Source organism: Pedobacter sp. Leaf41 (assembly GCF_001422545.1).
Taxonomy (GTDB): Bacteria; Bacteroidota; Bacteroidia; order Sphingobacteriales; family Sphingobacteriaceae; genus Pedobacter.
Genome location: NZ_LMLE01000011.1, coordinates 1 through 439,379 on the forward strand (window position 1 = coordinate 1; position 439,379 = coordinate 439,379).

General features: G+C 37.7%; 370 protein-coding genes, 4 tRNA genes and 3 pseudogenes. 180 read left to right on the forward strand and 197 right to left on the reverse strand.

Annotated features, from left to right (window positions below):
- The first annotated feature begins 539 nt into the window (after nt 1-539).
- Nucleotides 540-2,309 (forward strand): S8 family peptidase, encoded by a 1,770-nt coding sequence (locus tag ASE92_RS17680; protein ID WP_056851459.1) that lies wholly within the window; start codon nt 540-542, stop codon nt 2,307-2,309.
- 37 nt (nt 2,310-2,346) lie between these two features.
- Here ASE92_RS17680 and ASE92_RS17685 read toward each other — a convergent pair whose 3' ends face one another.
- The 4 genes from ASE92_RS17685 to ASE92_RS17700 all read right to left on the reverse strand — a co-directional run bounded on the left by ASE92_RS17685 (nt 2,347) and on the right by ASE92_RS17700 (nt 5,365).
- A complete protein-coding gene (locus tag ASE92_RS17685; RefSeq protein WP_056851460.1) occupies nt 2,347-3,126 on the reverse strand; it encodes a polysaccharide deacetylase family protein in 780 nt (259 codons plus the stop codon).
- Nucleotides 3,126-4,058, reverse strand: coding sequence for a glycosyltransferase family 2 protein (locus ASE92_RS17690; protein WP_056851461.1), 933 nt, complete (start codon nt 4,056-4,058; stop codon nt 3,126-3,128). Before ASE92_RS17690 ends, ASE92_RS17685 begins: the two co-directional genes overlap by 1 nt.
- Entirely contained in the window at nt 4,055-4,480 is a 426-nt protein-coding gene (locus ASE92_RS20985; RefSeq protein ID WP_200926453.1) for a hypothetical protein, read from the reverse strand. The genes ASE92_RS17690 and ASE92_RS20985 overlap by 4 nt, the downstream gene beginning before the upstream one ends.
- A gap of 72 nt (nt 4,481-4,552) precedes the next feature.
- Nucleotides 4,553-5,365 carry an MOSC domain-containing protein gene (locus ASE92_RS17700; RefSeq protein WP_056851463.1) on the reverse strand — a complete coding sequence of 271 codons (813 nt, stop codon included), beginning with the start codon at nt 5,363-5,365 and terminating at the stop codon, nt 4,553-4,555.
- Between the two features lie 186 nt (nt 5,366-5,551).
- Here ASE92_RS17700 and ASE92_RS17705 point away from each other — a divergent pair, with 186 nt between their 5' ends.
- Together ASE92_RS17705 and ASE92_RS17710 are read left to right on the forward strand one after the other, a co-directional pair.
- A complete protein-coding gene (locus ASE92_RS17705) occupies nt 5,552-6,937 on the forward strand; it encodes a DASH family cryptochrome (RefSeq protein WP_056851464.1) in 1,386 nt (461 codons plus the stop codon).
- A 76-nt stretch (nt 6,938-7,013) separates the two neighbouring features.
- Nucleotides 7,014-7,769: a GDSL-type esterase/lipase family protein gene (locus ASE92_RS17710; protein WP_056851465.1), complete on the forward strand. Its 756-nt coding sequence runs from the start codon at nt 7,014-7,016 to the stop codon at nt 7,767-7,769.
- Between the two features lie 77 nt (nt 7,770-7,846).
- On the opposite strand, the gene ASE92_RS17715 is transcribed toward ASE92_RS17710, so the two are convergent.
- Entirely contained in the window at nt 7,847-8,674 is an 828-nt protein-coding gene (locus ASE92_RS17715) for a helix-turn-helix domain-containing protein (RefSeq protein WP_056851466.1), read from the reverse strand.
- A 102-nt stretch (nt 8,675-8,776) separates the two neighbouring features.
- On the opposite strand from ASE92_RS17715, the gene ASE92_RS17720 reads away from it, so the two are divergent.
- The 4 genes from ASE92_RS17720 (at nt 8,777) to ASE92_RS17735 (ending at nt 12,195) form a co-directional block, all read left to right on the forward strand.
- The gene (locus ASE92_RS17720; RefSeq protein WP_056851467.1) at nt 8,777-9,394 is read left to right on the forward strand and encodes a DapH/DapD/GlmU-related protein; all 618 of its coding nucleotides are present in this window, start codon (nt 8,777-8,779) and stop codon (nt 9,392-9,394) included.
- Between the two features lie 49 nt (nt 9,395-9,443).
- Nucleotides 9,444-9,872 (forward strand): cupin domain-containing protein, encoded by a 429-nt coding sequence (locus ASE92_RS17725; protein ID WP_200926455.1) that lies wholly within the window; start codon nt 9,444-9,446, stop codon nt 9,870-9,872.
- The gene (locus ASE92_RS17730) at nt 9,872-10,921 is read left to right on the forward strand and encodes a carboxymuconolactone decarboxylase family protein (protein ID WP_056851468.1); all 1,050 of its coding nucleotides are present in this window, start codon (nt 9,872-9,874) and stop codon (nt 10,919-10,921) included. Before ASE92_RS17725 ends, ASE92_RS17730 begins: the two co-directional genes overlap by 1 nt.
- Nucleotides 10,922-11,751: 830 nt before the next feature.
- Nucleotides 11,752-12,195, forward strand: a complete 444-nt coding sequence (locus ASE92_RS17735; protein WP_157255780.1) for a hypothetical protein — start codon at nt 11,752-11,754, stop codon at nt 12,193-12,195.
- A gap of 494 nt (nt 12,196-12,689) precedes the next feature.
- On the opposite strand, the gene ASE92_RS17740 is transcribed toward ASE92_RS17735, so the two are convergent.
- The 3 genes from ASE92_RS17740 to ASE92_RS17750 are packed head-to-tail and all read right to left on the reverse strand — an operon-like array spanning nt 12,690 to nt 14,756.
- Complete coding sequence (locus ASE92_RS17740) at nt 12,690-13,130, reverse strand: hypothetical protein (RefSeq protein WP_157255781.1); 441 nt, start codon at nt 13,128-13,130, stop codon at nt 12,690-12,692.
- A complete protein-coding gene (locus ASE92_RS17745) occupies nt 13,078-14,493 on the reverse strand; it encodes a hypothetical protein (RefSeq protein ID WP_056851471.1) in 1,416 nt (471 codons plus the stop codon). The genes ASE92_RS17740 and ASE92_RS17745 overlap by 53 nt, the downstream gene beginning before the upstream one ends.
- Nucleotides 14,490-14,756 (reverse strand): hypothetical protein, encoded by a 267-nt coding sequence (locus ASE92_RS17750; RefSeq protein ID WP_157255782.1) that lies wholly within the window; start codon nt 14,754-14,756, stop codon nt 14,490-14,492. The genes ASE92_RS17745 and ASE92_RS17750 overlap by 4 nt, the downstream gene beginning before the upstream one ends.
- Nucleotides 14,757-15,532: 776 nt before the next feature.
- Here ASE92_RS17750 and ASE92_RS17755 point away from each other — a divergent pair.
- Complete coding sequence (locus tag ASE92_RS17755) at nt 15,533-17,905, forward strand: TonB-dependent receptor (RefSeq protein ID WP_082455117.1); 2,373 nt, start codon at nt 15,533-15,535, stop codon at nt 17,903-17,905.
- A 55-nt stretch (nt 17,906-17,960) separates the two neighbouring features.
- Nucleotides 17,961-19,199, forward strand: a complete 1,239-nt coding sequence (locus ASE92_RS17760) for a PepSY domain-containing protein (RefSeq protein ID WP_056851474.1) — start codon at nt 17,961-17,963, stop codon at nt 19,197-19,199.
- Nucleotides 19,200-19,561: 362 nt separating this feature from the next.
- Here the strand turns inward: ASE92_RS17760 and ASE92_RS17765 are convergent, their stop codons facing one another.
- On the reverse strand, nt 19,562-20,938 hold the full coding sequence (locus tag ASE92_RS17765) for an aspartate kinase (protein ID WP_056851475.1): 1,377 nt from the start codon (nt 20,936-20,938) through the stop codon (nt 19,562-19,564).
- Nucleotides 20,939-21,284: 346 nt separating this feature from the next.
- On the opposite strand from ASE92_RS17765, the gene ASE92_RS17770 reads away from it, so the two are divergent.
- The 12 genes from ASE92_RS17770 to ASE92_RS17825 all read left to right on the forward strand — a co-directional run bounded on the left by ASE92_RS17770 (nt 21,285) and on the right by ASE92_RS17825 (nt 36,502).
- Nucleotides 21,285-21,890: an N-acetyltransferase gene (locus tag ASE92_RS17770; protein ID WP_056851476.1), complete on the forward strand. Its 606-nt coding sequence runs from the start codon at nt 21,285-21,287 to the stop codon at nt 21,888-21,890.
- 14 nt (nt 21,891-21,904) lie between these two features.
- Nucleotides 21,905-23,059, forward strand: coding sequence for a M20/M25/M40 family metallo-hydrolase (locus ASE92_RS17775; RefSeq protein WP_056851477.1), 1,155 nt, complete (start codon nt 21,905-21,907; stop codon nt 23,057-23,059).
- A 53-nt stretch (nt 23,060-23,112) separates the two neighbouring features.
- Nucleotides 23,113-24,444 carry a sigma-54 dependent transcriptional regulator gene (locus ASE92_RS17780; RefSeq protein WP_056851478.1) on the forward strand — a complete coding sequence of 444 codons (1,332 nt, stop codon included), beginning with the start codon at nt 23,113-23,115 and terminating at the stop codon, nt 24,442-24,444.
- A 252-nt stretch (nt 24,445-24,696) separates the two neighbouring features.
- Entirely contained in the window at nt 24,697-24,774 is a 78-nt protein-coding gene (locus ASE92_RS20990) for a potassium-transporting ATPase subunit F (protein WP_082035969.1), read from the forward strand.
- A 37-nt stretch (nt 24,775-24,811) separates the two neighbouring features.
- Nucleotides 24,812-26,530 carry a potassium-transporting ATPase subunit KdpA gene (gene kdpA / locus ASE92_RS17785; RefSeq protein WP_056851479.1) on the forward strand — a complete coding sequence of 573 codons (1,719 nt, stop codon included), beginning with the start codon at nt 24,812-24,814 and terminating at the stop codon, nt 26,528-26,530.
- An 8-nt stretch (nt 26,531-26,538) separates the two neighbouring features.
- On the forward strand, nt 26,539-28,566 hold the full coding sequence (kdpB, locus tag ASE92_RS17790; RefSeq protein WP_056851480.1) for a potassium-transporting ATPase subunit KdpB: 2,028 nt from the start codon (nt 26,539-26,541) through the stop codon (nt 28,564-28,566).
- An 18-nt stretch (nt 28,567-28,584) separates the two neighbouring features.
- The gene (locus tag ASE92_RS17795; protein WP_056851481.1) at nt 28,585-29,145 is read left to right on the forward strand and encodes a K(+)-transporting ATPase subunit C; all 561 of its coding nucleotides are present in this window, start codon (nt 28,585-28,587) and stop codon (nt 29,143-29,145) included.
- A 256-nt stretch (nt 29,146-29,401) separates the two neighbouring features.
- Complete coding sequence (locus ASE92_RS17800) at nt 29,402-30,472, forward strand: porin (RefSeq protein WP_056851803.1); 1,071 nt, start codon at nt 29,402-29,404, stop codon at nt 30,470-30,472.
- A gap of 315 nt (nt 30,473-30,787) precedes the next feature.
- The gene (locus tag ASE92_RS17805) at nt 30,788-31,918 is read left to right on the forward strand and encodes a histidine kinase (protein ID WP_056851482.1); all 1,131 of its coding nucleotides are present in this window, start codon (nt 30,788-30,790) and stop codon (nt 31,916-31,918) included.
- Between the two features lie 31 nt (nt 31,919-31,949).
- Nucleotides 31,950-33,698: an ATP-binding protein gene (locus ASE92_RS17810; protein ID WP_056851483.1), complete on the forward strand. Its 1,749-nt coding sequence runs from the start codon at nt 31,950-31,952 to the stop codon at nt 33,696-33,698.
- A gap of 495 nt (nt 33,699-34,193) precedes the next feature.
- The gene (locus tag ASE92_RS17820) at nt 34,194-35,366 is read left to right on the forward strand and encodes a M20/M25/M40 family metallo-hydrolase (RefSeq protein WP_235527391.1); all 1,173 of its coding nucleotides are present in this window, start codon (nt 34,194-34,196) and stop codon (nt 35,364-35,366) included.
- 461 nt (nt 35,367-35,827) lie between these two features.
- Complete coding sequence (locus tag ASE92_RS17825; protein WP_235527392.1) at nt 35,828-36,502, forward strand: prohibitin family protein; 675 nt, start codon at nt 35,828-35,830, stop codon at nt 36,500-36,502.
- 40 nt (nt 36,503-36,542) lie between these two features.
- Here ASE92_RS17825 and ASE92_RS17830 read toward each other — a convergent pair whose 3' ends face one another.
- Nucleotides 36,543-36,941 carry a hypothetical protein gene (locus ASE92_RS17830; RefSeq protein ID WP_056851485.1) on the reverse strand — a complete coding sequence of 133 codons (399 nt, stop codon included), beginning with the start codon at nt 36,939-36,941 and terminating at the stop codon, nt 36,543-36,545.
- Between the two features lie 1,261 nt (nt 36,942-38,202).
- Here ASE92_RS17830 and ASE92_RS20995 point away from each other — a divergent pair.
- Nucleotides 38,203-38,820, forward strand: coding sequence for a LytTR family DNA-binding domain-containing protein (locus tag ASE92_RS20995; RefSeq protein ID WP_082455118.1), 618 nt, complete (start codon nt 38,203-38,205; stop codon nt 38,818-38,820).
- Nucleotides 38,821-40,017: 1,197 nt separating this feature from the next.
- On the opposite strand, the gene ASE92_RS17855 is transcribed toward ASE92_RS20995, so the two are convergent.
- Nucleotides 40,018-40,674 (reverse strand): hypothetical protein, encoded by a 657-nt coding sequence (locus ASE92_RS17855; protein WP_162237772.1) that lies wholly within the window; start codon nt 40,672-40,674, stop codon nt 40,018-40,020.
- 517 nt (nt 40,675-41,191) lie between these two features.
- On the opposite strand from ASE92_RS17855, the gene ASE92_RS17860 reads away from it, so the two are divergent.
- Together ASE92_RS17860 and ASE92_RS17865 are read left to right on the forward strand one after the other, a co-directional pair.
- Complete coding sequence (locus ASE92_RS17860; RefSeq protein ID WP_056851490.1) at nt 41,192-41,857, forward strand: hypothetical protein; 666 nt, start codon at nt 41,192-41,194, stop codon at nt 41,855-41,857.
- A gap of 347 nt (nt 41,858-42,204) precedes the next feature.
- Complete coding sequence (locus ASE92_RS17865; protein WP_157255783.1) at nt 42,205-43,479, forward strand: erythromycin esterase family protein; 1,275 nt, start codon at nt 42,205-42,207, stop codon at nt 43,477-43,479.
- A 268-nt stretch (nt 43,480-43,747) separates the two neighbouring features.
- Here the strand turns inward: ASE92_RS17865 and ASE92_RS17870 are convergent, their stop codons facing one another.
- Nucleotides 43,748-44,707 carry a hypothetical protein gene (locus ASE92_RS17870; RefSeq protein ID WP_056851492.1) on the reverse strand — a complete coding sequence of 320 codons (960 nt, stop codon included), beginning with the start codon at nt 44,705-44,707 and terminating at the stop codon, nt 43,748-43,750.
- A gap of 281 nt (nt 44,708-44,988) precedes the next feature.
- On the opposite strand from ASE92_RS17870, the gene ASE92_RS17875 reads away from it, so the two are divergent.
- From ASE92_RS17875 to porV, 5 genes are read left to right on the forward strand one after another with little or no spacing between them, the layout of a single operon-like run.
- Nucleotides 44,989-45,486 carry a hypothetical protein gene (locus ASE92_RS17875; protein WP_056851493.1) on the forward strand — a complete coding sequence of 166 codons (498 nt, stop codon included), beginning with the start codon at nt 44,989-44,991 and terminating at the stop codon, nt 45,484-45,486.
- Nucleotides 45,487-45,540: 54 nt separating this feature from the next.
- Nucleotides 45,541-45,858: a hypothetical protein gene (locus ASE92_RS17880; protein ID WP_056851494.1), complete on the forward strand. Its 318-nt coding sequence runs from the start codon at nt 45,541-45,543 to the stop codon at nt 45,856-45,858.
- Nucleotides 45,859-45,876: 18 nt separating this feature from the next.
- Entirely contained in the window at nt 45,877-48,231 is a 2,355-nt protein-coding gene (locus ASE92_RS17885) for a triacylglycerol lipase (protein WP_056851495.1), read from the forward strand.
- 15 nt (nt 48,232-48,246) lie between these two features.
- On the forward strand, nt 48,247-48,546 hold the full coding sequence (locus tag ASE92_RS17890) for a T9SS type A sorting domain-containing protein (protein WP_056851496.1): 300 nt from the start codon (nt 48,247-48,249) through the stop codon (nt 48,544-48,546).
- 57 nt (nt 48,547-48,603) lie between these two features.
- On the forward strand, nt 48,604-49,713 hold the full coding sequence (gene porV / locus ASE92_RS17895) for a type IX secretion system outer membrane channel protein PorV (RefSeq protein WP_056851497.1): 1,110 nt from the start codon (nt 48,604-48,606) through the stop codon (nt 49,711-49,713).
- A gap of 288 nt (nt 49,714-50,001) precedes the next feature.
- Here the strand turns inward: porV and ASE92_RS17900 are convergent, their stop codons facing one another.
- A complete protein-coding gene (locus ASE92_RS17900; protein ID WP_056851498.1) occupies nt 50,002-50,184 on the reverse strand; it encodes a hypothetical protein in 183 nt (60 codons plus the stop codon).
- 406 nt (nt 50,185-50,590) lie between these two features.
- Here ASE92_RS17900 and ASE92_RS17905 point away from each other — a divergent pair, with 406 nt between their 5' ends.
- Entirely contained in the window at nt 50,591-51,295 is a 705-nt protein-coding gene (locus tag ASE92_RS17905) for a hypothetical protein (RefSeq protein WP_056851499.1), read from the forward strand.
- Nucleotides 51,296-51,480: 185 nt separating this feature from the next.
- On the opposite strand, the gene ASE92_RS21295 is transcribed toward ASE92_RS17905, so the two are convergent.
- From ASE92_RS21295 to ASE92_RS17935, 7 genes are all read right to left on the reverse strand, one after another.
- Complete coding sequence (locus ASE92_RS21295; protein ID WP_162237773.1) at nt 51,481-51,672, reverse strand: hypothetical protein; 192 nt, start codon at nt 51,670-51,672, stop codon at nt 51,481-51,483.
- A gap of 306 nt (nt 51,673-51,978) precedes the next feature.
- Nucleotides 51,979-52,389: a hypothetical protein gene (locus ASE92_RS17910; RefSeq protein WP_056851500.1), complete on the reverse strand. Its 411-nt coding sequence runs from the start codon at nt 52,387-52,389 to the stop codon at nt 51,979-51,981.
- 12 nt (nt 52,390-52,401) lie between these two features.
- Complete coding sequence (locus ASE92_RS17915) at nt 52,402-53,076, reverse strand: hypothetical protein (RefSeq protein WP_056851501.1); 675 nt, start codon at nt 53,074-53,076, stop codon at nt 52,402-52,404.
- A 3-nt stretch (nt 53,077-53,079) separates the two neighbouring features.
- Nucleotides 53,080-53,553: a hypothetical protein gene (locus ASE92_RS17920; protein WP_056851502.1), complete on the reverse strand. Its 474-nt coding sequence runs from the start codon at nt 53,551-53,553 to the stop codon at nt 53,080-53,082.
- 24 nt (nt 53,554-53,577) lie between these two features.
- The gene (locus ASE92_RS17925) at nt 53,578-53,811 is read right to left on the reverse strand and encodes a hypothetical protein (protein WP_056851503.1); all 234 of its coding nucleotides are present in this window, start codon (nt 53,809-53,811) and stop codon (nt 53,578-53,580) included.
- Between the two features lie 52 nt (nt 53,812-53,863).
- Entirely contained in the window at nt 53,864-54,226 is a 363-nt protein-coding gene (locus tag ASE92_RS17930; RefSeq protein WP_056851504.1) for a hypothetical protein, read from the reverse strand.
- A gap of 65 nt (nt 54,227-54,291) precedes the next feature.
- A complete protein-coding gene (locus ASE92_RS17935) occupies nt 54,292-54,894 on the reverse strand; it encodes a recombinase family protein (protein WP_056851505.1) in 603 nt (200 codons plus the stop codon).
- Nucleotides 54,895-55,833: 939 nt separating this feature from the next.
- Here ASE92_RS17935 and ASE92_RS21000 point away from each other — a divergent pair.
- Nucleotides 55,834-57,387: a recombinase family protein gene (locus ASE92_RS21000; RefSeq protein ID WP_082455131.1), complete on the forward strand. Its 1,554-nt coding sequence runs from the start codon at nt 55,834-55,836 to the stop codon at nt 57,385-57,387.
- Here ASE92_RS21000 and ASE92_RS17940 read toward each other — a convergent pair.
- The 4 genes from ASE92_RS17940 to ASE92_RS17945 all read right to left on the reverse strand — a co-directional run bounded on the left by ASE92_RS17940 (nt 57,344) and on the right by ASE92_RS17945 (nt 58,828).
- A tRNA-Met gene (locus ASE92_RS17940) sits at nt 57,344-57,420 on the reverse strand. The genes ASE92_RS21000 and ASE92_RS17940 overlap by 44 nt on opposite strands.
- Nucleotides 57,421-57,853: 433 nt before the next feature.
- Complete coding sequence (locus ASE92_RS21770; RefSeq protein WP_369817439.1) at nt 57,854-57,994, reverse strand: DUF6804 family protein; 141 nt, start codon at nt 57,992-57,994, stop codon at nt 57,854-57,856.
- Between the two features lie 3 nt (nt 57,995-57,997).
- Nucleotides 57,998-58,315 carry a hypothetical protein gene (locus ASE92_RS21230; protein ID WP_157255784.1) on the reverse strand — a complete coding sequence of 106 codons (318 nt, stop codon included), beginning with the start codon at nt 58,313-58,315 and terminating at the stop codon, nt 57,998-58,000.
- A gap of 162 nt (nt 58,316-58,477) precedes the next feature.
- Nucleotides 58,478-58,828, reverse strand: a complete 351-nt coding sequence (locus ASE92_RS17945) for a hypothetical protein (protein ID WP_056851506.1) — start codon at nt 58,826-58,828, stop codon at nt 58,478-58,480.
- A gap of 77 nt (nt 58,829-58,905) precedes the next feature.
- Between ASE92_RS17945 and ASE92_RS17950 the strand changes: the two genes are divergently transcribed.
- Nucleotides 58,906-59,130, forward strand: a complete 225-nt coding sequence (locus ASE92_RS17950; protein WP_056851507.1) for a helix-turn-helix domain-containing protein — start codon at nt 58,906-58,908, stop codon at nt 59,128-59,130.
- An 18-nt stretch (nt 59,131-59,148) separates the two neighbouring features.
- Here the strand turns inward: ASE92_RS17950 and ASE92_RS17955 are convergent, their stop codons facing one another.
- From ASE92_RS17955 to ASE92_RS17995, 9 genes are all read right to left on the reverse strand, one after another.
- A complete protein-coding gene (locus tag ASE92_RS17955) occupies nt 59,149-60,819 on the reverse strand; it encodes an ATP-dependent endonuclease (protein WP_056851508.1) in 1,671 nt (556 codons plus the stop codon).
- Nucleotides 60,820-60,855: 36 nt separating this feature from the next.
- Complete coding sequence (locus tag ASE92_RS17960; protein WP_157255786.1) at nt 60,856-61,077, reverse strand: hypothetical protein; 222 nt, start codon at nt 61,075-61,077, stop codon at nt 60,856-60,858.
- A gap of 47 nt (nt 61,078-61,124) precedes the next feature.
- On the reverse strand, nt 61,125-62,105 hold the full coding sequence (locus tag ASE92_RS17965) for a DUF3871 family protein (RefSeq protein ID WP_056851510.1): 981 nt from the start codon (nt 62,103-62,105) through the stop codon (nt 61,125-61,127).
- Nucleotides 62,080-62,949 (reverse strand): AAA family ATPase, encoded by an 870-nt coding sequence (locus tag ASE92_RS17970; protein ID WP_056851511.1) that lies wholly within the window; start codon nt 62,947-62,949, stop codon nt 62,080-62,082. Before ASE92_RS17970 ends, ASE92_RS17965 begins: the two co-directional genes overlap by 26 nt.
- 89 nt (nt 62,950-63,038) lie before the next feature.
- Complete coding sequence (locus ASE92_RS17975) at nt 63,039-63,365, reverse strand: hypothetical protein (RefSeq protein ID WP_056851512.1); 327 nt, start codon at nt 63,363-63,365, stop codon at nt 63,039-63,041.
- Nucleotides 63,366-63,609: 244 nt separating this feature from the next.
- The gene (locus ASE92_RS17980) at nt 63,610-64,746 is read right to left on the reverse strand and encodes an AAA family ATPase (protein ID WP_056851513.1); all 1,137 of its coding nucleotides are present in this window, start codon (nt 64,744-64,746) and stop codon (nt 63,610-63,612) included.
- Nucleotides 64,747-65,219: 473 nt separating this feature from the next.
- The gene (locus ASE92_RS17985; RefSeq protein WP_056851514.1) at nt 65,220-65,633 is read right to left on the reverse strand and encodes a hypothetical protein; all 414 of its coding nucleotides are present in this window, start codon (nt 65,631-65,633) and stop codon (nt 65,220-65,222) included.
- Nucleotides 65,634-65,690: 57 nt separating this feature from the next.
- The gene (locus ASE92_RS17990) at nt 65,691-66,581 is read right to left on the reverse strand and encodes a putative phage abortive infection protein (RefSeq protein ID WP_056851515.1); all 891 of its coding nucleotides are present in this window, start codon (nt 66,579-66,581) and stop codon (nt 65,691-65,693) included.
- Nucleotides 66,578-67,540, reverse strand: coding sequence for a hypothetical protein (locus ASE92_RS17995; protein ID WP_056851516.1), 963 nt, complete (start codon nt 67,538-67,540; stop codon nt 66,578-66,580). Before ASE92_RS17995 ends, ASE92_RS17990 begins: the two co-directional genes overlap by 4 nt.
- A gap of 121 nt (nt 67,541-67,661) precedes the next feature.
- On the opposite strand from ASE92_RS17995, the gene ASE92_RS18000 reads away from it, so the two are divergent.
- Both ASE92_RS18000 and ASE92_RS18005 read left to right on the forward strand, forming a co-directional pair.
- On the forward strand, nt 67,662-69,041 hold the full coding sequence (locus tag ASE92_RS18000) for an AAA family ATPase (RefSeq protein ID WP_056851517.1): 1,380 nt from the start codon (nt 67,662-67,664) through the stop codon (nt 69,039-69,041).
- A 6-nt stretch (nt 69,042-69,047) separates the two neighbouring features.
- The gene (locus ASE92_RS18005; protein ID WP_056851518.1) at nt 69,048-69,887 is read left to right on the forward strand and encodes a DUF4435 domain-containing protein; all 840 of its coding nucleotides are present in this window, start codon (nt 69,048-69,050) and stop codon (nt 69,885-69,887) included.
- A 5-nt stretch (nt 69,888-69,892) separates the two neighbouring features.
- Here ASE92_RS18005 and ASE92_RS18010 read toward each other — a convergent pair whose 3' ends face one another.
- Nucleotides 69,893-71,020 carry a site-specific integrase gene (locus ASE92_RS18010; RefSeq protein WP_056851519.1) on the reverse strand — a complete coding sequence of 376 codons (1,128 nt, stop codon included), beginning with the start codon at nt 71,018-71,020 and terminating at the stop codon, nt 69,893-69,895.
- Between the two features lie 292 nt (nt 71,021-71,312).
- Here ASE92_RS18010 and ASE92_RS18015 point away from each other — a divergent pair, with 292 nt between their 5' ends.
- The 3 genes from ASE92_RS18015 (at nt 71,313) to ASE92_RS18025 (ending at nt 74,495) form a co-directional block, all read left to right on the forward strand.
- The gene (locus ASE92_RS18015; protein WP_056851520.1) at nt 71,313-71,690 is read left to right on the forward strand and encodes an START-like domain-containing protein; all 378 of its coding nucleotides are present in this window, start codon (nt 71,313-71,315) and stop codon (nt 71,688-71,690) included.
- Nucleotides 71,691-71,719: 29 nt separating this feature from the next.
- On the forward strand, nt 71,720-73,144 hold the full coding sequence (locus ASE92_RS18020) for an LptF/LptG family permease (protein ID WP_056851521.1): 1,425 nt from the start codon (nt 71,720-71,722) through the stop codon (nt 73,142-73,144).
- A 139-nt stretch (nt 73,145-73,283) separates the two neighbouring features.
- Entirely contained in the window at nt 73,284-74,495 is a 1,212-nt protein-coding gene (locus ASE92_RS18025) for a bifunctional 3,4-dihydroxy-2-butanone-4-phosphate synthase/GTP cyclohydrolase II (protein WP_056851522.1), read from the forward strand.
- Between the two features lie 97 nt (nt 74,496-74,592).
- On the opposite strand, the gene ASE92_RS18030 is transcribed toward ASE92_RS18025, so the two are convergent.
- Nucleotides 74,593-78,960, reverse strand: a complete 4,368-nt coding sequence (locus tag ASE92_RS18030; protein WP_235527395.1) for a translocation/assembly module TamB domain-containing protein — start codon at nt 78,958-78,960, stop codon at nt 74,593-74,595.
- Nucleotides 78,961-79,112: 152 nt separating this feature from the next.
- Between ASE92_RS18030 and tsaD the strand changes: the two genes are divergently transcribed.
- The gene (tsaD, locus tag ASE92_RS18035) at nt 79,113-80,114 is read left to right on the forward strand and encodes a tRNA (adenosine(37)-N6)-threonylcarbamoyltransferase complex transferase subunit TsaD (RefSeq protein WP_056851524.1); all 1,002 of its coding nucleotides are present in this window, start codon (nt 79,113-79,115) and stop codon (nt 80,112-80,114) included.
- Nucleotides 80,115-80,259: 145 nt separating this feature from the next.
- Nucleotides 80,260-80,457, forward strand: coding sequence for a hypothetical protein (locus ASE92_RS18040; protein WP_056851525.1), 198 nt, complete (start codon nt 80,260-80,262; stop codon nt 80,455-80,457).
- An 81-nt stretch (nt 80,458-80,538) separates the two neighbouring features.
- Here the strand turns inward: ASE92_RS18040 and recA are convergent, their stop codons facing one another.
- From recA to ASE92_RS18065, 5 genes are all read right to left on the reverse strand, one after another.
- Nucleotides 80,539-81,552 (reverse strand): recombinase RecA, encoded by a 1,014-nt coding sequence (gene recA / locus ASE92_RS18045; RefSeq protein WP_056094982.1) that lies wholly within the window; start codon nt 81,550-81,552, stop codon nt 80,539-80,541.
- A gap of 133 nt (nt 81,553-81,685) precedes the next feature.
- On the reverse strand, nt 81,686-82,351 hold the full coding sequence (gene nth / locus ASE92_RS18050; protein ID WP_056851526.1) for an endonuclease III: 666 nt from the start codon (nt 82,349-82,351) through the stop codon (nt 81,686-81,688).
- Nucleotides 82,352-82,394: 43 nt separating this feature from the next.
- Nucleotides 82,395-83,582, reverse strand: a complete 1,188-nt coding sequence (locus ASE92_RS18055; protein WP_056851527.1) for an MFS transporter — start codon at nt 83,580-83,582, stop codon at nt 82,395-82,397.
- A 262-nt stretch (nt 83,583-83,844) separates the two neighbouring features.
- Nucleotides 83,845-84,039, reverse strand: a complete 195-nt coding sequence (locus ASE92_RS18060) for a hypothetical protein (protein ID WP_056851528.1) — start codon at nt 84,037-84,039, stop codon at nt 83,845-83,847.
- An 87-nt stretch (nt 84,040-84,126) separates the two neighbouring features.
- Entirely contained in the window at nt 84,127-84,711 is a 585-nt protein-coding gene (locus tag ASE92_RS18065; protein WP_056851529.1) for an RNA polymerase sigma factor, read from the reverse strand.
- Nucleotides 84,712-84,969: 258 nt separating this feature from the next.
- On the opposite strand from ASE92_RS18065, the gene uvrA reads away from it, so the two are divergent.
- Both uvrA and ASE92_RS18075 read left to right on the forward strand, forming a co-directional pair.
- Nucleotides 84,970-87,783, forward strand: a complete 2,814-nt coding sequence (gene uvrA / locus ASE92_RS18070) for an excinuclease ABC subunit UvrA (protein WP_056851530.1) — start codon at nt 84,970-84,972, stop codon at nt 87,781-87,783.
- 50 nt (nt 87,784-87,833) lie between these two features.
- Nucleotides 87,834-88,445 (forward strand): LysE family transporter, encoded by a 612-nt coding sequence (locus ASE92_RS18075; RefSeq protein ID WP_235527396.1) that lies wholly within the window; start codon nt 87,834-87,836, stop codon nt 88,443-88,445.
- Nucleotides 88,446-88,855: 410 nt separating this feature from the next.
- Here ASE92_RS18075 and ASE92_RS18080 read toward each other — a convergent pair whose 3' ends face one another.
- The 10 genes from ASE92_RS18080 to ASE92_RS18130 all read right to left on the reverse strand — a co-directional run bounded on the left by ASE92_RS18080 (nt 88,856) and on the right by ASE92_RS18130 (nt 98,013).
- Nucleotides 88,856-89,890 (reverse strand): hypothetical protein, encoded by a 1,035-nt coding sequence (locus ASE92_RS18080; protein ID WP_056851532.1) that lies wholly within the window; start codon nt 89,888-89,890, stop codon nt 88,856-88,858.
- Nucleotides 89,891-90,011: 121 nt separating this feature from the next.
- A complete protein-coding gene (locus tag ASE92_RS18085; protein ID WP_056851533.1) occupies nt 90,012-92,225 on the reverse strand; it encodes a cation:proton antiporter in 2,214 nt (737 codons plus the stop codon).
- Between the two features lie 456 nt (nt 92,226-92,681).
- Nucleotides 92,682-93,692: a bifunctional riboflavin kinase/FAD synthetase gene (locus ASE92_RS18095; RefSeq protein WP_056851535.1), complete on the reverse strand. Its 1,011-nt coding sequence runs from the start codon at nt 93,690-93,692 to the stop codon at nt 92,682-92,684.
- Between the two features lie 164 nt (nt 93,693-93,856).
- Entirely contained in the window at nt 93,857-94,717 is an 861-nt protein-coding gene (locus ASE92_RS18100) for a YitT family protein (RefSeq protein WP_056851536.1), read from the reverse strand.
- On the reverse strand, nt 94,714-95,445 hold the full coding sequence (gene truB / locus ASE92_RS18105) for a tRNA pseudouridine(55) synthase TruB (RefSeq protein ID WP_056851537.1): 732 nt from the start codon (nt 95,443-95,445) through the stop codon (nt 94,714-94,716). Before truB ends, ASE92_RS18100 begins: the two co-directional genes overlap by 4 nt.
- 26 nt (nt 95,446-95,471) lie before the next feature.
- Nucleotides 95,472-96,266, reverse strand: coding sequence for an undecaprenyl-diphosphate phosphatase (locus tag ASE92_RS18110; protein WP_056851538.1), 795 nt, complete (start codon nt 96,264-96,266; stop codon nt 95,472-95,474).
- Between the two features lie 26 nt (nt 96,267-96,292).
- Nucleotides 96,293-96,664 carry a type II toxin-antitoxin system VapC family toxin gene (locus ASE92_RS18115; protein WP_056851539.1) on the reverse strand — a complete coding sequence of 124 codons (372 nt, stop codon included), beginning with the start codon at nt 96,662-96,664 and terminating at the stop codon, nt 96,293-96,295.
- Entirely contained in the window at nt 96,665-96,868 is a 204-nt protein-coding gene (locus ASE92_RS18120) for a DUF2281 domain-containing protein (protein ID WP_056851540.1), read from the reverse strand. It abuts the gene before it with no gap.
- 36 nt (nt 96,869-96,904) lie between these two features.
- Nucleotides 96,905-97,135: a DUF3098 domain-containing protein gene (locus tag ASE92_RS18125; protein WP_056851541.1), complete on the reverse strand. Its 231-nt coding sequence runs from the start codon at nt 97,133-97,135 to the stop codon at nt 96,905-96,907.
- Nucleotides 97,135-98,013, reverse strand: a complete 879-nt coding sequence (locus ASE92_RS18130) for an ABC transporter permease (RefSeq protein ID WP_056851542.1) — start codon at nt 98,011-98,013, stop codon at nt 97,135-97,137. The genes ASE92_RS18125 and ASE92_RS18130 overlap by 1 nt, the downstream gene beginning before the upstream one ends.
- A 180-nt stretch (nt 98,014-98,193) precedes the next feature.
- Between ASE92_RS18130 and ASE92_RS18135 the strand changes: the two genes are divergently transcribed.
- Both ASE92_RS18135 and ASE92_RS18140 read left to right on the forward strand, forming a co-directional pair.
- Nucleotides 98,194-98,616 carry a lipocalin family protein gene (locus ASE92_RS18135; protein WP_157255787.1) on the forward strand — a complete coding sequence of 141 codons (423 nt, stop codon included), beginning with the start codon at nt 98,194-98,196 and terminating at the stop codon, nt 98,614-98,616.
- A 270-nt stretch (nt 98,617-98,886) separates the two neighbouring features.
- Nucleotides 98,887-101,793, forward strand: coding sequence for a leucine--tRNA ligase (locus tag ASE92_RS18140; RefSeq protein ID WP_056851544.1), 2,907 nt, complete (start codon nt 98,887-98,889; stop codon nt 101,791-101,793).
- Between the two features lie 709 nt (nt 101,794-102,502).
- On the opposite strand, the gene ASE92_RS18150 is transcribed toward ASE92_RS18140, so the two are convergent.
- The 3 genes from ASE92_RS18150 to ASE92_RS18160 form a co-directional block, all read right to left on the reverse strand.
- Nucleotides 102,503-103,807 (reverse strand): DEAD/DEAH box helicase, encoded by a 1,305-nt coding sequence (locus tag ASE92_RS18150; protein ID WP_056851546.1) that lies wholly within the window; start codon nt 103,805-103,807, stop codon nt 102,503-102,505.
- Between the two features lie 274 nt (nt 103,808-104,081).
- The gene (locus ASE92_RS18155; protein ID WP_056851547.1) at nt 104,082-105,416 is read right to left on the reverse strand and encodes an MFS transporter; all 1,335 of its coding nucleotides are present in this window, start codon (nt 105,414-105,416) and stop codon (nt 104,082-104,084) included.
- Between the two features lie 1,340 nt (nt 105,417-106,756).
- Entirely contained in the window at nt 106,757-108,094 is a 1,338-nt protein-coding gene (locus tag ASE92_RS18160; protein WP_056851548.1) for an APC family permease, read from the reverse strand.
- Nucleotides 108,095-108,457: 363 nt separating this feature from the next.
- Here ASE92_RS18160 and ASE92_RS18165 point away from each other — a divergent pair, with 363 nt between their 5' ends.
- Both ASE92_RS18165 and ASE92_RS18170 read left to right on the forward strand, forming a co-directional pair.
- A complete protein-coding gene (locus ASE92_RS18165; RefSeq protein WP_056851549.1) occupies nt 108,458-110,326 on the forward strand; it encodes a DNA topoisomerase IV subunit B in 1,869 nt (622 codons plus the stop codon).
- Nucleotides 110,327-110,368: 42 nt separating this feature from the next.
- Nucleotides 110,369-112,513, forward strand: a complete 2,145-nt coding sequence (locus ASE92_RS18170; RefSeq protein WP_157255788.1) for an ATP-binding protein — start codon at nt 110,369-110,371, stop codon at nt 112,511-112,513.
- Between the two features lie 85 nt (nt 112,514-112,598).
- On the opposite strand, the gene ASE92_RS18175 is transcribed toward ASE92_RS18170, so the two are convergent.
- Genes ASE92_RS18175 through ASE92_RS18185 form a run of 3 tightly spaced genes read right to left on the reverse strand, consistent with a single transcriptional unit; the run spans nt 112,599 to nt 120,914 of the window.
- Nucleotides 112,599-113,630: a YihY/virulence factor BrkB family protein gene (locus ASE92_RS18175; protein WP_056851551.1), complete on the reverse strand. Its 1,032-nt coding sequence runs from the start codon at nt 113,628-113,630 to the stop codon at nt 112,599-112,601.
- 8 nt (nt 113,631-113,638) lie between these two features.
- A complete protein-coding gene (locus ASE92_RS18180) occupies nt 113,639-115,939 on the reverse strand; it encodes a BamA/TamA family outer membrane protein (RefSeq protein WP_056851804.1) in 2,301 nt (766 codons plus the stop codon).
- The gene (locus ASE92_RS18185; protein ID WP_056851552.1) at nt 115,923-120,914 is read right to left on the reverse strand and encodes a translocation/assembly module TamB; all 4,992 of its coding nucleotides are present in this window, start codon (nt 120,912-120,914) and stop codon (nt 115,923-115,925) included. The genes ASE92_RS18180 and ASE92_RS18185 overlap by 17 nt, the downstream gene beginning before the upstream one ends.
- 147 nt (nt 120,915-121,061) lie before the next feature.
- Here ASE92_RS18185 and ASE92_RS18190 point away from each other — a divergent pair, with 147 nt between their 5' ends.
- The 8 genes from ASE92_RS18190 to ASE92_RS18225 all read left to right on the forward strand — a co-directional run bounded on the left by ASE92_RS18190 (nt 121,062) and on the right by ASE92_RS18225 (nt 129,436).
- Nucleotides 121,062-121,556 (forward strand): cytidine deaminase, encoded by a 495-nt coding sequence (locus tag ASE92_RS18190; protein ID WP_056851553.1) that lies wholly within the window; start codon nt 121,062-121,064, stop codon nt 121,554-121,556.
- Between the two features lie 235 nt (nt 121,557-121,791).
- The gene (locus tag ASE92_RS18195; protein WP_056851554.1) at nt 121,792-122,418 is read left to right on the forward strand and encodes a cupin domain-containing protein; all 627 of its coding nucleotides are present in this window, start codon (nt 121,792-121,794) and stop codon (nt 122,416-122,418) included.
- A 333-nt stretch (nt 122,419-122,751) separates the two neighbouring features.
- Nucleotides 122,752-123,180: an EamA family transporter gene (locus ASE92_RS18200; protein WP_056851555.1), complete on the forward strand. Its 429-nt coding sequence runs from the start codon at nt 122,752-122,754 to the stop codon at nt 123,178-123,180.
- Between the two features lie 53 nt (nt 123,181-123,233).
- The gene (locus ASE92_RS18205; protein WP_157255789.1) at nt 123,234-123,797 is read left to right on the forward strand and encodes a hypothetical protein; all 564 of its coding nucleotides are present in this window, start codon (nt 123,234-123,236) and stop codon (nt 123,795-123,797) included.
- Between the two features lie 270 nt (nt 123,798-124,067).
- Nucleotides 124,068-126,983 (forward strand): DNA gyrase/topoisomerase IV subunit A, encoded by a 2,916-nt coding sequence (locus tag ASE92_RS18210; RefSeq protein WP_056851557.1) that lies wholly within the window; start codon nt 124,068-124,070, stop codon nt 126,981-126,983.
- A 14-nt stretch (nt 126,984-126,997) separates the two neighbouring features.
- Nucleotides 126,998-127,399, forward strand: a complete 402-nt coding sequence (locus tag ASE92_RS18215; RefSeq protein ID WP_056851558.1) for a hypothetical protein — start codon at nt 126,998-127,000, stop codon at nt 127,397-127,399.
- 297 nt (nt 127,400-127,696) lie between these two features.
- On the forward strand, nt 127,697-128,317 hold the full coding sequence (pnuC, locus tag ASE92_RS18220; protein WP_056851559.1) for a nicotinamide riboside transporter PnuC: 621 nt from the start codon (nt 127,697-127,699) through the stop codon (nt 128,315-128,317).
- Nucleotides 128,318-128,347: 30 nt separating this feature from the next.
- Nucleotides 128,348-129,436 (forward strand): acyl-CoA dehydrogenase family protein, encoded by a 1,089-nt coding sequence (locus tag ASE92_RS18225; RefSeq protein WP_056851560.1) that lies wholly within the window; start codon nt 128,348-128,350, stop codon nt 129,434-129,436.
- Nucleotides 129,437-129,443: 7 nt separating this feature from the next.
- On the opposite strand, the gene ASE92_RS18230 is transcribed toward ASE92_RS18225, so the two are convergent.
- From ASE92_RS18230 to ASE92_RS18260, 7 genes are all read right to left on the reverse strand, one after another.
- Complete coding sequence (locus ASE92_RS18230) at nt 129,444-130,850, reverse strand: hypothetical protein (protein WP_056851561.1); 1,407 nt, start codon at nt 130,848-130,850, stop codon at nt 129,444-129,446.
- Between the two features lie 63 nt (nt 130,851-130,913).
- On the reverse strand, nt 130,914-131,957 hold the full coding sequence (locus ASE92_RS18235; RefSeq protein ID WP_056851562.1) for a hypothetical protein: 1,044 nt from the start codon (nt 131,955-131,957) through the stop codon (nt 130,914-130,916).
- A 99-nt stretch (nt 131,958-132,056) separates the two neighbouring features.
- Nucleotides 132,057-132,938, reverse strand: a complete 882-nt coding sequence (locus ASE92_RS18240) for a class I SAM-dependent methyltransferase (protein ID WP_056851563.1) — start codon at nt 132,936-132,938, stop codon at nt 132,057-132,059.
- A gap of 3 nt (nt 132,939-132,941) precedes the next feature.
- A complete protein-coding gene (locus ASE92_RS18245) occupies nt 132,942-133,325 on the reverse strand; it encodes a type II toxin-antitoxin system VapC family toxin (protein ID WP_056851564.1) in 384 nt (127 codons plus the stop codon).
- Entirely contained in the window at nt 133,325-133,570 is a 246-nt protein-coding gene (locus ASE92_RS18250; RefSeq protein WP_056851565.1) for a DUF2281 domain-containing protein, read from the reverse strand. The genes ASE92_RS18245 and ASE92_RS18250 overlap by 1 nt, the downstream gene beginning before the upstream one ends.
- A 20-nt stretch (nt 133,571-133,590) precedes the next feature.
- Entirely contained in the window at nt 133,591-134,343 is a 753-nt protein-coding gene (locus ASE92_RS18255) for an ABC transporter ATP-binding protein (RefSeq protein WP_056851566.1), read from the reverse strand.
- Nucleotides 134,343-135,077 (reverse strand): ABC transporter permease, encoded by a 735-nt coding sequence (locus ASE92_RS18260; protein WP_056851567.1) that lies wholly within the window; start codon nt 135,075-135,077, stop codon nt 134,343-134,345. The genes ASE92_RS18255 and ASE92_RS18260 overlap by 1 nt, the downstream gene beginning before the upstream one ends.
- 145 nt (nt 135,078-135,222) lie before the next feature.
- Between ASE92_RS18260 and ASE92_RS18265 the strand changes: the two genes are divergently transcribed.
- The 6 genes from ASE92_RS18265 to ASE92_RS18290 all read left to right on the forward strand — a co-directional run bounded on the left by ASE92_RS18265 (nt 135,223) and on the right by ASE92_RS18290 (nt 141,785).
- Nucleotides 135,223-135,912 carry an SDR family oxidoreductase gene (locus ASE92_RS18265; protein WP_056851568.1) on the forward strand — a complete coding sequence of 230 codons (690 nt, stop codon included), beginning with the start codon at nt 135,223-135,225 and terminating at the stop codon, nt 135,910-135,912.
- Nucleotides 135,913-135,935: 23 nt separating this feature from the next.
- Entirely contained in the window at nt 135,936-136,628 is a 693-nt protein-coding gene (locus ASE92_RS18270) for a PspC domain-containing protein (protein ID WP_162237774.1), read from the forward strand.
- Between the two features lie 5 nt (nt 136,629-136,633).
- Nucleotides 136,634-137,617 carry a LiaI-LiaF-like domain-containing protein gene (locus ASE92_RS18275; RefSeq protein ID WP_056851570.1) on the forward strand — a complete coding sequence of 328 codons (984 nt, stop codon included), beginning with the start codon at nt 136,634-136,636 and terminating at the stop codon, nt 137,615-137,617.
- Between the two features lie 96 nt (nt 137,618-137,713).
- Nucleotides 137,714-138,316 carry an RDD family protein gene (locus ASE92_RS18280; protein WP_056851571.1) on the forward strand — a complete coding sequence of 201 codons (603 nt, stop codon included), beginning with the start codon at nt 137,714-137,716 and terminating at the stop codon, nt 138,314-138,316.
- A gap of 65 nt (nt 138,317-138,381) precedes the next feature.
- Complete coding sequence (ispG, locus tag ASE92_RS18285) at nt 138,382-140,364, forward strand: (E)-4-hydroxy-3-methylbut-2-enyl-diphosphate synthase (protein ID WP_056851572.1); 1,983 nt, start codon at nt 138,382-138,384, stop codon at nt 140,362-140,364.
- A 146-nt stretch (nt 140,365-140,510) separates the two neighbouring features.
- Complete coding sequence (locus ASE92_RS18290) at nt 140,511-141,785, forward strand: mechanosensitive ion channel family protein (RefSeq protein ID WP_056851573.1); 1,275 nt, start codon at nt 140,511-140,513, stop codon at nt 141,783-141,785.
- 486 nt (nt 141,786-142,271) lie between these two features.
- Here ASE92_RS18290 and ASE92_RS18295 read toward each other — a convergent pair whose 3' ends face one another.
- Nucleotides 142,272-143,096, reverse strand: a complete 825-nt coding sequence (locus ASE92_RS18295) for a S9 family peptidase (RefSeq protein ID WP_056851574.1) — start codon at nt 143,094-143,096, stop codon at nt 142,272-142,274.
- A 387-nt stretch (nt 143,097-143,483) separates the two neighbouring features.
- Here ASE92_RS18295 and hemA point away from each other — a divergent pair, with 387 nt between their 5' ends.
- Nucleotides 143,484-144,710, forward strand: coding sequence for a glutamyl-tRNA reductase (hemA, locus tag ASE92_RS18300; RefSeq protein ID WP_056851575.1), 1,227 nt, complete (start codon nt 143,484-143,486; stop codon nt 144,708-144,710).
- 44 nt (nt 144,711-144,754) lie between these two features.
- Here the strand turns inward: hemA and ilvA are convergent, their stop codons facing one another.
- From ilvA to ASE92_RS18395, 19 genes are all read right to left on the reverse strand, one after another.
- The gene (gene ilvA / locus ASE92_RS18305; protein WP_056851805.1) at nt 144,755-146,005 is read right to left on the reverse strand and encodes a threonine ammonia-lyase IlvA; all 1,251 of its coding nucleotides are present in this window, start codon (nt 146,003-146,005) and stop codon (nt 144,755-144,757) included.
- Nucleotides 146,006-146,375: 370 nt separating this feature from the next.
- Nucleotides 146,376-147,881, reverse strand: coding sequence for a 2-isopropylmalate synthase (locus ASE92_RS18310; RefSeq protein WP_056851576.1), 1,506 nt, complete (start codon nt 147,879-147,881; stop codon nt 146,376-146,378).
- Nucleotides 147,881-148,981 (reverse strand): 3-isopropylmalate dehydrogenase, encoded by a 1,101-nt coding sequence (gene leuB, locus ASE92_RS18315; RefSeq protein ID WP_056851577.1) that lies wholly within the window; start codon nt 148,979-148,981, stop codon nt 147,881-147,883. Before leuB ends, ASE92_RS18310 begins: the two co-directional genes overlap by 1 nt.
- Before the next feature lie 44 nt (nt 148,982-149,025).
- Nucleotides 149,026-150,531, reverse strand: a complete 1,506-nt coding sequence (locus ASE92_RS18320) for an ATP-binding cassette domain-containing protein (protein ID WP_056851578.1) — start codon at nt 150,529-150,531, stop codon at nt 149,026-149,028.
- 167 nt (nt 150,532-150,698) lie between these two features.
- Nucleotides 150,699-151,304, reverse strand: a complete 606-nt coding sequence (leuD, locus tag ASE92_RS18325; RefSeq protein WP_056851579.1) for a 3-isopropylmalate dehydratase small subunit — start codon at nt 151,302-151,304, stop codon at nt 150,699-150,701.
- Between the two features lie 57 nt (nt 151,305-151,361).
- Complete coding sequence (locus tag ASE92_RS18330; RefSeq protein ID WP_082455133.1) at nt 151,362-152,123, reverse strand: trans-aconitate 2-methyltransferase; 762 nt, start codon at nt 152,121-152,123, stop codon at nt 151,362-151,364.
- A gap of 99 nt (nt 152,124-152,222) precedes the next feature.
- Complete coding sequence (locus ASE92_RS18335) at nt 152,223-152,558, reverse strand: antibiotic biosynthesis monooxygenase (protein ID WP_056851581.1); 336 nt, start codon at nt 152,556-152,558, stop codon at nt 152,223-152,225.
- A gap of 47 nt (nt 152,559-152,605) precedes the next feature.
- The gene (gene leuC / locus ASE92_RS18340) at nt 152,606-154,009 is read right to left on the reverse strand and encodes a 3-isopropylmalate dehydratase large subunit (RefSeq protein WP_056851582.1); all 1,404 of its coding nucleotides are present in this window, start codon (nt 154,007-154,009) and stop codon (nt 152,606-152,608) included.
- A gap of 56 nt (nt 154,010-154,065) precedes the next feature.
- Entirely contained in the window at nt 154,066-155,547 is a 1,482-nt protein-coding gene (ilvC, locus tag ASE92_RS18345) for a ketol-acid reductoisomerase (protein ID WP_056851583.1), read from the reverse strand.
- Between the two features lie 323 nt (nt 155,548-155,870).
- A complete protein-coding gene (locus tag ASE92_RS18350) occupies nt 155,871-156,341 on the reverse strand; it encodes a DinB family protein (protein ID WP_056851584.1) in 471 nt (156 codons plus the stop codon).
- A gap of 79 nt (nt 156,342-156,420) precedes the next feature.
- Nucleotides 156,421-157,059, reverse strand: coding sequence for an acetolactate synthase small subunit (gene ilvN, locus ASE92_RS18355; protein ID WP_056851585.1), 639 nt, complete (start codon nt 157,057-157,059; stop codon nt 156,421-156,423).
- Between the two features lie 93 nt (nt 157,060-157,152).
- A complete protein-coding gene (gene ilvB / locus ASE92_RS18360) occupies nt 157,153-158,904 on the reverse strand; it encodes a biosynthetic-type acetolactate synthase large subunit (protein ID WP_056851586.1) in 1,752 nt (583 codons plus the stop codon).
- 123 nt (nt 158,905-159,027) lie between these two features.
- On the reverse strand, nt 159,028-159,411 hold the full coding sequence (locus ASE92_RS18365; RefSeq protein ID WP_200926457.1) for an ORF6N domain-containing protein: 384 nt from the start codon (nt 159,409-159,411) through the stop codon (nt 159,028-159,030).
- Between the two features lie 165 nt (nt 159,412-159,576).
- On the reverse strand, nt 159,577-161,259 hold the full coding sequence (ilvD, locus tag ASE92_RS18370; protein ID WP_056851587.1) for a dihydroxy-acid dehydratase: 1,683 nt from the start codon (nt 161,257-161,259) through the stop codon (nt 159,577-159,579).
- A 73-nt stretch (nt 161,260-161,332) separates the two neighbouring features.
- Nucleotides 161,333-162,223, reverse strand: a complete 891-nt coding sequence (locus ASE92_RS18375) for an aminotransferase class IV (protein WP_056851588.1) — start codon at nt 162,221-162,223, stop codon at nt 161,333-161,335.
- A 565-nt stretch (nt 162,224-162,788) separates the two neighbouring features.
- Entirely contained in the window at nt 162,789-163,034 is a 246-nt protein-coding gene (atpC, locus tag ASE92_RS18380) for an ATP synthase F1 subunit epsilon (protein ID WP_056851589.1), read from the reverse strand.
- Nucleotides 163,035-163,114: 80 nt separating this feature from the next.
- Nucleotides 163,115-164,617 (reverse strand): F0F1 ATP synthase subunit beta, encoded by a 1,503-nt coding sequence (atpD, locus tag ASE92_RS18385; RefSeq protein ID WP_056851590.1) that lies wholly within the window; start codon nt 164,615-164,617, stop codon nt 163,115-163,117.
- A gap of 203 nt (nt 164,618-164,820) precedes the next feature.
- Entirely contained in the window at nt 164,821-165,363 is a 543-nt protein-coding gene (locus ASE92_RS18390) for a hypothetical protein (protein ID WP_157255790.1), read from the reverse strand.
- A gap of 1 nt (nt 165,364) precedes the next feature.
- The gene (locus ASE92_RS18395) at nt 165,365-166,852 is read right to left on the reverse strand and encodes a hypothetical protein (RefSeq protein WP_056851592.1); all 1,488 of its coding nucleotides are present in this window, start codon (nt 166,850-166,852) and stop codon (nt 165,365-165,367) included.
- A 72-nt stretch (nt 166,853-166,924) separates the two neighbouring features.
- Between ASE92_RS18395 and ASE92_RS18400 the strand changes: the two genes are divergently transcribed.
- The 5 genes from ASE92_RS18400 to obgE all read left to right on the forward strand — a co-directional run bounded on the left by ASE92_RS18400 (nt 166,925) and on the right by obgE (nt 170,668).
- Nucleotides 166,925-167,833 carry an SDR family oxidoreductase gene (locus tag ASE92_RS18400; protein WP_056851593.1) on the forward strand — a complete coding sequence of 303 codons (909 nt, stop codon included), beginning with the start codon at nt 166,925-166,927 and terminating at the stop codon, nt 167,831-167,833.
- A 147-nt stretch (nt 167,834-167,980) separates the two neighbouring features.
- Entirely contained in the window at nt 167,981-168,445 is a 465-nt protein-coding gene (locus ASE92_RS18405) for a redoxin domain-containing protein (protein WP_056851594.1), read from the forward strand.
- A 99-nt stretch (nt 168,446-168,544) separates the two neighbouring features.
- A tRNA-Arg gene (locus ASE92_RS18410) sits at nt 168,545-168,618 on the forward strand.
- 315 nt (nt 168,619-168,933) lie between these two features.
- The gene (locus tag ASE92_RS18415) at nt 168,934-169,503 is read left to right on the forward strand and encodes an adenylate kinase (RefSeq protein ID WP_056851595.1); all 570 of its coding nucleotides are present in this window, start codon (nt 168,934-168,936) and stop codon (nt 169,501-169,503) included.
- Nucleotides 169,504-169,672: 169 nt separating this feature from the next.
- Nucleotides 169,673-170,668: a GTPase ObgE gene (obgE, locus tag ASE92_RS18420; protein ID WP_056851596.1), complete on the forward strand. Its 996-nt coding sequence runs from the start codon at nt 169,673-169,675 to the stop codon at nt 170,666-170,668.
- Nucleotides 170,669-170,839: 171 nt separating this feature from the next.
- Here the strand turns inward: obgE and ASE92_RS18425 are convergent, their stop codons facing one another.
- Both ASE92_RS18425 and ASE92_RS18430 read right to left on the reverse strand, forming a co-directional pair.
- Nucleotides 170,840-171,583 carry a YdcF family protein gene (locus ASE92_RS18425; RefSeq protein WP_056851597.1) on the reverse strand — a complete coding sequence of 248 codons (744 nt, stop codon included), beginning with the start codon at nt 171,581-171,583 and terminating at the stop codon, nt 170,840-170,842.
- 47 nt (nt 171,584-171,630) lie between these two features.
- Nucleotides 171,631-171,996 (reverse strand): YtxH domain-containing protein, encoded by a 366-nt coding sequence (locus ASE92_RS18430; protein WP_056851598.1) that lies wholly within the window; start codon nt 171,994-171,996, stop codon nt 171,631-171,633.
- Nucleotides 171,997-172,433: 437 nt separating this feature from the next.
- Here ASE92_RS18430 and ASE92_RS18435 point away from each other — a divergent pair, with 437 nt between their 5' ends.
- From ASE92_RS18435 to ASE92_RS18450, 4 genes are all read left to right on the forward strand, one after another.
- Complete coding sequence (locus ASE92_RS18435) at nt 172,434-172,814, forward strand: OsmC family protein (RefSeq protein WP_056851599.1); 381 nt, start codon at nt 172,434-172,436, stop codon at nt 172,812-172,814.
- Between the two features lie 91 nt (nt 172,815-172,905).
- The gene (locus ASE92_RS18440) at nt 172,906-174,156 is read left to right on the forward strand and encodes a DUF2130 domain-containing protein (RefSeq protein WP_056851600.1); all 1,251 of its coding nucleotides are present in this window, start codon (nt 172,906-172,908) and stop codon (nt 174,154-174,156) included.
- Between the two features lie 329 nt (nt 174,157-174,485).
- Nucleotides 174,486-176,621: a glycoside hydrolase family 97 protein gene (locus ASE92_RS18445; protein ID WP_056851806.1), complete on the forward strand. Its 2,136-nt coding sequence runs from the start codon at nt 174,486-174,488 to the stop codon at nt 176,619-176,621.
- A 416-nt stretch (nt 176,622-177,037) separates the two neighbouring features.
- Nucleotides 177,038-177,514: an acyl-CoA thioesterase gene (locus tag ASE92_RS18450; RefSeq protein WP_056851601.1), complete on the forward strand. Its 477-nt coding sequence runs from the start codon at nt 177,038-177,040 to the stop codon at nt 177,512-177,514.
- Nucleotides 177,515-177,589: 75 nt separating this feature from the next.
- Here the strand turns inward: ASE92_RS18450 and ASE92_RS18455 are convergent, their stop codons facing one another.
- From ASE92_RS18455 to ASE92_RS18485, 8 genes and pseudogenes are all read right to left on the reverse strand, one after another.
- On the reverse strand, nt 177,590-179,347 hold the full coding sequence (locus tag ASE92_RS18455; RefSeq protein ID WP_056851807.1) for an ATP-binding protein: 1,758 nt from the start codon (nt 179,345-179,347) through the stop codon (nt 177,590-177,592).
- Nucleotides 179,348-179,463: 116 nt separating this feature from the next.
- Nucleotides 179,464-180,588, reverse strand: coding sequence for a sensor protein KdpD (locus ASE92_RS18460; protein ID WP_056851602.1), 1,125 nt, complete (start codon nt 180,586-180,588; stop codon nt 179,464-179,466).
- A gap of 194 nt (nt 180,589-180,782) precedes the next feature.
- Nucleotides 180,783-181,853 (reverse strand): annotated as a pseudogene (locus ASE92_RS18465) (porin).
- Between the two features lie 232 nt (nt 181,854-182,085).
- Entirely contained in the window at nt 182,086-182,646 is a 561-nt protein-coding gene (locus ASE92_RS18470; RefSeq protein ID WP_056851808.1) for a K(+)-transporting ATPase subunit C, read from the reverse strand.
- 120 nt (nt 182,647-182,766) lie between these two features.
- Nucleotides 182,767-184,794, reverse strand: a complete 2,028-nt coding sequence (gene kdpB, locus ASE92_RS18475) for a potassium-transporting ATPase subunit KdpB (protein ID WP_056851603.1) — start codon at nt 184,792-184,794, stop codon at nt 182,767-182,769.
- A gap of 124 nt (nt 184,795-184,918) precedes the next feature.
- Complete coding sequence (gene kdpA / locus ASE92_RS18480) at nt 184,919-186,637, reverse strand: potassium-transporting ATPase subunit KdpA (protein WP_056851604.1); 1,719 nt, start codon at nt 186,635-186,637, stop codon at nt 184,919-184,921.
- Between the two features lie 145 nt (nt 186,638-186,782).
- Entirely contained in the window at nt 186,783-186,860 is a 78-nt protein-coding gene (locus tag ASE92_RS21775) for a potassium-transporting ATPase subunit F (protein ID WP_157255797.1), read from the reverse strand.
- A 333-nt stretch (nt 186,861-187,193) separates the two neighbouring features.
- Nucleotides 187,194-188,531 carry a sigma-54 dependent transcriptional regulator gene (locus ASE92_RS18485; protein ID WP_056851605.1) on the reverse strand — a complete coding sequence of 446 codons (1,338 nt, stop codon included), beginning with the start codon at nt 188,529-188,531 and terminating at the stop codon, nt 187,194-187,196.
- Nucleotides 188,532-188,645: 114 nt separating this feature from the next.
- Between ASE92_RS18485 and ASE92_RS18490 the strand changes: the two genes are divergently transcribed.
- The 7 genes from ASE92_RS18490 to ASE92_RS18520 all read left to right on the forward strand — a co-directional run bounded on the left by ASE92_RS18490 (nt 188,646) and on the right by ASE92_RS18520 (nt 196,575).
- Nucleotides 188,646-188,876, forward strand: coding sequence for a hypothetical protein (locus ASE92_RS18490; RefSeq protein WP_056851606.1), 231 nt, complete (start codon nt 188,646-188,648; stop codon nt 188,874-188,876).
- Between the two features lie 3 nt (nt 188,877-188,879).
- Complete coding sequence (locus ASE92_RS18495; protein WP_056851607.1) at nt 188,880-189,170, forward strand: type II toxin-antitoxin system RelE/ParE family toxin; 291 nt, start codon at nt 188,880-188,882, stop codon at nt 189,168-189,170.
- A gap of 84 nt (nt 189,171-189,254) precedes the next feature.
- Complete coding sequence (locus ASE92_RS18500; protein WP_056851608.1) at nt 189,255-191,723, forward strand: PIG-L family deacetylase; 2,469 nt, start codon at nt 189,255-189,257, stop codon at nt 191,721-191,723.
- Between the two features lie 102 nt (nt 191,724-191,825).
- Nucleotides 191,826-193,517 (forward strand): sodium:solute symporter, encoded by a 1,692-nt coding sequence (locus tag ASE92_RS18505; RefSeq protein ID WP_056851609.1) that lies wholly within the window; start codon nt 191,826-191,828, stop codon nt 193,515-193,517.
- A gap of 35 nt (nt 193,518-193,552) precedes the next feature.
- Nucleotides 193,553-194,074 (forward strand): DUF2911 domain-containing protein, encoded by a 522-nt coding sequence (locus ASE92_RS18510; RefSeq protein ID WP_056851610.1) that lies wholly within the window; start codon nt 193,553-193,555, stop codon nt 194,072-194,074.
- Between the two features lie 144 nt (nt 194,075-194,218).
- A complete protein-coding gene (locus ASE92_RS18515) occupies nt 194,219-196,300 on the forward strand; it encodes a glycoside hydrolase domain-containing protein (protein ID WP_056851611.1) in 2,082 nt (693 codons plus the stop codon).
- Between the two features lie 83 nt (nt 196,301-196,383).
- Nucleotides 196,384-196,575 carry a hypothetical protein gene (locus ASE92_RS18520; RefSeq protein ID WP_056851612.1) on the forward strand — a complete coding sequence of 64 codons (192 nt, stop codon included), beginning with the start codon at nt 196,384-196,386 and terminating at the stop codon, nt 196,573-196,575.
- A gap of 209 nt (nt 196,576-196,784) precedes the next feature.
- Here the strand turns inward: ASE92_RS18520 and ASE92_RS18525 are convergent, their stop codons facing one another.
- Entirely contained in the window at nt 196,785-199,913 is a 3,129-nt protein-coding gene (locus ASE92_RS18525) for a PAS domain-containing protein (protein ID WP_056851613.1), read from the reverse strand.
- 444 nt (nt 199,914-200,357) lie between these two features.
- Between ASE92_RS18525 and ASE92_RS18530 the strand changes: the two genes are divergently transcribed.
- A complete protein-coding gene (locus ASE92_RS18530; protein ID WP_056851614.1) occupies nt 200,358-202,199 on the forward strand; it encodes a HAMP domain-containing sensor histidine kinase in 1,842 nt (613 codons plus the stop codon).
- 534 nt (nt 202,200-202,733) lie between these two features.
- The gene (locus tag ASE92_RS18535) at nt 202,734-204,707 is read left to right on the forward strand and encodes an ATP-binding protein (protein WP_056851615.1); all 1,974 of its coding nucleotides are present in this window, start codon (nt 202,734-202,736) and stop codon (nt 204,705-204,707) included.
- Between the two features lie 31 nt (nt 204,708-204,738).
- Here ASE92_RS18535 and ASE92_RS18540 read toward each other — a convergent pair whose 3' ends face one another.
- Both ASE92_RS18540 and ASE92_RS18545 read right to left on the reverse strand, forming a co-directional pair.
- The gene (locus tag ASE92_RS18540; protein WP_056851616.1) at nt 204,739-205,104 is read right to left on the reverse strand and encodes a PleD family two-component system response regulator; all 366 of its coding nucleotides are present in this window, start codon (nt 205,102-205,104) and stop codon (nt 204,739-204,741) included.
- 226 nt (nt 205,105-205,330) lie between these two features.
- On the reverse strand, nt 205,331-205,519 hold the full coding sequence (locus ASE92_RS18545; protein ID WP_157255791.1) for a hypothetical protein: 189 nt from the start codon (nt 205,517-205,519) through the stop codon (nt 205,331-205,333).
- Nucleotides 205,520-205,698: 179 nt separating this feature from the next.
- On the opposite strand from ASE92_RS18545, the pseudogene ASE92_RS18550 reads away from it, so the two are divergent.
- The 5 genes and pseudogenes from ASE92_RS18550 (at nt 205,699) to ASE92_RS18570 (ending at nt 209,329) form a co-directional block, all read left to right on the forward strand.
- Nucleotides 205,699-206,027 (forward strand): annotated as a pseudogene (locus tag ASE92_RS18550) (ArsR/SmtB family transcription factor).
- Between the two features lie 54 nt (nt 206,028-206,081).
- Nucleotides 206,082-206,549, forward strand: coding sequence for a DUF6428 family protein (locus tag ASE92_RS18555; RefSeq protein WP_056851618.1), 468 nt, complete (start codon nt 206,082-206,084; stop codon nt 206,547-206,549).
- A 24-nt stretch (nt 206,550-206,573) separates the two neighbouring features.
- Nucleotides 206,574-207,194 (forward strand): low molecular weight phosphatase family protein, encoded by a 621-nt coding sequence (locus ASE92_RS18560; protein WP_056851619.1) that lies wholly within the window; start codon nt 206,574-206,576, stop codon nt 207,192-207,194.
- Between the two features lie 2 nt (nt 207,195-207,196).
- Entirely contained in the window at nt 207,197-208,261 is a 1,065-nt protein-coding gene (gene arsB / locus ASE92_RS18565) for an ACR3 family arsenite efflux transporter (RefSeq protein WP_056851620.1), read from the forward strand.
- Nucleotides 208,262-208,942: 681 nt separating this feature from the next.
- The gene (locus ASE92_RS18570; RefSeq protein WP_056851621.1) at nt 208,943-209,329 is read left to right on the forward strand and encodes a GreA/GreB family elongation factor; all 387 of its coding nucleotides are present in this window, start codon (nt 208,943-208,945) and stop codon (nt 209,327-209,329) included.
- A 486-nt stretch (nt 209,330-209,815) separates the two neighbouring features.
- Here the strand turns inward: ASE92_RS18570 and ASE92_RS18575 are convergent, their stop codons facing one another.
- Nucleotides 209,816-210,448: a hypothetical protein gene (locus tag ASE92_RS18575; RefSeq protein ID WP_056851622.1), complete on the reverse strand. Its 633-nt coding sequence runs from the start codon at nt 210,446-210,448 to the stop codon at nt 209,816-209,818.
- 387 nt (nt 210,449-210,835) lie between these two features.
- Here ASE92_RS18575 and ASE92_RS18580 point away from each other — a divergent pair, with 387 nt between their 5' ends.
- From ASE92_RS18580 to ASE92_RS18605, 6 genes are all read left to right on the forward strand, one after another.
- On the forward strand, nt 210,836-214,993 hold the full coding sequence (locus ASE92_RS18580) for a hypothetical protein (protein ID WP_056851623.1): 4,158 nt from the start codon (nt 210,836-210,838) through the stop codon (nt 214,991-214,993).
- 46 nt (nt 214,994-215,039) lie between these two features.
- Nucleotides 215,040-215,315, forward strand: a complete 276-nt coding sequence (locus ASE92_RS18585; RefSeq protein WP_056851624.1) for a hypothetical protein — start codon at nt 215,040-215,042, stop codon at nt 215,313-215,315.
- Nucleotides 215,316-215,654: 339 nt separating this feature from the next.
- A complete protein-coding gene (locus tag ASE92_RS18590; RefSeq protein WP_082455122.1) occupies nt 215,655-216,950 on the forward strand; it encodes a gliding motility-associated C-terminal domain-containing protein in 1,296 nt (431 codons plus the stop codon).
- A 69-nt stretch (nt 216,951-217,019) separates the two neighbouring features.
- Nucleotides 217,020-217,988, forward strand: a complete 969-nt coding sequence (locus ASE92_RS18595; RefSeq protein ID WP_056851626.1) for a type IX secretion system membrane protein PorP/SprF — start codon at nt 217,020-217,022, stop codon at nt 217,986-217,988.
- Between the two features lie 47 nt (nt 217,989-218,035).
- Complete coding sequence (locus ASE92_RS18600) at nt 218,036-219,994, forward strand: OmpA family protein (protein WP_056851627.1); 1,959 nt, start codon at nt 218,036-218,038, stop codon at nt 219,992-219,994.
- Between the two features lie 267 nt (nt 219,995-220,261).
- Nucleotides 220,262-220,723: an NUDIX domain-containing protein gene (locus ASE92_RS18605; RefSeq protein ID WP_056851628.1), complete on the forward strand. Its 462-nt coding sequence runs from the start codon at nt 220,262-220,264 to the stop codon at nt 220,721-220,723.
- Here the strand turns inward: ASE92_RS18605 and ASE92_RS18610 are convergent.
- Complete coding sequence (locus tag ASE92_RS18610; RefSeq protein WP_056851629.1) at nt 220,715-221,812, reverse strand: DNA alkylation repair protein; 1,098 nt, start codon at nt 221,810-221,812, stop codon at nt 220,715-220,717. The two genes, ASE92_RS18605 and ASE92_RS18610, sit on opposite strands and share 9 nt — an antisense overlap.
- Nucleotides 221,813-221,972: 160 nt before the next feature.
- On the opposite strand from ASE92_RS18610, the gene ASE92_RS18615 reads away from it, so the two are divergent.
- From ASE92_RS18615 to ASE92_RS18635, 4 genes are all read left to right on the forward strand, one after another.
- Nucleotides 221,973-222,815 (forward strand): NAD(P)-dependent oxidoreductase, encoded by an 843-nt coding sequence (locus ASE92_RS18615; protein ID WP_056851630.1) that lies wholly within the window; start codon nt 221,973-221,975, stop codon nt 222,813-222,815.
- A gap of 447 nt (nt 222,816-223,262) precedes the next feature.
- Nucleotides 223,263-223,652 carry a BlaI/MecI/CopY family transcriptional regulator gene (locus tag ASE92_RS18625; RefSeq protein WP_056851632.1) on the forward strand — a complete coding sequence of 130 codons (390 nt, stop codon included), beginning with the start codon at nt 223,263-223,265 and terminating at the stop codon, nt 223,650-223,652.
- A 28-nt stretch (nt 223,653-223,680) separates the two neighbouring features.
- A complete protein-coding gene (locus ASE92_RS18630) occupies nt 223,681-225,561 on the forward strand; it encodes a M56 family metallopeptidase (protein ID WP_056851633.1) in 1,881 nt (626 codons plus the stop codon).
- Nucleotides 225,562-225,643: 82 nt separating this feature from the next.
- Nucleotides 225,644-226,486 (forward strand): alpha/beta hydrolase family protein, encoded by an 843-nt coding sequence (locus ASE92_RS18635; protein WP_056851809.1) that lies wholly within the window; start codon nt 225,644-225,646, stop codon nt 226,484-226,486.
- Here ASE92_RS18635 and ASE92_RS18640 read toward each other — a convergent pair.
- From ASE92_RS18640 to ASE92_RS18650, 3 genes are read right to left on the reverse strand one after another with little or no spacing between them, the layout of a single operon-like run.
- On the reverse strand, nt 226,483-227,772 hold the full coding sequence (locus ASE92_RS18640) for a gluconate:H+ symporter (RefSeq protein WP_056851634.1): 1,290 nt from the start codon (nt 227,770-227,772) through the stop codon (nt 226,483-226,485). The two genes, ASE92_RS18635 and ASE92_RS18640, sit on opposite strands and share 4 nt — an antisense overlap.
- A gap of 31 nt (nt 227,773-227,803) precedes the next feature.
- Nucleotides 227,804-227,986, reverse strand: coding sequence for a hypothetical protein (locus ASE92_RS18645; RefSeq protein ID WP_056851635.1), 183 nt, complete (start codon nt 227,984-227,986; stop codon nt 227,804-227,806).
- A gap of 42 nt (nt 227,987-228,028) precedes the next feature.
- Complete coding sequence (locus ASE92_RS18650; RefSeq protein WP_056851636.1) at nt 228,029-228,949, reverse strand: diacylglycerol kinase family protein; 921 nt, start codon at nt 228,947-228,949, stop codon at nt 228,029-228,031.
- A gap of 67 nt (nt 228,950-229,016) precedes the next feature.
- On the opposite strand from ASE92_RS18650, the gene surE reads away from it, so the two are divergent.
- Complete coding sequence (surE, locus tag ASE92_RS18655; protein WP_056851637.1) at nt 229,017-229,757, forward strand: 5'/3'-nucleotidase SurE; 741 nt, start codon at nt 229,017-229,019, stop codon at nt 229,755-229,757.
- 24 nt (nt 229,758-229,781) lie between these two features.
- On the opposite strand, the gene ASE92_RS18660 is transcribed toward surE, so the two are convergent.
- Both ASE92_RS18660 and ASE92_RS18665 read right to left on the reverse strand, forming a co-directional pair.
- The gene (locus tag ASE92_RS18660) at nt 229,782-230,324 is read right to left on the reverse strand and encodes a lipocalin family protein (RefSeq protein ID WP_056851638.1); all 543 of its coding nucleotides are present in this window, start codon (nt 230,322-230,324) and stop codon (nt 229,782-229,784) included.
- A gap of 89 nt (nt 230,325-230,413) precedes the next feature.
- Nucleotides 230,414-231,277 (reverse strand): AraC family transcriptional regulator, encoded by an 864-nt coding sequence (locus ASE92_RS18665; protein ID WP_056851639.1) that lies wholly within the window; start codon nt 231,275-231,277, stop codon nt 230,414-230,416.
- A gap of 203 nt (nt 231,278-231,480) precedes the next feature.
- Here ASE92_RS18665 and hxlB point away from each other — a divergent pair, with 203 nt between their 5' ends.
- Both hxlB and hxlA read left to right on the forward strand, forming a co-directional pair.
- Complete coding sequence (gene hxlB / locus ASE92_RS18670) at nt 231,481-232,113, forward strand: 6-phospho-3-hexuloisomerase (RefSeq protein ID WP_200926459.1); 633 nt, start codon at nt 231,481-231,483, stop codon at nt 232,111-232,113.
- 29 nt (nt 232,114-232,142) lie between these two features.
- Nucleotides 232,143-232,775: a 3-hexulose-6-phosphate synthase gene (gene hxlA, locus ASE92_RS18675; RefSeq protein ID WP_056851640.1), complete on the forward strand. Its 633-nt coding sequence runs from the start codon at nt 232,143-232,145 to the stop codon at nt 232,773-232,775.
- A 262-nt stretch (nt 232,776-233,037) separates the two neighbouring features.
- Here the strand turns inward: hxlA and ASE92_RS18680 are convergent, their stop codons facing one another.
- Together ASE92_RS18680 and ASE92_RS18685 are read right to left on the reverse strand one after the other, a co-directional pair.
- Nucleotides 233,038-235,587, reverse strand: a complete 2,550-nt coding sequence (locus ASE92_RS18680) for an ABC transporter permease (protein WP_235527397.1) — start codon at nt 235,585-235,587, stop codon at nt 233,038-233,040.
- Nucleotides 235,565-236,254 carry an ABC transporter ATP-binding protein gene (locus ASE92_RS18685; RefSeq protein WP_056851641.1) on the reverse strand — a complete coding sequence of 230 codons (690 nt, stop codon included), beginning with the start codon at nt 236,252-236,254 and terminating at the stop codon, nt 235,565-235,567. The genes ASE92_RS18680 and ASE92_RS18685 overlap by 23 nt, the downstream gene beginning before the upstream one ends.
- Before the next feature lie 95 nt (nt 236,255-236,349).
- Here ASE92_RS18685 and ASE92_RS18690 point away from each other — a divergent pair, with 95 nt between their 5' ends.
- Nucleotides 236,350-237,036: an arylesterase gene (locus ASE92_RS18690; RefSeq protein ID WP_235527398.1), complete on the forward strand. Its 687-nt coding sequence runs from the start codon at nt 236,350-236,352 to the stop codon at nt 237,034-237,036.
- 23 nt (nt 237,037-237,059) lie between these two features.
- On the opposite strand, the gene ASE92_RS18695 is transcribed toward ASE92_RS18690, so the two are convergent.
- On the reverse strand, nt 237,060-237,653 hold the full coding sequence (locus ASE92_RS18695; RefSeq protein WP_056851812.1) for a dihydrofolate reductase family protein: 594 nt from the start codon (nt 237,651-237,653) through the stop codon (nt 237,060-237,062).
- A gap of 236 nt (nt 237,654-237,889) precedes the next feature.
- Here ASE92_RS18695 and ASE92_RS18700 point away from each other — a divergent pair, with 236 nt between their 5' ends.
- Genes ASE92_RS18700 through ASE92_RS18710 form a run of 3 tightly spaced genes read left to right on the forward strand, consistent with a single transcriptional unit; the run spans nt 237,890 to nt 242,053 of the window.
- Nucleotides 237,890-239,362, forward strand: coding sequence for an ankyrin repeat domain-containing protein (locus ASE92_RS18700; protein WP_056851643.1), 1,473 nt, complete (start codon nt 237,890-237,892; stop codon nt 239,360-239,362).
- 4 nt (nt 239,363-239,366) lie between these two features.
- Nucleotides 239,367-239,852: a DUF2271 domain-containing protein gene (locus tag ASE92_RS18705; RefSeq protein WP_056851644.1), complete on the forward strand. Its 486-nt coding sequence runs from the start codon at nt 239,367-239,369 to the stop codon at nt 239,850-239,852.
- Nucleotides 239,853-239,863: 11 nt separating this feature from the next.
- Nucleotides 239,864-242,053 carry a PepSY domain-containing protein gene (locus ASE92_RS18710; protein WP_056851645.1) on the forward strand — a complete coding sequence of 730 codons (2,190 nt, stop codon included), beginning with the start codon at nt 239,864-239,866 and terminating at the stop codon, nt 242,051-242,053.
- A gap of 1,060 nt (nt 242,054-243,113) precedes the next feature.
- Here the strand turns inward: ASE92_RS18710 and ASE92_RS18720 are convergent.
- The 6 genes from ASE92_RS18720 to ASE92_RS18745 all read right to left on the reverse strand — a co-directional run bounded on the left by ASE92_RS18720 (nt 243,114) and on the right by ASE92_RS18745 (nt 249,081).
- Nucleotides 243,114-244,115, reverse strand: coding sequence for an FAD:protein FMN transferase (locus ASE92_RS18720; RefSeq protein ID WP_235527399.1), 1,002 nt, complete (start codon nt 244,113-244,115; stop codon nt 243,114-243,116).
- Nucleotides 244,116-244,181: 66 nt separating this feature from the next.
- Nucleotides 244,182-245,306: an alpha/beta hydrolase-fold protein gene (locus tag ASE92_RS18725; RefSeq protein ID WP_056851648.1), complete on the reverse strand. Its 1,125-nt coding sequence runs from the start codon at nt 245,304-245,306 to the stop codon at nt 244,182-244,184.
- A gap of 37 nt (nt 245,307-245,343) precedes the next feature.
- A complete protein-coding gene (locus ASE92_RS18730) occupies nt 245,344-245,703 on the reverse strand; it encodes a hypothetical protein (RefSeq protein ID WP_056851649.1) in 360 nt (119 codons plus the stop codon).
- Between the two features lie 2 nt (nt 245,704-245,705).
- A complete protein-coding gene (gene dacB / locus ASE92_RS18735) occupies nt 245,706-247,115 on the reverse strand; it encodes a D-alanyl-D-alanine carboxypeptidase/D-alanyl-D-alanine-endopeptidase (RefSeq protein WP_056851650.1) in 1,410 nt (469 codons plus the stop codon).
- Nucleotides 247,116-247,434: 319 nt separating this feature from the next.
- Nucleotides 247,435-248,052, reverse strand: coding sequence for a CDP-alcohol phosphatidyltransferase family protein (locus tag ASE92_RS18740; RefSeq protein WP_056851651.1), 618 nt, complete (start codon nt 248,050-248,052; stop codon nt 247,435-247,437).
- Nucleotides 248,053-248,091: 39 nt separating this feature from the next.
- Nucleotides 248,092-249,081 carry an aspartate-semialdehyde dehydrogenase gene (locus ASE92_RS18745; RefSeq protein WP_056851652.1) on the reverse strand — a complete coding sequence of 330 codons (990 nt, stop codon included), beginning with the start codon at nt 249,079-249,081 and terminating at the stop codon, nt 248,092-248,094.
- A 49-nt stretch (nt 249,082-249,130) separates the two neighbouring features.
- Between ASE92_RS18745 and ASE92_RS18750 the strand changes: the two genes are divergently transcribed.
- Nucleotides 249,131-250,138: a lamin tail domain-containing protein gene (locus tag ASE92_RS18750; protein ID WP_056851653.1), complete on the forward strand. Its 1,008-nt coding sequence runs from the start codon at nt 249,131-249,133 to the stop codon at nt 250,136-250,138.
- A gap of 91 nt (nt 250,139-250,229) precedes the next feature.
- On the opposite strand, the gene ASE92_RS18755 is transcribed toward ASE92_RS18750, so the two are convergent.
- The 15 genes from ASE92_RS18755 to ASE92_RS18825 all read right to left on the reverse strand — a co-directional run bounded on the left by ASE92_RS18755 (nt 250,230) and on the right by ASE92_RS18825 (nt 267,462).
- Complete coding sequence (locus ASE92_RS18755) at nt 250,230-251,099, reverse strand: sugar phosphate isomerase/epimerase (RefSeq protein ID WP_056851654.1); 870 nt, start codon at nt 251,097-251,099, stop codon at nt 250,230-250,232.
- Between the two features lie 11 nt (nt 251,100-251,110).
- A complete protein-coding gene (locus ASE92_RS18760) occupies nt 251,111-251,983 on the reverse strand; it encodes a sugar phosphate isomerase/epimerase (protein WP_056851655.1) in 873 nt (290 codons plus the stop codon).
- A gap of 9 nt (nt 251,984-251,992) precedes the next feature.
- A complete protein-coding gene (locus ASE92_RS18765) occupies nt 251,993-252,784 on the reverse strand; it encodes a hydroxypyruvate isomerase family protein (protein ID WP_056851656.1) in 792 nt (263 codons plus the stop codon).
- Between the two features lie 66 nt (nt 252,785-252,850).
- On the reverse strand, nt 252,851-254,089 hold the full coding sequence (locus ASE92_RS18770) for a nucleoside permease (RefSeq protein ID WP_056851657.1): 1,239 nt from the start codon (nt 254,087-254,089) through the stop codon (nt 252,851-252,853).
- Nucleotides 254,090-254,213: 124 nt separating this feature from the next.
- Nucleotides 254,214-254,894 carry a DUF1080 domain-containing protein gene (locus tag ASE92_RS18775; protein ID WP_056851658.1) on the reverse strand — a complete coding sequence of 227 codons (681 nt, stop codon included), beginning with the start codon at nt 254,892-254,894 and terminating at the stop codon, nt 254,214-254,216.
- Nucleotides 254,895-254,951: 57 nt separating this feature from the next.
- Nucleotides 254,952-256,409, reverse strand: a complete 1,458-nt coding sequence (locus ASE92_RS18780; protein WP_056851659.1) for a Gfo/Idh/MocA family protein — start codon at nt 256,407-256,409, stop codon at nt 254,952-254,954.
- Nucleotides 256,410-256,440: 31 nt separating this feature from the next.
- On the reverse strand, nt 256,441-256,824 hold the full coding sequence (locus ASE92_RS18785) for a c-type cytochrome (RefSeq protein ID WP_056851660.1): 384 nt from the start codon (nt 256,822-256,824) through the stop codon (nt 256,441-256,443).
- A gap of 13 nt (nt 256,825-256,837) precedes the next feature.
- Nucleotides 256,838-257,896, reverse strand: coding sequence for a sugar phosphate isomerase/epimerase (locus tag ASE92_RS18790; protein WP_056851661.1), 1,059 nt, complete (start codon nt 257,894-257,896; stop codon nt 256,838-256,840).
- Between the two features lie 8 nt (nt 257,897-257,904).
- On the reverse strand, nt 257,905-259,062 hold the full coding sequence (locus ASE92_RS18795) for a Gfo/Idh/MocA family protein (protein ID WP_082455135.1): 1,158 nt from the start codon (nt 259,060-259,062) through the stop codon (nt 257,905-257,907).
- Between the two features lie 69 nt (nt 259,063-259,131).
- Nucleotides 259,132-260,832 (reverse strand): GMC oxidoreductase, encoded by a 1,701-nt coding sequence (locus ASE92_RS18800; RefSeq protein WP_200926461.1) that lies wholly within the window; start codon nt 260,830-260,832, stop codon nt 259,132-259,134.
- A 27-nt stretch (nt 260,833-260,859) separates the two neighbouring features.
- Entirely contained in the window at nt 260,860-261,444 is a 585-nt protein-coding gene (locus tag ASE92_RS18805) for a gluconate 2-dehydrogenase subunit 3 family protein (RefSeq protein ID WP_056851664.1), read from the reverse strand.
- Nucleotides 261,445-261,699: 255 nt separating this feature from the next.
- The gene (locus ASE92_RS18810) at nt 261,700-262,605 is read right to left on the reverse strand and encodes a TIM barrel protein (RefSeq protein WP_056851665.1); all 906 of its coding nucleotides are present in this window, start codon (nt 262,603-262,605) and stop codon (nt 261,700-261,702) included.
- A gap of 46 nt (nt 262,606-262,651) precedes the next feature.
- Nucleotides 262,652-265,582, reverse strand: a complete 2,931-nt coding sequence (locus ASE92_RS18815; protein WP_056851666.1) for a TonB-dependent receptor — start codon at nt 265,580-265,582, stop codon at nt 262,652-262,654.
- A gap of 191 nt (nt 265,583-265,773) precedes the next feature.
- Nucleotides 265,774-266,796, reverse strand: a complete 1,023-nt coding sequence (locus ASE92_RS18820) for a FecR family protein (RefSeq protein WP_056851667.1) — start codon at nt 266,794-266,796, stop codon at nt 265,774-265,776.
- Between the two features lie 105 nt (nt 266,797-266,901).
- Nucleotides 266,902-267,462: a sigma-70 family RNA polymerase sigma factor gene (locus tag ASE92_RS18825; RefSeq protein ID WP_056851668.1), complete on the reverse strand. Its 561-nt coding sequence runs from the start codon at nt 267,460-267,462 to the stop codon at nt 266,902-266,904.
- A gap of 191 nt (nt 267,463-267,653) precedes the next feature.
- Here ASE92_RS18825 and ASE92_RS18830 point away from each other — a divergent pair, with 191 nt between their 5' ends.
- Entirely contained in the window at nt 267,654-268,601 is a 948-nt protein-coding gene (locus ASE92_RS18830) for an NAD-dependent epimerase/dehydratase family protein (RefSeq protein WP_056851669.1), read from the forward strand.
- Between the two features lie 79 nt (nt 268,602-268,680).
- The gene (locus ASE92_RS18835) at nt 268,681-269,409 is read left to right on the forward strand and encodes a YebC/PmpR family DNA-binding transcriptional regulator (protein WP_056851670.1); all 729 of its coding nucleotides are present in this window, start codon (nt 268,681-268,683) and stop codon (nt 269,407-269,409) included.
- Nucleotides 269,410-269,594: 185 nt separating this feature from the next.
- Here the strand turns inward: ASE92_RS18835 and ASE92_RS18840 are convergent, their stop codons facing one another.
- The 8 genes from ASE92_RS18840 to ASE92_RS18875 form a co-directional block, all read right to left on the reverse strand.
- On the reverse strand, nt 269,595-270,377 hold the full coding sequence (locus ASE92_RS18840) for a dienelactone hydrolase family protein (RefSeq protein ID WP_056851671.1): 783 nt from the start codon (nt 270,375-270,377) through the stop codon (nt 269,595-269,597).
- Nucleotides 270,378-270,444: 67 nt separating this feature from the next.
- Nucleotides 270,445-272,742 (reverse strand): beta-glucosidase BglX, encoded by a 2,298-nt coding sequence (bglX, locus tag ASE92_RS18845; protein WP_056851672.1) that lies wholly within the window; start codon nt 272,740-272,742, stop codon nt 270,445-270,447.
- A gap of 113 nt (nt 272,743-272,855) precedes the next feature.
- Entirely contained in the window at nt 272,856-274,601 is a 1,746-nt protein-coding gene (locus ASE92_RS18850; protein ID WP_056851673.1) for a discoidin domain-containing protein, read from the reverse strand.
- 89 nt (nt 274,602-274,690) lie between these two features.
- Nucleotides 274,691-276,076 (reverse strand): glucoamylase family protein, encoded by a 1,386-nt coding sequence (locus ASE92_RS18855; RefSeq protein WP_056851813.1) that lies wholly within the window; start codon nt 276,074-276,076, stop codon nt 274,691-274,693.
- 58 nt (nt 276,077-276,134) lie between these two features.
- Nucleotides 276,135-277,607 (reverse strand): RagB/SusD family nutrient uptake outer membrane protein, encoded by a 1,473-nt coding sequence (locus ASE92_RS18860; protein WP_056851674.1) that lies wholly within the window; start codon nt 277,605-277,607, stop codon nt 276,135-276,137.
- A gap of 10 nt (nt 277,608-277,617) precedes the next feature.
- On the reverse strand, nt 277,618-280,623 hold the full coding sequence (locus ASE92_RS18865) for a TonB-dependent receptor (protein WP_056851675.1): 3,006 nt from the start codon (nt 280,621-280,623) through the stop codon (nt 277,618-277,620).
- Between the two features lie 344 nt (nt 280,624-280,967).
- Nucleotides 280,968-283,847, reverse strand: coding sequence for a triple tyrosine motif-containing protein (locus ASE92_RS18870; RefSeq protein ID WP_056851676.1), 2,880 nt, complete (start codon nt 283,845-283,847; stop codon nt 280,968-280,970).
- 197 nt (nt 283,848-284,044) lie between these two features.
- On the reverse strand, nt 284,045-284,878 hold the full coding sequence (locus ASE92_RS18875; protein ID WP_056851677.1) for a polysaccharide biosynthesis/export family protein: 834 nt from the start codon (nt 284,876-284,878) through the stop codon (nt 284,045-284,047).
- A gap of 1,979 nt (nt 284,879-286,857) precedes the next feature.
- On the opposite strand from ASE92_RS18875, the gene ASE92_RS18885 reads away from it, so the two are divergent.
- From ASE92_RS18885 to ASE92_RS18895, 3 genes are all read left to right on the forward strand, one after another.
- Entirely contained in the window at nt 286,858-287,403 is a 546-nt protein-coding gene (locus ASE92_RS18885; protein WP_056851679.1) for a hypothetical protein, read from the forward strand.
- A 658-nt stretch (nt 287,404-288,061) separates the two neighbouring features.
- On the forward strand, nt 288,062-288,700 hold the full coding sequence (locus ASE92_RS18890; protein WP_056851680.1) for a DUF6266 family protein: 639 nt from the start codon (nt 288,062-288,064) through the stop codon (nt 288,698-288,700).
- Nucleotides 288,701-289,172: 472 nt separating this feature from the next.
- Nucleotides 289,173-289,613: a hypothetical protein gene (locus tag ASE92_RS18895; RefSeq protein ID WP_056851681.1), complete on the forward strand. Its 441-nt coding sequence runs from the start codon at nt 289,173-289,175 to the stop codon at nt 289,611-289,613.
- A gap of 168 nt (nt 289,614-289,781) precedes the next feature.
- Here ASE92_RS18895 and ASE92_RS18900 read toward each other — a convergent pair whose 3' ends face one another.
- Nucleotides 289,782-290,516: a HEPN domain-containing protein gene (locus ASE92_RS18900; protein WP_162237775.1), complete on the reverse strand. Its 735-nt coding sequence runs from the start codon at nt 290,514-290,516 to the stop codon at nt 289,782-289,784.
- 76 nt (nt 290,517-290,592) lie between these two features.
- The gene (locus ASE92_RS18905; RefSeq protein ID WP_056851683.1) at nt 290,593-291,783 is read right to left on the reverse strand and encodes a hypothetical protein; all 1,191 of its coding nucleotides are present in this window, start codon (nt 291,781-291,783) and stop codon (nt 290,593-290,595) included.
- Nucleotides 291,784-291,895: 112 nt separating this feature from the next.
- Between ASE92_RS18905 and ASE92_RS18910 the strand changes: the two genes are divergently transcribed.
- The 29 genes and pseudogenes from ASE92_RS18910 to ASE92_RS19045 all read left to right on the forward strand — a co-directional run bounded on the left by ASE92_RS18910 (nt 291,896) and on the right by ASE92_RS19045 (nt 325,331).
- Nucleotides 291,896-292,543: an XRE family transcriptional regulator gene (locus ASE92_RS18910; RefSeq protein ID WP_056851684.1), complete on the forward strand. Its 648-nt coding sequence runs from the start codon at nt 291,896-291,898 to the stop codon at nt 292,541-292,543.
- A gap of 99 nt (nt 292,544-292,642) precedes the next feature.
- Nucleotides 292,643-293,092, forward strand: a complete 450-nt coding sequence (locus tag ASE92_RS18915) for a hypothetical protein (RefSeq protein ID WP_157255792.1) — start codon at nt 292,643-292,645, stop codon at nt 293,090-293,092.
- Nucleotides 293,061-293,801, forward strand: coding sequence for a glycosyltransferase family 2 protein (locus ASE92_RS18920; RefSeq protein ID WP_056851686.1), 741 nt, complete (start codon nt 293,061-293,063; stop codon nt 293,799-293,801). Before ASE92_RS18915 ends, ASE92_RS18920 begins: the two co-directional genes overlap by 32 nt.
- Before the next feature lie 205 nt (nt 293,802-294,006).
- Nucleotides 294,007-295,146: an MraY family glycosyltransferase gene (locus ASE92_RS18925; RefSeq protein WP_056851687.1), complete on the forward strand. Its 1,140-nt coding sequence runs from the start codon at nt 294,007-294,009 to the stop codon at nt 295,144-295,146.
- Between the two features lie 74 nt (nt 295,147-295,220).
- On the forward strand, nt 295,221-296,219 hold the full coding sequence (gap, locus tag ASE92_RS18930) for a type I glyceraldehyde-3-phosphate dehydrogenase (protein ID WP_056851688.1): 999 nt from the start codon (nt 295,221-295,223) through the stop codon (nt 296,217-296,219).
- A 268-nt stretch (nt 296,220-296,487) separates the two neighbouring features.
- Nucleotides 296,488-297,363 (forward strand): AraC family transcriptional regulator, encoded by an 876-nt coding sequence (locus ASE92_RS18935; protein WP_056851689.1) that lies wholly within the window; start codon nt 296,488-296,490, stop codon nt 297,361-297,363.
- A gap of 412 nt (nt 297,364-297,775) precedes the next feature.
- Nucleotides 297,776-298,312: a hypothetical protein gene (locus ASE92_RS18940; RefSeq protein ID WP_056851690.1), complete on the forward strand. Its 537-nt coding sequence runs from the start codon at nt 297,776-297,778 to the stop codon at nt 298,310-298,312.
- An 81-nt stretch (nt 298,313-298,393) separates the two neighbouring features.
- Nucleotides 298,394-299,188 carry a hypothetical protein gene (locus tag ASE92_RS18945; RefSeq protein ID WP_056851691.1) on the forward strand — a complete coding sequence of 265 codons (795 nt, stop codon included), beginning with the start codon at nt 298,394-298,396 and terminating at the stop codon, nt 299,186-299,188.
- Nucleotides 299,181-300,200 (forward strand): hypothetical protein, encoded by a 1,020-nt coding sequence (locus tag ASE92_RS18950; protein WP_157255793.1) that lies wholly within the window; start codon nt 299,181-299,183, stop codon nt 300,198-300,200. Before ASE92_RS18945 ends, ASE92_RS18950 begins: the two co-directional genes overlap by 8 nt.
- Nucleotides 300,201-300,207: 7 nt before the next feature.
- The gene (locus tag ASE92_RS18955; protein WP_157255794.1) at nt 300,208-302,988 is read left to right on the forward strand and encodes a hypothetical protein; all 2,781 of its coding nucleotides are present in this window, start codon (nt 300,208-300,210) and stop codon (nt 302,986-302,988) included.
- A gap of 444 nt (nt 302,989-303,432) precedes the next feature.
- Complete coding sequence (locus tag ASE92_RS18960) at nt 303,433-303,864, forward strand: GNAT family N-acetyltransferase (RefSeq protein ID WP_056851694.1); 432 nt, start codon at nt 303,433-303,435, stop codon at nt 303,862-303,864.
- A gap of 9 nt (nt 303,865-303,873) precedes the next feature.
- Complete coding sequence (gene pgk, locus ASE92_RS18965) at nt 303,874-305,067, forward strand: phosphoglycerate kinase (RefSeq protein WP_056851695.1); 1,194 nt, start codon at nt 303,874-303,876, stop codon at nt 305,065-305,067.
- A 201-nt stretch (nt 305,068-305,268) separates the two neighbouring features.
- Nucleotides 305,269-306,186, forward strand: coding sequence for a hypothetical protein (locus tag ASE92_RS18970; protein ID WP_056851696.1), 918 nt, complete (start codon nt 305,269-305,271; stop codon nt 306,184-306,186).
- A 442-nt stretch (nt 306,187-306,628) separates the two neighbouring features.
- Nucleotides 306,629-307,096 (forward strand): division/cell wall cluster transcriptional repressor MraZ, encoded by a 468-nt coding sequence (gene mraZ / locus ASE92_RS18975; protein ID WP_056851697.1) that lies wholly within the window; start codon nt 306,629-306,631, stop codon nt 307,094-307,096.
- Nucleotides 307,086-307,991: a 16S rRNA (cytosine(1402)-N(4))-methyltransferase RsmH gene (rsmH, locus tag ASE92_RS18980; protein ID WP_056851698.1), complete on the forward strand. Its 906-nt coding sequence runs from the start codon at nt 307,086-307,088 to the stop codon at nt 307,989-307,991. The genes mraZ and rsmH overlap by 11 nt, the downstream gene beginning before the upstream one ends.
- Nucleotides 307,988-308,410 carry an FtsL-like putative cell division protein gene (locus ASE92_RS18985; protein ID WP_056851699.1) on the forward strand — a complete coding sequence of 141 codons (423 nt, stop codon included), beginning with the start codon at nt 307,988-307,990 and terminating at the stop codon, nt 308,408-308,410. Before rsmH ends, ASE92_RS18985 begins: the two co-directional genes overlap by 4 nt.
- A complete protein-coding gene (locus ASE92_RS18990; RefSeq protein ID WP_056851700.1) occupies nt 308,400-310,496 on the forward strand; it encodes a penicillin-binding protein in 2,097 nt (698 codons plus the stop codon). Before ASE92_RS18985 ends, ASE92_RS18990 begins: the two co-directional genes overlap by 11 nt.
- 182 nt (nt 310,497-310,678) lie before the next feature.
- The gene (locus ASE92_RS18995; RefSeq protein WP_056851701.1) at nt 310,679-312,136 is read left to right on the forward strand and encodes a UDP-N-acetylmuramoyl-L-alanyl-D-glutamate--2,6-diaminopimelate ligase; all 1,458 of its coding nucleotides are present in this window, start codon (nt 310,679-310,681) and stop codon (nt 312,134-312,136) included.
- Nucleotides 312,136-313,383: a phospho-N-acetylmuramoyl-pentapeptide-transferase gene (gene mraY / locus ASE92_RS19000; protein WP_056851702.1), complete on the forward strand. Its 1,248-nt coding sequence runs from the start codon at nt 312,136-312,138 to the stop codon at nt 313,381-313,383. The genes ASE92_RS18995 and mraY overlap by 1 nt, the downstream gene beginning before the upstream one ends.
- Nucleotides 313,384-313,512: 129 nt before the next feature.
- Entirely contained in the window at nt 313,513-314,904 is a 1,392-nt protein-coding gene (murD, locus tag ASE92_RS19005; RefSeq protein ID WP_082455124.1) for a UDP-N-acetylmuramoyl-L-alanine--D-glutamate ligase, read from the forward strand.
- Between the two features lie 16 nt (nt 314,905-314,920).
- On the forward strand, nt 314,921-316,114 hold the full coding sequence (locus ASE92_RS19010; RefSeq protein ID WP_056851703.1) for an FtsW/RodA/SpoVE family cell cycle protein: 1,194 nt from the start codon (nt 314,921-314,923) through the stop codon (nt 316,112-316,114).
- A gap of 193 nt (nt 316,115-316,307) precedes the next feature.
- A pseudogene (locus ASE92_RS21780) lies at nt 316,308-316,577 on the forward strand (four helix bundle protein); the annotation flags it as partial.
- 95 nt (nt 316,578-316,672) lie between these two features.
- Nucleotides 316,673-317,776, forward strand: a complete 1,104-nt coding sequence (gene murG / locus ASE92_RS19015) for an undecaprenyldiphospho-muramoylpentapeptide beta-N-acetylglucosaminyltransferase (RefSeq protein WP_056851815.1) — start codon at nt 316,673-316,675, stop codon at nt 317,774-317,776.
- A 79-nt stretch (nt 317,777-317,855) separates the two neighbouring features.
- The gene (murC, locus tag ASE92_RS19020) at nt 317,856-319,211 is read left to right on the forward strand and encodes a UDP-N-acetylmuramate--L-alanine ligase (RefSeq protein ID WP_056851704.1); all 1,356 of its coding nucleotides are present in this window, start codon (nt 317,856-317,858) and stop codon (nt 319,209-319,211) included.
- Nucleotides 319,204-320,370, forward strand: coding sequence for a cell division protein FtsQ/DivIB (locus ASE92_RS19025; protein ID WP_056851705.1), 1,167 nt, complete (start codon nt 319,204-319,206; stop codon nt 320,368-320,370). Before murC ends, ASE92_RS19025 begins: the two co-directional genes overlap by 8 nt.
- Before the next feature lie 5 nt (nt 320,371-320,375).
- Nucleotides 320,376-321,734 carry a cell division protein FtsA gene (gene ftsA / locus ASE92_RS19030; protein ID WP_056851706.1) on the forward strand — a complete coding sequence of 453 codons (1,359 nt, stop codon included), beginning with the start codon at nt 320,376-320,378 and terminating at the stop codon, nt 321,732-321,734.
- Between the two features lie 130 nt (nt 321,735-321,864).
- Complete coding sequence (gene ftsZ, locus ASE92_RS19035; protein WP_056851816.1) at nt 321,865-323,484, forward strand: cell division protein FtsZ; 1,620 nt, start codon at nt 321,865-321,867, stop codon at nt 323,482-323,484.
- A 169-nt stretch (nt 323,485-323,653) separates the two neighbouring features.
- Nucleotides 323,654-324,895, forward strand: coding sequence for an aminotransferase class I/II-fold pyridoxal phosphate-dependent enzyme (locus tag ASE92_RS19040; protein ID WP_056851707.1), 1,242 nt, complete (start codon nt 323,654-323,656; stop codon nt 324,893-324,895).
- Between the two features lie 259 nt (nt 324,896-325,154).
- Entirely contained in the window at nt 325,155-325,331 is a 177-nt protein-coding gene (locus ASE92_RS19045; RefSeq protein ID WP_010602932.1) for a hypothetical protein, read from the forward strand.
- A gap of 54 nt (nt 325,332-325,385) precedes the next feature.
- Here the strand turns inward: ASE92_RS19045 and dapA are convergent, their stop codons facing one another.
- The 3 genes from dapA to ASE92_RS19060 form a co-directional block, all read right to left on the reverse strand.
- On the reverse strand, nt 325,386-326,273 hold the full coding sequence (gene dapA, locus ASE92_RS19050; protein ID WP_056851708.1) for a 4-hydroxy-tetrahydrodipicolinate synthase: 888 nt from the start codon (nt 326,271-326,273) through the stop codon (nt 325,386-325,388).
- A gap of 84 nt (nt 326,274-326,357) precedes the next feature.
- Complete coding sequence (gene ligA, locus ASE92_RS19055; RefSeq protein ID WP_056851709.1) at nt 326,358-328,370, reverse strand: NAD-dependent DNA ligase LigA; 2,013 nt, start codon at nt 328,368-328,370, stop codon at nt 326,358-326,360.
- A 54-nt stretch (nt 328,371-328,424) separates the two neighbouring features.
- The gene (locus tag ASE92_RS19060; protein ID WP_056851710.1) at nt 328,425-329,105 is read right to left on the reverse strand and encodes a hypothetical protein; all 681 of its coding nucleotides are present in this window, start codon (nt 329,103-329,105) and stop codon (nt 328,425-328,427) included.
- Between the two features lie 119 nt (nt 329,106-329,224).
- Between ASE92_RS19060 and ASE92_RS19065 the strand changes: the two genes are divergently transcribed.
- The 4 genes from ASE92_RS19065 to ASE92_RS19080 all read left to right on the forward strand — a co-directional run bounded on the left by ASE92_RS19065 (nt 329,225) and on the right by ASE92_RS19080 (nt 332,910).
- The gene (locus tag ASE92_RS19065; RefSeq protein ID WP_056851711.1) at nt 329,225-330,517 is read left to right on the forward strand and encodes a patatin-like phospholipase family protein; all 1,293 of its coding nucleotides are present in this window, start codon (nt 329,225-329,227) and stop codon (nt 330,515-330,517) included.
- Between the two features lie 61 nt (nt 330,518-330,578).
- The gene (gene tyrS / locus ASE92_RS19070; RefSeq protein ID WP_056851712.1) at nt 330,579-331,865 is read left to right on the forward strand and encodes a tyrosine--tRNA ligase; all 1,287 of its coding nucleotides are present in this window, start codon (nt 330,579-330,581) and stop codon (nt 331,863-331,865) included.
- A 110-nt stretch (nt 331,866-331,975) separates the two neighbouring features.
- Nucleotides 331,976-332,455 carry an antitoxin Xre/MbcA/ParS toxin-binding domain-containing protein gene (locus ASE92_RS19075; protein WP_056851713.1) on the forward strand — a complete coding sequence of 160 codons (480 nt, stop codon included), beginning with the start codon at nt 331,976-331,978 and terminating at the stop codon, nt 332,453-332,455.
- Complete coding sequence (locus ASE92_RS19080) at nt 332,455-332,910, forward strand: RES family NAD+ phosphorylase (protein WP_056851714.1); 456 nt, start codon at nt 332,455-332,457, stop codon at nt 332,908-332,910. Before ASE92_RS19075 ends, ASE92_RS19080 begins: the two co-directional genes overlap by 1 nt.
- On the opposite strand, the gene ASE92_RS19085 is transcribed toward ASE92_RS19080, so the two are convergent.
- Genes ASE92_RS19085 through ASE92_RS19095 form a run of 3 tightly spaced genes read right to left on the reverse strand, consistent with a single transcriptional unit; the run spans nt 332,911 to nt 336,709 of the window.
- Entirely contained in the window at nt 332,911-333,891 is a 981-nt protein-coding gene (locus tag ASE92_RS19085; RefSeq protein WP_056851715.1) for an acyltransferase, read from the reverse strand.
- Nucleotides 333,892-333,913: 22 nt separating this feature from the next.
- Nucleotides 333,914-334,273: a hypothetical protein gene (locus ASE92_RS19090; RefSeq protein WP_056851716.1), complete on the reverse strand. Its 360-nt coding sequence runs from the start codon at nt 334,271-334,273 to the stop codon at nt 333,914-333,916.
- Nucleotides 334,274-334,279: 6 nt separating this feature from the next.
- Nucleotides 334,280-336,709, reverse strand: coding sequence for a penicillin acylase family protein (locus ASE92_RS19095; RefSeq protein ID WP_056851717.1), 2,430 nt, complete (start codon nt 336,707-336,709; stop codon nt 334,280-334,282).
- A gap of 202 nt (nt 336,710-336,911) precedes the next feature.
- Here ASE92_RS19095 and ASE92_RS19100 point away from each other — a divergent pair, with 202 nt between their 5' ends.
- The 3 genes from ASE92_RS19100 (at nt 336,912) to glgB (ending at nt 344,518) form a co-directional block, all read left to right on the forward strand.
- Entirely contained in the window at nt 336,912-339,830 is a 2,919-nt protein-coding gene (locus ASE92_RS19100; protein WP_056851718.1) for a TonB-dependent receptor, read from the forward strand.
- Between the two features lie 162 nt (nt 339,831-339,992).
- Nucleotides 339,993-342,455, forward strand: coding sequence for a glycoside hydrolase family 31 protein (locus ASE92_RS19105; protein ID WP_056851719.1), 2,463 nt, complete (start codon nt 339,993-339,995; stop codon nt 342,453-342,455).
- A gap of 98 nt (nt 342,456-342,553) precedes the next feature.
- Nucleotides 342,554-344,518 (forward strand): 1,4-alpha-glucan branching protein GlgB, encoded by a 1,965-nt coding sequence (gene glgB / locus ASE92_RS19110; RefSeq protein ID WP_056851720.1) that lies wholly within the window; start codon nt 342,554-342,556, stop codon nt 344,516-344,518.
- A 154-nt stretch (nt 344,519-344,672) separates the two neighbouring features.
- On the opposite strand, the gene ASE92_RS19115 is transcribed toward glgB, so the two are convergent.
- Nucleotides 344,673-346,859: a TonB-dependent receptor domain-containing protein gene (locus tag ASE92_RS19115; RefSeq protein ID WP_056851721.1), complete on the reverse strand. Its 2,187-nt coding sequence runs from the start codon at nt 346,857-346,859 to the stop codon at nt 344,673-344,675.
- 49 nt (nt 346,860-346,908) lie between these two features.
- Complete coding sequence (locus tag ASE92_RS21785) at nt 346,909-347,241, reverse strand: DUF6660 family protein (RefSeq protein ID WP_369817436.1); 333 nt, start codon at nt 347,239-347,241, stop codon at nt 346,909-346,911.
- 192 nt (nt 347,242-347,433) lie between these two features.
- Between ASE92_RS21785 and ASE92_RS19120 the strand changes: the two genes are divergently transcribed.
- Nucleotides 347,434-347,760 carry a hypothetical protein gene (locus tag ASE92_RS19120; RefSeq protein WP_056851722.1) on the forward strand — a complete coding sequence of 109 codons (327 nt, stop codon included), beginning with the start codon at nt 347,434-347,436 and terminating at the stop codon, nt 347,758-347,760.
- 671 nt (nt 347,761-348,431) lie between these two features.
- Here ASE92_RS19120 and gap (ASE92_RS19125) read toward each other — a convergent pair.
- The 3 genes from gap (ASE92_RS19125) to pfkA are packed head-to-tail and all read right to left on the reverse strand — an operon-like array spanning nt 348,432 to nt 351,272.
- On the reverse strand, nt 348,432-349,433 hold the full coding sequence (gap, locus tag ASE92_RS19125) for a type I glyceraldehyde-3-phosphate dehydrogenase (RefSeq protein ID WP_056851723.1): 1,002 nt from the start codon (nt 349,431-349,433) through the stop codon (nt 348,432-348,434).
- A 7-nt stretch (nt 349,434-349,440) separates the two neighbouring features.
- Nucleotides 349,441-350,283 carry a hypothetical protein gene (locus ASE92_RS19130; RefSeq protein ID WP_056851724.1) on the reverse strand — a complete coding sequence of 281 codons (843 nt, stop codon included), beginning with the start codon at nt 350,281-350,283 and terminating at the stop codon, nt 349,441-349,443.
- 2 nt (nt 350,284-350,285) lie between these two features.
- The gene (gene pfkA / locus ASE92_RS19135; RefSeq protein ID WP_056851725.1) at nt 350,286-351,272 is read right to left on the reverse strand and encodes a 6-phosphofructokinase; all 987 of its coding nucleotides are present in this window, start codon (nt 351,270-351,272) and stop codon (nt 350,286-350,288) included.
- 109 nt (nt 351,273-351,381) lie between these two features.
- Between pfkA and ASE92_RS19140 the strand changes: the two genes are divergently transcribed.
- Entirely contained in the window at nt 351,382-352,071 is a 690-nt protein-coding gene (locus ASE92_RS19140; RefSeq protein ID WP_056851726.1) for an NUDIX domain-containing protein, read from the forward strand.
- 124 nt (nt 352,072-352,195) lie between these two features.
- Here ASE92_RS19140 and ASE92_RS19145 read toward each other — a convergent pair whose 3' ends face one another.
- Nucleotides 352,196-353,056 (reverse strand): hypothetical protein, encoded by an 861-nt coding sequence (locus ASE92_RS19145; RefSeq protein WP_056851727.1) that lies wholly within the window; start codon nt 353,054-353,056, stop codon nt 352,196-352,198.
- 220 nt (nt 353,057-353,276) lie between these two features.
- On the opposite strand from ASE92_RS19145, the gene ASE92_RS19150 reads away from it, so the two are divergent.
- The 5 genes from ASE92_RS19150 (at nt 353,277) to ASE92_RS19170 (ending at nt 359,797) form a co-directional block, all read left to right on the forward strand.
- On the forward strand, nt 353,277-354,299 hold the full coding sequence (locus tag ASE92_RS19150; RefSeq protein ID WP_056851728.1) for a low specificity L-threonine aldolase: 1,023 nt from the start codon (nt 353,277-353,279) through the stop codon (nt 354,297-354,299).
- A 57-nt stretch (nt 354,300-354,356) separates the two neighbouring features.
- Complete coding sequence (gene accC, locus ASE92_RS19155; RefSeq protein WP_056851729.1) at nt 354,357-355,871, forward strand: acetyl-CoA carboxylase biotin carboxylase subunit; 1,515 nt, start codon at nt 354,357-354,359, stop codon at nt 355,869-355,871.
- Between the two features lie 3 nt (nt 355,872-355,874).
- Nucleotides 355,875-356,462, forward strand: coding sequence for a riboflavin synthase (locus ASE92_RS19160; RefSeq protein WP_056851730.1), 588 nt, complete (start codon nt 355,875-355,877; stop codon nt 356,460-356,462).
- Between the two features lie 153 nt (nt 356,463-356,615).
- Nucleotides 356,616-359,267 carry a glycoside hydrolase family 78 protein gene (locus ASE92_RS19165; RefSeq protein ID WP_056851731.1) on the forward strand — a complete coding sequence of 884 codons (2,652 nt, stop codon included), beginning with the start codon at nt 356,616-356,618 and terminating at the stop codon, nt 359,265-359,267.
- A 68-nt stretch (nt 359,268-359,335) separates the two neighbouring features.
- The gene (locus ASE92_RS19170; protein ID WP_056851732.1) at nt 359,336-359,797 is read left to right on the forward strand and encodes a DUF4268 domain-containing protein; all 462 of its coding nucleotides are present in this window, start codon (nt 359,336-359,338) and stop codon (nt 359,795-359,797) included.
- On the opposite strand, the gene ASE92_RS19175 is transcribed toward ASE92_RS19170, so the two are convergent.
- Nucleotides 359,790-360,938 carry a hypothetical protein gene (locus ASE92_RS19175; RefSeq protein ID WP_056851733.1) on the reverse strand — a complete coding sequence of 383 codons (1,149 nt, stop codon included), beginning with the start codon at nt 360,936-360,938 and terminating at the stop codon, nt 359,790-359,792. The two genes, ASE92_RS19170 and ASE92_RS19175, sit on opposite strands and share 8 nt — an antisense overlap.
- Before the next feature lie 114 nt (nt 360,939-361,052).
- Between ASE92_RS19175 and ASE92_RS19180 the strand changes: the two genes are divergently transcribed.
- A complete protein-coding gene (locus ASE92_RS19180; RefSeq protein WP_056851817.1) occupies nt 361,053-361,349 on the forward strand; it encodes a hypothetical protein in 297 nt (98 codons plus the stop codon).
- A 21-nt stretch (nt 361,350-361,370) separates the two neighbouring features.
- Nucleotides 361,371-361,961, forward strand: coding sequence for a porin family protein (locus tag ASE92_RS19185; RefSeq protein ID WP_056851734.1), 591 nt, complete (start codon nt 361,371-361,373; stop codon nt 361,959-361,961).
- Between the two features lie 48 nt (nt 361,962-362,009).
- On the opposite strand, the gene ASE92_RS19190 is transcribed toward ASE92_RS19185, so the two are convergent.
- Both ASE92_RS19190 and ASE92_RS19195 read right to left on the reverse strand, forming a co-directional pair.
- Complete coding sequence (locus ASE92_RS19190) at nt 362,010-362,936, reverse strand: YihY/virulence factor BrkB family protein (RefSeq protein ID WP_056851735.1); 927 nt, start codon at nt 362,934-362,936, stop codon at nt 362,010-362,012.
- 76 nt (nt 362,937-363,012) lie between these two features.
- Nucleotides 363,013-363,411 carry an META domain-containing protein gene (locus ASE92_RS19195; protein WP_082455125.1) on the reverse strand — a complete coding sequence of 133 codons (399 nt, stop codon included), beginning with the start codon at nt 363,409-363,411 and terminating at the stop codon, nt 363,013-363,015.
- Between the two features lie 357 nt (nt 363,412-363,768).
- Here ASE92_RS19195 and ASE92_RS19200 point away from each other — a divergent pair, with 357 nt between their 5' ends.
- Entirely contained in the window at nt 363,769-364,308 is a 540-nt protein-coding gene (locus ASE92_RS19200) for a hypothetical protein (RefSeq protein ID WP_056851737.1), read from the forward strand.
- A gap of 325 nt (nt 364,309-364,633) precedes the next feature.
- On the opposite strand, the gene ASE92_RS19205 is transcribed toward ASE92_RS19200, so the two are convergent.
- Nucleotides 364,634-365,155, reverse strand: a complete 522-nt coding sequence (locus ASE92_RS19205) for a GNAT family N-acetyltransferase (RefSeq protein ID WP_056851738.1) — start codon at nt 365,153-365,155, stop codon at nt 364,634-364,636.
- 137 nt (nt 365,156-365,292) lie between these two features.
- Here ASE92_RS19205 and ASE92_RS19210 point away from each other — a divergent pair, with 137 nt between their 5' ends.
- Nucleotides 365,293-366,084 (forward strand): hypothetical protein, encoded by a 792-nt coding sequence (locus tag ASE92_RS19210; RefSeq protein ID WP_157255795.1) that lies wholly within the window; start codon nt 365,293-365,295, stop codon nt 366,082-366,084.
- Between the two features lie 59 nt (nt 366,085-366,143).
- On the opposite strand, the gene ASE92_RS21615 is transcribed toward ASE92_RS19210, so the two are convergent.
- From ASE92_RS21615 to ASE92_RS19260, 11 genes are all read right to left on the reverse strand, one after another.
- Nucleotides 366,144-366,410, reverse strand: a complete 267-nt coding sequence (locus tag ASE92_RS21615) for an alpha-ketoglutarate-dependent dioxygenase AlkB (RefSeq protein WP_369817437.1) — start codon at nt 366,408-366,410, stop codon at nt 366,144-366,146.
- Nucleotides 366,304-366,753 carry an alpha-ketoglutarate-dependent dioxygenase AlkB gene (locus ASE92_RS21620; protein WP_255352359.1) on the reverse strand — a complete coding sequence of 150 codons (450 nt, stop codon included), beginning with the start codon at nt 366,751-366,753 and terminating at the stop codon, nt 366,304-366,306. Before ASE92_RS21620 ends, ASE92_RS21615 begins: the two co-directional genes overlap by 107 nt.
- 15 nt (nt 366,754-366,768) lie before the next feature.
- On the reverse strand, nt 366,769-367,143 hold the full coding sequence (locus ASE92_RS19220) for an iron chaperone (protein ID WP_056851740.1): 375 nt from the start codon (nt 367,141-367,143) through the stop codon (nt 366,769-366,771).
- A 101-nt stretch (nt 367,144-367,244) separates the two neighbouring features.
- On the reverse strand, nt 367,245-367,811 hold the full coding sequence (locus ASE92_RS19225) for a DUF4256 domain-containing protein (RefSeq protein WP_056851741.1): 567 nt from the start codon (nt 367,809-367,811) through the stop codon (nt 367,245-367,247).
- A 165-nt stretch (nt 367,812-367,976) separates the two neighbouring features.
- Nucleotides 367,977-368,714: an SDR family oxidoreductase gene (locus ASE92_RS19230; RefSeq protein ID WP_056851742.1), complete on the reverse strand. Its 738-nt coding sequence runs from the start codon at nt 368,712-368,714 to the stop codon at nt 367,977-367,979.
- A gap of 72 nt (nt 368,715-368,786) precedes the next feature.
- Complete coding sequence (locus tag ASE92_RS19235) at nt 368,787-369,356, reverse strand: Crp/Fnr family transcriptional regulator (protein WP_056851743.1); 570 nt, start codon at nt 369,354-369,356, stop codon at nt 368,787-368,789.
- Nucleotides 369,357-369,508: 152 nt separating this feature from the next.
- Nucleotides 369,509-369,727: a hypothetical protein gene (locus tag ASE92_RS19240; protein ID WP_056851744.1), complete on the reverse strand. Its 219-nt coding sequence runs from the start codon at nt 369,725-369,727 to the stop codon at nt 369,509-369,511.
- 500 nt (nt 369,728-370,227) lie between these two features.
- Nucleotides 370,228-370,794 carry a hypothetical protein gene (locus ASE92_RS19245; protein ID WP_157255796.1) on the reverse strand — a complete coding sequence of 189 codons (567 nt, stop codon included), beginning with the start codon at nt 370,792-370,794 and terminating at the stop codon, nt 370,228-370,230.
- 184 nt (nt 370,795-370,978) lie between these two features.
- Nucleotides 370,979-371,551, reverse strand: a complete 573-nt coding sequence (locus ASE92_RS21405) for a CPCC family cysteine-rich protein (protein WP_056851746.1) — start codon at nt 371,549-371,551, stop codon at nt 370,979-370,981.
- Nucleotides 371,552-371,672: 121 nt separating this feature from the next.
- Nucleotides 371,673-372,065 (reverse strand): VOC family protein, encoded by a 393-nt coding sequence (locus ASE92_RS19255; RefSeq protein ID WP_369817438.1) that lies wholly within the window; start codon nt 372,063-372,065, stop codon nt 371,673-371,675.
- A gap of 31 nt (nt 372,066-372,096) precedes the next feature.
- Nucleotides 372,097-372,462, reverse strand: a complete 366-nt coding sequence (locus ASE92_RS19260; protein WP_056851747.1) for a hypothetical protein — start codon at nt 372,460-372,462, stop codon at nt 372,097-372,099.
- A gap of 236 nt (nt 372,463-372,698) precedes the next feature.
- Here ASE92_RS19260 and ASE92_RS19265 point away from each other — a divergent pair, with 236 nt between their 5' ends.
- Entirely contained in the window at nt 372,699-373,043 is a 345-nt protein-coding gene (locus ASE92_RS19265; protein WP_056851748.1) for a single-stranded DNA-binding protein, read from the forward strand.
- Nucleotides 373,044-373,101: 58 nt separating this feature from the next.
- Here the strand turns inward: ASE92_RS19265 and ASE92_RS19270 are convergent, their stop codons facing one another.
- The 5 genes from ASE92_RS19270 to ASE92_RS19290 all read right to left on the reverse strand — a co-directional run bounded on the left by ASE92_RS19270 (nt 373,102) and on the right by ASE92_RS19290 (nt 380,490).
- Nucleotides 373,102-375,150: a TonB-dependent receptor gene (locus ASE92_RS19270; protein WP_056851749.1), complete on the reverse strand. Its 2,049-nt coding sequence runs from the start codon at nt 375,148-375,150 to the stop codon at nt 373,102-373,104.
- A gap of 85 nt (nt 375,151-375,235) precedes the next feature.
- Nucleotides 375,236-376,555 (reverse strand): sorbosone dehydrogenase family protein, encoded by a 1,320-nt coding sequence (locus tag ASE92_RS19275; RefSeq protein ID WP_056851750.1) that lies wholly within the window; start codon nt 376,553-376,555, stop codon nt 375,236-375,238.
- Between the two features lie 178 nt (nt 376,556-376,733).
- Nucleotides 376,734-378,074: an ankyrin repeat domain-containing protein gene (locus ASE92_RS19280; protein ID WP_235527400.1), complete on the reverse strand. Its 1,341-nt coding sequence runs from the start codon at nt 378,072-378,074 to the stop codon at nt 376,734-376,736.
- Between the two features lie 17 nt (nt 378,075-378,091).
- Nucleotides 378,092-379,285 (reverse strand): ankyrin repeat domain-containing protein, encoded by a 1,194-nt coding sequence (locus ASE92_RS19285; RefSeq protein WP_056851752.1) that lies wholly within the window; start codon nt 379,283-379,285, stop codon nt 378,092-378,094.
- Nucleotides 379,285-380,490 carry an ankyrin repeat domain-containing protein gene (locus ASE92_RS19290; RefSeq protein WP_056851753.1) on the reverse strand — a complete coding sequence of 402 codons (1,206 nt, stop codon included), beginning with the start codon at nt 380,488-380,490 and terminating at the stop codon, nt 379,285-379,287. Before ASE92_RS19290 ends, ASE92_RS19285 begins: the two co-directional genes overlap by 1 nt.
- A 930-nt stretch (nt 380,491-381,420) precedes the next feature.
- Between ASE92_RS19290 and ASE92_RS19295 the strand changes: the two genes are divergently transcribed.
- Complete coding sequence (locus tag ASE92_RS19295; protein WP_056851754.1) at nt 381,421-383,640, forward strand: NADP-dependent isocitrate dehydrogenase; 2,220 nt, start codon at nt 381,421-381,423, stop codon at nt 383,638-383,640.
- 56 nt (nt 383,641-383,696) lie between these two features.
- Here ASE92_RS19295 and ASE92_RS19300 read toward each other — a convergent pair whose 3' ends face one another.
- From ASE92_RS19300 to ASE92_RS19310, 3 genes are all read right to left on the reverse strand, one after another.
- Nucleotides 383,697-384,293: a transposase gene (locus ASE92_RS19300; RefSeq protein ID WP_056851755.1), complete on the reverse strand. Its 597-nt coding sequence runs from the start codon at nt 384,291-384,293 to the stop codon at nt 383,697-383,699.
- Between the two features lie 122 nt (nt 384,294-384,415).
- Nucleotides 384,416-385,831 carry a hypothetical protein gene (locus ASE92_RS19305; RefSeq protein ID WP_056851756.1) on the reverse strand — a complete coding sequence of 472 codons (1,416 nt, stop codon included), beginning with the start codon at nt 385,829-385,831 and terminating at the stop codon, nt 384,416-384,418.
- A 7-nt stretch (nt 385,832-385,838) separates the two neighbouring features.
- Complete coding sequence (locus tag ASE92_RS19310; protein ID WP_056851757.1) at nt 385,839-388,283, reverse strand: TonB-dependent receptor; 2,445 nt, start codon at nt 388,281-388,283, stop codon at nt 385,839-385,841.
- Nucleotides 388,284-388,361: 78 nt separating this feature from the next.
- Between ASE92_RS19310 and ASE92_RS19315 the strand changes: the two genes are divergently transcribed.
- Both ASE92_RS19315 and ASE92_RS19320 read left to right on the forward strand, forming a co-directional pair.
- Entirely contained in the window at nt 388,362-389,354 is a 993-nt protein-coding gene (locus tag ASE92_RS19315) for an AraC family transcriptional regulator (protein WP_056851758.1), read from the forward strand.
- Between the two features lie 83 nt (nt 389,355-389,437).
- The gene (locus ASE92_RS19320) at nt 389,438-389,845 is read left to right on the forward strand and encodes a hypothetical protein (RefSeq protein WP_056851759.1); all 408 of its coding nucleotides are present in this window, start codon (nt 389,438-389,440) and stop codon (nt 389,843-389,845) included.
- A gap of 77 nt (nt 389,846-389,922) precedes the next feature.
- Here ASE92_RS19320 and ASE92_RS19325 read toward each other — a convergent pair whose 3' ends face one another.
- The 4 genes from ASE92_RS19325 to ASE92_RS19340 all read right to left on the reverse strand — a co-directional run bounded on the left by ASE92_RS19325 (nt 389,923) and on the right by ASE92_RS19340 (nt 394,159).
- Nucleotides 389,923-390,447, reverse strand: a complete 525-nt coding sequence (locus ASE92_RS19325) for a hypothetical protein (protein ID WP_056851760.1) — start codon at nt 390,445-390,447, stop codon at nt 389,923-389,925.
- A 1-nt stretch (nt 390,448) separates the two neighbouring features.
- Nucleotides 390,449-392,275: a DNA polymerase III subunit gamma/tau gene (locus ASE92_RS19330; protein WP_056851761.1), complete on the reverse strand. Its 1,827-nt coding sequence runs from the start codon at nt 392,273-392,275 to the stop codon at nt 390,449-390,451.
- Nucleotides 392,276-392,339: 64 nt separating this feature from the next.
- Nucleotides 392,340-393,233: a hypothetical protein gene (locus tag ASE92_RS19335; protein WP_056851762.1), complete on the reverse strand. Its 894-nt coding sequence runs from the start codon at nt 393,231-393,233 to the stop codon at nt 392,340-392,342.
- Nucleotides 393,234-393,286: 53 nt separating this feature from the next.
- Nucleotides 393,287-394,159, reverse strand: a complete 873-nt coding sequence (locus ASE92_RS19340) for an AraC family transcriptional regulator (protein WP_056851763.1) — start codon at nt 394,157-394,159, stop codon at nt 393,287-393,289.
- Between the two features lie 177 nt (nt 394,160-394,336).
- On the opposite strand from ASE92_RS19340, the gene ASE92_RS19345 reads away from it, so the two are divergent.
- The 5 genes from ASE92_RS19345 to rplI all read left to right on the forward strand — a co-directional run bounded on the left by ASE92_RS19345 (nt 394,337) and on the right by rplI (nt 397,042).
- Nucleotides 394,337-394,930, forward strand: coding sequence for a hypothetical protein (locus tag ASE92_RS19345; RefSeq protein ID WP_056851764.1), 594 nt, complete (start codon nt 394,337-394,339; stop codon nt 394,928-394,930).
- 134 nt (nt 394,931-395,064) lie between these two features.
- A complete protein-coding gene (locus ASE92_RS19350; protein WP_056851765.1) occupies nt 395,065-395,763 on the forward strand; it encodes a hypothetical protein in 699 nt (232 codons plus the stop codon).
- Between the two features lie 202 nt (nt 395,764-395,965).
- Nucleotides 395,966-396,322 (forward strand): 30S ribosomal protein S6, encoded by a 357-nt coding sequence (gene rpsF / locus ASE92_RS19355; RefSeq protein ID WP_010599581.1) that lies wholly within the window; start codon nt 395,966-395,968, stop codon nt 396,320-396,322.
- Nucleotides 396,322-396,585, forward strand: a complete 264-nt coding sequence (gene rpsR, locus ASE92_RS19360) for a 30S ribosomal protein S18 (RefSeq protein WP_010599582.1) — start codon at nt 396,322-396,324, stop codon at nt 396,583-396,585. Before rpsF ends, rpsR begins: the two co-directional genes overlap by 1 nt.
- 13 nt (nt 396,586-396,598) lie before the next feature.
- Entirely contained in the window at nt 396,599-397,042 is a 444-nt protein-coding gene (gene rplI / locus ASE92_RS19365) for a 50S ribosomal protein L9 (RefSeq protein WP_056851766.1), read from the forward strand.
- Nucleotides 397,043-397,212: 170 nt separating this feature from the next.
- Here rplI and ASE92_RS19370 read toward each other — a convergent pair whose 3' ends face one another.
- Together ASE92_RS19370 and ASE92_RS19375 are read right to left on the reverse strand one after the other, a co-directional pair.
- The gene (locus ASE92_RS19370; protein WP_056851767.1) at nt 397,213-397,911 is read right to left on the reverse strand and encodes an SDR family oxidoreductase; all 699 of its coding nucleotides are present in this window, start codon (nt 397,909-397,911) and stop codon (nt 397,213-397,215) included.
- A 30-nt stretch (nt 397,912-397,941) separates the two neighbouring features.
- A complete protein-coding gene (locus ASE92_RS19375; RefSeq protein WP_056851768.1) occupies nt 397,942-398,751 on the reverse strand; it encodes a DUF1080 domain-containing protein in 810 nt (269 codons plus the stop codon).
- A 142-nt stretch (nt 398,752-398,893) separates the two neighbouring features.
- Here ASE92_RS19375 and mtgA point away from each other — a divergent pair, with 142 nt between their 5' ends.
- Nucleotides 398,894-399,616, forward strand: coding sequence for a monofunctional biosynthetic peptidoglycan transglycosylase (gene mtgA, locus ASE92_RS19380; protein ID WP_056851769.1), 723 nt, complete (start codon nt 398,894-398,896; stop codon nt 399,614-399,616).
- Between the two features lie 63 nt (nt 399,617-399,679).
- On the opposite strand, the gene ASE92_RS19385 is transcribed toward mtgA, so the two are convergent.
- Both ASE92_RS19385 and ASE92_RS19390 read right to left on the reverse strand, forming a co-directional pair.
- Nucleotides 399,680-402,091 carry an AsmA family protein gene (locus ASE92_RS19385; protein ID WP_056851770.1) on the reverse strand — a complete coding sequence of 804 codons (2,412 nt, stop codon included), beginning with the start codon at nt 402,089-402,091 and terminating at the stop codon, nt 399,680-399,682.
- Nucleotides 402,092-402,217: 126 nt separating this feature from the next.
- The gene (locus tag ASE92_RS19390; RefSeq protein WP_056851771.1) at nt 402,218-402,697 is read right to left on the reverse strand and encodes a hypothetical protein; all 480 of its coding nucleotides are present in this window, start codon (nt 402,695-402,697) and stop codon (nt 402,218-402,220) included.
- Between the two features lie 50 nt (nt 402,698-402,747).
- Between ASE92_RS19390 and ASE92_RS19395 the strand changes: the two genes are divergently transcribed.
- The gene (locus tag ASE92_RS19395; protein ID WP_056851772.1) at nt 402,748-403,218 is read left to right on the forward strand and encodes a hypothetical protein; all 471 of its coding nucleotides are present in this window, start codon (nt 402,748-402,750) and stop codon (nt 403,216-403,218) included.
- 108 nt (nt 403,219-403,326) lie between these two features.
- On the opposite strand, the gene ASE92_RS19400 is transcribed toward ASE92_RS19395, so the two are convergent.
- Both ASE92_RS19400 and ASE92_RS19405 read right to left on the reverse strand, forming a co-directional pair.
- Entirely contained in the window at nt 403,327-404,115 is a 789-nt protein-coding gene (locus ASE92_RS19400) for a (Fe-S)-binding protein (protein WP_056851773.1), read from the reverse strand.
- A 101-nt stretch (nt 404,116-404,216) separates the two neighbouring features.
- Nucleotides 404,217-405,512: a (Fe-S)-binding protein gene (locus ASE92_RS19405; protein ID WP_056851774.1), complete on the reverse strand. Its 1,296-nt coding sequence runs from the start codon at nt 405,510-405,512 to the stop codon at nt 404,217-404,219.
- Nucleotides 405,513-405,771: 259 nt separating this feature from the next.
- On the opposite strand from ASE92_RS19405, the gene ASE92_RS19410 reads away from it, so the two are divergent.
- Together ASE92_RS19410 and ASE92_RS19415 are read left to right on the forward strand one after the other, a co-directional pair.
- Nucleotides 405,772-405,844 (forward strand) — tRNA-Phe (locus ASE92_RS19410).
- A gap of 125 nt (nt 405,845-405,969) precedes the next feature.
- Nucleotides 405,970-406,042 (forward strand) — tRNA-Phe (locus ASE92_RS19415).
- A gap of 43 nt (nt 406,043-406,085) precedes the next feature.
- Here the strand turns inward: ASE92_RS19415 and ASE92_RS19420 are convergent.
- From ASE92_RS19420 to ASE92_RS19435, 4 genes are all read right to left on the reverse strand, one after another.
- Nucleotides 406,086-406,532, reverse strand: coding sequence for an SRPBCC domain-containing protein (locus ASE92_RS19420; protein ID WP_056851775.1), 447 nt, complete (start codon nt 406,530-406,532; stop codon nt 406,086-406,088).
- Between the two features lie 16 nt (nt 406,533-406,548).
- On the reverse strand, nt 406,549-406,908 hold the full coding sequence (locus tag ASE92_RS19425) for a DUF1801 domain-containing protein (protein WP_162237777.1): 360 nt from the start codon (nt 406,906-406,908) through the stop codon (nt 406,549-406,551).
- A 181-nt stretch (nt 406,909-407,089) separates the two neighbouring features.
- On the reverse strand, nt 407,090-407,692 hold the full coding sequence (locus ASE92_RS19430; RefSeq protein WP_056851777.1) for a hypothetical protein: 603 nt from the start codon (nt 407,690-407,692) through the stop codon (nt 407,090-407,092).
- A gap of 65 nt (nt 407,693-407,757) precedes the next feature.
- A complete protein-coding gene (locus ASE92_RS19435; RefSeq protein ID WP_056851778.1) occupies nt 407,758-408,174 on the reverse strand; it encodes a hypothetical protein in 417 nt (138 codons plus the stop codon).
- Nucleotides 408,175-408,271: 97 nt separating this feature from the next.
- Here ASE92_RS19435 and ASE92_RS19440 point away from each other — a divergent pair, with 97 nt between their 5' ends.
- The 5 genes from ASE92_RS19440 (at nt 408,272) to ASE92_RS19460 (ending at nt 412,127) form a co-directional block, all read left to right on the forward strand.
- Entirely contained in the window at nt 408,272-408,754 is a 483-nt protein-coding gene (locus tag ASE92_RS19440) for a GNAT family N-acetyltransferase (protein WP_056851779.1), read from the forward strand.
- Nucleotides 408,755-408,847: 93 nt separating this feature from the next.
- Nucleotides 408,848-409,855, forward strand: coding sequence for a sensor histidine kinase (locus tag ASE92_RS19445; RefSeq protein ID WP_056851780.1), 1,008 nt, complete (start codon nt 408,848-408,850; stop codon nt 409,853-409,855).
- A gap of 50 nt (nt 409,856-409,905) precedes the next feature.
- Entirely contained in the window at nt 409,906-410,625 is a 720-nt protein-coding gene (locus ASE92_RS19450; protein WP_056851781.1) for a LytTR family DNA-binding domain-containing protein, read from the forward strand.
- 160 nt (nt 410,626-410,785) lie between these two features.
- Nucleotides 410,786-411,253: a nucleoside triphosphate pyrophosphohydrolase family protein gene (locus tag ASE92_RS19455; RefSeq protein WP_056851782.1), complete on the forward strand. Its 468-nt coding sequence runs from the start codon at nt 410,786-410,788 to the stop codon at nt 411,251-411,253.
- Between the two features lie 115 nt (nt 411,254-411,368).
- Nucleotides 411,369-412,127: an alpha/beta fold hydrolase gene (locus ASE92_RS19460; protein ID WP_235527401.1), complete on the forward strand. Its 759-nt coding sequence runs from the start codon at nt 411,369-411,371 to the stop codon at nt 412,125-412,127.
- Here the strand turns inward: ASE92_RS19460 and ASE92_RS19465 are convergent.
- Entirely contained in the window at nt 412,124-412,843 is a 720-nt protein-coding gene (locus tag ASE92_RS19465; RefSeq protein WP_056851784.1) for an SDR family NAD(P)-dependent oxidoreductase, read from the reverse strand. The genes ASE92_RS19460 and ASE92_RS19465 overlap by 4 nt on opposite strands.
- A 379-nt stretch (nt 412,844-413,222) precedes the next feature.
- On the opposite strand from ASE92_RS19465, the gene rhaT reads away from it, so the two are divergent.
- The 7 genes from rhaT to ASE92_RS19500 all read left to right on the forward strand — a co-directional run bounded on the left by rhaT (nt 413,223) and on the right by ASE92_RS19500 (nt 422,230).
- Nucleotides 413,223-414,317, forward strand: coding sequence for an L-rhamnose/proton symporter RhaT (rhaT, locus tag ASE92_RS19470; RefSeq protein ID WP_056851785.1), 1,095 nt, complete (start codon nt 413,223-413,225; stop codon nt 414,315-414,317).
- 25 nt (nt 414,318-414,342) lie between these two features.
- Nucleotides 414,343-416,463: a bifunctional rhamnulose-1-phosphate aldolase/short-chain dehydrogenase gene (locus ASE92_RS19475; protein WP_056851786.1), complete on the forward strand. Its 2,121-nt coding sequence runs from the start codon at nt 414,343-414,345 to the stop codon at nt 416,461-416,463.
- A 292-nt stretch (nt 416,464-416,755) separates the two neighbouring features.
- Complete coding sequence (locus ASE92_RS19480; RefSeq protein ID WP_056851787.1) at nt 416,756-418,036, forward strand: TIM barrel protein; 1,281 nt, start codon at nt 416,756-416,758, stop codon at nt 418,034-418,036.
- Nucleotides 418,037-418,053: 17 nt separating this feature from the next.
- Nucleotides 418,054-419,433 (forward strand): FGGY-family carbohydrate kinase, encoded by a 1,380-nt coding sequence (locus ASE92_RS19485; protein WP_056851788.1) that lies wholly within the window; start codon nt 418,054-418,056, stop codon nt 419,431-419,433.
- 179 nt (nt 419,434-419,612) lie between these two features.
- Nucleotides 419,613-420,644, forward strand: a complete 1,032-nt coding sequence (locus tag ASE92_RS19490; protein WP_056851789.1) for a winged helix-turn-helix domain-containing protein — start codon at nt 419,613-419,615, stop codon at nt 420,642-420,644.
- A 38-nt stretch (nt 420,645-420,682) separates the two neighbouring features.
- Nucleotides 420,683-421,282 carry a histidine phosphatase family protein gene (locus tag ASE92_RS19495; RefSeq protein WP_056851790.1) on the forward strand — a complete coding sequence of 200 codons (600 nt, stop codon included), beginning with the start codon at nt 420,683-420,685 and terminating at the stop codon, nt 421,280-421,282.
- A 6-nt stretch (nt 421,283-421,288) separates the two neighbouring features.
- Entirely contained in the window at nt 421,289-422,230 is a 942-nt protein-coding gene (locus ASE92_RS19500; RefSeq protein WP_056851791.1) for a glycerophosphodiester phosphodiesterase family protein, read from the forward strand.
- 61 nt (nt 422,231-422,291) lie between these two features.
- On the opposite strand, the gene ASE92_RS19505 is transcribed toward ASE92_RS19500, so the two are convergent.
- On the reverse strand, nt 422,292-423,059 hold the full coding sequence (locus ASE92_RS19505) for a DeoR/GlpR family DNA-binding transcription regulator (protein WP_056851792.1): 768 nt from the start codon (nt 423,057-423,059) through the stop codon (nt 422,292-422,294).
- Nucleotides 423,060-423,264: 205 nt separating this feature from the next.
- On the opposite strand from ASE92_RS19505, the gene ASE92_RS19510 reads away from it, so the two are divergent.
- A complete protein-coding gene (locus ASE92_RS19510) occupies nt 423,265-426,642 on the forward strand; it encodes a DEAD/DEAH box helicase (RefSeq protein ID WP_200926463.1) in 3,378 nt (1,125 codons plus the stop codon).
- A gap of 709 nt (nt 426,643-427,351) precedes the next feature.
- Here the strand turns inward: ASE92_RS19510 and ASE92_RS19515 are convergent.
- Together ASE92_RS19515 and ASE92_RS19520 are read right to left on the reverse strand one after the other, a co-directional pair.
- Entirely contained in the window at nt 427,352-428,140 is a 789-nt protein-coding gene (locus tag ASE92_RS19515; protein WP_235527402.1) for an SDR family oxidoreductase, read from the reverse strand.
- Between the two features lie 59 nt (nt 428,141-428,199).
- Nucleotides 428,200-428,781 carry a thymidine kinase gene (locus tag ASE92_RS19520; RefSeq protein ID WP_056851794.1) on the reverse strand — a complete coding sequence of 194 codons (582 nt, stop codon included), beginning with the start codon at nt 428,779-428,781 and terminating at the stop codon, nt 428,200-428,202.
- Nucleotides 428,782-428,903: 122 nt separating this feature from the next.
- Between ASE92_RS19520 and ASE92_RS19525 the strand changes: the two genes are divergently transcribed.
- Nucleotides 428,904-430,073: a hypothetical protein gene (locus ASE92_RS19525; protein ID WP_056851795.1), complete on the forward strand. Its 1,170-nt coding sequence runs from the start codon at nt 428,904-428,906 to the stop codon at nt 430,071-430,073.
- Nucleotides 430,074-430,428: 355 nt separating this feature from the next.
- Here the strand turns inward: ASE92_RS19525 and rodA are convergent, their stop codons facing one another.
- The 7 genes from rodA to purH form a co-directional block, all read right to left on the reverse strand.
- Nucleotides 430,429-431,691 carry a rod shape-determining protein RodA gene (gene rodA, locus ASE92_RS19530; RefSeq protein ID WP_056851796.1) on the reverse strand — a complete coding sequence of 421 codons (1,263 nt, stop codon included), beginning with the start codon at nt 431,689-431,691 and terminating at the stop codon, nt 430,429-430,431.
- 1 nt (nt 431,692) lies between these two features.
- Complete coding sequence (gene mrdA / locus ASE92_RS19535) at nt 431,693-433,699, reverse strand: penicillin-binding protein 2 (protein ID WP_056851797.1); 2,007 nt, start codon at nt 433,697-433,699, stop codon at nt 431,693-431,695.
- The gene (locus tag ASE92_RS19540; RefSeq protein WP_056851798.1) at nt 433,699-434,214 is read right to left on the reverse strand and encodes a hypothetical protein; all 516 of its coding nucleotides are present in this window, start codon (nt 434,212-434,214) and stop codon (nt 433,699-433,701) included. The genes mrdA and ASE92_RS19540 overlap by 1 nt, the downstream gene beginning before the upstream one ends.
- Nucleotides 434,207-435,046: a rod shape-determining protein MreC gene (mreC, locus tag ASE92_RS19545; RefSeq protein ID WP_056851799.1), complete on the reverse strand. Its 840-nt coding sequence runs from the start codon at nt 435,044-435,046 to the stop codon at nt 434,207-434,209. Before mreC ends, ASE92_RS19540 begins: the two co-directional genes overlap by 8 nt.
- Nucleotides 435,039-435,476, reverse strand: a complete 438-nt coding sequence (locus ASE92_RS19550; RefSeq protein ID WP_082455129.1) for a four helix bundle protein — start codon at nt 435,474-435,476, stop codon at nt 435,039-435,041. The genes mreC and ASE92_RS19550 overlap by 8 nt, the downstream gene beginning before the upstream one ends.
- Nucleotides 435,477-435,512: 36 nt before the next feature.
- A complete protein-coding gene (locus ASE92_RS19555; protein ID WP_010601761.1) occupies nt 435,513-436,535 on the reverse strand; it encodes a rod shape-determining protein in 1,023 nt (340 codons plus the stop codon).
- Between the two features lie 317 nt (nt 436,536-436,852).
- Complete coding sequence (gene purH, locus ASE92_RS19560) at nt 436,853-438,379, reverse strand: bifunctional phosphoribosylaminoimidazolecarboxamide formyltransferase/IMP cyclohydrolase (protein WP_056851800.1); 1,527 nt, start codon at nt 438,377-438,379, stop codon at nt 436,853-436,855.
- Between the last annotated feature and the right edge of the window lie 1,000 nt (nt 438,380-439,379).

The window sequence follows — 439,379 nt, forward strand, 5'->3', positions numbered from 1 at the left end:
GTGGGAGAGTAGGTCGGTGCCAAATCTTAAAGCCCAAACAGGGCATTAGCGAGAACCCCTTCAGCAACAGCTGATGGGGTTTCTTCGTTTAAAACGGTTTCTGTTATTCAAGGGGAGAGAACAATAAAGAGCAGGGAACGGAGAGCAACTGTCTTTAAAGAGATGCTACTATTGCTAATTGGGTTTCATGGCTACATCAATCCCAGATCTTTCTGGATCTTATTGAACCATATAGGAATATAGGTCATATAGCTGGGTGAACCTGGTTTTGTATACCTGCGGGAACGCAGTCCCGGCCTATGAACCACCTTCCCTGGGTTTGATAAACCCGATGGTAGAAAATCCTTTTTGTACCGCTGCCGCTCAAAACCGATAGACCCCAAAACAAAAAGATTGAAGAGACAGCGGGGCTGAAGGAGAAATGAAATGCTAACAATCATTTTCAAATACTATATTGAAATCTGTTAAAAAATGTAAAATGTATAGCCCACAAGGCAATAAAAACGTATTATTGTAGTATTACGTACACTCTATTTATCATGAATAATATATCCAATAAATTAGTTTTATTCATTTTTTTCTACGTGTTGACTGCAAGTGTTTTTGGTCAATCTAAGAACGTACAACTTCCTGCTAATTGGTACAATTTGGATTTAGCTGAAAGTGGCTATTTTGGTATTAGTGCTGAAAAAGCATACAAGGAGTTATTGAAAGATAAAAAAGCTGAGCAAAATGTCATCGTTGCGGTTATTGACGGTGGGGTTGATACGAGCCATCCGGATTTAAAAAGTGTTTTGTGGACGAATAAAAAAGAGATTCCCAATAATGGTATTGATGATGACGGAAATGGATATGTTGATGATATTCATGGATGGAATTTTATAGGATCTAAAAAAGGTAATCTGGAATTTGATAATTTGGAACTTGTAAGACTCCTAAAAATTTATGCTCCAAAATACCAATCTACCACTAATCTTACTCCTTTAGATAGCGCACAAAAAGAAGAATATAAGCTGTATAAAAAAATGGTTGGCGATTTCGGAAAAAAATATGAAGATGCCAGCAAAACGTTTTCCGTTTTAATTGCCATTAATAAGGTTTTGGATTCGGTATCAATGGTAAGTAAGAAGAAAATTCCATCCTACGAGGACATCGAGAAATATAAAGCTGATGATGAAACGGAGGAACAAGTCAAAACCATTATCAGAAAAGGCTCAAAAGAAGACGGGAGTTTTGAGAAATTTTATAAAAGTATTAAAGATGGGTATAAGCAATATGACGCGATGCTCAAATATAATCTTAATCCTAAATACGATGTTAGAGCTGAATTGGTAGGAGATGACTATACTAATTCTCATCAAAGAAACTATGGTAATAGCGATGTAAAGGGGCCAGATGCCTTTCATGGTACACATGTATCTGGAATTATTGGTTCCGATCGTTCAAATTCTTTGGGCATTATGGGGGTGGCAAATAGTGTAAGTATTATGGCAATTAGAGTAGTGCCTACTGGCGATGAGCGTGATAAGGATGTGGCTAATGGAATCAGATATGCGGTAGATAATGGTGCCAGAGTAATTAACATGAGCTTCGGAAAAGCCTACAAATGGGATAAAAAGATTGTAGATGAAGCAGTGAAATATGCCGAAACCAAAGGGGTTTTGTTGGTACACGCCGCTGGGAATGATAACCAAAACAATGATATCGAAGAAAATTTTCCAAATAAATATTTTGAGAGCAAGGAAGCTGAAGCCTATAAAGAAGCCCATAAAAAACCTGCCAAGCCAGATTTTGTACCACTTTCAAGAACTAATCAAAGTAGCGGAATTGGGGGAATGGCACCTTCGATAGGGAGAATGCCTGAAGGCAAAGCAATTCCCTTAGATACCGCAAAGTTTGCTCTCCCGCATTCCAATAATTGGATTGAAGTAGGTGCAAGTTCCTACAAAGATGATGAAAACTTGAAAGCAAGTTTTTCAAATTATGGAAGACATACTGTAGACGTTTTTGCTCCTGGATTTTTAATCAATTCTACTATTCCTGAAGGGAAATATGAAGAGGCTGATGGAACAAGTATGGCTGCCCCGGTGGTGTCAGGTCTTGCGGCACTAATTATAAGTTATTATCCGCATTTAACTCCTGCACAGGTACGAGAAATCATTATGAAATCGGTTTCGCCAGTGGTGCACAAAGTGAAATATAAAGATATTAAGGGTGACAATGTTCGTGCTATGTTTAGCGAAATTTGCGTAAGTGGTGGAATAGTTAATGCTTACAATGCGTTGAAATTAGCAGAGACCTATAAATAGTTTTAATCTGCTCCTTGCAGTTTTATTTATCTATCAATTACTTTTTGATGTTTCTGAGAAACTGCTGAAAAGTACCGAACGGATAGTCTTTTGATTTTAGCCACTTGATAAACTCGTCCATTCTACTCATCATTTTATCACCAGTGTTTTTACGAACATAAGCTGGAAAGCCAAATCTTTCAAAATCGTCAAGATCTGTAAATTCCCATGGGTGGAAGTAAATATTAAGGTATTTATCTTTTTTATAAGTCCAGCTGGCCAATTTCTTATAAAGGCTTAAAGGTAAATTATGAAAGGAAAGCCAAAAGAGTGGAAACCTTACAATTGGACTTACTGAAGCCGGAATTTGTAAAACATTCTCTTCGGTATAAAATGTTCTGGAGATATGGAAATTGTTGTACCGCCCAGGAAGGTAAGTAGGATTAATGGAAGTATTATATTGATATCCTGCTTTTCCGATCTCCTTTTCATCCACAGGCATCATTCGAGCCATGCGATAGCCGGTGATTTCTGCACCCGATAATTCTTCCAATTTCAATTTTGATTGAAGCAAATGTTCCGGTTTGAAATCGGAATGGTAGTAACCATGAGAAGCCAATTCGTGGCCAGTTTCAACAATTCGTTTGATAAGATCTGGAATATTTTCTGCAAATGTTACGGTGCAAAAAAAAGTAGCTTTAATTTGATGTTTATCTAATAAATCCAGAATAGCAATTGTACCCTTTCTGGAAATGGCGATTTGATCGGCAAAAGATATATCTTTTCCGTATTCAAAGGGCATATCAAATTCTTCAATATCGAAACTTAAAAGCACCATTATTTATTGGGAAGATTTGTTGAACGGATAATGTAATTTGGGCGGTTTTTAGTTTGCATAAACATTTTACCCACGTAGATGCCGATAATACCTAAAATGATCAGTTGCAAACCACCAAAAAATACGATAGTCATGATCATTGACGCCCAGCCGGAAACTTCTACATTGTTTACAAATGCATAAATAACGTAAGGAATATAGAGTACCGAAGCCAGTGATAAGATGAAGCCTAAATAGACGGCAGAATAGAGTGGTTTAATACTAAATGAGGTAACACCATGAAGTGCGAGGCGAAACATCTTTTTTATGGTGTATTTACTTTTTCCAGAAAAGCGTGCAGCCGGATTATATTTTATGGCGTACTGTTTAAATCCCAACCATTTTACCAATCCACGCAGAAACGGTTCGTTCTCCTGGAAATTTCTAAACACATTCACTACTTTTTGATCGAGCAGGCGAAAATCTGCTGCTCCGGGTTCTAAATCGATATCTGATAGCCAGTTTAATGTTTTATAAAATAAACTCGACGAACTGCGTTTTCCTTTTGAAAGCGTCTTATCCTCCTCACGAATGGTATAGACAACTTCGAAACCCTCTTGCCATTTTTGTAGCATTTCTGGAATCAGTTCTGGCGGATGTTGCATATCACAATCCATAGAAATTACACAATCACCGAAAGCATGGTCCATCCCTGCTTTTACTGCGAGTTGATGGCCAAAATTTCTGGAGAATTCAAGGAAAAAAACATTATCGGAAGTTGATGCATAAGCTTTGATCTTTTCGAGCGTATGATCGGCACTTCCATCATCCACCAATATGATTTCATAATGATAATCTATTGAAGAGAAAACCTTTTTAATACTTTCTGCAATAACAAAGATATTATCAGCTTCGTTGTAAGCCGGTATCACTATGGAAACTAATTTTCTCATTTATCGGTAGTCAAATAAGATTCAAAATTTTCTTTCAGTATCTGGAAAATAATGGTTAGCCAGATGATTATACAAGGTAGAGCTTTGAACGAATATAGACGAATAAATTCTTTTATCGCTCTTGGAAAAATGTCAGTAGGCAATAAACCATCTGGCAATGATGCAAAAGGTGCTATAAACAATGAAAATATAGGGCCATAATGGTTACTATTGCCATACTCAGGATAATTATTATAAAGGTTCTGTAAGTCTATCGTGTGGTAATAGACATATTTAAAAATGAGATAGTTGTTATAAGAATGATGTTGGTATTGCTTGAAGCCAGCAATAATGGCCAGGAGAACATAGACGGCAATGATACATTCTTTTTTTAGTAGAAAGCTAAAGATTTTACGTGATTTTGGGTTATTTGAATCCGCCATGGTAATTAACAGCCGAAGATAAGCATTTTTGGTAAGTGCATTATTTTCTTGAAACAGCAAATAAGAAGTAAATTATTTCCAATTGCTAACCATCATTTGGTCTCCCAGGTTGATTTTACCTTCTCCTTTGTGGATAAGATTTTGACCGAACATAATCTTATTACCTTCTTTACGGTAGCTAGCTAAAGTCTTTAAGGGCTCGCCGCTTTTCATTCCTGTTTCTTGATCAACGGTAATTAAAATACATCTGGCACAAGGTTTAACGCATTGGAATTCAATTCCATTTAATGCGAATGTTTTTATACGGTCTTCCATATGTGCCTCACCACCGGTAAAAACAAAGTTAGGGCGAAATCGATTCATGTTGATGGGATCTTCAAGCTTTTGATTAAGATTATCCAGTGATGATTGCCCGATAAGCAGGCATGGATAACCATCTGCAAAACTCACGATTTCACCCTGAGCAGCATAATTTGGATCGACTTTTCTTTTTGCTGTTAAAGGCATTTTTACAAGTCTGACTTCCATTTTCATAAAGTCAGAGAACCATTCGCTCACATTTTTACTCACTTCTACGCCGATAGAAAAATCATCCCAAATGCTAACCACAATTTCTGTAGCACTAACTTCGGATATGAGAAACGAAATTTTTATGCCCGGATCGTTTTTGTGAGAAACAATAATGGTTTCATTTTGAATTTCTACTTTAAGTAAGGCTAATTGATGGTGCTTCCGTTGTGTAATAAAAGTTCCTTCATCATCAACAAGCATCCACCTTCTATCGTATTTTAAGCCACGATCTTCCATAATAGCCTCCTTTAAACTAACGCCACCAAGTGACTTGATTGGATAGATATATATGCCAGAAATGTATAAGTCATTCATCCCATAAAGATAGAAAACAAAAAACCTTTTGCAGAGTAGGATAGATAATAAGCCCTGCCAATTGGTTTTTAATAATAAGTTCAGTTTAATAAATATCAAGCCGCTTGAAGATTATGAAGCAAAATTGCTGTCTAAAACTTTAGCTAAGCTGTACTGTTGTTATAGCTTCATCTTGATATATTCTTAATGGCAAAACGCGGCTTGGTTTGGTTTAAAAATGATTTACGATTGCATGATAATGAAGCCTTAACAAAGGCAGCAGAAGAATGCGATGAATTAATGTTTTGCTATTGTTTTGAAAAGTGCGATTTTGAAAAGTTGGAGCTTGGATTTCGAAGAATAGATATAGTGAGATTCAGATTTTTGGAACAATCTATTTTGGATTTAGAAAAAAAACTTGAATCGAAAGGTGGTAAATTGGTCATCGGATCCATTTCTGCGCTAGAAACTTTACCCATACTGGTAAAAGAGTATGGCATAACAGCTATTTATTCGGAAAAAGAATATGCTGATTATGAACTGAACCTGGTTAATCGCCTCACTGAAGCTTTATCAGAGGTAAAATTTCATTTTTACTGGGGCAAAACGCTTTATCATATAGATGATATTCCCTTTACGATAGCCAGGATTCCACTCACCAGTAAAGCTTACCGAATTCCCGCGGGGAAAGAAGCTGATCCACGGGCAACCCTCGGCACACCTGATAAACTAAAATCAATCACAACGATTGTAAATCACAAATTACCTTCCTATAAAACTTTCGGATTCACTAAAAAGGAATATGACGGTGCAAAGCCTTTTGTTGAGGGTGGTGAAACGGCAGCTTTAAAAAGGTTGGAATATTATACCTTCGAATCCGAACTTTTAACTGGTTACCGCTGGAGTAGAAATAAATCGGACGGGCTAGATTACAGTTCGAAGTTTTCTCCTTATTTGGCATTAGGCTGTATTTCCGCCCGAAAAATTTATGGAAAGGTTAAAGATTACGAATCGAAGATCAAAAAAAATCAAAGTACCTGGTGGTTGGTCTTTGAGCTGGTATGGAGAGATTATTTTACTTTCAAAGCTATGCGCTTCGGTAGCAAAATTTTCAAAACCGAAGGTTATAAAAAGAAAGAATTAGAGTGGGAAAACGACCCATTGAAGTTTAAGAAATGGTGCGATGGTGAAACGGGAATTCCCTTTATTGATGCGCACATGCGGCAATTAAACGAAACCGGATATATGAGTAATCGTGGGCGGGTAAATTGTGCCAGTTATTTTGTGCACGATTTAAAAATCGATTGGACTTGGGGTGCTGCTTATTTCGAATCGAAATTAATCGATTATGATGTAAGCTCCAATTGGATGAACTGGCATATGCAGGCATTCGAAATCTGGTATACGAACCCGGTGCACCAATCAAACAAATACAAGGCACAGGATTTTATACGCAAATGGATTCCCGAACTTTCGGACAAAAACGATATTGAAGTTTTAATCCCCTGGCAATTTGAAATTCCAGAATATGTAAAGCCAATTGAGGTTTACAAAAAGTGGGGCAGGGCAATTGGCTTGATAGAAAAACTGTAAGTTTGAGGAAAGGATAATTTAGTAAGCAACCAGAAGGTGAAAACAGGTATATCTTTTAATCAAAGTTAATACGTAAATGAACAAAATTTTATTGGCCCTACTGTTAGGTATCATTAGTTTTAAAAGTTTCGGCCAGCCATCAAATCTATCGCCAGAGAAACTTAAGAAACTATATCCCGAGCAAACTAACGTATCCCCTTATCACAACTCCTGGACGCAAAAGCATTTTCCAAAACGGATTAAAGAGTTTATGGAGCAGCCGCTTGAATTTGGAGAAATTGTTTTCATTGGCAATAGCATTACAGAAGCTGGTGGTGATTGGAGCAGTAAGTTTGGTATCAATCATATTCGTAATCGGGGTATTGCAGGCGATCTATCAGATGGTGCGTTGCGACGTTTGGATGAGATTACGTATTTCAGACCTAAAGCTGTTTTTATCCTTATCGGGATTAACGATTTGTTTAATATCCACCAGTTGGAAGATAATCCTGCTTTAAAATATACCAACACCGTTCCTTCTCCGGCTTTTGTAGCCAAAAACATATTGAAAATTACAAAGCAGATTCACCGCAAATCGCCCCTTACCAAAATCTTTGTTCGAACGCTACTCCCAACCAGAAGAGCCTTTCTTAAGCAGGACATTCTTATTTTAAACGGTCATATTAAGCAAAATGCAACCAAGGGTTTTTATCAGCTTCTTGATCTCTATTCTGTATTTTTAGATAGCAACGGCGAGTTAGACAAAGAGTTTACAAAAGATGGTGTGCATTTAAATGATAAGGGATATCAGAAATGGGTCGCCTTTGAAAAACCACTGCTAGAACAGCTATAGCAATTCAATATTATTCGTTTCATGCACAGCCACAATGTAGGCAGTTGAGTTAAAGGCAACGAAAGATTTTTTCTAAATCAGGCTAATCTTTTCCTAAAGTCAGTAGGTGTTTGTCCTAATAATTTTTTAACGTACCGTGTAAAAAAAGACGTGCTGCTGAAACGCATCTCCTCCGCAATCTCCGATATATTTAAGTGTCTATTTTGCAAGAGCAAAATGATTCTTTCTCTGGCATGGCTTCTTATCCAATCGGAGGCGGTGCGATCTGAATGGATTTTGCAAAGGTAGTTTAAGTATTTTGGTGTAATGTTTAATTCATTGGCATAAAGTTGTACCTCTCTTTGGGTGAGGCAATGCTGTTGCAGTAACTGGACAAACTGTTCGTAGAGCGTTCCCGTTTGCAAACTATGCCGCCGCCGCTCATATTCGTTTGCAAAGCTATGCCACATCTCTAAAATAAACAGACGCATTTGTAATTTGAGTGCTTCTTCGTAAAAGCGGTGATCGGTTTCCTGGAAACGCAGCAGGAGCCAGGTAAAGTTGTTTAATATTTTATTCTTCTCGGCTTTAGTGTTAATATCTTTAACAGGGTGTACTCTGGAATGGAGCTGTGCATTGATGCTCCATCCCTGATCGGGAACGTTATCGATCAGGAACTCTTTCTCCACGAGTAAAACCGTTGCCTTAAAACCTTTTGATACTTGAGCTATTTTCCATCTGGATTCTGCAAACCAAAAGAGAAACTGGCCAGCTGCACAGCTCATTTGCTGATCGTTGAAAATAAAATGTAGTTTCCCACTATGGCAATACAAGTGTACATGATACTTTTTTAAAAGTTTTTGAGTCGCATCATCCATGTGCCGAAGTGATAAGGATAGAACTCTTGGAGCAGGCGTTTGTGTCATTTTTATTATTTGTATTCTAAATTAAGTAATATTTGACATTTACGGCGCCATTAGTGGCATAAATCAGAACTAAACTGGTCGGAAATTTGATGATAACAAAAGATGAAAAAGAAAGATCACTCGGTATTTGATGATTTAAGAAATGGCGAAACAATCACATCATCCCATCCCGGTCGCGACGAACTTAGAAAATCATCCTACGCAACTATTGGCTTATTACAGCAAATGAATAGCAGCGCCGATCCGCTTTTAATCAATGATTTTTTGGCTAAAATTACCGGTAAAAAGATAGATGAAACGGTAGCTGTGTTTCCGCCATTGTACATCAACAACGGAGCAAATTTAAGTATTGGAAAAAATGTTTTCATCAACTTCGACTGCACTTTCCTGACTTTAGGGGGAATCACCATTGAAGATCATGTACTTATAGGCCCCAAAGTAAGTTTGCTTTCTGAAGGACATCCCCTGGCTGCTGCAGAAAGGGATGCATTGTTGCCAGGCAAAATCCACATTAAAAGAAATGCCTGGATAGGTGCTAATGCCATTATTTTGCCAGGCGTAACGGTTGGCGAAAATGCTGTGGTTGCTGCTGGTGCAGTAGTATCAAAAAACGTTGATGACAATACCGTTGTTGGCGGAGTACCGGCAAAGTTTATTAAACAGATTAATGTAGTAGATAATGAAAAAGTTGATCATCCTAAGTTTGATAGCATGCTTTAGTACGCTCCAGCTGCAGGCACAAGTAAAACCTGAAAAAACAGAAAACAACATGAAAAGAGATATTCCAAAAATCAGCGATTTTCCAACGGGAGAAGAAAATACAGGCTTTGCCCAATATTTCACGGGTAAATCTTACCTCGCTCCATTAACCAGCAATAAAGGCCTTAACGTTCCATTGGCAAATGTAACTTTCGAACCTGGATGTAGAAATAACTGGCACAGCCATACCGGCGGGCAGTTGCTCATCGTAATTGGCGGCGAAGGCTTATATCAGGAGCGGGGCAAACCGGCGAGGCATTTAAAGGCGGGTGATATCGTTGAAATCGGGCCAAATGTTGAACATTGGCATGGCGCCACAGCCAACAGTTGGTTTTCTCACCTTGCCACCAATGGTAGCCCGGCTTCCAACGAAAATAAATGGCTGGAGGCTGTTAGTGATGAGGATTATCAGGTTGCTAACAATCAAATTTTGAAATAATGAAAGTCATCAGCTGGAAAGTTGGATTGCTCCTATTGCTCTCCAATATCATGATCCTCAAAACGAAAGCACAAAAAATGGCAACATTAACTAAACAGGAAAAAAGCCTCGCTGGTATTTCTGCTACAACGGCAACAGGTAAGCTAGACTTGCTTAAAGTTCAACTCGTTGAGGGTTTGAAGAATGGACTGACGGTCAATGAAATCAAAGAAACCCTGACGCAATTATACGCTTACTGTGGTTTCCCACGAAGTTTAAATGCTATCAATACGTTTTCTGCCGTATTAACCGATCGCAAAGCGAACAACATTAAAGATGTTGAAGGAGAAAAAATTATCCAGAATACGGTAAAGGATAAGTATGAACAGGGCAGAATGGTTTTAGAACAATTAACTCAAACACCGCAAGCAAAGCCGGCACCTGGTTTTGGAGAATTTGCGCCTCGTATCGACGCTTTTTTGAAAGAGCATTTGTTTGCCGATATTTTTGCCAGTAAGGTGTTGGATTTTCGCCAGCGGGAAATGGTTACCATTAGCGCACTCGCTTCTATGGAGGGCGTAGAAAGCCAACTACAATCTCATATCAAAATGGGCAGAAACTCAGGAATTACAGTTGCCGAGCTGGAAGCACTGAGTGCTGTGGTTCGGCAGCTGGTAAGTACTACGCAGGCGAACACTTTGCTTAAAAATATAGATCGACCGACACTTGCAGTGATCAAGCCCGATATGATGGTTCGTATTTCCGAAATCGAAATATTTCCGGAACATCTGGAGACCTATAAAGCGATCTTAGAGGAAGAAGCGGCGGCATCATTAGCGAAAGAACCGGGTGTGATCGCCATTTTCCCAATGTTGCAAAAGGAGCAGCCCACACAAGTGAGGATTATAGAAATTTATGCCGACAAAGCTGCCTACGAACAACATTTGCTTACCCCTCATTTTAAAGAATATAAAACTTCTACTTTAAAAATGGTGAAAGCATTAAAATTGATCGATATGGAAAGCCTGGATCAGGAAACCATGAAGGCAATATTTAAAAAGTTAGAATAAACCTGCACTATTTTCTGAGATGCTCATAATAAGACGAACCAAACCCTAGTGCTTTTACTACTCTTTTAAATAAATAGGCTACGGACCGTGGTATTCCTTAAATCTGTTCCAAAACAGATTTCGTTGATCTTAGGTGAATATAGGACCTCTTTAATAGAGGATTCTAAAGCAATTATTTTTACTTTTGGTACTAACCCGAATTCTAGTTAGCTTACGTTTAATAGAAGATAAACCGCTGTTAAGAAGCGTAATAGTTAGGAAACCAATTAGGATGACTTGCTTAGAATGTCTTTCTGTTTAATGAATCAATTTTTATTGGATGCCTTAACATTCCTTTATCATGCCTTCATCCTGCCTTAGGGATGCAATAGGGGTGCAGTAGGTCATCATCATGGCATTGGATAGAATCCTGTTACATTAAAAAACCATCGTCTCTAATATGCAAAACTGGACTCAAAACCGCAAAATATACCTAATGAAGTAATGAAAAGGATTTTACAGATTTCTATACTGTCAATGGTAACATTATTTTCATTTAGTAATGATAAAAATGAAAAATTAATAATAACAGCCTAAAAAGGAGAAAACATTAATTACGAAATGTGATTTCATGTATGCAATAAATTTCATTTCGCTAAGTTTATTTGGCCTACTTCAATGGCAAAGGAATCCCTCACAAGATTTTATCACAATTAAAACAACGTGCTGTTGGGTATGAACCAGATACCCTTGGAGAATATTACACATTTTACAAGGGGACTAGGTTTATTCCCTTAAGAAGTTATGTTGAATAGGCCAAGGCAAGAAAATCAAGCCTTCTTGGGAGTTTGGTGTCTGTAGAGGAGGCAGTAGAGAATGGTCAGATCGATAAAGATAAATTCTATCAAGTTGATCACTATTACCTTTTGTTAAGTAGTAGTGAAACTTTTCCAAAAGATTGGCTTATTTCTCCAAATTATTCGTTTTCTATCGAGCTTATCGATACTGTTTTTAAGGGGCAGCATGAACTATTATATAATCAGCATCTTTATGATAATGATCCAAAAAGCCAGTATCATTTGCCAATTTTAGAGAAACTTGATCTAGGCGATGAAACCGTAATAAGCCCTCATTTTATTGATAAAAAGCATGCTGAAGTGCTCATTCATATTTTAGATCAGCACAAAGTCGATCACAATGATTCTCTCGAAAAGGAGATCAAGTTGTTCAAACATTTACTGCATAAGGTGGTTTTATGCGATATTATATCGGTACTAAACAATCATAGCCAATAATGTATTTTTGAAGCAGATAATCAGGATTATAGATGATCTGATAATAAGGAACTTAGCAAAACTGTTCTCATGAAGACGATTTAAGTGCTTAATTTGTTTTACTGTCTCATTTGTGTCTCAACTTTCCAAAAAAGGTATATCTTCATTTCAGAAAACAAAAAAGCCTCAAGAAATTAATCTCAAGGCTGTTTTTTAATCTGTAGCCGTTACTGGACGGATTTCGAATTTTTTCTTATCTGATTTGCAGGAATTAGTGAAAGTTGCTAATTATCTTAAACATTAAAATAAGGTTCGTTTTGCGAGACAAAAACTACAGCTAATAAGTTGTGGCCTATCATACCGTCTGTTTAGTATTAATTTCTTGAGTTTTAAGTAAAAATCTGCTTACATGAGAGTTGCTTCACTTTTATTTTCTGTAGAGTTTAAAGTAATGTTTACAAAAAAAGCAGAAAAAGCTAAATTCCCTGCTTCAAAAACCTATTCCTTATTCAATACTATGGACAATTAACTGCCCGGCTATAATCAGCCTCAGTAAAAGTGTAGGTAAATTTATAAGTTACATCATTTACACGCTCAGCTTTATAGTTTTTAATATTTCTTACGCTATTAAGATCTTCTTCCTTTATATCTATTAAGCACTTAACTTTATTAAAGCTAATTTTTATATTATTGAAATTAGCAAGAGGCGTATTATAATTATTCTCCTGTGATTTTTTTTTACTTATTCTCGCTTGATTTTTAAAAATTGTGGTAGAATTTGGCGCTACATTAAATTCCTCCAAACCTTTTTGGTAAGTAATGCTATAGTTTGTTGTATTCACAAAATGGAATTCCCCCACCATTGTAAAATCTTTTACGCAACCTCCTAAAATAGAGGTAATGCTAATAATTAAGCCAATAATTAAATAGCGTTTCAACATGCTGTTCTGTTCCATTGCTGTGATTGTTTATAATGTTATCTTTCCACTCTCCCCAGGTAGTGGGGCTATTTATGCAGGAGTTTTGAATATCTACAATATTATATCCTTCAACTTCATCTTTAGGAGCACTAAAACCGTAATTGAAACTCCCAGGTGAGTCAATCAGATCCATAACTACATTCCTATAATTATCATTAACAGGAACGTTAAACCCCTTGTAATCTGGATATTCCATTTTAGTAAGATACCATTCCACACCAGTAGCCCAGGACTCTCTAACAGTTGAAGAGCTTAACACAAATGATAAATTTGAATTATCCCAATGGGCAGCGTGAGTCAATTCATGTATGGTTGTAGAATAGCTATCATCTATAGAAGCTAACATGCCGTAAATCTTGATGCTCTCACCTAAATGCCAACTGATTGGAAACATTATACCGCTGGTAGAAGCTGAGTGATCATTAAGCGGTAAAATATGAACCTTAGCTGCCCAAAAACTATTCATAGGCGGCCGGTGTAACCCATCTATATTTTTGTGATAATAGTGATAAGCTGCTCTAAATACTGTTGAGCAAAATTTATCATAACCCGTAAATTCGACATCCCAAGCAGCTTCGATTTTAGGACCACTAATTTCCCTATTCCCATTCATAGGATTTTCACCGTCCATAATTTCATAATCATACCTCTCGAAGTTGAGCCAATAATTTGCCGGTCGGGTAAACCATCCATCAACAGCATAATAGCCATTCGCATCGGTGAAGCCATCGTATGTGGTAAACCAACGGCGGGCCCTAACACGTATGCCTTCTACACCAATAATGCCCTTGATGTCGTCATGTACAGTAACGCGGCCATGAGGTCGCCAATTTTCACCATTGCGATATGGATCGTTTGGTGGATATGGGCCTCCGCCACCTCCGCAGTCATCATATTCTTCAAGCACCTCCTCGTCAATTGGTTCTCCTTCTCCTCCACCTCCGACTTCGCCACCTCCGCACTCAGCAAAATTAGCCAATTCCTGCCCATCCACGCTATACGATGAATTTCCAGGGGCTTTAAGCATTATTGTATTACCATGTTGGTTTTCATTTGGTATATAAAGGTCTTCAAGTTTTTGGTAAGGTACATCTGGCAACCTGTATGCTATAGGTACTGCGGCATATTGGTAAGTAGGTACATCTGGGAGTACTGATGGGTCATGGTAACTTCCCTTGTACTGGGTCTGTTCATTATCAAGTGGAAAAGGATAAATGGTTAAATTGCTATCGACTTTCAATTTATCCATATCGGCTTGGTTCCGAGGAATAAATTTAATATAGTAATGGGTTGCTGTAATGCCTTGCTCGGCAATTTTTAAGCTTTCATTAAGTGTCATTTGCTTATTAATGCCAACGCCTCTTTTGTGCTTAGAATCATTTTCCCTTTTACATACCCTAATTTGTTGTTGCGGCTAAGCTGAGCATCGCCTGCAAGCATACCTGCCAAAGCCTTCCGCATATTGCTAACTGAGTAAGGGTTATAATTTTTATTGGTTGTGGTTAGGGATGGAGGAGCACCGCTAATTGTTTCATTTTTTTTACAGCCTACCATTGCTGCAAAGCATAAAATGCTTAAGAGAGACATTAATTTAATTTTCATGAATTTTTTGTTTTTGTTTAATACTAATAGGAGTAAACATAAATAATTTAATGTGAAAACAAAAGTTGATTTATATTTGATCATATGTCCACAATCGAATATGTAATTAAATACAAAAGTCGTCCAAAAATTATTTTTTATTACTTTTTTTCAAGTTTCCTTATTTCCTAGTTTTTTGGGGCAGGTCGCTGTTTGTCGGTGGCAATCTTAGTACTCCTCACGTAAAACAAAGTACAATAGGTCAAATATCTTGTTAGTATGGAGCAGCAAAATATTCATTTTGTGATACAATTTTTCTTTTTGCCGTCATTGGTGCAATAGAACTTACAGATGAAAAAAAGATATACAATAGGGGATGAATACTTTCGTTTTGTGAGACAACTATTTAGTTTTTCCCATGGTGTTTTATTTATAAAATAACCTACAATCTCATGGTTGCTTTGGTTGCAAAATTTAGGTAATGAGCTTTAATTGGAGATTTCGCTAGGAGTGATCAACTCATTTCGGAATTTAAGGTCAGTTTGTTTCGGTCTAGACTGACCACTCCAATAAACTAATATTTAATATGCTAAAGATGAGTTATGTGTTTTCTTGGACTGGTCAGTCCGCTACGGAATTACACGGTCAATGAAGCCGAAATCTCCACCTGAAGGTATTGTCTGCATCAATTTACTGCTATCTAATGGCAACAGCTTGAATAAAACTGCCGCAATTTTTATTTAGTTTTATTCTAAATAATAGTTATGTTTGCGAAAATTTAATCCAAACTCTTCGTTATGAATCTTTTTACCTTGCCGGACAAAACAGTCCAAACATCCATATTCAAATACTTCAGCGTCATTGTTTTTCTTCTGGTTTCTGCTTCCATGAGCGCTCATGCGCAATTATCTGCTCTTGTTGGAACGGTAAAGACTTCCGATGGAAGAGCAGCGGTTGCCGTAACGATCGCCATTTCACCTTTGAATCGATCTACTCAAACCAATGAAAAAGGGGAATTCAGATTCAACAGGCTTCCTGCAGGAAATTATACGGTCACTGCAAAATCTGTTGGTTTACAGGTCCAGGTTAAGGAAACAACTGTAATATCTGGTCAGAATACTACACTAATCTTTACGCTGACTGAAACTTCGGGACAACTTGAATCCGTAAATATAATGTCTTTTAAAACCAATAAGTTCGCCAATAAAAAATCAGACTATGTTGCCAGAATGCCTTTGGATAACCTGGAGAATCCTCAGGTTTACACATCGGTAGGTAAAGAACTGATTGCTGAACAGGTTATTGTAGATTTCAAGGAATCATTGAGAAATGTACCTGGTATTGCACCTAATAATAATCCCGCAGGAGGAACAGGTGCTACTATCCGCGGCTTCAATGCGACTACAACGGTTAGAAATGGTTTAGCAGTACAGTCTTACCAAACTGATCCCATCAATCTCGAAAGGGTTGAAGTAATCAAGGGTCCATCGGCAACCTTGTTTGGTTCAAGTATCGTTAGTTTTGGTGGACTAATCAACCAGGTAACCAAAAAACCTTTTGATAGTCTGGCGGGTGAAGTAGGAGTGACGCTTGGTAGTTATGAACTGAGCAGGCTAACTGCTGATATTAATACCCCATTAAATAAAGATAAAACAGCGCTCTTGCGGATAAATGCAGCAGCACATCGTGAAAATTCATTTCAAAATTTCGGGTATAAGCGCATGTATACCTTTGCACCAAGTTTTGCCTATAAGGTGAGTGATCGCTTATCTTTCCTTTTTGAAGGAGAATTCAATCAGACCAACCGTTCAACGGTGGCATACTACCAGAATCTGGGCAAAACGAGTTACAAAAACTTCAGGGACATTCCAATAGGTTTTGAGACCTCTCTTGGCGGAGCAGACATTAATGCTTCTTTAAAATCAACAAATATATTCGCCGAAGGGAAATATAAGATTTCAGAGGAATGGACTTCAACTACCAGTATCGCCTATGGAGAAAACCAGATAGATCACAGTAGCCAGATATATCCGCAGTGGGTTTCAGATAATATATTTGACCGTTCAATATTTAATTATGGTCCCCGGATTTTTACTTCATTAAATGGTCAGCAAAACTTCAATGGTGATTTTAAGCTTGCAGGAATGAGAAACCGCTTATTGGCGGGGGTGAATTTCTATACATTCAGAAGTTCCTTAAGATTCACCAACCTTGGTGTATATGATAGAATCAACCTGAACACTTCTCAAGTGATTCCGGGACTAAATTCTGAAAAACTAAGTGCTTTAATAGCCACTTCAACCAGTCAGACCAACACCACGAACAAACAGGGCTCGTACAGCGCCTATGCATCTGATGTGTTGAGCATTACAGACCGGTTAAATGCCATGTTGAGCCTTCGTGTGGACCGTTTTGAAAACGCAGCACCAATCTCCAACGGGATAAAGGCAACCACAGGGTCCTTTAACCAGACAGCTTTCTCTCCAAAACTTGGCTTGAGTTATCAGCTTGTGAAAGATCAATTGTCATTATTTGGAAACTATATGAACGGTTTCCAGAACAACGGTCCGGTAACGCAGCCAACTGGAACGATAGATATCCTGAAACCTCGCCAGGCTAACCAGTGGGAAGGCGGCGTGAAATTAGAAGCCTTCGGTAAAAAACTGAATGCAACATTAAGTTATTACGACATCAAAATCTCTAACGATACCCGCTTGGTCAACGGCATCACTATTCAGGATGCAACTTCAAAAAGTAAGGGATTTGAGGCTGAAGTAATTGCTAACCCGGTTTCAGGATTAAATATCGTCGCAGGTTATGCCAAAAACAGTTACCGCATCATCAATGCAGGTGCGAACGTAGGCAACTACCAGGCGCAAACACCGACAGATTATGCCAACCTCTGGGTGAGCTATAAATTCACCGGACAAACCCTCAAAAACATCGGACTTGGATTTGGTGGCAATTATGTGTCTGAGAACTTTTTTGATGCAGAAAACACCATTGTTATTCCACAATATACGGTAATCAATGCGTCTGTATTTTATGATCAGCCCAAATGGAGATTAAGCATTAAGGCCAACAACATCTCTAATGAAAAATATTGGACCAATTACGGCATCCCGGAAACCTTGAGGCAGTATTTGGCGAACATCAGTTTTAAGTTTTAATTTATGCTGCATTCAGCGCAGCCGCTTAACCGTTGGCTGCGCTAATTTATTTCCCATGCTTACAACCAAACAAAATATAACCAAAAAATCAAAAAAGTCAACCTTCAGAAAAATTTCTGAATGGCTACACCTCTGGCTTGGACTAACTTCGGGAGTTATCGTCTTTATTGTCTGCCTGACTGGAGGCATCTGGACCTGGAGGTATGAAACCTGGTATTTTACAGAACCCTATCAGCGGGTTACTGCCCTTGACAAGCCTTATTTGATTCCTTCAGAAATAGAAAAAAAGGTTCAGGACTATTTCGATAAAAAAGGGTTGAAAGATGCTGAAATCACAGGTATTAATTATGGAAAACCTGGAAAATCGGCGCTGATTTTTTATCATCCGGATTCATTAAAGTTTGCCCAGTTATATGTTAATCCATATACCGCAGAGATTTTACAGGATAAATCCGAAGCGGCTACGGCGGAAAAGTTTTTCATCTTCATCCGGGCTGGCCACCGCTTCCTTTGGCTTCCGCAAAAAATTGGCAGCCCGATAGTGGGTGCTGCCTGTATCATATTCGTGATAACTATGATTACCGGGCTCATCTGGTGGTTTCCGCTCAAATGGACAAAGAAAACAAGGGAGAAAAGTTTCAAGGTAAAATGGTCTGCCAGCTGGAAGCGCTTAAATATCGATTTACATAATGTTTTCGGCTTTTATTCATTGCTTTTCGTTATGCTGCTGACCATAACGGGGATTATGTTCACTTTTCGATGGTTTGAACATGGTGTCTTCCGCACTCTTACCTGGAAGGCACCGGCAGAAAAATCATATGATCCACCAACATCGGACACCATCACTACTGTAGATACTCATTCGGTAAATATTGAAGATAAAATATGGGAGAGGATGCATCAGAAATACGGAGACCGCTATGGTAAAATTTCTATCGATTTTCCCGAAAAATCAAATGATTCCTATCAGGTGATGGCCCAGTTCGGGGACGGAACGCTTATTTACAATAATGCTGTACATTATTTTGACAAAATCTCAGGCAAGGAATTATTGAGTAAAGGTGAACGAGCCAGGCCTTATAGTAGCTTGTCCTTAGGCGAAAAGATCTACCGGATGGACTTCGATATTCATACCGGACAAATCCTCGGTTTGCCAACTAAAATAATTGCGTTCATAGCCTGTATTATTGGGGCAAGTCTTCCAATAACTGGTTTTATTATCTGGTATAACAGGAAATGGGGTAAGAGAAACAAGAAAGTATATAGAAAGAGTCAAGTTGATGGGGCCGAATAAATTGAATTTGTTCTTACCAGAATTATTTGTTCATTTTTTAAAGATTTTTTCTTTGCCGTATTTGGTGCAGGTAACCTTACAGCTGAAAGAACAATATAGTAGGAGGAATACCTTAGTATTGTAAGAGTCCACTATTTAATCTTTGATGTAATAAGCTATTAGATATTAAATATGAATGACTTATTTTAACTGGGGTGGATTCCTTCGTTTTTTGAGACTATTATGGAGTTCTATGTTCTGCGTGATCTGTCGGTTCTGTGTTATTGTTTGAGAAAAGATTTATAGCTTGATAGTATCTCAAAATATAAACTTAGTGAAAACCGTATTTACAATCAAGTAGCCAACCTTGTAAAGTTTTACTTTTATTGCATTGCTTTGTTAAGTGCTATTATTGCTGGACGGTAGTCTTCACGGTCCAATATAAACTGTATGTTTACCTTACGTAGTGCAAATCCCGCGCTTTTGATATTAATCCCATTTTCAGTCAAGGCAGAAGCACTTTTTGCAAGCAGGCCAGGTTGGTCTATATTGGAGCCAAGTAAACAGACAATCGCAACCTTTTCATATATGACTTTTTCAAACTCACGTTGGAGATCTGTGATCAGGTTTTTTCGGAAATCTTTTTCCCATATCAAAACTGAAATACTATTTGCACTGGTCGTCTTAAAAGTATATGAAATATTATGGGCGGCGAAAATATGCATCGCCTTTAAATCGCTGCCTACGCTTCCAACCATTAAAGCATCATATATGTCAATAAGCAGAAGTTTCTCTGCTCCGGTAATCATTTCTATGCGCTTTTTCTCACAAAGGTAAGACTTGGTTATAAGCGTTCCTTCATGGGCTGGATCAAATGTGTTTTTAATTCGAAGTGAAATCCCTTTCATTTCGAGTGGCTTGGAAGCAGAAGGATGGATTGCCTCCATGCCTACATCAGCCAGTTGATCGGCAATGTCGTAATTGGTAAAGCCAACCGGGCTACAGTTTTCTTTGCCAACGATAGCAGGATCGGCAGTTGACAGATGATATTCCTTATGGATGATGGCTTCATCGGGGCGCAGGATTTCTGCGATTTTGCTAAAGGTTACTTCAGAATATCCCCGGTCAAACTCCCTCATAATCCCTTCTGTTCCTTTAGTATAACCGGTAACAATGCAGATGGTCCGTGCTAGTGGTACCTCTTTAAATGCTTTTTTGATTCGCTGATCAATGGTGATTGAAGCATGGTCATCAAAACCTCCAAGATCCATCCGGTGAACACTAAGCCCGCGGTTTGCCAAGATATTGCTCAAAACGAAAGCAGAATGACTCTCACCAACGGAGGCAAGTATTTCCCTGGCTGCCAGCAAAATCCCGCTTTTGCTTACATACCCAGAGGAGAGGATGTTGACAAGATTATCCAGGTATTCAGCTGCTTTTTTGACATGGTTTTCAATAAAAAAATCTGCTGCCTGCAGATCCAATCCAATCTGGACATAACGAAGATTAATTGATTTGAGCTTGGATACCAAAGACTGCATCGGTCCGGCAAAATCCTGGTGTTTAGTTATCTTGTGATATATCCCAGGTGCTCCTGTTTTTTTGTTTTCCAAAAGCAAATCGGTAACACCTGAAAAAGCAGAAACGACAAATACCCGATTATAAAGTTCATCACCGCTCTTTCCATAAAACATGATATTTTCAATTACCTCATATAGTGCGGACATCGAGGTTCCGCCGATTTTTTCTACGCTTAACATTAGATTGCTTTTTCATCACCTATACCATTGTCATGCCAATACAAACCAAATTACAGTTGTTCCAAAGGCATAACAGCTAAAAATAGCCTTGATTTGGTATGCAACGGAGAAATAGTTTACTAAAACCCACGTGTTTTTTTTCTGCCGTTGCCACTGATCTTTTATGCACTATTGTTTACACAGCCAAAATGAAATTGACCCTTTCATTTTGAAAGGGTTTGGCATTAAGGGTTTCCAGTCACAGAAAATAAAAGTATCCGCTCATTTGCGCTAAAACCCTTTTTCAAGTCGGGCACTGATTTAAGGCACCACCTTTGTAATTGGCCTGTAATGAAATTTTAAGATAATGGATAACCAAATTATTTTTATACGAATCGCAGATGAGCGAGATACCAAATTTATACCCGAAATCATCGCCGAAACTGAGCGGTCTGCTATAGCGAGGGGTTCGGGAATTGCTAAAAGAACACCTTCTTCTGTAGAAGAGAAAATTCTTGCGGGAAAGTCAGTCATAGCGGTAACCAGTAGCGATCAGTGGGTTGGCTTTTCTTATTTAGAGACTTGGGAACAAGGCAGGTTTGTTTCGAATTCCGGCCTGATTGTCGCGCCTAAATTCAGGAATTCAGGAGTAGCAAAATCCATAAAGAACCGGATATTCAAACTCTCCAGGAGGCTATACCCGGAAGCGAAAATTTTTAGTATCACTTCAGGGCCTGCTATTATGCGCATGAATGCCAAGCTAGGCTTTCTGCCTGTAAGTTTCGCTGAGATTACCCATGATGAGCATTTCTGGGAAGGCTGTAAGAGCTGCGTTAATTACGATATTTTAAAAAGGAAGGAAAAATGCAACTGCCTTTGTACCGCAATGCTCTTTGATCCGGAATACCTCATTGACGCACAGCCGTTAATTTACCTTAACACAGAAATCTATCAGGAAGTTTCTTATTCTTAAAAACCAATTAATCCATGTACAACATCATCAGAAAAACAACTGCCGGAGCACCGGACCTGAACCAAATTTATCAGCATTCGCTTCAACTGCTTTCAACCCTTATCTCAACGCCTTCTTTCAGCAGCGATGAAATGCTGACTGCCGATGCTATTGAGTCCTTTTTAAACCTAAGTGGTGTCAATACCTTTAGAAAATATAACAATGTCTGGTGCTACAACAAGCATATGGATGCCGAAAAGCCTACCATTTTGCTAAACTCACACCATGATACAGTGCAGCCCAATGGTCAATACACTAGAGATCCATTTAATCCAGCCATAGAAGATGAGAAGATTTTTGGCCTTGGCAGTAACGATGCAGGTGGCTCTCTGGTTTCATTGATAGCTGCTTTTTTATATTTCTTTGAGCGCGATGACTTACCTTTTAATCTATGTCTGGCAGCGACTGCTGAAGAGGAGACCTCGGGGGAATTGGGTATCCGTTCGATACTTGGTGATCTGAAAGATATTTCGTTCGCAATAGTAGGTGAACCAACAGGGATGCAGATGGCCATTGCCGAAAAAGGGTCAATGGTCTTAGACTGCGTAGCCAAAGGCCGCTGTGGGCATGCAGCCAGGGAAGAGGGTGACAATGCCATTTATCATGCACTGAAAGACATAGAATGGTTCCGGACTTTCCAGTTCCCGATTATGGATGGTCAGCCACAACCCGTAAAAATGAGCGTAACTGAAATTAGGGCTGGTATTCAGCATAATATCATCCCAGCCGAGTGTCATTTCACGGTAGACATCCGTTATGATCATAATTACAACGAAAGGGAATTGATCAATATGATAATAAACCATACATCTAGTTATTTCAAGATTCGCCCCAATGTGTTGAAACCATCATTCATTGATTTGACCCATCCGATAGTAGTATCCGGATGCTCTCTGGGAAGAGCGACTTATCTTTCCCCGACAAGCTCAGACCAGGGCTGGCTGGATGTGCCCTCAATAAAGATGGGTCCGGGAAACTCTGCGCGCTCTCATACAGCTGATGAGTACATTGGTATTGATGAAATTGAAGAGGGTATCAATATTTACATTGCCATTCTTGAATCGCTGGATTTAACTCATCATAAAAACGTTCTCAGATTCGAGAAAGTGACGGATATCAATCCTGGATAAAGGAAGATTTTCCATTCCATCTTCATATCGAAAACGAACATTATATTTACCACATGGAAAAAACTGTCCTCATCATAGATGATGAGCCAAAAATACTTGGTCTGTTGTCCAGGATAATAGAACTTGAAGGCTTTAAAGTTCTTCAGGCTGATACTGGGAAAACAGGATTGAAAATCGTGAAATCCAGAGAGGTACATGTCGTCATAAGTGATGTTAAGTTGCCTGACATTAACGGTGTAGAACTGGTTTTAGCAATCAAAAAGCTAAAGCCTTTTATCGAGGTGATCAATCTCACGGCTTTTGGTACGATTTCCGACGGTGTTCAGGCCATGCGAAACGGCGCTTTTGATTATATTGTAAAAGGGGATGACAATGATAAAATCATTCCCCTACTGCATAAGGCTATTGACAAGGTGAAGCTCCAGATCCGTGTTTACGAACTGGAAAGGCAAGTTGGAAAAAAACATAGTTTTGATGAAATTATCGGTAGTTCCCCGTCAATAACTAATGCTATTGATATGGCAAAAAAAGTAGCCAATTCCGATGCTACTGTGCTCCTTCTTGGAGAAACAGGTACGGGAAAGGAGGTTTTTGCGCAGGCGATCCATCATGAAAGTCCCAGGAAGCTAAAGCCTTTTGTCGCACTGAACTGTAGCGGATTTAATCCTGAACTTCTTGAGAGTGAACTATTTGGATACAAGGAGGGTGCGTTTACCGGAGCTGCACGTGACAAAAAAGGGCTATTGGAAGAAGCTAACGAGGGAACACTATTTTTGGATGAAATAGGTGAGATGAACATAGATCTTCAGGCCAAACTTTTACGGGTACTGGAAAACCAGAGTTTCATCAAGATAGGAGATACCAAAACCAGCAAAGTTGATGTAAGAATCATTGCAGCGACCAATCGAGGTTTAAAGGAGGAGGCTGAAAAAGGTACTTTCCGGTCAGATCTTTATTACCGTCTGTCGGTGTTCTCACTAGAACTTCCCTCACTTGGTCAAAGGAGGGCAGATATTGTGCCTATTGCAAAACATTTTCTTAATTTATTTGCAGCTAAGGTAAACCGGGCAGAGATGGTAATGGATAAAGAGTTTATAACCCTACTTACCAATCATGCCTGGAAGGGAAACATCAGAGAACTTAAGAACATCATTGAGCGGGTAGTCATTCTTGCCGACGGCAATTTGATTACCGCCGATCTTTTGCCCTTTGAGTTCCATGATCTTGATGGTGCAAACGGGGGGCTGAGCATGGCGGCAGTAGAGCGTCAGCATATCAAAAAAATCTTGATGCACACTGGCGGAAACAAGACCGAGGCGTCCAGGGTTCTGGGAATTGGGCTTACGACCCTTTATCGTAAGCTCGAGGAATACGGATTAAACTAATTTTTCCATAATGAAAATGACCCTTCCATTTTGGAAGGGTTTTTTTTTGAGAAAATATTTCAAAAGTAATTTACTTTCGTTTAATTATTTGACTTTCAGCGTTTTATGCGTTTATTAATTATTTGTGGTACGGGAGTTGAATAAGGGCTTATCAAAAGCAACATATTATGACTATACTATTTATCATCATCCTTCTTTTGCTCTGCTGGGCAGCTTACAAATCAATCGACTGGTTCGAAAAAATCTAAAACTATGATAGCACTATTTATTATCGCAATTGCCGTATTCATCTACATGATTTACGTGCTGATTAAACCCGAAAAATTTTAATCCTGTCTCCCGCTTGGGACCATTAACAAATTAAGAAATGAACACTGAATTAACCGGCATTATTGCCACATTCCTGCTCACCCTGGTTATCGCCATTCCTTTAGGGATGTACCTGGCCAAGGTTTTTGCAGGGGAAAAAGTCTGGACAGATTTTTTAAAACCTCTTGAATCCGGGATCTATAAGTTATCTGGAATAAACATCAAAGAGCAAATGAACTGGAAACAACAGATGAAAGCATTGATGACTATCAATTTATTATGGTTAGTCTATGGTTTCTTTGTGCTTATCTTCCAGGACAAGCTCCCCTTTAACCCAGATGGAAATCCTGGAATGACTCCTGATCTTGCTTTCAATACCATTATCAGCTTTGTTGCTAACTGTAACCTGCAACATTATTCAGGCGAAAGTGGCGTAAGTTACCTTAGCCAGCAATATGTGTTGATGTTTTTGCAATTTGTGAGTGCAGCAACAGGTATAGCAGCAGCAATTGTGTTATTTAAAGCATTCAGGGATAAAACAACTACAGAACTTGGAAATTTTTGGGAATTTTTTGTAAAAGCAATTACTCGCTTGCTTTTGCCCTTATCTATTGTAGTTGCATTGATCCTAACATTTAACGGTACACCATCAAGTTATGAAGGTAAAGACCAGTTTATATCCATGCAGGGAGATACAGTAAATGTTTCCCGTGGACCTGCTGCACAGATGATTGCCATAAAACACTTGGGTACAAATGGTGGAGGCTACTTTGGTGTGAATTCGGCCCATCCTTTTGAAAATCCAAGCTACTTTACCAATATGGTAGAGTTGATTGCGCAGGTCATCATTCCAATTGCCATGGTCATTGCCTTTGGCTTTTTCATAAGAAGGAAAAAACTTGGCTGGACTATTTTTGGGGTAATGACCATTGGCCTTTTCATGTTGCTTATTCCAATGCTCAGCTCAGAGCTTGGCGGAAGTCCGGCATTAGCTAAAATGGGTATTTCCCAAACAACAGGGGCTATGGAAGGGAAGGAAGTACGTTTCGGGCCAGCTGCATCTGCATACTGGGCTACTGTAACGACCATTATTTCTACAGGTTCGGTGAACAGCATGCATGATAGTACCATGCCAATGTCCGGTACATGGCAGCTATTGGGCATGATGATTAATTCCTTTTACGGGGGATGTGGAGTTGGTCTGCTGAATTACTTTATTTACTTAATTGTAGCGGTTTTTATTTCAGGACTAATGGTTGGTAGAACACCAGAGTTTTTAGGGCATAAGGTAGAAGCCAGGGAAATTAAGATAGCTGCTATTATTACTTTACTGAGTCCATTTTTAATTTTGGCCGGAACAGCCATTGCAAGCTATGTTTTTACGAATTATGGAGATGCGGGCTGGGCAGTTCAGCCTAAAAACTGGCTAAATAATCCAGGTTTTCATGGATTTTCAGAGATGCTTTATGAGGTAACCTCATCGAATGCGAATAACGGATCTGGTTTTGAAGGACTTGGAGATAACAACATTTTCTGGAACCTGTTAACAGGTGTTATTATTTTCCTTGGTCGTTTTCTTCCCATTATTGGTCCTATAGCTATCGCCGGATTGCTTGGCGCTAAAAAATTCATCCCTGAATCAGCCGGTACACTTAGAACAGATACGAAGACCTTTGCACTGATGACCTTTGCTGTTATTATCGTGCTGAATGCACTTTCTTATTTTCCTGCATTGGCCCTGGGCCCAATAGCGGAATATTTTACCATGCTTAAATAGATATATAAATGAAACCCAATAATAAACTGTTCGAACCTGCCTTGGTGCAGACCGCACTAAAACAATCCTTCATTAAGCTAGATCCCAGGGTAATGGTCCGTAATCCGGTGATGTTTACCGTAGAGATCGGAACCCTAGTAATGGCTTATGTTACCATATATTCTTTCAGCCATAGCGGACAGGGATCTCCCTTATACAATTTCTTTATCTTTTTAGTTTTATTGCTGACCGTACTGTTCGCGAACTTTGCTGAAGCCATTGCAGAGGCAAGAGGTAAGGCACAGGCTGACAGTCTGCGCAAGACCAGGGAAGAAACACCTGCAAAAGTGCTTCTGGCAAACGGAAGCATTGAGATCCGTTCATCTAATATGCTTAAGAAAGGTGATGTGTTTGTCTGTGAAACAGGAGATACCATCCCAACTGACGGAGAAATTATCGAAGGTATTGCAACCATTGATGAATCGGCCATTACAGGGGAATCTGCTCCGGTAATCCGCGAATCGGGTGGTGATAAATCATCCGTTACCGGTGGTACAAAAGTCTTATCAGATGAGATAAAAGTGCAGGTAAGTACTGCACCTGGCGAAAGCTTTTTAGATAAAATGATTGCTTTGGTAGAAGGTGCATCACGTCAAAAAACTCCTAATGAGATTGCTTTGACAATTCTACTAGCAAGCTTTACTCTAGTATTTATCATTGTATGCGTAACCTTAAAACCTTTCGCAGATTATGCAAATACTCCAATTACCATTGCAGCTTTAATTTCGCTTTTCGTTTGTTTAATTCCTACAACAATAGGTGGTTTGTTATCTGCTATTGGCATAGCCGGTATGGATAGGGCTTTAAGAGCAAACGTAATTACCAAATCGGGTAAAGCAGTTGAAACTGCAGGTGATATCGATGTACTGCTATTGGACAAAACCGGAACGATTACTATTGGTAACCGTAAGGCTACCAATTTTTACCCAACAGAGGGAGTAGATGAAAAAACATTTACTGATGCCTGTGTCTTGAGTTCACTGGCCGATGAAACCCCTGAGGGAAAATCGATCATCGAACTTGCAGGTGAGAAGGGTTTCAGAACAAGCGGAACCCCTGAAGGTTCAACTTTTATCAAGTTTACGGCTGAAACCCGTTCTAGCGGACTGGATACAGCTGATGGTAGAAGAATCAGAAAAGGTGCTTTCGATTCAATCAGGAACATAGTTGAGAAAGCGGGTAACATTTTTCCTTCTGATATAGAAAACCATGTGAAAACTATTGCAACAAATGGTGGAACACCGTTAGTTGTTTCTGAAAATGAAAAAGCGCTTGGTGTAATCGAACTTCAGGATATTATTAAACCAGGTATCAGCGAACGCTTTGAACGGCTTAGAAAAATGGGTGTTAAAACGGTAATGGTAACTGGTGATAACCCTTTGACGGCTAAGTATATTGCTGAAAAGGCGGGTGTTGATGATTTTATCGCCGAGGCAAAGCCTGAGGATAAGATGAACTACATCAAGGATGAGCAAGCCCTTGGTAAGCTGGTTGCGATGATGGGTGACGGTACAAACGATGCGCCGGCTTTAGCTCAGGCAGATGTTGGTGTAGCCATGAATAGTGGAACACAAGCGGCAAAGGAGGCAGGAAACATGGTCGATTTAGATAACGACCCAACCAAATTAATTGAGATTGTAGAAATCGGGAAACAGCTGTTAATCACCCGTGGAACGCTGACTACCTTTTCGATTGCCAATGACGTTGCGAAGTATTTTGCTATAGTTCCTGCCTTATTTATCGCTTCAATCCCTGCGTTGCAGAGCTTAAATATTATGGGACTGCATTCTCCGGAATCGGCGATCATGTCGGCGGTCATCTTCAATGCGATTATTATCCCGATCCTGATTCCGTTAGCACTTAAAGGTGTTGCCTATAAGCCAATCGGTGCGACCGCACTCTTGCGCAGGAATCTGTTCATATATGGTATAGGTGGGGTGGTTGCTCCATTTATAGGCATCAAAATTATTGATTTATTAGTAGGCTTATTCGTATAGGCCTTAAATTAAAATAAAATGAAAAAGTATATTATTCAATCCATCCGCTTAACAGTTGTCTTAATTGTATTGTTATGCGTTGTTTATCCCATTAGTGTTGCCTTTATGGGTAAAATGTCCAAAGGAAACGGCGGGGGTGAGAAAATCATCAAAAACGGCAAAACAGTGGGATACGCATTACTTGGCCAGTCTTTTACCAAACCGGAATATTTCTGGGGAAGGCCATCTGCAGCTGGCTATAATGCGGCCGGTTCAGCGGGTTCAAATAAAGGACCTTCTAATCCGGATTATTTAAAGGATGTACAGTCTCGTATCGATACCTTATTGAAATACAACCCTGGGATTAAAAAATCCGATATCCCCGCCGATATGGTTACTGCATCAGGAAGCGGGCTTGACCCGAATATTTCTGAAGCCGGCGCCGCCATCCAGGTGGCAAGGGTGGCCAAAGCCAGGAAAATAGACGAGCAAAAAGTGAAAGAACTGGTTGCCATGAATACCCTTAAGCCCTTTATGGGACTTTTCGGACCATCATCGGTAAATGTACTGAAACTCAACCTGGCCCTTGATGAACTATAAAAAACTGACCATCCTGCTGCCTGCTTTTAAAGCGTTTGCCAAAACAGTCAAGTAGGCAGCATCACCGGTCAATCTGATAACACCCTAAAATTAACAACAACAAAGTTTTTGGGGCCCGTAAAAAAAGAGCACGGGGCTCAAGGGCTTTGCCCTAAAAAGCACATTTTCAATTTTTATGAAACCGTCATAATTTTTCATACCGCGTTGTGGGATGAACAAATTCGATGGCTTCATTACCGTTAAATTATTCAAAAAGATGAAAAAATTATTATTACTAGCCGCTGCAGTTTCAACAGTATTCTTAGCCAAAGCGCAGGAAGAACCAAAGATCAAGGTAACCGGATACCTGGAAGCCTATTATGGATATGACTTTAACAAACCGGCAGATCATAACCGCCCTGGCTTTATCTATTCACATAACCGCGCAAACGAAGTGAACTTAAATCTTGGTTTTATCAAAGCGGCTTACGATAGCGGTAATATCCGTGCAAACCTGGCTGTGATGGCAGGGACATACGCAAACGCCAACCTTACGGCCGAACCAGGAGTGTTGAAAAACGTCTTCGAAGCCAATGCGGGTGTAAAGCTTTCTAAATCTGAAAATCTTTGGATTGATGCGGGTATCTTTTCATCACATATAGGCTTCGAGAGCGCCATATCTAAGGACTGCTGGGTACTTACCAGAAACATTTCTTCCGAGAATACGCCTTACTATGAGTCTGGTGCAAAAATTACATATGGTACAAAGGATGGTAAATTTACAGCAGTCGCACTATATCTGAATGGATGGCAGCGAATTACACGCCAGAATGGCAATGATAAACCTGCAGGAGGCTTGCAGCTGACTTGGAAGCCTACGGATAAAATTACGGTAAATTACAGTAATTTCCTTGGAAGCGAAGGCGCTGACACGGTTAGGGTAAACCGCTTCTATCATAACGTTTATGGTATCTTTCAGCTTACCGATAAGTTCGGCGTAACACTAGGTTTCGATTACGGAACCCAGCAAAAAATAAAAGGAAGTAATGACAAAAATGAAGTGATCTCACCAGTAGCTATCCTGCAATATAAGTTTGCGCCAAAATGGGCTGTTGCGGGTAGGTTCGAATATTATGAAGATAAAAATGGCGTATTTATAGCAACAGGAACTCCAAATGGATTTAAAACAAAGGGTTATTCTTTAAACCTTGATTATTCTCCAATTCCAAACGCTGTTGTTCGTTTAGAAGGAAAAGCATATGACAGCAAAGATAAAATATTTGTCAGAGATGCCGGTGCGGTTAATGCCAATGCAGCATTAACTGCCAGCATAGCCGTTTCATTTTAATAAAGCTCATTTATCCACCCGGAAACATTTTTCGGGTGGTCAATTTAAAAGATTATGCATCCTTACATAGAAATCATATACTGCTTAATTTTGATCACCCTAGGTGTGATTTTAATTAAAAGGCTTAGGGTAGTTAAGAACAGGAAAAATATAAACTTTTACAGGACATTTGCCGCTAGGAAATATTGCGAGCTCATGTCCAGAAAATTAACCATCCGGTTAATTATTACGGTATTTGTACTAAGCCTGGTCGTAACCAGTTTTATACTAATCGAAAAGGGTATCATGAGTGTGGTTTGGAATTATTAGACGATAATGGAAGAGCAACAAAAGGAAGAATCGGTAAAACATTTTCTCGATCTAGTTAAAAAGTCGAGGCGTGGAAAGCTGAAAGTGTATATTGGCATGAGTGCCGGTGTTGGCAAAACGTACAGGATGCTCCAGGAAGCACACGCTTTGCTTCGTAATGGTATCGATATCTGCATTGGATATGTAGAGACCCATAACCGGGCGGAGACCCATGCTCTTGTTGGCGGTCTTCCTGAAGTCAAGAGGCGAAAGATATTTTATCGTGGTAAGGAACTCGAAGAAATGGACCTTCAGGGTATCATCAATCGTCATCCTGAGATTGTCATTGTTGATGAACTTGCCCATACGAATGCGGAAGGTAGTAAAAACAGCAAACGCTGGCAGGACGTTTTTGATTTGCTGGAAGCCGGGATCAGTGTTATCTCCGCCGTCAATATTCAACATTTGGAGAGTATTAATGAGGAGATAGAACAGATTACGGGTATAGCGGTGACCGAGCGCATACCGGATAAGATTTTGGAGCTCGCCGATGAAATCGTAAATATTGACCTTACAGCTGATGAGCTGGTAACCAGGCTGAAAGAGGGAAAGATCTATGATAAGAGTAAGATCGAACGAGCACTTGGAAATTTTTTCCAGTCCGATAAAATCCTTCAGTTGCGCGAACTGGCCCTCAAAGAGGTCGTACACCAGGTAGAACGGAAAATCCAGACCGAAATCCCCAAATCCATTAAACTTAGACCTGAACGCTTTCTGGCCTGTATATCTTCCAATGCTGAAACAGCAGGTGTGGTAATCAGGAAAACAGCCCGCCTGGCATCCTATTACCGTTCTCCTTGGATTGTGCTGTATGTACAGAGTGATAGTGAAAGCTTAGAACGCATAAAACTAGACAAGCAAAGGCACCTGATCAATAATTTCAAGCTTGCTACTGAACTCGGGGCGGAAGTTATTAAAATCAAAAGTAATCAGGTTACACGTGCCATCATTGATCTGGCTACCGAAAAGGAGGTTACAACCATCTGTATCGGGAAGCCTCACCTGAATATCTTTCAAGTCATTCTTCGAACGGCAGTCTTCAACGGACTGTTGAAAAATCTTGCTATGAAGGATATCGATCTGGTCATTCTATCTTAATTCTTATCATATATACAAACAAATAGTCATCATGAAAGTAAAGACTAAACTCCGCCTTGGCTTCGGCTTCCTTTTTATATTAGTGCTCTCTTTTGGACTAATTGCCATTTTTTTTCTCAATGAGCTCTCTGATAAATCCAAGGTAATTCTCAAGGATAATTATAAAACCTTAAAATATATCGCCGCAATGCGTGGTGTGTTGGACAACAACAGCCTCCCATTGCAAAATGCTGAAAAAGCAGTTTTCGCTAAGAACCTGAAAATGGAACAGGAAAATATTACAGAACCCGGGGAGCGGGATGCTGTAGAACGTCTTCATCTGGGTTTTGATAAGATTTCAAATGCAAGATCCGCAGAGGGACAGGAAAGTTTTCTAAGGGAAACGAGAACAGCTCTGCAGCAAATAGAAGATCTGAATATGAAAGCCATATATGAAAAGAACGGTTTGGCTACAGCAGCTTCCGAGCGAGCGAACATCTATATCGGCATAGCTGCAACAGTTTGTTTTATGATTCTATTTACTTTTATTGTAAATTTTCCTGGCTTTGTTGCCAATCCGCTTGCCGAATTCAGCAAGGCCATCCGGGAAATCAGCAGAGGAAATTATAAGCAGCGCCTGCATTTTAATAATAACGATGAATTCAGTGAACTTGCTTCCTCGTTCAACAGCATGGCAAAAAAGCTTAACGAATGGGAGAATAGCAATCTCTCGAAACTCAAATCGGAAAAGCTGCGCATTGAGGCCATTATTGCCCAGATGCAGGATGCTATTATTGGTCTTAATGAAAAAGGCGAGGTTCTCTTTCTAAATACTCTAGCTTCAAAACTGATTAATCTGGATGCCGAAAAGACCGTTGGTCAAAACGTGTCACAGCTTATCGAAAAAAATCAGCTGCTTAAACGTATCTTGAGTCCTCAGACAGATACCAAGCCATTAAAGATATTCGCCGATGATAAGGAAAGTTATTTTCAGCTCGAAAACAGAGAAATTGTTATACCCAATTTCGAGGTACAAGCAGGTGATACGCTCGTTGAATCCTCTAAATCAGCGGGTAGCGTTTACGTTTTGAAAAACATTACCCAATTTAAAGAACTTGACGAGGCTAAGACCAACTTTATTGCTACTGTCTCCCATGAACTAAAAACTCCGCTATCATCGATAAAGATGAGCCTGAAGCTTTTAAAGGATGAAAGAGTCGGAGGAATGAACGACGAACAAAAAGAATTACTCGAACATATTCGGGAAGATTCCGATAGATTACTTAAGATAACCAGTGAGCTATTGGACCTCTCCCAGGCCGAAACTGGCAATCTCAAGCTTAGCTTTGCGATCACCAAACCACTTGAAATCGTAAATTATGCGATTGATGCGGTAAGTTTTCAGGCGGAACAGAAGCATATTAGGCTCGAGGTGAACTGTGATGAAAACCTTTCAAAAGTGAATGCCGACATCCAGAAAACCGCCTGGGTGCTGGTAAACTTTCTTTCCAATGCGCTGCGATATAGCTCGGAAAAATCAAGGGTTATTCTTGATGTCGTTCAGCTGTCCGGTCAGGTCCGGTTTTCTGTACGGGATTTTGGAAAGGGCATTGACGAAAAGTACCAAAAAAGGCTTTTCGACAGGTACTTTCAGGTGCCTACGGACGGGCAAAACAAGTCGGGATCAGGCTTAGGCCTCGCCATTTCCAAGGATTTTATCGAAGCGGAAAAGGGCAGGATCTGGGTCGAAAGCGCAATCGGAGAAGGGAGCAGCTTCTTTTTTACGCTACCCAATGCATAGGAAAAAGAGCTAATACATTCTCCTTTTAAAAATTTCTAAAGAGATGTGCCTTTTTACATGGTCATCTCTTTTTCTCTTTTCAATATTTTTCCAAAACGGTAATAATCCTTCTATTTTGAAAGGGATAAGTATTGATAAACTTTATTCCTGAATGAATAAATCTCGCTTTATGGTCTATAATGGCCCTTTTTTTTATGTAGAAGATACTCTGGGCATCCACTTTGATAATAATGGATCAAGTAAGCAATGAAAATTAAGAGTATGGCAAACAACGAAAATCATGAAAAAATAATCGTAAAAAGAAACAGCGCCGGCAGTTTTCGACACCTGTATGAATGGGTAAGGGTTTATCTTTCTCCTTTTAAAACAGTCAAAAAACCTGTTAGCAATAAAATTCATGGAAAGCTTGCACATAAGGAAAACCTTGTCGAAGACCGGAAGGGCAGGCCCACTTTTTATATTTCCTATACAGGATTATAACTAAAACTAAAAAATATGGAAACCTATATGATTATAAATCCCGCTCCCATCAAAACTCCTGAAGAACTGGGACATCAGGCTATCGAACTCTTAAAAACACTGATCGCTACGCCATCGCCCAGTGGGGAAGAAAAACATGCTTCAGACTTTATTGAAAATTTTCTCAGTGAATACTATGCCATCAGGACGATCAGAAAATTCAACAACATCTGGTGTTACAATAAGTGCTTTGATCTTAAAAGGCCAACGGTCCTGCTGACCTCGCACATTGATACCATATACCCACATGATAACTGGACCAGGGACCCGTTTATAGCATCAATATATGAGGGAAAAATTTACGGACTCGGAAGCAATGATTCCGGAGCTTCGCTGGTCGCTCTTTTGTCGGCATTTTTATATTTTTATGACTGGAAGGGCCTGCCGTTCAATCTTTGTCTAGCGGTAACCGCAGAGGAGCAGAATTCTGGAAAAAACGGTCTGCGATCCATTCTTTCTGATCTGATGCCAATATCCTTTGCCATATTGGGGGAGCCTACAGATATGGATATGGCCATCGAGGAAATGGGCGCTATAGTGTTAGACTGTACATCCGGCGGAATATCCGCACACGCGATCTCAAGTGACGCAGATAATCCCATTTACCGGGCAATGAAGGATATTGCATGGTTTTCGAGCTTTCAATTCCCAGTCCATGGTTCTGACCATCAAGCAGTGAAGATGACCGTGACAGAAATAAGTGGCGGAGTAAGGCACAACATTGTGCCAGGTGAATGCTCCTTTACCGTGGATATTCGTTTTGATCACCACTACAGTGAAAAAGAAATTATGAACATTATCCGCAACCACACTTTCTGCGAGACATCGATTCGGACAAATCTGGTTACTCCCTCAGCCATTGACCTAAACCATCCATTGGTCATTTCGGGAAAACAGATTGGCAGAAATACCTTTTTTTCACCAACCAGCTCGGAGCGGAGCCTATTGCATATGCCCTCTTTAAAAATGGGTCCGGGTTCTGCTTCCAGATCGTTAATGAATGATGAATATGTCTATTTATCAGAGGTTACCGAAGGAACCGCTCTGTACATAAAGCTGCTGGAATCCCTGAGCGCGATTTTTAATCATCACCCAGAAAATCGTAATACTGGCTATGAAGGAAAAACTGAGCCGGAACTAAGTACGTAGAAATCATGAAGAGCAAAAATAATGTTGTTTTCAGATATTCCTCATTCATATCGCAGTATCTCATCAATTACCAAAATGAAAAATACCACCCCATTTTGATATGGATTGCTAGGTTATTGTTTTTTGCGCATGAGAAAGAAAATGTCTTTTAAAGAGGCACCGATGCCTTTATCTGACCTTTGAAATTTTGGGGCATTTCCTTTGCTGAAGGTATCTATAAATTAAAACCAATATTATGTTTCTCATTATCCTAGGATTCCTTATTGTTGTAACAAGTATTATTTCCGCAAAAGGTGATACGCCTCTCACCCGCTACAGAAGGCTCATCAGAATAACAGGTGTTGTCGTTATCCTGCTGGGGGCGTCGCTTTCCATGTTTAAGGTTATTCCCGCGGGTCAGGTCGGGGTAAAAACACTTTACGAAGGTTGACAACGATGTGCTCTTCAGCGGGCTTAATATAGTGAATCGCCTGGTTGAGGTCACTACCTTTGATGTCAAGACCCAGAACTATACCATGTCGGCGGTGCATGATGAAGGTAATAAAGCGGGGGATGATGCCATCCGTATACTGACCTCGGACGGTCTCGAAGTTACAATCGACCTTTCTGTTCTCTTCAGTGTGACACCCAAAGACGCACCAAGAATCTTAAAAGAAATCGGAGATGATTACCTTGACAAAATTGTCCGCCCCATTGCCCGTACTGCTATCCGGGACAATGCCGTTTCTTATGAAGCTGTGGCCCTGTATTCTACCAAAAGACAGGAATTCCAGAGCAAAATCTTTTCTGCAATTGATCAGAGTTTTGCCAAGCGAGGGCTAAAGCTTGAGCAGCTTTTGGTCAGAAACGTTACGCTTCCCGAATCTGTCCGCAAAGCAATCGAATCTAAAATCAATGCTGAACAGGATGCCCAGAAGATGCAATTTGTACTGCAAAAGGAAAAACAGTTGGCTGAGCGTAAGCGTATCGAAGCGCAGGGTATAGCTGATTATCAGCGAATCCTTTCTACAGGCCTCAGCGACAAACAGCTCCAGTATGAATCCATTCTCGCCCAGAAAGAAATCGCACTATCAACAAATGCCAAAATAATTATCATGGGTAACGCAAAAAACCCTATAATTCTGGGAGGAAATTAGAAAATAGATATCCTCCTTCTATGGGAGGAGGATATTGGATTCATGCTGTTGAACTTCCAAGTTTTTCGCGAATGATTTTCTCCAGTCTGGCCAACTGATTTGCAATTTTTAAATAGCTATCAGTATTAAGTTTTTGGGCATGCCTGCGAGCTATTAATCCATCGAGGTAATTTATGTCTCTAGTGATCTCGAGATGCGATTTTACCAGATTTTTATCCAGTATCACATCTGCCCACATCTCTGCATATTCCTGAATAATCCTGCTAAGAATTTTTTGCTCATTCCGTTGATCCGCATTTCCCATATTGAATTTAATGTGTGAGGCCTGCTCTCGGCTATTGACATTCAGTACCCATTCCGAGTTTAAAGCACTTAGCGTTATGGCCACAACATCCTTTTTATAGCAGCTTTTTTTTAAGTTATCGAAGATAAACTTCATCTACAATTCAATCATGCTGTGACCGGGGCAGTTTTCTTATGCCTGCAAAAAAGGCACAGCCGATAATGACCACAATTAGGGATATTGTTGAATAAATCACTGTCAGCGCATCAATTTTTAACATGCGGATAGGGACGCCTACAAGGATGACTGTTGCATAAAAAATTACTAAGTAATGAAAAGGTTTGACCTTACCGAGCCTGATCAGCAAACTTCTTTTTTCGATAATATTATAAGATCGTTTCATGTTCTCTATTTGCGATCATTTTACCAAAATCATTCCGATAACTTTATCTTCCTGCAAGCCGCTTATAATCAGGCGTTTATTTTTTATTCTAAATTTATATGCTGTGTGAATCCATTCATAATGGGGTGGTAATTTTCAAGTTGGGTGTGTCAGATTGGATAAACCAACCTAAATTGACTCCTCATCGCCGAAACAACTCTATTATGAAGTGCTAATTATCAATGCATTATTAAGTGATCAAAAGTTGGAGTAAGGGGCCAAGTATTTTGATTTTTTCCAATGCTCATATTTAGTAAAAATTAAATATAAGAGGGATGGTTTTTTGACACATATTTCTCTATGGTATAATTGATGCACATAGTTACTGCTGAAAGAAAGATACATAGTAGGAGGAGATGGATACGTTCGTTTTTTGAGATAAAATATTTGAAGAAGTTTCTAAGGCATAATAAAATACTAATCGAATCTCAATACTTCGCTATCATCAAAATTGCTTAAGAAGCATTTAACGCAAGAGATATCGATAGATTCTTTAAACTCATGCTTACCTTAATGCCCATACGAATACAACAAATTCATTTGATAAATCACAAGCTTTTAAAAGGGACTAACAGAATATGATTGAAATTTGTTAATAAATAATGATAGTATAGCTTCAGTCTTCAACCCGAATAAAGAAGTTTTGAAACTTCTTTGAAGAACTATAATCGCTTCAATACTAAACTGCATCCACTCAATTCTCATTAAAAGACGTTAGATTCTCAGTGTCAATTGTCAAAGTCATAATGCTAAGCTACTTTCGCTAAACACTTAAATTTTATTATATGAAACACATATTATTAACTTCAGTTTTTGCATTCTTTTTTGGTTCACAGATGGCCAGAGCAAATATTTTTAATTTAGGAACAGGCGAATTATTAATCTTAATTGTTATCTGTATTTTTGTTTTTTTAATCTTAGTAGGCTTTATTTTTTTATGTTTATATCTAATTAAACGCACCAAATCTATAAAACATGAACAATAAGGTGATCTTCGGCTTAGTTTTTATCTTTAATTACGGAATCCAGGTTTGTTGTGCAGGTTTCTTAAATATGGGGTCTTCAGAATTAATTGCTCTTTTAATTGTTGGAATATTATTTTTCGCGTTTTTTTTTGGGATTTTCTTCTTAATCTACTTTTTGATTAAGAAAAGTAGAGATCACCAATCAGCCATAATTGCCAGTTCCGTAGCCATTAATTTCTCCCAGCCTGATCATTATCAAACGAAATGTGTGGAAGAAAATGAAGAAAAAACAATAATTAAAGCAACTGCTAATATTGCGTTACCCCAACATAATGAAACCCGATATGTTGATCCACAAGACGTCGTGAGGTGCGAAGCTGATAACAATTATACAAATTTTATTTTAATAGGTGACGAAAAATTACTCATTTCAAAATCATTAAAGGAATACACAGATTTGTTAAAACCTTTCGGGTTTGTTCGGTCTCATCAAAGCCATTTGGTAAATCCAAAATTTGTTAAAAGCTGGTTAAAAGAAGATGGAGGGACACTGTTGATGAAAAACGGAGATAAAATTCCGGTTTCAAAACCTAATAGAGATGCAGTCAAGATTATCTTAGGAAAATAGCTTTACTCACTCTGTATAATATCAACCGAAGTGATAAGCTAGTGACATGCACAATGGTAAATTTAAACAATTTCTCTGCTGCGCTTTGTTGCAGTCGAAATAATAACTGGTAATATCCGGCAAGAAATATTAATGGACAATATAACCTCAGAGATTCAAAAATTTAGTTAAACAAAAATTCACACACCAGGTTTAGAAATTTTTCAATTTTAACGGTGAAGCACAGGGTTGATACAAGTTGATTCTATAAATCTAGATAGCAGAAAATATTTAAAAGATGCAAAAAATCATTCGTTTTGTGAGACAAGTCTCCCCTGTTAACGTTCAAAGACGCTAACATTGACCTAAATTATTGTAAATTTCCGGTTAGTGTATTTACTACAATTTCTTACACTGAAACATATTTTATGTTAAAATCATCTGATAACTCTTGTAATATACTTTCAAATCCTGCTGTTAATTTGTGATCAGGGTCTAATCCTATATTAAGTCTGATCTGCCTATTGTCAGCTAGATTCAAATAAAATGTTTTTTTAGGCCAGTTACGTGCAAAAATGAAGTCGGACTTCAAAATACTACAACTTCTCATCAAAGTATCGGTTGAAATTTTGACTTCCGATAAAATACCAATCTTCCTGATAGTTCTTTCGCTTTTGCTTACAATAATTTTGTAAAGACTTTTCAGGAACATCATGACAGATATTACAATGAATATTACCGAAAAAACTATTATCGGAAAGTTAAAAATGAAGTCGTTTAAATAGAAGAATATGCCTGAGAAAACTAAACAATTAAAAAATAATAATAAAGAAATTAACCTTAATTGAATGTTCGGATTGAAAACATATGTCACCTCGTTTCCCACCAATCTAATACTTGAATAAGTGCCAAAATTGCTTATAACTCTTCTTTGTGATATTTGACCTTCAGTTTGCAATCTTAATTTAAAATGTTTTTGATTTGTAAAGATCCTATTTTCTTACTTTAGATTTATTTATTTAAACAATTTTTCTTCTCCCAAAATCGTTATACGGACATTCATGTTCCAAGTCTGGATATCGGCAAATCTGGTTACCGCAAAAGCTTTTCTTCCTCAAGGTTTAGGAAAGGCCCGTTTTTCGTAGTCATTCCTTTTTAATTGAGAAAGAAAATACTTTCTTTACTAACTGGCTTGTTAATCCGAAGACAAATGGGTTGCTAGATTTTTCCACCCTTTTTGAGGCCGGCTATAATTATACTGGAATAGTTAGTGTCTCCTGCAATTGGCAGATCTATGGTACAGGTAGTCATATCCTTGCTCCATTTGACTACAGGTTGCCCGGTTTTGTTTAGCGTATTAATAGTGATGGCAATTTTATTGGCAGTTGGTCTCCATCCCAATGCTACCCCAACGCCTCTTTCAGGATTCAGGAACTCTCCTATGGTAGTCAAGGTTGTCATACCAAGTTCGTAGCTGTTATCTGTTAATTTAACACCATTTGCGTTTAAAGTGATATGCAATTTGCCAGAAATTTTTGCAATTTCTTTAGCACATGCCGCTTTTTGCTCAGCTGTTGTATTCACTGCTGTTTTTTCTGCTGTATTTAATATATCGGTACCATAAACTTTATCAAAATACTTTCCTAAATATGAACTTAAATAGGAAAAGGTTGAAATGTCATAAGAGCGCTTATCAGACATAATCCGGGTAAACATTTCCGATGGACCATTGATTGTGACACTCTCCTGGATCACCTTGGCCCTCGCCCAATTGTATTTTTGTTCCAGTGTTTCGACGATATCAGAAGTTTTCTGTGCCATTGTATAAAAAGGAGTGGCTAAGCAAAAGATAGCGCAAAATAAAAATAGTCTCATTCTTTAATTTTTTTAGATGATGATTTAATATATAGTATGGAACCTGAAAAAAAATCACGTAGACCTATATTCTTTGTGAGTTTCAATTTGGGTCGCCATTGATAACAGCTTATTTAACTAATCGTTTGCTGATATTTAACTTCTTTTGATTTTATTTTCTGGTCTACGGTAGTTATATGGTTTGTTTAATAAGGATGCTGTTAACTTCCGCTACAAAGCTGTCCACTTTTTTTGTGCCAAAGAAACTTGATAAAACTAATACATCTTCTTTCTGCTTGTCTGGTCTTAAAAAATATACCTGTACATCGGTTCCCGAATAAATCATATAGTTCGTTTTTTGAGACATAATACCTAAAACAACAATCCGTGATTACCGAATCAGCTGCCCACACTTCACTTCTTAATTCAATAATCTGTTTTTAACTTCCAGGCATCTTAATGATGGTCTACAGGAGTCAAGATCTTGGAATAGATTTCGGCATAATGATTTATCCAAGATTAATCATTATTTTTCAATATGAAAATATTATATGTCATTATTCTGCTATCACTCAATGGTGTTAAATTTGGTTTTGGACAAACCAAAATGATTGTGGAAGATGAAGTGTGGGAAGCTTTTACTTTGCAAGAATTTTCAAGTAAAATATCAAAAGTTGATGATTTGCCGAAAGATATTCAACGACGTATGAAGGCGATAATAGCTGAAGTATTTTGGGACCTAAAGGATTCAATCCGGTTCTTCGGGGCACAGGTCATTGACGTTAAATCTGCAGTAAAGCATGTCAATCGGCCTAGTATATTAATGAGTGAGCGAAAACCGCTTATTCCAAAATATGAACTTTCCTTCTCCTTACAAGACACAACGATTGGGATTATTCGATATTATGTTTTGATCCATTTAGATGATTATGGACAAATCCTCGATCTAAACTGGCCAATCGGATATGGTGGAAGCAAACGAAATCTTTTAGATAGAAGATTAATTTATGAATTTGCCTCAAGGGAGGTAACAAAACGTGGATTTTCTTACGATAACTATTCGGTAATATTTAAATACAATGAGGAATATGCTCAATTATTTTGGACATTTAATTTCTTTAAAAATAATAATGAAGAAGGTGGCTACACTGTAACGATTCCTTGGAGTGAATTGAAAATAATTGAATCCTCAAGTGAACAATAAGACAGATAATTGCTTTCTATAACAACTCCGATAAATTGCTGGGCAAAGTATAATTTTCAGAAGTCGATGATGCAAGACCCATTGAGATATAATAGTTCATCATCGCTATTCTGATTTTAGATGGTTTTTCAACTTATCGTAAGTAGCATCTAGTAAAGACAACTTAAATAAAATTATAACAGTGAATTATATCTTCCTTTTGTGAAACGGAATTTGTAGTATTGGTTTTTTTAAGCATAATAGAATGAAAATTATTTGTAAGTTTAAGATAATGACATCAGGGGAATTTGGTAATTGCAAAGACAATATCAATTCCGCTTAACTTAGAATCTCTTACTAATGCTTTCATGGTAAATAAATTAAACGCGAAGATTTGGATTGTGTTTCTCTTTTGTGTTAGGGTTTGTTACGCCCAGAATGGGCTTTCTGATTCAGTTAACAAATTAATCATTCCGATTGACTCAAATCAATCCGGGGGGTACACATATCCAACCGATTTCCTTTTTAAAACACTCGATGGAAATAAGGTCTACGCCATTGGTGAGGCGACCCACGGTACACGAAATTTTATCGATTTTCGATTTTCGCTGATCAAGACCTTAGTCTTGGAACACAACTACAAAGTAATAGTTACCGAAACAGATTTCTCCAGTACCTTAATGTTAAATGATTATATCGTTAATGGGAACGGTTCGCCAAAGGATGCATTAAAGCTGATAGGGTATTGGATGTACAACAATTCGGATTTTTTGAATGTAGTCGAATGGCTTAAGACGTATAACGACTCCAAGGGGCCTGGTGATAAAGTTCATTTTTATGGCTGCGATATGACTGCCCCGGCAATAATCGGATCGGTAATCCGTGGGGAATATAGGTTTAAGAATGCTGCGTTGAATGATGAAATGCTAGGTGCACTTAAGCAATTGAGAGTCCCGACTTCAAAGTCATTCACGAAAGATGAAGGAGACCTTTTTAATGGTATAGGTGTTAAAATCGACCAAGAGATTGCTTCACAACCCACCAATAGTGTCTCTAGGATTTCCTTAAATTCCATTTTGCAACTAATTAAATATCGCGCACTCGGTCCAGGAAAACTAAGGGCTGAATTAAGAGACAAAATGATGTACGAAAACATTAACAGCATCATGGCCCTTCAGCCTAATGCGAAGGTGATATTCTTGGCACATAACATGCACATCTCGAAAAAATTAATGCTTGCAGGTCAGCAACCGGTAGGGCAATTGTTATCCAAGTCACTAGGCAAAAAATATTACGCCCTAGGCCTTCTGTTTTATGAAGGAGAGTTCCTTGCTAACGACAGAATTAATTCGGGCTTCAAGGTTTTCAATGTCAAACAGGACGATCCAGTTTTTTTTGAACAGAGAATTATCTCTTCCAAAAATGATGCTTATTTAGACTTTAATACCCTTCCCTACGATAGAGCGATTATAAATTTTCTTTCAAAAAAAGTCAAGACAAGACAGGTGGGTGCTACATTTAGCAATTCAAAGGCCGACCTAGAAAATACCTCAATCGAAACCCGCCCCAGCGAATCATTCGACGGAGTAGTAATATTCAAAAAAACCTACCCAATCAAACAGCCCTTCAAATGGAACGATTAAACGAAGTAAATGTAAGCCTTGACTTAAGGACAAAGGTTGAACAATCGATAGTTAATTATTTCTTCTGAAGTGTTTTTGCGTGAACATGCAGGGCAAAGAAATAGCCCAATTAAGTATTTTCTAGAAAATGTTTATTTTTATTCCTTTACCCCGTCCTAAGTTTATAATTCACCACTTTTCATCAATGCTTCTGATATCCTGCTGAACCGGTGCAGTTTGTGTCGAAATGAAAAAAACTGTTTTCAGTGAGGTGCAACTTATTACTACACTAACCATTGTTTATTTCATTCAATAGGTTTTGTATATCCAAATTAGCGTTATTTAAATATCGGTTTCGTTGCTTTTCTCCATTACCACTAAATGAAACTGATTTTTTGATCAGTATATCCATCCAGGAATTTATACTGCTGCAAAAATCATTGTTTTGGGTTTTAAGATAATTGAATGTATTGAAACGGTTAAAGCTTATCAGACTTCCATCACCTTCTACAAGATAGCAAATGCTACCTAAAACATCATTGGCATACCAGCGGAATTTATGATCAGGATTTGGTGTTTTTCTTGAATTTAAAGAATAGGATTTTATATCTTCCAAACAAGATCTTAGTTGTTCTAAGATTGTTTCAGCAAAACAGGCTTTTAGATGACCAGCCTCATATGCATAGCGGATTTGCTCAATAGTACCATGAATAGTATCTTTCGACCATATTTCTGTACTCGGAATTTCTAAATATAATTTATTCAATTTCTGGGTTATATCCCTAATTTCTTCGCTCAGCTCAAAATTATGCAAATCTTCTTTTGGGATATCCATGCTGTCGGCCCAAAAAAACAGTTTAAATGCTGTTAATTCATCGTATTTAAAAAAATAAAACAGGGGAATGTCGTCAGTAGTAACCTTAATTTGCTTTTGTTTTAAACGATGTATTGCCACCAAATCCTCATATAAACTATGTAAGTAAGCATACATTGGGTTTTTTTGTGAATCTATTTGTGGTGAAAGAAATGTAATAAATTCAGTATCATTCGATTGATAATGATAGTTAAACTTCAACTCATCGCACAAAAGCGTTAACTGCTGTAAACTAAGTGAGCTCGTACCCTTGATTTTTTTATAGGACTCATTTAAACTTATATTTAATACTTGCGCTACGATTTGTGGAAAATTAAAGTGTGTAGGTAAAGTAGATTTTAAACTTTTAAAAAAAGACTCTTGTGAGTTGTACATACATGAATTGATGAAACGCTAAAATTATATGAAGTATGCTGCTAAAAATTGGGTTAAATATTATCCTTTGATGTGATTATTCCAATTTTGTTTAATCTAAAATAATTGTATTCATTACATTTTATCCTCGCAAATTAAACTAATCCAATTTAATTATTTTTTTAAACTTTTAGATTAAAAAATTGATAATCAATACTTAATAGGGATGCTTCTCGATTTTTTTTATTTTTTACATTGCAACGTGCTTTGTTAAATTAAATACATATTAACCATAACTACCCATGAAAACCCAAATATTGTACCTATTGCTAATTGTAGCAATGGCAATAAGCTCCTGTAAAAAAGATAAAGATGATGGATTAACTCCTGAAACGCAAACCGGTGCAAATACTTTTTCCTGTAAAATTAATGGAGGAATATTCATTCCTGTAAAAGAACTATTTGGACCAACACCTCTGTATTCTCAAATTGATGTTTATAACGGAATAAAGACACTTGGAATAAGTGCAAGTAATCCGAATACATACATAAAAAACATGCATTTTAATATTTACGATTTCAAAGGAGAAGGAGAGTATCGCGTTGATATAACTAAAGATACATATATAGATTGCTATATAAATGTACCATCTCCAAATCTAGAAAAATCAGAAAGCGGTATTATTCGAATCACAAAGTATCAAGGAAAAATTGTATCAGGAACATTTGAGTTTAATGTTAAGCATGAAGGGGCAAATATTGCAGTTAGCTCTGGCCGCTTTGATATTACATTACGCTAAATCTCAAAATTTGTAAACATCATTCATAAGCTTTCATTTAAAAAAACAACTATTATGAAAAAAACATCTTTATTAATTCTCTCTTTTATTTTTTGTTTATTTAAAGCGAATGCTCAAGTTGATGAATTTAAGCATACTGCTGATAGTCTTTTCCAGCATTTAGACAAGACAGGAATAAGTACCGGTGTACTTTATGACAGGGTATTTCCTTATGCAGCGCTTAATAATTTCAATCTAATTACCCCTGATACGAGCTCTATGTGGCATTTCAAACAGGCATATAGCGAGTATTATCGATCTGCTTACAATCCATCGCCTTCCTGGTTGACTGTGAATCAATTAAAGGAAAAGGCTATAATGGCACAACTTTAGCAAAAAGTACCAATAGCTTTGGGCGACTTTCAGTTTAATGTAATTGATACTAATTCAATAGAAATCGGCTTAATTAGCTTAAATCCCACCGACAGTTTATATTATGATGTTAACGGACGCTCTAGACATCCATTTAATATTACAAACACTTTTGTAGGGGCTGCCTTGGTTGATAGTGTACTGATGGGATCAGTAGATTACAAATTTTCCCCAGAATTTATTTTTAATTACAGCAACAGAACCTTGACCAATTTATCTGTAGATTTTGGCGATGGAAATGGTTTACAGAGTGTTAGCTTAAATAGTGATAAGTCGATTTATTATAGTACTACTGGCTATGTTCACTTAAAGTTTATCGCAACATTTTCTGATAATACAACAATAACGACATTTTCTTCTCTAAAAATTTTTGGAGAACAATCAAATCAAAACCAAATGCGAAACTTGAATAGTTGTAATACCCCGACTACATTTGATATTTGGAGTAAACTTAGTTTTCAGGGTTATGATGAAAGTAATGCGACAAAAGGTAAGGGAGATGTTACCATTTATCATTCTAAAATAAATAATTGCGATGGGATTATTAGAAAGCCCATTATTATAATTGATGGTTTTGATCCAGGAGATGGGCAAAAAGGTTATCAATTATATGATACTTATCTAAACAATCCTAATAAAGGATTACTAGGAGATAGTTTACGCAATCGAGGTTATGATTTATTTATTTTAAATTTTCCTACTTATCAAATCAATGGACACAGCAGAGACGGCGGTGCAGATTACATTGAAAGGAATGCCCGAGTTTTAATGGCTTTGATAGATTCGGTAAATCTTATGAAACAAGGCAATGAGAAAATGGTAATCATCGGTCCAAGTATGGGTGGCTTAATTAGCCGCTATGCTTTAACTTATATGGAACAAAACAATATGTTACATAATACAAGGTTGTGGATCTCATTTGATTCGCCGCACCTTGGTGCTAATATACCAATAGGTGACCAATATTGGCTTGATTTTTACGGCGAAGCTACCCAGAATGAAAATATTCTTGTGAACAGAGATAAAAAAATCGGCTCAACTGCTGCGAAGCAAATGCTTGTTTCACATTATTTGAATAATGGTAATCCTCATAGCTTCCGAAATACATTTATGAATACCTTAAATGCGCTAGGATTTCCCAATGGCGATGCCAACCAACCATTTCGTAAAATATCGCTAATCGATGGAAGTTTAGGTGGAACTGAAATAAATATTGCAGGGGATAAGGCCTTTACTTTTGATGTTCACAGATGGCATGATATAGATTTGTGGCTTTTTAAAGTGCGTTATAAAACTTATACCGTAGCTTCGTCGAGAGTGTATTTTACAGGGAGTTATGGTACTAGTAATGTCGTTTTTGATGGTTGGTACAAATTCAAAAGTAGAATTAATTATTCAAATACTGCTATTTATACTTCGGGGTTTGACGTAGCACCCGGGGGAATTTTTGATACCCAACAACAAATAGCAGAGAATGGAGATGGACAATTAATACATGCCTTGGGCAAACAGCCACATGGAGGCATTAGATTTAAAACTAGCTTTTATTCTGTGATACCAAACCATAGCTTCATCAACACTAAAAGTGCTTTAGCTTATAATGGCTCAAACCAAAACTTATCAGAAAACATTAGTGAACGGAGCTTGGTTTGTACTGGTGAAACACCATTTGATAGCTACTTTGGTGATTTTAATTCAAATAGAGAACATGTAGAACTTTGGTCTCCTGCTGTCGATTATATTTTAAAAGAGATAGACGCAATCCCACAGCTACCATTAATAAAATCGAATTTATCAATTAGTGGGCAAACATCTTTTTGTACAAGTGCATCTTATACAATACCAAACTTGCCATCAGGTACAATGGTAACTTGGACCGCTAATAATCCCAGTTACGTAATTTTATCAACTTCAGGAAGCCAAAATGAAACTGTACAAGTCACAAATGCAGTATTTAGCGCAGCGGTAATTTTAACTGCTGAAATCAAAACAAATTGTAGCAGAGTTGTTTTAACTAAACAAATAATTTTCGGTCCTCCGGTCGGAGGCTATATTACATTTTCTAATGCTGGCGCCCCAGCGGGCAATCCTGTAAGTTTACAGCCATGTGAGCGCAGTAATTCAGGAACATTTTATTTTACAGATAACTATGGTAATACTTTCAATTCATATGATAATCCTGGTTATGAATTTGAGATTATATCTACTGTAAATTGTGATTTTTATCCTGATAGATATTTTGACTTTGCCTTTGATATTGCCCCATCATTTTCAGGTGGCACAGCTACCGTTGTAGTCAAAGTTAAGAATAATTGCGGGTGGAGCGATCCGTAAACTGTTGATTTGATCGTGCCAACATGTTACGGTGGTAATAGGTTTGCTGTTTATCCTAATCCAGCAAATACAGAAGTAAAAATTTCGTTCGACCAAGATCTGAACTCAAAGTCAGCAAATAAATCTATTGCCAGTACAAATTATTTTAGTGTAAAACTTTTCGATGATAAAGGTAAATTGATAAAAGGTGGGCAAAAGGGGGTAGATAGTAGCTCAGTTGTATTAGGGACATCCGATCTTCCAAATGGCACATACTTTCTTCATATTTTAAAAGATAAGGCAGTTATCAAAAAGCAGATTATTGTACAACATTAATAAATTACGCCTCATGGAGATGGCAACTTTGCTATCTCCATTTAACTCAACTGCTTTATGAACACATTTCAAAGTTACGTCTTAACGGTATTTTGCGGCTTTATTATTTCAACCGCAGATGCACAATTAATAGAACAACCAAATGTACCAACATCTAAGCTAGCTGTACCATTTTTATTGCTTTCTACAGATGCCATATCATCAGGTATGGGCGAGTCTGGCTCTGCCTTGCTCTCGAGCAGCACTACGGCTGAACTCAATACAGCAAAGGCAAACTTTTTGGTCGAAAAATTTGGAATGAACCTGACATATACGCCTTGGTTGAGGAAATTAGTAAGTGATAGAAAACTCATGTTTGTTGGCGGCTTTTATAAGGTTGCACCAGAATTTACATTAACAGCATCTCTAAATTACCTTTCTTACGGACAAACTGATTTAATAGATATTAATCAAATTAGTTTGGGTACCATACAGCCAGTAGAATATGTGGGTACTTTAGGTATTTCAAAAAGTTTCGGATCAAAATTCTCTTTGGGAATGAAATTGAAGATTATACGTTCTAATCTTTACACCGGATCTGATTCTTTTGTTTTCATACAATCTGGTACTGCTTATGGCGTCGATCTATCATCTTATCACATTTTTCCCATCAATTCATTTTCGGGCAATTCAACGATTGCCTTTGCTATAAACGTTGAAAATATTGGTCCCAAAATCTCATACTTTAACCAGTTTGACCAAAAATCATATTTACCAACTAATCTAAAAATTGGCACAGCTTTTAAAACGATAACCTCTTCTGAAAGCGAAATTGGTATTGCTTTAGATTTTAATAAATTATTGGTGCCACAATATCAGTTAAAATCTGATGAGAGTGTGTTTGAAAGTATTGTTTCATCATTTGATGGCAAAAGTGGCTCTAGCATTAGCGATGTAAGTGTCTCTATGGGTGCTGAATATATTTATAATAAAGCTGTTTCTTTTAGATTAGGTTATAATCTGCAAGGCGATAAACGATTATTGGGTAGCTTTTTTTCGGCTGGTGTGGGTGCAACACTAAAAAAAGTTAGTTTAAACATGGCTTATATAACTGGCAATCCACAACGGTCATTTTTGAGCAATACGTTGAGATTCACTTTGGGTTATTCTTTCCCAAGCGCTCTGTAACGCGAGGTAATCATCCGTTACGACATCAACAAAAGAAATTATTTATTAGGAAGTTATTCTCATGCGGCATAATTCTGATCTCGGAAACGCTTCGTTTTTTGAGACAAGAATCAACAGAAAAATTCTCTTTGAACAATTTACCTTTGACGTCACCTCGCTGCGCTCGGTCCAGAATTCTACTTTGAAATGGTCTGAATTTTGGGAAGTGCACAAATCTGCGAGTTAATAACACACCTACATGAAGACTTCATGGACACCTTGTAAGTTATACAGGACTTAATTTATATCCTATTCTGATCGTTCGATATAAGGATGATCACCTTCCGCAGGAATATCATTCTGCTGTTCATGTAAGGATGTATTCAAAGAACTAATAATTTGATCCTTAAATCCTTCTAATTCGGCGTTTGATGATAAGAAATTGGCCAATTTTTGCAAAGCTTCTCTGCTTCCAGCGATTTGTATGTTCATAAATTTAAAGTGACAAATTTTACGCCAAACTAGGCGTATAATCCTAAATCTGTCATACATTATCTGATAATTAGTATCCTATAATCGATTTAGCTCATTGTATTTATTCTAATTAATATAAGATTGAAATTTACAACAGTTATTATTTTGGATCAATAAATAAGATCTACGATTTGCTTATGGGAAAAATATTCATTTTTTTAGACGAAAAATATAATTACAAACCCCTCAACCTATCAAAAATCGACCGTTATTTGGTAATTTCAGTTTTATGAAAGCCATCATAGTTATTAATGGTTCTTTTATTATTTATTCTATAATTTAGGTAATATAAATTTTTGGTGGGTTAGGCATATATCAAGTACCTTTATATTTCTGAAGTTAACTTACTAATGTTACAAAAAATATGACCCAGAATAGGAATATTTCATTTGATAAACTTTTCTATAAAGTTGCGACAAATCAATTTTCCCTCGAATATTTAGAAGAAGTACAATCTTTTTATCCTGAATATTTAGAAGATGATTCTGATGAGATTAAATTTAAGTGTGAAGATTTAATTAGTGCCATATATTTTATGAACGGCATGTCTGACAAATCGCTTGAGATAGACTTAGAACTGCTTAAAAGGTATCGGATTGAAAGGTGTGATACGTTACTTCTGAGGACAGCAAAGACAAGTGCAGAATTGAAACGGACAGATGATGTTTTCACTTATATAGTTCGTTTCTTAAAAGACACACACAAAGATGACGATTGGTCAAGGAAACTTCCATTGCTAGCATGGTACGTTGAATTCTATTCAAAGGGAGAAGATGGCACATTTAATAATTTTGAACAAACGTTAACGTCTATAACAAACAACTTAGGCATCAAAGCTATCGCAGCGATTTCCTTTTCGGATCGTGTTAGATTTATATGGGAAGATTTTTTACGAGCTCAAAAAGAGTTACGCGCATTCCATTTGGCTTACTGGAAAGCTAAGAAAGAACAAAAAGATAAGCTGTTAGAAGAATACTTACGGACTGAAACAATCGCTTATTTTAAAACTGAAATCATAAATACCATTAAGATAAGCGAATCAATAAAAGCTAATAACGAGAGAACCTGATCATAAAACCCTGATTATTTAATAAGTTTCATGAGTTAGGACTTAAGAATATTATAGTTAGCAGAGTTGCCTACGATTATCCTGCTGTATTCCGCTTTTTTCCTATATTATCATAAACTCATTTCATTAATCAAACTCAATTATTAGTTTTAGATAATGAGTAAATGATAAAATATAATAGCAAATTAAATGTTAGTAAATGCACTTGCCCACCATTCTCTTTTTTCATCCTGTTGAACGGTATAGGTTTTGGGAAGAGTTTTAATGAAATTTTGTGATATTAAGTCACCTAAATCCAATAGAACAGCTAATAGAAACAAACAAATAACTACACAAACGAAGTATAGTAATTTCTGTTTTGGGGTTGGATTTGACATATTATGTTCTTAGAGTTTATTACTACTATAATTTTGACCATAACCAGCGGCTACCACATTGTTCGCATTTTGCGTATAGATTTTTGACAAAGAAAAAACGGTACCCATAATAAAGGCCGATTACAGCCACAGCGCTACCGGAAATTAATAATAAAAGGTCCAATTTTTTAGTTAATGTCCAAGCACAAAAGAGCACCCATAGAGTAGCTAAAATGAATTTTGTTAGCCAACTCTTGCGAGAATCTACCTTTAGTGGAAATCCACTGCATTTGGGACAACGTTTATACACTTCCATCGTTAAATGTTTTATAGGCAACAATTTTGATTTAGCTTATCCCAATTTCCAAGAAATTCATCATTATCTATGCTTGAAAGATCGACTATGCCTCTCGTTAAATATTGCTTGCATTTATTATATGTTTCTTCACCGGTAGCAATATAAAAGTCGGGAGCAGTCATGAGGTCTCCATTTAGATTCACAAATATATAGTAGTGGTTAATGTTAATTCTGTCTTTCATTAATGGCCATCCTGTATTCTTTTTTTTATAAATGGCTTTAACTTGAATGATAAATTGCTTGTCATTCTTTTCTGCAAGAATATCAATTGATTTAGCGTTACCCATAGTAATGCCAACGCTAAATCCTCTTCTGAGAAGCTCTGCTGCAACAAAATATTCACCTGAAAGTCCTGTACTGTTTCTTTCTATTTCAGCCACGCTTTTTTTATTTTATTGAGACATTGAATCTAATCTCTCATCTAGTTTTACTAAAACCTCAAACACGGTGCGGAAGTAATCCAAGGCTAGATCTTTTGAGAAACTTTCTTGATATAGTTGTGAAAACGTTGGGGAAAGTGTTGTGATTTCTGTTTTTGTTCCGCCAGTAATCGCCTTCCCTTGCATTAATTGCTCTTTAATATCATTTATATTAAACATGAATCCTACAAACTTGGCAGGAGCATCGGCAATTATTTTTTTGGTTCCCGCATGAGAATATGGATTTCTAACCTTATCTCGAAGATTATTAAGTGTCTGAGATTCCTCGTCTGTAATCAGCTTTTCTTTTTTTGCAAACAACAACGTATTAAATAGGATTTCTCCATCATATTTTTTGATTGCTTCTTCAGTCTTTTGGTTGTATAGATCTGGTTGTGAATAATTAATACCTAGAGTATGCTTTTTTATTAATACCAATTTAACTAGGCGCTCTAACAGATGGTTCGTAGAAAATATACTAGCCTGGTTAAGTTCTAAAATTAAGCATTTCAATATTTCATTTATCAACGATGTTAGTTCAATGAAGTGCGAGTGTTTAGTTTCAAAATATACGCTAATGGAGTTATAGTTTTTATCAATGGAATTTAAAAATTCCACTTTAAGTTTTTCGTTTAGAGAGACGCTCATGTACTATTTTAAATTTAAATCCTTGTATAGCAATTCAATTAATTTTTCTGTTTCATGACCTAATTTTTGATATACTTCAGAGTAATCTGCACTATCGTTTTTATCCGCTGCCAATCTTAACTCTAAATTACACGCCATACCCATTTGGCTTAAGAGTTGTTCAATTTTATTTCTATTGCTTTTAGAAAGGAATATGATATTGGCATCAACTACCTCAACAATTTCCCTAAGGTGCGCTAAAGTACTTCCGGAATATGCATAAGGAGAGAAATCCATCCCCCTGTATTCAGCAACCTTTCCAAAACATGATGATTTAAACTTGGTTAACTTACTAGATATTTCGGTAAAAGCCGGAATTTTACTTGCATATAATAGATCAAATTTTTTGCTTTTAATTGCAAAGAAATATGTTAATAATCCAACAGTACTAGCCGCTGCTATAGGTATAAGGAGAGTTGTAATTTGTAGTAAAGTCATATTAAATTTTCAGAGTGATGAAATTTAGATTTGTGGACTAAAAGAATCCCTCTTGCAAGCTTTTATAAAGTTCCAACCGAAATCAGTTAAAAAGAAATCTTCTGAAGCAACTTGTTCTATTGACCATTGTGGGTTAGTAACGTGTGGATCATTGCTAGGGTATTGAGAGTAGGCCGCTATTTCTCCAATGATGCCCAATCTTATTAAATTTGACATATCTTCTCCTAGTAAATCCGTTGGATATGTTTCGCCACTCATTCTCATCTCAACACTACCACCTCGTTCTTCAAATGTATTTAATATCTTTATCTCATCTGAAGATAATTGCGAAAGAATGTTGGGATAAACAGTAGTTGTTAGGGTTACATTTACATAAATAATTAGTAAATAGATTTGCCCACATATTTTGTAACGATTCATCTTCTTCTAAGGAAACATTTTCCAAATACGGAAATAGCACTTTTAAATTCACATTTCTTAATTTAAGCCCTTCATCTTGTACAATTTGTTGCACCTTTTTTAGATTCCTTATTTGGTTTTTAAGACGTCTAGGCTTCAAATTATCTGAAATAATACCTCCCCACTCCTCAGCTGCAGGTCCAATTAACTTTGTTAAAATTCCGTTAGCGGTTTTGGCGGTTTCCACTAAACTCTCTGATTCAATTGGCGTCATATTATAATTTTAAATAAGAATTAAGTGTTAATCTATGATAGATACTCAAAATAATGGATAGTTTATTATTTCTTCTGAAGTTTTTTTATTTCCTCGTTCGTGTGGGTATCTAGAATTTTAGCATAGCGATAAAACGTTGCTCTTGTTAATTGAAGCCCTTTATAAATTTGCTCCGGTGTTTTGTCCATGTCCTTATAAACCGAACGCATAACCAATAATTTAGAAATAGTATCTTTGGTAAGTCCTTTTGGCCTTCCTCCGGTACGACCTCTTGCACGAGCAGATTGTAAACCAGCGTTAGTTCTTTCTCTGATTAATTCCCTTTCATATTCAGCTAATGAAGCCATTATATTTAAAAATAGCCTGCCATTAATCGTTGCTGTATCAACCCCATCGGTTAACCCTTTGATTATTATACCTTGATCGCTTAGATTCAAGACTAAATCAATAATATGTTTCAAACTTCTTCCTATTCGGTCCAATTTCCAAACAACTAATTCATCACCTTTTCGGAACTGTGCAATCATCTTATCGAGTTCCGGGCGAACCTTTGTTGCTCCAGAAATTGTTTCTTTGAAAATGATCTCACATCCCGCCTTTTCAAGCGCTTCGATTTGCAAATTTAAATTTTGTTCTTTCGTAGAAACCCTGGCATATCCGATCTTCATTATTGTATCATTAAAACGTTATTAAGTAAATTTAATAAACTTTGTTTTGTGATACAAGTTTTTGGGAAACTAGTCTTGATAGAATCGATTAGTTATATACATTTCTTTAGAATCTCATAATACCACCGTTTTTAATGCTATAAACCACATTTGAAACAAACTTAATCAGTATTATTACTGACCACATGTCACTTAAAGAAATCCTTTAACCACTCTGGTGTTTTGCAAGATGTATTTTTGTATACACAAAAAATCTTGCGCCCTTGAGGTCGGGTATTTCCTCGGAAATACTTAAAACACTAATAGATCATCCAAAAATTCTGCAATATCTAATTGGTAATGTATTCTAAAAAACAATAATCTAGGGTATACTAAATGGAAGACGTTTTTGTACACAACGAATATGCGAGATTTATATCGATAAGTAAGATATCCCTAATGCAGAGCAAAGAAAGCTAAAAATAAAAATGCTTTTTTTACCCTATAACTATAAGGGTAGTAGTAAAAACCTTTTCAAAGTCGGAACTTATCTAAGTTTCGAGCAAAATTAGAATGGCCAGCGCTCATCTGTGGATTGTGGACCCCACCATAGCGTAATGCTAATTTGCTTCTACCGATTAATTTTGATTTCAAAAAAATATCCGAATCACTATTGTGAAAGAAAAGGTATAAATCCAAATTGCATTATTCCAAAGCAGTAAATATGGCAAAAAAAAACACGTGATCCCGAACGTAATATACAAATGTTCATTTGACGTGTAATTAATTTTAGGTTTATCCACAGCTTATGAGACATCTTCCGATAGACCGAATGACCCCTGAGAAATTAATGGAAATGTTAAAGAAAAAAGGAGTAAAAATGTCTATAAATCAAGCGAAGGAAATCTTGGATTTGCTATATATTTTAGCTATTTTGGAAGTAGAGCAAGTTTTAAAAAGATGATTACAGCAGATTTATATATAAGAGTAAGTACTGATGAACAGGCTGATAAGGGATATTCCCAGCGCAACCAAGAAGAGGTTTTACAGAAATATTGTTTCGCCAGAGATATCAAAGTGAGGAAAGTTGTTTTTGAGGATCATTCCGCCAAAAGCTTTATACGCCCTGCCTGGCAAAAATTATTGGCTGATCTAAAAAAGAAAAGAGGACAAACGGATTTGGTACTTTTCACCAAGTGGGACAGATTCAGTAGAAATGCGGGGGATGCCTATCAGATGATAAAAATATTGGGTGATCTCGGTATAGAGCCGCAGGCCATTGAGCAGCCTCTTGATATCTCCATCCCTGAAAACAAAATGATGTTGGCTTTCTATCTCGCAGCTCCCGAAGTTGAGAATGATAGAAGAGCGCTCAATACTTTTCACGGAATGAGAAGAGCAAGGAAAGAAGGGCGATGGATGGGGCCGGCGCCCATAGGCTATACTAACAAGGTAACCGAAGACGGGCGAAAGTATATTTGTCCTGTAGAGCCACAAGCGTCAATAATGAAGTGGGTATATGACGAATTATCTACGGGTAAGTGGTTCATTGATCAGATCTGGAAGGCAGCATCGGATAAAGGGCTGAAGACAGGTAGAAAAAATTTTTGGCAGATAATTAGAAATCCTATTTACTGCGGTAGGATACCCATTGCGAAATATAAGGACGAGGAAGCCCATACAGTTATAGGGCAACATAAAGCGATAGTTTCGGAAAGCATCTTTTATAAAGCTATGGATGTTTTGAACGGCAGAAACAAACCAAAAAAGACTACTATATCTTCTCCTGATGCGCTTCCCTTGCGTGGCTTTCTGATATGTCCAAAGTGCGGCTACATGCTCTCAGGTAGTGCTTCAAAAGGTTACAGCAAGCACTATCACTATTACCATTGCTTTTCTAAATGTGGGGTGAGATATAATGCGGACAAAGTCAATAAGCTTTTCGTGGAGGAGTTAAAAAAATACACTATAGATCCACTGTTGCATGAGGCCTATGTTATGATTTTGAAGCAGGTTTATCAAGCTTTTGCAAGTGAAGATAATAATGAATTATCAAATGTAAAAAAACAGTTAGAGGAGTTTAATAATAGAATTTCGAAGGCTAGGGACAAGATGCTCAACGATGTAATTCTTGATTTTGAGTACAGGAAAATAAAATCAGACTGTGAAAGAAATATCCTTGTTCTTGAAAATAGACTCATCGATTTATCCAGGGGAAAAGAGAATATTGGTGAACTAATCGGAAAAGCGACTGGGTTGCTCAAAAACCTACATGAAACATATATAGAGGCAGATTCTGAAGGAAAAAGGCGATTAATTAGTTCGATCTATCCCCAAAAACTCACTTTTGACGGAACACAACATCGAACTGTTCGAATGAATGAGGCTGTCCGCGTTCTAGGCACTTTAAAGGCCGTTTTTGAGGGCAAAAAAAAGGGGCAAACCAAACAAAAATTTGATTTGCCCACTATGGTAGCGGGGAGCAGGATCGAACTGCCGACCTCAGGGTTATGAATCCTGCGCTCTAACCATCTGAGCTACCCCGCCGGATAAAAATATTTGCTTATATTGTCAAATATTTAGGTGGTTATTTTTTGGAGTTGCAAATATAGAATAAATTACCTTTCTTTAGAAAAATAAAATAAAAAAAATACGTCCGGATATATTCTGCAACCGCTGTTATTTACTGATTAAATTATTTAATTAATTGTTTTTATTACTGGGTTAACTGTATTTCATATTGATAGTTTATATGAGCTAAATCATATCATATATGCTTGTTTTTGGCATTTACTGTCTCATCTGTGTCTCATGCAGAATTAATCTTTTTAAGCTTACGCATCATATATAACAGATATAGAATCACAATCATATCAATGATGATCCAAATACTTCTAACAAAAAGGGATTTTCCAAATTAGCTGAAATTTTAGTGCTGCTCCAAGATATAAGAGTGTAAAATTTGAGTTTCGACAATATATTAAAGTTGCCTGTAAGCTAATACAACAAAGCCTACAGTAACTAATGTCATGTTTAATATATAAACTCCATAGGGAAGCTTAAATACGCAGAGTATTAGGATTAGAATCAAAAGGAATTTAAGAACCTTATCTGTTTGGATATCCTAATCTATCAAAACAATTGGTATAGCTTCAAGGGATTTAAAATCACATTTAGGGCATGGAATCTTACTATCTTTACTAATCATGGATGAATTTAAAATTTTAAATCCAGTTTTTCTAGAAAACCATCTTCCTGTTTCACCCTTTTTATTACACATTGGACAAGTCTTATTTGTAGTTACAGTTAATATTTTACGGTTTTTGCAGCTAGCTAATTCATTATTAGGCTGTTTGCTGTAAAATGCCATCTTAGATAATCCAACGGTTAGTTGTATTTTATAGTTACAGTGAGAACAAGAGAAGTTATACTTAGTTGCCATCTGTAGGCTTTCTTATTTTTAGCCACTCTATTAGCTCATTTTTGCGCTTGAAACTTATAATATCAAGTACTAAACAAAGTGATATAGTATGACTATTAGTGATAAAATATACCCTACAAATTCAAATCCTAACTTAATGAGACTCATGATTTTAGTTTCAGGTTAAAGGCTAGAAAAAAAATAGTATACAGGAAGTGCTAAAATTGCGATAACGAATAAGGGAGCATATTCATCATTTATCCATCTTTTAGTTTTTAAAAACTTGTCGCTGTAATAAATTATGATCCATCCAATTAACGTCAATGATGCCCAAATTGCTAACGATTTCCAAGCTTGGTTTAAATAGCTACTTGCTGTCGTACCATATTGAGTTAGTATAGTTTGGTCAGGATTTGCCTTCTGAAGGGAGGAATATTTTAAAACTAACTTCAGTTCATTAAAGGTTAAGAATATGCCAAATGCAATTATAATTAAACCTAATAGCGTTAAAAAATAGGATAATGTTTTTTTCATTTTTGATTAATTTAGATTTATAAAAATATGTGATTTGTCACATAGATACAAAAGTATAAGAAAACCACCTTTGATTGGTGGCAAAAATTAGAGATCAGGAATACATTAAATCATTTGGGGCTAATCTGAGAAAGATTAGAAAATCCAAAGATATGTCCATGACTGAACTTGCTAATATTTGTGGTATAGAATACCGTCAAGTGGCAGATATTGAATTGGGCAAAATAAATACCACTATATCAACAGTTAAAGCTCTTGCTCTTGCCTTAAATTTAAAGCCAAGAGATCTTTTTGAATTTTAATTTCTGGGAGAGAAAAGATTATATATTAAGAATGTATGTCTTTACAAAGCACCTTATTTCTTCCAAATCTGGGCTTAAAATAAGATCTTTTTCAAGAACACTATTGACCCATTTTGGCCCATGATTACCTACGCTTTTGTCAAAAGACTCAATTTCTCCAATTTGAATTATTATTATTCCGACTTTTTCAAGGTGAAGATTAAGTTTTTTAAAAGCAACAGTAGCATCACCGGCTGTCAAGATTGCCTTACCTGCGCTCTTTGCTTTTGTCCATGCTGAAGATTTTTTAAGAATTTGTTGTAATTCCTTTATTTGCTTATCAGATAAGTTAGGTTCTGAGGCTTCATCAAAAACATTTTCTAATGCTTTTTTAGCATCGACTGTATTTAATTCTGGTCTTTGGTTATCAATGTCTTGTTTAACAATTTTGAATTCTTTTTGGATGTCAGCCCAATTGCCTCCCATAATTTCATACATCTCTTTTAATGGCTGCTCATTGTTATAAAGATCAAAGTCAGCTATTATTGTCAATGGTACGTCAATTTGCTTTAAAGCATTCATAACGGTGGGAAATCTAGCTTTTCCACCTGCTTGAATATAATGTATATCTGGAGATGGCATAACTTCATGTTCAACGATTGCGGTTGCAAGAGCTGATAAAAGACGGCAATCAGAATCACTTTCACACAGAACGACTTTAGAATGAAACAAACCATCAAGTACATTAGAGTGCCGCAGTATTGAATCTTTCCAAATGATTTTTAAGTCATTGTTGTTAAGAGTCGAATATTCAACAACATTATTCTCTCGTTTTAATCTAATGATAGTTAATCTGTCTCCTGCATAATCTAAAATCCCCTTAAGAAAATGCTCGCTATGTGTTGCTATTAATATTTGCTTGTTCTCGTGTACATTTTTGGAAATCATCTGACCTAATAACTTGGCTTGAGGTGGATGCAAAAATGCCTCTGGCTCATCTATTAAATTGATACCATAGTTTTCTGCAATTAAAGAAAGAAAGACCCCTGCAAAGCTTTTCATTCCATCTCCTTGTACTTGTAATTGTGGAAGTTCCTTTAAATTTTTTAAATAACTTGAAGACACTCTATCATCTCCCTCTTTTATAATTGGCTTTTTACCTACATGCATTGGCACATTCCCACCTGCACCAAAATTCAAAGTTATGTCGATATCAAAGGCGGTTTTGAAATATCTTGTGAAGTCCGCAAGAAGATCACCATTCATCTGTAACGTATGAAAGGGATGAACTGGCGGCTGAGACAAAAGATCAATGCTACTTGGTGGAGAAACAAGATTTAATCTATCGCTAGTGTGCAAAATATTCACATTAAATTGGCTAAGAATACCAGAATCATTATTATCCCATGCTCTTTTAAGTCCATCATCTTGGAATGGACTCTGAGCTTTACTGAAGTACGACCCGTTTATTAAACGGTGTTCAATATTTTCTTTGAAGTCTTCCACGGATCCAGAAGTTTTCGTTGCAATTGAGGCTATTGCTACATTTTTTAATGTATTATTCTTCAAAAGTGCTGTATATAGCTCTTTTAAGGTTACACTTTTGCCAGAGTTGTTAGCTCCAACAAAGAGAACTATTGAGTTTTCTTCTAAAATAAGTTTATAACCATTTTTGAATGTTATTTCTTTCAGAGAGATTGATCCTATCATATGAGAGTGTTTTTTCAAATATATAAAAGTTAAGTCTTATTTTCCCAAAATCACAAAAGAGCTATATTCATAGTATGTTCCATTAATCTTGTAATAGATTTTTTCATCATTTCCTGAGGCAATTGCAGTGACTGCTGAAATTTTCCTCATACCATCAGATACTGGAAAGGGACAATAGAGCCTTTTAATTTTTCCGTTTTTATTTACAACCAATAGGTTTTTTTCATTTTCATATCTATAAAAATTTAAATTATCCATAAAATAATATGTTATAAATAGCCCATCATAAGCTGACAGGCTACCCATTAATTAATAAACCAGTTATTTTGTTGTTTAGATAAAGAATTAGCAATACCATTAGTAAAAGAAAAAGCATTTAAGCCTCTATCTAAAAATGTATCTATGTAGCTTGCTTTATTTGCTCCTGTAAAAAGGTTATACAATTTCCACATGTTGATGCTACCATCATCTTCCCTGCAAAAGGATTCATCTTGGTAATAATCTTTTACTACTATGCTTATCTGAGTATCTCCAAAACTTAATTCCTGTAGATGCTTTTTATACTTTGGTGGCAAATGCTGATACATTTTAGCTTTACCAATTAACTGTGCAAATTGATGTTCTGTTAAAGATTGCTTTGTCAAAGATTTTAATTGATCCAAGTGCTGCTTTGCATTGTAGTTCTCAATCAAGTTATAAATGCCATCAGTAAGCTCGTTTAAGCTCCTAACTTTTAAATCTGCAATCAAACCATCAGTAGAAATACACATGTTGGTACAAACCTTATTTTGGAAGCCTATAAAGATTTTAAACCGTTCATCTGACCCTTTCTTACTATACAAGTTGTCAAGATTGTAGGCTTTAATTCCACCGATTGTTAAGTTTAACCTGTTCCCATTTATATTATCAGAAATTGATGGTATCTCCAGAGCAAAAGCCATTCTTTCATAGTAAATGGTTTTTTCTTCCTCTAATAATAAATGAGCAGGTTTTTCTTTAGCGTCGGGTATTCTGCCTTTAATTGGGTAGCTTACACGTACACTTGGTTCTAAAATAACCTCTCTCTGAAAAATATGTTTAGCTATATCTCCAGTTAAATTGATAAAATCTGCTTGACTGATTACTGGTTGATTATCTTTTACAAAAACTGGTATTAGGTGTTGATCCTTTATTTCTTTAGCCGTACTACTTATGGTATTAGCTACTATAAAAGGAATTGGACTAGAATCAGAAAGCTCAACAAAAGGCGATTCTATGTAATTATCTACTAATTTTAATACTTCCATCTTGGTTAAATTTTGTTATGGTGAATGATTGGTTAATTTTTTGTAGTTCTTCTTTTTTAGCGGTGAATTCATTCGCTAAATTTTGCTGATGAAATGGGTAATTTGTGTAGATAACTAAAAGTTCGTCTACAGAATTAGCAGAATCAATAAAAGATTTAATTTCCTGTAGTTCATTCTTGCCGTCATTACACCACTCTAAAATTTCCTGCCCCGTAGTTTGTGTCACTTGAAATTCTGGTTTACCAACAAATAAATTGGTTCTATCTTTTGATGCTGTCGCATGGTGTTTAGCATCAATATCTAATACTAGAGTAAATTCATAATCAACTCCATCCCTTTGAACTGCTTTAAGGCCTACTTTTTCAGGTACGTATTTTCCATCTTTTTGATTGAGTACATAATCCTGTTTAACCCTCATAGTAGAAATAATGTGGCAGTCAGCTTGAAGAATAGCATTTATGAATGCATTTTGCCTTGGGGTTATTTTACTCCAATTGGTAAAACTGTTACCACTCATGTTAGCATGGAGATCAATCAGATAATCCCAACAATGACTTGTGCTATCTATAATTATAACCTCAATTAGAGCTTTTAAGCACATTTGAATAGCTTCTATATATTTTTCTGGGGTATAAGGTGCTTGGATATTTAATACATTGTAATCGCCTAAATTGCTATATAAGTCAGCGCTGTTATTTTCAGTATCAATGATTACAATCTTATTCCAATCACCACATAAACCATAAGCAATTAATAAGGCTGAATATGTTTTTCCTGCCCCACTAGAGCCTTGTATAGCCATTTTTATTTTGGCCTTTTTGCGTTCAGCTTTTCTGATTTCCATTTGTTTAAAATTTAGTCCATAAAAAAAGGACTACAGTTGTGTACCATAGTCCTTTTTGATTTGAATGTTTCTAATGTGTTTTTCAGTAGTTAACCGAACACTGCTTGTTCTTCCGTTTGTTGATCATTAACTGAATACACATACCTATAATTAAGCATTTTCACTTCTCCTGTCGCCTGTACAGTATATTCATATTCATCTGTTTCAACTTTAAGGATTTCCCCTTTAAGCTCTTTACCTACCAATGCTTTGCATGTATTTTCATCGAAGGTTGAAGACATTAATGTTTTCCTCATTGTGGCATAAGGTAAGCCTGTTGCTTCAGAAATAACGATTTCTACGTCTCCTTGTAATTCTAATAGGAAGAACTCGTTTCCATCTTTCTCTTTTGTTTGGTAACCAGTAATTAAAACCATGATAAATTTTCTTTAGGTGAATAAATAATTTGAATTAGGAAGATGCAAGGGGGGACAAGCACTCTCTAAATTATGTGGGGGGAGTGTTCCGAGCCAGGCCATGAAATATCTGCTCAGAAAAAAAAACAAAAATTTTAAAAAAAATAGGATGCCGTTTCTGACATCCTATTAGTAGCTTAAGTATATTAAGTAGCTTAAGTAATTAATTTAACTTAAACTACTTAACCCACTTAAGGTATTTAAGCTAGTTGATTACTGCAAGCCCATATTTGCCCTTTTCAGGATTAATAATTCTTCCTAATGCCGTTCCTTTTTTCAAGTTGGCATAAAGAGTTGGCTCAGAAATCATTTTGTTAATTACTAAGCTCTCAGTTAGTAATTTTGCATCAATCAGTTCGTTTTCTCCGTTTAACTCTTTCAATTTGTCCAAAATCAAACCTAGACTATGATCTGATCTTCTCTTATCAAAAGTTGGATTAAGAATTTGATGTTCTTCGGCATTGCCATTAACATTCACCCATAGATTTTCATCCAGTTCAAATTTCTCCACAGTTGAATTATTATCATTTGCATATCTAGCTGCAACAAGTTTGCTATACCTCACATTGGATGAAGTCTTATTAATGCCAATTATAAAATCAGCTTCTTGAGAGATAACCCTACTGCCAGCTACGTTTTGCAATGTCATAGGCTGATCCTCATTCATTTTAGTACTGTGATGAATCATTATTAGGGTGATCTTTAGCTTATCTGCTAATTCTCTTATTTTCAACATAGTGAATCTAGCTATATCAGCGTTTTCAATTTGTCCATCAACCATTCTTGTGAGTGAATCCATAAATACAATTTTAGCCTCATTTTCCACTATTGCATTTTCAACAATATTCCAATCTTCATTTGAAGTAATTATTTTTGGAACATTTTCATTTGCAACAATATAGTTGGCTAAAACGCTTTCTTTTTCCTCATCATTGAAACTCTCAAACTGTTTCATGTTTCTTTCAGTCCTGCCCTGATATGCCTCTTCCATGGAAATAAAGAGAACTTTTTTGCTTGAGGAATTTATTTCTTTACCAAGAAATTCTTTTCTTCCTGCTGCAATACTCATCCCAAGATTTTCACAAAATATAGTTTTACCAGTTTTAGCCACACCGTAAATTAGTCCAACAGATCCCTCTTTGATGGCGGGATATAGCATTGGGATTTTAGGCTCGTTTTTTACTCGGTTAAACATCTCTGCTAATGAGCAAGTGACATTTAATTTTTCTTTCTTTTTCTTATACTCCGTTTCAAAAATTGCTTTCTCACATTCAGGTTCAATACCTAAGCTTACATTATTATAAGCAACCTCATCACTTTTTTTTACAGAATTTTCTGTCATATAATTAATTTATAAATGCCTACATTGACATTTACCCACAGTGATCAAAAACATGTCCAATCAGTCTCTTTTGGAGTCCAATACTGGTCTAATTTGGACCAATATGTCCATTAGGCTATCAAGATAGGTTGTATTTATAGTGGAAATTTAGCTATCTGATAGGTTGTCAGGTAAAATAAACCTGTCTTTAGATTTTTTAGTGTCAGATTTATTGGGGTCTAATATTCTGTACACAGTTTCCTCATTAAACTGTTGCCCATCTGAGTCTATGAAATTCTCAAAGATGAATTGTTTTAATTCTTGTCTGTTATTCTCAATAAAAACACGTTTTAGATTATTTGTGCCTTGTGAGAGATCATGAAATAAGGTTGCTAATTCATTTACTTTACCAAGCCATCTAATTTTTAATTGAGTGCTATTGGTATTTTCTAATGGGAAGATTGTGGATTTGGAATAAGACGCTAAAAAATCGTTTAAGATTTTAACGACTTGATTGTTTGTGTCTTTGCTATGATATTCTTTTTTTCTGCACGAATAATTAATTGAAGTATTTCCTTTTGCAAAAGTTTAGTGTAATCCGCGACCTCTTTCTCTGATTTATCTAGGACAAAGCTCCGTACTTCGTTTATAAAGGTTTTATTCCACTCATTTAAAAAATCTTGTAAATGATGATCAAAAGTATAAACTCTTATTAGCTTTTCTCCATTTCTAAGTTCATAATTACCCCCATTTTTCACCATACTCGCATTATTAAATATAGTTGGATCAAATGAAGAGTAAAATGTGTCAAAATCATGGAATTCGCTATAAATTACACTTATATAATTTTCTTCAATAAGTGTAAAATATGATTCTAATGGGTGTTTGGTATCGGGGTGGTTCTGCATTGTTCTAAAAATATTGATTTAAGATATTGTTATGAATTGACAATATCGACCAACTACTTAAGTATGATGAACTCTCATTTCATCGATATTTAGAAACTTAAATTTTGTTGAAGGATAAAGAACATGGTGAGATCGTTTTATCAGGGAATTTTGATCAATATTTTCAAAAAAATTATATTCGTCTAGTATATTGAAAAAATTATACTCTTTATTCCTGTTTAATCCTTTGTCACTTAATACATTATAATATAACAATGCTAGTTCATTATTTGAAAGCTGTGCCTGAATTAGATTGATGTATTCGACGTGATCATTTTGTGGTTTTCTGTTTTTCAAAGTGAACTGTAGGAGGTTATATAAATACCTGAAATAATGTCCTAATTCAGCGTGGAAATTTTTGTAAAAAATTAAATATGAATTGTTAATATCATCTCTGATTACTTCTCTTTCAAGGGATTCTATTTTTTTATTTTGCTGTATTTTTTCAAAAATTATTGCTAATTGCGATTGAGGGTTTATAGCGCCATATACACTATTGTACTCTTTACTTAATTCCTCTATTGCATAATCTATAAAATTCTGACCCTCCGGATGTTCCTCTATAAAATTGATTATGACTTTCTTTTTCATTGAAAGCTTAATATTATGAAGTACATTCAACATATTAAAAAACGTAGTTTCAAATTGTTGTTTCTCAATAAATCTTTGGTTATCGGTAAATTGATCTTTTTGAATATTTAGAGTTAGAACAATTAATAGAACCCCAATTATTGACCAGGTTATTGAAAGGATTTGTGCAGATTCCCCTAAAATTTTAGTGTAAGCTAAGTCTAAATTTCCTAATGGAGAAATCTTACCGTCTTGCCAAACTTTCAAAATAAAAGCAATTAGCAATAGCAAGCCAATAAAACCAAAAATATAGGTAACATATCTAATTATAGCTTTCATTTTTTATCTTTCTGTTCAGCTTTAATGTCGGCAAGCAGTTTCATGGATGCTTTCTTAACATCCAATATTTCAGGAAATCCTTTACTATTTATATTGACAAAATGTGAAATGTCAATATCTGGGCTGAAATTATCCATCATTGAAGTATCTAATGTGTATGGGCGGCCATTTGCTTTGAAATATATTTTCAATGGTACATTTTCAAGTCCCGACACCTGAAAGTAAGTATCTACTTTCGCACTATCGTTAAGGATTATATTTCTTACAGAATTCATCAAATTGATTTTCTTATTTCTCTTAGCCACAAGATTAACTTCCAAAAACACATCAGCAGGATTAAAATTGTCGTTGCTGTTTCTTGGCCTGAATACATTCAAGAATTGTCTGGAATCCCTTGATTGAAAACTTACTTTTTTTATCTCTGCTTCATCTAATATTCTATTAAACTCTCTAAAAGATGTGATTGGGTCAAAAGAGATGGTATAATCTGGGTGACTTTTGGTGAACTCTCCTCTGAGTGCCTTAACAAACATTGTGAAAACACCAAACTGCCTGAATCTCTGTAATAGTATATATCCCTTTGTTTCATTCTTAGGTATATCACAAAGAAAGTAGAAAGGCATTAAAGGAGAATCATCTTTTCCAATGGTACCTTTATTATTTCCTTTTCCATCTATAAAAGTTGATTCTACACCATAATCTCCTGTTTCAAGTTCTCCATCAATACATCTACCAAATGGCTTAAACTCTTGTGTGTTTATTCTTAGCCGTTTTTGATTTGCTTTATCTTCAAATATTGAAAACGTGTTAGATCCATCATTTAGTAAGGCTGGCAATTTTTGAATTAATGTAATAAGATCTGATCCAAAATCAAAATCACTCAAGACCTCTAAATCTTTTATACTCTGATTTCTTTTATGAATTGTAATTGTATATACTGCAACTGTGGTTAAACTCATGAGTTGAAAGGGTTAATTTAATGTAAATATAATTAATGTTTAAACTACAATTTTAAAAGTTTTAACATTGCATAGAATATTATACTTTTGCTCAAATATTAAATTTTATTCTGCGCTCTCTATGAAACTTAAAAGATTTATTGCGACAAATGCTCATGGTTACCTTAATTTTGATATTGATTTCTTTGAAGAGACTACATTTTTAATAGGAATTAATGGCTCAGGCAAAACCTCGGCTCTTAAGCTAATTTTGGGATTGATCAGTCCGTCATGGATAAATTTAAATCAAATATATTTTGAAACTGCCATTTTAGTTTGTGAGACATCATCAGGAGAAGAAATTACTATACAAGCAGTAAACCTTGATCAAAACAGTATAGAAATATCAATCTCTCCATTTGATATAAAACCCCATAAATTTTCTAGAATGGATATTTCGAAGGTTGATTTTACCGCCTCAAGACTAGAAAATAGATCAATTTTGTCATATATTTTGCGTCAGGAACAACGATTCCATCAAAATGCAGTGGTTAAAAAAATTGAAGAATTTACTACTCCGATATTCCTCGGCTTAGATAGGAGAATTTATGAAGGTAGAGAAATAGATTTATTAAATCTAGATAATTTGACTCGTCAAAAACAACCCACTGAGCCTTTGAAAGGTAATCTGTTTGAGAGTTTAAAAGACATAGAAAAGTTGGTTTTTGATAATTATTTTCTCTATACTCAAGAGCAATCAGCTATAAATGAAACGCTTAAGAATCAAATTATTCAAAGTTCCTTTGAAGTTTTGAATGAAAATCAGTTAGAAATTAAAATTGATACTAATCCTGATGGATGGAAAGAAAGAAGATATCAAGTTTTAAAAGCGGCTAAGAAGATTAATGTTCCAGGTATAATTGAGCAACTTAATGAATTCTTTTCTACACTTGAGGGGCTACAGGCAATTCTTGAGAGAAAAAACAAATCAAATAAAAAATCACATTCGTTTGATAGACAAGAGGTTAGTGCTTTTCAGAAATGGTATATTAATATGCCTCAACTCCAAAGAATTGATAAGATTATAAGCTTGTATGATGAATCTGAAGAAAAAATACAAACAGAATTTACGCCTTTTAAAAATTTTGAAAATCTAACAAATACTTTTTTAAAAGAAAGTAACAAAAGATTGCAAATCGGAAACAACGGTGAACTAATCATTCATCTACCACAAAATCCTGAACCTACAAATATATTTAAATTATCTTCTGGTGAGCAGCAGATTTTGGTAATGCTTGCCCAACTGATCTTTAGTGAAAACAAAAAAACAGAAGGAAGTATTTTTATTATTGATGAACCTGAACTTTCCTTGCACCTAGAATGGCAGGAGATTTTTGTTAAGTCAATAAAAGAAGCAAGTCCAAATACTCAATTTATTTTGGCAACCCATTCACCAACGATAATTGGTGCTTTAGAAAATCAAGATTTTTGTCAAGATCTGTCGCAATTTAATATTTTCTAATAGGCTATGCTAAAATTTAAAGATTACATAATGCCCAATATTGGGTTGTTTTTTAGGCATAAAAATTCAATAGATATCTTTATAGAAGATAATTACGATGAAGAATTTTATAAAGCATTACTTTCAAGAGTTTTCCAAGGATCTAGCTACCAAATAAATAAGCTTATCGCACTAGGCTGTAAAGAAAATGTGAAAAATGCCTGCAAAGCTGACCAGACAGCTAGAAGGCAAAAACGTATTTACTTAGTGGATGGCGACTTGGAACTAATTACTGATAGTAACGAAAAAGGGCTAAAGCATTATTATGTTCAGGAAAAATATTGTGTAGAAAACAATCTATTGCATAAATCTTCAATAATTGAAATTCTACATGACCACATGTCTGTTGATAAAGTTAAAATAGAAAAGCAATTAGGATTTGAGAATTGGCTTAAAGGTTTATCTAGGCCACTAATAGAACTTTTTTTAAACTATGCAATTTGCAAAAAAATTAAACCAACTGTTCAAACTGTTGCTTTTGGTGTAGGCAAACTCTGTACTGAGGTTAAAAAGGTTGCTATTCTAGATGAGAATAAAGTTAATGCCAGAATTGACACAATTAAAACTGAGATCTTAACGGAAATTTCTGAGGAAGAATACAATGAGTTGATTTATGATTTGCGGTGCAAATGGCCTGTTTCAATCGAAACTCTTATAACAATTGTATCAGCTAAGGACTACTTACTCCCTTTACTTGAATTTAGATTTCATAAGCTAAAATCGGTTAAGATGAAAAGAGAAACCCTGAGACTAAGGCTGGCAAAACTATGTAATGTTGAAGAATTGATGGAATTGATGATTGCATAAAATATTCATCTTATTTCTGGCATTACATCTCTTAATTCATCATTATTAGCCTCTCCAAGCCCTCTCAAATACTTAAGAGTCACAATCATGTTAGAGTGACCTAAAAGCTGCTGTAGGATATTTAAATCCTTTGTTTTTCTGTAAACTTGAACTGCTGCTGTGTGTCTAAATGAGTATAATGTTTGATGTTTTTGAATAAGACCTGTTTTGAGCATTTGGGTTTTAGCTCTTGACCATTGTGTTTTAAAATAATCATCATTAAATGGTTCTGATGTTAATGTGAAGATATTTGTATCAGCTTCAGTATATGAGGTTACTCTTTTGCCTAATTCTTGTTTTAAATAGTCTGGAATGAAAACGGTTCTTACTCGACCTCCTTTGTTTTCTGATCCCGATAACTGGATTTGTGTCAAGTCTGTAGACAAATGTTTACGCTTTAAAAATCTCACTTCTTGATGTGGCCTCAATAAACACCCATATGTTATTAGTGCGCATAAATAAAGGTTGTAATAATTTAACCTCAAAAAATCTAGTACGTTTTTCAGTTGATCATCTTGGTATATTTCATGTAGTTTAGCTTTAACCTTTTGTTTTGCTGTTTTTCCTACTGGGTTTTTGGTGATTAAATCTTTCCTGACAAACTCTGAAAAGAAAATTGATAGTGAGCATCTTTTGTTCATGTAACTACGGCCAGAGCTTTTGAATTGATTTAAAAATTCATCAATTATAGATAATGGTATTTCCTTTATATCTTTTTCTAATAATGTATTAGGTATATATTCCAGGAATTGCTCACATATTTTTTTTAAATCTCTTTTGTAAAATTTGCTGTAGGGAGAATCAAGTTTCTCAGTAAGAACATCATTGAATGCTTTTTTTATAGATATATCATCTGGTACTACTTCTTCTAATACTAATGGATTCCAGTTATTGTGAAGAGCTTTAGTATAGGCAGATTGTAGGTTGTTCAATAACTTATTCCTCTCTCTAATACTTTTGGCATGATTGGGGAAAATTTGTAGATTAAGTTTTTTGCCGTTGTAAAATTTATAACGGACATTGTTAAAGTAGAAGTAAATAAATGAACGTGACTTTAAATCATCGTTGGTTGAAATTTGAGGTGCTGTAAACATAGATCTGAAGATTATGTAAATAACAGCAACTGCTATTTAAGGCCTATCAATTGCAGTAGTAGAATTCAGATTTTAAATCAAAGTCTCATCTGTGTATCAAAACAGAATTTTTGGCTTAAATGTGTTGTTTCTGATGCTTAAATTGATATCTAGAAAGGGTTATGAATCCTGCGCTCTAACCATCTGAGCTACCCCGCCGGATAAAAATATTTGCTTATATTATCAAATATTTAGGTGGTTATTTTTTGGAGTTGCAAATATAGAATAAATTACCTTTCTTTAGAAAAATAAAATAAAAAAAATACGTCCGGATATATTCTACGAGGTTAAATCGTCACCACGAATTTTGTATAGCTTTATAAGTGAGCCAAATGGCTTATCGCAATGGTTTGCCGATGATGTAAATTTCCGTGATCAGGTTTATACCTTCACTTGGGACGACGAACAGCTTAAAGCGAAGCTTGTTTCTATCAAAGAGAATAAATTAGTGAAGTTTAAATGGCTTGATGATGAGCCGCAGTGCTATTTCGAAATGGAAATTGTGCAGGATGAACTTACTAATGATGTTGCTCTTGCCATAACCGATTTTACCACCGATGATTTATTGGCAGAGAAAAAATTGATTTGGGATAACCAAATTGACTATTTGATTAGCGTTTTAGGTGCATAGTTTAACGCTGCATTGCTTACCTTTGTAGGGTGAAAAAAATACATCTTCTTCTTATTAAAGCATTCATTAGGCCTTTCCTTGCCACATTTTTCGTGGTAATGTTTATTCTTTTGATGTTTTTTCTATTTAAGTGGATTGATGATCTGATTGGTAAAGGCTTCGAATGGTACACCATTTTGGAACTGATGTGTTATGCTTCGGCAGCCAATGTAGCCATGGCGTTGCCGCTCTCTGTACTGCTTTCTTCTATCATGACATTCGGAACGCTAGGTGAGAATTACGAACTTGTCGCCATAAAATCTGCAGGAATTTCGCTTCAAAAGGCCATGAGGCCACTCTTTGTGGTGATTATTATGCTCACCATCGGCTCTTTTCTGTTTTCGAATTATATGCTTCCAAAAGCCAATTTGAAATTTAGCTCGTTATTGTACGATGTTCGAAATAAAAAGTTGGCCTTCTTGATCAAGCCCGGAGTCTTCAATAATAGCATTCCTAATTATTCCATTCGTGTTGATGCTAAAGATGAGGATGGAACGCTACATGGCATCATGATTTATGATCATAAAGGTACTAACGGCATTCCAAAAGTAATCATGGCCAAAGAAGGGCAAATGAATAAAACTACTGACGGTAAATTTTTGGTCTTAGAGCTTAAGGATGGCGTTCAGTACGAAGAGCAATCTAACACGAGCGGAGCTTATAATCCCCGGCAAGTTTTATATCGGAGCAGATTTAAAGAAACTGCGCCTAAGTTTGATCTCTCCTCTTTTGAAATGAACAGGACTGATCCGAATGCTTTCGGAAACAGCACCCCAATGCTAAATCTCAAAGGCATTGCTAAAAAAAGAGATTCATTAACGAAGCAACTCGATACACTTAACAGGCAATCAAGCCGTGTGGCAAGCAATACCTTCAAACAATTTAACACCACCAAAGGATATACTAAAGTTAAAATTGCTCCTATTGTTATTGGCGAGGTTACTTTAAAATCTATTCCTAACGGAAGTAGAAAAACAGCAGTTGATAATGCATCGAACATCGTTTCCGGGATGGTGCAAAATCTTTCGAACACGGTGCCCAGATATGATGATTTGATGGGTGAAATTATCTTTACCCGGATAGAATACCAACGTAAATTTACGCTTGCCGCCTCTTGTATCCTGCTGTTCTTTATTGGTGCTCCTCTGGGTGCTATTATCAGAAAGGGCGGAATGGGATTACCTGTGGTTATTGCTATTTCCTTCTTTTTGGTCTATCATATCATCACTACCGTGGCCGAGAAATCTGCTAGGGAAGGTAACTTGAACCCCATATTTGCCATGTGGATTGCCGTTATTGTGCTATCGCCATTGGCTGCATTTTTAACTTATAAAGCCACTGTTGATTCTGCACTGTTTGACGTAAACTATTATAAACAGTTTTTTAAAAAACTCCTTCGAATCACACAGAAATAAGCCCAAATATCATTTACTTCCAGATGATATTTATTTCACCAAATTGCTCATTTAGATTGTACCTTTGTACCTGTAAAACATTAGTGAAATAACCTGTTTCGGGCGAAGCTAATTGTATTACCTATATGCTTTTATACAAATGCAAACAAAATTAAACACCATAGAAGAGGCGATAGCCGACATCAAAGCTGGTAAAGTGATCATCGTTGTAGATGATGAAAATAGAGAAAACGAAGGTGACTTTTTAACTGCAGCAGAGAATGCCACGCCAGAAGTGATCAACTTCATGGCAACCTATGGGCGAGGTTTAATTTGCGCTCCGCTCACTGAAGAGCGTTGTAAAGAATTAAAACTTGATTTAATGGTGGGTAAAAATACCGCCGCTTACGAAACTAATTTTACAGTATCAGTGGATTTAGTTGGTCATGGTTGTACCACTGGAATTTCTGCCAGCGACAGATCGAAGACAATGTTGGCACTCGTTAACCCTAAAACCGATCCGGAAGAATTGGGTAGACCAGGACATATCTTTCCTTTGATAGCTAAAGATGGTGGGGTAATTCGCCGTGCCGGTCATACAGAAGCCGCAGTAGATTTAGCCCGCCTTGCCGGGATGAAGCCTGCGGGTTTATTGGTAGAGATTTTGAAAGAAGATGGCGAAATGGCCAGACTCCCGGATTTAATGAAGATTGCCGAGCAGCATCAGTTAAAAATTATTTCGATTGAAGATTTAATCGCTTATCGTTTGAATATTGATAGTTTAATTAAGAAAGAAGTTACTATTGATTTACCTACGGCGTGGGGCGATTTTAAAATGAGCGCTTATACTCAATTGGACAATGGTGCTACCCATTTGGCTATATCAAAAGGCGAATGGGGACCTGATGAACCAATTTTGGCTCGTGTGCATAGTTCATGTGTAACTGGTGATATCTTTGGTTCTTGTAGATGCGACTGCGGACCTCAATTGCACAAAGCTTTGGAAATGATTCAAAAGGAAGGCAAAGGAATCGTTGTTTACATGAATCAAGAGGGCAGAGGTATTGGACTCATAAACAAACTTCGCTCTTACAATCTACAGGATGCAGGTTTTGATACGGTTGAAGCCAATATTAAACTGGGTTTCAAAGGTGATGAACGCGATTATGGCGTTGGGGCTCAAATTTTAAGATCGGAGGGCGTAACTAAAATGCGCTTAATGACTAACAACCCTACAAAAAGAGCCGGGCTAATTGGCTATGGTCTCGAAGCGGTAGAAAACATTCCAATCGAAATTGAAAGTAACGTTCACAATGAGCGCTATTTGAAAACAAAAAGAGATAAAATGGGTCATTCTATCATGAAAGGATAGGTTGATTTTTGGTTGGCAATTTTCAGTTAATAAAATTGCCAACTAACATTTAAATTTTGTAGTTATTAGCTGCTTACTTAAAAATTCTATCGAAAACCTACCTCCGCTGATTACCCTTACTTTGATTAATAATCGCTTCTTTATTAATTGATTTATTCGTTTTAACAGGCGATTCACTTTGCTTTCTTCTCAAGTTTCTGCGGTAAGCTCCGGTAATCTTTTGAATAAATTCTTTAAACGTATCAAACTGCTGGGTGTAAACTAAACCAAATGAAGTTACGTTCCTGTTTTGATCAATACCAGGGTTGGCAAAGATACTCTGGATCGTTGGTGGTTTATTGGCCACTTTACCCAACAAGCTACCATCTTTTCTGATTAAAAATAAACCTTCAACCTCGCCGCCAACATTGCTTCTGTTAAAATCGATAATGGTAAAATCATTTAAGCTATTTCGATCTACAATACCAGCATTGATAATTAAACGATCATTAAAAAGTTTAACAGATGCACTGGCTTCACTTAATGAACGTACGTTAAGATCGACAAAGTTTAAGTTTAATGAAGAAAGCACATTGTTAAATTGATTAAAAACCAACTCGGTAGCTGTACTGGTGGCGGTTGAGCTTAATTGGTTTCCAATAGATTCTCCGCCATTTCCTGGAGCAAAACTTCTTCTAATAATTAAACTGAAAGCTTGTAAGTTTAAATTATTTTGATCGCTAAAATAAGTTTGAAGTTCTTCTTTAATTGCGGGTTGGGCAGGAAAAAAGATATCCAGTTTAATATCTGGCTGTAGCAGCAATCCTGTTAAACCCATTTCTACTTCGGTGTTTACACGCTGGTTAGCATTACTGCTGGCATCTCTGTTCGCAGCTTTAAACAATTCGTTCAAGTTCGCCCGTAACGCGTAAACGGCCTTTAAATTGATTTGTGCTGCGGTCGGGTTACCCGTCCATCGTATCGTACCTCCCTGCCTGATCTCAAATTTTTTGTTAATCACTTCTTGAGCCGTGAAGTCAAAACTACCCGTTTCAATGATATAATCACCAGACATTTCAAAATCACCTAAGCTATTGATGTTTAGGTTTAACTCGGCATTACCTTTGCCACTCAAATTGCCAAGTGTTGTATAAATATTTGCTGTTGTATTCGGGTCGATGGTAAGCTTAAATGTTAACGTTAAGCCATCGAAATTAGTGGTTTTCTTTACCACCTTACTCGAATCTCTACTGATGAAATTTATAAAATCCTTATCCGAAACCGTTTCCGAACTATTTAGTGGAAGATTGAAAACTGTGCCCTTTTCAGTTTTGGCTTTTATATCAATCTTCATTTTACTCGTAGGGCCAGTAAACTTAAACACCCCTGTACCGTAAGCTTTTCCAAAATAAACTGAATTGTCTTTTGAGGTCGTATTTAAAGCCATCAAACTGTTTGCGTTCACCGTTACATTCAAAGTAGGATCATCGAGATTATTCAGGTCTACTGTTCCTCTCGCAGTAGCTTCATGGCCCTCCAGATCGGCCAAGACAAAACCATCTGATGATTCGCCATCTAATAACACCACACTGTTTTCTATTTTTACCTCATCAGTAATTACATAAGTAGTTTTGAGATAATTCACCATCAATTGTCCCTTATCAAAAGCAACACTGCCATTAATTTCAGGTTTATCTAATTTTCCCTTAACGGTTAAGTCGGCAGAAATATCACCTTTAAGATTAGAAACAAGTTGTTTTACAAATGGCTCCAGAATCGTTAATTTGCTGTCGTTCATTCTAACATTCAGGTCGATCAGCTTCTCTTTTAAATCTAGATTTCCGGTGAGTTTAAAAGTTTCTGAATCCTCGGCCATGATTCGTGTGAAGACGTTTACTCTGTTGCTCTGATTATCGAAAGATGATGTATCGGTAAGGGTTCCAATATAAATATTATTGAAGGTAAGCGAATCGATTTTGAGGTCGTCGTTTACTTTTGGAGCTTTCAGAATGCCGTACAGATTAGTTGTTCCATTCACATTTCCGCTTAATTTCACGCCGAAACCCTTGGTAAAAGGATTAAGCGTTTTCAAATTAAAATCTTTAAAACCAACAGCGAGCAGATCTTTTTGATCTTCGGAAATTAAACCATCAATGGTTAATTGTTGAACTCCGTTCGTCAGATCGAAGTTACTGATCAAAGTTTTGCCATTATTTAAAGCAATGCGTACTTTCTCCTGAATGCGCCATTCTTCACTATTTATTTTTAAAATAGATGGCAAAATGCTTAGGCGTGCAACAGTATCCTGATTTTTAGTAAACTCTACCAAGCCATTCAGATCGAGCTGGTTAGCTTCATCAGAATTGGACATTTTTACGTTGAACGAAAGACTGTCATTCCGAAGAATATTTGAAATATTTACATCTTTGATGAATAAGCTATCATTCAGCTGAACACGGTCTGAAGTAACGATCAGCTGCAACTGTTCTTTCGTCGTATTTTCATCCAGAATGATATTATTTACCACTACGCCATTGTATTTCAATTTCCTTACGAAACCGTTTAAGGTAGCGGTATTATTTCGTGAATCGAAGTCCCCAATAAGCGTGGCACCTTCCTCCATTTCCAAACCAGGCGAAATAAACTGCGCTAATGGCTCAAATTTCTTCACCTGCAGATTAAACTTGAATATTTGATTTTTGAATTTAAAAATGTCAGCCCTAAGCGAGGGAACATACGTTTTGGCGATGGCTTTGTAGTAGGAAACGATGGAGTTTAAATCGTATTCACCACGAATACTTGCATCTAAAATATCTGATCGGATATCCAATGTCCGATCTACTCCTGTACCCTTCGCTATCAATTGAAGTGAATCGACATGATAAATGCCCTTCGGATTTTGCAACCTAATCTCTTGGATAAGTAAGCTGCCTTCAATATTGTTTAGGTTTGTTCCTGAAAAATTTGTGCTAAACTTTGCATCAACCAACAACGAATCTCTTAAAAGTTTCAATGCTTTTAACCTAGCCCTGGTGATGGTGGCGTTAAAGGCAAATACAGGAAGTTTCGGATTTAAGTTTACACCTCCATCAAAGAGAAGTTTTACATTTTTATCGTTGATACTTAATTTTCCATCGAAATTTTTCTTTTCAAAAGTTCCATCAATTTTAACGTTTCTATATCGATAATTGTTGAAGTCAATATATTCAACATCTCCGCTAAGTTTTTCGGTTAGTTCCTTTAATTCAGTACCTCTTCCTTTTACATACAATGATGAACTAATTCGGCCCAAACTCTTCTCATCTAACAAATTGCCGATATTAAAATCAAACGTTTTAACGTTACCTGTATAAGAGGGGACATCATTTTTGTCGATTTTCATATTCACATCAGAAACAATTCGGCCTAACTTCGTCTTAAATTCCCCGTAAGCAATAAAGTCGTTCTGAAAACCAGTAAAATTTCCATTAAAATTGATATTGCCGAATTTGCTTACGATAATTGGAATCATCGGTTTTTTGTTTCCTGTAATTCCAGCTAGTACTTCATCTAAATCTTTTTTATTTGTACCAGCCATTTCAATCTTTAAATCCATAAAGGTTTCTTTCCATTTCGGAAGACCTCTGAGGATAAAATCGCCTTTGATGTGCGTAGCTTTTCCTGATCTAATGGAAAGTTTTTTGGCTCTCAGGTTATTTACTAATCCAGTAATCTGGCCATCTATATCAAGTTCAATTTTCATTGAATTTAATTCAGGAGCAAAAAAAGCAACATCTTTGGAGGAAAGATGGCTTTCTTTGAAAATGGCTTTCATCCGTACGCTATCTACATAGTGGTTAAAGTCCCGATAGCTTTTAAACTTCATTTGATAGTAATCGGTTAAGCGGCTATTTTCCGTTACCAATAATAGTTTCTTTAGTTCTATCGCGTTACTATCGATAGTTGTTTCAGCAGTTAAATTTTTTAGATAGAAGCCACTTCTCTCGCGAAGGGTTAAATTTTTGATGTTGGTTTTGACCAGATGGTTCTTGGTGTCTAATCCTTCAAATATTCCGCTTAATTCCTTAACATCAACATTATCGAAATTTACATTTTTGCCTTGAACAGTATCTTTCGCGGCAAAATTCTTATATCTAAAAGCGAATTTATTTAAAATCACCCGACCTATATTGATATCATAAGGTTTACTTTTCGGTTTCTTTACAGTAGGTTTACCAGAATCGAAATAGTTAATAATGAAATCGAGATTAGAAGACTTATCTTTGAAATCCTTTAGGAAAAATTGGCCATTATTGACTTGAATGGTATTGATATCAATAATCTTTTTGTCGATTGAAAATTGATTAATATCAACCATGAACTCTGGAGTGCTCAACAAGGTGTCTTTTTGAAGATCGAGAACAAGCAAATCTTCCAATACAATAGATTTGAAAGGTTTGATGTAAAGGCTTTTAATTGATACCTTAGTATTGAGCTCTTTTGACAAATATGCCGCTGCTTTTTGGGCAATATAAGTTTGGACAGGCTTAAACTGTAGTGAAAAAATAATAAGCGCCAGCAGCAAAATTATTGATGCAATTACCCAAAGGAGTATTTTAAATAGTTTTTTAATAATTTTGCAGCTTAAAAATAAATAATTTGTCTGTTATACTTGCTATCGAATCTTCTTGCGATGACACTTCAGTCGCTATATGTAACAACGGCAAAATTACGGCCAATGTTATTGCAAACCAAACAATTCATGAAAATTATGGTGGTGTAATCCCTGAATTAGCATCTAGGGTACATCAACAAAATATTGTGCCTACCATTGAACAAGCATTAAAAAATGCACAGGTTACAAAACAGGACATTAGTGCTGTTGCGTTTACACAGGGTCCGGGCCTGTTGGGCTCACTTTTGGTAGGTGTTTCCTTTGCAAAATCATTCGCATTGGGCTTAAATATACCCTTAATTTCTGTCAATCACATGCATGCGCACATATTGGCGCATTTTATTGATGAGCCAAAACCCAATTTCCCTTTCTTGTGTCTTACCGTTTCTGGTGGGCATACACAAATTGTATTGGTGAAGGATTATTTCGATATGGAAATTGTGGGCGAAACGTTGGATGATGCAGCTGGGGAGGCCTTCGATAAAACGGCCAAGATTTTACAGCTGCCTTATCCTGGAGGTCCTTTAATTGATAAACATGCTAAAAATGGAAATCCGAAAGCATATAAATTTGCCGAGCCCCAGATAGCTGATCTAAATTTTAGCTTTAGTGGTTTCAAAACCTCCGTTCTTTATTTTATCAGAAAGCAGGAGATAGAGAATCCAAATTTTATCACCGAAAATTTGGATGATATTTGTGCATCTGTTCAGCACAGCATTGTTCAGATATTGTTGAACAAGCTTAAAAAAGCTGCAAAGCAATTTAATATTAATGAGATTGCAATAGCTGGTGGTGTTTCTGCAAACTCTGGATTAAGAGATGGTTTGCAGCAAACAGCTGATGAACTGGGATGGAAGGTTTATATTCCTGCATTTCAATATTGTACTGATAATGCAGGAATGATTGCCATTGCCGGATACCAAAAGTTTTTGGTTAACGACTTCGTGGGCCAAGAGGTATCGCCGAAAGCGAGAATGGAATTTTAAGGCGATGATTACACAGATTATTTGATTACACGAATGTAATTTTGAATAAATAGTTTAAGATTGAAATTTTATTTTGCCTTATTCTTAAATCGTGCAAATCCTAATCTAACTATTTGACTTTATACTTTTAACTTTATACTTTTTTATGACTGGAGCATCATTAATATTTTGGATTGTTTGTGCAGTACCGCTTATTGGACTGTTATATTATTTGATTAGAAAAGATAAGAATAAATTAAGCGGAAGTTGGGGAGTAATTATTTTAGGTGCTTTGGTAATTGCTGCCTTGTTGGTAATTGTTTACGTAACAAAAGATTTTAACGCAGTTTTTAGCCAGGGTTAAAACTATTGACATAATATCATAAAAAAGCGCTTTGTTAGATTTTGTCTAACAAAGCGCTTTTTATGCTTTTGAGTATCGAAATTATTTTTCTTCCAATTTATCGCCGGTTACTTCGGCTTTAATTTTAATTTCCAATTCTTCTGCTAATTCTGGGTTATCACTTAAAAGTTGCTTAACCGCATCTCTACCTTGACCCAATTTAGTATCTCCGTACGAGTACCAAGACCCTGCTTTCTTGATAATGCCAAAATCAACACCTAAATCTACAATTTCGCCATTTTTCGAAATACCTTCGCCAAACATTACGTCAAACTCTGCAATACGGAAAGGCGGAGCCACCTTATTTTTAACAATCTTAACTTTAACACGGTTACCAGAAACTTCATCAGAATCTTTAATTTGAGAAATACGGCGAATATCTAAACGTACTGAAGCATAAAATTTTAACGCGTTACCACCTGTAGTTGTCTCTGGGTTACCGAACATCACACCGATTTTATCACGTAATTGGTTGATGAAAATACAGCAGCAGCCAGTTTTTGAAATGGTACCAGTTAACTTACGTAATGCCTGGCTCATCAAACGGGCATGTAAGCCCATTTTACTGTCGCCCATTTCGCCTTCAATTTCACTTTTCGGAACCAACGCAGCAACGGAGTCAATCACGATTACATCAATTGCGCCGGAGCGAATCAGGTTATCAGCAATTTCTAATGCCTGTTCGCCATTGTCTGGTTGAGAAATTAATAAGTTATCAGTATCCACACCGAGTTTTTTAGCATAGAACTGATCGAATGCATGTTCCGCATCAATAAAAGCAGCTATACCACCTTTTTTCTGCGCTTCTGCAATAATATGGGTAGCTAATGTCGTTTTACCGGATGATTCCGGCCCATAAATTTCGATTACTCTTCCCTTGGGAATACCACCAATGCCTAAAGCAATGTCTAAACTGATTGATCCTGTAGAAATAAAATCTATCGGTTCAATAGCCGTATCGCCAAGTTTCATTATGGTACCTTTACCATACGATTTTTCTAATTTATCTAAAGTAAGCTGTAAAGCTTTTAATTTGTCGGGGTTTGCGCTTGCCATTTTCTTGTAATTTGATTTCGTAAATATAATTGAATTATGAGCTAATATGCGTAGAATGTTTATAACTATTTACTAAAATATTTAGCTAAGGTAATTGTTTTTTAGCTAATGTCAATAGTAATTTAAAAATAATTTAAGCTTCGTGCTTTTCACGCTCATTTTTCGCCGTCATGCGTTCAAAATACCTGCACATGTAGGTAATTTCACAAATATCACATTTCGGGCTTCGGGCCACGCAAACATAACGCCCGTGAAGAATTAGCCAGTGATGCGCAATGTGTATATCATGTTGAGGAAGATGTTTAACCAAATCTTTTTCTACTGCCAAGGGTGTTTTTCCATTAGTTAATCCCAACCTGTTGGCTACACGAAAAACATGAGTATCCACTGCCATTGCCGGGGCATTATAAATTACAGATGCAATTACATTGGCAGTTTTACGTCCAACTCCCGGCATTTTTTGTAAATCATCTATTCCCGAAGGAACAACATCATTAAATTCATTTACCAGAATATTGGCCATTCCTACAAGATGTTTGGCTTTGTTATTTGGATAGCTGATACTTCTGATGTAATCAAATACCATATCTGGAGTGGCTTCAGATAGTGTTTTGGCATTCGGAAATCGTTGAAAAAGGGCCGGAGTAACCATATTTACCCGCTTATCAGTACATTGAGCCGAAAGAATTACGGCAACCAGAAGCTGATAGGGATTATTATAATGTAGTTCGGTTTCTGCATCGGGCTGCTTTGCTGAGAAGTGCTCTACAAAAAGTTTATAACGTTCTTTCTTTAACATGAGCAAATATAGAAATTGATCCTTTTACTCGTGAGTCAAAAGATTAATGCATCATCGCGTATTTTTCTTTCGATGCAGCAACACCTTTTGTAGCTTTGCTTTTGATTAGCCAAATGGCGAAAAATGCACCAACCAAAGCCATTGCTGCACCAACATAGGCCGGCGAGGTATAGTCAAACCCGTAAACCAAAGGTAAACCGCCAAAGAAAGCACCCAATGCATTCCCGATGTTAAAACTGGCTTGACTCGCCGATGCGGCCAGCATTTCAGAGCCCTTGGCCGATTGTATCATCAACATCTGGATTGGCGCAGCAAGAGCAAACGCAACGGCCCCTGTAATAAAAGTCATTATTAAAGCCAGGGGTTGACTGAATGAGATATAATGTACAATAGTTAAAGTTACAGCCATAGCCAGAAGTAACGCAGCCGAAGCTTTAGCAGGAGAAAACTTATCGGCTAATATTCCGCCAATATAATTTCCAACCAGCATCCCTACGCCAGCGAGCATTAATATATATGTTACGGCATCTGCAGAAAAACCTGCAACATCTGTCATTAAAGGGGCAATGTAACTGTACCAGGTAAATAAGCCACCTGTACCAATTGAGATCATCATGATTATAATCCATGCTTCCCTCTTCTTGAAAAAACTTAATTCAGCTTTTAGATCCCTGTTCTTTGCAGCTTCTAATGCCGGCAGCCAAAGTTTTAAGCTTAATAAGGTAACCAGACCCACCAGCACTACAACGGCAAATGAAATTCGCCAGGAAAAGTTATGGCCTATAAAAGTACCCAGCGGAACACCTAAGATATTTGCAATGGTTAAACCCATAAACATTAACGAAACCGCCTGAGCCGCCTTACCTTTTTCCGCAATTCTACTTGCAACTACCGATCCTACACCAAAAAATGCCCCATGTGGTAATCCTGAGAGCAATCTGGCAATAAACAAAGTGTCGAAAGTTGGTGCAAAAGCCGAGAATGCATTAAATGCAGTGAACATGATCATCAACGCCATTAATATTTTTTTAGGTGGATATTTCCCGGCAATCATTATTAACAGGGGCGCACCAATCACTACTCCTAGTGCATAGGCAGAAATCAAATGTCCGGCTTGTGGAATGGTAACTTTTAGGTCTTTTGCAATATCTGGCAGTAAACCCATCATCACAAACTCTGTTATGCCAATGCCTAATCCTCCTAGGGTGAGTGGTAGTAAGTTCTTATTCATACCTATGCTTAGTGTTAAAATTACACTATGTAAAGGTAGGTCTTTTTGAGTTAATGAAATGTAAAAAAGAAAAGGGGAGTTTGGGAACGGGGAATTATGGAATAGAAAATAGTGAATAAGGAAATGGAAAATAGTAGATAAGGAAATAAACTATAAGCTTTGTGAAGAACAAATAGAAATTCTGTTCACAGCATCATTCTTAAAATTGCTGCAAAAAAAAAAGCTGCCTTTTATGAAAGGCAGCTTTAGGCTGGTGTAAAATTTACTTCGATTTGCTGTATGCTAAAATCTTGTTGATGGTTTCATCTTGAGGATTTTTAGCCAGACGATCTAATTTACTTTTGATTTGATCGTAAAATAAGTCGATTTCCGCGTCAGATTCAATATCAGTTTTAGGCTGAAACATACTGTGGGTTGGTAAATTTACATTGTTTTTTGATGTAGAGGTTTTTGTCATAAGCAACTAAATGTGATAAGTTTATAAACTTAACGATAGTTCAGATGCTTTATTTCGAGCCCTAAAATTTTTAACGTAACTTTTTTATTACCCTTTGTAGGTCATCTCTTTAGTTTTAAGCATTTTGCGCAAGTTGCTTAATGCATAACGCATCCGTCCAAGGGCAGTATTAATGCTTACATCGGTTAAATCAGCTATTTCTTTAAAGCTCAAATCTGCATAATGACGCATTAAAAGCACTTCTTTTTGCTCATCAGGCAGTAAATGAATCATTTCTTTCAAATCTTTATGGGTTTGATCGCGTAACATTTTTTCCTCTGCACTTTCGTCATAAAAGTGTAGCATATTAAATACATCCATCCCATCAGAACTCGTAATAATTGGAGTTCTTTTTTCTTTTCTGAAATAATCAATCACTAAATTATGGGCAATACGCATTACCCAAGGCAGAAACTTGCCCTCCTCATTATATCTTCCAGAACGAAGCGTATTAATTACTTTTATAAAAGCATCCTGAAAAATATCTTCAGCTAAATATTGGTCTTTTACCAATAAATAGATGGAAGTATAAATTTTACTTTTATGCCTTCTTAAAAGTTCTTGTAGCCCATTCTCATCCCCTGCAATGTATAACTTTACAAGGTCTTGGTCACTGTATGATTGTAAATTCATAGGTTTGCCTACACTAAATCCCGTACTGTTTGCTAAAAATTAATTTGTAGAAGTTTAATTTCTATAGCGTCTCTCCTATGTTTTTTAGATTGTGTTAGTTTGGTTCTGAGGTTGTTAATATTCAAAGAAAGTTATTTTTTTATCAAAAAACAAAAAATAAAATGTTAAAAAATAAATTAACCGCATCAGTACCTTATTTTTGTATGTTTTAAAAACCCAACAGTATTCTATGGGTTATATTTAAAATCATAACCATACATGAGCAAAAAAGAAGCCGAAAAAGATCCGCATAAAAATATTATTATAAAAGGTGCTCGTGTGCACAACCTGAAAAACATTGATGTTGCCATACCTAAAAATAAACTCGTTGTGGTTACTGGCATGTCTGGTTCGGGAAAATCTTCTCTGGCTTTTGATACTTTATACGCAGAAGGACAACGCAGATATGTAGAAAGTTTATCTTCTTATGCCCGCCAGTTTATGGGTAGGATGAATAAACCTGATGTAGATTATATTAAGGGTATTGCTCCGGCCATTGCCATTGAGCAAAAGGTAATTACCTCTAATCCTCGATCTACTGTGGGTACCTCCACAGAAATATACGATTATCTGAAACTTCTTTTTTCGAGGATCGGGAAAACGATTTCTCCGATTTCGGGAAAGGAAGTGAAAAAAGATTCGGTTAGTACCGTGGTTGATTATGTAAGCGCTTTGCCTGAAGATACCACAGTAACAATTTTTTGCCCTTTATACCCACATAACAACCGCACCATAAAAGAGGAACTTGCTATTTTATTGCAAAAAGGTTTTTTACGGGTACTTATTGACGATAAAATTTTAAAAATTGAATCTGTTTTAGATGATGCCGAATTTAAAGATGCCGAATTAACCGATGATAAAACGGTTCAGATTTTAATTGATAGAATAGTTACCAACCAGGAAGAAGAAACTTTAAGCCGTTTAGCCGATTCTGTTCAAACTGCTTTTTTTGAAGGTAAGGGTGATTGTTATGTCGAAGCTAATGGCAAAACCAAGCATTTTAGCGATCGCTTTGAGCTTGACGGAATGAAGTTCGAGGAGCCTACACCAAACTTTTTTTCTTTTAATAATCCTTATGGTGCATGTAAACGCTGTGAAGGTTATGGAAACGTAATTGGTATTGATGAAGATCTGGTGATTCCTGATAAGAGCAAAAGCGTTTTTGATAATGCCATAGCGCCATGGAGAGGAGAGAAGATGAGTGTTTGGTTGCAGAACTTTATCAAAGCTTCTTCAAAATTCGATTTTCCTATACATCGTCCTTTCAGTCAGCTAACTGAAAAAGAGCAACGTTTACTGTGGACGGGCAATAAATATTTTGCTGGCCTTGATGCTTTTTTTAAGGAGCTGGAAGAGCAGACCTATAAAATTCAATACCGGGTAATGTTGTCTCGCTACCGCGGGAAAACCACTTGCCCTGAATGTAAGGGGTCACGTTTGCGCAAGGATGCATCTTATGTAAAGATTGCTGAAAAATCGATTATCGATGTCGTTTTAATGCCCTTAGCGAAAGCTTTAATTTTCTTCAACGAGTTGAAATTGAACGCTACTGATGCTAAGGTGGCTAAACGTTTACTCGCCGAGATTGATAACCGGTTTCTGTATTTAAATAATGTTGGTTTAGGTTATTTAACCTTAAATCGCTTATCAAATACCTTATCAGGAGGAGAATCGCAAAGAATCAATTTGGCAACTTCTTTGGGAAGTAGCTTAGTTGGTTCTATCTATGTTTTGGATGAACCTAGTATCGGTTTGCATCCACGAGATACAAATAAATTGATTGAAGTATTGATTTCTTTGCGCAATGTTGGCAATACGGTTTTAGTTGTGGAGCATGAGGAAGAAATGATGCGGGCTGCCGATTATATTATTGACATCGGTCCGGAGGCTGGAACCCACGGTGGTAACCTTGTTTTCAGCGGGAATTACGAAGAAATTTTAAAAGATAAAAACAGTTTAACTGGCCGCTATTTATCAGGGGTAGAAAAAATAGCCATCCCAGAAAAGCGCCGGAAGTGGAAAGATCATATCCTTATTAAAGGTGCAAGAGAAAACAACCTTCAAAACATTGATGTAAAATTTCCTTTGGGTGTTTTCACTGCGGTTAGTGGGGTTTCAGGTTCGGGTAAAACCAGTTTGGTTAAAAAGATTTTATACCCTGCTTTGCAGAAAGCCATTGGAAATTATGCTGGTGAACAAACCGGTGCTTACGATGGGATTTTTGGTAATTATGATTTGATTAGTGCCGTAGAAATGGTCGATCAAAACCCAATCGGCCGTTCAAGCCGATCTAACCCCGTAACGTATGTAAAGGCCTGGGATGATATCCGTGCTTTATTTTCTGGTTTGGCATCGGCAAAAGCAGCTGGATTAAAACCAGCAGCATTTTCTTTCAATGTAGAAGGTGGCCGTTGCGATGTTTGCCAGGGAGAGGGTGAGGTGAAAATCGAAATGCAATTTATGGCAGATATTTATTTGCCATGCGAAGCTTGCGGAGGAAAACGGTTTAAGCAGCAGGTTTTGGATGTAGTTTATAAAGAGAAAAATGTTTCGGAGATTCTCGATATGACCATCGATGAAGCTGTGGATTTCTTTAAAGATGAACCTAAAATTCTCAATAAACTAAATCCTTTGGTTGATGTTGGTTTGGGTTACGTTCATTTAGGCCAATCATCTAATACCTTATCAGGTGGTGAAGCCCAGCGGATTAAACTGGCTTCATTTCTAATCAAAGGGAATAACGCCAGCAAAACACTATTCATTTTTGATGAGCCCACTACTGGTTTACACTTCCACGATATCAAAAAGCTATTAAAGGCTTTAAATACGTTAATTGAGCAGGGAAATACCATTCTGGTGATTGAGCACAATATGGATATGATTAAGTGTGCCGATTGGGTGATCGATATCGGTCCGGAAGGCGGAGATGGTGGAGGCAAAGTTGTTTTTGAGGGTATCCCTGAAGATTTGGTGAAAGAAAAGACTTCCTATACAGGGAAATATTTAGCATCGCATTTGAATTTAAATCCATAATTTCGGCAATGCTTTTTCTCACCTTTTTTATAGGCATTCTCCTTAACGCCATGGGGTATATCCCTCCTGGTAATATCAACCTCACGGTTGCGCAACTTGCCATTAATAAAGGCATGCGCCAGGTTTGGTATTTCATCCTTTCTTTTTCTTGCGTAGAGGTGTTTTTTACATTTGGAATGATGCGTTTTGCCCGCTGGGCAATGAGCGACATCAATCCTAATGAGGCAGTAAGTGAAGTAAGGTTAGGCACATTAGTAGATTGCTTTATGATTTTGATGTTTATTACCATGGGTACAATCACATGGGTAAACAGAAAAAAAGCACCTATTACCAGCAATAAAAAAGAGGATAAACGAAGTGGCAGCGTACTTTACGGATTAATATTAGGTGTTTTAAATCCAGTACAGATTCCTTTTTGGTTGTTTTTTGGCAACTATGTAATCTTGCACGAATGGATTGAAACCGATTACCTTTCGCTGATTATTTTTAGCTTAGGTTCGGGTGTGGGTTCTGCAGTAGCATTATATGTTTATGCGCATTTTGCCACTTTTATTCAGGAAAAATTTGCGCTAAGCAGCCTGATCATCAATAAATCGATAGCCATATTTTTATACGTGCTTGCCGCTTATTTGGTAATTAAACAATTGGTAATTTTGTTGTAAAGGAAACTATTCCAGTACGAAATTAGCCGTAGTTATTTGAAGATTCTAAGGATTTCTCTCAGTGTAAATTTGTTGTTTGGAAATGAAAGTGCTGTCTTAATGGCGGCTTTCAGTCCCGCCAAACACTTTACTCCACTGCGTTACGTGTTTGTTTATGTCGGGTTTAGATACACCGTTTGTGCATAAAACCCACCAAAATAATCTGAATTAAGTTAATTAGCCCCGACATAACGAAAATCCTTTTAATTGCTCAAAACTTTCATCTTCCCCAAGCTTAAATCGAAAGATTGCCTGCCTGCGGTAGACAGATAGTATGGGAGGGACCACTTTGACCCAGGTATCACAGTCATTGTGCTCCAAAATATTTAACAAGCCGTAGAGTTGATTGTGTGTATAACCTGTATTTATTCCTATTTCAAAAACTCAACGTTCCAAATTTTCTCTGCCTTCCTGCCGATTAACCAAAAAGATGCTGCAAGTACAGAGAAGAACAACGCTTTATGCCAGCTATCCCAGAAGTATTCGAAATAACGGGTGTAGAGGTTAATGAATAAGAAGGTGATCCCGAATTCACGGGCAATATCATCATGATATTTTAAGCCAAATAGGGTGCTTGCTACACAAACTATTGCAGAAATTAATGCCCAATAGAATAAACTCAGTTGCCTTACCGAATACCATTCTTCTAAGCTGGCAAAATTCCCGAAAACGGATAATGCCCAAAGTGAGACAAACAAGTAAACCATTCCGGCAATGTAAGTTGCCTGGAAGAAGTGTTGTGTTTTGGGCAATGCTTTCATAATGAACGAAGCTGCAGTTAGTGCCGCTCCAAAAACAACGAAGCGCAAAGGATAATTCATCCCCAGGAAATAATAATTCCACCGGCTTAAATAACCAGTTTCTGTTCCGAACCAGGCCCCTAAAGAGATTAATGCGAAAACCCAAATGAGCCGGGAATTGAAAAAGTATCCCAATCCACCATAAATGAAAACGGATATAAGGATTAAAATTGAAAAATTTCCAGAGCCATTGTCCATTGCTTTTCCGAAATAGGCAATGGCATTTGCTGTAAGCAGTATTGCCGAAAATACGATGGCCTCATTGCTAAACTTTAAATGAGCCAGTTTCTTTTTTCTTCTAAATCCTAGCATGTAAAGCCAGGCGGCCAAACCTCCTGAAACAATTGCAATAACAATATTCGGTGTGTTGTAAACTCTTTTAAGATAGTTGAGGATGGAATTATCTATTAATAATGAACCAAGTGAGATAAACCCGCAAGCAAGGGCAACCCAAAAAGCATACTGAGCTAAACGCAACCAATCGAAATTTTTAGCCTCATAGCTTTTGCGAAGTTTGCTACCAGTGTCTTCAGTAATTAAGCCAGTGGTTTGCCACTGTTCAATCATATCGTCTAAAAATTCACTCTTTTCTCTATCAACTTTCATAGGTTAGGTTATACACGAATATATAAAAAAGTCCTCAGTCTGGAGTCGGCAGTCTGAAGCAAAAAAATAATGGCATGAATAATCAACTGTGCTCCGAACTCGATAGGCTCAATTTTAGGTTTTATATTACCTCCTTAATTTTCTTATTGTTCCCCACAATCCAAATGACGTCTCCGTTATCAAATATGAAATCGGATGAAGGATTTAAAATGCGTTCGGTACCCCGTTCAATGCCAACAATTAATGCTTGTGCTTTTTCGCGGATGCCAGCATTTCGAATGCTTAAGCCATACACCGGCGAATCGGTATTGACAACCACCTTCTGCAATGTCATTTCCTTATCGGGGAAAGATTTTTCTTCTTCATGATGAGGTATATCCACATCAAGGAGTGCTTTTACTGACGCGAGCTGATCGTCAGCTCCAATTAACAATAAATTATCATTTGGGTAAAGTCTCTCATCGCGGCCGGGCGTTGGAATGTTGTTTCTACCACGTTCGATTAACGCAATATTTACCCCGTACTTTTCCCTAATCATCAGTTCTGAAAGCGTTTTTCCAACCACATCCGATTCTGGTGATACCTTAATTTCGGTTAAGTGGGTATCCCAAGGTAAAATATCAGGCTTTTGGTTTTCTCTGGCATTCAAATTTAGCATGAAACGTTTTTCCAACTTGTTGTAGAAGGATTGAAGTTTTCGCGAAAAGATAACCATCACCAAGACAATCAGCCCCAGTGCAATTCCTGCTGCAACCCAGGTATCGAAAAATTCATACATCAAAAACCCGACAAAAAATATTCCCAGTGCAATTCTAAATACTTCGATGGCAATTAATGGTCCACGGGTGTATTTCTTATTTAACCACAAATGAGAATAAGCCGTTTTCTGTATTCTTCTGATGGATAATGCCCATAAAAAAGGAGCCATTAGAATGAACGATGCAACTAAACTGATAATCGTAGACTTTAAACCATTAACCACGTTTTTAGCGATAAACGGTTGCACATATCGCGAAGCTAAAAAAATAACGGCAATGATAATTACCGAGTGGATAATGGTGTTAAACGCATAACTGCGCAGCAAGATTTTCCAGTCGCTTAAAGTGGTTATTCCAGCCGTACTGGAACTGTACCTTGAGATCCCATCAATCCATTTCTTTGGCAATATTCTGGTTAGGAACTGATAAAACGGTTCTGATAATTTAATGAGATACGGTGTTGTGAACGTAGTAATTGCTGATGCGGCTACTGCGATAGGATAGAGAAAATCGCTGGTTACTTTAAGTGTAAGGCCTAAAGTGGCAATGATAAAAGAAAACTCTCCAATTTGCGCCAAACTCATTCCGGCCTGTACCGATGTTTTGAGCGGCTGACCAGATAATAATGCGCCAAGACTTGAGCTTAAAAACTTACCCAAAATGGTAGCCAGGGTTACGATAACAATTGGCAAAGCATAATCAACCAAAATTTTTGGATCAATGAGCATGCCTACAGATACAAAAAACACCGCCGCGAATAAATCTTTAACTGATTTTGTAAGATGCTCTATTTTTTCGGCTTGAGTTGTTTCTGCTAAAATTGAGCCCATAATAAATGCGCCTAAAGCTGGGGAAAAGCCTACCTTAACTGCGAGCAATACCATGATTAAGCAAAGTGCCAATGAAACCACTAGCATCGTTTCATCATTCATTAATTTTCTAGTGGCCTTTAAAAATGTTGGAATAAGAAAGATTCCGCCTAAAAACCAAAGCACCAGGAAAAAGGCAAGTTTCAAAATTGAAATGAGCATTTCGCTCCCTGCAAATTGCTGACTTACTGCTAAGGTTGAAAGTAAAACCAGCAATAAAATGGCCACTAAATCTTCTACAATCAACACACCGAAAACTAAACCAGCAAACTTCTTGTGCTTTACACCGAGTTCTTCAAATGCCCTGATAATAATTGTGGTTGATGAAACAGAAAGTATACCGCCTAAAAATATGCTGTCCATAGTTTTCCAGCCCATTAACTTACCTGCAAAAAAACCAATAACCAACATAAAAACAACCTCTACAACAGCTGTAATGGAAGCCGATCCGCCAACTTTGACTAACTTTTTGAAACTGAATTCTAACCCCAAACTAAACAGCAAAAAGATTACTCCAATTTCCCCCCAAATGTTGATGCTCTTGGTATCTGTTACTGAAGGGAAAAAATCGAGATGTGGGCCAACCAATAGTCCCGCCAGGATGTAACCTAGTACTAAGGGTTGTTTTATTTTTTTAAATATAAGCGTTGTTATTCCTGCTGCGGCAAGTATTAATCCTAAATCGGCTATTAAGTCTGGTAAATGCATTGATAATGATGGTAATTTAAAATTTGAATAAATTGGACTTTCGGTTTTTACGAAGTGCCAACTTGCTTACCAAAATACATGTTTTGGGTAAAGCATTTTAAACGAATACCAATAATTTTGCCTGATAGTTTTTGCTATTTTCTTAGAAATTGAAAAATACAACTTCAAAAAAATAGCAGTGAAAAGAAAAAGCAATAATATGCTTGCAAAATTTTTATGCTGTTGATTGGTGAGGAGGTCCTTTTCAATACTTTCGTTTTCCATTGCCGTTTGCTGATGGAATTTAACCTGACTATGATAAGGCTGAAGGCTTGTAGGCGTAGATTTATTTAACGCATACTCTTTTTTTATTTGTGATGCAGCACTCACAAAATAACAAGGTATACACAAGAATATGATGATGTAAAAAAGCCTCATTGCCGCTAATATAACGAATTGAGGCCTTTCTTGGAGGATTTATTTTTTTAAATGTGTTGCAGATGATGCAAAAAATGCGAGCGTAGCTTCTTTGTCTTGATGAAGTTGTAATGTTAATGCTTCAAGCCCGGTAAACTTTACATCATGGCGTAAAAATTTAAGGAAATTCATTTTGATATCCTGTCCGTATATTTCCTGATCGAAATCAAAGATGTTAACCTCGATGTTTCTGGTCATGCCGTTTATGGTTGGCCGCTGCCCGATGTAAGCCATGCCTTTGAAAGTCCGAAGTCTGGAGTCCGAAGTCCGGAGTCTGCTTTCTGAATCTACACTTCCTTCTTCAAATTCCTCACTTATTTCTACTGTAACTGCATAGATTCCATCACCAGGGATGAGTTTATAGGTTTCTTCTACAAATAGGTTTGCTGTTGGAAAGCCTATCGTTCTGCCAATTTTATCGCCTTTAATTACCCTTCCGAAAATTGAAAATGGATAACCTAAATAATCGGCGGCTAAGCTTACATCGCCGGCTAAAAGTGCCTGGCGGATTTTAGTCGAACTCACTGCAACATCGTGAATATCTTGCTCTTTAATTTCTTCTACGGTGAAACCAAAATGGATGCCTGCAACTTTTAAGTCGCTTAAGTTACCCGACCGGTCTTTTCCAAAGCGATGATCGTATCCGATTATAATGTGTTTAGTTCCGATGTTTTCAACTAGCGTATTTTTGATGTATTCATCAGGCGTTTGATTCGAAAAATCTCTGGTAAAAGGGGTGATAATTAAATGGTCTACACCTAAACTTCTTAAAATTTCTGCTTTCTCGTTGATGGTGTTAATCATTTTCAGATCCTGGTTTTCAGGATCGATAATCATTCTTGGATGCGGAAAGAATGTTAAAATAACACTTTCACCCTTGTCGGCTTTAGCTTTGGCGACCAATTGTTTGATGATTTTTTGATGGCCGAAATGTACCCCATCAAAAGTGCCAATGGTAACTACGGCATTATCCAGTTTTTGAAAGTCTGAAAGGTTGTGGTATATTTTCAATGGGAATGTTTTATGGTTATGGGTTTTGCATAAGGGATGGAAGCGGTATACTTTTTTGTTTGCTGATATTTGATTTTTAGGATGACAATGACAAAAAAGATTTAGCGTACAGCCCGACCCCTTGCGCAGCTTGGGGGCATGCCCTAATTATTATTATTTATATTTTAATGTAATGCATGGCGTTTTACCACACCGCCTTTTAAATCGGCAATTTGTTGCTGAATAACGAACGCATCTGCATCGATTTGCCTGATAGCCGATTGTAATTTGCTCATTTCTAACTTCGTTACTACGGTAAAAATGATATCGAGATCTTTCTTTTCACCATAGCCGCCTTCGCCTTTGTAAATGGTAACACCACGTTTCATATCATTGATAATATAGGCCTTAATTTCTTCCTGATGCTCGGAAATAATGGTAACGCCGGTGTACTGCTCCAAACCATTCACAATAAAATCGATCGTACTTGATGCAGAAAGGTAGGTTAAAATGGCATAAAGTGCCGTTTCGATATTAAGGAAATAGGCGGCAAATGCAAAGATAATGATGTTTAAAATCAGGATGATATTGCCCACCGTTAGAATGCTATTTTTACTGATGTAAAGCGCCAAAACTTCCGTACCATCAATTACGCAACCGCCTCTCATTGCCAAACCAATTCCTCCGCCTAGAAACAAACCGCCAAAAAATGCAATCAGTAATTTATCGTGTGTAATGGGTTGGAAAGGAACTACAATCAATGCTACCGCCAATGTTGCAATGGCAATGGCTGTTTTAATAGCAAAGCCTTTACCTATTTGTTTGTATCCTAAAATTACGAAAGGAATGTTGATGATGGCAATGAGGTAAGATAAATTCCATTTGGTTAAGGTGCTTAATAACAGTGAAATACCTGTTACGCCACCATCAATAAATTCGTTTGGCATTAAAAAGCTTTTTAAACCAAAACAGGCTGAAGTTACACCAGCAACAATTAAAAAGAATTCTTTTACAAATCTAGTATTTCGGTTTTTAATGTTGTTCATAGTTGAGGTTCGGTTTTTGGCTCTTCCTTCTTACTGCGAATATAATTAACGAGTTCTAAAACCTCAAATGAATCGGAGAGCAAAAAGTTTCCACTACGGGTACGCGTGAGTTTTGATAAATAGGCGCCATTGTTGAGCTGTTTCCCGAAATCGGAAACGAGTGAACGGATGTATGTTCCTTTACTGCAAACAATTCTGAAATCTATTTCTGGCAGTTCGATACGGGTAATTTCAAACTCAGGAACGGTAACAAAACGTTTTCGCAATTCTACTTCTTCGCCTAACCTTGCTTTTACGTATAAACGTTCGCCATTAACTTTTACCGCTGAATGTGCTGGTGGATATTGTTCTATATCGCCAATAAACGGCTTACAGGCTGCATAGATTTCTTCTTCAGTAATTTTGCTAATGTCGAAAGTTTCATCAACCTCCGTTTCCATATCAAAAGAGGGGGTGGTAGCACCCAAAATCATGGTGCCGGTATATTCTTTTTCTTCTGCCTGAAAGGTATCTATTTGCTTGGTTAATTTGCCAGTGCAGATAATGAGCAGGCCTGTAGCTAATGGATCTAAAGTACCGGCATGGCCAACCTTAAGTTTTAGAGGTTTTAAAGAATTACGAATTTTGCCAACCACATCAAAGGATGTCCACTTGTATGGCTTATTAATTAGAAGCAGTTCGCCCTCTGCAAAATTGAAATCTTTAAACTTTGAATTTTCTGTACTCACAAATCTTTTTTTCGCAAAGATACAGATTAAATTATTTCTAAGTTATGGCCAGTCATTAGCAGGATGATGATGATTAGACCCGCAACAATTCTATACCAGCCAAACATTTTGAAACCGTGTTTATTTAAATAGCCAATGAAACTTTTAATGGCTAAAAGTGCCACAATGAAAGCAACTACGTTTCCAATAATCAGTAAATTAGTTTGCTCTTGAGTGATGGTATGACCATCTTGATAAAAATCTAAAAGTTTTTTTGCGGTGGCAGCAAACATGGTTGGAACAGCTAAAAAGAATGAAAATTCTGCCGCTACTTTTCTGCTTAATTTTTGAGTCATACCACCCACAATAGTGGCTCCGGAGCGTGAAACCCCAGGAATCATGGCGATGCACTGGAAAAATCCGATCTTTAAAGCGGTTAAATAATTAATATCTTCCTCTTCATTGATAGTGGGTTTATCGAACCACTTATCAACAAAAAGCAAAATAATACCACCCACCAGAAGTGAAATACCAACTGCCATCGGACTTTCTAAAAGTTCATCTATTTTCTTGCTTAGCAAAAGGCCAAAAATAGCGGCCGGGATGAAAGCAACAACAAGTTTGATGTAGAAGTTTATCGATTTAAAAAAGCGTTTGAAGTACAAAACTACAACTGATAAAATAGCCCCCAACTGGATAGCAACAGTAAATAATTTTACAAAAGGATCGCTGGCTATCCCCATAAATGAGGAGCCAATAATCATGTGGCCTGTGCTCGATACGGGTAAAAATTCAGTTAATCCTTCTATAATGGCAAGGATAATGGCTTGAAAATAGTTCATAGGTTTAATAGTGGATTATTCCCACCTTAATATTTGTATTTTTTTAATTTATGATCTTTCGAGATTAAAACTAAATCTTCAGCAATAGCTTGCGAGACAATGATTCTATCAAAAGGGTCATTGTGGATGAATTCTAAATTTAGGAGTGTAGAAAGATGAGTTTCATTAATAGAAACGATTTCGATCTGATTGCGCTCTGCAAACCGAAATAATTCATTAAAACCGATATTTAATTCTAGTTTACCAATTTGCTTTTTGATGGCTATTTCCCAGAGAGATGCAATGCTTAAAAAACAAGGTTGATTGATGTCAATGAGTTCGGATTTAATAGACAAAGGCAATTGTTTGTCGCCTGCCACAAACCAGAGAAATGCGTGTGTATCTAAAAGAAAAGCCATTTAGATATAATCAGCAAACATTTCTAAAGATTCGTCAAAATCATCCGATAGTTTTATTTTGCCTTTTGCAAACCCAAATTTACGTGATTTTGGCTTCGATGTATTTTTATTTTTTGATTTAAGAAATTCAACAAAGTCTGCAACCTCCTGCCTAAGATTCATGGGCAGAGAATTTATCTCGATTTGCAAATTAGTTGTTGTCATGAATTAAAGTTAAAAAAATGCGCTAGCTATGCCAAATTATTTTTTTAAAATAGCGTAAATGCCGAAGGCAAAACCAAATAGTACCACTAAAGGAGCAAGTAATGTTCTTCTAAAGTCGTAAATGTCGCCTGTTGTGCCCATCATTAAAATGAAGCCCAAAGCTACAATAGCCATACTAATTAACAATAATTGATAATTCTTTTTCGTAAAAACCAAGTCGTTTTTCACATCCTTTGCAATCGGATTTGTTTTTTTCTCTAATGCCATTATCTATAAAGGTTATAAGATTTTAAACGTAAATATCTGCTCACTGCAAACCAGGTACTAATGCCTGTTATAAATATGCCTATAATTACTAACGCAACAAATACAAAACCGAATTCTTTGTAATTGTTTAAGATGATAATTTCAGGCACTTCCTTTCTGGCATATATTAAGGTAGCCAATAAAATAATGATCGCAATGAACGCTGCTATTAAACCATGTAATGCAGCAAATAATAAGAAAGGACGTCGAATAAAATTTTTCGTTGCACCAACTAGCTGCATACTCTTAATTAAAAATCTTTGAGAATAAATAGCTAATCGTATCGTGTTGTTTATCAGCGCAATAGAAATGACTAAAAGTAGTGCTGCAAAAGCCAAAATAATCAATCCAATGGTATTGATATTTTTGTTTACCATATCAATTAAAGAGCTTTGATAAACAACCTCTTTAACCACGGGGTTTTTTGAAATCGAAGCTTTCAACCCTTCTATACTTTTGTTATTTGCGTATTCTGCTTTCAAATACACATCGAAGGTTGATGTTAAAGGATTGTAGCCTAAAAAGTTTACAAAATCCTCACCTAAATCCTGAGTAAGATTTCTGGCCGCAAGCTCTTTGTTTACGTATTGGGTTTGTTTAACCGCTTTATTTGCATTCAACTCTTTTTGGAAAGCCAAAACATCCGCCTCTTTCGCACCCTCATTTACTATGATATTTAAAACTATGTTTTCTTTAACATAGTTTGATAGGTTTTTGGCATGTACAAGTACCAACCCAAGCAGTCCGAGCATTAATAAAACCAATGCAATACTAATAATAGTAGAGATATATACGGTTTTGGTTTTCTTAGATGCGTCACTTACTTCGAATTCTTCCATGTATTTTTCTTTTGTTTTTGCGAAAATATAAATTATACCTGATAAACACCAATATAATCATCATTAACGGCACAGGCCAATATTTAGTTTGGGAAATACCTTAAAAATTTTGATGATTTTAACAGTGCGGTACGAAATTTGTTCAAAGGCCGTTATCTTAATAACCCAATTAAAATTCAAATGAAAAGACAAATTACCCTGCTAGGTTTAATTATTGTATTTACTTCTGTTCTATTTTCGTGTAAAAAAGACGACGAGTCTGTTAAAGCTCATATTACTGGTAGATGGAGCATAGCGAAGATAGAGGTATCTGGCTACACAGCTGCTGATGCACTGGCAGATCCAAGTAAAGTTAATGGTACAATTACTGGATTAAGTGGCGACTATATAGATTTCAAAGCAGATAATGATGATCAGGTAGAGCAAAGTATTAAAGGAAACAGAACCATCGGTAATTACGTTATCGTTGATAACAGGTTGAATATCTCTTTTGCTGAAGGCAATTATTATGGCACTGTTACAGCGTTGACCATGAACCAATTGCAGTTTACTGCGAAACTTGATAAAACAAATGTTGTTAAAATCTATTCTTTAACACGATAAAAAAAATTAATTCCCCGATTATTTGCTTGCGCCATTGGTTTTACATCAGTGGCGCATTTTTATTTGGCGAGTTTCTTTACTCAAATCATCAATGGTTCTCTACACTATATAGCTCACTTCGTATCTCATAATTCAGAAAGTATGAAGAACTCACGTATAAAAGTCAAATCCAATGATATGTGTGTTTATGTGGTAAAAAGCGACTAAAATTATGTTTCTCTAAACCCCTTAATTTCCGTAATTTCGCCCCTTTAAAAATTAAAACTTGCAATGGATTACCAATTCAAAGAAATAGAACAAAAGTGGCAGAAGTTTTGGGCCGATAATCAAACATTCAAAGCCGAAAACCACTCTGAGAAACCAAAATATTATGTGTTAGACATGTTTCCTTATCCATCAGGGGCTGGCTTACATGTTGGTCATCCGCTGGGTTACATTGCATCAGATATTTTTTCGAGATATAAACGCCTTAAAGGCTTTAATGTGTTGCATCCAATGGGATACGATTCATTTGGTTTGCCAGCAGAACAGTATGCTATACAAACCGGTCAGCATCCGGCTATTACAACAGAGGCAAACATTGCAACATACCGTCGGCAGTTAGACCAAATTGGTTTTTCTTTTGATTGGAGTCGCGAAGTGCGTACCAGCGAGCCATCTTATTATAAGTGGACGCAATGGATTTTCATGCAGTTATTCAATTCATGGTATAACATTGAAAATGATAGGGCAGAAGACATCACCACTTTAATTGAAAAATTCAATGCATCAGGCACAGCAGATGTTAAGGCAGTTTGCGATGATGATGTGAAATCTTTCTTACCGAGTGATTGGGCTACTTTTACAGACGAGGAAAAGCAAATCGAGTTGTTAAAATATCGCATGACTTACCTAAGAGAAAGCACCGTAAACTGGTGCCCGGCTTTAGGAACAGTTTTGGCAAATGATGAAGTGAAAGATGGTTTTTCTGAGCGTGGCGGATTTCCTGTTGAGCAAAAGAAAATGATGCAGTGGAGCATGAGGATCACAGCTTACTCAGATAGGCTTTTGCAAGGTTTAGATACTATTGACTGGCCTGAACCGATCAAGGAAATGCAACGTAATTGGATTGGTAAAAGCGTTGGTGCGAGTGTGAAGTTCCAGGTGGAAGGCAGCGATAAACAAATTGAAGTTTTCACCACTCGAGTAGATACTATTTTCGGCGTTTCCTATTTGGTATTGGCTCCAGAACATGAATGGGTTGCCGAACTAACTACGGCAGCACAAAAACAAGATATCGAGAATTATATTTCTCAAACCAAAAAGAAATCGGAATTAGACCGCATGGCGGATACGAAAACGGTTTCAGGTTCATTTACTGGTACTTACGTGATTAACCCGGTAAATGGTGAACGCGTTCAATTGTGGATTGCTGATTACGTACTTGCCGGTTATGGAACGGGTGCGGTAATGGGTGTGCCAAGTGGCGATCAACGCGACTGGTTATTTGCAACGCACTTCAACTTGCCAATTATCCAGATTTTGGATGGTCAGCAGGATATTGAAATACAAGCTGACCCAACTAAAGAGGGCAAGTATGTTAACTCAGGTTTTATTAACGGATTGACTTATAAAGAAGCAGTTCCGTTTTTAAATAACTGGTTAGAGGTAGAAAAAGTAGGAAAAGCAAAAGTTAATTTCCGCCAGCGTGATGCGATTTTTGGTCGCCAACGTTATTGGGGAGAGCCAATTCCGGTTTACTTCAAAGATGGGTTGCCATACTTGATTCAAGAAGAAGAATTACCTTTAATCCTACCCGAAATTGATAAATATTTGCCAACTGAAACAGGTGAACCACCCTTGGCAAGAGCTGAAGGATGGAGCCCGAAGGAGGGCGGACATTATGAATTAAGCACCATGCCGGGTTGGGCAGGAAGTAGCTGGTACTGGTACCGTTACATGGATGCCAATAACAATGCCGACTTCGCCTCAAAAGAGGCTGTTGAATACTGGAAGGATGTAGATTTGTACATTGGTGGTTCAGAACACGCAACCGGCCACTTGTTATATAGTCGTTTCTGGAACAAATTTTTAAAAGATTTAGGTTATACCAAGGAGGAAGAGCCTTTCAAAAAATTGATTAACCAAGGAATGATTCAGGGAAGATCAAGTATTGTCTATCGCTTAGTATTTAATGACGACCCGAAAGGCTATCGACCATTGTTGCTTTCCAAAAATATTTATCTTGACTTTTTAAATGGTATAGATCGGGAAGGTAAACCATTTTTAAATGATGAGCTAAGTGAATTAATTGAAAAGCAATATGGACAGGAAGTTTTAAGGACTATACCATTTTCAAATAATCGAACTTTTATTCCAATACGAGTAGATGTCAACATTGTAGAAAATGATATTTTAAATACAACTAGGCTAGGTGATCATTTGCCAGAGTTTAAGGACGCGATATTTGTTGAAGAAAATGGAAAATATTATTGTGGTCATGAGGTTGAAAAGATGTCAAAACGTTATTTCAATGTTGTTAATCCAGATGATTTGGTTGTGCGTTATGGTGCCGATACCTTGCGGATGTATGAGATGTTTTTAGGTCCGCTGGAGCAAAGCAAACCTTGGAATACAAACGGTATTGAAGGCGTATTTAAGTTTTTGCGCAAATTCTGGAGATTATTCCACAATGAAGCCTGGGAGTTTGCTGTTTCTGATGCTGAACCGACCAAAGCCGAATTGAAATCACTTCATAAAATCATTAAGAAAGTTCAGGATGATATTGAGCGGTTCTCTTTCAATACATCTGTATCCAGCTTCATGATTGCGGTAAATGAGTTAACGGATTTAAAATGCAACAAAAGGAGCATTTTACAGGATATGGTGATTATTTTGTCGCCTTATGCACCCCATATTTGCGAAGAACTTTGGATTCAATTGGGTAATGAAGCAGGTAGCTTGTCTTACACGGAATTCCCGATCTTCAATCCGGAACATTTAGTAGAGGATGAATTTGCATATCCGGTTTCTATCAATGGTAAAATGAAGATGAACCTGAATTTGAACTTAACATTAGCGCAGCCAGAAGTTGAATCTATTTTATTATCGGATGAGCAGTTCCAGAAATTTTTGGATGGCAAAGCGCCTAAAAAAATCATTTTCGTGAAAGGCAAGATTATTAACGTGGTGGTTTAATTAAGAGGAAAGCTAAAAGACTAAAGCTCTCTTATCAAAGTTTTATATGGGAAAACCCTGAGTTGAATTTTCAACTCAGGGTTTTTTATGCGCTTCGTCATTGCGAGGTACGAAGTAATCCTACAACTATGGGTTTCATAGCGAACGCATTAAGATTGCTTCGTACCTCGCAAGGACGACCGTTTGTGTCGGGAATTTTGCAATTTGCCTATTCATTGCCGTCAGGCTTCAGCCGACGGAAAAAAAAGAATTGCAAACTCAACTCAGGGTTTTTTATGCGCTTCGTTATTTTGGGAAAGAAGCAATCCTACAACTATGGGTTTCATAGCGAACGCATTAAGATTGCTTCTTACCTCGCAAGGATGACCGTTTGTGTCGGGTATTTTGCAATTTGCCTATTCATTGCCGTCCGGCTTCAGCCGACGGAAAAAAAAGAATTGCAAACTCAACTCAGGGTTTTTTATGCGCTTCGTTATTTTGGGAAAGAAGTAATCCTACAACTATGGGTTTCATAGCGAACGCATTAAGATTGCTTCGTACCTCGCAAGGATGATCGTTTGTGTCGGGTATTTTGCAATTTGCTATTCATTGCCTTCCGGCTTCAGCCGACGGCTTAAAAAACAAAACCCGAGCTGTAATTTACAACCCGGGTTTTTATGTATTTGACAAGAAGGGCTTTAGCCTTTCTGCTTTGTTCTTTCAGCTTAAACTATGCTTTCGCTTTATTTCTATTTCCGCCGAATCTGCGGTTATTACTGGCATTACGAGGTTTGCCGCTCATGTTTCCATCACCGCCACCTCTTTTGCCATCACCGCCACCTTTCGATTGTACTTGTGGCTTGCGTTTAACCTGATTTTTGGCCAGCATACTTTCCCAGGTTAATGGATAAGGATGGTTATCAACAACAGGCAAAGTAATTTTAATCAGTTTCTGAATATCTAATAAATACTCATTTTCTTCGGCATCGCAGAATGAAATCGCAATACCATTTGCACCAGCACGACCAGTACGGCCGATCCTGTGTACATAAGATTCAGGAATATTGGGTAACTCGTAATTAAAAACGTGAGATAACTGATCAATATCAATGCCGCGGGCAGCAATATCAGTAGCCACTAAAACGCGGATTTTTCTATCCTTAAAATCAGTTAAAGCCCTTTGACGAGCATTTTGCGATTTATTTCCATGAATGGCAGCAGCTTTAATTCCAGCATGGGCTAAATCTTTTACAATACGATCTGCACCATGTTTTGTACGGGTAAATACCAAAGCCGTTTCAATCGCTTTATCCTCCAGTAGGTGGATTAACAGTTTCTTTTTATCTGGCTTATCTACAAAATAAATCGATTGGTTAATGGTTTCAGCGGTAGAAGATACTGGTGTAACCTCCACTTTTGTCGGACTAGATAAAATAGTATTCGCCAATTTTTGAATTTCATCAGGCATAGTAGCCGAGAAAAACAAGGTTTGACGTTTTGCAGGCAATTTAGCCACCACTTTTTTCACATCGTGGATGAAACCCATATCCAACATCCGGTCAGCCTCATCCAAAACGAAAAGTTCAACTGTATTTAAACTGATGAACCCCTGGTTCATTAAATCCAACAAGCGGCCTGGGGTAGCCACCAAAATATCAATGCCTTTACGCAAAGCTTCCACTTGCGAGTGTTGGTTTACACCACCAAAAATAACCAGTCTGCGTAAATTAAGGTTGCTTCCGTAAGCTTTAAAGCTTTCTTCAATTTGAATGGCAAGCTCACGGGTAGGGGTTAAAACCAAAGCTTTTATATTTTTTGTTGCTTTGGTATTGATGTGTTTCTCGTGCAATAACTGCAACATCGGGATGGCAAAAGCAGCGGTTTTACCCGTTCCGGTTTGTGCGCAACCTAATAAATCTTTTCCTTTTAATATTGTGGGTATGGATTGCTCCTGTATTGGTGTAGGTTGAGTATAACCTTCTTTCTCAAGGGCCTTTAAAATTGGCTCAATGAGGTTTAATTCTTTGAATAACATGTATTTTTTTATGTAATATTTATCGAAGAAGCTAGAACGATCAATTGTTGAAGGACTAACTTGCGGAGAGAATATGCCATTCAGAATGGCAAGCCCTTATTCCTGCTTCGCTGCAAATATAGGTAAATTAAAATGATTGAAGGAGTGAATTTCGAATCAATGAATTATTAACTTATTCAATCAGCGAAGAGCAACTAATTTTGAATGAACCAATTGGATGGATTGAATGACTTTAGAATGGTTTATTTTATCATTCACTTATCCTCTAACTCAATCATTTCTCTTCCCTAAACCTACTAAAGCAAATTAAAGCGATTAAACAGAGTCCAAAACCTACAATTCCATTTAAGCGTAAACCAAAATCATTTCCAGGATCTTTACCATAGATGGTAAGCATGGCAAAAATGGCAATTCCAAGCGTTTGTCCTAATTTTACAAACAGGTACTTCACTGCAAAGAACATCCCTTCATGATTTTCACCAGTTTCTATAGTATCTTTTTGAGCAATATCAGCCAAAATGGCGTTGGGTAAAATCCCTAATGCAGCCAAGGGAAAGGATGCTGAAAGCACTAAAATATAAAGCTGTGTACGCGGCAAGAGGGGTAGTTTCCCCAGAAAAAAGATGGTTACAAAGATTAAGCATAAAACAAGAAATGCTGAAAGAACAAATGGTTTTTTGCCAATTTTTGCTGATCCGAAATTAACAACGGGATAAAAAAGTAAAGAAGCCATCACCATGGCACCCATAAATTTTCCACCTTCTGATTCTGGTAAGCCCAATAAAACTGTACAGAAGAATAATAATCCGCTTGAGATAATGCTCAAAGCCGTATAAAAAGCAAAATCTGAAACGAGGTAATATTTGAAATTACTGTTTTTAAAGGTATTTTTAATGGCAGGCCAAAGTTGAATGTGTGTAGGTTTAGCTACCGAAAAATCTTTTTCGTTAATAAAGAAAACAGGCAATAACATTACCAATCCTGATAAAATACATAAACCCCAAATGGCTATTTGCACAGCCTCGCTTCGGTTTGCAATTGCAAAATGCTGCTGAACCAAATCGGCAAAATTATTGGTGCAGGCAGATAGAATAATCCCGATTACAAAGCCTACTTGCTGGTAGCTGGATAATTTCACTTTTTGTCTCGGGGTATTCGTTACCTCAGCCAATAGGGCATTATACGGAATAATGTAAGTGGTGACTGAAACGAAAAACAAACAAAGTGTTATGGTTAGCCACCAGGCATTGTGTAAACTTTCGCTTTTTTCTATTGGGTAGAAAACTAGTCCGCAGAAAATGATTGCCGGTATAATCGCCCATTTCATAAATGGCATTCTTCTGCCATTCGGGTTGGTGCTTGCATCGCTTTTAGAAGCAATAAAAGGATCGAAAACTGCATCAACCAATCTTCCGGAAGCGGCAATAATGGATAGTATGTTGAACAATCCTAAAAAAACAAGTTGCGGTACCAATGGCGGTAAACCAGCGTTATTTGGTGGCAGATAAAAATAGGGCAGCATCACAATGATGATATTCGTCATTGTGCTCCAACCAATCATACCGGCGGCGTAAGCAATTTCTTGTTTTAGCGAGAGTGTTTTATTCATTAATTTGGTTAAAACTAGATTATTTATTCGTTATTTCCCTACGCTCCAGCAGAAATGACGATTTATTTCCTATTCACTAGAATAGGTTTCTATTATGCAGGGTAACTTAATTATTTTATGGTAAAGCACCAAAAAAATCCTTTAATAAAGGTTTTAAAATCACATTTATACGGGATGGAGCAGAAGTAATTTTTAGGTGCCGCTACCTTGAAAAAGCTGTCATTCTTTTCGCCTCTTGTACGGTTGCTTTTCTTCACATTCCATAATAGCATCATAGTAGCTTCGGGAAAGAAACCTACCATTTCCGTATCCTGCTCGCGAAACCTTTACCTGTTGTAGTCCTTATCCTTACCTAATAGCACCTATAGCGCACCATGCAAGCGCCACGCTAGGATGCGAATTCTTCTGCCTAAACTAAGGTATTCATAAAGCAGACCTGAAGCATGCCGGGAGCAGGGTGCAGGCAGGTCTGGCTAAAAGGTGGATATAAGGTGGATATACGGTGGACTAAAGGTGGACTTGAAACCAAATTTAAATGATTAAAGAGCAGAAATTTGCTGTAGTGGATTGATCAATCTCTTGATTACACTAATATAAATAATTATGGACACATTAAATGGGATTATTCGATTTCCGTATTTTAATATGAGCTTTTTGCGATGTTCGTCATATTGATCGTATCGGAGAGATCTTTGAAACCAGTTTAATCTAACCAGTATGTCATCCTGAGCTTGTCGAAGGATCTTTTTCGCCTAATGGGCGGCGGCCTCTTACCTTTTTTCAGTAGTTTTATTTTGGCTTTGGCCTTCAAGCTTGCTTCGCAGGTTTCTTGACAAAAAGGTAACCAAAAGTCAAGGCTTGCAGCTGATGTTGGCTATCCTCATCGAACCTTCCATTGCGGCAATGCAAGGATTCCGACGAAGGGTTGGAACAGAACCCGTTGCCTTGTGCTGGGTAGTCGAATGTTATTGCACAAGTTTCAACGGTATATCCTTCCATCAGCTCCAATGCCGGGGAGCAGAATGGCTATAGCGAGCGCCTGTTTCTGAGCGTAGTCGAAGGATCTCTTTTCAGTTATTCTTTTCCCCTCATGGGCGGCGGCCGCTTAATTTTTGTTTGTCAAAAATCAACAAAAACCGAGTCCTACTGCAATCTCCTGTGGTACCATTTTATAAAATGAGATTGCTTCCTGCCTCGCAAGGACGACCGTTCTTAACATCATAATATTGATTTTATACACTAAATTACCACCAGAGTGACAGAAGTTTTAAAAAAAAATTAACGTATGGACGGACCTTTAAAACTGACAAGCACAATAGTTACCTTTCAAATATTTTAAATTATTTCTTGTTGAACAATCTCGATATAAAATAAATTGCTAAAAATCCTATAAAAATATAAAGTCCATTTAATGCAACATTTGGGTCATCAGCATAAATGCTAAACGCTACAAAAGTATAGGCAGCAATAAATATGATGGGCAAAACAGGATATAATGGAACAGTATAAATGGTTTCCTTATCCAGATTTGCAGTTCGCTTTCGAAGGATAAAAATCGTTGCTGCAGAACTTGCCATACTTATGCTTTCAAGAAAAATAGTGTAGTTTAAAATCTTATCGAATGTTTTTGCATAAAAAATGATCACCACTGCCACCACTGTAAAAATGGTTAAGCTCCAGGTAATCACCTCTGTTTTTTTGTTCATCTTACTAAAAAAGCGTGGCAAAGCTCCTTCTTCACCCATGGCAAACATTGCCCTCGGGTTGCTTAGCAGGTTTACATTTACATAACCCATCACGGAAATGAAAATGATAACCGAAAGCATTTTGAAACCCGCCGGGCCAAATATTTTCGAAGCCAAAATTGCTGCAATACTTTCTGCGGTTTTTAGTTCTTCAAAACCGATAACTTTAACATAAACATAGTTAAGGATCAGGTAAAGTGCTACGATTATGGTTAAGCCGATGATAATAGATCGCGGAATGATTTTCTTCGCATCTTTCACTTCGCCACCAAAGTTAATGGTTTGTGCATATCCAGCGTATGAAAATGAAACCGCTATGAGGCAAAGTCCTAAAGCCTTTCCGTAATCTTGCCAACTTGGTAAAGCACTATTGCTCGTTTTGAAGACAGGAGCAATATCCTGAGTTTGTCCGCCAAAAAATACCGCACAAATTAAGGTTAAGATTAAGCCGATTTTGATAACTGTTAAAACATTTTGAGTTTTAGAACTGGCTTTTAAGCCGAGCAGGTTAATGAGGTAAAATATTAAAATAGTGGCGATGGCAATGGCTACACGATAAGTTTCATTTTGCATTTCGGCTGGTAAAACAATTTTGCTTAAGTATTCTGCACCAATTATTGAGATTGCAGCAACCGATGCAGCACTGGAGATAAGCACAATGCAATTGATAGCGAATGCAATTGAAGGATGATAGGCTTGCGAGAAAATTTTGTAATAGCCACCGGTTACCGGGTAACGGGAACCGATTTCGGCATAAGTTAATGCACCACAAAAGGCTACAAAACCGCCAATGAACCAAGCCAGATAAAATAACTCGGGAATTTGCGCTTTTGCAGCCACGTTTACAGGCGTTCGGAAGATACCCATTCCGATTACCAGGCTAACCACAATCATGGATAAATCGAAGAGCGAAAGTTGCTTTTTTTGTTGCATTAGTGAGTAATAAAATAATGGGGTGAAGATAGGTAAATAGGCTGGATAGAGGATGTATGATTTGAGATGTGAAAATGGATTAAAGTGTTCACCTATTATTCATTTTAATTCCTAAATTTTAGTCTTTTGTTTTGTTGAAATTTTCTTTTGCTAGCCTCGCAGAATAAATCTATTATTGTATAATAATTTTTGCTATTAGAGATTTGCGAAGTCAAACAACGTTTACTTCGTAAAAACTCAATATCAAATCATCCCTAAATACTTATCATGTTGACTGTTAAAGCTTGCTCCGACACATCCCTCGGTATGGCTGCTTTGCATTAGTGCAAAGTTCAATCAATCTGGTAACAAATAACAAAATTTATGGCAGAAGTAATTTATAACGACGACAGCATTCGCTCATTAGACTGGAAAGAACACATCAGACTACGCCCCGGTATGTATATTGGTAAGCTTGGTGATGGCTCTGCGCAAGATGATGGTATTTATGTTTTATTGAAGGAAATTGTCGATAACTCGATTGATGAGTTTGTGATGGGAACCGGAAAAACCATCGAAATTACAGTTTCTGAGCAAAAAATAAACGTCCGCGATTATGGACGTGGCATTCCACTTGGGAAAGTTATAGATTGTGTAAGCAAGATTAATACTGGCGGAAAATACGATAGTAACGCCTTTCAAAAATCGGTTGGTTTAAATGGTGTGGGTACAAAAGCAGTGAATGCTTTATCTACCAGTTTTACTGTACAATCATACCGTGATGGGAAAACTAAAAAAGTAGAATTTTCTAAGGGAGAGATTGTAAATGAACAACCTGTTATTGATACTACTCAGCGAAACGGTACTGCCATAACGTTTTATCCTGATGAAACCATTTTCAGAAATTACCACTACATTCCCGACTTCGTGGAGAGCATGGTTTGGAATTATGTGTTTCTTAACACGGGTTTAACCATCAATTTCAATAACCAGAAATATTTTTCAGAGAGAGGTCTTTATGATTTGCTTTCTAAGTTTAATAAGCCTGAAGAAATCCGTTACCCGATTATTCACATGATTGGTAACGATATCGAAATTGCCATGACACATGGTCAGCAATACGGAGAAGATTACCACTCGTTTGTAAACGGGCAACATACTACACAAGGTGGAACGCACCAGGCTGCTTTTAGAGCTGCGGTGGTAAAAACCGTCAGAGAGTTTTTCAAAAAGGAATTCGATGCTGCCGATGTTCGTTCATCAATTATTGCGGCAATTTCCGTTCGTGTGCAGGAACCGGTTTTCGAATCGCAAACCAAAACGAAGTTAGGCTCTCAAAATATGGGGCCTGAAGGACCTTCAGTAGCAACATTTATCAATGATTTTGTTAAAAAAGAACTTGATGATTATCTACACAAAAATCCGGATGTAGCAGATGCGCTCTTAAAAAGAATCAATCAATCGGAAAGAGAGCGAAAAGATATTGCCGGAATCAAAAAGCTGGCAAACGACAGAGCCAAAAAAGCCTCACTTCATAATAAAAAGCTTCGCGATTGTAAGGTACATTTCAATTCTACACATGAGAAGCGATATGAAACTACCTTATTTATCACTGAAGGAGATTCGGCTTCGGGTTCGATTACAAAATCCCGTGATGTAGATTGCCAAGCCGTTTTCAGCTTGAAGGGTAAACCGCTTAACTGTTATGAACTAACCAAAAAGGTGGTTTATGAGAACGAAGAGTTTAACCTGTTACAACATGCTTTAAATATTGAAGACGGTCTAGAAGGTTTGCATTACAACAACATCGTTATCGCTACTGATGCGGATGTGGATGGCATGCACATCAGATTGTTAATGATGACTTTCTTTCTCCAGTTTTTCCCTGATTTAGTAAAAGCAGGACATGTTTACATTTTACAAACCCCATTGTTTAGGGTTCGAAATAAAAAAGAAACCATTTATTGTTATAGTGATGAAGAGCGCCGAAATGCTATCGAAAAATTAGGAAATAAACCTGAAATAACCCGTTTTAAAGGGTTAGGAGAAATCTCTCCTGATGAATTTGGTTTGTTTATTGGAAAAGATATCAGGCTAGATCCTGTTATTTTGAAAGATCAGACCATTAAAAGTTTGCTAGAATATTATATGGGCAAAAACACTCCCGATAGGCAGCAACACATCATTAGAAATCTACGTGTAGAAAAAGACGAGGTACAGGAAGAACCTAAAATTATTGATGAAGTAGCATAAAATTCGGCGTTGATGTAATCGCAAAAATTAAATCAACGCAAATTGAAGCCCACTAAAAGTTCAGCAGGAAAATATTTAATAGTCGTATTTCTAATCTTAGTCATTTTCGGAATAACAGCAAGTTTATTCGTTAATTTCTCTAAAATACCACTCTTAAAATCGGTAAATAAAATTGCTCAGGTACAAAGTGATTTTACAAAACTAGATAGCTGTATTTTTAAATTATACAATGCAGAAAATAGCTGTAGAATGTATGTTGTTAGTGGAGAGAGAAGTTATTACAAGCAGTTCGTAAAAGAGATTAAGGAAATTTCCTTAATCATGGATGCCATTGAGCAACAAAACAATAGCGAAAAAGCTTTCAATTCTGCTAACTTTGATCAACTCATTCTTCAAAAAAAGCTTCGTACCGCCCAATTTATTCAGCTCAAAAGGCTTTCTGATAGCTTAATTAACTTTTCAGTTGAGGTAGATAAAGACGTAGAGAAGATAAATCCCCAAAGCAAGCTTTTTACCGCAAGGCAATTCAAAAGTATTATAAAAATTGATACGATAAAACCAAGTGTTGCCGCACAGCCAAAAAAGAAATTTTTCGGACGAATTATTGCCGCCATAAACGATAAGGCTAAAAATGGTATCGACAGTTCTAAATCAACATTTATTAAAACCATTATTACGGCCGATACCTCCTCACTCAATTTGGCATATAACAAATTGCAACTTAAAGCCATTAACGATTATTATTTAAAACTTTATCGTACCAATAAAAAACTTAAAGACAAGGAGAAACAGTTGCTCGATGTAAATCACCTTTTGATTTCGACAATTGTTGATGGGCTGAAGAAATATAAATCCACAGAAAAGGATTATTATTCGTCTGTACAACAGGCTATTAGTGTAACAGCGTTCAGCACGGTAGAAAACCTGGATAAATTTACCTGGGTTTTACTTGCTTTGGCAGGCGGCTTACTGCTTTTCGTTTTTTCCATGGTTTATAAATTTTATAAAAATGAAACGGCACTAATTGATTATGGCAATAAGGCCGCATTATATGCACTTTCGAAAAGTAGGTTTCTGGCCAATATGAGCCACGAGATCAGAACCCCGCTGAACTCAATTGTTGGTTTCTCTGAACAGCTAACTCAGGTAGAACTACCAGCCGAACAGAAGGAGCAGGTTGGCGCCATCAGAAATTCGTCTGTAATGCTACTTGATGTGGTGAACGATATACTTGATTTTTCAAAATATGAAACAGGAAAAGTTACTTTAGAAAGTGTTCCATTTTCTCCCTTCGTGGCCATTCAAGATGTTTTTGATAGCATGAAAATCCAAGCTGATAAAAAGAAAATCGGCTTTGTTATGAATATGGATATTGATAAAAACCTGTACATTTTGGGCGATCCGTTGAGGTTGAAGCAGGTAGTAATGAATTTATTAAGCAATGCAATTAAATTTACGGCAGAAGGAAAAGTAAGTTTAAACGCAAGCCTTGAGCATCTTGAAAGAAATAATACCAGCTTAAAGGTTAGTATTGTTGATACGGGGATGGGTATAAACCCAGTTGACCAAAAAATTATTTTCGATGAGTTTGCACAGGTATATTATGCCTCTACTAAAAAAAAGCAACAGGGTACAGGGCTTGGTTTAGCCATTTGCAAAAAAATTGTGGAGTTTCAGGGTGGAACTATCGATGTAAAAAGTGTTGAACGAAAAGGTTCTACTTTTTCATTTGAGTTGCCGTATCAAATTACTAATAAACCCGTTAGCCAAGATTTACCCGTTTCTAACTGGGAAGTTGAACTTCAAATTTTAGCTGGTAAAAGGGTACTTCTCGCCGATGATAACATGCTGAACATTTTGCTTGCCAGTACCATCCTAAAAAAATATAAAGTAGCTTTTGATGCCGCCTATAATGGGAAGGAAGCCTTAGAGTTATTTAATGAAAATGATTACGATTTGGTATTAACAGATATCCAAATGCCTGAAATGGGAGGAATAGAACTCACTCAAAAAATTAGAAGCTGCGAAGACATGAACAAAAGATCCGTATCAATATTGGGTGTTACGGCAAATGTAATGCAGGAAGATCGCAAAAAGTACCTCGCTTCTGGCATGGATGAGTTGGTGCTCAAACCGTTTTTAGAGCAGGAATTATTAGAGAAAATCCTGAAATTTATTCGCAAATAACAAACAAATTCTATCAAAGAAGATTTTTACTAAAGACTAAAGACTAAAGACTAAAGACTAAAGACTAAAGATTAAAGACTAAAGACTAAAGACTTTTCTTTTCCGGTTCATCAACTGTATCTTCAGGGTGTTGGGGAGGCAGTATATCCACCTTTTTTTCTACTATGGTAATTTTTGTAAAAACAGCATATTTACTAGGTGCAATTCCGCCATCATATTTTTCGGCGTAAGCCTGGGTAAATTCTGCACCAAAATATAAAATAATAGAGGTATAGTAGATCCAAAGCAAAATTACAATAATTGAACTTGCAGCCCCGAATGCAGAGCCCGGATTCCCTTTTTCGATATATATGCCGATTAAATATTTACCTAAACTGAAGAGTACTGCAGTAAATAATGCGCCGATAATAGCCGATTTCCATTTAATGATCACATCTGGTAAAACCTTGAAAATTACCGTAAATACTGCGGTTACCGCGGCCAAAGTAATCACGTTATTCAAAATGTAGATGATCAATGCCATGGTATCATCAGCTACAGGAACAACCTTATCTATTTCGGTTTTTGATAACAATGAAATAAGTTTATCCCCCAAGCCCACTACCACGCTATTTACAACTAATGAAACCAGTAATAAAAATCCCATCGAAACGATTAAAGAAAAGGAGAGTAGCCTGTTGGTAATCATTTTCAGCCAGCCTTTTTTCGGAATCGCTTTTACCTTCCAGATCATATTGATACTGTCTTGAATTTCAATAAATATAGCTGTTGATCCAACAATTAAGGTTGCAATTCCTATGATTAGTCCTAATGTAGATTGACCGCTTTTGTTAGCATGTTCAACAAAGCCCTGAATTTGCATCGCCGCATCGGGCCCAACCATATCATTTACTTGTGCAAAAAACTTATTCCTGGTTTCTGTATTCATTTTATCTCCGAAAAATAAGGTTGCGGCAGATAAAACAATGATGATTAGTGGGGTAAGGGAGAAAATGGTATAATATGCTAAAGAAGCACTTAATTTAGTAATTCTATCTTCAGCAAAACCCTTCCCAGCTGCTATAAAAAGATGATAAAGTGCAATAAAAAACTGTTTGATTTTTTTGATTAATCTCATTTAAAAAGTTAAAAAGGATAACCAATCCCGATATTAAAAATTAAATTTTGTCTGCGCCAATCCTTATTTCCAAAAGCGATATCATCAAACACCCAGCGCTGACCTTCTGCAAGGTACGGTTTACGAACAGGAAATGCTACATCCAGGCGAACTACAAATATCGAAGCATCAACACGCAATCCTGCTCCTGTACCTACAGCTAATTCGTTAAGCACATTTTTTAATTTAAATTCCGAACCTGGCCGGCCAGTATTTGAGGTTCCAGGAACGCCCATATCTTCTTTTCGTAACCAAATGTTACCAGCATCAACAAACAAGGCGCCATATAAAATACTTACAATTTTAAATCTAAGCTCCGAATTCAGCATTAATTTGATGTCGCCACCTTGATCAGCAAAAATGGCATCATCTGGTACTTTATAGGTTCCGGGACCTAAAGTTCTGGCCGGAAATGCCCTGATGTCATTACTTCCACCAGCAAAAAACTGTCTAACAAATGGCAGTGAGGTACTATTTCCATAAGCATAACCGTAACCTAAGTTCAATCTATTTGCCCAGGTTACGTTTCTAGTCACTTTGTAATAATCTCTTAAATCAGCTTCTAATCTCACAAATTGCGATAAAGGAACGTTGAAAATAGAACGTTTGCCTTGTTCATCTTTTGGAACAAATGTTCCCCAAAGGTTACCACCAGTCTCTAGCGCACCGTAGAAAAATGTGTTATTTCTGCGATTGGTTTCCATTTGGTTGGTATAAGTGAAGTTATAGCTACTACCAATGATAAACTGGTTTTCTAATGTTGTTCTAAGTAAAGGGTTTTCAGCAAATAATCGATCTCTTGTTGTATCAGAAGGGAATGTAGTGGATACATAACTCACAGAAATAGGGTTGAAATTATGCTCCTTGTATTGATTTTCTTTAAAGTTATAGCCAAACTCTCCTTTAAAAGCATGCAAAGTATATTCTGATCCTCTGTTCAACATCTGATAAGATAATGAAGCGATAGTTTTAGGGATAAAGGCTGTTGTACTATTGGGCTTATAAAACGGCACAATAAATCTTGGAAAAGTTAATTTTCCTTCAGCTGTAAGAGACAGTGAATTTTTGCCTAATGAAGTACCTCTGGTTTGCGTTTCAAACCCCCCACTCAGGCTAACATCTAACTGTTCGGCCCCCCTAAAAAGGTTTCTCGTAGTTTGCGTAACCTTTACTTCCGAACCTACGAAATTGTTCGATTTACTGGTGCCTGTTACGGAGAAGGTAAGTGAATTTTTCTTTAGCGGTGTTAAATAAATGTTCAGATCCAGCTCGTTATTCTTGAAACTATCTACCGGTAAAAATTCAGCTCTAACATCTTGAAAAGCGCCAATATTTACCATCCTGTTTAAGGATTGGTTGTGGTCTTTGCGGTTATAAACTTCACCTTTTTGAAAGAAAACCAATCGATCAAATAATCTGGGCTTGAAGGTATTGCGGTCATCGTAAATATTGAAATCATGATATTCCAAAGGCTTCAACTTACGAAGCGTACTATCTCTACGCAGCGAGTAATTGGGATAAATTTTAATATCTTTTATGGTGTAGGGCTTCAACGCCGCGTCTGGAGCAATATCTTTAACCTTAACGGTAACATTTACCAGGTTTTTACCGATCGTGCTATCAACCTGCATAATCAGGTAATCAGGACTGAAATAGAAATATCCATTCTCTTTTAAGTCGTTATCGATTCTGATTCGCTCGTTTTTATAAACATCCAAATCGTAAAAGTTTCCAACCTTTAATAGTGTTTTATCTTTATTCGCGTTAATGATTTTAGTCAAAACGCCAGAATCAGGAGGGAAAGTTATCTTGTTAATTTTATACCTCTCGCCAGTAACAGCAGTATAAATTGCCTTTCCTTTTTTATCTTTAACTACTGTATCTCCGGTTACAGCTGCTTGAAGATAGCCTTCACTTAATAAATAGCTGGTTAATACATCGTTATTATATTTCAATTTAACTTCACTTAAAAGCACAGGCGGCTCCCCTTTTTTCCTGATCCAGTTTCTTAAACCTTTAGGCTTTTTAGGTTCACCAGCAAAGTTGTAAATAGCCAGTTTTAGTTTGTTATTCGGGCGGGGCCGGGTTTTGCTTTTTAAATCGGCCTTAACTTGTTTCTCATCATCAATTTTTCCCGATGAATCTGGATTGATGATCACATCTGCTCCCGTATATAAAATTTGTCCAGGTTTTAAGGATTTCGTACTACTGCAACCTGCATAAACTAAACAGGCCAATACAAATAAAATAGGTCTAGTTAGTTTTCTCATTTTGTGCTTTCTGTTCAATGTTTCTTGTTCTTCTATTGCGTTTTTTCTGGAAAATTTCTCTGAATTTGTTGTAATCAACCACTAATGTAAAACCTAATCCGGTTTCAATAATCTGGCCTTGTACAATTACATCATTTTGGTTGCGTCTGTAGGCTCTTAAACGGTACCTTCCATCGGCAGATAAGGCATATTCTACGTTTACGTTACCCGCAATATCGGTAGATTTTTCTCCTGGTGCTTGTGGTCCTTCCAATGCAAATGAACTTCCAACGGTAACGGTTAGCCTGTCGTTCAATAATTTTTTAGATAAACCAATTTCCAAGTCCGTTTTTTGCTGCATAGATCCAGTTGAGTAATCTTCTGATGAATTTACACCGAAGTTTAAATCAACTCCCTGAATTAAATCTGAAGTTAGATTATTTAATTGTTCTGTTAATAGTCGGCTTACGCTTGATCGGGCAAGAGTTGAGGCACCACCACCGCCACCAGCTAAACTTTCGAAAGGATTGTTGGCGATAAACCTGTTCAGCGCCAATAGAGCGAAAACCTGCTTATTTAACTCGCTTTCATTTCTATTTACATTAATTAATTTGGTATAAACCTGTCCGTTTAATGCGCCTCGTTCATTTTCCGGTAAATCAAGTTTAAAAGAAATTGTAGGTTTTAAAAGTTCACCCTTCATCATCAAGTAAACCTGGAACGGCAGTTTTGTTCTGGCTTCGTATAAATCTGGTTGATTAAGTAAATCAATAGGAGCAGCATTTACTTCATACAAAGCGGTTAGGTTTGCAGTTGCCGAAGTAGGTTCGCCAGTCCAAACAATAGTACTTCCCTTCACCAATTTAAATTCTTTTTTAAGAACAGCTAAGGTTAAATTGTACGAACCATCGAGAATCTCATAGCGACCGGTCATACTTATTTTGCCACTCGGATCCATTGTTACATTGAGATCGGCATCACCTCTTACATTCAGGTTATCACCGCTCGATGGATCGACAACTACATTTAACTCTGCCTCAGGATCAATTTTTACTGCTGCAACTAAATTTAAACCTTTGATTGGCGACTTGCTAATGCTATCTACCTTGAGTGCTTTTTGGCCGTTGAAAGGCGGTGCATCTGCATCAATAAACTGAACAATTCCATCCTGATCAATGATTGATGGATCACTCGAAGGCAAAGCAAAGAAAAACTTAGTGCCTTTATTTACAGTGATATTCATGTTTACATCTGGCTGATTTAAATCTCCACGAACTTTAATGTCGCTGGTTAAATAAACCGTACCATAAATCATCTCATTATCAGCAGCAGTAGAATTAATTGCCCGGAAATTATTCATTCTGATATCCAGACCGAAGCGATAATTCTTATAATCTGTGGTTAAAACCTTTCCATTAATGGTTGCTTTCTGGTTCAAAGAATCGATCAGTGTAAAGTTGTTAAAGGCAATGCCCTCGTTGGTAAAAGATATCTTCTCGTTCGGCATACGGAAATATGAATTTACATAAGCCACATTTATTCCAGCGTTGTTAAAGGTTAAATCGCCTAATATTTTTGGAGCGGTTAATGCGCCCTTAACTGTTAATGCACCGGTTAATGTACCCGTTCCATTTTTTAGCTGCCCTTGAGATAAGCTTTCGATATTTTTCATCTCAATCTTATCAATGTTTACTGTTAAATCTAAGGCGCTTTGAGGGGCAGTGTAATAAAATCCATTCACTCGTAAATCGTGAACGCCAGTTAAAGCCACATTAACTTCAAAGGCATTTTGGGTATTGTTGTTAACGGCCACACGCAAAGTACCAAGTTGATCTTTCTGGTAACGGAGCTGATCTATCGTTAAGTTGGCTTCAAATTTTGGCGTCGATGCCAAATCTTTCACATTGGCAGTTCCATTTAAACGGCCTCCAACTAAAGTAGTATCCGTTTCTGCGAATTTGGTTAAAGTTTCCAATTGAAAATCTTTAAACTCAACACTTAAAGGTGCATTAGGCTGGGTTGGATTGCTGTTTATAGATAATGACTGGCCACTATTGCTGATGGCAAACTGATTAACTAATATTCCGGATTGACCGAATTGAATAAAATTATCTTGCGATACCACCCACTTTTGATAATCCAATAAAAGTTTCTGTGGATCAAGGGTAAATTTAAAATCTTTATTTATGGATTGAAAATTACCGCCAATTACATATTTATCTTTCAATTGTCTATCACGAAGGAAGATATTAACACCTAATAAGTTGTTTAGTGCTTCACCGCTTATTTCGGTGTTGAACAAGGCAATGGAAGGACTTTGCAAACTCTTCACCGTTAGGGCATAATCGAGTTTATTGTTTTCGTTATTGATGTTGATTGAAGTAGTATCAATTTTAAAATCTCCGTATACTACCTGCGGGAAATTTCCTTTGATCTGTAAACTGTCTTTCTGAGTATCAATTAAACCATAAAACTGCGATTGCTTGAAAACAGTCAGCTCTGGTACGAATTGTTTCAGTAATTTCGAATCGTAAATTTGAACAGCGAACCGCATTCTTTGATCAGGAATTTTGGTTACCTGCCCAAAAGAGTAATATTTGTTGATTTCGTTAATGAATGCACTACCAATTTTTGTCAGCTCGTACTTCCCATCAATTTTTGCCGATATAATTTCCGACTTCAACGAAAGCTCGTTTTCTGTAGCTGTCGATCTTGCCCGAACCGAAATGGTATCAACATTAATTCTTTGCGCATCTTTAGCCAACTGCAAGCCTGTAATATCTACCGAACCATTTAAATAATCTGCATCGGCAGTTTGTAAATCAACTTTTATTAAACCAGCAGCGCTTAACAAAGTCGGACTAAAGTTAAGAGCCTGTAGGTTTAATTGTTTTAAGTTCAAATTAGCCTTTACCGCAGGATATTTCCCACCAAGGTTTGCTCTGGCATCCAGAACAAAATTTGCGTTGCTATCTGGCATGTTACCTTTAATGGTAACGTTCTGATTAGCATAAGTGCCTGCCAGATTTAGGTTTCGGTAAGTATATTTATTGTAATAGGCGTTTAGTACCCGGGCGTTAAATTTGGCATTTATTTTTTTAGGATCAAGCCCCGTTCCGGCCACATTTGCTTTAACCGTTATTCGCCCTAATTTCGGCTGCATTTTTAGCAAGCGGCCAACATTAAAATTGTTCAAAGAAACATCAGCTTTATAATGCTCTCTTCCTTTTGGTCCATTCATCGCTGCGGTTAAAATTGCACCCCCCATATCGGTTTGAATGTTCATGTTGGTGTTAAAATCCGTCATCGAACCTTTAAATTTACCATTGGCATTTATCACATTTGGCAATTCGATTGTAGGTGGAAGCGATTTTTTGGGTACGGCAACTAAAATATCACTCTTGGTAACGTAGAGCTTTTTAATATTCAAATCAAGGAAAGTTTTATTAATGTCGGGCAAACCTTTAGCAGTTCCGCTAATATCGATTTGTGTATTTTTTAATCCTGTAATTTGCAAGCGAGGGATGTTAAGGTTATTTAAATAGCCATTCACATCTGCATTTATTTTTATTTTTTCATTTCGGTAATTCGCTGGGATGGCATCACTAAAATAACCCGCATCTTTTAGTCCGATGGTTGTATTTTTTAAGCTTAATGCTAATTTCACTCTTTCAGGATGTTTGGTTAAATCATCCATCGAAGTGAAATTCAGTTCCGTAGCATTTTCAATGGTGGTATTTGGTGTTTTTAAAACAAAGTTACTTAGCTTAATTTGCTTGTCGTTGTAAACAGCGTTTCCTTTTAACTCATTCAAAGCAAAACCACTTTTCTCCTTTAGCGAACCATTTTTAACATTGGCCTTAATGCCGTCGGCACTGTAACTTACGTCGCCAGCGCCAAAATTTAAACCAGTAATTTTTAAATGATTAAAGTCCATTCCTTTCGGCGAAGCTTTTGCACCTAGGTTGTCAAATTGCACATTATTATCAGCCAGGCTAATATTTTTAATCATCAGGCCGAGCGCCGATTTTTCAGCAACAACGGTGTCTTTAACCTTTTTTAAATCGTTACTTGGAGCAGGTTTAAAAGCAAAAAGAATGTTCGATTTGTTCAACTTGGCATCTTCTACCGAATATTTACTATTCGTTAAATCGACTTTAAGGTTAACCAGGCCCAATTCGTTAACATCTGCTACTGCTTTCGTAGTAGAAATCTGATCGTCGTAATTCACTTTCACATTGTTGAAAGCAAAGTTTTCTACTTCAATCAATGGCAGTTTTCCAGTTTCCTTTTCGCTGCTATCTACACTATTGGTAACATGCTGCACCAGTTCTACCAAAGGTTTTTGCTGTAAATATCGGAGCGACGTGTTATTTAATGCCAAATCTCGAATTACGTAATGCTGGCCAGCTAAATCAAAAGTTTTTAGTTTTGCCTTAAATGCGCCAAGGTAAATTTTGGCATCGTTACCCGCTACATCATCACGATAATTAATACCTATATCTTCAAAAGAAACCTTATCAACAGAAAATTTCATGGTTGATGTGGTATCCTTATCCACCTTTTCCTCTGGCTTTTTTTGATCGCTCATAAAAGCATCGACTAAAAAAGAAAAGTTAAAAGTTGTGTCTGGAGCAATCCTTTTAACGTTAGCCCGTATATTTTTTAGCTCAACGCTGTTAATCTCTACCGTATTGTCCAATAGTTTAAATAAACTAATATCAACAGCTAATTTTTCCGCATATAACAAAGTATCACCTTTTAAATCTTCAATATAAAACTTGTTCAGTACCACATCTTTGGGTAATGCGATTTTAATACTTTCAAGGCTAACTTCAGTCTTTGTTTTCGTTTTAAGGTAATCAATAGCTTTTCCCTTAACAAAATTTTGCACTGCAGGGATGTTGAGCGAAAGGGCAACAGCCACCACCAAGATGATGATAGATGCAATTACCCAAAGCAAAATTTTTAAACTTTTACGTACGTATTTATTCAAAGCGAATGTGTTTGGTGGTTGTTAAATGCCAAAAGCATGCCATTAAAATTAAATTTAAGGCAGTTATTTATAAATACTACAAAAATTAAACTAAATTGTTCGCCCGCTATAAAAATTTAACACTGGCGATTTTATAAAGTATTAAAAATGAAATTATTAAATCTTAATATAACCTTCGAACAGTACAATGGAGTTAGTGAATTAAATGAGCAAGATGCCGTACTTTGTGAAAACGCGGAGAAAGCGTTATCAAGTTCATATTCTCCCTATTCAAAATTTCGGGTAGGAACCGCTATCCGTCTGGCTTCTGGTGAAATAATACTCGGAAGCAATCAGGAAAACCTGGCCTATCCTTCTGGTTTGTGTGCCGAACGTGTTGCACTCTTTTCCATTGGCTCGGCCTATCCATATGCTGTGATCGAAAGTATGGCCATTACAGCGCAAACCGATGCCTTTGAAATTTTGAAGCCAGTGACCTCTTGCGGTGGTTGTTTGCAGGTAATGGCCGAGTTTGAAAGAAAGCAAGCATCGCCAATTGAAGTAATCTTCTACTGTTTAAACGGCGAAGTTTTAAAAGTGCCCAGTGTACAAAGTTTATTGCCGTTTTCATTTGTAGAAGATCGTTTAGGGGCTAAAGCTTAAAAATATTTGGAAATGGGCAGTTCTGTAATGCTTCGGCATTTTAGCCCTGCTATCGTTACAAGTCCTCGCTTTTATAAAAGCAGAAAATGCTTTTATTCGCTGCGGGCTTTTCGCTTTATCAGTTATAATTTTCGGCTGATGTTTTTCGGTTAGGTTTAAGTCCCATCTGTAATACTATTCTTAAAAAATGCTTTTTATTTCCTGATATTCAATAAATTAGAAAAAAATCATCAGTATGGAGAATGAACAGAACAATATTTTAACCCGGAGAAGGTTGTTACAATTGCTTGCAATATCTTCAATTGGTTCAGCTGCACTGCCTTCTCAAGCTTTTGCCGATATTAAATCGCCAGGCGATATTTTTGATGATATTAAGAAACCTATCTTCGTACCTGAAAATACTGGTAAAAAAGGTAAAATCGGTGATGGAGACATCAGTTTTAAACTAAATAAAAGCCAAACCGATGGCCATGTTGGCATAACTGAATCCACATTACCTGTTGGTTATTTGGGCGCCCCGCCACATTATCATAAAACTTTCGATGAAATTTGTAGAGTGACACAAGGCGTTTTAACCATTATGGTAGGCAATGAGTTGTTCGAGGTAAAAGCTGGTGACTGGCATTTACGTCCACGAGGAATTGTTCATAGTTTTTGGAACACCGGCAAAGAAATCGTAAAGTTTATCGAATTGTACAGTCCTGCTGGCCACGAAGCATATATGAGCGATTTGGCTGACTTGTTTATTAACAATCAACGACCAAAACCTGGTGATTTGGATCGACTGGCGAAACAATATGATATCACTTTCGATTGGCCAAGGTTAAAAGAGATCATGGATAAATATAAAGTTCATTTGTAATATAAGAGCAAGAAAGGTTTATTTCAAAGTCACATCCAAATAAACCGAGTGGCGGCCATAAGAATCGTAAAATGGTTTAAAAGTTACACCTTGAAAAAACTGATGAATTTACGCCACAAGCGTATATTCGGATCACTGAGCCGGTTAAAATTCCAGAAGTACGTATTATAAAGTCGTTGGAAAGTATCAAGAGGAGCGTGGCGGAACGAAGGTTACATTTTCAACTCATGATGTGGTGCAAGTCATTCTTAACTAAATAATAAAGCATTGCCTATTGTTTTTTGTTACAATCTATTTTGAATTTTTGCTGTTAAGCTATAAACAGAAATAACTATGTGGGTTTTATGGGCTATGCTTGCAGCAATATCAGCTGCATTGGTAATTGTACTAACAAAGGCGGGATTAAAAAATGTAGATTCCAGCTTGGCTTTTGCCATTCAAGCCGTCTTGATTTTACTCATTACATGGGGAGTAGTGTTTTATCAAGGCAATTTTAGCGATTGGAAGGGAATAGAAAAAAATGCATGGATATTTCTGCTTTCGGCAGGGGTTTTTACATCATTGTCAACGTTGTTTTCTTATAAAGCGCTTTCTATGGGCCCAGCATCTTATGTGGCTACTATTGAAAGAACCTCTTTGGTGATTGCTATTGTTTTATCGATCATCTTTTTGAAAGAAAAAATCACCTGGCAAATTGTAGTTGGCGGCACCGTGATGATTGCCGGTGCGGTACTCATCGCTTTATCAGATTCTACCGAATAATTTTTTGGAAAATAATTTAGATCACATTACATTTAGATAATATTTTACCCTAAATGAACGCTTCCTTTTCAGTCTTCCGTTACATGTTAATTCTTGTTGCCCTTACAGTAACCTCCCAAAAACTATCAGCACAACAAAAATCCATTTTAGAAACTGTTGATAAACATCAGCAGATTTACCCTTCATCATGTATTCCATCATCAATAGAAATGATTTTGAAATACAATAATAAGGTTGGCATAAATTATTTCAATTTGCAACATGGCTGGAAAAATAGAAATGACGGTTCATTTGATAATTTTGATGGCAAAACCATCAATGGATTAAAATTCCGGCATCAGTTTCAAAATAAACGAGGTGTAGGTTTTCCGCTTGATGAACTTTACAAAACAATATCTGATGAATTAGCAAATAGACGTAAGGTCGTTATTTCTTTAGTTTCAGGACAGGGAATGTGGCACATTTGGGTAATAGATGGTAAAACCGAAAGTGGCGATTTTATTGCTTACAGCCGAGATTTTAATAATGGCTATACGATGGCGGTTGCTGATGTAAAAAAACGGGTAAAAGCCATGCAAGGTACAGACATCATTACGTACAGTTCTTCAAAGAAATAGACAGGTTGCTATGTTTTACTATTTGGTTGAATAGTTTTAAATGGAGTTGTTATACCTGATTGTAGTGACATCCTTTTAGCTGGCCATTGGTGTGTAGGGCTAAGTGGCTAAAAGATACAGCGAAGAGCAGGAGGAAACTTTAAAAATACAACCGGAGCCTGCTATCCTAATCATATTAAGAGAATTTTTCAACCTTCAAATGTGAATAACCTCTCTTTACACTGTGCAATCATTTTTATTATATTTACGGCTGCCAATTTCTGTAGATAAATGAGTGAAGAATCAGATCAAAACCTAAATCCAAACGAAGAGCATAAACACACCATTACACCAATTAACGGTTTGTACGAAAATTGGTTCCTCGATTACGCATCTTATGTAATTCTGGACAGGGCAGTTCCGCATATTCATGATGGATTGAAGCCTGTTCAGCGTCGTATTATGCACTCGCTTAAGGAAATGGACGATGGACGTTTCAATAAAGCAGCAAACGTAATTGGTAATACGATGAAATATCACCCTCACGGGGATGCTTCTATCGGAGATGCGATGGTGCAGATTGGACAGAAAGATTTGCTAATTGACATGCAGGGTAACTGGGGCGACCCAATTACCGGCGATAGTGCTGCGGCACCGAGATATATTGAAGCCCGGTTATCTAAGTTCGCCAATGAAGTTGTTTTCAATCCTGATACTACAGAGTGGCAGTTGAGTTATGATGGACGTAACAACGAACCGATTACTTTACCGGTGAAATTTCCGTTGTTATTGGCACAAGGGGCAGAAGGTATTGCAGTAGGTTTGGCTACAAAGGTAATGCCTCACAATTTTATCGAATTGTTAGATGCCTCCATTGATGCCCTGAAAGGCGTTCGGCCTAATATTTTGCCCGACTTTTTTACGGGTGGAATGGCCGATTTTTCAAACTATAATGAAGGTCAGCGGGGTGGGAAAATCCGTGTTCGTGCTAAAATTACCGAAAAGGATAAAAAGACACTGGTTATAACGGAAGTTCCTTATAGTACCACTACCAGTTCCATCATTGATAGTATTTTGGCTGCCAATGATAAGGGTAAAATAAAAATCAAGAAGATTGAGGACAGTACAGCGGCTCATGTAGAAATTATTGTGCATTTAGCGCCTGGTATTTCACCGGATGTGACCATCGATGCACTTTATGCTTTTACTGCTTGTGAGGTTTCCATTTCTCCAAATACGTGTATTATTCAAGGTGACAAACCACACTTTATGAGTGTGAATGATATCTTAATTGAAAATACAAAGCATACTAAAAGTTTATTGAAAAAAGAATTGGAGATTCGCCTGCACGAGTTACAGGAGAAAATTTTCTTCAGTTCGCTTTTAAAAATATTTATTCAGGAGGGAATGTATAAAAATCCTGAATATGAAAATTCTGCCAACTTTGATACTGTAGTTGAAGTTTTACACTTGCTTTTTGATCCTTTTAAGCCATCGCTTTATCGCGAAATATTGCCTGAGGATTTTAAGAAACTGATCGATAAACCGATGAGTAGCATCACCCGGTTTGATGTGAAAAAGGCCGACGAGCAGATGAAAAACCTGGAGGATGAAATCAAAGTGGTTAAAAATCACTTGAAACATCTAACGGATTATGCCATCGCCTGGTTTCAGAAACTAAAAGATAAGTATAGCAAAGGCAGAGAACGAAAAACCGAAATCCGTTTATTTGATAGGGTAGAGGCATCAAAAGTAGCCTTGGCAAATGTTAAGTTGTATATGAACCGCGAGGATGGTTTTATTGGAACCGGTTTGCGTAAAGATGAATTTATTGCCGATTGCTCTGATATTGATGAAGTAATTGTTTTCCGTGAGGATGGAAAATGCATGATTACCAAGGTTGCTGATAAAACTTTTGTTGGTAAGGGGATTATCCATGCGCAGGTTTTTAAGAAAAACGACGAGCGAACAATTTACAACATGATTTATAAAGATGGTTCGTCAGGAACCGCTTACATCAAACGTTTTGCGGTTGTTGGGGTTACCCGAGATAAGGAATACGATTTAACTAAGGGTTCGAAAGGTTCGAAAGTTTTATATTTTACCGCTAATCCAAATGGTGAGGCAGAAGTGGTAAACGTTGCCTTAAAGCCGCATTCGAAGTTACGTAAACTGCAATTTGATCAAGATTTCGCAGAGGTTGCCATAAAAGGGCGTGGTTCGCAAGGAAATATTATTTCCAAATATCCTGTCAAGAAAATCATTCTGAAAAGCAAAGGGGTATCCACTTTATCAGGACTAAAAATTTGGTATGATGATTTACTGAAACGTTTAAATGTTGATGGACGAGGGAAGTACCTAGGCGAATTTGATGGCGATGACAGAATTTTGCAGGTTCACAAAGATGGATATTACGAACTTAGCTCTTTTGAACTCAGTAATCACTTTGATGATGGACTACTTTTGATTGAGAAGTTTGATGCCGAAAAGATATTTGCTGCTGTTCATTTTGAAGGAAAGGCACAAAATTATTTCATCAAACGCTTCAATTTTGAATTACAGACGAATGGTAAAAAGGTAGTTTTTATTAGCGAAGAACCAAAATCCAGGTTGTTATTTCTCACGTCAAATCCTGCTGCTAAAGTAGTGGTTGATGTACTGAAAGGCAAGACACAAATTCCGGAAACACTTGACTTAACATTGGCCGAACTGATAGATGTAAAAGGTTTGAAAGCCAATGGCAATCGTTTATCACCTCACGATGTTCAAAAGGTAGTTTTAGAAGAGCCTGAAATCGAAGCGGAAGAAGCTAGTGAAAATGAGGGTAGTGGAGAAGATGAAACTTCGGTTGAAGAGAACACTGTGGAGATAGAAGAAGATAATGAGGAAGCGGCTCCTGAAAACGTAGTGACTAATAAGGTTGACGAATCTATACAGGAAAAGCCAAAGCCTAAATTTGAGCGTAAGCCTGATGTGATAGCTGAAAAGCCAAGCGTGTTGGAAAAGCCACAGGCTGAAGAAGCAGTCGATGAGGCGAAAGCTGTTGAAGAACCAGTTAAGGAACCTAAAGCAGATGCGGTAAAAAATCAGCCAGCTAAAGAATCGGAGAAACCAAAAGAAGAAAAGCCTATTAAGAAAGTTGATTTTGAAATCACTAATCCAGATGATATAGAAATTGATGAGAAAGGACAATTAGGCTTATTTTAAAAGCTTAATGAAATATGAGAGTTTCTTTATTTTTATTATTTATTTCTTTTTCAAATGTTGTATTTGCTCAAGATAAAGTAGCGGAAAAAACAATTCAAAAGTTTCTGATCGATTTTAATTCAGCCAAGTACGATGATATTTACGGGACCTTTTCTAGTGGATTCAAATTGAAAATGACAAAAGAAGAAACCACTAAATATCTAAGTAAAATTCATGATATGATTGATGGTTTCAAGTCTGCAGAATTTAAATTTATGCAGGATAGAAATTTTTACTATCTTTTTTCTTGTAAAGATAAAAATATAAATGCTGATTTCCTTTGTAGTATAAATCTTGATGGTAAATTCGACTACCTAACGTTCAAAAGAATTGGGGGCTCAGGTAATCCTCCAATAGTTGGCAAGCTAAAACAATAATATCTTTCAATTACGTATCTTCTAAATATAAAAACTATATTTGCGTCACTCAAAGGGGTGCTTTTTGTTCTGCGATTTCTGTTGCAATCAAGAGGCTGAGATTACACCCATTTTAAGTGAAAAGTCAAGAGTGAAAAGTTTGAGGAATTTTCAACTTTGAACACTAAACTTTCAACTTAAATGTACCTGATTCGGATAATGCCGACGGAGGGAAGAGGTTAAATTTATCTTACTGTTTCGCCCTGAAAGCAGTTTTCAATTATTTTTTATTAGTTGGAAGACATAAAATTATTGTTAATGAATTTTCAAGAGTGGTTCAGGCTTTTCCAGGAGCAAATTTTACATACCTCGTTAATCGAATGGCTTGCCGTAGGCTTTGGCGTTTCAGAAGTGCTGCTGGCAAAGAAAAACAACATTTGGCTTTATCCTACGGGTATTGTTTCTATCTTATTATCCATGTATCTGCTTTTAAATGTAAAGCTATATGCCGAAATGTGCCTTAGTATTTACTATTTAATCATGAGCGTTTACGGTTGGATTATCTGGAAGAAACGGAAAGTTGAGGGGGCAAACCAAGTGGCCTGGAGTACTAACAATGAATTGCTCATTGCGGTTATGATTTCGGTAGTTGGCTTTTTTGTTTTCTATTTCGTATTGCGAAACCATACCGATTCAGATGTACCACTTCTCGATGCATTTGTATCAAGTACAGCCTGGGCAGGAATGTGGCTTTTGGCCAAACGTAAAATTGAAAACTGGATTTTTCTAAATGTGTCGAACATTGTAGCCATCCCGCTTCTGTTTCATAAAAAATTGCCTTTAATGGCTTGTTTAACTATTTTCTTGTTTGTAGTTGCCATTTTCGGTTTTATCGATTGGAAGAAGATTATAGGTAAAAGAAGCCTTCGAACCATTTAACACGTCAACCCTATATTAAATCAAAATCCCATGGGAAATACATTAACACAAACCTGGCAGGAAAAGGTAAAGGCATTCGCGGCATCATCTGAAAAAATGGGCGAGCTGCACCCGGAGATTTTAGAACTTGCCTATCAGGAAAATTGGTTTAAACTTTTTGTGCCCGAGATTTATGGGGGTGCAGGTAAAAAGCTTCCAGAAATATTAAGATTAGAGGAAGAACTTGCCGAAGCCGATGGAAGCTTAGGCTGGACTATTACTTTGTGTGCTGGAGCAGCATGGTTCGCGGGTTTTTTAAATCGGGAATTGGCTTTGGAAATATTTGCAGACCGAGAAGTTTGTTTTGCTGGAAGCGGTGCAGTTGGTGGTACGGCGGTTAAAACGGCTGAAGGTTATGTTGTAAACGGCCACTGGAAATATGCAAGTGGAGCTTTACACGCTACTATATTTACCGCCAATTGTGTGCTAAAAAATCCAGATGAAAGCGACGTTCAGGATGAGAACGGAAACCCGGTTATTAAATCATTTATTCTTAAGCGGGATGAAGTAGAAATTTTAGCAGGATGGTCTTACTTTGGGTTAATTGCTACCGGAAGCCATGCCTTTGAAGTGAAAGATTTAGTACTACCAACCAATAGAACTTTTACCATTAATAGTAATATCAAAGTTGCTGATGAAGGTTTTGACTATCCTTTTCTACAGCTTGCAGAAACTACTTTGGCTGTAAATAGCTTAGGTATGGCAAAACATTTTATAGCACTTGTAGAAGAAGCTTTTAAATCACGATCGGGGTTGAAGAGATACAATGAACAACAGATTTTGTTCTTCCAGTCAGAGTTGCAAAAATGTAAAGAAGAGATTGCAGATTTACGCAGCAGGTTCTATAATTCCTTCGATCAATCCTGGAACCAATTGAGTAGATCAGGAAAAATTGGAGAAAATTTACTTTCAGAAGTGAGTTTGATAAGCAGGAAACTCGCTCATGCTTGCCGACGAGCGAGTGATACTTTATTTCCGTATTGCGGATTAGAAGCTGCAAAGAAAGAAAGCGAAATCAATAGAGTTTGGCGAGACATCCATACAGCTAGCCAACATGCGTTGTTAACTTTTATAGATTAGCAATTTATTATAATGTTCTTGCTTTAATTTTTTTCAGCTCAAGTTCAAAGTTAGTAGTTGATATCTGCTCCTTCTTAGCTTTCTCGATAGCTATTTCTTGCGTTTTAATTGCTTCTTCGAAGTATCCAATTCGATATAAAATATGAGCTAACGTATCGTAATATCCCGAAATTGGATTTAATTCTATTGACCGCCGACTCCAAAGCATGGCCTTGGTTAAATAATTGATATTCTTAGTTCCAATTTCGTAAAACTTCCAGGCTGCATTGTTTAGTTCATTTGCGTAGTTATTACCTGAAGAACTTATAGATACGATAGATGATGTCACCGTTTTAATGCCGGGAAGTTTCATTAGACTATCCATTTTCTCTTTTGAAACCATCTTCTTTGCGCCCAATTGAAGCGATTGATTTTTTGAATTAACTGTATGGTTTCGCTGTTCAATTTTTTTGATGCTATCTGCACCGATATTCATGTAATGATTGTCGTAGAAATATGCTGCCGTTCTAAGGTATGAAGCAGTATCTTTCACAGTACTATAATACCAGAGCATTTGGTTATTATACGACTTATCGGCTCCACGGTAATCTCTAGACCAAGTTGACCGGGCAAAATTTGCACCTGCCATCGCTTTATTTAGATTCTTATCTTTCGCCGCAGCAATCATCGTATTTGATATAATTGCATTGTTAAATGCTACCCTTTTATATTGTGGTTCTGTTTTGTATATGCTATCTATAAGCTTTCGGTTTGTATAGGCAAGCCTGTATGCGGTGCCATCGGCATAGGGGCCGGCCTCTAGAATATAAACTACATTATCATAATTGTTAAAATCACTTATTTTTAAATTACCAACATATTGCTCTATTAAGTCTGCGTTATTCGTGATACCAATTTTCTTGCGGGCATCGATTAACTTCTTTAATGTTGCAGCGTCTCCCTTCTGTTGAGCATCCTTCTCCAGGTCTGAAATTGACTTTTCTTTAAAAGCAGCTTTTGCCCTTTCAATCATTGAAAAATATCTGTTTTTGTCTGTAGAGTTTGCAGATTCACTAAAAAATATTTCTCTGTTCGACCGAAGAAAGATATACGCAGGAAATTGTTTGATATTGCCCGAACGCATGATAGACCGCACACTGGTATCAACCATCGTAGTATTATATACTACAAAGTTTTCTTCGACTTTTGATATGACCTCTTTGTCATCTAAAGCAGATGTGAAATCTACTTTGGCATTCTCAGGTAGTTTTTTCAAGTGATCAATAGTAGGAGTATTAATGATCAGGAATACCGGCTTTCCGCTTTTTGCAGCTGTAGAGAACGCGGTGGTCAATGATTTGGCAGATTTAAGTTTTTGCGAAAAGCTGGCCAATGAAGAAATTAGAAATGCAGTAATAATTAAGATGGATTTCATGAAGAGCGTAATTGGGTGATTTAAAAAACAAAAGCCCGCAACATTGGCTGCGGGCTTAAAATATTATTGATACTGAATGTAGATCGGTTTTGGTGTAAGTTTTAGCAACTCCTCTGGTGTCATCAATCTGTTAGGTGCTTTCTTCAAATCATTTTTATAGAATAATTTGAAACCAGTAAACTGAACGGGTTCGCTTTGAATAAAATGTCTGTATGTACCTTTTTTCAATTCTGGTTCGCCCCATCCATCCATATGCATTACAACCTGTACCTCTGGGCGCAATTTAATGTTTTTAGAGTTGGTTACCATTTTCTTTGTAAAACGGTGTAAAACGAAAACTTTTGGAGGCAGGTTATATTTTTTAACCAAATCTGCTAAGTAACCTGTTACATAATTAATGTCTGCTGCATCATAAGTACCTATCTTTTTACCCGGAAGTGATCCATCTTTCATGGAGAACTCAGGATCGATACCTAAGTGTACGTAGGGTAGTTGTAAATATTTTTCGATGTGGGGTAATTCTGCCTTGATGGTACTTAATGCCACCTGAAGATCTAAAAATACGATCGTATTGGGTTGCATCTTAGAGATTTTCAAAACCGAATCAATCTGTTTATTACCCATACGGTTGATGTATTTTCCATCTTTACCTGGAGTACCGCTAGCTACTGCTGCGATGTAATGTAAACCTGGCTGAACTGGAGTAGTTGGATCTGCTTTCTCCCATTTTTTAACCTCTGTATTTAAGCGTTGCCACATTTCTTTAGGAGCGTATTCGCCTAAAGCGCCCATTTTTTTTGAGTGCAGGTTGCCATAGTAAACTACAATACGTTTAAATGGCAATATTGCTCCAGCTAGTGGCGTAGGTTGGTTTTTAACCGGCCATCTGCCTGTTGTATCACCATTAGCCAATTTTTTATCCAACGAGTCATATAGTTTTCTATCAACAGGTTTCATGATATTTACTGTTGAATCTGTTTTCTTTTTAGAAGTGTCGGCACTTGAGCCATTGCCACCGCCATTTTTGCCATCTGCTGTGCAGTTAGCAAATAAGGTTACCGTAGCAAGCCCGAGCATTAAAGTACCTGCTAATTGAGGAAGTTTCATAGATTTTATTATAGTATTAAAGTGTAGACAGTTTTTCCGAATCTGTTTTGCATGAAAGTAGGATGGAAATCCGGTAGTTTAAAATAAAGTAATTAACATTTACACATTGCAGAATTTGCCAAATACACCTAAGGGTAATTTAACGCCCGCTGTAGCTTGTAAATATAATTCTCCGGTTTCTAAATTTTTGACGCCAGGGAATGAGGTGCGAATTAAATTTTCCACAATAACGGAAGAAAATCCTAAAGAATAAGTGTTGAGAATTAAAAAATGTTCGTTCTCATCTAAAAGCTGAACAACATCTTGCATCATCTCTTGGATATGATCTTCCAATTTCCATTTTTCGCCATTTGGTCCATGACCGTAAGCTGGTGGATCGAGGATAATTCCATTGTATTTTTTTCCTCTTTTGAGTTCTTTTTTAACGAATTTTAAAGCATCTTCCACCATCCAGCGGGTATTTTTTAATCCAGAAAGTTCTTGGTTTTCATTGGCCCAGGTAACTACTTGTTTAATCGAATCAACGTGAGTGGTTTCTGCACCGGCGGCGTTCGCAATAAGCGAAGCTGCACCTGTATAAGCAAAAAGGTTTAATACTTTGGGCTGCGGTGTTTTAAATTTTTTTATGGATGATGAGATAAAATCCCAGTTTACAGCCTGCTCTGGGAAAACACCAACGTGTTTAAATGAAGTTAAGCCTAAACGTAGTTTAATGGCGACTTCGTTATTTTTATATTCGACATGCCAACGGTCTGGAATCGATTGGTTTTTCTTAACCCATTCTCCTGACGTTGCCGATCGACCTCTAAAAGTAATGTTAGCTGTTTTTTTCCACTCTTGCTCTGATAACGTTTTTTTCCAAACCGCCTGCGGTTCAGGGCGAATTAATATTGCAGTACCAAAACGTTCTAATTTTTCAAAATCCCCGCAATCAATCAGTTCATAATCTTTCCAATGGGTGGGGGCTAATAATTGTATCATGTATTAAAATAACTTTAAATTTGGATAACTTCTGATGTATTGGTCATCAGTTATCAATGTTAAATCATCTGCTACAGCTTGCGAAATGATCATTCTATCAAAAGGATCTTTGTGAATAAATGGTAAGGATAAATATACTTCGAAGTTTATTTTATTTAGTTGAAGTATCTTTATATCAAAATTGTCTAGTAAAATGTAAATGGATTTTAGGTCATCTTTGAGCCTAAGTTTTCCAATGTTCATCTTAATTGTAATTTCCCAAATACTCACAATGCTGATAAACTTTTCTGTCTGTTTATCATTTAGAATTTCAATGATCTCTTCACTTATTGAGGATTCTCCATTTATAAAGAATAAGAATATATGAGTATCAAGCAAAAAACGCATTACATGTAATCTTTAAATTCATCCAACGGTTTGTTAAAATCATCAGATATATAAAGAATAGTTCCCTTCGCTGCTCCATATAAACTTTTTGGTTCTTCAACCACATTATTATTCTCTTCAGATGGTTTGAAGAAGTTTTTAGCGTGCTTAGCTTTCAAAAAATCAATAAAATCTTCTACCTCGTTTACCATGCCTTCTGGTAAGGTTTCTAATTTTTTAATGATATTTTGCGTAGCCGTAGTCATAGCCAAATATAAGGATTTTCTTAAAACTTGTCTTTTGCAGCTTTCATGAAGCGACTTGCAAATACAAAATCATTAAGTTCTTTAATTTCTGTATGGGCAATTTCCTTGTTGCTGCCTTCCCAAAATTTCTTTCCTTCGTGTAAAAATAAAATGTAATCTCCAATACCCATTACCGAGTTCATATCGTGAGTAACCACAATCGTTGTAGTTTTAAACTCTTCAGTAAGTTCTTGGATCAGTTCATCAATAACGATAGATGTTTTTGGATCTAAACCGGAGTTTGGCTCATCACAGAATAAGTATTTCGGGTTCATCGAAATTGCCCGGGCAATACCCACACGCTTTTTCATCCCACCAGAAAGCTCTGCAGGAAAAAGTTTGTTTTTACCTGCCAGGTTTACGCGTTCTAAACAGAAGTTTACACGCTCTATCTTTTCTTTACGGGTTTGATCAGTAAACATGTTTAAAGGAAACATGATGTTATCCTCCACCGTCATACTATCAAATAAAGCCGATCCCTGGAAGAGCATTCCAATTTCTTTACGAACTTCAATGCGTTGCTCATAAGTCATTGGCGTAAAATCACGCCCATCGTATAAAACAGAACCCGAATCTGGCTGGTGCAAGCCAACCATACATTTCAAGAGCGTTGTTTTTCCAGATCCAGAGCCTCCAATAATTAAATTGGTTACTCCTTCTTCAAATTTTCCTGAAATGCCTTTTAAAACATCGTTCCCAGAGAATGATTTGTATATGTCTTTAACTTCAATCATTACAATAACAGTTGAGTAACCAAATAATCGCAAACAAGAATAGAAATACAGCTAATAACAACCGCTCTTGTACTTGCCTGTGAAACCTCTAAAGCACCACCACGAACATAGAAACCTTCATAAGCCGGTACCGAGGTAATGATGAAACCAAAAACAAAAGCCTTAACTAATGCTACAACTATAGTGTAAGGATTAAAATCTGTTGTAATCCCTTGGATATATTCGGATGGGGTTACTGCTCCGGAAATTGATCCACCAATGTAACCACCAGAAATACTTAAAAACATGGAAATGATAACCAACATGGGAACCATTGTTATTCCAGAGATAATTTTTGGAAGAATGAGGTAACCAGGTGCATTAATTCCCATAATTTCCAGTGCATCAATTTGTTCAGTAACACGCATCGAACCAATTTCTGATGAGATGGCAGAGCCTATTTTACCTGCTAAAACAATAGCACTAATGGTTGGGCTCAACTCTAAAATACTCGAATCACGGTTTACCGACCCAATAATGGTTTTAGGAATAAAATCACTTACCAACTGGAAAGCAATTTGTAAAGTCATTACAGCGCCAATAAACGTAGAAATGATGGCAATTAAACCCAAAGAACCCACGCCAACATAATCCATTTGTTTAGCGATTTCTTTGAGATATATTTTCAGTTTTTCCGGCTTTCTGAATACAGACTTGAGTAGCAGGATGTATCTGCCGAAATTGGTAAAATTCATTCCGTATGTATTGCTTAATTTAAATGATCATTTTATATTACTACAAAGAAACGATAAAAAAGTTGGAGCGCTTTGATAATTGCGAAAATATTCGTGGTTTAGAATATAAATATGGTTTTTTGTCAACAAAAATTAATTAATAACTATGAAAGCGGTAATAACAGGAGCAACAAAAGGAATTGGTAGAGCAATTGCAATTAAACTCTGGAAAGAAGGTTATCATTTGGCGCTGGTAGCTCGGGGTTTGGAAGAACTTACCGCATTACGAGATGAATTATTTCTCAGTGGGAGAACAGTTTTAGTATACGCGGTAGACTGCGCAGATAAAGATGCAGTTTATCAATTTTTACATGATGTAGAAAACGATTTTGGTTTCGCAGATGTGTTGGTTAATAATGTTGGTGCTTTTTTACCAGGAAGTATGTTGGATGAAGCCGATGATGCTTTCGAAAAACAACAAGCCCTTAATGTGAATGCGGCATATTATATAAGTAAATTTTTTGGAAAAAAAATGCGTACAGATCAACGTGGGCATATATTCAATATTTGTTCGGTAGCAAGTAAAGCCCCTGTAGAAAATGGTGGAAGTTATAGTGTAACAAAAGCAGCGATGTTAAGTCTTAACAATGTATTGCGGCAAGAGTTAGCTTCTCACAACGTTAAAGTAACTGCTTTTTTGCCGGGTTCAACAAAAACCTCATCCTGGGAGGGGACGACTATTCCGGATGAAAAATTTGTACAGCCCGAAGATATTGCAGAAACTTTATTTACCATTTTAAACTTAAGTAAAGGGGTAAATGTTGATGAGGTTTTGATTACTCCGCTGAATTTTTAAACACACACAAAATGAACAGCGTTATGGAAAAGAAGCTTTTTAGAAACGAACACGATAAGATGATTGCCGGTGTAGCTTCTGGACTTGCAGATTACATGCAAGTAGAGGTTACCATAGTGAGGCTATTATTTGTGCTATCAACCATATTTATGGCTGGAGCCGGCTTAATTGCTTATATCGTAATGTGGATTATCGTGCCGGTTAACAATGACCCATCGTTAAAATTCACAAAATTTAATGATTATTTTAACAAAAATAATCCAAATACACCGCCATTTGGGAATTCAAATCCTTTTGGAGGAACTACCAATACTGGAAATACAAACTGGTCTCAACCGATAAACGAAACGGAGAAAAAACCATTTGAAACGCAGCCAGATTTTGGTAAAATGAGCAAGCCGAACGATGCTGGAAGAACCGTGGCTGGTTTACTCCTTTTGGTAATTGGTTGCATATTTTTGATGCGGGAGCTTGACTTTATTCCCGAGTGGTTTACCATCCGCAACTTCTTCAAGTTTATGTGGCCGCTTATTTTTATCGCTTTAGGAATTGGCATTATTGCGAAATCAAAAAGAAAAAATGAATGGGCATCATTCCAAAATCAACAAGCCCAGGAGGAAGAAAAAAAGGCTGCCGATTTTACTGAAACTACAGTGGTAGAAGAGGAACCCAAAAACGACAACAATTCAACATCAACTACTCACCCTCAAGCATAAACATTATGAAAATAGATAGATTAATTTGGGGTATTTTACTGCTTTTTATTGGTGGTGTACTTCTACTAGAAAACTTTGGTGTTATTGATTTTTACTGGCGTAGCATTTGGGGCTTTTGGCCTGTGTTTCTAATCATTGCTGGTTTAAACATATTATTCAATAGAAACAATTCGCAAACCGGTAGCATCATTTCGGTTGGAGTTTTAGTTTTGGCATTGGCATTTTTATTTTATAAAGGCCAACAAGAACCTAGTCAAAGTGGTTGGTGGGGCCATAAGTTTAAGAAAGATATCGATATTACTATCGATGATAGCGGCAATGACAACGATGATGAAAGTGACCACACCGATACTGCATTTAACAGCTTGAAATTGGCGGAGCCTTTTGTTGAAGCAGAAAATACTAAGAAAACCGTTTTAAATATTTCCGGTGGAGGAATTTCATTCAACCTGGACGGCGAAACATCTGAACTGATTAATGCCCAGGTTAAAAAGAGCCATGGTAATTTTTCGTTAAAGAAATTAATTACCGATTCGGCAACTGTGCTTACTTTTAGCATGGACGATAGAAAAAGCAAATGGAAATTTGGCGAAAATGGTAACGATGTAGATTTTAAACTGAACAAAGCTGCCAATTGGGATATTCTGATGAAGCTTGGTGCTGGTGAAGCCAATTTCGATTTCGCCGATTACAAAGTTCGTACTTTCCGTTTTGATGGTGGTGCAGCAGCGCTGGATATTAAATTCGGCGACTTACTTCCCATTACTGATGTGATTGTAAAATCGGGAGTGGCTGACGTGAAAATTAAAGTGCCAACCAATTCCGGTTGTCGCATTAAAACAAAAACAGGCTTATCTGCAAAAGATTTTGAAGGTTTTGAAAAACTAAGCGATGGCGTTTATGAAACCTCAAACTATAAAACATCAACCAAAAAGATTTTTATCAATTTAGACGGCGGATTAAGTAGCTTTGAAGTGTCAAGGTATTAGAAAGCTCAAAGAATAAAGCGAAGAGCTGGATGCTGTTCGTAAATAAAATATTAATCATACAAAGCCCTCCTTTCTGGGGAGGGTTTGGAGGGGCTTATGGAATACACAGTTGTAATTAATGGAAAACCTCAAGGCCCATATAGTTTAGCTGAACTTAAAAATTTAGATATTACACCCAATACATTCATTCGCAAACCTGGAATGGATGACTATAAAGAAGCTCACGCGATGGAAGAATTGCGTGAGCTTTTGGGTTTTAAGTATCAAAAGACAGCACCTCAATATTTTGCCGCTTTCGATCAGCGATTGTTGGCTTCGGTGATTGACCATTTCATCATCTTTGGATTTTACTCGGTTATCATTTTAGTTAGCTTTGTTTTTATCGAAGGGAAAGATGCCCGGATAATGGCATTTTTGATTCCATTTCCATCAATTTTTATCATCAAGCTTATTTATGGGAGTGTTGCCGAATCTTCAGCTTCACAAGCTACAATAGGGAAAAAATTACTCAACATTAAGGTAACCGATCTCGAAGGATCACGGATTTCATTTAGTAGATCCTTAGCCAGAAATTTCTCCAAAATCCTTTCCGTAGTGCCAGTTTTTTTTGGTTATTTGTACAGCTTCCTCAATAAGAAAAACCAGTGCTGGCACGATATTGCAGCCGATGCGCTGGTGATTAAAGATAGGCTGATATAGAATAAAAGTCATTCTCTCCTTCAAAATTCTCTCATTCAAATTTCTATCTATATCTTTGCAATCACATGGAAAATTTATCGGTAAAGCATGATTTAGAAGGTGGTTATTGTAACAGTTTAACCACTTATTCAAGATTTTTAACTCGTGAAGTAAAAATCGGTGACATCGCTTTGGGTGGTCACAACCCCATTCGAATACAATCTATGACCACTACCGACACCATGGATACCATCGGAACGGTTGAACAAACCATACGCATGGTAGAATCGGGTTGCGAGTATGTTCGCATTACCGCTCCAAGTATAAAAGAGGCCGAAAATTTAGCCAACATCAAAAAGGAGTTGCGTTTCCGTGGATATGATGTTCCGCTGATTGCCGATATACATTTCACGCCGAATGCTGCAGAAATGGCGGCAAGAATTGTGGAAAAAGTACGTGTAAACCCTGGTAACTATGCTGATAAAAAGAAATTTGAAAATTTAGAGTATACTCAAGATGCTTATACCGCAGAACTGGAGCGAATCAACAAAAAGTTCATTCCGTTAATAAAAATCTGCAAAGAGTACGGAACAGCAATGCGTATTGGTACCAATCATGGTTCGCTATCTGATCGGATTATGAGCCATTATGGTGATACGCCACGAGGAATGGTAGAATCTGCAATGGAGTTTATCCGCATGTGCGAAGCTGAAAATTACTACAACCTGGTTATTTCCATGAAAGCCAGCAACACGCAGGTAATGGTTCAGGCCTACCGTTTGTTGGTTGAAACCATGGTAAAAGAAGGGATGAATTATCCGTTACACTTAGGTGTTACCGAAGCGGGCGATGGCGAAGACGGTCGGATTAAATCAGCTGTAGGAATTGGAACTTTACTAGAAGATGGTTTAGGTGATACCATCCGCGTATCATTAACAGAAGATCCTGAATTTGAAGCACCGGTTGCTAAAGCATTGGCAGATCGATATGCTTTAAGAAGTCAGAAGTCTGAAGTCGGAAGTCGAGAGATTGATGACGCATCTAGACTTCGGACTTCGGACTTTAGACTACAGACTTATTCACCCTATGCCTATTCTCGCAGAGTTACTGAACCCGTACAACATATTGGTGGTCACCACCATCCGGTAGTAATGATCGATGTGTCGCAAGAAAATTTAAAAGACCCTTATTTTTTAAATGCTGTTGGCTATAACTATAGCGCAGGATTAGATAAGTACAATTTAACCGATCAAGCTTGCGATTTGGTTTTCTTGGGAGATAACTTGCCCTCGTTTTCGTTCCCCGGCAACTTAAAACAAATTTATAACCATAAAACATGGTTGGCTTTAAGAGATAAACATAATTGTCATCCTGTATTTTCTTTAGATGAATTTAATGCCTCCACCATAAAGGATGAGCATTTAAACTTTGTAGAGATTGATGCAACGCAGTTCAATCACTTGTCGTTACATCAATTGGTAAATGTTGTTTTTATTTTAAACACTTCGGCTCAACACGGTATGGCCGAACAACGAGCTTTCTTTGTTGCGCTACAAGAAAAAAATCTACAGATTCCGGTAATTATTAAGAGAACTTATAAAGATTTAGATGCAGATAATTTGCAATTGTATGCAGCTACTGATTTGGGTGCATTATTTACCGATGGGTTTGGCGATGGAATTTGGATTGACGCCGCTGGACAAAATTTAGCCTTATTGAATGCGACTAGCTTTGGCATTTTGCAGGCAACCAGAACTCGGATTAGTAAAACTGAATATATTTCTTGTCCGAGTTGTGGAAGAACACTTTTCGATTTACAGGAAACCACTCAGTTAATCCGTTCACGTACTGACCACTTAAAAGGGTTGAAAATTGGGATCATGGGTTGCATTGTAAACGGTCCCGGTGAAATGGCTGATGCCGATTACGGTTATGTAGGAACGGGCCCTGATAAAATTACCTTGTATCGTGGGCAGGAAGTAGTGAAGAAAAATGTAAATACAGCCTTTGCGTTAGATGAATTGATCGAAATTATCAAAGGCGACGGAAATTGGATAGAGAAGGTTTAAAAATGTTTTAGTTCTCATGGTCTGTGCCCTCACAGACCATTATAATCCATTCAATTTCTCTCTTGAAGGACACACACCGAGGGTTTAAAGTTATATATCATCCGCAAATTCCTAGAACTATAATCAATTACCCCTAAATTAACTCTATGCGCATTCCTGAATTTCAAATTATTTTTGGTGAACTCAGAAACTGGCTTTCGAGTAGAGGCTTAACTGGTGGCGAGTTAATTTATTCTTATTTCTTCATCGGGTTAGTTGGTGTTACGCTTTTTCTTTTTATCACAATATTTTTAACACGGCAGGCTTTTATTGCCGTTGTGAAAAGCGCCAAAACAAAGTCTAACTGGCAGAGCGCACTTTTTGAATTTAGGGTATTTAGGGCTTTTGCACTCATTTTTGGTGCCTATATTATTTATAACGCTGTTCCTTTTGTTTTTGTTGATTTTAAGGTTTGGTTGTTTTACGCCTCAATTTTCGCTAAAATATACATTGTTTTAGCGGTGATGTTTGCAGTAAATGCATTCTTGAATGCATTGGTTTCCATTATGGAAGCATCCAAAAAATATGCTGATAAACCGATCAGAAGTTATAAGCAAGTAGCAAAGATTGTTTTCTATATCGTAGGGTTTGTATTGATCTTATCGATTATTTTAAACCAGTCTCCATTGTATATTTTTGGAGGTTTTGGTGCAGTAACAGCGGTTTTTATTTTGGTTTTCCGCGATCCGATTTTGGGTTTTGTGGCCTCTGTGCAAATGAGCGCCATTGATTTAGTAAGGGTAGGCGATTGGATTACCGTCGAAAAATACGGTGCCGATGGCGAAGTGACCGAAATTAATCTAACGACAATTAAAGTTCGAAATTGGGATAAAACCGTGACGATAGTTCCAAGTTATGCCATTGTAAGTGAATCTTTCAAAAATTGGCGGGCAATGGAAGAGAGCGAAGGGCGGAGAATTAAAAGGCACATCAACATTAAAATTTCCAGCATTAAATTCTGCGATGATGAGTTGATTGGCCGTTTAAAAAGCATCGATTTCCTAAAAGATTATTTGAGAGAAACGCAGTTACAAATCGAAACTTTTAATGCGGAGAATACGGTAAATCCGAATAATTTGGTTAACGGACGACACATGACAAACATAGGAACCTTTAGGGTTTATGCGGAGAAATATTTGGAGAGCAATCCACACATCAATACTGATTTAACCTTCATGGTTAGGCAGTTACAGGCTACAGAGAACGGTCTACCTATCGAAATTTATGTGTTTTCGAAAGAAAAAGGACTAAAGAAATTTGAAGAAGTTGCTGCAGATATTTTCGATCATTTACTCGCTGCAGTTCCTTATTTCGATTTAGAAATTTTTCAAAGCCCGAGTGGAAGCGACATGCGAGGTTTTGTAGGAAGAGGAACTGATTAAATTTGCTAATTGCTTCTTTATACTCTCGTGATGCTGAGGGTTATTTATTTCATAAAAATCAATATTAGCGACGTTTTTACAGCGGGGTGTTTATTTGTCTTAGCCAGTCGGGCTACCTTCTTTTGGAACTAAAAGAAACAAAAGTGCCGGCTGAAAATTATTCATTGATATTTATCTTTTTATTGGTATTCATGAGGGCTACGCCGTTTTTGTTTTAAAGTTTCTGCCAGGGCTTGAACAATACAGCCCCAAAAATTTGTTAGGCCGGTTTAAAGTATAACGGAGAAACAGTACTTTGGCCCTACAAACTGCAAAACAGGTCAAGCTTAAGTTGCTTGCTTATAGCTACTTAACAAATAATGTCAATGGTAATTTATTTCAGCATCTTGCTTGCTATTGAGACCCTGAAATAAATTCAGGGTGACGACCGCCCTAATAAGAATTTAAATATTTAGGCGATTAAACTTAAGGCGGTCGTAATATTAATTATTCTCCCAAAAATGTTAGAACCTTTTCACAAACTTTAAATAGAAGCGGAGGCAAAGTCTCATGCTCATAAGGATGGGAAGCGCCATAAACGTGGTTTGCTCCTTCAATCTTTATCAGCCTGCTGTTCGGATTCGCATCAGCCAGCGTTTGTGCGTTCTCAAATGGAACATTCACATCATCATCACCCTGAACAATTAACCATGGGATGTTGACGCGTTTTGCTGCATCGATAATGTTTAAGGTTTCAGCATGTTCTTCAAAGTCTTCAAGCAAAGTAACATTTAGTGGCATTTGCTCTTTAGTCCTGGCATTAACCACGTAAATTTTACCTGTGCTTTTCCATCCGGCTTCCTGCTCTTTTTTCCATAGGCTATCAAAACTTGAAATCGCACTCCAGGTAATTAGTTTTTGTATTCTTAAATCGTTTGCTGCCTCGATGATCGCCAGTCCGCCGCCTCTGCTGTGCCCAATCATATTTACTTCCGTTTCCTTTCCATAAGCTTTCTCAATGTAATCCAGCACGGCATTAACATCAAATAGCTCCTTTGAAACAGTATTGCTGGCGAAGGTTTCCAAATCGGTTACATCTTTTGGCTGATCAGTTGATACGCCGCTATGCGATAGATTAAATTTAATATAGCGATAACCGTTTGCTGCAAAATAGCGGGCAACAAGGTTATGGGCACCCCAGTCTTTAAAACCTTTAAAGCCATGAATAAAAAGTAAGATAGGCGTGTTGGGGTTTTTATCGTCGAAAGTAATGTCGCCAATAATTAATTTTCCATCTGAACCACTAAGGCTAAACTCATTTTGTATAATCATCGTTTAAGGTATTGGTACAATTTATAAACCTACAAATAATGATTTTGTTGTATTTAATCCGAGTATCAACTATAAAGGCGTACCATCCCTGTTTTCAACGGAAAGTTCCTGATGGGATGGGTTGGGTTTTATTGTTGAGCAGCGACCTGAGTGATCTAAGCCTGATTGAATGAAAAGCCACAATTTTCCATTGTGCTTGCAGGGAAAGCAGGACGAACATTAAAATGAAACACTTTTCTTGCTTTTCTAAAAGCGATTTGAAGATTTTGTCAACAGAATGCGCCTATTTAAAACCGTTCTAAATTGATGTATATTACAGATTAATGACGTTCGCAACCGCTAACCGTGTTACTTTTGTTTCCCGATAATAGTTAATAACGGAAGCACTTGGAATATTTAAAAGTAATAGCTTTTACGCATCACCACATCGACCTAAAATCTTTAGGGAAATTGGTTATTTGTGATCAAAGTTTAGATAGCAGGTTGAAGAATATTCAAACAGAACTTCCGGTTAGTGAAATATTTTACATTGGTACATGTAATCGTGTAGAGTTTGTTTTTCTTACTAAAGAGAAAACTGACAAGGAATTTGTTACCCGGTTTTTAACCGTTTTGGATATGGGCTTACCTCCTGAATTTATGGAGCGTTTTCTGGATAACGTAACGGTTTACGAGAACGAAGAAGCTTTTAATCATTTGTTAAGAACATCTTGCTCTTTAGAGAGTTTGGTTGTTGGGGAAAAGGAAATTCTTGCTCAAATACGTAAAGCTTATGAAAACTGCCGTGATGCAGGTTTTACAGGCGACTACATGCGCATGATTATGGATAGGGTGGTGAAGACGGCTAAAGAGGTTTATACCCATACTAATATTTCAAAAAACCCTGTTTCGGTGGTTTCTTTGGCTTATCGTAAGCTTAAAGAATTAAATATGTGTGGCAATTCGAGGGTGCTGATTATTGGTGCTGGCGAAACCAATCAGAATATTGCAAAATATCTTAACAAACATAAATATTCAAACTTTTCTATTTTTAATCGTACGCTTTCTAAGGCTGAAACTTTGGCTGCAGAATTAAACGGTAAAGCTTATCCGTTAAGCGATTTAGAAAATTTTACCGAAGGTTTTGATGTGATTATTACCTGCACAGGTTCTACAGAGGCTATTATTGATGAAGAACTTTATGCTAAGTTGCTTAATGGAGATACTGGTAAAAAGGTGATCGTTGATTTAGCGATCCCGAATGATGTTGCGCCTGCAGTAATACATAATAATCTCGTTCATTACATCGAGGTTGAATCTTTAAAAGAGGTTGCCCGCAAAAATATTCAGGAACGTTACAACGAATTGGTTCATGCGGAAGATATCATTAACAACAACATCACCGAATTTTTTACTGTTTTAAAGCAACGCCGCATTGAGCTGGCTATGCAAGAAGTTCCAAGGAAGATTAAGGAAATTAAAAATACAGCTTTAAATGGCGTGTTTGCCGATGAAATCAGCCAGATGGATGAAGCTTCTCGTGAGGTTTTAGAACGGGTGATGAACTACATGGAGAAGAAATGTATCAGTGTTCCGATGATTATGGCCAAAGAAATTTTGGTTAAAGAATCATAATTTAACTGCTCTAAAAAATATCATCTTTCAGAGCAGTTAATCTTTTAAACTAAATACTCGAACAAAGTTTGATCCTGGTTTAATTCTATAATCTCAAATTTGAAATCTTTCATACGTTGCAATAAACTTGCATAATCATCTTTGTCGGTTAATTCTATACCCACTAAAGCCGGTCCATTTTCTTTATTTGTTTTTTTGATAAACTCAAAACGGGTAATATCATCATGTGGACCTAAAACCTCGTTTACAAACAATTTTAAAGCACCCGGACGCTGTGGGAAACGAACAATGAAATAATGTTTCAAGCCCTCAAACAGTAAAGATTTTTCTTTAATCTCTTGCATGCGCTCGATATCGTTATTGCCACCGCTAATTACACAAACGATGTTTTTCCCTACAATCTGATCTTTCACCTGCTCCAGCGCTGCTACCGAAAGCGCCCCCGCAGGTTCTACCACAATTGCATCTTCGTTGTAAAGTTTTAAAATGGTGGTGCAAATTTGTCCTTCGGGGATTAAATAAGTGGAGCTCAATAACTCTTTGCAATAGTTGTAGGTAATCCAGCCCATTCGCTTTACTGCTGCACCATCAACAAAACGCTCTATGTTTTCAACGGTTACTGGCCCGCCATTTTTAAGCGCCTCACTTAACGAAGGTGCGCCCATGGGTTCTACACCGAAAATTTTAACATCGGGCTTTACAGTCTGTAAATAGGCACTTACGCCCGAAGCTAAACCGCCTCCACCCACCGGGACTACAACGGCATCAAGCTCAGGTAAATCCTGAAAGATTTCCATAGCAACTGTTGCTTGTCCTTCAATTACTTTTTCATCATCAAAAGGAGGAATGAAGGTTGATGATTTTTCTTCGCAATAAGCGAGTGCTTCCTTCAGGCAATCATCAAAAGTATCGCCCACCAAAACAATTTCAATGTTGTCGCCACCAAACATATTTACCTGCTTGATTTTTTGCTTTGGCGTAATCTCGGGCATAAAAATTACGCCTTCAATACCCAGTTTTTTGCAGGAATAAGCAACCCCTTGTGCATGGTTTCCGGCACTTGCGCAAACAATGCCGTTTTGCAAGGCATCGGCATTTAAAGTGCTGATTTTGTTATAGGCACCACGCAATTTATAAGAACGTACAATTTGCAAATCTTCTCTTTTAAGGTAAATGTTGGCATTATATCTTAAAGATAAACCTTCGTTTAGCTCGAGAGGAGTGCGTTTTACCACACCTTTTAAGGTATGGTATGCGCTTTCAAAATCAAAAGTATTTTTTATGGTGTCGTTCATTTTTAAACCCCAAACCCCTAAAGGGGCTTTTAGTATTGTGTATATATCTTGGTAATTTTTTTGAAAAAGCAGGTTTAGTGTTTTTTCGGTTGTTGCAGCGCTGCCGTTTTTGGCTGTCCGGCAGGCGTTGCAATTTTTTAGGGAATTATTTTGTAAAAGGAAGTAAAAAACCACCCCCGACCCCTATTTGAAAATAAGGAGGGGAGCTTCCCCCAAAATTATTTAATCATGTTCTTTTCTCTATTTATTATTGCGAGGCACGAAGCAATCTTACTACTCAAGATTATTCCTCTCGATTTAAGATTGCTTCGTACCTTGCAATGACGATTCCGTTGATGATTTCAGCTTAACCTTTCAGCTTTGAGCTTGCTTACAAAAACTTGTTTATTGCGTCTAAATATGCATTTGCCGAAGCTTTTACAATATCCGTGCTAAAACCAAAGCCTACGAAGGATTTGCCATTGTAATCTACTTTCATATTCACTTTACTCACGTCGTCGCTTCCACCATGCATGGCTTGTATCGTAAATTCTTTAAGCGTAATATCTTTATCAATTAAGCTTGATATTGCATTAATGGTGGCATCTACAGGTCCATTTCCCTCTGCCTTCGCTTCTTTCTCTTCGTTGTTATATTGAAGCTTAATCGTAGCGGTTGGGTTTGCCAAATCGCCACAAACCACCTGAAGCAAGTTTAATTTATAACCGTTAAGGTATGAAGGTGTTTCTCCATCACTCATTAAAAAAAGTAAATCGTCATCGGTAATGTCTTTCTTTTCATCGGCTAAAACTAAAAAACGCTCGTAAACATCATCGATATTAATTTTATCAATGTCGTAATCTAAGCGTTCTAAGTGGTGCTTTAACGCATGGCGACCACTTCTTGCGGTTAAAATAATGTCAGCGCTGTTTAAGCCCACATCTTCTGGATTGATAATTTCGTAGTTTTCACGATGTTTTAAAAATCCATCCTGATGAATACCTGAACTGTGTGCAAACGCATTTTTACCAACAATTGCTTTATTTGGTTGTACAGGCATGTGCATCATTCGGCTTACCATGCCACTAATTTCGGTGAAATGTTTGCTGTTGATGCCTGTATGTAAACCCAAACTATGGGTTTTTAAAATCATTGAAACTTCTTCCAATGCAGTGTTTCCCGCTCTCTCACCGATACCGTTGATGGTACATTCAATTTGACGGGCACCGTTTACTACTCCAGCAATACTGTTTGCTGTTGCCAAACCTAAATCGTTATGGCAATGCACAGAGATAATGGCTTGGTCGATATTTTTTACGTTTTCTTTAAGGTAAAGAATTTTAGAACCGTATTGATCAGGCATGCAATAACCATTTGTATCCGGTATGTTTACAACCGTTGCACCAGCAGCAATTACTGCCTCAATCATTTGAGCCAAGAATTCATTATCTGCCCTTCCGGCATCTTCTGCATAAAATTCAACATCCTCTACAAATTTCTTTGCATATTTTACCGCCTCAACTGCTCTTTCTAAAATCTTCTCGCGTGTGCTGTTAAATTTGTATTTAATGTGCATATCAGAAGATCCAATTCCAGTATGGATGCGTGGATATTTTGCGTATTGTAAAGACTCTGCCGCAACATCTATATCCCCTTTTATTGCACGTGTTAGCGCACAAATGGTTGGGTTTTTTATTGCTTTAGATAACTCGACCACACTTTGAAAATCGCCTGGACTCGAAATAGGAAAACCTGCCTCAATTACATCAACGCCAAGTAATTCCAAAGCTTTAGCGATTTCAATTTTTTGGTTGGTGTCTAATTGGCAACCTGGAACCTGTTCTCCATCACGCAAGGTGGTGTCGAAAATATATACTTTATTGGGATCGTGTATCATTATGCTTGGGGGATTGTAGTTGATTTTTGTGATAAGAATTTTAATACCAATTTACCCATCTCGGCGGTGCCTAAAACTTTAAATCGGTTGGTGGTCTGGTCGGCAATGTCATGTGTTCTGAAACCTTCTTTCAAGACTTCGTCAACAGTATCAACCAATAATTTGGCTTCTTCTTTTAGGCCGAAACCAATTTCGAGCATTAGCGCTGCCGATAGGATAGAGGCCAGTGGATTTGCCAAATCTTTTCCGGTAATATCGTGTGCCGAACCATGAATAGGCTCGAAGAAACCAGTGCTTTCGCCAACAGATGCAGAGGCTAGCATACCCATCGAGCCTGCAATTTGTGAAGCTTCATCCGTTAAGATATCGCCAAATAAATTTGCTGTTAGTACCACATCGAATTTTTTCGGGTTTTTAATTAACTGCATGGCGGCGTTATCTATAAACATGTGTTCAGTTTCCACATCAGGATATTGTTTTGCAATTTCCTGAACAGTTTCACGCCATAAGCGAGAACTTTCTAACACGTTCGCTTTATCTACCGAGCACAATCTTTTGTTGCGTTGTTGTGCAGCCTGATAAGCTTTATGTGCAATACGCTCCACTTCGTAACGGTGGTAAATCATTAAATCTGATGCGGTATTTCTGTCTTCTGAACGAGATTTTTCACCGAAATAAACATCACCAGTTAGTTCGCGGAAGAATAGAATATCTGTTCCTCTTAAAATTTCTGGTTTAATGCTTGAAGCCTGAAGAAGTTCATCAAAGAGTAATATCGGGCGGAGGTTTGCAAATAACCCAAGTTCCTTACGGATTTTTAACAAGCCTTGTTCTGGCCTTACTTTTAGGCTTGGGTCGTTATCATATTTGGCATGTCCGATGGCTCCAAAAAGAATGGCATCACTTTTTCTGGCTTTTTCTAAAGTTTCATCTGGCAGTGGTTCGCCAGTAACTTCAATCGCTGCATGTCCCATTAAAGCCTCATCGAACACAAATTCATGTCCAAAGATTTCAGCAATTTTTTCTAATGCTGCTTTTCCCCATTTGGTAACTTCGGGTCCAATACCGTCTCCAGGTATTACTAAAATGTTCTTCTTCATTGTATTATATATTGCCGTCATTGCGAGGTACGAAGCAATCTCATTTAGATGGTACGATGCAAAAGATTGCTTCGTACCTCGTCATGACGAATTTTGGTGTTTAAACTCTCGACGACTTTTACCTCGCCATTTTCTAATAATATTCTCTTTTCTATGCAGGTTGGCAGCTGCGATTCAAAATGGCCAACGTAAATCATCGTCATGCCGTTATTGCACAACTCATCAATAAATTGATTAAAAAGCTTTGTTTGCTGCTGGTCTAAGCCCTGACATGGTTCATCCAGAATCAATAATTCGGGATTTTTGATGATGGTTCTTGCCAATAAAACCAAGCGTTGCTTTCCCAATGGAAGCGAGCCTAAAAGTTCGTTCTTATGCTCGGTCATCCCAAAATATGCTATCAGTTCATTTACCTGCTCACTTTTTGAATAAGGCAATTGCTGAAATAAGCCAACGGTGTCATAAAAGCCGGAAGCAATACTCTCCCAAACGGTTGAGGTAGCATCAAAATACCAATGAAACTCAGGAGAGATTAAACCGATATGTTGTTTAATGTCCCAAATGCTTTCGCCACTCCCACGTCTGTTGCCAAACAAATAAAGCTCGTTTGCGTACGACTGCGGATGGTCGCCATTTATAAGACTCAATAGAGTTGATTTGCCAGATCCATTATGACCCTGCAATAACCACTTTTCTCCAGCATTAACTTCCCAGTTGATGTTTTTTAAAACCTGTTTTTCACCATAGCTGATGTTAACATCTACCATTTTTACAATATTATTTGAAGAATATGCAGGTGATTCCCTAAGGAAATCAGGAATTTCTCTTGTATGTTTTTCTTCAGAAACTGATGTTATAAGTCTTGAATCTGAAACTGAAATTTGACCGTTTATTATTTCCGCAAAACGATTAATAGCGCTTGGCAATTCCGAATCGTTGGAGACTAAAATCAATTGAACGCCATCCATTGAAACTTCATCCAGTAAAAGATTAAGGTTTTTACGAGATGCGGCATCCAGGCCTGTATAAGGTTGGTCGATAATTAACAATTGCGGCTTCAACCATAAAGCTTTAACCAGTTGCAGTTTTTTATGTTCTCCACTTGATAATTCAATCAATTGAGAACTGGCAAATGTTGTAAAGTGTAGTGCTTCTAAAATCGGTTCTACGTGATCAAAATGTAGATGGTTCTCTTTGCCGAAATCAACTAATTCTGCATGGACTGTTAAGGTATCTTTAGCCTGCTGACTGGTATAACGCTGTTGATAATAGAAATTAGCAACGCCTTCAAGGTTTTTAAACTGGTACCAGCTTTCTACAAATAAAACCTGTGCTGGTAAATGACTATCATTATTAAAGTTAATTTTTACCTCGCCAGCTGCACTTAACAAGCCTGAAATAATTTTAGCTAATGAGGTTTTTCCGCTTCCACTCGTGCCACTTAATTCCCAGTTTTCGCCCTGATAAATAGTCCAGTTCAAATCCTTTAACACCGATTTTTGTTGGTGTTTTAAGGTTAGGTTTTGAATGTTGACTATACTTTCTTTCATGGTTATTAATTCCTGCGGATTGATGACACAGATTGATTGATTACACTGATTTTTACTGTCGTCATTGCGAGGTACTAAGCAATCTTAATGCGATGGTTTGAAGAACCTAGCAATAGTTGTAGGATTGCTTCGTACCTCGCAATGACGATTGTCTTAGCTTTTCGACATTAATTTTTTTCAAATTCCTCAATCAAATCTTTTTGCGCTAGAATGAAATCTATGTCATCATAGCCATTAATCAGGCAAGATTTTTTATAAGGATTAATTTCAAAACTCTCAGCCCCACCTAAATCTTCCCCAGAACGGAGGACCTGCCCCTCGATTGTAACTGTTTGGTTTTCTAAATCGATGGTCAAATTTGTTCTTGGATTGTTATCCACTGCTGTGAAAATTTTCTTTAAAAATTCTTCGCTTACCTGAATAGGTAACAGGCCGTTGTTTAGTGCATTGCCTTTGAAAATGTCGGCAAAGAAACTACTGATTACGACATCGAAACCTGCATCCTGAATAGCCCAGGCCGCATGCTCACGACTACTACCACAACCAAAGTTTTTTCCGGCAACTAAAACCTGGCCGCCATAAGTTGGGTCATTAAGCACAAAATCAGCTTTAGGTTGATTATCGTTTTCATAACGCCAATCGCGGAACAAATTTTCACCAAAGCCATCACGTGTGGTCGCTTTTAGAAACCTTGCCGGAATAATCTGGTCGGTATCAATGTTCTCTATGTTTAAAGGCACTACTGCCGATGTTAATTTTGTGAATTTTTTCATTGTGTTTTTTTTTGTTTTTGGTTTGCTTGTTTTTTTTAACTTATAACCTAAAACGTATTACTTTTTTATCGCTTTCACTCGCAATCTTCTATAGTCTGCCACCCATTCTCCATTGATGAAATAATTTGGTTTCAGTATCTCAACAGCTAAATTTTTAATAGATTCAGCCTGATCGTTAGCTAAGTTTTTAAAGGCATGCTGTGCAAATTGGCTAATCCAAACGTATATTCCTTGTTCTCCAACAAGCTTTGTCGGCCTGTCGAATAACCAAATTTGTTCTATTTCAAAACCTTTCAATTCTAAAAGAGTTGAATAAGAGCTAACTGATGGAAAGAACCAAAAATCAGTCAAAACTTTATCTGCAAAGCCTAATTGTTCAGCAGCAGATTTTATGGCATCGGTTATACTCTTGACATTTCCTTTGCCACCGAATTCAGCAACTAATCTTCCGCCAGTTTTCAGGCTTTGAAACAAACCCTCTACTAAAGCATTTTGGTTTTCGATCCAATGGAAAGTAGCATTGCTAAAAATGGCATCAAACTTTTCATGGTAAGGAAGTTGCGTTCCATCAACTACTTCAAAATCTAAATTTGGGTGAGCAGCTTTTGCATTTGCAATCATATCCGCCGATGCATCAGTTCCTAAAATTATCGCACCACTTTCGGCAATTTGAGCGGCTAGCTGACCAGTTCCACAACCTACATCTAAAATATATTCGTTGGCTTTGGGCGCCAACCATTGCAAAACATCCGCTCCATAGTCAGACACGAAGTGGTGTTGTTTGTCATATAATTTTGCATCCCAAGCTATTTCTGGCATAATTTTTTTCTTTTTGATCAAGATTTACATGTTTGAAGGATTTTTAAGATTAAATCGCTATGCGATATTCGATCATCCAATCATGTACGACTCAATCGCTTAAACATAATGTTCAACAATTGGAAAAGGATCGTAAAAATGATGAAGCAGCTTTTTCCAGTCTTGGTATTCTGCAGCTCCTCTAAAACCTTCGGTATGTGCTTCTAATGTTGCCCAGTTTACCAGTAAAATATATTTGTCAGTTTCTTCCAAACACTTTTTTAGTTGATGCGAAATGTAACCTTCCATGGAGGAAATGATTTTTTGAGCTTCGTTGAAAGCTTTTTCAAAATCGGCTGATAAGCCAGTTTTAACATTTAATATCGCAACTTCCAGAACCCCAACCCCTAAAGGGGCTTTTGACTTTCTACTGTTTAAGTTTAGCGCTTCAGACATTTTATTTAGATTTTTCCCTCTTGCTTTTCGGTTCCCCCTTTATCAGGCTAGGGGGTTAGCAACTCCCTCACATCCGTTATCACACCTGTAACAGCAGCAGCTGCTGCCGTTAGCGGACTGGCTAGTAATGTTCTGGCATTTTGTCCTTGTCTGCCTTCAAAATTCCTGTTTGATGTAGAAACGCAATATTTTCCAGCTGGAATTTTATCTTCATTCATTCCTAAGCAAGCACTGCAGCCTGGTTCACGCAATTGAAAACCTGCGGCTTCGAAGATTTTATCTAAACCTTCATTTTTCGCTTGTTGCTCTACTTGTTTAGAACCCGGAACAATCCAAACGGTTACATTATCCGCTTTGCGTTTGTCTTTTACAAAATCTGCCACTTCGCGTAAATCTTCAATACGAGAGTTGGTACAGCTACCGATGAAAACATAATCGACCGGTTTTCCAATCAAAGCGGCATCATCATCAAAACCCATATAATCCAAAGCTTTTTGATAAGAAAGTTTTTCTTTTTCAGGTTGTGCGTTAGTCGCCGGAATGTGCTCCTGGATTCCCATTCCCATTCCTGGGTTGGTTCCGTAGGTAATCATTGGTGCGATATCTGCAGCATTAAACGTTAGAACGCTATCGAATTTCGCATCAGCATCGCTGTACAAAGATTTCCAGTACGCTAAAGCTTTATCCCACTCCTCGCCTGCGGGAGCAAACTCTCTTCCTTTGATATAATCGAAAGTGGTTTGGTCAGGAGCAATTAAACCACCTCTGGCACCCATTTCTATACTCATGTTGCAGATTGTCATTCGGGCTTCCATACTCAAAGCTTCAATTGCCGAACCTGCATATTCGATAAAATATCCGGTACCACCAGCTGCAGAAATTTGGGAGATGATGTAAAGGATGATGTCTTTTGCACCAACACCTTTGCCCAATTCGCCGTTAACCTCAATTTTCATGGTTTTAGGTTTCGACAGCAATAAACATTGCGTTGCAAAAACCTGCTCTACTTGCGAGGTTCCGATACCAAAAGCAATGGCTCCGAAAGCGCCATGTGTTGAGGTGTGACTATCGCCACAAACCATCGTTTTACCTGGCAAAGTAATACCCAATTCAGGTCCGATTACGTGAACAATGCCTTGAAATGGGTGTCCTAAACCATAAAGTTCGATTCCAAATTCTGCACAATTTTTAGTCAGCATATCCACCTGATAGCGGGAAAGCTCTTCTTTAATTGGCTGTAATTGGTTTAAAGTCGGCACGTTATGGTCGGCAGTAGCCACCGTTTGCTGCGGACGAAAAACTGGTAATCCTCTCTTGCGCAAACCATCAAAAGCCTGCGGAGAAGTTACTTCGTGTATTAAGTGTGTATCAATGTATAAAATATCAGGAAAGCCTTCTTCGCTTTTTACAACGTGTGCATCCCAAATTTTTTCTACTAATGTTTTTGACATTTTGTTATTTTTTGTAAACCTTATAGGTTTTTAAAACCTAAAAGGTTTGAGTTCTATTATGCAGTTTTAATTGCTTTCATGGCAGTCATCGCTTTACGCAATGTAGCGCCAATCTGTTCTACTTCGTGTGAGCGGATTGCCTCGTTAACATCGATTAATTTTCTGTTATCTACAGCGCCATCTTTACCTTCGTTAAAGTTTTTACCCACTAAATCAGTGTCAACTTTAGTCATGAAGTCAGCTAATAATGGTTTACAAGCCTGGTCGAATAAGTAACAACCATACTCAGCCGTATCAGAAATTACGCGGTTCATTTCAAATAACTTTTTACGGGCAATCGTATTGGCAATAAGCGGTGTTTCGTGCAAGCTTTCATAGTAAGCACTTTCTGGTTTAATACCCGCCTGTACCATTGTTTCGAAAGCCAATTCAACACCTGCACGAACGAAAGCAACCATTAATAAATAATTGTCGAAGTATTCTTGCTCACCAATTTTAACATCGCCAGCAGGCGTTTTTTCGAAAGCAGTTTCACCAGTTTCAGCTCTCCATTTCAATAAATTTTTATCTCCGGCAGCCCAGTCTTCCATCATGGTACGGCTAAATTCGCCACTCATAATATCATCCTGGTGTTTTTGGAACAAAGGACGCATAATGTCTTTCAATTCTTCGGAGATTTCGAAAGCCTTGATTTTAGCAACATTGCTTAATCTATCCATCATTGCAGTAATACCACCTTGTTTCAAGGCTTCCGTAATCACTTCAACACCATATTGAACCAATTTAGATGCATAACCGGCATCAATTCCTTTCTCTACCATTTTATCGAAAGATAGGATAGAACCAGTTTGCAATAAACCACAAAGAATAGTTTGCTCGCCCATTAAATCAGATTTAACCTCGGCTACAAAAGATGATTTTAAAACTCCCGCTCTATGTCCACCAGTGCCTACGCAGTACGCTTTAGCCTGTGCTAACCCTTTACCTTGAGGATCGTTTTCTGGATGTACTGCAATTAAAGTGGGCACACCAAAACCACGAACATATTCCGCTCTAACTTCGCTACCCGGACATTTTGGAGCCACCATAATAACCGTTAAATCTTTACGGATTTGCATGCCTTCTTCCACAATATTGAAACCGTGTGAGTAAGATAATGTGGCACCTTCCTTCATTAAAGGCATAATTGCATTTACAACGGCAGTATGTTGTTTATCTGGCGTAAGGTTAATTACCACATCGGCAGTTGGAATTAATTCTTCGTAAGTACCAACTGTGAAGTTGTTTTCGGTTGCATTTTTCCATGAATCTCTTTTGCCTTCAATCGCCTCTTTGCGCAACGTGTAACTTACATCTAAACCACTATCTCTTAAATTTAAACCTTGATTTAAGCCTTGAGCGCCGCAGCCTACAATCACTAGTTTTTTGCCTTTCAAAGCGCTAACGCCATCTAAAAACTCGTTGCTATCCATGAAATCGCAAACACCCAGTTGGTTTAATTTTTCTCTAAGAGGTAATGTGTTAAAATAATTTGACATCGTTTTTGTTATTTATTTTATGGTTCTATTTTCTAATTATTTTGTTTTTTGCAGTTTTACTGCCATGGTTCGTATCCTTACGAACATTTTTATCGTATTGAGCGTATTCTTCTGAATATGTAAAGCAATTTTCTGTGCTTTTCGGTTAATCAGTCCCGCTTTTCGTTCAATCTTTTTTAACTCCTGTCATTCTGAGGAACGAAGAATTTGTTTCATCGGTTGCAGATGCCCCGTGCCTCAGCATGACATTTATTCAGGGTTGCTGCAAAAAAAGTATTTCCACTTCAATCGGGTTTATTTTACTCAGGTTCGGTGTTGTTGCCCTAAACCCTTTCTACACCTTTCTTCATTGCCCAGGCATATCCATAATGCACATTATCGTGCCCTATAGTAGTAACCAGCACTTCTTCTATGCTTTTCATCTCTGCTCCATAGGTGGAAGTTGAAAAAGGCGTGATGTTTGCAAAAATGCCATTTGCATAATCTTCTTTTATTTTTTCAATGCTATTAATGGCTAATGCTTTTAATTCCGCAACTTCCACCGCCGTTACAGTGTACGTTGGCCGGGTGTCTTTTTTATAGAATTCGTTAAATTTTACCGAGTTTGCATCTGCTAAAATCCCGGTGCGTACATAACAAAGCGTTTGTGTACTTACCACAATGTGCCCGAAATTCCAAATGATATTGTTGTTGTAACCTTCAGGAATTTTATTCAATTGCTCAATCGTTAAGCCATCTATTAACTGAATAAAGGCTTTGCGTGAGGTAATTATAAAATCAAATATTTCGTTCATTTTTTCTATTGTTTTAGGTTTTAAGTTATACGTTTTACGTCCTGAACTTATAACTTACAACTTATAAAGTCGTGCTCATTTACATTGTAAATATCTTCTCGCCTTTATCTAAGAACTCATTTTCTACCAGTTCTTCTCCAGGTTCAAAGGCTTCAAATTCTTTCAGTTTCTCGTGGAAACCGGCGCTGTCTTTTATAATGGCAACCCTTGCAGAACGTACAAACTCAATTAGTTCGTAAGGCTCAAGTGCTTTCACTAGCGCATCGGTTTCTTCTCTGTGGCCAGTTACGGCAAAAACGGTATAATCTTTACGAATTACCACGGCACTTGCTCCATATTGTCTAAGCAAACGTTCTACGGTTACTTTTTCCGCAATTTCATCTGTAGATACTTTGTACAGCGCCAGTTCCTGCCAGATAATTTCTTCATTGGTATTGAAATAGACTTTCAGAACTTCAATTTGCTTTTCAATCTGACGGGCAAGTTTCCGAACCACTTCATAACTTTCGGTAATGACAATGTTGAAACGGTGGATACCATCGATTTCGGAGGCAGAACTATTTAAACTTTCGATATTAATTTTTCTTTTCGAGAAGATAATCGCAATCCTGTTTAATAAACCAATGCGATTTTCAGCATACACGGTGATGGTGTATTCTTGCTTCCCGTCTATATCGGCTTTATCTATTGTATGTTGTATTGTATTTTCAGTACTCATGTTTATTGGATTAAGGATAAAGGAACAAGGATAAAAGACATCATGCCTTTACTTTTTTATCTTTATTCCTTGCTCGTTGTTCTTTTATCTTAACTATTTCAACCTAATTTCACTTACGCTCATTCCTTGTGGAACCATTGGGAAAACATTATTTTCTCTTCCAACCATCACTTCTAAAAGGTAAGAACCTTCGTGATTGATCATCGTTTCCAAAGCTTTTCTTAAATTGGCACGTTCATCAACTTTATCGGCCTCGATGTAATATGCTTTAGCCAGGGCCACAAAATCAGGACTGGTAATGTTTACAAACGAGTATCGTTTATCGTGGAATAATTGTTGCCATTGGCGAACCATTCCTAAAAAGCGATTATTTAAAATCAGAATTTTTACTGCAGCACCAAACTGCATGATGGTTCCCAGTTCCTGTGGTGTCATTTGGAAACCTCCATCACCGATAATCGCGATTACCGTTTTATCTGGCGCACCATATTTTGCACCAATTGCTGCCGGCAAGCCGAAGCCCATGGTACCCAAACCACCAGACGTGATATTGCTGCGGGTATTATTAAATTTGGCATAACGGCAAGCAACCATTTGGTGTTGACCAACATCGGTTACGATTATAGCATCGCCGCCGCAGATTTCATTGATATTACGCAATACTTCGCCCATAGTCATTTCATCACTTGTTGGATGAAGCTCTGGCGTAATTACCTGGTCTATTTCCTGCTGGTTATAATCTTTAAATTTCGCTAACCATTCTTCGTGTTTCCTTTCATTAACCAGATTGGTTAATAGGGGTAGGGTTTCTTTACAATCGCCCCAAACGCCTACTTCTGCCTTTACATTTTTATCAATTTCAGCAGGGTCTATATCGAAATGAATTACCTTTGCCTGTTTTGCATATTTATCTAAACGGCCAGTTACGCGGTCATCGAAACGCATTCCAATCGCAATTAATACGTCACATTCATTAGTCAAAACATTCGGACCGTAATTGCCATGCATCCCCAACATACCAACATTTAATGGGTGTGAAGTTGGAATTGCGCCATCCCCCATGATTGTCCAGGCAGCTGGGATGCCAGATTTCTCAATAAACGCTTTGAACTCTGCTTCCGCTTTGCCTAAAATAACGCCCTGTCCGAATAATACAAATGGTTTTTTTGCTGCATTGATTAATGCTGCCGCTTGCTCAATATATTCAACCCTAACTTTTGGCTTTGGGCGATAAGAGCGGATATGATTACATTTTACATATTCAGGAAATTCCTCAACCTGTAATTGTGCGTTCTTAGTAATGTCAATTAAAACTGGTCCTGGTCTGCCGCTTTTGGCGATATAAAATGCTTTTGCCAAAACCTCCGGGATCTCTTTAGCATCGGTAACCTGATAATTCCATTTAGTAACGGGGGTTGTAATGTTAATCACATCTGTTTCCTGGAAAGCATCGGTGCCTAATAAATGAGCAAAAACCTGCCCTGTGATACAAACCAAAGGTGTACTATCGATTTGAGCATCGGCTAAACCAGTAACTAAATTAGTTGCGCCCGGACCACTTGTAGCAAAACAAACCCCAACTTTTCCACTTGTTCTGGCAAAACCTTGTGCGGCATGAATACCACCTTGCTCATGGCGAACCAAAATGTGTTCTAATTTGTCGGCGTAATCGTAAAGTGCATCGTAAATTGGCATGATAGCGCCGCCTGGATAGCCGAAAATGGTGGTTACGCCCTCTTCAATTAATCCATTCAACAAAACCTGCGAGCCTGTTCCTTTGAATAAAGTTTTTGAAGCTTCTGCTTTCGCCTCGGTTTGTTGTATCGTATCTTGTGCAGTTTCCATAATTATGTTTTTACGGTTCTATTATTCTTTAATTTTAAACCCAATCCGCTCCCTATCTTTCCATTTTAATTGAGCAATTTTTTCGTCGAGCATGTTATCCATTGCATCGTAGAGTTCGTTTAATTAAACATCATACTCGCCAAGTCGCTCTTTAATTTCAAGTAGCTGTTCATTAATATTGCTTTGTTTTAGCAAGATTTTGCGAACATCTACAAAGGCTCTCATAATGGCAATGTTCATGTTAATTGCCCTTTCACTTCTCAAAACTCCACTTAGCATGGCTACACCTTGCTCTGTAAAAGCGTAAGGAGTAATCCCTATATTTCTTTTGTTTTGGCTTATCATCACAATTTGTGATGACAGGTTAGGAATCTCTTCGTATGCGGTCACAATTTGTGACCGCATACTTTCCCATTCACTTGAGGATAGCCTAAACATAAAATCATCTGGAAAACGTTCTATATTTCGTTTTACCGCTTGATTCAAAACCTTTGTTTCAACTTGCATAAAGCAAAGCCAAATCGAAATCTAGCATTACTCTTTCACCCCGAATCGTATAAATTCTACTTTGAATGCTCTTAATAATCTGCATATCTTTAAGTTTTATGTTGATTTATAGTCGGGATGACTATTTTTTACTTTCTCATCCTTCCCCCTTCAGGGGTTAGGGGGTTAATATTCATCAGTCACACAACCGCTTGCTGCATCTGATACTGTTTTAGCATATTTATAAAGCACACCTTTTGTCACTTTCAATACTGGTTGAACATATCTGTTTCTTCGCTCGGCGATCACCTCTTCGCTTATTTGCAAACTAATTATATTATTAACGGCGTCGATTAAAATCGGATCATTATCTTCAACCAAACCAATTAAACCTCCTTTATAAGATTCTGGCGTGATGTGACCTACTACAAAGCCGTGTGTTCCACCAGAGAAGCGACCATCAGTAATTAAAGCTACCGACTTACCTAAACCTGCACCGATAATGGCCGATGTTGGCTTTAACATTTCAGGCATACCTGGAGCACCAACTGGGCCAGAGTTTTTGATTACAATTACATCTCCCGGTTGAACACGACCGCTAGAAATACCAGCGATTAAATCATGCTCGCCATCAAAAACACGTGCCGGACCTTCGAATTTTTCACCCTCCTTACCGGAAATCTTTGCAACTGAACCTTTCTCCGCTAAATTTCCATAAAGAATTTGTAAGTGACCTGTTGGTTTGATTGGTTCGCTTAATTTCTGAATAATTTTCTGATCGTAATCCATGATTGATTTTACATCAGCCAGGTTTTCGGCCATCGTTTTTCCAGTTACGGTCAGGCAATCGCCATGTAACAAACCTTCATTCAATAAGAATTTCAACACTGCAGGAATACCACCGTACTGGTGTAGATCTTGCATCAGGTATTTTCCGCTTGGTTTAAAGTCAGCTAAAACCGGAGTTACATCGCTCATTCTCTGGAAATCATCCTGTGTAATTTCAACTCCGATAGCTTTACCCATTGCAATAAAATGTAGTACTGCATTGGTGCTTCCTCCTAAAATAATGATCGAACGGATGGCATTTTCAAATGCTTTCCTCGTCATAATATTAGATGGTTTGATATCTTTTTCTAATAATATCTTGATGTATTTTCCGGCATCTAAACACTCTTGCTTTTTCTCAGGACTAATTGCCGGGTTTGAAGAGGAATAAGGCAAACTCATACCCAAAGCTTCGATTGCTGACGCCATGGTGTTTGCAGTGTACATTCCTCCACATGCACCTGCACCCGGGCAAGTATGTTTTATAATTCCCTGATAATCTTCTTCAGATAAATTACCACAGATCTTCTGTCCTAATGCTTCAAATGCTGAAACTATATTTAATTCTTCGCCTTTATAATGTCCTGGAGCAATCGTTCCGCCGTAAACCATAATTGATGGCCGATCTAAACGAGCCATAGCCATGATTGCTCCCGGCATGTTTTTATCACAGCCTGGAATAGAGATAATTCCATCGTAATATTGTCCACCGCAAATGGTTTCGATACTGTCAGCAATTACATCGCGGCTTACCAATGAATAACGCATCCCATCCGTTCCGTTACTCATCCCATCACTCACCCCAATGGTATTAAAAACCAAGCCCACTAAATCATTTTTCCAAACCCCAGTTTTAACATCTTTTGCAAGATCGTTAAGGTGCATGTTGCAGGTGTTGCCATCATAACCCATACTTGCAATTCCGACTTGTGCCTTTGCCATATCTGCATCGGTTAATCCGATTCCATATAACATAGCTTGTGCAGCAGGTTGTGTTGGGTCTTGTGTAAATGTTTTACTGTACTTGTTTAATTCGCTCATTGTTTAGTAATTGGTGGTAATTTTGTAATGTTTTAAGGTTGTAATGTTTTGCAATCAATCTTGATACTCGATACTAAATAATTACCTCGTAGTTTACTTTTTCTAGTACCAGGTTTTTATAAGCTCTTTGTATGGTATAACCGATAGATTCTCTCCAAAGAGTGCGGAAAACGATATCGTCAATAGAGGCAATACCTGCAATTTCGGTAGCAGTCCCACATAGGAAGGCACTATCTGCATTTTTCAAATCTTCAACAGTTAATTTTTTCTCGATGCATTCGATATCTAACACGCTGCAAAGTTCTTTAACCGTTGCCCGGGTAATGCCTGGTAAAATATTACCCAACGATGGAGTGTATAATTTTCCATCTTTCTCTAGAAAAATGTTCGCACCAGAAGATTCTGCAACAAATCCATGCATATCTAAAAGTAGCGCATCGTCATATCCCTTAATGTTGGCCGCAGTGGTTGCCAAAATGGAGTTTACATAGTTTCCACTTAACTTAGCCTCCATCGGAGTCGATTTCGGGTTTGGTCTTTCGTAATCGGAGATCGTGAGCTTTAAAAGTTTATTCCCTGAATAAGCTTCCCAATCCCAGGCGCAGATTAGTATCGAAACACCGCTTGGTCCATTCAGTTTCATGTTTGGATGGCAAAAAACCAACGGCCGGATATAGGCATCCTTCAACTTATTTAAAGTAAGAAGCTTGTAGGTTTCTTTAATTAATTCTTGTTTACCCCATGGGAAAGGAATATTTGCCAACTGGCAAGAGCGCTCTAAACGGTCAAAATGGGCAGCGGCTTTGAAAATCCGATTTCCATTGTGTGTTTTATATGCTCTGATACCTTCAAACGCGGCATAACCGTAGTGTAACGACTGGCCATAAAGGTCGGTGCCACTATCTACAGCTTTTTCGAACCTTCCATCAAGATAAATAATCGTATTAGAATTGTAGTACTTCATAATACTGCGTTTTGTTATTTAAAAAAAGCGTCCTGTTTGTATCAGGACGCTTTAGGTATATTTAGTTTTTTAAATCTATTTAAAAGCTGCCCGTCTTCTTTCCTAAAATTAGGAGTAGGAGGTTTAGAATAATGACAAATAACAACACAATATTTCCGCCCGCATTTGCGGTGCTGATTTTGAAAAGATTGCTGTTTTGAATTGTCATTATTTTCTGATGCTTTATAAATACCAATTTAGTTTTTGGTTCATTAATATGCAAGAGAAATCAGAAAAAAGTTAAATAAGAATAATATTTTTAAATTTTATGTTTAAACAGAATGTTATTCGTTATCGAAGTGGAATTTGTGATTTAATGCCGTTGGTGGTATACCGAATATCAAAACGGTATACGGTATGTTTGTTATGCTTGCATTGTAAAATTTACTATTTTCTTCCTAAATGTGACTTGTGGTTGGAGAAATGTTCAAATTCTAAGGGTTAACTATAACAAAAAAGCCTTCCCGAAATTAATAGGAAAGGCTTTCTCTAATGAGGCTAAAATAAATTCAGCACTAATTTTTATCTAAGCAATACCTTCAGCCAAAACAACAATTTTGTTGTGGATGGCTTCGACAACACCGCCTTTGATGAAAAAACGTTGCTCATCGGCTTTGCCGGCTTTGATAATAACTTCCCCATCTTCTAAAGTTGAGATGATCGCCGCATGGTCTTTCAAAATCTGAAAAGAACCTAAAGTACCAGGAACGGTAACTGCTGTTACTTCACCTTCGAAAACTTTTTTATCTGGAGTTAATATTTCTAAAGTCATTCTTTTTTAGATTTGAGATTTGAGATATGAGATTTGAGATTTGCATCCCGTCTCACATCTCATATCTAATGTCTCACGTCTTAGTTAGCTTCTGCCAATAACTTTTTACCTTTTTCAATAGCATCTTCAATGCTACCAACTAAGTTAAATGCAGCTTCTGGATATTCATCAACTTCACCATCCATAATCATGTTGAAACCTTTGATGGTATCTTTAATATCAACCAACACACCTTTTAGGCCTGTAAATTGTTCTGCTACGTGGAAAGGTTGAGATAAGAAACGTTGAACACGACGAGCTCTTGATACCACTAATTTATCTTCTTCAGATAATTCGTCCATACCTAAAATCGCAATGATATCTTGTAATTCTTTATAACGTTGTAAAGTTTCTTTCACACGTTGTGCAGTGTTATAGTGCTCATCACCTAAAACAGCAGGAGAAAGGATACGTGAGGTAGAATCTAATGGATCTACCGCCGGATAAATACCAAGCTCAGCAATTTTACGAGAAAGTACAGTAGTTGCATCTAAGTGGGCAAATGTTGTTGCCGGTGCAGGGTCAGTTAAATCATCCGCAGGTACATATACCGCTTGTACTGATGTAATTGAACCACGTTTAGTTGAAGTAATACGCTCTTGCATTAAACCCATCTCAGTTGCCAATGTTGGTTGGTAACCTACTGCAGATGGCATACGGCCTAATAAAGCCGATACTTCAGAACCTGCCTGAGTGAAACGGAAGATGTTATCAACGAAGAAAAGGATGTCTTTTCCTGCGCCTTCACCATCACCATCACGGAAATATTCTGCAACTGTTAATCCTGATAATGCTACACGAGCACGTGCACCAGGAGGCTCGTTCATTTGACCGAAAACCAATGTTGCTTTAGATTCTTTTAATTTTTCAGTATCAACCGATTTCAAATCCCATCCACCTTTTTCCATTGAGTGTAAGAAATCGTCACCGTAGTTGATTACGCCTGATTCTATAAATTCACGAAGTAAATCGTTACCCTCACGAGTACGCTCACCAACACCTGCGAATACTGATAAACCAGCATAAGCTTTAGCGATGTTGTTTACCAACTCCATAATTAATACCGTTTTACCTACACCAGCACCACCGAACAAACCAATTTTACCACCTTTTGCATAAGGCTCTAATAAATCGATTACTTTGATACCTGTGAAAAGTACCTCAGTTTCAGTTGATAGATCTTCGAACTTAGGAGGAGTAGCATGGATCGGACGACCGTCAGTTTTATCTACAGCAGTAATACCGTCAATCGCATCACCTACTACGTTAAATAAACGACCTTTAATTTGATCGCCAACTGGCATTTTAATCGCTGAACCAGTATCAAGTACCTTCATTCCACGAACTAAACCATCAGTAGAATCCATAGAGATTGCACGTACGCGATCTTCGCCTAAATGCTGTTGAACTTCTAAAACAATTTTTTGTCCATTTTCTTTTGTTATCTCTAACGCATCGAAAATTTTAGGTAGATGGGCATCATCAGCAAAGCTAACGTCAACCACTGGGCCGATAATTTGTGCTATTTTTCCTAAGTTAGGCATATCTGTTGTGAGTAAATTTATTACAGTCAATGAATTAAAGCTGTTTGTAAGGGCTCCAATTCGGTTGGCAAAGTTAAGTTATTATTAGTAAATTTTAAATATATATTACAAATTTTTCTTAGGCGATTTTAATGGCTGCTTTTAAACAAAAAAAACACCCTGAAACTATTATTTTCAAAGTGTTTTTTCTACTGTTTTTAACTTTAAAATGTGTAACCTATACTAAATCCTGGCCAAATGACATAAAATAAATCATCTCCTACTCGACTCTTTGAAAATTCATCTTGAGTAAGCCGAACTAATATACCTGCCCTGTACATTAGGCCGCCTGCTGGTTTTTGGTGTCGATAGCCCAATCGGAGTGTGGTAACTTTGGCAAGTTTATATGTTTTTTCGGTTATATCCCCTACCATACTATATTTGTAATCATTAAATAGGCTAAATAATCCTAACCCTAATCCAGCCTCCGCAAAATTTGGATTACTGTTGTTCTGATGATATAATATGTTCAGCTCAATTGGAACATTAAATTTCCCATACACACTTGGGTTTGAACGGGGAATATATTCAAAACCCAATCGAGGAACGAGTTTAATTTGATTGGAAATTGGGATTATTCTATCGTAATTTAAAGAATAAACTACACCGTTGCCGAGGGCTTCAAGATAAATGCTATTTTTTTTTATCTGAGCCATAGAATTTAAACTTAAAATGGATAACCATAAAATTAAAATGTTCTTCTTCATTTTATCGGATTCTAGATGATAAACGGATTTCATTATTGTCGTAATTAGCATTACTTGTAAAAGCGCCACCCGTATTTTGTTCGTTTTTATTACTAATTTTTAATCTTGTAGCGAGGTAAGGATTTTCATTAGATCTATATCTAATTTGAATTGAATTATTATCAGCAGCCACATTTACAATTTTGGAGCCGTTTAAATCTAAAAAACCAGTATCGTATTCATAAATTATAAAATATACATAATCACCTCTCTCAGGATAGTAATGAGTTTGAATATTTGGCGAAGTACTTTTACAAGCTAAATAAGCAGCATAGTTTCCCACTGGGTCAGCAAATAGTATATTTTTACATTGATCGAAGTCTGAAAATAGCTCACTGTTGAATCGAAAATAATTAAAATTCACATCAATTGATTTCTGTCTGTTTACTTCCTTTCTTGTAAACTCTTTTATCTCGAAATTATAATCGACATCATTTACTTCATTAAATATTCCATAATGGCGTGGAGATTTATTATATCTGAATGATGCTTCTGGCTGATTAGTAGTGGGATTTATACCATTACTCCAACTAACTGCAGCAATAAAATATACCTCACTACCACCTTTTATAAAAGATTCTTTATGCTCTTTGATTGTCATTGTTGGAAAGTATGCATCAGCCCCGATTGGAGTTGTTGGGGCAGTTGGTGTCGGCCCATTCGTTGTTGGAGGTACTGTTCCATTGCTACCCACACGCTCGTTAAATGTTATCCCCCAAACCCTATGTCGTTTAGAAAAACATTCATCAACAGGTATATTTTCGATTAAGGCTCCGTTTTGGTCATAAGTATACCCTGTGAACGTATCCTGACCCGGAATCTCTTCTCCATCCGATATAACAATTACAGGATTTAAATAAATTGGTTCAAGAGGATTGATTACTGCATTTAAACATGGATCGGGAGGCAAAGGTGTTCCTGGATCTCCTGGTTCAATAGGTTCTTCAGGATATTCTTGCTCCTCAAAAAAGGGAATATAAATTTGTGGGTAAAGTGTTTCGCCATTAACCACGACAGGCTCGGTAAGCGCAATTTCTAGTGCTTGCAAATCAACTTGTTGCGCTGGCCCACTAGGCATTGGGGCGGTGCTCATTTGTAAGTTCGATTTTAAGGCTAGTCGATCAGAAGAATTATTTTCAACCAAGTCCTTTAAAAGTACATTATAATCACCATCAAATTTTTCAGCAACTCTGTTGTTAACCAACTTTTTCATTTCTGGATTTACCGCCAGCTTGGCTATTATTTTTCCATATTCATTCAGCTTTTGATTAACGTAGGCCTTAGCTTCCTGCTTGGTGCTAAAAGTTTTTACATTTCCGACGACCTGGTTTTCAATGTTTTTTTTGCAACTACTAAGTCCTACTGCTAATATAGCGATAGCGGTAATTGTTTTTGAAAGCGTTTTTTTAAATAGTTTTTGTTCCATATTATATAATTGATTAGTTTCCAATTTATAATAAGGATGATTTATCACAAAGCTATTGTAATTTTGATCTAAAAAAAGAGTAAAATTACCCTAATTATGAAAACAATTTTAACTACCGGTAGCAATGGACTTTTGGGTCAGAAATTAACAGAAAAAATTTTGACAGAGGGTAGGGTAAAGTTAGTAGCCACATCAAAAGGTATAAACCGTTATCCAGTTAAAGCCGGCTATGAATATGCAGAAATGGATATTCTCAATCCGCAACAGGTTAGCGAAGTTATAGATAAATATCAACCAGACGCCATCATTCATACTGCAGCAATGACCAATGTAGATACCGCTGAAGCGGATAAAGAGTTGTGTTATCAATTAAATGTAGTAGCGGTTCAAAATCTTTTATCGCTATGCGAAGAAAAAAATATCCAATTGATTCATTTAAGTACCGATTTCGTTTTTGATGGGGAAGAAGGGCCATATAAAGAAGATGATCCGGTTAACCCCGTGAGTTATTATGGCGAATCGAAAGTTTTGGCCGAAGAAATAATTAAGAAATCGACAGTGAATTGGGTAGTTATAAGAACGATTTTGGTTTATGGCATTACCAATGATATGAGTAGAAGCAATATCGTATTGTGGGCAAAGAGCGCTTTGGAGAAACGTTTGCCGATAAACGTTGTAAATGATCAATGGCGAATGCCCACTTTAGCTGAAGATTTGGCGGAGGCTTGTTTGTTGACTGTGGAAAAGCAAGCCAAGGGTATTTTTAATGTATCTGGCAAAGATTACATGAGCATTGCAGATTTAGTGCGAAAAGTTGCCGATTATTGGGCATTGGATCAATCGATTATTTCAGAGGTAAGTTCTGTCGGTTTAAACCAAACGGCGAGGAGACCGATGAGAACCGGTTTTGTATTAGATAAAGCGATAAACGATTTGGATTACCGGCCGCATAGTTTTGAGGAAGGTTTGAAGATCGTGGATGAGCAGATGAAAAGTAGAAAGTAGGGAATAGGAAATGGAAAATAGAAAAATGGGGGAAATGGAAATTAGGAAATAGACAAATCAGTAAGCTCTTTCTTTTCGAAACTTTGTGCCGCAATTTACCAATTAGCCAATTTATTCCAGCAAGTCAAATAATTAAACAATAAATATATGTCATTACAAGTAGGCGATCAGGCCCCAGATTTTAAATTATACAGCTCAGATTTAGCGGAAGTATCTTTATCTGCATTCAAAGGAAAAAAAGTAATCATACACTTCTTCCCGATGGCTTTTACGGGTACGTGTACCGAACAACTTTGTACAATGAGAGACAATTTCAGCTTTTACGAAGGTATCGATGCCCAAGTATTAGGAATTTCTGTAGATTCTCCGTTTTCGTTAGCCAAATTTAAGGAAGTTCAAAATTATCAGTTCCCGTTATTGTCTGACTTTAATAAGGAAGTATCTGAATCGTTTGGTGCTATCTACCCAGAATTTGTGTTCGGTTTAAAAGGCGTTTCCAAAAGAGCAGCTTTTGTGATAGATGAGGAAGGAAAAATAGCTTATGCTGAAGTTTTAGAAGACGCCAAAGATTTGCCTGATTTTAAGGCAATTGATGATGCTTTGAAAGCTTAATATTCTGTAACGCTAAGTTTATTTGAGATTTTTTTTTTCAAAATTATTTTGAATTTAAATCTCAAATCTTACCTTTGCAGTCCGTTAACAAACGGAATTGCATTTGTAGCTCAATTGGATAGAGCATCTCACTACGGATGAGAAGGTTTGGGGTTCGAATCCCTACAAGTGCACTTGAAGAGGATCTCGAAAAGAGATCCTCTTTTTTTGTTCAATTTTTTATAAAGAACCAGTCTTGTTTTTGAGAATTGCATAGAAATCTGCTAGAAATTCTGAAAAGATTCCCTAAATCATAAAATTCTTCGCGAAATAATTTAGATAGGTTTCAAATTGCCGTGTTTTTCAAATAAATTCTCAATTATAAAACTCATCCAAATTAATAATTATATATTTGCAGCCTTGAAAGGCAGCGCTTTGTGCGATTTTCATGATTAGTTGATGTCTTGTTGTCAAGACTGTTTATTTTAAAGACAACCTAAACCACGTTAATGCTTAATTTAGTTCTCTTTGGCCCTCCAGGGGCGGGTAAAGGCACCCAATCTGAAAAGCTGATTGCAAAATATCAGTTGGTACATGTTTCAACAGGCGATCTTTTTAGAGCACATGTTAAAGGTGAAACAGAATTAGGAAAAAAAGTTAGTCAATTGTTAGCAGATGGAGAGTTAGTTCCGGATGCAATTACAATTGCCATGCTTGAAGAAGAAGTAGATAAAAATCCTGATGCAAAAGGTTTCGTATTTGATGGTTTTCCTCGTACTGTTCCTCAAGCAATAGAACTTGATTTATTTTTAGAGCGTAAAGGAAGCAAGATTGCCGGAGTTATTGCTTTAGATGTTGATCAGGTGGAGCTTACGAAACGCATAGCTGAACGTCATAAAACAAGTGGCCGTCCAGATGATGACGCGGAAAAGTTAAAAAAGCGGATCTCAGAGTACTTTGAAAAAACAATCCATGTTTTGCCTTACTATGAAGAACAAGGAAAGTTGAAAAAAGTAAACGGCATTGGAGAAATTGAAAATGTATACAATGATCTTTGCGCAGTAATTGATCAATTTTAAAGGATAAAAATAATAATTTTAACATCCGCAAAAATAACAGTTGTTGTTTTTTGCGGATGTTTGTTTTTTAGCGATTTTTGCAAATCAGATTCGTTAATACAAAAAAAATACAACAAGAGTTCATCGATTTTTTTAATCTAAAATCGTCAATCTAAAATCAAAAATCAATATGTCACAGGGTTCGAATTTCGTAGATTATGTAAAAATTTGCTGCCGTTCTGGTAAAGGAGGAGCTGGTTCAGCACATTTACATCGTGATATTTTGACTTCTATGGGCGGGCCTGATGGAGGTGATGGTGGTCGTGGCGGCCACATCATTGTAAAAGGCAGCGTTCATATCTGGACATTATTACACCTTAAATACCGCAAGCATATCATTGCCCAGGATGGTGGTGCCGGCGGAAGTTCACACAAATTCGGCAAGCAAGGCCAGGATGAAATCCTCGAAGTTCCTTTGGGAACAATCGCTAAAGATGCTGAAACCGGTGAGGTTCTTTTTGAAATTACTAAAGATGGTGAAACTAAAATTTTAACTGCTGGCGGTCGTGGCGGTTTAGGAAATGCACATTTCAAAAACGCGGTACAGCAAACTCCACGTTTTGCACAACCAGGCGAGCCAGGAAAAGAGGTTTGGAATATCCTTGAACTGAAAGTTTTAGCAGATGTAGGATTAGTTGGGTTTCCAAACGCTGGAAAATCTACCTTGTTATCAGTGGTTTCGGCTGCTAAACCAGAAATTGCAGATTATCCGTTTACCACAATTGTTCCTAATTTAGGTATTGTAAGTTATCGCGGAGGCAAATCTTTCGTCATGGCCGATATTCCGGGAATTATCGAAGGTGCCTCAAAAGGTAAAGGTTTAGGCTACCGTTTCTTGCGTCACATTGAACGTAATTCGGTGTTGTTATTTATGGTTCCGGCAGATACCAGCAGAACCATCAAAGAAGAATACGAGATTTTAAAAAGTGAGCTTCAATCTTATAATCCTGAACTTATGCAAAAACCACACGTTTTGGCCATTACGAAATCTGATATGTTGGATGAAGAACTTGTGGCTGAAATGAAGCAGGATTTGCCAGAGATACCGTCGATTTTTATCTCTTCTGTGGCACAAAAAAACCTGTTGGAGCTTAAAGATATGCTTGTAAAAGCGATCGAAAGTTAAGGGTTGAAGGTTCAGGGTTGAAGGTTGAAGGTTGAAGGTTGAAGGTTGAAGGTTGAAGGAATTTGGGGCATACAAGTTACATTATGTAGTTCGCAACCTGTCCATCTAAATTATTTTTTGAGCACTTTCACTACCAAAAAAGCGATAGTTGATCAATATACCAGTGTAAGCCTAACTTCTTAGCCGGTCTACTACACATCCAACCCATTCTTTCAAAATAGATTGCCAATAGCTTAGCGCATCTGCGTTGGGCATGTAATAGTCTGATATATCATATTTTTCCTTACCGATGTAATCTGTTGGGTAATAAGTCAATTGCTTATCAAAAGCTTCGTCAAAAATCATTTTTGAACGTGGAATGTGCCACGCACTGGTGATTACCAAAACGGTTTCGTCCCGTTTATTTTTGTTGATCAGTTCTTCACTATATTTTGCATTTTCAATCGTATTCTTGCTTCTATTCTCTATTAAAACGCATGAGTCTGGTATTCCAATTTGTTTAAGATATTTCGCTACATAATCAGCTTCAATAGATTCTTTGCCAATCAGTTTTCCAGAACCACCACTAATCAGGATTTTTTTGATTATACCCGTTTTAAATAAATAAATAGTTTGAATAAGCCGATCTCCACGCTCATTTGCGGCAAGCTCGCCACGTTGGGTAGATTTAGAGAAACCGCCTAGTAATATTCCGATATCATACTTTTGATATTTAGGATAAGTGGGTTCATAAACATTGTATATTTTTCCGATTAAAAAACTGTTCGAAAAAACAAAGAGCAGTGAGGCCGCCAGTATAAAAAGTATCTTCCTCCGTCGCTCTTTTCGCGTAAAAATTGCAAATAATAATACGGCGAAAACCCAAATAATGGGTTGCAGAAGAAAAAGTAATAATTTTGAAAGAATAAATACCATAAAGCAAAATAACCCTTCAAAACTAAGGTTATTTTGCCAATTTTACGTTATCCCTGGCCATCCTGCACTTGCCCATTATCATGAGCATGCTCTAGAATTTCCTTAATGTCTGATTTTGGTTTCTTGGTTACCGTATGTTTATAATGTGGCACTTCATGTTCTACAATATCGTTTTCTATTGCTTCTACACCAAAAACCTTTTCCTTTAATAAGTTATATTTATCCTGAAAACCATAGCGTAAATTTTTTGCGCCACTGGCAATTTTACCTCTTGTTCCTGAACCACTATCTGGTGCAAATAAAATACTTACTATTGCCCCTGCAGCTAAGCCAGCCACCAATGCCAATGCAACTTGAGCGTTATTGGTCGATTTGTGGGCGATATATTTTCCGATTAACTTTCTGTATTTCATAATTATGAGCTTTTAAATTCAACAAACGCTAAGTTAATAATGTTTCATATTTTTTGTTTTTGGAAAGCAATTACAGCAGCATTTGGTTTACATCCATCCCGCTCTCGCTTCTGCTCCGATAAAAAAATCGGGAGCATCTCGCTAAGATCGGGTTTAAGTGGCAACAGCTGTTCAGCTAGGTAAAAACCTAGCGTTTGTTACATAACATATTAGAGAAAGAGTAATAAAATTGCAGGAACAGGTTTATTTTAATGGCACCGGCTAGCGTTTATAAACCTGACAGACGCGAGCACGCAGTGTTAAGCTTCGAGGTTAACAACGAAGTAAAGCAAATGGCAGGACTACAGACCGCCAAAAGTTGGTTACCCTTCATTTTCTAATAATTATAGCGCTATGTTTAAAATAAAACGTAATATTTGAAATCAAATACATTTTAAATGGTAAAAGCAACGATAAACAAAGCGCATTATGCATGTTCGGTAACAAACGGATCTCACGAAGTGATTGTAGATGAGCCGATAGAATTAGGCGGAAAAGACAAAGGATTTGCTCCTAAAGGTTTACTAATGGCTTCGCTAGCATCTTGCGTGGCCATAACGTTGCGCATGTATGTAGATAGAAAGGGTTGGGCTGTAGATAAAATTGAGGTGGAAGTTAATATGGGCATTGAAAATGCGGAAGATGTTTTTTTAGAAGAAATTACGTGTACGGGCAATTTAACAGACGATCAGAAACAAAGGCTTGAAGTTATAGCCTCCAAGTGCCCGGTAAGCAAAATTTTGACAGTTGGGCATGAGGTACGCTCTAAAGTGCTTTAACGGTAACGGTGCAAAACTCGTTTCACACAATGCTAAAAAGTCTTAATATCTTTGTAGCACTTCAGTTTTTTATGAAGTAAAAAAAATATTTATGGCCACCGAAATTAAATGTCCGAACTGTGCTCATGTTTTTCCGATGGAAGAAGCAATGGCCGAAGATTATAAGAAAGAGCTGCGTGAGAAAATGGTCACTTTTACCAAACAAAAAGATGAAGAATTTCAGCGCAAGCTTGCCACAATAGAAAATGAAAAGCAACTGCAGCAAAAGGCTTTTGATGCAAAGCTGGTTGAAGAGAAAAACAAACTCAAGGGCGATTTAGAAGAGAATTTACGTAAAAGTATTGCTTCGGATTATGAGACCAAACTTCAGATGCTGGAAGGTTCTGCAAAGGACAATGCCGAAAAATTAAGACTGGCACGGGAAAAGGAACTTCAGTTTCTGAAACGTGAGGAAAGCTTAAAAATTAAGGAAGAGGAGATGGAATTGGCGTTCCAGCGCAAAATGCAGGAGCAACGCAATGAGTTGGTAGAGCAAATTCGTAAACAGGAAGCCGAAAAAAATAGCATTAAAGATACCGAACATCAGCTCCGCTTAAAAGAGCTGGAGAAACAACTCGATGATCAGAAAAAACTGGCCGAAGAAATGAAGCGTAAGGCCGAGCAGGGCAGCATGCAGCTGCAAGGAGAAGTGCAAGAGTTGATTTTAGAGGAATTGTTGCGGAGTAATTTTCCGTTCGATTTGATTGAAGAAGTAGGGAAGGGGGTTCGTGGTGCCGATTGTGTGCAGGTGGTGCGCAACAACTTCGGACAGGAGTGCGGAAAAATTATTTATGAGAGCAAGCGTACAAAAGATTTTGGTGGCGATTGGATTGAAAAGCTGAAGAAAGATATGCGAAGCATGGGCGTTGATGTGGCGGTAATCGTAAGTCAGTGTTACCCAAAAGGTATGGATTGTTTTGGACAGAAAGACGGGGTTTGGATTTGCTCTTTTGAAGAAGTAAATGCAGTGGCTTATGTGCTGCGTGATGGAATTTTACGTTTATCGAGCGCTATGAAATCGCAGGAAAACCGTGGTGACAAAATGCACATGCTTTACGATTACCTCACCGGAGCTGAGTTTTCAGAGCAATGGAAAGCCATTCGCGAAGGTTTTATGAGCATGAAGTTGTCTATCCAACGCGAACGTGACGCCATGGAACGTTTGTGGAAAGCCCGCGAAAAGCAACTTGAAAAAGTATTGTTAAATGCAACGCACATTCGTGGTTCAATTGAAGGAATCGCCGGCAGCGATAGTATTCGGTTAAGTTTAACCGATGATGATGAAACATTGCTTTTGGATTAAAAATAAAAACCTTTCATGCTGAACGCAGTGAAGAATCTCATAGTCTGGAATGCTAATTCGAAAAGATTTAGTTACAAAAATTAGTGGGTTAATTTTATGTAGTGCTGTTCGGTTACGGATTCTTCACTGCGTTCAGAATGACGGTAAAATAAATACAGACACTACTAACATAGATTCAGCAAAACGAGATGTGCAAGCGAATTATCTTAAGTCGGTCGTCACCTCATCTCCACTGAAGCGCAGCGGAATGAAGAGAACTTTAAAAATTTCTCCGAAAGGTAGAAATGACGAAGCCCAATAAAAGAATTACAAAAATTAAATTATATAAAGTGAATAAAAACCTAACCAACAAATCCCTTAGCCTTCATAAACTTCTGGTATTCATTTGCATTTTGCTTTTTTCCGGGAACGTTTCCGGAGAAGAATTAAAATCGCCTGATGCAAACTTAGTAGCCAATTTTTTATTGACCGACGGTGGCGTGCCAACTTATAGTTTAAAGTATAAGGGTAAAGAAGTAATCAAAACCAGTAAACTAGGTTTAGAATTAAAAGACGGTAAATCATTTTTAAATGGTTTTACCATTACCGACTCTAAGACCAATACCTTCAACGAAACCTGGAAACCGGTTTGGGGAGAAGTCAAAGAAATTGTAAATCATTACAACGAACTGGCTATAACCTTAACACAGAAAGAAACGAACCGTTTCATCATCATCCGTTTACGGCTATTTAATGATGGTTTAGGATTTAGATACGAGTTTCCGGAGCAAAAGAATCTTGATTATTTCGTAATTAAAGAAGAAAAAACGCAATTCGCTTTAGCAGGAGATCACAAAGCATTTTGGTTGCCGGGTGATTATGATACGCAAGAATACAGTACGGTAACCTCAAACTTATCAGAGGTTCGCAGTAAAATGAAGGCTGCGGTTACACCAAATGCATCTCAAACTACGTTTTCGCCAACAGGTTTACAAACGCCTTTAATGCTGAAAAGCAAAGAAGGTTTGTACATCAATATTCACGAGGCAGCGTTAATCAACTATTCATTAATGTCGTTGAATCTTGATGATAAAAATATGGTTTTGGAATCATGGTTAACGCCAGATGCAGTAGGGGATAAAGGTTATATGCAAGCGCCGTGTTTATCACCATGGAGAACCATCATCGTAAGCGATAAAGCTGCTGATATTTTAACATCGAAATTAACCTACAACCTTAACGAACCTACAAAATTTAAAGACGTTTCATGGATTAAGCCTACAAAATATGTTGGCGTTTGGTGGGAAATGATTACTGGCAAAAGTACCTGGGCTTATAATAACTTAACCAGTGTACAACTTGGAGTAACCGATTATGCTAAAACAAAACCAAATGGTAAACATGCTGCAAATACCGCTCATGTAAAAGAATACATCGATTTCGCTGCTAAAAATGGCTTGGATGCGGTATTGGTTGAAGGCTGGAACGAAGGATGGGAAGATTGGTTTGGTAAAACAAAAGATTATGTTTTCGATTTCGTAACGCCTTATCCTGATTTTGATGTGAAAGAATTGCATCGCTATGCAGCAAGTAAAGGCATCAAAATGATTATGCACCACGAAACTTCTTCTTCGGTTCGTAATTACGAAAGACACATTGATACTGCTTATAAGTTTATGAAAGCCAATGGTTACGATGCAGTAAAGAGCGGTTATGTGGGTAATATGATTCCCCGTGGCGAACATCATTATGGGCAGTGGTTAAACAATCATTATTTGTATGCCATCCAAAAGGCAGCTGACTATAAAATCATGGTAAATGCACATGAGGCGGTTCGGCCAACTGGTTTGGCTCGTACTTACCCTAATTTAATTGGTAATGAATCTGCCAGAGGAACAGAATATGAGGCTTTTGGCGGTAATAATGCAGATCACACTACAATTTTGCCGTTTACGAGGTTAATTGGCGGTCCGATGGATTATACTCCTGGTATTTTCGAAACGAGGGTGAGTGCTTATAATCCAGAAAATAATTCATTTGTTCATAGTACATTAGCCCGTCAGCTTGCACTTTATGTTACCATGTATAGTCCGCTGCAAATGGCGGCCGATTTACCTGAAACTTATAATAAATACATGGATGCTTTCCAATTTATTAAAGATGTAGCGGTTGATTGGGATGATACCAAAGTTTTAGAAGCTGAACCTGGCGATTACATTACCTTCGCCCGTAAAGCCAAAGGCAAAAATAATTGGTTTGTGGGTCGCACCAATGATGAAATTGCCCGTACTTCGAAAATAGATTTCAGCTTTTTAGATGCCGGTAAAAAATATACGGCAACCATTTATGCTGATGCGAAGGATGCGCATTACGAAACTAATCCTAAAGCCTACACCATTCGTAAAATGGAAGTGACTAATAAAACAAAATTAACGTTGAATTGTGTGCCGGGTGGCGGTTATGCAATCAGCATCATGGCGAATTAGGTTTACTGCGAACAACGTTAAGTCTGTCAGTTATTTATTTCATTTCAAGTCGTTCCAAGTGGAACGACTTTTTTAATGGTGTTCTTTGAAAAATACCCCAGCAGTTTAAAATGATTTACGCAGATTAAAATGATTTCATCTGTGATTTATGATAGGCTTTTCGTGATTGCGAGGTACGAAGCAATCTTAAAGCGAGAAGTTAATAGCTCCCATGGTAAGATTGCTTCGTGCCTCAGCAATGACAACCGTTCTTAAAGCCATTTATATCGATTTTTATGAGGTAAATTAATCTCACAATAACATGCATCGGAGCAATAATGGTCAAGTTTTCATCTAAAAAATCCAGCTTCTCTTTCTTTGCGTTTTCACTTTTTGTACTTTGCGGTTGATAACTTAATCTACGCAAACTCACAACTATGGCCAGAACAAAGAATCATATTGAACTACAGTTTTTAAGCGAACCATCTGATGTAAATTATGGCGGGAAGGTTCATGGAGGTATGATGATGAAATGGATTGACCAGGCTGCGTTTGCCTGTGCTTTGCAATGGAGTGAATCTTATTGCGTAACGGTTTACGTAGGCGGTATCCGATTTTTTCATCCCGTACATATCGGGCATTTGGTGAAAATGGAAGCGAGGATTATTTACACGGGTAAAACCAGTATGCACATCGCTGTAGATGCTTACTCAAAACCTGTGGGTAAAGCCGATTTTGTTAAAAACACTCACTGTATCATTGTTTTTGTGGCGGTAAATGATGAAGGCCAGCCGCAACAAATTCCTGCCTTTAAGCCGAAAACTGAAAAGGAAATCGCCATGCATGGCTACGCTATAAAATTAATGGAGTTAAGAAAAAGCATCGATAAAGAAATGGAACCCTATATTGTTTAGCCAATTTAGTGCTTAAACAATCATGTACAAGTGTTCGAATCCCGTCGGCTCCACTTATTGTTTACATTTCTTTTCTTAACTATTTGCAGAAATAGATGCTAAACTTGGCAACACAAAACTAAATTTACTGCCTTCTCCAAGCGCACTTTCTACCCATATTTTTCCGTCTTCTGCTTCGATAAAATCTTTTGATATGGCTAAGCCCAATCCAGAACCAGATTTGTTTTGCCCATCAGTGGGAACCTGGAAATAGCGGTCGAATAATCGTTTTTGATATTTCTCCTCAATTCCTTTTCCATAGTCTTTTACCGAGAATTGGACAAAATTGTCTTTTTGAAATACATCAATCACAACCTTCGATTTTTCTGAACTATAACGCAAAGCATTCGATAAAAAGTTTACTAAAACCCAAGCCGTTTTCTGAATATCGGCATTCACCTTTGGTAGATTTTCAGCGCAATTGAGTTCGAGTTGAATTAGTTTCTGTTCAGCCTGAAATTTTACGGCATCTAATGCATAATTTACAATTTCCTTTGGCTCGGTTAGCGCAAATGTTAGCTTCAAATTTCCGGTTTCTACCTGCGATAAATCCAGTAATTCACCAGTGATTTTTAGGAGCCGGTCACTATCTTCTTTAATGTGGTTAAGTAGCTGATTTTGTTCCTCATTTACCGAGCCTACCCGATGATCGTTAAGAAGTTTTAAACTCATTTTAATCGATGATAAGGGAGTTTTCAACTCATGCGAAACCGTAGCAATAAAATTTGTTTTGGCTTCATCAAGTTCCTTAAATTGAGTAATATTTTTTAACACGTAAACACTTCCTGCAGATTTTGACGATGCGGTGAGCGCCTTTTCATCCTGCTCATCATAATTTGGGATCACGATTTCGCGGTTTTCCAAAAGGAAGTAAGATTCCTTTTCATCAGCGTATATTTTGAGGGTTTTATCCTCCGTTTCGGGTTGGGTAATTCTTTTGAGCAATTCGTTCTTTTTAACAAGTTCGGTGATGTTCTGCCCAATAATTTTCTCCTCATCAACACTCATCAGCTTTGCTGCCAAATGATTTAAAAAGAGCACTTCGCCTTGTTCATTTAAGCCAATAATGGCATCTTGCATTTGTGCAATGATGGCTTCAATTCTCGATTTTTCCGACTTTATTTTGGAGAGATTACTATTTTCCCACTCGTTCAGTTTCTTTACCATTACGTTAAACGCATCTGCAAGCTCCGTAAATTCGTCCTGATTATTGAAATGCAAACGTTGCTTGTAGTTTTTCCTGCTGATTTGTTTAATGGCATCGCTAAATTCTGACAACGGATTAGCCACAAAGCCAGGGAAATTAACAATGAAAGTAAATAGAATTAAAAAACTTAAGCCCGCTGCAATAGAAATATACAAATTTGCATTTGCCGACGTTTTGTTTGCCAGTTCATTTTTGTCGTAGATGGCTTTCATATTTATTTCTTCGATACTTTGCAGTGCAGATCGTAGGGCTTTCAAATCAATCTTTTCGGTAGGTTGCTGCAATTTTTTGTAAGCTAAAGCCAGGTTTTGATAAGCGACTTTTTCACCATTCTCGGTTATATTTTGGCACTCGTTTTTTAAATTTTCTTCAAATATTTGCGCTTGTCGCGTTGACAATGGAAATACTCCTTCATCCAAAATAGTTCGCATTGCAGCAACGTATTGTAACGATTTGTAATTGTCTTTCAGGATTACTTTTGATTTATCTGAAAGCTCGTTTACAAAAAACAAAGCAATTAATCCGAAGGATAAAACAATTATAAAGAGAAACCCGAATCCGAGACGAAGCTTGGTTTTAATTTTCATGGTGGTTTTGTTTGTTAACTGCAAAGCTTGCCAAGTTTTTCGCAAAGAAGCAAAGTTAATTGTTCTATTCTTTGTGTTCTTTGCGCCTTTTCTTTGTGTGCTTTGCGGTTATATTTTTAAGAAAGTATAACCAAATCAATTTCTTTGGCGGCTAAATTACGCAACAGCTGATTAAAAATTGCCGTTCGCATGATTACCTGGAAAATATTTAAATGCGGCTTTCCAATACAAATGGTTGTGATCTCTTTTTCTGTAGCCATGTTAATAATGGTTTGGGTAATTTGATTGCTTTTTGTTTTCACCACTTCGGCACCTAGTTCTGTAGCGAGTTTAAAATGGTTAATGAGATGGCGTTGTTTATCGAGCTTAATTTTATCGAAACTTTCTGCATCACTTTGTACGTAAAGCACCATCCAGGGCGAGTGGTAGTAGGAGGCAAGCCTTGCTGTTTTTCGAATAACCACACCAGCAGTTTCCGAATTAGAAGAGATGCAGGCTAAAAACTTTTCCGACCTCAATTTAACAGATTTTGGTATTTCGGTTTTAATTTTCCGTTCCACCTGATGAACCACTTCCTTTAAGGCCAGCTCTCTCAACTGCAAAATTTTATCTGATTGAAAAAAATTCGACAAAGCCTGTTCGATTTTACTTTTGTCGTAAATTTTGCCTTCTTTTAAACGTGTAACCAATTCATCAGCTGTTAAATCAATATTCACAATTTCATCAGCAATTTCCAAAATTTTATCGGGAATACGTTCCATTACGTTGATGCCCGTGATGCGTTCGATCTCTTCGTTGATACTCTCCAGATGCTGAATATTAACCGCTGAAATCACGCTGATGCCGGCTTCCAGCAAATCGAAAACATCTTGCCAGCGTTTGCCGTTTTTACTTCCTTCGGCATTGGTGTGCGCCAGTTCATCTACCACAACAATTTCAGGGTGCCGATTCAAAATTCCCTGCAAATCCATCTCCTCAATCTCTTTTCCCCGGTAAAAAATTTTTTTTCTGGCAATTAGGGGCAAACCATTTACCAAGGCTTCCGTTTCTGCCCGCCGGTGCGTTTCCACATAGCCAATGCAAACATCGATGCCGTTGCGTAAGAGCGCATGGCTTTCCTGGAGCATTCGATAGGTTTTACCCACACCGGCACTCATCCCAATATAAATCTTGAGTTTGCCCCTTCTCGATTTTTGTATGAGTTCGAGAAAATGTTTAACCGAATCGTCTTTTTCTTGCATTGATAATTTTACTCTTTGTCATTCTGAGGAACCAAGAATCTGCAAATAATGAGCACTATTTTCAGTTTTCCCATGGTCTGTGTCCCCACAGACTATTATTTGTTTGTTAGCGTTTCGGTCTGTGAGGGCACAGCTCGAGGCGTTAGATTGGCGCCGAAATATTCTGTGATTTTCGTGCTTCCGTGGCAGTATTTTTAAAATGAAACCCCAATACTTGCTGTTAATGTTGTATTGGCATTAAGGGAATTATTTTCTGTCGCAAAAATTTTGTCCTTGCTGTCATAGGTTTTACCTTCCAATCTGACTACCGCATTTGGGATTGGCGAATAATCTACGTTTAAAGAATAACCTTTCGTTTTAAATCCATTTGGTGTTCCTGTAGATATGAAAATGCCATTTTTGTCTTCGTAATATTCAAACCGGCCGGCTACTGCCCATTTCTCTGCAAATTTATATTGCGCAATAGCTACCGGAGAAAACACCTCATTTTTGTTGTGATTTTCTTTTGATTGTTGTTGAGTACCATAATCCAAACCGAGTGTTAGTCCGAATTTATCGCTGAGCTGGAAGATACCATAAATGTTGTGGTAGAAGCGGTTCACGCGAACGGAATCTGCGCCTTCTGTTCCCAGGTAATTGCTATAATTTACCGTAATTTTTGGCGTTGGTTTCCAGGTTAACTGCAAGCCACCCGCAGGTTTATTGTTTCCATTTTGGCGGGTAATTCTTTGCCATCCATTCAGGTAGAGTAGTGTTGCCGTCAATTTTCCATCTTTTGTTCCATAGGTGATTTTAGCTCCCGCTTCCTAATAAGGTGTGTTTTCTGAAGAAATATTTCTGGTTAAAACCCAGCAGTCTTTCGAAACGGCGCTTTCGAATCCGATGTGTGAGGAAAATATCCCTGCATCAATCCATAGATTTTCTGTTTTGGAAAGTTTTACGCCAGCGTTAGCTTCAAAAATATTTTTGAGTACGCCAGGCTCCGTGGCTAAATTCGAATTGGTGTAGGTACCAGCCATCAGCGCTAAATTCGCCCTGATTGAACTGCTTTCGTAAGCTGCTTTGATAAAACCCAAGTTTAAATTCACTTCATTCGCCCGGTTGTGCGAGTAAATGAAAGCGGGTCTGTTATGGTCGGCTGGTTTGTTAAAATCGTAACCATAGTAAGTTTCCAGGTAACCAGAGAACTTTATTTTGGGTTCATCTTGTGCGAAAGCAGTTAGAGATGCTGTTAATGTTGTGATTATGGTGATTAAATTTTTCATGATGTGATTACTTTTATCGAGATGGCAACAATTACCACCCCTTTCCCCTCCTAATAATAGGAGGAGAGTTGTAATTGCCGAGGCAAGTTTTAAGCATTAATAATGTTTTGGGATTTAAACCCGTTTACTTAAATATGGAGGTTATTTATAGCTGGCAGTTTTTACTTGCCCTCCTTATTTTCAAGGAGGGGTTAGGGGTGGTTTTTAGTATTTTTTTTGACGGCATTTTCTGTTACAAGTTATCCAATGCCAAATTCAGTTTCAAAACATTTACTGATGATGGACCGAATAATCCAAATAAAGGTTTTAGGGTATTCATAGCTACTAATTCCTTCACTTTTTGTTGACTGATATTTCTTGCTTTGGCTACTCTTGCTATCTGAATTTCTGCACCCTGCTCGGAGATATTTGGGTCTAAACCACTGCCCGATGCCGTAACCATATCAGCAGGAATATTCGATTTTTGTAAGCCAGGATTATATTTTAAAAGGGTATCAATTCTGGATTGAACTTCTTTTAAATAATCAGGATTAGATGGTCCTTTGTTTGAGCCGGCCGAACCTGCAGCATTGTAATTAACAGCCGATGGTCTGCCCCAGAAATATTCGGGTTTGGTAAAAGATTGCCCCAGTAATTCGTAGCCTATTGTTTTGCCATTTTTTACGATTTTCTCACCGCCGCCATTTCCAGCGGCAAGTTTTCCAGCTATAGCAATGCTGATGGGGTAGATGATGCATAATAATACGATTAAAACTAAGGTTAAGCGTAGCGATTGTATGATGTATTTTTTCATGATGATATTTTGTGTTGTTGTCATGCTGAAGAAGGAAGCATCTCAATCAAAAATGCGCTGCTTATTTTAGCAAGTGCTAATCGCTTTGAGATTCTTCGTTGCGCTCAGAATGACAGATGTTTAAACAAATAAGCCTATTACTAGATCAATTAATTTAATGCCGATGAACGGAGCGACAATACCTCCGATGCCATAGATAAATAAATTTCTGCGGAGCAATGCTGTAGCGCCAATTGGCTTGTAAGCCACGCCTTTAAGCGCCAGTGGAATCAATATTGGAATGATTATCGCATTGAAAATCACTGCCGACATAATCGCACTTTCTGGTGTGTGCAAGCCCATAATATTTAAACTTTGCAGGGCAGGAATTGACGCAATAAATAAGGCAGGAACAATAGCGAAATACTTAGCCACATCATTTGCGATAGAGAAAGTAGTTAGCGTGCCACGGGTAATTAACAGCTGTTTTCCAATTTCTACAATCTCAATTAATTTGGTTGGATCATTGTCCAAATCTACCATGTTACCAGCTTCTTTAGCAGCTTGTGTTCCGCTGTTCATGGCCACACCAACATCTGCCTGGGCAAGTGCAGGCGCATCATTGGTACCGTCGCCCATCATTGCAACAAGTTTGCCTAAGGCCTGCTCGTCTTTAATGTAGTTCATTTTATCCTCTGGTTTAGCCTCGGCAATAAAGTCATCTACACCGGCTTTTTCGGCGATGTATTTAGCAGTTAAGGGATTATCGCCCGTTACCATTACTGTTTTAACACCCATTTTGCGTAAACGCTCAAACCGTTCGCTGATGCCTGGTTTAATGATATCCTGCAATTCGATAACGCCTAAAGCTTTTTCATTCTCAGAAACCACTAGTGGCGTTCCGCCGTTGGTGGCAATACTTTTTACATGGTCTGCAATATCCGAAGGAAAAATATTTCCTGCTTTTTCGACTATATTTCTAATAGAATCGAACGCACCTTTTCTAATCCTTCTTCCGTCGGCAGTATCTAATCCGCTGGAGCGGGTTTCGGCTGTAAACTTAATAAATGTTGAACCTGCTGGTGTGCCAGAATTTTTAAAGCCCTGCTCGTTTGCCAACTCAATAATTGATTTTCCTTCTGGAGTCTCATCTGCAAGTGAACTTAAAACACATGCATCGGTAAAATCTTTAATCACTACGCCGGCAGTAGGGTAGAAGTGGGTTGCTTTGCGATTTCCGATAGTGATCGTTCCGGTTTTATCCAATAATAGAACATCAATATCGCCAGCCGTTTCCACCGCTTTACCTGATTTGGTAATCACGTTTGCTCTTAAGGCTCTGTCCATTCCGGCAATGCCGATAGCTGATAACAAACCGCCAATAGTAGTGGGGATTAAGCAAACGAAAAGTGAAATTAAAGCTGCAATGGTAATCGGTGTATTGGCGTAATCGGCAAATGGTTTTGACGTTACACAAACAATAATGAATACCAAAGTGAAGCTGGCTAATAAAATGGTTAACGCAATTTCATTTGGAGTTTTCTGGCGGGACGCACCTTCAACCAAAGCAATCATTTTATCTAAAAAACTTTCGCCTGGAGCTGTACTTACCTGAACTTTTATTTCATCAGATAATACTTTGGTTCCGCCGGTTACTGAAGATTTATCACCACCTGATTCACGAATTACCGGGGCAGATTCTCCGGTAATGGCCGACTCGTCAATAGTGGCAATACCTTCTATAATTTCGCCATCGGTTGGAATGGTGTCACCCGTTTCACAAACAAAAATATCTCCTTTCTTTAATTGATTTGAGGAACGAATTTCAACCGTTCCGTTAGCTAAAAGTACTTTTGCTGGCGTTTCTTCGCGTGTTTTACGCAAGCTATCGGCCTGCGCTTTTCCTCTCGCTTCGGCAATTGCCTCTGCGAAGTTGGCAAACAAAACGGTTAACAGAAGTACCAGAAAGATGAAAAAATTATATAGAAAGGAGCCTTGTCCGGTGTTGTTAAAAGAATATACCGTAACGTAGGCCATCACGAGTGTGCCTACCTCCACGGTAAACATCACCGGGTTGCGAACCATTAATCTGGGATCTAGTTTGATGAAAGATTGTTTCAATGCAGTTTGCACTAAAGCAGATTCGAACAATTTATTATTGGGTTTCATTTTGATTTTTAATTAGGTGATTTTACAGATTAAAATAATTTCACAGATTTTTATCATGCAATTTGTCATGCTGAGCTTGTCGAAGCACCGAATCATTTCGACAGGCTCAATGTGACAACTATATCTATTTGAGCATTGAAAAATATTCTGCCAACGGTCCTAAGGCCAGGGCTGGAAAGTAAGACAGCGCATTGAGCACTAAAATCACGGCGAACGTCATTAAGGCAAAAGTTTTTGTATCGGTTTTTAATGTTCCGGCAGATTCAGGAATGAACTTTTTAGCGCCAAGCAAACCTGCAATTGCAACCGGACCAATAATCGGTAAGAAACGACCAAGAAAGATAATAACTCCGGTAAGCAGGTTCCAGAATACATTATTATCGCCTAAACCTTCAAAGCCAGAGCCATTGTTGGCGTTAGCGGAAGTAACCTCGTACAACATTTCGGAGAAACCATGGAAGCCTGGATTATTTAACCAGTTTTTCGGCTGTGTTGCCCAACCTGCATCAGCATAATTGGTAAACAAGTAACTCGAAATCGCCGTACCAGCTAGGATCAAAAACGGACTTAATAAAGTGATGATCGCCGCAATTTTGATTTCTCTTGCTTCCACCTTGTGACCTAAAAATTCTGGCGTTCTGCCCACCATCAATCCTGAAATAAAAACTGCGATTATTAAATAAATAAAATAGTTGAGCAAGCCAACGCCACAACCACCATACAAGCCGTTAATCATCATGGCTAGCAATTGCCATAAACCTGTTAGCGGCATAGTGCTATCATGCATTCCATTAACCGAACCTGTAGAAATTACGGTGGTTAACGTACTCCAGTATGCAGTTGCGGCTGGTCCGAAACGAACTTCTTTGCCCTCCATGGCGCCTGTAGTTTGTGCAATTCCCATTTTGGTTAGCGCAGGGTTTCCACTAAGTTCCGAGCTTAGGGTTGGAATCATCAGCATAAATAAACCGATGGTCATCACGCCGAAAATCGTCCAGCCTAATTTTCTTCTTCTGATGAAATAGCCGAAAGCGATAACCATGGCAATTGGAATAATTACCTGGGCAATCATTTCGACCATATTGGTTAAATAACTTGGGTTTTCGAATGGGTGGGCAGAATTTGCACCGAAATACCCACCGCCATTCGTTCCCAAATGTTTTATGGCAATCATTTGCGCTGCTGGTCCACGAGAAACATTTACGGTATCACCTTGTACGGAAAGGAATTGATCTTTAGCATCGTAACTGGCCGGGGTTCCGTTAAAGGTTAAAATCAGCGCAATAACAATAGATAGAGGCAGCAGTAATCTGGTAATTGCTTTTACAAAAAACTCCCAAAAATTACCAAGTAAGGTGGTTGTTTTATCTCTAAAAGCTTTAAATAATACAACAGCCGCAGCAATACCGGTAGCGGCACTTACAAACTGAAGAAACATCAGCACAAATTGTTGAGTAAGATAACTCACGCCACTTTCGTCTGAGTAATGTTGAAGGTTACAGTTGGCTACGAAGCTGATAATGGTATTGAAAGCCAGATCTGGCGTCATACCAGGGTTACCATCAGGATTTAATGGGAGCTTATTTTGGAATATCAGCATAAAAAAACCATAAATCAACCACAAGATATTTATGGTTAATAAAGCTTTTAGCTGTTGTTTCCAGTTCATTTGCTCTTTAATATTAATGCCGGATAATTTATAGATTCCATTTTCGAGCGGCTTTAAAAAGTCTGTCCAAACTTTTTCTCCTGCAAAAACCTTCGCCAAATATTTCCCCAACGGGAAGGCGATAATTAAGGTTAAGAGGAATGTGGCAATGATGCCAATTAATTCAGTGTTCATTTTTTTTGTTTTTGGAGAATAGGATGTTACGAAGGAGGAAATGGGGAATAGATATTTGGAAATAGCAAGCAGCTATTTGGAAATAGACTATCATTCTATTTTCTATTTCCAATTCTCCATTCCCAGCTATCCATATTCTCTGTTTTTAAAAGTTTTCAGGTTTAATCAATACGTAAATCATATAGATAAATACGGCGATTGCGATGATGAATAGTGCTAACATGGCTTTAAATTTTTTCGAACCAATCAATTGATTTGTAAGTTGCCCAGCAGAGCGAAAGGATTACGAGTAATAGGATAATTGTCATAACTTATTGTTTTATGAAATGCCTATTGCCAACTCTTATGCTGATGAGTACGGCGAGATCTTAATTTGCTGAATGCAAGATGTTTATATGTTTTATTGAAATTTTAAGCATAAAAAAACCCTTCCATTTTGGAAGGGTTTTTTTCGTTTTGGAGTGATCTCTCAAAACTGCTGAAGTAAAATTTAAAAGTAAGTTGTTCCTTTCATCTCAACAAAATTCGAATTGTCGCTTAAGATGAGGTGAAGATTTTATAATTCTCCAATGCCATATTCTTCAATTTTTCGATACAGCGTGGTTAAGCCAATCCCCAACAATCTCGAGGTTTCTGTTTTGTTTCCTTTGGTGTGGATCAATACCTTTTGGATGTGCTGTTTTTCGATTTGATTTAAATTGAATTTATTTTCCTGGGGGGTAAATTCAAAAAAATCAGGCGGAAGTGCTGCGGTATTTAATTGGGCTCCATCAGAAAGAATGACCAGTCTTTCGATTACATTTTTTAGTTCGCGAATATTTCCTTTCCAATTATACTGCTGAAAAGCATTTAAGATATTGTCGGTCATTTTTAATTCTGGCCGGTTAACTTTGATCGAAAATTCGCTCAGGTAATGTTCTGCCAAAGCAGGTATGTCGCCTTTTCTTTCTCTTAGTGGTGGTAGCGTTATTGTAAAAACAGAAAGTCGGTAATAAAGGTCAGCCCTGAATTTACCTTCTGCTGCCTCAACTTTTAAATCTTTATTTGTTGCCGCAAGTACACGCACATTCACCTGCTGCGTTAAAGTATCGCCCACTTTAATAAAACTTTGGTTTTCCAGCACCCGAAGAAGTTTGGCCTGTAAATCGAGATTCATTTCGCCAATTTCATCGAGAAACAAAGTACCGCCATTCGCTTCTTCCAATAAGCCTTTTTTATCTTTATTTGCTCCTGTAAATGCACCAGCCTTATAACCAAAAAGTTCACTCTCCAGCAATTCAGGAGAAAAACCACTACAGTTCAACGCGATAAAAGGCTTGGCAGCTCTTGGACTTTCCTGATGAATAGACTGGGCAAAAACTTCTTTTCCTGTTCCTGTTTCACCCAAAAGTAAAACGGTAGTATCTGTTTTACTTACCCGCTTTGCTAGATCAATGGCCTCTTTTAATGCTTTTGATTGGCCGATAATCGTTGCGAAACTATGCTTTGAATTTACCTTCTTATCAAGTTCAAAAATACGTTGCTGAAGGTTAGCTTTTTCCATCGCCCTATAAAGCAACGGAATAATTTTTTCGTTGTCATCTCCTTTTACGAGATAATCGAAAGCGCCGTTTTTTATCGCTAAAACACCATCAGCAATGGTGCCATATGCTGTAAGGTTGATCACCTCGGTATAAGGCTTGAGCGATTTTATATCTTTTACCAACGCTACGCCGTTTACATCCGGCAACTTTACATCACTGATCACTATGCTTACATCATTGTTTTTTAAAAGATTTATGCCTTCTTTACCGGTATTCGCCTGAAGGGTTTTAAAGCCTTCCAGCTCAATGATTCTTGAAAGCAGGCTGCAGATTTTCTTTTCATCATCAATGATGAGGACGATGCCGTTCATAGGTGTGATTTATGGTGCAATAATAAAGATTTGAATTGATACATAGATTTGATTTAGCTACAAATGCTTGCGAAGCGTAGATAAATAAATAATATTTTTCGTTAAATTTGGCTTATGAGGACACTAACTATAAATATAGAAGATAATAAATCAGAGAAAGCTTTATTGGATTATTTAGATAGCATGGGCCTAAAGTATGTTGTTGAGTTAAATGAAAAAACTTATTCTTGGTGGGAGGATAACAAATTTGTTGAAGAAATTGAAAATCGTTCGATGGAATTAACAAGCGGGAAAGACAACGGTTTTTCTTTGTCTGAAATGAAAAGCCAGCTCCGTAAGAAATAGTCAATGGAATATGATGCTGTATTTTCCTCCCATGTTAAAGATGAACTTCAAGAATCATATGATTGGTATGAAGGGAAACAGCTAGGGTTGGGAGAGCGGTTTCTCACCATAATTGAGCGTGCAGTTTCAACTATCTGCAGGCATCCAGCGGCATTTTCAATAAAATTAAATAAATTTCGCGAGTATCCTGTCCCTAAGTTTCTATATGTAATCATCTATGAGATTGTTCCAGATAAAGGAGGAGTTTACATCCTTCATGTTTTTAATACCTATCTAAATCCTAAAAAGAAATAGATATCATTTTCTCTAATACCTTTTTCATTTCTGCTACGCTAAATAAAACCATTTTAAGCATCTTTGTCTCACAAAGCAAATTCTATGTTTAAAAAGCTAACCCTGGTATTCATTTTCTGTTTCATCTGTTTTTTCTCTTTCGCTCAACAAGTTAGGCCAGCAAAGTCATCTGAAATTTTTCGTGAAATTAAAACACTTCGGCACATTCCAAAGGTTCTTTACCTGGCAGCACACCCCGATGATGAAAATACTGGTTTGTTATCATGGCTAATTAATGAACAGAATGTAGAAACTGCATATTTATCATTAACCAGAGGTGATGGAGGGCAGAATTTATTAGGAACCGAACAGGGTGCTGCTTTGGGATTAATCAGAACGCATGAGTTGTTGGAAGCCAGGAAACTGGACGGGGCGCAACAATTTTTTACCCGGGCAATTGATTTTGGCTTCTCTAAAAATACCGATGATACATTTAAGCAGTGGGATGCGGATAGCATTACCGCAGATGTAGTTTGGGTAATCAGAAAATTCAGACCCGATGTAATTATTTGTCGTTTTCCGCCAACAGCGGCTGCAGGACATGGGCAACATGCTGCATCTGCGGTGGTAGCCGAAAAGGCATTTAAAGCAGCTGCAGATAAAAATATGTTTCCAAACCAGTTGAAGTATGTTGATGTTTGGCAACCAAAAAGATTGCTTTGGAACACCTTTCGTTTTGGTTCGGTAAATACAACTTCCGAAAATCAATTGAAAGTTACGGTAGGGCAATTCGATCCACAACTCGGAATGGGTTATGGCGAGTTAGCCGGTTTAAGCCGAAGTTTACATAAAAGTCAGGGAGCGGGAACGCAATCTGTAGCGGGAGTTAGGACAGAATATTTTACCCATGTGGTGGGCGTTCCTGCAAAAGAAAGTCTTTTTGATAAAATTCCGCTGAATTGGTCGGAAAAAGGAATTGATAACATTGATGAGTTGATTGATATTATCCGGTTATCTTTTGATTATGATCATCCAGATAAAAGCTTGCATGGCTTGTTAATGCTGCGTAAAAGAATTTTGGAAATTCAGGATGTGAGGTTGAAGGAAGACAAACTGAATGCGATAGATCACATCATTTTAAGCTGCACGGGTTTTATGGGCGAAGTGGTAACTAACCAGGCAGAGGCTATTGCAGGCAACAGCTACAATTTCAGTTTAAATGTAATTTCGAGAGCGGCTCCACCAGTTATTCTTGAACAGGTTAATTGGATCAACCAAACTGATGTTTTAAATAAAAGGATCTCGGGAGATTCGCTGATCAACATCCAGCGTAAAATTCAAATCCCTTTAAATGCGGTGCTTACAGAACCTTACTGGTTAGAAAAACCGGCGAAAAATGCAGCAACATTTAGCGTGGCTAATGATACTTTGATCGGTTTGCCAGAGCTTGCATCGCCGTTAAATGTTTCGGTTGTTTTAAAAATCGGAAGCGAAAAGTTTACGGTTAAACTTCCACTGTCGTATAAAAAACTCGACCCCGTAAAGGGCGATGTGGTAGAGCAGTTGAGGATTATTCCGGCAATGGATTTAAGTTTTGCGGAACCGGTTTATTTCGCAAAAGAAAAGGAAGATTTGAAAGTAACCCTTCGCTTAAAGGCTAACAAATACATCAATTACGGTAAAGTTATTTTTAGGGTAGGAAATGCAACTATAGCTACTTTTACTGGTATCAATTTGCCAGAGAATACCATTACCCTTAAAGATTTTATATTGCCTGCTGGCGATCTGGCGAAAATAAAAACTACTCAAAATAAACTTGAAGTGGTTTTTTCTTCAGAAAATAGTGAGTTTACAAAAGGCCAGGTGCTGATTCAGTATCCACATTTGCCATCGCTGCAATACTTTGTTCCAGCCACAACCTGGTTATTAAAAGGAGATGTAAAAGTGTTGGCAAAAAAGGTGGGCTATATCCAGGGTGCAGGAGATTTAATTCCTGAGTTTTTGCGCCAGGCTGGTTTGCAGGTTGATGTTTTAGCTGAAGCCGATATTTTAAATCCAAGCAAGTTGGCTTCTTATGATGCCGTAATAACAGGTGTAAGGGTAATCAACACAGATAAACGGATTAAAAATTGGCAGGTGGCGCTTAAAAGCTATGTAGAAAATGGTGGAACAATCGTGATGCAATACAACACCACTCAAGATATGGCTTTGCAAGATTTTGGCATATATCCATTCAGTATTAGCAGCAAAAGGGTTACCGAAGAAAATGCTGCTGTTAAATTTCTTAATCCAAATCATAAACTGTTAAGTTATCCGAATAAAATTACCGCAGAAGATTTTAACGGTTGGGTACAGGAACGAGGAGCATATTTCCCTGATAAATGGGATGCTAAATACGAGACACTTTTCGAAATGAATGATATTGGGGAAGAACCGTTAAAAGGATCTACATTGTATGCAAAATACGGTAAAGGTAATTTTATTTACACACCACTTGCTTTTTTCAGGCAATTGCCAGCAGGAAATATAGGTGCCGCAAGATTGTTTTTCAACTTTATATCAGCAGGGAAGTAGGATGAAAAACCAGCTCAAAAATTGGAATACATGGTACGTTTTGCTTGCATTAGCGCTGGTTTTCCAGATTGTATTTTATTACCTGTTCACTAGATTTTGGGCATGAGTAATATCGATTGGTTAGTACTCATCTTTACTCTGCTGGCTGTTGTGGCTTACGGTGTTTTTATCGGCAGGGGGCAAAAAAGTAATGCCTCATACTTAAAAGCCGATAACCAAATGCCTTGGTACATTGTGCTTATAGGTATTATGGCTACCCAGGCCAGTGCCATTACTTTTCTTTCCGCACCTGGGCAAGCCTATACGGATGGAATGCGTTTCGTTCAGTATTATTTTGGTTTGCCATTGGCAATGATCGTCATCTGCATTACCTTCATTCCGATATTTCAGCGACTAAATGTTTATACCGCATATGAATATCTGGAGCAACGTTTCGATAAAAAAACGAGGGTTTTAACCTCGCTGCTATTTTTGTTTTCCAGGGGATTATCAACTGGGATCAGCATCTATGCACCGAGTATCATTCTATCAAGTGTTTTAAACTGGAATATTTATTTAACCAATGTTTTAACCGGTGGAATCTTATTAATTTACACGTACGTTGGTGGTGCAAAAGCAATCGCCCATACCCAAAAGCTTCAGTTCCTGATCATTCTGGGTACGATGGCATTTGCTGGGTATTTATTATTTCAAAATATGCCTAACGGCGTTGGTTTCGGCGATGCGCTTTATCTTGCTGGTAAATCCGGGAAGCTGAATGTGATCACTACCGATTTCGACTGGAAAGATAAATACAACATCTGGAGCGGTTTGATCGGTGGATTTTTTCTTGCACTTTCTTATTTCGGTACCGATCAAAGTCAGGTAGGCCGCTACATTACTGCCAAAGATAATACCAATGCCAAAATGGGTTTGCTGTTAAATGGTTTAGTTAAAATTCCAATGCAGTTTGCCATTCTCTTAATCGGTGCATTACTGTTTGCTTTCTTCTCACTAAAACCAGCGCCGATTTATTTCAATGAACGCTCGTATCAATATTTAAAAGAAACCCAACCACAGCAGGCTGCGGTTTTCGAGGGCGAACATCAACTGCTTGAAGAAAAGTTTAATGCCCAGTCGAAGGCTATTTTAGCTCAGCGAGAAAAAAATTCTCCCGAATTGAATGCTTCAATTGCAAATTTTAAAGAAACCCAAAAAGATGTTAAAGATTTGCACAGTAGGGTAGAGGTGGCCATTAATAAAGCAAATTTTAATGCCGAGAAAACGGATACCAATTATATTTTTCTGTATTTCGTTAAAAATACTTTGCCAGTGGGTATGATTGGGTTATTGTTTGCCGTTATCTTTTTAGCCAGCTGGGGCTCTATTTCAGCGGCCTTAAATTCATTGGCCGCCTGTTCATTAAAAGATGTGCATCTGGTTTTTAGTAAGCGAGACATGGACGATGCCACGGAGCTAAAGTACAGTAGGTTACATACTTTGGGTTGGGGAATATTTTCTATTGCGGTAGCCATGTTTGCCACACAAATGGGTTCACTTATTGAGGCGGTAAACGTGCTAGGCTCTCTTTTCTATGGTCCTATTCTCGGTATTTTTCTGGTTGCTTTTTATTATAAGAAAATTAACGGATCAATTGTTTTTATCTCAGCTATCCTGGCTGAAATTGTGGTTGTTGGCGTTTATGAATTTGATGTGGTATCATTCCTTTGGTTAAACGTAGTCGGTGCCGCTGCAGTAATAATTTTTTCGACTTTAGGATTATTATTTTATCGTCGCAAAGCATTAGATTCGTAAACTCAAAACAACAAAAACAAATAAATAATATTACTATGAAAACGATGATTAAATCTGTTGCATTGCTTTTTACCGCAATAACGATTTCAGTAAGTGCAATGGCGCAAGATGCCGCTCAACCAAAACCAAGTCCTGCGGCAACTGCAACAGGAAAAGTTAAAGGTGCTACCATCACTATCGCTTATAGCAGCCCTGCTGTTAAAGGACGTAAAATTTGGGGTGGTTTAGAAGCTTACGATAAAGTATGGCGTGCAGGTGCCAATGAGGCGACCACTTTTACCACTGATAAAGATATTATGGTTGAAGGTAAAGCACTTGCTGCTGGAAAATATAGTTTCTTTTTAATTCCAAAAGAAAGCGGTACCTGGACAGCAATTTTTAATAAAGAACCAAAGCAATGGGGTGCCTATAAATACGAAGAAGCTAAAGATGCTTTACGTGTTGAGGTGAAAACCAAACCTTTAAAAGCTACTCAAGAGCGTTTAATTTATAAAATCACTAAAACTGGTTTTTCTTTAGATTGGGATAAAGTATCTGTTCCGGTAACGATCAAGTAAGCAGCTAACCAATTTTTTATAAGCCATTTCGGAAACACCGGAATGGCTTTTTTTTTGGTCAAGAAATAGCCTTTGTAAAGAAAGTATAACATAACCTGTACTTCATGCTAAAATGCTATTTTAGGCCGATTTTACATCCCCGATATGAAACTTGCACTTAATATTATTGCTACGATTTTTCTTTTCCATTTGAATGTTCTGGCACAAAACAAATCCGTTCCGTTTTCCATCAAAACGCAACGACCGGTTGATTTAGTGAACGTTTTTTTGGGCTCTTCAGGAGATCACGGGCAAATGTCGCCAGCGGCATCTTATCCATTTAGCATGTTGAGCATTGGCCCTCAAACCTATCCGAAAACCCATACCGGTTACGAGTACCTGGCTAAAAAATTTGAAGGATTTACACACAATCGTTTTGAAGGAGTAGGCTGCCAGGGTTCGGGTGGAAATATTTTTATCAAACCCTTTTTAGGGAAGGATCCAATGCAGTCTACGTTAATCAAATCAACTGAAAAAGCTTGGCCGGGTTATTACCAGGTAGGTTTTGAAAATAAAATTGATGCAAGCTTTGCTGTTGCAGGTAACGCAGGCAAGCATGTTTATCACTATCCGAAAGGAGAAAAAGGAATTTATCTCGATTTAGGCTACGCTTTTAATGGTGCTTTTGTAACGGAAGAACATGTTATAGATGGGAATGCTCTTTCGGGCTGGATAGAATCAAAAACGACATGTGGCGTAGGTAAATACAGGATTTACTATTATCTGGAAATTACAAACAACGTGAACTGGGAAAAACTATCAGGGCATAAGTTAATTGCCAGACTAAATGCTGCATCTACTTCAGCAGAAATAAATGTGGCACTCTCTTCTGTTAGTACCGAATCGGCGAAATCGGCCATTTTAGATCAAACGCTGGAATCCATTAAAGATAAAAGTGCTGCGGAATGGAACAAAAATCTGGCTAAAATTGAGGTGAGTGGCGATGTGGAAAATGCTAAGCTTTTTTATTCGCTTCTTTACCGTACCATGCAATCTCCCTATGTTATTTCTGATCAGGATGGACAATACCGCAATACCAAGGGTGAACTTCGGAAAGCCAAAGAAATAAGATACAACGGATGGGCCATTTGGGATAATTATCGTACACAACTGCCGTTGCTTTCCATCATTACGCCAGAACGCTATGCGGGTATGGTTACTTCCATCGCTGATTTGTACCGCTCTGGAAAGAAAGACTATGCTGGTCAAACCGAACCATCAAATACTGTTCGCAGCGAACATGCAATTGTGGTTTTATTGGATGCCTATCGCAAAGGTTATTATGTAGATTTCGCCGGTATTGCTGATTCGCTGGAGAAAGAGGTAAAGGGATTAGATTACAAATCGCCTGATAAGGCACTGGAATCCAGCTATGACAATTGGGCTTTGGCAGAAATTTTTACGATTTTAAAGCAGCCCGAAAAGGCAGCAATTTATAAAAACAAAGCCCTCGAATATAGAACCTATTGGAACAAGGATTTTAAAGATATGAGTAAACGGGATGTTGACCATATGCAGGCAAGAGGTTTGTATCAAGGTACCATTTGGCAATACAGATGGTTTGTTCCTTACGATTTTAAAGGATTGATGGACCTTGATGGGGGAGAGGAAGCCTACATTGCCAAGCTGGATGAATTTTTTGCTAGAGATTTGTATAACCATGCCAATGAACCCGATTTACAGGTGCCGCTGATGTATAACGTAACCAGGCAAGGATATAAATCGCAATATTGGATGCATCAATTGGCCGCCGATACCGTTATTCAAAATTATTTCAACGATAATAGTAGGGGGATTGGAAGTTATATTGGTAAAATCTATAAGAATCAACCTGAAGCTTATCTACGAACTATGGACGATGATGCAGGGGCAATGAGTGCATGGTATGTTTTTACAGCAAGCGGATTCTCTCCTGCTTGCGTAGGCTGGCCGGTTTACTATCTCAACGTACCGCTATTTCCATCAGTTACCTTCCGCTTGCCAAATGCAAAAACATTTAAGGTAGAGGTAGCTAATTTCAGCCCGAAGAATAAATATATTAAACAGGTGTTTCTTAATGGCAAGCCCTTTAATAGAAATTATATTACACAAGATGATATTAACCAAGGTGGCATATTGAGAATTGTTTCTTCCGCTGAGCCAGCTAAAGTTTCGAGCACAGAAAACTGGATTTCAAGCATGGAATAAAATAATGAAAAATCGTCAATTTTAAATAAATTCGAAAAACAAATCTCTCTCAGGCCTGTTTTAACAGTATAAATAGATACGACATGGCACCTTTAAAATTAAGCGAAGAACAAAATGCTACTTTAGGCAACAAAAACCTAACCGAAAATACAACCGATCAACCATTAGAACTTCATCCAGAGGCATACAAAGTGAAGGGACCATCTCCTGAAAAAATGAGTACGGTATCAGCCTCACTTAGAACATACGCAAACGGCCTTTACGGTTTGTTATAATAAATTCGAAAGATTTAAATGCCCTTACTGAAATGATAAGGGCATTTTTTTTGGAAAAAAATTAAAAATGGCAACTTGAGTAGAAACATGTCAAGTTACTTTTCTATTCTTGAATAAAGAATAACTGCTTATAATGTGTCTAAGTGATTTAATTCATGATACTTTAACAATCAACCACCTCCTGGTTTCAATCCCTTTAACAATATGGGCTATAATGGTAAGCTAAAATAGAATATAGATCCCTTACCTACTTCACTCTCCAGCCAAATTTTACCATGATGCCGTTTAATAATTTCTGCACAAAGGTAAAGTCCGATTCCAAAACCAGATACCGTTTGTGGCTGATTGGTAACCCGATAATATCTTTCAAAAAGATTACCCTGATCTTCAGGTAAAATTCCAATCCCTTCATCGCTCACAGCAACCACAGCTGATCCATTGTTAACCTCACACGATACAGTAATATTGCTTGCCGTTGGCGAGTATTTCAAAGCATTGGAGATGAAATTATTGATCACTTGCCCGATTTTTTCCCGATCTGCGGTAACCCATATCTGTTCGGTTTTAAAAGTAAACTGATGGCTGTTAATCACCACATTAAATTCTTCTTCGATCTCTTTTAGTAAAATGGAAAGATCAAAATATTCTGCTTCAATATGGATTTTTCCTGATTCAAGTCTGGAAACATTCAAAAAGCTATTGATCATATTGACCATTTTTTTCGATTGATTGTTCGCTTTCTCCAATACATTAAGTGCAAAAGCATCGCCACTTTGATCAGCCTTACTTTGTAGCAATTGAATGTAGGCCGTAAGTGAAGTAAGTGGTGTTTTCAATTCGTGACTAACCATGCCAATGAAATCATTTTTTCGTTGCTCATCGGCCTTCACCTCTGTGATATCTGATACAATACCAACCAATTTGGTGGCTTTACCGTCGTTATCGTATCTTCCCTTTCCATGTGCATTAACCCAATGTACAGATCCATCTGGCCAACCCACTTCATACTCAGCCTGATAAACCTGTTGATGTTTAACAGCATCATTAATGAGCTGAGGGATGCGCTCCCGATAAGCTGGAAGCATGGCTTGCAGTAAATCAGAATAAGTAAATTTCTGGTTTAAAGGCCAGCCATAACAAATCTTAAACCGGTCATTGCAAACCATATCACCTGTTGCCAAATCTATCTCTGTAGAACCCAATGCACCAGCCTCGATGGCAATATTTAAACGGTTGTTAACCTCAATCACTTCCTTTTTAGCATTAACCTGCTCAGTTACTTCAGTCACTATTTGTAAAATCCCGTCAATGTTATCTTCATCTCCTTTAATGGGTTGATAAATACTATTGAAATATCTTTCTTCAGGCACCCCATTTTTAAGAATATACATTTTATTCTCAACGCCGAAATATGGTTGGTTCGTCGCCAGAACATCATTTAAAATGCTCAATAGTGGCTGATTAGCTCGTTCCGGCAATATTTCCAATAACCTTTTTCCATTAACTGACTCCGTTAACCCCCAAATTTCGAGCATCTTTTCATTGGCGCTGTCGATTATAAATTCGTTGGTTTTAAACAGGTTAATAGCTACCGGAGCCTGCTGGATGAGGGAGCGGAATTTCTGTTCACTTCTGGCAAGATTATCGAGCAGGGCGGCCATCTTCTCGGTAGAATTTACTTGCTCTGTAACATCAAGTAGAACACCGCTCAGCCTAATTGCTTCTTGCTGTTCGTTAAAAAGTACCTTACCTTTTGCCCTCACAATTCGCCCCCGCGCTTGCTCTGTAGTTTGAATGGTGTAAGTGGTGTCGTAATAGCCGCCTGAATCAAATTTTAATGCAGTTTGAATGGCATCAATAGCCCTTTGTCTGTCGGTTACATGAATAACGTCGGTAGCCTTCTTTAGTTCAATTTCGTCTTCCGGTTGCAAGCCAAACCATGTTTTTGTAAGTGCATTACCCGTAAAACGACCTGTTGAAGGATTTAAATCAAATGTTCCTAAACCAGCCGCATCAATAGCGAGTTCCAACTCATCCTGACTAACTTTAAGTTTTTCATAAATGGATGAGAGTTGATCATTAAATCGTGCCTGTTCTTCATTTGATGCGGTAAGTTCCTCATTAATAGCCACCATCTCTTCGTTTATAGCCGCCAGTTCTTCATTGAGTTCTTGTTTTTCCTGAGCCGCAGCTTCCAGGGCTTGCTTGGCCAAAACCACATCAGTAACATCAGCAGCCGTATTCATTACGCCATAAATTTCTCCCGCTTCATTACGTAGTGCCGTAAAAATATAATTGAAGTAAAAAACCTGAGGAACCCCGTTGACAATTAACACCAGACGTTGATTTCTGGCTTCGAAAAATTTCCCTGTCGTAAATACCTGGTCCAGCTGTTCAAAAACCGCCTGGTTATCTAGCTCGGGTAAAATATCGGCATAACGTTTTCCAATTACATTGCTGCCTTTTCCCCAAACCCCAATAATGGAGGCATTGGCAAAAGTGATCGTCATTTCTTTACCGGTGTAAACGCCGATAGGGAAAGGTGCATTTTCTATAATGCTTCTGGTACGAAATTCACTTTCGGCTAAATTGGCCAGGGTTTGTTCTAGTTTTGCTGAACTATCGAATAACAGTTGATTGCTTTGAATAAGCTCTTCATTTGTTGCCGCTAACTCTTCATTTGATGCCCGGATTTCTTCGTTTGAAGCCTCAAGTTCCTGGTTTAGATAGGCAATTGTAGTAATTCTCTCGGTTACTTTGCGCTCCAGTGCCTCACTCAATAACCTGAAATTTTCCTTGCTCTGCTGAAGTTCTTCATTCGTAGTACTTAGCTCTTCCATCGAAGCGGCGAGCGCCTCGTTTGTCGAAGCCAGTTCAATATTCAATTCTTGTTCGTGAACCAGGGCTTTCTCTTTTGCTTCGCTTTCAGTAGCAATATTTCTAACCCTGTTTATCTCCGTCACATCGGTGGTGGTGTGTAAGATGTATTCTGTTTCACCGACTTGATTTTTAACTGCCTGATAGCTGAAATCAAAGTAGAATAGCTGAAGCTGTCCATTTACTAAAAGTTCTGCAGGGGTATTTTTGCTTTCGTAGGTCTGGCCGCTTTTCCAAACTTCTTTCAGGATACTAATAAACGGTTGGCCAACAATTTCAGGCAATGCTTCTGCAATTGTTTTTCCAATAACAGAGCGATCTTTTCCCCATAGGGATATCATTGCATCATTAGCAAAATGAATATAAATATCTTCAGTTGAATAAATGGCCGTAGCATTAGGCATTTTCGATAGGATCTCTAATAACTTTGTATCGGTAAACCGGGTCGGCGAAGGATTCATCTAAGTTTCTATTTTTGTCGGATTAAAGGTTCTATAGCCTATTATTAACGGAATAGCTTTAATTTGGTTTGGTAAAATTTGAGTTTTCTATAGCTTTCTTATTTGCAAATAAATTGTTTTGTATATTTTTCCAGGCACTATGGCTGCAAGTATATTTTTAATGGTTGCTATAATTTTGTACGTTCTATTTTCAGCCTAATTTAAGCTCTTCTTTGATTCCCAGGTTGAAATTAGTGGTGGATGAAGTAGTTAACTTAGTAGCTTTTTAATCGCGGGTTTTGATATAAGTCAATAACCTATCTAATATGGTAGGTAGTTAAAACTTAAAATCTTAAATTTATACGGTTTTAACAGAGGTTGCTCAACAATTCTATTTCAAGACTTGGTTCGAATGATTTTTGTGGCCAGGCCTATTATAAATTAGCTTGTTTAACATCTCCCGCAATGCCACCTAAATTACTGCTCTTGCCTTTTTTATTTCTTCTAGCCTTCAACAAAGCTGGAGCTCAATCATATTCTCGTGCTGAAATTGATAGCTTACAAACCTATCAGGATAAATTGTTGAAGAGACAAGGGAAGTATTACGAAGCTGAAATTTTAAATAAGAAGTCGATTATTGAATCGAAAAGAATTACGTATGAAAAAGGAGTTGCTCAAGGCTATCTGAACTTAGGAAATATATATTGTACATTAAATCGATTTGGGGAAAGTATACAGACTTTAAAAAAGGTTGCTTTCTTTTTGAATGAGCACTTAGATGAACTCTATCTTAATAGTAGATTAGAAATAGAGTTAGGGCGAAATTACATGGGCCTAGGGTATTTTAATTTGGCGGATAAACACTTTAGATCAGCAATGTCTCTAACATATAAACTTAAAGATAAGACCCTGAAAAAAAGACTTCAACTTTTTTTGTACGGTAATATGGCAGATGTACTGAATAGACTTAATAGGCATACCGAGGCGCTTAATTATTTAGAGAAAGGCTTTCTATTGAACCGGAACGCAGAGTATGCTATTCAGATTAGCCATCATTATTTGCGTTATCAACCAACACTCGATTCTGCTACTTTTTATTTGCAATTTGCACAGCGTATGATAAATGCAGGGTCAGATAGTTCTTCGAACACAAGATTTTCTTTGTATAATGATTATACGCTCTGGCACAAATTGCGGAAAAATTTTAACGAAGCGCTTAAAAGTAATAAACACGCATTAAAAATCGCTCAGGAAACCAAAAGAATGGATTTACTAAGAGATTGTTATCATTTGCAAAGCGATATTTACGCTAGTCTTGGCGATTTAGGAAATGTTAACAAATATCTTCTCCTCTATGTGAAGCTAAATGATAGCTTACATATGGCACGAATGCCTGAAAATCAGATTGTAATTGACGATATTCAGACTGATTTAGTATTAAAAACGCAACAGGAAAAGAATTATATACTCATCTTTTATAGTATTTTTGGTTGTGTAACCTTGATTCCTGCCGTGTGGCTTATTTATTTCAGTCATAAAAAGGCGAATATTAACCTTTCGAAAGTGATGCATCTGAAAGCATTAAATACAGAAATTGTTGATCAAAATCATTTGTTTCAACAAGCCATTTCAAAACTAGAAAATAAAGATAAAATCCATAACATCACTTTGAAAGAAGTTATGCATGATTTAAGGGCTCCAATTGGGGGGATTGTAAGTTTATTACGTTTCTTAATTTCCGAGAATAAGCTTAACGGCGATGAACGGGAACTGCTTTTGCTAATGGAAAAATCAGGTTTAGACTCACTTAATTTTGTGGATAGTTTATTGTTACAGAGCAATGTTAATAAAGATAATAAGAAAGGATCGGTAGAACTTTCAAATCTAATCATGAGTTGTATCAAGATTTTGCATTATCAGGCAGAGAATAAGAATATAAGTATTAGCTTCAATCCTCACCTCGTAAATATTAACGCTAATAAAGAAGGTATTACCAGGGTAATTAATAATATATTAACTAACGCAATTAAGTTTAGTACCAAAAATACAGCTATAAAGGTGAAGGTTGAAGAGAAAGAGCATTTTGTGATAGTTTCTATTAAGGATAATGGCATCGGGATACCTGACAGCTTAAAGGAAATTCTTTATACATCATCTGGACAGAGGACAGGTACCAATGGTGAAATTTCTCATGGAATGGGCCTTAAAATATCTAAACAACTTGTAGAAGATCATGGCGGTGAGTTCTGGTTTGAAAGTATAGAATTCAAAGGAACAACATTTTTTGTTAAGCTTCCTAAAATTTAATTGATATGGATAAGAATTTTGCTTTCAGTATTGATATTAGTTTATGTTTTGCAATACTTTCAATTATAGGATTTGCCGGATTGTATGTCAGGCAGATGAGACATAAACAGAAAGTTTCAGAAAAATATTCGAAAGTTCTTCAATATAATCCAACGCGGTTATCAATGGTTTCAAAATTACCGTTATAAAGATACGCTCACTAGGCTTACTTTTTTAGAAGCTGGGATTAAAATAATTTGTATTGTGGATTCAAAAAATAAAAGGACTATTTATCACAAAAGAGATATTAATCTCCATTTGCACTAGTTACGAAGTATAGTTCATCCAAGTGTGTATCATATGTTTATCCAAACGTTACTGTAAATCCATAATCTTTAATGTTTACGACTAAATAGCCGGTAACGCTATTACAGGCGATCACCGCTTTTTTACTCATATAACAGTAGCTTTAACAAGAGGAACATCAAAATAAATTGCGAGGCAATAAGCCAGAATATCCTTTACATAGGGCAATTTTTCTATCTTTGGTATTCCATGAATATCGAAGAACAATCATCCCGGGAGGATTTTAATGGAGAGCTAATCATCCAGGCCCTTGGATGCTCACCAGAGGCAACAGCCATATATACCGATGAGGATATGATCATCCGTTTTGCAAATGAAGGAATGCTGGAGGTTTGGGGAAAGAACCCTTCAGTAATCGGAAAGGCGCTGATGGAGGCGCTTCCTGAGCTGGAAGGTCAACCTTTCCTCGGTTTGCTTCAACAGGTGTGGCGCTCTGGTCAAACTTATTCCATAAGCGATGCGCCAGTTCATGTGATCAAAAACGGAGTTTCTACGACTGATTATTATGATTATGAGTATAAAGCACTTTTAAACAAGGAGGGCAGAACCTGGTGTATCCTAAATACCGCCCGGAAGGTGAGTTCGAGACGGGAATATCTGGAGCGGATTCAAAGAAAAGAAGAAAAAGAACAATCACTGATGGAGGAGATGGCGGCTACTATGGAAGAGCTGAGTTCTACCAACGAAGACCTGAACACCTCGCTGAAGCTGCTCGGAGAAAGTCGCGAACATATCAGAACAATCATTGAACAAGCACCAGTAGGAATCGCAATGCTGCAGGGGCCGGAACATATCATAGAGATTGCCAACCCAGCCATTTTAAAAATCTGGGGACGTTCACTTTCAGAAGTTGAGGGGCTTCCGCATGTGACGGCCCGACCTGAACTTATTGGCCAGCCGGTTAACAGGTGGCTCAATGAGGTATTTACGACAGGGCAGCGACGAATAAACAATGAATTTACTGTCAGATTAAGAGACGACGACGGCTTACGTGAAGCTATTGTTAATTCAATTTATCAACCCGTATTCTCCTCCGATGGATTAGTGAGTGGCGTATTGGTGATTCTGGAAGAAATTACACAATTGGTACTTGATCGACGGGCAAGTGAGAAAGATCAACAAATGCTTTTGTTGGCCGTAGAGGCAGGAGATCTTGCCACATTTTTTTATGAGCCGAAAACAAATCTCTTCTCTGGCAATGCATTATTAAAGTCGTGGTTTGGACTTCCTGAAACTCAAAATATTGACTTGGGTATTGCATTTTCCAGTATTTTTGATGATGATAGGGCCAGGGTAGAAGAGGCCATCATGGAATCATTGAGCGCTACCTCAAATGGGAATTATTTTATTGAATACCGCATCTATAATCCTGAGGATCCAAACGGGAGACTCGTACAGGCTCGTGGTAAAGTGTTTTACGACAATCATGGAAATGTAGTGAGTTTAAACGGGACCTTGCGTGATATTACTGAGCAAAAAAAGGATGAGCAACGGAAAGATGACTTCATGGCCATGGTCAGCCATGAACTGAAAACGCCGCTTACCTCTCTTAATGCTTATCAGCAGCTCATGCAGCGTAATGCCATGCTTTCCGGAGATCAGAAGCTGGAAGGCATACTCGAAAAATCACTCCGCCAGGTTCGCAACATGACATCCATGATCAATGGCTTTCTCAATATTTCCCGACTGGATTCTGGCAAAATGCTGTTGACACAATCTTCTTTTGATCTTAAAGTGTTGTTTTATGAACTCGAAGACGAAGTTCATTCCACTATACATACCCACAGAATTGTTTTTGAAAAGAACGAAAGTGTTGACCTTTATGCCGACAGAGACAAAATTTCACAGGTTATTCATAACCTCATCGGCAATGCCGTGAAATATTCACCAATTGGTAGCGACATCAATATTTCCTACTCTAAACCTGAGAATGGAAAGGTCGCGATTGTGGTGAAGGACGATGGAATGGGGATTGATGAGCAAGACCAGCAACAGATTTTTGAACGCTATTACCGGATAAAAAGTCCAAACATGGGATCAATTGCAGGTTTTGGAATCGGCCTCTATCTCTGCAAGGAAATTATCGAGCTTCATAAAGGGCAGATAAAACTCGAAAGTAGGGAAGGAGCAGGGGCTACATTTATCGTTGAGCTTCCAGCCTAGGTTTTTGTATCAAAATAGGACTTAGCTTTTTTTAATTTAAAATGAGTTCCTTGATGTTGAGCAACAGGTGGCTGCTTTCAAATGGCTTTCCAATAATACCATCTGCCAGACATTCGATTTCGGAAATATGCTGGTAACTCAAGCCTGTTAATAACAGGATGGGGATGTGGGCAGTTGCTTCACTGTTTTTGAGCTCATAGCAAATGGTTCTGCCGTCGCCATCTCCAAGGGCGATATCCAGAATAATTAAATCAGGGTGAAACTCCTCATTAATTCTATCAATTGATTGATGGTTAGGCGATGATCTCACTTCAAAACCTTCGGTGCAAAGAAAATCTTCCAGTGCTTCAAGCAATTCAACATCATCATCAATCACCAAAATCTTATTTTTGGTCATAATACCATTCTTTAAATATGGTTGTAAATGTAAGTAAAATATTAATTTTTTATTTCAATACTAAGAAGGTGACTACGACGTGTTTTTCAACGTAGCAAATTATTTACAGTGGTAGCAGGGAAGAGTTTTTAAATTTTCAATAATTTGTATAGGTAATTTCTAACCAGCTGTTAATATAAGCGATATGGGCGACAACGACTATTACCTGCTACTAAAAAAAGGCATCTTACTGCATTGTGGGATGGAGGATATCAATGAAAATAACTGCAAAATTATTTCCATTCAGATATTTAAGCAGGATCAGAATTACATTTCTCTTACAAATATCAAACGATTTTTTGGCCTTTTGCCAATAGCTTCCCAGTTTTTGCCATTTATCCTCAATAGCCTTTCTCAGTTTATAGGTTATCATCATTGGAAAGATTTTAAAGAAAATGTAACTGTATAATTAATAAACTCAATTTTAAAACACCACTTCCCCAACGGGTTAAGGTTTAATTTAATATTATCGTTAAGTATGCATCTGGTTAATAAAATAAAAACTAAATTATTTTTACTTCTGAAATTTATATCGTAATATTGCGATATATAGTTATGGGACTTACAAAATCAGAAATATTTACTGCCGAGCAGAACCACCTTTCTACCTTGCTGAAAGCAATTGCGCATCCTGCCCGGATCGCTATCCTGCAAAGAATCATCATTTCAAATACTTGTATCTGCGGCGATTTAGTAGGCGAGCTTGGCCTGGCTCAGGCAACTATTTTTCAGCACCTGAAAGAATTGAATTAGCCAGTATCATCCAAGGCACAATAGAAGGTGTAAGTGTATGCTACTGTATTAATCCTAAAACTTGGTAACTGTTAGAAACACAGCTTGGTGGATTTTTAGCTTCTTATAAAGGCGAAACTAGCTGCTGTTAACTTTTTTACCTACATCAATCGTTAAATTGCAATAATGCTATAAAGACATATAATATGAAACTATCAGAAATAAAAACAATACTTACAACAGCTGAAAGAGTGAACTTTAAACTGGGAAACGGCAATACGGTGCCCGAACATTTCCATGTTACCGAGGTGGGGATTATTACCAAAGATTTTATCGACTGCGGTGGAACTGTACGCCATGAAAAAATAGCTAACTTCCAGTTATGGGATGCTGCCGATGAGGAACACCGCTTAAAAGCAGGAAAGTTACTTCAAATCATTTCCCTCTCAGAAAAGGTTTTAGGTATGGAAGATCTGGAAATTGAAGTAGAGTATCAGGCAGAAACTATTGGTAAGTATGATCTGGGCTTTGATGGGGAAAACTTTCTTTTGCTGGCCAAGAAAACGGCTTGTTTAGCTATGGACAAGTGTGGAGTTCCGGTTGAGAAGCAAAAAATTAAACTGGTAAATCTGGCTTCAGGTTCAACTTGTACTCCAGGTGGCGGCTGCTGCTAATTTTTAAGGCTGATAAATATAATCATGAACACAAAACTTTTTCAGGAACTTGATGGTGTAGTTAAGGCTTTTCGCTTTGACAACATCCCACCAGATCGCAAAGCAATATTACAGCCTTTGGTAGATTATATTAAGCAGAAACAAGCTACTCAAAGTAAACTACGCCTCAATTTTATTTGCACACACAATTCACGTAGAAGCCATTTTTCACAGGTATGGGCGCAAACAGCGGCAGCTTATTATGGCATTAAAAATGTCTTCTGCTATTCGGGCGGTACAGCTGCTACAGCCTTGTTTCCGGTAGTTGCAGAAACCTTAACAAGAGCCGGGTTTCAAGTTCAATGTATCGCTGAAGGAGATAATCCCGTATATGCCATAAAATATAGCGATAATGAACACCCTGTTATCGGTTTTTCAAAAACCTACGATCATAAATTTAATCCCACCGGTGCATTCGTTGCAATAATGACTTGCTCGCAGGCTGATGGCGACTGTCCATTCATTTCCGGGGCTGAAAAGCGCATACCGATCAATTTTGAAGACCCTAAAGCATTTGACTATACGCCACAACAAGCAGAAAAGTATCAGGAAAGAAGTTTGCAGATTGCAACTGAAATGTTCTATGTCTTTTCACAAATCAAATAAATATGGCTACGCATCCATGTGCCCCTGCTGCGGAACGTAAAAAGTTAGGCTTTTTAGATCGATACTTAACCTTCTGGATTTTTCTGGCAATGGCGATTGGCGTATCTATCGGCTACTTTATCCCATCTTCATCAGGGTTTATCAATTCTTTTTCAAATGGTACTACCAATATTCCCCTGGCGATAGGACTCATACTCATGATGTATCCTCCGCTTGCGAAGGTGAGATATGAAAAGATGGGTGAAGTATTTAAAGACACCAAAGTGCTTAGTGTTTCATTGATACTTAATTGGGTAATTGGCCCACTATTGATGTTTTTTCTCGCAATTGCCTTTTTAAGGGATTATCCAGAATATATGGTCGGCTTAATCCTGATTGGGCTTGCCCGCTGTATTGCAATGGTTGTAGTATGGAATGAGCTTGCAGAAGGAAACCGCGAATATGCGGCGGGCCTCATAGCGTTCAACAGTATCTTTCAAGTATTGTTATACGGTGTTTTTGCCTATTTTTTTATTACCTTATTACCACCATACTTCGGCCTAAAAAGCCTGAAAGTAAATGTTACCATTGGCGAAATAGCTAAAAGTGTGGGCATATATCTGGGATTGCCATTTGCATTAGGCATCATCAGCAGGTATGTTGCAATCAAATTGAAAGGCGAAGATTGGTTCAGGAACAAGTTTGTGCCAGTGATATCGCCAATTACTTTAGTAGCCTTGCTTTTTACCATTATCATCATGTTTAGCCTAAAGGGCAAAATGATCATTCAAATTCCAATAGATGTGGTTCGTATTGCGATACCACTTGCCATCTACTTTTCCATCATGTTTGTGATCAGTTTTTTTGCAGGCAAGTATTTTGGGGCAGATTATTCACGGAGCACCGCTATAGCCTTTACAGCGACGGGAAACAACTTTGAACTTGCCATTGCAGTTTCCATTGGGGTATTTGGCATCAACTCGGGGCAGGCATTTGCTGGCGTTATTGGTCCCTTGGTAGAGGTTCCAGCTTTAATTGCACTTGTTAATCTTGCCCTTTGGTTCCGCAAGAAATATTATGAAAGCTAATTCTTTTAGCAGGGCTTGAAGGGCATAACTAGTAAAAATTTTTAACCCCATCAACGCAACTGTGGCGCCGATGATACGGAAATGGCTTGGCCAGGTCCATCGTAATCGATAATTGCAATTGCACAAGCCTCATCGCCATTTATATTAGATAAAGGATTGGGCTAGCGATGTGCCAATACCTATCCAATCTGCCGATCATCATATTTCGATTCCTCAATACGCTTGTCTGTTTAATGTTAAAACATTGAACAGAAAATGGAGCTGTTGTTAAATGTTGTATTTTATGGATATATTTGATATGTGAAACTACATCAAAAAAATATTTGCCACATGAGCACTTTCTCGCCCGAGAAAGCTTTGCTTGGTAAGTATGGTGTTTTTTCGCTTTACACTTACCTATTTTACAACGAGATTTATTGTCTATCTTCTTTTAAAGATTTTGATAATCTCACCCCATGCCTTCGATAACTTTTCGGCCTGGGGTTTAGTACTTCTCTTCCTAACACCATCATTTGGAATTTTAACCGATAGCCTTTTCTACCCAAAAGCGCTATCGTGAATTAATTTAATCCTGATTGGCTCAATGTTAAAATTCGCTTTTCAACCTTGTGTTAAAGGAAGAACACAACCTCTTTCGAACAGATTTCTTTACCTAATATAAATACATTAACGATTATAGATATGAATTTAAATGAAAACAACCCCGTGGTGATCACCCAGCAAGACTTTGATCTATTAAAGCCCTATTTCACTAAACAAAAGCAAAACTCCGCTGAGATGTCTCTGTCATCAGAATTGAGCAGGGCGGTTATCCTGAAAAATGATGCTTTTCCACCACATGCCGTGAGGCTTAACTCAAAGGTTTGGATCCAGGAGAAAAGTACCGGAACGATAATGGAGCTTACAATAGTGTTGCCTCAAAATGCGGATATCAAAGCGAAAAAGATTTCGGTATTAACTCCGATTGCTGCAGCGCTTATCGGGTTTAGGAAGGGGGAAACAGTTAAATGGAAAGTCCCTGCAGGAATGAAAGTGTTTAACATCATCGATGTTATTCCGCCTTTGTAAATCAGATCGACCAATTCGAAACGCTTTTGCTATTATATTTGTATGTATTTGCTTTTGATTAACCAATTTTAAACGCTTTATGCCTGCTGCAAGCGCAATATCTTCCTCAAATTTGAATGCGCTATCTAAGCTCATTTAAAATGCAGGTTTTCAGTGTCTTGCAGTAAAGGATCATTTCAAGGAGTACTGCAAGCAAATGAAAAAGCTGTTAAAAAAAAAATGGTGTAGAATCAAAATAGAAACGTAAGCTAAAAGAAATCATTTATACATCTTATAGCCATCTTTCCAACCATTACAGACACGAATATCTATATAAATCAGCCTTGCTGAACAGTTACGTACTGAATAATTATTCTTTGGCCGACACTACCTATCGAATGAATTCAAAATTGGCGGTTCAAAAGCTGATACTGTTTTAGTGAATGGTACCAATAAAGTTTTGAAATTAAAACTGAACTTGCTAGCCCAGCAAGGCTTGCTACGCAATTAGCAGATTATTATAAGGTATTTCATCAAGTATACCTTGTTGTTCATCATACCTAAGTGAATTCTGCCCAAAAACTTCTTTTTAGTCTTGGCCTGCACAGCAAGGTGGAGGGTATCTATCTGAATAATATTTTTAAACTGGCGGGTCGAGAATAGCCGCTCTTTCGGCAGGCTGGAGGTAATGATCTCTTGCAGTTCAGACGAAAAAGTAATTAAGCTGTCTGCCAGCTTTTTCAGGCGAATGAACTGGCTGGTTCGGAGTTTCTTTTGTTTAATCAGGTAGCCGAATTTTTCTGGATTGTTGGGTTTCTCATTCCGGTTGAGCATTTCGATTGTATCGAGCATTAAACTGATTGTTTTGAGATCCGAATTAAACTGTTCGTAATATTTTCGGTCACCATTGATAATGTATATCCTGCAATTATTTTCGGCATCGTATAATTTTAAAATGCTCTGGTTCAACCTTCCAAAATCTCGGTTTATAGTCGGGATATTTTTGATGGATTTGAGTAGGGTTAAATTGGATAAATTTAAAGTTAACCCCAGTGTGTCAACGAAAGCCAGCAGGATGCAAATGACCAGTACAAAATACTTGGAGGCATTGCTTTTCGAAAATTTAATTTGACCGGGCATTTAAGCATTTTTTATAGCCATGACGCAATCAATTGCTTGCCGCCTATAATGTAGTGAAAATAGGGTATTCCTGTAAGGTGTGTTTAGTGAGTATTATTATATTTTTTGATAGTATAAGTATTACGTCTGTTTACAGGAATGATATAATAATTCTAGGTGTGGGGAAATTTCACCTCGTAATTTTCTTTTTGTGGGTAAAAAACTCCCCGGGTGAATTTGGATTTAAAATCGATATATGCTCTCATTTGCCATAAATACATGTTTTTCTTTTTGGTGGCTTATTTGATTGTATGTGCATGGATTTCTGGTATTTAAATCTAATTGTCCTAGTGTGAAAAGGGGCAATTGCAAAAAGCCAGCAAATAGTATATATCTAATTTTAATCAAATGAATAAACATTTACTCCTCAGTCTAACAGTTTTACTTTTAGGTGGCAGCACGGCTTTTGCGCAGCAGAAGATAAAAGACGGTACCATTAATACTAGTAATCTGCCTAACAAAGATGCAATTCTTGAGTTGGAAACCAACAACAAAGGCCTTTTGCACACTCGCGTCAGTTTAATCCGAACCACAAATGCGGCTCCGCTCAGTGCACACGTGGCGGGTATGATGGTATATAACCTGGCTACAGCAAATGATGTGGTACCTGGTATTTACTATAATGATGGTACAAAATGGGTTTTTGTAAGAAGTAGTAATTCCATTCTGGTCGAAAATCAGCCTGGCAAAACAGGCACACCAGGAATCCCTGGAACAACAGGAGGGCCTGGAGCGGGCGTTACCATCGTAACCAATGATAGCGGAAGTTGGGTTTATAATCCAACAACCAATACTTGGACGAATATCAATGGTCCAAAAGGTGAAAAAGGAGATATTGGTGCTACCGGCTTAACAGGAGCAACTGGTTTGCAAGGTTTAAAGGGTGAAAAAGGAGATATTGGTGCTACCGGCTTAACAGGAGCAACTGGTTCGCAAGGTTTAAAGGGTGAAAAAGGAGATATTGGTGCTACCGGCTTAACAGGAGCAACTGGTTTGCAAGGTTTAAAGGGTGATAAAGGAGATATTGGTGCTACCGGCTTAACAGGAGCAACTGGTTTGCAAGGTTTAAAAGGTGATAAAGGAGATATTGGAGCTACCGGCTTAACAGGAGCAACTGGTTTGCAAGGTTTAAAAGGTGATAAAGGAGATATTGGAGCTACTGGTGTGCAAGGTTTGAAAGGTGATGTAGGTGCTACCGGTGCAACGGGTTCACAAGGGCCAATCGGATTAACAGGAGCAGTTGGTGCTACCGGTGCAACGGGTTCACAAGGCCCAATCGGGTTGACAGGAGCAGTTGGTGCAACAGGTGCTCAAGGGGATAAAGGTGACAAGGGCGATAAAGGAGATGCGGGTGCTACAGGAGCAACGGGTTCACAAGGGCCAATCGGCTTAACAGGAGCAGTTGGTGCAACAGGTGCTCAAGGGGATAAAGGTGACAAGGGCGATAAAGGAGATGCAGGTGCTACCGGTGCAACGGGTTCACAAGGCCCAATCGGGTTGACAGGTGCAACGGGTACTCAAGGAGATAAAGGTGACAAAGGAGATAAAGGAGATGCAGGTGCTACCGGTGCAACGGGTTCACAAGGCCCAATCGGGTTGACAGGAGCAGTTGGTGCAACGGGTGCTCAAGGAGATAAAGGCGACAAGGGCGATAAAGGAGATGCGGGTGCTACCGGCGCAACGGGTTCACAAGGCCCAATCGGGTTGACAGGAGCAGTTGGTGCAACGGGTGCTCAAGGCGATAAAGGTGACAAGGGAGATAAAGGAGATGCAGGTGCTACCGGTGTTCAAGGTCCTGCGGGTCCGGCAACACCACAAACGATTAGCCACACTTTAAATTCTAATGGTAACGTATTAACAAGTGATGTAAATGGTATAGCGCCAACAGCAAACATCATTAATACAAATGCATTGGCTTTAGATGCAACGAATAAATTAACATCTACTGTTAATGGTATTTCATCCAACAGTGTTGATTTGAGTGCATTGGCTACTACTGCAAATAACGGTTTAACCAAAACTGGTATCAATACACAATTGGGTGGAGCTTTAATAGCGCCAACAACAATTACTGCCGATGTAACCAATACATTAGCGGTAGCTGGTTTACAAGTTGGTGCAACTACCGATAAGTTAGTTGTGGCCGACCCAACAACTGGTGTTTTAAAATCAGTCGATCAATCCAGCTTAATTGCAGAACCTTTTAATGTTCAAAGTACTACAAATAAGGCAACCTTAAATAACCAAAACATTTATCAGAATGGGAACCTTGGTTTAGGAGATTTCTCAACATCTAATCCAATTGCAAGATTAGATGTTCGTGGAGCTGTGAGAGGTGGGACCCTACATGCAGATGAACTAAATGGCATTTCGCTGATCGGTGTAAACTCTATGGCTTTCGGTGTAGAAAATAAAGCAGCTGGTTTGAACTCTACTGCAGTTGGATGGAGAAATAATGCAAGTGGTTTGAGATCTCAAGCCATTGGAGCATTTAATGTTGCAAGCAGTGAAGGTGCTATGGCATTAGGGTATCAAAATGAAGTTACCGGTCAGCAAGCCATTGCACTCGGTCAAAACTCAAAAGCTAGTGGTTATTACTCTACTGCATTGGGACAGGGTGCCCAATCTAGCAATATATACAGTACGGCGATAGGTTTAAATGCAGTAGCCAGCGGTCTTTATGCGGTAGCTTTGAGTACGCATACTGCAACTGCTAGTGGTGATCAATCTGTAGCCATTGGTGCTTATACAACTGCTGCAGGAAATGCCTCAACTGCTATGGGAAGACAAACATTGGCCGCCTCATTTGTGGGAACTGCCATCGGAGAAAGAAACGCTATTCGTACAGGATCACTTAATTCTCAACCTGTTGAAACAGACGCTTTGTTTCAAGTGGGTAATGGGAGTTCAGTAACACCAAATACTTCTTTTAATAATGCTATGACTGTACTTAGAAATGGTCGTACGGCAATAGGAGTTAATGGTGTGGAAGATAATGCAAAACCGACCGAGTTATTAGATTTAGGTGGCAATGCAACAGCAGGAGAAGGAGGTTTAAAAATAAGAAACATCAATTCCCCGGCATATGCGGGCGATTTAACAACAGATAAAATTGTAGTTGCTGATAATACTGGTATACTAAAAACAGTTCCTTCATCTAATTTAGGTATTGAACCCTGGAATAAAAGATTAAGTACTGATAAAGCATCATTAAATACAGATAACATTTATCAAAAAGGAAATGTAGCCATTGGTACTCAAAATGGATTAGGTGTCTTTAATATAGATGCAGCGAAAGATAATTCTGCTACAGGTACACCAACTGCTACCAGTTTGTTAGATGACATTGTGGTTAGCCCTGGTGGAAGAATAGGATTTGGCTATACGCCAAGTGATGCAACTATATTAGGCAGGAACTTTGATGATAAACTGACTTTACAAGCGAATGATGATTTAGATGTGAATTATAGTCTGGCTACTTCAAATAATGCACAGGCAATTGTACATCGCAACTTTATTTCCTCTGGTACAATAGCCGCTAGAACAGAACGTCCTAACGGGACATCAATTGCAGCATTTGAAGGATACACCACAACAAGTAATTCTACATTAGCCCTTACCAATTTGGCTAAACAACGTGCAGGTGTGGTTTTGAGAACCGGAAAATATACCACTAATGGCGGAGAGATATGGTTAGGTACTTCGGGCGCTAACGCAGATGGAACAGCCTCAACAGGTGCGGGTAACGCATACAGAGCCATAATGGATGAAAAGGGTAATTGGTCGTTTGGATCTGATCCCAACTTTGATCCTTTTTATAGAAATCCAACCCAACGTTTAGATTTAATTTTAGGTGGTGTACGTATTGGAGCATTAGGTTATGGTACATTGGCTTCATGGAGAACACTCGAAGCAGCCGAAAGACCAAACTATATTAGCACTGATGCAAATGATAGGGTAGTTGTCGCTGATGCAAATGGCGTATTAAAAGTGAAAACAGCAGCGTCGGCTGGTTTCGATCTAACAAATGATGCTTGGGTAAACAATCTTGCCAATACAAGGATTGAATTGGGGACAAAATCTGATGGAACAACTGCAAGAGCTATAGGAACAGAGTTTGTGGCTTTAGACAACGGAAATGTTGGAATCGGAACAGCTAATCCAAACTCTAATTTTCAAGTTGCAGGTTCTGTAAGCCACAATATAAGAGTATTAACTGCAGATGGTACGCTTACTGACAGCGATTATACGGTGATTAGCAGAGCAGCAGGAGCCATTAATCTAACCCTGCCAGATCCTTCAACCTGCAAAGGTCGCGTGTATTACATTATCAATAATGGTGGTGGTGCAGTAACTACCTCCCGTTCTTTCGAAGCAGCTACTAATACAAGCCAAACAACTATACCGGTAGCCAGTATAGGTGTAGCATCTCCAAATCCAAATTTCGGAAATAAATATATGTTGCAAAGCGACGGTACTGTGTGGGTACTAATACAGTTAGGATAGTGAAATACTACCTTTAATTGATTACCTAATATAACTGACTGTTAAAATGATGATAAGAAAATTAACTTTGCTTTGTTTGCTAAGCTGTTTATCCATAAGTGGATTTGCGCAAAGCCCAACTTACATCAATACATACATTACCATTTTAGCAGCAGATGATACCGTTTGGTATGGGGATGTAACCTTTGGTTCAGATATCGTAGTTTACCTAGAGGATGGTACAACGACCATCTTCTATGGTAAAAAGATGGTCATCCTACCTGATGGCAAGCTCATCGCCACTACTGGCTACCGGCAGATAGGTATGGGCAGGGTCATTTAAAGGGCCGATAACACTAATATAAAGGTTGTCATTTACTGCAGGGCCTAAAAGGAGGTTTTATCTGGGAATAATCCAACACTTTTGACATAGAAATTACCAATGCCAAGGGCGTATCGTTACTGGGAAATACCCACCTGGCAAAACGTGGTTAAGTTTACAAAAGGGCGCATCTACCTTAATAATTTCAATTGAGTGTTATGCCGTTTGCAAGCCTAACCGATTACGCAATATCCTTTATTGATCTTACTACAAATGCCAACGAAGGTGAAGTTCCACATATCAATGATCTTGACGGTTAAATGATTTCATTTTAGATGTTACGAACGAAAATTTAAATTTATGAAGAAACACTTACTCCATTTGAGCATAACATTGATCGTGTTGTTTGGCTCAATAAATTTCAGCTTTGCCCAAACCGGTTCAGGCAGCATGACAGTTGATAATTCGACCGTAGCAATTGCCTCAGGCACCACCGAACAACGCTACAGTGAAGGCACTTTCTTCGGTCCAAATGCCAATTGGCAAATAGATGGGGTGCTGGAGATTTACAGCAAAAATGTATGGATTGCTCCGGGTGCTACCTTTAGCGGTAACGGAAAAATCGTGGTCTATAACCCAGGCAACAACCCTTTCTATTCGGGTATGGCTGCTGGTCCAACACAAATTGATGGAAACAATGGTGTTTTTATCAATATGTTAATTGAGCATCGCAATAATGGCAACATGATGCTGGCCGATGTAAACGACCCTGGTTTTGGTACAACAAACCCTGCAGGATTAAATTCTGCGTCATTAAACATCGCGGGTACGATAGATCTGGCGGTCGATCAGGCTGATATTATCCTGAACGGTCATAACCTGGTTTTTGGAACTACAGGTAAAATCATTAACTATTCTAAAGATAGAATGGTGGTAACCAGCAACAGCATTGCGGGGCACATGGTGAAAGATTATGCAGGAAGTGATGGCTTTGTTTTTCCAATCGGTATTGATGAGGGAGATTATACACCTGCAACTTTGACGCCAGCAACAGCGGGTCGTATTTATGCCAGTGTACAAGATTACATGCTGGCCAATAAGCCAGTGCTTAAAGAACGCTTAGGGATGGATAGGGTATGGAATATTTACAGTGCCATGCCAGTTACCGCAAATATGATTTTGCAACATAATGCCAATACCAATGGCAGTTTGTTTAAAGATGCGAATGCTGCTATTTCCCGCTACGTAAGTGGCAACAAATGGGACATGTTAAAAGGTACAAACCCGGCAACAGGTATCCATACCCGCAACAATATAGCCTTATCCAATGATGTAAATGCAAACGGCGCTTATTATACAAAACTATCTGTTTCCGGACAGGATTTGTTTATCCCAACCTTATTTACGCCTAATGGAGATGCAAATAACGATATGTTCGAAATCAGAGGGCTTGAACTGTTTGCCGAAAACTCTTTGGTTATTGTAAACCGTTGGGGCAATGAAGTGTACAGATCCAACAACTATCAAAATAACTGGAGTGGAGAGGGGCTGAATGAAGGGACCTATTATTATCTGCTAAAAGTGCGTGAAACTGCCGGAGGTGAATGGTTTACCTTTACGGGATGGACTACTTTAATCAGGGCATTTAAAAACTAATAGCGGCAAAATTCATCCGCTAATTGAAATGATTACTTATGATCTGATGGCAGATCGAAATACAAAAAAATGAAAAGAATACTACAGATCTTAAGTGTGTTGCTACTGTGTTCTACTTTGGCTAAAGCCCAACAGGATGCACAGTTCAGTCAGTATATGTTTAATGGAATCTATATTAACCCGGCTTATGCAGGTTATAAAGAGCAGCTTAATGTACATGCGTTTTACCGCACCCAATGGACAGGGATCCAAGGGGCGCCCAAAACCGTGTCGATAGCTGTTGATGCCATAGCCAACGATGGCAATGTAGGTTTAGCGCTTCAGGTGTCGAGTGATAAACTTGGTGCACAACGCAACCAATCTGTATATGGTAATTATGCATATCGCATCCGCTTAAATGCTGATGGAACTTCGCGATTAGCATTTGGCTTAGGTGTAGGGGCCGTTCAGTTGGGGATTGATGGGGCAATGTTGAATCCAAACGACCCGGAAATCTATCAACCTGTAGGGTTGCAAAGTACCATTTTGCCTGATGCAAGGGCAGGAGTTTACTTTGCTAACGATCGTTTTTATGCTGGTTTTAGTGCCGATAACCTGGTTTCTCAGTACATTGATATTGATCGTTATGCTTTTATTGCTCAACCAAAACCGCATTATTATTTAACCGCCGGAACATTAATTCCACTATCGAAAGATATTTTACTGAAGCCTTCGTTCCTTTTAAAAGATGATAGGGGTGGTCCAACCAGTTTAGATTTGAACGCTTTCCTTATTTTGGCAGAACGTTTCTGGATTGGCGGCTCGTACCGGACGGGCGTAAAATTATACAATAAAAGTTACCTGCAAAAAGACTTGAGTCAACTCAATTCTGCCGTAGGAGCCATACAGGTTTTTCCAACAGAAAACTTGCGTATAGGTTATGCTTACGATTATTCTATCGGGCCATTACAAGGTTACAGCAGTGGTACTCACGAAATATCTATAAGTTATTTCTTTAACAGGAAAAATGTGCGTATGCTTACACCAAGATTCTTTTAGTGGAAACAATATTACATGACGATTAATCCTCTTGAATTAAACAAACAATGAAGAAATTATACTACATCATTACGCTAGCATCCATATTGATCTTGGTAGAAAAACCAGCTTTTGCCCAATATGTGTTGAAGGAGGCCGATGCTCAATACCAATTGTTTAATTATAAAAAAGCAATTGATCTTTATGAGCAGGCCTATAAAAAGAAACAGACACTGTATACCGCCGAACGGTTGGGAGAATGTTATGCCCTGGTAAATGATTATAAACAAACTGAAAGCTGGTATGCTATTGCTGCTGGAATGCCCGACACAAAGGCGGATAATATTTTGGCTTATGCAAAAGCATTACAGCAAAACTCTAAGTATGCAGAGGCAAAGTCACATTACAAAAAGTACGCAGAGATTAATAAAAGTCTAACACCGAAAGAGCAAAGTTTGTGGCTTTCTAGCTGCGATTCGGCGATGGTTTGGATGAAAAACCCAACGGCTACTACCATTAAAAATGAAACCAGGATGAATACCCCACAATCTGATTGGGGTGCTACAGCATACAATAATACCATTACTTTTGCATCCGACCGTGGAAATGTTCTGGAAGACAAGCAGAGCGGAGCACGTCCTTTCTTAAAATTCGATGGAGCAAAGCGTCCGGATCGTACCATTTATGGTTGGACAGGTAACCATTACCTAAGGCTCTATATGGTTGATGGAAAACAGGATAGCGTGAACATGTTTCCTCTTGATGCCAACACCAATTACCATGTTGGCCCGGCAAGTTTTACCAAGGATGGAAATGAAATGTTTTTTACCTTAACCAGAATACCCAAAAAACCTGTTTTTGTAAAAGGTAAACTGGCAACTGTTAATGTAGAGATTTATTCGAGCAAAAAAGATGCAGCCGGTAAATGGGCTGTTCCATCACCTTTTAAATATAACAAAGTTGACGAATACTCTTTAGGCGATCCTTTTGTTACTAGCGATGGGAATAGCTTATATTTTGTGTCTAACATGACTGGTGGATTGGGTGGTACCGATATTTATGTAAGTCAGCGTACCGATGCCGGCGATTGGGGAACACCTGTAAATCTTAAGGAAATTAATACGGAAGGTAATGAACGCACACCAGTTTTTGATACGGAGAACAACTTTTATTTCAGTACGGATGGAAGAGTGGGTATGGGTGGACTTGACATCTTCAGAACTAAGCTATCCGCAGGGAAAGTAGCAGAGCCTAAAAATTTAGGTTATCCTACAAATTCACCACAGGATGATTTTGCTTATCTTAAAACATCGGCTTTAAGTGGTTTTTTAAGTTCGAACAGAACGGAGGGTTTAGGAAGCGACGATATTTACAGTTTCACAGAACAGCAAGTAATTGCCTTTAGGTTAACAGGAAAGGTTTTTGATAAAACAACCAACCAACCGCTTTCAAATTCGATTGTAACGTTAACAAAAATAAACGGCCAGGCATTAAAAGTACAAACTGATGAAAGTGGTGATTTTAAATTTGACTTGGATAAATCATCTGACTATAATTTAACAGGAGATAAGACGAATTATAGAAGTGATGTGGTTTCTTTAACCACGAATAACCTCACTACCTCTACTGTAATTAACAAAGATTTATATCTTGAAAAAATTGAACTGGATAAAGCCATTAGGATTGAAAATATCTATTATGATTTCGACAAATCGAATATCAGACCTGACGCCGCAATTGAATTAGATAAATTAGTAAAAATAATGAGAGACAATCCAACCATTTGGATTGAGCTGGGTTCGCATACGGATAGCAGAGGTAACGATCAATACAATCAATGGTTGTCGCAAAGCAGAGCAAATTCTGCGGTTCAGTACATTATTGATCGTGGAGTTGATAAAAACAGAATTACTGCAAGAGGATATGGTGAGCGTAAATTACTTAATAACTGTGCTAACGGTGTCAAATGTTCCGAAGCGGATCACCAGTTAAACAGAAGAACAGAGTTTAAGATTACAAAACAATAATATTTAACAAAGCACAACCAGTGAGAAGCTATCCTCTAAAGGGATGGCTTTTTTTATTGATGGTAAACAAGAGGCGAGCGCATTGGACATTTGCCAATAATTCTTCTTAGACTCGTTAGAATTGGCTAGTAAAATTGCCTAATTGGCTTTTAATCACAGGCAGAAAAATTTGAAAATGGATCGTAGAACAAGTGATCTGTTATTTTGTTGCCTTTGTAGGAACATTTATAGTTACTTTACAGGTAATCGAGTAAAATTAGATATAAGATGAGAATTAGCGCTGGAATATTGCTTTTTAGAAAGAAAGAAGATGAATTGGAATTCTTTCTAGTTCACCCGGGTGGCCCATTTTATACCAAAAAGAATGAAGGGGTTTGGTCTGTGCCAAAAGGAGAACTTGATGGTGATGAAGAGCCATTAAAAGCTGCTGTAAGAGAATTTGAAGAAGAGACTGGAAAAATTGTAACAGGTAACTTTATCCCGTTAAATCCTATTACACAAAAAGGAGGGAAAAAGGTGCTCTGCTGGGCACTAGAAGGCGATTTAGATCCTTCCACGCTAGTGAGTAATACCTTCGAGATGGAGTGGCCGCCAAAATCTGGCAAAATGCAGGATTTTGTTGAAGTAGATCGTGGCGATTGGTTTAATTATCAAAAGGCCTGCGTAGCCATTAAAGATCGGCAGATTCCGTTACTTGATGAATTGCGAGGCCTATTAAAATTAAGCTAATAACTCGAAATGGAGTATTTCCTTCTCAACGCCATTGATGATTATTGCAATTTGATGTTCTCCTAAATGAAATTTTCTTGTGGTAATTAGTATAAATTTTTGTTTGCGAAGAACGCTTATTTCAGCACCGGCAGAATACATGCGTTCCGAAATTTTGAATACTTTTTTTGTGTTCTGTCCATTTTGCTTCTTATAGTAAATGGCATATTCTAACCTCACTTTCTTTTCCATACTATTTACATTTTTAATGGTAAAAGCTAAAGAAAGGCTTTCGCCAATTTTAACTTCAGGACTGATGAGCTGAAAATCTTGCATAATAATACCTTGATCGTCTAAGCCATAATGTTGCAAAATTTCTGGATGTCCCTGTTTTAATAGCGTTCGACTACCATGCTTAATAATAGCGTCTGTTTCTGGGCTTAATCCTGACCAACTTTGCGCAACCTTGATCACCACATCAGGATGATCTTTGGCAATATCATTTAAGCTGTTTGCCACGCTTCTTCTCACATATTCAGATGAATCGTGTTTTAAGTTATTCAAAATCGGTAGAATTGATGTTGGGTCTTTTTTTAGAAAAGGAATCGCCATGGCCCAGGGGAGTCTTGGTCGGCTACCTTCGCTGGCCAATCGCCTTACTTTGGGGCTGGAGTGTGTTGACCATTTCAGCATTTTTTCGATCATCCGTTGTTCGTACCTTAAAATAAAAGGGCGAACAGCAAATTCGCAACTTATAAATTGGGTAACAAATTCAAGTGCCTCAACCGATTCTTCAAAATAATCAATTCCGTAGGTTTCTAAATAATCGGGCAAAAATATAAAAGCCAATCCATCTTCGCCAATTCCGGCAATTCGCAATTGCTCAATTGTTTGTTTTAGGAGCGAAATAGTGGCGACATAATCTTCAGGCATGAATTGTTTTAATACCCGTGTAGTATGTTTCATTCGTTCTTTCAGTTCTTTAGATTCAAAATCCAAAGTGTAAATATTCTTGATAAATTGAGCTTTGTCGAAATCAGAGATCGAAACGGATAAAGCATCTCCTAATCTATCGTAAAAGACTGGAGAATATAAATCTTTGAGTAACATATGATTTTGGTTAAGCAAATTTAAACTTTGGATGATATGGGTTTCTGAAATGTTTTAAACAATCGGCTTCTATTTCATCCATAAATGAAATCATTTATCGAAAATTAATTATTGAGCCATTTATTTGGCAAATTTGTTTATCACTTAAAAATAAAATGATATGAAAATAGGATGGATAGGTTTAGGTAATATGGGAATTCCGATGGCCACTCAACTCATTGATGCAGCTTATCAGGTTGCAGTTTATAATCGGAGTAAAGGTAAAGAAAGTGAGTTGCAAAAATTAGGTGCAGCCACTGCTGAGACGCCACAAGCACTCTTAGAAAAAGCAGATATTGTAATTCTAATGGTTTCTGATGATCAGGCGATTGAACAAATTTTTGAAGGTGACAAGGGTTTACTGTCGGCAGATGCAAAAGGTAAAATCATCATCAATATGAGTACTGTTTCCCCTGGTATTTCTAAGCAGATGCACCAAAAATGCAAACTTAACGGAATCGATTATTTGGATGCCCCTGTTTCGGGAAGCGTTAAGCAGGCAGAAACCGGGCAACTGGTTATTATGGTAGGAGGCGAAGAAGAGGTTTTTGAAAAAGCCAAACCTGTACTTGAAAAATTAGGGAAGTTGACCCTGCGTGTTGGAGAAGTAGGAGCGGGAAATCAGGCTAAATTGGCTATTAATTCTTTGCTGGCTTTATATACACAAGGTTTAGCCGAAACCGTTTTGTTTGCCAATCAAAATGGAGTTAAAACCGATGATCTTTTGAACCTCATTAACAGCGCCGCGATCGGTAATATTTTTACTAAAATAAAGGGTGATGCCATTCTTGCTGAAAATTATAAACCTGCATTTGCGTTAAAGCATATTGTTAAAGATTTAAGATTGGCACGAGATGAAGGAATCTCTTCGCCCTTGGCAAAAACTGTATTGAAAACTTTCGAAAATGCTGAAGCTGAATACGGTGAAGAGGATTTAATTGCGGTGATTAAAGCGTTAAAGTAAGGGATTACAAGTCAGAATTATCTCAAAGTTGTTCCTGAATTGAATCTTTCAAGATAGGCGTTCGCAACAAATAATGTTGCGCTCGACTGGGGATTTTACATTCGTTATAGCTTTACGATTCCCGCCTTCGCGGGAATGACGGCAAGAGTAGTAAAAGACTAGTAGCGGCGTTTAATGTTCTTTTAAATTTACACTAAATATGAAAGTTCGTTTTCCCACCATTGACATTTTTAACTTTTCGTCATTGCGAAATCGATTTTTCATCGATTGAAGCAATCTCATTTGTGGTATTGTTTTAGTAACGAGATCGCTTAGTACCTCTACATAATCACCGTTTTTAATGCCATTCATATTGATTTTTATAAAACAAATTATCCCTCAACTCGACATAAAAAATAAAAACAAGGTAATATTTGCATCGTACGAAAAATATCGTACCTTAGATTTATGAAGAATAATCAAGTTGATCATAATTTGCCAGAACCAACCAAAGCTGAACTAGAAATTCTGCAGGTGCTTTGGGAGTTCGGTCCCTCTACCGTTCGCTTTGTAAACGAAAAACTCAACGAGAATAGGGAGGTAAACTACACGTCAACGTTGAAACAGATGCAAATTTTAACCGAAAAGGGAATTTTAAAACGTGATGAAAGCCAAATGAAGCACATTTATATTCCTGTAGAAGCCGAAGAAAAAACTAAAGTTCAACTGCTCGATCGTTTTGTAAACACTTTGTACAAAGGCTCTGCATCTCAATTAATGATGCAGCTTTTAGGCAATGAAAAAACTTCGAAGGAAGAAATTGAAGAGATTAAGCGACTATTGGAGGGTATGGAATAAATATTAAAAATTCTAAAGAACCACAATTATGAATTTTAAGCATTTTGATTTTTTGCCCGAAAATTGGTTAAACGCATTGGGCACCATATTATTCCACTCTTTATGGATGGGCGTAATGCTGGCCATTATCGCAGGGGCAATTATGTTTGTCGCCCGAAAAGCAAGTGCAAAGCTTCGTTATAATTTGCTTACTGGCTGTTTATTACTATTTGTTCTCGCCATTTGCGTTACTTTTTCTCTGGAACTAAGCCATCAAGCCACTAATACAAATGCTGAGCAAACCACTGAGGTGGCCATTCATTTAGCCAATTCGAGCCAAAGCCAGTTTATAGCTGCTATTCAGTTTGATTTATTTGCAAACCTAAATAAGTTTTTGAGTATCTGGAATTCATATGCTTATCAAATTGTATTGCTTTGGTTCTTAATTATTTGTGCTAAAAGTGTGCAGTTACTGGTTGGTTTAAGCAGCATTTATCGTTTAAGAAACAACCAAACTTATGCGGCTGGCAAAACCTGGGATGAACATTTGGACTTGCTATCCCGTAAACTTGGTTTAAATCAAGATGTAAAAATGTTGCAATCGGGAATTGTGAAAGTGCCCTTGGTAGTTGGTCATTTGAAACCATTCATTTTAATTCCATTAGGGTTATTAAATGGGTTGAGCACTGTAGAGGTTGAGGCCATTTTAGCACATGAACTAGCACACGTAAAGCGCAGGGATTATCTGGTGAACTTGCTACAGAGTGCTATCGAAATTGTATTCTTCTTCAATCCAGCGGTATTGTGGGTATCGCGACTTATTAAAACCGAACGCGAACATTGTTGTGATGATTTGGCCATTGCATGTGTAAACGACAGGAAAAATTATGTTAAGGCCTTAATTTTTTGTCAGGAGTTTAAGCAGCGTGCACCTGCTTATGCAATGGGCATAAATGGAAAAAACGGTAGCCTGCTACATAGGGCAAGCAGGATGTTATTTAACACCAATTCAACTTTAAACAAAATGGAAAAGACAATATTAACCATCGCATTGGTTTCTACTGTGATTTTTACTGCAGCCTTTAAAAATGTAGGCAAAGCAGCATCAATAAGTAGCGCGACTATTTCTAACTCAATTCTAGCGGTGCAGGATACAGCGAAGAAAAATAAATCTGCCGAGCAGTTGGAAAAGGAAATTGAGCAGAAAATAAAAGCTGCAGAAAGGAAGGCAACAGAGAAAAATAAGCCGACCAAAAAATCACCTGATATGCAGGATCAGGCTGATTATGAAGAGATTGCTAAACAAGCAAAACGCGATGCCAAGCAGGCGGTAATCGATGCCAAGCAGGCGGTAATCGATGCCGAGCAGGCGGTAATTGATGCTGAGGTAGCAAAGAAAGATGCGGCTCAAGCGGTAATCGATGCCAGGGTTGCTGAAGAGGATTCTAAACAGGCGATTATTGATGCCAAACAGGCAGCTAAAGATTCTAGAAATTTTCAAAACCCAGCAAAGATGGGTGGTGTGCCGAGAGCTCCGAAGCCACCTAAAACGCCAAGAATAAATAATTCACCTGTTCCAATAGCGCCACCAGCACCGCCTTTTCCCCGATTAAATGCTGCTCCACCAGCACCCGCTACACCGCCCACTCCACCAAAAGCCAATGGCCACTCAACCGTTAGTGAAGGAAATACTGTGAGTGTGCATGTTGAGAATGGAAAAGATAATTCAAATAAAATCATCACTCAGTTATTGAATGATGGATTAATTTCCAATACCACAAAACTTTCATTTTCTCTGGATAAAAATAACCTGATTGTAAATGGAGTAAAACAAAGTAAAAGTCTTCACGCAAAATACAGATCAAAATATTTGGAAGGTAATAGCCATCTATTAAGTTATGCGGTAAACGTAACAAAGACTACGAAATAATAAATTTCGGTAGCTGCCTCGTAAGTGATTTTGCTTTATGATGAAAATGTTCTACTTTCAGTTTGAAAATCATCTTTCAGATATGAAAAAAGGAATATTCAAATGCCTTGCAATAATTATAGTTTTACTATCGTCGCAGCTAAGTTTTGCAGCAACTGTAGATACGGTGCTCACCCACAGCAACGTCATGAATAAAGACATTAAAGCTGTTGTTGTAAAACCTCAAAATTATGAGGCCTTATCAAAACGATTTCCGGTTTTATATTTGTTACACGGTGCTGGGGGTAAGTATTCTGATTGGCTATTGAACACTAAAGACAAAGAAGCTGTAAAAAAACTAGCAGACAACTTTGGAATGATGGTTGTTTGCCCGGATGGAGGAGTAACCAGTTGGTATTTCGATAGTCCGGTAGACCCTTCCTATCAATACGAAACTTATGTTTCAAAAGAATTGGTCGAATTTATTGATCGGAAATATCGTTCTATTGCAGATAGAAATGGGCGGGCAATAACAGGTTTAAGTATGGGCGGTCATGGAGGTTTATACCTTGCTTTCAGGCACCAGGATGTTTATGGTGCCTGTGGAAGTATGAGCGGAGGAGTCGACATCAGACCTTTTCCTGAAAACTGGAATATTGCAAAAAGGCTTGGCCCTTACAACCAGTTTCCCGATCGCTGGGAAGCCAATACTGTAATTAATTTAACACATCTTTTAATTCCGAATAAACTGGCCATTATATTTGATGTTGGCCGGAACGATTTTTTCTATGATGTTAATGTGGCGCTGCATGATAAATTAACGGCCCGCAATATTCCTCACGATTTTACAATAAGACCAGGAGCTCACAATTTTGAGTATTGGGAGAGTGCCGTTGCTTACCAAATGATGTATTTCAGTAAGTTTTTTAATAAAAACAATAACTAAAAGTTTAACTGGTTTAAAGCTAAAACGCCAATCAGGCCTAAAATAGATACGATACTTTCCATCATGGTCCATGTGCTGAAAGTTTCTTTTAAGGTGAGGTTAAAATATTCCTTAAACATCCAAAAACCGGTATCGTTTACGTGAGAGAACATTAAACTGCCGGCACCAACCGAAAGTACCATTAACTCTGGAGGCGCATTTGGGCCAATTAACGGTAAAACCATTCCGGAAGCGGTAAGTGCAGCTACAGTTGCCGAACCCAGTGTAACCCGAAGTGCTGCGGTAATTAGCCAGGCTAAAATTAATGGTGAAAGACTCAGGTTTGCAGTTAAAGTTTTAACCGTCTCGCCCATGCCACTGTCAATTAAGATTTGTTTAAAGGCACCACCAGCAGCGATAATTAAAATAATCATGGCGATGCTTTTAACACCTTCGGCGCAAGATTCCATTGCTCTCTCAATACTGTTCTGTTGAAGAAATAAAGTAATCAGTACAGAAATTAATAATGCTGCCGTTGGATCTGCAAGGAAAACAAAAAAGGTTTTCCCAACGTAAGGAAAGCTTATGCTGCTTCCAGCGGTTCCGGCAACGATTAAAAAAACCGGGAGCAGTGCAGTAATAAAACTTCTGGCAGCCGAAGGTAAATTTTTTCCTTCTTCGATAACTAAAGTGGATAGGATTGGCTGATCTTTTTTGATGATTAATCGCGGAAAGAGAACACCAGCAACTGCGGCAATTGGCAAGGTTAAAATTAAACCGTAAATAAGCGTTTTGCCGATATCGGCATGAAAAATTCCTGCTAATGCAACCGGACCAGGATGTGGTGGTAAAAAGCCATGTGTTAACGAAAGAGCAGTAGCCATTGGTAAACCTATGTAAAGCTTCGAAAGCCCTGTAGCAGCGGATATTGCGAAAACCAAAGGAATAAGTACTACAAAACCGGCATTGTAAAACAGCGGGATACCCACCATGAGTCCGGTAATTAATACCGCCCATTGGATATTGTTTTTGCCAAAAGCTTTAATTAGAATAAATACAATTCTTTGTGCGGAACCGCTATCCTCAATTAATTTTCCCATCATAGCACCTAGGGCAAGTACCATTACCATGCTGCCCAGCGTACTGCCGACACCGCTGGTAATCGAACTCATTACTTTTGCAGCAGGCATACCCAGGAACAAACCAGTCAAAATAGCAACTGCCAATAAGGCAATCATCGGGTTAATCTTTTTTAAGATCAATACAAAGAGAACCAGAATTCCGAGTAGCAGAATGAGTATTGACATGGTTGTTGGTTTAAGGGAATATCTTTAAGACTTACTTTCTCACAATGATTGTTCTTCCCGTTACGAGATAAAATTCGTAAATTTTATATAAACCGTCGTCATCTATCTCAATGCTTTCCACCAGGCCGGTTTTACTAAAGGTATCGGTTACCATATCGCCAATTTTAACATCCCGGAGTACATCATCAGGCGTTTCACTGTTTAATCTGATCATGTGGTAAATGTATTATTTAAACAATAAATACGGATAGAAAATTTACTTTAACTCCTCTTTATTCACAATTATTTCTAAAAGGCTGTGTAATAATGAAATTGTTAAGTTGATTTCCTTGCCCTTATTTATAATTTCATCATCGATATGAATGTCCGATCCTTTCCAGGTGATGTTTAGTTTTTTGGTTTGAATAGGCTTAATCGGGGAGGTAGTTTTTTTGCCATCAATAATATCCTGAATGTATTTTCCCATTACATTTCGCTTTTCTTCAGGAACAATAACAACATCAAAAAAACCATCACCAGGATCAGCGTTTTCACTAAGTTTTAGGTTTGGCCCTAATCTGGAAATATTCATCACTTCTACCATCAAACAATCTTTTTCAATTATTTGATCATCAATTTCTATCCTACAAGAAATTGCCGGGTACGATTGTGATATTTTCAGTAAGGTATCCAGCGCAAGTTCAAATTCATCCTCAGCCGATTTAATATGATCGGTATTGGTACTCTCTAAAGTTTCTATGAGTTTAGGAAAAAGTCCGAAGCCAATAGCTTCAATAAAGTAAGCTGCTTTTTCTAAACCTAACACCTGACCCACATCAAAATTCCGAAGTTTATACGAATCCCAGGTAGAAATGTTTTTACCAACATCTTCAGTAATTCCCAATGATGTAGCAATATTATTGGCTGTACCGAAAGGAAGCAAAGCAATTGGCCTTTTAAATTTTAGCTTTTTACTTAACAGATTCATAATCGTTTTGCGAATCGTACCATCGCCGCCGGCTATGGCAATAAACTCGGTTTCTGGTACTATATCTTTTAATGATTTACTATTCGAGGCCACATAAGAGCACTTGTAACCGTAGGATTTCATGATCTTTACAATCTCCGTTTTAGAATGTTTCCCTGCTCCAGCGGTTGGATTATGAACCAAACGAACCAATTTATCTGCCTTTTTCATATTGATTGGAACAATATCGCTCTCAATTAGGTTTTAAAGTATAGCACATAATTTTAACTCGTTAATCATGAATATTCTCATCACAAACGACGACGGTATCTATTCTCCGGGGATTGCAGCTTTAGCAAAAATTGCACAGCGCTTCGGCACAGTAAGGATTGTAGCTCCCGATGTAGAACAATCATCAATGGGGCATGCCATTACACACTCGCGGCCCTTATCCATCAAATCATCGCCAATAACATTTGAAAACGTTGATGCTTTTCGTGTAAATGGAACTCCTGCCGATTGTGTTGCCTTGGGCCTGCACATGTTTCCTGATACCAATGTGGTGCTATCGGGAATTAATATGGGGCCAAATTTGGGTAACTCCATGTGGCATTCGGGTACGTTAGCCGCCGCTAAGCAAGCGGTGCTTTTAGGTGTTAAAGGAATTGCCTTAAGTACACCTGTTGGTAAAACGGAACCCGATTTTAGCGCAATTGATCCTTTTGTAGAGCAAACACTTCAAATTCTGTTGCAAAACGATGATTTGAGGCTTTACAATGTAAATTTCCCACCGAAACCGGTAGATATAAAGTGGACCAGGCAATCCGTTAGACTTTATGATGGACAAGTGGTTCCAGGTGAAGACCCGATGGGTAGAAAGCATTTCTGGATCACGGTAAGCCCACTCGAGCCAGCCGATGAAAACACAGATCGTTGGGCTGTGGAGCATGATTTCGTATCCATTACACCTTTACGGTTAGATTTAACCAATGAAAGCGAACTATCGGGTAAACTAGATATTATTGAGGTAAATCACTAAAAACGAAGCATGATTTATAGTTGACTATTGGTCATGCTTTGTCCAGACCAAATCAGCTGTTTGATAACCTAAACCCTGTGCTTTTTTCAAATAAGCTTGTTTGATGTTTTCGGGAATCGTTTTAGTCCGCGATAAAATCCAAAGATAATCCAGGTTATTTCCTACAACTAAAGCATATTGGTAATCTTTATCAATTTCAATTACATTGTAACCTGCATAAAATGGACCGAAGAAGGAAACTTTCAATCTTGCTTCATCGTTTTCGTTTACAAATTTTGCCTTTCCTATACTTTCCTTCCACTCTTTTTTAACGTAGTTGTAGCCTTTATTGTCAACTTTGATCGTTCCATCATCATTAAGCGAATAGGTTGCCGTTACATTATTTAAATCTTTTTCAAACTTAAAATCCATTCTGGCAATTTCATACCAGGTTCCTAAATATTTATCTTTTTGAAAAGGTTTAACGGCCTTAGCGCCTTGCGGAATAGAAACACTGCAACTTGCATAACTAATAATGATCACGCCTAAAGTGGCTAGTAATATTGCATTTCTTAGCTTAGTGTTCATGTGTATCTTTTTAGATTAATTGAACATCTGTTTAGCAAAAAGGTTTTTTGATAGACCGATATTTAACATAATGATAACCTAACGCTGAACTAAATCAAAGTGTTAAATTTCGATTCGATATGGTTTTTGGCTTGTTTTTGGAATTCTTCGGGGGTTTGGTTGGTTTGTTTTTTGAAAAATCTACTAAAATAAGGCCTGTCAGAAAAACCGAGATCATAAGATATTTCTTTAATGGTAAGTTCGCTATGGATGATTTTCCTTTTCGCTTCCAAAATAATACGGTCATGAATAATTTGCATGCCTGTTTTGTTCAGCTTATCTTTTAAAATTTGATTTAAGCGCTTCGAACTGATTCCAATTTTACCAGCGTAAAAATCTGTGTTTCTAATTTGTTGATAATTGCTCTCCAGCAACATCAAAAATTCGTAAACTCTTTTCTGGTTGATATCCTGGCTGGTAAAATCGTGCTCTTTGACTTGTATTAATTTTAAAATAAAAACTTTAAGTAATGCTTTTATAATAATTAAGTTATTTTCTGGTTTGTGATATTCATTTTCTATCAGGCTATAAATCGAACCTAACTCCTTCGCGGTTTCTTTATCAAGCCTTAGACAGGAAAATTCTCCCTGAACATTGAATATTTTAAACAGATCTAACAAAAATTCTTTATCCTCTCCCTCAAGCACAGTTCGTTTGAAAGATATCAATTCGCCAGTCTTCCCTGCTTTGTTAAGTTGATGAACTCGATAGGGTGGGATAAGATAAATCCAGTCGCCCTTGCTATCAATTTCCGAGTGGGGCGATAAGGCATGTAAGGCATTCTCATTCTTCAACCATACGATTTCGAAAAATTCTTTGCGGTTTGGATCGTTGAGGTAGCTCGGTGGGCAGTTATTTAAATTTCTGATGTAAATAACTGATTTTTCAAGATTGAAATCGCTTGCTGTGTTCATTATCACAAAGTTAAATACTTAATTTCTTTACAGTTGGATAATAAGGAACATATGGAGGACTATTCGGAAACTTAACAAGTATCATTAGCTATTTATGACTTTTAAAGGATGGAATTTCCTTATTGTACCATAATAGTGGCTGATAGTATAACCAAATACGCAGCTGTCAAATCTACCTTTGGGCAACGAATTAGTCATTGGCAATGGAAGTTAATATATTAATGGAAGAGATGGAAAAAGATATAACGGTATTGGATGCGGTTGATAATCAGCAGCTGGTATGGAGTTTACAAACCAATTTGAACCAGATTATAGAAGAGAATTTAAATCTAGCTAAACGGCTGGAGCTTGAGCAAATCATCCCTTTTATTTATCAGATTCAACAGGCCAATCATATCTTCATTACTGCGGCTGGTCGTTCAGGTTTTGCAATGCGAGCAGCAGCCATGCGCCTGATGCACTTGGGTTTTAGCGTTTATTATGTTGGAGATACCACTACGCCCGCCATCAAAAAAGGCGATTTATTAATAGCTGCGTCAGGATCGGGCACCACTGAAACGATTGTCAGATCAGCAGAAAAATCGATTGAAGCAGGGGCGAAGCTGGTGGCCATAACTACAAACTCAACATCGAAATTGGCCGAGCTGGCCACTCATGCTGTAATTGTTCCTGCAGCAGAAAAGCAGGATCATAGCAAGAAAATTTCAAATCAGTATGCCGGTAGCCTCTTCGAGCAATTTCTTTTATTGCTTAATGATGCCATTTTTCAATCTCTATGGAAATTAAGCAATAAGCCTGCAGAAGTACTTTGGAAGAACCATTCTAATTTAGAGTAAAATCATATTTATCATTTATAAAACAAATCATGGCAAAATTACAAGTAGCAATCGATTTATTAACAACAGAAGAGGCATTGGCTTTGGCAGCGAAAGTTGCACCATATGTCGACATTATAGAATTGGGTACACCTTTGATCAAAAATATTGGATCAAGCGTAATCACTGCGATGAAAAATGCCCATCCAGATAAATTGGTTTTTGCGGATCTGAAAACTGCTGATGCAGGAGAACTGGAAGCTGATATTGCTTTCAAAGCTGGAGCTGATTTAGTAACCGTAATGGGCGCAGCTGGAAATGCAACTATTATAGGGGCAGTAAAAGCTGCAAAAGCACATGGGAAAGGTGTTGTTGTAGATACCATTGGCTATCCTGATAGAGTTAAAAGAGCACAGGAAGTGACGGAACTGGGCGTTGAATTTGTAGAACTACATGCTGGTTTAGATGAGCAGTGGACAGCCGGTTATTCTATTCAGGTTCTAATAGATGAGGCTGCAAGAGTGGGTGTTCCAGTTTCAATAGCTGGTGGCGTAAACATTGAAAACGTAACAGCAGTAGTTAAAGCTGGCGTAAAAGTGGTGGTTGCAGGTGCTGCTATCTATGGGGCTGAAGATCCTGCAGCTGCAGCAAAAGCACTTCGTGAAGCAATTGATGCTGCTTAAATTCATACAGTTAATCGTACTTAATTTAGAGGTTGGCAACAGACCAACCTCGTTTTGTATATTTGCATATCACTTAACGGTTTAGATATGCTGTTTTTCCTCGTACCTTTTTATTTTACTCTGTTTATTGGATGGTTAATCTATGCTGGGTTGATTAAAAAAAACTTGAAAAAACATATGCAAGTCGTATATGTCGGTAGTGTCTTCAGTATTATCTGGATAATTGTATTTGCAATATCCTTGTATCTATAAGTTCCTTTGATTAACCTTCTGTTCTTAATATCTTAAGCGGTGGTTGATTTAAAATACTTCTTGTGCTTAACACACCAGTAATTACCACAATAAAAACAACTGATCCGAAAAGGCCTAATGTTGCCCAAAAGGGAGGAATGAAAATAGCCTCGAAGCTGAATTTAGCTAAAACCCAACTTCCGCCGATAGCCAAAATTAAACCAGCCCCCGCTGCAAAGGCTCCTAAGAAGAAATATTCAATAGCATTAATGGCTAAAATCTGCTTTCTGCTTGCACCAAGTGTTCTTAATAAAATACTTTCTTTTAATCTTTGATTTTTGCTTGTAAGAACTGCTGATACCAAAACAATCCAGCCAGTTACCATGCTAAAACCTGCCATAAACTGAATAACGAATCCAATTTTATCAAGGATTTCATCCAGCAATTTTAAAATCAGATCCAAATCAATAACTGATACATTCGGGAAGTTTTTAACCACTTCACCCTGAAATTTAGCCGATAGTTCACTTGTAGGTACGCGGGTCATGAGTACATGAAACTGTGGCGCTTCTTCTAATACCCCAGCAGGGAAAACAACCCTGAAATTGGTTTGCATCCTACTCCAATTTACCTCCCTTAAACTTCCAACAACCGTCGGAATCATCATGCCTTGTACGTTGAAGAGAATCTTATCATCTAAGCCCACGTTAATTTGATCAGCGTATCGCTGATCCAGAGAAATATAAATGGTTTCTTTAGGCTTTACTTTACCAATCCAGTTGCCCTTAACAATTTTCTCAGCTGCGGTTAAACTGTCTTGATAAGTCGCCCTGATTTCATTCCTGTACGCCCTTCGATTATTGGTATCTGCACTGGCTTTTTTTCCGTTGATATCTTCAATCCGCATCGTAACCACGGGTACTTCATTCATCAATGGCAATTTAAAGGCTTGAGTTAAGCTATCGATTCTCTTTTTTTGTGTTTTCTGGATATCGAACATCACCATGTTAGGTTGATTACTGCCAGATGAAAGCGTAACCCGACTTATTAAAATTCCCTGAACAAAAAACAATGTGCCGATAAAAGCAGTGGATAAGCCAATAGAAACAGTAAGCATTAAGGTTTGGTTATTAGGCCGGTATAAATTGGCAAAGCCTTGGCGCCATAAGTAATTCGATGATTTTGGAATTAGCGTTTTTACCAAAAACATTAATAACCTGGAAAGGATAATCAGCAAAATAAAGGCAACGCCAATGCTTACCGTAAAAGCCAAAGTTTGTACCCAGGTTTTCATTTGCAAATGGGTAAAACCGACCACAAATGCAGCCATTAACAAATAAACCAACCAGGTTAAAAAATCGCTTTTGCTACGTGTTTTTTCGAAAGATAAACGGATAGCATTGAGCGGGGATATTTTCCTGACTGATAGGAGTGAAGGCAAAGCAAACAACACCGAAATAATTAAGCCAAGCAGTAGACCTTGACCAACCGCCGGCCAGGAGATCTGCATAGTAATTTCAACGGGTAGAAAATCTTTTAGTACTAATGGTAATAAAAACTGAATGCCCGTACCTAGGATAACACCAATGGTAGCCGCAATTAAGCCAATAAAAAATATTTGGATAAGATAAATGAAAAATGCGTGTCGCGATTTTAGCCCCAAACAGCGCAAAGTGGCAATGGCGCTCAGTTTTTCCTGAATGTATACATGAATGGCACTTCCCACACCTACGCAACCTAATAGCAGTGCAATAAAGCCCGAAAGCGCAAGGAAGCGATTTACATCCTTAAAAGATCGGCCGGTTTGTTCTTTCCGAGATTCAACTGTATCGGCATCAAAAGCTTCCTTCTCGAGTTTTACCTCATTTTTTTTTACCCATTCATCCACACCCGATGGATCATCGTAACGGAAATAAAACTTATTATTAATTCTACTTCCCGTTTTTATCAAATTGGTTTTCTCTAAATATTTTAACGGAAGATAAACAATTGGCGCTACGCTTGCCGCAATTCCATTTTGCCCAGGCGCTTTAATTAATGATCCTAATATTTTAAATTTTAAATCGCCAATTTGAACAGAATCGCCAACTTTGGTGTTGAACTGCAGCATCAAAGTTTGATCTACTAAAGCCGTTCTGTCTTCTTGAAAGTGTTTTGCCGCACTCGCTGGCTGGGTTTCAATTGATCCATAATAGGGATAATTCCCTTCTAAGGCTTTCATTTGAACCAATCTGCTGCCACCGCCGTTTTCAAAATAGATCATCGAAGCAAAGGTCTTTTCCTGCGATTTTTCATCGCCTAAACTATCGATAACCTTCTGCATCGCCTTACTTACTCCTTTTCTACTGTCGAGCACTAAATCGGCACCAGTTAGTTCTTTGGCCTGGGCGTCAATATCGCGTTGCAAATTATCCTTGAAAGAATACACCGCAACCAAAGCAGCAATCCCTAAAACAATGGAGGAGATAAAAAGTAAAAGCCTTGATCGGTTCTTTCGGCTATCTCGCCAGGCCATTTTGAAAAGCCATGAAAAACTGATGTTTTGTTTGGGGATATGATTAGGCATAAGTTGAGTTTTCATCTGAAATAATTACTCCACCTTTAATTTTTATGGTTCTGCTGGTTCGGGCGGCAAGTTCTAAATCGTGGGTTACAATTACCAAGGTTGTACCGAAATCTTTATTCAGATCAAAAAGCAATTTAATTACCTTTTCGCTGGTTTCTGCATCGAGGTTGCCGGTAGGTTCATCAGCAAAAAGAATTGCAGGTTTATTAGAAAAAGCCCTGGCCAGCGATACACGTTGCTGTTCTCCACCCGATAATTGAATAGGATAGTGGTGCGAACGATCGGCCAAACCTACTTTTTCAAGCAGTTCCATCGCTTGAACTTTAATATTTTTAGCACCTCTCAATTCCATAGGCACCATTACATTTTCCAATGCAGTTAATGTTGGCAAAAGCTGGAAATTTTGGAAAATAAAACCTACATATTGGTTTCGAACGGCAGCTCGTTCATCTTCATTTAGCTTTTCGAGCGCTATACCATTTAGTTCAACGGTTCCGCTACTCGCCCGGTCTAGTCCGGCACATAAACCTAAAAGTGTAGTCTTGCCGCTTCCGGAAGGTCCAGTAATGGCAACTGTAGAACCAGCCTCGATAGAAAAGTTAATCTGATCTAAAACAGTAAGGTCTCTCCCAGCGTTTTTATAAATTTTACTTACTTTCCGAATGTTTAAAATATTTTCCAAATTTTTGAATTAAAGTTTTGTACCTATGCTTTACCAAACATAACCCCGGCATTGCCTGTTAAGATAATGGTTTTTACTTAGAGAAAAAATTAGATATGATGTTACGAAAACGCTTTATTGGTTTATTTGTTTTGGCTATCCTATTCGCTTCCTGCGGAAATAATAACCGTACCGGAAATGAAGAAAAAACTTTAGATTCGGCTGACCAAAAGCAAGCAGCAAGCGCCAGTCAAAAGAAAACCATCCTTTTTTTCGGCACCAGTTTAACTGCTGGATATGGTCTTGATCCAACAGAAGCTTTTCCTGCATTAATTCAGAATAAAATCGACTCTTTGAATTTACCTTACACCGTAATTAATGGCGGGTTGAGTGGAGAAACATCTGCAGGCGGAAAAGGTAGGATAGATTGGTTGTTGAAACAGCCCATTGATATATTTGTGTTGGAATTGGGTGCCAATGATGGTTTAAGAGGGTTGCCTGTAAAACAAACCACTAAAAATCTTCAGGATATTATTGATGCCGTTAAAGCGAAATATCCAAATGTTAAAATGGTGTTAGCCGGTATGCAAATGCCACCAAGTATGGGCGCCAGATACGCAAATGATTTCAAAAATATATTTCCCGATTTAGCCAGGAAAAATAATATGGCGCTCATTCCTTTTTTGTTAGATAAAGTGGGTGGAATCCCAAAATTAAATCAGGAGGACGGAATTCACCCAACGGCAGAAGGAGACAAGATTTTAGCTGAAAACGTTTGGGTGGTGTTGAAACCACTTTTGTAGTGAAAACCCAGATGTCAACATTGTTAATCTGAAACAGTTCCAGTTTTAACTTCGCCAAATCTTTGATACTTGGCAAATATCACCCCTTTTTTGCTGGTAACACTTTCTATTAATTGAAATGAAGTAGCACTTGCTTCATCATTAAAGAGTCGTTTACCTTTACCTAATATTACCGGATGGATCATCAAAATAAATTCATCAACCAAGTTGTGCGCTAACAATAATTGAACAAGTTTACTGCTCCCCCAAACCTTTATATCGCCACCATTAGTGTTTTTAAGCTGTTTAATATCTTCCAGATTGGTAAGGAAACTGGTGTTTTTCCAAGTGGATTGTTTTAAGGTTGATGACAAAACATATTTGTTTACCTCATTAATTCCTGGCCAACCTTGTTCTCGCTCCGGCCAATAGCCAGCAAAAATATCAAAGGTTTTTCGGCCCAAAAGAATATCAGACGCTTCCATATTCTTTTGCATTTCTTTGCCAGAGATCTCGTCGTTGAACGGGGCAACCCAGCCTCCATATTTAAATTTTCCAGCATTATCTTCATCAGGACCGCCTGGTGCCTGCATTACTCCATCTAACGAAATCATCGATAAAATAATAATTTTTCTCATCATCATGTTTTTAGAACACTGTTATTGACAAATTTTAGTCAAAATTTTTAGCAATAAAAAATCTATTTTCAGTTTTTAACAGGAAACCAGCTCCTAAAACCCTTCACTAATTATAATTAATTTAAATAAATGGAAGTGACTTGCATTATTTAGAATGATTCTTGTTAACTTAGCCGAAATTCTTTTGCACTGCAGAGCGCTATCGAATTTGTTAATCAAAACTATTAAGCTTAGAAATGAAAAAAATCCTAATTGCTGTTCTTGCAATGGCATCGTTTACTGCACAGGCTCAGAAAAATACTTTTTTTGATCAGTCTTTTTGGAAAGGAAATACAGACTTAGCAACAATTAAGGCAGAAATTGCAAAAGGCAGTAACCCTTCACAATTAAACCCAATGTCGTTTGATGCTACTGTGTTGGCTATTAACAATAATGCGCCAACGGAAACGATTTTATACCTTTTATCGCAACCTGGTAATGATGTGAATAAAATTACTCACGATAGCAGAACTTATCTGTTCTGGGCAGCATCTAGAGGAAATGTGGCAGTGATGGAACACCTGTTAAAAAATGGTGCTAAAGTTAATCTTCAGGATAGTCACGGGGCAACACCCTTAACCTTTGCAGCAGGCGGCGGCCAGGCTGATACTAAAGTTTACGATCTTTTAATTGCAAACGGTGCTGATGTAAAAACTAATTTGAATCATGATGGTGCAAATGCTTTATTAATCGGAATCGCCAATGATAAAAACTTTGCTTTAACGGATTATTTTGTAGGCAAAGGATTAAGCTTAAACAGTACCGATGCTGCTGGCAACACCGCTTTTAACTATGTGGCAAGAAGCGGTAACATCGAGTTGATGAACAAATTGATTGCAAAAGGCGTAAAATATAACGACAATGCGTTTATTATGGCTGCACAGGGTGGAAGAGGAAGTTCAAACGGTATAGCCGTTTTTCAATATTTGGAAAGCCTTAAATTAAAGCCAACTGTTATCGGAAGCAATGGAGAAAATGCTTTATCGTATGTAGCCCGTAAACCGAAGCAAGAAGAAGTAATCAACTATTTCCTATCAAAAGGAGTGGATGTGAATGCAGCAGATAAAGAGGGAAATACTGCTTTTATGGCAGCAGCCGGAGGGAATAGAGATTTAGCTACCTTGGAATTATTAGCCAAAAATGTAAAAAACATTAATCAGGTAAATGTGAAAGGTATATCTGCATTGGCAATGGCAGTTCGTGGTAATTCTGCAGAGGCGGTAAGCTTTCTGTTGAGCAAAGGTGCTGATGTTAACGGTGCCGATAAAGATGGAAATAACCTGGCTTATTATCTTTTTCAATCTTATGGACCTCGTGGTATGGAAGACTTTAATGCTAAACTAAAAGTGTTAACTGATAAAGGTCTTAATCTTGCCGCAGTGCAGCCAAATGGCAATACTTTGTATCATTTAGCGGTTGCGAAAAACGATTTGGCTTTAGCAAAACTGGTTGCCGATTACAAAGTAGATGTAAACCTAAAAAATAAAGAGGGTTACACTGCTTTACACAAAGCAGCAATGACAGCTAAAGATACCGAGCTTTTGAAATATTTAATTTCTGTAGGTGCGAAAAAAGATGTAGCAACAGAGTTTAAAGAAACCCCATACGATTTAGCCACCGAAAACGAATTTTTAACTAAAAATAAAGTATCAATCGACTTTTTGAAATAATAAAATGAATAACATATATAAACTGTGCCTCGCTTTTGCTTTAATTCTATTCTTACCTAAATTATCAACGGCACAAAAAACTACAAAATATAAGTGTATGGTTCAAATGACCAACTACACAGGTGAAGGTGCTTACATCGCGGTATCGCTAATCGATGCAAAGGGCGCTTATGAAAAAACACTTTATGTGATGGGATCAGATAAGAAATGGTATCCTGATTTAAAAGAATGGCATAAAGCTTATAAAAGTAAGCCAACAAATATCAGTGCTGTTACCGGCGCATCAGTAACGGGTGGAGATAGAAGTGTAACTACTTTTGATATTGAAACCGCAAAAATCAACAAAGGTTACAAGTTGCGTTTCGAAACTGCTGTTGAAGACAATAAATACTATGTTAAAGATGCTGAAATTCCTTTAACTACTGAAGGTTTGGCCGCTAAAACTGAAGGAACGGGTTACATTAGGTACGTGCGCCTAAGCCCTAACTAAAAGCTTATTCAATGACAATTTCTTTATGGAGATACAGCCACCTTGCTTTAGCTGTATCTTCTTTTCTTTTTATTGCACTTGCATCCGTTACAGGTATCATCCTATCATTTAAGCCTGTTGCTGAAAAGATTCAGCCTTATAAATCAAAAGATTTCAATCGGCTTAATGTTGCACAGCTCATCCCGACATTGCAAAAATCCTATACGGATATTGCTGACGTAACCATTGATGCCAATCAATTTGTAAAAGTAAATGGAACAGACTCGAATGAGGAGTCTGGGAACTTTTATGTCGATCCTGAAACTGGCAAGTCATTTGGTAAAGTAGCCAAAGAGAATGAATTTTTTAGGTGGACCACTACTTTACATAGGTCGTTATTTCTGCATGAACTCGGGAGGCTTTTTGTTGGGATTACTGCCTTTCTGTTATTTCTTATTGCAACATCTGGTACAGTTTTGATTATTCAGCGCCAACGCAGCCTAAAGAAATTTTTCGGAAAGATTGTTAAAGATGGCTTTGCACAATATTATCACGTTGTTTTGGGGCGTTTGCTGTTAATTCCTATCATCATCATTTCACTATCTGGTACCTATCTCTCGTTACAACGATTCGGGATTATTAAGGAGGAAAAAATAACGCACAAAATTGATTTCGATGCTTTGAAAACCGCTCCTGCAAAATCGATTAGCGATTTTGAGGTTTTCAAAAATATCCCATTAAGCGATTTACAATCAATCGAATTTCCCTTCTCAGAAGATGTAGAAGATTATTTTACGCTTAAACTTACCGACAGGGAAATTACCGTGAATCAGGTTACGGGAGATATTATTACCCAACAACCTTACTCCAGAGCCACCATTTTTAATAGCCTCAGTATGGATTTACATACTGGTAGGGGAAGTGCCATCTGGGCGATTGTTTTAGCTATTGCCTCGGCAAATATCCTGTTCTTTATTTATTCGGGTTTTGTAATTTGGTGGAAACGCAGCCGTAACGGTATCAAAAATAAATACAAGTTCGATCAGGCAGAATATATTTTACTGGTTGGCTCTGAAAACGGAAGTACCTTTCGTTTTGCCAATGCCATTCAACAGCAGCTGTTAAAGAATGGGAAAAGGGCCTTCATGGCCGAGCTTAATGACTACAAAGTTTATCCAAAGGCCGAGCACATTTTAATTTTTGCGGCAACTTACGGTCAGGGAGATGCGCCGACAAATGCTTCGAAGTTTAAATCGCTCCTCCAAAAGCATAAACAATTATCAACTGTCGATTTTTCGGTAGTTGCCTTTGGTTCTCACGCCTACCCCGATTTTTGCAAGTTTGGCTACGAAGTAAACAATGCTTTGTCTCATGAAGCTTGGGCAAAACCATCGCTCGAAATCCATACCGTAAACGATCGATCTCCAGAGGATTTTATCCGATGGGCAACCTTATGGGCACAGACTTCTCATATCGAGCTGAGTGCTCTTGATAAATTGCTTGTCCTAAAACCTGTGAAAACCCAGGAGTTTCAAGTAGTAGATAAAACAGTTTCAAGCCATGAGGATACTTCATTCATTATCCGCTTAAAGCCTCTAAAAAAATTAAAATTCACTTCGGGTGATTTATTAGCTGTTTATCCGGCAAACGATCATCGAGAACGTTTATATTCCATTGGTAAAATGGATAAAGATGTTCAGTTAAGCGTAAAACTCCATCACGGTGGCTTAGGTTCGGGTTTTTTACATGATCTTAAAATCGATGAGAAATTTAGGGCCGCGGTTGTTAAAAATGCACATTTTCACTTTCCTGCAAAGGCAAAAACGGTAATCATGGTTTCAAACGGAACGGGTATAGCGCCGTTTTTAGGTATGATAGATCAGCACGGTAAAGTGCAGAATATTCATTTATACTGTGGTTTTAGAAATAAAGCATCGTTTACACTTTACGAAAATGCGATCAATAAAGAAGCCAATCTGCTCACATCGCTCCGCGTAGCCTATTCGAGAGAAGGAGAGAAACAATATGTTAAAGATCTTCTTTTAAAAGACCAGTCTTTTGTTTGTCAAACATTAAAAGATAATGGAGTGATTATGCTTTGCGGTTCTTTAAGTATGCAAAAAGATGTGATCGAGTTATTGGATCGATTATGTCAGCAAAACCAGCAAAAAAGTATCAGTTACTATCAATCGAGAGGTCAGATTTTAATGGATTGTTATTAGCCTGAAGTTCAATTAATATTTCTAGAAAGCATTGGTTTAGGCACCGTTTCCGTCGTTGCGAGGCACAGCTTGTCCCGACCGTTCAGGACAAGCAATCTATTTAGGTAAGAAAGATTGCTCCACTCGCAAAAGTCCGGGTTCGCAATGGCATATTGGGATATGTGGAGTGGGTTTTGGCGGAGGGTTTTTTGGTATACGCTATAGCCGCCCAAAGCTCCCTCTCTTCAAGGAGAGGGCGGGGGTGAGGTAAAATAAAGGCAGTAGTTGGGCAAATATTGTAGCCTCCCTCTCCAGAAGACAAGGTTTTAACATTCAGAATTGTGGTAGGATTTACGGCGTAAACGGTAAGATTGCCGTAGTCGTGAAAGCCTCCTTCGCAATGACGATAGTTCTTGTAGAATGCGCACAGCTTGTCCCGACCGTTCGGGACAAGCAATCTATTTAGGTAAGAAAGATTGCTCCACTCGCAAAAGTCCCGGTTCGCAATGGCGTATTGGGATATGTGGAGTGGGTTTTGGCGGAGGGTTTTTTGGTATACGCTATAGCCCCCCAAAGCTCTCTCTCTTCAAGGAGAGGGCGGGGGTGAGGTAAAATAAAGGCAGTAGTTGGGCAAATATTGTAGCCTCCCTCTCCAGAAGACAAGGTTTTAACATTCAGTGGATTAAACGCTTTTAGTAGTTGGGCAAATATTGTAGCCTCCCTCTCCAGAAGACAAGGTTTTAACATTCAGTGGATTAAACGCTTTTAGCTGCCTCTGTTCTTATTTTGCCCTAAGCAAATTGTGGTAGGATTTACGGCGYAAACGGTAAGATTGCCGCAGTCGTGAAAGCCCCCTTCGCAATGCCGATGGTTCTTGTAGAATGCGCACAGCTAGTATGAAAGCATTTTAATTTTTAACGCCTCTGTCTGTATTCTCACAGGCCGAATAGCTAACAAATCAGTAATGGTCTGTGGAAACACAGACCACGGGAGAAAATTCATCAATATTGGTTAATGAAATAAATTAACCCTCAGCTGGTCTCCGAAAAAATGCGGAAAACCTGGTTATACTTCCAGATTCCTATATTCCCTCCTTCCACTTCTTAAGCAATTTCTCACTAATATTTTCGGAATGATAAACCTTTCCATCATCACCAAACATTATACAACTGTAACTCGGATACGCTTTGATCAGTTCGAGTGCTTTATCTTTCCCCAAAACCATCATCGAGGTACTAAAACCATTGGCAAGTTCTGCTTCGGGTCCAAATACGGTTACGCTCGTTAAACCTGTAGCTGGGTAGCCTGTAACGGGGTTAATGATATGAGAATAGCGTTCTCCATTGAACACCACAAATTTTTCATAGCTTCCCGAGGTGACAACGGCAGCACTTTTAAGCGGAACTACCGCAAAAAGGCTGTCTTTATTAAATGGATTGGTAATTCCTATTACCCAATGTTTTGATTTAGGTGGTTTCCCCCAGGTACTCATGTCGCCAGATCCATTTACAATGCCTGCCTTTATCCCTTTCGCAAGCATCATATTTCTACATCGATCTGCAGCATAGCCTTCACCTAATGCCCCAAAACCAATTTTCATTCCCTTAAACCTTAAAAAAATCGTTGAATTTAAACCATCAAGAATAATGTTTTCATAACCTACTTTTTCGACGGATTTTTTTACAGTTTCATCATCAGGCATGGCTGTCATCGATCCATCAAATTTCCAAATCCTATCCATGGCTGCAAAACTAATATCAAATGCACCATTTGTTATTTTCGAAAGGTCAATTGCCCTTTTGGTAAGATCAAAAACTTCCTTGTCAACTTTTACAGGTTTAATTCCCGCATTTCTATTTACTTCCGAAATTTGTGTTTCTGGTTTCCAGTCTGAAATTAAGTATTCAATGCGGATGATTTCTGCGATCACACTATCAATATTTTGTGTGGCAGTTAGGGCATCTTTAGCTACAATAGTAATTTCGAACTTACTGCCCATCAACAAGGTGGTACGTTTCTTTAATACTTGTGCTGATGCTGAAAACTGGAAGAGTGCCAAAAAAATGATAAAGCTGCTTTTCAATGATATGATATTTAAGTAGTAAAGAGTGACTGAAATTTAGAAAGCTATAATAGCTGATCTGAACTATTATTTTGCTATGAATTGATAAAAAGGGACAAACTCACGATGCCAAAACCATTCAGTGTGCTTTCCATCTTCTTTCTCCAAAAAAACAATGTTTTTACTCTTTTCTTTAGAGTTCAAAATATCATACATCTTTTTCGTGTTCTGAACCATCGTAGATCCTTCCTTATCGCCGGCAACAAAAAATATTTTGCTGTGTTTCAAGCCATTTAATTTAGTAGTCACATCAGTATAAATTTGCGGCGCCAACCAAAACGCCGGACTAAAAACGCCAGCCGAGCCAAATGTTTTTGGATGCTGTGCAATGGCGTACAGGGAAATTAAGCCACCCATTGAGCTGCCGGCTATCGAGGTGTTTTCAAAATCTTTCAATGTTCTGTAGTTCGAGTCGATGTGAGGCTTTAATGTTTCCACTAAAAAGGAAACATATGCTTGTCCTTCGCCTTTGCCGTATTGACTGTCGTAAGGATTATATTCTTTTAGCCTATCATTGCCACCATGATCTATTCCTACAACGATCATTTCTTTTGATCCTTCACGAATTAGGCTGTCCATTATCGAATCAACGGCCCATTCATCGGCTCTCGGCGGATTGGCATGAAATAAATTCTGACCGTCCTGCATATAAATAACGGGATAACGCTTGTTAGACTTTGAATAACCTTTAGGTAAATAGATCCAAATCTGACGATGCTTATTCAACTGTGGCATATAAAAAGCAGAATCGACAAGATGAACATGGTCGCCGAAATGATATTTTTCTTTAACCTGCTTAAAATTATCCGACCAATTTGCAATCTCTATATCCATTACAGTATCAACATTCATATTTAAAATTCTGTTTGCTACTGATGTGCCATTTTTTTGGCATTCAGTTTTATCCCAGCTTCCTCGGGTAATTTTAAACTCATGATTTCCTTTTGGCAAATTTAACTCGATTACATAAGTAAGGCTATCTTTTTGCTTTAACATGAAAGCTTCACTACTTGGGTTCCAATCGTTAAAACTGCCAGCAATGAACAGCGTATCTTGTGTTTTTTTAAGAACACTAACATTTAGCAATACCTTAACCTGTGCAATTGAAATGACCGGTAAAAGCAAAATAATGATGAATAGCCTTCCAGTCATAATAAATTTGGTGGTGTAATTAATTGATATCTCAAATTTAAAGGTTGGCGAAAACGAAGTTTAACCTGGCCAATTCAGTTTTAACTTGATTCATACCTATTAAACCACCCGACATGCCGCTAGTTTGCTGGAAAAGATTGACCACTAATTCATTTTTCTCTGCAGGTGTCATGGTCACGCTGAATTTAAAATATTTTACAAACGCTCCCAGCAAAATGCGTTGTATCCTGCTGCCTTTCTCTAAAATTAAATTCCCAAAACCTTGATCTTGTACTTTATATCCTTGTTGTTCTAAATGGTAAACAATTGTTTTAGTCATTTCCTCAACAGATACATTTCCGTACAAATTTGAGATTAACCCATCTACGGTTTGGAGGTTTTTGATAAAATAGGGCATAATTATTTTAGTTGGTTTAAAACATTAAATAGTTTTTTGTTAATTCCGCTTCCACTATAATTGTTGATGTTGATCACAATTACATATCTATTACCTGTAGTGTCGGTATGATAGCCTGCAAAAGCAGAAACATCATTTATCGTTCCACTTTTTATTTTCATGCCATTGTATTCTGGTAAACCTTTATAAAAATCGGCAAACCAGCTTTCTTTTTGAATTTGAAATAGAATGTTGGCCATTGCTGAGGTAGTTACTCTATCGCCAGGAGAAAGTCCGCTACCATCGATGATGTTCAAAGCTGTTTTATCGATTCCTTTTGCTGCCCAATAATTAATTTCTGTTTCTGCACCTTTGGCGGTTGTTGCTGGCTTTCCTGATTTTACGGCAATTGTTTTCAGCAAAGTTTCACCGTATAAATTGATGCTTTTCTTTAAAAACCAATAACTGATTTCACTTAACGTTGGTGAACTAATGGTGCTTATTTTTTGGCTTAGAGATGAAATAGGCTGATTATTTAAAGCAAGGAGCCTTGCTGTTGTAGCTTCCAACTTTGTCGAAATTCCCAATTTCTTCAAGGTGTCCTGCAACCGATAAGCACAATCAAAGGCAGGATCAGGGGTGGCAACAGAGATACCGGATTTGCCAATTCCCATTCCCCAACTACCACGTAAATAAGCTACATTACTGTATGGCGGCAGAAAGGCATAACTTCGATCACCAGTTCCGGAAGCACCGGTTTTCAACTCATTTACCAACTTAATATAGGGCGTTTCAGGTACAGCTTTTATAACTTTAACTTCATCAGCTGTGCTAGCGCCCGGACGTAAATGAATGTCGAACTGATTTTCTCTCCAAGCTAAACCTGAAGTGCCTGCGCCGTAATAGTTTCCTATATCTTGCCAAACCCAACCTTCTGGCGTAGTTTGTGTTCCAAAAATGCTATCGTCACCAATAATCGAACCTTCAATTTTTTTAATTCCTGCAGCTTTTATAGCCGCAACCCATTGAGTTAAAACTGCATTTTCTTTATTTGGATAACGCCAGGAGCCAAGCGTGGGATCGCCACTTCCTATAATCACAAGATTTCCTTTTAAAATACCATCACTTGTGATGTTTCCAGTGTAAGCCAAGGTAGTTTGAAATTGGAAGTCTTTGCCTAAAATACTAAAAGCGGTGGCTGCGGTAATTGTTTTCAATGTTGATGCAGTAGCCAAACCAATTTGTTCATTCTTTGCAAACAGTGTTTTGCCGCTATTAGCATCTAACACACAAAGTGATAAGAGGGCATGTTTCGCCTGCTCATCTGCCAATAAATTATTGAAAGCTTTTTCGAGGTTTTGAATTTTGTTTTGGGCATTAACAAAATGGCCAACGAGCACAAATACGAAAAGAAGGGATATTTTAAAACGCATAAACTAGCTATTGAAGAGGAACAAATATAAAGTTATTTGAAAGCCTAAGCCAATAATTATAGTACCAAACTATTTTATTTGAAAAGCAAAACCTGTAGTACTTGGGTTTGCTTCGGACCCGTTGTGCACTGTAGTCCTCATAAAAAATTCGGAGCTGCCGTTTCCACCGGGTTTATTTTACGCAGTTAGGATTACTATCCACGCCACCTCAACCTGATCAAAGCGAGATGCCGATTTTTATCGGCAGAAGCGGGAGCAGGACAAGTGTAAGTTTAAAGCTACCGAAACTGCTTGCCAAAATAAAGGTTAATTTGTTATGCTATCCATTAAAAAGCTTATTGCGCTTAATTTTTTTTCCTTGGCGCAATTTAACCGCATGGTAAATTGTAGGAACATCATTTGTCCACTTTTTTAAGGTGAACACTATTGCAGCGATTTCCATCCGTGTAACTACTCCAAGCCACAAACAAAGCTCAAATAACACCACAGATTGGCAATGAACCATAATTTCGATGAGTGTTGCGAATAGCGATAAAGTCCAGATTTTGGCACCGATGGAATGCGTAGCAACCTCTTTTTTAAATTTCAGATAGCTAATTAGATAAATCATTACCTCGGCACCGATTAAAATGGCCAGCTTAACAGCGTTGGTTTTGAAAAAATCTGGACATTGGATATAGGTCGCTACAGCAACAGAAATAAAGAAAATTTGATCGATGCCCGAGTCCAATCGCCGCAGTTTTTCTGAAGAAATATTCAGTTTTCTGGCAATGATACCGTCAAAAACATCAGTTAGCAAGCCTATGGTTAAAAGAGAAATGGCGAAAAAAGAATAATGATTTACCTGAAAAACACTAAGCAAAATAATGATAAAGCCGATAGCTAATCTGGAATATATTAATGCTATCGGAATGTTTTTCATGAGTGAAAAGCGCATAAAAAAGCCTCCGTTTTGGTCGGAGGCTTTAAGCTATAGTTAAACTAATTCTTTCTGAATCAGATATTCTGCAATTTGAACTGCGTTGGTTGCAGCACCTTTGCGCAAATTATCTGCAACAATCCAAAGGTTTAAAGCTTTCGGCGCTGATTCATCTCTACGAATACGACCAACAAAAACCTCATCTTTCTCATGTGCATCTTTTGGCATTGGGTATTTTAAGTTTGCTACATCATCAACAACGATAATACCCGGCGATTTTTCTAATATACTACGCACCTCAGCTAAATCGAAATCGTTTTCAAATTCGATGTTAACCGATTCTGAGTGACCGCCCATTACCGGAATACGAACAGTTGTTGCGGTTACTTTAATGTTGTTATCGCTCATGATTTTATTGGTTTCCTTAACCATTTTCATTTCTTCTTTGGTGTAACCATTCTCCATGAAAACGTCGATATGAGGAAGCACATTTAAATCAATTTCGTAAGGATAAGCTTTCGGGCCATCAATCCCTTTGCGCTCATTCATCAATTGTTCAACGGCTTTAACGCCCGTTCCAGTAACCGATTGATAAGTAGAAACCACCACACGTTTGATTTTGTATTTATCGTGTAACGGTTTTAAAACCACTACCATTTGAATGGTAGAGCAGTTTGGATTAGCAATGATTTTATTGTCGATAGAAAGCTCGTGCGCATTAACCTCCGGAACGATTAATTTAACCGCTGGGTCCATTCTCCATGCCGAAGAGTTATCAATAACGGTTGTTCCGGCCTCTTTGAAACGAGGTGCATGCTCTAATGAAGTATTGCCTCCTGCAGAGAATAAAGCGATATCTGGTCTCATGCCAATTGCAGTGTCCATGCTAACGATTGGGAACTTCTTACCCTTAAAAGTAATTTCCTTACCAACACTCTTTTCTGATGCTACGGGAATTAACTCTGTTAAAGGGAAATTTCTCTCCTCCAATACTTTTAACATCACGGTACCAACCAATCCGGTTGCACCTACAACTGCTACTTTCATTTTAAATTTTAATTATTATATTTATTAAACATTTGATATAAGCCCAAATATGGTAAAAATTACGCTTATATCCCTATTGTTATACTTTAAATTTACGGTTGATATTCTAAGTTCTATATTTTCTACAGAATTTATAGGCAATGACACGTTTTACATCTCAACTTTCGCCAAGAAATCCCCTATTACTATTAAACAGAGAAATCCATTTAATATTATCAGTAAAGGTGATATTCTGCTTTCCGAAATTTTATTTAATCCGAAATTGGGAGGCGTTGATTTTGTAGAGATATACAATAATTCTAATCACGAAATTGATTTAAAGGAATTACAGCTTGCAAACGCAAATGCTGCTGGCGAACCTGCAAGTATTAAAAATGTCTCTTCGTCAAAGCTGATGATAGCGCCAGGAAGTTATTGGGTAATTACCACCAATCAAGCGAATATCAAGCTAAATTACCAAACAAAGTTTCCAAATCAATTTGTTCAGATTAGTAGTTTGCCCGCATTTAACAATGATAAAGGAGTGGTCATTTTATTAAGCAATAATCAAGTGCTAGATCGGTTGGACTACAATTCGAAAACTCATCATCCTTTAATCCAGGATGATGATGGGATTTCTTTGGAGCGGGTTTCATTTAATGCAAGCGCAAACGAAGCGGGTAATTTTAAATCAGCAGCAGCTACATCGGGTTTCGCCACGCCCACTTATAAAAATTCTCAAGAATTGACTGGCGATGAGAATTTCGCTCGCTTAATATCTAAAACTTTTTCACCTGATGGCGATAATTTTGAGGATTTGATGATACTCGAATATCAACTTGCTGCAAACGCAAGTTTAGCTACGGTCAACATTTACAATGATAAAGGGAAATTGGTGAAGCAATTGCTAAAAAACCAAACCATTGGTACAAATGGTAATTTAACCTGGGATGGAGTAGGAGAGAACGGGCAGAAAGCCGCTGTTGGAATCTATGTTATTTTATTTGAGTTTTTCGATTTAAAGGGAAATACGAAACGGATCAAAAGTACATGTGTATTGGCCGGGAAGCTGAATTAGAGAACATCTGTAAAAAATATTGAGATCATAATTCCGTAATTAAAATGAGTTTGCCTTAAATCTGCTAAATCATTTTGATCTGCAGAAACCTTTATATCAAATTTGCCTTAATATAATCGCAGCTCGTTTTAATAGAGCCTATTGGATTTGGATTGTAATTATTTTCATGTTCTACAAAAAAGTGCTTCATGCCGGATAACTTTTTTTCGGCAAAAATAGCTTTGAAGTCAATAGAACCTTTACCTACTTCTGTATTCTGTTCAGGCTTGGCTTTATTCATGTCTTTAACGTGCCACATGGGGAAACGACCCGGATACTTTTTAAATAAAGTCAACGGATCGTTTCCTGAGCGAGCAACCCAATATAAATCAAGTTCAAAATTGACAAGATTTTTATCGGTTTCAGTTAAAAAAACATCGTAACCTGTAATATCGCCTAATTTTTTAAATTCGAAATCGTGGTTATGATAAGCGAATTTCAAGCCGGCATTTTTTGCCAGTTCAGCAACTTTATTAAAATCAGAAGCAGTCTTTTTAAAACCATCAATACCTTTTTTAGTATCCACATGGGCACCCGCAATGGTGAAATATTTTCCTCCAATAATTGCGGCTGCTTCGATGTCGGCTTTCAATTTGTCGGTATTGCCGCTTTTAGAATATGCATCCATTAAATAATGTCCACTGGGTGCTTTTAAGCCGTTTGCCTTAAGCAAAGCTTTAAATTCTTTTGGGGTTAAGCCCCAGAATTTTCCATCGCTAAAACCATAAGTTTCTACTTCCTTATATCCCGCTTCGGCGACTTTCTCCATTACGCCTTGTACATTTTTTGGTAGTTCGTCACGCAGTGTGTAAAGCTGAAGCCCCACTGTGTTACTCACTTTATCAAAAGCAAAAGAGGGGATCACCAAAGAGGCACCTGCCATTAGGCTGGCTTGTTTTAAGAAAGTTCGTCTGGCGTTCATAGAAATTAAAGTTATAAAATATTTTTTTTCAAATATGCACAACTAGCCGCAACAGATTCCATTGGATTTGGCTTATAATTTGTTTCATGTTCAACAAAAAAGTGTTTCATACCTGAAAGTTTTGCATCTGCAAAAATTGGTTTCCAGTTAATGCTACCCGAACCAACTTCGGTGTTTAATGCCGGATTTGTTTTGTCCATGTCTTTTACATGCCACATGGTAAAACGACCTGGATTATCAGTAAACAATTTAATCGGATCGTTTCCAGAGCGTACTACCCAATATAAATCCAATTCGAAATCAACTAAATTCTTGTCTGTTTCGTTTAACAGGATTTGGTAACCAGTAGTTTCTCCAAGTTTCTGGAATTCGAAATCGTGGTTATGATAAGCCAATCTTAGGCCAGCATCCTTACACATTTTGCCTGCCACATTAATTTTTGCGGCAATTTTTTTATAATCGTCAGCAGTTTTTCTGATGCTTTGATCCAACCATGGAATGGTTACATATTCGCTACCCAATATTTTTGCAGCAACAATTGCCTCTTCTAGTTCGGCAGTATTACCATCAGTTAAGTAACTTCCCAAGCCATAGTGTCCACTTGGTGCTTTTAAGCCATTAGCATCTAAAAGTTTCTTAAACTCAATTGGGTTCATGCCCCAAAATTGATCTTTGATAGAAAAACCGTAAAGTTCAACTTCGGTGAAACCAGCTTTAGCTACTTTTTCGATAGTGCCTTTTACATCTTTTGGCAACTCAGCCCTTAATGAATATAATTGCAATCCTACTGCTTTCTTTTGCGCTACGCATCCAATTGATGGAGCTAAAATAACTGTTGCAATTGCTAAACAGCTGTTGATGATAAAACTTTTTCTTGATAACATATTAATTGATTAAATATCGCAAATTGAAATGGCCTGTTTTAATGAGGCCATTCGATCTGCATTTTTAGGAATAAACTCTTGTGCTACAAAACCTTTAAAGCCGGTTTCTGCAATGGCTTTCATGATGGCAGGATAATTCAGTTCTTGCGTTTCATCAATTTCGTTTCTGCCTGGTACGCCTGCAGTGTGATAGTGCGCAAAGTATTGCTGGTTATTTTTAATGGTTGAAATCACATCTCCTTCATCTACCTGCATGTGGTAAATATCGTAAAGTAATTTGAAGTTTTCAGAATCTAATCGCTTACAAAGTTCAACTCCCCATGCGGTTTTACTGCATTGATAATCGTGATGATCGATTTTGCTGTTGAGTAATTCCATCACCAGGGTAACCTGATGTTGCTCTGCCAGTGGAATAAGTTGTTTCAATGCTTCTAAGCAATTATTCCAACCGGTTTCATCATCGATGCCTCTTCTATTGCCACTAAAACAGATTAAGTTTTTATACCCTGCTGCTGCAACCATTGGAATCATTTCCGAATAATTCTTGATCAGAATTTTATGAAATTGTTTATCATTGAAACCATCAACTAAATTAATTTCGGCACCATTACACATGGACGACTGCAAACCATGCTTTTTCAATATTGGCCAATCTTTTGGTCCAACCAGATCGATGCCGGTAAGCCCCATTTTTTTACCCTCAATGCAAAGTTCATCCAAACTGAAATCGTTAAAACACCAACGACAAACCGAGTGATTGATATTGCCTTTTAACGGATGGTTTTGCATTGGTGATTCCATGTTTTAAATAAACAAACACCGACTGTGATCTAACAATCGGTGTTTAGTTAATAATTTTGAATAAGATTAAATGGCTTTAGCGTCTATTTCTGATTTCGTTTTATCGTTGAAAGTTAGTGCAAAGAGGATGAATACTGCAGCAGCAATTCCCGCAGGAATCGTCCAAACCATTTTCCAATCTGTTATGGTTCCAGATTTGTATGAATCGGTAATCATACCGGCAACCTCGAAACCAATCAACATACCAACACCGTATGTGGCCAACGTGATTAATCCTTGGGCTGAACTTTTATATTTTTCTCCAGCTTTTGAATTCGTGTAGATTTGACCAGATACAAAGAAAAAATCATAGCAAACGCCATGCAGTGCTATCCCAATGATAAGCATAAAACTTAAGTCGCCGGCATTTCCATAAGCAAATAATATATATCTTAAAGCCCAAGCCATCATACCTACTAAGATGGTTTTTTTGAATCCATATTTTGAAAAGAAAACAGGAATTGCTAGTAGAAACAATGCTTCAGAGATTTGGCCAATAGCCATTTTACCTGTTGGATTAGATACTTTAATATCTGCTAAAAACAAACCTGCATTTTGATAGTAGAATGCTAAAGGTATACAAATCAGAATTGCAGAGATAAAGAATATCGCGAAGTTTTTATCTTTTAGCAATTTAAGGGCATCCAAGCCAATTAAGTCCCCAATTTTAATTTTTTCATTAGCAGATACTTTTGGTGGGGTTTTTGGAAGGGTAAAGCTAAATAAACCAAGCACCAGTGATACTATTCCCGCCATTAGAAAAGTATTCTTAAGTAAACCTGTTTGTATGCCTTCGGGAGAATCCCAGTGAAAAACAAAGCTGATTAGCAAACCGGCAATAATCCATCCAATCGTACCCCAAACACGTATTTTCGAAAACTCTTTTTCTGGATCTTTCATTTGGTTAAACGAAACTGAATTAACCAATGCTAACGTTGGCATAAAGAGAATCATATATCCTAAAACATAAGGATAGAAAACACTTACATCAGGTGCTTTATACATTTGGTACATAAGAACTGCACCAACCAGATGCAAAACACCTAGTATTCTTTCAGCATTGAAATATCTATCTGCAATTAATCCCACTATAAAAGGAGCTATAATTGCACCCCATGATTGTGTTCCAAACACCGAAGCAGATTCGGAACCAGTTGCCTTTAAGTTATTACCCAGGAAGGTTCCCAGCGTTACAAACCAAGCTCCCCAGACAAAGAATTCCAGGAACATCATGGTAGAAAGTTTAAAGCGAGTAGTGCTATTCATTTGGTTTATATAAGGTTAATGTTTAGGCTAAGACAGAGGTTAAGGTTAAGACCAAGGTTAAGGTTTAGGTTGAGAGTAAGGTTGTGATCTCAACCTAAACCTCGACCTCAACTCAAATCTTATTTTATAGTTCTTTTATTGAAATATTTTTGTACCAAACTTCATCGCCATGATCTTGCAATGCAATTTTTCCTGATCTGTAAGTTCCCCAATTTTCCCATTTAGCAAACTTGCTTCCTGCAATTAGGTTTTTCCAGTTTTCATCCCAAAGGGTGGTGTTTACTACTTCAACGCCGTTTAAAACTAAAGTTAAATTTCCTTTTTTGCTGATGATTTCTGCTTTATTCCATTCACCAACGGGTTTAACAGGTTCCGTTTTACTTTTAATGAGGTCATATAAATCACCAGAACGGTGTTTCGTAATTTTTCCATCAGGATGACCATCGTTATCCAATACCTGCATCTCTAAACCAGTCGAGTAGGTAGCATGATATTTTGGCTCTTCGTGTACGTAGAAAATAAGTCCGCTATTTGCTTTTGGAGCTACTTTCCACTCGTATTTTAAATGGAAATCTTTATATTCTTTATCGGTAACTAAATCGCCACCGCCATCTTTTCCTTTAGTTTTAGGATCCAGGTGTAAGGCACCATCTTGAACTTGCCAGGCGCTGCCTACATTAGTTTTGTTATAAGTGTGCCAGCCTGTTGTTGTTTTTCCATCAAATAAAGGCTTGAAACCTTTTTGAGCCTGAGAAATTTGAGTAACTGCCAACAAAATGCAGGCAGATAGGATGAGTTTTTTCATTGTGTGTATGTGAATAGACCTCGTAGATTATTAAAATCTGCGAGGTCTGTAATCAAATTAAAGAGTTAAGTTATTCCAACCAGAACGGTATTCGCGTTTTACGAATTGATTTGCTTCATCAAAATTGGTAATTTTCATATTATCGTTATCCCAAAGCATTTTCATGTATCTTCCAGGATAAGTGTTTTTGCCGTTTACGTTCTTCTTGATATCGAAACTTCTAATGGCAAGGTTTGCCATCAATAGTGCTTCCGTTAGCGGACCAGCGATTTCGAATGGAGAACTAACTTCCTGTTTTCCATAACCTGCAATTGCGGCATCAACCCATTGCGCATAATGACCATTTGCGCCATCTTTTACACGGGCATATTTTTCTTTAACTTTAATGTCTTTGTTTCTGCTTAAAGGCAACAATTTAGGGTTTGCACTATAAGTTTCAGACATCATTTTGCCTTTTGTACCGATAAATAAGGTACCGTTACCACCATCACCAAATGTTTCATTTGCCTCAAGTTCTGCTGGGCGTTCTGGCTGAATTCCGCCGTCCATCCAATGCAAAGTAACATCACCTTTGGTTTTATCTGTTTTAGGGAACTTCAAAGTAACATGGCTTGAAGGAGGGCAGCTTTCAGGGAAATATCCACGTTTAAATTCATCAACGTAAACAGAACCCACACTTGCCTCAACCTCTTTTGCATATTTTAAATTCAGTACACTAAACGGAGCCTCAATTAAGTGGCAACCCATATCACCTAATGCACCTGTTCCATAATCCCACCAGCCACGCCAGTTAAAAGGAACTAATTTATCTACGAAATCTTTCTCAGGAGCGGTACCTAGCCATAAATTCCAGTCTAATTCTTTCGGAATATCAGCCTTTTTTGCAGGCCAGGGAATACCTTGAGGCCAAACCGGACGATCAGTCCATGCATAAACCGTATGTACATCGCCAATTAAACCAGCCTCGTACCATTCTTTCATTTGACGAGGACCATCGTTTGATGCACCCTGGTTACCCATTTGAGTAACCACCTTATATTTCTTTGCAGCAGCCGTTAAAATACGGGCTTCATAAATATCGTGTGTTAAAGGTTTTTGAACATATACATGTTTACCCAATTGCATGGCTGCTAGTGCCTGGATAGCATGGTTATGATCGGGTGTGGAGATAGATACCGCATCGAAATTTTTATGCTCTTTATCTAACATCTCACGATAATCCTTGTAGTATTTTGCTTTAGGAAAGTTTTTAACACTTGTTGCTGCCCTGCGGTCATCTACATCACATAGGTAAGCAATATCGGCTTTTCCACTTTTAGCAAACATATTAATGTCGCTCTGTCCTTTGCCACCAACACCAATACTGGCAATAATTAAACGGTCGCTTGGAGCTAAATAGCCCGGCCCACCCAAAACATGGCGTGGAACGATCATAAATGCAGCTGCAGCTATAGCGCTTGTTTTAATAAAATCACGGCGGTTAGTTGTGCTTTTATTTTCTTGATCTGTTTTCATTTAGTATCTGAAGTTTAATAGGGATTTTAGCTTATTTTTTCTTCAACGAAAGAATGTATTTAACCATCAATTTAGCATCTGCTGGTTTAAGTGTAGAGTGAGCTGTCATTGGCATAGTACCCCAAACCCCTGTACCACCTTTAATAATTTTATCGGCCAGGTAATTGATATTTTTTTCTGTAGCTGGATATTTTTTAGCGATCTCAGTATATGACGGACCGATAATTTTATTCACTTTGTTGTGGCAGCCAATACAATCTGATTTGTTAATCAATTTCTCGCCTGCACTCATTTGAAACTCATGATTGGTTGAACTAGCCGTTGCAACCACCATTTTCTCCTTCTCTAAATCTGCGTTCGAAAAAGACGCCATAAGTATTACTATTGCGCCTAAACCTAAAAATGTTTTTTTCATTGTGTGTGTGTTGTTAATCTTGTAATCCTAATATTTTCTTGTTGAAAGCGCTATCACTGCCCGATGCTGCAAAATCATCAAATGCTTTATCTGTTACATTGATAATGTGTTTCTGAATAAATTCAGAACCTTCGCGAGCACCATCTTCTTGATTTTTTATGCAACATTCCCATTCCATAACGGCCCAACCTTTAAAGTCGTATTGCGCTAATTTACTGAAAATGGTTTTAAAATCAACTTGGCCATCGCCAGGAGAACGATATCTACCGGCTCGGTTGGCCCAACTCTGGTATCCACCAAAAGTACCCTGTTTACCTGTCGGATTAAACTCTGCATCTTTAACATGAAAGGCTTTAATTCTTTCGTGATAAAAATCAATGTACTGAATGTAATCCAATTGCTGTAACACAAAGTGAGATGGATCATACAATAAGCATGCCCGAGGATGATTATTTACCGCTGCAAGGAACATTTCGTAAGTTTCTCCATCAAATAAATCTTCCCCAGGATGAATTTCATAACAAACATCAACCCCGCAATGGTCAAACTCGTTCAATATTGGTGTCCATCGCTTTGCCAATTCTGCAAATCCTTCTTCTACTAAACCGGCAGGCCTTTGTGGCCATGGGTGAAAATATTGCCACAGCAAAGAACCGCTAAATGTAGCATGTGCATTTAAACCCAGGTTTTGCGAAGCTTTAGCTGCATATTTCATTTGTTGAACTGCCCATTCTGTTCTGGCTTTTGCATTGCCATGAACTTCTTTAGGTGCAAAAGCATCGAATAAATCGTTGTATGCCGGGTGCACAGCCACCAACTGACCTTGCAAGTGAGTAGAAAGTTCTGTAATTTCTAAACCATAAGAAGCAATAGTACCTTTCAGCTCATCAGCATAAGTTTTGCTTTCTGCAGCTTTTTGAAGATCGATAAATCTGGCATCCAAAGTTGGCATTTGAATACCTTTAAATCCTAGCCCGGCAGCCCATTGGCAAATATTATCCAAAGAATTGAAGGGCGCTTCATCACTAATAAATTGCGCTAAAAATACTCCGGGTCCTTTTAAAGTCGTCATGCTTAATTTTAAATTTTATAATCCCACCATTTCTGATCGGATTTACTCGAATCTACTACGTTTTCAATAAATGCCATTCCACGAATCCCGTCTTCAGCATTTGGAAAATCAAGCATTTCTACAGTAGGCTGTTCTTTATTTAGTTTTGCATTTATCGTTAGGGCGAAGTTTTTATAGATATTAGCAAAGGCTTCTAAGTAACCTTCTGGATGCCCACCTGGTGTACGGGTGTTGTGTTGTGCAAAACTGCCCATGTATCCATTTCCTGTTCTGTAAATTTGAGCAGGAGCGTTAGACCATTTTACGATTAAGGTATTTGGCTCCATTTGGTGCCACTCCAAGCCACCTTTTTCGCCATATACCTTAATTTTTAAAGCATTTTCTTCACCAGCAGCAATTTGCGAAGCGATTAAAACTCCGTTTGATCCGTTGTCGAATTTCAATAAGACGTTTCCGTCATCATCAATGGCTCTTCCTGGAACAACGATATTTAAATCGGCACAAATTTTAGTAATCTGCAAACCAGAAATATATTCGGCAAGATGAGCAGCGTGGGTACCAATGTCGCCCATACTTCCGCTTTTCCCTGTTTTAGAGGGATCAGTTCTCCAAGCGGCTTGTGCATTTCCTTCTCTTTCTGATAAAGTACTCAGCCAACCCTGAGGATATTCGACAATAATTTTTCTGATTTCGCCTAAAGCACCTTCGCCAACCATTTGTTTGGCTTGCTTAACCATTGGATAACCCGAATAAGTATGGGTTAAACAAAGCGTTAATCCAGTTTCATCAACCTTTGCTTTCAGCTGCTTTGCTTCTTCTAACGTTAATGTCATTGGTTTTTCTATCACCACATTAAAGCCATGTTCTAAGGCCATCATTGCTGGTGCAAAGTGTGCGAAATTCGGGGTTACAATCGTTACGAAGTCAATTTTTTCATCAGCAGGTAATTCGCTTTCTGCTTTGATCATCTCTTCGTAATTGCTATATATTCTGTTATCCGGAAGGAACAATAGTTTTCCAGATTCGTAGCCAACTTCGGGATTTACACTTAAGGCTCCGGCAGAAAGTTCGATTAAACCATCCATGTTCGCAGCCAGGCGATGTACAGCACCGATAAACGCGTCTTTACCGCCGCCTATCATGCCCATTCTTAATTTTCTCTTCATCATTAAAAAGTGGTAAGTTGTAAGCTATAGGTTTTACGTAAAACCTATAACTTACAACTTATAACCAATTTATATATTATTTTTCTTTAGCTCTTTTACAGCATAATCTGCTGCACGGGCGGTTAACGCCATAAAAGTTAAGGATGGATTTTGACAAGCGATTGATGGCATACAAGCTCCATCTGTTACGAAAACGTTGCTCACTTCATGCATTTGATTCCACTTGTTAAGCACTGAAGTTTTTGGATCGTTGCCCATTCTAGCGGTTCCCATTTCATGGATAGCCATGCCTGGATAACAACCGTTGTCGAATGTTTTGATGTTTTTCAATCCTGCTTTTTCTAACATTTCAGCAGCATCGTTCATCATATCAACACGCATTTTCTTTTCGTTTTCTTTGTACTCGCAATCAATGGCTAATACTGGCTGTCCCCATTTGTCTTTCTTAGTTTTATCGATGTATACTTTGTTTTCATAGTAAGGTAACATCTCACCAAAACCACCTAAGCCCATGCTCCATTTACCTGGTTTGGTCATTTTTTCTTTCAAGCCTGAACCAAATGATAATTCGGCCACATCGCTTTGCCAGTTACTTCTGTTTGCACTGCCCTGATAACCGAAACCCCGTAAATAATCGCGTTTATCGTTACCAATATTCTGGTAGCGTGGAACATAAATTCCATTTGCACGGCGGCCATAGGTGTATTTATCATCGAAACCTTCTGCTTCGCCATTGGCACCACAACGGAAATGGTGATCCATTAAGTTGTGACCTAACTGACCACTTGCATTACCCAAGCCGTTTGGATGAGCATCTGAAGTAGAGTTTAATAAAATAAATGTTGTACCCAATGTAGAGCCATTAACGAAAACAATTTTCGCATAGAATTCCATTGTTTCATTGGTTTGCGCATCGATTACCATCACCCCTTTTGCTTTCTTAGTATCCTTATCATAAATAATATGGTTTACGATAGAATATGGTCTAAGTGTTAAGCGTTTGGTAGCCATTGCTGCCGGTAGGGTAGAAGATTGTGTAGAGAAATAGGCTCCAAAAGGGCAGCCACGGCTACATAAATTTCTGTACTGGCAATTTCCGCGGCCTTTATGCGGAACGGTAAGGTTAGCTACACGACCGATCATCATGATACGTTCTCTGTTGTAAGCTTCCTCAATACGTTTTTTAACTGATTTTTCTACAATGTTCATATCCATTGGAGGAAGAAATTCTCCATCCGGACAAAGTGGCCAGTTTTCTTTTGATCCACTGATTCCGGCAAATCGCTCTGCGTAATCATACCATGGAGATAATTCTTTATAGCGCACTGGCCAATCGTTTCCGTGGCCATCTTTGGCGTTATCTTCGAAGTTATGATCGCTTAAACGATAACTTTGACGGCCCCACATTAATGATTTTCCACCAACATGGAAACCACGGTACCAGTCGAAACGCTTATCCTCTGTGTAAGGACATTCCAAATCATTCACCCACCATTTTTCATTGGCTTCCTGATAAGGATAATCTCTTTTTTGTACAGGGTGTGTACGTTTTTGTTCTTCGGTTAATTTTCCTGCATGCTGAAATTCCCAAGGGCTTTTCATCGCGTTTTCATAACCGGTAATGTGTTCAATGTTCATTCCTCTTTCGAGCATGAGCACTTTTAGTCCTTTTTCAGTAAGTTCTTTTGCAGCCCAGCCGCCACTAATCCCCGATCCTATAACAATAGCATCGTAAGTATTTTCTGCTTTTAAATTTGTATTTAAATTCATGATGTTTTGTTTGTTGTAGTTTAGAAATTAGGTTGCCCAAGATTTTTGTCCAGGTTTTAATGGTGCACTTCCGTCATACCTTCCGGGAACAAGGATGTATTCACGAGCTTGTGTACAACCAATTTCTGACGCGTAATAGCCTAGTAAAGTCAGGTCTCTCGCTGTGATAAAAAAGTAAGCCAGATCTTCGTTTTCGGGTGCTTTGGTTTCTTTTTGAGCGATAGACATGAGTCTTAAATCCACCATTAGTTTGGTGCGTTCTGCAACACTTAAGCTCATGTAATTTTTCCCAAAATCTTTCATTGCTTTTTGCTGAAGTTGCTCAAAGCCTTTTGCAAATGATGTTTGCATTTTAGCTGGATAACAATCTTTCATCATCATCGGAATAAATTTGCCTAAACCAGCAGCCTTGGCACCCGGAGATGACTTAGTGGTGGGCACGATAATATTCGCAAATTCAGCAAAGATTTTTTCATCCTGAACAGAGAATGATACAAAGTTTTTTTCGTTTTCAGGGAGCGTAAAACTTTCGAATAGAACGCCCATTGTGCTTGCAGATATTGCTCCTCCAAGTAAAAATGCGACGTTTTTGAGTGCTTCTCTTCTGTGCATCGTTGTATATTTTTTATATTGGTTCTTTATGCGTTGAATGAGTAATATTAGAAAAAATATGGCGTAAAAATCAAATCTGACTGTCTAATTTAACAATCTGCAATGCGATTGTTACTACATAGAATTGTTCTAAATAAGATGATTATGACCGTCTCACTAACGTTTATTTGGTGTTTTTCTTTGTTCTATGCTTCGTGTGAATTATACAATATCTATATATAAAAGCAATATTCACTTGTAAAAAGAATGCCTAAGCTAAATCAAGTTGCTTTTAACATAGTTGTAACTTTCGGTTATACTTTGGTAAACGTCTTTTTTAATCAAATCTTGTTCGGTAAAAATATAATCTAAACCTGCCAATTTCGACTCCGCAAAAATACTTTTGAAATCAATTCTTCCTGAACCTACCTCGGCGAAAACACTTTTATCTTGTTTATCCATATCCTTAACATGAAACATTTTATAACGCCCAGGATTTTTCTTAAATAAATCTACAGGATTTAAGCCAGCATTTACAGCCCAGAAAATATCAAGTTCAAAACTTACCAGGTTTGCATCGGTTTCATTTAACAAAATATCGTAGCCAGTGGCGCCATTTCCCTGATCTTTATATTCAAAGTTATGGTTATGGTAAGCTAACTTTAAACCAGCCTTTTTACAAAGTTCGCCTGCTGTATTAAATTTAGTAGCCATTCGTTTGTAATCGTCTAAAGTTCCATTTGTTCGCACATCAGTTGGAAGGGCAGGAATAACAAAATATTTTTGTCCGACACTATTTGCCACTTCTATATGTGTTTTAAGTGTTTTATCATCTCCACTTGATAAAAATTCGGATGTATTGTAATGCCCGCTAGGCGAAGTGATTTTATTATCTTTCAATAATCCATTAAAATCCTTGGCTGGTAAACCCCAAAACCCTTTTACCTCATATTTGCCGGGGTATCCGTAATAGGTTTCTACCTGATTATAACCAATTTTGGCCACCTGTTCTATCGTGGCTTTAACATCGGCCGTAAGTTGCTCTCTTACCGTAAACAGGCCTATGCCAATCTTCGAAATTTTAGCTGGTTGTGCGAATGCAGAAGTAATAATCGATGGACTTATAAATGCCGCGGCACCTGCTAAACCTGCCTTTTGTAGAAATGATCTTCTTGTTGTCATGATGTGTTAAATTAAAAAGCCGGAGCATAAACTCCGGCTTTGAATGTTACAATGAATAAGCCAATGATCCCCAGAAAGTACGTTGAAGTAAAGTTCGGCCAATCATCAATTGACCAGGCGTTACAGTAGAGAAATCTCTGAATTGATCTCCACGAACGTCACCTTCAGTCAACACTTTCGCATCTAACAAGTTGTCTGCCCAAAATCTTATCGCCACTTTTTTGCTGAAGTTATAACCGGCACCAGCTTTCATTACCACATATCCTGGTAACTTATAGCTTTCGCTAGGAGAGGTGAAGCGACTACCAACATAGTTTGCAGCCACGTATAAATTAAAGTTTTTAAAATCGTAATTAGCTCCTAACTCAGTGTTTAAAACAGGAACCCTCTCCGTTCTATTGCCGGTAAAACTATACACTCGATTCCCGAATTCTGCTGCAACAGCGGCGTTTCCACTAGTGTTGGCTTCGTAATCGGTATATTTCGAATCTTGTAAAGTACCGGTAAATCTTAAACTTAAAGGTTTAAATATTTTATACGAAATTTCGTATTCTGCACTCCAGGTACGGGTAGAACCAAAAGCAACCAGGGCTTGTTGGCCAGCTGCAACCGTTGGTACATTAATGGTTAATGAAACATTTTTGATTGCTGAATAACTTCCAGAGGCAAAAATAGCCAGGTTGTTTTTAGCATATTTAAAACCCACTTCGCCTAAGTACACCGGACGTTTCTTAATGTTTGCACCATTATAAGCCGATGCATTATAATCGCCAATATTTGGTGCATTGTACGCTTTGGTAGCACGAGCAAACATACTAGCTGTAGTGCTTATTTTGTAATTTGCACCTACTGAAGCAGACCAGTTTGTTAACGTCTCATCGTAAGCGGTATAACCTAAAATATTAGGACTTGCCGCTGCCGCAATGTTCACTGTTCCGTTAGCATTCAATGCGTAGTAAGGTCTGTCGCCCTTTACATTCTGGTTATCGATTCTTGCACCGATATCCAAACGCCATTGCTCAGAAATTTTGATTTCATCACCAGCATACAACGATAAAGTTCTTGTGTCACCAATAAAGGTGTTTTTAGTTTGTATTGTACGCTCAAGGGCATTTGGCGATTGTAATATAATGCTTGGGTGTTCTTTGAATTCGGTAAAAGAACGGAAAGCAAAACGTAAATCATCTCTATTGTATTGATGAATACCTGCACCAATGTTTAAACTGTGGTTTTTAATGGTTTTCTTCAAATCCAGGTAATTTACAATTTGAACATCGCTATTAAGTTGGCCTTGGGCATTTGAGGTTACCACATAATCTCCTGAAACAAAAGGCGCCACTGCTCCACCTGGATAATAATAAGGAACAGCTGATGTTCTTGCGGTTATACCTGCAGGTGCGGTATAAGTACTGTTGGTGTGCGTATTTTGGTAGCGGAAGTTGTTCACAATCTGCCATCCGCCATCTGTTAAATAATTAAATTGAAACCCTGCAGAACCCAGTTTGGTATGGATACCATCTTTTAAACTGAAGCTGTGAGCGCCGGTTGTAGGATCATTGTAACTCCAATCGGTTTGCAAAGGCACAATTGATTGCGTAGCCATGTTATAATCGCGGTAGGTGGTAGGCTTGCCTGTTCCATCGTATGGATAATAGCTGGTTAATAAAAACTGAACCTTATCATTTAAGTACTTACCATATACACGAATAAAACCTTTGTTGTTTTTGAAATTAAAAGTCATGTTGCCTTTAATTTGTCCACCTTGGTTGGCTGGATTAAAACCTTGATCGACAACGCCATTATCTGTACGATAAAAACCACCAATGTTGTATTTAATCTGATCATTTATTTTTCCACCAGTATTCCCATCAAAGCGGTATAAACCTTGAGAAAATCCTGTGGTAAATTTCACCTGGCCATATTGTTTGTCGGCACCAACGTAACTCAAATTATTAACCACTGCACCTGGCGTATTTGCTTGTATAATGGAAGCATTACCACCTCTTACAGCTTCAATGTTTTGGATGGTTAAATCAGTTTTATAGTATTGATCTACCGATGGATTGGTGTTGAATCCGGTGGGCAAAAGTGGTAAGCCATCTTCTTGGATACCTAAAAAGATGTATCCGCCTTGTTGTGGAAAACCACGTACCCAAACATTACCTGGTCCATCGCCACCCGTGCTTTCTACCGTTAAACCGGGTATCGCTTTCAACAAATCGGTACTGTTTAATGGTGCTCTATTGGTAATGTCTTTATTGCTTACGGAAGTGATTGCTACCGAACTTTCGAGTTTTTTCTTTGGATTACCGCCTGTTACCATTACACTTTCCAGTTGAAGATTATCTTCTGATAAGCTAATGCTAATGTTTTCATCGGCATTGCCAGCCGAAAGACTTACTTCTTTAGAAATATAACCTACATAACGCACCACTAAGATGCGGCTATCAACCGTAAGTCCTTTTAGTGCGAAATTTCCATTTTCATCGGTGGTGGTACCGATTGTTTTGCCTTTTACGGTTATAGAAACGCCAGGAATTGGATTGCCTTTGCTATCTAAAACCTTACCGGTAACTACACCATCGAAGGCTTTCAGCAACTCCAGATTGTTATTAGCAGGAATAGAATAGAGTAAAATTTGATCTTTAACTATCCTATATCCCACGTCATAACGTTTTAGCGAATTCTCAAGAAAGTATTTAAGTTTTTGGTTTACTACATTGATAGAGATTTTTCTATCAGAATTTATTAATTGCGGACTGTACACAAACTTTACGTTTGCTAACATTTCTGTTTTGGAGATAATGGTCTTAATATCAGTTTGATCGGCTTTGATCGAAATTGGTTTATTTAAAAATTCCTGAGCGTCGACATTTTTGGCAAATGCAGCACAAGTGAAAATAGTTATTGCAAGTATTTGGTAAATCGAAACTCTCATTGCATATATCGCCAGCGAAATAAGTTGATTTTTTTTCATAAATTTGGTTATTGTTCATTAAATGATTGGATTTATTGGACATAGAAATACCATGAATACATTCTAACGTATTTAACTCGCCGGCAATGCCCCACATTGTCGGCTTTGTTTTTTAGAAATATTATGGATAGGTAGCGGCGGCTACTGACTGAAATAGGTTACTGCTTTCTTCATAATTTTATATAATTTGGTTAGTTTTTGTTCGAAACCACAATGCTGGTTCCTTGAATATAATACTTGCTTGAAATGGTTCCGCAGATTAAATCGAGCTGCTCATATAGGCCTTTTTTGCTTAAATCTCCGGTAAAAGTATAATTTGATATCTGCTCGTTATCAGCTTTTATTTCAATTCCGTAGGCTTCGGTAAGGGTTTTGAAGATTTGTTTTACACTTTCCTCTTTGAAATTATAACTAACACTTGTTGGTATATTATAAGCTTCTGCCAGTGGAATAGGCTTATTTACCAGCGTTTTGCTTAACTGATGATTGCTAAATACACCTTTTTGATTGGGCGTTAGCAAAATAGGTTGAGCTAATTTTTCTTTTGATAAACCAAGGAATGTGCTTTTCTCATTTTCTTGCACCTGTACTTTTCCGGTTCTAACTGCAACTTGCGCAGGCATTTTATCGGTTGATTCTTTTACCCAAAAGCTGGTTCCCAAAACACGAACAACCAACTTTTGATTATAAACATAAAATGGGCGCTTCGCATTCTTACTTACTGAGAAGAAAGCTGTGCCTTTTAAGTAAATAGTTCTCTTATTGTCGGCAAAAACCTCTGGGTATAAGATGTTAGCATTAGGCTTAAGTGTTACTACACTTTCATCGCTAAGCTTTATGTCCATTAACCCATTTGTGTTGTTTGTTTTGCTGATCAGCGCTATATCGCCATTTTCATTGATAAAGGCCTGTTCAGTAGGGTTATAATTATAAAGATATAAGCCTCCAAGAAAAAAAGCGATCATGATTGAAGCGGCTATTGCAAATTTTGGCCATAATCTTTTAACTTTTAGTGTGTCAATTTGCTTTTCGCCGGAGTGGTTAATGTTGAGCCAGATTTTATCCTGCATTTCATCAAGCTCGCTCGAAGAAAGGTCGTTGTAATTTTTATTATTTAAATTATGATACCATTTGTCTACCCAAAGCTTTTCGGCATCGGTGCAGTTCCCGTTTTGATAACGGAGGAGTAAATCGTTGAATGATTTCTGGTTCATAAGGAAATATTTGGCTCTATATTATACAAGTAACATAACAAGCCAGTATCCCTAACGCATCATCATAAAAAAATAAATAATAATCATAACTTGTTGATTATCAAACTAAAAAAAGAGGTAAAAATTTTTAATATATTCTTTAATTCTTTTGATAGAGCGGGTAATATGATATTCCACCGCCTTTTCAGATATATTTAAGTCAGTGGAAATATCCTTTACGGATTGGTGCTGGTAACGACTTAAACGGAAGACTTCCTGAGTTTTTTCCGGCAATGAATTGATGCCTTCTTCTATAATTGATGATAAATCATGCAGATCTACGAGATTGGCTGTGTCTTGATGATTTTCATTATATGTTAAGGTTTGGTACTCCATGTATTTATTTTCCATCACCAAACTACGTACATGGTTAATTACACTTAGCTTTAAAGCACCAAAAAGATAAGCCTGGAGGTTATTGATTTGTAGATCTTGTCGTTTTTCCCAAAGGGAGATAAAAATATTTTGCACCAACTCTTCCGCTACAACCTTATCACCAGTTTTTTTAAAGGCTGCATATAACAGTTCTTTACTAAAAGTGAAGTAAATCTTTTCATAAGCCTGCTTATCACCTAGCTTTAGGCGCACAAGTAAATCGATAGACTTTTCAGGCTCTTGGAGCGTCATTAATTCGTTTTGGTTAGCTAGGAATGAAGTAAATGTAGGAAATTATTTCATTCTGAAATTCCATTTCTGATTAAATTTAGCAATAATCTTCCGTATTTATACCCTGTAATTTTTAAAGCATGCACCTAAGCGTAAATATTTTATATGCCTTTTGTCTCATTTTTTTACCTTTGCTCAATCTCTAAAAAATTATGCAGGAAAATATTATTGTTTTAGGCTCTAATGGGCAAATTGGAACCGAATTGGTTACCATTTTAAGAAAAATTTATGGTGATGATCATGTAGTGGCTTGTGATATTCGACGACCAGATTACGACATCAAAAATTCTGCGCCCTTTGAGTTCGTAAACGTTTTGGATAAAGAGATGATTAATGGCATTTTCAAAAAGTATAAGCCTACGCAGGTTTATCTTTTAGCTGCGCTATTATCAGCAACTGGTGAGCAAAATCCAAAGCTAGCCTGGGATTTGAATATGAATGGGCTTTTAAATGTGTTAGATTTAGCTTTAGAATATAAGGTTGCAAAGGTTTACTGGCCAAGTTCAATAGCTGTTTTCGGACCAAATTCTCCCAAAGATAACACGAATCAATATTGTGTGATGGACCCGAACACGGTATATGGAATAAGTAAACTGGCAGGAGAACGCTGGTGCGAATATTATAACCAAAAATATGGTTTGGATGTGCGCAGTATCCGTTATCCTGGATTAATTAGCTGGAAAGCTGCTCCAGGTGGAGGAACAACAGATTATGCTATTCATATTTTTCATGATGCATTAAAGAAAGGAAGTTATCAAAGTTTTTTAAATGCTGGTACCGAATTGCCAATGATGTATATGGATGATGCAATCCGCGGGACGATAGAATTGATGGATGCTCCATCAGATCAGATTACGGTTCGTAGCAGTTATAACTTTGGTGGGGTAAGTTTTACGCCAGAAATTTTGGCAGCAGAAATCAGAAAACATATTCCGGATTTTACCTTAACTTACACATCCGAAACTGATCCAAGGCAGCAAATTGCAAATAGTTGGCCACGTTCAATTGATGATAGTAATGCAGCAAAAGATTGGGGATGGAAACCGGAGTTCGATTTATCGAAACTGACAACCGATATGTTAAATAATTTAAAAAAATAAGGTAGGTAGTTTAAGGTGGAAGGTTTCGGGTGTTTTAACCCCGTTCTTGATACCTGATCCTAAATACTTAATACTAAAAATGGGAAGAGCATTCGAATTTAGAAAAGAAAGAAAGTTTAAGCGTTGGGCCAAAATGGCGGTTCAGTTTACGCGTATTGGTAAAGATATCGTAATGGCGGTGAAAGAATCAGGGCCTCATCCTGAAACAAACTCTCGCCTGCGTACTGCAATGCAAAATGCAAAGGCGGTAAACATGCCAAAGGATAGGGTGGAGGCGGCTATTAAGCGGGCATCCGATAAATCGATGGCCAATTACGAAGAAATTGTTTACGAAGGTTATGCACCTCATGGGGTAGCGGTATTAATTGAAACGGCTACAGATAATACCAACCGTACCGTAGCAAACGTTCGGAGTTATTTCAATAAAACCGACGGTTCTTTAGGTAAAACAGGTTCATTAGACTTCATTTTTAACCGGAAATCTATTTTCCGTTTTGCACCTGCAGAAGGTTTGGATTTGGAAGAATTAGAGTTTGAATTGATTGATGCGGGCTTGGAAGAATTATATGTAGAGGCCGACGAGGAAGGAAACGATATCGCCGTAGCACAAGGTGCTTTCGAAAATTTTGGTTCTTTACAAAAAGCTTTGGAAGAAAAAGGGATTGAACTGAAAAGCTCTAAACTAGAACGTATCGCATTATCGCACCACGAAGTTACAGAAGAGCAAGCTGCTGATGTAATGAAGTTGATTGATAAATTAGAGGAAGATGATGATGTGCAGGCGGTTTATCATAATATGGCGGAGTAAGGATTTTCAAAAATGAACACAAAAGGCTTGAGGATTTATTCTCCAAGCCTTTTGTGTTTTCTGATCCCCATAGTAACCTCAACCGTCTTTTCGAGCGAAGCCGAGAAATCCCTGAACAGAAAACAGATGGAAAAGATCTCTCCGCTACGTTGCACTCCGGTCGGGATGACGATGGATTAATTTTCTTAATCCTTCTGATGCCCAAACAACCAGGGCAACAAGTCTGGTTCAGCAAATGCACTGTCCCAGCTGTTATGGTTTGCATTTGGATAGAGCGTAAACTTAACCTCTCTACCAACTACTTTTAGCCTTTCGGCAATCGCCATAGAAAATGCCGGATCAACAATGTCATCTTTTCCGCCATGAAAAATCCATAAAGGGATATTTTTGTATTTCTTAATATTGTTGGTGTTATCGCCACCGCAAATGGCAAAAGCTGCAGCAAAAGTGTTACGCTTTCTTCTCAATAGTTCATAAGTTCCCATGCCTCCCATAGATAGGCCGCCCACATAAACCTGCTCCTTATTTACAAAGGGTTTTTTTAAAAAATCCTTAACCATTCCCTGTAGAGCATGCATGGCTTTTGTAGGTTTTCCATTTTCAATGAAACTAAAATTCCTTTTGCCCTTATCGTTTGTAGTGATGTTGACGTTTGCCCAATAGCTATCAGCCGGGCACTGTGGAAATACGATGATAGCGGGGAAGTTTCGCCTTATACCTTCTTTTAGAAATAATTTCGCCCCGTGGGTCAGTTGTTTCTCGTTGTCATTGCCGCTTTCTCCACGCCCATGCAATACAAACAATATCGGGTACTTCTGTTTAGGGTTGAAATTTTCTGGAAAAAGGATTCTGTAATAGATCGAATCCTTTCCTTTGATAAAACTTCCCCGATCATATTTTTTTAAATCCTGAGCATTTAAATTGATCGTTGCAAGGAGCAAAAAGATGGTTAGAAAAATATTCTTCATCTAGCAAAAATAAAAAACCCTGCCTATTTTACAATAGTGCAGGGCTCATGATTAAACCTAACCTTGATTATTTTAGTGTAAATGATGCTGCTTTTACATCTCTGGAATTTGTACCGATAAATACCTGGAACTCTCCAGGTTCAGCTACAAATTTTAAATCAGAATTATAAAACTTCAAATCATTTTCTGAGATATTGAAAGATATTGTCTTGCTTTCGCCCGCTTTTAAACTCACTTTCTGGAAACCTTTCAATTCTTTAACCGGACGCGTAATGCTTCCAACTAAATCGCGAATATAAAGTTGAACAACTTCTTTACCATCGTATTTACCAGTATTGCTTAAGGTTACAGAAGCTGTAATCGATTTGCCTTTGGTTAAGGTATTTGCACTCAGTTTAACATCGCTGTAATTGAAAGTGGTGTAGCTTAAACCAAAACCAAATGGATATAAAGGATCGTTGCTCACATCTAGATAATTGGAACGGAATTTCTCGAACCATTTGCCTTCTGCCAGAGGGCGACCAGTATTTTTGTGGGCATAATAAAGCGGCACCTGACCCACATTTTGAGGGAAAGTTGCACTCAATTTACCCGAAGGATTTACTTTTCCAAAAAGTGCATCGGCGATAGAATTTCCAGCTTCGCTGCCAGGAAACCAAACGTTTAATATCGCCGGGATATTTTCCTGCTCCCATTTCAATGCCAACGGGCGACCAGTAAATAATACCAACACAATTGGTTTTCCTGTTTTTGCCAAAGCTTTTAAAAGGTTTTTCTGAGTTTCTGGAATTTGAATGTCGGTAACGCTACTGGCCTCACCCGTAAATTCAGAACCTTCACCCATAGTGGCAATTACCACATCTGATTTTTCGGCAACTCTCACTGCCTCCTTGATCATTTCTTCTTCTGATCTTGGATCGCGTTTGTAGGTTGGATTGTGAACGTTAACATAGCGGTGTTCTGCAGCAGAATCGGCTAAAAAGTTTGAGCCACGAGCCGTTAAAATTTTAGCGTCATTACCCAAAGCATTTTTTAAACCTTGCAACACCGTTACCGACTGATCGAACAAAGCCGCAACGCTCCAGGTACCATACATATTCGCCGTGTTATCAGCCAAAGGACCGATTAAACCAATAGTGCCGGTTTTTTTAAGTGGAAGCAGGTTATTGTTGTTTTTTAATAAAACAAAACTTTCGGCTGAAATTTCACGGGCTATCTGGCGGTTTTCTGCATTGAATACCTCTTTTTCAGCTCTTGTTGGATCGCAGAATTTGTAAGGGTCAGTAAACAAACCCAACTTATATTTAGCTTGAAGGATTAAACGACAAGCCCTGTTTATTTCATTGATGCTTACTTTTTTCTCGGCAAGTGATTTTTTTAATGTGCCCAGAAAACCTTCTCCAACCATATCCATATCAATACCAGCGTTCATGGCCAAAGCAGAAACAGTTTGTAAATCGCCCATACCATGTGCAATCATTTCAGGAATACCCGTATAATCCGTAACTACGAAACCTTTGAAACCCCATTGGTTACGCAAAACTTCTGTCATTAGCCATTTACTTCCTGTCGCTGGAATACCATCAACCTCATTAAAAGAGGCCATAATACTTGCTGCACCTGCATCTACCGCTGCTTTGTACGGTGGGAAATATTCGTTATACATGCGCACTTTGCTCATATCGGTGGTATTGTAATCTCTACCAGCCTCTGCCGCTCCATACAATGCATAATGTTTAACGCAAGCCAATATTTCATTATTGGCCTGCAACTTACCTTGATAACCTTTTACCATAGCAGCGGCAATTTTAGACCCTAGATAAGCATCTTCTCCACTGCCTTCAGAAATTCTTCCCCAACGCGGATCGCGGGAGATATCAACCATAGGAGAGAAGGTCCAGTTGATACCGCTAGCGCTGGCTTCAATAGCTGCAACCCTTGCCGATTTTTCTACTGCTGTCATATTCCAGGTTGCGCTCATGCCCAGTGGAATTGGAAAAACGGTATTGTAACCGTGAATCACATCCATCCCGAAAAGTAATGGAATTTTCAACCTGCTGTCTTCAACGGCAACTTTTTGTACCGCTTTAATTTTATCAACGCCTTTTATATTGAACAAACCACCCACCTGGCCGTCTTTAATCTTTTTTCCGATATCGCTACTATTCGCCTGCCCAGTGGTAATATCGCCAGAACTAGGCAAGTTGAGCTGCCCGATTTTTTCGTCAATCGTCATCTTTGCCATCAGGTTGCTGATAAAAGTATTCATCTTGGCCTCTTCAGGAGATATCGGTTTTTTGGTTTGCGCTGAAATATTCAGGGCTAAGGATGTTAAAAAAACAACTAGGATTTTCGCTTTTTTCATATGTGTAAATTTGTTTTCGATGGTTATGAAGCTATCATGATTTTACTCACTAGTGTTTGTGATTGGCAAAATCATGATGGTTTCATTATATGTGTGTTTTATGCTTTTAAAATTTAGTCCACTTTCTTCACTTTAGTTTTGGCTGAAACGCCATTTTCATTTATAGCTTCAATAGAAAAATAATAAGCCTTTTGGCTGTCCATCGCTTTAAACCAATACTCATTGAAATCATGAATCATAATGCAGTTATACAATTTATCTGGAGCTGTGCCGTAATACAAATTATAGGCAAATGCATTATCAACAGGCTGCCACTTAATGTAAGCACTGCGCTTATCTTTCTCTGTTCTGAGCACAATTAGGTTTTTAACTTCCGATGGTTTTTCGCCGTTTCCATTTCCAAAAACGCGAAGGCCGCTAATGGCAAATTTGCCGGTTGGCATGTGGATATTCACCATCTTGATATATCGTGTTTTAACAGGTTTTTCCAACTCGATATAATCATGGGGAACATCAGTTTTATTCTGACTTTTATCCACCAATGTTGTCCATTTCTTTCCATCTGTTGAGGAAAGGATTTTATATTGGTGATAAATGCCGATTTGCTTGCCGATAAATTCAGCATCTTGATCGGCATAGTTTATTTGGATAGCGTTTACTGTGGCTAAGCTTCCTAAATCGGTTTGAATCCACTCGCCATTATTAGCCGTTTTGGCGCTCCAATAGGTCTTTATACTTTCATCCACTGCATTGTTTGCATGGAAAGCACCAAGCGTTGAAGAAACCGTAATTGGTTTTTTATAATTGATGAGCATCCAACCTGGCCCCGCTGGTCCATTTTCTTTTCTTTCTGACGGGAGATAAAGTGGATAATCACCGAAGGCCGTATTCGTCCACATTACATCATCTTTATCAAAACCTGTTGGCCAAATTCCCATTCTGCGTTCCCAGGTGTTTTTTACACAAATGATGCTGGTAGAGATGTGCCAGTAATTTTTGCTGTTATCCTGAAAGGTTGCTCCATGACCAGCACCTCGGGAAAATCCACCACCTTTATAACTTAGTGGATCGGATTGTGGTGTAAACTGCGAGTCGTAAAAAAGTGGCTTTGTACCCACTACTACTCCATCAGAATAGCCACTAAATTCCGTTCCCGGCGCACCATACTGAAAATAGTATTTTCCATTGTGTTTGGTCATCCAGGCGCCTTCGGCAAAAGGGTCAAGAAAGGTATTGTCCATGTACTCGCCAAAACGTTGCCAGCCATAGCGCCAGCTTTCTAGTAAATACATTGGCATACGTGATCCTTTTGGTTGAAATGTTTTTCGATCGAGCTCAACGCCATACATCGGATAATTATTACTACTGCCATTGTACATGTAAAATTTCCCATCATCATCGGTAAAGAATGCAGGATCCCAGCCACCGATTTCCAATGAATCGACCAATGGAAACCATTTATTGCCCAGTGGATCTGTGCTTCCCCAGAGCGTGAAATTTTTGGTGTAAGTACTTCCGAACACCACAACGGTATCACCGATAATACCAACACCTGGTGCGCAAAGTTCATCTTTTGTTTTATTCCAGGGGCGAAGAAATTTGCGTTCTATAAATTTCCAGTTCAACATATCCGAACTGTGCCAGTAACCCCACTGATTAGTGCTGAACAATAGATATTCACCTTTGTAATTCACAATAACCGGATCGGCCGTTGCCCTGTGTTTGCCCCATTCGGTAAAAGATTCGAAAGGCGTGTAACCATAATCCACATTGATTGGGTTGCAATAGGTTTTTTGCTTCTGAGCAAGTACAGCCAGAAATGATAGTATGAAGAAAAGTGTAAGTATGGTTTTTCTCATGTTGTTGCTATTTGCTTTTTAGCCGCAGATTCGCAGATTGTTTATATAACGCATTATAAAATTTTTAATCTGTGAATCTGTGGCTTTCCTCATTGCTTTATCTCCGGACTTTCAAATCCTAACTTTGTTAATCCACTTTTTATTTCTGGTGCACTCATGAATAAATTCCACAATAAACCGGTTCTACCGTTCTCAATCATAACTACAATTGGTCCCTGATCTATCCCGATATATCTTTTTGGAAACCAGTTTTCCGTTTCACTATAAGCATCGTAAAAACCAAACTCTCCCCAAACCTTATCATTTAGGTTTTCATATAAATTTCTGATTACCTGCATACTCTCTTTTTTGGCATAAGGATAAGATGAAAGCGCTGCGGTAGGCGCAATTACACCTAAATCTTCTTGTGGATTGTGTGCTGCATAACCCTTAACAGAATAGCTTGCCGTCAATCCCCATGAATTTTTTCCGTAACCTTTAAATCCTTTTGGGTTTTGAATAGCATAATCATAATTGATTAAAGTGTGGCTTTTATTCTCCTCCCAATAATTGGCGTACCTATCTTTTAATCCTGTCGGATTTAAGCCCAGGTAAGAATAATGAGCCCAGAATAATGGACCTACATTCTCGCCAACTACGTTGTGTTTTAGTTTAACCGGATGGCCGTACAGAGAAAGATTTGTATTTATCTTGCCACTTTTAGCCCAGCCTTGGTGATATACTGCAGCGGGTACGCCATGCGTTGGCGAACAGGCCGCCAATACATAGGTAATTAAACATTCGTTGTAACCAGTAATGGCAAAATTCATCTTCCAGCCAGAGTTGGGCGACCAATGCCAGTACAATACATTCTCATTGTCTTTTCTGTAAAAGTTCCAGTCAATACCCCTCCAGAGCTCATCAGCTTTTGCTGCCAATTCCTTTTCTTGAGTATTGCCCTTTGCGTAATATTGGCGAACACAAATTAAAGCTTGCGCCAAAAATGATGTTTCGACTAAATCGCCTGCATCATCATCTTTGCCAAATGCTTTGGCCTTGCCAGAAGGCAGCATCCAATGTGGCCAGGCACCATGAAAACGATCTGCTTTGCTTAGAAAATCCAGGCCTTTTTTCAGGTGACTAAATCCTTCTTCTCTGGTGATAAATTTACGTTCGATGGCAACAATTGTTCCCATCATACCAAAGCCGCTGGCACCGGTAGCAATAATGTCTTTATCATTTTGTGGATAGATATTATCGCTGTGATAGCGTTCTCTCGAAAGACCGGAAATGGGTTCTGCACCTTCATAGAAATATTTGTAGGTCTGCCTTTGTACCAGATCAAGTAACTGATCATCAGATAAGCCTTGTTTGATCTTTACATTCGGGTTATTGGTTTGGCTATCACCATTGGTGCAGGAAGTAATGCACATGAAAACAATTGCCAGAAGCTTAAAATAGAGGGGATTTCGCGATGTGAAGCCTTTTAGTATCATATCAAAAAAGTAAAAAAGGTTGCCAGGCAACTGGCAACCTTTATCAAATTGTTTAGTTTTAGTAACCAGGGTTTTGCTTTAATAAACCACCACTTAAATCTATTTCAGTTTGAGGAATTGGCCAAACTTCATTTTTGTTTGCTTTCCAACCTTTAGGTCCGAATACCTGAAGTGCTCTTCCTTGTCTGATTACATCAAAATATCGGTCATTTTCCATGGCTAGCTCAACCTGTCTTTCTTTCCAAATGGCATTTCTCAATGCAGTTTGATCTGTCGTCGTAACATCAGGGAGAATGTTGGCATTGTTACCCCTTGCCCTTCTGCGCACTCTGTTAAGCGAAGTCAGTGCCTGAGTTGGGTTTCCTAACTCGTTTGCAGCTTCCGCATTCATTAACAGAATATCAGCAAACCTTAATACTCTGAAATTCTGTTGCGCACCTTCATTAAACCCTGAAACTCTGGTGTTGAAAGGAACATACGATTTCTGATTATAGCGTTCATTAGGAACCGTTGTTGGAACCAAATCACCTTGCGGCGTAGTTTCGCCTCTAAACAAAATGGTGGCATCTCTTCTTGGATCGCCCGACTCATAAGCCGACGCTAATTCTGCAGAAGGCGTGTTGAAGCCCCATCCCATCACTCCAGCAACACCTTGTACCTGGCTATATTGCGAATTTGAAGCATCACCATTACTTTGTAACAACTCTGCCTGCACTTCAAATAAGGATTCTACATTATTTTCATTCTGTGTTCTGAAGAGTTTTTCGTAATCAGAAAATAAATCGTAGCCTAAGACCATCACCTGATTGGTAAGCGCCAGTACATCCGCCCATTTCTTCTGATACATGGCTGCTTTTGCTTTTAATCCTAAAGCTGCACCTCGGGTCGCCCTGCCCAGGTCGGCGGCACCATACGATTGAGGCAATACGGTAGCCGCTTCGGTTAAATCCTTTTCGATTTGAGCATAAACATTAGCTTTATCTGATTGTCGGATATTGTATTCCGTGTTATCCTTAGGAACATTCAACCTCAAAGGAACATTGCCATAGGCCCTAACTAACCTAAAGTAAGAATAGGCACGAATAAACTTTGCTTCAGCCAGAAATCTCGATTTCAATGCAGCATCCATTGTAATGTTTGGCACGTTATCCAATACCTGATTACAAAGATTGATGTTCTGGTATTGACCAGTCCAGAATCCTTGCAAACTGCCTTGGGTTGATGTAACGGTAAACTGATCAAATAAGTTAAAAAAAGTGGCATCAGTAGGTGTACTGCCTTTATCTGCTTCGTCTGATCCGGTACTTTCAATAGCAATTGCATTGAAAGCAACATTATCCCAACTTCTTAAATTCGCATACATCGCATTAACACCCTTTAAAGCGTCATCCTGAGTTTTCCAGAACGTAACGGAAGGTTGTTGAGCTTGTGGTGGAACATTTAAGAAATCTTTTTTACACGATGCTGTGAAAAGCATTGATCCCAAAGCTGTGGCAATAATGCAAGATTGTAAATTTATATTCTTTTTCATTGTGTGTCGATTAGAAAGTAACGTTAAGTCCAAAATTATAAGTAGCAAATAATGGATACACATTGGTGTCGATCCCAGCATTTGTTGGCGCTCCACCAACTTCAGGACTAAAGCCTTTGTAGCCAAAAATATTCACTGCGTTTTGTGCATTTAAGAAAACTCGTAGACGCTGCATCTTCATTTTATTACTGATCGCTTGCGGTAAAGTATATCCTAATTGGATGTTTCTCAATCTGATATAATCGCCTTTTTCTACGTAAAATGAATTAGGAGCATTGTTCAAGCCACTTGCTAAACTTGCAGAAGAATATGAGTTTGATGTTCCCGGTCCATTCCAACGATTAGTGATGAAATCTTTGGTATAGTTTTCATTACCAAAACGGTTGCTTAAATTTGCGTTAAACACATCTACATCGGCAACACCTTGAATATCAAGTGTTAAATCGAAATTTTTGTAGGCAAAGTTAGTATTCACACCATAGGTGAATTTTGGGTTTGGATTACCTAAAACAACCCGGTCTTTTAAATCAATAATACCATCGCCATTTATGTCTGCGTATTTGAAATCGCCTCTTTTAAATCCAGGCCATGCAGCGGCTTCAGCATCTGATTGAAAAACCCCTTCTACCTGGTAACCAAAAAACTCCCCGATAGGGCGGTTATTTACCGTTCTGGTTGAAAGATATCCACTGGTAAGGCCTGCACCACCCCGGTAAATAGGATTTGATCCAGAGGTAACATTCAATACTTTATTGTTATTCATTCCAACATTTCCACTGATTGAGTAAGTAAAACCACCCTCGGTTTTATCTGCCCATGTTGCAGAGAATTCGAAACCTCTGTTTTGGATGTCGGCCTGGTTAGCAATTAGTGAACTGTTTTGTGTACCAATACTTCCCAGAACGGGAATATCGAAAATCGCTTGTTCAGTTTTTCTGTTGTAATAATCTGCTTCAATGGTTAATTTGTTATTTAAGAAGCCCATTTCCAAACCTACATCTGTACCGGCACTTCTTTCCCACAATAAAAATGGCGGAACAATTGAACGGATACTAGCACCTGTATACGGTAAACCACCAAAGAATGCAATTAATCCGGCAGATTGATCAACTGTTTGGGTTGATGGATTAAATGGAACTCCTGCGTTACCCACTTTACCCCAACTTCCTCTCAGCTTTAAATTACTGAAGATTTTTTGATCTTTCATGAAATCTTCATTGGTGATCACCCAACCTGCACCGATAGAAGGAAAGTTGCCCCATAAATTGTCAGAACCAAAAAACTGCGATGCACCGTCTCTACGAATAGAGGCATTCAATAAGTATCTGTTCTTATAGCTATAGTTTACTCTGGCAAAATAAGAAGCGAAAGTGGAGATTTCTCCCTTATCTGTTACGTTTCTTGTTGCAGCATCTCCTAAGGCTAGATATAAATCACCTTCCGAAGTGTAGGGTACATTTAATGCATCAGCATTAATTTCATACATTTTATTTCGTTGTGCTGTTTGTCCAACCAAAACGGTTAAGTTATGATCTGTCCATTTTCTGTCATAGGTTAAAGTGTTCTCAATAATCCAGTTTCTATTTTCAATACGATCAATATCTAATTTACTGTTTGTATTTTGTTGTGTATTACTGGCTTTGTAAACAGGAATATAGCCACGAACTTCTTCCTGACCAAAATCTCCGCCTAAACTTGTTCTAAATGTGAAATTCTTTAAAAACTTTAATTCAGCGAATACATTACCCGTAATTTTATATTTGGTAGTATTTTGATTGAAGAAATCTAAAGTAGCCTGAGGATTCATATTGCTGCCATTGCCTAAATTGAAAGCATTTGGATCGCCATAACTACCGTCAGCATTAAAAACTGGAACAACTGGTGAAGCAGCATATAATGCTCTGAAAATTCCGGATGCGGGATCCTTTGATTTGCTTGAAGTTGCAGTTACATTATATCCAATTTTTAATGGTTCAAAAACCTGGAAATCGTTTGATAACCTTGCTGTGTATCTTTTGTAATTATTGTTTTTAACGATACCATCCTGATCTAAATAACCCAATGAGAGGTTATATGTAGATTTTTCACTACCCCCGCTAATTGATAGCTGATGATTGGTAATCAAAGCCTCTCTCAATGCCACGTCGTACCAGTTTGTGCCTTCTCCCAAGTTTGTATTAGCAAATAAAGGTTGTGCACCTTGAAGCGCATAAGCCTCATTTACCGCAGTTGCATATTCACTTGCATTTGCCATTTCTACCTGGTTGGTTACTTTTTGGAAACCCACCGTTCCGTTGTAATTAATAACAGCATCACCTTTTTTGCCTTTATTGGTGGTTACTAAAACTACACCATTGGCTGCTCTGATACCATAGATTGATTGCGCTGATGCATCTTTTAAAATGCTAATATTCGCAATATCGGCAGGGTTTAAGAAATTAATGTCGTCATACCAAACGCCGTCAACCACATATAACGGAACAGTTTTACCATAAATAGTTCCTGAACCTCTAATTGTGATAGTTGGTGAACCACCCGGAGTACCTGTATTGGTAATAGAAACACCGGCAACTTTACCTTGAAGTGCGCCAACCGGGTTGGTGGAAATTTGCTTGGAAATATCTTCTCCCTTTACTGTAGCTACAGATCCGGTAACGTCAATTTTTCTTTGTGTACCGTAACCTACAACCACAACCTGCTCTAATTGTTGTGTTGAAGAGGCTAAGCCTACGTTGATTGTAGTACGATTAGCAACCGCTTGCTCCTGGGCAGTATAGCCTACAAAATTAAAGACTAATGTTGCTGTAGATGGTACACTGATGGAGTAGTTACCATTTGAATCTGTTTGAGTACCGCCTTGTGCTCCTTTTATTAAGATAGTTACGCCTGGTAATGGAGTTTTATCACCTCCATCTGTTACCACACCTTTTACAGTGATGTTTTGCGCAAACGCTACGTTAATTGCGAGTAAAAGAAATACGGCCAGAACAGAAATTCTTGTAAAAATTCTTTTCATGCTTATTAAAAATTTAGTTTAATTGATAGGATAAATGTGGGGTTGTTTTTTTGGTTGTGCAAGTGCTTTTACCTCAACATTAATACATCATTTTTATAAGAGAAGTTTTTTAAGAGGAAAACCAATTGGCATTTTGGGCCAAAAAGGCAATTTTTAAGCTTTGTAACTAATTAATTACCCGAGTTAAGTGTGTAAGTTACACTAAGGCTTTTGTAGGGGTAAAAAAATAGTTATGAGAGGTAATGATGTAGTGTTTTTAGCCTTCCGATGTTTGAAAATCTAAAGAATATCGTTTTCATGCAAACGTTCCCGACGATGGTTCGGCTTGGTTTTCTGGTTTCGAGTTACAATTCCATTAAGAATTCAGTTAGGTTTTTATCGTGTGGGACTTCCAGTTTTTTGCGCAAGCGATAGCGGCGAATTTCCACACCTCTTAGGCTAATATTTAGCAATGACGACATCTCTTTACTGCTCATGTTCATGCGCAAGTAGGCACAAAGTTTTAAGTCATTTGGCACTAGGTCCGGATGTTGTGCTTTAAGCTTTTTGAAGAAACTCTCATGAGCTTCATTAAAGCTGTTTTCGAATAAATGCCAATCCCGCTCGTCATTCATTCCATCATTGATTACCTTTTGAATTTTTTTTGTCTGATCGTCTGAAAGCTTCTTGCCATTCTCATCTTTCAGCTTGGTAATTTCATCGCTGAGTTTTTGAAGCAGCTCATTTTTATAAACCAGGGTCATGGCCGAGTTGGCCAGTTCTCTATTTTTGGAAGCCAGCTCCGCCTGAAGCTTTTCAGTTTGCAGCTTTATGATTTGCTTTTCATTTACTTCGGCCTCCTGTTTCAAAATTTCATCCTGCTCTGCTTTCAACCGCTCACTAATTTTATGACTATCGCGTTTCAGCTTTGCTTCATACAGCTTTTTGCCCACGATTAATACAACCACAAATAAAATTGAGTATAAAACAATAGCAATGTTGCTCAGATACCAGGGCCGGAGTATGGTGAACTCGAAAGTAGTGATCTCGCTAATAGAAGAATCATTGATTTTTGCCCGCACCTTGAATTTATAAGTGCCGCTACTCAGGTTGGTAAAATCTTTTTGGGTAGCCACACTCCAATCCGACCAGTCTTTGGAATATCCTTCTAAATAATATTGAAATTTAAGCTTCGCCTGTCGGTAATACGGCAGGGCAAATGAAATCCTGATGTTGTTCCTGCTGTTTGGAATCTCCGTCTCTTCATTGCCATTGCCTGTTTCGCTGATAGTGAAATACTTATCGGTGATGTCTTCAATCCTCCGGATTAAAACTGCTGGAAGTTTCCTTTTGCCAGGCGATTGGCTAAGCAGATTATTGTAAATTACGAAACCATCATCAACACTGATCAAATAAATAGAATTTCCAATTTGACTGATGTTTTCATAGTATTGAACCATTCTGCCATCTAAAAGGCTAAACTGATTGGAGTCTATTTCTATTTTCCCAGGTTCGGAAAAGTTTACCAACGATGTTTTACCATGATCGATAAACCAATACTTTTTATTGCCCGCACTAATAATTTTGTTAGAAGTAGAGAATGAGCCGAGGCTTTTGTTCAGCACATCATACAAAGTAAACTTATTGCTCAATTCATCGTAAGTGTAAAATCCTTTATCAGAGGAGAACACAATTCTATTCTCCAGATTGAAGATATTCACGTTATAGTTTCCGGGTAAGCCATTTTGTTCATCGAAATATTTTACACTGGTTACTTTGCTAAAAGTGCTGTTCAGGGTGAGTTTGTATAAGCCTTTATAGGCATGCGCTACCCAAATATCGCCTTTGTTATCTTGCTCAATAAATCGTGAAGGTTCTGTAAAACCCAACACTTTACCATCAAATTTCAATCCCGAAGCGGTATTTTGATAGAGTGATAACCCGACATAAGTTCCCTGGATAAAATAGTTGGGGTTAGAATGAAGTTGTTTGATGGTCCAACCTCCACTTACCGACGAAATCCAACTGATTTGATCACCTAAAACTTTAAAAGTACCGCTATTGTGCCCACAAATTAATTCGTTGTTCACGATGGCGAGATCCCAAACCTGCCCTTGCGAACTTGGAATAAGGCGAAAATTAAAAGGCGTTAGTTCATCGTTTTTAGACCAATTGCTGTAAAACAAGCCCTGGTTAGTACCTAGGTAAATTTTATCTTTAAAAATGATGCTGGAGTAAACAGTTCCGAACTGTCCGGTTTTATCGAAATAGAAATACAGTGGGGAGTTTAATTCAATGCGGTCGATTCCATTATCCAAACCCGTCCACAGATTTTGCTCGTTATCGGCAAAAATACTTAATACCGTATTATTTTGTAATCCACTCGATTTGTTGATGCGTTGTACCACACGGCCGTTTTCATCAATGATGATTAAACCATTCAAAATGGTGCCATAGGCATAATATTTATTTAAAAGTTTTACCCCGTTATTCAGTTGATAAGTTTTAAGGTAATCGTTGGCTGGCGTAACAAGAGGTGAAAAATCTTTGCCATCGAAAGTAAATAAACCGTTTTTACTGGTGCCAATAATGAAACCACCATTTTTATAGGGTAAGATCGATAGCACACCTTGTTTACCCAGCTTTTCACTGTTCGGAATAAACTTCAATTGGTTTCCTGCCAATTCAAATAAACCTTTATCGAGCACTTCGACAATGTATTTGTTGTTTACCTGATGCAGAAAGAGAAAGGAAGACGGCGCTTTAATGATCTCAATTTTCCCGTTCTTATAGATGAATATCCTGGAGAAGGATTGAAAAATCACCCGGTCTTTGTCTACATATATTTTCCAGATTTCATCACTTACTTTATTGCCTTTTGGTAGGAGCGGGGTGAGTGATTGATAGGTTAATTTGTTGTTGGTATAAGCCCAGTACCCAAATTCACCAAAGGCGCCTGTATATATCTTTCCCTTATTGTCAGTTGCTACCGAACGAACAATTTGTCGATTTGGCATTTGGTACTTTTGCCAATATTTGCCATCGAAGGTTAAGAGACCTTCGGCATTGCCGAAGTACATGATGCCGCTTTTATCCTTCGCAATGCTCCAATTTTGATTGCCCGATGCGTAAACCGATTTTGGGTAATTTTCGATATATGGCACCCCGATGCTTTTGATTTCCGAAGCATAGGTGATTTGGGCAAAGAGGGAAAGGAGTAATAAAAGGCGAAAAAATCTACACATATTTAATGATTATGGGGCAAAGGGTAAAGAGCCATGAGCAAAGAATAAAGACCAATGAGCAAAGAGCAAGGAGCAAAGATCAAGGAAAAAATACCACTCAACCACGCACTTCCAACCCCCACTCTCAACTCCCAGCTAGACAACCTAGCTTTTGACTACCGACTCCGGACTAGAGACGCTCAACCCCGAACTCCTAATTACCTCGTTACTGTAAAGATCAACACAGCCAAATTCACTACCACTAAAAGCGGCTGTAAAATATTGTTCAGGCTTTGGAGTTTATCACTCGTAGCCGAACTTTTGGTAGGCTGAAGTACAATAATATCACGATTTTGCAATACCAGTTTTTTGCTTGCCAAACTGTTGATATCGTTTAGGTTCACATAAATAAGCTCTGGGTTTGCCCGATCGCCGCGAATAATTTTTAATGTTTTCGGATCGGCAGTTTTGGTAATTCCACCCGCTTCGCCGATTATATCGATAAGCGTGGTGTTATCACGTTCCAATAAAAAGTTGCCCTGTTTACTAAATTCGCCCAATAACGTCACCTTTAAATTAACCACCGACAACTCGATGATGGGATCTTTTAACAATTTATTTTTATAGAGGTTCTGAATTTTAATAGCCGCTTCTCTTCTGGTTAAACCAATTACTTCGACTTTTCCAATGGCCGGTAAATTAACCATTCCATCTAAATCTACAGGGTAGGAGAGTATATTATTAATTCCGCCTGAGGCGCTGTTTTGTTGGCTATTGCTACTTGCTGTAGAACCTGTTGTGTTGTTCGTAGCACCGAATTCGAAGTTTTGTACGTTGCGAATGGCCAGCTGATCGTTCACCTTTATTTTATAATAGGCATCGCTAATACCCTGATCGTTTACCACATAAACCTGTTTGATGGTGTCGGTAACGATATCACTCGGCGCATTAAATAGCGTTCTTTCTTTACGCACACCACACGAACTCAAAACGGCAAGAATAGAAAATATAGCAATAAAAAGGAAGTAGTTCTTGATGTAAATGAAAATCATACTTAAGCGGAGACAAGGTTTGGCTTTATTAAGAAACAAAAATACTTTTTAATATATGAAATCGAAAATTTATAAAACGGAGCGAAGATAATGGGAAATTAAACGTTTAATCATTGCCGCTTAGAAAAATAAAATTTTGACATATGTCAATTATGAAAGCGGTAGCTAAGCGTTTTCTTTACTGGTCAGCCGTATCTTTGTGCATCCCCTATTGTTGAAGCATATCCTTGGATGTAATAAAATTATTATTATGAAGAGGTTGTTTTTAATATTTATTGTTTTCTTTTGTTCGCATTTTTTTGTAAAGGCTCAATCGAGTACTGCTACGGGCTGTCTTCTTCAGAATAACATCATTTATACTGATGATTACACGTTCACAAACTATTTTAAAACGTCATCAATAAATACTCTTCCTGCTAATAGATGTAGCTGGACCCCTGTTACAGGTCCAACATGTTACGTTTCAGCTAGTAGATCATTTGATGTTTTTGGATGCTTTTGTTATGTCTATGCAAGTCCCCAAACAGGATTTAGTGGAACATTTACCGCTAGCACAATTGGGTGCCCACTTGATGATTATATATGGTTTTTAATATTTCCAATAGGTATTTTGGGTATCCTTTATCTGCGTAAACACATAACAAATAAATTTGAAGAAGCATTGATTTTATAGACTTTCTCCAGCGGCAGTCCATTCAAACGTTGAATTAATTGTCTACTCATATTTAAGTACTAAAAACACTTTTTTTGTATGATTAAATAGATTTGTTTGTGTTTTGATTGATACGCGGTTATTTTTGTGCTGGAATTCGTCCCGTTCCGTATCAGATATGAAGTTTATCTTTTCGATAGTTGCTCTTTTTTCTACTACTATTTCATTTGCTCAGGGACCCTCAGGTTGTATCGTGTATGATTATAGTTCCAATGTTCCCCCTTATTCAGGCAAGGTCTTCACCCAGATTATTGGTACAGTCCCTACTACAACCTCTACCAGTTCCCCCTTTATTGCAGGTGATATCAGAGGAACTGAAATGTATAACGGAGGGATAACAACAACTGGAATTGGTCCAAATATACCAGTATCAATAAGCTGTTATAGGCAGCCGTCTAATACGTTACTTAGGGAATGTGCAATTAGATTTCAGACCGCTAATACCACGCCGGCTGTTTATTCTTACTATGGAGGACTTAGAGCCCAGAACTATTATTCATGTCCTATAGATGATTATATCCCATATTTTCTATTTATATCAAGTATCTTTGGCTTTACAATTATCAGAAAATATCCAACCAGCTTTTTACATATAGCACAAGTGTTGAACTTGTGATTTAACAAATCTTATATTTTTAAACCCCCATTTAGACTTAGCGTCTCGCTAAGACTTATCTTTATCGGTTTTTATTGCTATTGTAACCTTCTAGTCGTAGAGTCTCTCTAAGGCTTATATTAATTCGTTTTATTGCTATTGTAATGTAGTCATTCCGTTGTTATTTGTCATGCTAATGATTTTGTGTAATCCGTTTTAAAGTTTGGGCTGTCTAGTCCAAACAGAGAAGCTTGCTCCAGACTGAAATCAACTTGCATTAGTCGAAGCCAGAAAGCATGATATGGCTTATAAGATTTGCCGTTATCTAGTGCAAGATCTCGCTCTTGATTTATCCTTGTCTAATTAAACCAACTTTTATTGTTCATTTTGTTCATGACATTTGTCAAATGTTTGTATAAGTGTTGTCTTCTAATTTCTTCCGCTGAGAGTATAAGCTTCGTTAGCTTTTTGAATCAAAATTCCCCTTGCTTAAATAGCAGAGGAGGTTATTGTTAATAATTGGCCAATAAATTTGCAGTTATTCAATTATCTGTATTCCTAGAAAGACTGTTTTTTTAGTTTCTTGCAGTTTTTATTATAGATTTAAAATTTCATATTCGCGTCGATTTGTAGTTTTTGTAGTACGATAATTTGTTTTTATATCCTTCTAGAATGTACCGCTTTTTTTTTCTTGCCATTTCTTCACTATTTCTGTTCTCAAATTCATCAAAAGGTCAAGAACGCGGAAACGGTTGCAGAATAAGCAACACTGTATTTACACAATACCTAGGTCTAGGTACTCCTTACGTAGGTCAACCAGAGCAATCATATTATGCGAGTAATGGCAGGCAATTAGAGTTGAATAATAATAACAGTGCGAGATATATTTGTGGAGCAATAAATGATTATCCCCAAGGTAGTTATTATGATAGTTCTATTCCTCCCTATGGAGCTACTGTTATTATACCGATGCAACACGAATTGGTATCAGAAAGTTCGGTTGCATGTGTTATCTCGCTACAAGTAAACGGTTCTATAGTAAACGCGGGCGGAAGAGTAGTTACCTACGAACTAAGTCCACCCTCAACCTGTTCGAATGCTTCACGTAACGATGCTCCTTTAGATGAATATTTTCCATTTCTAGCGCTAATTTTTGGCGGAGTGGGCTTCTCTAAAACGCGAAAGAAAAGACAACATCAAGATTTTATTTCGTTATAAATACCGAACAAAACTAACTTAATTAAAAAATAGGACTGATATAATTTTACCTTACATCCTTCTTATTTATGAATGATGTTTTTATCGTTCTTCGTAATTTTTTATTTTCCAAAGTTGTTGTGAAACTCGTTATTTAATGCCGGCTGCTCATCGTGTCTACCTAAATAATCATCCGCCTCCCCAGATCATTTCTGACGAATGAGCATTTATCTGATCACTCATAAGGTCCGCAGTAATGTTTGCGCAATGCATTTCGAGATTATAATTGAAAAAATGATCTCATGATTAAGGTACAAAACATCAACCTTGTGATCCTTGCTAAATATTAGTATGTTTATTAAAAATTAGCGCTTTTCAAACCGTTAACTCATGCTGATGTGGCGAAAATTATGTTCGATCTCCATTATTAACCTCCTCATATCAAATACCATTTTTTTATTTACCAATTGTTTCGCTTTTGCTTGTAAATCCCTTTTAAGCGATTAACCCTTAAGTCGCGGTTAATTTGGGTTTAGTTCGGACTTTGTTCGGGGTTGTGACAATCCTGGCCGACCGAAATCTGTCTCAAACCCAAATAAAATTAATCGGAATAGTTAACTATTGATCAACTATTCGTTATCTTTCGGTTATCATCCCATAATCTTATAACTCGAGAATTATGGCTATTTTAAAAGATGGAGTAAACGGTGGATTCACCGGGAAAGTTGGAAGCGTGATCGGTTACCAGCTGAATGGTAAATGGGTAATCAAAGGATTGCCTAAGCTAAGTAAGAAAAACAAAAAGGGAACGGATAAGCAAAATAAATGTAGGTCAAAGTTTACGACCATACAAACATTTCTGTCTTATGTGCTTGATTTTATTCGTGTTGGCTTTAATCTCGAAGCGAAGGCAAAAGGAATGTCGGCACATAATTTCGCTAAATCTTATAACATGCTCCATGCCTTTAACGGGAATGGAGAGATTGATTATTCCAGAATTAAGCTTGCTCAGGGTAAGCTCCTGGGCCCGGCAGATGCTGCTGTACAAGTTCATCAAAATGGTCTTTTATTTTGCTGGGATCAACAAATCAGTGCTGGTTACGAGCGCCGATCTGATCAGGTGATGCTCTTGGCTTTCCACGCGGAAGGTGGATTTGCCTACCGCAGGCTGAGTGGCAACAGAAGAAGTGCCGGACAGGAACTGCTCGAAATCCCCCGGGAGAGAATTAGTATGGGTTATCATACTTGGATGGCCTTCATTGCTGATGACCGCCAGAGTATTTCGGATAGTATTTATTTGGGCAGAGTTGAATTCTAGATCAGCATTCTAAGCTATATTCTGCCCTCTCGAATAATGTAAACTTTAATGAAATTTAAGTTCTTTAGTTATGGCATAATGCCCGACAAAGTATTCGGTTTAATGTGGATTTAAATGGCCGCAGAAATAGCGAACACTTAAACCAGATGAGGAATTATAAGATATATCAGGCCATCTCGAATGAAAACTTACTAAAATGTAATTTCTTTCGTTATGGCTTAATGCCCGACAAAGTCTTCGGTTTCACTTTGGATTGAAGTGGCCGCTGAAATAGCGAACACTTAAACCAGGTGCGGGTTTAAGTATATCGATGATGTTGAAATGCTTATACATTAACTCAAGGTATATATGTGGAATAACTATTTGCTAGCATGAAGATCATTTTTTTAGCTGCTGATTAAAATACTGAACAAAAAGAATGTAGGTTGGGTCTTGGGTACCGTGTAATTTTGAAAAACATAGTATTTATATCATGTTGCTCAAAAAAACCGGCTTACTTATTATAATATTTCTTTGCTCTCAGTTTTCACAAGCACAATCTGGATGTTTAATATCAAGCAATGCTACTGTTTATACTGAACAAGATAATAATGGATTGGTAAACGCAGTATTGGCACTGGTTTTCGGAGGAAACCCGGTTTATAAGGCAAACCCAAATGAACCTTCGGTAGCCACGTGTGTAAATAATTCCCATAAAGTTTGGACAGCAACGTCTCAGAACTGTACTGTTTGTCCATTCGGATATTCATTTAACTTACTTAATGTTATTACAGGTTGTCAAACTACTACATATCAGGGCAAAGTAGCTTCATCGCAAATATTATTTTGCCCCCTCGACGACTACACTTTGCCTCTCACCGCCACAGCCGGTTTATTCGGCATATTCTTCATCCGAAAAAGAAAACTATTTTAAAAAGTATCATAACTTTCATTCCAACTTAGATTGGTTGATTTTATAACTAATGAGCCAACTGAATGAGATTGCCACGGTCGTGAAGAACTTCCTCGCAATGACGGATTTAAAATTGAAAAGTCAACCGTCATTACAGTTATACTTTAATAAATCAATCTGTCCCCCGAATCAAATAAAAGTCATGGCGTGTAATTCCATCCGGCTAAGAAACTGATCAAGTCTATCTTTCAGAAAAGTTAAATCAGCAAATGAAATCTTGTAATTCTCCTCATACCTTGCGCCAACATAAGCTGTTTGTAAAAGCATTAACCATTTCAACTCTTTCCGTTGATGATCATCAAAAATATTTTGGAGTGCAGGGTAATAGAAAGCGGCTTCTTTTTGCAAAAGGATTAATTGATGGCTTCTAACTGTTGCGGTTTTATTAAGTATGATCAGTGTTCTCAAAACTTGCTCACAGGTTTGATGGAGTAGAAACGCCGTTAAATTTCCTTTCTCCTGTTCAAAGTAAAAGTTAGCCAGCTCATAAAACTCTGCAGCCCGTTTTAATCCATTCTTAAATGTATTTGATGCGTGATCACGTAGTGCAGTAATCAGTTTATCACTGCTGGGCTTTAGGTTATAGGGGCCACTCTTTTTATAGATGCAATTCGCATCAATACAATTTGTAGAAAGAAAAAAATCTCCACGTTGCAATAGATCATTTACAGTTCCGTATTCACGGTAAATGATTTGGATAGATGGCTGTGTTGAGTTTGTAAACGTAACAATATTTTTTACTTCATCATTAGCTAAATAAGAATAGGGATCGGAAACCAATATAAGCCTTATGGGTTCAATACCTGCTGAATAGCAAAATATATAGGAAACTGGAATCACTTCAACGATAAGTTGTAAAAACATTTTTAGGTGCAAATCCGGGATGGGATAAAGATCTTTAGAAGTGAAATCCCGATTCAACTCCTGTTGTTTGATTAAATTAATCATCTTCCTCCTCTCCCTGAACAAAATTAAGGCGCTGCGGAACAACCAATACAAAACACAATTCAATTACCTTTAAAAGCTTATCGTACAACTCAAAGCCATATTTTGAATCTGTTGTACCTAAAAAATCGCCCGAAGCGAATCCATAATATTGCCACTCGTTTAATCCATATCGCATCTCTTTAATGTGATCAAGCGTAAGAAGAATTTTGAGCGATTTAAGCGGATGCATTAATTCCTCCTCATTCAAAATAGTCGGCTCATATTGCCGGCTTCTTATCCCCGGAATTTCCGGATGTTTTTCGTCAACGTCCCTAATCCACTCTGCAAACGAAATAGAGGTTGTAGAATAAGGTTTGTTGTAATCGAAAGGAACTTCATGCCTTAAAATCAGATACGCAGCGTGTATCAGCTGTGTAAGCTGTTGATGAAAAAATAAAATATTGCTCACCTTTTCAACTTGCTGATCGTCCGTCATGCAGGCTTTAAACCAGTGTAGTAGATCTCTGCGATAAGCATTTAAACTAGCTCCGCCATAAAATTCAAGAAGTACAGAATAGGGATCTGAAATTTGATTAGCATCCAGTAAAATAGGAGATGTATCTTTAAAGCTAGCAATCTGATCTTTAAAAAAGTCTGCACTGTTTTTCCCAATTCTGTAGTTAATGAGCCAGGAAGCCTCCGTTAATCTTTTAATCATATTCGCTACCGGGAATATTTCACAGCACAGGCTTTCATCAGTTGATTCTGATAAGTTCATGTCTAGCCATACATCAAGACATTGTTTATATTCATTTAGGGTTTCCTCATCTTTAAGCACAGCGAGATATTGGTTGGGATTAATCATCTCTTCTTCAGTAAGGTACTCAGGATGATAGCCCAAAATTTCGCATTCCAATTTCACTTCGGAGGGTGTTCGGGTAGTTAATTTTACCAATTCTTCATTGCCCTGAAGAGTCACCTGATGAAAATTATAAGACTCTACAAGTAAATTCAGCATCGTTTCGTGCTGGCATAAAAGTTTGTGTGGTTGATGTTTGCCATAAAAATCCCGTTTAGCAAATGGAATTTCTGTCCATTCCTCAATTTCTTTTAATCGTTTTTGAAGGCTGCTAATCCCATAAAAATAGTCATAAGTATACCATTTAAGGCTTTCATAATTGGTAATGAGTTGATCAGTTTCCATAATTTCTATGTTTAAATGAGTAATCCTTATATTGCGGATTGATTGATACCAAATTACAATCTAGTATTCGTTAAACGAAATATATTTTCGTATTACTTATTAACATTTATCGATGACTGAAATAGAAAGGTTAAAAAGTTTGATCGCCCAACTGGGCTTTAAAACCCAAAAAGAATTTGCATTGGATATGAAAATTACGGATGGCAATCTTTCTGATATCTTACGTGGTAGAATCGGGATTTCCCGAGCCTTTAAAGAAAAAATAGGTTTTAAATACAATGCCAATATAGAATGGCTTGAACAGGGGTTAGGAGAACCAATTTTAAAAAAAGGTCCAGCTATTTCAGAAGCAAAAGAAGGGGTGCCATATTTTGATATTACCCTTGCAGATTTTGATAAGTTCTTATTGGAAGAGGAGAAGCCGGAATATTTTGTTAACTATAAGCCGTTTAACGATTGTACAGCCTATCTACCAGTTTATGGCGATAGTATGTATCCTAAATACGCCTCTGGTGAAATTATTGCGGTTCGTGAAGTCACAAATTTTGAAGTGTTACAATGGGGTGAAGCCTACGTGGTAATGACAGATGAAAGTTCAAATCACATGCGAAGTATTAAATTGCTTTATGAACATGCTGATAAGGGGAAGCTTATTCTTCGCTCTTCAAATCCCAATTTCAAAGGTGATACCATCATCGCTAAAAGCAGTATTCAGGCATTGTATATCATCAAAGGGAAAATTACCAGAAACTTGATTTAGCGCTTCCCGTAAATAAATTCATCAGATTAGAAAATTAATAATTATTCTTTAGAGTTGTAAAATATTACTATCTTCCTGCAATGATTAACACCACTGCTTATGAAGAAGTTAGGTTTAATCATCCCGCTCTTAATCGCATTCCAATTTTTAAAATCAGATTCTGTATTTGCAGATACTCCCGTTAGGGGATGTCGATTAGGTATGAGAATTTGGTATACGGTCGACAATATATATCACTCAGGTGAACCATTTTTTTTAAATGATTTAGATGGCAACGGAACTGATGATGGATTTAATTTTCTTTCTGGTAGATGTAGTTCAGGAATCTTAACATCTTGTACCATAATAAATAAGTCAGATGGTACAATTTTCAATTCCCCTACATACGGAAGCGTGGGAGAACTCTCTGATTTCAGCATAGACAATTGCCCCATCGATGATTATATCCCGCTATTATTTATCTTTACGGCTGGCATAGCTTTCTTTCAAATCAGAAAAAGGCAAGCTTCCATAAAAGATGAAAATCTCTATCATTACCGTAGTTTATAATGCAGAACCATACATTAAAGATTGTATCGAATCCGTAATCAATCAATCTTACCAACCTATTGAGTATATTATTATTGATGGTGGTTCTACGGATCAAACTTTGAACATCATCGAAAAGTACAAGCAGAATGTTACCCATCTGGTTTCCGAAAAAGACCAGGGACTTTATGATGCGATTAATAAGGGAATAAAACTGGCTTCAGGAGGGGTGATTGGACTGCTGAATGCAGATGATATGTTGGTTGGAAGTCATGTGGTTGCGGAAATTGCAAAGGCTTTCGCCGCCCAGCCAGATATTCAGGCAGTTTACGGAGATTTAAATTATGTCACAGCAGACAAAAGAAAAGTTGTGAGGCAATGGCGTTCTCAACAGGCCGATTTGAAGGATCTTGAAAAGGGCTGGATGCCTGCGCACCCCACATTGTACCTAAAAAGAGAATTATTTAAGTCGTATGGTAATTACGCCCTCGATATGGGTACGGCTGCAGATTATGATTTAATTTTAAGGTTTTTCCATACATACAAGTTGAAAGCCATTTATCTTCCACTATTGATGGTAAATATGCGAACAGGCGGCGTAAGCAATAGAAATGCTTCGAGTTTGCTACATGCATTAAAAAATGATTATAAAGCTTTACTGCGAAATAAAATTCCAAATCCAATTTGGGTGTTATTAAGGAAAAAGCTTAGTAAGTTGGAGCAGTTTTAATAGTTATCATTTGCAATTTTATTTGTCATGCTAATTTGATTGTAGTGGAATTAAGATTCCCGCCTTCGCGGGAATGACGACTGCCGATAAGGTTATTCATCGTAACAATGAGATTGCTTCGGCCTGCTCTTCTCAACCTCACAAAGTAGTTTATTAAGGTAATCATAGCCCAACCAGTTTTGACTTATGTCAAGTTAATTGGCTAATGTCCAATGCGAAATCAACATCATTCCTTATATTTGTTCAAACCGTTCCCGTTTTGTTTACAGATTTAATTGTTGCATATCCTATCGTCTTTTACGGCGCCATTGCTTTATTGGCATTTGCTATGGTATTGTTAAGTATTCCATCCATCATTTTCACTTCGTTGAAGTACAAACTGTTCGATACAAATGATTTACATCGAAAAAGGCATAATTTAAGTATATCCCGTTTAGGCGGTTTGGCAATTGTGGCCAGTTTTACCATTAGCACCTTACTGTTTTCGGCCATGATAAATTTTAAGGAAGCAAACTACTTAATAGTTTCTTGTATTATTTTGTCGGCCCTGGGTTTAAAAGATGATGTTTATGGCACTAACACCAGTACGAAATTCATCTTGCAGTTGCTGGTGGCTGGCATTCTGGTATTTTTCGGCAATTTTCGGTTAAGTAGTTTATATGGCGTATTGAATATTTTCGATATGAATATGATGTGGGGAGGCCTGTTTTCCATTATTTTGATTATTTTCCTGAACAATGCTTTTAATCTCATAGATGGAATTGATGGTCTGGCAGGTTCAATCGGAATATTGGCAGGCCTTTCTTTTGGGATTGCCTTCGCTACTTCCAATCAGATCCCTTATGCATTTATCTCCTTCGCTCTTATCGGGGCAATAGCTGGCTTTTTGAAGTTCAACTGGTATCCGGCTAAGATTTTTATGGGAGATACAGGGGCGCTGATTATCGGTTTAACTACTGCTGCACTGGCCATAAAGTTTATAGAAATAAATAAATTTACTGGCAATAATGAACCCACATTTTATTCTGCACCTGCCATTGCTGTTGCCATATTAATTGTGCCTATTTTCGATTCTTTGAGGGTTTTTACCATTAGGATATTAAAAAGAAAATCACCATTCATTGGCGATCGGGATCATATCCATCACCGCTTGGAAAGATTGGGTTTAAAACCAGATCAAATTGTTTGGATCACTACAATGTTAAATGTTTTCATTATTGCGTGTACCATTCTACTTCAACATTTAGGTAATTTCTTATTGATTGTGCTTTTAATCACTATCTGTGCTATTTATAATGGGGCGATCACCTGGCGGTTATCAAAGGCAATGCCGGGAAAAGCGTAATTTTCAGTCACAGGTTTCACATTCAATTTTAATATCAAAATAAAGCGTATTTTTGCGCCTAAAATATTAATGTAATGAGGCTGGCGATTAATGGTTTCGGTAGAATAGGGAGAACATTTTTGCGTTTGGCATTGGCCGAGGGTTTCGATGTGGTGGCAATTAATGATTTGGCTGATGCTAAAACAATGGCACATTTATTTAAATACGATAGTGTGCATGGGGTTCATGCAAGTGAAGTTTTTGCCAAGCCAGATGCAATTGTTATCGATAAAAAAATGATCCCTGTTTTCGCAATAAAAGATGCGGATGAATTGCCTTGGTCGGCCTTGAGGGTAGATTTAGTGGTGGATTGTACAGGAAAAAACCTAAGCGTTGAGGCTGCTGAAAAACACCTTAGTGCCGGAGCCAATCAGGTGCTTATTTCTGCACCCGCTGCCGATGAAATACCGATGTTGGTTTTAGGCGTTAACGATGATCAAATAGATTTAACAAGTCCGATTCTTTCTAATGCAAGTTGTACCACAAACAATATTGCGCCAATGATTAAGATCTTAAATGATAATTGGGGTGTAGAGGAGGGGTATATCACTACCATTCATTCGATGACGGGTGATCAAAACCTGCATGATTCCAACCATAAAGATTTGCGAAGAGCAAGAGCGGCTTCATCTTCCATCATTCCAACTACTACCGGGGCAGCAAAAGCGATTACCCATATCTTCCCTGAATTGGAAGGGCGTTTAGGAGGTGCAGGGATCAGAGTTCCTGTTTTAAATGGTTCACTTACTGATTTTACCTGTCTCTTAAAGAATAAAACCACCATCGAAGAAATCAATGCAGCCTTCAAACAGGCTTCTGAAAACGGACTTAAAGGAATTTTGGAATACACGGAAGATCCTATCGTTTCAATAGATATTATTGATAATCCAAACTCCTGTACTTTTGATTCTTTGCTCACTTCGATAGTGGGCGACATGGTGAAGGTGGTAGGCTGGTACGATAATGAGTATGGCTACAGCAGCAGGTTGATTGATGTGGTCAAGAAGATTAAATCTTTACGAGATTCAGCGTAAGTTTTCAGATTCTTAGTTAAATTTCAGCATTTTTTATTATTTCTTTTGAACGCTTATTCTGCCAAGATCGAGGCATTTGACCGGGAAAAAGCCACTAATATTTGCATGGATTAAAAGATTCGGAAATTTGCAGAGGAGTAGGGCGAGATGAATTCAAAATTTCATCTTACAACCACAGGTTTTAAGCAATGGTTGCCATTCCGTTGATAAAATTATATCTTCGAAATTGTTGTCTTTCTAATCCCGGAAAAGAAAACTTTTTAGTGAAATGGCTGCTCCCACAGATTTTGACTTCCTTATTAAGGATCATATTCATATTTGTAAAGCTTCAGAGGCTTGCTTAAAACTTGAAAATCCTTACAAAGCCCAACGTTGGCCTTTTTTCGCCATCTTGTTTTCCGTCGGCGAAGATATTTCTCATTGTGTTGAAAATGAAAAAATTGCCATCCCAAGAAGTCATTTCCTATTTATTGGCCCTGATCGTTATCATGCTTTTATGGAGAGAGAGAATGAAGATCTATGGATTGTAGTTTTCGATTACGGTTTCTATGCCAGAACACCTGCAGATGCTTATTTCATCCAAAATACACCTTTATTTTTCGATCAAAGCAAGATTTATCTAAGTAGCCCATCAATAGATATTGTAGAATATGTGCGGTTGCAGCTTTTATATATGCAAGCGCTGCTTGGCCAGTTGAATAATCCTATGGTGATTGATATTCTACACAACGCGGTTCAGGCGATGTTGCTTCGTTCCACATTTTATCATCAGGGTTTAATCACTTCCGGTATCCAACAAAGCAATCAGGAAGATAAAAAAATTGCAACCCGTTTTCGCGAAATTCTTCATCTTAACTTTCATCAAGCCAAAAAACTCGATTTCTATGCAGATGAATTAGGGATCAGTCCGCGAAGATTGAACCAGGCGATTATCACCGTCCACGGAAGATCGGCAAAGCAGCTTACCACAGAAAAGATTTTTGAAGAAGCAAAAAGCTTGCTTGGTCATAGTGCGCTTACCATTAAAGAAATTAGCTACCGTCTGGGTTTCACCGAAGAAAATAATTTCAGTGCTTTTTTTACGAAGCATGCGGGCTACAGTCCTAAAAAATATCGCAATCTCCAAAATAGCCTGGCGGTTTAGTAACTGCTCACCGCATCAGCGTCACTTAAATCATGCAAATTTAATAGTAGGGTCAGCCACAAATACGATTTTGGTACTGGGTGCTTGCCTGGTTAATTTTTACAAAAATGAATCTATTTTGACTGTCTATGACTACAATATTCATTTTGTTGATAATTGTCAATAATAACTTTTATTGGTTATCATATTGATAATCAGAGACTTGATAAAATCTCCTAGATGTATTTTATCCTGTCTGTTTTTTAATACTTTATTTGTCTTTTTTAATATTTTTTTGGAATAAAATTCGAAATACCTTTGCACTCCGTTCAGAACAGAAAGTAACTAAAAATTTACAAAGAAAATCAGGTGATTTTTGAATTGAGGGGAACACAAAAATAAAATAAAAAACAAAAAAAGCAACATAAAAGACATGAAATTAATCATCGCAACCATCGCAACCATCCTAGTATTTACTTTCCAACAAAAAGCATCAGCTCAAGCAGACAACGCAACATTAAACATTCGTTTGTATCCAATACAAACCATCACGGTAAACCCTGCACAAAAACTTGTTAACCTTGATTACAAAACAACTGCTGATTACACTAATGGTGTAAGTTCAACACAAAACGATCACCTTACCGTATATTCAACAGGTGCATTCGTAGTAAAAGTAAAATCAGCAGCTGCAACATTGCAAGGAAGTAAAGCATCGATTGATGCAAGTGATGTAACCATTACGCCAATAGCAGGTACTACTAATCAGCTTACAAACGCAGTTTACAATGCCCGTAGCTTAAGCAATAACGATCAGCCGATCATCACCAGTACTACCGGAAGTGTAAACAAAAATTTCAACATCACTTACAAAGCTGCAGGTGCTGAGAAATTTGTAGATAAATATTTCAAAACTGAAAACCCTACAGTTTACAGCACAGTAGTGACCTACACAATTGAGGCAAACTAAAATAATACCATTCAAGGAAGGCAACGGTGGAACAATCCATTGTTGCCTTTTTTGTATATTTGCCATCTAGTCCCTGCCTTCATGAAAAGACATTTTACTCTACTTACCTTTACTTTATTGCTTTTTACAATTAAAGCATTAGCACAAACAGGTCTTTCAGTAACTCCACCTAGAGTTTACTTTACGGTTGATAAGGGGCAATCTCAGAAGCAAATTGTGACAGTGAGTAACGTGAGCAAAACCACTGCGTTAGATTTAAGTGTTTCGTTAAGCGATTGGGCATACGATATTAAAGGTAACAACAACATTTTCGAAGCAGGCTCTACCGCCGGATCTTGTGCAAACTGGGTATCGGTATTGCCATCCTCTTTTTTCTCATTGGGCCCTGGTGAGCAGAAAGATATCGAATTGCAGGTAAGTCCTCCGGCAAATCTTATGGATACACTCCCTGTGCATACTGCAATGCTTTATGTTACTCAACTCAACCCTTTTGATGATGTGAGCGAGAAGGGCGCAAATATTAAGGTCGCCATTAGAACAGGCATCAAATTGTATCAGCGTTTTCCGACTACCCGGCGTCCCGATTTGGATATTGTGGGTTTCGCCATCAACAAGAAATTGCTCACTTTAAAATTCGTTAACATAGGAAACGTTTGGGCTGATGGCACAGCAACATGCGAACTGCTCGAACGTAAATCGGGGAAGAAAACCATGCTAAAGGATGTTATATTCTACTCTGTTCCTGGTAATAACAGGGAAATATTTTTCGAGCTTCCCGCCGATTTAGCAAAAGGAGAATATGTAGCATCTTCCATACTCAACTATGGCGAAGATTCGACCGTAAAACTAGCAGAACTGGAGTTTAATCATGAATAAACGTTTCTTCATTTGCTGCCTGTTTTTTACAGTGCTTTTCTCCATGTGCAGGGTTGATAGTTTTGCACAGGCTAGAATCGGCGCCAGCAATCAAAATTATATTTCAGTAGCCACTTCTAAAGATCAAACCTTTAGTAATGCCTACCAGGTTCAGCTCGATGTACTAGGAATTTTAAGAAACTACCCGAACTGGAGTTTGGGAATGATTCTCTTGCAACCTATTACAAACAGCGAGGGCAAAACGTTTCCTTTTAATAAGCTTAAGCTCAAGCTAAGTGCAGTTAACGGTACAACTTTTCAGCAAATAGGCAGCGGAACTACACCAATCCCTTTATCTACTCCAGGAACACAATCTTTACTCATCAATTCGTCTAAATATGCCTTGAGTACCGAGTGGTATGAGTTTTATAAAAGCATTGTTTTTACGGTTGATTTGGTTTTAGAAGGTGGAACTTATATGGATGCGCTGAAATCATGGCAGGCTTATTCACTCAATATCGCATTTGTACTTTTAGATAGAAATGGCAATGAGCTTGGGCGTTCCAGTGCCGTGAACGGAATGCAAATCCGTCCGGATGGCAGTTATCAATCGCCAGCGAGCTATGGAATTCAGGTGCAAGACAACGCCAGATCAGCTCTGCTCGAACTTAAAACCATGAACGATTATGCCAATGGCGCATCAGTAAGCTATGCCAATGGCTTAAGCGTAACTGCTGCCACGCCTTATGCTATTCAGGTAAGAATGGGAAGTGCGAATTTTAGTTCGGGCAAAAATTCGCTTCCAGTTTCTGTTGCTAACTTGAATTTAATTCCTGCAACGGGTGGGACTGGAGGCAGCATTACCCTTTCTGAAACTGCTCAAACCATATTAAATGGGGGTGCAATGACGTCTTCATCACAGCTATATCGCTATAATGTTCGTTACTTCACCAAGGCTAATGATGCCAGACTGAATAATGCTGTGCCTGATTCTTACAGCGGCTTAGTGATTTACGAGATTATTCCACAGTAAACACCTCATGCTTCGATCATTTACTAAATCCTTTCTGGTATTTTTTAGTTTGACGATATTTTTGTCGACCGCTTTACATGCGCAGCAAAAAGCATTGGTCAGTATTTCTGCGGATACTCTTGTAGAACTGGGAAATGAAAAACTGTTATCACTGAGTGTAAAAGTATCCAATTCTTCTGCTTCAACTTTTGAGGGATTTATTTCGCCGGTTTTGCCACAAGGCTATAAAAAAGTTGGCGAGCCATTGCTTAAAGTTAAAATTGCAGCTGGGGCACATAGCTATTTTCCGATTAAATTTCTGGTTCTGAATTCGGCCAATGCTGGCGATGCAAAAATCGTTTTCAATTTAATGGGTCTCGAAGCCAGATTGCTCGCTTCCTCGTCGGCAACGGTAAATCTTCCGCTTGTTAGGGCCACGGCTTTGGTAGTAAGTACCCCGAGTATTTTATTGAAAAGCGTAGGCGATTCTATTATTTTAAAGGTAATGGTGCGCAATGCCGGAAATCAGGTGGAAGACCTTAAACTGGTAGCAGCTTTTCCTGGTGGAGAGGGAGAAAGCAAACAAATTATCGAGCAAAACCTGTTGCTTATTCCTGGGAGCGAAAAGGAAATTCACTTTTCGAAAGTCATTACCAAACAAATTTATCAACTCAGTAGCTTTTATATTAATGTGGCGGGCCTTTACAAAAACGGAAATCTTTTTGGTAACGGTGTTGCTTTCGTACAAAATGCGGCCGGCGAGAGGCAGTTTGTTTCCAGCGGTCAGGATCGCACACTCAACCTGCTTGGCGGTACAAACCAAGTTTCACTAATCGGACAAAACTTATTTTCCGATTCTCAATCCTGGCAGCTTACCGGAGGAGGTACCACTCAGGTTGGAAACGGGCTCCTCGCTTTCAATGTGGATGCTTATCAATGGCAAAATTTATCTAATCAACCCTTAATTACCAACACCTGGTTAAATTATGAAACTAAGAATTATGGTGCAACTGTTGGAAATATTACGGAGAATTTAGAAAGTTTTATTAATGGCAGGGGAGTAAAAGTGTATACTAAAAAAGAAGAAAGTAAAGAGGGTTTGGAATTTGGTGCGGTAGAGAAATCATTTAATTTGTTAGGATCAAATTTTGACTACGGTTATGCGGCTTACGCCAGGTTAAATGCTGGAAATGGCGGTGCTGGTTCGGTAGCAAGCAGCATGATTTTCGATTATTCACCCCTAGATGAAACACGATCGGTATTAACTTCCAATACGGTTACATTGTTCAATCGTCAGAAATTTTCTTTAAACGCAACGGCCGGGGGTGGTTTGTCGCAAAATCTTAATGATATAAGCGACATCAAGCCGTCATTATCATTGGGCGCAAATATGAATGGTGCGATAGGGAAGTTTAGTTTTACCAGTAATAACTTCTATTCAAGCGCTTACTATCCCGGAATTCGGCGGGGGGTAATGCAGTTTAATGAACGGATAGCCAGGTATTTCGGGAAGCAATATCTTTGGGTGGGTTTCAATTATTATAGTTTTGATCCTCAATATCAACGTGGTTTTAGCTTCTTCCAAAGGGATTATGCTTTGCAGCGATTAGAATTGGGATGGGCCAGGCCCATTGGGCAGCTAGCAAATTTCACGCTAACGCTTTCCAATGATCAGGAAAAAGCCTCGTACAATTTTTTAGGCTATGCAAAGGGAAGTCTCAATGCTATCCGTTTAAATGAATCGATAAACTGGCACAGCAGAAATTTCAAACAAAACATATTTTTATCGTTAGAAAACGGATTTGCCAATTATTCATCAAAGAACAATTTTCAGCTCAGGATGAATGCCAATTGGTCTCATCCGTGGTTCAATCTTAATGTATTCTATCAACGCGGAAGCTTTTTAATTGCAGAAACATTTCAGGGAAATCCTCAGGAAGATATTTCACGTTTCAGTATTAGTCCTTCTTTCCGCCATACCATTTTAAAAGGCAAGCTTAAGCTAGAGGCTGGCATAATATTTTACCGGGATGGATTTTTTGGTAATAACACCACTTATACCGCAAGAAGTGAATTTCAAATTAGTCAGAAAAGCTCTTTTTATATTGGTAGCTATCAGTATCAATACAGCAACATGCTCACCAGGTCTACTTTTAGAAGTTTACAGGCAGGCATAACGCAAAAACTTCCAACGCCAAAGCAACATATCACGGGTAAAAAAGGCGATATGGAAATATTATTTTTTATTGATGAGAATCAAAATGAAATTTTTGATGCGGGGGAAATTCCTGCAAAAAATGTAAACGTACTCATCAATAGAACCTTATTTGTAGTTCCTGTGGATGGAAAAATAAAATATAACAAAGTACCGTACGGTAGCTATGTCATTAATATGCCTTTGCAAAACGGCTATCAAATCGACCCGCAGACGGTTACTATCGATCAGAAAAAAACTATACTTGCCATACCGCTTCAGCGAAATGGAAATGTTGCCGGAATGGTAAACGTTTTATATGAAGAGAACAAAAGCGTAGAAACCGTAATTTCTCTTGCAGAAATAAATGTTTCTTTTGTTAATGATAAAGGAATTATTCGTTCGGTTAAAACTGGCGAAAAGGGCGATTATTCGATAAACCTTCCACTAGGTAACTACAAAGTTTATCCCGAAAGCAAAAACCTCCCGCTAAATACTGCTTATGTTTTGCCGCCTAAATCGATCACGGTTTCTAATGGGCAAACCACCAAAGTAGAAACTATAACTTTGAAAGTGAAGGAAAGAAAGGTGGAGATAAAAAGGTTTAAAAACTAAAAAATCATATATCAGTTGAGGAATTGTTTTTTAGGGAATTCAACGTTTGATATATGATTTCAGATATTTTTGAACATGAATCTTCACTCATAAGAACCAGGTACAAAGATGTAACAGTTGGATCGATAAAAAGTTTTTTTTACATCAACCTGCTGGTTTTTTACATGAAACCAAATCGAGGTTTAGGCTGACCAATTCAACGGCAGTTGAGTTTTGAAATAAATCCTAATCATCTCTGTAAGCAACAAGAATTAAAATATTTTTTCGAAAGATTGAATTTCAGGTTTTAATGCCAGGATTTATTGGTCTGAGTTGTTGCAGGTGTCTTAATTTTTACGTTAATTTTTAATGTGCTTTCAAATGCTTTATTAACTTTGCAAACGTTTGCGAAGCCGATTAAATATCATTTTACACTGGGAATCTGCTGCTTGCTACTCATAAGCTATGGTTAAATTTATTCTTCCGGAAGAGGTGCTGCCCTTGAGAAGTTTGGTTCTAAGAAATGGAAAACCCTTAACTGAATGTGAATTCGAGGGCGACAGAAACTACGATACCTTTCATCTCGGTTATGTGGAAAATGATAAGATCAGATCGATTGCCAGCCTAATGCGAAACGATTACTTCCCTGAAGAAGGAGAGGGTTATCAGTTGAGGGGAATGGCTACCCACCCCGATTTTGGCGGGAGAGGCTATGGCGCTGCATTAATTAATTTTGCTGTAGAATACCTGAAAGAATATCAAACCGATTATTTATGGTGCAATGCCCGAAGCAGTGCTGCAACATTTTATAAAAAATTGGGTTTTATAAACGAGTCGCCAGAATTTGATATACCCGGAATTGGCTTCCATTATGAAATGAGACTAAAACTAAAATAAAATATAAACATGAAAACGATTGACCAATTAGATTTTAAAGATAAAAAAGCGCTCATCAGAGTAGATTTTAATGTTCCCTTAGATGATGATTTTAAAATTACCGATGATAAAAGGATGCGTGCTGCTTTGCCTACCATTACCAAAATTTTAAACGATGGCGGATCGGTGGTTTTAATGTCGCACTTAGGCAGACCAAAAGATGGTCCAACTGATAAATATTCTTTAAAACATATTCTTGGCGATCTATCTCGCATGCTCGATCTTGAGGTTAAATTCGCTGATGATTGCATTGGAGAAAGTGCCGTTAATCAAGCGAAAAATCTTTTCCCAGGAGAGGTTTTATTGTTAGAAAATTTACGTTTTTACAAAGAAGAAGAAAAAGGTGATGTCGCTTTTGCAGAGAAGCTCTCGAAATTGGGTAACGTATATGTAAATGATGCCTTCGGAACTGCGCACAGAGCACATGCGTCTACGTCAATTATTGCGCAATTTTTTCCTGATGCAAAATACTTTGGTTATTTAATGGCCTCTGAAGTAGAAAATGCTGAGAAAATTTTAAATCATGCTGAACGTCCGTTCACCGCAATTATGGGCGGTGCAAAGGTTTCCGATAAAATCTTATTGATTGAAAAGTTATTGGATAAAGTTGATAACATCATTATTGGTGGTGGGATGGCTTACACATTTGCTAAAGCGCAGGGTGGCGAGATAGGTACATCATTATTAGAAGCTGATAAGCAAGAGCTTTCTTTGGAGCTTGTAGAAAAAGCTAAAGCGAAAGGGGTTAATTTAATTCTTCCTGTTGATACCGTAATCGCTGATAAATTTGCCAACGATGCTGATAAGAAAGATGTAGATTCTGGTCAAATCCCAACTGATTGGATGGGATTAGATATTGGTCCAAAATCGGTAGCCTTGTTTCAGGATGTAATCAAAAACTCTAAAACATTATTATGGAATGGCCCAATGGGTGTTTTCGAAATGGAAAACTTTCAGGCAGGTACAAAAGCGGTTGCTGATGCGGTTGTGGCTGCAACGAAAAATAATGGTGCTTTCTCATTAATTGGTGGTGGCGATTCTGCTGCGGCAATTGCTAAATTTGGTTTGGAAGACGAAGTGAGTTATGTGTCTACCGGTGGTGGTGCATTGTTAGAGTATATGGAAGGTAAAGAGTTGCCAGGTGTTAAGGCAATAAACGAATAAATAGTAAGTATTACCTTTTATGAAAGGCTCCCTCGATTCTCTCGAAGGAGCCTTTTTTGTTTTCGCTCATTGAAAAGCTGTTTTTGCTAATCCAACTGCCAGCTCTACTCAGTATCAATATTTATATCGCCAGGTGTGCATAGTTTAGTTCTTGAAATTAATGTAATCGAAAAACAAATTCAATAAACTAAACTGTTTGACATGAAAACGAAATTCAATTTTAAACTATTAGCCCTACTTATGGTAGTGGCATTTTGCACATTTCTAGGTTGCAAAAAAGAGATTGCCCAACAAGGATTAAAAGGTGAGCCTGGCATAGCGGGGCCTGCAGGCAGTACGGTATTAAGTGGAAATGGTGGTCCAGATGCGACATTAGGTAAACTAGGCGATTTTTATCTAGATCTAGCCGTAGGTAACTTTTATGGGCCAAAAAAAGCTGAGGGATGGGGAACGCCGTTTTCGATGAAAGGGGCAGCTGGGTTAGCTGGGGCTACCGGGGCAACTGGAGCAACAGGAGCTGCTGGTGCAAACGGTACTAACGGCATTAATGGAACCAACGGTGCGCCAGGAAGTAAAATTTTAAATGGAACAGTTACGCCAGCTGCCGATTTGGGTGCGGTGGGCGACTATTACCTGGATAAGACAAGCTATAATTTATACGGGCCGAAAACAGAAACCGGCTGGGGTGTTGCGCTTTCATTGAAAGGAACAGCTAATGTAATTTACTCGGGCTGGAATTATGCCAAAAACTTTAGAGATACTACAATTGATGCTTCATTGCTTCGAATAGGCGATCTTATGGCGCCGGCATTAACTACCTCAATTTTGAACTCCGGTTCAATACAGGTTTATTTGGATTTCGGTGGAGGAGTTTATCCTTTGCCATATACATCTTTTGCAGGCTCAAAACTCAGTACTATCAATTATATGCCAAGATTGGGTAGGTTTACCTTTAGCCGTTTTACTACAGATAATAGCAGATCAGTTGCGCTATCTACAGTAATTCAATATCGCTATGTCATTATTCCTGGCGGCACCGCAACAGCAGTTGCCAAAGAAAATAAAATTGATATGAAAAACTATCAGGCCGTAGCCAAATTTTACGGTATCGGCAACTAGATAACCAAAAAGGTTCGCTCTTATTTTCGCCCTGATTACATCCGTAGTCAGGGTTTCTTGTTTTGTAAGGGATAAAATTATTAGCCAATGTTTAGTCAAGCTGGTTTAGTTATTAGAAAATCGTAACAGGATTATAGGTCCCGATTGTCCAATGCTTCTGTGCTTTTTTTGTAGCTTTAACCCTTCATTAAGGGATCTGATGAGTTATTTCTCCCACTGAAATTATAGTTTGGGAAATTTCTCCCACTTTAGCGGTGTTAGCTTGGAATTGCTTAACTATCAGTGTTTAATGTTTTTTATTTGGTAGCCTGATGTTTGATTTAGTCTCATTTATCGGCTTAAATGTAACAAAAAGGATGTGGAAAACTTTTTTGTGGTAAAAAGTGGTAAAAAGTGGTAGAACTCTTTACTTTTACACTAGATAAAAAGTGTAGATACCACTATGACCCAACTTTTAGGAGAATTTGATTGTAAACTTGACGCAAAGGGACGCCTTATGGTGCCTGCTGCGCTTAAGAAACAATTGCCTAATTCGGAGAATGAGGGTCTAATCATCAACCGTGGTTTTGAAAAAAATTTGGTTATCTATCCAAAAGCGGTTTGGGATGCTGTTGTGGCTGATCTAGCCAAGCTAAATATTTACGACGAAGAGAACAGGAGGTTTGTAAGAGCCTTTACCCGTGGCGCAACAGAGCTTTCGCTTGATGCTGCCGGACGTGTTTTGTTGCCGAAATCTTTGGTGGAATATGCTGGTATTGGTAGCGATTTAGTTTTAGCATGTCAATTAGATCGAATTGAGGTTTGGGATAAAAAATCTTACGAAGATATTTTTGACGATGTGCCAGCCAACTTTGCAAGTCTGGCTCAAAAAGTAATGGGCGATAAGAAAGGAGGGGCTGATGGCGAATAATTACCATGTTCCTGTAATGCTTCAGCCTTGCATCGATGGGTTAAATATTAAGCCAGATGGTGTTTACGTGGATGTTACTTTCGGTGGCGGCGGCCATTCTAAGGAGATTTTAAAACATCTTGGACCTAAAGGGATTTTAATCGCTTTCGATCAGGATCCGGATGCACAGGCAAATATCCCAGCTGATGATCGCTTCATTTTCATTGACCAGAACTTCGGTTTCCTGAAAAATAATCTTCGTTTAAAGGGTTTCCGTCAGGTAGATGGTATTCTGGCTGATCTTGGTGTTTCTTCGCATCAATTTGATGTGCCGGAGCGTGGCTTTTCCATCCGTTCGAATGCCGATTTGGATATGCGTATGGATCAACACCGCGATCTTACGGCTGCTCAGGTGTTAAACACTTATTCTGAAGATAAGCTTCATAAAATATTTGGGATCTATGGGGAGGTAAAAAATGCCAAATCATTGGCTCGGGCTATTGTTACAGCCCGTCTTGACAAGCCTTTTACCGATAACGACAGCTTAAAATCGGCCATTTCAGAATATATCCCGAAAGGAAAAGAAAATAAATATTTAGCACAGGTTTTTCAGGCTTTACGTATAGAGGTAAATGCCGAAATACAGGTTTTGGAAGATTTTCTTCTGCAAGCTTCTGAGGTGTTGAAGCCAGGAGGTCATCTGGTTGTGATGTCTTATCATTCTTTGGAAGATAGGCCTGTGAAAAACTTCATGGCTAAAGGGAAATTTCAAGGCGAGGTAGAAAAAGATTTTTTTGGTAATCAACAGAAGCCATTCAATGTAATTACCCGTAAGGCAATTGTGGCAACTGAAGAAGAGATTGCGCAAAATAACAGGGCTCGAAGTGCAAAACTTAGAATAGCTGAAAAAATATGAACAGGTTCAGAGAGGAGATAGAGGAAGAGGAAATCGGGCCTGAGCCAGAGTTAAAAGCGGCGCCTAAAAGACCGAAAACGGCAGAAGAGAAAATGGATAGTAATTCATTTATCAGTAAGCTTTTTAATGACGGATTGGTATCAAAAGAGGCGGCCACTGATGCATTGCCTTATTTGTGTTTTCTGGCATTTTTAGGAATGATGTACATTGCTAACAGCCATTTTGCGGTAAACAATGTGCGTAGCATTGATAAATTAAATAAAGAAGTAAAAGAGTTAAGATGGGAGTATAAATCTTTGAAAGCAGAGCTGATGTTTAAAAGCAAACTAACAGAAGTAGCGAAGAAGGTAGATACCCTTGGTATAAAGGAACTAATTGAACCACCAAAAAAAATAATTGTTAAAAGCGATGAATATTAGAGCAAACATCTTGCTTCGTGTATATCTGGCATTTGGCTTAATTGTGCTTTTTGCTTTTGCAGTATTTCTGCGTCTGGGTCAGGTGCAGTTTGTGCAGGGTAAAAAATGGAAGGCCATGGCCGATAGTCTTTCTACTCGTTACGTAAACGTGGAGGCTACTCGTGGCAATATTTATTCAAACGATGGTAGTTTGTTGGCAACGTCTGTACCCGAATATGAACTTCGTATGGATATGTTCGCAGGTGGAATTGCCGACGATAAAGTTTTTAATGAGAAAGTTGATTCATTGGGGATGAAACTGGCGCAAATTTTTCAGGATAAATCTGCAAAAGATTACGCCCGGTATTTGCGAAAAGGTCGCCAAGATAGTGCCCGCTACTTGTTAATTCATCGTAAAGTAGGTTATTCAGATTTAAAAACCATCAGAACTTTTCCCTTGTACAATATCGGGAAATTTAGTGGAGGTTTAATTGCGGTTCAGCAAAATAAAAGAATTCTTCCTTTTCAGGCTTTGGCTGCCCGTACCATCGGTTATAAAAATGAGAATGTTGCCAATGGGGTGGGATTAGAAGGTGCTTACAAAGAATACATCAACGGGGAGACTGGTAAAAGATTAATGCAGCGTATTGCTGGTGGCGTTTACATTCCGGTAAATGAGGAGGCAGAGGTTGCGCCGAAAGATGGAGCAGATATCATTTCTACCATCGATGTAAATATGCAGGATTTGGCTCAAAGTGCTTTAGAGAAACAGTTGATTAAGTTCGATGCTGATCACGGCGTAGTGATTGTAATGGAAGTAGCAACGGGTGAGGTTAGGGCAGTTGCCAATTTTTCAAAAGTCGAAGAAGGCGTTTATAAAGAGAAATTTAATTACGCAATTGCAGGAAATCAGGATCCAGGTTCAACTTTCAAGTTGGCATCATACATGGCGTTGCTGGAAGACGAATTGATTGATACGAATATGATGGTGGGTACCGGAAATTACAAAATTCCTGGCCACATGATCAAAGATTCGCATGGAAGTATTGGTGTAGTAACCGTTAAAAAAGCTTTCGAACAGTCATCAAACGCGGCTATCGCTTATTTAATCAATAGTAAATATGGCGCAGACCCGAAAAAGTTTACAGATCATTTATATGATTGGCATTTAAATGAAAAATTACAGTTGCAAATTCCTGGTGAAGCGAGGCCAACGATTAAAAATCCATCCAACAAAAGCTGGGGTAAAATGACTTTGCCGCAAATGGCTTATGGTTACGAAATGGAATTAACGCCTTTAAAAATGCTTTCGTTTTACAATGCAGTAGCTAATAATGGAAGGTATATCGCTCCAATTTTCGTAAAAGAGATCAGGCGCCTTGGCAATCCAATTGAACAGTTTAAAGCCAGGGTAATTAACGAAAAAATTTGTTCTGACGTCACTTTAAGCAAAGTGAAAAAGATGCTAGAAGGTGTGGTAACTGATGGGAGTGGTAAACAGTATGTTCATAACCCACTTTACAAAATTGCTGGAAAAACCGGTACTGCTCAGGTTGCCGATGCAAACAAAGGTTACAAAGCTAAAAAGCAGTATCAGGCTTCTTTTGTAGGTTATTTCCCTGCCGATAAACCTAAATATTCTATGATCGTGGTAATCAATGATCCTCGAGGTGGTTACTACGGTGCATTGGTTTCAGGGCCAGTTTTTAGAGAGGTTGCCGATCGTATTTACGCTAGCGACATGCAAATGTACAATGATGTACCTACGCGTTTGGTAGGCAATACAGGCAATCCACCAACAAAAGCCGGACAAAGCAAAGCCACTCAAAAAGTATTCAAAGCATTTGGTTTTAAACCACTTTTTGCATCAAAATCTGAATATTATAACATCGTTGATACCAGCGCAGGAGAAGTTTTTCAAGAGAATACAGAACGAAAAGGGGTTATGCCAAATGTTTCGGGCATGGGCTTGAAAGATGCGCTTTATCTTTTAGGAAATGCAGGTTTAAAAACGAAAGTGATTGGATCTGGAAAAGTAATCGCTCAATCCATCGCCGCGGGTACAAAGGTTGGAAAAGGTTTGGGCGTACAAATAGAATTGAATTAAATAAAATGAATGAATGAGGGGATGAGTGAATGGCGGAATGTTGCGATTGCTGTTAATATTCACTCATTCAAAATTCACTCATTAAATAAAATAAATGATTGAGAGTATGATTGAAGGCTAGAATGTTGCGATCGCTGTTAACATTCACTCATTCAAAATGCACTCACTCAAAATTAAAGAGTATGCAATTACAGGATTTACTTTACGGCATTACGATTAAAGAATTGGTTGGCAAAACCGATAGGGAAATCAACAGCCTAAATTTTGATTCTCGTAAAGTTGGAAAAGATGATGTTTTCTTTGCTGTAGTTGGAACGCTTGCCGATGGGCACCAGTTTATTGAACAAACCATTGCTCAAGGTGCTGCTGTTATTATCTGCGAAAGTTTGCCTGAAGTGCATGACTTTACGGTCACCTATATCAAGGTAGAAAATACTGCTGTTGCCTTAGGTATCATGGCAGGTAATTATTTTGGAAATCCATCTGCCGATTTAAAATTAATTGGCATTACGGGCACCAATGGTAAAACCACCATTGCCACTATTTTATTTAAGCTTTTTAAAGATTTAGGATATAAAACTGGCCTTTTATCAACAGTTGAAAATTATATTAACGATACCGTTGTTGCCGCAACGCATACCACTCCAAATCCAATTGCTTTAAACCAATTATTGCGTGATATGGTAAATGCTGGTTGCGATTATTGCTTTATGGAAGTAAGCTCGCATGCGGTATCGCAACATCGTATTGAAGGATTAACGTTTTCGGGTGGTGTTTTTTCAAATATTACTCACGATCACTTAGATTTTCATAAAACCTTCGACAGTTATTTAAAAGCCAAGAAAGCATTTTTCGATGTTTTACCGAAATCGGCTTTTGCATTAACCAACATGGATGATAAAAATGGAATGGTGATGCTGCAAAATACAAAGGCACACAAGAAAACGTATGCGCTGAAGCAACTTGCTGATTTCAAAGCGAAAATTATCGAGAATCAATTCAGCGGACTTCATTTAGATATCGATAATGAAGATGTGTTTTTTAAGTTAGTTGGTACTTTTAATGCTTATAATCTACTTGCAGTTTACGGAACAGCGATTCTTTTGGAACAAGATAAATTGAAAGTTTTGACGTTGCTAAGTCGCTTAACGGGGGCTGAAGGTCGTTTTGATTACATTACTTCGCCAAATAAAATCATCGGCATTGTAGATTATGCACACACACCAGATGCTGTTCAAAATGTGTTAAGCACCATTGCCAACATCCGTAAAGGAACGGAGCAGGTTATTACCGTGATTGGCTGCGGTGGCGATCGGGATAAAACCAAACGCCCGATTATGGCACAAGTGGCTTGCGATTGGAGTGATAAGGTGATTTTAACTTCCGATAATCCAAGAACAGAAGATGCGCAAGCAATCATCAACGATATGGAAGCTGGTGTTTCACCAACTAACAAGCGTAAAACATTATCCATTTTAGATAGAAAAGAAGCGATAAAAACCGCTTGTCATTTAGCGCAGAGCGGAGATATTATTTTAGTAGCCGGTAAAGGCCATGAAAAATACCAGGAAATTAATGGTGTAAGGAACCATTTTGATGATAAAGAGATTTTACTTGAACAACTTAACCCGAACAGCTAATGTTATATTTATTATTCGAATACCTGCATAAGCATTACGACATTCCTGGATTAAGGTTGTTTCAATATATCACTTTCCGTGCCTCCATTTCCATCATTTTATCGTTAATCATCACCACTGTGTATGGTCGCAGGTTGATTGATTTTTTACACAAAAAGCAAGTAGGCGAAACGGTTAGAAATTTAGGTTTAGAAGGGCAAATGCAAAAACAAGGTACGCCTACAATGGGTGGTATCATCATTTTGCTGGGTATTTTAATTCCAACTTTGTTATTCGCCAACATTACAAATGTGTATGTGATCTTAATGATCATCACCACGGTTTGGATGGGCGCTGTTGGTTTCCTGGACGATTACATTAAAGTTTTCAAAAAAAATAAAGAAGGTTTAGCTGGTCGTTTTAAGGTAGTTGGGCAAGTAGGTTTAGGTTTAATTGTGGGTTGTACCATGTATTTTCATCCCAATATCGTAGTGAGAGAAACCGTTCAGGATGATGTTAAGCCAACCTCAACTGTGCCAATGGTTCTTCGCCAGAAAGGCGAAACTTTCTATTACACGCAGGATGTGAAATCGACTAAAACGAACATGCCTTTTTACAAGAATAATGAGTTCGATTACGCGAAGGTATTTAAGTTTTTAGGTGGCGATTATCAAAAATATGCTTTTCTGGTATTCATCATTTTTACTGTTTTTATTATCACTGCGGTAAGTAATGGCGCCAATATCACGGATGGTATTGATGGTTTGGCTACAGGCACATCTGCAGTAATCGGGATTACATTGGGTATTTTGGCCTATGTATCAGGTAATACCGTAATGGCCGATTATCTGAATATTATGTACATCCCCAATTCGGGAGAACTGCTGATTTTTGCGGGCGCCTTTGTGGGTTCCTGCGTCGGTTTCCTTTGGTACAACTCTTATCCGGCTCAAATTTTTATGGGCGATACCGGAAGTTTGGCCATTGGCGGTATCATCGCATCTTTCGCTTTAATGATTCGTAAGGAGTTGATTATTCCAATCCTTTGCGGAATATTTTTAGTGGAGCTGGTTTCGGTAATTATGCAGGTATCTTATTTCAAATACACCAAGAAGCGATTTGGAGAAGGGCGAAGAATTTTCCTGATGTCTCCATTACACCACCACTATCAAAAGAAAGGTTATCACGAAGCGAAGATTGTAACCAGATTCTGGATTATTGGAATTATGCTGGCCATCATCACCATCGTAACATTGAAATTGAGATAGGGTGGAAGTTAGAAGTCAAAAGTTAACGCAAAACGCCAACTGAATAAATAAATAAAAAATAACAACTGTATTAGTCTTTAGCACTGCAATCTAACTACTATATACTAAGTACCAGCTACTAATTAAATAATGAGCACAAATCAAAATAATACAACAAGCAGTTCTCAGTCAGCAATGGCAGGGCACGCCCGCGTGGTTATTTTGGGTGCTGGAGAAAGTGGCGTAGGTGCTGCTAAGCTTGCTCAATTAAAAGGCTTCGATGTTTTTGTATCTGATTTTGGTGTAATTACTGATCAATATAAATCGGCATTAGAGAAGCTAAATATCCCTTTCGAATCTGAAAAGCATACTGAAGAACTAATACTGAATGCTACCGAAGTAATTAAAAGCCCTGGTATTCCACCTTCGGCGCCAATCATTAAAAAACTGGTGGCTAAAAATATTTCAGTGATTTCGGAAATTGAATTTGCCGGCCGCTATACAGATGCAAAAATGATCTGCATTACGGGTTCTAACGGTAAGTCGACAACCAGTTTGCTTACTTACCACATCCTAAAGAATGCTGGTTTAAATGTGGGTTTGGCAGGCAATATCGGTCATAGTTTTGCCGCTCAGGTAGCCACAGAAAATTTCGACTATTACGTTTTGGAGATCTCCAGCTTTATGCTTGATGATATGTTTCATTTCAAAGCTGATATCGCTGTGCTTCTAAACATCACTCCAGATCATTTAGATCGATACGACTATAAATTGGAGAATTACGCTGCGTCGAAAATGCGCATCATCCAAAATCAAACTGCTAACGATGTTTTTATTTACTGTGAAGATGACGAAGAGAGCAAAAAAGCATTAGCAAACAACCAGCCACTGGCTAAAACATATCCTTTTTCAATCATAAACACATTGGAAAAAGGCGCTTACTTACACGAGCAAATTATACATATCCTTACTCAACCAAATAACCAATTCACCATGTCTATTTCAGATTTAGCCTTACAAGGCAAGCACAACATTTACAACTCTATGGCTTCGGGCATTGTAGCGAAGGTTTTAGAGTTAAGAAATGAGACCATTCGTGAAAGTATGGGCAATTTCAAGAATATTGAGCATAGGCTAGAGCATGTAGCAAAAATTTCGGGAATTGATTTTATTAACGACAGTAAAGCCACCAATGTAAACTCCACCTGGTATGCTTTAGAAAGCATGACAACCGATGTAGTGTTAATTATGGGCGGTGTGGATAAGGGTAACGATTATAATATGCTTAAAGACCTGGTGCAAAGTAAAGTAAAAGCAATTGTATGTTTAGGTAAGGATAACAAGCGTATCCACGATGCTTTCGAGGATGATGTAGAAGTAATTGTGAATACTTTTTCGGCTGATGAAGCAGCACAGATTGCTTTCCATTTGGCTAAACGTGGTGATGCGGTATTGTTATCGCCAGCTTGTGCCAGTTTCGATTTGTTCAAAAACTACGAAGACCGCGGTAATCAATTTAAAGCGGCAGTAAGAGAATTATAAAAGGAGGCTTAATTATATGTTTCAAGCACTACTTAACAAAACTAAAGGCGATAGATGGATCTGGTTAATCATCATCCTGCTTTCGCTTATTTCTGTAATGGCTGTTTACAGTGCAACAGGGACTTTGGCATACAAAAAAGGAGAAGCGGTAGAAAAATTGCTTTTAACCAAGCACTTAATTTTCGTTTTAATGGGAATTGGGATGATATACATTGCCCACTTACTTGATTATCGGTATTACGCCGGTATTTCGAAAATTTTGATGATTGTAACCATTCCGCTTTTGATTTATACCTTAATATTCGGAACAAATTTGAATGATGCTTCGCGTTGGGTTAAAATTCCGGTAATTGGACTTACGTTCCAAACATCCGATTTAGCAAAACTAGCATTAATTACGTTTTTGGCCAGAATGTTAACCAAAAAGCAAGAAAACATCAAAAACGTTAAAGAGTCGTTTGTGCCAATTATGGGCTCTGTTTGTGTGGTTTTCGTTTTAATTGCTTTGGCCAATTTGTCTACAGCTTTAATGTTATTTGGCGTAAGTATTTTGCTCTTAATCATCGGGCGTATTAGTATTAAACAGATTGCAATTGTTTGCGCTGGAGGGTTTGTATTATTATTATTTGTGTTTTTCCTCGGGCCGAGAAGAAAGACTTACATGTCGCGTATTAACACCTATTTGCATCCAGAGATGCAACATTCAGATAAAACTTTTCAGGCAGATCAGGCAAAAATTGCTTTGGCTACTGGAGGGGTTTTTGGTAAAGGGCCAGGTAATAGTACACAACGGAATTTCCTACCACACCCGTATTCCGATTTTATTTTCGCCATTATTATTGAAGAATGGGGGACACTGGGAGGAATTATAATCATGGTACTGTACCTGGTGCTTTTATACCGATGTATAAAAATAGTGACCAAGGCCCCCAAGGCATTCGGGGCGTTACTGGCAGCTGGCTTGAGCTTTAGTTTAACCATTCAGGCTTTCGCAAACATGGCAGTTGCAGTGGGCTTAGGTCCGGTAACGGGAGTACCTTTACCATTGGTGAGCATGGGCGGAACTTCGATGATTTTTACCAGTGTAGCCTTCGGGATTATATTAAGTGTAAGCAGAGACGTAGAAGAAAACGCAGGTGCGATAGCAAAAGAAGATAAAGAGAAAGTAAAGAATAAAGTGATTGTAGGAGAGATACCGGAGTTTGGATAATTAAAAATGAGTGAATGAGTAAAGGAGAGAATGATTGATTGAAAAATACATCCCAAAGTTTAATAATTAAGATTTTAATTTAATAACAATGGAGAAAGTAACTAAGGTCGATTTTGTAACAGCAATTAAGGCAAGGACGAAAAAGTTTGTTTTGGATTCGATTAGCTTTTATTAAACGTTACACAAAACAGAAGAGGCTAGAATAATAGGAAGACAATTTATTAGATCTGCATCATCTGTTGGAGCGAATTACAGGGCAGCATGTAGAAGTAGATCAAAAGCTGAATTTTATGCTAAGCTAAGTATTGTTGTAGAAGAGGCCGATGAAACAGCCTTTTGGATTGAAATTTTAACAGAATCACAAATAACAAATTCTGAAAAAGCTCAACCATTGTTAAAGGAGATTAACGAAATTTTATCAATAGTTGCTAAAGCAAGAAAAACGGTAAGTAATAATAAATAATGATTGAAGGAGTGAATGATTGAAATGAAAGAATGAAGGGATTGCCTGTAGCACTCACTCATTCAAAATTCATTCATTCAATAATTAATTACAAAATGAATAATTCCCCAAAAATTATCATATCAGGTGGTGGCACCGGCGGGCATATTTTTCCCGCCGTAGCCATAGCCAATGCGCTTAAGCGCTTGGTTCCGGCTTGTGAAATTCTGTTTGTGGGTGCAAATGGCCGCATGGAAATGGAAAAAGTTCCAGCTGCCGGATATAAAATAATAGGCTTAAACATCAGCGGGATGCAGCGGGGTTCGATTGTTAAAAATCTTGCCTTACCGTTTAAAGTGATCGGCAGTGTACGCAGAGCGATGCAGATTATTAATGATTTTAAGCCAGATGCCGTAGTGGGCGTTGGAGGTTATGCTTCGGGTCCGTTGTTGTATGCAGCATCATTAAAAGGAATTCCGTACCTCATTCAAGAGCAGAATTCTTATGCTGGTGTAACCAATAAATGGCTAGGTAGAAAGGCTTCAAAAATTTGTGTTGCCTTTGATGAAATGGAACAGTTCTTCCCTGCTGATCGAATTTTGAAAACGGGGAATCCGGTTCGCAAAGACGTAGTTGATATCAAGGGAAAACACCATGCAGGTGCTGAACTGTTGAAACTCGATCCATTGAAGAAAACCATAATGGTAACAGGCGGAAGTTTAGGAGCTGGTACACTGAACAAAGCGATTGAAAAACATTTGCCAGAAATCATCGAACAGGATGTGCAGGTGGTTTGGCAAACGGGTAAATATTATTACAAAGGAATTATCGAGCGTTTGGGTCTGGAGTATCATCCAAATGTGCGCATTCTGGAATTTTTGAATAAAATGGATTTGGCCTATGCGGCTGCAGATGTAATTATCAGCAGAGCAGGAGCGGGAACGATCGCGGAACTTTGTCTAATCAAAAAACCAGTGATTTTGGTGCCTTCTCCTAACGTAGCTGAAGATCATCAAACCAAAAATGCAATGGCTTTGGTTAAAAACGGCGCAGCACTGCTCATTAACGACCGCTTCGCTGAAGACACGTTGGTGAAGCAAGCATTGTCGCTTTTGAAAGATAAAGAACAGAGTGAAAAACTGGCTGAAAATATTGGTAAAATGGCTTTGCCAGAAGCAGATGAAATTATTGCTGGAGAAGTATTGAAATTGATAAAATAAGATAGGAGAAAATAGATAGGAGATTTGAGATCAGGCATTAGTCTGATATCTCACACCTCATATCTCAAATCTAAATAAAATGGAACTAAGTAAAATAAATAGAGTGTTTTTTGTAGGTATCGGTGGTATCGGCATGAGTGCGCTTGCTCGTTATTTTGCTAAACGCGGTCAGGTGGTTTGTGGTTACGATAAAACCAGAACGAAATTGACCGAGACTTTGGAACAAGAAGGCATTTTGATTACATATTTGGATGAGGCCGCATCTCTGCCTTGTGCATTTTTAGATCATCATGATGATACCTTAATTGTTTATACACCTGCCATTCCAAAAGATTCCAAAATTTTAAATCACTTTATCGATAAAGGCTTCAGTCTTAAAAAACGCTCTGAGGTTTTAGGCATCATCAGCAAAGGCATGTTTTGTATTGGAATTGCAGGTACACATGGCAAAACCACTACCTCATCAATTGTGGCTCATATTTTAAAGGATACAGGTTACGATTGTACTGCTTTTTTGGGTGGGATTACCAGTAACTACAACAGCAACGTATTGTTCGGGAAAAACAATGTGGTAGTGGTTGAGGCAGACGAATATGACCGGTCATTTTTAACGTTGCATCCTGATATTGCTGTGGTTACTTCGATGGATGCCGATCATTTAGATATTTATGGAGACAAAAGCCATTTAGATGAATCTTTCCAATTGTATGCTGCCCAACTGAAGCCAAATGGTACACTCTATGCATACGAGGGTTTGCCCTTAAGTAATAGCAATAGCTATGCAGCAAGCGCCACCGCAACCGCCAAGGCCGAAAATCTTCGTGTAGAAGGGTCGAAGTTTGTATTTGATTATACGGATAATGAAACCCAGATTAAAGACATCAGCTTAATGTTGCCCGGCAGGCACAATGTAGAAAATACTACGGTTGCCATTGCCATTGCTTTAAAACTGGGAATTGATGCAGATAAAATTAAGCAAGCAGTAGCAAACTTTAAAGGCGTAAAACGCAGGTTCGAATACGTCGTCAATAACGATAATCAGATTTACATCGATGATTATGCCCATCATCCTGAAGAATTAAGAGCTTGTTTCGATGCTGTTCGTCAGCTATATCCAGATAAGAAGCTTACGGTTATTTTTCAGCCACACTTGTTTACGCGTACAAGAGATTTTGCCGATGACTTTGCAAAAGTTTTAAGCACAGCTGATGATTTGTTACTGTTGGAAATATATCCGGCTAGAGAATTGCCGTTGGAAGGTATTGATTCGAAGTTTTTATTAGATAAAATCAGCCTGAAGAATAAGCAAATATGTGGAAAAGATTTTGTGGTTCAGTATGTTAAGGACACAAAGCCTGAGTTAATTTTAACAGTTGGTGCGGGCGATATTGATACGATTATTGAACCATTAAAAAATACATTAAACCATGCTTAAAAGAATAAACTGGAGCGCAATATTTACCGGCTTTGCCTGGCTAGTAAGCCTGGCTGGTGTGGTGGTGCTTTTAAGTTTCATCAACATTAAAAAGCAAACGGTTAAATGTACGGATGTTAAAATTTTAATCCCTGGGGCAGATAACTTCATCGAAAGAGAAGAAATTGATCAAATTTTAAGAGAAGATCAGGGCGTATTGCTGGGACGAAATATCGAAAATATCAATATTCATAAAATAGAAAAGAAGCTGCAATCTAATCCATACATCGCCTTTGCGAAAGTGTACGTAGAAATGGATGGTGTGTTGCACATTGAAGTGAAGCAGCGCCAGCCGGTAGTGAGAATCTTAAACAGCAGCGGTCAGGATTTTTATATTGACAACGACGGTTTGAAAATGCCAATCTCCTCAAATTTTACTGCCAATGTGTTGGTGGCAACAGGCAATATAACAGAGGTTTTTGGAAGTAGAGTTGATACCCTGCATACCAAATTGGCCAATGATATTTATAAAACGGCTTTATTTATCAAGAGAGATACTTTGTGGGATTCTCAGATCGAGCAATTGGTTGTCGATCAAAAAAATGATATTGAATTAATTCCGCGTGTAGGTGATCAGCGCATCATTTTAGGTAACGCCGATTCTTTGGAAAAAAAGATGACCAACCTTTTGCTATTTTACAAAAAAGCTATGCCACAAGTTGGTTGGGACGCTTACAGAACAATCAATATTAAATATACCAATCAAATAGTTTGCGAAAAAAGAGATTCGACAGCAATTGCCAGAAAGCGAAAAACAATTTCATCTTCCGATAGTTTGAGAATACAACAAAAGGTAGCCGATTCGCTAATCAAAAATGTAATCAGCGATGCTATTGTAGAACAAACTGCTGCTGTTGTTCCGAAAAAAACGGAAATGAAAACTGCTGAGCCGAAAAAGCAAGAAGTGAAAGCAATTGCTCCAGCGAAGACTGAAATCAAAAAACCAGTAATCACTGCAGCCGTTAAGCCAAAGGAACAAAAGCCCGCAGAAAAAAAGCCGGCGACTTCGCAAATAACGGAAAAGAAAAAAACCAATACAAAATCTGCAGCCCAGCTGAAGCTGGAGAGAGAAAAAGAAATCAGAGCCCTAGAAAAACAATATAAAACTCAACAAAATTAACGAATATGGACAAGGCAAAATTTACCAGTCAGTCTCCCATTGTAGTAGGATTAGATATCGGTACTACGAAAATATGTGTTATCGTTGGCCGTAGAACCCAACATGGTAAGATAGAAATTTTAGGAATAGGAAAGGCAGAGTCGGCGGGGGTGACACGAGGAGTAGTTTCTAACATTCAAAAAACAGTGCAGGGCATTGCTCAGGCGGTTGAGGTGGCGAGTGGACAATCAAATGTAGAAATACAGGTGGTAAATGTTGGTATTGCCGGTCAACACATTAAAAGCTTACAGCACCGAGGAATTTTAACAAGAAGAGAATTAAATAACGAAATCGGTAAAAAAGATATCGATAAGTTAATTGATGATATGTTTAAATTGGTGATGCCTCCAGGTGAGGAAATTATCCATGTATTGCCACAAGAATTTACCATTGATAACGAACCGGGAATTAAGGATCCTATCGGGATGGCAGGTGTACGTTTGGAGGCTAATTTCCATATCATCTCTGGGCAGGTTACAGCGGTTAAAAATATCATCAAATGTGTAAATAATGCAGGATTACAAACTCAGGATCTGATTCTTGAGCCATTGGCTTCTTCTGAATCGGTGTTGAGCGATGAAGAAAAAGAAGCTGGTATTGCATTGGTTGATATAGGTGGAGGAACTACCGATATTGCCATCTTCCACGAGGGTATTATTCGACATACCGCTGTGATTCCATTCGGGGGGAATAGTGTAACTGAAGATATTAGGGAAGGTTGTTCAGTGATGCGCAATCAAGCCGAGTTATTGAAAACACGTTTTGGTTCTGCCTTGGCTGAAGAAAATAAAGAAAACGAAATCATTTGCGTTCCTGGTCTTCGTGGTCGTGAGCCGAAAGAAATTTCGGTTAAAAACCTGGCTTATGTTATCCAGGCCCGTATGGAAGAAATCATCGAGCACGTTTACTACGAGATCAAATCTTCTGGGTATGAGAAAAAACTAATCGGCGGAATTGTAATCACGGGTGGTGGTGCTTTATTGAAACACTTATCGCAGGCGGTAGAATATGTAACGGGACTAGATTGCCGTATTGGTTATCCAAATGAGCATTTATCTAAATATGAAGATATGCCAAAGGCGATTTACGATGATTTAAAAAGCCCAATGTATGCTACCAGTGTTGGTTTATTAATTAAAGGTATTCAGAAAGCTGAAGAATTAATTGAAGAAATGAAACAGCCAGGTGTTTTTGTAGAAAAGCCAAAAGCACAAAAAGAAAAAGAAAAACGCGGTCCAGGTTTATTTGATAAACTTCTGGCGAAAACAAAAACATTCATTCAAGATGATATGAATGTTAGCGATGAAGATTATCTGAAAAGCTAAGTTTTTTTCAACAACATGTGAGTTTTCCACATTCTTAACACTTGTGGAAAACGTCTGTTGAAAAAGTGTTAATATTACGTTGAGTAATGAACAGAATTTAAAACTTTTTAAACAACTGATTCATAAAGATATGCAGTTCGAAATGTTAAAAGATAAGTCATCAATCATCAAAGTAATTGGTGTTGGGGGCGGTGGCGGCAACGCAGTAAACCATATGTACCTATCGGGTATTACTGGTGTAGACTTTATTATTTGTAATACAGATGCCCAAGCTTTGGAATCTAGTCCGATACCTAACAAGGTACAATTAGGCGCTAGTTTAACCGAAGGGATGGGTGCTGGTTCTATTCCAGAAGTTGGCAAAAACTCGGCGATAGAAAATATCGATGATATTAAAGCCATGTTGGGTAGTACAACAAAAATGTTGTTTATTACTGCTGGGATGGGTGGTGGTACCGGAACTGGTGCTTCGCCAATTATTGCCAAAGCTGCCAAAGAACTTGATATTTTAACAGTTGCCATTATTACCACGCCATTCTCTTTTGAAGGAAAGAGACGTAAGCTTCAAGCTGATGAGGGCATGGAAGAATTGAAAAAATATGTAGATTCTTATTTGGTGATCTCTAACGATAGGTTGCGTGAGATCTTCGGGAATTTAACGTTAGGTTCTGCATTTGGTCAGGCCGATGATATTTTAACAACAGCAGCAAAAGGTATTGCAGAGATCATCACGGTTCCAGGTTATATAAACGTGGACTTCAAGGATGTGCGTACTGTAATGAAAGAAAGCGGTGTTGCCATCATGGGTAGTCATGCAGCTGACGGTGAAGATCGTGCTTTACAAGCAGTTGAGGGTGCTTTAGCATCTCCACTATTAAAAGATAACGAAATTGAAGGCGCCCGTTATATTTTATTGAATATCAGTTCTGGTGTTCAGGAAGTGACAATGGATGAAGTTTCCATCATTACTGATTACATTCAGGAAAAAGCAGGTTTATCTGCTGATTTAATTTGGGGTAACTGTACAGATGAATCATTAGGAGAAAAATTATCGGTAACTATTATTGCTACTGGCTTCCAAACCTCTGAAGAGCGTGTTCACGAAGAAAAAAACAAAAAGAAGATCTCATTATTAACCCCTGAAGAAGCGCCGTTGGTTCGTCCAATTGAACCAGTAAATTCTTTTATTCAGCCAAAGGCTGCTCCAAGTTACGAGCCGGTTTTGAAAGCTAAAGAGGAAGTTTCACAAGCTGATCTTTTTGGTGGAATGTTTGCAAAAGCTGAACCTCAAAAAGTTCAGGAGCCTGAAAATAATGTTGTTCGCCACACTTTAATTGAAGAAGAGCCTCAGGTAGAAGAACCACAGGAAACTGGTTTCGAGTTTGAAGTAAAGTTGGCAGAAACCAATTTTGTGTTCGAAACACCAGCGGTACAACCTGCTCCAGAGCCAGAAATGGAAATGCCTGTTGCTGGTTTGGATGACGACAAAAATGATGAATCGATGGAAGAGCAGTTAAAAAAATCTAAAGAACGTATTTTACGTTTAAAAGATTTAAGCATGAAATTGCGCACTACTAACGGCTTGCAAGAATTAGAAAATGAACCTGCTTACAAACGCAAACAAATGCAGTTACAGCAAGTTCAACATTCTTCTGAATCGCAAGTGAGTCGGTTCACTTTAAGTAACGATCAAGATGGTGGTACAGAGATTAGACCAAACAATTCTTTCTTACACGACAACGTTGATTAAACCAAACCAAATATAATTTTAAAGCCTCGATTTACTATCGGGGCTTTTTTGGCATAAATTTGGATTATTAAAAAATCTTAATTGACAAGCGGAAGATTAATCTGGTTGATTTTAAGCCAAATAAACCGTAAATTCGCAAAATTTTTATTATCAAAAAACACATAATACATTGGATATATTTGAAAAGATAGCAAAGCACATGGGCCCGCTTGGTCAACACCAAAAATGGTCTCATGGGTATTTCTCGTTTCCAAAATTAGAGGGAGAAATTGCACCTCACATGCAATTCAAAGGAAAAGAGCATTTGGTTTGGAGCTTAAACAATTATTTAGGCTTAGCCAACCACCCAGAAGTTAGAAAAGCAGACGCTGATGCAGCTGCAGAATTTGGTATGGCTTACCCGATGGGTGCCCGTATGATGAGTGGAAACTCCAAATACCACGAACAACTGGAGCAGGAACTTGCAGCATTTGTGGGTAAACCTGATGCGTTTTTGTTGAATTATGGTTATCAGGGGATGGTTTCTATTATCGATACTTTGGTGGATAGAAATGATGTGATTGTGTATGATGGCGAATCTCATGCCTGTATTATAGATGGTCTACGTTTACACATGGGTAAACGTTTCGTGTACCAACACAACGATATTGCAAGTGCGAAAAAACAATTAGAGCGTGCTACAAAATTAACCAAAGAATCTGGCGGAGGTATTTTACTAATCACCGAAGGTGTTTTTGGTATGAGTGGTGCACAAGGTAAACTAAAAGAGATTGTTGATTTAAAGAAAGAGTTTGATTTCCGTATTTTGGTTGATGATGCACACGGTTTCGGTACAATGGGTAAAACCGGTGCAGGTACGCACGAAGCTCAAGATTGTATTGAGGGTATTGATGTTTACTTCGGAACCTTTGCAAAATCAATGGCTGGTATTGGCGCTTTCGTAGCTTCTACTGAAGAGATTACCAACTTTTTGAGATATAACATGCGTTCACAAACTTTTGCTAAGGCGTTGCCAATGCCAATGGTTAAAGGTTTATTAAAACGTTTGGAATTGTTAAAGAGCAAACCAGAACTTAAAGATAAGTTATGGGAAATTGCCATGACTTTACAAAAAGGATTGCGTGAAAGAGGCTTTGATTTGGGTGTAACTGATTCTGTGGTAACGCCAGTTTTCTTAAAAGGAGAGCTTACTGATGCTACAGCAATTACTTTCGATTTACGCCAGAACTACAGCATTTTCTGTTCGATCGTTGTTTATCCGGTAATTCCAAAAGGAATGATCGAGCTGCGCTTAATCCCAACAGCTGTACACACATTAGAAGATGTTCAACGTACTTTAGATGCTTTTAGCGAAGTTGCGGAAAAGCTTGAAAACGGTTATTATAAAGAGAATCAATTTGCAATAGCTTAATTGATAAGTATATTTTAAAAGCCCTTTAAACTACTTTAAAGGGCTTTTTTTATGAGTAAGTCTTCTTGGTCCATTGTAAATCAGCGTGTTGCGTGTATTTTTTTTAATTGTTGATGTTCGTAAAACGTTTCAGTGTGGAAAAAAACGGCATTAACAGCGATTTTTATTCAGTTAAAAATTTTTGTTTCTACAACAAACCTATTAAATTAGAGTTAGATAATTAAAACTCAACCCTTTAAAATTGTAGGAGTACTAAAAAATGAAAAAATTTGAAGAAGTAAAAAGTCTGGTTGCAGCTTTAGAAGCTGATGCAGACAAATTTTATAACAAAGGAAACAGTGCCGCAGGAACAAGAGTTCGTAAAGGCATGCAAGATTTGAAAAACTTAGCTCAGGCGATCCGTTTGGAGGTTCAGGATACTAAAAATAAAGCTTAAGCGATATAGATATTTAAAGAAGTCAAGTTCAAAAAACTTGACTTCTTTTGTTTTTTAAGCTAATTGGCCTAATTTATCGATCTCTTTGATAATCGATTGTTCTAATGTTGAAGATGCTTTCATCAATGGTAACCTTACTGTATCATCACAAACACCCAGATGTTTAAGTGCAGCTTTTATTCCCGCTGGGTTTCCTTCTGCAAATGCTAAACGCGTAAATTCTACCAGGCTTAAGTGTGCAGGATTAGCGCCTTTAAAGTCGCCTGCTAAACAATGTCTTACCATATCAGAAAATTGTCGAGGTATTGCATTAGCAATTACGGAAATAATTCCAGATGCACCTAAAGCAATCATAGGAAGAGTAATAGGGTCATCACCAGAAATTAATAGAAAATCTTCTGGTTTATCCCTCATAATTTGATTAAATTGATCAAAACTTCCTGAAGCTTCTTTCGTGGCAATGATATTCTTGAAATCATGCGCCAATCTACAAGTGGTTTCAGGAGTCATATTGCTCATCGTACGGCCAGGAACATTATAAAGGATTAAATCCAAAGGTGAAACCTCGGCTAAATATTTATAGTGTTGGTAAATTCCTTCTTGAGTTGGCTTGTTGTAGTAAGGACTTACAGATAAAATGGCACTATAGCCGGTTGCATCAAAAGATTTGATGTCTTCTGCAACAGCCAAGGTATTGTTGCCACCAATTCCGGCAACTAAGGGTAATCTATTATTGTTTATTTCAGCAGTATAAGCCCACACCTTCTTCTTTTCATCCTTGGTCATTGTAGCGGTTTCGCCGGTTGTACCTAAAGAAACGAGGTAATCTATCCCTCCGTCGACCAAGTGATTAATCAGGTTTTTTAAACCATTATAATCAACAGATCCATCTGTGTTGAAAGGTGTAACCAATGCCACACCAGTACCCTGAAATTTGTTCATTTTAATTTATAATTATTGAATTCTGAATGAGAGAATGAATGTCTTATGCATTCTATCATTCTCTCAATCAATCACGCTCTCATTTTATCTTATCATTTCTAAAAGTTCGGCATCACTGATGATGGGAATATTTAGTTTGGTTGCTTTCTCCAACTTGGATGGTCCCATATTATCGCCGGCTACCAAATAGTTTAATTTACCTGATATTCCACTTAAAATTTTTCCACCATTTGCCTCGATAATATCTTTCAATTCTTCGCGGCCGTAATTTTCAAAAACGCCCGAAATTACGAATGTTTTTCCAATAAGTTTATCACTCGCCAGTTCAATTACCTTTTCTTCAATTTCGAACTGCAAACCTGCTAATTTTAATAGCTGAACCTGCTCTAGATGCTCTTTTTTTGCGAAATATTCAACAATGCTTTCGGCAATGCGTTGACCAATTTCATCTATGGCAATTAATTCGTCAATTTTAGCACGAGATAAGTTGTCGATACTTTTTACGCCAGCAGCTAGTTTTTTTGCTACTGTTTCTCCCACATAACGAATGCCCAAACCAAAAAGCACTTTCTCAAATGGCATTTCTTTTGATTTTTCGATTCCAGCAAGCATGTTTTCAATGGAGCGTTCGCCAAACCGATCTAAGCTTTTTAACTGATGTGATTTTAGATATAAGGTATAAAGATCACTGATGTGATTGACTAAGCCATGTTTATAAAAAGTTTCAATAGTTTCATCACCCAGCCCATCAATATTCATCGCTTTGCGTGAAATAAAATGTTGAATTTTTCCGACGATTTGTGGCGGGCAACCTTCATCGTTCGGGCAATAGTGCACCGCTTCTCCTTCTTTCCTAATCAGTTCAGTTCCGCATTCCGGGCAGTTGTGTAGATAATGAACACGGTTGGAGCCTTCAACTCTTTTATCTAAATTCACTTTTATTATTTTCGGAATGATTTCCCCGCCTTTCTCTACAAAAACAGTATCGCCTTCATGTAAATCCAATCTTTCGATTTCGTTTGCATTATGCAAAGTAGCTCTTTTAACAGTCGTTCCTGCCAATAAAACAGGCTTTAAATTAGCTACGGGCGTTACTGCTCCAGTTCGGCCAACCTGATAGGTTACCTTCTCTAAAACGGTTTCCACTTCAGCAGCTTTATATTTGTAGGAGATGGCCCAACGCGGAGATTTAGCCGTAAAACCAAGTTCCTGTTGCTGGGCGTAGCTGTTCACCTTAATCACGATTCCATCGATATCGTAACTCAGTTTAAAACGTTCGGTTTCCCAATGGTGAATAAATGCCAAAACATCATCAATATTTTTAACCAAGCGATTGTGCTCGCACACATGAAAGCCCCAATCTTTAACCGCTTGCAGGCTATCCCAATGATTTTTAAACTCGTTTTTATCAGTGTATAAAAAGTAAATAAAACCATCTAACGGTCGTTTTGCAACTTCTTTGCTGTCTTGCATTTTTATCGTTCCGGAAGCAAAATTGCGTGGGTTAGCATAAGGAATTTCTCCTAATTCTTCACGTGCTGCATTTAAACGCAGAAAGGCGGCCTTGTGCATAAAAATCTCTCCCCGAATCTCGAAATGCTCAGGTGCTTTTTCAGTTTTGATTTGGTGTGGGATAGTATGGATGGTTTTTACATTATTGGTCACGTCATCACCTTTGGTTCCATCGCCACGGGTTACTGCTCTTAGCAATTTTCCGTTTTTATAAGTGAGGCTGATTGATAATCCGTCAAACTTTAATTCGCAAACGTATTCAAAGTTATCACCAATAGCTTTTCGAATCCGTTCGTCAAAATCGCGAAGATCATGTTCGTTATAAGTATTACCCAGCGATAACATTGGGTATTTATGATTTACGGTAATAAAGTTTTTGGTAATGTCGCCACCTACGCGTTGAGTAGGAGAGTTTGGATCAGCAAAATCGGGATTTCCCTTTTCTAATTCAGCAAGATGCTTAAGTTTTTTATCAAACTCATAATCGCCAATGGTTGGCATAGCCAGTACATAATAATTGTAATTATGCTGGTTTAACTCGGCAACCAGCGCATCCATTTCTTCTTTAATTGCAAATAGCGACATAAGAGCAAATATAAAAAAAGGTTGAGTTGCTTTAGGATTGGTTTGGAAAAATAATTAACTGGCGGATAATTGATCCGATATCTCATCGAAAATTTCCATAAAATCTTTCTCCAGCGTTTCCTTAAATATTCCCAATTGAAATGTTAGCGCTGCTAATTGCTTTTCATTTAACGTTTCTGGCCACAAACGCATGCAAATTCTATTTAGCGCATAGCTGATGTTTTCGAGCTTTTGATAACTCAAGAGGTATTTGCTACTGATAAAACCTTCCATGAACTTAAAAAAAACCGATTGATCTTTTAAGCCACAATGCGTAAGGAAATCGCCTAATGATTCCTGTTTCACCGCCGATAATTTGTCGTAAAAATGATTTACCTGAATGAGATTATGTTCTATTAGTAGGTGATCAAGTAGCAATTCTAACCCGATGTGCGCTAAAAACGAGGGTCGAACGGCCGTATCTTCGACAATTGGTTTTATAAGTAACTTCAATTCAGTAGTTTTTTCCAAGAAAAAATTGGAAGAATGGAAAAGCAAATCAACTGCGAGATGTCTTTTCCAACCTCTTAACAACGATTCTTCATCAGGATTTCCTAAGAAAAGGAATTCGTTTTTTTGAGGGTATAAATTCGCCTCTTTGGAAGCGTTTTTTATTAAGTCAGGCAATACTGTTCCCAAAACCACATTGGCATCATCATTTGATTTATCGAAGTAGTAGTGAGACAAGAAATTCATGCTCACAAGTTAATGTTTTCTTTATTGCCGAAAAACTGAATTGGGTAAATGTTCGGTTTCGAACCTTCATTGTTTTGTAAGTTAATTATTTATAAATTTAATTACCATAATTGATCATCATGCCTCATCCCAAAACTTACAGGATTCTTTCTTTAGATGGAGGCGGATCTTGGGCGCTTATTCAAGTAAAATGTTTAAGAAAGCTCTTTGCAGAAACTTTTAATAATCCTGATCCAACAGGGCATGAGGTATTGTCAAAATTCGATTTGGTGGCTGCCAATAGTGGCGGGAGCCTCGTTGCCGCCGCTATGGCCGAAAACCTTCGCTTATCAGAAATTGAAAAGATTTTTGGCGACAAACAATTGAGGAGTAAGGTGTTTTCCAGATTAAGTTTTTTTGAAAAAAGTTTGCTTTCCAGCGTAGCTCGAATTTTTAAAATAGGTGCAAAATATGCTACAAAACGAAAATACCAAGCCTTAAAAGATATTCTCCCAAAAATATCACAAATTGATCTGATGCACATTCCACAACATGTTGCGGTTAACGGAGATATCAAGACTCAGTTTTTAATTATCGGATACGATTACTATCGTAACCGGGCAGAAATGTTTCGAACAGATTGCGATAGTTTGGCATCCACATCGGTAATAGAGCGCAAACTTAAAAATTTGCCCGCTACTGCTAAAACGCCTTCAGATTGTTTAGTGAGTTTGGTTGAGGCTATTCACGCTTCTAGTACGGCACCCGTTAATTACTTTAACGAACCTGCGGCGTTCAAAGTAAATAATAAACTCAAATTTTATTGGGATGGCGGCGTAACGGGTAATAATAATCCGGTTTTAGCAGCCGTTACTGAGGCCATTTGCAACCGCGAACAGTATCAAATTGAGCACATTCAAGTTCTTTCAATAGGTACAGGATCGGTTTTGCAATTGCAATACGATGAAGAAATTCCAGTGCGTTACGATGAATTGAAAGCGAAACATGAGGCACCAGGTTTGATCAAGGATATCCAAAAAATGGGAACCAGTATTTTGAACGATCCGCCTGATACAGCAGCTTTTATTGCTTACATGATTTTGAATTCATCGATGCCTGCAAAACCTATAGATTTTATAAGAATGAATCCTGTATTGCGCCCTATTATGGTTAATGATACAGCTGGTAAACACTGGGATTTACCCGCAGGTATAAACAAAGACGAATATGTGAAGCTAAATGCCATGGATATGGATGCTGTTGAAGATAAGGAAGTATCATTAATTATTAAATTGTGCGAGAATTGGTTGGGCAATTTAGGCGTTCCAAACCAGGCTATTCGCAGCGACAGTGCGCTAAATTGTTTAATTGGCCATGCTGATTTTAACGCCGCCAAGGCTGATTTTAAAAGCTGGTTTACACTTACCAACTAATTTGCTTTAAACTAAGCTAAAATTTTATCTTTGCACGCACAATTATAAAAGTGTTTGTACAATGACGAATTTTGTTGAAGAGTTAAGGTGGCGTGGCATGCTGCATGATATTATGCCGAATACTGAAGAAAAGTTAAACGAAGGTATGACTTCTGGTTATATCGGCTTTGACCCAACTGCAGATTCTTTACATGTTGGCCATTTAACGCAGATCATGACTTTAATTCATTTCCAAAAAGCTGGTCATAAGCCTTATGCTTTAGTAGGTGGTGCCACAGGAATGGTGGGTGATCCTTCAGGAAAGTCTGACGAGCGTAATTTGCAAACGCCAGAAATGATTGAACACAACCTGAAAGGAATGAAGAAGCAATTGGCGAAATTCTTAACTTTTGAGGATGGTGGAAATGGTGCAGTGATGGTAAACAACGCCGATTGGTTTAAGGATATGAATCTTTTTACCTTCATCAGAGATGTTGGTAAACATATCACTGTTAATTATATGATGGCAAAGGATAGCGTAAAGAGACGTTTAGAAGGTGATTCTGGATTGTCATTTACCGAATTTTGCTACCAATTGATTCAGGGATACGATTTTTATCATTTATGGAAAAATGAAAACTGTCTGGTTCAAATGGGCGGATCAGATCAGTGGGGAAATATTGTTACCGGAACAGAACTGATTAGAAGAAAAGATGCTGGAACAGCTTATGCGATTACTACGCAATTAATTAAAAAAGCCGACGGAACAAAATTCGGTAAAACTGAAAGCGGTGCGGTTTGGTTAGATCCCGAAAAAACTTCTCCATATAAATTTTATCAGTTTTGGTTAAATGCATCAGATGATGATGTTAAAAAATGGATCAGAATATTTACGCTAAAAACCAAAACCGAAATCGAAGCCTTAGAGGCTGAACATGATACAGCACCGCACTTGCGAATTTTGCAAAAAGCTTTGGCTGAAGATATTACCGTTAAAACGCACTCGGTAGAAGCTTTAGAAACAGCAATCAAAACTTCCGAATTTTTATTCGGAAACGGCTCTCTTGAATTTTTGAAAAGCCTTTCGGAAAAACAAGTATTAGAGATGTTTGAGGGAATTCCTCAATTCAAAATTTCGAAAGCAGAACTTGCTAGCGGAATAGATGCTGCTACATTACTGGCTGAGAAAGCTTCGGTATTTCCTTCAAAAGGAGAAACCAAAAAGTTGATTCAAGGTGGTGGTGTTTCGGTAAATAAAGAAAAGGTTGGTGAAGCAACACAGATCTTTAATGCCGAGCATTTGATTAATGATCAATTCATCGTTGTTCAGAAGGGTAAGAAAAACTATTTTCTTCTGATCGCGGAATAAGATTAAGTAAAATATTTTGTTTCAAAAAGTCTTAGATCATTCTAGGACTTTTTTTTTAAGAATTTTTCATTACCAGACAAAATGTATATATTTGTGTATAATTGTCTGTTATGAAAAGGAAAGTTGAAGAGTCAAAAGCTGTTGAAGAGCGAATAATAGCTTACGGAAACGTTATGCATACACCTATGGTGGCCATGATGGGTAATTCCTTCGCCAATTATTCTGATTATGATTTGCTTAAACTCGCCCGTAAAGGGATTTCCAAAAAATCAATAACTGCACTGGCAAAACAGATTTCTTTAACGATAGAAGAAATTGCAGCAGTATTGCACATTTCAGATAGAACTTTACAACGGTATACGCCAGATACCTTGGTTAAAACGGAGTATGCCGATCGGGCCATTGAACTTGCGAAGTTATACGAAAGGGGCATTGAGGTTTTAGGTAGTACCAAAGCATTTAACAGTTGGATAAAATCCCCAAATTATGCCTTAGGTGGCGAAATTCCTTTTGATCTTTTAGATACACATATTGGTTTCACCATCGTATCAGATATTTTAGGCCGAATCGAGCACGGGATATTTAGTTAATGTTAATCTATAGAATTTCATCTTCAAAATATATTGAAGATTTAAGTGGCGCTGGTGCTAAACAATACGGCGGCCGGTGGAATAATAAAGGAACAGCTGTTGTGTATTTGGCGGAAACCAGAGCCATGGCAGTAATGGAAGTGCTAGTGCATTTAAGTCCAGAGCAAGTAGACCGCCCTTTTGTTCTTGCTACATTTGATGTACCAGATGATAAAATATATGACATCAGCATTTTTGATTTGCCTGAGGATTGGAGAGATCCTCAGACAGCGGATGAACTAAAAAAAATAGGCGATAAGTTTGTTCGCGATGGAATTTATCTGTTGATGAAGGTTCCATCCATTATACTGGAGGAAGAATTTAATTTTATTATCAATCCTAACCATCCAGACAGTAAAAAAATTAAGCTTGTAAACAGAAGAGACTTCGTTTTCGATAAAAGATTTAAAACGTAGTTACTGCACCAACAAATTACAACCTCTAATATCGGCATTATCAAACCTACCTAAAACTTCAAAACTGCCGTCGCTGTTTACCCTGCCTAAATCCTGCGTAGCAAGAAAAGAGCAAGAATTGATATTTGCTAAATCGATTACATTAATGCCACCGGTTTTTCCGTTTTGCACTAAAGATAGTGGATCATTCGTATCACGAATCAAAACTTTCATCCACTTTGGGCAGTTGAAAACCCCATCACCTAAAGAATAAGCCTGAGACAGCAATTCCGTCATTCCATATTCGCTATGGATAGCAGGTACACCAAAACCTTGAGTCAATTGTGCATGCAACTCTTCCCGAACCATTTCTTTGCGTTTTCCTTTCATTCCACCGGTTTCCATTACGATTAAATCAGGGAAATCGATATCGTAATTTTCAATAAAATCAAGTAGGGCATAGGTTACACCAATTAAAACAGTTGGTTGGTTCTTCTTTTTAAGGGCAAATAAAGTTTGGTACAAATCATCATGATTATAAAGAAAATAACCGCTTTCAGGATGATTGCTTTTTTCAATTAAATCGTTAACCATATAAATTAACGAAGAGCCCGACCGCTGTTGGTAGGAGGGAAGCAAGGCTAAAAAGCAATAATTGCGAATGTTCCCATAAAATTGAACAAAAGCTTGTAGATAACTTTGCTCGTAAACTTTTACATTGGTTACGTGATGACTGCTTTGAATCATTCCAGTGGTGCCCGAGCTGCTAAAGGTGATTTCAACAGGAAGTTTATTGCTTAAAATACTGTGCGTTTTAAAAAAGCTGATGGGAAGAAAGGGAATTTCTTCCAGGCACTTTACTTCAGCTACATCAACTTTTAAATGATGAACGTATTGCCTGTAAATTTCACAATGCGTAACCTGGTGGTTAAAAACGGACAAAGCATGAGCACTAAACTCATCATCATTATGTATTGAAAAGATATCTTCAGTAAGCAGCATCACACTGCAAAAGTACGAAGCATTATGCTAACTTCTCGTCAGTTTTTTTAGCAAGCATGGCCATTCTAAAATGATAGCCACAAAAACCGCTGATGCCGGCAACTAATCCGCTTAATATTCCGGTAACTAATAGTAGCACCCACCAGATTTTAATTCCTGTCATTACTGCAACGCGACCCGCCAAAACGTTGTCGTTAGGTAAACTTTTAAATAAAGCATAGCCGATCCACAATAAAAAAATGGCAAAGAAAGATTGCCAGAAAGCAATTTTGGCTGTTTTACCGATGATGCCACAGGTGGCGAATGCAACTACAATAATTACCCACCAAGGCGCAATCATTTGAAGTAAAAAACAAATTATGACGATAACGATAAATACCATTTTAAACTATTTAGAAATTTTTAAACGAGAGATTATTTTTCCAGATTGATCGTCAGGAGTTTGCATGTAAAACAAGTCATACAGCTGGCCACTTGCCCAGGTATCCACCATATTATCATAAAATTTACTGCCCGGATTTCCAGATTGACCGCCTGGGTAAACACCATGACCTCTTGGCGTTTTCCCTAATTCAATCACCATCCTCCATGATGGTCCGTTAGTTTCGCTGATGGCGTTGATGGTGCTTTTTGCTCCTCCAATCTGGAGAATTTTGGAACCAAAACCCGGGATTTTCGCCAGGTGTGGTACATTCGTTTGCTTTACATTGCTCCATCGCCAATCTTTATTTATCGGGCCAAAACGGCGTTCTAAACTATCGCAACTGTATTTGAAGGCTTCATTTACCAAATCAGGAAGTGTTTCTTTTTGCTTTGTGTTGATGTTATCATACCACTTGGCATTAGGTTCTTTTAAGATCATTTCCACAGTACGGTCTCTCGAAGGATAACGCATCGGAATGCCTTTCACTACAAATTCATCATTCCAGATATCGTAAGCTAAACGCTTGGTCCATATTTCAAAAACGCTGGCTGCAATTTCATCCGCATCATAACGTTTGCTCCATTTGTTTATGTAGCTCAAGGCTTCTTTTTGTGTCGCATTTAAACTTTCTGGGTTTAACAACGGTACGACTGCAGGCAGAACGTTTTGAGCCAAAATACTGTAGTTATCTGTTTGCATTAACCTAATGCTATCCATTGTTGCTTTGCTCATGGCGCCCAAGCGATCATTAATTCTCTTTCCTCTTTCGTAAGGCGCAAATTCCCAATTGATGTAATATGGGTAAGTTGGGTCGGTTGAGGATTGATTTGCCGAACTTACGAAGCCACGTGGTGGATTCTTGACTGTTGGGTTTTGAGCCGCTGGAATCCAGCCCTGCCAATCATAAGCCGGATCGGTTCCATCTAAAATAAACTTACCTTGTTCTTTCCATTTTAGTGGAAATTTTCCATTTGGTGTAATGGCGATATCGTTATCTATACTGGCGAACACAAAATTTTGAGCTGGTGCGGTATAAAAAGTGAGTGCCTTGCGGTAATCGTTATAGTTACTTCCTCGGTTCAGATAATAAAAAGTCAGCAATTCGTTCGATCGATCGTGGGCAATCCATCTCAATGCATCTCCAACTGGCACGTTATCGGCTCTGCCATATTTAGGTTTTTGAAAGTAAACTACGGGGCCATGGTGCGTATAGTAAACCGTATCGATTTCATCTTTGCTTCCACGAATTTTGATGTTTTCTAAACGCCTGGTTGTTTTGTTCCATTTGTTATTGTACCAATATTCATTGTGGGATGAATCCTTGAATTTGATCTGATAGAAATCAAGCACATCGGCAGCAACATTGGTTACGCCCCAGGCAATTTTCTGGTTAAAACCTATAATTACTCCTGGCGCACCAGGTAACGAAACGCCATAAGTATTTACCCCAGGTGCATGTAGCTGAATCTGATACCAGATAGAGGGAAGCGTTAAGTCCAAGTGTGGATCATTGGCTAAAATTGGATATCCAGAAGCCGTTTTTGAACCAGAAAGTGCCCAATTATTACTTCCAATACCTTCAATCTTTTCTTTTGTTTTTACATCGCCTGTGGTGGCATCGGTAAAGCTTCGAGGGGTTTTTGGGGTTGGTAAAGGGGTGAAATCCCACTTGGTGCCCACAGGAATGATTGGATCTTCTTTAAAAGGATAATCAGGAAAAAGATCTTTAGTGACTTCAGGACCAAATTTTTTCAAGATGTTAGTCATATAAAACTCGTCGGAACCCATTGCCAAAACGGCCGACATTTGTTTCAATAACAGGGCGCACTTAATAGGCGTCCAGTTTTCAGGTTTAAAATCCAGTAACTTATATTCCAGCGGATAATTAGAATGAGAAAGGGTTTTAATATAAGCATTGATCCCTTCGGTATAAGCTAGAATCATTTCTTTGGCTTTTGGGTCAGCCATCATTCCTTTTAGCGAATGTTCAGCGCCATAAACCATGCCCATTCTACGTTGGTAACGATCAACTTCAATTGCTTTTTCTCCAACCACTTCACTAATTCTTCCTGCGGCGAAACGCGTTTGAAAATCCATTTGCCAAAGGCGATGCATGGCTGTTACGTAACCTTGTGCCAAATAAAGATCATGATCGTTTTGGGCGAAAATATGAGGGATCATTCTGTCATCAAAAGCGATTTCAATTTTATCAATTGCGCCTTTAATTTTTGCTTTATGATTAAAAATAAAATGATTGTTTTCAGCATTTTGCCAAAACCCCATAAAAGGGTTCAGAAATTTCAGCAGCGGTGGGTTTTGGCCAATTTTGGTATTAAATAAAAAGGCGAGTGTGATGGGAATTATTACACAGAATAGAGCTTTAATTTTATTCATAAATAATGGTTAGCTGAAAACTATCAGGTGACTAAGATAAAGTAAAATGGTGATTTTAATTGAATGAAAATACAACAAACTGATTATCAATCCAAATTATAAAATGAATCGAAATTATTATGCAAACATAATTTGTTTAATTCAAAAAAAGCATTTAAGTTTATCCTAACTAATAATACAACTAACCAAATTTTAATCATTTATGAGTAGGAACTTTACACAAATCTTGTATGTGTTATTTTTTGTATTTGCAATAAATATTGCGGCAAAGGCACAGAACATCACGGTTAGTGGAACCGTTAAGGATAAGGAATCAAAACAAGGCCTCGCTGGAGTAAGTGTAACCATAAAAGGTCAAACTGGCGGTACTGCATCATCTGGTGATGGAAGTTTTTCTTTCAGTACATCTGCAAAAGTGCCATTTACTTTAGTGGCATCTTATGTAGGCTATGGCACAGTAGAGCGTCAGGTAACTGGCAACACTGCCGGAATTAACATTGAATTAGAAGCCGCTGTAGTTTTAGGGGGTGACGTAGTAGTTTCTGCATCCCGAACTCCAGAACGTATATTAGAATCGCCTGTTTCTATCGAGCGAATGAGCGCTGCTTCAATTAGAGAAATTGCAGCACCATCTTTTTATGATGCCTTGAACAACATGAAAGGTGTAGAAAGTAGCATGCAGAGCTTAACCTTCAAATCCATTAATACACGTGGTTTCAACTCAAATGGCAATACCCGTTTCAATCAATACATCGATGGAATGGATAACCAGGCGCCAGGTTTGAACTTTTCAGTTGGTAATATTGTGGGTATTACGGAACTTGATGTAGATAATGTAGAACTTTTACCAGGAGCTTCATCGGCTTTATATGGCGCTGGTGGTATTAATGGTACTTTATTAATGACTTCTAAAGATCCGTTCAAATATCAGGGTGCAAGTTTTCAATACAAAACAGGCATTAACCACGTAAATGATGATAACAGCAGCGTCCAGCCTTTCAACCAATTGGATGTTCGTTTGGCAAAATCATGGAATAATAAATTTGGCGTTAAGGCAGCTTTCTCGTTTTTACAAGCGAAAGATTGGATGGGAACCAACTATTCGAACTTTGATCGCAATGCAAGAACGTTCAAATCTGGAGACCGCAATAGCGACAACAACTACGATGGAATAAATGTTTATGGCGATGAGGTGAGTCAGAATATGCGTAATGTAGCTTTAAGTGTTCAAAATGCAACTATATCAGGAATCAATGCTGGTTCTGGTGGTGCTATTCCAAATATTAAAGCTTTGATGGATGGGGCTTTTGGGGCAGCTATTCCTAATGCGGCACAACAGGCGGGTTTTCTGGCTGGTTTGCCAGCTGGCTTACGTCCTGCGGTACAAAATTATCTTCCATTTTATGTGGGCTTAAAAGCAAATTTAATTCCCGATCAAAATGTCTCGAGAACAGGTTATAATGAGCGTGATTTGGTAGATTATGATACCAAATCATTAAAAGCTTCTGGAGCAGTATATTATAACATCACCAATACTATTCAAGCAGTTGCACAGGCAAATTGGGGCACAGGAACTTCAGTTTACACGGGTTCTGATCGTTACTCTTTGCGTAATTTCAATATTGGTCAGTACAAATTAGAGGTTAAAGGGCAAGATTTCTCTATTAAAGGTTACACCACCCAAGAACGTTCAGGCGATTCATACATTTCGTCTATTTTAGGAAGTTATATTAATGAAGTAACTAAAGCATCAACCACTTGGTTTCCACAATATATTGGGAATTACGTAGGTGCAAGAGCCGCCGGACAAAGTGATGCTGCTGCCCATGTAACTGCAAGAGGCGTAGCTAATCAAGGTAGATTTGAGCCAGGTAGCCCACAGTTTGAAACCGCGAAACAAAATATTATGAACACTAACATAAGCGCCACTAATTTTGGTAGCGGTGTTTACGGTGCTAAGTTTGATGATAAGTCTAATTTATACCACTACGAAGGAATGTACAATTTTACCAATGCCTTTAACAATGTGGTAGAGTTTCAAGTGGGTGCTTCATATCGTTTGTACGATTTAAATTCGGCAGGAACAATCTTTAACGATTTAACCAGTTCTATCGACATTAATGAATACGGTGCTTTCGCTCAAATAGGTAAAAAACTCTTTAACGATAAAGTGAAATTTACTTTCGCTGGTCGTTATGATAAAAGCATGAATTTCGAAGGCCGTTTTACACCACGTATTACCGGGGTTTTTACTGTAGCTAAAAACAATAACATCAGAGCTTCTTACCAAACTGGTTATCGCAATCCAACCACTCAAAATCAATACATCGATTTATCAGTTGGAGGCGGTTCTCAACGTTTAATAGGTGGTTTGCCTGAAGTTATGTTCGGTAAATACAATTTGAATACCAACAAAGCCTTTACCGATGTGAGTTACCGTGCTTTCTTGGCTTCAGCTGCAACAGGCACGCCAAACCCTGCTTTATTGCAGCAATATACTTTCGATGCAAGAGGTGTTCGTCCGGAAAGTGTGCAGTCTTATGAGTTAGGTTACAAAGGATTAATCTTGCCGAACCTATTGATTGATGCTTATGGTTACTACAATATTTACAAAGATTTTATTACTGCTGTAGATGTTTACCAAAACGTGGGCACTTTAGCCAGTCCAACTTTTGTAAAGTTTGGCGTTCCGGTAAATGCTGAAGGGGAAGTAACCTCTTATGGTGCGGCGTTAGGTTTAGATTATTTAGTGGGTAACTACAATTTTAGTGGAAACGTATCGTACAATCAAATTGGCGATCTTCCGGTAAATTATATTAACGATTTTAATACACCAAAAGTTCGCTTCAACCTGGGTTTTGGAAATAAAGAAATTATTAAAAACGTAGGTTTTAACTTGTCTTACCGTTGGCAAGATAAGTTTTATTGGAACTCTTCATTTGCCTCAGGCGATGTACCAGCTTACAGCTCTTTAGATGCGCAGGTGAGTTACAAAATCCCATCAGTTAAATCGTCTATTAAATTGGGAGGTTCTAACGTGATGAACAAATATTACATTACATCTTATGGTAACCCAGCAGCGGGTGCTATATATTATTTGGCCTTCTCTTTCAATCCATAGGGATTAAAAATGTTCGCTTTCGTGAAGCCCCCGGATATTAATATTCGGGGGCTTTTTATTTATTATTTAATACCCCCCTTTTATAAAATATTTGTATTATAGTACTTTCTTAAGCACATCCCAGTTTAAGAGCTATTAAATTAAATTTTTGAATAAATAAGGATGGAAGAGAATAACGACAAAACGAACGAGGTAAGTGATCTGATTGAAAAAGAACAAGAAATACAGCATCTAAATAACCCAGTTGATATATCTGTTAAGCCTATTGTTAAACAATATCTTGGCACAGTAAAGAAAGTTAAGAAAGAAGGTAACCGTTTTTATTTTTCAGATGGTGATGCTAAGGTAGAAATCCGCGTAGTGAGCGATGAAATTATTCGCGTTCGCCTGGCGCCACATGGTGTATTTTTAGATGATTTTTCTTACGCAGTACCTGAAGTAGATCAAAAAGTTTCTGTATTTAAAATGCAGGAGCACGAAGATCATTACACGGTATCAACCCATTCGGTTACTTGTAAAATAGAAAAAGCCAATTTTCATGTTTCATTTTATGATAACATTACCAACTTGGTGATGGTTGATGAGGCGAATTCTATGCACTGGGAAGAAAACACCGATTTTGGAGGCTACTATATTTATGCCACGAAAAAATGCCATCCCGAAGAAAACTTCTTTGGCTTAGGTGATAAATCGGGTAATTTCAATTTACGTGGTCGCCGTTTCGAAAACTGGAACACCGATGCTTATTCTTTCGGCTGGAATCAGGATCCGCTTTACAGAACAATACCTTTTTACATCGGGCTACATAATCAGGCTGCGTACGGAATCTTCTTTGATAACACCTTCAAATCGTATTTCGATTTTGGTGGCGAAGATGTTTCTAAAACGAGTTTTTGGGCAGATGGAGGAGAATTGCAATACTATTACATCCATGGTCCACATATCATGGATGTGGTTAAACGTTATGCAAGTTTAACGGGTACGCACCCTATGCCGCCAAAATGGACTTTAGGTTACCAACAGTGCCGCTGGAGTTATTACCCTGAAACTAAAGTAAAAGAAATAGCGAAACAATTTAGAAACCGTAAAATTCCATGTGATGCCATTTATTTGGATATCGATTATATGGATGGTTATCGTTGTTTCACCTGGAATAAAAAATATTTCCCTGATCCACGCAGAATGATCAAAGAACTTTCTGATGATGGTTTTAAAACTGTAGTGATGATCGATCCGGGAATCAAGGTGGATGATGATTATTGGGTTTTCAAAGAAGGAAAGGACAATAAATATTTCTGCCGCCGAAGCGATGATTATTTTATGGAAGGCCATGTTTGGCCGGGCCGTTGCCAGTTTCCTGATTTTACAAATCCTAAAGTGCGGAAATGGTGGGGCAAATTATATGAAGAATTAGTTGATATGGGCGTTGCGGGTTTCTGGAACGATATGAACGAACCTGCAGTTTTTGGTTCGGGCACTTTCCCTAACGATGTTCGCCATAATTACGACGGTTACCGTGGCTCGCACCGCAAGGCACACAATGTTTATGGTATGCAAATGGTGCGTTCAACCTACGAAGGTTTGAAAAAGCTGATGCGCAATAAACGTCCTTTTACCATCACCCGTGCTGGTTATTCAGGTATGCAGCGCTACGCCAGCGTGTGGACTGGGGATAATATTGCCACTTGGGAACATTTAAAAATTGGTAACATTCAATGCCAGCGTTTATCAGTTTCAGGCGTTCCTTTTTGCGGAACCGATATTGGCGGTTTTAGTGGTGAACCTGATGGCGAATTATTCACCCGCTGGATTCAGCTGGGTACTTTTTCGCCTTTTATGAGAGCACACTCTGCAGGTGATACCGCAGAACGTGAACCTTGGAGCTTTGGCGAATTCTTTGAAGATATCAATAGAAAATTTATTGAGTTGAGGTACCGTTTAATGCCTTACCTGTACTCCGTTTTCTGGGAGCATCACCGTTATGGATTCCCAATATTGCGTCCACTAGTGATGCTTGAGCAAGAAAATATCAGCAACAGTTTCCGCCAGGATGAATTTTGTTATGGAGATAAATTATTGATTTGTCCTGTTTTAGAGCAAGGCGCAATTTCAAGGAAAGTATATCTTCCAAAAGGAACCTGGTATAATTTCTGGACCAATGAAGTGTTAGACGGTGGCAACGAATATACGGTGGAAGCAAAGATTGATAGTATGCCAATGTTTGTTAGGGCAGGTTCGGTTATTCCAGAATATCCGGTGATGCAGTATGTGGATGAGAAATCAATCACAGAAGTAACTTTAAATATTTACCAAAGCGATTACGAAGTAAACTCATACATGTATGAAGATCACGGCGATACTTTTGCGTTTGAGCAAGATATTTACTTAGAAAAAAAGTTTACTGTTAAAGCAGATAACCAGCTTTTGAAAGTTAATCAACGGATAGAAGGCTTGTATACACCTAATTATGAGTTTTATGCTTGTAATGTAATGGGCGTTAAATTTAAGGTGAAAAAAATTATAGTGGATAATAAAGAGATAACTGATTTTTATACTGATGATAAAAATATTCTTCACTTTAAGTGCCTTAAAACATTTGCTGAAATACAGATTTTAAGTCTTTAAATCTTTTAGCCCCAAATGCTGTTTAGTTTTTGGGGCTAATGATTATTTGGGGTTTTTAACTCCGATCTCACATCTAAATACGTATAGCCAAAAAGATTATGTCAAAAACGAAGAAAGTTTCAGATAAAAAAGCAGCTTTAACAAAAATCGACACCAGTAAATCAGTTTGGGTACACAGTTTGTTTACTGATTATGATATTGATCTTTTCTTGGTCGGTAAGCATTTTAGGTTGTATGAAAAAATGGGTTCTCATCTTATTGTTCTGGAGAAAACCGCTGGAACTTATTTTGCTGTTTGGGCGCCTAATGCTACAAGAGTAAGTGTTGTTGGAGATTTTAATGATTGGAATAATACGGCTCATCCATTAAATAAACGTTGGGATAAATCAGGCATTTGGGAAGGTTTTCTTCCCCGTTTGGTAAAAGGTGATGTATATAAGTATTTTGTTAAAGGATTTGATGAATCTGAACATTTAAAGGGCGATCCTTATGCCCGTAAATGGGAACATCCACCGCAAACAGCATCTATTATCTGGGATACCGATTATACCTGGAAAGATAAATCATGGTTAGCAAAAAGGCCAAAGCTTAATGCACTCGATCAACCCATCTCGGTTTATGAATTACATTTGGGCTCCTGGGAACGCGATCCTGGCAATCCTGAAAGAGTGTTAACTGCCAGGGAGGTTGCGGGCCGATTGGTTCCTTATATTAAGGAAATGGGTTTTACCCATGTAGAGTTAATGCCGGTTATGGAGTTTCCATTCTTTCCAAGTTGGGGATACCAAATAACGGGCTACTTCGGTGCAAGCTCCCGTTACGGAACACCTGAAGATTTGATGTATTTGATTGATGCACTTCACAAAGCGAATATTGCGGTCATTTTAGATTGGGTTCCATCGCACTTTCCTGGCGACCGACATGGCCTTTATGAATTCGACGGAACGCATTTATATGAGCATGCCGATATGCGTAAGGGGTTTCATCCCGATTGGAAATCTTATATTTTTAATTACGACAGGCCAGAAGTGCGCTCATTTTTAATCAGTAACGCGATATTTTGGCTGGATCAGTATCACGCCGACGGATTGCGTGTTGACGCGGTGGCATCGATGCTGTATTTCAACTTCTCTCGTGAGGATGGTGATGCCGCCACAAACGATCAGGGTGGTCCTGAAAATTTCGGCGCAATTAAATTCCTTCAAGATCTTAATGTGGCTGTATATGGTGATTTCGAAGGGGTTCAAACCATTGCCGAAGAAAGCAGCACGTATCCTGGCGTTACGCATCCGGTTCATGCGGGTGGTTTAGGTTTCGGTATGAAATGGATGATGGGCTGGATGAATGATACCTTAAAATATTTCAAGGTTGATACGCTGGGTAGAAAGCACCATCATAATCAATTGAGTTTTAGCATGACTTATGCTTTTACCGAAAACTTCATGCTTCCTTTTTCGCATGATGAAGTGGTTCATGGTAAATCGCCTATGCTGTATAAAATGCCTGGAGATGATTGGCAAAAATTTGCCAACTTAAGGGCGCTTTACGGTTATATGTTTACTCATCCCGGAGCAAAATTGCTTTTTATGGGCAATGAGTTTGCAGATACCAATGAATGGAACTTTACTAAATCATTAGATTGGCATTTGCTTCAATATGCACCACATAAAGGGATGCAGGAAACGGTAAAAGCATTGAATTTCCTGTATCGGAAAGAGCCTGCGCTGTATCATTTTAATTTTAGTTATGAAGGCTTTCAATGGTTGGATGCCGATAATGCAAACGAATCGGTTTTTGCATTTATGAGGAAGGGACCAAAGGCGAAAGATACTTTAATAATTGCCTTGAATTTTACCCCGGTAGTACGGGAAAACTATCGTATTGGAGTGCCTTTTAAAACCAAATGGCAGGAAATATTTAACTCTGATGATATCATCTATTACGGAAGCGGCATCAATAATAAGGGAGATATTGTTCCTAACGCTGTTGGCTATAATCATCAAGAATATTCGATTGATATTACGCTACCGCCGTTGGCTGTTACCATCTTCAAGAGTAAATAATAGTATTTTCAGTTACTGATGAAAAGAATGCCTAAATAAGAAAAGCCTTTCATTGCTGAAAGGCTTTCTTAATCCTTGGAGTGGAAGCTTCCAAGGAGGGTGCAAAGATACGATAAGAGTTGATAGTTACAAGTTTATTCCTATAAATAAAATGTTATAGTTTAAACTTGATGCCGCCGTTGAACGTTCTACCTTCTGTATGGGTCCAAATATCATCGAACGTAGGGTTTAGGTGCGATCCGTTAACTACGCTTTTATATCTGCTTTGCCTGGTGTCGGTAAAATTTTCGGCGTTTATAAAAATTGAAAACTTTCCAAAAATCTTTTCGGCCATAAAACCAAACTCCCAAAAAGCGTTGGTTTGCTGGTTATTGTATAAGTATTGTTTATCGGTAAAATAACCTTCTAAACCCATTTTGAAGTTTCCTTCCTTTTCATAAAGTAAAGCCAGGTTAAGTTTATTTTTTGGTAGCAATCTAATATTTTGGATTACGGGTAGATAATCGGCCTTTGCATCAGTAAAAGTATAACCCGCAAAAAGTTTAAAATATTCGTGGAAAATTATTTTCGCATTGGTTTCAAAACCTAAACTCCTAACGGGTGCTTTGGTATTATCAAAATAGAAGTTACCATTGGTCTCTTGCAACAGAATAGTAGAATTATTAATTCGCGTATAAAAAAACATCTGATTGAAGCTAAGTAGCCAATCGTCTCCTATGCTTGTTTTATAGTTCACATCGGCGGTTCCACCATAACTTCTTTCTGCTTTTACATTATTTAGTGCTTGCAGGTTTTGGTATTGGAAAGTTTCTGTTTGCTCTGTAAAAAGGGTAGGCGTTTTATAGCCTAATCCACCGCCAATTCTCGAGCTCCAATGATCATCAAATTTATATAGTGCAGATACACGGGGTAAAATGAATACCTCATTTTCACTATAATTGGCATTAAAATAGTTAACGAAATCGGCCCTCAAACCGCTTTCCAACTTAAACTTATCCGAAACATCCCAGGTATGTTGTGCATAAACGCCAGCTGTTCTGGTTGTGAAATCCTTTTTAAAAAGCGATTGATCTTGCTCATTAAACTTATCATAAACTACATTAGTACCAAAAATTAAACTTTGATCTTTCAAAGATCTTAAATAACTAATGTCAGTGTACGAGTTATAGTTCACCCCATTAAAATTATAATAGGGAATGGCTATTCCACGTTTAAAATAATTGAAACTAGTTTTCACTTTTAGCAAATCTTTTTCTGCAGTTTGATAGCTGAAATCTAGTGTCGTGGTATTTCGGGTGGTATTATTAGCCTCAAAATAACGGTGATTCGCATCAACGCCATCGTTTACTACAAAAATGTCCCCTCCAGTTCTTTCGCTCTTTGTAAACGCATTGCCAATAACAATGGTGGTTTTATTGCTTGGATAAATAAATAGCTTAGGGTGAATGGTGAAGTCTCTGGTTTTCGGCAGCTCGGTAAAATCGTCCTTATCTACATCGTATGCCTTTTGAAAATTACTAAGTGCAAGTAGGCTGTAGCCAATTTTTTTGTTTCGCTGCATGCTAAAAGCACCGATATTGGTTTGCCCAACATTCGATTGGTTAAGGATGAAATTGAGATCGGCTTTTTCTCTCGGAGACCGTGATATAAAATTGACCACGCCTGCAATTGCACCAGCACCAAAAAGGGTAGAAGATGGACCCTTGATAATTTCAACCTGGGCTAAATCCAGCGGCGGGATTTCTAAAATGCTCAATCCGCTGGCAAAATTTCCAAAACTGGCGTAACCGTCTTTTAAAAGTTGGGTGTACCTCCCATCCAAACCCTGGATCCTAATGCTTGCATTTGCACTTGTTGCCGAGGTTTGTTGTACTGCAATACCGGTACTTTCATGCAAAATCATGGACACATTTGCCGGGCGCATATTGCTTTTTTCATCTATTTCTTCCAGTTCGATGGTTTCTACTCTGGTAGGCGTATTTTGGATAGTTCTGCTTGTTCTGGTAGAAGATACAATCACCTCTTCGAGTTCTTCATCAGCTTCTTCCATTAAAATTTCCAATGGTTGATCTTGATTATTAGGAAATAGAAGTGCTAATTGTTGTTCCTGAAAACCGACATTTCTGATAATCAGTGTTTGCTTCCCATTTGGGATATTGCCGAGTACTGCTATGCCATCGGCTGAAGTTTTAACAACAATAGTGGTATTTTTTAATAAGATCGTTGCATCACTCAAAGCGCCTTTGGTGTTCTTATTCTTAACTATTATTTTAACTGAATTCTGTGCATAGGCCGCTGTAATGCACAAAAGTGTGCAGAACAATAAAATTATTTTTCGCATTGATGTATTTGTAAAATTGAATAAATGGATGTAGTCCTGAATTCAACGGTTATCCGTTAAAGTGCTTATTCAATTTTGGCGGTTGCCAGATATTTTGTACGTAGCTGGAGATGAAATTACTGTTGTAAGCGTTTGACTCTTTTTTTGGAATTGATCTTTTCAGTATTTTTGGAATAGAAACCGGAACGTTTGCTATCAAAAGCTGACCACAACAGTTGCAGGTACATAAAGGAGAGCAATTATCTTGCTTAGTTATGCCTTTAGATTTTTCTATATTGACGCTCAATATTTCAGAATGACTAACCATAGCAATAACATCCTCACAATTGATGCAGGATAAACTGATGATTATAAAGCTCAATAAATAGATTAAGATCTTCATTCTGGGCAAAGGTACAAATCATCTCTAAATACTTCTGGATTTTAATTTCTTTTAAATTTAGTAATAAACAATGCTGTCCATTCAAATGGAAAATTTACTCGTTAAGGTTGTATTCCAGTCAGTTGTTTGATTCTCTGAGCATTAAAGAACAATATAGGCATCACTGTGTTATCAGTTTATTAGCCCTACAAAATGCAGTTGTCAACCACGGAAATTCAGGATTACGAATCAGATAAAACCTTCAAACTTTGGTTATCCGATGAAGTGGCATTCTCAGATCGGTTAAAAGCAAAAGAAGATGGTGCATTTAAGATGCTTTATCATAAATATGCTTCTGCCATTTACGGCAATATACTCAGAGCTTTTGTCGATCAGGACAAGGCAGAGGTGATTTTGGAAAATGTTTTTATTGAAGTTTGGTATTCAATTCCGGCTTATGATGAAAACAAGATCAAGCTGTTTACTTGGATAAATCAAATTGCAGCAAAACATATTAATCTTTCAAAAGCTAACTCTTAGTTAAAGCTTATCAAGCTGTTTTTGTTTATAATCCTAAACGATTATTACAACTATTGTTCGTTGGAAAAAACTCAATCAGCTAGTTGAAATTTGCTGTAAAAGAAAAAGGAGACCTCATCCAAGCGTCTCCTTTTTTTCTAACCAAATATAAACCTGTTATGAGCCAGGCTTTGTCTTAAATCCTATTCGAAACCTAAGTTTCAGTAAGGATGTTTTTATCTTTTTAATTGTAAACAAACATCGTTCCGTTTATTACTCTACAAATATAGTAAAAAAATTCATAGTGTAAAAAATACACTAAGAAATTTTTGAGTATTTTTTTTGTCATTTTTTATTTACAATTCATTTTTTGAAAGATTGAGGCTTTAAAAACGACTTGCATGCAAATATAAGCTGAAATTATGTTAAGTAATTGTTAAATCGTGATTTTTTCAATCTGTTTAAGCTACCAGATTGTTAATTAAAGGTTAAAAATTAAGGATGAGCGAATTTTTTGTTCTTTTTATAGTGAATTATTTATTTTTAAAAGGAATAATAGGCTAAAAAAGATTTTAGAAGATAAAATTTGGACAAAATAATTTTAATTTTATTAGTGAAATATTTTTTTATATAGAAAAAGCGGCTAATGTTTGAAACATTGCCGCTTTCCTAATTTTAATATTTATTTAAATTTATTTCAAGCTACCGTAGTATTCCACGAATTTAGCCAGGGCTGATGAATATCCCCATTCGTTATCGTACCAGGAAACAACTTTAACAAAGTTATCATTCAATGAAATACCAGCTTTTGCATCGAAAATAGAAGCATGATCATCGCCAATAAAATCTGATGATACCACTTCGTCTTCAGTATAGGCCAATACACCTTTTAATTCACCTTCAGAAGCTGCTTTCATAGCTGCTTTAATTTGCTCGTAAGTTGCTGGTTTTTCTAAACGTGCTGTTAAGTCAACAACAGAAACATCGGCAACAGGAACACGGAATGACATACCGGTAAGTTTTCCTTTTAATTCTGGAAGTACCATACCTACTGCCTTTGCAGCACCGGTTGATGAAGGGATGATGTTTGAGAAACCACCACGGCCACCTCTCCAGTCTTTAGCAGAAGGACCATCAACAGTTTTTTGCGTTGCAGTAACGGCATGGATCGTGCTCATTAAACCTTCTACAATACCGAAGTTATCATTTAAAACTTTAGCAATTGGCGCTAAACAGTTTGTAGTACATGATGCGTTTGAAACGATAGTTTGATCTGCAGTTAATTTATGGTGGTTAACGCCCATTACATAAGTTGGGATATCAGCATCTTTAGCTGGTGCAGAGAAAACAACTTTTTTAGCACCTGCAGCAATGTGTTTTTCAGCATCTGCACGAGTTAAAAATAGGCCAGTAGATTCAATTACTACTTCAACACCTACAGCATCCCATTTCAAATCAGCTGGATTTCTTTCTGCTGTTACACGGATTGTTTTTCCATTAACAACTAAATTTCCATCAACAACTTCAATTGTTCCGTCAAACTTGCCATGAGTTGAATCATATTTTAACATATAAGCCATGTAATCTGGCTCAATTAAATCGTTAATTGCTACAATATCTAATCCTCTTTTAAGGGCAGCTCTGAAAACCAGTCTGCCGATACGGCCAAAGCCGTTTATTCCAATTTTGCTCATTGTTTTGTTAATTAGTGTAATGTTTTAATAAATTTAGTATTGGTTCTTTAATAATCGTTTTTATTTTAATCTGATGCTTCGCTGCGGTAATTATTAGTCTGTCTTCTAATTCTGCAGCAACTTTACCCACAAAATGGATATCTTCTTTTCCATATTTTTCTACCGTAGGTAAAATGTAGGTTTGGAAATATTTTTCAAATCCATTATCAATTAGCTTGATAACGTATTCATGTTCAATATTTTGTGTAAAAAAATCAAAAAATGAAGTTAGAAAAATATTCGCATGTGGCTTATTGTATATTCTTTCTAATATCTGAGGGCGATCTAAATTGTAGTTTCCAATAAATTTGGCTTCCAAATCTCCTGGCAATTTCTCGCTCAAGAAATCTTTCAGAAGCATTTTTCCAAAATAATTTGATGAACCTTCATCTCCAAGAATGTAGCCTAATCCAAAATTATTCATTAGTGGTTTTTTGCCATCGAAATAAGCGCAATGTGAGCCGCTGCCCAACATGCCAACAATCCCTGGCTTATCATAGCATGCAGCTTTTGCAGCACCAAATAAGTCATCCTCAACAAAAACCTTACTATACCTAAAAAATGAAGATAAAGTTTTTGAGAGTTCTTCTTTACGACCAGGCGATGAAGCACCGGCGGCGAAGAAATAAATTTTCTTTATGTTTTCAGCGTTGTTAACTAAAACTACCTTTTTATTCAAAATCTGCAGCAGCATTTTCGAATCTACAAAAGTTGGATTAATACCAGCCGTATTGCAATGTCCTACAACCTGTCCATTTTGGGTTAATTTCCAAAATGCTGTTCTGGATCCACTGTAAACTACTGCTATCATGATTATATAGATAAAACTTCAGTCATTTCCATTAAATCAGGTTCCAGTTTGAAGCTGTGTGCTGTTAAAGCTTCTGCAATGCTGGTTAGTTTTATTTCATTGCCTTTTAAGCCAACCATTTGCTCGGTTTCTCCAGCAATTAAGGCGTTAACTGCTGCAAATCCCAGTCTGCTACCCAAAATCCTATCAAAACTACTTGGACTTCCGCCACGTTGCAAATGGCCGAGGATGGTTACTTTGGTATCGTAATGATCAAACGTTTCCTTCACTTTCTTGGCAATATCATAAGCACCACCTTGCTTGTGTCCTTCGGCAACAATAACAATACTCGATGATTTTTTTGTTGCAGCGCCCAAAGCGAGTTTATCAATCAATTCGGTTACGCTGGTTTCTCTCTCTGGTAATAAAACCGCTTCTGCACCACTGGCTATCGAGCTTCTTAAAGCAATACAGCCGGAATCTCTTCCCATTACTTCGATAAAAAATAAGCGGTCGTGTGCATCTGCGGTATCCCGAATTTTATCTATTGCTTCAATAACGGTGTTAATTGCAGTATCATATCCAAGGGTAAAATCCGAACCCACTAGATCGTTATCAATAGTACCAGGAATACCGATTACTTTAACGCCGAAAGTTTCTGAAAACCTCTTAGCACCTGTAAAAGTTCCATCGCCCCCAATAACCACTAATCCATCGATATTATTTTTCTTTAAGTTATTATAGGCTATTTGTTGTCCTTCGTCAGTTTTAAATTCAAGGCAACGTGCGGTCTTTAAAATCGTTCCGCCCAAGTGTAAAATATTACTTACAGATCGGGCATCCATTGGTTTTATATTATCGGTTATTAGTCCTTGATATCCTTGCATAACACCAAACATGTTAATGCCATGATATATTCCGGTACGAACAACAGCTCTGATTGCAGCATTCATTCCTGGGGCATCGCCACCAGAAGTAAGTACAGCTATATTTTTAATATTTGGCTCCATCTATGATACGAATATAGTGTGTAATTTTTACACTAAGTAATTTTTTTTATTTTTTTTACTTAATATTGAAAGTCATACCTTTATCTGCTTAAAATAACTAAATTTTACCTTGGAACAAATTTTACCTCATTTAGATTCAGTATTCTCGATAGATTGCGTTTTGTTTGGATTTGATGGAAAGGAATTAAAAATCCTTCTCATTGAAAGGAATGAAGAACCATTTAAAGATTGGTGGGCACTGCCCGGTAACATTGTTGGTGCCGATGAAAGTTTAGATCAATCAGCCTCTAGAATTTTATATGAACTTACAGGTCTCCGTGGCATTTACATGGAGCAATATTATGCTTTTGGCGATCCGAATAGGCACCCGCAGGGTAGGGTAATTACTTTGGCTTATTATGCTTTGATCCGTTTGGGTGGTGATAAAGAACTTCGCCCGATCAGTACTTATGCCAAAAGGGCAAACTGGTTACCCATTACCGATTTGCCGAAACTAGCTTTCGATCACCAAAAGATCTATGATAAAGGTTTAGAAAAAATAAAGAGGAGAATTAAACATCAGCCAATAGCTTTCGAGCTTTTGCCAGAGAAGTTTACCTTAACGCAACTGCAGCATGTTTATGAGCTGGTATTGGGTAAAAAGCTTGATAAAAGAAATTTCAGGAAGAAAATTGTAAGTTTTGGTGTCTTGAAGGAACTTGACGAAAAACAAAAAGGGGTTTCTTACCGAGCTGCCACTTTGTATCGTTTTGATAAGAGAAAATACGCTAAACTTTTTGGGAAAGAGATATCTTTTTAAGTTAAAAGACAAAGTGTGAATAGAGCGCTTTTAACAAATAAGCCAGATTTGAAATTTCAAATCTGGCTTATTTGTTTTATAAAGAATGACTCTCGACTCTGAACTTAAAACTCCCAACACCAAACTATTTCTTTGGAGCTAACTCTAAGTGATAATGCACTAAATCGTCTATAGGTGAGCGGATGATTTTTCCAACACCCATTTCATATCTATCAGCCACAATACTTAAAATATCGCGGAAGCTATAACCTACAGATCCTACGCAGTTCAATTTGTGATCTTTATAATTTGGATAGTGAATAACCAACGCCTCAAAAAACGAGGTAAAAGCATAATCGATTGTGCTAAATGCATAATCTTCATAATTATCTTTAAAATCATATAAGAATTTACTAAAGCTGGCGCAGAAACGATTTGGCAACGGTTTGTTATAAATATTATCGAAAATATCCTCGTTTGTTAAAGCATAGTTATCATAAAATGCTTCACGTAATCCTTTTGGCATGTAACCTTTCATGTAATCGCTCAAAATGCGTTTACCTATAAAAGAACCACTTCCTTCATCGCCTAAAAAGTAACCTAATGAGTCGATGTTCAAGGTGATGTCTGTTCCGTCATATAGACATGAATTGGTTCCTGTACCTAAAATAGCAGCAAATCCTGGCTCGTTTCCAAGAAGTGCTCTGCAAGAGGCAAGTAAATCATGACCAACAAAAATCTCGGCATTAGTAAAAACCTGTTTCATGGCATCAGCCACAATTTTTACATTACCCGGGGTAGAACATCCAGCACCATAATAGTAAACTCCTGTTAATTTTTCTCTCTCCAAGTGGTCTGGAAGAGTTTCATTCAAAGACTTTACAATGTATTCTCCTTTAGAAAAATATGGATTGTAACCCTCGGTGTTAAAGTAAATTTTTCTGCCGGCCTCGTTAATCAAGCACCAATTTGTTTTGGTTGATCCACCGTCTGCAATTACTATCATTTTATTTATTTTTGGTTTTAGCACGATAAAAGTATAAAAACTCTTATATTTTGTATCTTTTTTTTTAATAATTTTTTAACAATTTGTTGTTGTTTAAAATTAAGTGTGTAAAAAATACACTATATACCGTGCTTAATGGCCTAAAAACCTTAAAATTATACCAGAAAAGGCATTGGTCTTTTTTCATAAACGTAAAAAAATATTTACATTTCATACAAAAATGAAGCGCAGGTTTTTAGATTTTAGAAGTGATACCGTAACAAAGCCAACAGCTGGAATGCTAGAGGCTATGATGAGCGCCAAAGTTGGCGACGACGTTTTCGGGGAAGATGAAACGGTGGCCGCACTCGAGCAGAAATTGGCATTGATGTTTAATATGGAGTCAGGCTTATTTTGTCCATCCGGAACAATGACCAATCAAATTGCCATTAAATGTTTTACGCAACCAATGGATGAAGTAATTTGTGATCAAACTGCTCATGTTTATCGATATGAGATTGGTGGCATTGCCTATCATTCGGGCGCATCGGTGAGGTTACTTTATGGCGATCGGGGGATTCTTACGCCTGAATTGATTGAGCCAGAAATAAACGAAGATAATATTCACTACCCGAATTCGAGCCTGGTGGTTCTGGAAAATACGGTCAATAAGGGAGGCGGGAAATGCTATACCTTGGATCAAATTGCGCCGATCCATCACTTATGCAACATAAAAGGGCTAAAGCTGCATTTAGATGGTGCCCGGGTTTTCAATGCGCTTGTAGCCACTGGCGACAAAGCAAGTGCCTATGGAAAATATTTTGACGGCATATCAATCTGTTTATCAAAGGGTTTGGGTGCGCCGGTAGGATCTGTACTGTTGGGATCAAAAGATATGATTAATAAGGCCCGGAAAATCAGAAAAGCTTTTGGTGGAGGAATGCGCCAGGCAGGGTTTTTAGCTGCTGCAGGTATTTATGCACTTGATCATCATGTAGAAAGATTGAAGGAAGATCATGATCATGCAAAAGCATTGGCGGGCGCATTAGCTAGAACGAGTTATGTTAAATGGATTATGCCGGTAGAAACCAATATTTTGATTTTCGAAGTAGCTAAAGGATCGGCTCAAAAAATCGTTGATCAATTGCAAGAAAAAGGCCTTCACTGCAATACCACAAGTGCAAGCACCATTAGGTTGGTTACACACCTCGATCTAACTTCGACAATGATTGATGAGGCTATTGAAATAATTTTACATTTGTAGCAACAGGTTAATTCTTGCCAAAGATTTTAAATAATTATAAAGATTAATTCTAGCCAAATGCCTATACCAGAAAAGAAATTGCTTAAAATATCCAAACTCCTCATCGCCAATCGCGGTGAAATTGCATTGAGAATCATGCGTTCGGCAAAAGAAATGGGTATCCAAACGGTTGCTGTTTTTTCAGAAGCTGATCGCAATGCATTGCATGTTCGCTATGCAGATGAAGCAATTTTTATCGGAGCTGCACCTTCTAACCAGAGCTATTTGGTAGGTGAAAAAATTATCCAGGCTTGTAAAGAAACAGGAGCTGATGCCATTCATCCTGGTTACGGTTTTCTTTCTGAAAATGCAGGTTTTGCACAACAGGTTGCCGATGCGGGGTTAATATTGGTTGGCCCTTCGGCGAAAGCGATGGAAATTATGGGAAACAAGTTATCGGCAAAGGCGGCAGCGCTTAAGTATAATATTCCAATGGTTCCTGGTACGGAAGAGGCCATAAAAGATGTTTCGGAAGCTAAAGCAAGAGCAGTCGAAGTTGGTTTTCCGATTTTAATTAAGGCTGCTGCGGGGGGTGGGGGCAAAGGCATGCGAATTGTAGAATCTGTAAATGCTTTTGAAGAACAAATGCAGTTGGCCGTAAGTGAAGCTACCTCAGCTTTTGGAGATGGAGCAGTTTTTATAGAAAGATATGTTACCTCACCAAGGCATATCGAGATTCAAGTATTGGGCGATGAGCATGGTAATATTGTTCATCTTTTCGAACGTGAGTGCTCAGTTCAACGGAGACATCAGAAGGTGGTAGAAGAAGCGCCGTCATCTGTGCTAACTCCCGAAATTAGAGAAAAGATGGGCAGATGTGCGGTAGATGTGGCTCGATCTGTAAATTATACCGGTGCAGGAACGGTTGAGTTTATTTTGGATGAAAACCTCGATTTTTTCTTTTTAGAGATGAACACCCGTTTGCAAGTAGAGCATCCGGTTACAGAATTGATTACAGGAATAGATTTAGTAAAAGAACAGATAAAAATCGCCTCGGGCGAAGCCCTTAGTTTTAATCAGGAAGATTTAAAGATAAATGGTCATGCAGTTGAATTGCGTGTGTATGCCGAAGATCCTAATAATAATTTCTTGCCGGATATTGGTACTTTGCAAACTTACAAAACGCCGAAAGGCAATGGCGTAAGGGTAGATGATGGCTTTGAGCAAGGCATGGAAATACCTATCTATTACGATCCGATGATTGCAAAACTAATTACTTTTGGAAAAGATAGGGAAGAAGCTATCCAAAGAATGATCAGGGCAATTGACGAATATGATATTACTGGGATCGAAACTACTTTGGGTTTTGGTAAATTTGTAATGCAGCATGAAGCGTTTAGAACTGGAGATTTTGATACTCATTTTGTTAGCAAATACTTTAATGCCAAAAGCCTGAAAAGCGCCGACGAGACAGAAGCTTTGATAGCGGCCCTGGTTGCAGTCAGGCTTTTTGACAATAAGAAAGAGGCTAAAAAGTTGGATAGCACAGTTGCAGAATCCTCCAATTGGAGAAAAAATAGAATTAAACTTTAAGTAATGTTTACTGGAATTATAGAAAACCTGGGCGAAGTAAAAGCCATCAAAACCGATCATACTAATATTCATTTCACTATTTCTTCGTCTATCAGCCACGAGCTTAAAATTGACCAGAGTGTAGCACACAATGGGGTTTGTCTTACCGTTGTAGGCTTAACAGAAGATACACATACTGTTACTGCAATTGATGAAACTTTAAGTAAAACCAACCTCGGTTATCTAAAGGTAGGTAGCAAAATTAACCTGGAGCGTTGCATGCAAATGAATGCCCGTTTGGATGGGCATATTGTTCAAGGCCATGTAGATCAGACTGCCGTTTGCGTGAAACGTGAAGAGTTGGATGGAAGTTGGGAGTATCGGTTTAAATATGATGCTTCTGCCGGAAATGTGACTGTTGAAAAAGGTTCTGCCTGCGTAAATGGAATTAGTTTAACGGTTGTCAATTCCGCTGTTGATGAGTTTTCGGTATTCATTATCCCCTACACTTTTGAGCATACCAATTTACACCAGGTTGAAGTTGGCGATACCGTAAATTTGGAGTTCGATATTATTGGCAAATACGTTGCCCGTTTAATGGCAAACAAGTAGAAACATAGAGGATTAAAAGTAATATTTTAGTTAGTAAGCTTGGCCTTGGTTATTTAAACCAAGGCTTTTCTTTTATACATAACTGTACAGGACAGTTGCCGCTAAATTAATCTGCATTATAGTAATACCAAAGCCAAATTTAAATAATCCAATATGAGCCTACCCATACTATTTTCTCGCCTTTTTATTGTTTTTACAGTTCTTGTTTTTTCTGTTGCCGAAGGTTTTTCTCAAAAAATCGCCGTACAAAATTTAACTGTTGAGCATTTAGTAAATCCTTTTAGCGTAGATAATTCCAAACCAAGGTTTAGTTGGAAGATGCAATCAGCTGTTAAAAATACATTGCAAGCCAGCTACGAAATAAGAGTAGGGAAAAACGAAGCGATTGACAAGAGTAGAGTTTGGACTTCAACTAAAAAGAGTGATCAATCTGTATTAGTAACTTACGCTGGTCCTGATCTGGAATCGAAAACAAAATATTTTTGGCAGGTGAGGGTGAAAGACAATCATGGGAATGCATCGAAATGGTCGCAAGTGCAATGGTTTCAAACGGGTTTAACGGAAAAAGATTGGGTTTCTAATTGGATAACTGTTTATGGCAAAGATACTTCGTTAGCGAGCCCAATGCTTAGAAAGGAATTTAATATTCGCAAGAAAGTAAAAACAGCTACCGCTTATATTACAGCCAAAGGTTTATATGAAGCTCGATTAAATGGCCAGCGAATAAGCGACCATTATTTTGCACCAGGGTGGACGAGTTATCAGGATCATTTACAATATCAGGTTTATGATTTAACTGAGTCTGTAAAAACAGGTCTAAATGCTTTTGGAGTTACTTTAGGCGATGGTTGGTATAAAGGTAGGATAGGTTTCGCAGGGCAAAGTAAGTTTTACGGTGATACCAGGGCTTTACTTTTTCAATTAGAAGTTGTTTATGCGGATGGAACCAAAGAAATTTTTATAACGGATGATACTTGGAAAAGTTCCAATGGACCGATTTTATCATCAGATATTTATAATGGAGAAACTTACGATGCTCGAAAAGAGCAACCCGGATGGGATGATGTTGGTTTTGAAGAAAACGCACTATGGAAAGCGGCAAAAATTCTTCCTAAAGATAAAGTAAAATTGGTGGGCATGAGTGGTCCTCCCGTGAGAAAACATGAAACATTTAAACCGATTAAAATTTTTAAAACGCCATTGGGAGAGAGCGTGGTAGATTTCGGACAGAACATGGTGGGTTGGGTAATATTGAAAGCCAAAGGACCAGCAGGCACAAAAATAACGCTAGGTCATGCCGAAGTATTAGATAAAGCAGGTAATTTCTACACCACTAACTTGCGTTCGGCGAAGCAATCGAACGAATATATTCTTAAAGATAATGTAGCGCAAAGTTTTGAGCCTCATTTTACTTTCCAAGGGTTTCGGTACGTAAAAATTGATGGCTATCCTGGAGAATTAACTACAGATGCACTGACAGCAGTAGCCATATATTCAGACATGAAACAAACGGGCAGTTTTACCAGTTCGAATACAATGTTAAATCAGTTGCAACATAATATCCAATGGGGACAAAAAGGAAATTTTGTTGATGTTCCTACCGATTGTCCGCAAAGAGATGAACGTTTAGGTTGGACTGGTGATGCACAAGCTTTTGCAACCACAGCAGCTTACAATATGGATGTTGCCGGATTTTTTACCAAGTGGATGAAAGACGTTTCGGCAGATCAATTGGAAAATGGAAGTGTGCCGTATGTAGTACCAAATGTGCTTAATAAACGCGATGCCGGGTCGGCAGGCTGGGCTGATGTAGCAACGATAGTTCCCTGGGATATGTATGTTGCTTATGGCGATAAAGGAATTTTAACCGCTCAATATACCAGTATGAAAAGGTGGGTAAATTATATTTCATCGGTTGCCAAAAATGATTTATGGAACTCGGGTTCGCACTTCGGCGATTGGTTATTTTATCGGCCAAATGATGATAATGATGGTCGTGCAGCCGTAACGGATAAGTATATGATTGCACAAACATTTTACGCACACTCTACGCAACTGCTTATTAACGCGGCAAAAGTTTTGGGAAAAACTGATGATGTAAATCAATATGAAGCGTTACTGAAAAGAATTAAGCAAGCTTATGTAAATGAAAACATGACTGCAAATGGCAAGCTGGCTTCGAATACGCAAACGGCCTATGTTTTGGCTTTGCAATTCGATATGTTACCAGAAGAAAACCGGAAACAAGCGGCAGAAAGATTGGTGCAAAATATTAAAGATTATGGTAACCATTTAACCACAGGTTTTTTAGGAACACCATATTTATGCCATGTATTAAGTCGTTTTGGTTATGATAACGTAGCTTACGATTTATTGATGCAAGAAAGTTATCCTTCTTGGTTATATCCAGTAAAAATGGGTGCTACTACCATTTGGGAAAGATGGGACGGTATTAAACAAGATGGATCTTTTCAAACACCAGATATGAATTCTTTCAATCATTATGCGTATGGTGCCATTGGCGATTGGATGTACAAAAATATAACAGGCATAAATCCTGTTGCAGAAAATCCTGGTTATAAGGAGGTATTAATTGCTCCAAAACCTGGTGGTAAATTATCGAGCGCAGCTGCAGAACTGGAAACGGTTTATGGTTTGGTAAAATCATCGTGGACATTAGAAAATGGTATTTTTAAATTAGACGTAACTATTCCGGCCAACTCAACCGCTACTGTAATATTGCCGAAAACCGATAAAAAGGAAAAAATTGGATCAGGAAATTATCATTTTGAATACAGATATTAATGCTTTAATATTGCAGGCTATTGCTTAATAAACGATAATTTCGATTGTAGCAGCAGTATAAAATTACTATGTATAGCAAAGAAGAGGCAGCGAGGTTAAGGCAACAATTTTGGATCAGCTTTGGGCAGTATATGAAGCCAGTTCCGTCGGCGAGTGGTTCTACTGTACATTGGGTGAATTACAAAACTGGTGTAAAAAACATCTTCTTTAAAATGGATGTGACCAACAAACAGGCGATTATTGCCATTCAGCTTACTCATTCTGATCCTGATATCAGGCATCTGATTTTCGAGCAGTTTGAAGAATTTAAACTTATGTTCACTAATGCCATGAGTGAAGAATGGGATTGGGCAAAGGATTTTACCGACGATTATGGCAAGACAGTAAGTCAAATTTATACTTCGTTAACCGCTGTAAGTGTTTTCAACCAACAGCATTGGCCAGATCTTATTTCATTCTTTAAACCTCGTATTATTGCTTTAGATGAGTTTTGGGATCACGTAAAGCCGGTTTTTGAAGATCTTATTTAGTTAAATCCATTTGCTCAATCCTTGCCTTTGCAAATTTAATCTCCTGCTCGTCTATCCTAACATTGGGTTTGCTTTTTAAATACAGTTTATAATAACTTTTGGCGGTTTTAATCTGTTTCAACTTTGTATCATAAAGTATCGCAAGCCGGTAATACAAAGTAGGATTGGTATCAAAAAAAAGCCCTTTTTTATAAGCAGCATTTGCCATTGAGTATTGCTGGTTCTCTTCGTAAGCCAAACCCAATAGTGCGTAATAGTTAGGAATATTGGGCGAAATGCCCTCATCAATTGTTTTCTTCGCATACATTGCTGCCATTTTAAAGTTTTTTAAATAGCGATAACATAGCGTTGTAAAGTATAGAGTGTTTTCATTCTGCATCTGCATTTTCTCCAATTGGGTAAACAACGCAACTGCTTTATCATATTTTTTGGTGAAGTAGTAAGCTTTTGCCACATCTTTTATTACTGCAGCGTCCGGGCCAATCTTTAATAGTGCTTCGCCCGCAACAATTACTTCATCATATTTTTTCAGATAATTAGCTATTGGCAGTTTCGTTCTCTGTAAAACAAAATTTTCATTATCGGCTTTAATCGCAACATTTAAAACCTCGTAAGCTTTTCCGTAATCTTGATATAGGGCATGAACTTCTGCCAGATCTACGGCAACATCGCCATCAGTAGGCATGAGTTTATTTGCCTTTAATAAATAAACACGCTTTAACGAGTCTTTATTAGAGTTGTACAGATTAGCCAAAAGCTTGTAAACGATAAAATTATTGCTATCAATTTCCACAATTGCGCCATAATACTGTTTTGCTTTATCGGTATTGCCTCTTCGGTTATTAATGCTGGCCAGATTAAAAAGGATAGGCAAACTTTTAGATTGCAGTAAATTGGCCTTTAAATAATATTTTTCTGCCTCCACATTATTACCTGCCATTAAAAAACAATAACCCATTTGAGTTAAGGCTTTCAAGTCGTCGGTATTTTCACCGTAATTCTGTTTAAGGTATTCCGCAGCCTCTGCATAACGCTGATTTTGATAGAAATCGAATAGTTTGTCTTTATCTAACGCCAGTTGTTGACCAAAAGCAATGATATTAAACAGCAATCCAACAGCAACCAAAGTGAATTTTTTCATACTTGAAAAGTTTTAAACTAATTTATTAGTTGTTTTTTGTAATTCCAAATAAATTGAATAAAAACAAAATGGACAGGTATGGGTTTATTAGAAAACAGTATAAAATCAAAAGCTATGAATACTTTAAAGAAGTTTGAATTAATGGAAAAGATTGTGCGTGAACTTGAGGATTTACAAAATTCGCAACAGGCACTTATTCAAAAGATTGGTAAAATTGAAGTTGATAATATTGAACTTGGCGATACAAGGTTAGAAAAAGATGCTGGCGATATGCATCAAAGATTGGCAGACAATTTGGATACGATTGTGTCTATTTTAGACTATTTTGCTAACAAAACAGAAAATTTTGGCAATAAAAACAATGTTGATGCTTTGAAAGAACAAGAAGCTATTAACAACGCAACAAGCTAAGAACTCTAAATCATCCCTATTATGAAATTTTTATCTTTAACAGCAGCATTCTTATTGATATGCTTTTTTGCAAGTGCGCAAATTTTACCCTCATTTCAGTTTGGTTTAAAAGCAGGAGCTAACTTCTCCAAGTTTGATTCGGAGAATACTTTTAGCAGTGATAACCGTGCTGGATTTTATGGAGGAGTTTGGGCCAGGATTGGTGCAGCGGGAATCCATTTTCAACCAGAACTGTACTTATCAGGCAAGAAAGCTGATTTAATTAGCGATGCAACGGGAGAGGTAAATAAAGTTCGCTTCACAAGTTTAGATGTGCCTTTGTTAATAGGTACAAAGTTCGGCGCTGCTGGTATTGGCGTTAGATTAAACACTGGGCCAATGTTCTCTTTAATTATTGATGAAAACCAAAGTTTCGGTCAAGCTGCGGGCAGCGTATTTAAAGCCGATTTTAAAAACCAGGCGCTAGCTTGGCAATTTGGGGCGGGAGTAGATATAAAGAAGCTTAGTTTGGAAGCAAGGTACGAACTTGGTTTGTCAAAAATTAACAAATCAGGTTATCCAGGAACGAAGTTAAATTTGTTTACTGTGGGCCTTGGTTACAGATTATTTTAGTAAAAAGCATCCCATGTAAGAAAGCAAATCGAGAGATTTGCTTTTTTTTTATTCCGGTTTTTCTGTATCCACTTCTGTTAACTCGTAGGCATAAGACCCATTTTTAGGAATAATCGGCGTTTCGCGACCAATGCTTAAAGCCTTTATGTATGATGCTCCGAAGTAAAAGATTAAGGAAGAATAAAACACGAACAACATAATTACAATGAGTGACCCTGCTGAGCCATAAATATTACTGATGTTGCTTAGCGGCAACAAAATGCGTAAAATGTATTTTCCTGCTGTAAACAAGCAGCCTGTAAGTAAACCACCAGACAATGCCGCTTTCCATGTTGGCCTTCCATTAGTTAAATACCGAAATAGCATGGTAAACCAGGTTGTAACGATAATTACAAATACAATCTGATTTAAAATTGAAGTTAAAATCAATCCGAATGATGGTGAATTAGTTTTTAAATAGGCACCTATAATGGCTTGAACACTATCGGCAAGTAGGCCGATAAAAAAAAGAATGCCCGCCAATAGGATAATAGTCATAGAAATTGCCCGAGACTTTAAGGTACTTAAAACTCCTTTTTTGTCTTTTTGCCCGATGTTCCAAATTTGTTCCAGCGAATTCTTGATCACGTTGAAAAGAGTAGTAGCTACGAAAAGAAAAAAAATAAAACTGAAAAGGGTGATGTACCAGGCTTGATCTACTCCCCGAATGTTTCTTAATGTTGATCTGATTTGTTGGATACTGTCATCATCAAGAATGTTTGCCAAACGCTCAAACAGGTTAGTTGCCAACATTCGTCTATCGGTAAACATCCCAAACAACCTGATTAAAATAATCAAAATAGGAGGGAGCGCAAAGTTGGTGAAGAATGCGGTTGCCCCTGCTAAACGTAAGGGGTCGTTTTTTTGAAACAAAGAAAAAGCATTTCTAGCAGTAGCAAAAAAGAACTTAAAATCCAGGTTGATTTTTAATGGCATTGTTTCAATATAAAAACTAAAAGCCCGAAAATACTAAAAAAGGTTCATTTCGGGCTTTTGAATATTTAAAATGTTGCTAATCTATTTTACTAAAAACCAACAGCTTTTGTGTACCGTTTGATAAGGTAAGTTGATTATTTTCAATTTTTGCGGCATTAACCTGATTAATTGCTTGTAAATAAGCACGCTCAGCGGCATCGGTTTCCTGACAAAACATTTTGGTGCTAAATAAATTTTTAAGCATAATTTTATTATCAACTACCTCTGCCTTACCGCCATAGTTATTGCAAAAAGATTTGCCAGTTACTTTTAAACTATCTCCGAAGTTCAAAGTTGCCTTTGTGGTGGTTGGTAAAGTTAAACCTGGTAGTTCAGTGAGTTCCCATTTGGTTTGAGTCAATTTATTTTGGTCAAATTTTTCCAAACAAGCACTGAATAAGCATACGACCAGGCAACAAATAAGTAAATTTTTCATGGATTTTTATTTTTAAAATTGATATCAAAAACTAAACCAAGATCATGATTACGAAAGTGATATGGTTTGGTTTAAGAAAGCTGGATTCTAATTTGAAGCATACGAATTTGTGAAACAACACTGCGCAAAGATTACAGTTGATGTCGTTGCTTTAGGGTTGCCCAACAAATGGCTGAAAATGATAAGCCTGCTAATCCGAATAGCTGTAAAGAATTTGTGGATGTTCCAGTGAATATCTAAAATTCACTGCATGATAATTTCAAACTATAGAGAGATTAATTAATTTTGAGCTGATAAGGGTTGGTTTGAACATTTTTTAATTATACCCTTCAAAGCGCTCATCATAAATAAAAGACAGTGATTGACATTAAATACATTTTAAAAGAAGAGGATTTTTTACAGGCCAATTTGTATTTCTTCAAAAAGGAAGGGAAACTAAAGCAAATCATCATCAGAACTTGGCTAGCCTATTTGTTTATTATTTCCATTATCATTGGATTTCTCGTTTGGAAAGAAGAAATGCTGATGGCTTTAGTGCTTGTTTGTATTTTGGCAATCATTACATTTTTTCATTCGGGTAGAATGAGAAGACATTATTTTCACTATTATAAAAAGAAAGTAAAGGTGTATGAGAGCAGATTCTTTAAGGAAGTAAAGTTGAAAGTTACGGATACTCACTTACATAATGAAAGCGTCGCTGGGCAATCTAATGTGTTTTTAGCTCAAATTAGTTCCATTGATGAAACTCAAAATTATTTCTTTATTAAATTAAAATTTGAAGGGATAATCATTCCAAAAAGCGAACTAAATAACGTTAGCGAATTGAGGAATGATTTAATTGAGCTTGCCAAAAAAGTGAATGTACAATATCAGGAAGATCTAAATTGGAAATGGTAAGCATTTGATTCGCTTAAGGAAGATTTTTTAGATGGGAGGTTCAAATTACCTTCCACTTATTTAAAAAACCTCAGTTGCAAAAAAATCAAGAGGCCTGATCCGATCACTACCATTATTATAAGCATGGTCAGTTGAACTTTTAATCTTGCATAATCTTTCATGTTATACGCAACCCGAGCGTCATTTGTTTTCCTTGCCAGCAGGATAAAAATGAACGGGATTAAAAGCAGCATAACAGATAAAGGTGTTTTAAACTAATATAGTCAGAATTAACGAATCTATCTTCGAGATAACGAATAAAAGTTTTAAGGGATTTTTAAAAACTTCAAGGTTTTTCCGCTTTCAACCAGTGATGCGCTCTCCCATGGTAATCAAAAATATTGATTTTTTGCAAGCCTAATTTTTCCAAAACTTTTATTGAAGCTATATTTTCTGTATGGGCAATACCAATAATTTCGTTTAGTTTTAAGATATCAAAACCGTATTTCATCGATGCTTGAGCAGATTCAGTAGCATAGCCTTTACCCCAAAATTTCTTGATGAAACGATAACCGAGATCATAATAATTGAAATGGTTATTATAGGTTTCTTTAATTAATTTTAAACCACTCCAGCCTACAAATTGATTGGAATCTTTTTCAATTACTGCCCAACGGCCAATGCCGTTTTCAATATATTGCTGCTGAATGTAGGCGAGATCGGCAAAACTTTGTTCGAGGGTCAACACTGGTTTGTTGCCTAAAAACTGATGTACGGCAGGGTCGCTGTCTAAGTCAAACATTCCTTGTGCATCAGTTTCTTGCAATTCGCGAAGAATTAGCCTTTCTGTTTCTATCGTAACACTCATTTTTCTAAATTTAGTTAGTTTTCAATAGAATGCAATCATGTATTTTTTTTGTTAATCAGAAATTTAATTCATTGGCTTTTAATTTAAAAGCAACAAAAGATGATAAATTAGCCAAAAAATTAAAGCTATTCCTTTTTATGAAAAACACACTATTTGCTCTTTTTCTGTCGGTTATTTTATTTGGCTGTACGGGTGGAGGGCTCGAAAAAACCCTAACATCAAAAGCATTTGCTGATCAAGATGATTTTAATGAATTTCCCAAATTTAAGGATAAGATTTTGTCTGTTGAAGATGTTTACGACAAGAATCCGGATAGCTCTGGTGGTTTTACGGTTAAATTAAAAGATACTGCGTTATTCATCCAAGATGGATCAAAACCTCTGGCCAAAAAATATCAGGACGCCCGATTTATCAATTCACAAAAAACTGCAGTTTTGGTACAAATAGCAGATGGTGCCGGAAAAATATCGCCGTTCTATATCATTACACTTAAAGATGGCATGCCAATGGCGGTAGCATTATCAATGCCTTCAAAAGGCGCCAAGGATAAAGATTTTGCCAAAGGTTTGGAAGAAATCACCCGGACAACGGTAGTGGTAAATAACGATTTTGTGGTGGCTACTGTGCGTGGAAAGGTTTATCCTATTAAAAGACAAAATCCATCAGAACTGATTCAGGGTAACTTCATTTTATATTCTGCTGATAAATCGACACTTGTTTTCGCAGTTGATAAAGGCTTATACCAGGTAAATTATTTAACGGGCGAAACCATGACCTTACCAGTTCCTGCAAAGGTGTTAAACTCTGAAACTATGGTGAGAGAGATTCAACAAAATTATAGCTGGGAGAAAAACAGTCGCGGCACTTCGTTTTTGAAAGCAAACCCCGATGATGACCGCATTGTAGACATCAGAGAATTTAAACACTAAGTTTTTAATGGTTTCATCTGATGAAATAGACAACTAGTAATTTTTTATCAGATGATTCATTAAACAACCATCGTTCTAAAAGTTAAATTGATTCGGGGTTTAGTTACTTTCTTACTCGGAGGTAAGCGATGTAACCAAAAGGTTTGGGTTTCGTCCTTCATCACCATTAAACTGCCGTGTTCCAAAAAAGTAGTGATGGTTTCTTTGGTCTGCTTATGCTTAAATAAAAATCTTCTTTCGGCACCAAAACTCATAGAGGCGATGGCGGTATTTTTTTCCCAAAGTTTTTTCATCATCGCTGTGGTAGGCCATTCCTTCATCGCCATTATGGTACAAGTTTAACAGGCACGAATTAAATTTGGTGCCTGTTTTTTGTTCTGCAATGGCTTTAAGCTTCAATAATGTATTAGTCCATGGAAGCGCACGTTTAGTGGCATTTGAATAGGTGTAAGCGTAACCCTCATCGCCATACCAAGCTACCTTTCGTTTGGTAATAATATGTTTGCCCATAATAAAGGCTTCGTCATTTTTCCACTCGATGGTATGCATTAACTCGTTAAAATATTCGTTGGTAATTTCAGGCGTAAATAACTTGCCCAAATAAGTTACCGTACCACTATGAGGTAGTAAATTTTGATCGGGATCGCTCTTAGTATTAAATAAATCCATTAAGTGCCACTCAGTTTATTTTTTAGATTTTAACTTTGCTTTTGCCAAATTCTGGATAACGCTAAACTTGGTTATTCTGCTAATTAAATCCAAAGGTAAGGGTTTATCCAGAGGAAATTGAACTGATCCCTTTGCGCTTTTGTAGATTGAAATCTCATCTTTATAAGCTTCAATCCCGCCGTTTCCAGGATAAAAGCCGATGTGAGTTTTATAACCTGCATAATGAACAAGATTTCCATACAGATCGAAGGTAGGAATGGCGTAGCTGATTTTTTCTTTCGCTTCTGGGGCGGCTTCCTTTATGGTTTCTCTAACTAGCTGTAATTTTTCCTGGGTTTCTGTCGGAAATTTAGCAATGTATTTGTCTATTTCTGGGTTAACGTTGCTCATTTTTTGCTCAATTAAATAGCGGAAATTACAATGAATCTTAAAGAAATAGATGGTGTAAAAATGGCAAATTTTATTGGTGGTTGCGACAAATTATAAGTGACTTAAACCCTTAACAAGCCACGAAATCCTCTGGCAGCATAGTATGATTCTGCTCCGTTATGGTAGGTAAAAACTTTGTTGTATCGCTTATCACAAAATAGGGCGCCACCAAGTTTTCTGATCTCTTCAGGCGTTTTAATCCAACTGGAGGTTTTTAAATCGAAATTGCCCAATTCTTGTAAGCGGCGATATTGATCCTCGGTTAATAATTCTATTCCCATTTCTCTAGCGATACCTAAAGCGTTGTTTTGTGGCTTGTTTTCTTTTCTCGATTCCCAGGCCTTTGAATCGTAACACAAACTTCTCCTTGCTTTCGGGCTTTCAGCAGCACAATCAACATAAAGGAACTCGCCAGTTTCTTCGTCATAACCAATCACATCTGGCTCACCGCTAGTAACTTCCATTTCATCAATCGACCAAAGTTTTTCAGGTTGTGCATCAAGCTTCGATCTAACATCTTCCCATGCTAAACCTTCATGTCTATTCATGTTCTTTTCGAAGCGTTGTTTTAAAATATTAAAAAGTTCGTCACGCTGTTCTTCGGATAGCTTTTTAGTCGTGGTGCTCATTTTATTTGGTCGCAATAGTGATTAGATTGCAAATAAAATTAGTCAAATTATCTTTAGTGCAAAAGGGAAAATTGTGATGGTGAAGAAAAATGCAGAGAACTTATGAGAATGAAAAGTCCAATAGTTACACCTACCATTGGACTTAAAAACACTACTGAATGATTTTTACCACGGGCTTATGCCTGTTTCATCTTCAATATCATTACTGTAAAACTGACCAGTTGGTGCGTCTTCATCGGTAAGGGTATGTTTAACGATAAAACTTGCTGCACTTTCTACTGTACCTGGCCCATTATGATGGTTAAAGTCGGTAGCAGTATAACCTGGATCAATTACATTTACTTTGAAAGGCAAGTCTTTCAACTCGTAAGCCAATACAATTGTGTATGCATTTAAAGCAGCTTTCGAGGTGCCGTATGCTGCAGTTTTTACGGGATAGTATTTCCAAGTTGGGTCGCTATGAAGGGTTAATGATCCAAGACCGGATGTAATATTGCTGATCCTCGGACTATCCGATTTTTTAAGGAGTGCTAAAAATGCTTGTGTAACCTGAATCACACCAAAAAAATTGGTATCGAAAACATCTTTGATTTCCGAAATTGAAGTTTCTGTGGCTGTTTGTGGGCTTACACCGAGAATGCCGGCATTATTGATCAAAATATCCAATTTGCCCTGTTCATTTTCGATAAGATCTTTAGCCGCAATAATAGAATCTGTATCTAAAACATCTATTTCGATGGCCTTAATGTTTTGAAAGCCCTTTTCAGCAAGTTTATTTGCTATTGCTTCTCCTTTTTGAAGGGAGCGACTTCCTAAATAAACAAATATTCCTTGTTGAGATAACTGTTTAACAGTTTCCAATCCTATGCTTCTATTTGCTCCTGTAATTAATGCTGATTTCATTTTTTTTTAAATTTGATGATGTAAAGCTGCAGGTTTTGGTGATGAAATCATTTGCCATTTGGCAAAAAGTAACTATCGTATATTTTTTCTTATTCTACTTAGTGATGATTGGGTTACGCCAAGGTAGGAAGCAATATAGGAAAGCGGTACGCGGTTAACTAAAGTTGGATAAATTTCCATGAATTTTAGATAACGGGTTGTACCGTCTTCTGATACCAATGGACTTCTTCTCTCTACTTTTAGCATCAGCGCTCTTGCAATAATTTTATGTACGATGGTATCCCAACCCACAATGGTTTGTAGAAGTTCTAACCAGTCTTTTCTTTCAAACACCATCATTTTACAATCGGTTACTGCCTGTACGTAAGCGCTGGAACAAATCTGATTATCAAAACTTTCCAAATCTACCACCAGATTGTTTTCTTCAATGAAGTATTTGGTTACTTCTTCGCCCTTATTGTTGTAATAGCAAACTCTTAAAATACCCTCTGTAATAAAACCTACCTGCCGCGAAATTTTGCCAGCTTCAGAGAAATAATCATCCTTTTTGATTTCGACCACCAACAATTTTGACGCAATGAAATCGATTTGTTGTTGGTTCAGGTTGCCAAATCTCAAGATAAAATCAAAAAGTTGTTTCATGTGTGCAAGATATATAAATCAAGGTTCACAAAAATTGCCATTTGACAAAAATGACTGCCAGATATTATTATCGTTTTGTGAAATGATGTTATGAAGGTAGAAAGGGCAAAAATTAGTTAATGAGCAATGTTCGAACTAATCTTCAATAGCTTCTATTCCCATTTCCGGCGACTATCTATCGTGTTTTTACTGCCTGTCACTACCGTTTGTCCATATCCATTACTAGCTGTCTGGATATACCCAGGTTCGTAAATGACAGCAATATAACTGCTTATGTTTTCATAAACAGAAACTGTTCCACCATCGCCATCAGGAAAAGACCGGGACGGAGCACCCCGTTTATTAATTAATTCTGAATATTTTACGCCCACCCAAGATTTTTTCCACTCTTCTTTTTTGTAATATTCTCTTTAAATATTAGCGTAATGGCTGTCGTTCTTATAGCGTTCTGCCAATGCTTCCTTCATATTTTTACTAATCTTCACCTCTTCTTTGTTTTGACCAGATACACTCAGGCAAAAGAATATTCAAGATGAAGTGCAAAACAGTTTCATCATAATTGTTATCATTTTTATTCAGTTTTTTACTTTTTTATTGATGATTATAAGTGATGGCTAACATGCAGACATTGGTATTGGCGATCATCCCTGGCCCGAAGCAGGAATACAAGCTGAGCTTTGTGTATTTGCTTGTTTGCAATTACCGCTAACGTTTTGGGGCTTTGCGTTCGGGCGGGAAATCGAAGCGCAAATCTTCAATTTTGCACAAAAGCTCATGCGAAGAACTGCTGTTGAACTTTGCAGTTTCGCCCCACTATTGCAAAACCCGTGTTGGCTGTTCGTTGTTTTTTAGAGGTTCATTAAATGTCATTTCAACAGCCAAAATATCGATTAGAAATTTCGACTTTTGTTTGATACCAATTTTCAGAAAGTTTTTTTACATATTCTGGATAGTTTGGGTAGCCAATTGGATTGTCTTTACAATTACAAGTTGGTGTTTTTTCATAAATGATAAATAATTCTTTATATTTTCCAATAACCGACCAGTCTCGTCTTGATGTTTTCATATGAAACATAATACAATTTTGGGCTTCTCCAATTTCAACGGATTCACAAAATTTACTGTCAATCAGTTCAGTTAATCTAAGTTTGTCAGCGATACTAACTTTTGAAAATAATTTATTGATGTCTTTGGCATTTTCAATGCGGTATCTTATACAGGCACCGTCTCCAACCGCATCTTTTGTAATGCTGTCATTGATAAATTCTTTATTTCTATCAATAATATCTACAAATTCTTTACATTTTGCAATCTCACTATTTTCAATTTTGTCTGATGAGAAGTCTGTCGTAATCCCAATAACAGACAAAAAAAACATTACTATTAGGGTTGCAATTGTCAGTCCTGAAAAAATAAATATTTTTTTTGTTGTCGTCATTTAGTTTGCTTTTTCATTTTGTCTTATTGTTTGGAAGGCGACGCTCTATAAGACTGCCAACGTCCCGGGGCTTTGCGATGGTAGGGCAATCGAAGCACAAATCTTCAATTTTGTACAAAAATTGAACAGAAGAACTGCCGTTGAACTTTGCAGTTTCGCCCCACTATTGCAAAACCCTTGTTAGCTACAGTTTTTTCTTGTACTTTACTTTTGCCTCTTTGTTTATGTATTTTAAAAACTTTTCATCAATAGCTCCAAATTTCAAGAAATTTGATTTTGCTTTTTCTAATGTCATATGATTTGGTCCATCTCCACCATTTGCCCAAAAACAAACTGGACAAATTTCCCAAAGTCCGTCTTCTGCATAACCAATAGAATAATTCTCACAACAAGGACATAATCCAGCAATTTCATCTTCCCCAATTACGTAATTTTTAGTATTGTAATTTATTATATCTATTTTAGTTTGGAGATATAAATTTGTTGCAAATTTCATCTTGAGTGTTAGATAGTCAACTAATAATATTTCAGCTTCTTTCGTAAGTATTGGATTTGGGGTATTATGTATTAATTCAATAAAATTGTCTGATATTTTAGGATAAGTACCTTCTTCAATTGACTCATTTATAGTATCTTTTTCATTAAACCACCAATAGTTCTCTTTAAGAATTTGAATCTTGCTTTCGTTTGGCAAGTTTTTCACTTCATTATTTGCAATTATATCTTTCGCTTCAGTTCTGTCTATGTGTTGTTTCATGAAATTGTAGCTAACATCTACCTTCACGCACCTTAAGCGTTTGTAAACGTTTATAGTCGGTTAAATTAATATTGTAAGCCATATTTGTTACATTGGGTTCTCATCAAAATTCACCATCCAATTAATCAGTAAACATCCCAAAATAAGCACCCCAAAAGGTATGGTTCATTGGCATGGTTATTTGGCCAGCCGCAGATAGTCCTTCAAAAAGTTTATCGGCTTCCGCTTTGCTATCTGCATTTATAGATATAGAATAATTGTTGCACTGTTTAAAGCTCGCAGCCCATTTGCCCTCGGTGTCGCTACCCATTAAACAAGTATCTTTACTTATTGGAAGCATAACATGCATCACTTTGTTGCCATCCGCTTCGTTCATAGCGGGTTGTCCTTCCTGTTGGGGCATCTCGTTAAATTTGCCAATGAATGCAAAATCGCCCCCGAAAACGGAACGGTAGAAATTGAACGCATCTTCACAATTGCCATCAAGAGCGAGGTAAACATTTACTGTTGCCATAATCTGAATATTTGATTATTAAATTAGGAGCTTAAGATAACCACAGCTTCTCTTCGCGTTTTACTAACAGAAGTTCCTCTTCGCTCAGAAATAAAAAGCCATACTCATAACAAAAATGATAAGTATTGCCAGTTTGGGTTTGATAAGTATGGGTGTGGTATTCGAAGTTAAAACCAGCCGATGCCAGTTTCTTTTTCATGGTTTTCACTTTGCCATTTGGATTGAGTGCGGCTAAAATGGTTCGATTTCTTTTTAAAATCAGGTTAATTTTTTTAATTACAATCGTATCATCACTTTTGGTGTGATTATTATAATTATTTCTGCAAGCATCGTCGCAAAATTTTTTATCGGCCCTACCTACAAGAGGTTTGCCACAATCTAAACAGGAGCGGTCCATAATAATTTGTTAAGTTTATTACGGGATGATGTTTTAAAAATACTAATTAATTACATTTTACCTAAATAAATAATCTACTTCGGTCGATGTCTATTGACATTTATCCGTTTTAAGCGTTTATAACCGACTATAATTATTTAAAAACCGAATAATTTTTGAGCACCTTCTCACCTTTGTTCTGTCGGTAGTCGTGGTGACTATTGTTCGTTAAACATCAATACTTAAATTTTATTATCATGGAAATTGCAATTAACAAAGTAGTATTAAGCGGATTTGCAGGAGCAGATGCAGACTTCAAAAATTTATCAGGAAATCAAAAACTAGCAAAAGTTAACTTAGCTGTTAATGAGTACTTCAAAAATTCCTCAGGTGAGGAAGTGAAGAAAACGCAATGGTTCAATCTTACCTTCTGGAATGCAAAAGCAGAATTGGCTTTAGCTCAAATTAAAAAAGGAACGAAGATTACAGTTGAAGGTAGATTGCAAACGGGAACTTATGAAGCAAAAGATGGTTCAAAAAGATTTACCACCGATATAGTGGTAAGTGAGTTAGTAGTACAAGAAATAGAAATAGCCAATTAGCATAAAAAAAACTGAAATGCTGAGCTTAGCAAATCGGCGTTTCAGTTTTAATTTGCAACTAGAGTTTTAAAGCAGTGCCGATATAAAAATTTATCCCAGCAGCCGGGTTGTAAAATCGGTTACCTACTGCGTTTAAATCATTTCCTAAACTATATTTTTGGTTAAACAAGTTGTTAATTCCCACAAAAAGATCGGAATCCAGTTTTCCAATCTTTAATTTATTGATGCCGGTTTTTACTTCTACGAGGTTGTATTTCTCTGCAAAAGCAGCATTGCTATCGTTAAGCGGTATGGCGGATGTGTAGTTATGTTGAGCAAAAAGATAAATTCCATTTTTGAACTCCATCAGCAAACTGTTCACCAATACATTCGCAGGCACTCCGGTCAATCTGTTGCCAGAGAAATTTAAGTCTCCATTCTGAAAATCCCTAAATCTGAAACGGTTGTATGTATAATTGCTTCTGATTTGAATGCTGCTAACCCGAGAAATATCGCTTTTCCATACCCAAAGTGATGTTTCCAATTCAACGCCTTGTTGTTTGGTTCCTCCAGCGTTAATAAAGTATTCCGTATCATTTGCGTTTAACCTTCTTACGATGGCATCCTGTAATTCGAAATGAAAAATATTTGCATTGGCATAAAAGCGATTGTTTTTGCTGTTAAATCGTAAACCTGCCTCGTAATTCCAGCCTAGCTCGGCTTGGAGGTTATTATTTATATTGTTACCTGATGCCCGAACTTCGGCAATAGTAGGTGGCGAATAACCTTTGCTAACGGATGCTCTTAACGAAACTACCTTGCTTAATAAATAGGAGGCTGCAATTTTTGGCATTACCTGGTTACGGAATTTGCGTTTTTGTACGTCAACAGGAATAGGGAAAACGCTTTCGTACTGATAATTGAAGAAATTAATACTTGTAGCCAACTCAAATAAAAGTTTGCGCTTAATGTCAAAATTAATTCTGGCAAAGGCAAAATCCTGGTTCGCTTTTAACCGGTCGAATACTTGCAAATTTGAAGGCTCGCCTGCGCTATTGTCAAAATTTTTAATTTGTGTTTTAGTTCCTGCAGTTTCAGCTCCAAGCTGTGCATTCCATTTAAGATCTTTTTCTGATTCTGCATATTCGACGAAAGTTCTCAATCCTAATGTACTTTCATAACGTTTTTCATAGTTGGTTATAAATGGGTTTTTGAAATCGGTATAAGAGGTGAAAAGGGAAATGACATGTTTAAATTTTGGTGCAATTTGATAGTTATTGGTAAGGCCAGCTAGCGTTGATTTATTAAATATACCTGCTTTTTGGGCAATCGCTCCGGGTAATGTGGCTGTTGCTGGTCTCGCCGATCTGGGGTTTTGCTCCAGCTGCTGAAACGTAAGTCCGCCAGGAGTATTGTAACTTAAGTCGCTGTAAAATGCAAAAAGTTTTAAGCTTCCCTTATTGTAATCTAATTGATGTGCCGTTTGAAAGTACTTCCGGCTCATGTCGCTATTTTCTCTATATCCATCGCTCCGTTGATAACCCTGGAAAATACTGAAACTGTATTTTTTAAATTGATGCTGAATCTTCGCAGTTTGATGAAATAGTCCATAAGACCCGGCAGTAACTGTTGCTCTAACCTTACTTGTATTTTCATCAGTTGAAGAAATTAATACTGCCCCACCTGTATTGGCACCAAAAATATTGGCTTCAGGCCCTTTGTAAATTTCTACTGATTGCAAAGCCAAAGGATCAATTGAGTTTAAATAAGTATTTCCTCCTGCATCTGTGAGTGGAATTTCGTCTAGATAAATTTTGATGTTCCTGATCCCAAAAGGTGAACGTAATAAACTTCCGCGTAGCGATAAACGGTAACTGCCAGGCGATCTTTCTTCCATCCGTACACCGGTAACGGAATTGAGTGCACTTACCAACGAAGATTGCTGCTGGTTTTTCAGTTGGTTGCTGTCAATTATATTTACGGCTGAAACCGATCTTAACAAGGGCTGCTTATTGTAGTAGCCTTTTACAACAACTTCTTCAAGTTTTTTAGCGGTATCAATTGGAATATTTTGTGCACCAACTTTTAAGCTAAAAACTACTAAAATTAAAAATAGAAACGATTTCAATACGTGATGATTTGGATAAAAAGCAATTCGCAGATCAAGCCCTAATGTAGAACTTTAATCTGCGAATTGAAGATCAATATTTAAATTACTTGGCTGCAACCTTCCAAACTACACCGCTCACATCATCAGCAACTAAAATTGCACCATCTGGTGTTTGGGTTACGCCAACTGGTCTGCCATAAACTTCTGCTTTATCTACATCAGCGATAAAACCTGTTAAAAAATCTTCTGGTTTCCCTGCAGGTTTTCCATCCTTAAACGGAACAAAAATTACCTTGTAGCCTGCTAAAGCCGAACGGTTCCACGAACCATGCTGACCAACAAATGCACCTCCCTGGTATTTCGAAGGGAATTTATCGCCCTTATAAAATGCCAAGCCAAGTGAAGCCGTATGTGAACCAACTGCCACATCTGGCACAATTGTTTTCTTTACCAATTCTGGCTTTTGCCCTTTCAACCGTGGGTCTTCATTTTGACCGAAGTAGGCATAAGGCCATCCGTAAAAACCACCTGGTTTTACGCTGGTAATATAATCAGGAACCAAATCGTCGCCCAAACCATCACGCTCGTTAACCGCAGTCCATAACATGTTGGTGCCAAGCGCCCAATCTACGCCAACAGGATTGCGTAAACCACTTGCGTAGATTTTTTCCCCTGTACCATCAGGATTTATTTCTAAAATATTTGCTCTTTTTACTTCATTTTCCATCCCGTTTTCGCCAACATTACTACCAGAACCTACAGTAATATAGATTTTACTTTTATCTGCATTGGTAATTAAATTTCTGGTCCAGTGGTTGTTATACCCACCAGCAGGAAGGCTCAAAATTTTCTTACCGGTGCCCGTAATTTTGGTGTCACCAGTTTTATATGGATATTGCCAAAGGCCATCGGTATTGGCTACATAGAATGAATTTCCGATGATGGTTACACCGTAAGGTTGATTGAGACCTGTTAAGAAGGTGGTTTTCAACTCTGCAACACCGTCTTTATCCGCATCGCGATATAATAGAACGGTATTGGCACTTTCGCCAGCAACTTCAGATTTTGCTTTGCCAGTAACCGCATTTGCCACTTTTTCTTTTGTGCTGCGTTCCGAGTTGCTCAAAACGATTAATACATCACCATTAGGAGCAATATAAGTGTTCCGCGGACTTTTAATATTTGATGCGAATTTGCTTACCACAAATCCTTCGGGTGCTGTTGGCATTTTATTCTCTGGCCAACCTATCACTTTGCTAAATTTATTTTTAGCCGCTGTTGTATCTGGAGCTGGTAAATTCACCTGTTGGTTTTCTGTGCTTACCGTAGTGGAGTCGCCCTGCTCTTCTGATGTTTTGTTAGATTGGCAGCCGAATAATAATGTGGCTGAAAATAAAGTAGTGTAGAGAATCTGTTTTTTCATAATCTGTATTTTTGAGAAAGGGGTGTGTTTCACGAAAAATATAACAGAAAATTAAAGCAGATGTTTTGGCGGTGCTGGTTTAGCGTATTGCCTCAATAAGCTATTTACCTATCGAGGCAACCGTACTGCATGTTTTATTGAAGATTTTAACTATTGCAAACTCTTAAAGCAAATATCACTATCCCTTTAAAATCTTTGCCTTTTCACCATCAAATTCTTCTTGCGATAAAATTCCAGCATCCAACAATTCCTTCAAATCAAGCAAGGCTTGCTTTTTACTTGCCATATCATTTTTGGCTGGTTCAGCAGTTTCTTGTACAGGTGTTTTAGTGGCTTGCGGAGAAAAGTTTGATGGTCCAAATTTTAATAATAATTCGGTAATCTCATTAAAGCCTTTAATGTTTGAATAATCGATCGCTTTTTGCTCCTTTACATTTACAATAGCAGGATCGGCAGCTTTTTCCAGAAGAAATTTTACAACATCTTTCTTGCCATTTGCAGACGCATAGTGCAAAGCAGTGTTGCCGCTTTCATCTTGAATATTTACATCGGCACCCTTCTCTAAAAGCAATTTCAACATATTTAAATGGCCACTTTTAGCGGCAACATGTAGCATACTTTCGCCACCATATTCATAAGAACTATTAAAAGAAAAACTCGCTGAGATTGAAATATTGTTAGCGGTTTCTACCCATTCGAGGTAAGAATACATCGAATCATCATTGTTGGTTAACGGCTTTGCATAATTTACATTTACACCATTGTTTAAAAACAACTCCACAATTTCCTTTTGATTATTGGCACAGGCGTACCAGATAGGAGAAAGGCCATTTTTTGAAGACACAAAAACATCAGCACCTTTATCGACCAAAATTTTAGTTAGCATTCTGTTCGAATCGTAACAGGCAATTAACAAAGCAGATTCGCCCTGGTGATTTACGTGATTGATGTTGCCACCATTCTCCAAAATCAATTCTACCATCGGCGTATTTTTGGATTTTACTGCAAAAAGTAAAGGTGAGTTTCCTTCTTTATCAGTGGTGTTAATATTTGCGCCATGGTTTAAAAGCATTTGTACCACCTCTTTATTTCTCCAACTGGCAGCGATAAGTAAGGCAGTTTGCGCTTCGTTATTTTCTTTATCAACCTCCAAACCTTTTTCTAATAATTTTTCCAAAACCTCTATTTGTCCGTTTTGAGCGCTAATGTGTAGCAGACTGTTTCCTTTATAATCGTTAATGTCGATTTTTGCGCCTTGATCTAAAAGATACAGCGCCGTTTGTTTCTGCTTTTGTAAGCAAGCGAAGTAAAACGGTGTTTCACCTGCGTGATCTGCATAATCCAAATCAGCTCCCTCATTGATCAAGATCTGCACTAAATCCAAATAGCCGCGGTGGGCTGCATAGTGCAGCGCAGTTCTGCCCTTTTCATCGGTATAACCAACTTCAACTTCTTTGTTTGCCAATAAAAGCTCGGCAATTTTTCGCTTACCGCTTTCGCAGGCAATTATAAATGACATCGACATAATTCTTTCTCTTAAGCTTGTTTCATTAAAAGTTCTACTGTTTTTATTTTGTAATTATCATTCGATGCAAGCATCATTGGCGTTTGATCTTGATCATTACTGATGCTTGCATCGGCACCATTTTCGAGCAAAAGTTTCACCTTACGATAAGTTTCTTTCGCTTTATCATGATCGTCATTTACGTTATAAGCACAAACTTTATGCAATAAAGTATTGCCTTTTTCATCTTGCGCATTGATATCAACAATGCCTGTGTCTAAAATCGCCTGAATAATTTCTACAGATTTTCCTGCAGCCATATCTAAAGCTGTTTTTTGCTCTCCATAACGATTACATGCTTTTTGTAAATCTGCACCATCATTGATCAACTGCTTAATGATAGCCTGGTTGGTTTCCAAACTATCAAAATTAATTTCTGTGATATAATTGAACAACGCTGTTTGGCCCACACCGTTTATCTCATTTAAATTTGGCGATGCATATTCGCTAAGTTTTAAGTAAGCATTAAGGTCGTGATTCCAGATGATGGCATAGTAAAACGCATTATTTCCATCATCATCAACATGGTTAGGGTCGGCGCCATTGGCTAATAGTACATCGATAAAAAATGGCTTTCGAAACCTTAGCGCAGAAATTAAGGCAGTTTCATTTTTGATGTTTGGCGCATCCACATCGAGGCCCATTTGTGCCAACGGGTTAATGTAGTGGTATATGCGTTGAATATATTCATCGCCACTGAGCCCATGTGGTGCATTTGCTTTCACCAATTGATGAATGATGTTTTCATCTTCATGATTCATGAAATTAATGTCGCAACCATGATTAACTAAGCTTTGGATACAGCTTAAAGTAGCACCACGAAGAAATGCGAAGCTTAGTAAAGTTTCACCTTTTATCTCATCGTTTATATTCGTAAAATGAGTGATGAACGTGTCAAAAAAAGCATTTATTTCATCATCAATATCCCTGTAATTGAACAAAACATCGAAGAAGCTATATTGGAAACTGTCGTATTCATAAATATCGGTTTCAATAATTTTTTGTTGTACAAACAATTCCAAGATTTCGAATTGCTTGTTTTGAATTAAAATTTCAATCAGCATTGCTTTCACCTGAATATTTAGATCAGTTGGCAATTTCTCACCGTTCGCAAGTGCTGTAATTGTGTTGGTAAAATCTCTGTTTCGTATCGATTCTTCTAACATTATTGAGCGTTTTTAATTAACAATTCTACTGTTTTTATTTTTAAATTATCATCAGATGCCAACATCAAGGCAGTTTTATCCTCGTCATTTGTGGCCGTTATATCGGCACCATTTTCAATCAATAGCTTTACTTTTCGATATATTTCTTTAGCTTTTTCAGGTTCATAATTAACGTTTTGCGCACAAACTTTATGCAGTAAACTGTTCCCTTGATTATCATTTCTATTCACATCCAATTTGCCAGTTTCTAAAACGCCTTCTAAAATTGCCGCAGGTTTTTCAGCAATTAAATCCAGTGGTGTGGTTTCAGTACTGTAATAAACGGAGGGCTGGTAAAGATCTGCCCCATCTTCCAATAATTTAATCAAAAATGTACATTCAGTATCCGAAGTGTACATCATTCTCACATACTCAAACAATAAGGTAACTTGATTTTTATTTACCATCTCAAAATTCGGTAGTGTAAATTCTCGCATGATATCGTACATTTTCATGCTTTGCAAGTGTGTTACTGCATAAAAGAAAGCCGAATTTCCTATTTTATCTAAATGGTTTGGATTGGCTCCATTTTCTAGTAGAAATGAGAGAAATTGTATTTTGTTAGATTCAACCGCATTTATTAAAGGGGTTTTTTCCACTATATTTTGTGCATCGACTTCTAAGCCTTCATTTATTAATAAATTGAGATAACTTATTTGGAGTTTATGCAATTGCTCTTCATTTAAATCAAATCTTTTTTGGTTGTTTTTTACCACCTGGTGGAGGTAACTTTCTTCTGCATTGGTTTTGAAATTTACGTCGCAACCAGCATCAATTAAAATTTGAATCAGCTCAAGAGGCACTAGCTTTTCAAAAAAATAACCCAATAACGTTTGTGCTGAAACTTCATCATTTAGATTGTCGAATTTTGAAATGAAATTCTTGAAAAACTCCAAACCTTTTTCGTCTGCTTTTAAATACCTGATTACTGTTTGGAAAATGCTTCCATCAAAATTTTCGAACTCATAGACATCCGTTTCGATAGTTTTATCCTTAACTAAATGTAAAATTATGTCGTATTGTTCACCGCGGAAAAGATTATCAAATATTTGCGATTTCTGATGGGGTTGTAGTGTTTTCGGAAGTTTTTCGCCAGCTAAAAGTTTAGCATAGGCATCTGTGAAATTTGCTGAATTAAAAAGTTGTTCTAAAGTCTGCTCACTCATATTAGTTATAATAGCCAAGTTTTTGTATACATGTTTTCTAAATAATAAACGTAAATGAGTTGGAGATGTTCATTATCAACCAACGAATATTCATCTAACACCAGTTATTTAGGGTAAATAATTAAAAAATAGGATGATTTTTTGGAGGGAAGTACTGAGGTAAATGTAGAAATTTTATTTTGACTCATCAATTCTGATGTTCTCGGTTTGAAATAAAAATTGTTTGTCTCCTTTTTTAATGTAATTTTCAAAAGGTAAACCATTGGTTTTTTCAGGTACCGCTACCATAACATATTTACCAGTCTCTTTATATTCAAAATATAAAATATCGAAGGATAATATGATTTTGTTTGCTAAAGGGCTATGTTTTCCATCATTACCGATAGAGAACGATTTTTTTCATCACTTTTGATATTGATGAAAAGAAGGTGCTCACCCTTTCCATCAGCCAACTCACAGTAAATTTTGTTGCCTCTTTGTCTCCGGTTTTGAATACTTATAAATCCTTAGATGGCTATTCTTTGTCCATCATAGTGGTGTTTGGCATAGGGCGTTTCGTAACACTTTTAGCATCTTTGTTAGGCAGCAATTTTCCTTTGTTCAGTTCTGCTTTGCGTGAAATTAAGGAGTAAAAGATAAAACAAGGAAGTTTTAAATCTCGTTTTCATCAATTTTAAATTAAGTTCATGGAGGTTTAACTTTTGTAATTACGCAACATTTTGCAGTAGACAAATTGAAAGTTAAAGAACTAAAATCATTAACTAGATCATTTTAGAAAAAATAGTTTCCACCTTCTTATCGATGCTATAAATAACATTACAATGTTCCTTAATTCATTCGATTATTTTATCTTTAGGCGATTTAAAAAAACTCGGTTTGCAATCTTAATCGAGATAATATTTAACTTATTAAAGCAAAATCAATTTAAACATGTCAAATACATCAAAAATTATCTACACCAAAACCGACGAGGCGCCAATGTTGGCTACTTATTCACTTTTACCTATTGTACAAGCTTTTACCGCATCAGCAGGTATTGATGTAGAAACCAGAGATATTTCTTTAGCAGGAAGAATTTTGGCGAACTTTCCGGAGTATTTAAACGACGATCAAAAAATTGGAGATGCATTAGCTGAACTTGGTGGATTGGCAACAACCCCGGAGGCGAACATCATCAAATTACCTAATATATCTGCATCTATCCCACAATTGGTTGATGCCATTACTGAATTGCAATCGCAGGGTTATGCATTACCGAACTATCCTGACAACGCACAAACTGAAGAACAAAAAGCCATCAAAGCGAAATATTCAAAAGTTTTAGGTTCTGCAGTTAATCCCGTTTTACGTGAAGGAAATTCTGATCGCAGGGCTCCGAAAGCAGTTAAGAATTATGCAAAACAAAATCCTCATTCAATGGGTAAATGGTCTGTAGATTCGAAAACTAAAGTAGTAAGTATGACTGAAGGTGATTTCTACGGATCGGAAAAATCGACCACAGTTGCAGAAGCTGCTCAGTTTAAAATTGAATTCGTGGACGAAAATGGTGCTGTAACTGAATTAAAAGGTTTATCTCCATTAAAAGCCGGGGAGGTGATCGACTCATCAGCTTTGAGTTTATCAGCCCTTAAAGCTTTTGTTGCCAAAGAAATTAGAGAGGCAAAAGCTGCGGGTGTGTTATTATCTGCACACTTAAAAGCTACAATGATGAAGGTTTCTGATCCGATTATTTTCGGTGCCATTGTCGAAGTTTATTTTGCTGATGTATTCACTAAATATGCTGATCTTTTTAAAGCATTGAATGTTGATACCCGCAATGGTTTGGGCGATATTTATGCGAAAATTGCAGGCAATCCGCAACAAGCGGAAGTTGAGGCTGCTTTAGCTGCGGCAATTGAAAATGGTCCGGCTTTGGCCATGGTAAATTCTGATAAAGGAATTACAAACTTACATGTGCCAAGTGATGTGATTGTTGATGCTTCTATGCCTGCAATGATTCGTACTTCGGGACAAATGTGGAATAAAGAGGGTAAACCGGAAGATACGATTGCACTAATTCCAGATCGCTCGTACGCTGGTGTTTATACTGCTACAATTGATGATTGTAAAGCAAACGGCGCTTTCGATGTAACCACAATGGGTTCGGTGCCAAATGTTGGTTTAATGGCTCAAAAGGCAGAGGAATATGGATCGCACGATAAAACTTTCCAGGCTACCGCTAATGGAACAATTCGCGTTACTGATGCTGATGGGAAAGTTTTCTTTGATCAAAAAGTTTCAACCGGAGATATTTTCCGGATGTGCCAAACCAAAGATGCACCCATTCAGGATTGGGTGAAATTAGCGGTTAACAGAGCTCGTTTATCTGAAACCCCTGCTGTTTTCTGGTTAGACGAAAACAGGGCGCATGATCGGGAAATCATTGGTAAAGTAAATAAATATTTAAAAGATCACGATACCGAAGGTTTGGATATTCGCATTCTTGCGCCAATTGAGGCTACCAAGTTTACTCTAGAACGTATTCGTAAAGGCGAAGATACTATCTCAGTTACTGGTAATGTTTTAAGGGATTATTTAACAGATCTATTCCCAATTCTGGAATTAGGAACTTCTGCGAAAATGTTATCTATCGTTCCTTTAATGAATGGTGGTGGTTTGTTTGAAACTGGTGCCGGTGGTTCTGCTCCGAAACATATCGAGCAGTTTATCCACGAGGGTTACCTTCGTTGGGATTCTTTAGGTGAGTTTCTAGCTTTACAAGCTTCATTAGAACATTTATCGCAAACACAAAATAATAGTAAAGCACAGGTTTTAGCTGATGCTCTGGATGAGGCAAATGCGAAGTTCTTAGCTACAGATAAATCGCCAGGTAGAAAATTGGGAACAATTGATAACCGTGGCTCTCACTTTTATTTGGCCTTGTATTGGGCAGAGGCATTAGCCGCACAAACGAAGGATGCCGAGTTGCAGGCAAGATTTGCACCTTTGGCAAAAGCATTAACTGAGAACGAAACGAAAATTACAGAAGAGTTAATCAGCTCTCAAGGTAAAGCGCAGGAAATTGGTGGCTATTACCATCCAAATGATGATTTGGCTAGTAAAGCAATGCGTCCAAGTGCGACATTAAATACTGCATTAGCATCGTTATAAAATAAGCTTTTAAGTATTAATCCCCAGCTGCATTATTTATCGGCTGGGGATTTTTTTTATGATTTTTTGCTGTGGAATTTATCGATTTCCCATTTAGTTGCATTTTTTGCAATGTAATTAGAAATGGTTTCGAAAGCCCTGTCATCGCGAATAATGTTGTCGTAAAAGCGGGTTTGCCATCTAAATTCAATACCCAATTTGTTGCAGTGTTTGGTTACAGCAGATTTATAGCCTCCAACGATAGACGATATGGAATTTTTGCCCTGGTTTTGAAAGCGTAATTGTCCGGGTGATTTTGGGATATCAGCGGTGTGATTTGGGTTATGCGGGGCCGATAGAGACAAGGCATGCGTTGTCTGTACCTCGGGGCCGGCATTATTTCCATCCAAAATCAAAATCCCATGAATATGATTAGGCATTACGATAAATTCGCCTAGTTCGATATTGATGTTATGATGTTTTATTTCATGCCATAAAATATCGGCAATTACGCCCGCATTTGTTAGTATCATTTCGCCATTCTTCACCTGGCCAAAAAAATGACGACGGTCCATTGTACAAATCGTAATAAAATAGGCGCCATCATTGGCATAATCCCAAGTCTGCAATCTTGCAGATGGAATTCTGTATTTATTCAGGTACTTTTCATTCATCGGAGCGTTAATTCATCCTATGAATATAAATAAAATCAGGCACTTTAATTTGAAAATGTGAGGACTTAAATAACAAAAAAGGGCAACCATAATGATTGCCCTGCTAAAATAATTTGGTTTCGCTAGTAAGCGCCTAGATAAAAGCTGCCAGATTGATTTTTCAATTTAGCCCCTTTCGTAACTGTTTTGGTTTTGTAATTGATCACATATAAATTTCCGTCAACACCGTTTGGCGTCATTGGAACATAAACATTATCGCCTGCAAGGCCAATATTTTGAAATTGACCGAATGTACCAGTTAATGCTGTTCCGCCATTTTGAGCAGCAGTTAAACCTGAATAACCACCATCAGTTTGTTTTTCTGTAGTTAGTCTAGTTGCAGTTTTAGCATTTAAATCGATCAACGCCAAGTATCCACCCTGAACGCCAGTTTCAGTGAATAATACAATGCCAACACCATCTTTAATATATCTCCATGCACTGATAGCAACATTATTGCCTGTACCTAAAGCAGTCTTTAAATTGAAATTATAAGTATTATCATATTCGTTAGTAGAAGCAATGATCCGCAAAATCTGAGCACCAGAAGTTGCTGTAGCCTGATAAACGTTTCCATCGGTACCCACATATTGCGTCATGGTGCGATAAGAGTGGTTGTTTACTTTACTGATATTAGGGTCTACAAAGATCAATTTTGGGTTGGTTAACGATGGATAATCAACAACTAAGGTTGCTGTACCTAATTCTCTTACCCCTGTAGACCAAGTTTGCGCCGTACCAGCAGTATTTACACCAGATTTCTTAGTTACATCTGTTCTAGACACATTACAGCCAATAAAAATTTTGGTTTTTGCAGCATTTAAAACTGGTACATCGATACGGCCAATTTGATAACCTGCTTTGGTTTGCTCAGCAGTAAAAGGTATGGTAAACTCTGTTTGACGGGTAATTTGCGGATCATTTAAGTTAAGCACCGCAATTTTAGCGGTACTTTTTACATCAACAAAATCAGCTCCTGCGCCGGTGGCCGGAGCGCCAGTAATTACAGATGATGCAAACACACCTATGCCGATGCCGTCGCCAGCCACTACCCAACGAGGAGACGAACCAAGAATTGGCTCAGTGTTTACCTCTTCACGAGTATCTACAAAATTCTTATCGCCTTCTACTTTATATTTATTGAAGATACCCCCATCCGTACCTGTGTACTGGATGTTATATAAAAAGTTTCCGTTTGGAGAACTTTGTACGCGGGCAGTACGCTGAGATCTTAAACCGTATCCATTCGCAAATACATTTACTTCGAAGTTAGGGTCAACAGCTTGCGCAAGCGTAATAGCAAAAGCTCTTGTGCCACCATTTCCAGCAGTACCTTCAGCATCTGGAAAAGCAGCAGTCAATGTTATAAATTTTCTATCCCAAATATCTGCTCCCGAAACACCATTTTCTGGTGAATCTCCATCTTTTTTACAACCTGCTAAGGCACTGATGGCCAATACTGATCCGAATAAGGCGGTTTTTAGTAAATTAGTTTTCATGTTATACTTATTTAAAGTTATTTATAGTGTAATTCAATTTGAAATAAAATGCCGTTCCTGGTCTCTGCACGCCAAAATTGTCGTATACTTCAGCATTTAGCAGGTTTTTACAATCTAAGCTCGCAACCAGTTTCCCCGTAGGGAAACGATAACTTGCTCCTAAATCATGAGTAAATTGATTCGGGGTAGTAAACCATTCTGATTCAATCCAAATGGTACTAAAAGCAGCTACATATCCGGCATTGTAGTAAACGTTCATTACAGATTTCTTTTGAAACAGGTTATCGAAGCGATATTGAATATTTCCGTTCACTGTAAAGAAAGGTTCATTCGGAACCTGTTTGTTGTATAAGCTGTTTGGATTTCCGCGTTCATCAAGCTCGACTTTGTATAGTGAATTGAATTTTGAGAAATTTACCATTGTATTTAATTTGTTATCATAGATGTAATTAAACTCGGCCTCAAATCCAATAGATTGTGTTTTTGATAAGTTAACAAACTGTGTGACCTGGATGTCTTCTACCTGATTTTCACGTCCTTCAATTACAGGATCTACACGGGTTTGTTGAATAATTTTATCGTAACCATTTCTCCAGAAAGCATTTCCATACAAAGAGAATTTATGCTGGTTTGAGGTGTTGAAGTTGTATCGTCCACCCAGATTGTAATTGATGGCCAATTCCGGCAAAATATTTGGGTTAGCCAGCAAATTGTTTTCTGGTTCACCATATATGTGTCTATCAGTAGGCATGATAAATGATTTCTCTGCGGATAGAATTAAGAATCCGTTGCGAATTGCTTCATAAGAAAGCGTACCGCCGAAGCCTTTATTATCTCTGGTAGTGCTGGTGTTTTGATAATTTAGTAGACCATTTAATTCGCTTATTGGTCTTTGCTGGTCAGTTTTGTAGATGGCATACTTTCCAAAAATGTTGGTTTTCAGTTTCCCACGAAGAAGTTCGGCCTCATAATTCATTGCGAAAATATTCGTAGTTAATCCATTAAGTGTAATCCACTTACTGCGTTCCGGAATCAGCAGATCCTGGTCGTTCCGGTCAGATTGCTCAAATTTATGATTCAACGAGACACGGTGGCCAGACACGATGGTGTAAGCTAAATTCGAACGTATGTTGGAAATTTTACGTTCGATATTACTCATTACCGCCACGCCTTGCTGCCCCATGCCTGGGCTATATCCATAGGTTTCTGGCGAACCTTCGGAATTCTTAACCAGCAGCGTTCCATCCCAGTTATATTTTAAACTTACCGTATCTTCCAGATAAGTGCTTCTTCTACTGTGAACAGCATTAACAGTAAGTGCTAAACCATCCAACAAAAAGTTATTCTTATTATAATTCAAGCTTAAAACATGCGCTTGATACTCGTTAAATCTGCCGAAGTAGGGCTTAGTCATCGTTATCCCATGTGGAATTTGTTTATATGAATCTGAAATGTTGTAGCCGATAAAAATTTGATCTGCCCATTTTACATTGGTGAAACCTGCTTCAAATCGGCCACCAATGGTTTCAAATTCATCATTAGGACGTTTGGTGCGATAGTTTCTAACAATTCTTCCGCCAGGCAAAGTATATTTTGAAAACTTTCCCCACATTTCATAATTATTGTCCGAATGACTATAAAATCCTGATGCTCTTGCTGTAAAGCCATTTTTCTGATTGCGGTATAATGCACTTACATCTGCTCTGTAGGTATTAAATGATCCATAAGAAACTGCCGCAGTTATGTTATTTGCTGAGGCATCTTTTTTCATGATCACGTTGATGGCGCCGCCGATGTAATTTCCACTTAAATGCGATGGAAGTACACCTTTGTAAACCTCAATGCGTTCAATCATCGATGGAGGAATGTTATTCAGATTAAAGGAAGAGCCATAGGTTGATATTTCAATTCCATCTAAAAACAAACCGATGGTACTGCCCGACATGCCATTCAAATTATATTCAATGGGCGATCCTTCGCCACCATTCTGACGAACTCTGACGCCAACTGCCCGGTCTAGAAGTTCATTTGTGGTGAGGTTTCGCAATGAAGCTTCTTTGGTTTCGATAATCGACATTGCAAAACCGCTTGTTTCCATTTTGCGTTTTTCGGTTTTGCCAGCTATACTCACCTCCTGCAAATCGCGAGTAACATTTTCCTTCACTTTGATATTGAATACAATGCTTGGTGAATCGATGTTTATATTTTGCGTTTTCTTTTCAGAAACTACTGAGCTGATTAACAGTGTGTAACTGCCATACTTAACGTCTTTAAATTCATACCTCCCTTTGTCATCAGTCATCGTGCTTCTATTAAGCTCTTTGATAATAACTGTTGCACCATCCATCGGCTGGCCGCTATTATGAGTGATTTCCCCAGAAAGAGTGGCTGTTTGAGCGATAGCAACTATAGAAAAGCAAAGAAAGAATAGGGATAGCAGCGATATTTTCATCGATTATGTAACTTTTTTAAATTCTTCTTTAGAATAGGTCTTAATAAGAATAACTTTGCGCAAAGATAAAATCTGAATATGACGCAATCAGAAGAAATTGTAACGCAAAAAGGAGAATCTCGACAAGCGGTGGAAAACGTATTCTTGTACAATCAGAATATGGAAGTGAGTTACAGCAGTTCGATTAATGATAGGAGTAAAATAGAAATCAGGTTGAACCATCCAGATGAGTTTGAAAAAGAAACCTATCAAATGATATTTGTGCTGAGGGGAAATGTAAAGGTTAACAAATATGGATCTAACCATGAGTTTGTCGAAATAGAAAGTCAACAACATAATCTCTGTCGGTTGCCTTTTAAATCTACGAGAATACTGGTTGATATTTCCGATGATATGCTGTTCATCAACCTAAGCAAGTCTTTTTTAAAACGATTTCTACCTTATGAACACCCTGCCTATGTGCTGCTGTTGAATGAAGATTTGGATAGTCAAATGGTATTATCAACCATCAATATGCCTATTACGCCAGAAATCAGTGCGATTTTGCAGAAGTTAGGCAATTCAGATCAATCCACATTTTCAGATCAATTACTGCTTGAATCCAAAGCGATCGAGCTTTTTGCTCTACAAATCTCACTGTTTGAACAGCTACAGAATAGCGAAGCACCAGCAAAGCTTAAAAAGATTGAGATGGAGCGGATGCACGAAGTGCGGGAAATTCTAATTCAACAATCTGGAGATCAGCTTTCGCTACGAGCTCTTGCTCACTTAGTAGGGACAAATGAGTTTAATTTGAAAAGAGATTTTAAAGCCTTGTTTGGAAAAACTGTCTTCGCCTATCTTAATCAGCATAAAATGGAAAAGGCCAAAAATATGTTGATTGAAGAAGATACTATAGTTTCAGAAATCTCTAAAAGAATGGGTTACAAACATGCCACTCATTTTACAAGTGCGTTTAAGAAATATTTTGGCTACTTACCGAATAAGATTAAAACCGGTAAATTATCACTATTAATTTTCTTTGAAGATTTTATTGCACTATTGGAAAACCTAAGTCTTTTAACGATTTAGATTTCAAATTATAAAGAACTGTTTTGCAAACCATCTCTCTGCATCTTTGTTGTATATTTATAAAACAAAAGGAGACAACAACCATGGAAAATAACGAAAATAAAGGATCACAAGATAAGATACATAGCACAACAGAAAACGCTGAAATCAACAAAGAGAATTTAGCCTACGATGAGGTTAAAGGCAGCTACGAATTAGATGTTAATGGAACCGACAAAGATTATGATCACCCGATGGGCTATGAAACTGTGGCAGCAGGAGCGAAGGATGACGATTCTACCTATGACGAGGCGAACCCTTATATTGGTGATGAGTATGCTAGCAATGAGGATATTGCGGAAGACAATTTAGAAGAACTCGGCATGCATGTGGATAATGGAGAAAGCGTAAGACTCAATGCAGAGGACGAAATTTTAGCCCGTACACCAGAAGATAGCCGTGATGATTTGGACGAAGAAGGTTATCCCATTAACGATACGCCGCTTAAATAGCCTAACATAAAAATAGTTGATTGACTTAACAATCATAATCAGAAAGGCAGGATACATATAATGAATCCTGCCTTTTTTTATGCAATTTTCGAATTGGATTGATCAATTAATTTCTGAATATTTTTTTTCCAGATATCTCGATGATTCACGACGAATTTCTCTTCTGCACCGTCTTTTAAAATAATCTTCAAACCGTTTGGAATCAAGCCTAAAGTATTATAAAAAATAATATCCTGAATATTGTTGATCTTAATAGTTAGGGTGTGGTTTTGAATATTGAATTTGTGTGATTTGAATGCTAAATGATCGCTCAACAGGTACAATGTGCCGCCAACGGCTTCCGCATTTTTGAAATGATTTGCACCGCCAGAATAAATAACATCGCTGGCTTCAACTCCTTCAGGTATCGTTTGGTCCTTTACTTTTCTAGCGTTAACAAACAGGTACATCATCAAACCCCAAAGTGCACCTGTAATAGGGCCAGCAATCAGGGCATACCAAATCCCATTTGTAAATGCTATGAAAATGCCAAATAGCAGGGCGAAACCGATGGAGGCATAAACTAGGCTTTTTAAAGTAGCTTTTTTTTCCGCGATAATCATATTATGGATTAATATCTAGATTAAATCTTTTGCGTAATTCGTCGAGTTTTGGGTTTTTGTTAACCAAATAATCATATTTTTCGCGATTGCCATACAGTCTGTTTTCAATTTTTCGCTCCACTTGTTTAAAAGTGATATCAACAGCGAAATTTTGTAACTCATTCCTCAGGTAATTCATTAATTCTACTGACTCCTGAACAATTAACTGTTCTTGTGTTTTGCTTTCTACAGAAATTTCAATCAGCGTTGGGTTGACAAGGGTAGGAGCAAAATTATTGAGAATTGTAAACAAATTAATTTTATCAGCTTTCTTAAGTATCTGAATGTAGCTGTTCCAAACTTCTAATAGTCTATCGTAGCTAAACTGTTGCCTGGCTTCGCCGGTTACAGTTTTTGGCGTTCCATCATCTTCTCCAGTAGCAAGTCTTTCCAAATCATTTAATGAGGGAATTAATGTTCCAACATTTTTTTTTGGAATATTAATGCTAATGGAAGTAGCGGATGGAATGCTGGGTTTAGGAGATTCTTTCGGTTTTTCGTTTAATGAAATACTTGCAGGAATTTCAGCTTGAGGCTTATTGGAAACAATTGACGAAGGAATTTCAGCCTCCACTTTCAACTTCGAACTTTCAACCTCAGAAGCCTTTTCGGCTACGACATTAGTTTTTTTTTTATCCTGATCTCCGTCAGTTGCTGTGTTACTCGTATTTAAAGGTTGCTGTGCTAAATGAACTACCGATCGAATATGGCACATTTTTATGAGTGCAAGTTCTACCTGTAATCGCTGATTTTTGGAATTTTTATAATTTAAATCGCAAGTATTAGCCAAGTTTAATGCTGTTAATAAAAATGAAAGCTCGGTTTGCCGGCATTGATCTAAATATTTTTGTTTGATGTTCTCACTAACTTCCAAAAGTTTGATAGTTGCTGCATCTTTGCCTACCAGCAAATTACGGAAGTGTGAAGCCAAACCATTAATAAAGTTGTTTCCATCAAATCCATTATTCAGAATTTCATCAAACAGTAATAACGTTTCACTTACTTCTGCTGCGGTTAGGTGGGAGGTAAGCTTAAAGAAATAATCGTAATCTAAAATGTTTAAATTATCAATTACAGCCTTATAAGTGATGTTTTTGTTTGCATAACTTGCAATCTGATCAAACATCGATAGAGCATCACGTAAACCTCCATCTGCTTTTTGAGCGATAATGTGTAAGCCATCAGTTTCAAAAGCGATGTTTTCACGTTGTGCAATGGCAGCCAAATGGCTCGAAATATCTTCAACCTGAATGCGGTTGAAATCAAAAATTTGACAACGTGATAAAATCGTTGGCAGAATTTTATGTTTTTCTGTAGTCGCTAAAATGAAAATAGCATAAGATGGTGGTTCTTCCAATGTTTTCAAAAATGCATTGAATGCACTTTGAGATAACATGTGAACCTCATCAATAATATAAATTTTGTATTTGCCAGCTTGTGGCGGTATGCGAACCTGCTCAATTAAGCTTCGGATATCATCAACCGAGTTGTTTGAAGCCGCATCCAATTCGTGAACATTAAAAGAGTGTCCGTTTTGGAAAGACAGGCAGTTTTCGCAAGTTCCGCAAGCTTCCATATCTGCTGTAGGATTGGTGCAGTTAATGGTTTTTGCCAAAATCCTGGCGCAGGTAGTTTTACCAACGCCCCGTGGTCCGCAAAAAAGAAAAGCTTGGGCCAGCTGATTGTTTTTGATGGCATTTTTTAGCGTGCCAGTAATATGCTGCTGCCCAACAACGGTTTCAAACGTGGCTGGACGGTATTTACGGGCAGAAACAATAAAATTTTCCATCGGCACGAAAATAGGAAAAATTTAGATGGAGTTTTATTGAAAAATGTGAATGTTGAAAAGTTGACTATTTGCTTAATTGCATCACTTTGTCGAGCAGTGGCGGTAATCCATTCTCCAATATTTTATCGTTATCCCAAAAACTCATCACACAGCTCACATAATGATCTCTCACCTTATCGGCAACATAATATGCGATTAACGTTTTGCCTCCAGAGGTTTTTACCGCTAAATTGGTAAGCCCCGTGAAGCCATAAACCACTTTTAATGCGGTTGTTGGTGTGTTTTCAAAAATGACCTTTATCTCCGTCTTGGAAATAATTTTTAATCCCTTTCTTAATTCAGTTACAGTCAGTTGATTTTGAATCGCCTTTGTTGCACTTTGCAGTGTTTGATGTAACGACCAATTCATTTCTCCTAAATAAGGACACTGAACGGTGTTTACATTGGTCCAATAGCAGCTGTTGCTTAACTGAATTTTTCTGCCAGCAAAATCAATGCTGTCAATTTGATTGTCTTCAAAAAAATTCGGAGGTAATCTATCTTCTACAATGAGGTTAATAAGTTCCCGCTCAAATTGTTGGTTGGGGGTATCATAATTGGTGAAGCAAATTACAGTAGTCAGTTTTTGTTTATCCTCTATAAAATAATAGGACGAAATTGCATGTAAACTATCAGATATTTTTTCGCGTTTAGTGATATGTACATTATTGTAAGCCAGGCTATCATCCTTCGATTTGAGATCGTCGTTTGTAATGGAATATTTCCGGTATGCAAATTTTAAATCTTTATCGGTAAAGGGACTGCTAAAAGTTTGACTGGTGAAATCAATTCCATCTATGTTATAATAAGTTACAGATCTGTTTTTAACAGCTTTAAGTCTTTTTGAGTAATTGTTTTTCTCTTGAGATAATGCAACAAAAGGTATTATTAGGAGCAATATAATATATGCTTTTGTCATCTTGTAAATATTTTATTAAAGATAAAGAATTCGAAATGGTTTATCTCTGCTGATTATTTTATTATCGATTTTAGTTCATTTCTGTATTCTGATGCACTTTTCCCGGTAAACTCATGGAAAATTTTATTGAAGTGACTAAAGTTATTGAAGCCGCTCTCTAAGGAAATGGCGGTAATGCTAATGTGTTTTTCGGCCAAAAGCTTAGATGCATGTACCACGCGATATTCATTTACAAAACGGGTAAACGTTTTCTTAGTAATTTTTTTGAAGTAGCGACAAAAAGAGGGTACCGTCATTGCCGACATTTCTGCCACATCTTCCAGGTTAATTTGCTCTTGAAAATGATCTTTAACATGATTGAATATCATATTGATTCGATCGTTATCCTGAATTTGCATTTCCATTGCAAAGCCCGAAGCATTCAAAATGGTTAAATCGTTCGATCCATCCAGCGTTTTTAAAACGGAGAGCAGCGTAACTAGTTTTTCAAATGGTTGTTGATCTTCAATAGCTTCTATATGAACACCAACCGCCTTTTTGGTTTTCTCACCGAAGGCGATTCCACCCTTTGCTTTTATGAATAAGTCTCTTAAGAATTTATTCTCTTGCAACTCAAGAAATTGCTGTCCTAAAAAATCGGCTTTGAACTGGATAACGGTTTCGTTTTTGTTTCCTGTATTGTTATCTGTAAAACCGCAATGTGGCAGATTACTGCCTACTAAAATCAAATCGCCATCGGTATAGTAAGAAACGTGACTACCAATTTGTCGCTTTCCCGAACCTCCATTTACAAAAACCATTTCTATTTCCGGATGGTAATGCCACACATGTGCTTTGTTGTTTTCATTTTCTACATATTTTGAATAGTAAAACGAGCTTCCAAAGGATGGTTCGACAACTTCAAAGCTTGGTTTTAAAGTTTTCATGACAATTTAATGTTAATTATGGGTTAATTAATGTGCTTAATTGATGGTGTGATATAAAATTAATGATAATGAGGGTAATTTTACATAGATATCTGAAAATATAGCGTAATTTCTGTGTGTTTTATTGAAGTAATTTAGCAGTATAAAATAATTGTACACACATTAAATGGTTTAGTTATGAAAAAGTTCTTTAAAATCGGTTTAATTGCTGCCTTATCATTCACTGTTTCGATTGCGCAAGCAAATGATAATGAATTTTCTTTAAAAGTTAAAAACGAAAAACAGAAATCAATAAGTTTCTTAATGAGAAACAATAAAGAATTCAGCTTTTCTGTTTTTTCTGAGAATAATGACTTACTTTTTGATCAGAAGTTTAAAGGAACAGCTGGATTAACTAAAACATATGACTTAAATGCACTTCCTGAGGGGAATTATATGGTTAAGGTTGAGTCGGGCACTACAGTGGCAGAATATGCAGTTAAAATAGCATATGATAAAGCCCAAATTTTAACCAGTAAAATAACAGAAGTAATTAAGCCTAAAATTACCAAGGTAAAAGATTTAATTACGCTTGATTATCAGGTTAAAGATAATATGCCAATTGAGGTTGCTGTATTTAATGAGCGTAATGATGAACTTTATTCTCAAATTTTCAAAGATAGATCAAAACTGATCAAAAAATTTAACATCGGTAAAGCTGATGGAGACTCGCTAACGTTTGTGGTAAAACACAACAATGAGTCGTTTACAAATACAATACAAACTCGCTAAAACAATCAACCAAACAAACTAATCATGGAGATACTCACAGTATCTCCTTTTTTGTTTTATGTGCTTTTTAGTTAGAAATGTTATTATTCGTTATTTTTGTTTGATAATATATTGCTAAGCGGCTATTCTAGGGTATGAATAATGAATTTTCTGATTACAAAAGTGCTGCAGTAGTATCAACGTTTAATCAATTAGTTAACTCAGATTTTCAGGGCATCAAAAATGCAATCTGCTGGTACAGAAGTTTAAATGGAGATTTTGTTGAAATAGTATCAAAGCTGCAATTAGAGGGCAACTTGACAGAAGTTTCTTTAGAAACAATTAAATCGTTGGAGCTCTCCGAAGAGGGAAGTAGGGCAAGGGAGATTATTATAAATGACTTCAACTTATTAACGGCTTGTGGGGCTTTGCCTTCACTTAATTTGATTAAAAATTACGAACGCGATGAAGAGTTGGATTTCATTTCAACAGATGTTTATTCATTCCATGTAGATCGCTCACCCGTTGGTATTGATACTTATTTATGTACATACCATGGTGCGGCTAGTGAAATTGTGGCTAATGATGAAGCAGAGCAAAAGATTTTAATTCCCGAAATTCGGCAGAAACTAAAAGCTATGTATGATGGACCAGAAGAAGAATTCGAGACTTTTTTGATTGAAAATTATTTCGACTTGCATTATCAGCCTAAACCAAATGCGCAACCACGAAACCTTGGGCTAGGTCATATCTGGAGGTTAGCAGTAGATCATCCTGAAAAACCAGTTCCGCCGTGTATTCATCGGGCACCTGTAGAGAAAGATGGTGAATATAGATTGCTAATGATTTGCTGAACTTGATTTTACTAAACGTGCAATTGCCTTTAAATCCATTTATTAATTTGCAATTATATTCTTTATTCATTGCTCCTCTATCTTTGCTCCATTTCATTCTTCTTTTTTCTGCTCAATCATTTGATTTTAAGAAATATATTGCTACTTTTGCAACCCCGTAATATACCTCGGGATTAAAAAATTAAAAACATAATTTATAACAATGAATCAGTACGAAACTGTTATCGTTCTAACCCCATTGTTATCTGAAGAGGCTGCAAAAGAGGCATTAGCTAAATTTAAAGCAGTTCTTGTAGATAACGGTGCCGAAATTATCCAAGAGGATAATTGGGGTTTGAGAAAATTAGCGTATCCAATTGAGAAAAAATCAAACGGATTCTTCAACTTAACTGAATACAAAGCTTCGGGAGATTTGATCGCAAAATTAGAGCTTCAATTAAAACGCGATGAGCGTGTGTTACGTTTCTTAACTATCCGTTTAGACAAACACGCTGTTGCTTACAATGAGAAAAAACGTAGTGGTGCGTTTAACAAAAAAACTAAGGAGGTTGCAGCGTAATGGCAAGAGAACAAATTCAATACGTTACTGCCCCTAAAGTAGAGGATAACCGTAAAAAATATTGCCGTTTTAAGAAAAACGGAATTAAATACATCGATTACAAGGATGCAAACTTCTTGTTGAAATTTATTAACGATCAAGGTAAATTGTTACCAAGACGCCTTACTGGTACTTCGTTAAAATTCCAACGTAAAGTTGCTCAAGCTGTTAAACGTGCTCGTCACATCGGTTTGTTACCATTCGTTGCAGATCAATTAAAATAGGAGGCTCAGAGATATGGAAATTATTTTAAAACAAGATATTAAAGGGCTTGGTGAGAAAGATGATGTAGTAAATGTGAAAAACGGTTATGGCCGTAACTACTTAATCCCTCAAGGTTTTGGCGCTTTGGCTACTTCTTCTGCTAAAAAAGTTTTAGCTGAAAACTTAAAGCAAGCTGCTTTTAAACAAGATAAAATTAAGAAAGATGCTGAAGGTATTGCTGAGCGTTTAACTGCTGTTAAACTTTCTATTGGTGCTAAAGCTGGCGAAAGCGGAAAAATCTTTGGAGCGGTTAATACGATCCAAATCGCTGAAGCATTAAAAGCGCAAGGTTTTGATGTAGATCGTCGTCGTATTACTTTCGAAACTGAACCTAAATTTGTTGGCGAATACGTTGCTAACTTAAACTTACACAAAGAAGTTAAAGTTCAGGTTCCTTTTGAAGTAATCGCTGAATAAGCATTCTTAAACGAATCATAAAAAAGTCCTTTCAGTTTTCTGAAAGGACTTTTTTTATTAATATAAAATTTTAAAAAAAGGGTTTAAAATTGGATGTTATAATTTGATTTTCACTTATCCATTTCCCATTTCCTTTTCCCTATTTTCTATTTCCCATCCTCAGTTACAACCTATCCTTTTGGCGTTGTTGGCCTGATTTCGATCTTACTTGGTAAAGTTCTTGCTGGCATGGCTAATAAATCGACAATCAACTTACCCATATCCTCTGGCTGGATTTTCCATGCGTCGTTTTCTGCATCTGGATGATGATCGTTAAAATGCGTGGCTACTGACCCTGGCATAATGGTACTCACTTTTACGCCGTACTTTCTTAAATCGAGCATTACCGATTGTGTAAAACCAGTTAAACCAAACTTACTCGCATTATATGCAGCACCGCCGGCAAAAAAGTTAGTTCCAGCTAAGCTAGAAATGGTAAAAATACTACCTTGAGATTTTTTAATTTCCTCTACACTGGCTTTTATACTGTAGAAAACGCCTGTTAAGTTGGTATCGATTATATCTTGCCAATCTTCTATCGCCAATTCATCAATAGGTGCAAAGCTACCCACACCAGCATTTGCAATTAGTGCATCCAATTGTCCCCATTTTTCTATTACCAAATTCACAGCCCCAGCTTGCGACTGATAATTTTTAACATCTGCCTCAATGGCGAGTACATCACCAAATTCAACAAGTTTGGCTGCAGCTTCATTTGCAGCAGCTATTGTCCTGCTCGTAATGGCTACCTTGTATCCGTTTTTTAGAAGTGCCTCGGCAATACCGAAACCGATACCTTTACTTCCTCCTGTAATTAATGCAACTTTCATATTTTCTAAACGCAAAAAGGGTAGAAATGTTTATTTCTTTCGTTCAGCCTGTAGCTTCAAAATTTCGATATCTTTAAAATCTACCGGTTGTCCTTCACTCTGCAATGCGATAAAGCCTTGTGTTAGTCGTTTTCCATCTATCTTTATTCTTGGGTCAAAGCCATTTGCAACGCCGCCACCAATTTGCGGCTTGCTATACTGAAGCACAGTATAGCCGTTGATAATATGTTTTACCAAAGAATCGCCCAATACGATAAGCTCTGCCGAAACCCATTGGTCTCCATCGTAAGTTTTTGATTTAGAGTCAAGGCAGTGGCCATCGTATAATTTGCCATTATAAGTAATTTCCGTTCCTGGTGAGCACATATTTCCAGTAGGACGCGGTTTTCCATCACTTAAACCACCTAAAAATTGCATTTCAACCGAGATCGGCCAATCCTGTTCTTTAAGAATAGTGGCAGGGTCTTGTGAATGAAACATGATGCCACTATTTCGTAAGGTGTAACTAGGTGCCCCTTTATGTAAAGCCCCAACAAAACGATACTTCAGTTTTAAGTGATAATTGGAAAAAGGGGTCTTATAGTAAAGGTGACCAAACTGATCATTAAAATCACCGTATTGATCATATCTTACCTTTATTATTCCGCTATCCACCCTAAACGTATTTCCGAAATTTACGTTGTAATTGTGGTGATGAATTTTTACATTCCAATCTTTTATGTCTTTCCCATTAAATAGAGATATCCATTTCTCTTGGCGCTGATCAGCATTTTTAATGCTACTACAACTCAAAAACATCACGGCAGTAAGAAGAAAAAATGTGGTTCTTATGTTATTCATTGTAAATTCTTGTTTTTAGCAGGCTCCATATTTCTGAGGATGAAAGATAAGAAATGATTTATCCATAGCAAGGGAACACAAGTACAGTTGCTAAAATAAAAATCGCCTCCATTACAAAACTGCTTTTTATTACCTTTGATGCATGGCTAAATCGCGTTCTACAAAAACGAAAACTAAACGTCCTTTACTTAAAAAGATTACCAATATTGCTACAAAGGTTTTTTTGTATTTCCTGATGGTTTCGGTGCTCTGGGTTTTAGCCTACCGTTTTATTAACCCACCAATAACGCTGCTAATGGTTTTACGAAACATTGAACGCAAATCAGACGGAAAACCTTTTAAAACAGAGAAAGAGTGGGTCGATTTTGAAGATATGTCTGATAACATGAAAAGGGCAGCGGTCTCAGCAGAAGATCAGCTGTTTTTAAAACATATTGGATTCGATGTTAAAGCAATAGAGAAGGCCTTTGCTGCCAATGCAAAAAGTAAGAAGGTAAAAGGTGGAAGTACCATCTCGCAACAAACAGCAAAAAATGTGTTTTTATGGCCGGGCAGATCGTGGATAAGGAAAGGTTTCGAAGCTTATTTTACGCTCCTAATTGAATTATTTTGGAGCAAAGAGCGGATTTTGGAAGTTTACCTAAACGTAATTGAAATGGGCGATGGTATTTACGGAGCGGAAGCCGCTGCCCAAGCTTATTATGGCAAATCTTGTCATAAGCTAACCAAAGCCCAAGCAGCACTTATTGCTGCTTGTTTTCCAAACCCAATAAGATGGACACCCAAAAACCCAACCCGTTATATCAGGCACCGACAATATTTAATTTTGAGAAATATGAATAGGTTAGGGCCGCTGGATTTTTAGTCCGTAGTCCAAAGTATCTAGTCTTCAGTCTATAATCCAAAAAATAGGACCGAAGACTCACGACTAATCATGATCCTTGTTCCATCTTATTTTTATCCCACCTTTATCATCGTCTATCGCTTTTAAGTGTAATACAATGCCTTTCATTCTGGCCTCACGTTTTTCCTGCCTTGTTAAGTTTTCATCGCCTTTAGGATTGCGAAGTGGAATATCCAATTCTACGTTGGTACCAGTGCCGAGTGCATAAATTCCTTTTACGTTAAAATTCATGGCGCTAGAGTTAATCTGCATTGGGCTGATATCTACTTTATCGCCTCGGATATTTAAAGTGCCGTCAAGATTTTTAATCTCAACATTTGACAGGTTTCTGTTTGCGAAGGCAAACTTTCCGACTTTAACCATAGGCTCGAAATTAACAAGAGCTGCATTGCTTAAATTAAAAACCACTTTTCCATTTATCGAGCGGGGTAGAATTTTGGCTGAATGAGAAATCTTTCCTGCAATATTTACGGTGGATGATAAATAGCCTTTCAGATTTTTATTGGTGATCGTTTTTTGTCCGAAATTATCAAAGGAATAGAAAAAATCTTTCACACTTACATGGCTAATTTTTGAATTGATTTTGAAGCTATTTGAACCCGGCTGCTGAATTACACTTCCATTTAATGAAAGCGTTCCTCCAGCATGGGCTACACTAATTTTGTTAAAATAGATTCCTTCGCCTCTTAACGAAATATCAGCAATTAGGTTTTTGGCTAAAAACTTTTCGTAAATCGCTTTATCTACCCGAAGATTCATATTCATTTTAGAAAGCTCTAAAACATTACTTAACTGTTTAGATGCTGCTTTCATTGAGTTGCTGGAAGAAGATTTCTTTGTTGTACGTGGACCTAAAAATGGAAGAAACTCGTTTAAATACAGTTGTGGACTGTGCATTTTAAGGTTCACTAAAATTTTATCAGGATCGGTATAGTAAAGTTTTGCAAAATTCTCAATGCTACAACTCACATTTAAAATGCTTTTACCCAGCTGAAAACGGCCATTTTGGATAGATAAATCGTTTTGATTGAAATTGATATTCAATGCACTTTTTACTAAGTGAAGTTTTCGAGGAATATAGAGAATATCAGCATTTGCAATATTTATCTTTCCTGATACCACGGGTTTCGTAAACCTAAAATTGTCTATGTCGGCTTTGCAATATAGGCGCAAATCTGCAGTACCTTGTTTAAATTCAAAATCTTGTGTACCTAATGAATTATTCAGATTTGTAAGCGGAAACTGCGAAGTAACCAATCCAGTTGCGATGGGCCGCGATAAATTGGTCACTGTAAATGTATCTATTTTTAGAGGTGCATTATAATATTTAGCTGTTAAGCGGTGAAACTTAATGGCCGAATTTTCATCGCCAATAATGCCTCCAACAGTATCCTGGTTAGTAAATGATCCATCGAAGTTGGCCGATGTTAATTGCCCTGCAGGAATCGAAATTACATTATCTCTTACGGTAATCCCGACTTTAATTAAAGGATCGCCAAATTTACCTGATCCATCATCCACTATATTTCCTCTGATATCAATTGGTTTCTCAATGCCAAACTTCAACAACTTCGAAGAAATATTGGGCGATAGCAACATCGCCACATCTTTAAATAAAATATCATCAACCGCAATGCTAATGGCAAATGCTGATTTATCTAATTCTATTTTTGCACCGATTTTGAATGGGTGCCCGCCAATTTTTAACACTTCAGGATCGAGAATTACGGCATCCATATCCCTGCTATAGTGTGCTGAAAGCGTTCCTTCTAGCGATTTGTCTTTCAAGAAACTTCCTTTCCGGGTATTGAAGGCAAAACTATTTACCTGTGTTTTGAGCTTAATTTTGCCAGTCCAGCCACTATCAGGGTATTGCATTCTGCCCTGGATTTGGTTGATGTTAAAGTTAAAGAGCTTATGCCTTTTTTGGTTATCAATAATGAGGGAAACCCTATTAAAATCGATTTTTTTAACAGCAAGATCTGGCGATTTTGATTCCTTATCTTCAACTGCTTTTTTCTTCTTGAAAATGCTGGTATTACTATATCCGGTCGAATCGGTATAGAGATAGATGGATGCATCATTAATCGCTATTTGATTGATGTTAACATTCCCTACAATTAAAGAAAGTACATTTAACGAAACATCAATATCCTGAGCTTTTAATAAATTATGCTTGTGCTGAATCCATAAACTATCGCGTAGCAATACGCCATTTAAAGAAACAGAAACACCTGGAAAACTTTTCAGCAATGTCGGCTCCATGCCTGTAGCTGTAATCTGGCCATTCAAGTTTTTATTTAACTGAGCCAATATCGTACTTAAAACTTCCTTTTTATTTCTACTGATGTAAAATGCAGCAGCCAGCCAGGTTATAATTACTAAAATAATTAAACCTGATAAAATACCTAACGAAATTTTGAGCCAGCGTTTCATAAACATGATTGGTTTGAAGCAATATAATGTTTTTTAACGCATAATTGTTTTAGCCTAACTGAAAATAAATAGGCTTAAAAGGTGTAAGTGAAAGGATTAGCTCCCTATTCTTTTGAAAATTAAAAACTATAGCAAATGTGCAAAAACCGTTGAATGCCAACTTTGTTTAAATGGAACTTCCCATTTAGTTTCCAGTTCGGCCAATGTCTGTACCATGTTATTAAACACAATAGTATCTGGCGTGATTTGTTTAATGTTAACCAAAGTTTCAAAGTCTTCTTTACTGTTCACGATTACTTCATCGCCAACTTTGTAGGCCATATTAAAGCGGTTGAATAGATCAACATTGAACTCTTGTTCAATTTCCTTTATTAATCTTACAGAGCTGTCAATAGAGCAACCGGTAACATTCGCTTGTGACTCATCAACGGTTAGGATAATAAAAAAACCATATCTAACCTCAGCTTTAGCAAGCAATTCATTTCCATGCGCTTTCCACTGGTTGGTAAACGAAGCCAGCTTACTTAAAATGTCACTTTGCTCAGTAGGCGTAAATTTGCGGTTGCTTTGGTAAACCCAAACTCTTGATTGTGGAGAAAAACTCATATACAAATTTAGTATTTTAATTAAATTGGTGTGTTTAAAACGTCATCCCCATGAAAAAGTTTACAATCAGCTTGAAAATAGTGCTTGTTTCAGCGCTATGTACGTTATTTTGTGCTTTTTCCGATCCCGAGTCTATTGAACAATACGTGGGATATTTACAAAAATCGCTAACAGATCATTATGATTTTAGTCAGGAAAGTAGCCAGATAAAGCGCTACGAACTCAACATTACTAACAATGGTTTTTGCCGCTACAAGCGATATTTTAACAATGGGAAAACAGAATATTTTGCTTTCAAGTTGGCAAAATTTAAGGATATGGATTATCTGGGCAATGCAACAGCAGGTAAGTTGTTTCTACGCACAAAAGGTGATGACGTAATCGTTCAAACTTATAAGGATAGGGGCGGAGATGTAGATTCGATGGCTACTCAGGTAATTATCCCGCTTAAAAATATTGAGCCGGAAGAGCTGAATCTAATCAGGGAAAATTTCACGAAGATTAGCCCTAAAACTCCCTGAAGGGGTTTTTGAAAGCTAGTGAGATAGGTCTATTGTTGGGAAGAAATAGTAAATCTCCAGCAATCGCCTTGCATAAAACGTTCGCAAGGCGATGTTTGCTTTAGGGGCTTAGAGACCATTTGCCCTTACTGTAATCTCTGCAATATCTAACACTTTAACTTCTTGTTCTTTGTCTTTTAGTTTTACACCATCACTGAGCATGGTCATACAGAATGGGCATCCCGCTGCGATAAACTGTGGGTTGGTTTCCAATGCTTCATCAATGCGTTCTACATTGATATCTTTTTTGCCTTTTTCAGGTTCTTTAAACATTTGTGCACCACCCGCTCCACAACAAAGTCCATTGCTTTTACAACGTTTCATTTCTACCAGTTGGGCATCTAACACTTCTAATGCTTTTCTTGGTGCTTCGTAAATTCCATTTCCACGGCCCAAATAGCAAGGATCATGATACGTTATTTTTTTGCCCTTAAAACTTTCTCCGCCTTCAGCTTTTAGTTTGCCTTCATTTATTAAATCCTGAATTAATTGGGTGTGGTGAATAACTTCGTATGTTCCACCTAAACCTGGATATTCATTTTTAATCGTATTGAAACAGTGCGGGCAACCGGTCACTATTTTTTTAATATTATAAGCGTTAAGCACCTCAATATTCGTCATAGCCTGCATTTGAAAAAGAAATTCGTTTCCTGCTCTCTTTGCCGGATCTCCTGTACAGCCTTCTTCGGTGCCCAATACTGCATATTTGATCCCCACATGATGTAAAATTTTACAAATATCGCGGGTAATTTTTTGTGCTCTTTCATCGTAACTCCCAGCGCAGCCCACCCAAAATAATATTTCTGGTTCTTCGCCCGCGGCCATTAACTCGGCCATTGTAGGTACTTTAAATTCCATTTTCTTAGTAGCTAGTATTTAGTATCAAGTAACAAGACTTGATTTTCAATCACGTTAATTTATTTGGTTTTAGTGCTAGACTGATGACTTCAAATTCACAACTATTTTTCATTTGCCCAATTAAAACGATCTGCCGGAGAATATTTCCATGGCGCCTGGTTGTTCTCGATATTTCCAAGCATGGCATTGATGCTTGCAGGCGCTTGAGATTCTTCCATTACTGCATATCGACGCAATTCGGTTATAATTTGTAGCGGATCGATATTTACCGGGCAGGCCTCTACGCAAGCATTACAGCTGGTGCATGCCCAAATTTCTTCTCTGGTGATATAATCGTCTAGTAAAGCCTTTCCGTCTTGATGTTCAGGGCCATTTTTCTCAATATTTTTTCCGATTTCATCTATTCGGTCACGGGTATCCATCATAATTTTCCGTGGCGATAAAAGCTTACCGGTAATATTTGCAGGGCAAACCGATGTGCAGCGCCCACATTCGGTGCAGGTGTAAGCGTTCATTAAATTTACCCAGGTAAGATCTGTAGCATCTTTTGCCCCAAACTTACCAGCCTCTGTTTCCGCAGGAACAAATGAAGGATCCAGCATGGCTTTTACCTCGTTTGTAACAGATGCCATATTGGTGAATTCCCCTTTCGGTTCTAAATTTGAAAAGTACGTGTTTGGGAAAGCAAATAAAATATGGAAGTGCTTTGAGTATGGCAAATAATTTAAGAAAGCCAGAATACCGATGATGTGAAACCACCAGCAACCGCGTTCGATCATCACTAATGCGCTTTCATTTGAGGGTAACAAATTCATCAAATATTGGCTTACAGGAAAGGAGCCGGCAACTGTATAATGATTGGCACCCAGTATTTGCAATTTTGCATCAGCTGCATTCATCAAGAGAAAAGCACTCATTAGTAAAATTTCTACAATGAGAATATAGTTCGCGTCTGATTTGGGCCAATTGGTCATTTCTACACCTTTGAAACGCCTTAATTTTAAAACATTTCTACGAATAAGAAAAATAACACAGGATACCCAAACCGTTAAGGCCAAGATTTCAAAAGAGCCGATTAAAAAATTGTAGAGACCACCTAAGCCATTAAAGATTCGATGCGTTCCGAAAAGGCCATCAATCATGATTTCTAATACCTCGATGTTGATGATGACGAAACCGATGTAGACAAAAAAGTGAAGGAATGCCGGGATAGGGCGCACCACCATTTTTGATTGGCCGAATGCAACACGAAGCATCGTCATTAACCTTTTTTGAGGCTGATCGCTTCTATCAACAGATTTTCCTAATCGGATATTGCGAATAATTTTGCGAAAATTAAAGGTAAACAGCGCAATTGCTGCAAGTGTTATTACTAGAAATAGGATCTGAGCCACCATGCAATATTATATTGTTTATGCTAAATTATGATATTAATCGAAATAAATTACTATGCATGCATAAAAAAAGTATGAAAATTTTTAGTTTGTATTCATTCTAAGCCATACATTCATGTATTTTTTGGTTACTAAAAATTTAATTAATTGATTATCAGAGTTCAACTAAAATAATGAGAAAAAAGTTTTGCTTTTGGGAAAAGAACGCTACATTTGTGCCTCCAAAACGGGTTATTTCATTGTAAATTATCCTAATGTAGGAGGTGCCATAGCTCAGTCGGTAGAGCAAAGGACTGAAAATCCTTGTGTCCCTGGTTCGAATCCAGGTGGCACCACTTCCAAAAGCCTTTCAGAGATGACAGGCTTTTTTGATAAAAAGATTCTCTGCGATAGGGAAATAAATTAAAATGGGTTGTTGCATTTGAAGAAAAGAATACTACATTTGCATTCCTAAACGAATGGTGCCATAGCTCAGTCGGTAGAGCAAAGGACTGAAAATCCTTGTGTCCCTGGTTCGAATCCAGGTGGCACCACAAAAAAGCCTTTAGATGAAAATCTAAAGGCTTTCGTTTTTTATCAGGTTTCGATGTGATCTAGTGCGCTTCCTTCGGCCAAATCTTTAACTTTTTGTAAGGCTTTAGGCCAGGTTTCCTCAAAATAACCTTTCCACTCGTCTGTTATACCCATGTCTATCTTAAGTTCAGTTTTTCCGTCTTTTTCGCTAAGCGAATAATTTTCTAAAGGTTCTCCCCAGTCTTTAAGTTCCTCTTTACCATCTTTCACTTCGCCTAAATGTTTAATAGACATAAATTTGTTCGGGATATTATTTTCAATAACAGCAAGCATTCCGTTTCCTGTTCCATCACCAAATATTGCTTTGCTTCCTTTTTGCCAATCGGTTTCTACTGACGAATTTTCTGCAAAGGCTACAGTCCATTTTGGATAGGTTTCTTTACCAAAAAGTACATCCCATACCTTTTCTGCACTGGCATTAATTTCCGTTTTGAATTCAATCTTTTCCATATTATTTGAATTTTGATTAGGCGTTTTCCATTAAGGTTACCCAGGCATTCACAGCTTTTTTCAAGCCATCAGCATGCGTTTTTACGTCTTCCATGTTGTAAAATTTAGCATAAGCTTTGCCTTTGGTCTGTTCTTCCAAAAAACCAAAATCACCATTAAAAAGTGATGCTTTGTGAAATATTACAATCACATAGTTCTTGATTTTTGGATTTATCGTTGCCATATCGCCTTTGAAGCTAAAATTCGGTCCGCCCCATTTTATACTGCTTTCAATTTTAGGGTTGGCATTTTGTATAATCGTAATCACTTCAAACATTTCTTTTTTTAAAGGATGATCAAGCGTATCAATTAATTGCTGTATTTTATCATTCATCATTAAAAGGGCTATATTCAAATATGAGAACATCAAAATTTAAAGTTGCAGTGTAATAGCGACATTTTTCGGGTGTGATTTAAGAATTTCCTGAATCAACCATTTCATAAAAAGAAATAAAACTGTTCCCAGATGAAAAAATAACATAAAAAAACTCCCTTCATTATTTGAAGGGAGTTTTTATTTAAAGCAATATTTTGCTGCTAATATCTTTATTGATGGTGATGTAACCTGGATATTTGACTGGCGTATTTCCAAGCATAAAAGTCGGTTTGATTTTTATCGTTAACAATCCCAACTTCTCGTCTTTTGACGAAGATCCTTTTTGAGCAGCCTTCACAATATCATTGAAAACGTTTCCATTTGAAACTAAACCATAAATGTTGCTGATCAATTGAACAGGTACAGTAACGGTTTGTCCTTGCGCAATGCTCACATTCTGGTTCACAATTCCTTCTGCCAAATCAGTGTTGTTAACTAAAATTTTGTATTCAAACTGATTAATTGCAGCCAGATTCGCTGATGGATTTGTAATCTCCAGGTTTAGATTTGCTTTTAACGGAATATCTTTTCTTAATAAGCCCAAAGCCACCCCAGGCAGGCTGGATAAACTAAAACTTTGCTGATCAATTAATTTTTTAACATCGGTACCGGCAATGGTAATCTGTTGAACATTTGTTATTTTATAAGTACAGTCTTCCAGCGCCTTTATTTGTTGCGCCTGCCTGTTTATGCCGCAACTAAATAGAGTAATAGTTACCAGGCAAAGCAATAGTGTGTTTTTCATGTTAATCATAACGCCAATTTAGGCAAACTATTTCAGGAACAACATTTCTTTAACTAAAATTAGCATTACGGACTTACCGTTTCAATGTCATCACGTTTATCATCCGGGTTGATATCATCTTGTTTTTCAGTTGCCTCATCTGTAGCCTCTTCGTTTTCGCTAATTTCTTCCTTGGTGGATTGTTCGCTTTGATCAGCGGTTTCTGCGCTGTTTTCACCTTCAGTTACTGGTAATCCTTCACTTTCTGGTGCTTTACTTTCCGATCCAGTTTGCGCTGCTTCAGCACTTTTTTCAGCTGTATCTTCGTTATCTTCAGGCTGTTCTTGCGCCTCATTGGTATTTTCATCTACAGGCTTTGATGGATCCACTTCCTCTTTATGGGCCGAAGGAACAACTGTTTCAATATCCAATTGAACATCATCTGTCGGTTTCGGTTGTGTATTTGTATTTTCTTCTGTTGTTTTATCTTTTTCGTTTTCCATGATAGTATATTTTCTTTATTAAATGAATTCGAGCACAATTTTGTTTCAAATTTCTTCAATGCTTTAGGCTGCTATTTCTACCTTTGAGGAAAAAGCTATGGCTATTACATACCGAAAAATAGAGGAGCGGGACGACGAATCGCTTGCAAATTTAATTAGAAAAATATTTAGAGAGTTTAAAATTGATAAGCCGGGTACGGTTTATACTGATCCAACGACTGACCATTTATCAGCAGTTTTTACTGCAGCGCAATCTGTTTACTGGGTTGCTGAAGAAGATGGACAATTGCTGGGTGGCTGTGGCATTTATCCAACCGCTGGTTTGCCAGATGGTTGTGTAGAGCTGGTGAAACTTTATGCATCAGCTGAAGCAAGGGGTAAAGGCGTAGGGAAGGCATTGATGCAGAAAAGTATAGAATCTGCTCAACATTTTGGCTACAATGAAATTTACCTGGAGTCGTTTCCGGAATTAACAGCCGCCATTTCGATGTACGAAAAAACTGGCTTCAAGTATTTATCAGCACCTCTAGGCAATTCTGGCCACTTTGCTTGCAATGTTTGGATGCTACTTGTACTTTGACAAAAGTATTGTCGAAATAGCCAGTTGGGATAATTTTCCAGCCTGTTGGCATAACAAAGTTTATAGCCGATGAGGGTTAAACTACTTTTATTTATGAAAAGGACAAGAATCGTAATCATACACATTGTTTGCTGGCTAGTGGTATTGGCCTATCTGTATGGTGGGGCGCTGATAAAAGGGATAACCCTACAACAATCGGCATTTGATATTTCGATGAATTTTATTCAAATAGTCGAATTCTACATTTGTTATTTATGGGTGTATCCAAATTTTCTAAAAAGAGATAAAATCCCTCCGCTTATCGGATCGATGCTTTTTACCATTGCTGTTTTTATTGCTTCGCGATACCTCATTGAGCAGGTTTTGTACAAGCATTGGTTTGATATGCAAAACTATACGGACGATACACCAACATCGAAATATATTGCCGATAATATTTATTACAGTCTGGCATTTTTGGTTATGCCAGCAGCCGTTTACAGCGTGGAACAAAACTTTAAAACCGAAGTTACCAATCGGAAGCTTAAAGCAGAAGTAGTTAAATCAGAATTGGCTTTTTTAAAATCGCAGATTAACCCACATTTTCTTTATAATACTCTAAATTACGTTTATTCACTTGCCATTCCAGTTTCTGATCAACTTGCAAATGCGGTTTTGCGTCTTTCAGATTTGATGCGTTATACTTTAAATGAAAGTGTTGATGGCAAGGTGACGCTAAATAAAGAGGTTGAATATTTGGAAAGTTACATCGAGCTTTTTAGAATGCGTTTTGAGCCTAAATTCTATGTAAGTTTTATCACCGAAGGCATAGCAGAACAAAAATTAGCCGCATTAATGTTAATTCCTTTTGTAGAAAATGCATTTAAGCATGGCGTTTTGAATGATGAGCAGTATCCAGTCCGTATTAAACTAAAAGTACAGGCTAAACGATTGAGTTTTGAAGTGAGCAATAAAATAAACCGGGGGCAGAAAGATCATTCGAGCGGTGTTGGAATGGTTAATATTCAGAGGCGATTGGATTTAATTTATCCTGATCAGCATGAATTGCTCGTATCGAACAACGGGAATACTTACAAAACTACTTTGATACTGAATATTTAAATGCATCAACTCACACCCTATATTTATTTACTCGTAACTAAATTTACTTTATGATCCGCTGTTTAGCCGTTGATGACGAATCTTACGCATCAGATATTATTGCAACCTTCATTTCTAAGACACCATTTTTAGAATTGGTAGGAACCACAACTAATCCGTTTGAGGCACTAAGTTTAGTTCAGGAAGGCAAGGTTGATCTTGTTTTCCTTGATATTCAAATGCCAGAACTAACAGGTATACAGTTTTTAAAAATTTGTGGTGGAAAATGTAAGGTAATTTTAACTACTGCCTATCCTGAGTATGCATTAGATGGTTTTGATTTAGATGTTGTGGATTATCTGCTGAAACCAATATCTTACGAACGTTTTTATAAAGCGGCGATAAAAGCGCAACAAATCATTTCGCCTTCGCAGTATGAAGTCATCAATAACCCATCGCAAACAAACGGAAACGATTTTGTTTTTATTAAGGGCGACACGAAAAATAAATTTATCAAAGTAAACTACGATGATATTTTATATATAGAAGGCTTGAAGAATTATGTTTCGGTTTATACCGCTACACAAAGAATCATTACCTATCAGGCCCTCAGGGAATTGGAGGTTGATTTGCCAAAGCCGCCGTTTTATCGGGTACATAAATCGTACATCATTTCTTTGGAGAAAATTAAAATGATTGATGGAAATACAATTTACATCAATGATCAATCGATTCCGATTGGTGATACTTACAAAGAAGAATTTTTTAAAATTATAAAGGATCGAAAGTAAATTCGGGCCTTGGATAAATAATTGACTGCGAATTTTCTAAACATAAATAGCTAGCTAATGTGCGTTGATGATGTGGGCAATTAACCAGCTAGCTTGATAACAGGTCGTTTAAGAATCGAACAATATTTGTTAAGTTTGCCAATACTAAACCGAACAAAAAATGCAAGAAACCAATTCGCTAAATCAAGTTGCTGAATTTCACACTACTTTTAAACATCCAATCTTAGAATCACCTGTTATTCCTGCTAAACAAAGGGCAAACCTGCGTGTTGCACTTCTGGCCGAAGAATTAAAAGAATTGCAGGAAGCAATTGAGAATGATGATTTGGTAGAGGTTGCCGATGCTTTATGCGATTTGCAATATGTTTTGGCTGGAGCCATTCATGAGTTTGGTTTAGGTGGAAAGTTTAAAACGCTGTTTGATGAAGTGCATCGATCCAATATGAGCAAAGCTTGTAAAACTGTTGAAGAAGCAGAACTGACTATCAAACATTACTTCGATAAAGATCAAACAGAATCCTATTATAAAGAGGTTGATGGTTTGTTTTTAGTTTTTAGAAAAGCAGATGATAAAACTTTAAAGTCTATCAATTACTCTCCAGCTGATTTAAAATCACACCTGGTATAACATCTGAATATTGAAGATACTAAAACAGATAGTTGCATGTATTAAGACATCGGTTGTTGAACCAGGAAAAACTCGAGATGCACTGATTCGTAAATTTGTGCTTTATTCTCCAAAAATGCCGCTCAGATTACATCAGGAGCAGCTTATTGCCGAAGCGAAAAAGTTTAACTTATCTGTTTACGACGAATACTTTACGGCAAGCGACGTTGCAATTAACTGTTTTAGTTGGGGCGATGGCAAAACCAAAATATTGCTTACTCACGGTTGGGCTTCTAAAGCACTCGATTTTTACGAGCTGATTATGGAGCTCCGCAAATTAGAAGATGTAGAGATAATTGCTTTCGATGCACCAGGAAACGGAAGTTCAGTTTCAGAACTTTCTAATCTCATACTTTATAAAAATTCGGTTAAGGCGATTATAGAAAAATATGAAGTTGTCGATTTCGTGATTGGCCACTCGCTGGGTGCTATGGCCAACATTTTGGCGCTGCAAGATTTAGCCATTCAACCAAAAATGTTAATGAGCATTGCTCCCTTAATCAAACTGAAAGAAAATTTTGTGCAAAGCCTGGAATCTATCGGTGTGAATAACGCAGATCAGGATATTTTCTTTAGCAATTTTGAGCTTGAAGTGAAAATCCCTGCCGACCATTTCAATCTGCTAAATCTGTATCATTTAGCTCCGTCGATTGAGCATTTAGTAAGTTTCGATCCTGAAGATCACATCTCACCTTACCCTTATCTGCAGGATTTTTTAACTCAGAACAAAGCGATCACAGCAATTAAATTTGAGGACATCGGTCATTTCAAAATTATTAAATCGCCGGAGGTAATTTCATTAATTGTTGAAGAAATTACGACGAGAATAAATTAAAGGTTGGTTCGGAGGTTACCCATGCCGCCATCAATATTAATAATCTGACCAGTTATCCAGTTGCTTTCATCGTTTAATAGGAATGAAATTGCGGCAGCGATGTCTTCTGGTTGCCCAAATTTTCCAAGTGGATGTCTTTTTGCCGATGCTATTTTTTTGTCATCAGTGTTTAATAAGCCAGCTGATAAACGCGTATCGGTAAGTGATGGGGCTACTGCATTTACCCGAATGTTTACAGCCGAAAATTCTGCTGCTAAAGATTTTGTTAAACCTTCAATACCTGCTTTCGCACTCGAAATACTGCTGTGAAATCCCATCCCGGTTGTTGCTGCAACCGAACTGATCAAAACAATTGAAGCAGAATTGGCTGCTTTCAGATTTTTGAATGCTTGCTGAATTATTTTAGCGGCTCCAATCACGTTTAAGCGGTAGTCATTCAAAAAATCATCTTCCGAAACCCTACCAAAAGGTTTTAAAGTAATGCTTCCTACAGAATACACCAAGCCATGCAATGTTTCAGGTAAAAAATCAGCTAATGCATTTACGTCTTGCAAAACGTCTAGTTCCTGGTGTTTAACGCCAGTTGGCCATTCCTCGCTTATTGTTCTTGATGCGGTATAAACTGTCGCCCCCTTTTCCGTCAGGCTTTTTACCGACGCCAAGCCAATTCCCGAGCTTCCCCCAACCACTAAGATGTTCTTATTATTGAAATTCATTATAGCTATACTTCAAAAAGGCCGTTTTAGTTTTTGTAGTTCGAATATTATAGGATAATGGAGGGGTTATGCGCTAAAAATCTTCACAGATGTTGATAAAGTAAATTACGTAAACAAGGCGACGAAATTTCCAAGAATCGAACTTTTGAGTTGGGAACAGGGAAATATCACTTCGAATACGTAGTAACAAATAAGGTGCTGCAGATCCCATTGCAAATCAGCAGTATTAAACGTCGTAAGTCGACCCGAATAACGATGGATTGTCGCCCTTCGGTTTAATCGGTCAGGTTAGAATTTCGAGCGATTAACATGACAGTGCATAACAGTAGAGGTGTCCTTATTTTCTATTTTAGACCAACCAAATATTTAAAATTAGAGCATGCAGGCATTTTTAGGCGTTATTTTTCACTTCATCGGCGGTTTCGCGTCCGGGAGTTTTTACATACCATATAAAAAGGTAAAAGGTTGGGCCTGGGAAAGCTACTGGATAGTTGGCGGCATTTTTTCCTGGCTAATTGTTCCACCTTTAGCGGCTTATTTAACCATTCCGAATTTTACTGATATTATCGCTACTGCAGAAGGAAAAACTTTAGCATTGGCTTATTTCTTTGGCGTTCTTTGGGGCATTGGAGGTTTAACTTATGGCCTGGGTGTTCGTTACCTTGGCGTTTCATTAGGCAGCAGTATTATTCTCGGCCTTTGCATGGTGCTCGGTTCAATTTTGCCTTCTATTTATTTCGATGTTTTTCCACAGGAAGGCAAAGACACTTTCACTATGTTTTTGCAAACCGATTGGGGCCGAATGGTATTGCTCGGGCTGATTGTTTGTGTACTTGGAATCGTGATTTGCGGTAAAGCCGGAATGATGAAAGAAAAAGAAATTAACACGGGTGTTACCGATCCACATGGTTTGGAAGTAAAAACCGAGTTTAAATTCGGTTTAGGTTTATTCGTTGGTATCGTTTCAGGTGTTTTAAGTGCTTGTTTCAATTTCGGTATTGAAGCCGGCAAGCCAATGGCTGATGCAGCAAATTCTATCTGGAAAGCAGCAAACCCATCAGAAACAGGTAATTTTCTTTTCTCCAACAATGTAACTTACGTCATTGTACTTTGGGGTGGTTTAACTACCAACTTCATTTGGTGTATGATTTTGAACGCCAGAAATAAAACATTCGGCGATTATACCAATGCAAAAACACCACTCTTAAAAAACTATATATTTTCAGCGCTTGCAGGTACCACCTGGTTTCTACAATTCTTTTTTTATGGAATGGGAGAGAGCAAAATGGGCAATGGCGCAAGTTCATGGATATTACACATGGCCTTCATCATCTTAATAGCCAACGTTTGGGGCTTGGTGTTAAAAGAATGGAAAGCCGTATCTAGAAAAACATTCATTACGGTGTTGGCTGGGATCATCACCATCATTGTTTCCGTACTAATTGTAGGTTACGGTAATTCACTTAAAGGATAAATCACAAAAAATAAAAAATACGATAATGTCGATCGAAACGAAAAATTATAAACACGTAAGCTATTTGTGGAATGAAGAGGAAGCCGCAAAGCTAGCTGGCGATGAAGTAGCTTTACTAATTTACCGTTCAAACTTATTAGGTGCCGATTTGCGCTTAACCAACTATGGTGGTGGAAATACATCATGTAAATTGATGGAAAAAGATCCTTTAACTGGTTCGGAAACCGAAGTAATGTGGGTTAAGGGTTCTGGTGGCGATTTGGGCACTTTGAAAAAAAGTGGATTAGCAGCGCTTTATGTTGACCGCTTGCGCAGTTTGAAAAATATTTACCGCGGTGTGGAGCATGAAGATGAAATGGTTGAATTGTTTAATCATTGCATTTTCGATTTGAGCTCAAAAGCACCCTCAATTGATACTCCGTTGCATGGTTTTTTGCCTTTTGCGCACATCGATCACTTGCATCCGGATGCAGCGATCGCGATAGCGGCAGCAAAAGATGGTAAGAAAATTACCGAAGAGCTTTTCGGCGGTACGATTGGATGGGTAGAGTGGAAAAAACCTGGTTTCGAACTGGGATTAACACTGAAAAAATGTTTAGATGAAAACCCAGGTATCCGCGGAATTATGTTGGGTTCTCATGGTTTATTTACCTGGGGAGATACTGCTTACCAAAGTTACCTGAACACTCTTGATGTAATCGAAATTTGTTCAGAATACCTGGCGCAAAATTATGGCAAAAAAGGTCCGGTATTTGGCGGACAAAAAATAGAAAGTGCTGATGCAGAAAGCCGTAAAAAACAGGCTGCTAGTTTAGCTCCGATTTTACGTGGATTGTGTTCGTCAAAACAACACATGATTGGTCATTTCACTGATGACGTTCGTGTGTTAGAGTTCACCAATTCTAATGATCTTTCTCGTTTGGCACCAATGGGAACAAGTTGTCCAGACCATTTTTTAAGAACGAAAATCAGTCCGCTGGTTTTAGATTTAAAAACCGATGCAGATTTATCAGATACCAAAGCAGTAAAAGAATTGCTTTTGCCAGCTTTTGAATCATATCGGGCAATGTATACTGATTATTATGAAACTTGTAAACATGATAACAGCCCTGCAATTAGAGACACTAACCCGGTGGTAATCTTATATCCTGGAATCGGAATGTTTACTTTCTCGAAGGATAAACAAACAGCAAGGGTGGCTGCCGAATTTTACATCAATGCCATTAATGTAATGAAAGGCGCTGAAGCCATTTCAGAATATACTTCATTGCCACATCAGGAAGCTTTTAACATCGAATATTGGTTATTAGAAGAAGCGAAATTGCAACGCATGCCGAAACCAAAGCCCTTAACTGGAAAAATCGCTTTGATTACCGGTAGCGCTGGTGGTATTGGAAAAGCAATTGCAAAAAAATTCGTTGCTGAAGGTGGCGTTGTTATCTTGAATGACATGAATGCCGAGCGTTTGGCAGAAGCCGGTGCTGATTTCGAAAAACAATTTGGAAAAGATTCATACAGTACTGCGGTTCTAAACGTAACCAGCCAGGAAGATATTGATGGCGCATTTGCTGCTGCAGCTCTGGCTTTCGGAGGTGTCGATATTGTAGTGAACAATGCAGGTTTATCCATTTCTAAAACAATCGGCGATCACACTGAAAAAGATTGGGATCTATTGTACGATGTTTTAGTTAAAGGGCAGTTCTTTATTACTCAAGCGGCTACCAAAACGATGCAAAAGCAGGATATAGGTGGTGACATCATCAATATTGTAAGCAAAAACTCATTGGTAAGCGGGCCAAACAATGCAGGTTACGGAAGTGCGAAAGCGGCGCAATTGCATTTAAGCAGATTAAATGCTGCTGAATTGGGTGCTGATAACATTCGTGTGAATGTGGTTAATCCTGATGCTGTAATTAGTGATAGTAATATCTGGGCTGGTGGATGGGCTGAAGGTAGAGCAAAAGCCTACGGAATTACTGTTGCCGAACTGCCTGCATACTACGCAAAACGTACCTTGCTTAACCAGATTATCTTACCTGATGATATTGCAAATGCTTGTTTCGCCTTTGTGGGAGGCTTGTTAAGCAAATCTACCGGCAACATGTTAAATGTTGATGGTGGTGTGGCAATGGCCTTTGCCAGATAAAAAAGACGCCGTCATTGCGAGGTACGAAGCGATCTCATTCTGGCTAAAATTTTAGTAAATATAAATTGCTTACCCTCGGTCTGTGTCCCCACAGACCGAAAAAAGTAAGTTAAGTAAACGATCTTTGGAAACACGGATCAAGAATAATATTTAAATTAGTTTTAGTAAGTTGTTCTCTCGGTCTGTGGTTCGCCACAGACTGGAAATGACTTTAAAATTCTCAATCTAAATTGAGGATCAAATCAAAGCGATTTATCGCTTAATTATTAACCTAACAAAACCAAATATTCTCATGAATATCGAGCAGAACCAAATAGAAAAACATAATGATTCCCTTAGCAGTTCACATCAGCGCAAACTCAACTTTCTAAAAGAAGATTGGTCGCATGTTGATTTAGAAAGTGTAATCCAGAAACTGGTTGATTTTCAGATTGCGATTCCATCATGGGCTTTAGGTACAGGTGGTACCCGTTTCGGTCGTTTTGCCATTACAGGCGGCGAGCCTCGCACAATCGAAGAAAAAATTGAAGATGTTGGTTTGCTTCATGCATTAAATGGGGCTAGCGGTGCTATTTCCCTTCACATCCCTTGGGATATACCACAAAATGCTGAAAGTTTAAAAAGTCTTGCAGCTGGCTACGGACTGAAGTTCGACGCCATGAATTCAAATACTTTTCAAGATCAGGCTGGTTCGGCACATAGCTATAAATTCGGTTCCTTACAAAATGTGAATAAAGCCATTCGCAAGCAAGCTATTGAACATAACATCGAAGTAATTAAGCATGGTGTGGCATTAGGTTCTGATGCACTAACAGTTTGGCTGGCCGATGGATCTTGTTTCCCTGGTCAGTTAAATTTCCGTAGGGCATTCGAAAATACATTAGAAAGTTTAGAAGAAATTTATTCGGCTTTGCCGGCAGATTGGAAACTTTTTGTAGAATATAAAGCATTCGAACCAAATTTCTATTCTACAACAGTTGGAGATTGGGGTCAGTCGCTGCTTTACGCAAGTAAATTAGGTAAGCAAGCTTATACCCTGGTAGATTTGGGTCACCATTTACCAAATGCAAATATCGAACAAATTGTTGCCTTGCTTTTGATGGAAGGAAAGTTAGGTGGTTTCCACTTCAACGATTCGAAATATGGTGATGATGATTTAACTGCCGGAAGTATCAAACCTTATCAGTTGTTCCTCATTTTTAATGAGCTGGTTGAGGGTATGGATGCAAAAGGAATGAACCATGCAAAAGATTTAGGATGGATGATAGATGCCTCTCACAATGTGAAAGACCCTTTGGAAGATTTACTACAATCGGTAGAAGCCATTATGATTGCTTATGCTCAAGCCTTATTGGTAGATCGTAAAGCTTTAAATGCCGCCCAGGATAATAACGACGTGGCAAAGGCACAGGAAATTTTACAAAATACTTTCCGTAGCGATTTAAGAGCTTTAGTGGCTGAAGCAAGGTTAAGAGCTGGAGCAGCTTTGGCTCCGATAAGCCTATACCGCGATTTGAGTGTAAGATCAAATTTAGTTAACCATAGAGGAAATACTGTAGCAACAGGTTTATAAAAAAGGGAGCTAAAGAGATGCCAAAACCGGTTATTGCAATATTTGACGTTGGGAAAACGAACAAAAAACTTTTTCTTATTGATGAAAATTATCAGATTGTTTACGAACGTTCAGCCCGTTTCGTAGAAACTGTTGATGAAGATGGTGAGCCATGTGAAAATCTGGAGAGCCTCAAATCATCGGTTTACGATTCTTTGCATCAGGTTTTGCAAATGAAAGAGTTTGACGTTAAAGCTGTCAATTTCTCTACCTATGGCGCCAGTTTTGTGTATCTTGATGAAAATGGATCACCCTTAACACCGCTTTATAATTATCTGAAGGAATATCCAGAAGACTTAAAAAAGGAATTTTATGCAAAATACGGCGGCGAGGAAAAGATCTCTTTAGAAACTGCCTCGCCGATATTAGGTAGTTTAAATTCTGGAATGCAGCTCTACAGACTTAAAAAAGAGCGGCCGGCTTTATTCGACAAAGTGAAGTATGCGTTGCATTTGCCACAATACTTGAGCTTCTTGATTACCGGTAAAGCCGTTAGCGATATCACCAGCATTGGCTGCCATACACAACTTTGGGATTTTAACCAAAATCAGTATCATCAATGGGTTACTTCAGAAAAAATTGAGGAGAAATTTGGTGAATTTACGCCTGCCGATTCAAGCATAGCAACCACGTTTAATGGTACAACGTTTCAGGTTGGCGTTGGTTTGCATGATAGTTCCGCCGCCCTAATTCCTTATCTGGCGAACTTTAACACGCCATTTATTCTAATCTCAACGGGTACCTGGTGCATCAGTTTAAATCCTTTTAATCAAGAGCCGCTTACTAAGGAAGAATTGAAACAAGATTGCCTTTGTTACATGCATTACAAAGGTAAACCGATTAAAGCTTCCCGAATTTTTGCAGGTTACGAACACGAAGTACAGTTAAAACGTATTGCTGAGCACTTCGATAGAGCCGCTTATTTATTTAAGCACCTGAAGTTTAATCCTTCCATGATTTTAAAGCTGGCCAATAAAGTACCGGAAAACTTAACTGCACAAACAGAATTTTCAGTCAATTCCGCTTTCCCGGATCGTGATTTGAATCTTTTTCAAACGGCTGAAGAAGCCTACCATCAGCTTATTTTTGATCTGGTAAAGCAACAGATTTATTCTTTAAATCTGGTTCTAAATGCGGGTGTAAAAAGAGTTTTTGTTGATGGCGGATTTGGTAAAAATGCCATTTACATGCACTTGCTGGCCACCTCTATTCCTGATATTGAGATTTATGCATCTTCAGTTTCGCAAGCCACATCCATTGGAACTGCACTGGCAATAAATGATGCCTGGAATGAAAATCCGGCACCAACTGATATGATTCAGCTCAAATATTACTCTGCAATTCAACGGACGATATAGCGTCATCTCGGATGCGAAATCATTGGGGATGCAAATGGGTACCTGGAGCTTTTTAACACAGTAACCTGAGTGGCTTAATTGTGTTAAGGTTACAAAAATGAGCGGAATGAAATAATCTCTAATGTATCCGAGCTCAAACCACATTAATTTGCTATATTCGGGCTTAGAGCCAGCATATATTGAAAACAGACGACCTAATTTCCTTAATTCAGATTGATGAATATTCTTCAACGCCGAAGTATAAGCAACTTACTAATGCGATACTAAGTGGCATCGAATCTGGCAAACTAAAAAAAGGAAGTTTGTTGCCATCAATTAATGAGCTAAGCTTCAGTCTGGAGATGTCGAGAGATACGGCAGAAAAAGGTTATCGTAACTTGCGTAAACTGGGCGTAGTCGATTCTGTTCCTGGTAAAGGATATTTTATTACCAACATAGATTTTTCCAGAAAACTCAAAGTTTGTTTGCTATTCAATAAACTGAGTACTCACAAAAAGATCATCTATGACTCGTTTACGAAAGCAATTGGAGAAAAAGCAGCTATAGATTTCTATATCTACAACAACGACTTTGCATTCTTCAAAAAAATGATCACCTCTAAAATTGATGACTATACCCATTTTGTCATCATTCCGCATTTTTTAGAAGGGGGTGAAAATGCCCATGAAATTATCAATACCATCCCGAAAGAGAAATTAATTATTCTGGATAAGTTGTTGCCAGGTATTACTGGTGATTTCGCAGCTGCTTATGAAAACTTCGCTCAAGACATTTATGCTGCCTTAGAACAGGCCTTGCCACGATTATCTCAATACAGTACAATCAAAATCATTTTCCCAAAAAACAGTTATTTTCCACAGGAAATTTTAACGGGTTTTTATCGGTTTTGCCAGCAATATGCTTTTGACCATAAAGTGATTCACAATATTAAGGAAGAAGAAATAAAGCCAGGCGAAGTTTATATCAACCTGATGGAGGATGATTTGGTAACGCTAATAGAAAGATTAATTGTCCTTAAGCTTAAAATCGGACAAGATGTTGGTGTAATTTCTTACAACGAAACCCCTCTCAAACGTTTCATTCTGGATGGAATAACCACTATATCTACAGATTTCCATGAGCTTGGCACACAGGCAGCAGAATTTGTATTAAATGGAAAAACCGAAAAACTCGAAGTTCCATTCTACTTAAATCTTCGTAATTCACTTTAATTTTTTGGTTGATTATTTGCTTAAACACGAAGAAATTTATGCTAAAAGTATATTTATTAAGGCACGGAGAAACAGCTTATAATGCAGATGGAAACCGTTATTGCGGTAGAACAGATATCGAGTTGACTACAAAAGGACTCAGGCAGGCCAAATTTGTTTGCGATCAGCTGAGCGATATGAAAATTGATGCAGTTTATTCTTCTCCACTGCTCCGTACAAAAAAAACTGCCGAAATTGCATCTGGAAAAAGAGAGGTATTTATAGATAATCGATTAATTGAAGTTGATTTTGGCAATTGGGAAGGCAAAACAAAAGCAGAATTCATTGCCGAGAATGCCTCGTTGTGGACCAATTGGATGGACGCTCCCGAAACCAATAAAGCCGGAGGAACCGGAGAATCGGCTACAGAAATTGTAGATCGGGTAACCAGCTTTTTTGATGAAATGATGTTGAAACATCGTAACCAAACCATCATGGTTGTTGGGCATAATGGCATCAACCGTCTTTTTATGGCCAGCAAACTCGGAATGCCTTTAAAAAATTATCGCCAGTTGGCGCAGCAAAATTCATCGATAACGGAAATTGAATTTGATGAGGATGGCGTCATGACGCTCAGACTTTTGAACGGCAAAATATAATTCGAAATGAAAACTACCTTAAAGGCTTTCATGCTTGCCAAGCTTGTTTTTGCCAGCTCTGTTTGTGTGTTTGCACAGACCAATATCAACACGCTAAAAATTAAAAACGTAAACGAACTGCGTGAATTTTTTAAATACACAGGAAAAACTATACCCATTATTAGCGGCCACAGGGGCGGTACGGTTAAAGGTTTTCCAGAGAACTGCATTGCCACTTTTGAAAATACGCTGAAATTTACACAAGCTTTTTTTGAGATTGATCCGCGGCTAACCCGAGATAGCGTTTTGGTTTTAATGCATGATGCTACGCTTGACCGAACCACAAACGGTACTGGTAAGGTAGCGGACTATACTTTTGCCGAGCTTCAAAAATTTAGATTGAAAGATCCGGAAGGGCATGTTACCGAGTACAAAATCCCGACCCTGAAAGAGGTAATTGATTGGAGCGCTGGAAAGACCGTTGTCAATTTAGATCGTAAAGATGTGCCTCTGGATATGCAAGAACGGATTTTAGAGGAAAATCCCAATAAAGTAATCATGATTACTGTTCATGATGCCCAACATGCTAAGTTTTACTACGATCAAAATCCTGACCGGATGTTTTCTGCTTTTGTGAAAACTAAGAAAGCTTTATTGGAATATGAGGCTGCAGGTATTCCCTGGGAAAGCATGATTGCTTACATCGGGCCAACTAACAAACCTGAAAATAAAGAACTTTTTGATATGCTCCATGCCCGCGGCGTGATGTGTATGATATCTGCAGCACCCACTTACGATAAGTTGGCGACAAAAGAAGAACGGGCTAGAAATTATAGAGAAACCTTTGAACAGGGAGCAGATATTTTAGAATCTGATTTGCCAATTGAAGTAGCCGAAGCCATTACAAAGATCCAGCCAAAAAAGAATCCGAAAGCCAGGTTTATGGGCAAAGTGAGCCTTAAAAAATAAGTATCAATCCAGGGCTCAAGCATTAGCAAAACCCGAATGCGTAGATCTAAGCCCTAATTAATTAATCAGCAATGATAACTTTGACGCCCTTTTCTTCAATTTGATTCATGATAAACTCAGAAACACCGCTATCGGTGACGATATAATGAACCTGTTCAAAGCCACAAACCTTACCGAGGCCACGCTTATCAAATTTGCTGCTATCGGCCATAATTACAACAATTTGGGCAGTATCTATCATTTTTTGGTTAAGTGTGGCTTCTGCTAAATTGGTTATCGAGAAACCAAAATCCAGATCGATACCATCTACCCCTAAAAATAGTACACCACAAGATATTTCACTTAGTACCCGTTCTGCATATGAGCCAGCTACTGATGAGGAGTTGGAGCGAATTAAACCGCCCAGCTGCAAAACTTCAACATTAGGGCGAGTGCTCAGCTCCAAACCCACTTTTAGCGCAGGCGTGATGACCGTTAAATGCTGGTTTGGATATAGACATCTGGCCAATTCAAAAACCGTTGTTCCAGAACCAATGCTGATAGAATCACTTTTTTGAATTAAAGAAAGGGCTGCTTTTGCAATCTTTTGTTTCTCATCAGCGTTGATGAATGCTTTTTCATTAATCGTCCGTTCGTTTGCATAGGGATTGTTAATCGATCCACCTCCACGAGTTCTGAAAAGTAAATTTTTATCTTCTAAAAGTTTTAAATCTTTTCTAATGGTAACTCCAGAAACCTCCATCAAATCGGTAAGCTGGATAATGTTTACTTTTCCGTCTTCCTTTAATTTTTTTAAGATGAATTCGTGCCTGTCGGTAATGTTTTTCATGGACAATATTCGGTTTGGAGCTTAACTTATTTAACGTGAACAAACATAATTTAAAATTAGAGGATTCAAAATTATATTTAGTTAAATTACCTTTCAATGTGTTTATATTAACTTAACTTTCGAACAGGCTGTTGGTAAAAATTTCCCGGTCTATTGCGTCATTATCGCGGGGTAAATGTATTTTTATCCATTATTTCCAATTTAAATGAGTGAAGAGAATAGCAGCGATCAAACGATAGAATTAAATCCTTACGACTATATATTTGTGGATTTTAATCTCCAAAATTTGAGTGCCATCGTGATTTTAAAGCATTTAAATCAACAGATACATACCGATGTAAAAGGGTTTTACGGTTTAGTTGCAGAACAAATTGAAATTGATTTTGCCGCTTTCAGTAGCTACGACTCTTCGGCAGTTTTCCCCATTGTTCAGGTTCAGCAGAATGAAAAAAATGTAAAACTTTCTTGCCGTTGCGAAACACCAAAAACTAAGTTATGTGAACACCAGGCGCAGGTTTTATACAACATTTTGTATCGACAAGAATTATTGATTTTTTTCGATAAAAACCTCAGAAAACAGCAGCTGCTCAAAATTGCAGTAAATTATGGGTTAGAATATGAGAAAGATTTGGAGTCGATTTTTAATTTGACTTTACAAGATGGTGAAATAAAAATCAAACCAAAAATTGAAGCACTGCAACCTTTCAATCGCGAAGCGAAAGAACAACTCGAGCAAATGTTGTTGCCAAAGGAGACAAGTAAAAAGCCGAACGTTGATGCTGGTAATCTAATCTTAGTTTTGGGGCAACACCGCTACTACAACAACCTAACTATAGAGCTTTTTGAGGCGCAGATTACCAAAAATGGAAAGGTAAAAAATCCATTAAAAAGTATAAACCCCAATACACATATTTTTAAGGCTGAAGAAGGCGACGTATTAAAATTTTACAGTGGAGTTGCTGCTTTTCAACAAAATTATAACAACGAACAAAGTGAAGAAGAGATTAGCGCTTTAAAGGCCGTTGTTAAAAACCCTTTAAATTTACCATTCTATATTCAAAGCAATAAGCAATCTTCAGCCATTCAGGCATCAACCATAGCTGCCGTAACCGTTAAAGCGCTGGAAGTTGATTTGCGCTTAACTGTTAATCAAAAAGGCGATTTCTTTGAAATTACCGGGCGTTTAAGCATTGAAGGAAAATCCTATGAAATTGATCAGTTAATGCTCGTCCATCAATATTTTATCCAGCTCAAAGATCAGCTTTACCTCATTACCCGGTTGGATTTGTTGCGGATAATTGGATTTTTCAAGAAGCAAAGTAATCGCTTAATCCTTCATAAATCGAAATATCCTGAGTTCCAAAAAACAATTTTAGTGCAGTTGGAAGGAAGCATTCATGTAGATTATTCCTACTTAAAGCCTGCAACAAAAAAACAAATTGAAGAAAAGGGCTTTGATTTGGAAACCGAGCAGCTGATTTATCTGTCCGAATCGGAAGATTTTATTCTCATCACCCCGGTAATGCGCTATGGAAATCAGGAAATTCCGGTACTCTCCAAAAAGCAGATTCAGGCACAAGATAAATTGGGGAATGTTTTTACTGTTCACCGTGATGATCATGCTGAGTTACAGTTTATTGGCAATGTTTTAAAGCAGCACCCCTTTTTTTACGAGCAGGAGAGTAATGATTCCTTTTACCTACATCGTAAAAGATTTTTAGAGGAAGCCTGGTTTTTAGATGCATTTGAAACCTGGCGGAATAAAGGAATCCACATTCTGGGCTTCAATACGCTGAAAAATAATAAACTAAATCAGCACAAGGCGAATATTAACATTGAGGTTTTAAGCGGAACCGATTGGTTTGAAACTAAAGTGGAAGTAAAATTTGGAAAGCAAAAAGTCGCCTTAAAACATTTGCATAAATCAATCAGGAACAAGAGCAAATTTGTTACGCTAGACGATGGCACGCAAGGCATTTTGCCAGAAAGCTGGCTACTAAAATTTACCGATTACTTTAACGCTGGTGAAATTACTGAAGATGCTATATTGACGCCAAAAATAAAATTTGCCACCATTAACGAGCTTTATGAAGATGCTTTACTTGATGGGGAAGTTAAAAATGAGCTTCATTCTTATCGGAAAAAATTTGAAAATACCGATTCAATAAAAGAAGTTGAAGTTCCAAAGACTTTACAAGCCACTTTAAGGCATTACCAAAAAGATGGCTTAAACTGGCTCAATTTTCTGGATGATTTTAATTTTGGATCTTGTTTGGCCGATGATATGGGCTTGGGTAAAACGATCCAAATTCTCGCTTTTATCCTTTCTCAGCGAGATAAAGTAAAGCACAATACTAATCTTGTTGTTGTGCCAGCCTCTTTAATTTTCAACTGGAAAGCTGAAGTAGAAAAATTTGCCCCATCAATAAAGGTAAAAACGATTTATGGCAATGAAAGAACTAAAACTACCGATACTTTCGATCGCTTTGAGCTGATATTAACCTCTTACGGGACTTTGCTTTCTGATATTCGCTTTTTAAAAGATTATCGCTTTAACTACATCTTTTTGGATGAATCGCAAAACATTAAAAACCCTGAATCGCAGCGATACAAAGCAGTTCGAATGTTGCAATCGCGGAATAAAGTTGTGATGACCGGTACACCGATTGAGAACAATACTTTTGATTTATACGGGCAATTGTCTTTTGCCTGTCCGGGTTTATTTGGCAGTAAACAGCAATTTGCTGATTTATATTCTACCCCTATTGATCAGTTCAAAGATAAGCGACGAGCAGAGGAACTTCAGCAGAAGATCAGGCCATTTATTCTTCGAAGAACCAAAGAGCAGGTAGCTACAGAACTTCCTGATAAAACAGAAATCATTTTATACTGTGAAATGGGAGCGGAGCAGCGAGAAGTTTATGAGGCAAACAAAAAGGAAATTCAAGATTATATTTTAAATAAAACTGAAGACCAGCTGCCCAAAAGCTCCATGCACGTGTTAAAAAGTATTACTCAATTGAGGCAGATTTGCAATTCTGCAGCCTTGTTGGCCGATGGAAAATCTTACTTACAGGCATCATCAAAAATCGATGTGCTTTTGGAACAAATAGAAAACAAGGCATTAAACCATAAAATTTTAGTGTTTTCTCAGTTTGTAACCATGCTCGATTTAATTAAGAAACAACTCGAAAACCGGAATATTAAATATGAGTATCTGACTGGCCAAACCAAAAACAGAGAAGAAGTTGTTCAATCTTTTCAGCAGGATACTGATATTCCCGTATTTCTGATCAGCCTAAAAGCAGGAGGAACAGGTTTGAATTTAACCCAGGCAGATTACGTTTATCTCGTTGATCCATGGTGGAATCCTGCTGTAGAAAATCAGGCAATTGATCGGGCTTATCGCATTGGCCAACATAATAATGTAATGGCAGTAAGGCTTATTTGCCCCGATACGATTGAAGAAAAAATTATGAAATTGCAAGCCACAAAAAAGGATCTGGTTAAAAATTTGATTCAAACCGATGGAGGATTTTTTAAAAACTTAAGCAAAGAGGAACTATTGGGGTTGTTGAGCTGATTTAATCTCGACCAATGCTTTGTTATTCTGAGCCTAGCGAAGAATCTGTTAAGTTTTTAGTTGACATTTGTAATCCCCACTTTATAACGATCATTTCTCTTTTCATAAAAACTGGCAGTATTTGAGGTCTTCCTTAGTTTTTTCGGCTAGCCGCCGATGGGCTTTTTTCTTTTGTCTTGAGACAAAAGAAACAAAACCGAGCCATTCAGCGAGCTCATTAATACCTTTAAAACAATATAAACTATTAATAACATCAAGGCTTGGATCCAATGTCGGATAAAATCATCAAAGCTTAATCGACGGAATCACAAGCTGCGATGAAGAATCGCAGAATATGCGATGCCTTGTTGCAGCTGGCATTGAAAGTTTGTGCAAAAGCTTTGATTTTTTCTCCTTCCATTGTCTCCTATGCCGGATAGCATGGCGGAACATCAATAGCAGATATAATGCTTCGTTAGGTTAACGTTGCTCGTTCATCCGTTTTTTTAGTCAGGATTTGTAATCCCGGCTTTAGAAGTATGCGTTATAAATCTCGACTAACCCTTTGTCATTCTGAGCGCAGCGAAGAATCTGTTAAATCAAAGATCCCAACATGAATAGTTTACAGATTTTATTTCAGGTGTTGCGGCTAAATGAGGTAGTGCTTTATAGGTTCTGGATTCTTCGCTGCGCTCAGAATGACAGGTTTTTTTGAAGCGTGAGCTAGAAATTAAATTGCAGTCTGGAAATCGTATTGTAAAAACTCAGGAACGTTAACACTTTCCACAACCTTCCAATCTTTCTTTTCATCTACAAAAAGGGGTTCCACTAAATCAGATGTTTTCGCTGCTTCCGTATAAAACTCCTTTTTCGTGGGATGGTGAGGAGAGCAAGCGTTATAAATCCGTCCGTAAGCCTGTTTGTCTAAAATTGCAGCAGCAATGCCAACAGCATCAGTTTGATGGATGAGATTAACAGGAGCTAAACCATTTGGAACATCAGTTTTACCCGCGAAAAACCTGCCAGGGTTTCTATCTGGCCCAATCAATCCCGCGAAGCGGATAATGGTAAAATGATCTGGTAAAGAAGACTTTAAAATATTTTCTGCAGACAATACCACCTTTCCCGAATCGGTATCGGGATGTGTCTCGCTGTTTTCGTTTACTGTTTTATTTTCATCAGCATATACACTTGTCGAACTGATTAATACAACCTGTTTCGATTTATCTTTCGCGGCACCCAGAATTGATTTTATCTTTTGAGGGAAATCTAGAAGTTCAGCGGTGTTTCTTTTTGGAGGAATGCAGATAAAAAGCGCATCCGCATCAAAGAATTCGTTGTCGGCAATAATGTGATCAGCTGTGAAATTGATTAGGAACGGACTAATTTTCTCTTCTGCAAGTAAATCAAGTTTTTCGGGCGAAGTGGTAGATCCTTTCACTTCGTAACCAAGCTCAACTAATTTCTTTGCAAAAGCAAAACCGAACCAGCCGCAACCTAAAATGGAAATCGTTTTCAATTGAATTTTAGTTTTTAGTATTGACTAACAATCGGATAAGTAAACAGTTTTGAAAGCGATTAGCCTTTATCCAAATTGTAACAAGCCCTGCATCGTGGCTCATAGCTTTCCTTTTCGCCGAGTAAAACGGTAGCTTCATCAGCCACGGTGCGGTAACTGTAAAGCGCTGGGTTGCCGCAGCAAACACAAACGGCATTTACTTTTGTAACATGCTCAGCAATGGCCATCAAGGCGGGCATCGGTCCAAAAGGTTTACCCGTAAAATCCATGTCGAGCCCGGCGACAATAACCCTGATGCCTTTGAGTGCTAATTTATTGCAAACATCCGGAAGTTCATTGTCGAAAAACTGGGCCTCATCAATGCCCACAACCTGGGTATTGGTTCCCAATAGTAAAATGGCCGAAGCGCTATCAACAGGAGTGGAGTTTATGGAATTTAAATCATGAGAAACCACAGCACTTTCATGGTAACGGGTATCTGTACGAGGTTTGAAAATCTCGACATTCAGCTTAGCAATCTGGGCTCTTTTTAGTCGGCGGATTAGCTCTTCAGTTTTTCCTGAAAACATAGAGCCACATACCACTTCAATACTTCCTGAAAATTCTCCCCTTCTTCTAAAATTCTGTTCGCTAAATAACATGCCCTATTTTTTATAACCCGGTGGATTCTCTTTAATTTTAAACCGAACAAATATCATAATTATGTGTTATTTTTGAATACATAGTTACCAACATAAATCGAGTAAAAAACCGTTATCACTTCATGATGAACCAACAAGATATCTTTAAAAAAGTAGGCAATATTTTAACGGAATTAAATGAGCAATACCAGTTCTTGGCTCAAAATCCTGAGCAATTAAACGATTTAGAAGTGGAGCTGTTTTTAGCGAATGCCGATTTTTTAGCTGATCATGTTCGCATTGTACAAAAGTTAAACAGCACTTCGCAACAGCGAAATGTAACTAAGCAGGAGGTGCCCTTGGTGGCTCAACCAGAAACTTTAGAAGATGAAATTTGGGCGGATAAAAGTTATTTAGAGGAAGAGGAAAGTTTCGTCACCGCTGAGCTGGAGGAAATTGCGACTGCAGAGGAAGAGGAAGAAAGAGTTGACGTAAAGCAGGAGCAAGAAGTTTTGGATGATGAAAAAATTCATGAAGATGTTGCGGAGGAAGTTTTAGAAAAAGATTTCTTTAAACCCGATCAGGATGATCATTCTTTTGAGTTCGTTTTAGGCAATCACAGTACTGATGATAAATTCGATTATGAGGAAAAGTCGGTTGAAGAGATTTTCGATCGCCCGCTGAGTAAAGATGAAGAACAGGTACTTGCTCAAAAGAAAATGATCCATGAAAAAGAGGAGCAGCCAAATTTTGTTGAGGAAACCTTAACAACAGAAGAAGATGAGATTGGTCCGGAGCCATTTTTAATTCCTCATGAGGATGAACCAGAGCTTAGAGAGGTTGAGGAAGAGGTTGAGGCTCCGATTGATAATTTTAAACCTATCGAAGCATTGAGAGATGTAGAGATGGACGATCCTATTATTTCGCCGCCAATTGTTGAAGAAAAACCCATGTTTATTCCGGAAGCCATTCCGGTTAGACCGCCAGTTCAACCCATTTCATCAACCCCAGCACCGAGTTTAAATGATTTATTGGCGAAAACACATGCAAATAACGAAGAGCCAATTAAAGCACCAATAGCTGATTTAAAACAAGGGATCAGTTTAAATGAAAAATTATTATTTGTTAAAGATTTATTTAAAGGTTACAATCTGGCCTATTCAGAAGCGATTGATATCGTAAATAAGATGAATAGTTTTGAAGCAGCAGATAGCTTTTTGCAGACAAATTATGCCGCTAAAAATGACTGGGCCAGTAAGCAAGCAACGGTCGATCAGTTTTACGAATTGTTGAATAGAAGGTTTAGGGTTTAGGTTGTAAGTTATAAGTTAAAGGTTATAAGTCTGGAATCATAAAACCAAGCGTACTTCCGTTCCAACAATCGTCATTGCGAAGCTGATCCTTTAATAGCTGTGAGATCTCGTTTCGTGTTAGTTTTGATTTTAAATCCCGTTCCTATTATCGTCATTGCGAAGCTAATCCTTCATTAGCTGCGGCAATCTCATTCGTTTTTTTTCAGGATTTGCAATAACCTATTTGGAGTCGAGATTGCAAATCTCGACTAGCAGCGATTAGCCCGCTGACTATAAGACTATATCTTTGCTGTTTACTCCTTGCTCTTTCCTCCTCACTATTTGCTCCTTGATCTTCTCTCCTTACTATTTGCTCCTAAAAAAATCCCATTCTATTCGAATCCAGTTTCAAAAAGATAAATAGCAAAATGGTGAAGCTCCATAACGAAGAACCACCATAACTGATTAGCGGCAAAGGTATTCCAATTACCGGAATAATTCCAATGGTCATCCCTATGTTAATGAAGACGTGGAAGAAGAGAATACAGGCCACACTGTAACCGTAAACTCTGGAAAACGTAGATCGCTGTCGTTCGGCTAAGTTAATCAGCCTTAACAGTAAAAAACTATATAAACCAATCACCACCAAACAGCCCAAAAATCCCCATTCTTCACCAATGGTTGAGAAGATAAAATCGGTGCTTTGTTCTGGCACATAGCCGTATTTAGTTTGTGTTCCTTCTAAAAATCCTCTACCGGTAACCTGCCCGGAGCCTATGGCAATTTGAGATTGAATTACGTTATAACCAGCACCTCTGTTATCTGTTTTTAGGCCAAGCATCAGTTCAATACGACTTCTTTGGTGTGGTGCCAAAACCTTTTCGTAAGCAACTTTAATTAAGAAAAGATAACCAATAGCAAAAACGGTAACTAAAACTGTAGAGAAAATAATTTTCTGTTTCCTGCGGTTATTGTAAATAAATAAACCCGCAATTACGGTGATAATGGTAATCAAAATCCACGTGGGAACCAGGAAATCGGCTACAAACAAGACGATCATTCCCAGAAATATCAAAAGGAAATAACCAGACAAACCTTCACGATAAAGGGGAAACATAAAGGCCAGGAAGACTAACGCAGAGCCTGTATCCGGCTGAAGCATAATTAATAGCAATGGTGCGCCGACAATTAAAGCTGCAATGGCGATTGATTTAAAATCGCGGAATTTAGGATTGAAACTTCCTACATACCGGGCTAATAACAAGGCAGTTCCAAACTTGGCGAATTCGGCAGGCTGAAGTTTAAAGGAGCCAATGGCGATCCAGGCCTGATTACCGGCTACTTTATTTCCGATAACTAACACCGCCAGCAGCAATAACAACGTACCCCCGTAAATAAAAGGGGAGAAGACGTTAAAAAGCCTGCCATCGAATAACAAAATGGCTAAGCCTAAAATTAATCCGGAAATGACATAAATAAGCTGCTTGCCGTAAAGTTCGCTAAAACCAAAGGCAATCGTTTTCTCCGGAGGAACAGATGCGTAAATGTTGACAAACCCAATAGCGCATAAGGCAATATAAATCAAAACGGTAATCCAATCTACATTGAAAAAGAAACGGTTTCCCTGTTGTTGCTGCATTTTACTTTTGGGTTACAGGGTTTTCTAATGGAACGGTTTTGCTTCCTTTTGGCTTTGTAGCCACACTTTGTTTTATTGTTGCCGCCCTTATACTCAAGCTATCCTTTACTTTTTTGGTTGAATCAGCTTTTTTAATTAATAGGCTATCTGCTTTAGTCACGATCTTAACTGGCTTCGTCTTGTCTTTTAAAACCGGTAAAAGATTCTGGCTTTTCATCCATTCTACCTGTGCAGCTCTTGAGCCTGTAACTTTGCCTTTTAAATACTTTTCAATCATGTAACTGGCGATGGGAGCGGCATAAGTACTTCCAAAACCTGCATTTTCTACAATAACCGCAATTGCAATTTTCGGATTGTCGCGTGGGGCAAAGCCGATAAAAACAGAGTGGTTTTTACCATGTGGATTTTGCACTGTACCGGTTTTACCACAAAGCACCACATCAGGTATTCTGGATAATATTGCGGTTCCCCAACTCGTATTAACAGCATCTTGCATGCCATCAATCACGGGTTCGAAGTGCTTGGCATCAACCCCAACATATTTTTTATCTACGTATTCCTTTTTAATCTTATCGCCCATTGCCCTAATGATATGGGGTTTAATATAATAGCCGCGGTTGGCAATGATGGCCATTGCATTGGCCATCTGCAGCGGTGTCGCTGTGATTTCACCCTGTCCGATAGCCTGCGAAATTACATTGGTGTAGCCCCAACGTTTGCCATAAATTTTATCATAATGATCTGCTTCATAAAAATATCCTTTTCTTTCATAAGGCATATCAATATCCAATTTTTCTCCGAAACCAAATTTCGCAATCTTATCCCGCCATTCTTGATATGTTTTTCTTTGGTTCTTCATCCCATTTTTGGTGATCAACTTTTGAAAGACATAACAAAAATAGGTATTGCAAGATCGGGCTATGCCTCTTCGTAAAGAAATAGAACCATCAAAGTGTTCGCATTTAATTTTTCTGTTTCCAGCCTGATAGTAATGCGGACAGAAGAAAGTTGTATTTGGATCGATCACCCCTTCTTGCAGGCCGATTAAGGCGTCGACAGGTTTGAAAGATGAGCCAGGAGGATAATAACCCATGATTGGCCTCACCAATGATGGGCGATAAGGGTTACCAACAATGAACTTCATATAATTATTGCCCTGATCCCGACCAACCAGTAAATTAGGATCGTAACCTGGGCTACTAATCAAAGATAGTATTTCGCCGGTAGCAGGCTCAATGGCCACAATTGCACCCACTTTATCTTTCATCAACTCTTCGCCAAGTTTCTGAATGCGCATATCAATACCAGATATCAGGCGTTCACCTGAAACGGCATTAATATCGTATTTGCCATCAGCATAACTTCCTTGTGGCGTATTATGAGCATCATATACCGTATTAACTACTCCTTTTTCCCCCCGTAAAATCTCTTCGTATGATTTTTCCAAACCACTTTTTCCTTTGTAATCGCCTGGCCTGTAGAATCCTTCTGAATTGGCAATATCAGCACTATCAACTTCTTTTACATAGCCAAACAGCTGGCCGCCAACGCTATCTGGATAGTGCCTTACCGTTCTGTCTTGTGTTCTGAATCCCGGAAAACGATATAGAATTTCCTGCAAACGGGCATAACTTTGAACCGATATTTGTTTAAGAAAAGGCGTTGATTGATAGGTAGATTTTCCTCTGGCCTTGCGTAAGTTTTTACGCACATCCTCAATTGAAATTTCTAAAGCCTGGGCAAGTGCCAGCGTATCGAATTCTTTAACCTCGTTTGGCGTAACCATTAAATCGTAAACAGGCTCGTTTTGAACGATAACCTTTCCGTTGCGATCTAAAATAGCACCACGGGCAGGGTACTTATAAATCTTGCGTAGCACATTACTCTCAGCAGAAAGAAAGTATTTATCACTAACAATCTGGATATAAAATAATTTACCCAATAAAATCAGGGCGATTACAATAAATAATCCTTGAACGATATATTTTCGGTTAAATAATTGATCCATTAGCGGGACGTTCTTTTATAGAATATAAACTCTACCAATAAAATAATAAGCAGTGTAAAGATACAACTTAAGCCGCATCTCATTAAGGTATAGCCAATTTCGGTTAACCTAAATGTTTCTAAAAAGAACAGCACCAGGTGATGTGCAACAACACAGAGTAAAGTATATAGCGAAAACCATTGGAAACCCATATAACTTAACGAAGGTTCAGGGTCGTCAATTGCATCGCGGTTTAAACTAATTGAAATAAAAGATATTCTCACAAAGGCCAAAACAATACAGGCCGTAGCATGAACGCCCATCGTATCGTAAAATGCATCGAGGGTTAAGCCCGTTGCAAAAGCCAAAACGTAAAGCAAAATGTTAGGTATTCCAAAGGGCAATAAGAGTAAAAAGAAAACGTAAACAAAGGGTGTAGAAAGATCGTAAAAGCCCATGTTTTTGAGCAGAAATATCTGAACAAAAAGGAGCAAAATCCACCTGATTATATTTACAATGATTATTCTACTATTCATTTGGCTTAATTAAGCTCTCCAAAGCTTTCTGCTCTTCAGCTCTTTTGTCTTTTACCACGTAAACGTATTGTAACGTACTAAAATCGGTAAATAAATTTAACTCACCAGATAAAAAATTATCGTTGGTTGCTACATTTGGTTTAATAATTCTACCCACTAAAATCCCCTTTGGGAAAGAACCAAAGCCAGAGGTGACCACAGAATCGCCCACCAGCATTTTAATGTGATTGGGAACTTCCTTGATCAATGCTTTTTTGATATCGAAATTTGAATCTCCCCAAACCAACGAACCCAAAGCCGTATTCTTTTTAAGCATTACACTAATTCGGGTATCCTTGTGCAATAACGATTGAATGGTTGCCAGGTGTTCAGAAACATCACGAACTAAGCCTACAACCCCACGCTGTGGAGCAATTACAGCCATGCCACTTTTTATTCCATCTAAACTGCCCTTGTTAATCGTCATTACGTTATTGCGAAGGGTAATGGAGTTTTTAATCACCTTTGCAGCCAAATAGGTGTATTGCTGATCGGTAACCGTATCAATTACTTTTACATCTTTAGTCGTATCAACTGTGGTCAGGTTTAATAACTGTGTTTTCAGTTTAGCATTTTCGGCCGCTAAACTATCATTTACCATCCCCAGATTCATGTATCTTTTAAAAACATTAAGCCTTTCATATGCGGTACCCACAATTTCATTAGATGAATTTAGGGTTACGCTGCGCTGATAGGCATTATTTTTTACCGTAAGATAGATGCCAATAATAAAAAAGATAATAAACAGGAAAAATGCGTTGTATCTGCTGATGAAAATCCAAAGGTTACGCATGCTGATTTACGGTTTTAGATTGACGATTTACGATTGCCGGCATAGTTTCATTCAAGATTAATGGTGTTTGACGAGCCTGTTCGTTTTTTCTAATTGTTACAATCGAATAAACAATAATTGAAAGCAATTCATTTCCTTCCTTCCAATTTCTATCTATTTCAACGGCTAAATCAGCATTAAACTCTTTTAATAATTCAAGAAAAAACATCGATTCATCAAGCTCTTCTTTGACAATTTTTAATTTGTTCAAAAAATCAGCTGTAGATTTTGCCCTGCAAGCGGCTCTGTAGTTTGCACCAACAGAACTTGAACAACGAACCAATTGATTTGAATAATTCTTACTTAAAATATTGTACGGCAACGAAATTATTAATTTTCCAATTGATATAGCATAGGCTTTTGTTCTTATTTTAAGCGTTTGGCTATTCATCAATCGTCAATCTAAAATCTACATTCGTAAATGAGTCTATTGCATTAAAAATTTATAACCGCCAATGTTTTTGAGGGCGATACCAGTTCCGCGAACTACTGCACGAAGTGGATCTTCTGCCACGTGAACAGGTAGCTTCGTTTTGGCAGCAACACGTTTATCTAAACCTCTTAACAAGGCACCACCACCGGTTAAATAAATACCAGTTTGATAAATATCAGCAGAAAGTTCTGGAGGGGTAATCTCCAATGCTTTTAAAATCGCTTCCTCAATTTTAGAGATTGATTTATCTAAACAATGTGCAATTTCAGTATAAGAAACAGTGATCTGCTTTGGAACACCGGTCATTAAATCACGACCTTGAACAGCAAAATCAGCTGGCGCATCCTGTAACTCTGGTAACGCTGCACCCACCTCAATCTTAATTTTTTCCGCAGTACGGTCGCCTATCATTATGTTGTGCTGGCGACGGATATAGTTCACGATATCAGAGTCGAAGTTATCTCCCGCAACTCGGATAGATTGATCACATACGATACCGGATAAGGCGATAACTGCAATTTCTGTAGTACCACCACCTATATCGATAATCATATTACCCATTGGTTCCTCCACATCAATTCCAATCCCTACGGCAGCAGCCATTGGTTCGTGAATTAAATAAACTTCTTTGGCTCCGGCAATCTCGGCAGAGTCACGTACAGCACGTTTTTCTACTTCAGTAATGCCTGATGGAATACAGATTACCATCCTTAAAGATGGGAACATCCATCCTTTACCGCCATTTAGCATACGGATCATGCCCTTAATCATCGCCTCAGCGGCATTGAAATCGGCAATTACACCATCTTTTAAAGGACGAACGGTTTTAATATTATCATGGGTTTTACCTTCCATTTGCATCGCCTGACGACCTATAGCGATAACTTTGTTTGTAGTACGATCAAAGGCAACAATAGACGGTTCATCTACTACTACTTTGTCGTTATGTATAATTAGGGTATTCGCAGTGCCTAAATCGATGGCCACTTCCTGCGTAAACCAATTGAATAATCCCATGTATGAGTTATATTTTCTTTAATTTGTTAAATCTATACTATTCCTAATGTAAAAATAGGTTTTTTATTGTTTTAAGTTTTATTTTCTTCTTTCATTAAATTGTTTTTAAGGCAATTAAATTATGCTGAAAATCAAAACCTGTAATCCTTCAGCTTCTCTATTTCTAAAACGATCGTCATTGCGAGGTACGAAGCAATCTTACTACTGAAAGTTTATAGCCCTTAGGATTTCCTGCCTGCGGGAGGCAGGCTTCATGCCTGGCAATGATGGCATATTGCATTACCGTCAACCGCTAAACTTTCAACCTTTTTCCTTAATTAGTGTTTAAAGTGTCTTACGCCGGTAGTTACCATAGCAATACCTTTTTCATTTGCTTTCGCAACCGAATCTGCATCTTTAATAGATCCACCTGGTTGTAAAACGGCAGCAATGCCTGCGTCAGCAGCAATTTCTACACAATCAGGGAAAGGGAAGAAAGCATCAGATGCCATCGCGCTTCCTTTTATGCTAAAACCAAAAGAAGCTGCTTTTTCAATAGCTTGTCTTAACGCATCAACCCGGGAAGTTTGACCCACACCACTTGCAATTAACACATCATCTTTAACCAAAACAATGGTGTTAGATTTTGTATGTTTTACAATCTTATTTGCGAAATGCAAATCTTTTAATTCCTGAGCCGTTGGCGCCTTATCGGTTACGGTTGTCATTTGCTCCGGACCTTCGATAATTAAATCTTTATCTTGCTCAATTACGCCATTTAATAAAGTTTTAAATTGCTTTCTGCTCAACTCCACATTGTTGCGTTGTAAAATAACGCGGTTTTTCTTTTTGCTGAACAATTCCACTGCTTCCGGTTGGTAAGAAGGTGCAATTAGCACTTCGAAAAACAGGTTGTTAATCTCTTCAGCAGTTGCTAAATCAACTTCAACGTTGGTAATTAACACACCACCAAAAGCTGAAACCGGATCGCATGCTAATGCATCCATCCAGGCTTGTTTAACAGTAGGGCGGGAAGCAATTCCGCAAGCGTTTGTATGTTTTAAGATTGCAAAAGTCGGATCTTCAAACTCATCGATTAAAGCCACGGCAGCATCCACATCTACCAGGTTGTTGTAAGAAAGTTCTTTGCCGTTCAATTTGGTAAACATGGCATCTAAATCGCCATAAAATACTGCCCCTTGATGTGGATTTTCACCATAACGCAAGGTTTTAGCATCATCCACACTTTGTTTAAAAACATCAAGTGGTTCTTCCTCATTAAAATAATTGAAGATTGCCGTATCATAGTGGGAAGAAGTATGGAAAGCCTTTTTAGCATATGCTTTACGTTGCGCTAAAGTGGTTTCACCATTTTGTTCTTCTAATTGAGCTTGTAAAGTAGGGTAGTCGTTTTTCGAGGCGATAATCACGACATCATTAAAGTTTTTAGCTGCCGCACGGATTAATGAAATACCCCCAATATCGATTTTCTCGATGATTTCTTCTGATGTTCCACCTGCTTTTACGGTTTCCTCAAATGGATATAAATCAACAATAACCAAATCAATTTCCGGAATTTCGTATTCGGCAATTTGTTCCTGATCGCCTGCTAATGCTCTGCGATTTAAAATGCCACCGAATACTTTCGGGTGCAAAGTTTTAACGCGACCGCCTAAAATAGAAGGATAGCCAGTCAAATCTTCAACCGCTGTAACCGGTAAGTTTAAGTCTTTGATGAATTGTTCTGTTCCGCCAGTAGAAAATAACTGTACACCCTGAGCGGCTAACAATTTTACCAATGGCTCCAAACCATCTTTATAATATACTGAAATTAAAGCGTTTTTGATTTTAATCGACTGACTCATTATACTTAAAATTTTGAGCCGCAAAGGTAGTAAAACATGATGATTTTTTTGGTATGCCAAGGATGTAAAAATGGATTATCTTATTTTAGACTGTGGCAATCTTATTGTTTGCCCTACAAATCCTTTTCATACCATCCTTCATCCTGGCGTAGGCGGGGATCTTAAAGAGCTGTAAAGACTTCGTCTTTGATTTTTTCTTTCGCCTCATCGGCGGCGGCCTCCTACTTTTCTCTTGATGGAAAAGTAGCAAAACACCAAGGCTTGGAGCTGATGTCGGGTAAATTCGTCAAAGCTTTTATTGCGGCATCACAAGCTGCGATGAAGAATCGCAGAATACGCGATGCCTTGGTTTGTTGTTTTTGAAAGTTGCTGCAAAAGCTTTAACGTTTTCCCCTTCCATCACCTCCTAGGCCGGAGAGCAGGGTGGCTATTGCGAGCGCCTTATTTTAAGGCATCGTCTCTCGACCGTAGCGGAGAGATCTTTGAATATAGGTATTATCTTAGTCTGTATGTCATCCTGAGCGTAGTCGGAGGATCTCTTGGAGAGATCTTTGAATATAGGTATTATCTTAGTCTGTATGTCATCCTGAGCGTAGTCGGAGGATCTCTTTCGCCTCATCGGCGGCGGCCTTTTTCTTTTGGCTTGGCCCAAAAGAAACAAAAGCCCAAGGCTTGCCCCTTTTGTTTGCATGAAGCTAGCGGAAAACTATTAGCGGTAATTTGAGGCCAGCCCTGGCTCTTTTCCTTTTCGGCTGCAAATTTCCTTGACTACTGGTTTTTGAATGCTTGTGCTCGTTTTCCACTGCTTTCTGCTTCCAAAATTGGCTATGCCGGATAGCAGGGCGGCTATAGCGAGCGCCTATTTTAGGGCAGCGTCATCTCGATCGTAGCGGAGAGATCTTTGGAGATAGGCTTTATTTTCGTCTGTATGTCATCCTGAGCGTAGTCGAAGGATCTCTTTCGCCTCATCGGCGGCGGCCTCTTACCTTTTTCTTGACAA

What these genes read in the sequence shown, in the direction of transcription:
- ASE92_RS17680 (WP_056851459.1), top strand. Translation starts at nt 540, where the DNA reads ATGAATAATATATCCAATAAATTAGTTTTATTCATTTTTTTCTACGTG.
- ASE92_RS18330 (WP_082455133.1), bottom strand. Translation starts at nt 152,123, where the DNA reads ATGCCAGAAATAGCTTGGGATGCAAAATTATATGACAAACAACACCAC.
- ilvN (WP_056851585.1), bottom strand. Translation starts at nt 157,059, where the DNA reads ATGAGTACTGAAAATACAATACAACATACAATAGATAAAGCCGATATA.
- ASE92_RS19305 (WP_056851756.1), bottom strand. Translation starts at nt 385,831, where the DNA reads ATGAAAACTAATTTACTAAAAACCGCCTTATTCGGATCAGTATTGGCC.
- murD (WP_082455124.1), top strand. Translation starts at nt 313,513, where the DNA reads ATGAGCACAAATCAAAATAATACAACAAGCAGTTCTCAGTCAGCAATG.
- ASE92_RS19550 (WP_082455129.1), bottom strand. Translation starts at nt 435,476, where the DNA reads ATGAATAGCCAAACGCTTAAAATAAGAACAAAAGCCTATGCTATATCA.
- ASE92_RS17970 (WP_056851511.1), bottom strand. Translation starts at nt 62,949, where the DNA reads ATGGAAATCAGAAAAGCTGAACGCAAAAAGGCCAAAATAAAAATGGCT.
- ASE92_RS18775 (WP_056851658.1), bottom strand. Translation starts at nt 254,894, where the DNA reads ATGAAAAAACTCATCCTATCTGCCTGCATTTTGTTGGCAGTTACTCAA.
- ASE92_RS18910 (WP_056851684.1), top strand. Translation starts at nt 291,896, where the DNA reads ATGACTGAAATAGAAAGGTTAAAAAGTTTGATCGCCCAACTGGGCTTT.
- ASE92_RS19370 (WP_056851767.1), bottom strand. Translation starts at nt 397,911, where the DNA reads ATGAAAGTTGCATTAATTACAGGAGGAAGTAAAGGTATCGGTTTCGGT.
- ASE92_RS18700 (WP_056851643.1), top strand. Translation starts at nt 237,890, where the DNA reads ATGAAAAAAATCCTAATTGCTGTTCTTGCAATGGCATCGTTTACTGCA.
- ASE92_RS18100 (WP_056851536.1), bottom strand. Translation starts at nt 94,717, where the DNA reads ATGAACAACATTAAAAACCGAAATACTAGATTTGTAAAAGAATTCTTT.
- ASE92_RS17925 (WP_056851503.1), bottom strand. Translation starts at nt 53,811, where the DNA reads ATGAGTGGCGAAACATATCCAACGGATTTACTAGGAGAAGATATGTCA.
- ASE92_RS18835 (WP_056851670.1), top strand. Translation starts at nt 268,681, where the DNA reads ATGGGAAGAGCATTCGAATTTAGAAAAGAAAGAAAGTTTAAGCGTTGG.
- ASE92_RS19260 (WP_056851747.1), bottom strand. Translation starts at nt 372,462, where the DNA reads ATGGACCGCTCCTGTTTAGATTGTGGCAAACCTCTTGTAGGTAGGGCC.
- mraY (WP_056851702.1), top strand. Translation starts at nt 312,136, where the DNA reads ATGTTATATTTATTATTCGAATACCTGCATAAGCATTACGACATTCCT.
- ASE92_RS18010 (WP_056851519.1), bottom strand. Translation starts at nt 71,020, where the DNA reads ATGTTTACAGCACCTCAAATTTCAACCAACGATGATTTAAAGTCACGT.
- obgE (WP_056851596.1), top strand. Translation starts at nt 169,673, where the DNA reads ATGTCACAGGGTTCGAATTTCGTAGATTATGTAAAAATTTGCTGCCGT.
- kdpB (WP_056851480.1), top strand. Translation starts at nt 26,539, where the DNA reads ATGAAACCCAATAATAAACTGTTCGAACCTGCCTTGGTGCAGACCGCA.
- ASE92_RS18780 (WP_056851659.1), bottom strand. Translation starts at nt 256,409, where the DNA reads ATGAAAACAGATCAAGAAAATAAAAGCACAACTAACCGCCGTGATTTT.
- kdpA (WP_056851604.1), bottom strand. Translation starts at nt 186,637, where the DNA reads ATGAACACTGAATTAATTGGCATCATTGCCACATTCCTCTTAACCTTA.
- ASE92_RS17830 (WP_056851485.1), bottom strand. Translation starts at nt 36,941, where the DNA reads ATGAAGTTTATCTTCGATAACTTAAAAAAAAGCTGCTATAAAAAGGAT.
- ASE92_RS18530 (WP_056851614.1), top strand. Translation starts at nt 200,358, where the DNA reads ATGCCACCTAAATTACTGCTCTTGCCTTTTTTATTTCTTCTAGCCTTC.
- ASE92_RS17915 (WP_056851501.1), bottom strand. Translation starts at nt 53,076, where the DNA reads ATGAGCGTCTCTCTAAACGAAAAACTTAAAGTGGAATTTTTAAATTCC.
- ASE92_RS19115 (WP_056851721.1), bottom strand. Translation starts at nt 346,859, where the DNA reads ATGCGAAAAATAATTTTATTGTTCTGCACACTTTTGTGCATTACAGCG.
- ASE92_RS17715 (WP_056851466.1), bottom strand. Translation starts at nt 8,674, where the DNA reads ATGACACAAACGCCTGCTCCAAGAGTTCTATCCTTATCACTTCGGCAC.
- ASE92_RS17755 (WP_082455117.1), top strand. Translation starts at nt 15,533, where the DNA reads ATGAATCTTTTTACCTTGCCGGACAAAACAGTCCAAACATCCATATTC.
- ASE92_RS18865 (WP_056851675.1), bottom strand. Translation starts at nt 280,623, where the DNA reads ATGAAAAGAATTTTTACAAGAATTTCTGTTCTGGCCGTATTTCTTTTA.
- ASE92_RS20990 (WP_082035969.1), top strand. Translation starts at nt 24,697, where the DNA reads ATGATAGCACTATTTATTATCGCAATTGCCGTATTCATCTACATGATT.
- ASE92_RS18585 (WP_056851624.1), top strand. Translation starts at nt 215,040, where the DNA reads ATGATGATAAGAAAATTAACTTTGCTTTGTTTGCTAAGCTGTTTATCC.
- ASE92_RS18950 (WP_157255793.1), top strand. Translation starts at nt 299,181, where the DNA reads ATGAATAAACGTTTCTTCATTTGCTGCCTGTTTTTTACAGTGCTTTTC.
- ASE92_RS18455 (WP_056851807.1), bottom strand. Translation starts at nt 179,347, where the DNA reads ATGAAAATTAAAACCAAGCTTCGTCTCGGATTCGGGTTTCTCTTTATA.
- ASE92_RS17685 (WP_056851460.1), bottom strand. Translation starts at nt 3,126, where the DNA reads ATGGTGCTTTTAAGTTTCGATATTGAAGAATTTGATATGCCCTTTGAA.
- ASE92_RS18725 (WP_056851648.1), bottom strand. Translation starts at nt 245,306, where the DNA reads ATGACTGGAAGGCTATTCATCATTATTTTGCTTTTACCGGTCATTTCA.
- ASE92_RS17905 (WP_056851499.1), top strand. Translation starts at nt 50,591, where the DNA reads ATGACCCAGAATAGGAATATTTCATTTGATAAACTTTTCTATAAAGTT.
- ASE92_RS17880 (WP_056851494.1), top strand. Translation starts at nt 45,541, where the DNA reads ATGAAAAAAACATCTTTATTAATTCTCTCTTTTATTTTTTGTTTATTT.
- mreC (WP_056851799.1), bottom strand. Translation starts at nt 435,046, where the DNA reads ATGCGTAACCTTTGGATTTTCATCAGCAGATACAACGCATTTTTCCTG.
- ASE92_RS18080 (WP_056851532.1), bottom strand. Translation starts at nt 89,890, where the DNA reads ATGAAAGTTGATAGAGAAAAGAGTGAATTTTTAGACGATATGATTGAA.
- ASE92_RS18960 (WP_056851694.1), top strand. Translation starts at nt 303,433, where the DNA reads ATGGTTAAATTTATTCTTCCGGAAGAGGTGCTGCCCTTGAGAAGTTTG.
- ASE92_RS19485 (WP_056851788.1), top strand. Translation starts at nt 418,054, where the DNA reads ATGCCAAAACCGGTTATTGCAATATTTGACGTTGGGAAAACGAACAAA.
- ASE92_RS18575 (WP_056851622.1), bottom strand. Translation starts at nt 210,448, where the DNA reads ATGCCCGGTCAAATTAAATTTTCGAAAAGCAATGCCTCCAAGTATTTT.
- glgB (WP_056851720.1), top strand. Translation starts at nt 342,554, where the DNA reads ATGTCAAAAACGAAGAAAGTTTCAGATAAAAAAGCAGCTTTAACAAAA.
- ASE92_RS18590 (WP_082455122.1), top strand. Translation starts at nt 215,655, where the DNA reads ATGAAGAAACACTTACTCCATTTGAGCATAACATTGATCGTGTTGTTT.
- ASE92_RS18060 (WP_056851528.1), bottom strand. Translation starts at nt 84,039, where the DNA reads ATGACAAAAACCTCTACATCAAAAAACAATGTAAATTTACCAACCCAC.
- leuB (WP_056851577.1), bottom strand. Translation starts at nt 148,981, where the DNA reads ATGAAGAAGAACATTTTAGTAATACCTGGAGACGGTATTGGACCCGAA.
- ASE92_RS18180 (WP_056851804.1), bottom strand. Translation starts at nt 115,939, where the DNA reads ATGAGAAAACTAACTAGACCTATTTTATTTGTATTGGCCTGTTTAGTT.
- pgk (WP_056851695.1), top strand. Translation starts at nt 303,874, where the DNA reads ATGAAAACGATTGACCAATTAGATTTTAAAGATAAAAAAGCGCTCATC.
- ASE92_RS18160 (WP_056851548.1), bottom strand. Translation starts at nt 108,094, where the DNA reads ATGCAACAAAAAAAGCAACTTTCGCTCTTCGATTTATCCATGATTGTG.
- ASE92_RS17960 (WP_157255786.1), bottom strand. Translation starts at nt 61,077, where the DNA reads ATGGATAATTTAAATTTTTATAGATATGAAAATGAAAAAAACCTATTG.
- ASE92_RS18040 (WP_056851525.1), top strand. Translation starts at nt 80,260, where the DNA reads ATGACTGGAGCATCATTAATATTTTGGATTGTTTGTGCAGTACCGCTT.
- ASE92_RS18175 (WP_056851551.1), bottom strand. Translation starts at nt 113,630, where the DNA reads ATGAGATTAATCAAAAAAATCAAACAGTTTTTTATTGCACTTTATCAT.
- ASE92_RS18450 (WP_056851601.1), top strand. Translation starts at nt 177,038, where the DNA reads ATGGCCAGAACAAAGAATCATATTGAACTACAGTTTTTAAGCGAACCA.
- ASE92_RS19190 (WP_056851735.1), bottom strand. Translation starts at nt 362,936, where the DNA reads ATGCCATTAAAAATCAACCTGGATTTTAAGTTCTTTTTTGCTACTGCT.
- ASE92_RS17770 (WP_056851476.1), top strand. Translation starts at nt 21,285, where the DNA reads ATGGATAACCAAATTATTTTTATACGAATCGCAGATGAGCGAGATACC.
- ASE92_RS18085 (WP_056851533.1), bottom strand. Translation starts at nt 92,225, where the DNA reads ATGCATTTACCAGACTTAATAGCCGATTTAGGATTAATACTTGCCGCA.
- ftsA (WP_056851706.1), top strand. Translation starts at nt 320,376, where the DNA reads ATGGACAAGGCAAAATTTACCAGTCAGTCTCCCATTGTAGTAGGATTA.
- ilvB (WP_056851586.1), bottom strand. Translation starts at nt 158,904, where the DNA reads ATGGAAACTGCACAAGATACGATACAACAAACCGAGGCGAAAGCAGAA.
- kdpA (WP_056851479.1), top strand. Translation starts at nt 24,812, where the DNA reads ATGAACACTGAATTAACCGGCATTATTGCCACATTCCTGCTCACCCTG.
- ASE92_RS19100 (WP_056851718.1), top strand. Translation starts at nt 336,912, where the DNA reads ATGAGTAGGAACTTTACACAAATCTTGTATGTGTTATTTTTTGTATTT.
- ASE92_RS17805 (WP_056851482.1), top strand. Translation starts at nt 30,788, where the DNA reads ATGGAAGAGCAACAAAAGGAAGAATCGGTAAAACATTTTCTCGATCTA.
- ilvC (WP_056851583.1), bottom strand. Translation starts at nt 155,547, where the DNA reads ATGTCAAATTATTTTAACACATTACCTCTTAGAGAAAAATTAAACCAA.
- ASE92_RS18680 (WP_235527397.1), bottom strand. Translation starts at nt 235,587, where the DNA reads ATGAAAACTCAACTTATGCCTAATCATATCCCCAAACAAAACATCAGT.
- ASE92_RS19235 (WP_056851743.1), bottom strand. Translation starts at nt 369,356, where the DNA reads ATGAAACAACTTTTTGATTTTATCTTGAGATTTGGCAACCTGAACCAA.
- ASE92_RS18280 (WP_056851571.1), top strand. Translation starts at nt 137,714, where the DNA reads ATGGAATACACAGTTGTAATTAATGGAAAACCTCAAGGCCCATATAGT.
- ASE92_RS19290 (WP_056851753.1), bottom strand. Translation starts at nt 380,490, where the DNA reads ATGAGTGAGCAGACTTTAGAACAACTTTTTAATTCAGCAAATTTCACA.
- atpC (WP_056851589.1), bottom strand. Translation starts at nt 163,034, where the DNA reads ATGACTTTAGAAATATTAACTCCAGATAAAAAAGTTTTCGAAGGTGAA.
- ASE92_RS18860 (WP_056851674.1), bottom strand. Translation starts at nt 277,607, where the DNA reads ATGAAAAAGAATATAAATTTACAATCTTGCATTATTGCCACAGCTTTG.
- ASE92_RS18580 (WP_056851623.1), top strand. Translation starts at nt 210,836, where the DNA reads ATGAATAAACATTTACTCCTCAGTCTAACAGTTTTACTTTTAGGTGGC.
- ASE92_RS18440 (WP_056851600.1), top strand. Translation starts at nt 172,906, where the DNA reads ATGGCCACCGAAATTAAATGTCCGAACTGTGCTCATGTTTTTCCGATG.
- ASE92_RS18075 (WP_235527396.1), top strand. Translation starts at nt 87,834, where the DNA reads ATGGGGTATATCCCTCCTGGTAATATCAACCTCACGGTTGCGCAACTT.
- ASE92_RS18595 (WP_056851626.1), top strand. Translation starts at nt 217,020, where the DNA reads ATGAAAAGAATACTACAGATCTTAAGTGTGTTGCTACTGTGTTCTACT.
- ASE92_RS20985 (WP_200926453.1), bottom strand. Translation starts at nt 4,480, where the DNA reads ATGGCGGATTCAAATAACCCAAAATCACGTAAAATCTTTAGCTTTCTA.
- nth (WP_056851526.1), bottom strand. Translation starts at nt 82,351, where the DNA reads ATGTTAAAGAAAGAACGTTATAAACTTTTTGTAGAGCACTTCTCAGCA.
- ASE92_RS18425 (WP_056851597.1), bottom strand. Translation starts at nt 171,583, where the DNA reads ATGGTATTTATTCTTTCAAAATTATTACTTTTTCTTCTGCAACCCATT.
- ligA (WP_056851709.1), bottom strand. Translation starts at nt 328,370, where the DNA reads ATGTCGCTATTTGCAATTAAAGAAGAAATGGATGCGCTGGTTGCCGAG.
- mtgA (WP_056851769.1), top strand. Translation starts at nt 398,894, where the DNA reads ATGGCTAAATCGCGTTCTACAAAAACGAAAACTAAACGTCCTTTACTT.
- ASE92_RS18400 (WP_056851593.1), top strand. Translation starts at nt 166,925, where the DNA reads ATGAAAACAATTTTAACTACCGGTAGCAATGGACTTTTGGGTCAGAAA.
- ASE92_RS18540 (WP_056851616.1), bottom strand. Translation starts at nt 205,104, where the DNA reads ATGACCAAAAATAAGATTTTGGTGATTGATGATGATGTTGAATTGCTT.
- ASE92_RS19170 (WP_056851732.1), top strand. Translation starts at nt 359,336, where the DNA reads ATGTATAGCAAAGAAGAGGCAGCGAGGTTAAGGCAACAATTTTGGATC.
- ASE92_RS19440 (WP_056851779.1), top strand. Translation starts at nt 408,272, where the DNA reads ATGGCTATTACATACCGAAAAATAGAGGAGCGGGACGACGAATCGCTT.
- ASE92_RS19400 (WP_056851773.1), bottom strand. Translation starts at nt 404,115, where the DNA reads ATGGAATTTAAAGTACCTACAATGGCCGAGTTAATGGCCGCGGGCGAA.
- dacB (WP_056851650.1), bottom strand. Translation starts at nt 247,115, where the DNA reads ATGCGTTTTAAAATATCCCTTCTTTTCGTATTTGTGCTCGTTGGCCAT.
- ASE92_RS17870 (WP_056851492.1), bottom strand. Translation starts at nt 44,707, where the DNA reads ATGTACAACTCACAAGAGTCTTTTTTTAAAAGTTTAAAATCTACTTTA.
- mraZ (WP_056851697.1), top strand. Translation starts at nt 306,629, where the DNA reads ATGACCCAACTTTTAGGAGAATTTGATTGTAAACTTGACGCAAAGGGA.
- ASE92_RS18545 (WP_157255791.1), bottom strand. Translation starts at nt 205,519, where the DNA reads ATGATGATAACCTATAAACTGAGAAAGGCTATTGAGGATAAATGGCAA.
- ASE92_RS17945 (WP_056851506.1), bottom strand. Translation starts at nt 58,828, where the DNA reads ATGAAAAAAACATTATCCTATTTTTTAACGCTATTAGGTTTAATTATA.
- ASE92_RS18200 (WP_056851555.1), top strand. Translation starts at nt 122,752, where the DNA reads ATGTGGGTTTTATGGGCTATGCTTGCAGCAATATCAGCTGCATTGGTA.
- ASE92_RS18625 (WP_056851632.1), top strand. Translation starts at nt 223,263, where the DNA reads ATGAAGAATAATCAAGTTGATCATAATTTGCCAGAACCAACCAAAGCT.
- ASE92_RS18500 (WP_056851608.1), top strand. Translation starts at nt 189,255, where the DNA reads ATGTTTAAAAAGCTAACCCTGGTATTCATTTTCTGTTTCATCTGTTTT.
- ASE92_RS18055 (WP_056851527.1), bottom strand. Translation starts at nt 83,582, where the DNA reads ATGAATAAGAACTTACTACCACTCACCCTAGGAGGATTAGGCATTGGC.
- ASE92_RS19275 (WP_056851750.1), bottom strand. Translation starts at nt 376,555, where the DNA reads ATGAAAAAACAGATTCTCTACACTACTTTATTTTCAGCCACATTATTA.
- arsB (WP_056851620.1), top strand. Translation starts at nt 207,197, where the DNA reads ATGGCTACGCATCCATGTGCCCCTGCTGCGGAACGTAAAAAGTTAGGC.
- ASE92_RS18710 (WP_056851645.1), top strand. Translation starts at nt 239,864, where the DNA reads ATGACAATTTCTTTATGGAGATACAGCCACCTTGCTTTAGCTGTATCT.
- ASE92_RS19130 (WP_056851724.1), bottom strand. Translation starts at nt 350,283, where the DNA reads ATGATAGCAGTAGTTTACAGTGGATCCAGAACAGCATTTTGGAAATTA.
- ASE92_RS18915 (WP_157255792.1), top strand. Translation starts at nt 292,643, where the DNA reads ATGAAGAAGTTAGGTTTAATCATCCCGCTCTTAATCGCATTCCAATTT.
- ASE92_RS19540 (WP_056851798.1), bottom strand. Translation starts at nt 434,214, where the DNA reads ATGAATAGTAGAATAATCATTGTAAATATAATCAGGTGGATTTTGCTC.
- ASE92_RS18935 (WP_056851689.1), top strand. Translation starts at nt 296,488, where the DNA reads ATGGCTGCTCCCACAGATTTTGACTTCCTTATTAAGGATCATATTCAT.
- ASE92_RS18000 (WP_056851517.1), top strand. Translation starts at nt 67,662, where the DNA reads ATGAAACTTAAAAGATTTATTGCGACAAATGCTCATGGTTACCTTAAT.
- rpsF (WP_010599581.1), top strand. Translation starts at nt 395,966, where the DNA reads ATGAATCAGTACGAAACTGTTATCGTTCTAACCCCATTGTTATCTGAA.
- ASE92_RS18870 (WP_056851676.1), bottom strand. Translation starts at nt 283,847, where the DNA reads ATGTGTAGATTTTTTCGCCTTTTATTACTCCTTTCCCTCTTTGCCCAA.
- ASE92_RS19450 (WP_056851781.1), top strand. Translation starts at nt 409,906, where the DNA reads ATGATCCGCTGTTTAGCCGTTGATGACGAATCTTACGCATCAGATATT.
- ASE92_RS19475 (WP_056851786.1), top strand. Translation starts at nt 414,343, where the DNA reads ATGTCGATCGAAACGAAAAATTATAAACACGTAAGCTATTTGTGGAAT.
- ASE92_RS18225 (WP_056851560.1), top strand. Translation starts at nt 128,348, where the DNA reads ATGGGAAATACATTAACACAAACCTGGCAGGAAAAGGTAAAGGCATTC.
- ASE92_RS17690 (WP_056851461.1), bottom strand. Translation starts at nt 4,058, where the DNA reads ATGAGAAAATTAGTTTCCATAGTGATACCGGCTTACAACGAAGCTGAT.
- ASE92_RS19220 (WP_056851740.1), bottom strand. Translation starts at nt 367,143, where the DNA reads ATGAGCAACGTTAACCCAGAAATAGACAAATACATTGCTAAATTTCCG.
- ASE92_RS18695 (WP_056851812.1), bottom strand. Translation starts at nt 237,653, where the DNA reads ATGAGAAAAATTATTATTTTATCGATGATTTCGTTAGATGGAGTAATG.
- ASE92_RS18270 (WP_162237774.1), top strand. Translation starts at nt 135,936, where the DNA reads ATGGAAAAGAAGCTTTTTAGAAACGAACACGATAAGATGATTGCCGGT.
- ilvD (WP_056851587.1), bottom strand. Translation starts at nt 161,259, where the DNA reads ATGAGCGAATTAAACAAGTACAGTAAAACATTTACACAAGACCCAACA.
- ASE92_RS18155 (WP_056851547.1), bottom strand. Translation starts at nt 105,416, where the DNA reads ATGAATAAAACACTCTCGCTAAAACAAGAAATTGCTTACGCCGCCGGT.
- ASE92_RS19295 (WP_056851754.1), top strand. Translation starts at nt 381,421, where the DNA reads ATGTCAAATACATCAAAAATTATCTACACCAAAACCGACGAGGCGCCA.
- ASE92_RS18375 (WP_056851588.1), bottom strand. Translation starts at nt 162,223, where the DNA reads ATGAAGTACTACAATTCTAATACGATTATTTATCTTGATGGAAGGTTC.
- ASE92_RS21405 (WP_056851746.1), bottom strand. Translation starts at nt 371,551, where the DNA reads ATGAAACAACACATAGACAGAACTGAAGCGAAAGATATAATTGCAAAT.
- ASE92_RS19430 (WP_056851777.1), bottom strand. Translation starts at nt 407,692, where the DNA reads ATGAAAAACACACTATTGCTTTGCCTGGTAACTATTACTCTATTTAGT.
- ASE92_RS21230 (WP_157255784.1), bottom strand. Translation starts at nt 58,315, where the DNA reads ATGGCAACTAAGTATAACTTCTCTTGTTCTCACTGTAACTATAAAATA.
- ASE92_RS18525 (WP_056851613.1), bottom strand. Translation starts at nt 199,913, where the DNA reads ATGAATCCTTCGCCGACCCGGTTTACCGATACAAAGTTATTAGAGATC.
- ASE92_RS18310 (WP_056851576.1), bottom strand. Translation starts at nt 147,881, where the DNA reads ATGATACACGATCCCAATAAAGTATATATTTTCGACACCACCTTGCGT.
- ASE92_RS18825 (WP_056851668.1), bottom strand. Translation starts at nt 267,462, where the DNA reads ATGACGCTCCAAGAGCCTGAAAAGTCTATCGATTTACTTGTGCGCCTA.
- ASE92_RS18810 (WP_056851665.1), bottom strand. Translation starts at nt 262,605, where the DNA reads ATGACAACAAGAAGATCATTTCTACAAAAGGCAGGTTTAGCAGGTGCC.
- ASE92_RS18855 (WP_056851813.1), bottom strand. Translation starts at nt 276,076, where the DNA reads ATGATACTAAAAGGCTTCACATCGCGAAATCCCCTCTATTTTAAGCTT.
- ASE92_RS21295 (WP_162237773.1), bottom strand. Translation starts at nt 51,672, where the DNA reads ATGTCAAATCCAACCCCAAAACAGAAATTACTATACTTCGTTTGTGTA.
- ASE92_RS19120 (WP_056851722.1), top strand. Translation starts at nt 347,434, where the DNA reads ATGCAGTTGTCAACCACGGAAATTCAGGATTACGAATCAGATAAAACC.
- ASE92_RS18490 (WP_056851606.1), top strand. Translation starts at nt 188,646, where the DNA reads ATGAGGACACTAACTATAAATATAGAAGATAATAAATCAGAGAAAGCT.
- ASE92_RS17700 (WP_056851463.1), bottom strand. Translation starts at nt 5,365, where the DNA reads ATGAATGACTTATACATTTCTGGCATATATATCTATCCAATCAAGTCA.
- ASE92_RS19145 (WP_056851727.1), bottom strand. Translation starts at nt 353,056, where the DNA reads ATGATAGTAATTGCAGACGGTGGATCAACCAAAACAAATTGGTGCTTG.
- ASE92_RS19080 (WP_056851714.1), top strand. Translation starts at nt 332,455, where the DNA reads ATGTTAATCTATAGAATTTCATCTTCAAAATATATTGAAGATTTAAGT.
- ASE92_RS18115 (WP_056851539.1), bottom strand. Translation starts at nt 96,664, where the DNA reads ATGGCTTTTCTTTTAGATACACACGCATTTCTCTGGTTTGTGGCAGGC.
- ASE92_RS18970 (WP_056851696.1), top strand. Translation starts at nt 305,269, where the DNA reads ATGAAAACGAAATTCAATTTTAAACTATTAGCCCTACTTATGGTAGTG.
- ASE92_RS19510 (WP_200926463.1), top strand. Translation starts at nt 423,265, where the DNA reads ATGAGTGAAGAGAATAGCAGCGATCAAACGATAGAATTAAATCCTTAC.
- ASE92_RS19375 (WP_056851768.1), bottom strand. Translation starts at nt 398,751, where the DNA reads ATGAATAACATAAGAACCACATTTTTTCTTCTTACTGCCGTGATGTTT.
- ASE92_RS18705 (WP_056851644.1), top strand. Translation starts at nt 239,367, where the DNA reads ATGAATAACATATATAAACTGTGCCTCGCTTTTGCTTTAATTCTATTC.
- ASE92_RS18535 (WP_056851615.1), top strand. Translation starts at nt 202,734, where the DNA reads ATGAATATCGAAGAACAATCATCCCGGGAGGATTTTAATGGAGAGCTA.
- ASE92_RS17865 (WP_157255783.1), top strand. Translation starts at nt 42,205, where the DNA reads ATGGTAAATAAATTAAACGCGAAGATTTGGATTGTGTTTCTCTTTTGT.
- ASE92_RS18120 (WP_056851540.1), bottom strand. Translation starts at nt 96,868, where the DNA reads ATGACAACAACTAATTTGCAAATCGAGATAAATTCTCTGCCCATGAAT.
- ASE92_RS17810 (WP_056851483.1), top strand. Translation starts at nt 31,950, where the DNA reads ATGAAAGTAAAGACTAAACTCCGCCTTGGCTTCGGCTTCCTTTTTATA.
- ASE92_RS18240 (WP_056851563.1), bottom strand. Translation starts at nt 132,938, where the DNA reads ATGATACAATTATTAGCCCCCACCCATTGGAAAGATTATGAACTGATT.
- porV (WP_056851497.1), top strand. Translation starts at nt 48,604, where the DNA reads ATGAACACATTTCAAAGTTACGTCTTAACGGTATTTTGCGGCTTTATT.
- ASE92_RS19395 (WP_056851772.1), top strand. Translation starts at nt 402,748, where the DNA reads ATGAAAAAGTTTACAATCAGCTTGAAAATAGTGCTTGTTTCAGCGCTA.
- rsmH (WP_056851698.1), top strand. Translation starts at nt 307,086, where the DNA reads ATGGCGAATAATTACCATGTTCCTGTAATGCTTCAGCCTTGCATCGAT.
- ASE92_RS18135 (WP_157255787.1), top strand. Translation starts at nt 98,194, where the DNA reads ATGAAAAGACAAATTACCCTGCTAGGTTTAATTATTGTATTTACTTCT.
- ASE92_RS18365 (WP_200926457.1), bottom strand. Translation starts at nt 159,411, where the DNA reads ATGCAAGTTGAAACAAAGGTTTTGAATCAAGCGGTAAAACGAAATATA.
- ASE92_RS17995 (WP_056851516.1), bottom strand. Translation starts at nt 67,540, where the DNA reads ATGAGTTTAACCACAGTTGCAGTATATACAATTACAATTCATAAAAGA.
- ASE92_RS18065 (WP_056851529.1), bottom strand. Translation starts at nt 84,711, where the DNA reads ATGAATTTACAATCATACAGTGACCAAGACCTTGTAAAGTTATACATT.
- leuD (WP_056851579.1), bottom strand. Translation starts at nt 151,304, where the DNA reads ATGAAAAAATTCACAAAATTAACATCGGCAGTAGTGCCTTTAAACATA.
- ASE92_RS17720 (WP_056851467.1), top strand. Translation starts at nt 8,777, where the DNA reads ATGAAAAAGAAAGATCACTCGGTATTTGATGATTTAAGAAATGGCGAA.
- uvrA (WP_056851530.1), top strand. Translation starts at nt 84,970, where the DNA reads ATGAGCAAAAAAGAAGCCGAAAAAGATCCGCATAAAAATATTATTATA.
- ASE92_RS19310 (WP_056851757.1), bottom strand. Translation starts at nt 388,283, where the DNA reads ATGAAAATATCGCTGCTATCCCTATTCTTTCTTTGCTTTTCTATAGTT.
- mrdA (WP_056851797.1), bottom strand. Translation starts at nt 433,699, where the DNA reads ATGGATCAATTATTTAACCGAAAATATATCGTTCAAGGATTATTTATT.
- ASE92_RS21620 (WP_255352359.1), bottom strand. Translation starts at nt 366,753, where the DNA reads ATGGATTTATTTAATACTAAGAGCGATCCCGATCAAAATTTACTACCT.
- ASE92_RS18230 (WP_056851561.1), bottom strand. Translation starts at nt 130,850, where the DNA reads ATGAAATCCATCTTAATTATTACTGCATTTCTAATTTCTTCATTGGCC.
- ASE92_RS19075 (WP_056851713.1), top strand. Translation starts at nt 331,976, where the DNA reads ATGAAAAGGAAAGTTGAAGAGTCAAAAGCTGTTGAAGAGCGAATAATA.
- ASE92_RS19180 (WP_056851817.1), top strand. Translation starts at nt 361,053, where the DNA reads ATGAATACTTTAAAGAAGTTTGAATTAATGGAAAAGATTGTGCGTGAA.
- ASE92_RS17820 (WP_235527391.1), top strand. Translation starts at nt 34,194, where the DNA reads ATGGAAACCTATATGATTATAAATCCCGCTCCCATCAAAACTCCTGAA.
- ASE92_RS19340 (WP_056851763.1), bottom strand. Translation starts at nt 394,159, where the DNA reads ATGAAAACTTTAAAACCAAGCTTTGAAGTTGTCGAACCATCCTTTGGA.
- ASE92_RS19480 (WP_056851787.1), top strand. Translation starts at nt 416,756, where the DNA reads ATGAATATCGAGCAGAACCAAATAGAAAAACATAATGATTCCCTTAGC.
- ASE92_RS18690 (WP_235527398.1), top strand. Translation starts at nt 236,350, where the DNA reads ATGATGTTACGAAAACGCTTTATTGGTTTATTTGTTTTGGCTATCCTA.
- ftsZ (WP_056851816.1), top strand. Translation starts at nt 321,865, where the DNA reads ATGCAGTTCGAAATGTTAAAAGATAAGTCATCAATCATCAAAGTAATT.
- ASE92_RS18205 (WP_157255789.1), top strand. Translation starts at nt 123,234, where the DNA reads ATGAACGCTTCCTTTTCAGTCTTCCGTTACATGTTAATTCTTGTTGCC.
- kdpB (WP_056851603.1), bottom strand. Translation starts at nt 184,794, where the DNA reads ATGAAACCCAATAATAAATTGTTCGAATCTGCTTTAGTGCAAACTGCA.
- ASE92_RS18905 (WP_056851683.1), bottom strand. Translation starts at nt 291,783, where the DNA reads ATGGAAACTGATCAACTCATTACCAATTATGAAAGCCTTAAATGGTAT.
- ASE92_RS18125 (WP_056851541.1), bottom strand. Translation starts at nt 97,135, where the DNA reads ATGGCATTAGAGAAAAAAACAAATCCGATTGCAAAGGATGTGAAAAAC.
- ASE92_RS18920 (WP_056851686.1), top strand. Translation starts at nt 293,061, where the DNA reads ATGAAAATCTCTATCATTACCGTAGTTTATAATGCAGAACCATACATT.
- ASE92_RS19065 (WP_056851711.1), top strand. Translation starts at nt 329,225, where the DNA reads ATGCCTCATCCCAAAACTTACAGGATTCTTTCTTTAGATGGAGGCGGA.
- ASE92_RS18460 (WP_056851602.1), bottom strand. Translation starts at nt 180,588, where the DNA reads ATGCAAGAAAAAGACGATTCGGTTAAACATTTTCTCGAACTCATACAA.
- ASE92_RS19195 (WP_082455125.1), bottom strand. Translation starts at nt 363,411, where the DNA reads ATGAAAAATTTACTTATTTGTTGCCTGGTCGTATGCTTATTCAGTGCT.
- ASE92_RS18320 (WP_056851578.1), bottom strand. Translation starts at nt 150,531, where the DNA reads ATGAAAGAAAGTATAGTCAACATTCAAAACCTAACCTTAAAACACCAA.
- purH (WP_056851800.1), bottom strand. Translation starts at nt 438,379, where the DNA reads ATGAGTCAGTCGATTAAAATCAAAAACGCTTTAATTTCAGTATATTAT.
- ASE92_RS19225 (WP_056851741.1), bottom strand. Translation starts at nt 367,811, where the DNA reads ATGAGCACCACGACTAAAAAGCTATCCGAAGAACAGCGTGACGAACTT.
- ASE92_RS18640 (WP_056851634.1), bottom strand. Translation starts at nt 227,772, where the DNA reads ATGTCAATACTCATTCTGCTACTCGGAATTCTGGTTCTCTTTGTATTG.
- ASE92_RS18925 (WP_056851687.1), top strand. Translation starts at nt 294,007, where the DNA reads ATGTCCAATGCGAAATCAACATCATTCCTTATATTTGTTCAAACCGTT.
- ASE92_RS19390 (WP_056851771.1), bottom strand. Translation starts at nt 402,697, where the DNA reads ATGAGTTTTTCTCCACAATCAAGAGTTTGGGTTTACCAAAGCAACCGC.
- rplI (WP_056851766.1), top strand. Translation starts at nt 396,599, where the DNA reads ATGGAAATTATTTTAAAACAAGATATTAAAGGGCTTGGTGAGAAAGAT.
- ASE92_RS18830 (WP_056851669.1), top strand. Translation starts at nt 267,654, where the DNA reads ATGCAGGAAAATATTATTGTTTTAGGCTCTAATGGGCAAATTGGAACC.
- ASE92_RS19315 (WP_056851758.1), top strand. Translation starts at nt 388,362, where the DNA reads ATGACGCAATCAGAAGAAATTGTAACGCAAAAAGGAGAATCTCGACAA.
- ASE92_RS18785 (WP_056851660.1), bottom strand. Translation starts at nt 256,824, where the DNA reads ATGAAAAAAACATTTTTAGGTTTAGGCGCAATAGTAATACTTATGGCG.
- ASE92_RS19500 (WP_056851791.1), top strand. Translation starts at nt 421,289, where the DNA reads ATGAAAACTACCTTAAAGGCTTTCATGCTTGCCAAGCTTGTTTTTGCC.
- ASE92_RS19405 (WP_056851774.1), bottom strand. Translation starts at nt 405,512, where the DNA reads ATGGTGGCTCAGATCCTATTTCTAGTAATAACACTTGCAGCAATTGCG.
- ASE92_RS18515 (WP_056851611.1), top strand. Translation starts at nt 194,219, where the DNA reads ATGAAACTTGCACTTAATATTATTGCTACGATTTTTCTTTTCCATTTG.
- ASE92_RS18945 (WP_056851691.1), top strand. Translation starts at nt 298,394, where the DNA reads ATGAAAAGACATTTTACTCTACTTACCTTTACTTTATTGCTTTTTACA.
- ASE92_RS18665 (WP_056851639.1), bottom strand. Translation starts at nt 231,277, where the DNA reads ATGAACACAGCAAGCGATTTCAATCTTGAAAAATCAGTTATTTACATC.
- ASE92_RS18260 (WP_056851567.1), bottom strand. Translation starts at nt 135,077, where the DNA reads ATGAATTTTACCAATTTCGGCAGATACATCCTGCTACTCAAGTCTGTA.
- ASE92_RS19525 (WP_056851795.1), top strand. Translation starts at nt 428,904, where the DNA reads ATGATGAACCAACAAGATATCTTTAAAAAAGTAGGCAATATTTTAACG.
- ASE92_RS19335 (WP_056851762.1), bottom strand. Translation starts at nt 393,233, where the DNA reads ATGACAAAAGCATATATTATATTGCTCCTAATAATACCTTTTGTTGCA.
- ASE92_RS18815 (WP_056851666.1), bottom strand. Translation starts at nt 265,582, where the DNA reads ATGAAAAAAAATCAACTTATTTCGCTGGCGATATATGCAATGAGAGTT.
- ASE92_RS17795 (WP_056851481.1), top strand. Translation starts at nt 28,585, where the DNA reads ATGAAAAAGTATATTATTCAATCCATCCGCTTAACAGTTGTCTTAATT.
- ASE92_RS19095 (WP_056851717.1), bottom strand. Translation starts at nt 336,709, where the DNA reads ATGAATAAAATTAAAGCTCTATTCTGTGTAATAATTCCCATCACACTC.
- ASE92_RS19325 (WP_056851760.1), bottom strand. Translation starts at nt 390,447, where the DNA reads ATGATTATCGCGGAAAAAAAAGCTACTTTAAAAAGCCTAGTTTATGCC.
- pfkA (WP_056851725.1), bottom strand. Translation starts at nt 351,272, where the DNA reads ATGGAGCCAAATATTAAAAATATAGCTGTACTTACTTCTGGTGGCGAT.
- ASE92_RS17990 (WP_056851515.1), bottom strand. Translation starts at nt 66,581, where the DNA reads ATGAAAGCTATAATTAGATATGTTACCTATATTTTTGGTTTTATTGGC.
- ASE92_RS18990 (WP_056851700.1), top strand. Translation starts at nt 308,400, where the DNA reads ATGAATATTAGAGCAAACATCTTGCTTCGTGTATATCTGGCATTTGGC.
- ASE92_RS17900 (WP_056851498.1), bottom strand. Translation starts at nt 50,184, where the DNA reads ATGAACATACAAATCGCTGGAAGCAGAGAAGCTTTGCAAAAATTGGCC.
- ASE92_RS18875 (WP_056851677.1), bottom strand. Translation starts at nt 284,878, where the DNA reads ATGATTTTCATTTACATCAAGAACTACTTCCTTTTTATTGCTATATTT.
- atpD (WP_056851590.1), bottom strand. Translation starts at nt 164,617, where the DNA reads ATGCCTAACTTAGGAAAAATAGCACAAATTATCGGCCCAGTGGTTGAC.
- ASE92_RS19455 (WP_056851782.1), top strand. Translation starts at nt 410,786, where the DNA reads ATGCAAGAAACCAATTCGCTAAATCAAGTTGCTGAATTTCACACTACT.
- murC (WP_056851704.1), top strand. Translation starts at nt 317,856, where the DNA reads ATGGAACTAAGTAAAATAAATAGAGTGTTTTTTGTAGGTATCGGTGGT.
- ASE92_RS18730 (WP_056851649.1), bottom strand. Translation starts at nt 245,703, where the DNA reads ATGCCCTATTTTATCAAAAACCTCCAAACCGTAGATGGGTTAATCTCA.
- ASE92_RS19460 (WP_235527401.1), top strand. Translation starts at nt 411,369, where the DNA reads ATGCCGCTCAGATTACATCAGGAGCAGCTTATTGCCGAAGCGAAAAAG.
- ASE92_RS17780 (WP_056851478.1), top strand. Translation starts at nt 23,113, where the DNA reads ATGGAAAAAACTGTCCTCATCATAGATGATGAGCCAAAAATACTTGGT.
- ASE92_RS18765 (WP_056851656.1), bottom strand. Translation starts at nt 252,784, where the DNA reads ATGGAATCACCAATGCAAAACCATCCGTTAAAAGGCAATATCAATCAC.
- ilvA (WP_056851805.1), bottom strand. Translation starts at nt 146,005, where the DNA reads ATGAACGACACCATAAAAAATACTTTTGATTTTGAAAGCGCATACCAT.
- ASE92_RS18265 (WP_056851568.1), top strand. Translation starts at nt 135,223, where the DNA reads ATGAAAGCGGTAATAACAGGAGCAACAAAAGGAATTGGTAGAGCAATT.
- ASE92_RS17965 (WP_056851510.1), bottom strand. Translation starts at nt 62,105, where the DNA reads ATGGAAGTATTAAAATTAGTAGATAATTACATAGAATCGCCTTTTGTT.
- ASE92_RS19385 (WP_056851770.1), bottom strand. Translation starts at nt 402,091, where the DNA reads ATGAAACGCTGGCTCAAAATTTCGTTAGGTATTTTATCAGGTTTAATT.
- ASE92_RS19150 (WP_056851728.1), top strand. Translation starts at nt 353,277, where the DNA reads ATGAAGCGCAGGTTTTTAGATTTTAGAAGTGATACCGTAACAAAGCCA.
- ASE92_RS17860 (WP_056851490.1), top strand. Translation starts at nt 41,192, where the DNA reads ATGAAAATATTATATGTCATTATTCTGCTATCACTCAATGGTGTTAAA.
- ASE92_RS19280 (WP_235527400.1), bottom strand. Translation starts at nt 378,074, where the DNA reads ATGTCATTTATAATTGCCTGCGAAAGCGGTAAGCGAAAAATTGCCGAG.
- ASE92_RS21000 (WP_082455131.1), top strand. Translation starts at nt 55,834, where the DNA reads ATGATTACAGCAGATTTATATATAAGAGTAAGTACTGATGAACAGGCT.
- ASE92_RS18510 (WP_056851610.1), top strand. Translation starts at nt 193,553, where the DNA reads ATGAAAACGATGATTAAATCTGTTGCATTGCTTTTTACCGCAATAACG.
- ASE92_RS18650 (WP_056851636.1), bottom strand. Translation starts at nt 228,949, where the DNA reads ATGAAAAAGGCAGATAAATTGGTTCGTTTGGTTCATAATCCAACCGCT.
- ASE92_RS18570 (WP_056851621.1), top strand. Translation starts at nt 208,943, where the DNA reads ATGAATTTAAATGAAAACAACCCCGTGGTGATCACCCAGCAAGACTTT.
- ASE92_RS19495 (WP_056851790.1), top strand. Translation starts at nt 420,683, where the DNA reads ATGCTAAAAGTATATTTATTAAGGCACGGAGAAACAGCTTATAATGCA.
- ASE92_RS19045 (WP_010602932.1), top strand. Translation starts at nt 325,155, where the DNA reads ATGAAAAAATTTGAAGAAGTAAAAAGTCTGGTTGCAGCTTTAGAAGCT.
- ASE92_RS19165 (WP_056851731.1), top strand. Translation starts at nt 356,616, where the DNA reads ATGAGCCTACCCATACTATTTTCTCGCCTTTTTATTGTTTTTACAGTT.
- ASE92_RS18290 (WP_056851573.1), top strand. Translation starts at nt 140,511, where the DNA reads ATGCGCATTCCTGAATTTCAAATTATTTTTGGTGAACTCAGAAACTGG.
- ASE92_RS18795 (WP_082455135.1), bottom strand. Translation starts at nt 259,062, where the DNA reads ATGAAGAGAAAATTAAGAATGGGCATGATAGGCGGCGGTAAAGACGCG.
- ASE92_RS17975 (WP_056851512.1), bottom strand. Translation starts at nt 63,365, where the DNA reads ATGGTTTTAATTACTGGTTACCAAACAAAAGAGAAAGATGGAAACGAG.
- ASE92_RS18335 (WP_056851581.1), bottom strand. Translation starts at nt 152,558, where the DNA reads ATGTCTGAAGCGCTAAACTTAAACAGTAGAAAGTCAAAAGCCCCTTTA.
- ASE92_RS19090 (WP_056851716.1), bottom strand. Translation starts at nt 334,273, where the DNA reads ATGGTATTTATCGTTATCGTCATAATTTGTTTTTTACTTCAAATGATT.
- bglX (WP_056851672.1), bottom strand. Translation starts at nt 272,742, where the DNA reads ATGAAAAAAGCGAAAATCCTAGTTGTTTTTTTAACATCCTTAGCCCTG.
- ASE92_RS17955 (WP_056851508.1), bottom strand. Translation starts at nt 60,819, where the DNA reads ATGATAGGATCAATCTCTCTGAAAGAAATAACATTCAAAAATGGTTAT.
- ASE92_RS19300 (WP_056851755.1), bottom strand. Translation starts at nt 384,293, where the DNA reads ATGAATGAAAAGTACCTGAATAAATACAGAATTCCATCTGCAAGATTG.
- ASE92_RS19210 (WP_157255795.1), top strand. Translation starts at nt 365,293, where the DNA reads ATGAAAAACACACTATTTGCTCTTTTTCTGTCGGTTATTTTATTTGGC.
- ASE92_RS18635 (WP_056851809.1), top strand. Translation starts at nt 225,644, where the DNA reads ATGAAAAAAGGAATATTCAAATGCCTTGCAATAATTATAGTTTTACTA.
- rhaT (WP_056851785.1), top strand. Translation starts at nt 413,223, where the DNA reads ATGCAGGCATTTTTAGGCGTTATTTTTCACTTCATCGGCGGTTTCGCG.
- ASE92_RS18350 (WP_056851584.1), bottom strand. Translation starts at nt 156,341, where the DNA reads ATGAACGAAATATTTGATTTTATAATTACCTCACGCAAAGCCTTTATT.
- ASE92_RS19420 (WP_056851775.1), bottom strand. Translation starts at nt 406,532, where the DNA reads ATGGAAAAGATTGAATTCAAAACGGAAATTAATGCCAGTGCAGAAAAG.
- ASE92_RS18605 (WP_056851628.1), top strand. Translation starts at nt 220,262, where the DNA reads ATGAGAATTAGCGCTGGAATATTGCTTTTTAGAAAGAAAGAAGATGAA.
- ASE92_RS18560 (WP_056851619.1), top strand. Translation starts at nt 206,574, where the DNA reads ATGAACACAAAACTTTTTCAGGAACTTGATGGTGTAGTTAAGGCTTTT.
- ASE92_RS19105 (WP_056851719.1), top strand. Translation starts at nt 339,993, where the DNA reads ATGGAAGAGAATAACGACAAAACGAACGAGGTAAGTGATCTGATTGAA.
- ASE92_RS18755 (WP_056851654.1), bottom strand. Translation starts at nt 251,099, where the DNA reads ATGAACGCCAGACGAACTTTCTTAAAACAAGCCAGCCTAATGGCAGGT.
- ASE92_RS18140 (WP_056851544.1), top strand. Translation starts at nt 98,887, where the DNA reads ATGGATTACCAATTCAAAGAAATAGAACAAAAGTGGCAGAAGTTTTGG.
- ASE92_RS19445 (WP_056851780.1), top strand. Translation starts at nt 408,848, where the DNA reads ATGAAAAGGACAAGAATCGTAATCATACACATTGTTTGCTGGCTAGTG.
- ASE92_RS18805 (WP_056851664.1), bottom strand. Translation starts at nt 261,444, where the DNA reads ATGCACAGAAGAGAAGCACTCAAAAACGTCGCATTTTTACTTGGAGGA.
- ASE92_RS18485 (WP_056851605.1), bottom strand. Translation starts at nt 188,531, where the DNA reads ATGAACGGCATCGTCCTCATCATTGATGATGAAAAGAAAATCTGCAGC.
- ASE92_RS19505 (WP_056851792.1), bottom strand. Translation starts at nt 423,059, where the DNA reads ATGAAAAACATTACCGACAGGCACGAATTCATCTTAAAAAAATTAAAG.
- ASE92_RS18235 (WP_056851562.1), bottom strand. Translation starts at nt 131,957, where the DNA reads ATGAAACTTCCTCAATTAGCAGGTACTTTAATGCTCGGGCTTGCTACG.
- ASE92_RS18750 (WP_056851653.1), top strand. Translation starts at nt 249,131, where the DNA reads ATGGTAAAAATTACGCTTATATCCCTATTGTTATACTTTAAATTTACG.
- tyrS (WP_056851712.1), top strand. Translation starts at nt 330,579, where the DNA reads ATGACGAATTTTGTTGAAGAGTTAAGGTGGCGTGGCATGCTGCATGAT.
- ASE92_RS19555 (WP_010601761.1), bottom strand. Translation starts at nt 436,535, where the DNA reads ATGGGATTATTCAATTGGTTTACGCAGGAAGTGGCCATCGATTTAGGC.
- accC (WP_056851729.1), top strand. Translation starts at nt 354,357, where the DNA reads ATGCCTATACCAGAAAAGAAATTGCTTAAAATATCCAAACTCCTCATC.
- ASE92_RS19085 (WP_056851715.1), bottom strand. Translation starts at nt 333,891, where the DNA reads ATGCTGCTTACTGAAGATATCTTTTCAATACATAATGATGATGAGTTT.
- ASE92_RS19465 (WP_056851784.1), bottom strand. Translation starts at nt 412,843, where the DNA reads ATGAATTTCAATAATAAGAACATCTTAGTGGTTGGGGGAAGCTCGGGA.
- gap (WP_056851723.1), bottom strand. Translation starts at nt 349,433, where the DNA reads ATGAGCAAAATTGGAATAAACGGCTTTGGCCGTATCGGCAGACTGGTT.
- ASE92_RS18195 (WP_056851554.1), top strand. Translation starts at nt 121,792, where the DNA reads ATGGAGAATGAACAGAACAATATTTTAACCCGGAGAAGGTTGTTACAA.
- ASE92_RS18150 (WP_056851546.1), bottom strand. Translation starts at nt 103,807, where the DNA reads ATGTTATTCAAAGAATTAAACCTCATTGAGCCAATTTTAAAGGCCCTT.
- ASE92_RS18005 (WP_056851518.1), top strand. Translation starts at nt 69,048, where the DNA reads ATGCTAAAATTTAAAGATTACATAATGCCCAATATTGGGTTGTTTTTT.
- hxlA (WP_056851640.1), top strand. Translation starts at nt 232,143, where the DNA reads ATGGCAAAATTACAAGTAGCAATCGATTTATTAACAACAGAAGAGGCA.
- ASE92_RS19345 (WP_056851764.1), top strand. Translation starts at nt 394,337, where the DNA reads ATGAAAAAGTTCTTTAAAATCGGTTTAATTGCTGCCTTATCATTCACT.
- ASE92_RS18985 (WP_056851699.1), top strand. Translation starts at nt 307,988, where the DNA reads ATGAACAGGTTCAGAGAGGAGATAGAGGAAGAGGAAATCGGGCCTGAG.
- ASE92_RS17930 (WP_056851504.1), bottom strand. Translation starts at nt 54,226, where the DNA reads ATGACGCCAATTGAATCAGAGAGTTTAGTGGAAACCGCCAAAACCGCT.
- ASE92_RS19160 (WP_056851730.1), top strand. Translation starts at nt 355,875, where the DNA reads ATGTTTACTGGAATTATAGAAAACCTGGGCGAAGTAAAAGCCATCAAA.
- ASE92_RS18645 (WP_056851635.1), bottom strand. Translation starts at nt 227,986, where the DNA reads ATGATCAGATTAAACAGTGAAACGCCTGATGATGTACTCCGGGATGTT.
- ASE92_RS18955 (WP_157255794.1), top strand. Translation starts at nt 300,208, where the DNA reads ATGCTTCGATCATTTACTAAATCCTTTCTGGTATTTTTTAGTTTGACG.
- ispG (WP_056851572.1), top strand. Translation starts at nt 138,382, where the DNA reads ATGGAAAATTTATCGGTAAAGCATGATTTAGAAGGTGGTTATTGTAAC.
- ASE92_RS18110 (WP_056851538.1), bottom strand. Translation starts at nt 96,266, where the DNA reads ATGAACTATTTTCAAGCCATTATCCTTGCCATTATAGAAGGATTAACT.
- ASE92_RS19175 (WP_056851733.1), bottom strand. Translation starts at nt 360,938, where the DNA reads ATGAAAAAATTCACTTTGGTTGCTGTTGGATTGCTGTTTAATATCATT.
- ASE92_RS18275 (WP_056851570.1), top strand. Translation starts at nt 136,634, where the DNA reads ATGAAAATAGATAGATTAATTTGGGGTATTTTACTGCTTTTTATTGGT.
- ASE92_RS18470 (WP_056851808.1), bottom strand. Translation starts at nt 182,646, where the DNA reads ATGAAAAAATACATCATACAATCGCTACGCTTAACCTTAGTTTTAATC.
- ASE92_RS19185 (WP_056851734.1), top strand. Translation starts at nt 361,371, where the DNA reads ATGAAATTTTTATCTTTAACAGCAGCATTCTTATTGATATGCTTTTTT.
- ASE92_RS21775 (WP_157255797.1), bottom strand. Translation starts at nt 186,860, where the DNA reads ATGTTAGCACTATTCATCATCGCAATCGCCGTATTTATCTATATGATT.
- dapA (WP_056851708.1), bottom strand. Translation starts at nt 326,273, where the DNA reads ATGAACAAATTTCAGGGTACTGGTGTGGCATTGGTTACACCTTTCAAC.
- ASE92_RS19285 (WP_056851752.1), bottom strand. Translation starts at nt 379,285, where the DNA reads ATGTTAGAAGAATCGATACGAAACAGAGATTTTACCAACACAATTACA.
- ASE92_RS19205 (WP_056851738.1), bottom strand. Translation starts at nt 365,155, where the DNA reads ATGAGTGTTACGATAGAAACAGAAAGGCTAATTCTTCGCGAATTGCAA.
- ASE92_RS18025 (WP_056851522.1), top strand. Translation starts at nt 73,284, where the DNA reads ATGCAAACAAAATTAAACACCATAGAAGAGGCGATAGCCGACATCAAA.
- ASE92_RS18900 (WP_162237775.1), bottom strand. Translation starts at nt 290,516, where the DNA reads ATGTTTTTACAACTTATCGTTGAAGTGATTCCAGTTTCCTATATATTT.
- ASE92_RS17980 (WP_056851513.1), bottom strand. Translation starts at nt 64,746, where the DNA reads ATGACAGAAAATTCTGTAAAAAAAAGTGATGAGGTTGCTTATAATAAT.
- ASE92_RS18760 (WP_056851655.1), bottom strand. Translation starts at nt 251,983, where the DNA reads ATGTTATCAAGAAAAAGTTTTATCATCAACAGCTGTTTAGCAATTGCA.
- ASE92_RS18495 (WP_056851607.1), top strand. Translation starts at nt 188,880, where the DNA reads ATGGAATATGATGCTGTATTTTCCTCCCATGTTAAAGATGAACTTCAA.
- ASE92_RS19350 (WP_056851765.1), top strand. Translation starts at nt 395,065, where the DNA reads ATGAATAATGAATTTTCTGATTACAAAAGTGCTGCAGTAGTATCAACG.
- ASE92_RS18250 (WP_056851565.1), bottom strand. Translation starts at nt 133,570, where the DNA reads ATGACTACGGCTACGCAAAATATCATTAAAAAATTAGAAACCTTACCA.
- ASE92_RS19255 (WP_369817438.1), bottom strand. Translation starts at nt 372,065, where the DNA reads ATGGCAACAGTAAATGTTTACCTCGCTCTTGATGGCAATTGTGAAGAT.
- ASE92_RS18660 (WP_056851638.1), bottom strand. Translation starts at nt 230,324, where the DNA reads ATGAACACTAAGCTAAGAAATGCAATATTACTAGCCACTTTAGGCGTG.
- ASE92_RS17710 (WP_056851465.1), top strand. Translation starts at nt 7,014, where the DNA reads ATGAACAAAATTTTATTGGCCCTACTGTTAGGTATCATTAGTTTTAAA.
- ASE92_RS19060 (WP_056851710.1), bottom strand. Translation starts at nt 329,105, where the DNA reads ATGAATTTCTTGTCTCACTACTACTTCGATAAATCAAATGATGATGCC.
- ASE92_RS18295 (WP_056851574.1), bottom strand. Translation starts at nt 143,096, where the DNA reads ATGATTATACAAAATGAGTTTAGCCTTAGTGGTTCAGATGGAAAATTA.
- ASE92_RS18800 (WP_200926461.1), bottom strand. Translation starts at nt 260,832, where the DNA reads ATGAATTTAAATACAAATTTAAAAGCAGAAAATACTTACGATGCTATT.
- ASE92_RS19435 (WP_056851778.1), bottom strand. Translation starts at nt 408,174, where the DNA reads ATGGAAAACGAAAAAGATAAAACAACAGAAGAAAATACAAATACACAA.
- ASE92_RS18245 (WP_056851564.1), bottom strand. Translation starts at nt 133,325, where the DNA reads ATGCGTTTTTTGCTTGATACTCATATATTCTTATTCTTTATAAATGGA.
- ASE92_RS18850 (WP_056851673.1), bottom strand. Translation starts at nt 274,601, where the DNA reads ATGAGAAAAACCATACTTACACTTTTCTTCATACTATCATTTCTGGCT.
- ASE92_RS18995 (WP_056851701.1), top strand. Translation starts at nt 310,679, where the DNA reads ATGCAATTACAGGATTTACTTTACGGCATTACGATTAAAGAATTGGTT.
- ASE92_RS19425 (WP_162237777.1), bottom strand. Translation starts at nt 406,908, where the DNA reads ATGATGAATGATAAAATACAGCAATTAATTGATACGCTTGATCATCCT.
- ASE92_RS17800 (WP_056851803.1), top strand. Translation starts at nt 29,402, where the DNA reads ATGAAAAAATTATTATTACTAGCCGCTGCAGTTTCAACAGTATTCTTA.
- ASE92_RS18390 (WP_157255790.1), bottom strand. Translation starts at nt 165,363, where the DNA reads ATGAAGAAGAACATTTTAATTTTATGGTTATCCATTTTAAGTTTAAAT.
- ASE92_RS18215 (WP_056851558.1), top strand. Translation starts at nt 126,998, where the DNA reads ATGAGAGTTTCTTTATTTTTATTATTTATTTCTTTTTCAAATGTTGTA.
- ASE92_RS19520 (WP_056851794.1), bottom strand. Translation starts at nt 428,781, where the DNA reads ATGTTATTTAGCGAACAGAATTTTAGAAGAAGGGGAGAATTTTCAGGA.
- hxlB (WP_200926459.1), top strand. Translation starts at nt 231,481, where the DNA reads ATGGAAGTTAATATATTAATGGAAGAGATGGAAAAAGATATAACGGTA.
- ASE92_RS17920 (WP_056851502.1), bottom strand. Translation starts at nt 53,553, where the DNA reads ATGACTTTACTACAAATTACAACTCTCCTTATACCTATAGCAGCGGCT.
- ASE92_RS17935 (WP_056851505.1), bottom strand. Translation starts at nt 54,894, where the DNA reads ATGAAGATCGGATATGCCAGGGTTTCTACGAAAGAACAAAATTTAAAT.
- gap (WP_056851688.1), top strand. Translation starts at nt 295,221, where the DNA reads ATGAGGCTGGCGATTAATGGTTTCGGTAGAATAGGGAGAACATTTTTG.
- ASE92_RS18130 (WP_056851542.1), bottom strand. Translation starts at nt 98,013, where the DNA reads ATGGAAGAATTCGAAGTAAGTGACGCATCTAAGAAAACCAAAACCGTA.
- ASE92_RS20995 (WP_082455118.1), top strand. Translation starts at nt 38,203, where the DNA reads ATGAACAATAAGGTGATCTTCGGCTTAGTTTTTATCTTTAATTACGGA.
- ASE92_RS18895 (WP_056851681.1), top strand. Translation starts at nt 289,173, where the DNA reads ATGTTGCTCAAAAAAACCGGCTTACTTATTATAATATTTCTTTGCTCT.
- ASE92_RS18190 (WP_056851553.1), top strand. Translation starts at nt 121,062, where the DNA reads ATGAAATTATTAAATCTTAATATAACCTTCGAACAGTACAATGGAGTT.
- ASE92_RS18885 (WP_056851679.1), top strand. Translation starts at nt 286,858, where the DNA reads ATGTACCGCTTTTTTTTTCTTGCCATTTCTTCACTATTTCTGTTCTCA.
- ASE92_RS19230 (WP_056851742.1), bottom strand. Translation starts at nt 368,714, where the DNA reads ATGAAATCAGCATTAATTACAGGAGCAAATAGAAGCATAGGATTGGAA.
- ASE92_RS18505 (WP_056851609.1), top strand. Translation starts at nt 191,826, where the DNA reads ATGAGTAATATCGATTGGTTAGTACTCATCTTTACTCTGCTGGCTGTT.
- ASE92_RS19265 (WP_056851748.1), top strand. Translation starts at nt 372,699, where the DNA reads ATGGAAATTGCAATTAACAAAGTAGTATTAAGCGGATTTGCAGGAGCA.
- ASE92_RS18890 (WP_056851680.1), top strand. Translation starts at nt 288,062, where the DNA reads ATGGCTATTTTAAAAGATGGAGTAAACGGTGGATTCACCGGGAAAGTT.
- ASE92_RS18840 (WP_056851671.1), bottom strand. Translation starts at nt 270,377, where the DNA reads ATGAAGAATATTTTTCTAACCATCTTTTTGCTCCTTGCAACGATCAAT.
- ASE92_RS18740 (WP_056851651.1), bottom strand. Translation starts at nt 248,052, where the DNA reads ATGCGCTTTTCACTCATGAAAAACATTCCGATAGCATTAATATATTCC.
- surE (WP_056851637.1), top strand. Translation starts at nt 229,017, where the DNA reads ATGAATATTCTCATCACAAACGACGACGGTATCTATTCTCCGGGGATT.
- ASE92_RS19025 (WP_056851705.1), top strand. Translation starts at nt 319,204, where the DNA reads ATGCTTAAAAGAATAAACTGGAGCGCAATATTTACCGGCTTTGCCTGG.
- ASE92_RS18255 (WP_056851566.1), bottom strand. Translation starts at nt 134,343, where the DNA reads ATGATTGAAGTTAAAGACATATACAAATCATTCTCTGGGAACGATGTT.
- rodA (WP_056851796.1), bottom strand. Translation starts at nt 431,691, where the DNA reads ATGCAGCAACAACAGGGAAACCGTTTCTTTTTCAATGTAGATTGGATT.
- ASE92_RS18790 (WP_056851661.1), bottom strand. Translation starts at nt 257,896, where the DNA reads ATGACGACTTTAAAAGGACCCGGAGTATTTTTAGCGCAATTTATTAGT.
- ASE92_RS18770 (WP_056851657.1), bottom strand. Translation starts at nt 254,089, where the DNA reads ATGAATAGCACTACTCGCTTTAAACTTTCTACCATGATGTTCCTGGAA.
- ASE92_RS19010 (WP_056851703.1), top strand. Translation starts at nt 314,921, where the DNA reads ATGTTTCAAGCACTACTTAACAAAACTAAAGGCGATAGATGGATCTGG.
- ASE92_RS17705 (WP_056851464.1), top strand. Translation starts at nt 5,552, where the DNA reads ATGGCAAAACGCGGCTTGGTTTGGTTTAAAAATGATTTACGATTGCAT.
- murG (WP_056851815.1), top strand. Translation starts at nt 316,673, where the DNA reads ATGAATAATTCCCCAAAAATTATCATATCAGGTGGTGGCACCGGCGGG.
- ASE92_RS21615 (WP_369817437.1), bottom strand. Translation starts at nt 366,410, where the DNA reads ATGGCGATGAAGGAATGGCCTACCACAGCGATGATGAAAAAACTTTGG.
- ASE92_RS18405 (WP_056851594.1), top strand. Translation starts at nt 167,981, where the DNA reads ATGTCATTACAAGTAGGCGATCAGGCCCCAGATTTTAAATTATACAGC.
- ASE92_RS17745 (WP_056851471.1), bottom strand. Translation starts at nt 14,493, where the DNA reads ATGACACTTAATGAAAGCTTAAAAATTGCCGAGCAAGGCATTACAGCA.
- ASE92_RS18630 (WP_056851633.1), top strand. Translation starts at nt 223,681, where the DNA reads ATGAATTTTAAGCATTTTGATTTTTTGCCCGAAAATTGGTTAAACGCA.
- ASE92_RS18615 (WP_056851630.1), top strand. Translation starts at nt 221,973, where the DNA reads ATGAAAATAGGATGGATAGGTTTAGGTAATATGGGAATTCCGATGGCC.
- ASE92_RS17760 (WP_056851474.1), top strand. Translation starts at nt 17,961, where the DNA reads ATGCTTACAACCAAACAAAATATAACCAAAAAATCAAAAAAGTCAACC.
- ASE92_RS18520 (WP_056851612.1), top strand. Translation starts at nt 196,384, where the DNA reads ATGGCACCTTTAAAATTAAGCGAAGAACAAAATGCTACTTTAGGCAAC.
- leuC (WP_056851582.1), bottom strand. Translation starts at nt 154,009, where the DNA reads ATGTCAAAAACATTAGTAGAAAAAATTTGGGATGCACACGTTGTAAAA.
- ASE92_RS17730 (WP_056851468.1), top strand. Translation starts at nt 9,872, where the DNA reads ATGAAAGTCATCAGCTGGAAAGTTGGATTGCTCCTATTGCTCTCCAAT.
- ASE92_RS17765 (WP_056851475.1), bottom strand. Translation starts at nt 20,938, where the DNA reads ATGTTAAGCGTAGAAAAAATCGGCGGAACCTCGATGTCCGCACTATAT.
- ASE92_RS18820 (WP_056851667.1), bottom strand. Translation starts at nt 266,796, where the DNA reads ATGAACCAGAAATCATTCAACGATTTACTCCTCCGTTATCAAAACGGG.
- ASE92_RS18940 (WP_056851690.1), top strand. Translation starts at nt 297,776, where the DNA reads ATGAAATTAATCATCGCAACCATCGCAACCATCCTAGTATTTACTTTC.
- ASE92_RS18600 (WP_056851627.1), top strand. Translation starts at nt 218,036, where the DNA reads ATGAAGAAATTATACTACATCATTACGCTAGCATCCATATTGATCTTG.
- ASE92_RS18210 (WP_056851557.1), top strand. Translation starts at nt 124,068, where the DNA reads ATGAGTGAAGAATCAGATCAAAACCTAAATCCAAACGAAGAGCATAAA.
- ASE92_RS17875 (WP_056851493.1), top strand. Translation starts at nt 44,989, where the DNA reads ATGAAAACCCAAATATTGTACCTATTGCTAATTGTAGCAATGGCAATA.
- ASE92_RS19330 (WP_056851761.1), bottom strand. Translation starts at nt 392,275, where the DNA reads ATGGAAAATTTTATTGTTTCTGCCCGTAAATACCGTCCAGCCACGTTT.
- ASE92_RS17750 (WP_157255782.1), bottom strand. Translation starts at nt 14,756, where the DNA reads ATGAAAATTAAATTAATGTCTCTCTTAAGCATTTTATGCTTTGCAGCA.
- ASE92_RS18165 (WP_056851549.1), top strand. Translation starts at nt 108,458, where the DNA reads ATGGCAGAAGTAATTTATAACGACGACAGCATTCGCTCATTAGACTGG.
- ASE92_RS18610 (WP_056851629.1), bottom strand. Translation starts at nt 221,812, where the DNA reads ATGTTACTCAAAGATTTATATTCTCCAGTCTTTTACGATAGATTAGGA.
- ASE92_RS19320 (WP_056851759.1), top strand. Translation starts at nt 389,438, where the DNA reads ATGGAAAATAACGAAAATAAAGGATCACAAGATAAGATACATAGCACA.
- ASE92_RS17725 (WP_200926455.1), top strand. Translation starts at nt 9,444, where the DNA reads ATGAAAAGAGATATTCCAAAAATCAGCGATTTTCCAACGGGAGAAGAA.
- ASE92_RS18415 (WP_056851595.1), top strand. Translation starts at nt 168,934, where the DNA reads ATGCTTAATTTAGTTCTCTTTGGCCCTCCAGGGGCGGGTAAAGGCACC.
- ASE92_RS21785 (WP_369817436.1), bottom strand. Translation starts at nt 347,241, where the DNA reads ATGAAGATCTTAATCTATTTATTGAGCTTTATAATCATCAGTTTATCC.
- ASE92_RS18555 (WP_056851618.1), top strand. Translation starts at nt 206,082, where the DNA reads ATGAAACTATCAGAAATAAAAACAATACTTACAACAGCTGAAAGAGTG.
- pnuC (WP_056851559.1), top strand. Translation starts at nt 127,697, where the DNA reads ATGAATTTTCAAGAGTGGTTCAGGCTTTTCCAGGAGCAAATTTTACAT.
- ASE92_RS18745 (WP_056851652.1), bottom strand. Translation starts at nt 249,081, where the DNA reads ATGAAAGTAGCAGTTGTAGGTGCAACCGGATTGGTTGGTACCGTGATG.
- ASE92_RS18430 (WP_056851598.1), bottom strand. Translation starts at nt 171,996, where the DNA reads ATGAAATACAGAAAGTTAATCGGAAAATATATCGCCCACAAATCGACC.
- ASE92_RS17855 (WP_162237772.1), bottom strand. Translation starts at nt 40,674, where the DNA reads ATGAGACTATTTTTATTTTGCGCTATCTTTTGCTTAGCCACTCCTTTT.
- ASE92_RS19245 (WP_157255796.1), bottom strand. Translation starts at nt 370,794, where the DNA reads ATGACGACAACAAAAAAAATATTTATTTTTTCAGGACTGACAATTGCA.
- recA (WP_056094982.1), bottom strand. Translation starts at nt 81,552, where the DNA reads ATGGCAAGCGCAAACCCCGACAAATTAAAAGCTTTACAGCTTACTTTA.
- rpsR (WP_010599582.1), top strand. Translation starts at nt 396,322, where the DNA reads ATGGCAAGAGAACAAATTCAATACGTTACTGCCCCTAAAGTAGAGGAT.
- ASE92_RS17740 (WP_157255781.1), bottom strand. Translation starts at nt 13,130, where the DNA reads ATGGAACAGAACAGCATGTTGAAACGCTATTTAATTATTGGCTTAATT.
- ASE92_RS18435 (WP_056851599.1), top strand. Translation starts at nt 172,434, where the DNA reads ATGGTAAAAGCAACGATAAACAAAGCGCATTATGCATGTTCGGTAACA.
- ASE92_RS17775 (WP_056851477.1), top strand. Translation starts at nt 21,905, where the DNA reads ATGTACAACATCATCAGAAAAACAACTGCCGGAGCACCGGACCTGAAC.
- ASE92_RS17985 (WP_056851514.1), bottom strand. Translation starts at nt 65,633, where the DNA reads ATGCAGAACCACCCCGATACCAAACACCCATTAGAATCATATTTTACA.